The organism is Vibrio spartinae (genome assembly GCF_024347135.1).
Taxonomy (GTDB): domain Bacteria; phylum Pseudomonadota; class Gammaproteobacteria; order Enterobacterales; family Vibrionaceae; genus Vibrio; species Vibrio spartinae.
Genome location: NZ_AP024907.1, coordinates 2,188,471 through 2,649,843 on the forward strand (window position 1 = coordinate 2,188,471; position 461,373 = coordinate 2,649,843).

397 protein-coding genes, 5 tRNA genes, 3 pseudogenes, 2 riboswitches and 1 other annotated feature (1 of these 408 only partly in view) are annotated in these 461,373 nt (G+C 45.6%); of the genes and pseudogenes, 157 read left to right on the forward strand and 248 right to left on the reverse strand.

Annotated elements, in window-relative coordinates:
• Positions 1 to 462: 462 nt before the first annotated feature.
• Together OCU60_RS09660 and OCU60_RS09665 are read right to left on the reverse strand one after the other, a co-directional pair.
• Positions 463 to 753 carry a type II toxin-antitoxin system RelE/ParE family toxin gene (locus OCU60_RS09660; RefSeq protein ID WP_038179721.1) on the reverse strand — a complete coding sequence of 97 codons (291 nt, stop codon included), beginning with the start codon at positions 751 to 753 and terminating at the stop codon, positions 463 to 465.
• Complete coding sequence (locus OCU60_RS09665; RefSeq protein WP_072961590.1) at positions 750 to 1,031, reverse strand: type II toxin-antitoxin system Phd/YefM family antitoxin; 282 nt, start codon at positions 1,029 to 1,031, stop codon at positions 750 to 752. Before OCU60_RS09665 ends, OCU60_RS09660 begins: the two co-directional genes overlap by 4 nt.
• Before the next feature lie 312 nt (positions 1,032 to 1,343).
• On the opposite strand from OCU60_RS09665, the gene OCU60_RS09670 reads away from it, so the two are divergent.
• Positions 1,344 to 1,682, forward strand: coding sequence for a hypothetical protein (locus OCU60_RS09670; RefSeq protein WP_074371396.1), 339 nt, complete (start codon positions 1,344 to 1,346; stop codon positions 1,680 to 1,682).
• Between the two features lie 451 nt (positions 1,683 to 2,133).
• On the opposite strand, the gene OCU60_RS09675 is transcribed toward OCU60_RS09670, so the two are convergent.
• From OCU60_RS09675 to OCU60_RS09735, 13 genes are all read right to left on the reverse strand, one after another.
• Positions 2,134 to 3,012 (reverse strand): HEPN domain-containing protein, encoded by an 879-nt coding sequence (locus OCU60_RS09675; RefSeq protein ID WP_074371397.1) that lies wholly within the window; start codon positions 3,010 to 3,012, stop codon positions 2,134 to 2,136.
• Positions 3,013 to 3,204: 192 nt separating this feature from the next.
• Entirely contained in the window at positions 3,205 to 3,657 is a 453-nt protein-coding gene (locus OCU60_RS09680; RefSeq protein WP_083602561.1) for a hypothetical protein, read from the reverse strand.
• The gene (locus OCU60_RS22945; protein WP_083602562.1) at positions 3,650 to 5,224 is read right to left on the reverse strand and encodes an S-type pyocin domain-containing protein; all 1,575 of its coding nucleotides are present in this window, start codon (positions 5,222 to 5,224) and stop codon (positions 3,650 to 3,652) included. The genes OCU60_RS09680 and OCU60_RS22945 overlap by 8 nt, the downstream gene beginning before the upstream one ends.
• 749 nt (positions 5,225 to 5,973) lie before the next feature.
• Positions 5,974 to 6,438 carry an acyltransferase gene (locus OCU60_RS09690; protein WP_182287433.1) on the reverse strand — a complete coding sequence of 155 codons (465 nt, stop codon included), beginning with the start codon at positions 6,436 to 6,438 and terminating at the stop codon, positions 5,974 to 5,976.
• Positions 6,439 to 6,541: 103 nt separating this feature from the next.
• Positions 6,542 to 7,078, reverse strand: coding sequence for a ClbS/DfsB family four-helix bundle protein (locus OCU60_RS09695; RefSeq protein WP_074374526.1), 537 nt, complete (start codon positions 7,076 to 7,078; stop codon positions 6,542 to 6,544).
• A gap of 467 nt (positions 7,079 to 7,545) precedes the next feature.
• Positions 7,546 to 7,863 (reverse strand): hypothetical protein, encoded by a 318-nt coding sequence (locus OCU60_RS09700; RefSeq protein ID WP_074374527.1) that lies wholly within the window; start codon positions 7,861 to 7,863, stop codon positions 7,546 to 7,548.
• A 587-nt stretch (positions 7,864 to 8,450) separates the two neighbouring features.
• The gene (locus OCU60_RS09705) at positions 8,451 to 10,265 is read right to left on the reverse strand and encodes a lysophospholipid acyltransferase family protein (RefSeq protein WP_074374528.1); all 1,815 of its coding nucleotides are present in this window, start codon (positions 10,263 to 10,265) and stop codon (positions 8,451 to 8,453) included.
• Complete coding sequence (locus OCU60_RS09710; RefSeq protein ID WP_074374529.1) at positions 10,265 to 10,720, reverse strand: hypothetical protein; 456 nt, start codon at positions 10,718 to 10,720, stop codon at positions 10,265 to 10,267. Before OCU60_RS09710 ends, OCU60_RS09705 begins: the two co-directional genes overlap by 1 nt.
• An 11-nt stretch (positions 10,721 to 10,731) precedes the next feature.
• Complete coding sequence (locus tag OCU60_RS09715) at positions 10,732 to 11,175, reverse strand: YHS domain-containing (seleno)protein (protein WP_074374530.1); 444 nt, start codon at positions 11,173 to 11,175, stop codon at positions 10,732 to 10,734.
• Between the two features lie 51 nt (positions 11,176 to 11,226).
• The gene (locus OCU60_RS09720) at positions 11,227 to 11,997 is read right to left on the reverse strand and encodes an NRDE family protein (RefSeq protein ID WP_074374531.1); all 771 of its coding nucleotides are present in this window, start codon (positions 11,995 to 11,997) and stop codon (positions 11,227 to 11,229) included.
• 1 nt (position 11,998) lies between these two features.
• Entirely contained in the window at positions 11,999 to 12,550 is a 552-nt protein-coding gene (locus OCU60_RS09725) for a DinB family protein (RefSeq protein WP_074374532.1), read from the reverse strand.
• A gap of 15 nt (positions 12,551 to 12,565) precedes the next feature.
• Positions 12,566 to 13,699, reverse strand: a complete 1,134-nt coding sequence (locus OCU60_RS09730) for a D-alanine--D-alanine ligase (RefSeq protein ID WP_074374533.1) — start codon at positions 13,697 to 13,699, stop codon at positions 12,566 to 12,568.
• Positions 13,696 to 14,286, reverse strand: coding sequence for a DedA family protein (locus OCU60_RS09735; RefSeq protein ID WP_235862228.1), 591 nt, complete (start codon positions 14,284 to 14,286; stop codon positions 13,696 to 13,698). Before OCU60_RS09735 ends, OCU60_RS09730 begins: the two co-directional genes overlap by 4 nt.
• Before the next feature lie 346 nt (positions 14,287 to 14,632).
• Between OCU60_RS09735 and OCU60_RS09740 the strand changes: the two are divergent.
• A pseudogene (locus OCU60_RS09740) lies at positions 14,633 to 14,767 on the forward strand (IS3 family transposase); the annotation flags it as partial.
• A 910-nt stretch (positions 14,768 to 15,677) separates the two neighbouring features.
• Here the strand turns inward: OCU60_RS09740 and OCU60_RS09745 are convergent.
• Together OCU60_RS09745 and OCU60_RS09750 are read right to left on the reverse strand one after the other, a co-directional pair.
• Entirely contained in the window at positions 15,678 to 15,956 is a 279-nt protein-coding gene (locus tag OCU60_RS09745) for a hypothetical protein (protein ID WP_139302149.1), read from the reverse strand.
• 587 nt (positions 15,957 to 16,543) lie between these two features.
• The gene (locus tag OCU60_RS09750; RefSeq protein ID WP_074374535.1) at positions 16,544 to 27,916 is read right to left on the reverse strand and encodes a PLxRFG domain-containing protein; all 11,373 of its coding nucleotides are present in this window, start codon (positions 27,914 to 27,916) and stop codon (positions 16,544 to 16,546) included.
• Between the two features lie 426 nt (positions 27,917 to 28,342).
• Between OCU60_RS09750 and OCU60_RS09755 the strand changes: the two genes are divergently transcribed.
• Positions 28,343 to 28,495, forward strand: a complete 153-nt coding sequence (locus OCU60_RS09755) for a hypothetical protein (protein WP_162841957.1) — start codon at positions 28,343 to 28,345, stop codon at positions 28,493 to 28,495.
• Between the two features lie 33 nt (positions 28,496 to 28,528).
• On the opposite strand, the gene OCU60_RS09760 is transcribed toward OCU60_RS09755, so the two are convergent.
• The 14 genes from OCU60_RS09760 to OCU60_RS09825 form a co-directional block, all read right to left on the reverse strand.
• Complete coding sequence (locus tag OCU60_RS09760) at positions 28,529 to 30,685, reverse strand: hypothetical protein (RefSeq protein ID WP_074374536.1); 2,157 nt, start codon at positions 30,683 to 30,685, stop codon at positions 28,529 to 28,531.
• Between the two features lie 142 nt (positions 30,686 to 30,827).
• Complete coding sequence (locus OCU60_RS09765; RefSeq protein WP_074374537.1) at positions 30,828 to 31,706, reverse strand: hypothetical protein; 879 nt, start codon at positions 31,704 to 31,706, stop codon at positions 30,828 to 30,830.
• 270 nt (positions 31,707 to 31,976) lie between these two features.
• Positions 31,977 to 34,067, reverse strand: a complete 2,091-nt coding sequence (locus OCU60_RS09770; RefSeq protein ID WP_074374538.1) for a portal protein — start codon at positions 34,065 to 34,067, stop codon at positions 31,977 to 31,979.
• Entirely contained in the window at positions 34,064 to 35,647 is a 1,584-nt protein-coding gene (locus OCU60_RS09775) for a terminase (protein WP_370738699.1), read from the reverse strand. The genes OCU60_RS09770 and OCU60_RS09775 overlap by 4 nt, the downstream gene beginning before the upstream one ends.
• A 74-nt stretch (positions 35,648 to 35,721) precedes the next feature.
• Positions 35,722 to 37,566: a polysaccharide deacetylase family protein gene (locus OCU60_RS09780; RefSeq protein ID WP_074374540.1), complete on the reverse strand. Its 1,845-nt coding sequence runs from the start codon at positions 37,564 to 37,566 to the stop codon at positions 35,722 to 35,724.
• Positions 37,567 to 37,636: 70 nt separating this feature from the next.
• On the reverse strand, positions 37,637 to 38,506 hold the full coding sequence (locus OCU60_RS09785) for a hypothetical protein (RefSeq protein ID WP_074374541.1): 870 nt from the start codon (positions 38,504 to 38,506) through the stop codon (positions 37,637 to 37,639).
• A gap of 30 nt (positions 38,507 to 38,536) precedes the next feature.
• Complete coding sequence (gene lysC / locus OCU60_RS09790) at positions 38,537 to 38,725, reverse strand: Rz1-like lysis system protein LysC (protein ID WP_083602739.1); 189 nt, start codon at positions 38,723 to 38,725, stop codon at positions 38,537 to 38,539.
• Between the two features lie 10 nt (positions 38,726 to 38,735).
• Positions 38,736 to 39,077, reverse strand: a complete 342-nt coding sequence (locus OCU60_RS09795; RefSeq protein ID WP_074374543.1) for a hypothetical protein — start codon at positions 39,075 to 39,077, stop codon at positions 38,736 to 38,738.
• Complete coding sequence (locus tag OCU60_RS09800; RefSeq protein ID WP_074374544.1) at positions 39,061 to 39,603, reverse strand: lysozyme; 543 nt, start codon at positions 39,601 to 39,603, stop codon at positions 39,061 to 39,063. The genes OCU60_RS09795 and OCU60_RS09800 overlap by 17 nt, the downstream gene beginning before the upstream one ends.
• Complete coding sequence (locus tag OCU60_RS09805) at positions 39,603 to 39,884, reverse strand: hypothetical protein (RefSeq protein ID WP_074374545.1); 282 nt, start codon at positions 39,882 to 39,884, stop codon at positions 39,603 to 39,605. The genes OCU60_RS09800 and OCU60_RS09805 overlap by 1 nt, the downstream gene beginning before the upstream one ends.
• A 397-nt stretch (positions 39,885 to 40,281) precedes the next feature.
• Positions 40,282 to 43,884, reverse strand: a complete 3,603-nt coding sequence (locus tag OCU60_RS09810; RefSeq protein WP_074374599.1) for a YobI family P-loop NTPase — start codon at positions 43,882 to 43,884, stop codon at positions 40,282 to 40,284.
• Between the two features lie 781 nt (positions 43,885 to 44,665).
• Complete coding sequence (locus OCU60_RS09815) at positions 44,666 to 45,067, reverse strand: hypothetical protein (RefSeq protein WP_083602740.1); 402 nt, start codon at positions 45,065 to 45,067, stop codon at positions 44,666 to 44,668.
• Positions 45,060 to 46,448 carry a hypothetical protein gene (locus OCU60_RS09820; RefSeq protein WP_074374546.1) on the reverse strand — a complete coding sequence of 463 codons (1,389 nt, stop codon included), beginning with the start codon at positions 46,446 to 46,448 and terminating at the stop codon, positions 45,060 to 45,062. Before OCU60_RS09820 ends, OCU60_RS09815 begins: the two co-directional genes overlap by 8 nt.
• A complete protein-coding gene (locus OCU60_RS09825) occupies positions 46,438 to 48,414 on the reverse strand; it encodes a type VI secretion system Vgr family protein (RefSeq protein ID WP_083602741.1) in 1,977 nt (658 codons plus the stop codon). The genes OCU60_RS09820 and OCU60_RS09825 overlap by 11 nt, the downstream gene beginning before the upstream one ends.
• Before the next feature lie 480 nt (positions 48,415 to 48,894).
• Between OCU60_RS09825 and OCU60_RS09830 the strand changes: the two genes are divergently transcribed.
• Entirely contained in the window at positions 48,895 to 49,065 is a 171-nt protein-coding gene (locus OCU60_RS09830) for a hypothetical protein (RefSeq protein WP_159439489.1), read from the forward strand.
• A 114-nt stretch (positions 49,066 to 49,179) separates the two neighbouring features.
• On the opposite strand, the gene OCU60_RS09835 is transcribed toward OCU60_RS09830, so the two are convergent.
• The gene (locus tag OCU60_RS09835) at positions 49,180 to 49,383 is read right to left on the reverse strand and encodes a hypothetical protein (protein ID WP_074374548.1); all 204 of its coding nucleotides are present in this window, start codon (positions 49,381 to 49,383) and stop codon (positions 49,180 to 49,182) included.
• Positions 49,384 to 49,496: 113 nt separating this feature from the next.
• Between OCU60_RS09835 and OCU60_RS09840 the strand changes: the two genes are divergently transcribed.
• Complete coding sequence (locus OCU60_RS09840) at positions 49,497 to 50,330, forward strand: alpha/beta fold hydrolase (protein WP_074374549.1); 834 nt, start codon at positions 49,497 to 49,499, stop codon at positions 50,328 to 50,330.
• Positions 50,331 to 50,428: 98 nt separating this feature from the next.
• On the opposite strand, the gene OCU60_RS09845 is transcribed toward OCU60_RS09840, so the two are convergent.
• Entirely contained in the window at positions 50,429 to 51,313 is an 885-nt protein-coding gene (locus OCU60_RS09845; protein ID WP_074374550.1) for a helix-turn-helix transcriptional regulator, read from the reverse strand.
• Between the two features lie 477 nt (positions 51,314 to 51,790).
• On the opposite strand from OCU60_RS09845, the gene OCU60_RS09850 reads away from it, so the two are divergent.
• A complete protein-coding gene (locus OCU60_RS09850; RefSeq protein WP_059121073.1) occupies positions 51,791 to 51,976 on the forward strand; it encodes a hypothetical protein in 186 nt (61 codons plus the stop codon).
• A gap of 63 nt (positions 51,977 to 52,039) precedes the next feature.
• On the opposite strand, the gene OCU60_RS09855 is transcribed toward OCU60_RS09850, so the two are convergent.
• The 15 genes from OCU60_RS09855 to OCU60_RS09925 form a co-directional block, all read right to left on the reverse strand.
• A complete protein-coding gene (locus OCU60_RS09855) occupies positions 52,040 to 53,437 on the reverse strand; it encodes a hypothetical protein (RefSeq protein ID WP_074374551.1) in 1,398 nt (465 codons plus the stop codon).
• A 12-nt stretch (positions 53,438 to 53,449) separates the two neighbouring features.
• A complete protein-coding gene (locus OCU60_RS09860; RefSeq protein WP_074374552.1) occupies positions 53,450 to 53,689 on the reverse strand; it encodes a bacteriocin in 240 nt (79 codons plus the stop codon).
• Positions 53,690 to 53,699: 10 nt separating this feature from the next.
• Positions 53,700 to 54,068: a hypothetical protein gene (locus OCU60_RS09865; protein ID WP_074374553.1), complete on the reverse strand. Its 369-nt coding sequence runs from the start codon at positions 54,066 to 54,068 to the stop codon at positions 53,700 to 53,702.
• A 12-nt stretch (positions 54,069 to 54,080) separates the two neighbouring features.
• Positions 54,081 to 54,740 carry a hypothetical protein gene (locus OCU60_RS09870; protein WP_074374554.1) on the reverse strand — a complete coding sequence of 220 codons (660 nt, stop codon included), beginning with the start codon at positions 54,738 to 54,740 and terminating at the stop codon, positions 54,081 to 54,083.
• 3 nt (positions 54,741 to 54,743) lie between these two features.
• A complete protein-coding gene (locus OCU60_RS09875; RefSeq protein WP_074374555.1) occupies positions 54,744 to 55,142 on the reverse strand; it encodes a hypothetical protein in 399 nt (132 codons plus the stop codon).
• The gene (locus tag OCU60_RS09880; RefSeq protein WP_074374556.1) at positions 55,139 to 55,495 is read right to left on the reverse strand and encodes a hypothetical protein; all 357 of its coding nucleotides are present in this window, start codon (positions 55,493 to 55,495) and stop codon (positions 55,139 to 55,141) included. The genes OCU60_RS09875 and OCU60_RS09880 overlap by 4 nt, the downstream gene beginning before the upstream one ends.
• Positions 55,492 to 57,207, reverse strand: a complete 1,716-nt coding sequence (locus OCU60_RS09885) for a phage tail tip fiber protein (RefSeq protein WP_074374557.1) — start codon at positions 57,205 to 57,207, stop codon at positions 55,492 to 55,494. The genes OCU60_RS09880 and OCU60_RS09885 overlap by 4 nt, the downstream gene beginning before the upstream one ends.
• Complete coding sequence (locus OCU60_RS09890; protein ID WP_074374558.1) at positions 57,204 to 58,808, reverse strand: ferric iron reductase; 1,605 nt, start codon at positions 58,806 to 58,808, stop codon at positions 57,204 to 57,206. Before OCU60_RS09890 ends, OCU60_RS09885 begins: the two co-directional genes overlap by 4 nt.
• A 16-nt stretch (positions 58,809 to 58,824) precedes the next feature.
• Positions 58,825 to 59,412 (reverse strand): phage adaptor protein, encoded by a 588-nt coding sequence (locus tag OCU60_RS09895; RefSeq protein WP_074374559.1) that lies wholly within the window; start codon positions 59,410 to 59,412, stop codon positions 58,825 to 58,827.
• Positions 59,412 to 60,005: a hypothetical protein gene (locus OCU60_RS09900; protein ID WP_074374560.1), complete on the reverse strand. Its 594-nt coding sequence runs from the start codon at positions 60,003 to 60,005 to the stop codon at positions 59,412 to 59,414. The genes OCU60_RS09895 and OCU60_RS09900 overlap by 1 nt, the downstream gene beginning before the upstream one ends.
• Positions 60,002 to 60,457 (reverse strand): hypothetical protein, encoded by a 456-nt coding sequence (locus OCU60_RS09905; protein WP_074374561.1) that lies wholly within the window; start codon positions 60,455 to 60,457, stop codon positions 60,002 to 60,004. Before OCU60_RS09905 ends, OCU60_RS09900 begins: the two co-directional genes overlap by 4 nt.
• A gap of 61 nt (positions 60,458 to 60,518) precedes the next feature.
• A complete protein-coding gene (locus tag OCU60_RS09910; RefSeq protein WP_074374562.1) occupies positions 60,519 to 60,896 on the reverse strand; it encodes a hypothetical protein in 378 nt (125 codons plus the stop codon).
• A 21-nt stretch (positions 60,897 to 60,917) separates the two neighbouring features.
• Positions 60,918 to 62,144 (reverse strand): N4-gp56 family major capsid protein, encoded by a 1,227-nt coding sequence (locus OCU60_RS09915; protein ID WP_074374563.1) that lies wholly within the window; start codon positions 62,142 to 62,144, stop codon positions 60,918 to 60,920.
• Positions 62,145 to 62,215: 71 nt separating this feature from the next.
• Positions 62,216 to 63,154, reverse strand: coding sequence for a hypothetical protein (locus OCU60_RS09920; protein WP_083602744.1), 939 nt, complete (start codon positions 63,152 to 63,154; stop codon positions 62,216 to 62,218).
• Positions 63,155 to 63,378: 224 nt separating this feature from the next.
• Complete coding sequence (locus OCU60_RS09925) at positions 63,379 to 63,528, reverse strand: hypothetical protein (RefSeq protein WP_159439490.1); 150 nt, start codon at positions 63,526 to 63,528, stop codon at positions 63,379 to 63,381.
• A 333-nt stretch (positions 63,529 to 63,861) separates the two neighbouring features.
• Between OCU60_RS09925 and OCU60_RS09930 the strand changes: the two genes are divergently transcribed.
• Positions 63,862 to 64,182 (forward strand): hypothetical protein, encoded by a 321-nt coding sequence (locus OCU60_RS09930; RefSeq protein WP_074374564.1) that lies wholly within the window; start codon positions 63,862 to 63,864, stop codon positions 64,180 to 64,182.
• Positions 64,183 to 64,448: 266 nt separating this feature from the next.
• Here the strand turns inward: OCU60_RS09930 and OCU60_RS09935 are convergent, their stop codons facing one another.
• The 9 genes from OCU60_RS09935 to OCU60_RS09975 form a co-directional block, all read right to left on the reverse strand.
• Positions 64,449 to 64,889, reverse strand: a complete 441-nt coding sequence (locus OCU60_RS09935) for a hypothetical protein (protein WP_017047049.1) — start codon at positions 64,887 to 64,889, stop codon at positions 64,449 to 64,451.
• A 34-nt stretch (positions 64,890 to 64,923) separates the two neighbouring features.
• Entirely contained in the window at positions 64,924 to 68,184 is a 3,261-nt protein-coding gene (locus OCU60_RS09940; RefSeq protein ID WP_074374565.1) for a hypothetical protein, read from the reverse strand.
• A gap of 407 nt (positions 68,185 to 68,591) precedes the next feature.
• Entirely contained in the window at positions 68,592 to 69,332 is a 741-nt protein-coding gene (locus OCU60_RS09945) for a DNA/RNA non-specific endonuclease (protein ID WP_083602745.1), read from the reverse strand.
• A gap of 415 nt (positions 69,333 to 69,747) precedes the next feature.
• A complete protein-coding gene (locus OCU60_RS09950; RefSeq protein WP_074374567.1) occupies positions 69,748 to 70,347 on the reverse strand; it encodes a hypothetical protein in 600 nt (199 codons plus the stop codon).
• A gap of 51 nt (positions 70,348 to 70,398) precedes the next feature.
• The gene (locus OCU60_RS09955) at positions 70,399 to 71,214 is read right to left on the reverse strand and encodes a TIGR02642 family protein (RefSeq protein WP_074374568.1); all 816 of its coding nucleotides are present in this window, start codon (positions 71,212 to 71,214) and stop codon (positions 70,399 to 70,401) included.
• A gap of 62 nt (positions 71,215 to 71,276) precedes the next feature.
• A complete protein-coding gene (locus OCU60_RS09960) occupies positions 71,277 to 71,654 on the reverse strand; it encodes a hypothetical protein (RefSeq protein ID WP_074374569.1) in 378 nt (125 codons plus the stop codon).
• A gap of 12 nt (positions 71,655 to 71,666) precedes the next feature.
• Complete coding sequence (locus OCU60_RS09965; protein ID WP_083602746.1) at positions 71,667 to 72,392, reverse strand: ATP-binding protein; 726 nt, start codon at positions 72,390 to 72,392, stop codon at positions 71,667 to 71,669.
• Positions 72,389 to 73,192 (reverse strand): helix-turn-helix domain-containing protein, encoded by an 804-nt coding sequence (locus tag OCU60_RS09970; protein WP_074374570.1) that lies wholly within the window; start codon positions 73,190 to 73,192, stop codon positions 72,389 to 72,391. The genes OCU60_RS09965 and OCU60_RS09970 overlap by 4 nt, the downstream gene beginning before the upstream one ends.
• Positions 73,192 to 73,431: a hypothetical protein gene (locus OCU60_RS09975; RefSeq protein WP_074374571.1), complete on the reverse strand. Its 240-nt coding sequence runs from the start codon at positions 73,429 to 73,431 to the stop codon at positions 73,192 to 73,194. Before OCU60_RS09975 ends, OCU60_RS09970 begins: the two co-directional genes overlap by 1 nt.
• A gap of 144 nt (positions 73,432 to 73,575) precedes the next feature.
• Here OCU60_RS09975 and OCU60_RS09980 point away from each other — a divergent pair, with 144 nt between their 5' ends.
• On the forward strand, positions 73,576 to 74,259 hold the full coding sequence (locus OCU60_RS09980; RefSeq protein WP_074374572.1) for a helix-turn-helix domain-containing protein: 684 nt from the start codon (positions 73,576 to 73,578) through the stop codon (positions 74,257 to 74,259).
• Between the two features lie 242 nt (positions 74,260 to 74,501).
• Positions 74,502 to 74,726 carry a hypothetical protein gene (locus OCU60_RS09985; protein ID WP_074374573.1) on the forward strand — a complete coding sequence of 75 codons (225 nt, stop codon included), beginning with the start codon at positions 74,502 to 74,504 and terminating at the stop codon, positions 74,724 to 74,726.
• Here the strand turns inward: OCU60_RS09985 and OCU60_RS09990 are convergent.
• The 6 genes from OCU60_RS09990 to OCU60_RS10015 form a co-directional block, all read right to left on the reverse strand.
• Positions 74,704 to 75,906 (reverse strand): tyrosine-type recombinase/integrase, encoded by a 1,203-nt coding sequence (locus tag OCU60_RS09990; protein WP_074374574.1) that lies wholly within the window; start codon positions 75,904 to 75,906, stop codon positions 74,704 to 74,706. The genes OCU60_RS09985 and OCU60_RS09990 overlap by 23 nt on opposite strands.
• A 320-nt stretch (positions 75,907 to 76,226) precedes the next feature.
• Positions 76,227 to 77,108, reverse strand: coding sequence for a HEPN domain-containing protein (locus OCU60_RS09995; RefSeq protein WP_074374575.1), 882 nt, complete (start codon positions 77,106 to 77,108; stop codon positions 76,227 to 76,229).
• Between the two features lie 1,098 nt (positions 77,109 to 78,206).
• A complete protein-coding gene (locus OCU60_RS10000; RefSeq protein ID WP_074374576.1) occupies positions 78,207 to 78,449 on the reverse strand; it encodes a hypothetical protein in 243 nt (80 codons plus the stop codon).
• 766 nt (positions 78,450 to 79,215) lie between these two features.
• Positions 79,216 to 79,887 (reverse strand): hypothetical protein, encoded by a 672-nt coding sequence (locus OCU60_RS10005; RefSeq protein WP_074374577.1) that lies wholly within the window; start codon positions 79,885 to 79,887, stop codon positions 79,216 to 79,218.
• A 361-nt stretch (positions 79,888 to 80,248) separates the two neighbouring features.
• Positions 80,249 to 82,177, reverse strand: a complete 1,929-nt coding sequence (locus OCU60_RS10010) for a cellulose-binding domain-containing protein (protein WP_205410530.1) — start codon at positions 82,175 to 82,177, stop codon at positions 80,249 to 80,251.
• 335 nt (positions 82,178 to 82,512) lie between these two features.
• Positions 82,513 to 83,715 (reverse strand): AraC family transcriptional regulator, encoded by a 1,203-nt coding sequence (locus OCU60_RS10015; RefSeq protein ID WP_205410531.1) that lies wholly within the window; start codon positions 83,713 to 83,715, stop codon positions 82,513 to 82,515.
• 380 nt (positions 83,716 to 84,095) lie between these two features.
• On the opposite strand from OCU60_RS10015, the gene OCU60_RS10020 reads away from it, so the two are divergent.
• Positions 84,096 to 84,809: an aspartate/glutamate racemase family protein gene (locus OCU60_RS10020; RefSeq protein WP_074374579.1), complete on the forward strand. Its 714-nt coding sequence runs from the start codon at positions 84,096 to 84,098 to the stop codon at positions 84,807 to 84,809.
• A 6-nt stretch (positions 84,810 to 84,815) separates the two neighbouring features.
• On the opposite strand, the gene malG is transcribed toward OCU60_RS10020, so the two are convergent.
• The 3 genes from malG to malE form a co-directional block, all read right to left on the reverse strand.
• The gene (gene malG / locus OCU60_RS10025) at positions 84,816 to 85,706 is read right to left on the reverse strand and encodes a maltose ABC transporter permease MalG (protein WP_074374580.1); all 891 of its coding nucleotides are present in this window, start codon (positions 85,704 to 85,706) and stop codon (positions 84,816 to 84,818) included.
• 11 nt (positions 85,707 to 85,717) lie between these two features.
• The gene (malF, locus tag OCU60_RS10030) at positions 85,718 to 87,283 is read right to left on the reverse strand and encodes a maltose ABC transporter permease MalF (protein WP_074374581.1); all 1,566 of its coding nucleotides are present in this window, start codon (positions 87,281 to 87,283) and stop codon (positions 85,718 to 85,720) included.
• A gap of 105 nt (positions 87,284 to 87,388) precedes the next feature.
• Positions 87,389 to 88,585 carry a maltose/maltodextrin ABC transporter substrate-binding protein MalE gene (gene malE / locus OCU60_RS10035; RefSeq protein WP_074374582.1) on the reverse strand — a complete coding sequence of 399 codons (1,197 nt, stop codon included), beginning with the start codon at positions 88,583 to 88,585 and terminating at the stop codon, positions 87,389 to 87,391.
• 439 nt (positions 88,586 to 89,024) lie between these two features.
• Here malE and malK point away from each other — a divergent pair, with 439 nt between their 5' ends.
• Positions 89,025 to 90,158 (forward strand): maltose/maltodextrin ABC transporter ATP-binding protein MalK, encoded by a 1,134-nt coding sequence (malK, locus tag OCU60_RS10040; protein ID WP_074374583.1) that lies wholly within the window; start codon positions 89,025 to 89,027, stop codon positions 90,156 to 90,158.
• 119 nt (positions 90,159 to 90,277) lie between these two features.
• Here malK and malQ read toward each other — a convergent pair whose 3' ends face one another.
• Positions 90,278 to 92,488: a 4-alpha-glucanotransferase gene (gene malQ, locus OCU60_RS10045; protein WP_074374584.1), complete on the reverse strand. Its 2,211-nt coding sequence runs from the start codon at positions 92,486 to 92,488 to the stop codon at positions 90,278 to 90,280.
• Positions 92,489 to 92,587: 99 nt separating this feature from the next.
• Positions 92,588 to 95,086, reverse strand: coding sequence for a glycogen/starch/alpha-glucan phosphorylase (locus tag OCU60_RS10050; protein ID WP_074374585.1), 2,499 nt, complete (start codon positions 95,084 to 95,086; stop codon positions 92,588 to 92,590).
• 284 nt (positions 95,087 to 95,370) lie between these two features.
• On the opposite strand from OCU60_RS10050, the gene malT reads away from it, so the two are divergent.
• The 3 genes from malT (at position 95,371) to OCU60_RS10065 (ending at position 100,939) form a co-directional block, all read left to right on the forward strand.
• Positions 95,371 to 98,079: an HTH-type transcriptional regulator MalT gene (gene malT, locus OCU60_RS10055; RefSeq protein WP_074374586.1), complete on the forward strand. Its 2,709-nt coding sequence runs from the start codon at positions 95,371 to 95,373 to the stop codon at positions 98,077 to 98,079.
• Between the two features lie 517 nt (positions 98,080 to 98,596).
• Complete coding sequence (locus tag OCU60_RS10060; RefSeq protein WP_074374587.1) at positions 98,597 to 99,931, forward strand: carbohydrate porin; 1,335 nt, start codon at positions 98,597 to 98,599, stop codon at positions 99,929 to 99,931.
• Between the two features lie 96 nt (positions 99,932 to 100,027).
• Complete coding sequence (locus OCU60_RS10065) at positions 100,028 to 100,939, forward strand: MalM family protein (RefSeq protein WP_074374588.1); 912 nt, start codon at positions 100,028 to 100,030, stop codon at positions 100,937 to 100,939.
• Between the two features lie 151 nt (positions 100,940 to 101,090).
• Here the strand turns inward: OCU60_RS10065 and OCU60_RS10070 are convergent.
• Positions 101,091 to 101,167: transfer RNA gene (locus OCU60_RS10070), tRNA-Val, on the reverse strand.
• 24 nt (positions 101,168 to 101,191) lie between these two features.
• Positions 101,192 to 101,268, reverse strand: a tRNA-Val gene (locus OCU60_RS10075).
• Between the two features lie 274 nt (positions 101,269 to 101,542).
• Between OCU60_RS10075 and OCU60_RS10080 the strand changes: the two genes are divergently transcribed.
• Positions 101,543 to 102,610 (forward strand): GGDEF domain-containing protein, encoded by a 1,068-nt coding sequence (locus OCU60_RS10080; RefSeq protein ID WP_074374603.1) that lies wholly within the window; start codon positions 101,543 to 101,545, stop codon positions 102,608 to 102,610.
• Positions 102,611 to 102,625: 15 nt separating this feature from the next.
• On the opposite strand, the gene OCU60_RS10085 is transcribed toward OCU60_RS10080, so the two are convergent.
• Both OCU60_RS10085 and OCU60_RS10090 read right to left on the reverse strand, forming a co-directional pair.
• A complete protein-coding gene (locus OCU60_RS10085; RefSeq protein ID WP_074374589.1) occupies positions 102,626 to 103,294 on the reverse strand; it encodes a DUF2726 domain-containing protein in 669 nt (222 codons plus the stop codon).
• Positions 103,295 to 103,411: 117 nt separating this feature from the next.
• Positions 103,412 to 104,392 carry a chemotaxis protein gene (locus OCU60_RS10090; protein WP_074374590.1) on the reverse strand — a complete coding sequence of 327 codons (981 nt, stop codon included), beginning with the start codon at positions 104,390 to 104,392 and terminating at the stop codon, positions 103,412 to 103,414.
• A gap of 510 nt (positions 104,393 to 104,902) precedes the next feature.
• Between OCU60_RS10090 and OCU60_RS10095 the strand changes: the two genes are divergently transcribed.
• From OCU60_RS10095 to pilW, 3 genes are all read left to right on the forward strand, one after another.
• Positions 104,903 to 105,133, forward strand: a complete 231-nt coding sequence (locus OCU60_RS10095; protein WP_074374591.1) for a hypothetical protein — start codon at positions 104,903 to 104,905, stop codon at positions 105,131 to 105,133.
• 271 nt (positions 105,134 to 105,404) lie between these two features.
• Complete coding sequence (gene metA / locus OCU60_RS10100; RefSeq protein WP_074374592.1) at positions 105,405 to 106,346, forward strand: homoserine O-acetyltransferase MetA; 942 nt, start codon at positions 105,405 to 105,407, stop codon at positions 106,344 to 106,346.
• 148 nt (positions 106,347 to 106,494) lie between these two features.
• Positions 106,495 to 107,154: a type IV pilus biogenesis/stability protein PilW gene (gene pilW / locus OCU60_RS10105; RefSeq protein WP_074374593.1), complete on the forward strand. Its 660-nt coding sequence runs from the start codon at positions 106,495 to 106,497 to the stop codon at positions 107,152 to 107,154.
• Positions 107,155 to 107,809: 655 nt separating this feature from the next.
• Here the strand turns inward: pilW and OCU60_RS10110 are convergent.
• Complete coding sequence (locus OCU60_RS10110; protein ID WP_074374596.1) at positions 107,810 to 108,682, reverse strand: LysR family transcriptional regulator; 873 nt, start codon at positions 108,680 to 108,682, stop codon at positions 107,810 to 107,812.
• 96 nt (positions 108,683 to 108,778) lie between these two features.
• Here OCU60_RS10110 and OCU60_RS10115 point away from each other — a divergent pair, with 96 nt between their 5' ends.
• Both OCU60_RS10115 and OCU60_RS10120 read left to right on the forward strand, forming a co-directional pair.
• Positions 108,779 to 109,984, forward strand: coding sequence for an MFS transporter (locus OCU60_RS10115; protein ID WP_074374597.1), 1,206 nt, complete (start codon positions 108,779 to 108,781; stop codon positions 109,982 to 109,984).
• A gap of 84 nt (positions 109,985 to 110,068) precedes the next feature.
• On the forward strand, positions 110,069 to 110,605 hold the full coding sequence (locus OCU60_RS10120; protein ID WP_370738700.1) for a DUF1415 domain-containing protein: 537 nt from the start codon (positions 110,069 to 110,071) through the stop codon (positions 110,603 to 110,605).
• A gap of 70 nt (positions 110,606 to 110,675) precedes the next feature.
• Here the strand turns inward: OCU60_RS10120 and OCU60_RS10125 are convergent, their stop codons facing one another.
• On the reverse strand, positions 110,676 to 139,532 hold the full coding sequence (locus OCU60_RS10125; protein ID WP_261854721.1) for a VCBS domain-containing protein: 28,857 nt from the start codon (positions 139,530 to 139,532) through the stop codon (positions 110,676 to 110,678).
• Between the two features lie 490 nt (positions 139,533 to 140,022).
• Between OCU60_RS10125 and OCU60_RS10130 the strand changes: the two genes are divergently transcribed.
• From OCU60_RS10130 to OCU60_RS10140, 3 genes are all read left to right on the forward strand, one after another.
• Positions 140,023 to 141,294, forward strand: a complete 1,272-nt coding sequence (locus OCU60_RS10130) for a TolC family outer membrane protein (RefSeq protein WP_074373539.1) — start codon at positions 140,023 to 140,025, stop codon at positions 141,292 to 141,294.
• Position 141,295: 1 nt separating this feature from the next.
• Positions 141,296 to 141,928 (forward strand): OmpA family protein, encoded by a 633-nt coding sequence (locus tag OCU60_RS10135; RefSeq protein ID WP_074373503.1) that lies wholly within the window; start codon positions 141,296 to 141,298, stop codon positions 141,926 to 141,928.
• 185 nt (positions 141,929 to 142,113) lie between these two features.
• Positions 142,114 to 142,686 carry a nucleoside triphosphate pyrophosphohydrolase family protein gene (locus OCU60_RS10140; RefSeq protein WP_074373502.1) on the forward strand — a complete coding sequence of 191 codons (573 nt, stop codon included), beginning with the start codon at positions 142,114 to 142,116 and terminating at the stop codon, positions 142,684 to 142,686.
• A gap of 247 nt (positions 142,687 to 142,933) precedes the next feature.
• Here OCU60_RS10140 and btuD read toward each other — a convergent pair whose 3' ends face one another.
• The 29 genes from btuD to OCU60_RS10285 all read right to left on the reverse strand — a co-directional run bounded on the left by btuD (position 142,934) and on the right by OCU60_RS10285 (position 165,993).
• Positions 142,934 to 143,689 carry a vitamin B12 ABC transporter ATP-binding protein BtuD gene (gene btuD, locus OCU60_RS10145; RefSeq protein WP_074373501.1) on the reverse strand — a complete coding sequence of 252 codons (756 nt, stop codon included), beginning with the start codon at positions 143,687 to 143,689 and terminating at the stop codon, positions 142,934 to 142,936.
• On the reverse strand, positions 143,676 to 144,671 hold the full coding sequence (gene btuC, locus OCU60_RS10150; RefSeq protein ID WP_074373500.1) for a vitamin B12 ABC transporter permease BtuC: 996 nt from the start codon (positions 144,669 to 144,671) through the stop codon (positions 143,676 to 143,678). The genes btuD and btuC overlap by 14 nt, the downstream gene beginning before the upstream one ends.
• A 151-nt stretch (positions 144,672 to 144,822) precedes the next feature.
• The gene (locus tag OCU60_RS10155) at positions 144,823 to 145,851 is read right to left on the reverse strand and encodes a succinylglutamate desuccinylase (protein ID WP_074373499.1); all 1,029 of its coding nucleotides are present in this window, start codon (positions 145,849 to 145,851) and stop codon (positions 144,823 to 144,825) included.
• A 226-nt stretch (positions 145,852 to 146,077) separates the two neighbouring features.
• Positions 146,078 to 146,854: an adenosylcobinamide-GDP ribazoletransferase gene (locus OCU60_RS10160; protein ID WP_074373498.1), complete on the reverse strand. Its 777-nt coding sequence runs from the start codon at positions 146,852 to 146,854 to the stop codon at positions 146,078 to 146,080.
• The gene (gene cobT, locus OCU60_RS10165; RefSeq protein WP_074373497.1) at positions 146,848 to 147,882 is read right to left on the reverse strand and encodes a nicotinate-nucleotide--dimethylbenzimidazole phosphoribosyltransferase; all 1,035 of its coding nucleotides are present in this window, start codon (positions 147,880 to 147,882) and stop codon (positions 146,848 to 146,850) included. The genes OCU60_RS10160 and cobT overlap by 7 nt, the downstream gene beginning before the upstream one ends.
• 175 nt (positions 147,883 to 148,057) lie before the next feature.
• On the reverse strand, positions 148,058 to 149,020 hold the full coding sequence (locus OCU60_RS10170) for a phage late control D family protein (protein WP_205410501.1): 963 nt from the start codon (positions 149,018 to 149,020) through the stop codon (positions 148,058 to 148,060).
• 44 nt (positions 149,021 to 149,064) lie between these two features.
• Positions 149,065 to 149,274 carry a tail protein X gene (locus OCU60_RS10175; protein ID WP_074373495.1) on the reverse strand — a complete coding sequence of 70 codons (210 nt, stop codon included), beginning with the start codon at positions 149,272 to 149,274 and terminating at the stop codon, positions 149,065 to 149,067.
• The gene (locus tag OCU60_RS10180) at positions 149,271 to 149,651 is read right to left on the reverse strand and encodes a phage tail protein (RefSeq protein ID WP_074373494.1); all 381 of its coding nucleotides are present in this window, start codon (positions 149,649 to 149,651) and stop codon (positions 149,271 to 149,273) included. Before OCU60_RS10180 ends, OCU60_RS10175 begins: the two co-directional genes overlap by 4 nt.
• Positions 149,648 to 152,170: a phage tail tape measure protein gene (locus OCU60_RS10185; RefSeq protein ID WP_074373493.1), complete on the reverse strand. Its 2,523-nt coding sequence runs from the start codon at positions 152,168 to 152,170 to the stop codon at positions 149,648 to 149,650. The genes OCU60_RS10180 and OCU60_RS10185 overlap by 4 nt, the downstream gene beginning before the upstream one ends.
• 140 nt (positions 152,171 to 152,310) lie before the next feature.
• Positions 152,311 to 152,853: a phage tail assembly protein gene (locus tag OCU60_RS10190; protein ID WP_074373492.1), complete on the reverse strand. Its 543-nt coding sequence runs from the start codon at positions 152,851 to 152,853 to the stop codon at positions 152,311 to 152,313.
• A gap of 88 nt (positions 152,854 to 152,941) precedes the next feature.
• Positions 152,942 to 153,448 (reverse strand): phage major tail tube protein, encoded by a 507-nt coding sequence (locus OCU60_RS10195; protein ID WP_074373491.1) that lies wholly within the window; start codon positions 153,446 to 153,448, stop codon positions 152,942 to 152,944.
• The gene (locus tag OCU60_RS10200; protein WP_074373490.1) at positions 153,448 to 154,617 is read right to left on the reverse strand and encodes a phage tail sheath protein; all 1,170 of its coding nucleotides are present in this window, start codon (positions 154,615 to 154,617) and stop codon (positions 153,448 to 153,450) included. The genes OCU60_RS10195 and OCU60_RS10200 overlap by 1 nt, the downstream gene beginning before the upstream one ends.
• Complete coding sequence (locus OCU60_RS10205; RefSeq protein WP_074373489.1) at positions 154,610 to 154,807, reverse strand: hypothetical protein; 198 nt, start codon at positions 154,805 to 154,807, stop codon at positions 154,610 to 154,612. The genes OCU60_RS10200 and OCU60_RS10205 overlap by 8 nt, the downstream gene beginning before the upstream one ends.
• A 96-nt stretch (positions 154,808 to 154,903) precedes the next feature.
• The gene (locus OCU60_RS10210) at positions 154,904 to 155,080 is read right to left on the reverse strand and encodes a phage tail assembly chaperone (protein ID WP_235862186.1); all 177 of its coding nucleotides are present in this window, start codon (positions 155,078 to 155,080) and stop codon (positions 154,904 to 154,906) included.
• 250 nt (positions 155,081 to 155,330) lie between these two features.
• Positions 155,331 to 156,017 carry a hypothetical protein gene (locus OCU60_RS10215; RefSeq protein ID WP_074373488.1) on the reverse strand — a complete coding sequence of 229 codons (687 nt, stop codon included), beginning with the start codon at positions 156,015 to 156,017 and terminating at the stop codon, positions 155,331 to 155,333.
• 20 nt (positions 156,018 to 156,037) lie between these two features.
• The gene (locus tag OCU60_RS10220; RefSeq protein WP_074373487.1) at positions 156,038 to 156,577 is read right to left on the reverse strand and encodes a phage tail protein; all 540 of its coding nucleotides are present in this window, start codon (positions 156,575 to 156,577) and stop codon (positions 156,038 to 156,040) included.
• Between the two features lie 222 nt (positions 156,578 to 156,799).
• Positions 156,800 to 157,075 carry a hypothetical protein gene (locus OCU60_RS10225; RefSeq protein ID WP_074373486.1) on the reverse strand — a complete coding sequence of 92 codons (276 nt, stop codon included), beginning with the start codon at positions 157,073 to 157,075 and terminating at the stop codon, positions 156,800 to 156,802.
• A 13-nt stretch (positions 157,076 to 157,088) separates the two neighbouring features.
• Positions 157,089 to 158,018: an SUMF1/EgtB/PvdO family nonheme iron enzyme gene (locus OCU60_RS10230; protein ID WP_235862185.1), complete on the reverse strand. Its 930-nt coding sequence runs from the start codon at positions 158,016 to 158,018 to the stop codon at positions 157,089 to 157,091.
• A gap of 299 nt (positions 158,019 to 158,317) precedes the next feature.
• Positions 158,318 to 158,869, reverse strand: a complete 552-nt coding sequence (locus OCU60_RS10235) for a phage tail protein (RefSeq protein WP_074373484.1) — start codon at positions 158,867 to 158,869, stop codon at positions 158,318 to 158,320.
• 221 nt (positions 158,870 to 159,090) lie between these two features.
• Positions 159,091 to 159,366, reverse strand: coding sequence for a hypothetical protein (locus tag OCU60_RS10240; protein ID WP_074373483.1), 276 nt, complete (start codon positions 159,364 to 159,366; stop codon positions 159,091 to 159,093).
• A gap of 13 nt (positions 159,367 to 159,379) precedes the next feature.
• Positions 159,380 to 160,612: an SUMF1/EgtB/PvdO family nonheme iron enzyme gene (locus tag OCU60_RS10245; protein ID WP_074373482.1), complete on the reverse strand. Its 1,233-nt coding sequence runs from the start codon at positions 160,610 to 160,612 to the stop codon at positions 159,380 to 159,382.
• Positions 160,612 to 161,163, reverse strand: a complete 552-nt coding sequence (locus OCU60_RS10250) for a phage tail protein (RefSeq protein WP_074373481.1) — start codon at positions 161,161 to 161,163, stop codon at positions 160,612 to 160,614. Before OCU60_RS10250 ends, OCU60_RS10245 begins: the two co-directional genes overlap by 1 nt.
• Complete coding sequence (locus tag OCU60_RS10255; RefSeq protein WP_074373480.1) at positions 161,160 to 161,924, reverse strand: phage tail protein I; 765 nt, start codon at positions 161,922 to 161,924, stop codon at positions 161,160 to 161,162. The genes OCU60_RS10250 and OCU60_RS10255 overlap by 4 nt, the downstream gene beginning before the upstream one ends.
• Positions 161,884 to 162,885, reverse strand: coding sequence for a baseplate J/gp47 family protein (locus tag OCU60_RS10260; protein ID WP_074373479.1), 1,002 nt, complete (start codon positions 162,883 to 162,885; stop codon positions 161,884 to 161,886). Before OCU60_RS10260 ends, OCU60_RS10255 begins: the two co-directional genes overlap by 41 nt.
• Entirely contained in the window at positions 162,857 to 163,216 is a 360-nt protein-coding gene (locus tag OCU60_RS10265) for a phage baseplate protein (protein WP_074373478.1), read from the reverse strand. The genes OCU60_RS10260 and OCU60_RS10265 overlap by 29 nt, the downstream gene beginning before the upstream one ends.
• Entirely contained in the window at positions 163,216 to 163,413 is a 198-nt protein-coding gene (locus OCU60_RS10270; RefSeq protein WP_074373477.1) for a hypothetical protein, read from the reverse strand. Before OCU60_RS10270 ends, OCU60_RS10265 begins: the two co-directional genes overlap by 1 nt.
• Position 163,414: 1 nt before the next feature.
• Positions 163,415 to 164,032: a phage baseplate assembly protein V gene (locus OCU60_RS10275; RefSeq protein WP_074373476.1), complete on the reverse strand. Its 618-nt coding sequence runs from the start codon at positions 164,030 to 164,032 to the stop codon at positions 163,415 to 163,417.
• A complete protein-coding gene (locus tag OCU60_RS10280; protein ID WP_074373475.1) occupies positions 164,016 to 164,573 on the reverse strand; it encodes a hypothetical protein in 558 nt (185 codons plus the stop codon). Before OCU60_RS10280 ends, OCU60_RS10275 begins: the two co-directional genes overlap by 17 nt.
• Before the next feature lie 823 nt (positions 164,574 to 165,396).
• A complete protein-coding gene (locus tag OCU60_RS10285) occupies positions 165,397 to 165,993 on the reverse strand; it encodes a hypothetical protein (protein ID WP_074373473.1) in 597 nt (198 codons plus the stop codon).
• A 210-nt stretch (positions 165,994 to 166,203) separates the two neighbouring features.
• On the opposite strand from OCU60_RS10285, the gene OCU60_RS10290 reads away from it, so the two are divergent.
• From OCU60_RS10290 to purT, 6 genes are all read left to right on the forward strand, one after another.
• Positions 166,204 to 166,950 carry a S24 family peptidase gene (locus tag OCU60_RS10290; protein ID WP_074373472.1) on the forward strand — a complete coding sequence of 249 codons (747 nt, stop codon included), beginning with the start codon at positions 166,204 to 166,206 and terminating at the stop codon, positions 166,948 to 166,950.
• A 250-nt stretch (positions 166,951 to 167,200) separates the two neighbouring features.
• Complete coding sequence (sbcB, locus tag OCU60_RS10295; RefSeq protein ID WP_074373471.1) at positions 167,201 to 168,625, forward strand: exodeoxyribonuclease I; 1,425 nt, start codon at positions 167,201 to 167,203, stop codon at positions 168,623 to 168,625.
• 100 nt (positions 168,626 to 168,725) lie between these two features.
• Entirely contained in the window at positions 168,726 to 169,082 is a 357-nt protein-coding gene (locus OCU60_RS10300) for a CidA/LrgA family protein (RefSeq protein ID WP_074373470.1), read from the forward strand.
• Between the two features lie 21 nt (positions 169,083 to 169,103).
• Complete coding sequence (locus OCU60_RS10305; RefSeq protein WP_074373469.1) at positions 169,104 to 169,793, forward strand: CidB/LrgB family autolysis modulator; 690 nt, start codon at positions 169,104 to 169,106, stop codon at positions 169,791 to 169,793.
• Between the two features lie 147 nt (positions 169,794 to 169,940).
• The gene (gene cdd / locus OCU60_RS10310) at positions 169,941 to 170,828 is read left to right on the forward strand and encodes a cytidine deaminase (protein WP_074373468.1); all 888 of its coding nucleotides are present in this window, start codon (positions 169,941 to 169,943) and stop codon (positions 170,826 to 170,828) included.
• Positions 170,829 to 170,971: 143 nt separating this feature from the next.
• Complete coding sequence (purT, locus tag OCU60_RS10315) at positions 170,972 to 172,147, forward strand: formate-dependent phosphoribosylglycinamide formyltransferase (protein ID WP_074373467.1); 1,176 nt, start codon at positions 170,972 to 170,974, stop codon at positions 172,145 to 172,147.
• 145 nt (positions 172,148 to 172,292) lie between these two features.
• On the opposite strand, the gene OCU60_RS10320 is transcribed toward purT, so the two are convergent.
• From OCU60_RS10320 to OCU60_RS10345, 6 genes are all read right to left on the reverse strand, one after another.
• A complete protein-coding gene (locus OCU60_RS10320) occupies positions 172,293 to 172,937 on the reverse strand; it encodes a thiopurine S-methyltransferase (RefSeq protein WP_074373466.1) in 645 nt (214 codons plus the stop codon).
• 130 nt (positions 172,938 to 173,067) lie between these two features.
• Positions 173,068 to 173,367 (reverse strand): integration host factor subunit alpha, encoded by a 300-nt coding sequence (locus tag OCU60_RS10325; protein ID WP_074373465.1) that lies wholly within the window; start codon positions 173,365 to 173,367, stop codon positions 173,068 to 173,070.
• A 408-nt stretch (positions 173,368 to 173,775) separates the two neighbouring features.
• Positions 173,776 to 176,163: a phenylalanine--tRNA ligase subunit beta gene (gene pheT / locus OCU60_RS10330; protein WP_074373464.1), complete on the reverse strand. Its 2,388-nt coding sequence runs from the start codon at positions 176,161 to 176,163 to the stop codon at positions 173,776 to 173,778.
• 18 nt (positions 176,164 to 176,181) lie between these two features.
• Positions 176,182 to 177,165 carry a phenylalanine--tRNA ligase subunit alpha gene (gene pheS / locus OCU60_RS10335; protein WP_074373463.1) on the reverse strand — a complete coding sequence of 328 codons (984 nt, stop codon included), beginning with the start codon at positions 177,163 to 177,165 and terminating at the stop codon, positions 176,182 to 176,184.
• 274 nt (positions 177,166 to 177,439) lie between these two features.
• Positions 177,440 to 178,615 (reverse strand): FAD-dependent monooxygenase, encoded by a 1,176-nt coding sequence (locus tag OCU60_RS10340; RefSeq protein ID WP_074373462.1) that lies wholly within the window; start codon positions 178,613 to 178,615, stop codon positions 177,440 to 177,442.
• Positions 178,616 to 178,635: 20 nt separating this feature from the next.
• A complete protein-coding gene (locus OCU60_RS10345) occupies positions 178,636 to 185,820 on the reverse strand; it encodes an amino acid adenylation domain-containing protein (protein ID WP_083602671.1) in 7,185 nt (2,394 codons plus the stop codon).
• A gap of 277 nt (positions 185,821 to 186,097) precedes the next feature.
• Between OCU60_RS10345 and OCU60_RS10350 the strand changes: the two genes are divergently transcribed.
• Positions 186,098 to 186,748, forward strand: a complete 651-nt coding sequence (locus OCU60_RS10350; RefSeq protein ID WP_074373461.1) for a TetR family transcriptional regulator — start codon at positions 186,098 to 186,100, stop codon at positions 186,746 to 186,748.
• 433 nt (positions 186,749 to 187,181) lie between these two features.
• Here the strand turns inward: OCU60_RS10350 and OCU60_RS10355 are convergent.
• The 8 genes from OCU60_RS10355 to OCU60_RS10390 form a co-directional block, all read right to left on the reverse strand.
• Positions 187,182 to 187,257: transfer RNA gene (locus OCU60_RS10355), tRNA-Gly, on the reverse strand.
• Between the two features lie 11 nt (positions 187,258 to 187,268).
• A tRNA-Leu gene (locus tag OCU60_RS10360) sits at positions 187,269 to 187,355 on the reverse strand.
• A gap of 260 nt (positions 187,356 to 187,615) precedes the next feature.
• Positions 187,616 to 188,734 carry an ATP-grasp domain-containing protein gene (locus tag OCU60_RS10365; RefSeq protein WP_074373460.1) on the reverse strand — a complete coding sequence of 373 codons (1,119 nt, stop codon included), beginning with the start codon at positions 188,732 to 188,734 and terminating at the stop codon, positions 187,616 to 187,618.
• A complete protein-coding gene (locus OCU60_RS10370) occupies positions 188,722 to 189,981 on the reverse strand; it encodes a F390 synthetase-related protein (protein WP_074373459.1) in 1,260 nt (419 codons plus the stop codon). Before OCU60_RS10370 ends, OCU60_RS10365 begins: the two co-directional genes overlap by 13 nt.
• A complete protein-coding gene (locus tag OCU60_RS10375) occupies positions 189,978 to 190,841 on the reverse strand; it encodes an MBL fold metallo-hydrolase (RefSeq protein ID WP_074373458.1) in 864 nt (287 codons plus the stop codon). Before OCU60_RS10375 ends, OCU60_RS10370 begins: the two co-directional genes overlap by 4 nt.
• On the reverse strand, positions 190,810 to 191,796 hold the full coding sequence (locus tag OCU60_RS10380) for an NAD-dependent epimerase/dehydratase family protein (RefSeq protein WP_074373457.1): 987 nt from the start codon (positions 191,794 to 191,796) through the stop codon (positions 190,810 to 190,812). Before OCU60_RS10380 ends, OCU60_RS10375 begins: the two co-directional genes overlap by 32 nt.
• The gene (locus OCU60_RS10385; protein ID WP_074373456.1) at positions 191,793 to 192,788 is read right to left on the reverse strand and encodes a ketoacyl-ACP synthase III; all 996 of its coding nucleotides are present in this window, start codon (positions 192,786 to 192,788) and stop codon (positions 191,793 to 191,795) included. Before OCU60_RS10385 ends, OCU60_RS10380 begins: the two co-directional genes overlap by 4 nt.
• 328 nt (positions 192,789 to 193,116) lie before the next feature.
• Positions 193,117 to 193,190: transfer RNA gene (locus tag OCU60_RS10390), tRNA-Cys, on the reverse strand.
• 261 nt (positions 193,191 to 193,451) lie between these two features.
• Between OCU60_RS10390 and OCU60_RS10395 the strand changes: the two genes are divergently transcribed.
• Both OCU60_RS10395 and OCU60_RS10400 read left to right on the forward strand, forming a co-directional pair.
• A complete protein-coding gene (locus OCU60_RS10395) occupies positions 193,452 to 193,694 on the forward strand; it encodes a TIGR02647 family protein (protein WP_074373455.1) in 243 nt (80 codons plus the stop codon).
• A 12-nt stretch (positions 193,695 to 193,706) separates the two neighbouring features.
• Positions 193,707 to 194,534 carry an NAD(P)H-binding protein gene (locus tag OCU60_RS10400; protein WP_074373537.1) on the forward strand — a complete coding sequence of 276 codons (828 nt, stop codon included), beginning with the start codon at positions 193,707 to 193,709 and terminating at the stop codon, positions 194,532 to 194,534.
• Between the two features lie 61 nt (positions 194,535 to 194,595).
• On the opposite strand, the gene OCU60_RS10405 is transcribed toward OCU60_RS10400, so the two are convergent.
• Both OCU60_RS10405 and aspS read right to left on the reverse strand, forming a co-directional pair.
• Positions 194,596 to 195,177: a thymidine kinase gene (locus tag OCU60_RS10405; protein ID WP_074373454.1), complete on the reverse strand. Its 582-nt coding sequence runs from the start codon at positions 195,175 to 195,177 to the stop codon at positions 194,596 to 194,598.
• A gap of 130 nt (positions 195,178 to 195,307) precedes the next feature.
• Entirely contained in the window at positions 195,308 to 197,080 is a 1,773-nt protein-coding gene (aspS, locus tag OCU60_RS10410; RefSeq protein WP_074373536.1) for an aspartate--tRNA ligase, read from the reverse strand.
• Between the two features lie 335 nt (positions 197,081 to 197,415).
• Between aspS and OCU60_RS10415 the strand changes: the two genes are divergently transcribed.
• The 9 genes from OCU60_RS10415 (at position 197,416) to OCU60_RS10455 (ending at position 206,585) form a co-directional block, all read left to right on the forward strand.
• Complete coding sequence (locus tag OCU60_RS10415; protein WP_074373453.1) at positions 197,416 to 198,285, forward strand: DUF72 domain-containing protein; 870 nt, start codon at positions 197,416 to 197,418, stop codon at positions 198,283 to 198,285.
• A gap of 102 nt (positions 198,286 to 198,387) precedes the next feature.
• A complete protein-coding gene (gene cmoA / locus OCU60_RS10420) occupies positions 198,388 to 199,116 on the forward strand; it encodes a carboxy-S-adenosyl-L-methionine synthase CmoA (protein ID WP_074373452.1) in 729 nt (242 codons plus the stop codon).
• 135 nt (positions 199,117 to 199,251) lie between these two features.
• The gene (gene cmoB / locus OCU60_RS10425) at positions 199,252 to 200,223 is read left to right on the forward strand and encodes a tRNA 5-methoxyuridine(34)/uridine 5-oxyacetic acid(34) synthase CmoB (RefSeq protein ID WP_074373451.1); all 972 of its coding nucleotides are present in this window, start codon (positions 199,252 to 199,254) and stop codon (positions 200,221 to 200,223) included.
• Between the two features lie 106 nt (positions 200,224 to 200,329).
• Positions 200,330 to 201,127 (forward strand): ATP-dependent zinc protease family protein, encoded by a 798-nt coding sequence (locus OCU60_RS10430; protein ID WP_074373450.1) that lies wholly within the window; start codon positions 200,330 to 200,332, stop codon positions 201,125 to 201,127.
• A 20-nt stretch (positions 201,128 to 201,147) separates the two neighbouring features.
• The gene (locus OCU60_RS10435) at positions 201,148 to 202,659 is read left to right on the forward strand and encodes an inactive transglutaminase family protein (protein ID WP_074373449.1); all 1,512 of its coding nucleotides are present in this window, start codon (positions 201,148 to 201,150) and stop codon (positions 202,657 to 202,659) included.
• On the forward strand, positions 202,656 to 203,636 hold the full coding sequence (locus tag OCU60_RS10440) for an alpha-L-glutamate ligase-like protein (protein WP_074373448.1): 981 nt from the start codon (positions 202,656 to 202,658) through the stop codon (positions 203,634 to 203,636). The genes OCU60_RS10435 and OCU60_RS10440 overlap by 4 nt, the downstream gene beginning before the upstream one ends.
• Positions 203,637 to 203,859: 223 nt before the next feature.
• On the forward strand, positions 203,860 to 204,822 hold the full coding sequence (locus OCU60_RS10445; RefSeq protein WP_074373535.1) for a glycosyltransferase family 2 protein: 963 nt from the start codon (positions 203,860 to 203,862) through the stop codon (positions 204,820 to 204,822).
• Positions 204,788 to 205,216, forward strand: coding sequence for a GtrA family protein (locus tag OCU60_RS10450; RefSeq protein ID WP_139302125.1), 429 nt, complete (start codon positions 204,788 to 204,790; stop codon positions 205,214 to 205,216). Before OCU60_RS10445 ends, OCU60_RS10450 begins: the two co-directional genes overlap by 35 nt.
• Positions 205,206 to 206,585, forward strand: a complete 1,380-nt coding sequence (locus OCU60_RS10455; protein WP_074373446.1) for a hypothetical protein — start codon at positions 205,206 to 205,208, stop codon at positions 206,583 to 206,585. The genes OCU60_RS10450 and OCU60_RS10455 overlap by 11 nt, the downstream gene beginning before the upstream one ends.
• Before the next feature lie 84 nt (positions 206,586 to 206,669).
• On the opposite strand, the gene mukB is transcribed toward OCU60_RS10455, so the two are convergent.
• The 4 genes from mukB to cmoM are packed head-to-tail and all read right to left on the reverse strand — an operon-like array spanning position 206,670 to position 213,964.
• Complete coding sequence (mukB, locus tag OCU60_RS10460; RefSeq protein WP_074373445.1) at positions 206,670 to 211,124, reverse strand: chromosome partition protein MukB; 4,455 nt, start codon at positions 211,122 to 211,124, stop codon at positions 206,670 to 206,672.
• The gene (gene mukE, locus OCU60_RS10465) at positions 211,121 to 211,849 is read right to left on the reverse strand and encodes a chromosome partition protein MukE (protein WP_074373444.1); all 729 of its coding nucleotides are present in this window, start codon (positions 211,847 to 211,849) and stop codon (positions 211,121 to 211,123) included. The genes mukB and mukE overlap by 4 nt, the downstream gene beginning before the upstream one ends.
• Positions 211,827 to 213,170: a chromosome partition protein MukF gene (gene mukF, locus OCU60_RS10470; RefSeq protein WP_095533311.1), complete on the reverse strand. Its 1,344-nt coding sequence runs from the start codon at positions 213,168 to 213,170 to the stop codon at positions 211,827 to 211,829. Before mukF ends, mukE begins: the two co-directional genes overlap by 23 nt.
• A gap of 14 nt (positions 213,171 to 213,184) precedes the next feature.
• Positions 213,185 to 213,964, reverse strand: coding sequence for a tRNA uridine 5-oxyacetic acid(34) methyltransferase CmoM (gene cmoM, locus OCU60_RS10475; RefSeq protein WP_083602670.1), 780 nt, complete (start codon positions 213,962 to 213,964; stop codon positions 213,185 to 213,187).
• Positions 213,965 to 214,051: 87 nt separating this feature from the next.
• Between cmoM and elyC the strand changes: the two genes are divergently transcribed.
• The 3 genes from elyC to OCU60_RS10490 all read left to right on the forward strand — a co-directional run bounded on the left by elyC (position 214,052) and on the right by OCU60_RS10490 (position 217,145).
• Positions 214,052 to 214,882: an envelope biogenesis factor ElyC gene (elyC, locus tag OCU60_RS10480; protein ID WP_228448852.1), complete on the forward strand. Its 831-nt coding sequence runs from the start codon at positions 214,052 to 214,054 to the stop codon at positions 214,880 to 214,882.
• 305 nt (positions 214,883 to 215,187) lie between these two features.
• Entirely contained in the window at positions 215,188 to 216,198 is a 1,011-nt protein-coding gene (purR, locus tag OCU60_RS10485) for an HTH-type transcriptional repressor PurR (RefSeq protein WP_074373443.1), read from the forward strand.
• 142 nt (positions 216,199 to 216,340) lie between these two features.
• Positions 216,341 to 216,426, forward strand: a riboswitch (cyclic di-GMP riboswitch).
• Positions 216,427 to 216,554: 128 nt separating this feature from the next.
• Positions 216,555 to 217,145: a TfoX/Sxy family DNA transformation protein gene (locus tag OCU60_RS10490; protein ID WP_074373442.1), complete on the forward strand. Its 591-nt coding sequence runs from the start codon at positions 216,555 to 216,557 to the stop codon at positions 217,143 to 217,145.
• 135 nt (positions 217,146 to 217,280) lie between these two features.
• Here the strand turns inward: OCU60_RS10490 and glgA are convergent, their stop codons facing one another.
• The 3 genes from glgA to topA form a co-directional block, all read right to left on the reverse strand.
• Positions 217,281 to 218,750: a glycogen synthase GlgA gene (gene glgA, locus OCU60_RS10495; RefSeq protein ID WP_074373441.1), complete on the reverse strand. Its 1,470-nt coding sequence runs from the start codon at positions 218,748 to 218,750 to the stop codon at positions 217,281 to 217,283.
• Between the two features lies 1 nt (position 218,751).
• Positions 218,752 to 219,969 (reverse strand): glucose-1-phosphate adenylyltransferase, encoded by a 1,218-nt coding sequence (gene glgC / locus OCU60_RS10500; protein WP_074373440.1) that lies wholly within the window; start codon positions 219,967 to 219,969, stop codon positions 218,752 to 218,754.
• A 358-nt stretch (positions 219,970 to 220,327) separates the two neighbouring features.
• Positions 220,328 to 222,958: a type I DNA topoisomerase gene (gene topA, locus OCU60_RS10505; RefSeq protein WP_074373439.1), complete on the reverse strand. Its 2,631-nt coding sequence runs from the start codon at positions 222,956 to 222,958 to the stop codon at positions 220,328 to 220,330.
• Between the two features lie 433 nt (positions 222,959 to 223,391).
• Here topA and OCU60_RS10510 point away from each other — a divergent pair, with 433 nt between their 5' ends.
• Positions 223,392 to 223,658, forward strand: coding sequence for a YciN family protein (locus OCU60_RS10510; protein WP_074373438.1), 267 nt, complete (start codon positions 223,392 to 223,394; stop codon positions 223,656 to 223,658).
• Positions 223,659 to 223,752: 94 nt separating this feature from the next.
• Here OCU60_RS10510 and aroA read toward each other — a convergent pair whose 3' ends face one another.
• Positions 223,753 to 225,048 carry a 3-phosphoshikimate 1-carboxyvinyltransferase gene (gene aroA, locus OCU60_RS10515; protein ID WP_074373437.1) on the reverse strand — a complete coding sequence of 432 codons (1,296 nt, stop codon included), beginning with the start codon at positions 225,046 to 225,048 and terminating at the stop codon, positions 223,753 to 223,755.
• A 152-nt stretch (positions 225,049 to 225,200) separates the two neighbouring features.
• A complete protein-coding gene (locus tag OCU60_RS10520) occupies positions 225,201 to 225,656 on the reverse strand; it encodes an outer membrane lipoprotein (RefSeq protein WP_074373436.1) in 456 nt (151 codons plus the stop codon).
• Positions 225,657 to 225,684: 28 nt separating this feature from the next.
• Here OCU60_RS10520 and aat point away from each other — a divergent pair, with 28 nt between their 5' ends.
• The 3 genes from aat (at position 225,685) to infA (ending at position 227,399) form a co-directional block, all read left to right on the forward strand.
• Positions 225,685 to 226,404 (forward strand): leucyl/phenylalanyl-tRNA--protein transferase, encoded by a 720-nt coding sequence (aat, locus tag OCU60_RS10525; protein WP_074373435.1) that lies wholly within the window; start codon positions 225,685 to 225,687, stop codon positions 226,402 to 226,404.
• Between the two features lie 9 nt (positions 226,405 to 226,413).
• Complete coding sequence (locus OCU60_RS10530; RefSeq protein ID WP_074373434.1) at positions 226,414 to 227,100, forward strand: arginyltransferase; 687 nt, start codon at positions 226,414 to 226,416, stop codon at positions 227,098 to 227,100.
• Between the two features lie 80 nt (positions 227,101 to 227,180).
• On the forward strand, positions 227,181 to 227,399 hold the full coding sequence (infA, locus tag OCU60_RS10535) for a translation initiation factor IF-1 (protein ID WP_005600159.1): 219 nt from the start codon (positions 227,181 to 227,183) through the stop codon (positions 227,397 to 227,399).
• A gap of 71 nt (positions 227,400 to 227,470) precedes the next feature.
• Here infA and clpA read toward each other — a convergent pair whose 3' ends face one another.
• Both clpA and clpS read right to left on the reverse strand, forming a co-directional pair.
• On the reverse strand, positions 227,471 to 229,738 hold the full coding sequence (clpA, locus tag OCU60_RS10540) for an ATP-dependent Clp protease ATP-binding subunit ClpA (RefSeq protein ID WP_074373433.1): 2,268 nt from the start codon (positions 229,736 to 229,738) through the stop codon (positions 227,471 to 227,473).
• A 40-nt stretch (positions 229,739 to 229,778) separates the two neighbouring features.
• Positions 229,779 to 230,099, reverse strand: coding sequence for an ATP-dependent Clp protease adapter ClpS (clpS, locus tag OCU60_RS10545; protein WP_074373432.1), 321 nt, complete (start codon positions 230,097 to 230,099; stop codon positions 229,779 to 229,781).
• A 453-nt stretch (positions 230,100 to 230,552) separates the two neighbouring features.
• Here clpS and cspD point away from each other — a divergent pair, with 453 nt between their 5' ends.
• A complete protein-coding gene (gene cspD, locus OCU60_RS10550; protein ID WP_074373431.1) occupies positions 230,553 to 230,780 on the forward strand; it encodes a cold shock domain-containing protein CspD in 228 nt (75 codons plus the stop codon).
• 128 nt (positions 230,781 to 230,908) lie between these two features.
• Here cspD and OCU60_RS10555 read toward each other — a convergent pair whose 3' ends face one another.
• Positions 230,909 to 233,134 carry an NADP-dependent isocitrate dehydrogenase gene (locus tag OCU60_RS10555; protein ID WP_074373430.1) on the reverse strand — a complete coding sequence of 742 codons (2,226 nt, stop codon included), beginning with the start codon at positions 233,132 to 233,134 and terminating at the stop codon, positions 230,909 to 230,911.
• A 563-nt stretch (positions 233,135 to 233,697) separates the two neighbouring features.
• Here OCU60_RS10555 and OCU60_RS10560 point away from each other — a divergent pair.
• A pseudogene (locus OCU60_RS10560) lies at positions 233,698 to 234,246 on the forward strand (pseudouridine synthase); the annotation flags it as partial.
• A gap of 29 nt (positions 234,247 to 234,275) precedes the next feature.
• Here the strand turns inward: OCU60_RS10560 and hisIE are convergent.
• The 9 genes from hisIE to OCU60_RS10605 form a co-directional block, all read right to left on the reverse strand.
• On the reverse strand, positions 234,276 to 234,908 hold the full coding sequence (gene hisIE, locus OCU60_RS10565) for a bifunctional phosphoribosyl-AMP cyclohydrolase/phosphoribosyl-ATP diphosphatase HisIE (protein ID WP_074373428.1): 633 nt from the start codon (positions 234,906 to 234,908) through the stop codon (positions 234,276 to 234,278).
• A complete protein-coding gene (gene hisF / locus OCU60_RS10570) occupies positions 234,905 to 235,678 on the reverse strand; it encodes an imidazole glycerol phosphate synthase subunit HisF (protein WP_074373427.1) in 774 nt (257 codons plus the stop codon). The genes hisIE and hisF overlap by 4 nt, the downstream gene beginning before the upstream one ends.
• Complete coding sequence (hisA, locus tag OCU60_RS10575; protein WP_074373426.1) at positions 235,660 to 236,397, reverse strand: 1-(5-phosphoribosyl)-5-[(5-phosphoribosylamino)methylideneamino]imidazole-4-carboxamide isomerase; 738 nt, start codon at positions 236,395 to 236,397, stop codon at positions 235,660 to 235,662. The genes hisF and hisA overlap by 19 nt, the downstream gene beginning before the upstream one ends.
• 22 nt (positions 236,398 to 236,419) lie before the next feature.
• Positions 236,420 to 237,031, reverse strand: coding sequence for an imidazole glycerol phosphate synthase subunit HisH (gene hisH / locus OCU60_RS10580; RefSeq protein WP_074373425.1), 612 nt, complete (start codon positions 237,029 to 237,031; stop codon positions 236,420 to 236,422).
• Positions 237,031 to 238,104: a bifunctional histidinol-phosphatase/imidazoleglycerol-phosphate dehydratase HisB gene (gene hisB, locus OCU60_RS10585; protein WP_074373424.1), complete on the reverse strand. Its 1,074-nt coding sequence runs from the start codon at positions 238,102 to 238,104 to the stop codon at positions 237,031 to 237,033. Before hisB ends, hisH begins: the two co-directional genes overlap by 1 nt.
• Before the next feature lie 49 nt (positions 238,105 to 238,153).
• Positions 238,154 to 239,194, reverse strand: coding sequence for a histidinol-phosphate transaminase (gene hisC, locus OCU60_RS10590; RefSeq protein WP_074373423.1), 1,041 nt, complete (start codon positions 239,192 to 239,194; stop codon positions 238,154 to 238,156).
• On the reverse strand, positions 239,194 to 240,492 hold the full coding sequence (gene hisD / locus OCU60_RS10595; protein ID WP_074373422.1) for a histidinol dehydrogenase: 1,299 nt from the start codon (positions 240,490 to 240,492) through the stop codon (positions 239,194 to 239,196). The genes hisC and hisD overlap by 1 nt, the downstream gene beginning before the upstream one ends.
• A gap of 5 nt (positions 240,493 to 240,497) precedes the next feature.
• Entirely contained in the window at positions 240,498 to 241,397 is a 900-nt protein-coding gene (gene hisG / locus OCU60_RS10600) for an ATP phosphoribosyltransferase (RefSeq protein ID WP_074373421.1), read from the reverse strand.
• A gap of 79 nt (positions 241,398 to 241,476) precedes the next feature.
• Positions 241,477 to 241,602 (reverse strand) — a sequence feature (His leader region).
• A gap of 180 nt (positions 241,603 to 241,782) precedes the next feature.
• Positions 241,783 to 243,369 (reverse strand): Na+/H+ antiporter NhaC family protein, encoded by a 1,587-nt coding sequence (locus OCU60_RS10605; RefSeq protein WP_074373420.1) that lies wholly within the window; start codon positions 243,367 to 243,369, stop codon positions 241,783 to 241,785.
• A 118-nt stretch (positions 243,370 to 243,487) separates the two neighbouring features.
• Positions 243,488 to 243,672: riboswitch (Lysine riboswitch) on the reverse strand.
• A 354-nt stretch (positions 243,673 to 244,026) separates the two neighbouring features.
• On the opposite strand from OCU60_RS10605, the gene OCU60_RS10610 reads away from it, so the two are divergent.
• Positions 244,027 to 244,428 (forward strand): H-NS family histone-like protein, encoded by a 402-nt coding sequence (locus OCU60_RS10610; RefSeq protein WP_074373419.1) that lies wholly within the window; start codon positions 244,027 to 244,029, stop codon positions 244,426 to 244,428.
• A gap of 142 nt (positions 244,429 to 244,570) precedes the next feature.
• Here the strand turns inward: OCU60_RS10610 and OCU60_RS10615 are convergent, their stop codons facing one another.
• Positions 244,571 to 245,875, reverse strand: coding sequence for an inosine/guanosine kinase (locus OCU60_RS10615; RefSeq protein WP_074373418.1), 1,305 nt, complete (start codon positions 245,873 to 245,875; stop codon positions 244,571 to 244,573).
• Between the two features lie 625 nt (positions 245,876 to 246,500).
• Here OCU60_RS10615 and mnmA point away from each other — a divergent pair.
• From mnmA to purB, 3 genes are all read left to right on the forward strand, one after another.
• Positions 246,501 to 247,631 (forward strand): tRNA 2-thiouridine(34) synthase MnmA, encoded by a 1,131-nt coding sequence (mnmA, locus tag OCU60_RS10620; protein ID WP_074373417.1) that lies wholly within the window; start codon positions 246,501 to 246,503, stop codon positions 247,629 to 247,631.
• A 16-nt stretch (positions 247,632 to 247,647) separates the two neighbouring features.
• Positions 247,648 to 248,265, forward strand: a complete 618-nt coding sequence (gene hflD, locus OCU60_RS10625; RefSeq protein WP_074373416.1) for a high frequency lysogenization protein HflD — start codon at positions 247,648 to 247,650, stop codon at positions 248,263 to 248,265.
• Between the two features lie 70 nt (positions 248,266 to 248,335).
• Positions 248,336 to 249,706: an adenylosuccinate lyase gene (purB, locus tag OCU60_RS10630; protein WP_074373415.1), complete on the forward strand. Its 1,371-nt coding sequence runs from the start codon at positions 248,336 to 248,338 to the stop codon at positions 249,704 to 249,706.
• Between the two features lie 83 nt (positions 249,707 to 249,789).
• Here the strand turns inward: purB and htpX are convergent, their stop codons facing one another.
• Positions 249,790 to 250,653: a protease HtpX gene (gene htpX, locus OCU60_RS10635; RefSeq protein ID WP_074373414.1), complete on the reverse strand. Its 864-nt coding sequence runs from the start codon at positions 250,651 to 250,653 to the stop codon at positions 249,790 to 249,792.
• Between the two features lie 413 nt (positions 250,654 to 251,066).
• Here htpX and OCU60_RS10640 point away from each other — a divergent pair, with 413 nt between their 5' ends.
• The 8 genes from OCU60_RS10640 (at position 251,067) to OCU60_RS10675 (ending at position 256,887) form a co-directional block, all read left to right on the forward strand.
• On the forward strand, positions 251,067 to 251,240 hold the full coding sequence (locus tag OCU60_RS10640) for a hypothetical protein (protein WP_095533309.1): 174 nt from the start codon (positions 251,067 to 251,069) through the stop codon (positions 251,238 to 251,240).
• A gap of 286 nt (positions 251,241 to 251,526) precedes the next feature.
• A complete protein-coding gene (locus OCU60_RS10645) occupies positions 251,527 to 252,693 on the forward strand; it encodes a glutathionylspermidine synthase family protein (RefSeq protein WP_074373413.1) in 1,167 nt (388 codons plus the stop codon).
• A 203-nt stretch (positions 252,694 to 252,896) separates the two neighbouring features.
• Complete coding sequence (locus tag OCU60_RS10650; RefSeq protein WP_074373412.1) at positions 252,897 to 253,289, forward strand: DUF2170 family protein; 393 nt, start codon at positions 252,897 to 252,899, stop codon at positions 253,287 to 253,289.
• Positions 253,290 to 253,293: 4 nt separating this feature from the next.
• Positions 253,294 to 253,989 carry a PspA/IM30 family protein gene (locus tag OCU60_RS10655; protein ID WP_074373531.1) on the forward strand — a complete coding sequence of 232 codons (696 nt, stop codon included), beginning with the start codon at positions 253,294 to 253,296 and terminating at the stop codon, positions 253,987 to 253,989.
• Between the two features lie 82 nt (positions 253,990 to 254,071).
• A complete protein-coding gene (locus OCU60_RS10660; protein ID WP_074373411.1) occupies positions 254,072 to 255,100 on the forward strand; it encodes a potassium channel family protein in 1,029 nt (342 codons plus the stop codon).
• Between the two features lie 61 nt (positions 255,101 to 255,161).
• A complete protein-coding gene (locus OCU60_RS10665) occupies positions 255,162 to 255,800 on the forward strand; it encodes a YjfK family protein (RefSeq protein ID WP_074373410.1) in 639 nt (212 codons plus the stop codon).
• Between the two features lie 24 nt (positions 255,801 to 255,824).
• Positions 255,825 to 256,241 (forward strand): DUF350 domain-containing protein, encoded by a 417-nt coding sequence (locus tag OCU60_RS10670; RefSeq protein ID WP_074373409.1) that lies wholly within the window; start codon positions 255,825 to 255,827, stop codon positions 256,239 to 256,241.
• A gap of 7 nt (positions 256,242 to 256,248) precedes the next feature.
• Entirely contained in the window at positions 256,249 to 256,887 is a 639-nt protein-coding gene (locus OCU60_RS10675; RefSeq protein ID WP_228448856.1) for a DUF1190 family protein, read from the forward strand.
• 104 nt (positions 256,888 to 256,991) lie between these two features.
• Here the strand turns inward: OCU60_RS10675 and bioD are convergent, their stop codons facing one another.
• Genes bioD through bioB form a run of 4 tightly spaced genes read right to left on the reverse strand, consistent with a single transcriptional unit; the run spans position 256,992 to position 260,667 of the window.
• Positions 256,992 to 257,672: a dethiobiotin synthase gene (gene bioD, locus OCU60_RS10680; protein WP_074373407.1), complete on the reverse strand. Its 681-nt coding sequence runs from the start codon at positions 257,670 to 257,672 to the stop codon at positions 256,992 to 256,994.
• Positions 257,669 to 258,469 carry a malonyl-ACP O-methyltransferase BioC gene (gene bioC, locus OCU60_RS10685; RefSeq protein WP_074373530.1) on the reverse strand — a complete coding sequence of 267 codons (801 nt, stop codon included), beginning with the start codon at positions 258,467 to 258,469 and terminating at the stop codon, positions 257,669 to 257,671. The genes bioD and bioC overlap by 4 nt, the downstream gene beginning before the upstream one ends.
• Before the next feature lies 1 nt (position 258,470).
• Positions 258,471 to 259,631: an 8-amino-7-oxononanoate synthase gene (gene bioF, locus OCU60_RS10690; protein WP_074373406.1), complete on the reverse strand. Its 1,161-nt coding sequence runs from the start codon at positions 259,629 to 259,631 to the stop codon at positions 258,471 to 258,473.
• Complete coding sequence (gene bioB, locus OCU60_RS10695; protein ID WP_074373405.1) at positions 259,615 to 260,667, reverse strand: biotin synthase BioB; 1,053 nt, start codon at positions 260,665 to 260,667, stop codon at positions 259,615 to 259,617. Before bioB ends, bioF begins: the two co-directional genes overlap by 17 nt.
• Before the next feature lie 114 nt (positions 260,668 to 260,781).
• Here bioB and bioA point away from each other — a divergent pair, with 114 nt between their 5' ends.
• Positions 260,782 to 262,062 carry an adenosylmethionine--8-amino-7-oxononanoate transaminase gene (bioA, locus tag OCU60_RS10700; RefSeq protein ID WP_074373529.1) on the forward strand — a complete coding sequence of 427 codons (1,281 nt, stop codon included), beginning with the start codon at positions 260,782 to 260,784 and terminating at the stop codon, positions 262,060 to 262,062.
• A 107-nt stretch (positions 262,063 to 262,169) separates the two neighbouring features.
• On the opposite strand, the gene OCU60_RS10705 is transcribed toward bioA, so the two are convergent.
• Positions 262,170 to 262,547: a VanZ family protein gene (locus OCU60_RS10705; protein WP_235862183.1), complete on the reverse strand. Its 378-nt coding sequence runs from the start codon at positions 262,545 to 262,547 to the stop codon at positions 262,170 to 262,172.
• Positions 262,548 to 262,739: 192 nt separating this feature from the next.
• Between OCU60_RS10705 and OCU60_RS10710 the strand changes: the two genes are divergently transcribed.
• Entirely contained in the window at positions 262,740 to 262,985 is a 246-nt protein-coding gene (locus OCU60_RS10710; RefSeq protein ID WP_074373527.1) for a YgjV family protein, read from the forward strand.
• A 143-nt stretch (positions 262,986 to 263,128) separates the two neighbouring features.
• Positions 263,129 to 264,085: an acyltransferase family protein gene (locus tag OCU60_RS10715; RefSeq protein WP_074373404.1), complete on the forward strand. Its 957-nt coding sequence runs from the start codon at positions 263,129 to 263,131 to the stop codon at positions 264,083 to 264,085.
• Positions 264,086 to 264,146: 61 nt separating this feature from the next.
• Here the strand turns inward: OCU60_RS10715 and OCU60_RS10720 are convergent, their stop codons facing one another.
• Both OCU60_RS10720 and OCU60_RS10725 read right to left on the reverse strand, forming a co-directional pair.
• Entirely contained in the window at positions 264,147 to 264,878 is a 732-nt protein-coding gene (locus tag OCU60_RS10720) for a DUF1295 domain-containing protein (protein ID WP_074373403.1), read from the reverse strand.
• A gap of 30 nt (positions 264,879 to 264,908) precedes the next feature.
• Positions 264,909 to 266,183, reverse strand: a complete 1,275-nt coding sequence (locus tag OCU60_RS10725; protein WP_074373402.1) for a sterol desaturase family protein — start codon at positions 266,181 to 266,183, stop codon at positions 264,909 to 264,911.
• Between the two features lie 469 nt (positions 266,184 to 266,652).
• On the opposite strand from OCU60_RS10725, the gene OCU60_RS10730 reads away from it, so the two are divergent.
• Positions 266,653 to 267,066, forward strand: coding sequence for a hypothetical protein (locus OCU60_RS10730; RefSeq protein ID WP_074373401.1), 414 nt, complete (start codon positions 266,653 to 266,655; stop codon positions 267,064 to 267,066).
• 164 nt (positions 267,067 to 267,230) lie between these two features.
• Here the strand turns inward: OCU60_RS10730 and OCU60_RS10735 are convergent, their stop codons facing one another.
• Positions 267,231 to 268,451, reverse strand: a complete 1,221-nt coding sequence (locus OCU60_RS10735; protein ID WP_205410499.1) for a dienelactone hydrolase family protein — start codon at positions 268,449 to 268,451, stop codon at positions 267,231 to 267,233.
• Between the two features lie 353 nt (positions 268,452 to 268,804).
• On the opposite strand from OCU60_RS10735, the gene OCU60_RS10740 reads away from it, so the two are divergent.
• Positions 268,805 to 269,215, forward strand: a complete 411-nt coding sequence (locus tag OCU60_RS10740; RefSeq protein ID WP_074373400.1) for a DUF2061 domain-containing protein — start codon at positions 268,805 to 268,807, stop codon at positions 269,213 to 269,215.
• Between the two features lie 113 nt (positions 269,216 to 269,328).
• The gene (locus tag OCU60_RS10745; protein ID WP_074373399.1) at positions 269,329 to 270,924 is read left to right on the forward strand and encodes an ABC-F family ATPase; all 1,596 of its coding nucleotides are present in this window, start codon (positions 269,329 to 269,331) and stop codon (positions 270,922 to 270,924) included.
• Between the two features lie 73 nt (positions 270,925 to 270,997).
• Here OCU60_RS10745 and OCU60_RS10750 read toward each other — a convergent pair whose 3' ends face one another.
• The 9 genes from OCU60_RS10750 to OCU60_RS10790 all read right to left on the reverse strand — a co-directional run bounded on the left by OCU60_RS10750 (position 270,998) and on the right by OCU60_RS10790 (position 280,527).
• Entirely contained in the window at positions 270,998 to 271,267 is a 270-nt protein-coding gene (locus OCU60_RS10750) for a DUF1883 domain-containing protein (protein WP_074373398.1), read from the reverse strand.
• 334 nt (positions 271,268 to 271,601) lie between these two features.
• A complete protein-coding gene (locus OCU60_RS10755; protein ID WP_074373526.1) occupies positions 271,602 to 272,075 on the reverse strand; it encodes a DUF1203 domain-containing protein in 474 nt (157 codons plus the stop codon).
• 32 nt (positions 272,076 to 272,107) lie between these two features.
• A complete protein-coding gene (locus OCU60_RS10760; protein ID WP_074373397.1) occupies positions 272,108 to 273,544 on the reverse strand; it encodes a S41 family peptidase in 1,437 nt (478 codons plus the stop codon).
• A 225-nt stretch (positions 273,545 to 273,769) separates the two neighbouring features.
• Entirely contained in the window at positions 273,770 to 274,267 is a 498-nt protein-coding gene (locus OCU60_RS10765) for a DUF6653 family protein (protein ID WP_074373396.1), read from the reverse strand.
• A gap of 74 nt (positions 274,268 to 274,341) precedes the next feature.
• The gene (locus OCU60_RS10770) at positions 274,342 to 275,931 is read right to left on the reverse strand and encodes an ATP-binding protein (RefSeq protein WP_074373395.1); all 1,590 of its coding nucleotides are present in this window, start codon (positions 275,929 to 275,931) and stop codon (positions 274,342 to 274,344) included.
• A 272-nt stretch (positions 275,932 to 276,203) separates the two neighbouring features.
• Positions 276,204 to 277,511: a serine--tRNA ligase gene (serS, locus tag OCU60_RS10775; protein WP_074373394.1), complete on the reverse strand. Its 1,308-nt coding sequence runs from the start codon at positions 277,509 to 277,511 to the stop codon at positions 276,204 to 276,206.
• A gap of 160 nt (positions 277,512 to 277,671) precedes the next feature.
• Positions 277,672 to 279,021, reverse strand: a complete 1,350-nt coding sequence (locus tag OCU60_RS10780; RefSeq protein ID WP_074373393.1) for a replication-associated recombination protein A — start codon at positions 279,019 to 279,021, stop codon at positions 277,672 to 277,674.
• Positions 279,022 to 279,131: 110 nt separating this feature from the next.
• On the reverse strand, positions 279,132 to 279,743 hold the full coding sequence (gene lolA / locus OCU60_RS10785) for an outer membrane lipoprotein chaperone LolA (protein WP_074373392.1): 612 nt from the start codon (positions 279,741 to 279,743) through the stop codon (positions 279,132 to 279,134).
• A gap of 166 nt (positions 279,744 to 279,909) precedes the next feature.
• Positions 279,910 to 280,527: a YecA family protein gene (locus OCU60_RS10790; protein WP_074373391.1), complete on the reverse strand. Its 618-nt coding sequence runs from the start codon at positions 280,525 to 280,527 to the stop codon at positions 279,910 to 279,912.
• Positions 280,528 to 280,667: 140 nt separating this feature from the next.
• On the opposite strand from OCU60_RS10790, the gene dusC reads away from it, so the two are divergent.
• Positions 280,668 to 281,627, forward strand: a complete 960-nt coding sequence (gene dusC / locus OCU60_RS10795) for a tRNA dihydrouridine(16) synthase DusC (protein WP_074373390.1) — start codon at positions 280,668 to 280,670, stop codon at positions 281,625 to 281,627.
• A 31-nt stretch (positions 281,628 to 281,658) separates the two neighbouring features.
• Here the strand turns inward: dusC and OCU60_RS10800 are convergent, their stop codons facing one another.
• From OCU60_RS10800 to yfbV, 6 genes are all read right to left on the reverse strand, one after another.
• Positions 281,659 to 283,119 (reverse strand): sensor domain-containing diguanylate cyclase, encoded by a 1,461-nt coding sequence (locus tag OCU60_RS10800; RefSeq protein ID WP_074373389.1) that lies wholly within the window; start codon positions 283,117 to 283,119, stop codon positions 281,659 to 281,661.
• Between the two features lie 206 nt (positions 283,120 to 283,325).
• Positions 283,326 to 283,841 (reverse strand): putative periplasmic lipoprotein, encoded by a 516-nt coding sequence (locus tag OCU60_RS10805; RefSeq protein ID WP_074373388.1) that lies wholly within the window; start codon positions 283,839 to 283,841, stop codon positions 283,326 to 283,328.
• A gap of 242 nt (positions 283,842 to 284,083) precedes the next feature.
• Complete coding sequence (locus OCU60_RS10810; protein WP_074373387.1) at positions 284,084 to 284,878, reverse strand: ABC transporter ATP-binding protein; 795 nt, start codon at positions 284,876 to 284,878, stop codon at positions 284,084 to 284,086.
• Complete coding sequence (locus OCU60_RS10815) at positions 284,875 to 285,771, reverse strand: ABC transporter permease (RefSeq protein ID WP_074373386.1); 897 nt, start codon at positions 285,769 to 285,771, stop codon at positions 284,875 to 284,877. The genes OCU60_RS10810 and OCU60_RS10815 overlap by 4 nt, the downstream gene beginning before the upstream one ends.
• Positions 285,772 to 285,832: 61 nt before the next feature.
• Positions 285,833 to 286,798, reverse strand: a complete 966-nt coding sequence (locus tag OCU60_RS10820) for an ABC transporter substrate-binding protein (protein ID WP_074373385.1) — start codon at positions 286,796 to 286,798, stop codon at positions 285,833 to 285,835.
• 270 nt (positions 286,799 to 287,068) lie between these two features.
• Positions 287,069 to 287,521: a terminus macrodomain insulation protein YfbV gene (yfbV, locus tag OCU60_RS10825; RefSeq protein ID WP_074373384.1), complete on the reverse strand. Its 453-nt coding sequence runs from the start codon at positions 287,519 to 287,521 to the stop codon at positions 287,069 to 287,071.
• Positions 287,522 to 287,859: 338 nt separating this feature from the next.
• Here yfbV and OCU60_RS10830 point away from each other — a divergent pair, with 338 nt between their 5' ends.
• Positions 287,860 to 289,056, forward strand: a complete 1,197-nt coding sequence (locus OCU60_RS10830) for an acetate kinase (protein ID WP_074373383.1) — start codon at positions 287,860 to 287,862, stop codon at positions 289,054 to 289,056.
• A 137-nt stretch (positions 289,057 to 289,193) separates the two neighbouring features.
• Positions 289,194 to 291,338 carry a phosphate acetyltransferase gene (gene pta, locus OCU60_RS10835; protein WP_074373382.1) on the forward strand — a complete coding sequence of 715 codons (2,145 nt, stop codon included), beginning with the start codon at positions 289,194 to 289,196 and terminating at the stop codon, positions 291,336 to 291,338.
• A gap of 103 nt (positions 291,339 to 291,441) precedes the next feature.
• Here pta and OCU60_RS10840 read toward each other — a convergent pair whose 3' ends face one another.
• Positions 291,442 to 292,389 carry a glutathione S-transferase family protein gene (locus OCU60_RS10840; RefSeq protein WP_074373381.1) on the reverse strand — a complete coding sequence of 316 codons (948 nt, stop codon included), beginning with the start codon at positions 292,387 to 292,389 and terminating at the stop codon, positions 291,442 to 291,444.
• A 535-nt stretch (positions 292,390 to 292,924) separates the two neighbouring features.
• On the opposite strand from OCU60_RS10840, the gene OCU60_RS10845 reads away from it, so the two are divergent.
• Positions 292,925 to 293,848 carry an aminoimidazole riboside kinase gene (locus OCU60_RS10845; RefSeq protein ID WP_074373380.1) on the forward strand — a complete coding sequence of 308 codons (924 nt, stop codon included), beginning with the start codon at positions 292,925 to 292,927 and terminating at the stop codon, positions 293,846 to 293,848.
• Between the two features lie 55 nt (positions 293,849 to 293,903).
• On the opposite strand, the gene OCU60_RS10850 is transcribed toward OCU60_RS10845, so the two are convergent.
• Both OCU60_RS10850 and OCU60_RS10855 read right to left on the reverse strand, forming a co-directional pair.
• Entirely contained in the window at positions 293,904 to 295,532 is a 1,629-nt protein-coding gene (locus OCU60_RS10850) for a glycoside hydrolase family 32 protein (protein WP_074373379.1), read from the reverse strand.
• A 127-nt stretch (positions 295,533 to 295,659) separates the two neighbouring features.
• Positions 295,660 to 296,646, reverse strand: a complete 987-nt coding sequence (locus OCU60_RS10855) for a LacI family DNA-binding transcriptional regulator (RefSeq protein WP_074373378.1) — start codon at positions 296,644 to 296,646, stop codon at positions 295,660 to 295,662.
• Between the two features lie 270 nt (positions 296,647 to 296,916).
• Here OCU60_RS10855 and OCU60_RS10860 point away from each other — a divergent pair, with 270 nt between their 5' ends.
• Positions 296,917 to 298,356 carry a sucrose-specific PTS transporter subunit IIBC gene (locus tag OCU60_RS10860; RefSeq protein WP_074373377.1) on the forward strand — a complete coding sequence of 480 codons (1,440 nt, stop codon included), beginning with the start codon at positions 296,917 to 296,919 and terminating at the stop codon, positions 298,354 to 298,356.
• Positions 298,357 to 298,407: 51 nt separating this feature from the next.
• On the opposite strand, the gene OCU60_RS10865 is transcribed toward OCU60_RS10860, so the two are convergent.
• From OCU60_RS10865 to OCU60_RS10880, 4 genes are all read right to left on the reverse strand, one after another.
• A complete protein-coding gene (locus OCU60_RS10865) occupies positions 298,408 to 299,694 on the reverse strand; it encodes a sensor histidine kinase (RefSeq protein ID WP_074373376.1) in 1,287 nt (428 codons plus the stop codon).
• A 1-nt stretch (position 299,695) separates the two neighbouring features.
• Entirely contained in the window at positions 299,696 to 300,370 is a 675-nt protein-coding gene (locus OCU60_RS10870; protein WP_074373375.1) for a response regulator transcription factor, read from the reverse strand.
• A gap of 149 nt (positions 300,371 to 300,519) precedes the next feature.
• Positions 300,520 to 301,308, reverse strand: coding sequence for an ABC transporter ATP-binding protein (locus OCU60_RS10875; protein WP_074373374.1), 789 nt, complete (start codon positions 301,306 to 301,308; stop codon positions 300,520 to 300,522).
• A 2-nt stretch (positions 301,309 to 301,310) separates the two neighbouring features.
• Entirely contained in the window at positions 301,311 to 302,363 is a 1,053-nt protein-coding gene (locus OCU60_RS10880) for a FecCD family ABC transporter permease (RefSeq protein WP_074373373.1), read from the reverse strand.
• A 301-nt stretch (positions 302,364 to 302,664) separates the two neighbouring features.
• Here OCU60_RS10880 and thiD point away from each other — a divergent pair, with 301 nt between their 5' ends.
• A complete protein-coding gene (gene thiD / locus OCU60_RS10885) occupies positions 302,665 to 303,543 on the forward strand; it encodes a bifunctional hydroxymethylpyrimidine kinase/phosphomethylpyrimidine kinase (protein WP_074373372.1) in 879 nt (292 codons plus the stop codon).
• Between the two features lie 93 nt (positions 303,544 to 303,636).
• On the opposite strand, the gene OCU60_RS10890 is transcribed toward thiD, so the two are convergent.
• From OCU60_RS10890 to OCU60_RS10925, 8 genes are all read right to left on the reverse strand, one after another.
• Complete coding sequence (locus tag OCU60_RS10890; protein ID WP_074373371.1) at positions 303,637 to 304,980, reverse strand: response regulator; 1,344 nt, start codon at positions 304,978 to 304,980, stop codon at positions 303,637 to 303,639.
• Between the two features lie 271 nt (positions 304,981 to 305,251).
• On the reverse strand, positions 305,252 to 306,565 hold the full coding sequence (locus tag OCU60_RS10895; protein WP_083602669.1) for a sensor histidine kinase: 1,314 nt from the start codon (positions 306,563 to 306,565) through the stop codon (positions 305,252 to 305,254).
• Positions 306,566 to 306,609: 44 nt separating this feature from the next.
• Positions 306,610 to 307,929: a sensor histidine kinase gene (locus tag OCU60_RS10900; RefSeq protein WP_074373370.1), complete on the reverse strand. Its 1,320-nt coding sequence runs from the start codon at positions 307,927 to 307,929 to the stop codon at positions 306,610 to 306,612.
• 8 nt (positions 307,930 to 307,937) lie between these two features.
• Entirely contained in the window at positions 307,938 to 308,519 is a 582-nt protein-coding gene (locus OCU60_RS10905) for a chemotaxis protein CheC (protein ID WP_074373369.1), read from the reverse strand.
• Complete coding sequence (locus OCU60_RS10910; protein WP_074373368.1) at positions 308,516 to 308,881, reverse strand: response regulator; 366 nt, start codon at positions 308,879 to 308,881, stop codon at positions 308,516 to 308,518. The genes OCU60_RS10905 and OCU60_RS10910 overlap by 4 nt, the downstream gene beginning before the upstream one ends.
• A gap of 70 nt (positions 308,882 to 308,951) precedes the next feature.
• Positions 308,952 to 310,103 (reverse strand): HDOD domain-containing protein, encoded by a 1,152-nt coding sequence (locus OCU60_RS10915; RefSeq protein ID WP_074373367.1) that lies wholly within the window; start codon positions 310,101 to 310,103, stop codon positions 308,952 to 308,954.
• Positions 310,104 to 310,113: 10 nt separating this feature from the next.
• Positions 310,114 to 310,467: an Hpt domain-containing protein gene (locus tag OCU60_RS10920; protein ID WP_083602668.1), complete on the reverse strand. Its 354-nt coding sequence runs from the start codon at positions 310,465 to 310,467 to the stop codon at positions 310,114 to 310,116.
• Between the two features lie 230 nt (positions 310,468 to 310,697).
• On the reverse strand, positions 310,698 to 311,561 hold the full coding sequence (locus OCU60_RS10925) for an SDR family oxidoreductase (protein ID WP_074373366.1): 864 nt from the start codon (positions 311,559 to 311,561) through the stop codon (positions 310,698 to 310,700).
• A 162-nt stretch (positions 311,562 to 311,723) separates the two neighbouring features.
• Between OCU60_RS10925 and OCU60_RS10930 the strand changes: the two genes are divergently transcribed.
• Complete coding sequence (locus OCU60_RS10930) at positions 311,724 to 312,146, forward strand: winged helix-turn-helix transcriptional regulator (protein WP_139302124.1); 423 nt, start codon at positions 311,724 to 311,726, stop codon at positions 312,144 to 312,146.
• Positions 312,147 to 312,200: 54 nt separating this feature from the next.
• Here the strand turns inward: OCU60_RS10930 and OCU60_RS10935 are convergent, their stop codons facing one another.
• The 6 genes from OCU60_RS10935 to dgcN all read right to left on the reverse strand — a co-directional run bounded on the left by OCU60_RS10935 (position 312,201) and on the right by dgcN (position 321,247).
• A complete protein-coding gene (locus tag OCU60_RS10935; RefSeq protein WP_074373365.1) occupies positions 312,201 to 313,643 on the reverse strand; it encodes an efflux transporter outer membrane subunit in 1,443 nt (480 codons plus the stop codon).
• Entirely contained in the window at positions 313,633 to 316,788 is a 3,156-nt protein-coding gene (locus OCU60_RS10940) for an efflux RND transporter permease subunit (protein ID WP_074373364.1), read from the reverse strand. Before OCU60_RS10940 ends, OCU60_RS10935 begins: the two co-directional genes overlap by 11 nt.
• 3 nt (positions 316,789 to 316,791) lie before the next feature.
• Entirely contained in the window at positions 316,792 to 317,940 is a 1,149-nt protein-coding gene (locus OCU60_RS10945) for an efflux RND transporter periplasmic adaptor subunit (RefSeq protein WP_074373363.1), read from the reverse strand.
• 459 nt (positions 317,941 to 318,399) lie between these two features.
• Positions 318,400 to 319,254: a D-amino-acid transaminase gene (locus OCU60_RS10950; protein WP_074373362.1), complete on the reverse strand. Its 855-nt coding sequence runs from the start codon at positions 319,252 to 319,254 to the stop codon at positions 318,400 to 318,402.
• Positions 319,255 to 319,268: 14 nt separating this feature from the next.
• On the reverse strand, positions 319,269 to 320,243 hold the full coding sequence (dgcA, locus tag OCU60_RS10955; RefSeq protein WP_074373361.1) for an N-acetyl-D-Glu racemase DgcA: 975 nt from the start codon (positions 320,241 to 320,243) through the stop codon (positions 319,269 to 319,271).
• The gene (gene dgcN / locus OCU60_RS10960) at positions 320,240 to 321,247 is read right to left on the reverse strand and encodes an N-acetyltransferase DgcN (RefSeq protein WP_074373360.1); all 1,008 of its coding nucleotides are present in this window, start codon (positions 321,245 to 321,247) and stop codon (positions 320,240 to 320,242) included. Before dgcN ends, dgcA begins: the two co-directional genes overlap by 4 nt.
• A gap of 956 nt (positions 321,248 to 322,203) precedes the next feature.
• Here dgcN and alr point away from each other — a divergent pair.
• Positions 322,204 to 323,286, forward strand: a complete 1,083-nt coding sequence (gene alr / locus OCU60_RS10965; RefSeq protein ID WP_074373359.1) for an alanine racemase — start codon at positions 322,204 to 322,206, stop codon at positions 323,284 to 323,286.
• A gap of 18 nt (positions 323,287 to 323,304) precedes the next feature.
• On the opposite strand, the gene OCU60_RS10970 is transcribed toward alr, so the two are convergent.
• The 4 genes from OCU60_RS10970 to OCU60_RS10985 all read right to left on the reverse strand — a co-directional run bounded on the left by OCU60_RS10970 (position 323,305) and on the right by OCU60_RS10985 (position 327,404).
• Complete coding sequence (locus OCU60_RS10970; protein WP_074373358.1) at positions 323,305 to 324,057, reverse strand: LamB/YcsF family protein; 753 nt, start codon at positions 324,055 to 324,057, stop codon at positions 323,305 to 323,307.
• Between the two features lie 52 nt (positions 324,058 to 324,109).
• Positions 324,110 to 325,051, reverse strand: coding sequence for a 5-oxoprolinase subunit C family protein (locus tag OCU60_RS10975; protein ID WP_074373357.1), 942 nt, complete (start codon positions 325,049 to 325,051; stop codon positions 324,110 to 324,112).
• On the reverse strand, positions 325,044 to 325,727 hold the full coding sequence (gene pxpB, locus OCU60_RS10980) for a 5-oxoprolinase subunit PxpB (protein WP_205410498.1): 684 nt from the start codon (positions 325,725 to 325,727) through the stop codon (positions 325,044 to 325,046). Before pxpB ends, OCU60_RS10975 begins: the two co-directional genes overlap by 8 nt.
• Positions 325,728 to 325,814: 87 nt before the next feature.
• The gene (locus OCU60_RS10985) at positions 325,815 to 327,404 is read right to left on the reverse strand and encodes an EAL domain-containing protein (RefSeq protein WP_074373355.1); all 1,590 of its coding nucleotides are present in this window, start codon (positions 327,402 to 327,404) and stop codon (positions 325,815 to 325,817) included.
• Positions 327,405 to 327,921: 517 nt separating this feature from the next.
• Here OCU60_RS10985 and OCU60_RS10990 point away from each other — a divergent pair.
• From OCU60_RS10990 to OCU60_RS11025, 7 genes are all read left to right on the forward strand, one after another.
• Complete coding sequence (locus OCU60_RS10990) at positions 327,922 to 328,803, forward strand: NAD(P)-dependent oxidoreductase (RefSeq protein WP_074373354.1); 882 nt, start codon at positions 327,922 to 327,924, stop codon at positions 328,801 to 328,803.
• 1,007 nt (positions 328,804 to 329,810) lie between these two features.
• On the forward strand, positions 329,811 to 331,649 hold the full coding sequence (locus OCU60_RS10995) for a cellulase family glycosylhydrolase (protein ID WP_074373353.1): 1,839 nt from the start codon (positions 329,811 to 329,813) through the stop codon (positions 331,647 to 331,649).
• Positions 331,650 to 331,690: 41 nt separating this feature from the next.
• On the forward strand, positions 331,691 to 333,094 hold the full coding sequence (locus OCU60_RS22950; RefSeq protein ID WP_074373352.1) for an RICIN domain-containing protein: 1,404 nt from the start codon (positions 331,691 to 331,693) through the stop codon (positions 333,092 to 333,094).
• A 510-nt stretch (positions 333,095 to 333,604) separates the two neighbouring features.
• Positions 333,605 to 334,219 carry a LysE family translocator gene (locus tag OCU60_RS11010; RefSeq protein ID WP_074373351.1) on the forward strand — a complete coding sequence of 205 codons (615 nt, stop codon included), beginning with the start codon at positions 333,605 to 333,607 and terminating at the stop codon, positions 334,217 to 334,219.
• Positions 334,220 to 335,192: 973 nt separating this feature from the next.
• Positions 335,193 to 336,248: a lipase family protein gene (locus tag OCU60_RS11015; protein ID WP_074373349.1), complete on the forward strand. Its 1,056-nt coding sequence runs from the start codon at positions 335,193 to 335,195 to the stop codon at positions 336,246 to 336,248.
• A gap of 51 nt (positions 336,249 to 336,299) precedes the next feature.
• Entirely contained in the window at positions 336,300 to 336,953 is a 654-nt protein-coding gene (locus OCU60_RS11020) for a hypothetical protein (RefSeq protein WP_074373348.1), read from the forward strand.
• A 1-nt stretch (position 336,954) separates the two neighbouring features.
• Positions 336,955 to 337,230, forward strand: a complete 276-nt coding sequence (locus OCU60_RS11025) for a hypothetical protein (protein WP_074373347.1) — start codon at positions 336,955 to 336,957, stop codon at positions 337,228 to 337,230.
• A gap of 157 nt (positions 337,231 to 337,387) precedes the next feature.
• Here the strand turns inward: OCU60_RS11025 and OCU60_RS11030 are convergent, their stop codons facing one another.
• The gene (locus OCU60_RS11030; protein ID WP_074373346.1) at positions 337,388 to 338,293 is read right to left on the reverse strand and encodes a TauD/TfdA family dioxygenase; all 906 of its coding nucleotides are present in this window, start codon (positions 338,291 to 338,293) and stop codon (positions 337,388 to 337,390) included.
• A 375-nt stretch (positions 338,294 to 338,668) separates the two neighbouring features.
• On the opposite strand from OCU60_RS11030, the gene OCU60_RS23040 reads away from it, so the two are divergent.
• Entirely contained in the window at positions 338,669 to 338,998 is a 330-nt protein-coding gene (locus tag OCU60_RS23040; RefSeq protein ID WP_390903494.1) for a LysE family translocator, read from the forward strand.
• Positions 338,999 to 339,216: 218 nt separating this feature from the next.
• Here OCU60_RS23040 and OCU60_RS11035 read toward each other — a convergent pair whose 3' ends face one another.
• Both OCU60_RS11035 and OCU60_RS11040 read right to left on the reverse strand, forming a co-directional pair.
• Positions 339,217 to 339,402 (reverse strand): hypothetical protein, encoded by a 186-nt coding sequence (locus OCU60_RS11035; RefSeq protein ID WP_074373344.1) that lies wholly within the window; start codon positions 339,400 to 339,402, stop codon positions 339,217 to 339,219.
• A gap of 129 nt (positions 339,403 to 339,531) precedes the next feature.
• Entirely contained in the window at positions 339,532 to 339,951 is a 420-nt protein-coding gene (locus OCU60_RS11040; protein WP_074373343.1) for a DNA-binding protein, read from the reverse strand.
• A 222-nt stretch (positions 339,952 to 340,173) separates the two neighbouring features.
• Here OCU60_RS11040 and OCU60_RS11045 point away from each other — a divergent pair, with 222 nt between their 5' ends.
• From OCU60_RS11045 to OCU60_RS11270, 46 genes are all read left to right on the forward strand, one after another.
• Positions 340,174 to 340,398, forward strand: coding sequence for a helix-turn-helix domain-containing protein (locus tag OCU60_RS11045; protein ID WP_074373342.1), 225 nt, complete (start codon positions 340,174 to 340,176; stop codon positions 340,396 to 340,398).
• Between the two features lie 4 nt (positions 340,399 to 340,402).
• Positions 340,403 to 342,397 carry a transposase domain-containing protein gene (locus tag OCU60_RS11050; RefSeq protein ID WP_074373341.1) on the forward strand — a complete coding sequence of 665 codons (1,995 nt, stop codon included), beginning with the start codon at positions 340,403 to 340,405 and terminating at the stop codon, positions 342,395 to 342,397.
• 19 nt (positions 342,398 to 342,416) lie between these two features.
• Positions 342,417 to 343,370, forward strand: coding sequence for an AAA family ATPase (locus OCU60_RS11055; protein WP_235862181.1), 954 nt, complete (start codon positions 342,417 to 342,419; stop codon positions 343,368 to 343,370).
• Positions 343,371 to 343,378: 8 nt separating this feature from the next.
• Complete coding sequence (locus OCU60_RS11060; RefSeq protein WP_074373340.1) at positions 343,379 to 343,603, forward strand: hypothetical protein; 225 nt, start codon at positions 343,379 to 343,381, stop codon at positions 343,601 to 343,603.
• Positions 343,593 to 343,838 carry a hypothetical protein gene (locus OCU60_RS11065; RefSeq protein ID WP_074373339.1) on the forward strand — a complete coding sequence of 82 codons (246 nt, stop codon included), beginning with the start codon at positions 343,593 to 343,595 and terminating at the stop codon, positions 343,836 to 343,838. Before OCU60_RS11060 ends, OCU60_RS11065 begins: the two co-directional genes overlap by 11 nt.
• Positions 343,826 to 344,014 (forward strand): hypothetical protein, encoded by a 189-nt coding sequence (locus OCU60_RS11070; protein ID WP_074373338.1) that lies wholly within the window; start codon positions 343,826 to 343,828, stop codon positions 344,012 to 344,014. The genes OCU60_RS11065 and OCU60_RS11070 overlap by 13 nt, the downstream gene beginning before the upstream one ends.
• Positions 344,011 to 344,622 (forward strand): DUF3164 family protein, encoded by a 612-nt coding sequence (locus tag OCU60_RS11075; protein ID WP_074373337.1) that lies wholly within the window; start codon positions 344,011 to 344,013, stop codon positions 344,620 to 344,622. Before OCU60_RS11070 ends, OCU60_RS11075 begins: the two co-directional genes overlap by 4 nt.
• A gap of 15 nt (positions 344,623 to 344,637) precedes the next feature.
• The gene (locus OCU60_RS11080) at positions 344,638 to 345,075 is read left to right on the forward strand and encodes a hypothetical protein (RefSeq protein ID WP_074373336.1); all 438 of its coding nucleotides are present in this window, start codon (positions 344,638 to 344,640) and stop codon (positions 345,073 to 345,075) included.
• Positions 345,072 to 345,287 carry a hypothetical protein gene (locus tag OCU60_RS11085; RefSeq protein WP_074373335.1) on the forward strand — a complete coding sequence of 72 codons (216 nt, stop codon included), beginning with the start codon at positions 345,072 to 345,074 and terminating at the stop codon, positions 345,285 to 345,287. Before OCU60_RS11080 ends, OCU60_RS11085 begins: the two co-directional genes overlap by 4 nt.
• Before the next feature lie 2 nt (positions 345,288 to 345,289).
• Positions 345,290 to 345,493, forward strand: coding sequence for an ANR family transcriptional regulator (locus OCU60_RS11090; RefSeq protein ID WP_074373334.1), 204 nt, complete (start codon positions 345,290 to 345,292; stop codon positions 345,491 to 345,493).
• 52 nt (positions 345,494 to 345,545) lie between these two features.
• Complete coding sequence (locus OCU60_RS11095; RefSeq protein WP_159439470.1) at positions 345,546 to 345,716, forward strand: hypothetical protein; 171 nt, start codon at positions 345,546 to 345,548, stop codon at positions 345,714 to 345,716.
• A 4-nt stretch (positions 345,717 to 345,720) separates the two neighbouring features.
• Positions 345,721 to 346,293: a gp16 family protein gene (locus OCU60_RS11100; RefSeq protein ID WP_074373333.1), complete on the forward strand. Its 573-nt coding sequence runs from the start codon at positions 345,721 to 345,723 to the stop codon at positions 346,291 to 346,293.
• Positions 346,290 to 346,466: a hypothetical protein gene (locus OCU60_RS11105; protein ID WP_159439469.1), complete on the forward strand. Its 177-nt coding sequence runs from the start codon at positions 346,290 to 346,292 to the stop codon at positions 346,464 to 346,466. The genes OCU60_RS11100 and OCU60_RS11105 overlap by 4 nt, the downstream gene beginning before the upstream one ends.
• A gap of 19 nt (positions 346,467 to 346,485) precedes the next feature.
• Positions 346,486 to 346,626: a hypothetical protein gene (locus OCU60_RS11110; RefSeq protein ID WP_261854722.1), complete on the forward strand. Its 141-nt coding sequence runs from the start codon at positions 346,486 to 346,488 to the stop codon at positions 346,624 to 346,626.
• 181 nt (positions 346,627 to 346,807) lie between these two features.
• A complete protein-coding gene (locus OCU60_RS11115) occupies positions 346,808 to 347,218 on the forward strand; it encodes a Mor transcription activator family protein (protein ID WP_083602667.1) in 411 nt (136 codons plus the stop codon).
• Positions 347,219 to 347,222: 4 nt separating this feature from the next.
• Entirely contained in the window at positions 347,223 to 347,690 is a 468-nt protein-coding gene (locus tag OCU60_RS11120; protein WP_139302122.1) for a hypothetical protein, read from the forward strand.
• Positions 347,691 to 347,813: 123 nt separating this feature from the next.
• Complete coding sequence (locus OCU60_RS11125) at positions 347,814 to 348,236, forward strand: DUF5675 family protein (protein ID WP_074373331.1); 423 nt, start codon at positions 347,814 to 347,816, stop codon at positions 348,234 to 348,236.
• Entirely contained in the window at positions 348,237 to 348,515 is a 279-nt protein-coding gene (locus OCU60_RS11130) for a hypothetical protein (protein WP_074373330.1), read from the forward strand.
• Entirely contained in the window at positions 348,485 to 349,069 is a 585-nt protein-coding gene (locus tag OCU60_RS11135) for a hypothetical protein (protein ID WP_074373329.1), read from the forward strand. Before OCU60_RS11130 ends, OCU60_RS11135 begins: the two co-directional genes overlap by 31 nt.
• Before the next feature lie 133 nt (positions 349,070 to 349,202).
• Complete coding sequence (locus OCU60_RS11140) at positions 349,203 to 349,433, forward strand: TraR/DksA family transcriptional regulator (protein WP_074373328.1); 231 nt, start codon at positions 349,203 to 349,205, stop codon at positions 349,431 to 349,433.
• Positions 349,430 to 349,756, forward strand: a complete 327-nt coding sequence (locus OCU60_RS11145) for a DUF2730 family protein (protein ID WP_074373327.1) — start codon at positions 349,430 to 349,432, stop codon at positions 349,754 to 349,756. Before OCU60_RS11140 ends, OCU60_RS11145 begins: the two co-directional genes overlap by 4 nt.
• Entirely contained in the window at positions 349,757 to 350,047 is a 291-nt protein-coding gene (locus tag OCU60_RS11150) for a VpaChn25_0724 family phage protein (RefSeq protein WP_074373326.1), read from the forward strand.
• Between the two features lie 9 nt (positions 350,048 to 350,056).
• On the forward strand, positions 350,057 to 350,632 hold the full coding sequence (locus OCU60_RS11155; protein ID WP_074373325.1) for a DUF3486 family protein: 576 nt from the start codon (positions 350,057 to 350,059) through the stop codon (positions 350,630 to 350,632).
• Entirely contained in the window at positions 350,629 to 352,206 is a 1,578-nt protein-coding gene (locus OCU60_RS11160) for a terminase large subunit domain-containing protein (protein WP_074373324.1), read from the forward strand. The genes OCU60_RS11155 and OCU60_RS11160 overlap by 4 nt, the downstream gene beginning before the upstream one ends.
• Entirely contained in the window at positions 352,203 to 353,789 is a 1,587-nt protein-coding gene (locus tag OCU60_RS11165; RefSeq protein ID WP_074373323.1) for a DUF935 domain-containing protein, read from the forward strand. The genes OCU60_RS11160 and OCU60_RS11165 overlap by 4 nt, the downstream gene beginning before the upstream one ends.
• On the forward strand, positions 353,782 to 354,501 hold the full coding sequence (locus tag OCU60_RS11170) for a phage head morphogenesis protein (protein WP_074373322.1): 720 nt from the start codon (positions 353,782 to 353,784) through the stop codon (positions 354,499 to 354,501). Before OCU60_RS11165 ends, OCU60_RS11170 begins: the two co-directional genes overlap by 8 nt.
• A gap of 241 nt (positions 354,502 to 354,742) precedes the next feature.
• A complete protein-coding gene (locus OCU60_RS11175) occupies positions 354,743 to 355,681 on the forward strand; it encodes a phage protease (protein WP_074373321.1) in 939 nt (312 codons plus the stop codon).
• A gap of 26 nt (positions 355,682 to 355,707) precedes the next feature.
• Complete coding sequence (locus tag OCU60_RS11180; RefSeq protein WP_074373320.1) at positions 355,708 to 356,595, forward strand: Mu-like prophage major head subunit gpT family protein; 888 nt, start codon at positions 355,708 to 355,710, stop codon at positions 356,593 to 356,595.
• Between the two features lie 64 nt (positions 356,596 to 356,659).
• On the forward strand, positions 356,660 to 357,124 hold the full coding sequence (locus OCU60_RS11185) for a hypothetical protein (protein WP_139302121.1): 465 nt from the start codon (positions 356,660 to 356,662) through the stop codon (positions 357,122 to 357,124).
• A gap of 6 nt (positions 357,125 to 357,130) precedes the next feature.
• Complete coding sequence (locus OCU60_RS11190; RefSeq protein ID WP_074373318.1) at positions 357,131 to 357,565, forward strand: gp436 family protein; 435 nt, start codon at positions 357,131 to 357,133, stop codon at positions 357,563 to 357,565.
• Positions 357,562 to 358,107, forward strand: coding sequence for a phage virion morphogenesis protein (locus tag OCU60_RS11195; RefSeq protein WP_074373317.1), 546 nt, complete (start codon positions 357,562 to 357,564; stop codon positions 358,105 to 358,107). The genes OCU60_RS11190 and OCU60_RS11195 overlap by 4 nt, the downstream gene beginning before the upstream one ends.
• Positions 358,104 to 358,700 (forward strand): hypothetical protein, encoded by a 597-nt coding sequence (locus OCU60_RS11200; RefSeq protein WP_074373316.1) that lies wholly within the window; start codon positions 358,104 to 358,106, stop codon positions 358,698 to 358,700. Before OCU60_RS11195 ends, OCU60_RS11200 begins: the two co-directional genes overlap by 4 nt.
• Complete coding sequence (locus OCU60_RS11205; protein ID WP_074373315.1) at positions 358,701 to 358,889, forward strand: DUF2635 domain-containing protein; 189 nt, start codon at positions 358,701 to 358,703, stop codon at positions 358,887 to 358,889.
• The gene (locus tag OCU60_RS11210) at positions 358,882 to 360,363 is read left to right on the forward strand and encodes a phage tail sheath subtilisin-like domain-containing protein (RefSeq protein ID WP_074373314.1); all 1,482 of its coding nucleotides are present in this window, start codon (positions 358,882 to 358,884) and stop codon (positions 360,361 to 360,363) included. Before OCU60_RS11205 ends, OCU60_RS11210 begins: the two co-directional genes overlap by 8 nt.
• A 10-nt stretch (positions 360,364 to 360,373) precedes the next feature.
• Positions 360,374 to 360,724 (forward strand): phage tail tube protein, encoded by a 351-nt coding sequence (locus tag OCU60_RS11215; protein WP_074373313.1) that lies wholly within the window; start codon positions 360,374 to 360,376, stop codon positions 360,722 to 360,724.
• Between the two features lie 61 nt (positions 360,725 to 360,785).
• Positions 360,786 to 361,157 (forward strand): phage tail assembly protein, encoded by a 372-nt coding sequence (locus OCU60_RS11220; protein WP_074373312.1) that lies wholly within the window; start codon positions 360,786 to 360,788, stop codon positions 361,155 to 361,157.
• A 122-nt stretch (positions 361,158 to 361,279) separates the two neighbouring features.
• Positions 361,280 to 363,076 carry a phage tail tape measure protein gene (locus OCU60_RS11225; protein WP_074373311.1) on the forward strand — a complete coding sequence of 599 codons (1,797 nt, stop codon included), beginning with the start codon at positions 361,280 to 361,282 and terminating at the stop codon, positions 363,074 to 363,076.
• A 10-nt stretch (positions 363,077 to 363,086) separates the two neighbouring features.
• Positions 363,087 to 364,322 (forward strand): DNA circularization protein, encoded by a 1,236-nt coding sequence (locus OCU60_RS11230; RefSeq protein ID WP_074373310.1) that lies wholly within the window; start codon positions 363,087 to 363,089, stop codon positions 364,320 to 364,322.
• On the forward strand, positions 364,315 to 365,376 hold the full coding sequence (locus OCU60_RS11235; RefSeq protein ID WP_074373309.1) for a phage baseplate assembly protein: 1,062 nt from the start codon (positions 364,315 to 364,317) through the stop codon (positions 365,374 to 365,376). Before OCU60_RS11230 ends, OCU60_RS11235 begins: the two co-directional genes overlap by 8 nt.
• Positions 365,358 to 365,975, forward strand: coding sequence for a phage baseplate assembly protein V (locus OCU60_RS11240; protein WP_074373308.1), 618 nt, complete (start codon positions 365,358 to 365,360; stop codon positions 365,973 to 365,975). The genes OCU60_RS11235 and OCU60_RS11240 overlap by 19 nt, the downstream gene beginning before the upstream one ends.
• Positions 365,972 to 366,406 carry a phage GP46 family protein gene (locus OCU60_RS11245; protein WP_083602665.1) on the forward strand — a complete coding sequence of 145 codons (435 nt, stop codon included), beginning with the start codon at positions 365,972 to 365,974 and terminating at the stop codon, positions 366,404 to 366,406. Before OCU60_RS11240 ends, OCU60_RS11245 begins: the two co-directional genes overlap by 4 nt.
• Positions 366,399 to 367,481, forward strand: coding sequence for a baseplate J/gp47 family protein (locus tag OCU60_RS11250; protein ID WP_074373307.1), 1,083 nt, complete (start codon positions 366,399 to 366,401; stop codon positions 367,479 to 367,481). Before OCU60_RS11245 ends, OCU60_RS11250 begins: the two co-directional genes overlap by 8 nt.
• On the forward strand, positions 367,466 to 368,068 hold the full coding sequence (locus OCU60_RS11255; protein WP_074373306.1) for a YmfQ family protein: 603 nt from the start codon (positions 367,466 to 367,468) through the stop codon (positions 368,066 to 368,068). Before OCU60_RS11250 ends, OCU60_RS11255 begins: the two co-directional genes overlap by 16 nt.
• The gene (locus OCU60_RS11260) at positions 368,069 to 369,061 is read left to right on the forward strand and encodes a tail fiber protein (RefSeq protein WP_074373305.1); all 993 of its coding nucleotides are present in this window, start codon (positions 368,069 to 368,071) and stop codon (positions 369,059 to 369,061) included.
• Between the two features lie 2 nt (positions 369,062 to 369,063).
• Complete coding sequence (locus OCU60_RS11265) at positions 369,064 to 369,648, forward strand: hypothetical protein (RefSeq protein WP_074373304.1); 585 nt, start codon at positions 369,064 to 369,066, stop codon at positions 369,646 to 369,648.
• A gap of 37 nt (positions 369,649 to 369,685) precedes the next feature.
• Positions 369,686 to 369,988: a LysE family transporter gene (locus OCU60_RS11270; RefSeq protein ID WP_159439467.1), complete on the forward strand. Its 303-nt coding sequence runs from the start codon at positions 369,686 to 369,688 to the stop codon at positions 369,986 to 369,988.
• A 291-nt stretch (positions 369,989 to 370,279) separates the two neighbouring features.
• Here OCU60_RS11270 and OCU60_RS11275 read toward each other — a convergent pair whose 3' ends face one another.
• From OCU60_RS11275 to OCU60_RS11310, 8 genes are all read right to left on the reverse strand, one after another.
• Complete coding sequence (locus tag OCU60_RS11275; protein ID WP_139302120.1) at positions 370,280 to 370,603, reverse strand: hypothetical protein; 324 nt, start codon at positions 370,601 to 370,603, stop codon at positions 370,280 to 370,282.
• Between the two features lie 89 nt (positions 370,604 to 370,692).
• A complete protein-coding gene (locus tag OCU60_RS11280) occupies positions 370,693 to 371,091 on the reverse strand; it encodes a hypothetical protein (RefSeq protein ID WP_205410497.1) in 399 nt (132 codons plus the stop codon).
• Positions 371,092 to 371,471: 380 nt separating this feature from the next.
• Positions 371,472 to 372,353 carry a HEPN domain-containing protein gene (locus OCU60_RS11285; RefSeq protein WP_074373300.1) on the reverse strand — a complete coding sequence of 294 codons (882 nt, stop codon included), beginning with the start codon at positions 372,351 to 372,353 and terminating at the stop codon, positions 371,472 to 371,474.
• 179 nt (positions 372,354 to 372,532) lie between these two features.
• Positions 372,533 to 372,958 (reverse strand): N-acetyltransferase, encoded by a 426-nt coding sequence (locus OCU60_RS11290; protein ID WP_074373299.1) that lies wholly within the window; start codon positions 372,956 to 372,958, stop codon positions 372,533 to 372,535.
• 130 nt (positions 372,959 to 373,088) lie between these two features.
• Positions 373,089 to 373,484 carry a toll/interleukin-1 receptor domain-containing protein gene (locus OCU60_RS11295; protein ID WP_074373298.1) on the reverse strand — a complete coding sequence of 132 codons (396 nt, stop codon included), beginning with the start codon at positions 373,482 to 373,484 and terminating at the stop codon, positions 373,089 to 373,091.
• A 177-nt stretch (positions 373,485 to 373,661) separates the two neighbouring features.
• Positions 373,662 to 374,066 (reverse strand): TIR domain-containing protein, encoded by a 405-nt coding sequence (locus OCU60_RS11300; RefSeq protein WP_074373297.1) that lies wholly within the window; start codon positions 374,064 to 374,066, stop codon positions 373,662 to 373,664.
• A 2-nt stretch (positions 374,067 to 374,068) separates the two neighbouring features.
• The gene (locus tag OCU60_RS11305; protein ID WP_074373296.1) at positions 374,069 to 375,307 is read right to left on the reverse strand and encodes a TRAFs-binding domain-containing protein; all 1,239 of its coding nucleotides are present in this window, start codon (positions 375,305 to 375,307) and stop codon (positions 374,069 to 374,071) included.
• Positions 375,308 to 375,467: 160 nt separating this feature from the next.
• Positions 375,468 to 376,247 carry a hypothetical protein gene (locus tag OCU60_RS11310; protein ID WP_074373295.1) on the reverse strand — a complete coding sequence of 260 codons (780 nt, stop codon included), beginning with the start codon at positions 376,245 to 376,247 and terminating at the stop codon, positions 375,468 to 375,470.
• A gap of 682 nt (positions 376,248 to 376,929) precedes the next feature.
• Here OCU60_RS11310 and OCU60_RS11315 point away from each other — a divergent pair.
• Positions 376,930 to 377,130, forward strand: coding sequence for a hypothetical protein (locus OCU60_RS11315; protein WP_074373293.1), 201 nt, complete (start codon positions 376,930 to 376,932; stop codon positions 377,128 to 377,130).
• A gap of 1,047 nt (positions 377,131 to 378,177) precedes the next feature.
• On the opposite strand, the gene OCU60_RS11320 is transcribed toward OCU60_RS11315, so the two are convergent.
• The gene (locus OCU60_RS11320; RefSeq protein ID WP_074373290.1) at positions 378,178 to 379,083 is read right to left on the reverse strand and encodes a LysR family transcriptional regulator; all 906 of its coding nucleotides are present in this window, start codon (positions 379,081 to 379,083) and stop codon (positions 378,178 to 378,180) included.
• A gap of 98 nt (positions 379,084 to 379,181) precedes the next feature.
• Between OCU60_RS11320 and OCU60_RS11325 the strand changes: the two genes are divergently transcribed.
• A complete protein-coding gene (locus OCU60_RS11325) occupies positions 379,182 to 379,664 on the forward strand; it encodes a GNAT family N-acetyltransferase (RefSeq protein ID WP_074373289.1) in 483 nt (160 codons plus the stop codon).
• 33 nt (positions 379,665 to 379,697) lie between these two features.
• On the opposite strand, the gene ppsR is transcribed toward OCU60_RS11325, so the two are convergent.
• The gene (ppsR, locus tag OCU60_RS11330) at positions 379,698 to 380,531 is read right to left on the reverse strand and encodes a posphoenolpyruvate synthetase regulatory kinase/phosphorylase PpsR (RefSeq protein WP_074373288.1); all 834 of its coding nucleotides are present in this window, start codon (positions 380,529 to 380,531) and stop codon (positions 379,698 to 379,700) included.
• A 178-nt stretch (positions 380,532 to 380,709) separates the two neighbouring features.
• Between ppsR and ppsA the strand changes: the two genes are divergently transcribed.
• Positions 380,710 to 383,085, forward strand: coding sequence for a phosphoenolpyruvate synthase (ppsA, locus tag OCU60_RS11335; protein ID WP_074373287.1), 2,376 nt, complete (start codon positions 380,710 to 380,712; stop codon positions 383,083 to 383,085).
• 102 nt (positions 383,086 to 383,187) lie between these two features.
• Here ppsA and OCU60_RS11340 read toward each other — a convergent pair whose 3' ends face one another.
• The 19 genes and pseudogenes from OCU60_RS11340 to OCU60_RS11430 all read right to left on the reverse strand — a co-directional run.
• Positions 383,188 to 384,588 (reverse strand): aminotransferase-like domain-containing protein, encoded by a 1,401-nt coding sequence (locus tag OCU60_RS11340; RefSeq protein WP_205410496.1) that lies wholly within the window; start codon positions 384,586 to 384,588, stop codon positions 383,188 to 383,190.
• Positions 384,589 to 384,947: 359 nt separating this feature from the next.
• Positions 384,948 to 385,466, reverse strand: a complete 519-nt coding sequence (locus tag OCU60_RS11345; RefSeq protein ID WP_074373285.1) for a DUF6622 family protein — start codon at positions 385,464 to 385,466, stop codon at positions 384,948 to 384,950.
• Between the two features lie 577 nt (positions 385,467 to 386,043).
• On the reverse strand, positions 386,044 to 386,817 hold the full coding sequence (locus OCU60_RS11350) for a hypothetical protein (RefSeq protein WP_074373284.1): 774 nt from the start codon (positions 386,815 to 386,817) through the stop codon (positions 386,044 to 386,046).
• Positions 386,808 to 387,881 carry a citrate/2-methylcitrate synthase gene (locus tag OCU60_RS11355; protein ID WP_074373283.1) on the reverse strand — a complete coding sequence of 358 codons (1,074 nt, stop codon included), beginning with the start codon at positions 387,879 to 387,881 and terminating at the stop codon, positions 386,808 to 386,810. Before OCU60_RS11355 ends, OCU60_RS11350 begins: the two co-directional genes overlap by 10 nt.
• 1 nt (position 387,882) lies before the next feature.
• Positions 387,883 to 388,704, reverse strand: coding sequence for a hypothetical protein (locus OCU60_RS11360; protein ID WP_074373282.1), 822 nt, complete (start codon positions 388,702 to 388,704; stop codon positions 387,883 to 387,885).
• Positions 388,701 to 389,894 carry an AMP-binding protein gene (locus OCU60_RS11365; protein WP_074373281.1) on the reverse strand — a complete coding sequence of 398 codons (1,194 nt, stop codon included), beginning with the start codon at positions 389,892 to 389,894 and terminating at the stop codon, positions 388,701 to 388,703. The genes OCU60_RS11360 and OCU60_RS11365 overlap by 4 nt, the downstream gene beginning before the upstream one ends.
• Positions 389,894 to 390,559 (reverse strand): class I SAM-dependent methyltransferase, encoded by a 666-nt coding sequence (locus OCU60_RS11370; protein WP_074373280.1) that lies wholly within the window; start codon positions 390,557 to 390,559, stop codon positions 389,894 to 389,896. The genes OCU60_RS11365 and OCU60_RS11370 overlap by 1 nt, the downstream gene beginning before the upstream one ends.
• A 717-nt stretch (positions 390,560 to 391,276) precedes the next feature.
• Complete coding sequence (locus tag OCU60_RS11375; RefSeq protein ID WP_074373278.1) at positions 391,277 to 392,686, reverse strand: AMP-binding protein; 1,410 nt, start codon at positions 392,684 to 392,686, stop codon at positions 391,277 to 391,279.
• A gap of 9 nt (positions 392,687 to 392,695) precedes the next feature.
• Positions 392,696 to 393,985 (reverse strand): beta-ketoacyl-[acyl-carrier-protein] synthase family protein, encoded by a 1,290-nt coding sequence (locus OCU60_RS11380; RefSeq protein WP_074373277.1) that lies wholly within the window; start codon positions 393,983 to 393,985, stop codon positions 392,696 to 392,698.
• Between the two features lie 15 nt (positions 393,986 to 394,000).
• The gene (locus OCU60_RS11385; protein ID WP_074373276.1) at positions 394,001 to 395,059 is read right to left on the reverse strand and encodes a hypothetical protein; all 1,059 of its coding nucleotides are present in this window, start codon (positions 395,057 to 395,059) and stop codon (positions 394,001 to 394,003) included.
• Entirely contained in the window at positions 395,059 to 395,448 is a 390-nt protein-coding gene (locus tag OCU60_RS11390) for an acyl carrier protein (protein ID WP_074373275.1), read from the reverse strand. Before OCU60_RS11390 ends, OCU60_RS11385 begins: the two co-directional genes overlap by 1 nt.
• Positions 395,448 to 396,227 (reverse strand): SDR family NAD(P)-dependent oxidoreductase, encoded by a 780-nt coding sequence (locus OCU60_RS11395; protein WP_074373274.1) that lies wholly within the window; start codon positions 396,225 to 396,227, stop codon positions 395,448 to 395,450. The genes OCU60_RS11390 and OCU60_RS11395 overlap by 1 nt, the downstream gene beginning before the upstream one ends.
• A 289-nt stretch (positions 396,228 to 396,516) precedes the next feature.
• Positions 396,517 to 397,311 carry a LytR/AlgR family response regulator transcription factor gene (locus OCU60_RS11400; protein ID WP_074373273.1) on the reverse strand — a complete coding sequence of 265 codons (795 nt, stop codon included), beginning with the start codon at positions 397,309 to 397,311 and terminating at the stop codon, positions 396,517 to 396,519.
• Complete coding sequence (locus tag OCU60_RS11405) at positions 397,304 to 398,392, reverse strand: sensor histidine kinase (RefSeq protein WP_074373272.1); 1,089 nt, start codon at positions 398,390 to 398,392, stop codon at positions 397,304 to 397,306. Before OCU60_RS11405 ends, OCU60_RS11400 begins: the two co-directional genes overlap by 8 nt.
• A complete protein-coding gene (locus OCU60_RS11410; RefSeq protein WP_074373271.1) occupies positions 398,392 to 399,633 on the reverse strand; it encodes a hypothetical protein in 1,242 nt (413 codons plus the stop codon). Before OCU60_RS11410 ends, OCU60_RS11405 begins: the two co-directional genes overlap by 1 nt.
• Positions 399,630 to 400,391 carry an outer membrane lipoprotein-sorting protein gene (locus tag OCU60_RS11415; protein ID WP_074373270.1) on the reverse strand — a complete coding sequence of 254 codons (762 nt, stop codon included), beginning with the start codon at positions 400,389 to 400,391 and terminating at the stop codon, positions 399,630 to 399,632. The genes OCU60_RS11410 and OCU60_RS11415 overlap by 4 nt, the downstream gene beginning before the upstream one ends.
• A complete protein-coding gene (locus tag OCU60_RS11420; protein ID WP_074373269.1) occupies positions 400,384 to 401,643 on the reverse strand; it encodes an ABC transporter permease in 1,260 nt (419 codons plus the stop codon). Before OCU60_RS11420 ends, OCU60_RS11415 begins: the two co-directional genes overlap by 8 nt.
• Positions 401,631 to 402,314: an ABC transporter ATP-binding protein gene (locus tag OCU60_RS11425; protein WP_074373268.1), complete on the reverse strand. Its 684-nt coding sequence runs from the start codon at positions 402,312 to 402,314 to the stop codon at positions 401,631 to 401,633. Before OCU60_RS11425 ends, OCU60_RS11420 begins: the two co-directional genes overlap by 13 nt.
• A gap of 287 nt (positions 402,315 to 402,601) precedes the next feature.
• Positions 402,602 to 402,704, reverse strand: a pseudogene (locus OCU60_RS11430) (IS3 family transposase); the annotation flags it as partial.
• 135 nt (positions 402,705 to 402,839) lie between these two features.
• On the opposite strand from OCU60_RS11430, the gene OCU60_RS11435 reads away from it, so the two are divergent.
• The 11 genes from OCU60_RS11435 (at position 402,840) to OCU60_RS11485 (ending at position 416,571) form a co-directional block, all read left to right on the forward strand.
• The gene (locus OCU60_RS11435) at positions 402,840 to 403,730 is read left to right on the forward strand and encodes an EamA family transporter (protein ID WP_074373267.1); all 891 of its coding nucleotides are present in this window, start codon (positions 402,840 to 402,842) and stop codon (positions 403,728 to 403,730) included.
• Between the two features lie 157 nt (positions 403,731 to 403,887).
• Positions 403,888 to 405,513 (forward strand): methyl-accepting chemotaxis protein, encoded by a 1,626-nt coding sequence (locus tag OCU60_RS11440; RefSeq protein WP_074373266.1) that lies wholly within the window; start codon positions 403,888 to 403,890, stop codon positions 405,511 to 405,513.
• A 373-nt stretch (positions 405,514 to 405,886) separates the two neighbouring features.
• Positions 405,887 to 407,167 carry a 2-hydroxycarboxylate transporter family protein gene (locus OCU60_RS11445; protein WP_074373265.1) on the forward strand — a complete coding sequence of 427 codons (1,281 nt, stop codon included), beginning with the start codon at positions 405,887 to 405,889 and terminating at the stop codon, positions 407,165 to 407,167.
• Between the two features lie 320 nt (positions 407,168 to 407,487).
• Positions 407,488 to 409,290: a fumarate reductase (quinol) flavoprotein subunit gene (gene frdA / locus OCU60_RS11450; RefSeq protein ID WP_074373264.1), complete on the forward strand. Its 1,803-nt coding sequence runs from the start codon at positions 407,488 to 407,490 to the stop codon at positions 409,288 to 409,290.
• A gap of 2 nt (positions 409,291 to 409,292) precedes the next feature.
• The gene (locus OCU60_RS11455) at positions 409,293 to 410,033 is read left to right on the forward strand and encodes a succinate dehydrogenase/fumarate reductase iron-sulfur subunit (protein WP_074373263.1); all 741 of its coding nucleotides are present in this window, start codon (positions 409,293 to 409,295) and stop codon (positions 410,031 to 410,033) included.
• Between the two features lie 5 nt (positions 410,034 to 410,038).
• Positions 410,039 to 410,422 (forward strand): fumarate reductase subunit FrdC, encoded by a 384-nt coding sequence (frdC, locus tag OCU60_RS11460; RefSeq protein ID WP_074373262.1) that lies wholly within the window; start codon positions 410,039 to 410,041, stop codon positions 410,420 to 410,422.
• Positions 410,423 to 410,432: 10 nt separating this feature from the next.
• The gene (gene frdD, locus OCU60_RS11465) at positions 410,433 to 410,798 is read left to right on the forward strand and encodes a fumarate reductase subunit FrdD (protein ID WP_074373261.1); all 366 of its coding nucleotides are present in this window, start codon (positions 410,433 to 410,435) and stop codon (positions 410,796 to 410,798) included.
• Positions 410,799 to 410,869: 71 nt separating this feature from the next.
• Positions 410,870 to 412,189: an anaerobic C4-dicarboxylate transporter gene (locus tag OCU60_RS11470; protein ID WP_074373260.1), complete on the forward strand. Its 1,320-nt coding sequence runs from the start codon at positions 410,870 to 410,872 to the stop codon at positions 412,187 to 412,189.
• A gap of 192 nt (positions 412,190 to 412,381) precedes the next feature.
• On the forward strand, positions 412,382 to 414,010 hold the full coding sequence (locus OCU60_RS11475; RefSeq protein ID WP_074373259.1) for an ATP-binding protein: 1,629 nt from the start codon (positions 412,382 to 412,384) through the stop codon (positions 414,008 to 414,010).
• Entirely contained in the window at positions 413,985 to 414,662 is a 678-nt protein-coding gene (locus OCU60_RS11480; RefSeq protein ID WP_228448866.1) for a response regulator, read from the forward strand. The genes OCU60_RS11475 and OCU60_RS11480 overlap by 26 nt, the downstream gene beginning before the upstream one ends.
• Positions 414,663 to 414,957: 295 nt before the next feature.
• Complete coding sequence (locus OCU60_RS11485) at positions 414,958 to 416,571, forward strand: putative bifunctional diguanylate cyclase/phosphodiesterase (RefSeq protein WP_159439466.1); 1,614 nt, start codon at positions 414,958 to 414,960, stop codon at positions 416,569 to 416,571.
• Positions 416,572 to 416,587: 16 nt separating this feature from the next.
• Here the strand turns inward: OCU60_RS11485 and glpD are convergent, their stop codons facing one another.
• Both glpD and OCU60_RS11495 read right to left on the reverse strand, forming a co-directional pair.
• Positions 416,588 to 418,132: a glycerol-3-phosphate dehydrogenase gene (gene glpD / locus OCU60_RS11490; protein WP_074373257.1), complete on the reverse strand. Its 1,545-nt coding sequence runs from the start codon at positions 418,130 to 418,132 to the stop codon at positions 416,588 to 416,590.
• A 174-nt stretch (positions 418,133 to 418,306) separates the two neighbouring features.
• Positions 418,307 to 419,122: a DeoR/GlpR family transcriptional regulator gene (locus OCU60_RS11495; RefSeq protein ID WP_074373518.1), complete on the reverse strand. Its 816-nt coding sequence runs from the start codon at positions 419,120 to 419,122 to the stop codon at positions 418,307 to 418,309.
• Between the two features lie 322 nt (positions 419,123 to 419,444).
• On the opposite strand from OCU60_RS11495, the gene OCU60_RS11500 reads away from it, so the two are divergent.
• The gene (locus tag OCU60_RS11500) at positions 419,445 to 420,242 is read left to right on the forward strand and encodes an NPP1 family protein (protein ID WP_074373256.1); all 798 of its coding nucleotides are present in this window, start codon (positions 419,445 to 419,447) and stop codon (positions 420,240 to 420,242) included.
• Between the two features lie 119 nt (positions 420,243 to 420,361).
• Here the strand turns inward: OCU60_RS11500 and glpT are convergent, their stop codons facing one another.
• Positions 420,362 to 421,720: a glycerol-3-phosphate transporter gene (glpT, locus tag OCU60_RS11505; protein ID WP_074373255.1), complete on the reverse strand. Its 1,359-nt coding sequence runs from the start codon at positions 421,718 to 421,720 to the stop codon at positions 420,362 to 420,364.
• Between the two features lie 372 nt (positions 421,721 to 422,092).
• Positions 422,093 to 423,610 (reverse strand): pectate lyase family protein, encoded by a 1,518-nt coding sequence (locus OCU60_RS11510; RefSeq protein WP_083602661.1) that lies wholly within the window; start codon positions 423,608 to 423,610, stop codon positions 422,093 to 422,095.
• Positions 423,611 to 424,167: 557 nt separating this feature from the next.
• Between OCU60_RS11510 and OCU60_RS11515 the strand changes: the two genes are divergently transcribed.
• The 5 genes from OCU60_RS11515 (at position 424,168) to OCU60_RS11535 (ending at position 430,059) form a co-directional block, all read left to right on the forward strand.
• A complete protein-coding gene (locus OCU60_RS11515; protein ID WP_074373254.1) occupies positions 424,168 to 425,841 on the forward strand; it encodes a rhamnogalacturonan lyase B N-terminal domain-containing protein in 1,674 nt (557 codons plus the stop codon).
• A 640-nt stretch (positions 425,842 to 426,481) separates the two neighbouring features.
• Entirely contained in the window at positions 426,482 to 427,522 is a 1,041-nt protein-coding gene (locus OCU60_RS11520) for a porin (protein WP_074373253.1), read from the forward strand.
• A 136-nt stretch (positions 427,523 to 427,658) separates the two neighbouring features.
• Positions 427,659 to 428,360: a DUF2057 family protein gene (locus OCU60_RS11525; protein ID WP_074373252.1), complete on the forward strand. Its 702-nt coding sequence runs from the start codon at positions 427,659 to 427,661 to the stop codon at positions 428,358 to 428,360.
• Positions 428,361 to 428,498: 138 nt separating this feature from the next.
• On the forward strand, positions 428,499 to 428,954 hold the full coding sequence (gene zntR / locus OCU60_RS11530) for a Zn(2+)-responsive transcriptional regulator (protein WP_228448872.1): 456 nt from the start codon (positions 428,499 to 428,501) through the stop codon (positions 428,952 to 428,954).
• Complete coding sequence (locus OCU60_RS11535; protein WP_074373251.1) at positions 428,932 to 430,059, forward strand: SO_0444 family Cu/Zn efflux transporter; 1,128 nt, start codon at positions 428,932 to 428,934, stop codon at positions 430,057 to 430,059. The genes zntR and OCU60_RS11535 overlap by 23 nt, the downstream gene beginning before the upstream one ends.
• An 87-nt stretch (positions 430,060 to 430,146) precedes the next feature.
• Here OCU60_RS11535 and sohB read toward each other — a convergent pair whose 3' ends face one another.
• Positions 430,147 to 431,208 (reverse strand): protease SohB, encoded by a 1,062-nt coding sequence (sohB, locus tag OCU60_RS11540; protein ID WP_083602678.1) that lies wholly within the window; start codon positions 431,206 to 431,208, stop codon positions 430,147 to 430,149.
• Between the two features lie 75 nt (positions 431,209 to 431,283).
• Here sohB and OCU60_RS11545 point away from each other — a divergent pair, with 75 nt between their 5' ends.
• Positions 431,284 to 432,027: a YciK family oxidoreductase gene (locus OCU60_RS11545; protein WP_074373249.1), complete on the forward strand. Its 744-nt coding sequence runs from the start codon at positions 431,284 to 431,286 to the stop codon at positions 432,025 to 432,027.
• A 105-nt stretch (positions 432,028 to 432,132) separates the two neighbouring features.
• Here the strand turns inward: OCU60_RS11545 and OCU60_RS11550 are convergent, their stop codons facing one another.
• Positions 432,133 to 433,077, reverse strand: a complete 945-nt coding sequence (locus tag OCU60_RS11550; protein WP_074373248.1) for a chemotaxis protein CheV — start codon at positions 433,075 to 433,077, stop codon at positions 432,133 to 432,135.
• Positions 433,078 to 433,392: 315 nt separating this feature from the next.
• Complete coding sequence (gene mlc / locus OCU60_RS11555) at positions 433,393 to 434,610, reverse strand: sugar metabolism global transcriptional regulator Mlc (RefSeq protein WP_074373247.1); 1,218 nt, start codon at positions 434,608 to 434,610, stop codon at positions 433,393 to 433,395.
• Between the two features lie 261 nt (positions 434,611 to 434,871).
• On the opposite strand from mlc, the gene pyk reads away from it, so the two are divergent.
• Positions 434,872 to 436,320 (forward strand): pyruvate kinase, encoded by a 1,449-nt coding sequence (gene pyk, locus OCU60_RS11560; RefSeq protein WP_074373246.1) that lies wholly within the window; start codon positions 434,872 to 434,874, stop codon positions 436,318 to 436,320.
• A gap of 51 nt (positions 436,321 to 436,371) precedes the next feature.
• On the opposite strand, the gene OCU60_RS11565 is transcribed toward pyk, so the two are convergent.
• Both OCU60_RS11565 and cydH read right to left on the reverse strand, forming a co-directional pair.
• Positions 436,372 to 437,538, reverse strand: a complete 1,167-nt coding sequence (locus OCU60_RS11565) for a patatin-like phospholipase family protein (protein ID WP_074373245.1) — start codon at positions 437,536 to 437,538, stop codon at positions 436,372 to 436,374.
• 16 nt (positions 437,539 to 437,554) lie between these two features.
• Positions 437,555 to 437,644 (reverse strand): cytochrome bd-I oxidase subunit CydH, encoded by a 90-nt coding sequence (gene cydH / locus OCU60_RS11570; protein ID WP_095533307.1) that lies wholly within the window; start codon positions 437,642 to 437,644, stop codon positions 437,555 to 437,557.
• A gap of 712 nt (positions 437,645 to 438,356) precedes the next feature.
• On the opposite strand from cydH, the gene OCU60_RS11575 reads away from it, so the two are divergent.
• Positions 438,357 to 439,817 carry a sodium-dependent transporter gene (locus tag OCU60_RS11575; RefSeq protein ID WP_074373244.1) on the forward strand — a complete coding sequence of 487 codons (1,461 nt, stop codon included), beginning with the start codon at positions 438,357 to 438,359 and terminating at the stop codon, positions 439,815 to 439,817.
• A gap of 1 nt (position 439,818) precedes the next feature.
• Positions 439,819 to 439,917 (forward strand): MetS family NSS transporter small subunit, encoded by a 99-nt coding sequence (locus OCU60_RS11580; protein WP_095533306.1) that lies wholly within the window; start codon positions 439,819 to 439,821, stop codon positions 439,915 to 439,917.
• A gap of 130 nt (positions 439,918 to 440,047) precedes the next feature.
• On the opposite strand, the gene OCU60_RS11585 is transcribed toward OCU60_RS11580, so the two are convergent.
• The 15 genes from OCU60_RS11585 to yceD all read right to left on the reverse strand — a co-directional run bounded on the left by OCU60_RS11585 (position 440,048) and on the right by yceD (position 453,190).
• A complete protein-coding gene (locus OCU60_RS11585) occupies positions 440,048 to 440,473 on the reverse strand; it encodes a hypothetical protein (protein ID WP_074373243.1) in 426 nt (141 codons plus the stop codon).
• 292 nt (positions 440,474 to 440,765) lie between these two features.
• A complete protein-coding gene (gene ptsG, locus OCU60_RS11590) occupies positions 440,766 to 442,199 on the reverse strand; it encodes a PTS glucose transporter subunit IIBC (RefSeq protein ID WP_074373242.1) in 1,434 nt (477 codons plus the stop codon).
• 452 nt (positions 442,200 to 442,651) lie between these two features.
• Positions 442,652 to 443,419 carry a TatD family hydrolase gene (locus tag OCU60_RS11595; protein ID WP_074373241.1) on the reverse strand — a complete coding sequence of 256 codons (768 nt, stop codon included), beginning with the start codon at positions 443,417 to 443,419 and terminating at the stop codon, positions 442,652 to 442,654.
• Entirely contained in the window at positions 443,392 to 444,369 is a 978-nt protein-coding gene (gene holB, locus OCU60_RS11600; protein WP_074373240.1) for a DNA polymerase III subunit delta', read from the reverse strand. Before holB ends, OCU60_RS11595 begins: the two co-directional genes overlap by 28 nt.
• A gap of 12 nt (positions 444,370 to 444,381) precedes the next feature.
• Positions 444,382 to 445,011, reverse strand: a complete 630-nt coding sequence (tmk, locus tag OCU60_RS11605; protein WP_074373239.1) for a dTMP kinase — start codon at positions 445,009 to 445,011, stop codon at positions 444,382 to 444,384.
• Positions 445,008 to 446,030, reverse strand: coding sequence for an endolytic transglycosylase MltG (mltG, locus tag OCU60_RS11610; protein ID WP_182288652.1), 1,023 nt, complete (start codon positions 446,028 to 446,030; stop codon positions 445,008 to 445,010). Before mltG ends, tmk begins: the two co-directional genes overlap by 4 nt.
• The gene (gene pabC, locus OCU60_RS11615; RefSeq protein WP_074373237.1) at positions 446,021 to 446,827 is read right to left on the reverse strand and encodes an aminodeoxychorismate lyase; all 807 of its coding nucleotides are present in this window, start codon (positions 446,825 to 446,827) and stop codon (positions 446,021 to 446,023) included. Before pabC ends, mltG begins: the two co-directional genes overlap by 10 nt.
• Before the next feature lie 75 nt (positions 446,828 to 446,902).
• Positions 446,903 to 448,147 (reverse strand): beta-ketoacyl-ACP synthase II, encoded by a 1,245-nt coding sequence (gene fabF / locus OCU60_RS11620; RefSeq protein ID WP_074373515.1) that lies wholly within the window; start codon positions 448,145 to 448,147, stop codon positions 446,903 to 446,905.
• Positions 448,148 to 448,239: 92 nt separating this feature from the next.
• Positions 448,240 to 448,473: an acyl carrier protein gene (gene acpP / locus OCU60_RS11625; RefSeq protein ID WP_014204679.1), complete on the reverse strand. Its 234-nt coding sequence runs from the start codon at positions 448,471 to 448,473 to the stop codon at positions 448,240 to 448,242.
• A 232-nt stretch (positions 448,474 to 448,705) separates the two neighbouring features.
• Positions 448,706 to 449,440: a 3-oxoacyl-ACP reductase FabG gene (gene fabG / locus OCU60_RS11630; RefSeq protein WP_074373236.1), complete on the reverse strand. Its 735-nt coding sequence runs from the start codon at positions 449,438 to 449,440 to the stop codon at positions 448,706 to 448,708.
• A 23-nt stretch (positions 449,441 to 449,463) separates the two neighbouring features.
• On the reverse strand, positions 449,464 to 450,393 hold the full coding sequence (fabD, locus tag OCU60_RS11635; protein WP_074373235.1) for an ACP S-malonyltransferase: 930 nt from the start codon (positions 450,391 to 450,393) through the stop codon (positions 449,464 to 449,466).
• Between the two features lie 73 nt (positions 450,394 to 450,466).
• Positions 450,467 to 451,417, reverse strand: a complete 951-nt coding sequence (locus tag OCU60_RS11640; protein ID WP_074373234.1) for a beta-ketoacyl-ACP synthase III — start codon at positions 451,415 to 451,417, stop codon at positions 450,467 to 450,469.
• 5 nt (positions 451,418 to 451,422) lie between these two features.
• A complete protein-coding gene (plsX, locus tag OCU60_RS11645) occupies positions 451,423 to 452,448 on the reverse strand; it encodes a phosphate acyltransferase PlsX (protein ID WP_074373233.1) in 1,026 nt (341 codons plus the stop codon).
• 9 nt (positions 452,449 to 452,457) lie between these two features.
• Positions 452,458 to 452,628 carry a 50S ribosomal protein L32 gene (rpmF, locus tag OCU60_RS11650; RefSeq protein WP_074373232.1) on the reverse strand — a complete coding sequence of 57 codons (171 nt, stop codon included), beginning with the start codon at positions 452,626 to 452,628 and terminating at the stop codon, positions 452,458 to 452,460.
• 40 nt (positions 452,629 to 452,668) lie between these two features.
• Positions 452,669 to 453,190 (reverse strand): 23S rRNA accumulation protein YceD, encoded by a 522-nt coding sequence (yceD, locus tag OCU60_RS11655; RefSeq protein WP_074373231.1) that lies wholly within the window; start codon positions 453,188 to 453,190, stop codon positions 452,669 to 452,671.
• Positions 453,191 to 453,341: 151 nt separating this feature from the next.
• Between yceD and OCU60_RS11660 the strand changes: the two genes are divergently transcribed.
• A complete protein-coding gene (locus OCU60_RS11660; RefSeq protein WP_074373230.1) occupies positions 453,342 to 453,923 on the forward strand; it encodes a Maf family protein in 582 nt (193 codons plus the stop codon).
• An 8-nt stretch (positions 453,924 to 453,931) separates the two neighbouring features.
• On the opposite strand, the gene rluC is transcribed toward OCU60_RS11660, so the two are convergent.
• The gene (rluC, locus tag OCU60_RS11665) at positions 453,932 to 454,876 is read right to left on the reverse strand and encodes a 23S rRNA pseudouridine(955/2504/2580) synthase RluC (RefSeq protein WP_074373229.1); all 945 of its coding nucleotides are present in this window, start codon (positions 454,874 to 454,876) and stop codon (positions 453,932 to 453,934) included.
• A gap of 646 nt (positions 454,877 to 455,522) precedes the next feature.
• On the opposite strand from rluC, the gene rne reads away from it, so the two are divergent.
• Both rne and OCU60_RS11675 read left to right on the forward strand, forming a co-directional pair.
• Positions 455,523 to 458,714: a ribonuclease E gene (gene rne / locus OCU60_RS11670; RefSeq protein WP_074373228.1), complete on the forward strand. Its 3,192-nt coding sequence runs from the start codon at positions 455,523 to 455,525 to the stop codon at positions 458,712 to 458,714.
• A gap of 343 nt (positions 458,715 to 459,057) precedes the next feature.
• Complete coding sequence (locus tag OCU60_RS11675) at positions 459,058 to 460,617, forward strand: SulP family inorganic anion transporter (RefSeq protein WP_074373227.1); 1,560 nt, start codon at positions 459,058 to 459,060, stop codon at positions 460,615 to 460,617.
• A 252-nt stretch (positions 460,618 to 460,869) separates the two neighbouring features.
• Here OCU60_RS11675 and adhE read toward each other — a convergent pair whose 3' ends face one another.
• Positions 460,870 to 461,373: the end of a bifunctional acetaldehyde-CoA/alcohol dehydrogenase gene (gene adhE, locus OCU60_RS11680; RefSeq protein ID WP_074373226.1), read on the reverse strand. 2,205 nt of this gene lie beyond the right edge of the window; 504 of the gene's 2,709 nt are visible here — the last part of the coding sequence; its start codon lies off the right edge, out of view; its stop codon occupies positions 460,870 to 460,872.

Genomic DNA, 461,373 nt, shown 5'->3' on the forward strand with positions numbered 1-461,373 from the left:
AATGACCGTCTTCGATCTCATTAGCACCTCCAACTGCGCCCCAGTTACTTTTGATAGATGTCAAAAGTAACCAAAAGCATCTTTTTGGGTTCGGTGTGCGTAATCAGGGACGCTTTTATTCGCTCCTGCTCACGAAAAGCTTAAAATTCATCCTTGAATTTTCCCCTGAGCACATCAATCAAGTTGGCTTTTTTAAAAAGATTTCACCCAACTCAAATCAACCACCAATCAAAGAAAACCATTCAAGGAAGAATGGTTAAGCTTTTCCGGGCAGGACGCCCGTAAAAGCTGGTTCTGGACAACGTGCGACCAAGCCAAACAAAAACGATTTTCTGGTTACGCTTGCATCTCTGCAAGAGTAACTGGCGCACAGAACACCGATGTCTCTGAAATCACTGACGCTGATTGTGCGTCAAATTTGGGAGCCGGAGGCTGCAAATTAAAAATGCCTTAAGTTTAAGTTCAGCATACGTCATCTTTTGTTAATATCTGACGGCAATTTCTTACTGTGAGTATCCGTATCTCAATAGAACAACTATAAATAATACGGTAGTGACCAAAGATAATTTCTCGATAGTTCGTATTCGGCAGCTCGGGAACAACTCTCCCCATTTCAGGCATAGTTCCTAATAATTCCGTTTTATCAAAAACATCATTAACCCAATTTTCTGCTGCTACAGGATCGTCTAACGAAATAAATTCTGCCGCATCCCCTAATTTTTCAAGAGCGAATGGCGCCCAAACAACATTCATTTTTTAATACGTTCCAGTACATTAGCCCGAGCGTCTTCGTTGGAAACTCCCATACCTGAAGCAAGTTGTGCTTCTGCCGCTCGCATTTCTTCAAGTAATTCTATTTTTTCTTGCATTGCTTCATATTCTTCTACATCCAGAACCACAGCAACCCCCTTGCCCCTTTGAGTAATCACCAACGGACGCCGAGTCTCATTGATTTGTTTGATAAACGAAGCCACACCTGAACGAAACTCAGATAACGGTTTGATGTCTTGGTCAAAGCGAATACGTTTCATTGCAAAAGTCTCTATTTGTACATAATTACGTACAAATAATAGTTCAACTAACCGTAACAAACAAGGTAGCAGGGAAGCCAGCTTGAAATGATTAAATTGTGGTTTGGTGTGACCAATAGTAAATCTGTTAGTTTGGGACGCAATTACGTTCCTCGATTTCATTAGCATCTCCGACTGAGCCCCAGGTACTTTTTCATGGCCGAAAAAGTACCCAAAAATGCCTAGGGTTTGAGTTCAGCGCACGTAATCAGGGTCGGATTGATTCGCATCCTGCTCAAGATTTTTTGTTAGGGGATAATTGAAAAATCCTCCATGATTTTTCACCCTGAGAGCATCGATCAATTGAGCTTTGTTGATTCAATCTTTCACTTTATTCAAATCAACCACCCAAGAAAACCATTCAAGGAAGAATGGTTAAGCTTTTCCGGGCAGGACGCCCGTAAAAGCTGGTTCTGGACAACGCACGACCAAGCCAAACAAAAAAGATTTTCTGGTGACTCTTGCATCTTGGCAAGAGTAACTGGCGCACAGAACACCGATACCTCTGAAATTGAGGAACGCAATTGTGCGTCAAACTGCAACGCCGGAGGCTGGAAAAGTAAAAGGATGATGCTGAGTTTGGGACGCAATGACCGTCTTCGATCTCATTAGCATCTCCAACTGCGCCCCAGTTACTTTTGATAAATGTCAAAAGTAACCAAAAGCATCTTTTTGGGTTCAGCGCGCGTAATCAGGGGCGCTTTTATTCGCTCCTGCTCAGCTCTTTTGTTAGGGAATTGCTTAAAATTCATCCCTGAATTTTACCCTAAGAACATCGATCAAGTTGGCTTCGCCTTAAAGAGATTTCACCCAATTCAAACAAACCACCAATCAAAGAAAACCATTCAAGGAAGAATGGTTAAGCTTTTCCGGGCAGGACGCCCGTAAAAGCTGGTTCTGGAAAGCGTGCGACCAAGCCAAACAAAAAAAGATTTTCTGGTTACGCTTGCATCTCTGCAAGAGTAACTGGCGCACAGAACACCAATATCCCTGAAACCGAAAAACGCAATTGTGCGTCAAATTTGGGAGCCGGATACTGAGAGAATCAAAATACAACGATCACTTAATCCCCTATTCTCCCCCGACAAACCTGTTCGGTTAATGCCTGCAACCTCTGCACCTCTGCCACCAAATAATTCAATTCTTCTTCAGTAATTTCGTAGTGCGCAGAATAACGCGCATCAATATACGCCCGTTGCAGACGCCGGAAGCTGCGGCGGTGGAATTTATTATCCATCGGGAAAATCTCAGCAAAGGCCGAATCAATCTGTGCACACAGATTACCGAGTTTCTCGATATTGTGAGACTTCGGCAAGTAGTTGGTACAAGTGAGCAATGTACAGGCAAAGAGTTTTTCTGTGACTTGATGAAGCGTAAAAGCGGCATCGTGAATCATTGATTTTTCAAACGCGAAATGAAACATTTTTAACCCGCTACATGAACGCTTAAACCAGTGTTCATAATGCTTACGGGCTATCTCTCGCAGCTCTTCCTCACTCAAATCTCCCGGCTCCGCCAACGGTTTCGGCGTCGCGGCAAACAGTTCGATTCCCTCTTCGCGAATATCCTTAAAAAAATAGTGACCCTGTTGCAATCGTTCATTCACTTCCTGCAAATCATGAACAATCAAACCCAACGGTGCCGATTTCACTTTGCGATCAATTTGCTCTTCGGCCCGCTGCCAGACTACATAATCCTCCACCAAGGCGGCTTTATTAACGATCACCAGAATATCGTAATCGCTGATATAACCGTTAACCGGATCCTTGACCCAACTGCCTTTTGCGTGGCTGCCGAACAGAATAATTTTCAGAATGCGAAACTCACTCTTACTGCCCTGCTTGCCTTGCAGGTAATCTTCCAATGTATCACGCAGAATCGTTGAGATGTCCGCCAGCTCACGCTGTTTATATTCGGGCAGATGGTCGAGGGATGTTTTCATAATCGCAGTATTGAGGCTTGTTGTGGACGAATAGCACTAGCATAAAAGAAGCGACTGACAAAGAATACCATCACCATTCGTTTTACATTGTTCCTTGAGAGAAAATGCGATGCAATTCAAAGGAGTAGCTATTCGTATTTATCTTGAGCCATGTCTATCCAGAGGCTGGGAAGGTAAAATAGTATCAAAAATTCAATTGTTGGGAGAAGCACTGAAACGAACGTCTGCAATCTTATCTGGATCACTATTATCGATAGAGAAAGTTATTCTGTAAAATTCACGGTTGTACCTTAACCAGCCCTTTTTTATTAAACCGGGAATCTTCTTCGCTTTCCCTATCTCATCAGGCTCTCCTAATGTGTTAAGCACATCATGAATCACAGTAGATTGATTAAAAAAGATTAACTCTGTCGCAATATAGCGAACACAAACAGCGCTATCAGGCGATAATGAAAAAATCAGCGTCTTCAATCGATAATCACGATCAAAAATCATGTTCACATGACCGTCACAACAAACAATGTCATGTCTTTCATCTAACACTTCATCAAACTGAGGAACGTTTCCACCGATTACAGCCATGAACGACGAATCATGCACAAGTTCTTGATAAGTTTGATTGAGCCACTGAGTTGGTTTAGTCATATAACCCCGCTTCTTTATTTAATCTATGCAGTTTATCAAATGTATTATCAATATCGTTCTTACTGTATCCATGTTGCGCTAAGCAACCACGAATTGCCTTCATATCTTTGTTAGCCGCTGTCTCTAAATCTAAAGCATCAAGTGAACTTTGCTTATCAGTATTTCGTCCTCCATACGTACGGGAACATTTTCTATGAATCTCATTCGGTATGGTAAGCCCATTTGTAGTATTTTTTAAAGCCCGGATTTCAGCGGCTGTTAAATCCTCACCATCGCTTGAAGCCCACTTTTCAATCGCCTTAAATGAAGGAATATGATCAATGTCCATCCCATCTTTCGCACTTCTTGCCGCCAGCTCGCCATAAGTCCCAACTTCCAACGGTTTTACTTTTGGCTTATCCGTTTTCTGATACACCACATACAACGGTGGTAACCCGGTCTCAGCCGGAAAGGTCAGAATATAGTCTTGTAAATCCGCATCCGCGATTGGCGTGATGTAGGTGTTATCAAATGCTTGGCCTTGCTCCGCTTGCGGATGGATCCAGATATCGAATTTTTCCATCTCCGGGATCGGATTAACCAGAATCGGTTTGCCGCCGAAATCGCCGCTAATCGGCACCCATTCAATGGTGACATCCGGCTCTAACGCAACGACAAACTGCTCACCGACCCGTTTGACTTCACGCTTGGGAATCATCGCCCCATTGACGTGATAGCCGTAAATCCGGCCTTCCGTATTGAAACCCAAGCGGATATTGGTTTCAACCCTGTCTTTCTCGCGAATATCTTCTGCACTGTAGAGCGTGCTGTCAGCGAATTTATTGGGCACAAATGCGGCCAACACTCCGGCTCGCCCAATGATTTTCATCGCCAGTCCCGGCAGTTCTGCCAGCGCTGCACCGCCAATACGTGCTAAAAACGCGTCTTCAGAAGCAGCACTGATCCCCTGCCCGACGGCAATTGTATAAGCCGCATAATCCCCCAGCGAAGAAAGTGACTCTCGTTGTGTGCCGATGTCACATCTACCTCTCGGCACCAGAGCGGATTTGGCGAAACGGGAGGGTTTGGCTGGTGGCTGGTTAAATGCGTTTTGCCATGCGGATGAAGGCAGTGGGATTTTATCCTGCTCCCGTAACCGCTCCTGACGTTGTTTGTTCAGACGCGCTGCTAAAGTGAGTTTCACGGGTTCACGTTCGACATAAGGCTCGGTAGAAACTGAGGCATTCACACTGCCGGAATAAGTTGAACCAATGCCATGATTGACCAATTCAACTCTGGCGGTATAAGCCTTGAAGGCTAATGAATCGAGATGAGGCTCAACCGCAGGATTCACTCGCCAATATTGATTGCCCCATTCATCCCTATCCTGAATGAGTAACGGAATCGACGGCACATCCGTCAGTAATACCTGATGGGCGCTGCGAAGCTGTCCGAGAAAATCAGCAAAGCGCATTCCAGCAGGGATAACGGATTTCACATCTGACTCTCTTAGAGAAGTGAAGTCTCCTTCAACCTGAGCAAATTCATATCTCATCAGGTTGTAAATTTGAGTGGTTTGATCGTTCATTGACGTTGTTGGCTGAGCCGTAATTGTTTTATCGATGGATGCTTATTGATACTCGTTTATTGATAATTTTGTTTTCATATGAATCTATAATTATACTCGATAGAGTTTATAAGTCATATTTGAATTTGGTTTCCTGATAGGGAAAAGGTTATTTTTGGAATGGGGGTAACATGAAATAAAGGGGGATATTAGGATTGGATTGTGGTTTGGTGCGCAATTACTTTTCTCGATCTCATTAGCATCTCCGACTGCGCCCCAGTTCCTTTTGATAGATGTCAACAGGAACCAAAAGCATCTTTTTTGGGTTCAGTGCGCGTTATCAGGGTCGGATTGATTCGCATCCTGCTCAAGATTTTTTGTTAGGGGATAATTGAAAAATCCTCCATGATTTTTCACCCTGAGAGCATCGATCAATTGAGCTTTGTTGATTCAATGTTTCACTTTATTCAAATCAACCACCCAACCAAGAAAATCATTCAAGGAAGAATGATTAAGCTTTTCCGGGCAGGACGCCCGTAAAAGCTGGTTCTGGACAACGCGTAACCAAACCAAACAAAAAAGATTTTCTGGTTACGCTTGCATCTTGGCAAGAGTAACTGGCGCACAGAGCACCGATGCCTCTGAAATCACTGACGCTGATTGTGCGTCATATTTCGAGGCCGGAGGCTAAAAATGACAAGCTCAATCATCTTAATTTATTCTTCAACACGTCCATGCTGAGAATCTCGTAGCGAGGGAAATGTAGGTACTTACGGTAAGTCTCTTAACTTTCTGGCCGGATTTCCCGCGTAGATCCCTTTCTCAGTAATGTCCTTCGTCACCACACTCCCGGCACCAATCACAGCGCCATCACAGATATCAACAGGCAGCACGGTTGCATTCGAGCCGATGATAACGTTGTCTGCGATCACGGTGCGCCCCCAATTATCCGGGTTTGGGTCCGGCCGGCCGTTCTTAAAAAGGTCGTTCGCAAACATCACCCCATGCCCGACAAAACAATCATTGCCAATCGTGACATACTCACAAATGAAAGTGTGCGACTGTATTTTTGTCCGGGCACCAATGACTGAGTTCTTTTGTATTTCGACGAACGGCCCAATAAACACGTCATCCTTAAGCTCGCAGCCATAAATATTCGCAGGCTCAACAATCGTAACGTTTTCACCACAGGTTATATCTTTCATTTGAGCTTTTAAAATTCGTGGGGTTGTCATTGTATCTCCAGGAATAGAATGCCCTGCTAAAGGTATGAGCAACACAATATCGAAACCGATGAAAATAACGGAATGCATCGTAAAAAGAAAGCGATGCTCAGGTTTACGACTGCATTTTTAAGTGAGCCCGGAGCTTTTTTAACGCCCAATCATAGTGGCTTGGCATCGCAGATACACAATAACTACCTAAAGTTGTTGTGCCAGTCCAATTGAAATACTGTTTAGTAAAAAGCGCCTCATCCGTAAAGCCTTTCGCTAACTCAAGCACCGCGTCATGACTTTCCTGTACTAAATGTTTTGCTGCCAACAATTCTGTTGCTTGGTGCTTCTCCCAAAACTCAATATTCATTTGTCCGTATGTTTTCCAGTTATATGGTTCAGGAAGAAAGTTGGCTTGCTGTCCCGCTATGTTTGATTTGACCCATTTGAGTAACAACTGGTGCCATTCGTACAGATGTATCAATACATCGCGAAGATTTCGATCGCGCGCCCAATGCAATTCCGTTTTGTCCTTATCACTGGAAAAATCAAATTCAGTATTTAATACACTTTCGGGCATTGAATCAATATACCGAAATAGCTTCATGAAATTCTCATCAGCTTGGTAGATTAACGCTTCCTTTGTCTTTGGTCTCGCCATAACAAACTCCGTTCATCGTCGACAGATAAGCACTAACGCTCGCATTTGCGGCTGTTTGAAGTCCAGCGGAAAACCAGTCCGACAACATGGATAAATAGCAATTGACTGACAAAGAACACCACCAACCCTCACTTTATGCACATTACTGGGAAAAATGCGATTCAATTCAAAGCAATAGTTCTGCTTACCCACTATACGGCAGTGAACAAGATTCCTCTGTGAAAACTATTAACATTTATTTCCTAAGCTGCCTATGCGGCAGTGAACGTAATGCGCTAATACCCGTTATTACAGATAGATTTCTAAGCTGCCTATGCGGCAGTGAACAATGAACATATCACGAAAAAATAAGTGGCAGCAAGTGGTTCGCGACAAAAACCCTTTTTTACCTTGTTAAAATCGCCCTCCTGTATCTTGCTGTTTTTATTGGTTATTTTTTAAAGGCAAAAAAAGAAGGTCTAAATGATTTAAATTTCATCCTGAGTGCATCGATCAAACTGGCTTTTAAAATGTTTCACCCAATTCAAATCAACCACCCAACCAAGAAAATCATTCAAGGAAGAATGATTTTCTTGGTTGGGCAGGACGCCCGTAAAAGCTGGTTCTGGACAACATGTGACGCCGTTAAACAAAAAAAGATTTTCTGGTTCGTCTTTCATCTCTGAAAGATGAACTGGCGCACAGAGTACCAATGCTTCTGAAATTGAGTAACGCAATTGTGCGTCAAAATTTGGGGCCAATGGCTGGGGAATATAAAAATTGAGGTGCAGCGGTTTGGTGCGCAATCACTTTCCTCAATTTCATTAACTTCTTCGACAGCGCCCCAGTTCCTTTTGATGGATGCAAAAGGAACCAAAAGCATCTTTTTTGGGTTCAGTGCGCGTTATCAGGGTCGGATTGATTCGCATCCTGCTCAAGATTTTTTGTTAGGGGATAATTGAAAAATCGTCCATGATTTTTCCCCCTGAGTCTCGTGACCAATCCAGCTTTTGCTATGTTTCACCCAACGCAAATCAACCACCCAACCAAGAAAATCATTCATGGAAGAATGATTAAGCTTTTCCGGGCAGAACGCCCGTAAAAGCTGGTTCTGGACAACGCGTAACCAAGCCAAACAAAAAAAGATTTTCTGGTTCGTCTTTCATCTCTGAAAGATGAACTGGCGCACAGAGCACCAATGCCTCTGAAACCGCAAAACGTAATTGTGCGTCAAATTTCATAGCCAAAGGCTAGACCAATAAAACTTGTGATGCAGGTGTGTGGGACGCAATCTCGTTTCTCAATTCCAATCACATCCCCGACTGCGCCCCAAGTATGAACAACACAATATCGAAACCGATGAAAATAACGGGATGCACCGTAAACACGAAAGCTAAATCAAACCAAAACCGTCCGGGAAAACGGGGGGAGAATCCAAACAACCTTTTTCCCTTAGGTAGCTTTCCGCTTCTTGTTTGCCCATGTATTTACCCAAGGTATTCACTGGGACATTTTTAAGATTCACAACAATCAGTCCATCCAGTGTGTTATGAAAAGCGGGATCCACATTGAAGCAAACAAGCTTGCCATTCATTTTAAGATATTGACGTAGCAAAACGGGGACGCCTTTACCAGATTCCATTTTCGCCAATACCTTGGAAAGCAAAGAAACATTCGCTAAAGCAGACAGTAAATTAGGTTGCCAAAAGGTATTGCCACGACTTCTCAGTGGTGTGGAAGGCTGTACTAAAGCGGCTTTTTCCTGATCGTAGTAGTGGATCGACAAAGTGGCCGCAATCAGCTGCCGCGCCGTATGACTGTAGTCGTTACTGACACTTACAGGACCAAAAAAGTGGGTGTATTTAGGATTTTTGTGGACATATGTCGCAAGCCCTTTCCACAGCATTAGCAGTGAGTTAAGGCTTTTTTGATATGGCAAAGCGACCACCGAGCGCCCTACTTCTATGCTGTTTTCCAAGGTATCGATAAACGCCTGATCATATTGAAATAAGCTTCTAGAATAAAGCCCGTTCAAACCGTAGCGCTTAATCAGCTCATCGACTTTTCCCATACGATAAGCTCCCACAAGCTGCTTATCGCTTTTATGCCAGACAAATAATTGATGATAATAATCATCGTATTTATCTACGTCACAGGCCAGGCCACTGCCCTCGCCCACATCACGGAAGCTTTCTTCTCGCACACGACCAATTTCTTGCATCAAATGTGGGATAGCCGACGCCGGTGCACAATACACAGCGTAGTCACCTTGCTCCAGCAAAAAGCTCTCAGCCGGTAAAGCGCTGATTTCTTGCACTAACAGGTCTGTCTCAATGGCAGCAATCACTTCAGCTTCGTTGGCATAATCGGCCTTATCATGCGACACATCACTGACTTGGTTATCACTCATCAAGTAGGTATTCAAACGCAGATAACTGACTAAATCTTTGTCTTTTTCGAAGCCTGATACTTCAGAATAAGGGATGGGGTCACCAATCGAGATAGCAATCCGCGCGGCGCTTTTATTTAATAGCTCGCGTCCTAGTAATGCTGTTCTCAGTAGGGGGTGAATACGCCCAGCTTGATAGAACAAGGGACTATTCTTGCCATTAATATAAATCGGTACCGAGGTCGCCTGATTACGCTGAATAAACTTAGCAACGGACTGACTCCATTCGATATCCCATAACGCCTGCTCGCCTTTACCATCCCCATCTTTACGATAGGTCGAGACTTCCCCAGCAGGGAAGACAATCAACACACCACCATCTGCTAGGTGTCGATGAGCTTCCCTGATCGCTAAGCTATTGATCCTGGCCGCGTCTTTGCCAGCAAATACATCAACGCCAATAAACAAATCACTGATTTCCGGTAGACGCTTTAGCAACTGGTTTGCCAGTACTTTCACATCGCTACGCACCGAGCCAACCAGATCCGCCAAGATCACGCCTTCGATCGCGCCCAAAGGATGATTGGCTACGATAACAACAGGGCCTTGCTCAGGAATATTGCTTACCGCACCTGAACTTACCTCATAGCCAACTTTCAAGGCTGACAAGGTGTAGCTCATAAACTCAAAGCTGGATAACTGCTGAGGTCTTTGTTGATACAAATGATCCAGTTTGGCAAGCCCGGTCAACCGTTCAAACGCTGCCTCAGCTAAACCAAAAGGTGTGTATCGAGGTAATCGAAATGGACTTGCTAGCATCATGATGCTCCTTTATTCATGAGCTGACGCAGCAAACTGCGTTCCGCTTGGTAGTCTCTAATCGTTAAAAACGCCGCACATAGCCAAACAAGGCAAGCCATACCAAACAACAAGCCACCATCGTTTCCTATTACTTCACCGTTGCTATTAAACTCTGGCATCTGCACACCTAACGGCGTAAATAAATGAAAGAATATGGCACCACTTATAATACCTAGCGTCATCAGTGCGCCAAATCCATGGAAGCGACTGAACAGTAAAACCGTCGCGATCAACTCCGCAACACCTATGATGTAAGCACCATACGCACCAAAGAAATCTAGCCCAGACCATTGCCCTAACGTGCCAAAGATATACTCTGTTTCAGGAGAGCCTGTGAATTTGAAAAACAATGACTGTACAAAAACAAACGCGATAAAGGCCGATGCCAGATACTTTGTTGCTTGAAATTTCATGGCTCAAACTCCTATTTATTGATCAGCTCAGGCCAATTTTCATTCGCTTGCTTAATATGCAATGTACGATCACTGTCCCAGCGTTTTTTTACATTCTTGTTATAGTTTAAATACAATTTGCCATCGACCACTGCCCATTGCTCTGGGTCTCCGGGCGCAAAATCTTTTTGCGTAGAAACCGCCCAAGCACAGTAACCACCAAACTGCGGTGCGTACTTTTCCGGCTCAGCTTCGAACATATCTAAATGCTCTTGCGAAGCAAAATACCAATCCGCCCCTTTGTATTCCGTTTTGAAATCAGACTTACCTTTTACTGGCATATCATCCATAAAGTAAGACACTGGATCATAGCCATCTACGGCTTTATTACTAAATGTCCCCGTATAGATCTGATCCTCAGCCATAGCTGCACTACTCATTACCATAAACAATAAAAACGCGAATAACTTTTTCATTAGAAATTACCTCCTACCCTTTTTTAATCAACCTTTTTAGACTCAGCACCATCAGGACGCTAACAACTCCGCACGATGCAAGCGATAACTATGCTGTTTTAAAGATCCCGCTGATAACTGACTGCGACAGGGAGAACCCGGCACATAAGCCATTACCTGATCCCGACTGTTCTCCTCACGCAAAGCACTCACCTTCACATAAGTGAAACTCACCGTTTGAGCATCATCGCGATGCATACAGGGCGACATATGTGTGTGCTCAGGATGATGGGAAGTGTGAAACTGAAGCAACTGGGCAAAGCTTTTGTCTGCTTGAGTCAGTGCTTGGTATAAGCCATTGCGATAATTCAATACGTTTTCGAGATCAACACCGGAGGAAAACAGCGGCGAGTCCGTCGGGGCAATCGTGCAGTGACGACCATCCCATGAAAACGCCATCACCTCTGAACAACTGGCACTCAAGCTCGGATCGAATGCCAATAATGTAAAGGGCGCATAATGCTGTAAATCGAGCGCGACAAAAGTACGCTTCACCTGCTTAACACCGACCTCACAAGAGAGCGTTTTAAGCAGTTGTCCACGACTAATCAGCTTCCCCTCGGGAACTTGACCTTGATAGTTATTCAACAAACACAGGGTCATACCAAACTCATTCAAACTAATCCAACTCCCCTGACCGACCGGGTCAATGGGCATCAATACATCGGTATCATTGATGGACAGCCGAGCGGGAGGTAAAGCCAAGGCACGGCTTTTTTGTTCATCTCGATTGAAAAAAACTTGATAGCCATCGCTATCTACTAGCCATGAAACCGAGCACATACTACTGCCCCCTTATATAAGTCATGGTGGCCGGTGCGAAACCAAACGCTGCATCCGTTTCAACGCCCAATAAACTGCACACGACTTTTGCCATGGCAAAGTGATGGTTAGCGTGAAGGGAGGCAAACGTCAGCTCTCGCTCTAATGTCGAAGTCATGGTGCAAGCTTCCGTTTGCGTCACACACACTTCCGTAACAACACTGACACGACGCTTTAGCTCCAGCTCTGTTTTCGCTGAGAGCCATGTCACTAGCTCTGATATTTCCGACATGGCCATCTGACGAGAGCTTTCCACACCATGGCCTCGTCGGCGCTGGTTATAATCAATCACTTTGTTAGCGCTTTTTATGGCATGGAAGATATCCAACCAGTGACGATAATGTTGTCCAACTGAGCTAGCCACATGAGGTAAAGCAACATAGGTATATTGCTCATCACTCAAATGCTCCAAAAACTGATGGCCTTGCGCCAACGCCTCAAAGCTCCCTTTGATAACAGGTAAATTCGTACCATCCTGCTCTGTTTTATTTAGTGTATTTAACATTGCAAACATAAAGTCTCGTCTGTCTTAGTCCGTAGTAGGATAATGTTGAACCAGCGCTTTCTCTGCGCGCCACTCTTTTAGTAAAGAAATAATAGAAGGCACTTTATGGCCTTGCTTCTTTTGTCTGGCACCAATCTCAAAAAGAATGCGGTATTGGTTCAGTAAGGTTGTGAAAATATCCTTTAGTGGCGTATTACGATCCCAAATATGCGTTGCTTCACTGCTGGCACCATTGATTTCCAAAATGGTGAAATTTTCACCTGCCATAAACTGGTTCATATCTTCAAACTTGATGTCCAGACGGCCATAGTGATAGCCCTCCACATCTTTTAGAATCTCATCCAACTTACGGGTCAACGCTTCGGTAATATATGTGTTTCCGTTACGAAAGATTGACCCTCGGCTATGACTGCCAGCAAACGCTAACTGGAATTCTTGCCCTGCGTCTGGCACCCAATTCAATTTGTCCTGATGCCTTGGGAAATACAAATGGGTTAGCTGACCCGCTCTGGGGCAACGCTCAATCAACTGCTGTAAGGTATGCACACCGTCGCCGATAACAGAAGGCACATACTTCAGCGTAATAGAGATAATCTCGCCCTGCTCTTCCCCTGGATAACGCACATAAAACACCCCTGCCTCTGCTTGATAGGGCGCTTTGCGTTGCAAAAGAAAACTCGCATTACATGGAAATGAGGCAAAGTAGTCCCGTAGTTGTGCACGGCTATGCAACAGCTTCACCCCAACGCCACGGCACCCTAAGTCGGGCTTGGCTACCAACGGAAATGACAGGTTCGCCTGTACCATCTCGGCCAAGGCTCGGTTGGTCTGAAGATCAATATCTTCACCGTTTCGAATACAACTAATAAATGGTTCAATCCACTGCTTAGCGTGCGCCCCCGCAAGATTTAAAATATCCTGCTTGGACTCACCGACCATTCCGCTGAGCTTGATGGTCGGGTTAGCAATCAGTGGTAACCCGAGGCAGCGATGTTTAATGCCAAGACACAAACTTTGCGCAATGACAGGTGTATAGAAAACCCAACCGGGGACAAACTCATAAGGAGAGATACTACGCCCGTTCTTCATCTGCAGTAGAGGCATACCCGAATTAATTTTATCTGGGGCAATACATTGAATACCTATCATTGAGCTCATGATTGTCCTCTAAGCAATGATTTATTAAGAACACGATTAATCAGAAATAGCGCCAAGATCGCAAGCGGCACCACAACCCATTGATAACCACTGACCTGTAACCAAGCACTGCTGCCCAATGAATACAGGACAAAAAATACGCACAACGTCCATAACGCCGTAGCCGCCATCACCGCACTAAAAAACACAGGAAACGGAACCGAAAAGAAACCACTCAGGGTAAATCCCATGGTTCTTAAGCCCGGTATAAAGCGAATAATAAATAGATTGAAAACCGCGCCTTGGTGCAACCGACGACGTAAAAACCTAAACGACTTATTGGTCAATGCTCGATAGCGTAGCGCCCTAACCCTACGCCCATACTTACCAAGGCAATAGAGCGCAATGTCCCCGGTTACAATGCCAACAAAAATCGCCAGAAGAGCCATTTCTGGTGACATTAACTGTTGTGTGGCCAAACCAGCGGCGGTCACAATCGCCACATCTTCTAATAAATAGGACAATAAGATAATCGCCACAAACGCCACCCCAAGAGATAATTCCCCTGAGTTCAGTTGTGTTTGTAATTCTGAAAACCAATTATAAATCAATATATTACCACCCATACAAAGCGTTTATTCAATTCACTTGTTGAACAAAAAATTCATCTTTTAAACATTAGACGCCACAACCGAAAGTCTTCTTACAGTTATTTTCAAAAAATCGTCTTTTACCGGCCGTAACTGTCCACTTCTCTGTTAATTAACGAATGCCATGTACTCAGGCAGGCTGGCACGCCGTATGGGTTCTACCCCAATTTAGCGAATACATCTAAAAAGAGGCATGGTCTGTCTAAAAGGCGTGTTCATGACTAAACGAAGAAAGTATTTCCCAGAATTTAAACGTGAAGCCGTAGCACGGCTCAAGCGAGAGCTCGCTAAGGTGAAAAAGGCGCGGGATTTTACGGCTCTGGAGCCAGAAATCAAATGGGTGACTGAAATCGCCACACAAGAGGGGAAGCTTTACCTTTGTGTCGTATTGGATCTATATAACAAACTTGTGATTGGCCGATTCATGCTGAGAAGAAAATTATGGTTGGCTAAAATGTGCGAGGCACGAGCGCAGTCACATCAAGGAAAAATGTGCTGTGGCAGAACGCCCGTAAAGCCGGTTCTGGACAACAAGCGACTCAAATTTTCTGGTTACTCTTGTATCTTAGCAAGCGTTACTGGCGCACAGAGCACCGATGTTGCTGAAATCGAAAAACGTAGTTGTGCGTCAAACTGCAACGCCGATGGCTGGAAAAGTAAAAGGGGGATGCTGAGTTTGGGACGCAATGACTTTCTTCGATCTCATTGCCATCTCCGAAAGCGCCCCAGATACTTTTTCACGGCAGAAAAAGTACCCCAAAATGCCTAAGGGTTGAGTTCAGCGGCACCGAATCAGGGTCGGATTGATTCGCTCCTGCTCAAGCAATCCTGAAAAATCGTCCTGATTTTTCACCCTGAGCCCTGTGACCAAATTGGCTTTTTGCTATGTTTCATTCCACTCAAATCAACCACTCAACCAAGAAAACCATTCAAGGAAGAATGGTTAAGCTTTTCCGGGCAGGACGCCCGTAAAAGCAGGTTCTGGACAACACGTAACCAAGCCAAAACAAAAAAGATTTTCTGGTGACTCTTGCATCTTAGCAAGAGTCACTGGCGCACAGAACACCGATGCCGCTGAAACCGAAAAACGTAGTTGTGCGTCAAACTGCAACGCCGATGGCTGGAAAAGTAAAAGGGGGATGCTGAGTTTGGGACGCAATGACTTTCTTCGATCTCATTGCCATCTCCGAAAGCGCCCCAGATACTTTTTCACGGCCGAAAAAGTACCCCAAAAGGCCTAGGTTTAAGTTCAGCGCGCGTAATCAGGGGCGGATTGATTCGCATCCTGCTCAAGCAATCCTGAAAAATCGTCCATGATTTTTCCCCTGAGAGCATCGATCAATTTGGCTTTAAAAATATTTCACCCAACTCAAATCAACCACCCCACAAAGAAAACCATTCAAGGAAGAATGGTTAGGCTTTTCCGGGCAGGACGCCCGTAAAAGCGGGTTCTGGACAACGTTCTCCCAAATCAAACAAAAAAGATTTTCTGGTTCGTCTTTCATCTCTGAAAGATGAACTGGCGCACAGAACACCAATATCCCTGAAACCGCAGAACGCAATTGTGCGTCAAACTGCAACGCCGATGGCTGGAAAAGTAAAAGGGGGATGCTGAGTTTGGGACGCAATGACTTTCTTCGATCTCATTGCCATCTCCGAAAGCGCCCCAGATACTTTTTCACGGCCGAAAAAGTACCCCAAAAGGCCTAGGTTTAAGTTCAGCGCGCGTAATCAGGGGCGGATTGATTCGCATCCTGCTCAAGCAATCCTGAAAAATCGTCCATGATTTTTCCCCTGAGAGCATCGATCAATTTGGCTTTAAAAATATTTCACCCAACTCAAATCAACCACCCAACCAAGAAAACCATTCAAGGAAGAATGGTTAGGCTTTTCCGGGCTGGACGCCCGTAAAAGCTGATTCTGGACAACGTTCTCCCAAATCAAACAAAAAAGATTTTCTGGTTCGTCTTTCATCTCTGGATAACCACCTTAAATTAATAATTAGCTATAAAACAATTAGTTAAACACATAAAATAGGCAAAACCATAAAAAATAGTACAACATTTGGTACAACCACTCGTGTATGCGAAATTGAATATTTGAATCCTTGTGAAATTATATTTAAGCAGGTATTCAGGCTTTGCTTGTGTAACTTTCCTTAAAGCTGAGTGAGCACTTAATGACAGTAACTCAAGTGTATTGAGTATACCCAAACTCACCAGACAACCTCTGCTTCAACACCCCGAAGATGTTTGTTGAGGTTCACACCATTAGAGGTTTGCTGGCTGTACCGCATTCTCGTTCTGAGTGATTGCCGGATCGACTTTGATGTCAGTGCTAATTTTGGATACTTCCGATTGAACAGCGAAATAGCTTTCTGAGTGTTAATCATCAGCTGTTCGTCACTCTGCTTCCATGCCAGATAATATGACTTCATCAGATCCGAACGACGGTCGAGAACATGTTGCTCATATTGCTTACGCGCGTTGTTCATCTGGTACTGTTTTGATAATTCACTCGGAGTAAACCCTATCGACTGTTCAAATATTTCAAAAGCGTCGAAGTCATCCTTGTATGCATCACCACGGCGATTTAGAGCGCCCTCATCGGCATACCGATATGCTTTCATCGCATCTTTCACAATTTTAGGCGTCACCCCCTCAATACCACGGTAATAATCCCCGTCAAGCATTTGACCTCCGGCTTTGATAGCCTGAAGAACAATCCCCCCAAGAACCGGGCCTGCGGCTTGCTGTGCGTAGAAGCTCCATGTGTCTTCACCTTCCAAATCCCGGTTCGGATCACGGATCCACATCCCATCAAGTGAAATTCGTGGGGATATTCCTGCACCACCGGCTCCATAAACGATTTTATTCGCTACATCGGATCCAAAAACGTCAGACAGGTATGACTTGAACTCAGTTTCAGCATCCCACGGCTGATCATCATCACCAAAAGCAGCATTCAGACTATTCGCAAGGCCATAAACCAAGCTAAGAGGCAACGCTGAGAGCCCCCCAAGCAGAGCCGTCATACCCAGAGTCCCAACAAGCTGCTTTCTTGCTTCTGAGCGCTCTTGAGGAGTCATTCCCTTCATTGATAGGTATGCATTACGCATCAAATAGTAGGTCATGTTCTGTGAATACTGTTTAAACTGAGTTGCTACTTTCATCGCCGGGTTTTGCATATAACGAGCCCGGTTAATATTTGAATAATCAAAATGAGCGTCCCATGTCAGCTTCTCAGCCAATTTAGCAGCACCCTCATGACTCATCCCATTTTTACGGGCTAACCGATATGTTGCCAATGCGGTCGTTTCTCGGTTAAAGACCTCGGCTTTGTGGAACAACTTAGACATCCACTCGGAATATTTCTCGTACGCAGGGCTGTACTTCCAATTCTGCCCTTCAGCGATGCCAGCCAAATCATGCGCATTGGTAGAATCCAGCAGGCCGGAGTCGTACCACTGATTAAATGCATCGATTTCATCCGGATGGGTCAATCTGGCTTTAATATTTCCTTTCGCCGAAATGAATTCTTTCGTTGCTTTTGCCAGCTCAGACGAGGCACGTATTGCGCCAAACTTGCTGGCAATCATGGGCAACGCGACCACAAAATTCTGAGTGATGTTCACTGCCGCCGCTGCCGGAGAAAAACCCAACATATATAAAAACCCAAGGGATGTGATTTTCTGCGCGGCTTTGGAATGTTTCGGATACATGACCCATTCATGACGTTTCATGAGTTCATTGGCATACCTCGATGCCTGATTCTCGCCACTCTTCTTCGCGGTTTCTATCGTCTCAGACGCGAGTTTCGTCAGTTCATCAGCGTATTCCAGCCGGGCTAACTGATAAGACCCTTTGACCATGTTTTCAGCCAGCGCCCTTAAAGCGTCATTACTCCACCCCTTTACCTTCTGTCTGTGCATAAATTGTTTACGCATCGAGCGGTTGGGCAATGACTGAAGATACATCTGATAAATCATGTCCTGTAGATCTTCTTTCGCCAGCTTCCCCATTTTGGACTCTTCAACCTGTCCGATTAAATCAACCACAAAGCCCAGACTCGCGCCTTCAATATGCTGGTTCTTGTCCAGCTTATAGCCGGTAAAGACAGGAAAGCCCTGACGCTCAAGTTTTTGTTTGACTGCCTGCTGCTCACGCTCCGTCTCATACATCATATAGCGTTTCTCACCATTCTCATCTGTGGTGCTCAGCCAGTAATCCCCAAACCGGGCGAGAGGAAAATACGGAGCCATGACTTCCTGTAGCTCAAACTGCGCCCTTAAATCAGCCAGACGCGCCTTTTTTATCCTGCCGTCAATCGCAGCATTGACAATCTGCTGCTCAAGTAGATGTTTAAACAGGTCATGACGCTCCCGATAGGTATCGCGCATCGCCCGGTAATGCTGTTTCGCTTCCTCCGGCAACCTGTCAAATCGCCGTTTTAACTCAGCATGTTTTTTCATGCGCCGGGGCTCACCGGCCAGCAGATTCCTGAGCGCTCTGAGTTCTTTCATCTGCTCATTGGTTTTATGACTGCCGTCGTTCACATATTCCAGATGCTGTATCCGTTTCTCGACAACTTCCCGCGCCGACTGAAACACCAGTGCCGGGTCAACACCTTCAATAGTCGCCTGATGGGCAATATCAAATAGCTCATCGGCATCTTTTCTGTTCCGGGACATCCATTTGCGGATAGAATCCGCCATGTCATGGGCATCAAAGGCGAGCTGATTCCGGCGGCTTAACATCCGGTGGACGGTATCAACATACTCACTCAACTGAGGCAGTTTCCGCTGGGACAGGTCCGCAAGCTGGCGTAGTGTGAGAGCTCCGAGTCCCAGATTGCCACGAACCGCTCCCACCCCCTGAGAAACAGCATTGAGCACACCGCTGAATCTGGCTCGTGGTGTAGATTGAGCCAGCGCTTCATCCAGAGTCATGGTCTTTTCCTGAGAGAACTGAATATCAGGTGATGTTGATATCCTGCTGTCCGCAGCTTTCAGATATGGGTTATTTGCCATTCTGAACCGATCCGCCAGCCTCTGCACAATATTGTTTAGTTCAGCCTGAGTGACATCCGATGCATTCATCAGCCCAACTTTTCTCAGGGCGTGAGCAATGGCTTCCACCACCCGGTCCCACCACTGCCGGATTTTGTTTCTGTCGATTTCAGCGGCGCGTGCCAGCACCTCTTCAACCAAATCACGGTCACTCTGGCCTCGATAGTTCCGGTCAACGCTCTCCCATAACGTTTTCAGATACGGAGAGTTCCGCCCCTGCCTGACACGCAGGAGGATGCTCTGATATTCAGCAGCCCCCACCACTGTTTTCAGACTATGATGCACCAGTATTTCATGGCGCAGCTTCTGGCGAAGCTGTTTTGCACTCTCAAGGTTTTCCGCAATTACGACAACTTCACGGCTGTCCCGGCGATAAAATGAATGAATCACACGTTGGCCGAAGTTCATTCCCGCAATTTTCTCTGCTGCTGCCTGTGTCGGAACCACGGTCACTTTCACACCGGCTCCACCTTGATAGGCTTTCAGCCACTGACTGACCACCAGCTCTGCCGATTTCAGGGACATGCCTTTAGCCGGTGTCCGGGTTGCGATACTGGCCTTGCTGAAAACAATCTCTGACGAACTGGTTTTCGGCTGCGCTAGCTGATTCAGACGAATAAAATCGTCAATCTGAGCTTTGCTGATAGGCCGAAGGGGAGCAATCTTTTCAAATGCATTCACCAGCGCTGACAGGTCTGAGGGCTTAACCCCGACACTCAATATCCCACTGCCACTGACGGCCTGCTCTCCGATAATGGCTTCAATCTCTGGGTTCCCCCAAAAACGTTTCCCTTTGCTGACTGATTTTGGCATTTGCAGTACATACTTTGCTTCAGCGCCGCGAGAGTCCCGGCGCAGATGCGCATCATGCTGTTTGGTCGAAAGCCCTAATGATGCCAGTTCGTTATCTCGGGTATTCATCAGCCAGTCAAGGGACTGCTCCGCTGTAGCATCCACAGTCGCCTTCATATGCTTGTTCGGCTCAAAACTGCGAGGTAATAACATTCCCTGAATCACACGACCGTCGTGTGTTGTAAACGGAACAATCTGCCCCGCTTTGATAGTCTGATTTTTTGCCATGATTAAATTGCCCGTCATGACATAACGGTTTTCAACGGATGGCAAAGATGCCTGATGGTCAAAAATCATTTGCATCTGGCTTGCATCCATCTCATCACCGACCCGTGTCAGCGTCCCATCGTGAATATGTCGGTATGTAAAAGAAATACGCCGGGCCTGATCAGCAACCATCACTTCAATTTTGGTTTTTGACGGAGCCATAGGATCGCCGGACTGACCAACATGAGTCACGCCGACCACCACCCCCATCACAGACGGATTGACCATCTCGTCAGGACTGAATTTAACCCGAACAAATTGACCGTATGCACTTGATACCCAACGTTCATAATTCCCGATACGGAGTCTGTAGGCCGCGAGTGCAGAAGTTATCTCATTTTTTTCAGACAAGAGTGATTTCACCGATTTCCCTTTGGCGCGACGGGTTTCAATCGACTGATTCAGAGACTCAATTTTACCCAGCATCTGATCATAAAATTCATTGGCCTGCACCTTTACCTGATGAGCCAGTGATTTGAACGAGACTTCACTACTCTGACTAAGCCGATCCTGAACTTCATCCCAGTGCGGTGCTTTCCCCTGCATCTTCGCTCTTATTTGGGTGAGATAAACCGGCTCGGAGAATACGCCGCGCTTCGGATCACCTTCGACCAGTTGCGTCTGCTCGACCGGTTCGGCCTGTAAATCGATCTCAGTCATATTCAGATAGTTCTGACCGGTGGCATTGAGATAACTGATTTTTTCTGCATACAGGGTATCCAGCTCAGCCAGAACATCCCGCTGGAGCGCAACCGGCAATACGGCAAGTTTTCCCAGAAAATAGTTTGCGGGTTGGTCTGCCTCACTCACCTTGACAAAATCATCCCCATATTCACCCAGTGCTTTCAGATTTTCTTTGACATACTGAATCACAACCTCATCCCCATATGGGTTGAGTAAATCAAAGGATTTCACAGAGGTCGCAGATTCAGTTGAGCCGGAGGTGTTGGCATTCAGACTGGCCATTTTCCCGGCCAATACCGCTGCCGGGCGTTTTTCACTGGGTAAATCCAGCCACGCATTCGCATACTTTGGTACATTGACCTGCCCGGTCCGGTTGATACGCCCCAGCATCTGCATATAGGTATCAATATTGAGACTCGGCTGAGCCACAATCATAAACCGTTGACGGGTATCCCGATAATCGGCGCGACTGTGAATAGACAACCCTGTCGAACCCGCCTGATTTAAAATCAGTACATCCAGTGTTCCGGCATTAAATTTATCGACCTGCCCCCGTCGGTCATTCGCTTCTGCTGTTGCTCTCGGAATTATTTTCCTAGAATCATAATCTACCATCCGTTTGCGACCGGTGATTTCTGCAACCCTCAGCCCTGCCTGCTCAAGCCGGTGTCTGATATGATCAATTGGAGAGGCGGGAATATGATAGTGCGCAATTTTAGCAATAGCGGCTCTGGCTTGGTCATACAGGACTTTCACCAGTGGACTGTCTATCTCATCAATCGATATGGTAAATTTCTTTGAATTCTTCTCGCCCGGTGCTTTCACCCGGTACGCCAGCACATTGTCCATCGTTCTACCCAAATAATCAGCATAAGATAGTGACCCCAGCGAATCTCCATCACTCAGATTATTATCTGCCATATAGTTCTTTAATGCCGATCCCAATGTGCTTTCCAGAGCAATCACCGGCTTTTCACCACGCCCGGATGATGCAATAGCCAATTCAGCAATTGCGTCAGCTTTCAGTCCTAACGTTAACTGCGCAATATAGTTATGCACCACCGAACTGAACGAATTAACATTGATGTTCTTATCAGCTTTATTACCACTGGTCAGCGTATCCAGCCCGTGCTCCGCCGCAATACTTTCAGCAAGCTCCTCTTGCACATAATCGTCCCACGCTCGGGACAAACGCTGTAACCCCCGCAGAGCTGTCGTGGTCGTATCAAAGGCTTTTTCGATATCACCGCCTGAGTTGATGATTTCATCTTTGATTTCAATGCCATCAAAGCTGCGCTCTCGACGAATATAATGTCCGGCCTGTGCCAGTTTGGCGGCAATATAGTTCTGCATCCCGAGGCCACCGGTTTCAATCGCTCCGGTCACATCATCGCCCCCCGCCGCAACCCCTAAATCAGTCCGTCGGTACAGGGCCATATTTTCTGGTCGTTTCGCATAGGTGGCAGACAGATACGTCAGACCGGCCACTTTTTCTACATATTGATTAAAGAAAAGCCCACGATTTGACTTTGCCTTTTCTCCGGAAGCGGCTGAATGCGCTTCATCCATCACCAGAATGGCATTTTTAGCCAGCGCATTCAGGATCGACTTTTTGATACCGCGCTGGTCCGTACTGATTTGATCGTATGTGGCAAATAGCGCATCAAAACCGTCAGGTAACCGACCGGTCTCATTCATTTCAGCAAAATATTTTTTGAGGGTCTTACCGCTGTTCCGGTGCGTGAATACTGTTTTTTCCTGCGGGGTTCCGGGAGAGATTACCTGTTTAATACCGACCCCAGTGTTCATAATCAGTGGGGTGAACTGACTCACCCCAATATCGGTAAGGTCGTCAACCATATCAGTAAACAGATTATCTTTTTGTGTAATGAAGATGGGCGTCTTACCGGCATTCATCGCATAACGGAGAATACCAGCAGCCTGACGGCCTTTGCCGACACCGGTCTGGTCGCCGATAATAATTGCCTTATTATTTTCAATCGCAGAAACGGCCAGTCCGACAGCATCGGTTTGCAGTCCCATAAACGCATCGTGCAGCTCAGATATCGAGGGATATCCGAGTTTGTCCATCACATAAGTATCGATATTGCCATGACGCGCTTCTAAATCTGACAGCGCCTCTGAGGTGTAGTATTCAATATTGGCCGGGGTTAATACGCTGTCATTCAGACCGCCCGATTTAGACCGGTAAACCGACTGGAAGGCATTCGCCCGCTTGCTGTCCGGAGCTGGTTTAATCTCATTTTCGTCTAAAGGTTGAGCAGGCTGATGACTTCTATCAGATCCTGCGTCCTTTTCAGCTCGTCCGGCAGGGTCGGCACTGTTTTCTGTGGATAATTCTCTAGATCCCCGAATCTTTCCAGCAGCCCGATGGATGAGCCTTCCAGTATCCAGTCGGACATCTCGTACGGCGCGTGTGGACCGATCCCCGGCGGTGTATCCAGCAGAATGACGGCTTCCCTTTGCTCTTCTTTCGTTGCCTCCTCGATGATGAGCGGCAGCGCCTCGCTGAGTTCGCTGAGCATCAGTTCGTAAGACAGCTCCCGCTCTCCGCTTACCCGACACGTAAGCAGGCTCTGTAGTTCTTCGTCCATCTCTGGATGATTGGGTATCCAGTAACCCCTGTTTCCGGTAGTGCTCATAGAGAGAGTCCCATGTCTGATGTCTTGTTATCCGTGATTTTGTCGGCGCAAACTGTCCGGTCGGCGCTTTGGCTCTGCCATCGATGCTGATGAGCATCACTGGCCACCCGGCTCCCTGTTTCTCATAGAGCTTCCCGTCAATTTCCGTGTAGTCGCTCACATGGTAGTTCTGATGCAGCCAGTTGAGAAAAATCCGTTGATTGACGGAGAGCTTACCGACGACTTTACTGGTGCCAAGGATAAGAAACGCTTTACCGTCAGATTTCATCGCCTGTAATGCATTTCTGGCAATCACATGATCCAGCTCACCCAACTGGATTATATTGCCGAAACTATCTTCAAAAGAAAACTTTTCTGGTTCACCTTTTTCGTCTCTTATTTTCCCAAAAGGTGGATTGGTGATGACGCGATCCACTTGCTCTGTCACCATCCCATTAGTGAGCGGATCGCCGGTGGCATCGAGTGTTGTGACTTCAAAGCCGCTCCATGCGAGTGATTCAGCCCGGACCGGATCCAGTTCATTGGCAAAGGTGTTCTCCGGTGCGGAAGTCATCAGTAACAGACCATTCCCAGCCGTTGGCTCCAACACCGTGGTATCTGCATCAACCCCAGCTACGATATTCCCCAGAAACGACAGGGGAGCCGGGGTACTGTATGCCTGTAAATCTGAACTGTGAGCGGTTCTGATATTCAGTTTCGGTTGGGTCTGATAATCCTCAGACAGTTGGTTGAAAATTGTTTCGACCGACTGAGGTGAACTATCCCGCTCAAGTGCTTTATTTACCTTCAGACGCCGTTGATTAATTTGCGCAGTTTCATAAGCTTCTTGCAGTTTTTTCATCATCAGTGGCGTCACATCACTGATGCTGCCCAGCTCATAGATATCTTTGCCTGCTCGCTTCAGCGCGAGGTTATTGGACGGTTTAAACCCGGATTGAATACGGGTCTGCATGGCTTCAAGGAGCTGAATATTTTCACTGATTTCTGGCTGCGGCTCTTCCTCTGATTGTCTTTCCGGTTGCGAAGAGGCCTGTTGGGATTGAGCTTCAGGTTCAGATGGTTCCTTCCCTTCGGATGCTGCTTTTATTTTTCGCTCAAAGTCACTGATATTCTGATACCCACTCTTTTTAACCAGTTTATCCAGCTCTTTTGCGGTAAAATCTCCCTCATTTCGATAAACGGTACGGATACCTTTCAGTGATGCTTTACCCGTACTTTCTCTGTTCGATTGAAGTGTTTTTTCTATTAGTGCTTTGGCTTTTAAAATCGTGTCATGTTCGTCTTCCCGAACCTCCGTTTTTGGCTGATTTACAACAGCGGGGGAATTATCCGGGTTTGCAGTCTCCAAAGCGGTAATATCATTTTCAACCGGGTCAGATTGTGTATCAGACAACAACCGGGACTCATTTTCTGCGAATTTTGCACGTAGCTTTTCATTCAGTGCCGCCGTTTTACCGATAAACTGATTTGCCAGCGAACGAACACTATTCGTAAGCTGCTTTTTCACTTCAGGCAGTGACTTCGACCGACTGTCTATTTCAAGGATTGTTCCGGCAGTCTTATCGAGACTGGCGTTTACGCGACGAATCGCTTCTTGAATCAGGTTTTCTTTGAATTGTTTCGCCTCCGGAGAAGTAATTTTCTCTTCAAATAGTGCCTGTGCCGATTGTCTCCGCCGAATATTTTCGGGATCATTCGCTTTACGCTCTGCTTGTTGTCGAGCCTCTTCCTGATATGCTTGAAGACGCTTTTCGTGGTTGCGAAACTCATTCAAAACCGCTTCGGTATCAAATCCTTTTGAGCGTTGGATCCGGCGACGAAGGCGTTTACTCATACCGGTAATTTTGTCACCGGAGAACGACCGCTCTAACTGCCGTTCAGTGGCCTGATGTTTAACATCCTGAACTTCACTCTTTGTCGGCATATCCGACTGGATGCGCTCTGCATCATTGTTGAACTGCTGGAACCTGCCTGATGTATCACGCCCCATTCGATCCCGGATCTGGTCTTTTTTCAGATCGGCTTCATCCTGTCTGACTTGCTGCTCCCGAACGGCAGTATTCGCCTGATCTCTTTGGTAAGTACGGGTTACAGGTGACCCATCAATATCACCGGTCCAGTTGGGATTAGGCGTGAGTTGGGGTCGTTGAGACCGTTCATTTTCAGCCTGAGTCTGCAATGCCACCTCTCTGGCCTGAAGCGCCTTATCGTCAATGACAGCCTGCGATTTTTTCTTATCAAATGCAGCCCCTTTATCCTGATAGGGCTGGGGATGATACGGCTGTCCCCGCTCAACCGAGGCATCGTTGTGGATTTTGTCGTACTGAATCTGAGTCAGACGGTCAATCAATGCCTGATTACCCTGATCTTCTGAAAGCAGTTGTGAAGCAACCTGCCCGCGGATTTGGTCGTATTCAGCCTGCTGATGAGAGAGATCGGACTGTGGACTCTGAGGCTCCGGCGTTTCACCCCCCTCTTTTAGCTGCTGATTGCGAGCTTTTAAATCACGTTGATTACTGGTCTCACGCTGGTTAACGGCGGTCGCCAGCGGATCAACTTCCAGATTTTTTGCACTCTGGGCTAACTGCTGATATTCATCAGCGAGTGCAACTGAATAATCCGGATCGTTATCTACATCCGGGTCAGATAACTCTTTCTCAATCTGCGCTGCACGTTCTGGATTATATGCTCTGGCAAGATACATTATCTCACGGCGGTCAGCGGTACTTAATACGCCTTTCTCTTTTAACTGCTCCCGACTCTCCCCCATCCCCTGAACAAATGAGTCCTGCATAGTCTTTGAGTGAGATTCAGGTATATCCGGCTGTCTCTCATCCCCGGACATATCAACATCTTCGGTGCGGGGCTGTGACTCATCCTGTGCCGAAGACGGCTCTTGTGCTGTAGTATCACTGCCAGCCGGTGGGGCTTCTTTCGTACTGTTATTTTTGCCTCTGAGGCCACCAATTCCGCCCGGTACAGCGCCGATCCCCATCCCGACAGCGGCACCTTCAGCAGCACTCTGTAATGCTCCGGCCCATGGGTCACGATCCGTTCCGGTCACTGTATTGATTGCAGTATTGGTGGCATAAGTCTGTCCTGCACCTTCCATGCCTTCAGTGACGCCTTCTGTTATTGCCCCTTTGAATGCGCCTTTAAACGCACCTTTGGCTACATGGCCGGTCACTGCGCCGAATAACAGACGGTCTCCCAGTGCTCCGGCAACAGACGAGGCAATTGCAGCGGGGTCGCCTGCAATGGTCCGGCTAACGTAATTGGCCGTCTCTTCTTTAGCAAGATTGACCATATCTGTAGGATTCATACTTTCATTAGCGGGGTCATTGACAATACGGCGCAATGAATTCTGAAAATATTCAGAGTTCGATGACAGCCAGTTCGCGTCCATGTTCATCACCTGCTCACGACCATCAAGCATGGCACTACCATGGGAGCCAGCAAAACCAGCTCCGACGGCTGCACCACCAGCGATCTTTTCCACAGTCTTCTTCGCTGTTTCCAGAGCAACGGCACGGGAAGCGCCACGTTTTAACATAGAGCTGGCAACGGCCCGTCCGATAGTCATTCTGGCAGCCTGACCGGCGGCACCACCGGGGATCATCATTCCGGCCATAGAACCCACGCCCTGAGCAAATTTCATCGCCCAGACATCAATATCACCGATATTTTTTCCAAGGCCCAGAGAACCATCGTTTTCAGAAAACAGTTCGCCGCTGAGGGCCGCTTTGCCGTCGTCGGTCATGGAATCAACGAGATAATCCGAACCTGACTGGGCCAAGTCCCGAACACTTTCACCAACACCAAATACCTGCTCTGATAGCTCGCCCATTCCGGCCACCATACCAAGCGCTCCAGTCCCGACAGCCTTTGTCATATCACCGAGTGAAACATCATAGTCTTTGGCCGGTTGTCGTCTCTGACGCAACGCTGCAAAACGTTTATCAAATCCTTCCGGCAGTTGATAATCATCGGTCATATCGGTTCTGGCATTGACGGTTGCGTCAGGGTTTTCACCAAGCAATTGCTTATCCTGCATGGGCTAATCTCCGAAAAAGGGCAATAAAAAAGCCCCGTCTTTTCAGACGAGGCTTTGCACGATGGGGAGATGATGACTTGGTTTAAGTTGGGAATCAAATCTGAGTTTCTGGATTACTGATAATCATCATATCATCACAATACAGCTCAATTTTGCGATCATATAGTAGAAGTATGTAACACACTTCTGGACAAAAACAAGTTAGGATGTCGGCTGTATCAGGGGGATTTCGGATAAAAATTTCTAAGGGTAACCCCCAATCGAGGTGTGAAGCATAAGCCAATAAGAATTAGAGCAAATACCATAAAGCTAGGTTTGATGTTGATCACTTAAAATATATGTATAATGTCGTTGAAAGAATTTAGGGCAGTACGCATTGCGGAGCAGAGTCCTAGCGACACCAGCCAAACAAGCGAGGTGCCGTCTATGGAAAAACAATTGCAATCTACAAAACTTGGAATCAAATCCACCCTATTAGTCATCTTTGGATGGCTAGCTTTTTTTAGTTCCTTCATGCTGCAACCAGACTTAACCATCGCAGCTATAATACTTCAAACAGTCGCTAGGGTTCTGCCCTAAGTTCTTTTGCCAACATCCAGCTTTAGACTCCTATTACATCTCAATAACTATACTTTCCGGTCGACCTAATTGAGAGTAATACATTGTTTCGGTCAACCCTATATCCTGAATTGTCATGTCAACCGTTTCTATCGGCTTATTAGCAACTTCGCTAATTAACTTTAAAGATTCATCATACCAATTTGAATGATTCGTATTTATTAAGTAATTGCACTGAATATGCAGTTCCGTATACTCTTCAGGTGTAATCCATTTCAGCTCGTCTCTAAAAGACATTAAAAAATCGGTGCAAAAGGACATGCGTAGAAAGCCAGTAATAAATGTACGCCATGTTAATACCTCTACTCTCATTTTCTGAATAGCCTTTAGAAAAGCACTTATTCTGTATACTAATCGACCAACGAAAATGGCAGATTTTATCGCATTCACAGGTAATAATGTACCCAATACAGAGATACTACCTCTAGCAAGGAATGAATTTGCAACTGATGCATGTGATCCTGCTAATGCTGAAGTTAAGCATGCACTCAAAATAACAATTGGTGGTGATATTATCGGCAGGTGCCAAATGTCAACTTGATCACTGCCAATTTGTAGCCAACCATATGAATCAGTACCGCCATGATTTCCATGGCAATCCATTATTAAAATACTCCCTTTAATTTCGTTGAGGGCAATTACAAACTCATCTTCAGACCCCACATCTACAATCGTTATTTCGATGTCATCAACTAATTTTGAGTAATGAGTTAGTGCCTCTTCGAGTTTATATTTCAGAGGATCATTTTCTCTAAATGAACGGATTACAGTGATGTTTAGCAACTCATTTTTTTTAACTGTAACATTGGAAAAATTAGTACAACTTTGAAGAAACATGTTACCCGGTGTAGTAGGGATTTTAGATGTTTCATGTGTGAACATGAGTGGGATTCGATCAAGAGAAACCCAATCTAGATGTATGTTTGAACAAAGTGTTATTGAATTTGAATTTTGAACGATAAAGTCAATAAGTGGCTCATCAATCTCCCCTCTCATTTTTTCAACTAAATCTTTGAATTTTCGATCAAGCTTTCTTTTTGATTTATCTGTACCAGAAGAAACTAAGCTTTCAATATCTTTAAAATTACCATGGAAAAAATTTAATGAGTTAGCTAGACGAACCGCTGGCACACAATAAGAAGTACATAACATATTGATCGCTGCCGATGACAAACGTAATTCACTTTGTCTGGTTGAAAGTATCATTTGAAAAACTTTGTTTTCAAAAACTTTCGTAACATCTTCTTTGTTGAAATCTCGCATATTAAATCCGGAGTAAGATTTATTTCTAAATACTCCGTCAATTAGAAGCTCTTGGGATTTCTTATTTTTTAAATCTCTTCTAATTTTGTTCCAGAATTGATCTTTGAAGTTATACAGGTGAGTAAAAATGCTAGGACAGTATAGGACTAAGTCTGATTTTAGTGATGTGGATTTATACTCATTTGTTAAGGAAAGAACTTTTTGTGAGGTATCCAGAATAGCTTCAATGTATGGTTGACGTTCATTACTTCCTTGTAAGGCATTTGTACCTGAGAGACTGTAACCAAGTGAATATAAGACTGCTTCATTCGCATTTGAAACAGAGTGGCTATACGATTTTTGATCCAGTTCTATCTGCTGAGTAGTTCTTGCTACTCTTGATGATAAGAAGTCTTTTGACTTTTCATTTAAGTCGCCATTTTCTTTTAGTGAATTTAATCTTTCCGAAATTTTTTCATCCAAAAGAAAAGGAGTAAATTCATCCCTCAACACAATGTCGCAGATATCTGACCAGCCCACAGCTAACAGCGGATATTTTGAAGCTTTACTAATATCCTTAACATACGTAGCACTCTCTTCATCTACGCAGTAACAAAATATAAATGGATGTGCTTGAAAGACTTCAAACCATTTTTTAAAGGCGATTTTATCAAGCAAAAAGTTATTGCTTACAGATAAGTTTATGCGATGTCGTATGAGCTCTTCATGTGAAATGAAAAGTTCATTTGCTGAAGTTGGAAGTATGCTCATGTATTCAAGCAATCTAGAGTGCTGACTAGAAATCAAATCGATCAAGTAACCTTGAAAAGGCGATTGATCCTTAATGTCTTCTGATCGCGGCATTATCAGCACATGCAAAATCGAAGTTTCAACAAGGTTAGGATACATATAGCTCACTCAAACTATTAAAAAGTTCTATCTTACAGGTTACGACAACTGCTTGATTATTCAATTTGGGATTACTCTACATGTATCATAAAAAAGTACTGAATTTCATTGTATTTCAGTATTCGAATGAACTTTAGCCGAGTTAAATGCGTAGTTTATTGATACTTAAAGTTATTTCAGTAATTGCAGCCTTAAGTACTTGTAAACAAATCTTAGCTGTATGCTCTCTTGGTGTGAAGCCTGATGACATTTGTTGATAGGGGTGAATGTAATTACGAAAGTCCCTTAAAGTATGTGAAAATTTATGGGTATCAAGCTGAATTAGTTCTAAGTCTTTTGCCACATCAATAAAGGCGGCAAGAGTCCAGTCATGAAACGGTTGAACTTTACCTTCACGATTTTTGGGGGAAGACTTCACTGTGTTAAATGCTCTCGGATAACTAGAAGCTAATCCAAGAAAAACCCTTTCTAAAGTGCTACCAGCGATTAGAATCGTAGAAAGATAAGCTGCCGAACTATAAGTTTTTTCAATTTCATCTACTCGTTTGTTCAGTACGTCAGTTACGGTAGGGTCCAAGCCTAAATCAGAGATAGTGAAACCACTAAACTCACGACTTAAAAAGTCAGACTCAGACAAACTATTTGATTTCACGCTATCCTCGTTTAACTCCACTTTATGAAGTTTCTTGAAGGATATTTCAGCTTCATTTCTAACAACTTGCCATTTGTCAAAAGCTAAATACTGGTTAAGTTCGGCGATCAAGCGATCCAACTCGTCAATACGGCTAATAAAATTGACGGGATTGAATACTGCTTTAATGCATTTATCAAGTTGAGGTGTTCCATTGATTGCTTCTAAACAATCGTCTGTATACTTCCAACGGGAGGGGAAGCCTTGTCCATATGAGTGATTAAAACCTAGAGCATTAAAAAATTTAACCAAATTTGGCCCAGAACGATACTCAGTATCTTCATTTATTAAGTTTCGAAGTTTTTCACTCGTTTTGCTGCTGATGATCATTCAAATTCCTCCAGTACATAACGCGTCTTAGACAGCGAACCTGCTTCTTTTGTATCCTTATAATGCCTCCTTTATTCTGCTATATCAAAAAGTCAGTGTGTTAATGACGGCTAGAGTAAACTAGTTCGCAAGATGTTGCTTAAGTAGGATGCAGGGTGCTTTTTTACGACCTTCAGATAAATTTTAGTAGGGGAAATCTGTTGTATCGCAATATGAATAAACTTTTGCTCTAACTCGAAAAGGGGCAAAAATGAGTTTAGCAAATTAGAACTATAAGCTAATACTATCAATCTGCTCTTGTAAACTTTGCTCAAACTGCCCTTGGACCGAATAAATCTCCTGCGTTAACCGCTCCATCTCTTTCAGGATTTTCGCTGTCTCAGCCTGAGTCTTGGCATTGTCATACCGCTGGCTATCTGCCGATATTTGTTCTTTCTGGGCTCCGGCCTGAATCTTCACAGCTTCGGCTTCCAACTTCTCAACTTTGGCTTTCAGTTCCCGCATAGCCAATTCCATCTGCATCTGCTCCTGTTGCTGCTTGGCAGACTGAGCCTGCTTTTCTTCCGGGGTCATATCATCGGGGTCTTTGGGAATATTGAGCGCGCCGCGAACTCGTTCCATAAATTCCGGTTTATTCGGAATGTCGGAGAGTTCAGCCACTAGGTCAATCACCGCAACCTGTACCTGTGGTGGGAGTTGAACGGTTAACTGCATCATCCGGTCAGCTAACTGAGCCTTGTATGCAGTTGTCTGCTGGATCGGAGCCAGCGCAATATGCGCTCTCAGCCGGGTAATATCGTTCGTCAGCCCTTCTTCTGTCATCTGATTAATCATGACGGTCTTGCGTTTGTGTCTGTCGTCCCGGTGGATCACAATTGTTCTGTCTTTGTGAGATTTCATATCTTCAAGAATGTAACCCAGTAGTAACTCTCCGACGAGCTGACAACCAAACCGATAGTTATCATTAATTTCAGCCAGTGTCGTTGCCCCCTGCTCGACAAGATTAGCAATCGCCACCCCGGAATCTGCGCCACTTTCCTGCCCCAGAAACGCTGAATAAATCCCCATGGTATCTTGGATTAACTTCATCGACTCCTGCATGACATTAAACTGCTGTGCCGCGATATTGAAATCTTGCTGGACTTGGAAGGCCTCTGAAATGGTTTTCTTGTTTCGCCGGTCAGGATTCAGCTCAATATAACCATCGGCCTTTTCAACCTCTTCAAGGATTTTGGTGCGGCTCATATTGGTCGCATCTTCATCAGCAACCACCCGTTTTGCCTGAAGCAGCCATGTCAGTTTAATCCGCCTGAAATTCACTTCGTTCTGCGCCGGAATAGCCCGCGCCACCAGACCATAGGGCTCACCGTTTGAATCTTTGCGATAGCCAAAAAACGGCACAATCGGAAACATCCCATTGGGTGCCTGACACTCCCGGCTTCCCAGATGATGAGGACCGGCGAACCAGCTTTCATAAATCCGGCTCACCTGAGCGTTTTCTAGCTGCGCCTTACCCAGTGCGAGCGCAACTTGGTGCGGAATAAAATCTTTCCGGTATTCAATCACCCGCCCGTTTGAAAAACGCAGCACCGGCATCCGCTCAAATTTACGGATGTAGATGATTTGCAACTTTATCCGTTTACGGTTCTGGCTGAGATATTCTGTTTGTTCACGAGTCCAACTATTGTGCTCCTCCCATGCACTAAGCAAATCCGGGTCGTATCCGTCAACCAGAGTGGTATCTACAAACCCCTGCCAGTTGTTTGCTGCATACTCAATCACGGTGGCTTTATTCGGCACCATGGATATCAGTTCATCAACATCAATCCAGCGCTGGCGCATCACCCATCGACAATCTGACCAGTCTGATTCAACAGAAAACCAGTCCCAGTAGATTTCATCCCGTGGCACATTTTTGATTTTATAGCGTGGTCCGAATGGATTTGGATTGCGATAAACTTCCACGAACCCAATGCCACATTTAATCTGATTGGCATACGCATCCGAGCGCGCTTTATCCATTCGCCCCAGTCGGCAGGCATCAGAAAATTCAGCGTTAACAGCCTCGGCCAACAGTTCCATCTCTTCATCGGGGTCATCGGCAATCACCATCAAATCGGTTCTGGTCTTGGCTTCCATGCCGAGTACACCGTCTACAGTCGGCGCAATCAGATTGTGCATTGTCTCCGGCTGATTGCGCTCTTTGAGGACTGCGACAACGTTGGCCGGTAGCTGGTCGCCGTCGTAATATGCATGAGCAACCTTTGCTTTCGAACGCCAGTCCGGCTGTCCATCAATATCGGACATTAAATCGAGCACCTTCATGTGATCGACTGCTTTAGTTTTCAGTTGAACGGTCATTTTGTCATCCAGTGAGTGGGTTCTCTTGGGGTGTCTTTCTTCTTCGGTCTGACTGGCATCCGGACACGCATTTCCTGAGCAATTAGGTAGCTCATGAGCTGGTCATCGAAACAGCTTTCTTGGGCATTCATGCTGCCGCGCTTGTCGTAGACATACGTGTTCATTTCGCTGATGGTGCCAATCCATCGAATACCGGACTGTCGGTTCGCTAAAAGAGGTTTTATGCTTTCTGTGAGAATCGGTTTACTGTGCTTTGTTGTGAGCCAGCCAAGTTTCCGTGTTTCGTCTTCATCTTCCCGGTCAATGTACTGCTCTGCGTAGATTCGACTGGCTGGGTAAATGTCTTTGAGTTTGAGGATAAATGCATGGCCGTGGTTGTTACGCTCCGGACCGACGAATGCCATGTTGAACCATGTCGCGATGTGTTTGACCAGATATGCCAACAGTTCGACATCAACATAACCGTACCAGTGCGCGACCTGCTCGCCTGTGGATTGCCTGATAACATCAATACTGGAGCGGTCGCCATGCTCCAGACCTTCGGCAATATCGACACCAATGGCGTACTCTTCGTCTTCATCCGGCAGTTCCCAGACCAGTAACATGTTCATCAATGAAATCTGCCCCTGCTCATCAAGTCGGTTTGGTTTATCGGCTTTAGTGCGCTTGCCGGTCACGGGCTCAATGTCGTAAACAACCAGCGGCGCTTCACAATCTCCCTCAGCACTCATCACATGGGTTGCATCAAATACCCGGCGACCGGATACCAGAAACGCTTCTAATGGCGTTGACGGAAACTCCTGTTTCATTTGTGCGCCCTGCTCGGCCTCTTTGAGCACATACCATTGCCGCTGCGCATCATCGATGGTGCAGTTCATGGCTTTTTCAACAGCATCGAAATATTCCCGCTGCGCTTTGCTCATCACCACACCACTTACCGGAACCGGAGCGCGGTATTTCGGGTCTTGCCACCACGCGAAAAAATGGAATTTCCAGTCCAGCAAACTTAACTCGCTGTCGGATTGAGCCGTCTCCAGCGCCTTCATGGTCATGGTGTAGTAATCCCCGCCGACACCTTCAGCAGTAGATTCGATAAACGCGATACATTCGGAATGAATCGCATTGAGCGTTCCCGTACGAACTTCCTTTGCTTTCTCTGGATATTTCGCACAGATTTTCCCGTGCTCGGAGATATGCAGGCGCTGGACAGTCCCGGAGCGGAATGAAGTTGCAACTTGTATACTCGAATCGTGCTCAAAAAAAATCGCGCCGCCGGTGGTACCGGAGCGACGCGACTTGATTCTGAAGCGGCTTTTCAGCCACAGGGGCAAATTATCAAACGGTATTTCTATCTTGGTTCTGAATATCTCCCCGGCGGCCTGCCGGTCTTGGGCAATAATTCCGCACTTAAGGTTGTTGTTAAACAGGGCTTCATCAAGCAAGTAGATATCAATAGCAGTAGAAAATCCAAGCTGACGTGCTTTTAAAATGATGTTCAGGTACCACATCACTTGAAACAACGATTTCTGTGCTGGCCTCAAACGAAAACGAACGAGTTCACCCCGTTCGTTTTCAATCATGTAGAGATTATCCAGTCGCCACCATTTATCGGACAGTCTTGTCCTGATGTCGTGAATAGCTTGCATCATTCGGTCTAAGGCGCTGTCGCGTTGATATCCCGATGATACCACTCTGTTTTTCGCAGCACGTCCAGATTGCCCTGCTCGCTGTGGTAGGCTAACCGGTCAATGAATCCTGTGAAAAACGACTCATAGACGTTGATGCCTTCATTGGGTGTATCCGGAGTCCAGCCTTCCGGGTCAGGCATAATGTGGTGCATGTAACTTTCCATGGATGTTCCGCGTAGCACACAGGTATCAATCCACCCGATTGCCTCATTGAGCGTCGCACCAGACCAGCCCTGTCCCGGTATCGTCATTTCACGGCCACCGAAACCAAACCGGGTATACATGAAACCGCCGCCGGTAATCCGTCCTGATTTAATCCCCGCTTCGCGTAGTGCTTGTGGCAACTTATCGAAATAAAATGCATCGGTGATATCAACAGCCAGTGCCGGTAATTCGCCTTCCGGAACCGGCTGACTCAGCTCGACCGTTGTCACCCCGGCACCGTCTGTATCACCACCGGAGACAATCACTGTGTTATCCGCCACATTGCCCCCAAAGATTTGCCAGCCGTCTTTGACAACATAGGCAGAATCAAAAGTCACGGTGGTTGAACCGTCGGCAGTCATCGTTGCAATCTGGGCTCTTGCCATATCAGCGTTGTAATGATTTCCGAACGGATAACAGATGAAATTTGCCGCATCACTTAGCAATCCCCGAGCTTTCAAGTCAGCCTGTCCTTTCATGCAGTAAGCAACCGCATCCGCCACGCTTGGCTGTGCGGTCATATCGGAATCATCAGGCAGACCATCGAGCGCAATATCCCAGTCATAGCTATCTTTCAGCGCCCGAACTTGCTCCCAGTTCAGTGAGTCTGAAATACCAATGACCTCCGTCGGAATATATGCCGTCCCCTTAAAGCCATACTGAGCCATATACGGCGCGGCAATGGTGCGAATAGTATCTTCCCCGTCATCAAAGCCCATCACCACGGTGCCTTTTCCTTTTGCGGTGTGATACCAGCCATTGAGAACCACATCAGCCGCATACGGTGCGTGGGTATTGAAAATCCGCACCTGAACATTATCAATCCCTGTCAGGGCTGCCAGTTCAGCATTCTCACTGGCGTGGTAGGCTTCCCAGATGGTTTTGTTGATGACCGTATCTTTGCCATAAGACAGGTAATCCACCCCCCATGGCGCGGCCTCCGTATCGAGATAGAACCCGACATAATCATCATCAATCCCGAACTGAGCCACCAGATTGATATTCATGACCGGAATTTTCTTCTCGATACCCACGACGACAACCCCCAGTTCATCACCATCGATAACTTGAGAGAGTATTTTCTGAGTGCGGACTCCCGGATAACTGGTTCCGTCCCCTTTCAGCCGTATCCCGGCAGGCTTATCCGTGGCACTCACGCCGTCATCACCGGACTGAGCCAGTGTCAATGTGGATTTACTCGGAACAGACCAAAGCTCAAGGCTGTCGAAAGTATCAACTGCAACCGGAACGGACAGACTGTTTCCAATCAAAGCCCCGCCAAGTAGACGGACGTTCACGGCCTCAACCGTAAGTGTTTTACCCAATGCATTCTGACCAATGATATAGGTATCCTCGGTCGTGTTTTCATCCCGGATACCATCGAGATACCACCGGAACTGCTCGGCATCCATCCCATCGGGCATGACTGCCCTGACGGTCTTCCCGTATTCTGAATCCCCACGGATGGAAACAAGGGAGCGATCCTCACGACCAAAAAGCGCTGCTGTGATTTGCTCAGCACTCAAGCCACTTTCATGAACCCCTTTCAGGACATTGGCAACCTCGATTGCGGTCATATTTCCGGTCAATTTTCTGATGTTATACATAACTCTTTCTCCTTCTCACAACAAAAAACCCGCCGAAGCGGGTTCTCTCAATTCATCTGTTTTTCGGTATTTATTCATCACTCATCAATCCGCTTCGGCTCATGCTGCGAATATCACTGAGCATTTCACTCATCGGCGTCTCATCCGCCTTCCCGGCGCTCTGAATAGCGTCCGCTTCCAGAGACAGCTTCCGAGATGCATTTTCAATGCGACCGGTGTCGGCAACGATTTTCTTTCGACCAACCACATCAAGCCCTAACTTCGATATTGTATTGGTGATAGATTCAATGCGGGATGTGAGCACATCCAGATTGGTTTGCGCCTTTGCATAACTTTCATATAAAGACGCTCGCACCTCCGCTGAAGGCGCACTTTGCAAATCAGCCATAATCTGTTTCAGGTACTCCAATCCCATTTGCAGCCGGACCCGAGTCAGTGCCAGCTCATCCTCAAGCGTCGCCGTCTCAGAGACTTCAAACATTTCCAGAGCTGACGGCGGCAGATACCGGGCATACATCCCGCTCTTCCTTCTCAACTGATTGCCCGGCTCAAATGAGTATTCAGGATGAAGATTTCCGGAATTACCAACCGACTGCGAATGACCGGCTTTGAACCTGCCTTTTTCATCCCGCTCACCATCCAAGTTGTGATTCCCGATTTCAGGCGGTGAAAGTTGGGTGTTTTCATAAGTTTTTGGTAATTCGGATTTCTCTCGACGCTGATTTTGCCCTGCTTTCGGCTGAGATAGCGCACTTTGCGCATTATCGTTGTGCGCACTTTTTTTCTGCGCAGACTGCGCAGCTTTGCGCACTTTAATGTAACGGCGCGCACTTGCGTAATTCAGTCCTTTAGCTTCACACCACTCTTTTGCGCCAGTTCCATACTTTGCGTGATCATGTTCAAACTGACGCTGCAATGCGTTCCAATCGTGTTTCGCCATATCGGTTATGTCTGTCGCTTGTAAGTTAGGTCACTGCTGAGGACTTTCTGGTATCCTCCATTTCAGATACTCATCAGCCTGAGCGGCACATTCAGCCAGCGCACTTTTAAGACGGGGAATATCTTCAGTCACAACGGCTGGCCATGTGCCGTTAATAGTGGGTTTATAACAGGGAACAATCAGCCCTTCCGGCGGTAAGATCGATTGTGTCTGAATCACCGGAACCGGCTTAGTAGGACTGACGCAACCGCTTAGTGACATCAGCAGGGATGACACAAGTATTGCCGCGCATTTTCTGCTGAAGGTTTTTGATTTCATGACGTAATTTCTCTTCATTCTGGCTCATTCGGGTTTGCCGGTTGAGTAACAGCACGTTCATCTCTTCCCGCTGCTGAGATAGCTGTGCAATCACATTGGTCTGCATCGAAAGCTGAACGCCTGACAGCGTGAGCTTGGCGCGCAGGCTATCGTTCTCTGCTGCAACGGTTGTGATTTTGACGAACACACCGATGACAAGCGCTGCCACCAGCGCATAGATGCCATACTTGATGTATTTAATGACGAATAGCATGGATGATTTCTGAATCCGATTTGAGATGACCAAGTTGCACCAGTGCTGCTTTGACAGGAAGCTGGCCGGTACAAAGCTGAGTTTCTATTTCTCTGCGAGTAACAATGCCAGAGCAGTTGCTGCCGTCCTTCCGACAATCCTTTCCTGCAACATACACCCATCGGTTAAACTCTCGACAGGCACCGTCGATATTGTGAGCCTGCAACTTTTTATACAGAGTTGATCGGCGAAGTGCGTTTGTCCCCAAGTTATAGCTGAAATCAAGTGCGGCAATGTGAACGTTTGGGGGGAGTTGGTAATTCAGCGATTCTAGGGGTTCATTATGGTAACTCAGAGAGCTGGCGAGCATCATGGCACATTGTTCATCGGTATATGACTGATTTTGTGTCACTCCGGCAGTTTCTCCATGGCAGATAGTCCAGACACCACCAGCATCCTGATAGGACAGGTTTCTCACCCCTTCAAATGCCCCTGTCACCGCAATGGCACCGAACAGAACCGGCCCGAGCAGTCGGTTATATCTCATCAGCCCCCCCCAGTGCGGAAAATAATTATCCGGGCAAGGGTAACGCCAATGCCGACCACAGAGAGGATCGTTCCGACAACAAAAGCGATATCTGAGCCGTACCAGACAAAGTTCCCAGCCAGAATGTCATGCAGGCTCGAATTGAGCATCGACTGATAGTTTTCCGCACCCTTTGCAACGCTGACACCAACCCCAGTCCCACTGCCAACTGCAATCGACATCGTGGCTTTTTCTGAAATGATTGTCCCACCAGCATCGGAGCGGATTGAAAATAGATTCATTTTGATTTCTCCAATAAAAAAGCCCCGTCTTTTCAGACGAGGCTTTACACGATGGGAAAATCTTGAACTACTTTTTTGGGGGAATCAAATCTGTGTTACATCATGAGAATATTACCCATCAAATAACTATAATCATTTGGATCGAACATCTCTAAAACCACACATTTGATAGTGATTTTTTGATATCAGTAGTCCGACTATCACGATTCTGGACAAAAGCTTCTTAGCGAAAATGACGGAGTGGCTAATAAAAAGGATTGCAATCATAAGGCCACCCTACACGTAGCAGGCCAAATTTTTGTATTTATGATTAGTAATGTGTGCAATACCAAAAATACAAAGTTAAGAGTGCTAGCTAGTAAGGTGATACTCCCAAAAACAATCAAGCATTATCTTCTCAAGATCTGTAGAGGTTCACCTTTATTTCTTTAAATATATCGCTAATTTTCCAAGAGGAAATTATTTCCCTAGAATCAAGCCAGGAGACCAGTGCCTGATTCTCAGGTGTCTCTTTTAGTCTTGGTGTATGGTAACCACGGGTTATTTCGGAATATGGCTTCGGTAGACTCGCCAATACATCACGTACTTCATTGTTACTCAAATGAGAGTGATATTTATTGAAGAGTGAAATTTGCGTTGCTATCGGAGAGGAGTTCTTTATCAGAGCACTAGTTATATCTCCGTCAATGTTTGGTAGATTTGTATCTGAATTGACGATGATTGAACCAACAAGTGCAGAACGCTCTGGAAGATCAACTAACGAATGTAAATCCATCAGTTCGACGACTTTTATCTTGTTTTTCTGAGAAATATCCGACTCAAGCAGCTCTTCCAAGAAATCATCTTCTAATGAAAAGTCTTCTGGCCCAGCCAGAAATGTATCGATATTATTTGCCGCAAACAATACTTGCAACTCTCTTTCGTTGAGCGCGTTTAGAGTATCAGTACAAAATTCGATTTTCGCTTCCTGAATTAATATTATAAGCTTTGTTGGTTCAATCCCTTCTGGAAAATGTGTAAATGACTTGGGTAAAGCTCGCACATACTCTTTGTAGCTAACATCAGAAAGAGAATTCGCGTTAAGAAGAAAAGAACGTATAGACTTCGAATCACTATCACTGGGGACCGCTTGTTTCAGGATAGCCGATCTAACAACGTCTCGATCGAGATACTCAACCAAGCTTTGTGCTTCAAAACCTTCACTTGCCATAAAGAAAAGGCAATTTTCCCAGTTTGGCACAATCATAGTTAAACTGAAGAGCATAGAATGTAATCTATCGGGCACATCTTCTAACGTCGGTAATTGTTGCGTCTGTTGCTCAAGAAACTCTTGGATCGTATTGAGGTCAATCTCTTCACGGCGAACTACTTCCAAAATAGCGGATGTTTCTTCTTCAGTATTAGTTTGGATAGCCAAAAGAATATTGCGTAAGTAATCGCCAAAATTACTCTCAATTCGATCTATCAAGACAGTACTGTTCGTCGCACGTATTGCCGTGAAGTTCCTTGTATGCAATGGGGTGATATCTTCCTCTCCCAATATCGATTGATAAGCGAACTCTATGTTCGCTAACGTAAGGTCAAAAAGCCCCTCTTCAAACATTGAGTTCACAATGTCAAAGTGGCCTTTGATTGCTTCGAAGTCTTTAACGTCAAAATTGAGGCAAACGAGCCGCTCTGGATCGAGCTCAAGCGAACTAATCAGAATATCGGAGAGATTATCTGATACAAAAACGGGGAATTCTTCAAAATCTCTTGAAATAGATTTAAGCAAACGTTCAGTTAATCCCCCAACCAGCTGAACAACGTGTCCAAGGTTGTTTGGACTAGAAAGTACAGTCAGTACAAAATCACTCCAGACATTAGCCAACTGTTGGAGAAGTTTTGGGACATCACTCCCGCTGCTGTAATAAGCCATAAAGAAGTCTTCGCAGTTGGAAAACTCTTCCATAATGTACCCCCAAAGCCTCTCTAATTGACTTTGGTAACGGTGTTGAGCACTCAACAGAGTGTCAACAAGCGAGATGTTTAAAACGTAACTTTGTCCAAAGTCCTCATCTCTCATCGCCGCAATAACTTCGTTTGGATTATCAATAGGAAAATCTGGCTCTGGCGTAATAAATGCACGTATTTTAATGAGAAATTTATTGTCATTGGGAGACAATCGACCAGAATGAAAAAGTGAGGTATATTGGTAATAGGTATCGTCCAGATAACCTTCTAACAGCAGAAACCGAGCGAGCTCTCCATTCTGACCAAACTCCTCGAAAAACTCCTGTAGATGGTCGCCATTCAATCGTAATTGTTCATGAAATTTCGCAGTTCTAAGCCCTGCAACCTTTGGTCTAAGATCTCGTATTGCTCGTAGAGTTTTGGTTTTATTTTCCTCTGCCTTATGTTCTATCTCCTCTTTGCGTTGAAGATAAGTTTTGTGCTGGTCTACATTAGCTTGGAGTGCAGAAACATCCAAGCGACTATTATGACCATTAGTGTTTCGAGAATAGATGTATCGAGCCTCGATCAGCTCTTCAAACTTTCCAAAGCCTGTCAACTGGGCAGTAGCCACTTGATTATTTTGCTCAATACCCACACTAATGGTGCGTGATGGAAGCATCTCAATTAGAGCCATCGCATATATTTGACGCAACTCTTTTAAGTCAGCAGGAGTTTGACATTCAGCGATATCAAGTTGCTTTTCGAGTGAAGTAATTTCAGCTCTAAATTTTTTTTCTCCGTGACTTATTAACTCATCTTGGAAGTTCAATATTGCGGCGAGGGTCCCTTCGCCTCGGTGTAATTTTTCGAAATCCCGTGGATAAACATTTTTGTAGATCAAAACGGCAAGGAGTTTATTGGCGTCGAGCAAATATTCTCCATCTGTTTTCAAATTATCAACATAAATGCTGTATTCATTAAAGATGTTTTGAATCAACCGTAGATCGTTTAAATAACGTGATACCTCTCTAAGAAACTGACGATCAAGGCCTTCGTTAAGCGCAAGTCTCGCTCCTACCTTCAAGACCATGTCAATTGAGTTCGATGAGTTGATGATCGGAATAACTGGAATGATAAACTCGAAAAACTTGGTTCGCTCTGTGTTCGCAAATATGTCATCGCGTAGTGCATATAGGAATCGAATATGACGTTTTACGCCTGAATTTGCGTTAACAAGACCGTTAATTTCACGCAACGTAACGAAAATATCAGTATTGTCGAATCGGTCTAGATCCTCGATGATTACAAGATCGTAACTAGTTTCCTGGAAAAAGTAGATTATCTCGTCTAAATGACGATTCAGTATTGAGGATTCATCATCACATGCGGACTTAATTTCGACATTTTTTAGCGAAATACCCTTGAGTGACAAACCAAAGCTCGCGACATAGAAGTGATGTAGTATCCACCAGAGGAATGCTGTAGCAAACACAAAGAAACCTAAATTGACTGAGTTTTCGAACGCAATAGGTTTGAAATAAGTACCACTGATGACTCCTTCCCGCTGCTGAAACACATACCAAAGCGCGAACATCCCCAACAAAATGTACAGTGACTTAAAGATCGACCCAACACCAGGCGACTGAATTCTCTTAAAGCGAGATAACGGGAGTTTGTTTGCATCAGCACCGTAAAGCATCTGCTGTAAAATACTCCTCTCGATCTCCTGACGATCCACAGTTTCTGCCTTCGTTTCAGCTTCGGTAATGAAAGTCGCGAGAGAAATATGAAGAACTGGCCGTCGATACGTCTTCAAAAAGGATTGAATAATGCTGCTCTTTCCTGAGCCATAAGGGCCCGTCAGGGCTATATTTGAGATTTTAGAATTGTTCGTTGCAAATCGTAACGCTTCTGAGTAGATGCCTGCTTTATCCGCGTCATCTGTCGGAGCTAGATCTACGAACTTCGATTGCATATCGTTGGCGTTTTTTTGTTCCAACCAAGACACTGTCTTATCAAGCCCCTTGATGAGCCAACTTACAAATGAGGTAATTATTTTATTCATATATGTATAGTTATTAGATTTAAACGAGTAGGGTAACATAATGACGGTACATGTACTTAGCTCTCAATATTATGAATCGCTGCTAAATCAAAGGATTTAATCCAATCAACATCATAATACAATCAGTACCATACTGAATCATTAGGGAAATTGGGTCAAATACTGATGGTTAGAAATGGGATTATCAGAAACTCTAAATTAAAAAGGGGCAAAAATTAGCTAGGAACATATCCATCCATCTGAGTCCTATCTAAATGGTAAAGTACATAATAAAACAAAGAATCCCATTAAGGTAAAATTTGCAAGTTTTGCAGCAACAACATACACATTAGAATATTTTCCGTATATGGTTTTAATGTTAATTTTCCACTCTTTCAATTCATTCTTTGGTATTTTCCAAGCATATCTAAGCATTAAGTAAGCAAACCAAATATGAGTAAAGGAGCTAGCAAAAATCCACGATGCATTCGCCTCCATTAACAATTTAGCTCGACGTCTAAATTTTTTCGGCGCACTCTCTGATATCTTATAAATCATTGAATATTTTGATTTTTTAGTTTAATTGATAGATAAATGTTAATAATAATCCACGGAAAAAATGTTGGTAAAAACAATATCATTCCTATCTTTATCGCCATATCAATCAAAAAAATACTCCTCTACATAACTACCAGCTTGGTTAGCAATCTCAGAACCATAAAGTCCCCATAGGAATGAACCTCCAGCGACAAGTGCAATAGATATTCCCTCTGTCACCGAAGCTGTGGCATGAAATATCACATTAACGAATGTAAACAACAATAAAAATAACAGGAATCAATGTAAAGAAAACGTTTGCAACAAATGTTGATAGTAAATATATAAAGAAATATTGACCATATACTTCTTTGATATCTTTATGCCAACCATATAAATCTTGGTGAGGTATTCTCCATATATATCTAAGCATTAAATACCCAAACCACAGATATAAAATTGAACTAGCAAAAACCCAAGACATATTAGCATTCATTATAAGTAACACCCTTTTCCTAAAATTTTCAGGCGCAGAACTAGCTATCCTATTGATTAATATGTACTTATTTTTTCTTAGTTTTAAGGACAAATATGCATTTGTTACAAAAAACAACACACTCGAAATGAGAAACACAAGTGCGAATGTAAACTCAATAATTTTAATCAAAGAGAAATTCCTCAATTAGATTTCCAGCACGATTAGAAATGTCTCCTCCATACATACCCCATAACAGCGTCCCTGCTCCGATTAAGAGTATAGATACCCCTCCAGAGACTGGAGCAAGAGCAACACCAAGACCAACCCCGATACCATATCCCATACCAACATTAATAGCACCAGATGTAAAATTCTTCACAGTCGAGCGACCACAGGCTTCACTGATAATACCGCTGACATTACAAGTTTTATAAATATCGTGTACATTACCGGCAGTACCAGTTAACGCTACTGCCCAGCTTGCCCCACTGAGCATTTTGCTAAATGATATCGCTTGTTTATACAAAGCGGTCATTTCAACTCCGGCTACAGCTTTAGAAAAATCCTTGGCTCGATAAAGTTGTTTTTTACCAACATTCAGATAGCTGTTAATTCGTTTAGCTTGTACGCTTTTAATGTAACCGGGTTTTCCGATCTCAGACAGAATACCTTTCATTTCTTGTTGGAAACGACGCGTTTCCCTACGCCACTCCTTATAAGCAGGATGAGAGTATAGAGCCTGACCGGATAATCCTTTCGTTTGCTCTGAAATACTTCGTGAATATTCAGCAAATGATTTCATTGTTTTACTAATTCGATCTCCCTGAACCTGAGCTCCAGCAATAACAGAACCTGTTCCAGCAAGAATATTACTCAGGTTTAATACTGAGAGCTCATTACTTCCCTCGCTCCCTTCATATACATCTAACTGTGATGCCGCCGAGACCAACAATGCATTGGTGGCCGTTTCATGATGCTGCGCAAACCATTGTTGTTGTTCTTCAGACAATTGTAGGAATTCATTCATCAGTTCATCGGCTTGCTGAATCGCATAGGATTCATCGGGATGCGTATATGAGTAAGGAGAAACAACCATCGGCATCCCCTCAACAATCTGGCTAAAGCTACGTTTGAGGTGTGGATTAGCTGTCATGATATGGTCAATGATAACCGGGTCATGGGAAAGATAAACTTGATCGGCAAATCCTTCTATCGTCATTCTTTCATCAGCAAAGGTGATATAGGTATCATCAATGTCAGCAATTACAGGCAGAACAATTTTATTCTGAGCCTCAAATACCCGCGCATGATCCACATCATGAGTTGCTATCAATCGGGTGATCCGACTAACATCAGCGCCACTTTGCTTTGCAAGATCATCAATCTTTATAGGGAAGTCCACACTCTTATCTGATATTGTCAGTGCTTCTTTTACGATAGCAAGATCTTTTTGAGCTTCATCTTGTAGTTGAATCGTCATATCAACAACGGTCCCGTCAGGAAGGTTGATATCTTCACTCAGACGGTATTTCTGGTTAACCAGCAATTCGGAACTGTGCTTATGATTCACGGCGAACCCCCATATTCAATCGTTGTCCTTCACTTATTGGAACCTTTGGCAATTGCCCTTCAAACCCACTGCCACTTCCGGCACTACCACCAGAGTTCAGATTCACCCCGGCACCGCTGAGGGAGACACCGGATGGATCAACTTTAACGAAACTACCACCTGCTTTGAGGGTGATTTCATTCCCGGCTTCGATGATGACATGCTCACCGGCTTTGATGTGGATTTCTGTACCGGCTTCATTGACCCACACTTTACCGGCTTTCACATGTAATTCGCCTTCAATCATCAGTGTCTGGCTTTTGGCGATTTTGGTGCGCGCTTCACCGCTGACGGTGTGGTGATCATTGACCTTGATATGGCTGTAACGGTCATTGTCGATGGTGGTACTTTGGTTATGCTTGATATGCGTGGTCGCGTCATTCTCGACCAGCGTGTCGGTATCTTTCTGCGCATGGAGATAGATTTTTTCACTGCCTGACTGGTCTTCAAAACTCAGTTCGTTATAACCTTCGCCTTGGTGAGTTTCGGTGCGGATCACGGTCTTGGTTTTGTGCTCCGGTAACGGATACGGCGTCACATTATTGGCGTTGTAAGTCCGACCGGTAATGATTGGCTGATCGGGGTCGCCATTGAGGAAATGCACCACCACTTCGTGACCAATCCGCGGTACGGCCATCATGCCATATTGCGCTCCGGCCCAACCTTGTGTGACACGTAACCAGCAAGAACTTTGCTCATTTGAGCTGCCATAGCGATCCCATGGAAACTGCACTTTCACCCGGCCATGCTCATCACAATAGATTTCTTCACCATCAGGGCCGACTACTTTCCCCATGGTTGGAAATTTCAGGATCGGTTTGTTGCGTGGGGTCATCCGCCACACCTGATCACCGCTCACCGCAGCAAACTGGTTGGCGTACGTGGTGGCACCGCTGCCACCGGATTCTTCCAGCGCTTGCGGCTGACTGCCCTGATGCGTCACCTGAATCAGCAGATAATTGCGATTCATTTCACTGTCCAAGTGCTCCATCAGATCAAAACGCTGACCGGCCTGAAGTTGCGCCTCATTACTTTTACCGCTGAAGGTATGCGCATGTCGGCGCAAGGCTTCAAGGCGGATTTGCGTAAACGCCTGACCGCTGGTGTCGTCTTTAAATCGTCCCGGCTGGTCAAAGTGCTCATAGTCACCGCGCTGATAACTCATATCAGCGCCAGTGGCGGACTGGGCCAGATTGTAGGATGGCTTTTTAAAACTGTAATCGCCCAGTCGGACGTCACTGACGTCCATTTGTTTATGCTCGGTCAGGGTCGAGACATACGGGGTTTCAAACACCCCACCGGACAGCGCGTTATACGGCACCGGCATGGCAAGGCGGCCGAACCCCTCAGAATTATCGGTGATGACTAACACATGCTTGTCTTGCTGATGCTCAAAGTGATACATCAGCCCTTCTTCAGCCGCCAGACGGTGGAAAAATTCTAAATCGGTCTCGCGGTACTGGACGCAGTATTCGCGTTTGGCACACTCACGCCGCACCGAAAACGCATAATCATTGATATCCATTTCCTGAAACAGCACCGAGAGAATTTCCGGCACATCCAGTTGCTGGAAGATCCGGCTGTTATGGCGCAGCGACAGTCTTTCCAGAGAAGGCACCAACGTCAGTGAATAGAATGTATGGTGATGCCCGGTATCGCCCCGGCTGAAGTTGCGGATAATGCCGTGAACTTTTTGCACCACTTCCTGATCACGCAGCACTTCCAGTAATGCACTGCTATCGACCATCTGCTCGAAACTCAGGTCGCTGTTGCGACTGGCAATATCGATGCGATACCGATAGCCATAAACTGGTTGACCCTGATCATCCACCGAGTCTGAAATCGATTCGATGCCCTGATAGTCACGGACCACCAATGTCTCATCATTGACGCCGTCGATGGTGAGACGAAACATTAAATTTCTCATGTTGCGATAATACCTATGCCTTGATTGTTAGTGGCTGATTAATTTCAGCTTTGACTAATTATTCTTTATTATCGTTTTCGTTTGGGAGCCAGAACAGCTCTAAAGCAGAGATTATACAAAACTCATTGAATAACATCATCAATAAGAAGGAAGATTTAACATCAAATTCTAATTTAAGTTTCTATCGGTCAAACAGAAGCTTATCAGACAGATTATTGACACCACATCCAATCAGAACTAACCTACCCGCGCACTGGCAAAATCCAGTGCCGGGATTGGAACCCCGTTTGATATAGGCATAAAAACATCCTCTCATTGTTTTTGTGAGATTTTGCACACCTGAATATTATGGTGGGCTGGATGGGGCTGACTTCGGTCAGGCCGTTTCCTATGTCACGGTAGTTCCAACTCCGCCAGCTCACCACCCATCGATTGGAACCTTTGCGTGGTGATTGTAGCTTTGACATAGGAGACAATTAAATGTCTGAAAAACTCTCCCGAGAATTCGAACTCACACAGAAAGCACGCGAATACCTGATTCAGTTACAAGATATATATAAAGACACTGATAGGAAAGAGTTATGTGATGTCCTGCTGTATCTTAACAACCTCTTAACTAATGAGGTAGCAAGATTGATGCATCAAGAATGATGGTTCTGCAAATCAATCTAGAGTCGTGTCATGCATTAACGGCTCTGTTTTTTATATGAACTCTCAAAGTCATATAGTCAGCCGACTCGCCAAACGAAGACTGAATTGCAACGTTTATGATTTTCGACTTTTGTGATTGTATACACCGTCGAAAGAAAGAAGCCGGACTTCCAGCACTCCCCCGAAGAATTCTAACCGTACTGAGGGTTCATTTTCCTGTTTAATCTGAGAGCTAAATGTCTCATAAAGAGAAGCCATAAAATCTTTCACGGACTGATCTGCTTCAGCCAGAGAACTGGATAGATTGCTTTGTTTCATGTTTAACCTCGCCAACATTTGCATTAGAAATTTGTTTACAGCTATCAAGCTGTTTAACCTTTCTTTTGTAGGAATGATTTATATTGCGTTCTCTATTAACAAAGGAGAAAACAATGCAAATCAATCAAATAATCCTCAATGAAAACCTATACCGATATTCTTTATATAAAAATGACCAATCGGATCAATATGTCATTTTCTTACTTGGAGCTTTACAGGATATTGAGTCTGTCAATTCATACTCCTGTTCGTTTTCTAAGCATCTGAACTGTTTAACTATAGAGATCCCCGGAACGGGACGTACAAAACCACTTGACTCAACTGTCAGTATCCGAGAACAAACTTTGATGTTGTTAGATTTCATTCATTATCTAGATATTAAAAAAGCCCATATTATTGCGTTCTCATATGCTACTGCGATTTCTGTAGAGCTTTGTGATATATGGCCTCATGTGAGTAGTTTATCTATTTGTTGTGGTGTTCCGGGAATACCAAAATCCGGGCGTCATGCAACAAAACAAATGATCGCAGCCGCAATGCAGGGGGCTGATTCATTTGCCAAAGTTTTCACTCGTTCCCTGACTATTGAACACCCTGAAATTCCCAAAAATAAAGCAATACGAAAAGCAACCGAACGGAATATATCTAAGATGACATCAGATAGAATAGATGTATTTTTTGAAAACTCCATTAGGTTATTAGTACACAAACCATCAAATTTAAAAAATATAAACATTCCCTGTACTATATGTGTGGGAGAATATGATCCTTACGTAACTAAAGAAGTTGCACATGAATTTTCAAAACAACTTTCAAATAGTAATTTCGTTGTAATTAAAAATGCAGATCACCTGATTCATTTAGAACATCCAGAAAAAGTGGAATCAATTTTAATTATTCTTGCATCATCTTCTGTCGTAATTGAAAACAAACTAAAAACTGTTTAATCGATAGTGTTATTTTTAAATTAATATCTATTTTGGTCAACTTAAATGAATGCGTATTTTAAGTTGACCATTCCCACTCATTAGATTGAGGTCACAATTTATTTAAATAGTTTTGACAGACTAATCAAAACACTGACCATTGGCTTTCTGGTGTCTTCATCAATCCTTCTCATAGCTTCAACGATTAACAGGTCTCGGACATGCTGAACCTGTCTAAGCTTATGGAATTCAGGAAACTGCTTCATCTCACTAGTAAAATATACATGAGTATTGAGTTTAAAGCCCAGTTTAACTCTAAAACCAATCGATACTGAGAAATGGCTTATTTTATTGGGGTTTTCGAGAACACCATACTGATACCTCGTTAAGCCAAGAACTCTTGACATAGTATCAATCGAAATATTGTGTTCTTCTCTGAATCTTTTCAGTGTAATCGCAACGGATCTATAGTAATCAATCGCAAAATCATTCATATCCAAAACAGTAGGAGGAAGTAAGTCACCATGGTCTTCGAGAACACCAAACTCAGATTCTACCTGCTGCCGAAACTCTAAGAACTCCCTTGCAGATTCATCAGTTAGCTTATCACAGATTAAATTTAGGTAAATATTAATCACACTTGTAGGCAATCGGCCAGAACGGACTAAAGCTTCAACTGCATCATCATCCATTCCTCGATAAAATTCTTTAATTTTAAAGCCATAGTAGAGTGCTGTCATTGGAACCATTGTAATCCATGAGAAAGCCGCAACGGCATGGATGGGGCGCATAGAGTGATAGCTTTGTTGCATATATCTTTGTAAAGTATCACCTTTTATTCCAGTAACTTTTCTCTCTAATTCTTTAAAGCTCATTCCCAGAGTTCGTCTTACATAAGACATACCGACGGATATATCAGAGTCTATACTTTTTAGCATTTCATCTAAGTATAAAATCTCTTGATCAGATGCAACTTCAACCTTGTTATTCTTTTTTTCTATCATATAAACCTAACCTAACTTCATTACTTAACAATAAATATTTTATGTATTACGTAAACACAGAGGGTATTAAGTTTTTTAGATATGTCAATCCTTCTCGTGTATCATTTTTGCGCACAATATATATTTACACATTTTCGAATGTAAGAGTGAACTATACGAATTATTCATATATTTGTCATTTGATAATTAATAATGTACATTTTTACAAAATAATAACTAAATATATAAAATTAGTCTGTCATATGAAGATTTGATGACAGATTTATATTGCATTATTGCTTTATATATCAATAATAAAAACAACAAACATGACAGCCGTATAATCACAGCGATTTTCCTGACTATTTATCGTCATGCTGTAGGGATTTTAATGTCTGTCAAAAAGAAAGTCATCAATATAACACGCAATGCATAAAGCATTTTATGATGAAGTCATTTATTTGAAATATGTCGTAGAAAATATAATGGGGATAAGCAATGAATCGTAGAATCGAAGAAGTAGAAATGATTAGAAGTGAAGCGGATTTGGCCATTCTGGCACTGGAAGCCCAAACACTCAACGGCATTCCGGGCATCGCAACCTTACAGCAGAAAATGATGGCTATCAGAGATGCGGCCCATAATTTGAATGAGTGGCTGACCTCTGAAATTAAAAAGCATTAACACAGAGCTACTTCATGTTGTTATTGAGAGGAATGAAACCACCCGGCTTCATTCCTCTTTCTTTTAGGGTCGATAGCCCATAACAGACATTAAGTGCGATTGACCAGCGTTTTCAGCATTATCGGCATCTGCTGCTCCCCGGTTTTTATATTGCCCCACCAACTGACTGTTGTCGGCTGCAAGTCTGGACTCCCGCTCCGCTTTCCATGCATCATCCAAGTCAGCCTTTGGCATCTGGCCGACATCATAACCGTTCGCCTGAAGGGCTCTGGCAAATTTGAGTTTCACCGGGTTCCCCCCTGCCCATTGAGGCACCTGTGTTGTACCAGTTGTTGTACGGGCATTACTGCGCTGCTCTCCGAGTAAACGTTGCTGCAAATTCTGGGCAGATGCATCAAACTGCGCATTAATCGCCGCAATCTGTTTCTGGCCTGCTTCGCTTTCAGGGGAAAGAACCTGTGCAATCGCCTTCATCTTCTCTTTCTCCAACGCCACAATCGCATCGTCATATTTGGACTGGTTTTGACGACTTTTACCAAAAACTTGCTTGTATGCATCAGATGAAGCCGCCTGACGGCGCAGAGCCAGTTGAGAGGTGATATCTTTCATGGCCCGGTTAAGCGGGATGACCTTGACGGTATCATTGAGATCTGTACTTCTGTTATTCGTGACCGGCTTCGCCACCCATTTTCCATCACCATAATCAACCATCGTTGTCAGCACTATGCCGGGCTGATCTCCCAGCTGATTTGGATCGATATCATTGGCAAGGTGAACCCCGCCCAACTTTGCATCCCGAATCGTTTTGCCGGTAATGGGATCCTGTTGCCCGATAGAGGCTTTCACCTGACCTTCATACATCACCCCGAGTGCAGAAACAAAATCCGGATCATCAGATTTGACCTGTCCCTGAGCGATCTGAGGCAGTTTGCTCTCAATCACATCAAAGGCATGATTGACTTTCTTGGACAGATAACGCCGGGGATCGTAGGCACTGCCCCTGATATATTCATTGTCGAGCACCGGATCGACTTCGCCACTATCGTTGTATCGCTTCCACGCATTCTGAACCAGTGGCAGGTTATCACGGATATAGTTCGTTTTTTGCGCCTGATTCAACTGATAGTCACTGAGCTTTTGTTTCGATTGGCTGGCGGCAAGCTGAGCATCCGCGACCTTCCCCTGCTGCGCCCGTTGTTTTGCCAGCCAGCCCCCGATTCTTTCACCATCCTCACCCACTGTCCCGTATTTTGCATCAAACTCAGACCGCTCGCGGTCTGAGCGCTCCTGCGCCAGTTTCATCTGTTGGTCATGGGCCTTAAGCGATATCGCCTGATTTTCTCTCGCCATGGTCATTTGCTCATCGGCCTGTTTCAGCGAATGCTGGCGACGATAGTAATTATCCATTACCTCAAATCCGCGTAGCGCGCCATCGGCAAAACCACGGGTATCCAATGCCATCTTCATTTCTCCTTAGAATAATTCACCAATCGCGTAGCCAGCGGCAGCGCCTACCGCTGTCCCAAGGCCGGGGGCAACCATGGTTCCAATCGCTGCACCACTCCCAACAGCCGACATCGTTTTCTGTTTTGCAGCTTGCTTCAGCGCTTCATTTTTACTTTCTCTTTGGGTTTCTCGCTGAGCTGCATCTCGTAACCCTTGCATTGCAGATCGTTTAGTATCTCCAGCAAGGCTCAATAAGCTGTATGACATAATTTTTCTCCTACTGACTTTGTGATGTGGCTTGTGACTTCAGGCCATAAGCAGCGCCAGAGAGGGCATTCATTGAACGCTCTCGCTCGTAATCTCTGAGGCTGTTTTTTGCTGAAACTGATGCTAGTGCTGATTTCGTGTATTGGCTGGCATCGGGGGTTGAACTGAGTCCATATCGAGCCATTTTATTCGCCTCTCCCTGCTGTGCAGCTGCTAAAGAAGAAGCAGCATTGTCATCTACCCGCGACAATTGCTCATTAAGCAATACACCGGATTGAGTATTTCTAAGCAACTCCTTCTGTTTGGGATAAAAACGATTATACCAATCATCATATTGCTGTCGGACAATACCCGCATAAGTATCTGATGCTATTCCCATATAAAGTCCCCCTTAGCTATACATATAACCGCTTGGATTACTCTGGACATTGTATGTATTGAGTCCAGCTCTCTGAGTGGTCATGCCATCAACCCCATCCATCTTCTGCTTCTGATAGTCCTGATAACTCCGAAGACCTGCACCGGCCACTGCACCAACCGCCTGCATATTTGCTGACCGGGTATTAAATGAGCTTTGAGCATCGCTGGCCGCTTGATTTGCACTCATCGTTGCAACATCACTGAGTCCCTGAAGAGCCGTGGCCTTCTGACCAGTTCCCATCGCAACTACATCACTCAATCCAGCAACATATTTATCCTGCTCTGAGGACTGAGCCCGGTTGACCGTATTTGCCTGACTGACCGCTTGGTCGGTGGTGATATCAGCCTGAGCCTGCCTGAATTTTTCACTACTCGGGTCAACCCCGGATGCTGCCAATCTGAGTACAGTGTTATCCCGGTTTTGGCTGTATGCAGCGTTATAAGCCAAATCAGCATCAGATTTTGTATCTGACATATTTGAGTCACTGTTGTAATTTCCTACACGATCAATAAACGAGTTCTCATACTGGGATAATTCATCCTGATAAATACGCCATTGCTGATTGGCAACATCAGCTGCTGCACGCTCATATGAGGTTTCTTTGACCTCATTGTTTTTATTGCCACCCATGATTCAAAGCTCCTTTATCCAGTGTTGAACCCGGTCGTTACTGCTATCTTTTGAAAAGCCCTGACGTCGCAGAAATCCGGACAAGCGATCAACAGCGGTGAATAGCTCAATGCCTCGACCACCGACTTGTCTCGTTAGTTGGTGTATTTCAGACATGTGTGTTGATAAAACACATTTCCCCAAGGATTGGGCAAACATGATATTGACCCATACAACGCCATTTCTGATAGTCGGCTGAAGGACATAAAACCCGCCATCGCACAGAAACAAAAACGCCCTGCATTCAAGCAAGGCGCTGTCGATTTGGTTTGCGAACTGGTCATTGTTACGCTGCTGCGCTCTGAGTATGAAGGGGAGAATTCGTGAACGATGTTTTCTGTAATCGGCTTTGACTAAATTCATCCTGTATACCACTCGGGCCGAGTTGGGCGGGTTTCATCCCTGAGGTTGTATTTTCTCAGCCGATCACGGTAGTCAATCACCTCCTGTAACATGTTGGTGTCTGCGACGACGCTCCCCCCGTAGGTTGCATCAGCAATCAACATATAATCGGTCTTCTGAAGCTCCGTATTCCGCCATGTCCGTTCGTTATACTCTTCCGAATCCAACCAGCTCTGATACATTGCCATTCGGTGGTCATATTCCTCCTGAGTGATAAGACCGTCAGAGCGCATTTTTGGCAGTTCATCCAACGTCTTAATCTCATCATTGTGGTAAAAGCGGTAAACTGATTTTTCAATCTCTAAGTCATTCATCGTGGATCCACTGAGTTATCAATTGCTGCTCTATAAGTAACGGTTCCACCGCCATCATTTGTTGAATCCAGCCGGACTCTGAACCGGCCAACAGCGGCTGGGTTGTTCGTCCATCCCGGGCCGAAGTTTGTTCGTCGGTTTCTCACGCCAAAGCTTCGGACACCGTAACGGTTGCCACCACCGGCGGCATTACTGTCATAAACATAGAAAACCACCCCACCGACATTAAACTCCCGCCCGACGGGCGGCATATAGCCGGCAGAGCACATCCCGACATTAGCAATCACATTTCCGTTAATCCCAACCATCTGCATGATAAACCCAAGAAATCCGGAGCCGCCTATCCGGGGGCGGTCTACACGAATATCAATCACGTTTGCCGGAATGGTGCGAAATCGTGCGCGGTTCTGGGTCGGGAAATTCATGGAAATATCCCCGGCTGCATAAAAATCCAGACAAGTGTTTGGCGTGTTGCCGTTCCACGGAGCCGACACCCGTGTTTCAACCGTCACCTTCCTTGATGCGGCAACATAGATATTCCGGTTAAACGGGTAGGTTCGGCTGGTCGTCATATTGTCCCCAAAACACAGAAATAGCTCCGCACCGGTGTATATCTGAGAGCCGATAATTGAACTCCCGGTAATAGTTGCACCGTTGATATTCCCACCGTTCATCGTTGATGCCGAAATATCCCCGTTAAAATATCCGTCGGATGCTTCAATACGGCCTGAAAACGTCCCGCTACTGGCCGTCATCACGCCCTCATGGGTCACATTAAACAGCGAACCAATGTGTATCTCAGCACCGTTAATCACGGCGCTGTTTAATATCGGGGTATCAATTTCTATCCCGGCCTGAATCGTATCTGCAACAATATCCTGAGCCTGAAGCACTTCAATCGTCGCCTCTTCAATCAAGGTTTTCGGGATTTTTACTGTACCGTCGCTCACCGCCAGCAGCGGTGTCAAAGAGTCTTCAATATTGGGGTCAAACACAAAAAGCTGACTGGCAGAAATGGCAACCTGACTGGTTCCATCCGCCCCGGCGAGGATACCAATTCCGGCAGTAATGTTTCCGGCAGTTGCTTTCTGTGTCCACATATCCTGAAATGCAGCGCTACCGTTTGCGTTGATTGAGTCAATATTGCTCGTCAAATCCTGAATAAGCTCAGATCCTTCCATCTGCTCGCCAATCTCATCAATGACAGATGAGATGTCTTGACTGGTTTCACCGACCGTTCCAACCGTTGAATTATATGCTCCGGGCTTATTCTTTATATTGACGTGTCGGATCCAATAATAAAACGTGGAGCCTGTCGTCACGATGTCACCAAACACTGATGCCGGTGTTGTTGCAAGGAGTACAGCATCTGTAAGTACATCTGTTGTTGAGCGCCACACCTCTGTGTATGCGTGTCCTTTATATCTTGGCATATCCCAAACAAGCATGATCGAGGAAAAGCCACCGTTGACTTCAAATCCGGTAGGCACAGTCGGATATGCAGCCAAATCACCATCTGTACCTGATGCGGGGTTTTGACTTAAAACATAGCCCCCACCACTCCCCAGTCTGACGCTGGCAAGTTTTACAGAGGCAAGGTCACGCACAGTGACAGCCCGATCTAATCCGTTGCCCCGCTGGCCTGTCAGTAACTCAATATTTTCCTGAACCGATTGCTCATTACGACCGGCGCGAAATGCTCTTTTTGTCATGCTAATTCTTCCAGCGAACTTGCCACGAGTATACGTTCAATGATTGAAGTCCCTTGGACATGAACCTGCCACTTGCTGGCTCGTACAGGGGGCAGCCGGAATGCATCATCCGTGAGTTGCCCCACTGGCACAGTCAGAATAGTTTTTCCGTCCGCAATAAATGACACTTGAACCGATTCAGGAGCCGGAGACTGAATACGGGCGCACGACAGAATAGAATGCCTTGGCACCAGAAATGTTTTACTTTGCCATTCAAATTCAATGATCTCTTCTCCTTGCCGCCATTGTGAGACCGACAGGCCAGAGACAATCATTAATACATCACGCTCTAAATCGTTGTAGGCACAATCCCATCTATCGCTGATGCGAGTAAAATCCTGAGACACCGGGTCAAAGATAAATCCACCGGAATCGGTCTGAGCAACATACTTTCCTTCAACAACAACCGCCCGGATGGTTTGAGGTTTGAAGCCCTGCCACTGCTCACGGGTAATCAACTGATGGGTAATATTGGTTGCACCATCGTAGCTAACCGCAATCAGACCATCGGGTGAGGCATAAACCGCCATGCCGGACAGCACGACAAGTGAGTCCGGACTGACACATGCCTGCTCAATATCGAGTTTTGTGCCGGTGACTGCACTCGGGGTAACGCCGCTAAAAATATACGGATAGCCTTTTGTAACAACGACCAGTGAATTGCTGATTGCAGCAATCGCAACAATGCCATGCTCGGTGATATCCCGATATCCGGGCGGCCATGCGTAAGGCAAATACGCTTCAGAAAACATCACTTCGTTTCCTGCAAACCCGGCACAGATACCATTCGCCATTTGACACAATCCATGCATGTTCTCCGGGGGGAGGTCATAATCATAGGTTTCAAGCACTGCACCACTCACATCACGCACCGAGTCAATGTACTGCGCCTGCGCAATCGGCAGCTCAGCACAGAGGATATATTCACTGTCAGTTGATGAGGTGACAGAGCGGTATAATCGGGTGTGCGTAATATTGTGGGTATTAGGGACCGGCTGAACCAGTGTCACCGTCACGGTAGACCCCGGTTTTTCAATCACGACCGGTGCTGACGGCTCTCCCGGTGCGCCTTCTTCACCGAAGCGGGTCACATAGGTCTGGATGTATATCCGGTCTTCATCATCGTATGATGCCAGTTCGCCTGGTTCTGGGTTTTCTCCTGTCGCGCTATCAACATGAGTAATGGTCGGCGGATTTGCCGGAGCCGGAACGCCCAAGTCATACCATGCCACCGGACCAAAACCATCAGTTCCCAGTGCAATGTCCTGAGCTGTCACTCGCGGCTTTGCATCACCTGTCCAGTAAACCCGCTGATAGGCATCCTGAGCCATCGGATTGGCAATCGCATGGACTCGATTTTTCCAATAGAGCCAGTCGTTATCGGTGTATCTCAAAAGTGTGGCGACTTCACCCGGAAGTTGGAATGCCAACAGATGATTGAAAACCGGTGCCAACACCCCATTTTCAAACTGACAGTCCCTTGCCACCGTTGCGGCGTCATCAGGCAGCAAATGGGGCATCAGACGGGGAACTTCGCCTTTCATTATCGAAATATTAATCATAAAAACAAACCGGTTGTTATTGGTCCGATTGACCGAGGCCCAATTGAAATGCCTGAAAGTGGAAAGCCGCTTTTGCCTGCTGCGCTTCGGCCTGTCCGTCCCGTGAATAGGCACGGTACATCAGATAGTCAAACAGCAAAGGCGTATAGATGTCGTGAATATCCACCCCATCGGCGTCCCGGCTGACATGCAGGTACCGTGAGTAGGTCAACTCAATCGGCTGTACCGACTGAGTTGACGGGAAAATAAAAAACGTCAGTGGATCATCTGGGTTTCGCATCCAGTTTGTGGGGCGCGTATCCATTTGTCTGCGCCAGTCCGGATAAAGATGACTGATGCGCTCCCGCTCTGCCTGCTCTAAGCCATACCCGTTACAGTGATTCACCGACAGCAGTAGATAGGCATCATCCGGCAGCGGCACCCGCCACTGTCCGGCAGTAAGCTGAATTTCCACGGTTTTATTTGACAGCGCCGGGTAAGCCAGCGTTATGGCGGCCAATGCATCATTGAGACTGCACCGGTGAAAATCTTTTGACCAGAGCGTAAATGTGTCATCAACAAGAGCATTGCCCACACGGATAATCAGTTGATTGACATCAATCATCAGAAAAACTCCCGGTGGCGGCGGTGCTCCGGTGACGGATTCAGCTCAGGGAAAGTTTCAATCCGCCAGCGGTAAGCACGGCGAATCCCTTCCGTGAATTCGCGCTCATGATGTGGGGTCAACTGACTCTCCGGACCGGTTTTTTCTGAATCGAGTATCGCCGCCGCACCATGACAAATCACCTCACACCAGTCGGACAGCAACGTTTCAGGCACATACCGGGTATCTGGCTTTGGCTCAACAACAGAGACAAACTGAACATGACACGCATCTTTATAAAACCGGACAGCGTCAAGACCGGTCATGATGTAATCCATACCCTGTAAGAGTGGTTGCCCGTGCGATTGAATACCAAGCACTTTCGCCGCTTTGATACTGCCCGGATGATTACGATTTTCATCGGAGCCTTCCACCACGTTGACCGTCTCCCCGGCTGATATCAGGTCAATGGTCCGCTGGTGAACAATCGCCTGACTTTTTCGGCAGAACGTGATTGCCGCCCGGACGATTGCCGTTTTCATTTCCGGGACAATCCTATCGGAGACCATCGTGCGTAGTGTCGGCAGAAATTTATCAACAGCAATCATATTCATGATGACTCCCCTTCTCCAATGTCCTGCATTGCGCGGATCGTATCCCGAACCCGGAGCCGGTAGTCCTCGGCACTCTCCTGAGCCCCTTTGTCATCAATAAGCATGTCAGCCCCTTCAAGCAAAGCTGCAATCTTCGGACTGTTCATCTTCTTCAGATCATACGGTTTGTCTCCGACCATGACCGTAAAGTCCGCATCAATTATCTGTTGTCTGGCCACATATTCCTCATCAGCCAGAGCCTCGGCTTGTGCCTGCTCCTGCGCCGCTTTCTGACTGAGCACATCATCTAATTTTTCTGCTTCGATAAACACCTGCTCAAACCGCAGCAGGTTTGCAGCAACAGAGCCTTCCACTTCAATCGGGGTCATCCGGGGAAATACCTGCCGGGTGCCACTGACCGTATCCCGCTTAAATGCTTTGGGACCGATATAAACAATCGAAACTTTACTCATAAAATCACTCTCCGGAAAAAGAAAAAGGGCGCAAGCGCCCTCAATGTGGGTGGGTTATCGGTCAATAGCCCGTGGCAATGTATTCGGGTCTGATTTGAAGAGTCCCGGTGGCGGAGTCACCTTTGAGAGTAACCGTCAGTTTCTGTTTTTCCCGTGTATACGCCTCACAGTTGATGGACTGACTGTACTCTCCGGATAAGTCCACATCTTCGGCCAGCAATATCTCTCCCAGCCGGATATCGGCCATGACCCCCTCACCCAGACCGCTCGTCGCAATCCGCAGTCCGATGAATTCAATCCCAATGGGGATGTCCAACATTTCAATCACATCCCCGACAGCAGCCCCCAAAAGAGTAACTTTTGATTTTGCAACAGAAACATTGCCGTGTGTCCCGACATACAGCTGGTCATGCATCGACGGCGCGCTAATCACTGTCATGATTTGTTCTCCTGTAAAAAGTTATGCCCCGGCTGATTTGGTACTGACTGCCGTATCTAATGCCATGACGCCATGATCATTTAAGCGACCCGACTTATCTTTAAAGCGGATTTTTTTCAGACCATTCATCCATGCAATCGTGATTTCCGTGCGATTTCCGGCATCTGTTTTCTCTTCATGAATCGAAAACTGACTGCCGTTTTGCGTTTTACCCCAAGCAGAGGCAAGTGCCTGTCCCCCGAGAAGAATGGCCCGGTCAATCGTTGTCCCGGCACTTTGCTGTGTTACGGTAGCGGCATGATTATTCATAGAGATCTTCACCGTTGAGCCGGGATTGAACCGAACCGGACACCCCTTGTACTTACGCACCAGAATATTGCCCTGCATTGCACACTCACCACTAAAGACCGGGTGTTTAAAGTTCCTGCTCCGGGTAATTGCGTTAGCCACCAACTGTTGCCAGTCTTTGTGACTGGCGGTCTGTTTCCAGTCAAACCACTGACGAGGGGTTACGTTCAGTACATAAAACGGTTCATCCCCGGCCAGCTCATCATGCGTGAACCGTACTGGCTGAATGGGATGTGCCATTTCTTCTAAATAGAGGGACATGCTATCGACAACTTCAAGACTGAACACATCAGCCTGATCGATTGCCTCAAATGTTGTTGCATCGCCACCGAAAAAATGACGGTCATAAGTGGGCGGTAACACGTCATTAACCATGATTTCATCAAACTCATCATGGCTTTCCAGCGGAACAATAATGTCATCGTGCATATAATCCCCTCGGGCACCGGCCAGATGAAAAGTTGCGGTCTGGTCCTGCAATGTATTGAAATATGGCCCTAACAAAGTGCGCGCTGTTCTTCTCAAATCATGAACTGTACGTTGCTGGCTCATTTTTCCACCAGCATCAACTTGGTGGCGTCCCTGATCGATTGATAATTCAAATTCGGTGAAATCCAACGATTCACCCCGCCCGGAGATTTTTTTATCCCCCATGGTCGGACGTTTAGAGAGACCGTGAACGATATTCATATCGACGGTATCCCCTGCGGTTTTTTTTAAATCAGACACACGGATAATGGGGGCGTGAGGTGATGTCTGGCGATTGCCCTTTTTATCACCGGTCGCTGCCTTCGGCGCATCTTCGGTGAACATATTGACAAACGAACGGTTACGCTGGGATGCAGTAAACAACGCCGCTTGCTGAATTTTTCTGGCCTGCGCCTGAGTAATGGTTGTCATAAATGCTCCAAACAAAAACGCCCACCGGTGAGGGTGGACGCTTTTAAACGGTTGGCGTGGATACGCCGGGGTTATGTATCGAATTCGGACAACAGCGCTTCAATCTGTGCGTCTGTCATCCCTGAGAACATGCTCTGGATGTCGGTTTCATCTGCTGTTGCCAGCCGGTCTTTGGGGGAAAGCTGGTGTGTCGTGGTCTGCCCGACCTCCGACGGAGAGGCGGGTAAATCATCAGACAGGTCTTGAGCTTCTGCGGTTTCCTGCTGCGCTTTGACTTCGGACTGTTTCTGATCTTTTACCCGTCGAGCCACCTCGGCAAAGCGCTCATTCAACGGCCTTTGACTCCAATTCGGATCGGCTCGTAACTCGTCGTCGATGTCCAGAGCCTTGTTCCACTGCGCCCCCCCTTCCTGCTGCCATGCCCGTAAATCGCTATTCTCCGCAATTGCATCTGCAAGCGGATTTGACGGTGAGGCTGGCTCATGGGGTTGCCGGGACTCAAACTGATCGACTCTTGCATACAGGTGACGGATCATTTTGCCAATTTCCGGATAGTCTTCTGCCAGTTCATTTAACTGCTCTTCAGTGACGTTGAAGTTTTCCGGCAGATCTGCCGGGGCAACACCCAATGACTCTAACTGCTGATTCCGTAGCTCAAGCAGCCTTTGATCATCACTCCACTGGCTTTCACGCGACTTAAACTCATCAAGTTGCTGCTGAAGCTGTTTGTTCGTCTCCCGCTGCCGTTCAAGCACATCGAATGGGATAATGTGCTCACCATCTTTGGCGGCGATCCCCTGCAAAGCGGTGGTTTCAGAGGTGTCAGGCTCATCCTGCGAAGCTGCCGAACCTTCGCTGTTATCGGCGGTCGGTTTACCTGTTGCGCTCTGCCCGTTCGAAACATCGGCATCATTGTCAATTTCCAGCTCGTCAGCTTCAATTCGATCCAGTAGTGCCTCAATTTCTTCCGGGGATTCATTGCCGGTTAATTCATCCAGTTCAAAACTCATATCTCTTCTCCTGCTATAGACTTATCGCTGTCTGTGCGCTCGGTAGCTCTCGTAAAAACCATCTGACTCACAGGCATAAAAAAAAACCGACAGCCTTGCAGCTATCGGTTGATGTCGTCTGGTATTCCTGAATTGCGCGCAATAAAAAAGCCACATCTTTTTTGGACGCGGCTTTGCATGATGGGGAAATTCTGGACTAGTTTTTTGGGAGAATCAAATCTGTGTTATCTCTTCACCTGAGCCACACAATAGAACGCCGAAACGCCCGCTTCTTTGCACTGGTACGCTTTAAAGGCACTCAGAGTGATTGGTGAAATAATCATCGCAATTGCGATAATTACAGCGGCTCCAATAATAGCCTTCGGAATGTCCATTACTCACAGCTCCATAATAATAAATGTTGAACAGATTTCATCATAACGACAGCGTGATTGCAGCAGTTTACCCAATCTATATTTCCAATAGTGTCATTTAAGAGAACAACTTATCAAACCACTTTCTGAGAAATGATTTTTGAACTTTATTGAGCTTTGCTTGATAACTTTAGGTTTTGAAGGGGGACAGCCCCGTTTCCACGACCATTTGCTTAACTTTTCTAATGCATTTAATATGCACTCTATGGATTACCATTAATAACTCGTTTATAACCATTAGGTGAATCATATAGACGCCCCTAGTGAAAAAGGCTTTTAATTGCAACAAAAATTATGAATGATATACAAAAAACAAAAAAGCTAAGGTGGATGGCAAAAATATATCTTGGAGGGTTGTTGTTACCTTTCGTATTGGCAGCCTTATCGACTAAAGAGAATGGTCAAGCTGCATTATTTATTATGTGGCCGTTGCTTTCTGGTTGGTATTTCATTGTCTACAGAAATATGGCAAAGAAGTATGAGTGCAAGATAACAAAACACATGGCTTTTAGCCGAGGTGGAGGTGGGACTTTTCATGGTGTTTTGTATTATTGGTCATCCTTTGTTCTAATGATTTTATTCTTAGTCATTGTTCGGAATTTATTTAATGAATAAACAATGACACTTATAAAAAAACCGACAGCCTTGCAGCTATCGGTTGATGTCGTCTGGTATTCCTGAATTGCGCGCAATAAAAAAGCCCCGTCTTTTTTGGACGCGGCTTTAGATGATGGGGAAATTCTGGACTAGTTTTTTGGGAGAATCAAATCTGTGTCAGTACATAATTAACTAAATTGGTTTTGGACAGAAGTGAGCTAGCACTATTGCTATAACACGTTTCTGTCAGATTAGTAAAAGTATGTTGAGGCCTTTAGCTCTTGTTATAGCCCACTGCATATTCTCGCGTAGACATCGTCCAGACTACCTTTGTCCGTTAGTGATGAATGTCGCCCGTCTGGTTCAATGCTAAGTTCGAACGAATTATACCACTCAGTTCTAGGCCCAATGTAGACCTCTGCATGACAGGACCCATTATCATTAAATTGATCAGCTGTAATATCTATTACTAAATCTCCGTACTCTAGCCAAGCATGAGATCCAATTTCTCCATCGTCTCCGCCATCCCGACCATGAACATAACTGCATACAATGCCTGTTTGCTCGAAAATGTATGTTGCTAGCGTTTGTGATGTATCACCGCAGCAAGCTGTTGGAAATTGGCAAATACCCATTGATGAGTTCCACGGAAAAGCCGATTTAGGAAACGATAAAATCGCTTGTCTAAACCTTTTTGCAATTTCTTCTATCTGCTCAGTTTTCATTATTCTTCCGCGTACTTTGACTTGTTATAAGGCATCACTGACTAAACTTCCTTTTTAGAGACTCAATTATGGGAGCATCACTTACCCCTTTTGGAATTAGAGGGTCGTCATCTGAATGAATAGCCATAACTTCTATATCATTTGGCCCTATCTTCCATGCTTCTAAAACGTTAATGTCAAATTTTCGGATTGATTTTTTCTTCGCTAATGAGTTCTCTATAATCCGTTCATTCTTAACTACTGCATAGCTCAAAATATAGCTTTTTTGCTCTTTAAATGCAGATAGAAACCTATTAAGGTTTTCAGATGTCGAGGGGGTCATAGTATTTATTCTCGCAATCATTTGAAGAGTTTTGTTCGAGTCAAAAGTGGGGTTTTCACTAATACAAACTCTGTAATGTGCAGGATGTTTTCGGTCAATATTTCTAATAATTGATATTCTTAAGCGATCTTCTCTGTCTTCACTACCAATTTCATTTTCTAAATCTGAGAAAATAGCTTTTGCAGCTTGTTCATCTTCAAAAAGTAAAGTTAATTCAATGTCTCCATTGGGATAAATTGCATATCCAGTCCCACACCATACAGTTCTATCCCACAACCTTATTTTTATAAGATCCTGTACCTTCATATCTATATGAGACAAACTTTCACCATCAATCAACCCTTCGGGTGGCTTTCCCTCTCCGGTCTTCAAATCGGTCAATGATTTTGTCGCTGGTTTAGACTTTGGAAAGCTAGAATCCCATGGCGAAGAACGAAGCATGTCATATTTTTTGTATTCGGAATCACGAAGAATAGATTTAATATGATTAACAGCATCATTACCCATTATGTTTTGTAAACCAACAAAGCATGACCCAAATGATACGGAACGTTCTAGAGCCCTATCTTCGTCAAGCATAGATTCCAGAGTACTCTCTATATTTTTTGGCCTAACGATGCGCGAGAATACGTCAATTACAAAATTATGAAGCCATTTTTGGATAATTATTTGCCCAGAAACGTTCAACATATCAGGGGTGAATGATGAACACAGAACATTCATTTTCAGAGTTCCACTTGCATCATCAACTTCATGTGATATCTCAATTTCGTCATCGTCATCTGCTGTAATTTCAATTTCAAGATGAGACTCGTATATAAATACTTGATCAACCATTCCTGTTGATAAAAAACCTTCTAAGACAGAAAGTAGTGTTTCCGCTAGTTCCACCAAAGGACTTCTAAACGGAAAAGAAACCCCAATTTCACAACCCATGACGTAACTTTTCAAGTAACCATATCTTTCTTCACAATCAATTAGCTCTGGTACAGGCGCACCTAAATCTGTATCTCTAACCATTGTTAGATAATCTATATACTCGTTGTCTATATTCAATTCGTACTCTTTTTTTACAAGATCTTCATGACCTAGTGAATATAACAACATAGCTCTACTAACGAATAGTTGAGCCTTATCTAAAAGATCGGGTAAGCATTGAAGTGAGCTTAGCCCATCGATAGGGGTATTGAGTATGCATTGAGACAAATATGCATCAAAAGAAAGGTATTCAGTTTCCGATATGGTTTCTTCTTCAACCTGAGACGAGACAACAGATGCCAGTTCCCACCATGCGAGAGCGTAATTTAATCGACCTAATTGAAGTTCAATTTTAGCAAGCCGCATATATGCGTATACTTGGGCAGATAGAATGTCACCACTACGCCAAAATTCGTCTGTAACTATTGATGCAGCGAGCAATAAATTCGCGCGCGATGCCCAAAGCAAACCAACTTTCTTGTAAGCCGCTGAAAGAATATTTAATGCAGCATAAAGGTGTTTTTGGGACTCTTTTTTGTATAGTGCTGCAAGAGATTTACCAATTAACTTTATTGATTGATATGGTTCGTTAGATTCTAGGCGCCTTGCGCCCCTCTTAAGCCATAAAACAGCCCCCTTAACTTCTCCCTCACGACGTGAGGTATACTCTGTGATATAGTCAAGTAAATTTTCATAATTTTCTAACTCACTAAACAAACTATCTAATTCGGTAACCAAGTTGGATACTTCATTAAATGAGAAACCTACTAAATTCTCACCTTCTTTCATAATTTCGTGTATTGATGAAAATATGGCTGAGGCTTGGTCTATATTCATGATGGAATGCAAATTTAGTAATTCAATATAGATCCTAGACATCAAGGAATTACTGGGTCGTTCATCCTTTTCTGCAAGCTTATTTAGTTCGCCTTTTGCCTCTGAAAGAAGTGATTCGATATCGAAATCACTTTCACTACCTCGATAGTAGCTCGAATAGAGACCAAGAAGCGATACTGTATCTCCCCATTGGCGTGATTGTTCAGTTTCTTTCGCTATCTGCAAACATAACAGTAGCTGCTCGCCAAATATAGCCATGTCTTCAAACCACCAATAGGCAGCCCAAGCATACTGATAGTGAGCATTAAATCGATGGAAATTTGTGCCAAATTTTTCAGCTGCTTTAATAGCTCTTAGAAAAAGACCCTGCGTTTCAATTGTGGGTTTTTCGAGCTCCTTTGACAATACCGCGACCTCTAATAACCAATCCAATTGGTGGGGGAGTACTTTACTAGTGACTATTTCATTTTTTATTGATTCTTCAAGCTCATTGAGCCTTACATTTCTAGCGTAGTCATTAACCCCGATTTCTATTTCTCGGCGCCAATCTATATCAATCGACAAGCAATCAATCGCTAACTGTTCGTAGCCATTGGTAAATATTTGATCTAGTATCCAAGAGATATCTAGAATTCTTACATCAATTCCAGTTTCTTTCTTTAACGAGTCTTCCAACTCACTTCGCTGATTAGCTTTTGCATACATATTTGTTACACAAAATGCTTTTTTGTAATCTCTGTCAGTAGCTTTTATTTTTCGAACATCTTTCCTGCACTTAGCTTTCCAAGCTTCTTGTGTGCTTACTGCAAAAGCCCATCGTTCGTTATTTGAATTTTCATTAATTCCAATATACCAAAGAACTTTAGATTGTTCTGATACAGGAAACGTTTGTGTATCTACCTTCCCATCCCCACCGGCAACCGGACCTGTTTGCTCCAGCAGATTTGGACATATGACTTTTTCACAGAGTTTTTTAGCGAAATCTTCAAATGCCAACTCCATATTTCTTCTGTTAAGCGTAGACAGCTGAAATTCCAAAACAGAACGATCTAGTTTACCAACTTCCTTTATTATTGAGTCGGAAAAACGCTCTGGTCTTCTAGCTTTTAGAAATACCCTTGGCGAAAGACTTGAAGTACTTGCTATCTCTGCTCCCATTTTTCACCCCTTTTCATGCACATATTTAACGCTATTCTCTTAAAAGACTTAACGATTACTAGACCTGTAACTTATCGAACAGCCCTATAACAGCGTCATTTCAGCAGACATTGTCTTTATTATTTCCAGAAAATAATAAAGACACAACGCCAGCAACACACAGTTATATTAGTCTTATTCTTCTTTGCACTCTCAAATTGCAGAACATGTTTATACAGTCGTGAGTGCTCAACTAGACTCATAATCTGCCATTAAAAAAAGTAGGTCAAGGAATGAAAAGAGAAAATGGTCAAGAAGCTCGTGCCAAAATTAAAATGGGGCAGAATCAACTTAGACTGACCTATCAGACCTGATCACATTGTGGTTTGTGAACTGACAGGTCGAGTCTCAGCTATTTCAATTGAATATTACTTGTAGAGTGGGTCGAACACTACCCCAACAACTGCTTTTTCATCATCACTGACATGAAATGTCTTCATTCCTATTTCATATTCAAGGGTTGCCAGTGAACGAACACCATTGACCAGATTTTCTGTCAGCAATTCCTCATTTTTGTATATGAACCCTATCGACTGATGCAATGACGGAATATAGAGCGCTTTGTAGAATTTATCCGGGATTTCTATCGTACCACCCTCGACAAAGTCATGAGTATTGTGAGTCACGCCAGTAATAACATACACCGGGACATCCAAATTTCGAACAAGTTTATTGATCCGTCCTTCAAGAGTTCTCCATCCTACCCGATTCATTCTCTCATGTTGCGGAGCCGCATTTGTGTAATACACACTTTCAGTTTCGGCGTTGCACGATACATCAACATTTGCTCTGGGAGCCAGATGCCCCTTGTCCCAGACATTGTCATCGTAGTCATCATCATTCGCTTGCTCAGACTCCGGGATTGCCGGGTCTGGTCTAAAGTCTGGATTCGAAGAGCAGCTTTTCTCAACGCTTTCTTTAGTGAGTTGATACGCGGTCCAATCAGGCTCTCTCAGCTTCCGGTTATAGCCTACTTCAAATGACTCATGACAGAGAAGAGTATCACCTTCTGGTATTCCATAATTATCATGGGGGAAACAGTCTGCATACACTAATCCGGATACAAACATTAACCCTATACAAATAGATTGAAATTGTCCGTTTCTCATTGTTTTAATCCCGTCAGCCAATACACACAAAGTTTAGACAAAAAATAGCCCCGTCAACATAACGAGGCTGCAAAAGACACTATCGGCTAGGTTTTGATAATGCAAAAGCATCATATAAATTTTTGATCTTTAAAGCACACTTATTTATGTGAAGTCAGTCGGATAACATGGGATGGGCTCATACGAACAACCGAAAATTTTTCTTTAGTATGAACGATTAACCAACGCTTAGAACCCAATTTTAGAACGGTATCCCATTATTAAATCGTCAACAGCAACTCTTTCAGAGTGAACAACTACTGTCATAGTATCATCATCGGCTTCGTTCAAATTCTGCCATTCAATATATTCATCGTATTTCCTTAATTAATTCTATAATTCTTAGTTAAACAGGTAAATAATTATTACTTACAACCTAATCCATCAGCCCAAAAGGATTCGGATGCCCTTCTAGATCAAAACAATCTGTACGAAATAGAAAATCATGCCCAACCAAAAAAGGAATAAATTTTCCATCATCTAAAGATAATTCTTCATCTGGTTTGGTAAAAATTATACATTCATGAGTTTGATAATTTCCTCTCCCCGATTGAATGTCTTGATGAGCTTCAGACGTGAGATCTAAAATTGTACCGTCCGGTAAAGTGAGCCAGATATGCGCATCTAATGTTTTATCGGATTGTGGGGAATTTATCTCCTTTTCAATATATTCATAGGACATCTCACAATAAACATCGTTGTACCACCGTCGTTCTCCAATAGTAACAATGCTGTTCACACCAAGTATCTTCTTTAACACCATATGAATCGCTAAATGAACCGGGATACATTTTCCGGCAAGAGTTGATGAATCCTCAAAACCATGCCTTTGGGCAACACCGACTGCGAGTAAATAAATTTTATCTCTCAAAGAGTCAGAAAGAGAAGACTTGAAAGGAAGAATAGACTCCGGAACACTCAGACCCAGTTTCTGGGTTTTTATCAATGCATTTTTAAACAATTCTTTGTAAAGCATAATCAACTTATTGATGAAAGAAAAAGGCCATGGGATAAAATGGTACTAGGCTCATATTGATTTGTTAACTATATAATTAAATGATTCTTTCTTAAGCCGTTTATCCAGTAACCGAGCCGCCTCGTCATGCTCCCGGTACAGCATACTCAGAATCCCATCAAATGCGGGTTTCAGATCTGAATGCCATAACTTCTCTGAAACATGAATGCCTTTCGTACGTAAATACTTGAAAGCATTGCCAGCATTCGGCATAAAACTTCCGACTCCTGAACATGCTGAACACACGGCTTTTGCCGACCTCCCACACCCATGACACTTTGGACACTGACATGATTTTTGGGCTTGTTCACTTGCCCAGAGACATAATCGCGATTCTTCACGGTTGATCAATTGTTCATATCTGCTGATTTCATTATTTATTTCCCATACTCTGAAATCTGTCATTACTGTTAGGAGTCGGTTATTCAAGAGGGCAATATGGGTTTCATATTGTTTTACCAACCGTCTACTCCGTTTTGCCTGAGCAGAGTGTTTTTGCCACAGCGAGGCCAGTTTTCTGATTTGGTCTTCCGTAGGCCGCCCCAGAAAAATCATGAACGCTATAGATGATAATTGACGCAGAATATCGGGACGAGCTGTACTGGATTCATTCACATAGTCATCCAGATATTGCCCGACCCGCCGAACTGCATAGCTATCATTCAGCCAACGCGCCATCATTAAATCACACCCGAGCGGATGCTGATACTGTATAACACCTAGCACCGCAATAATCACATCACCAGTCAGTATTGGTCGGCCTCGCTGTAGCTCCGGGGCTCTCTCCAAATGCATTCTGATGAATAGTTCGATAGCCTTATCACTCATCGTTTTACTCTCCGGGTTAAATTCAGTTTCGGTGTCCACCAGCGCGATATCCGGTACAATGATTAAGCGGCTTCCCTGACTTTCACTTTTGTCATATCCCGCTCCCAGTGCTCAAAAATATGCTTGTGAGGCTGTCTCCCTTTATCGTTCTGATACGCATGAGCAAGCCAGCTCCGGCAGATAATATCCGTCGGAACAAATTGATAGCTGAACATCCGGATACCAAAGTACTGGGCAACTTCGTTCAACTGACAGGCATATTCTGCGGCAACCTCTTTCTGAGACATCTTGAGCACTGTACTCAGTGAAATGCCCAGATGTTTGGCAATAAAATCATGGGCATCACTGGTATTCATCGGCATATGCCGGACCAATGCTGAAAATGCATGGTTCATCAGTTCACGACGCATGGCTGCGATTTCGTTGATTGTAAATTGCATAGTTTCCTCCTGTTATTTTCTGTAACTTTTCCATTGAAACGAGATCCATTTCCCACCGTTAGCCCTCATCCGATCCATGATCCGGACTCCCAGCACACTGTTGATTGTCTGAGTGTCCGGCGCTTCAGCACCGGAGGGAAGATTGGTCAACATCCCAGTAGGTTTAAACCTGCATGTCCGCTGATCCACAATCTGATTGAGCACCAGCCGTTCCGCATCAGAATTTCTCTGTAGCCCAACCTCATCGAGAACCAGCAAGTCGAAATCAATCATGGTTCGGAGAAACTGATCTTCGGAGACTTCACTGCTTGCCTTGTAACAAGCTCGTAATTTCTGCATCAGCTCATTGACGGTGATGACCAGACATGAATATCCGACGGCCATCAGCTCATTACAGATTGCTGCTGCCAGATGATTTTTTCCGGTTCCCGGCTGTCCTCCGAAAATAAATCCTGTCCCATTGTTGAGATAAAAATTATCGATATACCACCGGGCAAAATCCGCTGCTTTGCGGTGCCCTTGGGTTAAAAGTTCGAAGTTTTCAACCCGGCAATGCTGATGGATGGGTAAAACACCACACCGGCTGAAAGTCCGTTCAGCCTTAAAATCATGAAACTGCTTCCTGAATCTTTCGTCCTGTCGGGCTTCATCTTCAGCACGTAAACGCTTCAAGTCTTCCCATGAATATTTATGGCTCCCCTGAGCAGCCCGGTGTTTAATTTCATTCAAAGTGGTCATGACTCTCGCCCCCCGTCAGGCTCCCATTCCCACCCGGCAGGCGGGGTAAAATCTGTTCCGATATAATTCACTCCCTGAGAAACAGACGGCGAGGAATGGCGATGACCGATATGATTCGCCAGCCACTCAAATTCACACCCCTGCCAGCCTCTGGAAATACAAATCCTCAGCACCGCATCGACAGATAAACCCAGTTCATTTCCGGCCCGATGCATCACCTTCCCCATATGACTCAGGACGGTCTGCGTAATGGCCGCCCGTTTACCTTTCCTGAGGGTTTTCCAGTCATTCAGCACCTGTGGATCAGGCAGAGTCGGCCAACATGAGAAATCCAGTTTCTGAGCAATTTTCTTTTTTGGTTTACTTTTTCCATCTTGTTTTTGATCCGTATTTATTACTAGATCAGTATTTATTAGTGTCTGGAAAGCCACATCTGGCTTTTCCTGATCTGGCTTTTCCGGCTCAGGGATATTCTTATCCGTATTTTCCATATCTGGATTTGCCGTATCAGGCTCATCGTAAATAACGTAGTCCAGCTCTCCGGACGCATGTTTTCTGGTTTTGATATATCCGGCATCTTTCAATTCTCTGAGGATCACATAGACCCCATCCCGTCCGGTTTTCTTCGCTGTCTCCGATGTAACCGTTGCCAGTTGAGAGGGACTAATTCGCCAGTTATCCGGCTTTGACAGGATGTAACCGAGTAGTCCCATCGCCTGAAAAGAAAGGTGCCCGCTCTGATAAACATGATTTCCAATCAGGGTGAAACTGTGTCTTCGTCTTGCCCTCTGGATAGCCATTAACCTGCCCTTTTTGTTGCTTGCTGAGGTTTCGCCAAATCCAGAGTCAGTGCAGCACTATTCCGACCAAAATCATCCGGGTTATATGTATAGGGGATCCGGGGATCGAGATGACATAACAACGCAACATGCTCAGGCACTCTGTTTTTAAAATGCTGGGCTCTGGTCACACCAAACGCCTGAGATATTTTTGCTTCGGTTCCGAAATGATTGATAAGGATCTGATACAACGTGCTCACTGAACTGCCTCATATGGAATGTTATGTTTCATTGCATTCTAAGGAATAGTTTCATTTCGACAAGTGATTTTCGTGACAAACCATAATTTTCATGACATTATGAAACAATACTTTCAATGAACTTACTCAATAGGTTTCATTTCAATGGAAACATTATCAGAAAGGTTAAAAGCGAGAAGGCTGGAAAGAGGGCTGACTCAGGATAAACTGATCGAAGAAATTAAACGTCTCTATCCACAGGTTGATTCACTGTCAAGAATGACGATTTCCAACCTGGAAACAGGGATGCAGAAATCAGTCAAGGACTTGATGTTACTGGCATTATCGAAAGTCTTGAATTGTAATGCTGAGTGGCTGGTCTGCGGGACTGGCGAGAAAGAGCCTCCCTGCCCTGCCGCAATCAGTCAGCCACTCAGTGTTGAGAACAAAGAGCACATGCAGTATTGCCCGGTGCAGTCTTGGGAACTGCTTCACTCATTCATTCAGGCACCGGATGCGACAATTTCAGAAACGACACAGTTTTTACTCTGTCCTCTGCCCACCGGTCCCCGAACCTTTGTGTTGAAAGTCCGGGGGGAAGCCATGACTCCCCGGTTTAAAGAGGGTGACTGGCTGTTTATCGATCTTGATCAGATTGAACCTACCCACAATCAATTTGTGATTTCCCGACATGATGGGGAATATACGTTCAAACAGCTTCAGGTCATTGAGGGTCGAAAATTTCTGAAGGTATCTAATCCCGACTATCCACCAGCGTTGCGTTATGTAGAAATCACCGGCAGTCATACCATCATCGGCACCGTTATCACGACGGTCAGCTCACTGTAATCACCTGCCACACCATAAAATCTCAGGCTGGAAAAGTTCAAAACAACCCGCCTGAGACGCAATGAAATAAAACCTTCAATTCATATCTATTCACAACTTTTCATCTTGGATAAAAACGCCCTTAAATAAGTGATACACATCACATAAATACTCGAATCAAATACAATTCCGCTGAATTATGTTGATTTCATTTCTATATTTTCTATGCTACTGAGCATTAGCGTGATGACAGGAAACAAGTAATGAAAACGAATGAACATGAACAGCAGAGTGAACCACTGTATATCAGCGATGAACAAATCAGAGATTTACTGGATATCAGCCAGCCAACGTTATGGCGGCTGACTAAAAATGGTGGCTTACCGGAGTCAATTTCCGGAATGAGAGGCAAGCGACCCTATGCAAAATTTAAAGCATGGGCCATTGAACGTGGGATGATGACGGCTACTCAATTTCTTCGGTTATAATCTGACACCACATTTCATACGCCTCTCGCTGCTCATCAGGATATTTGTAATCCAGATAGTGAGCATCAATGCCGGTGTGAACTTTATGCCCAAGCATCACCTCACTCACTTTGTAAGGAACCTTGCGCTCTTCCCAGATATTACGGGCGTTTCGTCTCATGTCATGGTTTGCGGTTCTTGGGTATCCCAGAGCTTGTATTGTGTCCGCCAGCTTGGTTCCGATTTTCACAACATTTGACCGATGCATCACCTGATCCCTGCCAAACCTTACGGACGGAAACATCACTTTAAAGTCAGGCCAGAGCTTCATTTGCTCGGCAATAATTTCAGTGGCTAAATCCGGTATGGCTCTCACAATGGGAGACGGATCTTTTTTTCTGTTTTTGTTATGTTCAACGGGAACGGTCCAGATTCGCTTTTCTAAGTCAAACTCAGATTTTGTCGATAGTCTGAGTTCGTTTCCCCGGCAGGCAAAAATCATCATCAGTTTTAATAAATTCCGATTACTCTGGTGCGTTGGTACGGTATCAATCGCCTTCCATAGCGCAATGACCCCCTCTTTTCCCTGCCGGGTTTTTCGTGCCTTAGTCCCTTCTCCGACGTCAGTTTTTCGTAGTTCTGCAATAGGATTAAACTTAATTAAACCATGCCTGACTGCATAGGAAAGAACACTTTTCAGTTTTGACATCAGACCCGCTGCGTGTTGAGCACTCACACGCTCCCGGGCTTTTTTGAAAACCGGCATAAAATCAATCAACTCAAGCTGTCGGACCGGATAAGCACCAATATAGGGACTAATATCCGTTTTAAACATCTTTTGATGCGCTTGCCACTGTATCACATTATCCATCGCATGATTTTCAATCCAGTAGGTAATCGCCTCATCGATTGTTATTGGCTTGGTTTTCGTTTTCAGATTCAGGCCGGAACGCGGGTCAATACCCTGAGCAACCAGATCAGCCTTATCGTCCCGAATTCGCAATGCATCCCGGATTTTCAACTCAGGATAACCACCGAGAGTCATTTTGAGTGGTTTACCGAAAAAATTAACCCGGTAAATCCATGAGATTTTCCCTTTAGGGCTAATCCGGACGCCCAGACCATCCCGATACGTTATCTCCGGTTTTCCGTTATATGGTTTACCACTGTTCGCCCGTAGCCATGCATCTGTAATTGCCATTATCCATCCTGTATGTACCAAAAATTTTGTACAAGTTTGGTACATATAAATACAGTATGCAAGGGATTTATTCAGAAAACCGTCGAATCAGAGTGAAACGTTAAGAATAAAATAATACATATTATTCAAATAGTTATATATTAATAATGCAAACTTGTGAATTATAAAGAAAGAGAGTGATAAGTATAAAAACATCAAGCCCCATTTATCTCTGAAAGATGAACTGGCGCACAGAGCACCAATGCTTCTGAAATCGAAAAACGTAATTGTGCGTCAAATAAGGGAGCCGGAGGCTAAGAGAATCCAAATACAACGATCATTCAGTCCCCGATTCTCCCCCGACAAACCTGTTCGGTTAACACCTGCAAGCGCTGTACTTCTGCCACCAGATAATTGAGTTCTTCTTCGGTGATTTCATAATGCTCTGAATAACGCGCTTCAATATAATCCCGTTGCAGGCGGCGGAAACTACGACGGTGGAATTTGTTGTCGAGTGGGAAAATCGTCTTAAACTCTGGCTCGATTTGCGCACACAGTTTATTCAGCCTTTCGATATTGTGGGATTTGGGTAAGTAGTTGGTGCATGTGAGTAATACACAGGCGAAGAATCTTTCTGTAGCTTGATGTAAATCGAAAGCCGCAAGGTTAATCATATCTTCTTCTGATTGATGGTAATGGTATGTTTTTACATAGTCACTACCAGCTTTTAACCACTGTTCATAATGCTTTCGGGCAATTTCCCGTTTTTCGGCCTCGGTTAAATCCCCCGGCTCAATCAGCGGTTTCGATGTTGCGGCAAACAGTTCGATTCCCTCTTCACGGATATCCTTAAAAAAATAGTGCCCCTGTTGTAGCCGCTCGTTTACTTCCTGCAAATCATGCACAATCAAACCCAGCGGGGCAGATTTCACTTTGCGGTCAATTTGCTCTTCAGCGCGCTGCCAGACTGCATAATCCTCCACTAAGGCAGCTTTGTTGACGATTACCAGAATATCGTAATCGCTGATATAACCATTAACCGGATCGCTGACCCAATTGCCTTTGGCATAACTACCGAACAGAATGATTTTCAGGATGCGAAACTCGCTTTTACTCCCCGTCTTACCCTCAAGATAGTCTTCCAACGTATCACGCAGAATGGTCGAGATCGTCGCAAGCTCTTGCTGTTTATATTCAGGCAGGTGATCGAGAGATGTTTTCATAATCACAATATGGGGTTAGTTATGGATGAATAGCGCTAGCATAAAAGAAGGGACTGACAAAGAACACCACCAACCCTCACTTTACGCACATTACTGGGAAAAATGCGATTCAATTCAAAGCAATAGTTCTGCTTACCCACTATACGGCAGTGAACGGCAGAAGAACACGCACATGAAATTTACACTGTTTCTAAGCTGCCTATGCGGCAGTGAACATCCGTTCTGGGAGCAGTTCATGCCGCCGAATTTTCTAAGCTGCCTATGCGGCAGTGAACGGGCAATGAAAAAAACCATTCGCTGGCTTTCGTTTCTAAGCTGCCTATGCGGCAGTGAACCAATGGTAATTCTCACTCGCTTGGACTGTATTTTTCTAAGCTGCCTATGCGGCAGTGAACAATGAACATATCACGAAAAAATAAGTGGCAGCAAGTGGTTAGCGACAAAAACCCTTTTTTACCTTGTTAAAATCACCTATTCGTAGCTTATTGTTTTTATTGGTTATTTTTTAAGGGCAAAAAAAGAAGGTCTAAACGGTTTAAATTTCATCCTGAGTGCATCGATCAAATTGGCTTTTAGAATGTTTCACCCAATTCAAATCAGCCACTGAAATAAGAAAACCATTCAAAGGCTTTTCCGGGCAGGACGCCCGTAAAAGCGGGTTCTGGACAACGTTCTCCCAAATCAAACAAAAAAGATTTTCTGGTTCGTCTTTCATCTCTGAAAGATGAACTGGCGCACAGAGCACCAATGCCTCTGAAACCGCAAAACGTAATTGTGCGTCACAATTTGGGGCCGGAGGCTGGGAAGGTTGAAAATTGAGGTGTGGTGATTTGGTGCGCGATTACTTTTGCCGATTTCATTACCATCTCCGAATGCGCCCCAGTTACTTTTGATAGATGTCAAAAGTAACCAAAAGCATCTTTTTGAGTTCAGCGCACGTAATCAGGGTCGGATTGATTCGCATCCTGCTCAGGCAATCCTGAAAAATCGTCCTGATTTTTCACCCTGAGATCATCGATCAATTGAGCTTTGTTGATTCAATGTTTCACTTTATTCAAATCAACCACCCACCAAAGAAAACCATTCACGGATGAATGGTTAGGCTTTTTCGGGCAGGACGCCCGTAAAAGCTGGTTCTGGACAACGCGTAACCAAGCCAAAACAAAAAAGATTTTCTGGTTCGTCTTTCATCTCTGAAAGATGAACTGGCGCACAGAACACCAATGCTTCTGAAATCGCAGAACGCAATTGTGCGTCACAACTTGGAGCCGGAGGCTGGGAAGGTTGAAAATTGAGGTGCAGTGATTTGGTGCGCAATGAGTTTATTGATTTCTGCGGCATCTGATGCACGCGCCCCAGATACTTTTGGCGTTCCAAAAGTACCCAAAAGAACGTTTTAGTTCGTGGACGCTGGCCGGGTCGCTTTTATTCGCTCCTGCTCAGCTCTTTTGTTAGGGAATTGCTTAAAATTCATCCATGAATTTTACCCTGAGAACATCGACCAATTTGGCTGCAAAAGATTTCACCCAACGCAAATCAACCACCCAACAAAGAAAATCATTCATGGAAGAATGATTAAGCTTTTCCGGGCAGGACGCCCGTAAAAACTGGTTCTGGACAACGCGTAACCAAGCCAAACAAAAAAAGATTTTCTGGTTCGTCTTTCATCTCTGAAAGATGAACTGGCGCACAGAGCACCAATGCCTCTGAAACCGCAAAACGTAATTGTGCGTCACAATTTGGGGCCGGAGGCTGGGAAGTTTGAAAATTGAGGTGCAGTGATTTGGTGCGCGATTACTTTTGCCGATATCAATGGCATCTCCGACTGCGCCCCAGATACTTTTTCACGGCAGAAAATGTACCCCAAAATGCCTAAGGGTTGAGTTCAGCGTACCGAATCAGGGTCGGATCGATTCACTCCTGCCCAAACAATCCTGAAAAATCCATCCTTGGATTTTTCACCCTAAGCCCATCGCTCATCTTGGCTTCAATATGCTTCACTCAAATCAAGTGGACCACCCAACCAAGAGAATCATTCAGGGAAAATAGCTCGGCTTTCAGGTAAGATTACATACCAAGTGTTTCTTGTTAAGTATGCGTATTATTCTTATTTTTTTAATACTTCACTGTTTATAATTGCCACCAATTCATTAGAACTAATCCCGACTCTAAATGGCGCTGGTATGTTCAACAATATTGCTGACGGGTCATCTCCCGTTTGCTGTCTAACAAATTCTATCTGCTCAGATATTTCATCAAATGATTCTTGACTATCTAAAAGATAAAGTACGCTGTTTAGTCCGAAATCAACACCACCCTCGTTGCCAATATTCAATGTACGTTTCAGTAGTTTTATAAAAATACGAGAAAACAAGCCGACTTCGGAAGTGTATTTGTCTATACCTTTGACAATAAAAACAGCTTCATCCGTTTTCCCACCATCATGACTAGTGGTATTGGTCCATGCAGGACCAATAGAGTGCCAAGGCAAAGTTATTCCTATTGTAGATAGCCAAAGGCCACTTTCTGAAAATTCAACAAGACCTTTATCCCGCCCTCGAAGCAATGCACTTGCAAACAGAGCAAGAGCAAAACCAAAGAAGGCTATCCCGAGAATTCCAATTAGGTTCATTTTAATATCATCAACGCGTAGTGCCAGAAAACAGCACCATATAAGAAACAATCCACCCCCCCAAACTAGAAGATGCATTTTTAAAGTCGGCTTAAGTGCTATCGGCTTAGATAAGCCATTTTTTTTATACTGTTCATATGGATTCATAACTTCTCTACCAATCAGAATTTACAGGGATTCGCCTAATACTATGTATAAATCTCAGTTTTAAAAATATATTGTATTATATTTTTGGCACCTAAATTATTACCATGAATATTATCAATTAAATTAATTATTACAAGATTATTATTTTTCCAAATCGTCACTTCGTTCTTCTGATATTAATCATAAATCATTAGTTAAAAAATAATTGATAATTTGTAAAAAACGATAGTTATAAATAACAAATTCAATCTCTTTGAAAATGTTTCACCCAATTCAAATAAGCAACAGAAAGAAGAAAACCATTCAGGGAAAATGATGAAGCTTTTCCGGGCAGAACACCCGGAAAAGCTGGTGCTGAACATCAGTCGCAATCACCAATCAACGACCAGGATGCATCACTGCCCGGCACGCTGTTGGTGTACCAATTGGCTTGATACAGCGTGTTTTGGTAAACCATCTGATCACCGGCGTTAGCGTGGTTATAGCCACTCCCGGGCCAGTCACTGGCAGTCCAGTTGGGATAAACATTCACACCGTTGCAGCGGTCTCCCGAATCACTACCTGATGAATTGATATCGATATCACCAGCAGCCGTTAATAGTGTAATGAAGTCCAGTTTGGCGCCATCTTCGCGACGTTCGATACGCAACGTATGATTGCCTGCCGCGAGGTGCTCGAAAGTCGCCAGTGTTAGTGTGTTCCAGCCGCTGGTTTGTTTGTTGTTTTGAATTGTCCAGTTACCATCATCCAATTTGAAATAAAACGAGTCGTCGTTGGCGTTTGGCAAGTTGGCACGGATCTGCAGTTGGACAGCGGTCGACTGCGATAAGCTAAAAGGAATTAAAACTTGGCCACTTGCATCATCCGATGCAGTATTCAGGAATTGATCACCGTTATTGGGCCAAACGATATACTGCGCTCCGGCATCTGATAACACGGAAAACGGCGCGAATCGTTCTTGGCTCGACAAGCTTTCCAGTTCGACTTGAGCGGAGGAACCTTCGGAGCCGAAACCCTGCCCGTTAATCGTAACTCGGTAACCATAAAAAGGATTAAAAACATCAACGGGTACAGTGAGCGAACCGTTAAACACAGTTTCTACCGATTGCATCGCGGTAACGGGCCCGGCAACAGGTGTATCTTTATTTGCCCAAGCGACATATTCCACTTTTACATCGACAGTATCGCCAAAACTGGCAGGGATATTGTTGAATACAACATTCGCAGTACCGGTGAAATTACCGCCGAGGCAGATACTGGCGGAACCGGACTGAGTGTCTAAGTTGGCGAAGCCATCCAAACCATCACCATTTTGACGGGGCGGTGTAACATTGAGCATGTTGCCTGTCATATCCCCATACCATTTATACAACCACCAACCACCACCGCGTTGATTATTGGCTGTTAGCAAACTCCCAAGCCTGCCCGGCAGGTTGGTGAACCACCAAGAGATATTCGCGGATTCTACCCGATTACGCTCGAATTTTGCGATAAACGGTACTGATACCCCGGGCGCGCCTTCATATTTATGCGTGTCATGGGAATACTCGTTGATGCTGATGGGACGAGGCGAAATGCCCAGCGCACGTTCCCGGGCACGGTAGTCAGCAATATTTGCAGTGATATTGCCTGAGCCTCCCAGTTCGTGCCAACTGATAACATCGGGAAGGCAGTTGTTTGCGACGCAATACTCAAGAAACGCCTGAATGTATGAGGCATGATACCAGGCTGCTGATGGCCCGATAATGCGTTCACCAGGATCCTGGCTGCGAATCAAGTCGTAGGTGGGTTTCCACAGGGATGATTTGAAGTTTCCGTTAACATCGTCATCCCAGGTAATATTGGGCTCATTGAAAATTTCATAACCGTAGTAGTTATTGACTCCCGAGGCACGCTTGTCTGCAATAACCGAGCGAACTCTCGCAGACCAATGTGACCAGCCCGACCACTGATAAGGCCAGCCGGGCAGTACATCCGCCAAGCGGACAGTCACTTCAGCGGTGGTGTTGGCCAATCTTTTAGCAACAGGGATGGCAGCGCCAATCGGCTGTTGGTACCCCGGCCCACTTCTGGCCGGTTGCGTATACATTCTGGGATGAAGCGGCGCGACATCACCATTGATGTCTGTAGGTAAACGCTCGGTGATACCGTAAAGTGCGCCAGATGCGGCGTGTGTGACGGGACCAATCGGATCTGACATGTCGACAGTGAGTGTTTCATTTTGTGCGTGAACATTCGTACAAAATAACAACAGTGCACCGCACAAAGCCGAAAATCGTTTTTTGATCATCGTTTTGAATCCTTGACTAACGTTGAGGTAAGTACCGACATTCTTTTGAAATGGCGTGTTTCATAAGAAAAACATGCTGGGAGAACTTTTCTCTTTATGGCTATGATCGAGCGCAGATTCGCCTATCCATGCTCACTTTTTGAGAAAGCCATTGTTTAAAACGCTGGAGAATAAGAAAATAAACAAAAAAGGTTTAAATTTTTGTAATCCGAATCGTTAAATACTTTGTTTAAATCGTTAAAGTTTATGAAGGCGATTGCACCTTGGGCGCTGAAGTCCTCGCCAGTGCAGCCCGGGGGATTGCCACACCCAAAGGGCCATATTTTGTGCATGGATCACGAACACGATTCTTCGGAGTCCTTAAAGCGGTTAAGCCTGAATGTTTTTGGTGCACAGCCGTATTCCTTTTTAAACAGCATATTGAAATAAGTCACATTGGCATAACCGACGCCAAGGGCGATTTGTTTGACGCTAAGGTGTTGCTCTTCAATCAGTAGTCGCGAGGCTTCTGCCAGACGAAGTTTATTCACGTATGCGGTAAACGTGAGATTTAACTCAGCTTTTAGGATCTTGTTAATTTTTGAGCGGGTGGTTCCCAGAGTGGCGGCAGCGCTTTCAATATTGATCTCTGGGTTAATGTACTCAACGGCAATATGGGAGAGGAGCGCTGACTTCGGATCGTCAGATTGCTGTTTGATCGATAACTGCTGATAGGCAATGAAGGGGCGATTGGTATTCACTTGCTCTTTTGCGCGGCGTATTTTTTCCTGTACATATCGTTTCATTAAAAAATATGCCAAGGCAAGCCAAGCAACGATGATGATCGCGACACTCCCCCACACATAACTCACGTTCTCCGAAACGAGTACCAAATCGGATATTTCAATTCTCGAGTGACTTCCTCTTGGACTCTGGAGCGAGTTATTGATGGAAAAACCGTGCGTTCTTCGTAAATCTGCAGTGCGATCTGTATACGCCAGACCATACCGCTCAAGCCACCAGTCAGCGGAATCCAGATCGTTTAATTCAAACGATATTTTGCTGCTTTGCTGATTGCAGGTTAGAAAATCCAGGCTAACGCGATAGGTTTCCGGTTTTTCAAGCTTTGTCACATGGTCCACATAGGTATAGAGCGCAAACACGAGAATATTTTCAGGCTCACATTTAATACGAAAACTGATTCTGGAATAAGGAGTTAGGTCGATCAGATCACGAACATCTTGTGGGTCGGCAAGATAGACAATAAAAGAGGTATAGGGATATTTCTCCTGTGTAGAAACAAAAAAATCGAAGGTGATGGGCTGCGACGTTTCTCCACGGTTTAACACAAGGACCTTGTCGTCTTGCTGCTGATCGGGCGGCTCAGTTCTGTAAAACCAGTGGATATCGCTGTGCTCCTGCGGCAAAAAAGCTGTTTCATGGGTGGAAAGGAGCAGCCCTGCATATAGCAGAATAGCGGATAGGACCAGGAGAACAGCAACACAAAGTAACGCTTTGCGATAAAATAATGTCATTCTTTTGATATTCTTTTTATCCATTGATGAATGTCTGATATATGAAAGCAAGCAAATCGAAAACAGTAGACGTCGAAACTGACTGAGGGGCTCAGCACCGGTGATGTTACATCATCCAGATGGTAATAGGCGCTACCGCCACCGTGATTTTGAGGTGTATCGCGCAGAATCGTTGAAATGGTCGCCAGCTCACGCTGTTTATATGTTCATCATTTATATGTTCATCAATAATAACTTCTGTCATCTTGATCTGTTCTTCCGTCAGATCGAAATCAACATCGAATCAAAATCAACAACCGTCAGATCAAAACCAACAATAAATTCCATTTGAAATTGTATACAATCTGTATCATGCTCTGACACACGTCATCAGCCAAACTTTTACTCATGGAGAGATTAAAACAATGCGGATTCTCATTGTTAACCCGAATACAACAGCCAGTATGACCGAAAAAGCCTGTCTTGCCGCCCGACAAGTTGCCTCTGAGGGCACGGAAATTATCGCCGTGACCTCGGCATATGGGCCGGTTTCAATTGAAGGCTATTATGATGAGGCGCTGGCTGTCCCCGGGATGCTTCAGGCCATTCAGGCCCATGAGAATTTCGATGCGGTGGTGATAGCTTGCTTTGATGATACCGGTCTGGACGCCGCTCGTTGCATCACCGATAAACCGGTGATTGGAATTGGTGAAGCGGGTTATCGGGTTGCCTCGATGCTCGCCAATAAGTTCAGTGTCGTGACAACCCTCGCCCGCTCGGTGCCGGCATTGGAACACAATTTATTGCGTTACGGGATGGAAAGACAGTGTATCCGCGTGCGTTCTTCTGAAATCCCGGTGCTTGAATTAGAACGCGACGGCTCAGATGCGGTGCAGAAAATCGGCCAGGAAATTGAGCAAGCGATTGGCGAAGATCGCGCGGAAGCGATTGTCCTCGGTTGTGCAGGGATGGTTGATCTGGCGGAAAAACTATCGACTCAGTTTTCAATCCCGGTGCTCGATGGGGTCACTTGCGCTGTGTCGCTGTGCGAAAGTCTGGTCAGACTCCAAGTCAAAACCTCGCGTCAGGGCGGCTACGCGCCGCCACCGAGCGAGAAAATGGGTAGCATTACCCCTTAAGTAGCATTACCCCTTAACGCCACCGGCCGTCAGACCACCGACTAACCAGCGTTGCGCTAACAAGAACACCAAGGTGATCGGCAGTGCCGATAATACCGCTGCCGCAGCAAAATCGCCCCACAAGTAGTTTTGCGGGTAAAGGTACTGCTGCATTCCGACCGCCAGCGTGTACTGATTAATATCAGACAAGAGCAATGATGCGACCGGCACTTCTCCGACTGCGGCAATAAACGACAGAATGAAGACCACGGCAAGGATCGGCACGGACAGCGGTAACAGTACCAAACGGAAGGCTTGCCACGGGGTCGCACCGTCCAGTGCTGCGGCCTCTTCCAATGAGCCATCAATGGTTTCAAAATAACCTTTGATGGTCCATACATGGAGCGCAATTCCCCCCAGATAAGATAAGATCAGTCCACCGTGGGTGTTCAAACCGAGGAACGGAATATACTGGCCTAACTTATCAAACAGGGAGTAAATCGCCACCAGCGCCAGCACTGCCGGAAACATCTGGAAGATCATCATGGCCTTTAAGATGAGACTTTTACCTCCGAATTTCATCCGTGCAAACGCGTATGCCGACGTGGTGGATAAGGCGACGATCAACACTGATGAGATCGTCGCAACCTTGACTGAATTCCACAGCCAGGTCAGAACCGGAAATGGCGGTGGAGTTACACTCCCGTCAGCATGGGTGACTGCAAATCCCAACGCTAATTTCCAATGCTCCCAGGACGGATGTTCCGGAATGATGCTCCCGGTGGCAAAGTTGCCTTCCCGTAATGAGATTGCCACGATCATCAGCATCGGAAAAATAATCAGTGAGAGAAAGAACCATAAGCCAATATGGGTTGCCCAGACTCGGTATTTCAAACTTTTCCCTTGAACCATTGCCATCATGCAACTCCTTAATCCTGTCCTGTCCGAGTGAAACGAAGATTGATTAATGCCAATGCACCCACCAGTAAAAAGATCAGCGTTGCGATTGCACTAGCCAGACCGAAGTCCCGACCGCCACTGCCTTCAAAGGCAATCCGATAGGTGTAGCTGACCAGCAAGTCCGTATAACCGGCCGGCTCAGTCGTCCCGATCATGTTTGGCCCGCCACCGGTCAGCAGATAAATCATCACGAAATTATTAAAATTGAACGCAAAGCTGGCAATCAACAATGGGGTCAACGGCTTAATCATCAAAGGCAGCGTGATTTTAGTAAAATTATATAACGGCCCTGCGCCATCAATGGCGGATGCTTCATAGAGATCTTCAGGAATCGCTTTCAGTAATCCCATGCATAAAATCATCATGTAGGGAAACCCAAGCCAAGTGTTGACCGTAATCACCATGACCCGTGCCATGATGGGGTCGGAAAACCACGCCGGTTTCAGACCGAACAGCGCATTCAACACCATGTTGATTTCACCGAAACTCTGATTAAACAACCCTTTGAAAATAAGAATAGAAATAAAAGCCGGTACGGCATAAGGCAAGATCAGTAACACACGATAAACCGACCTTCCGCGCAGCGCTTCCCACTGCACGACACTGGCGAGTACCAAACCGATAATCAGGGTTAGCCCGACGGTCAGCGCGGAAAAAACCACCGTCCAGATAAAGATACTGATGAACGGCTCTTTAATGCCGTCGTCTTGCCACACCCGCTGAAAGTTAGCCGTCCCGATTTTGACGATAAATCCCGGAGAAATCGGGGTTTTATCAAACTGGCCGTTCTGATCAATCGGCTGATAAAAACCGATATCCATGTTGGGCTTAAGTAATTCACCCGTTTGCTGATGACGCAGCGTCATCCCATCATCGAGCAACTGATATTTGGGGGAAATGGCTGAAAACCGACGTAATCCATTCATCCGAATGGTTTGTTTGGCAGGGGTCACTAATTCTAGCCCGGCCAGTGTATCCCGATGTTGAATCACTGTCTTGAGTGACTCTTTTGTCCACCCTTGCGGGGACTGAATTGGTGTTAAGGCCAACTGTTTAGCCGTATGGCGTCCCAATGAAAATACCGGTGTCGCCAGTAACTGTTCTTTGTCGCGGATCACCAAGCGGTAGCCGTTCTGCGTGTGATAGAGGGTAAAAGGATAGTTCTGACCGCTCTGATAAGTCTGATCGAGTAATACCGACTGTGCGCGTTCTAACGAAAGCTGGTTTTTAGCACTGTAATTGGTGAATGAGAGTCCGATGGTGTAAGCCAACGGAAACAGAATAAACAGGATCATGCCGGCAATGCCGGGATAAATATAACGATGTGCGTATGTTTTCCGGCTGCCAAAAATGTAGAGAGCCAGCGCCGTCAGTACAATGGTTAACAGCGCAAACGCAATTTCACCACGCGCATACATCATGATACTGACATAACCATTCAGGCTGCCTATCGCAAACAGTATCACCCATTTGATCCACTTGATTTTATGACCGGTACTCAAACTGCCGGGGTCTGCTTTCTGAACGAACTGCATAAAACTTCCTGAAATTTAATCAAGCTAATTCAGGTCAGGTGAGACCAAACCGACAGACCATTCCCGATGGCACATACCAGTTTCATATCACCTGACTCATTTCCATTACCGTGCAATTTGCTTTTGCGCATCAGCGAGTGCCGAGTCAACCGACTGACGCCCATCGACCACATTGATAATGGCATTTTTCATCGAACTCCAGAATGCATTCATCTGCGGGATATTCGGCATAATCTCACCATTGGTCGCATTGTACATCGTGGCGGCAATGCGCGGGTCGCTGGCAAGTTTCTTCTGATAAGATTTCAGAGCAACTGCGCCCAACGGCTTATCTGCATTCACCATCGCCAGACCGTCATCGGTCAACAGATAGTGCTCAAGAAATTCAACGGCAAGATCTTTATTGGGTGAGGCGGTACTGATCCCGGCAGATAGCACACCAACAAACGGTTTTGAGTTTTTGCCATTAAATTTAGGCAATGTCGTGACACCGTAATGGATACCGGATTTGTCAATGTTGCCCCAACTCCACGGCCCGTTAATGGTCATCGCCGTATTGCCCTTGGTGAATTCAGATTCAGACACGGAATAATCCATATCCGGTGAAATAACGTGACTGTCGATCAGCCCTTTCAAGAACGTCATCGCTTTGCGAACGCCGGGCTTATTCACCCCGATATCCTTGATGTCATAACCCTTATCACTACTGAATTTAAACGCGTACCCGCCATCAGCCGCCAGCAATGGCCAAGTGAAGTACGGTTCTTTCAAATTCCACATAATCGCGCTTTTACCCTGTTTGCTCAGCTTATCATTCAGTTTGGCGATATCTTCCCAGTTTTTGGGCGGTTCCGGTACCAGATCTTTGTTATAAATCAGCGACAGTGACTCTACCGCAACCGGGTAGCCGATGAACTTGCCGTGATACTTGACTGCATCCCATGCGAAATCGAACATATTTGCTTTCAGTTCCGGGGACGGATGAACCTCCGCCAGCAACCCGGCTTCAGCGTATCCGCCAAACCGGTCATGCGCCCAAAATACAATGTCAGGCCCGTCACCGGTTGCTGCAGTCTGAGGGAACTTATCCTGTAACCCGTCCGGGTGCAGTACCGTGACCGGAATCCCTGTGTCTTGTTCAAATTTTTTACCAACTTCCGCCAGACCGTTGTAGCCCTTATCGCCATTAATCCAGATTGTGAGCTGTCCTTCCGCAATGGCAGCACTTGCGCTCAAACTCAGACTCAACGAGCCCAGAGCTGTACAGGTGCAAATTGCGACAGCATGTAGGGTCTTTTTCATGCGCTTATCCTTATTTTTCAACTTGTCGTAGGAGGTGATGTCATATCATGAGAAATATTACGCCGTTCCTCATCCTCCTGAGCCCTACGCCCCTGAGGTATAACGGTATTTTCGTGACTCCCATCAACATCTGCATTACTGAATCACTTAAATATTGGATAAAATGTGATAGATAACACTTTTACTTCTGATTTCCGGCAAACGCAAACCTGCCTCTATCTCCTCCCTTCCCGGATGCTAATCCTTCGCCGTCCACCCTGAGGTTCCACGCAATAGGAGGATGCACCGCGTCATCCTTTCACTCATACTATTGCCAAATCACCGCGCATTCCCTAATTACTGCGCAAAGTGGAACAATACCCGATAATGAGTACAGTCACTGAGTATGGCTGCCCCCATTACATGTCACAAATCTATATTTGAGTTAAGGATGATCGAGATGGCAAGTGTCACCCTGAAAAATGTATCGAAGGCTTACAATGATGTTGTGATTTCCAAGGATGTGAATCTGGAGATCAACGATGGTGAGTTTGTCGTTTTCGTCGGCCCGTCAGGATGTGGTAAATCGACCCTGCTACGCTGTATCGCCGGCTTAGAAGATATCACCTCCGGTGATTTATATATTGGTGAACAACGTGTCAATGATATTGAGCCATCCAAAAGAGGTGTGGGGATGGTCTTTCAGTCTTATGCCCTTTATCCCCATCTGAATTTGTATGACAACATGTCGTTTGGCCTCAAACTCGCCAAAGCCGATAAAAAAGCAATCCACGCCCGCGTTGTTGAAGCGGCTGAAATCCTCCAGCTCGGCCACTTACTGGATCGTCAGCCCAAAGCATTATCCGGCGGACAACGTCAGCGGGTCGCAATTGGCCGGACCTTGGTCTCAAGACCGAATGTGTTTCTCCTTGATGAACCACTCTCGAATCTCGATGCGTCGTTACGAGTCAATATGCGGAGTGAAATTACCAAATTACAGCGACAACTCGGTTGCACCATGATTTATGTTACGCACGATCAGGTTGAGGCAATGACAATGGCAGATAAGATTGTTGTGCTTCAATCGGGGTCGGTTGCTCAGGTCGGCCAGCCGCTGGCACTCTATCATTATCCTAAAAACCGCTTTGTGGCAGGTTTTATCGGCTCACCGAAAATGAATTTTATGACGGTGAATGTCGAAGCCGCAGAATCCGAGCGAGTGATGGTGCAATTACCCAACGGTGAAACGTTCTGGATTCCGGTCAAAGGCGATCAGGTTCGTCCGGGAGAACGGATGTCTTTGGGGATTCGTCCGGAACATTTAATCAGTGCCGAATCCGCCTCATTTACGGTGTCAGGCACGGTCCAGATCGTCGAAAAACTTGGCAACGAAACACAGATCTACCTGCATTTGAAAGGTGCTGATGCCAATGTCATTTATCGGGTGATGGATACCCTTGATGCTGAGGTTGGTGATACGTATACAATTGGTATCGAACCGAACCGCTGCCATCTGTTCCACAGTGACGGCAGCGCTTGTCCGAGATGCTATCGTGAAAAAGGTGTAGATTTCGAGACTGCTTATCACGATTGATACAAATGAATTTGTCGTGTCATGAGTCAGGCATGATGACTCCCAAACCAAAAACCGGTTCTCATCTGAGAACCGGTTTTTTATGCCTGCTTCATACCTGCATCGCTTGATCAATCGCTTCAGGCGGTGCGAATCTGGGTAAGATTAACCAGCATTTTCCGAATGGCCGGCGACGAAAAAATCGTGGTTAAATCAGCCGACAATTTTCTCCGCCAGTTGGGATATTGATCAACCGTCCCCGGTACATTGACCGGTTCATCCATCGCCAGCAGATCTTCAAGCTGAATACTGACCAGTGCTGAACGCCCCGAGGCCACATGTAGCTGGATTAGCTCACCCAACAATGGCGCCATCACCCGATGTTCTTCAACAGCGGCCGTTGCCATCTGACCGGTGCTCTCTTGCTCTTGTGAGCTTAGCATTCCCAACGCTTGTAACACCCCATGACGAATCTGAGCACGATCTTGACGCAATTGTTCGAGTTGTGTCTCATCGGGATAAAGTCCCAGTTGCTGCCCCAGTGACAGGTCAGCACCATGCCAAAACCCTCTCAGAGTCGGCATATCGTGTGTACATAAAGCGGTCATCGACTGATAAGGATAGTCTGACGGTGGTGTATACACGCCTTGCTGAGATTTTTCGAAGAAAAATACTTTATATGAGTGAATACCTGCGGTTGCGAGAATCTCAGCCATCTGCGCCGGAACGGTTCCTAAATCTTCACCAATGATCGCGCACTGATGCCGGTGAGACTCCAAAGCCAGAATCGCCAGCAAATGCTCAACCGGATAATAAACATAGGCTCCCTCTTGCGCTGTTTTCCCCTCCGGGATCCACCACAGTCTTAATAATCCCAGCACATGATCAATCCGCAGTGCCCCGCAATGCTTCATATTGGCTCTGAGCAGATCAATAAAAGGACGATACCCGTGTTCCCGGAGCGTAACCGGGTGAAATGGCGGCAGTCCCCAGTCTTGCCCGAGGGGCCCTAAAATATCCGGTGGCGCACCGACACTCACCGCTTTGACCAACGTATTATGGTTGCCATCAACCCAAGTATCACAACTATTTTTACTGACACCAACAGCCAAGTCGCGATATAAGCCAATCGCCATACCCTGTTCCCGCGCCATTAATTGTGTTTCTTTCAACTGGCTTGCCGCAATCCACTGCAAGTACATATGAAACTGAATGGCATCCTGATGCGTTTCAATAAAAGCTTGTACCGCCTCCCCCTGATAGTCTTGATATTCGGGCGGAAACTGTGCCCATCCCCGAGGCTGGGTTGTATCCTGCGTCCCTTCCCCGCTCTGGCCGAATGTCTCGGACAGCACATGAAACACGGCCAGTGCAGTCAAGCTGTCGCCGCCCTGTGCCACAAACTGGATGAATGCTTGTGCCCGCTCAGAATGATGCGTCAGATGACGGTGACGAAACTCCTGATACAACAGCGGCAACACCATCATTTTGAGGGCACTCACTTCGGTGTAATCAACCCATGGTTTGGCTCTTGTCTGCGCCAGCCGGTGCTGAAAATCGGCACTGCCGACCAACGACTGCGCAGCATGACTGAGGACGAACTCAGGCACCGAACTGACATCGATATAGAGCGTATTTAACCAAAAGCGCGAAGAGGGACTATAAGGACTGGCAAACTCAGGGCTGGCAGGGAAAAGCGTATGCAATGGGTTAAGCCCGATAAACTGAGCCCCTTGATCTGCGACTTCGGTGATCAGCTGTTTCAGGTCACCGAAATCACCAATGCCCCAGTTAGCTTGACTACGGAGCGTATAAAGCTGAATACTCAGCCCCCACATTTTTTTGCCTGACAATAACGCGGGCTGTTTATAACACGCAACCGGCGCAATGATCAGCAGACTCTCCTCAAAGTGGCCATTGCGTTTGTCTCTCACCCATAATTGATGGTAGCCCAACGTTAACCCAGTGATCCGCAGGATCACGGTGCCGTCGCTGTCACGGTGATCAGTCAGGAGGTGCGTTGCCACTTCACCGGCAAGATGCTGATGGTCTTCTGTCTGGATTTGCCAGGAGAAATGCTCATATGAAATATCGCGGCCGATGCTGAGTGTGATATCGACGGGTTGTTCGTCGCCACGCACCACTATGACCGGCTCTGACAGGCGAGATTGATGTTTGTGGAGAGCCGATGCCATCAGTCGGGTATCGGCTGACGTATCATAGCCCATAATGGCAAGAATCTGACGCAACGTCTGCTCGGGAACTTCCGTTTCATTGCCCCATGCATCCGTGTAGCATTTGGCAATCCCGGCAAGATCGGCCACATGCTCCAATGTTGGTTTTGTTATCATGTTTCACTCCAATGACATTGCATTGATAAACATTCATAAGATGAAATGAGCCGAGGCGGAATGCCCGGCTCCGAGACACCATGTCATTCGATTGCTGAATTAACGTTTGACGGGTTGCAGATGCCAGATCGTCTCCACATAATCGCGAATGGACCGATCCGAACTGAATTTACCAACCAAGGCCGTATTTAAAATCGCTTTTCGGGCCCAGCCCTGCACATCACGATACTGACGATCAACCGCCTCTTGGGCATCGACATAAGCACGGAAATCCGCCAGACACAGATAAGGGTCTCCGTCACGTAACAAGGTGTCGTAAACCGCTTTTAATCCGTGTGGATTTTCAGGTGTGAAATCATCGCTGTTCAGCCAGTCAAGGCTTGCTTTCAGGAGCGGGTCAGCCTGGTAATAAGTGTGAGGGTCATAGCCTTCACGCAGGCATTGATTGACCTGATGCACGTTCAAGCCAAAGATAAAGATATTCTCATCACCGACTTCTTCCCGAATTTCCACATTCGCACCATCCATCGTCCCGATAGTCAGGGCACCGTTGAGTGCCAGTTTCATGTTGCCGGTCCCGGATGCTTCTTTCCCTGCGGTTGAAATTTGCTCAGACAGATCCGCGGCGGGAATGATTAATTCCGCAATGCTGACCCGGTAATCGGGAATGAATACGACTTTGAGTTTATCGTTGACTCTCTCATCTTGATTGATGGTCTCAGCAACCTGATTGATGGCATAGATAATCTCTTTTGCAAGGTGATAACCGGGGGCGGCTTTGGCAGCAAAAAAGACCACGCGTGGCACCATATCAAACGCCGGTTCATGCAACAGTCGGTGATACAAAGACAAAATATGCAGTAGATTCAAATGCTGACGCTTGTACTCATGCAGGCGCTTAATTTGTACATCAAACAGCGCATTGGGATTAATTTCTAACCCGAGATTCGCCTGAACCCATTGCGCCAGACGCTCTTTATTGGCCTTTTTCGTCGCCATAAATGCCGCCTGAAAATCCGATTCTTCGGCATAATCAGCCAACGCTGCCAGATGTTCGAGATTGTCTTCCCAGCGGTGTCCAATCTTATGACGGATCAGATTCGCCAGATCAGGGTTGCAATAGGTTAACCAGCGGCGCGGGGTAATCCCGTTTGTAACATTGCGGATTCGATTGGGGAATAACGTATTGAATTCAGGGAACAGCTCTTTTTGCACCAGCTCGGTGTGCATCGCAGCAACACCGTTAACTGCATAAGAGCCGACGACACACAGATTAGCCATTCTCACCATGGGCTCTTGCTTCGAGACATCTTGCTCCGTGGGTTCGTTCTTCGTAGGCTTTTGCTCCAAGGACACGATCGCAAGCTTCGCTTGCTTGTCGGTATCGCCCGGCCACTGTTGCTCGACCTGTTTCAGGAAATGCTGATCAATTTCCGTGATGAGCGCCATATGTCGGGGCAACAACTTCGTCATTAGAGATTTACGCCATGTTTCTAAGGCTTCTGGCATCAAGGTATGGTTGGTGTAAGCAAAAATCCGCGTACAAATCGACCATGCGGTTTGCCACGCCAAATCTTGCTCATCGATCAAGAGCCGCATCAGTTCGGGAATTGCGATTGCAGGATGCGTATCATTCAGTTGAATGGTTTCATAGTCGGGTAAGCTTTCCCAATCCCGTCCGGCTTGCTCGTGACGAGCCACAATGTCACCAATTGAGGCCGCACTATGAAAGTATTGCTGCATCAGTCGCAGGACTTTGCCTTGCTCATGATTATCATTCGGATACAGCACTTTGGTCAGATTGGCCGCTTCAAGCATGCTTTGCTGTGCTTCGACATAAGCACCATCATTAAACTTAGCCAGCGAGAAGCCCTGTTCTGCCCGGCATTCCCATAGCCGCAGCGGGTAAACCGTGTGACTTTTATAACCGACAATCGGAATATCCCATGCGATGGCTTTTACAATTTGGGCCGGCAGCCAGCGGTGCTTGGTTTTGCCTTGATGTTGATAGGTTTCAACATGGCCGAAAAATCCGACTCGCCGGGTCAGTTCAGGCCGCAGCCGTTCCCACGGATATCCCTCTTCTCCGCGCCACTCATCGGGTGCTTCCTGTTGTCGTCCGGCGACAAAAGACTGTCTGAACAACCCGTATTCATAATGTAACCCGTATCCGACGGTGGGGTACTCCTGAGCAGCGCAGGAATCCATAAAGCAGGCCGCTAAGCGCCCCAACCCACCGTTACCGAGCGACGGGTCTCGCTCTTGCTCCAATAAATCAGACAACGATTGTCCCAGCATTTGCATGACATGCTCGACCTGCGCATACAAATTCATGTTAATCAGTGCGTTACCCGTCAGGCGTCCCATCAGAAACTCGAGTGACAGATAATTCACATGCTTGGCGTTGCGAACCCGTGGGTCATGTGCCGTATCGACCAGATCGGCAACGGTCATTTCAGACAACGCCCTCACCATCGCCAAGTACCATGACCGAGGGCTTGCATGTTCGATCTCTTGCGAATAGGTGGTCTTCAAATGATGTAAGACACTCTGTCTGAATGCCTCCGGCTCAAAATGATTGGTTGGTTCATTGTTCATGACTATCTCACTCTCATTACAGCATCTTGCTTAATTGAAGGGCTAAAGGTATGGGGATATCCTGCATAGTCCTGCGTCATGAAACATCCTCCCGCAGAAAGGGAATTATGGTAGGAGTCAGTAGGCGTAGAGCCTGATTATTTGCCCGATGACTCAAAAAGGCATCACTCAATTCATAAAATTGTTATAAATTTGTTTATTAAGAAGTCGATCAAGTTCCAGACCGTACACGCCACGCTAAACTACCGAGCATGAATGCAACTTGAAGAAATAATGCAGAATTTATGTGGATTCCATCAAAACTGACACGTCCGAGTCGTCTACACCATGCGATCTCTCGACAACGGGTACTCGATACCCTGCGCCATGCGCATCGATGTAAAGTGGTGTTGTTTCGCTCACCAGCCGGTTATGGTAAGACCACCATGGCGGCACAGTGGCTCGCAGATAGTCCTGCTGTCGGCTGGTATAGTATCGATGATGGGGACAATGATGCGTTTCGTTTCATCAATTACTTTATTCAGGCGATTAATATTGCCACCAGCAATGGTTGTCCGAATAGCCAGACCCTCGCCGAGCGCAGCCAATACGCCTCCATCTCTTCTCTGTTCGCTGAACTCTTTCATGAAATTCAGGATGTCACGCAACCTTGCTATCTGGTGCTTGACGACTACCACCTGATTGATGATGAAAAAATCCACGAAGCCGTGCGTTTCTTTATTAAACATATGCCGGACAACATGACAGTGGTCGTGACCAGCCGTTCCAATCCACCATTGGGCATTGCCAATCTGCGTGTGCGCGATCTGCTCATCGAAATTGATCACGATATGCTGGCATTTGATGATGATGAAACAAGCCGCTTTTTTAGTCGGGTGGTTCATGATGAATTTGATTCGGAAACCGTCAGCGAACTGAGGCATTATGTCGAAGGCTGGCCTTCCGCCCTACAGTTGATCGCGTTACAGGCCAAACATCAGAACCGCTCGTTGGCTCAATCACGGCAATCGGTCGCCCGTTTCAATCATGATCATCTGTGGGAGTACTTGATTGAAGAAGTGTTTGCTTATATTGATAGCGAAACCCGGTTGTTTCTGTTGCAATGTGCGGTTCTGGAGACCTTTAACGATATATTGGTTGCTGAACTGACCCAGCGCAGCGATGCATTGAATATGATTGAGTCTCTTAACCGTTATGGTCTGTTCATCCATCGGCTGGAAAGTGAACAGAACTGGTATCGCTTTCATCACTTGTTTGCGGAGTTTCTAACCCATCAACGGCATAAAATCATTCCCGATGAAGAGCAACAGCTACATAGCCGGGCCGCTCAGGCTTGGCTGAAACTGGATATTCCTCATCAGGCGCTGAAACACGCGCAGCAAACCGACAACAGTGATTTGACCACCCAGATTCTGCTCGCCCACGGCTGGCGAATGTTCAATCATGGTGAGTTAAACATTCTGGAAACGGCCATTGATGAGCTCGATGCCGAGCATCTCTACGCGGGGGTGAAACTGCCGTTACTTCAGGCTTGGTTAGCCCAGAGCCAGCACTGCTATACCCGGGTCGAGGATATGTTAACGCAGGCCGAGCATGAGATGCGTCTGAGAAACATATCGATTTCTCAGCCGGAACAAGGGCAAATCAACACGCTCAGAGCTCAGGTTGCTATCAACAATAATGATCCGGAGCTTGCATCAGAACTGGCTGAACTCGCCCTGAGTCAATTGGCAACAACCGATTTTCGCAGCCGGATTATTGCTACCTCGATTGTCGGAGAAGTCAATCACGTACACGGGGAACTCAACCGGGCACTTTCTCTGATGCAACAAACCGAGAAATTAGCCCGTCAACATCAGGTTTATCATCAGGCATTATGGGCTTTAATCCAGCAGAGTGAAATTTTACTCGCACAAGGATATGTTCAGGCCGCCTTTGAGCTACACGAGTCAGCCTTTAAACTGATTGAAGCCCAACAGTTGCATCAGGTGCCGTTACATGAATTTCTGCTACGGCTCCATGCGCAGATTCTCTGGTGCTGGAATTCGCTGGATGAAGCGGAAGTCTTCGCTCAGAAAGGAATACGAGTGCTGGGTAACTTAGACATCAGTAAACATCTGCATAGTTACTCGATTCTTGCCCGGATTGCGATTGCCCGGGGGGAAATTGATCGGGCAGCAAAATTTGTTGCGCAGATAGAAACACTGTTAAACCAGTCCAGCTACCATATTGACTGGACTGCAAATGCATCGTTCGCTTTATTGCTCTACTGGCAGGTTCGGGATGATGCCGACGCGATCGAAACATGGCTGGCGCAGGCTTCCCGCCCTTCTGAAGCGAAAAATCATTTTTTACAACTCCAGTGGCGTAATATCGCACGGGCTCAGATCTATACCGGCCAACTCGAAAAAGCGCGGCAGAGTCTGGCGTTTTTGCAGCATGAGGCGCAACAGTCCGAACTCTTTACCGATACCAATCGTAACCTGATTGTCGAAGCGGTTCTCGCGGTGCATAACCAACAACCACAAGTTGCTGAAACGGTGTTACGGCAAGCCTTACAGATGACCAATCAAACGGGCATGGTGGCGGATTTTCTCATCGAAGGGCAACGCTTATACCCGATCTTACAGCAACTGCTACAAGATGAAACACTGGCGGATTTAGAAAAGCATCGCGCCAAATACCTGCTCCGTGAGATTGCCCAGAAACAGCGCAGTCGTTCATTGCATTTCGATGAAGAATTTATCGATAAGCTGTTGCATCATCCGAAGGTGCCTGAGCTGGTTCGCACCAGCCCATTGACGCAACGTGAATGGCAAGTGCTTGGCCTGATCTATTCAGGTTTCAGCAATGAACAAATCTCTCAGGAGCTGGAAGTTGCAGGAACCACGATCAAAACCCACATCAGAAATCTCTATCAGAAACTGAATCTGACCAACCGGAAAGAAGCGATAGAAACGGCAGAGCGATTACTGAGCTTAATGGGATACTAAATGACCGTGCCAATGGATGTGTGGTGACAATTACACGTCCATTGGCATGTCCGCTTTTGGTTGGCATGTCCGCTTTTGGTTGGCATGTCCGCTTTTGGTTGGATAGCCCGTCACCAAATCGGGTGTATTTCACATTTTTGTACATTGATGTTCGAGGTATGCCTGTATTGCTGAACGATTAAATGCGATACAGATCACCCAATTACAGGGGATTTGTCACAACAGCTTCCCCGCCTCCACCCCAGATTTGTGATTCAGCTAACACTGTATCGCGATTCCTTTTTTTCTCCGCCTTTCTCATCCCAGCGCTTCCTCCATAGATTTCACGCCTGAAGAGGAAGTCAGTCCCTGTTGCGTTGCTTATCTTGTTCTCTGGTCAGAACAAATTCGTGATGAGTCGGGATTTATTCAAACGACGTCGTCACACTTTTCCTCTCCAATGCCACCACGGTTCTGCCTCATGAATGGGAACCTGCGGAGAACATAAGAATCATCACAATAAACAGGAGCAAATCACATGAAGAAGGTAAGCTTAATTGCTTTAGCAATCTCCGGAGCAGTGCTTTCGATGCAATCCTCAGCCGAAGACAAAGTTCATGAAGGCTGGACAGTCAATGGTTATGGTCACTTACTATACAATGTCGGCGAATCACTCTCTTTAAACGACAGCTATGGTCACCGCAGAGACTATCACGCGGCTGGCGCTGCATTTTCCGGTAACCCGACACAGATCGAATTTACGGTGACCAAAGGTCAGAATTTTGATTCCGGCTCCTGGGCAAAATATGTGCTGAAAGCTGAGTACGGCAATAATGAAGGTGGTAACGGCCGCGGATTTTATACCTCATCTTCAGGCAATGAAGGACACTTGGAAAGTGGTCAGGTGGAATTCAAAGAAGCTTATATTGAGCTGGGTGACTTATCCTATTTTGCTGATGGACTTAGCCTTTGGGCTGGTCAACGTTACCTGAACCGTCAATCAGGTATCATTACGAAGGAGTTCTGGAAGCAGTCTTCCGGTGTCGGGGCCGGGGTTCAGTATCATGACGCCGGATTTGCGGTCATGTCAGCGGATCCCGGAGAAGGCAGTTGTACGCTCTCGGGGGCAAACGTCAATTCAAAACAGTGTTCTTTAGATAGTGACGGACGAAGTACCACACTCACTTCGGCTGATTTTTACTATTATGGCATTGAAGGATTGGGGGGGAAATTCGATTTTGATCTGAAGATCACCTCGCGTAAACATGTTGATGAATCGAGCACCGCCAAAGATGGCTTCGGGGCTGCGATCACCTATCATCGCGACTATTACGGCTTCGATGGTTGGTCAACCACTGCTATTACTTACGGGAAAGGCGTCTCTGCCAACCGGGGGGTCAACTTCGGTCAGTGGAGCGGAAACTGGAAAAAAGACGACCGCTCGCTGTTTTTGACTTCTTATGGGGTCGCCAATATTGCTCAGGATATTCAATTGGGTACCGAAGTCACTTATTGGCAACTGGATAATAACACGACTCATGATGTCTGGGGTTCTAAAGACGGGGTATCACGCCTGATTGTCGGGGTCACCCCCTCTTATCGAGTGAATGAAAACTTCCGCATGGAAGCGACCCTGAGCTACGCACTGGAAAGTCTCGGCGCAGCCGGAACATGGGGACGTGAAGATGCCGATACATCATTCTATACCGCAACTTTAGCACCGGTTCTGACTGTCAATGCGGATTACTGGGGACGCCCACAGATCAAACCCTATATCACTTATATGAAATCAAGCGACCATGGTTACGCTTGGACCTCCGGTGATGACAACACTGAAACACGTGTTGGTATCGAGGCTGAAATTTGGTTCTGATACCGGAGAAGCCATTGTGAAAACAGGCAACCGCATGGTTGCCTGAATCGTCCATTTGTCGAACATAACGATTGCCGAACATAACAGGAAGTCACTATGCAGAAAATGCAGCAACTGATCCATTTTACCTTGGCGCTATTTATGGTCTCTGGGTGCTCAGCGACAAAACAGGTTCAGAATATCGTTTCGCCGCCTGCTGCAGACTCAGTGTGCTGTACCCGTTATCAAGAGGTTTACTGGACGCCACTGAATGCCAGCGACAACATCAAGCTCAAAATTGATTCATCGTCTCCGGTGCGAAATTTCAGCAGCGGGCGCTCATATTTTGGCGCATTTCAATTTTCACCGCGTTCCGGTACGGTCAACCTGACGCTCAAGAGTTTGGTATTCAATGACCAGATTTTCATGCCAACGCTGGTGTTCCTTGATGCCAACTACCACCCACAAAAGACGTTTCAGATCGATCCGCATCAACTGCGGTTCAGCGATGTATTTGAACCCGACCGACTCGAACAGAGCTACCAAATCAATGCAGAGCAGACGCCTTATCTGATTATTTTTACGCAACCGAATCAGGTTGGTCAAACCATCACCATTCCCCATCCCGCGAAACGACGTGCGATTGAAGATGGTGCACCGCTGCCGATTGTCGCAGATATCCCCGTCACCACTGGCTATCAGGGCTCGCTGACGATGACCGTGGAAACGGAGTCGATTCGTCAACATGCTCTCCAACAATCGCCGCCAACATCAGGTAACCGTGCGATGGTAAATACACCGACATCTCCGAAGTCAAATATCAAGAACAATCGATGGCAACACACTGCGCCACCGCAAGCGGAATCCACTCATTACTATCGGTCAGCTATCGAACATGCGGTGAGTGAACACGACATCGCCAAAGCACTGGCGTTGTTAGATGAAGCAAAGGCACTCCGCATACCGGATATTCAGCAGACATTTATCCATGCCATCAATATGATGCAATCTGAAAAATGCAGGAAGTGATACAACCGTTTTAATCGTGTTGATCATCCTGAATCGTTCCGTGAGCAGAAGAAAGGACAGGGATAAACATGATATGCGTAGAAGCAATGATGTAGAAACAATAATGATATAGAAACAATAAAGCCCGCATATAGCGGGCTTTATCTGAATTTGGTGCGTCTGAGTGGACTCGAACCACCGACCCCCGCCATGTCAAGGCGATACTCTAACCAGCTGAGCTACAGACGCATAGGGTGTCAATATATTCTTGTATGGTGCGTCCGAGTGGACTCGAACCACCGACCCCCGCCATGTCAAGGCGATACTCTAACCAACTGAGCTACGGACGCATCAATCAAGAACGGAGAGGATATTAACGACAGTCTTAACGTTGTGCAAGAAAAATTTCCCTGAAAATGAACCGATTGCCTTTAAGTTCATCAACATGAATCTTTTTTGCTCAATTCCAAGCATTCTTCGGCGAAATGCCACCACTTTCCCCTGTGAATACAAATTGTAATACGAGTCCAATTTTGTGACATTAACCCAAAAAATTAGTTGAAGTATTACAATGATTGCGTAACATACCTCAATTGGCTAGAACATATGCAGAACGCTCTTAAAATGGATGACCGATTACCTAATAAATCATATTTGCTCAGAACTTCTGTGCTTTCCGGTATCTGTCTATTTTTAACGTTGATAGCGTTGTTCTATGCTCTCTTCCATGTCATTTATCGAAACGAGTTCTTTCTCGCCTTCGTTGAATGTGTTTTGTCCGTTTATTCTTACTTCATTTATACCCAACTCAAACAAAAACGATATCCCAAGCAGTACATTCTTTATTACGCTTATTATCTGATGTTTATGTTGCTGGTCGGGACCTACTTTCAACCGATTGCTCAGGGATTATTTGTCTGGAGCTGTCTTGCCCCGATCGTGCTGTATTTATTACTCGGCATCAAACACGGCATGTATACCAGCGGTCTGTTCTTGGTGATTCAATCCACAATCATCGTGATGAAGCTGAACCTGGATGGAAGCTACAGCATGTTAGAAAGCATGTCTAATCTGGTACTTTGCTATATCGGAATCTGGATGGTGTCGCATCTTTATGAATCCAATCGTTCCGACATTGAAAACTCACTAATGTATCTCGCGTCCAGAGACTCCTTGACCGGTGCACATAACCGATTATCTCTGTCAACATCGTTCCATCGTTTTACCAGTACAAAAAAAGAGCAACAGCATTTAAGCTTGCTGATCCTCGATATTGATTACTTTAAACAGATTAATGATCGCTTTGGTCATGATATCGGTGATAAGGTTTTGATCGAAACTAGCCTGATCATCAGCCGTATCGTCGGTGATGAAAATCTCTTTCGAATTGGCGGAGAAGAGTTTTGTGTCACCCTGCTTGATATAGACTTGGATGAGGCGAAAAAAATCGGTGAACAACTTCGCTACACCATTAGCAATCATTTGTTCAACTTCGGTGACAAACGGTTACAGCTGACGTTAAGTATCGGGATCTGTCGTTACCGTAATGGCGATAACCTCTCTGACATTTTGAAACTGGCAGACATTGAACTTTATAAAGCGAAAAAAAATGGCAAGAATCAAGTGCGGATTTGTCAGGGAGACTCACAAACGTCGCTTGACAATAATGTTGAGCGTTATAAATCGGCTTAATACCTCATTGTAAACTTAGTTCGCCTCCTCATTATCTTCATAAACGACATTATAATTCTCCGTATAGTTGCAGTGAGGTTGACGGCTACATGTAAAGAATCGTCTCCCTTTATGGTCGCCTTGCGTCGCCACCCGAATGATCATCGGGCTACCACATTTTTTACAGAATCGGACTTCTTTATCAGCTTCAATCAAATCGATATGAGCGGCTAAAAGTCGCCGCAGGCGACTCACCTGATAACTATATTTGATGGTTGTTCCAATCAGAGGGATATTGGCAGAGCGACAGACACTCAATAGTAGTTTTTCGCGCTCGATTTTAGCCTTACTCAACGATTTGCCATTGTCGAGTTCAACGACCGCACGGGCTTCAAATGTTCTGGGGTCACAGACAACAAACTGAAAGCTATATTTTGAAATCTTGTGGCTGGCAATAAAAATATCTTTTTTCTTTTTCAGACCTGTCGGGACCAATAACTGCGCCATATTCACTTTGGCAAATACAACCCCCTGCTCCCCGACCGCTTCAATTAATGCACGATAAAATATACTTTCAGCAGGGTTAAGCAGCGGTCCGAATCGTCGATAACTGAATTCTTTAGTATCATCTTTTTTAATGATGTAGCGCTGCGCAAAAAGAAAGAACAAGACTAACAATGCAACAATAATAAAAATGTTCAGCATCGTAATTCAATCCCCCCAGTGATGCACCTAAATAAGCTGTCTGATAAAACAAAATACCCCATCAACCGAAATGCAGCGTCAAAACTGGACAGCATGAATATACTGATTCAAGTCTGGCTACTCGGTCTCAAAAATATATTGATCCATCATGCTCACCAATCTACCGATTTCCGGTTTGGTAATCGTATCATTGGCTCCCAATGTCAATGCTTTATGGCGGTTATCATCGCTCATCAGCGAAGAGAACATCACAATAGGCGTATCACGATATGAGTTATTATCTCTCAGCCGTTTCACCAAATGCATCCCATCCATACGAGGCATTTCAACGTCCGTCACCACCGCATCAATCAATTCTCGAACCTGCACACCTTCTGTCGCGGCAGCTTGTTCAATATTCATGAGTTTTTCAAAAGCTTCACCGCCATCTTTGCAGGCAATGACGTTGTAACCGGCAGAACTCAGTGTGTCTTGAATCATACTACGAATAAACGCAGAATCATCAACAACCATAACGGTTTTGGCATTTCTTTTGTTTACCATTTTCTGATTCAGGTCGACGCTTTTATCCGTTTTGACGTCATATTTCTCCATACTCAGTTCAGGGTTAATATCTGCAATGATTTTTTCAAAATCCAGAATCATAATCAGATGCCCTTCTTTGCGTACGACAGCAACAACACAATCCTGTTCACCGGCTTCAAGAAACTGGCTTGGCGATTCAACATCATTCCAGGAAATACGATGAATTCGGCTGACACTGTCGATTAAGAACCCATTTGTCATCCGGTTAAAATCCGTCACGATAACAAACTTGCTCTCAACATCCGGTGACTTCGGGATACCAAGCCAGCCAGCCAGATCAACCAACGGGGTTAATATATCCCGAGAAGAAAACACCCCAACCATATGTGGCTGAGCATTCGGATAATCGGTGGTTTCCGGAACTTGAATGACCTCCCGGACTTTTGCCACGTTAATACCATAGTAACAAGTTTTAGTGCCACCATTCGGTAGACGTTTTTCTATATGAAACTCGATAATCTCAAGTTCATTGGTACCGCTTTCTGTCAAGATCGTACTCGTTGGATGACTCATACCGCTCTACTTCTATTCTGGATTGACCCGGGCTGTAAAAACAGCAATTTTAGCATTGTTATTGTAGATCTTATCTACCCGACTATCGCTATTTTATTGATGAATAAACGAAAGAATATGACCAGTATCTGATTGTTTCACCTCAAACAAAAAGTTTCTCTTCATCAGAGCAACGCCGATCACATCGATGTTCCGTCATTCATATTGTCAGGATTTTGTAAAAATAACAATAAATTCATCATCTAAGTCAGCGTTAGTATCATGAGCTAATTTGACTGAAACACACCGCGGATCTAAGAGGCTGTTATCACGAAAACAACTTTAAAAATTTCATTATAAATCTTGGCAAAGATCACAAAGAAATGAGCGCTTATGTCCTTGGTGTTGCCATATAGGTTGTATACTTTTTATACGAAGTGTTGGAGCTACTGCATATATTATAAATATCATCCAAAAAGTATGTGGTATACCGGGAAAAGACTGGAAGGACAAAAACAGAAGGAACATAGAATGAGACGTGATGAGCTAGGTATTTGTTTATCCCATGAGATGCTGGTAGACAATTTAGATTCAACTTTTACTTGTATCCGGGCTTATAAAGCCGTAGCCAATGATATCGATGATTTGCCGCCTTTGCTTGCATATCCTCAAATGAAAGGCAAAGACGTTCTATTGTCGATGAAAGGCAGACGTAAGCTCATGTGGCGAGCAGATTTCTTCTGCCCAAGTTTTCATAAATAAATCTGACGACTGTCTGTCATCTCATCTCTTGTTACCACAGATAGGCTAATCATTCAGCGTGAGCGCTTATCTGTGGTAATTTTCGTCATCTCTGTCTCTACGATTGTACTTTTTCCATCGTTCAGCATGAAATGGGCAGCCATTGTACAAACACCAATCATAATAAAATATCAGCTCACATGTGTACTTGATTTTTTCTCGACATATATGATCGATTCGGTTAAGTTTAGATGTATAGACGTCCAGATAGATTTATTGTGAGAGTGATACTGTGCCGATAAAGATTCCTGATCAACTTCCTGCAACTGATGTGCTTCTGCATGAGAAAATTTTCGTCATGCATGAATCTCGAGCTTCTACTCAAGGAATCAGACCCCTCAAAGTGCTGATACTAAACCTGATGCCTAAAAAAATTGAGACCGAAACTCAATTTTTACGCCTGCTTTCCAATAGCCCCTTGCAAGTAGATGTTGAACTTTTACGGATCGATAACCGTCCGAGCCGTAATACGCCCGAAGAACATTTAGATATGTTTTATCGGCAATTTGAGATGGTGAAAGACCGTTACTTCGACGGATTAATTGTGACGGGTGCACCGCTGGGATTGGTTGATTTCGAGGATGTTGTCTACTGGCAGCACCTCGAATCCATCATCCAATGGGCGAGAGATCATGTGACTTCAACTTTATATGTCTGTTGGGCTGTTCAGGCAGGACTCAATATTCTCTATGGATTGCCAAAACTGACGCGTAAGGAAAAGCTCTCCGGAGTCTATACGCATTCCCTACAGAAAGATTTTCATCCCCTGATTCGTGGATTTGATGACTCTTTTCTTGCCCCACATTCCAGATATGCAGATTTTCCCGTTGATTACATTCGCGAAAATACCAGTCTCGATATCCTTGCGACTTCAGAAGATGCAGGGATGTATCTGGCAACCAGCCCGGATAAACGTCATGTGTTTGTGACTGGTCATCCTGAATATGATGCCTTCACACTACACGGTGAGTACGTCCGGGATCTAGGCGAAGGCTTGGAGCCAACCATCCCAGTCAACTATTACCAGAATGATAACCCCGACAATCAGCCCATCGCCAGCTGGCGAAGTCACGGACATCTGCTGTTTTCAAACTGGCTCAACTATTGTGTTTACCAACAAACGCCCTATGATCTGGAACATTTCAGTGAAGATAAATTTACCAAAGATGATTAAAACAACATCATTTTATCCAAGCGCGGCCTGAATTCAGGTCGCTCTTTTTTATCTGCGTCGCAAGATATACGCTGCCATATTTCATCGCTGTTAAATCATTTTATCATCCATCAGATAAACGAAAGCGTGATTGAGCGGAGGGTATTATATGACACGTCGGTTAATTCTAGGATGGTGGTTGATCGTTTCAGGTTGCAGCCATACAGCACCTTCCCCTTCTGAGCATGACCGGATTGCAGACGCAAGAATTACCCTGAGTATTGCCTACCTTCACCGTCATGAACCTCAAAAAGCGCTGTTCAATCTGATACAGGCTGGCAAAATCGCCCCCCATTATATTCGATTACAACTCGCGCAAGCCTATTACTATGAAACGGTTGGGGAAACAGACAAAGCCAAACAACAATATGTTCTGGCACTGAACGAACATCCGAACCATCCGGATGTATACAACAACTATGGGACATTTCTATGTAAACAGGGGGATGTCAAACAGGCCCAAAACTATTTCGCACAAGTTTACTCAAGAGCAAACTATCCTCAGATTGCAGCCAGCTATGAGAATGCCGCGCTCTGCTCACTCAAATCCGGAAACACTTTGCAGGCAAATCAATATTTTTTACAGGCACTGAAACATGACCCAAAGCGATTCCAGTCTCAGTTTTATCTGGTTCAGATGGCAATCAAAGCTCGGCAATTCGCTGTTGCCAGAACTCGTCTTGCCACGTTTATTCAAGACTTCGGAACAACGAAACAATCACTGGCATTGCAGTATCAACTGGATCAGGAAATAACTCGCCATCGCTAATCACGAGGCGTTCTTGGCCAACGCATGGGATGATATGGTTTCAACTTATGTCGTTGTTTGTAATGGAGGCGTCTGCGTTTTAAAACATATTGTGTCCGGTGAATCCGCAAATATTCTCGGATGACAAGCCGAATGAATAAAATCAGCCCAATCACAAGCATAATACCAATCACGATCAGAGCCGGTCGGCACAACCAATCAGGCTTACATGGTGCATAATAAAAAACCTGAACATCCATCATCAGGCTCCTTTCAGGATAGCGGGCTCTACATCGTATTCAGGCATAAGCAACGAATTATCTTCGCCTTCTCGGTCGCCTTGAACGTTTGATCACGCGTTCAGATTTCAATCGATGCCTTTCTTTATAATGCAATTTGCGACGTTCTTGAACATATTTGGTACGATTCTTAATGCGAATATATTCACGAATGACAAGGATAATCATCCAAACAACCACACATGCCACCACGACGTAGAATGTCAACATCAAAGACCGACATAACCAATAAGGTTGACACGGCAAGTACATATCAGCATCCATTTCAACCTCCCTGATCGCTAGTTCAGCATGAAACGATCTGCTTTAAACCTAGCACGCTTTCAACGTATACACATTGCTCTGACTAACAATTTCAACTTTATACTGACTGTATCTTAAGACACATGGTTCTTCACAAACTGAATAAAGGCCTGATTTGCATAAGACAGATAGCCATCATTACGCCACGCTAATGCCAAATGCACAGGTACCGGGGGATCAAAAGGAATCGCACGAACACTCGGTTCCTGTTCCGTCACCAATTCAAGTAATGCACTGATGGCATACTCACGTTTCACAATCCTTAAAATCATCGGTAACAGATTGGTTTCAAATGAAATCTGAGCATGAAAATTATGAGCCAAGCAGGCTTGCTCAATAAATTCTCGATGGTAATAACCCGGTTGAAAGGTAACCAGCTCATGTTGTAAAAAAGTATCCAGACGGATATGGGCAGTATCGGCCAATTCATGGTGTTGACCGACAACTGCGACCATCTGTGATGTCAGTAACGGATCAACGCTCAGTCCCTCAGGGATATCCCGGTTTAAAATCACACCAATATCCAATTCTCCGGTCAACAACATATTCCGGATGGACTGACCACCCGCCTCAACTACCGTCATTTTCAGATTCGGATAGTGACTCTTAAAAGCCATGACAATTTCAGGGAAAAAATAAGACCCGGTCATACTCGGCGTTCCCAAACGAACCTCCCCTTTTACCAGACCTTTCAATTCATCCATTGCTAAGTGAGCATCATCGACCTGTTGTAAAATACGTTGCGCATATTCATACAGTACCAGACCTTCATCAGTCATACTCACTTTACGCTCATCTCTTTTGAGCAAACGGGTTCCCAATTGCTGCTCAAATTTCTTAATCGAAATACTCAAAGCTGACTGGGCAATATGCAGCGATCGAGCCGCTGCGGTAAAACTCCCGGATTGGACAATCGCGGTGAAATGTTTCAGTTGACGAATTTCCATGATATACAAATTATATAGCAACGATATTTTTAATATATTTTATTAATTAGGGGACTAATGTTACGTTGGTCACAGGATAAACGACAGGACAAATGAATGATCGAATGCCATACCCCCCAATATCGTCAGGTTTCTTTTGGATTAGCTTTCGGTGCTTTCATTGTCTTTTGTAATTTATATCTTTTTCAGCCCATTCTCCCCCATATGGCCGAGCTCTATCAGTTGTCTGAAACGAAAGTTAACTGGCTCTTCGCGGCGTCAACATTAGCGTTATCCGTCACTTTAGTACCTTGGGCAATCTGTTCCGAAGTGTTCGGACGCCGAAAAATCATGATGATTGGCTTACTGACACTCCCTTTGCTTGGTCTTGCCCTTTTGATTCATCCAACATGGTGGACCCTTGTCACAGCACGAGCACTGACCGGTGTCGCGATTGCTGCCTTTGCCTCTGTTGCTGTCGCTTATATGGTTGAAGAATTTTCGCCTCAGGCCTTTCAAGCTGCGATCGGGAGTTATATCGCAGCGAATTCGTTGGGTGGCATTTGTGGACGGATTGCCGGAGGAAACCTCACTGATCTGTTCAGCTGGCAAACCGCTGTCGCGGTGGTCAGTGTCTTGAGCATCGCTGGCGCATTATATGTTTACTTCAGGCTCCCGCCTCAGCAACATTTTATCCCTCGTAAAGGACAGTTTTTACAACATCAACGCTCCGTATTAATGCATCTTCGTCAACCGAAGCTATGGATGGCGATGTTGTTTGGTGGTGCAAATTTTGCTTTGTTTGTGAACTTGTACTCTGTAATGGGATTTCGTTTAGTTGCTGCGCCCTATTCGATTCCTGTCGGACTGGCATCACTGATCTTCGTCTGTTATCTGGGAGGTACACTGAGTTCACGTCTTACTGCTCGCTGGCTCAAACACCACGGTACTGTTACTGGCCTGATTGCCGGAACATGCCTGAGTCTATTCGGTATGTGGCTCGCCATGATTGAGTCGCTACCGATGCTCATTATTGCTTTAATCTGTATCAGCTCAGGAGCCTTTTTTAGTCACACATTGGCTTACACTTGGGTGAGTCAACATGCCAAACAGGCAAAGGCAACAGCAACCGCGCTTTATTTAGTGCATTATTACTTGGGAGGAAGTCTTGGCGGGTTCTTTCTGATTGCTTGTTGGCAGCATGGCGGCTGGCATATGGTCGTTGCCGGAGGGACAGTTATCTATTTATTGCTGTTTATCTTATGCTGGCGACTGAAAGCGTTTGAAACTTTCCAGATACAACAACATACGAACTCCATCTAAATTTCATGGTATTCTGCCTGCAAATTTTTCACGCAGTGACTTCATATTATGAACTCTCAATCAGAGTATACACGGATCCATCAAATGGTCGAACAATGGCTGACTCAAGTTGTCATCGGTCTGAATTTATGTCCTTTTGCAGCCAAACCGTATAAAAAGAAGCAGATCAAAATCCATATCAGCCAGGCGCGGCAAGATGACGAATTACTGGAAGATATCTATCAGCAGTTGCTCGAATTAAACACGACTCCACCTGAACAGCTGGAAACAACGCTGGTTGTTGTGCCCCATTTTCTTTCATCATTTGATGATTACAATCAGTTCATTGACTGGATTGACGCTCTGATCATACAACATCAGTGGGAAGGGATTTATCAAGTTGCTACTTTTCATCCCGATTACTGCTTTGCCGACAATCATCCTGAAGATGATGACAACCTCACCAACAAATCCCCCTATCCGATTTATCATCTCATCCGTGAAGAAAGTATCGAGAAAGCCCTTACGTACTACCCTCACCCCGAATTAATTCCTGACCATAATATTGAGCGGATAAAAAACCTTACATCTGAAGAAAAGAATAGATTATTCAGCTATTTGATAACTAATCATTACCAGTGACACAAATAAAAAAGCCAGTGCGGAACTCCCACACTGGCTTTCATGTTTCCGCGAAAATACAGCGAAGTGATTAACCGTGATACTTCACCGAGAACTCATGATCATTAATAATCACAGCAATGGTGCTACTTGCATCAAAACTGGAATCATGGCCAAAATCGGCAACATTCACATCGTTGATATTCAGGTGAGTTTGTCCATGCTCAGACGTCACTTCAACATGTTGATCCAGATATTGTTGAATTGCATCACTATTCTGGTTATCTAATACATCAGCTAACAGATTAGATAAGTCAATTGCATCCTCAGAGCTATCGAAATCCTGAATTTTATCAACAGAAGATGAGTCCAGAACAAACAGGTCTTGACCCGCACCACCAACCAGTAGATCAGAGCCATCCGCATGATTGTCACGTGACCCACCAATCAAAACATCATTACCTGCACCACCGGAGAGATAATCATCCCCCTGACCACCAATCAAGATATCATCACCGACACTACCAGAGAGATAATCATCACCCCGACCACCAATCAGAATATCATTGCCATCCCGGCCATATAGATGATCATCACCGCGTCCGCCCTCGAGCAGATCGCCCTCACCACCATAACTACTGACAATGGTATCATCACCATTTCCGCCGTTTAACCAATCGGCACCACCGAGTCCACCATCAATCCAGTCGTCACCGTCATGGCCATCAATATGATCATTGTCGGGTGAGCCGACTAAGTGATTGCTGTGATTGTCACCATCAGTTTGCCAATAATGGTCGGCTGCAAATTGGTCGATTCGCTCCTCATACCCTGCTGCCATTGCCTCATGGTCAGTGATCACATCAACAGAACCGGCTGCGGTTACATCACCATTCACTGTCGGATAAGCATCACTACCCAGTACGGAATAATCTCCAGTAGCACCATCAGTCACATCAGCCAACGACACCGTTAATTGATGGGCACCACCCTGATCCCAATAGATAATTTCAACCGTCTGATAGCCAGAGCCATCCACGGTAAAGGTAAATGTATCGGTTGTCTCAGACTGAATACCGTCATATGCAGCGACAACGACGCCATTAATCTTAACCTGATAACCGTCATCAGCGGTGACTTTGATTGAATAAGTGCCACTATCAAGTGCAACACCACCTGTTAAACGAACAACAGCATCTGATGAATTTTCCTTATCGTTGAAAACCACAGAGCTATCATCACCGGTGTCTTCCAACCACTCTTCGAGATTGGTGCGACCATTCAACCAGTAGGATGCATCATATCCCCCTAAGTCATGCGCAAATAAATCACTCTGATAATTGACTTGGGTCGAGGTAAATTCAGCATTCGGATCCTGATTCTGGATAATCCCCAATGCATCAGCAAGACTATCGACATTATTCCAGTGATTAGACCAATCTTCCTGATAATTATAAAACTCACCATGAAGACCTGAGCTCAACGGTGCGGCAGAACTCCCAGATACCTCAAAGTTCAGTGAACTGGTGGCACTATCGCCATCATGATCCGTGACCACATAGTTAAATGAGTCAGTTGCCGTTGTCCCTTCATCCAACGCCGCCTGCGCATCTTCATTGACGTCATAGGTATAATGACCATCAGCATAAACAGTGAGCGTGCCATATTCCCCATGGATCACAGTGGCACCGTTATTCTCTGTGCCCGATTCCCACACCACTGAAGCCATGCCGTCGGCACCGGCATCATAATCGACCATCCCTGTAACGATTTGGTCAGGCTGAGAATCCGGATGAGAGTTCAGGCTCGCAACGAGCGTATAAGTTTCGGTGTCACCTTCTTCTGTCACGACCGTTTTCGAAATCGTACCGTCGTCATTCTTAAAGCCTTCAATATCCAATCGATACATGACACCATCGATCTCGACATCAACGTAATCCGTCGTCACCGTAATTGAGTCACCATCCGCACCCGTATTATTTGAGGTTTCGTCATGGTCAACATTCAAATTTACTGTAACCGACTGAGTCACACCATTAATTGTCACCTGGGTAACAATTGTTAATACCGTACTATCCAGTGTCGATTCATTGCTCAATACCGAACCATTGTGATGAACTAAGGTCGCCAGTGCAAATGGCTGCCCCTCAGTATAATCATGCGAACCTTGCTGTGATGACACTTGATATGAAGAATAACTACTATCCCACGGCCCCGAGGTTCCCCAAGCAACGCTTGAATCCGTTTGTTGAGTATGCCAGTTACCATTATCGAAAACAGAGTTGCCCAATGACACGGTCGTCCCAGCAACGGAAAAATTAAAGGGGCCATCATCGGCTTCAACCACAACGTCTGTCGTATGGGAATCGGGTGAATCATCTTCAATCGAGACTTGAACGGATTGGGTTGAAACGGTTTGACCATCATCTGCAGAGATACCGAAATCAACTTGAAGTGAATCTTCACCTGCTGAGTCAGGATGATCAACCGAACCTTGCATATCAACCGTATACGAATAGTCGCCATCTCCCTGATCGGAAAGGCTAATCGTCATCACGGTTTCACCATTTGCCTGACCAATCAAAGAACCATCTTCCAGCAACGTCCAGATGATCGCGATACCATGGCTATATAATGCCGTTGTTGGCGCAACAAGTGACAATGTCACAGAAGAAGAGTCCGAATCGGAGACAGAAAAAGCTCCTGAAGCTTGTCTGGCATTTGTTGTATCACGACTACCAGTCGTATCAGGATTCCCCTGCGCTAAACCTTCTTCAGAAATCGAGACCTGTTTTGCCGAATCTTCCAAAGCAATGACAGGCTCATCATTGGTACCAGTGATATCAATCTCGATTTGCTGTGTGGTGCCGTCACTTGCGGTCAGGGTGATGGTATCGGTCACCTGCTCCCCATCCGCCAGGGACTGCGCTTTGCTTTGATCTAAGGTATAAGTCCATTGGCCATCGACCAGTGTCAGGCTACCGTAAACCCCACTAACCGTGGTATCGGCAAACACCGGATTATCGTTTGCATCCGCATCCGTAATCTCGATGGTGCCACTCACCTGCGTCACATCACCGATATCACCTTCGGTCACCGCGCCGGTGAAGGTTCCGGTCACCTCGGGTGTATCATCGGTGCCGGTCACCGTAATCGTCAGTGTGGTGGTATCCGTCGCGCCACGATCATCGGTCACGGTGATTGGCACTTCAATTACCTGTTTTTCACCCGCAGCCAACGCATCATAACCGGAGGCATCAAAGCTGTAGTCACCATCGGCATTTAAAGTCAAACCAGGGACAGATGATTCAGTGCTAAACGTTAAATTGGCGTTATCGGGCAAGTCCACATCGCTCGCCGTGAGACTGCCACTAATGGTCGCATCTTCGGCCACCGTACCCGTGGCGGCTTGTGCCTCCGGCGCATCATTGGTGCCCACTACTCTAATGGTCAATGTGGTCGTACCCGTCGCACCGAGATCATCGGTGACCGTGACCGGCACTTTGATCACCTGTATCTCACCCGCAGCCAACGCATCATAGCTGGAAGCATCAAAACTGTAAGTACCATCAGCATTGAACGTCAAGCCTGCCACATTCGACTCGATACTAAACGTCAGACTCGCGTCATCCGGTAAATCGACATCAGTGGCGATGATGCGACCAGTAATCGCGTCATCTTCCGCCACTATCCCCGCAGCTGTATTCACCACCGGTGCATCATTGGTCCCGGTCACCGTAATTGTCAGTGTGGTGCCCGTCTCCGCACCGCGATCATCGGTGACCGTGACAGGCACTTTAATTACCTGAGTCTCACCTGCCGCTAAAGCGTCATAATCGGAGGCATCAAAACTATACGTGCCATCAGCATTGAGCGTCAGGCCTAACACATTCGATTCGGTGCTATACGTCAGACTGGCGTCATCCGGTAAGTCCACATCGGTTGCCATAATACTGCCAGTAATGGTGGCATCTTCAGTCACCGCGTTCGTCGCTGCCTGTGCCATCGGCGCATCATTGGTCCCCACCACCATAATGGTCAGCGTCGTGGTATCCGTCGCACCCCGATCATCGGTCACGGTGATTGGTACTTCAATCACCTGTTTCTCACCCGCAGCCAACGCATCATAGCTAGACGCATCAAAGCTATAACTGCCATCCGCATTAAGCGTCAGGCCGGTAACATTTGATTCGGTGCTAAACACCAGATTTTGACCGTCGGGTAAATCGACATCTGTGGCAATAATGCGACCAGTAATCGTGGTATCTTCCGCCACAATTCCCACCGCTGCATGAGCTTGCGGCGCATCATTGGTGCCGGTCACCGTAATCGTCAATGTGGTAGTATCCGTCGCCCCCTGATCATCAGTGACCGTCACCGGCACTTCAATCACTTGCGTCTCGCCTGCCGACAATTGGTCATAACCGGACGCATCAAAACTATACGTGCCATCGGCATTGAAGGTCAGCCCGGGGACGGTTGAGTCCGTGCTATACGTCAGACTGGCGTTATCCGGTAAATCGACATCGCTCGCCGTGAGACTGCCGCTAATCGTGGCATCTTCAGTCACCGCGTTCGTCGCTGCCTGTGCTACCGGCGCATCGTTAGTGCCGGTGATCTCAATTTGAATTTGCTGTGTGGTGCCGTCGCTCGCAGTCAGGGTAATAGTATCGGTGGCCTGCTCCCCATCCGCCAGTGATTGGGCTTTACTTTGATCTAAGGTGTAGGTCCATTTGCCATCGGCCAGTGTCAGACTGCCGTAAGCTCCACTGACCGTGGTATCAGCAAACACTGGTGTATCACCGGCATCTGCATCGGTGATCGCGATGGTGCCATTCACCTGTGCTACATCACCGACATCCCCTTCGGTCACCTGACCAGTCAAGGTCCCGGTCACCACCGGGGCATCATCCGAACCGGTTACCGTAATGGTCAGTGTCGTCGTATCGGTCGCGCCACGATCATCGGTCACAGTGATTGGCACTTCAATCACCTGTTGTTCACCCGCAGCCAACGCATCATAGCTAGACGCATCAAAGCTATAACTGCCATCCGCATTGAGCGTCAGACCGGTAACATTCGATTCGGTGCTAAATACCAGATTTTGACCATCTGGTAAATCGACATCGGTCGCCGTGAGGCTGCCGGTAATAGAGGCATCTTCGGCCACAATTCCCACCGCGGCTTGTGCCTCCGGTGCATCATTGGTCCCGGTCACCGTAATTGTCAATGTGGTGGTACTGCTCGCATTGTGATCATCCGTCACCGTCACCGGTACTTCTATCACTTGCGTCTCACCTGCCGACAATTGGTCATAACCGGACGCATCAAAACTATACGTGCCATCGGCATTGAAGGTCAGACCGGACACCGTTGAGTCCGTGCTATACGTCAGACTGGCGTTATCCGGTAAATCGACATCGCTCGCCGTGAGGCTGCCGCTAATCGTGGCATTTTCAGTCACCGAGTTCGTCGCTGCCTGTGCCACCGGCGCATCGTTAGTGCCGGTGATCTCAATTTGAATTTGCTGTGTGGTGCCGTCGCTCGCAGTCAGGGTAATAGTATCGGTGGCCTGCTCCCCATCCGCCAGTGATTGGGTTTTACTTTGATCTAGGGTGTAGGTCCATTTGCCATCGGCCAGTGTCAGACTGCCGTAAGCTCCACTGACTGTGGTATCAGCAAACACTGGCGTATCACCGGCATCCGCATCGGTGATCGCGATGGTGCCATTCACCTGTGCCACATCACCGACATCCCCTTCGGTCACCTGACCAGTCAAGGTCCCGGTCACCACCGGGGCATCATCCGTACCGGTTACCGTAATGGTCAGTGTCGTCGTATCCGTCGCGCCACGATCATCGGTCACCGTGATCGGCACTTCAATCACTTGCGTCTCGCCTGCCGACAATTGGTCATAGCCGGAGGCATCAAAGCTATAACTACCATCCGCATTGAGCGTCAGACCGGTAACATTCGATTCGGTGCTAAACACCAGATTTTGACCATCTGGTAAATCGACATCGGTGGCGGTGAGACTGCCGGTAATAGAGGCGTCTTCGGCCACAATTCCCACCGCGGCTTGTGCCTCCGGTGCATCATTGGTACCCACGACCGTAATGGTCAGTGTCGTCGTATCCGTCGCACCCTGATCATCGGTCACAGTGATCGGCACTTCAATCACCTGTTGTTCACCCGCAGCCAACGCATCATAACCGGAGGCATCAAAGCTATAACTGCCATCCGCATTAAGCGTCAGACCGGTAACATTCGATTCGGTGCTAAACACCAAATTTTGACCATCTGGTAAATCGACATCGGTGGCGGTGAGGCTGCCGGTAATAGAGGCGTCTTCGGCCACAATTCCCACCGCGGCCTTCGCCTCCGGTGCATCGTTAGTGCCGGTGATCTCAATTTGAATTTGCTGTGTGGTGCCGTCGCTCGCAGTCAGGGTAATAGTATCGGTGGCCTGCTCCCCATCCGCCAGTGATTGGGCTTTACTTTGATCTAAGGTGTAGGTCCATTTGCCATCGGCCAGTGTCAGACTGCCGTAAGCTCCACTGACTGTGGTATCAGCAAACACTGGTGTATCACCGGCATCTGCATCGGTGATCGCGATGGTGCCATTCACCTGTGCCACATCACCGACATCCCCTTCGGTCACCTGACCAGTCAAGGTCCCGGTCACCACCGGGGCATCATCCGTACCGGTTACCGTAATGGTCAGTGTCGTCGTATCCGTCGCGCCACGATCATCGGTCACAGTGATCGGCACTTCAATCACTTGCGTCTCGCCTGCCGACAATTGGTCATAGCCGGAGGCATCAAAGCTATAACTGCCATCCGCATTGAGCGTCAGACCGGTAACATTCGATTCGGTGCTAAACACCAAATTTTGACCATCTGGTAAGTCCACATCGGTCGCGGTGAGGCTGCCAGTAATAGAGGCGTCTTCGGCCACAATTCCCACCGCGGCCTGCGCCTCCGGTGCATCATTGGTCCCGGTCACCGTAATTGTCAATGTGGTGGTACTGCTCGCATTGTGATCATCCGTCACCGTCACCGGCACTTCTATCACTTGCGTCTCACCTGCCGACAATTGGTCATAACCGGACGCATCAAAACTATACGTGCCATCGGCATTGAAGGTCAGACCGGGCACGGTTGAGTCCGTGCTATACGTCAGACTGGCGTTATCCGGTAAATCGACATCGCTCGCCGTGAGGCTGCCGCTAATCGTGGCATCTTCAGTCACCGCGTTCGTCGCTGCCTGTGCCACCGGCGCATCGTTAGTGCCGGTGATCTCAATTTGAATTTGCTGTGTGGTGCCGTCGCTCGCAGTCAGGGTAATAGTATCGGTGGCCTGCTCCCCATCCGCCAGTGATTGGGTTTTACTTTGATCTAGGGTGTAGGTCCATTTGCCATCGGCCAGTGTCAGACTGCCGTAAGCTCCACTGACCGTGGTATCAGCAAACACTGGTGTATCACCGGCATCTGCATCGGTGATCGCGATGGTGCCATTCACCTGTGCTACATCACCGACATCCCCTTCGGTCACCTGACCAGTCAAGGTCCCGGTCACCACTGGGGCATCATCCGTACCGGTTACCGTAATGGTCAGTGTCGTCGTATCGGTCGCGCCACGATCATCAGTCACCGTGATCGGCACTTCAATCACTTGCGTCTCGCCTGCCGACAATTGGTCATAGCCGGAGGCATCAAAGCTATAACTACCATCCGCATTGAGCGTCAGACCGGTAACATTCGATTCGGTGCTAAACACCAGATTTTGACCATCTGGTAAATCGACATCGGTGGCGGTGAGGCTGCCGGTAATAGAGGCGTCTTCGGCCACAATTCCCACCGCGGCTTGTGCCTCCGGTGCATCATTGGTACCCACGACCGTAATGGTCAGTGTCGTTGTATCCGTCGCACCCTGATCATCGGTCACGGTGATTGGCACTTCAATCACCTGTTGTTCACCCGCAGCCAACGCATCATAGCTAGACGCATCAAAGCTATAACTGCCATCCGCATTGAGCGTCAGACCGGTAACATTCGATTCGGTGCTAAATACCAGATTTTGACCATCTGGTAAATCGACATCGGTCGCCGTGAGGCTGCCGGTAATAGAGGCATCTTCGGCCACAATTCCCACCGCGGCCTGCGCCTCCGGTGCATCATTGGTGCCGGTCACCGTAATGGTCAGTGTCGTGGTATCCGTCGCACCCCGATCATCGGTCACGGTGATTGGTACTTCAATTACCTGTTTTTCACCCGCAGCCAACGCATCATAACCGGAGGCATCAAAGCTATAACTGCCATCCGCATTGAGCGTCAGACCGGTAACATTCGATTCGGTGCTAAACACCAAATTTTGACCATCTGGTAAATCGACATCGGTGGCGGAGAGACTGCCGGTAATAGAGGCGTCTTCGGCCACAATTCCCACCGCAGCCTGCGCCTCCGGTGCATCATTGGTGCCGGTCACCGTAATTGTCAATGTGGTGGTACTGCTCGCATTGTGATCATCCGTCACCGTCACCGGCACTTCTATCACTTGCGTCTCACCGGCCGACAGTTGGTCATAACCGGACGCATCAAAACTATACGTGCCATCGGCATTGAAGGTCAGACCAGGCACGGTTGAGTCCGTGCTATACGTCAGACTGGCGTTATCCGGTAAATCGACATCGCTCGCCGTGAGGCTGCCGCTAATCGTGGCATTTTCAGTCACCGCGTTCGTCGCTGCCTGTGCCACCGGCGCATCGTTAGTGCCGGTGATCTCAATTTGAATTTGCTGTGTGGTGCCGTCGCTCGCAGTCAGGGTAATAGTATCGGTCACCTGCTCCCCATCCGCCAGTGACTGCGCTTTACTTTGATCTAAGGTGTAGGTCCATTTACCATCGGCCAGTGTCAGACTGCCGTAAGCTCCACTGACCGTGGTATCAGCAAACACTGGTGTATCACCGACATCTGCATCGGTGATCGCGATGGTGCCACTCACCTGAGCTACATCACCGACATCCCCTTCGGTCACCTGACCAGTCAAGGTCCCGGTCACCACTGGGGCATCATCCGTACCGGTTACCGTAATGGTCAGTGTCGTCGTATCGGTCACGCCACGATCATCAGTCACCGTGATCGGCACTTCAATCACCTGTTGTTCACCCGCAGCCAACGCATCATAACCGGAGGCATCAAAGCTATAACTGCCATCCGCATTGAGCGTCAGACCGGTAACATTCGATTCGGTGCTAAACACCAGATTTTGACCATCTGGTAAGTCCACATCGGTGGCGGTGAGGCTGCCAGTAATAGAGGCATCTTCGGCCACAATTCCCACCGCGGCTTGTGCCTCCGGTGCATCATTGGTACCCACGACCGTAATGGTCAGTGTCGTCGTATCCGTCGCACCCTGATCATCGGTCACAGTGATCGGCACTTCAATCACTTGCGTCTCACCTGCCGACAATTGGTCATAACCGGACGCATCAAAACTATACGTGCCATCGGCATTGAAGGTCAGACCGGGCACGGTTGAGTCCGTGCTATACGTCAGACTGGCGTTATCCGGTAAATCGACATCGCTCGCCGTGAGACTGCCGGTAATAGAGGCATCTTCAGTCACCGAGTTCGTCGCTGCCTGTGCCACCGGCGCATCGTTAGTGCCGGTGATCTCAATTTGAATTTGCTGTGTGGTGCCGTCGCTCGCAGTCAGGGTAATAGTATCGGTGGCCTGCTCCCCATCCGCCAGTGATTGGGCTTTACTTTGATCTAAGGTGTAGGTCCATTTGCCATCGGCCAATGTCAGACTGCCGTAAGCTCCACTGACCGTGGTATCAGCAAACACTGGCGTATCACCGGCATCCGCATCGGTGATCGCGATGGTACCACTCACTTGTGCCACATCACCGATATCCCCTTCGGTCACCTGACCTGTCAAGGTCCCGGTCACCACCGGGGCATCATCCGTACCGGTTACCGTAATGGTCAGTGTCGTCGTATCGGTCGCGCCACGATCATCGGTCACGGTGATCGGCACTTCAATCACTTGCGTCTCGCCTGCCGACAATTGGTCATAGCCGGAGGCATCAAAGCTATAACTACCATCCGCATTGAGCGTCAGACCGGTAACATTCGATTCGGTGCTAAACACCAAATTTTGACCATCTGGTAAATCAACATCGGTGGCGGTGAGACTGCCGGTAATAGAGGCGTCTTCGGCCACAATTCCCACCGCGGCCTTCGCCTCCGGTGCATCGTTAGTACCGGTGATCTCAATTTGAATTTGCTGTGTGGTGCCGTCGCTCGCAGTCAGGGTAATAGTATCGGTGGCCTGCTCCCCATCCGCCAGTGATTGGGTTTTACTTTGATCTAAGGTGTAGGTCCATTTGCCATCGGCCAGTGTCAGACTGCCGTAAGCTCCACTGACCGTGGTATCAGCAAACACTGGCGTATCACCGGCATCTGCATCGGTGATCGCGATGGTGCCATTCACCTGTGCTACATCACCGACATCCCCTTCGGTCACCTGACCAGTCAAGGTCCCGGTCACCACCGGGGCATCATCCGTACCGGTTACCGTAATGGTCAGTGTCGTCGTATCGGTCGCGCCACGATCATCAGTCACCGTGATCGGCACTTCAATCACTTGCGTCTCGCCTGCCGACAATTGGTCATAGCCGGAGGCATCAAAGCTATAACTGCCATCCGCATTGAGCGTCAGACCGGTAACATTCGATTCGGTGCTAAATACCAGATTTTGACCATCAGGTAAATCCACATCGGTCGCCGTGAGACTGCCAGTAATAGAGGCGTCTTCGGCCACAATTCCCACCGCGGCTTGTGCCTCCGGTGCATCATTGGTCCCGGTCACCGTAATTGTCAATGTGGTGGTACTGCTCGCATTGTGATCATCGGTCACCGTCACCGGTACTTCTATCACTTGCGTCTCACCGGCCGACAATTGGTCATAACCGGACGCATCAAAACTATACGTGCCATCGGCATTGAAGGTCAGACCAGGCACGGTTGAGTCCGTGCTATACGTCAGACTGGCGTTATCCGGTAAATCGACATCGCTCGCCGTGAGACTGCCGCTAATCGTGGCATCTTCAGTCACCGAGTTCGTCGCTGCCTGTGCTACCGGCGCATCGTTAGTGCCGGTGATCTCAATTTGAATTTGCTGTGTGGTGCCGTCGCTCGCAGTCAGGGTAATAGTATCGGTCACCTGCTCCCCATCCGCCAGTGACTGCGCTTTACTTTGATCTAAGGTGTAGGTCCATTTACCATCGGCCAGTGTCAGACTGCCGTAAGCTCCACTGACCGTGGTATCAGCAAACACTGGTGTATCACTGGCATCTGCATCGGTGATCGCGATGGTGCCACTCACCTGAGCTACATCACCGACATCCCCTTCGGTCACCTGACCAGTCAAGGTCCCGGTCACCACTGGGGCATCATCCGTACCGGTTACCGTAATGGTCAGTGTCGTCGTATCGGTCACGCCACGATCATCAGTCACCGTGATCGGCACTTCAATCACCTGTTGTTCACCCGCAGCCAACGCATCATAACCGGAGGCATCAAAGCTATAACTGCCATCCGCATTGAGCGTCAGACCGGTAACATTCGATTCGGTGCTAAACACCAGATTTTGACCATCTGGTAAGTCCACATCGGTGGCGGTGAGGCTGCCAGTAATAGAGGCATCTTCGGCCACAATTCCCACCGCGGCTTGTGCCTCCGGTGCATCATTGGTACCCACGACCGTAATGGTCAGTGTCGTCGTATCCGTCGCACCCTGATCATCGGTCACAGTGATCGGCACTTCAATCACTTGCGTCTCACCTGCCGACAATTGGTCATAACCGGACGCATCAAAACTATACGTGCCATCGGCATTGAAGGTCAGACCGGGCACGGTTGAGTCCGTGCTATACGTCAGACTGGCGTTATCCGGTAAATCGACATCGCTCGCCGTGAGACTGCCGGTAATAGAGGCATCTTCAGTCACCGAGTTCGTCGCTGCCTGTGCCACCGGCGCATCGTTAGTGCCGGTGATCTCAATTTGAATTTGCTGTGTGGTGCCGTCGCTCGCAGTCAGGGTAATAGTATCGGTGGCCTGCTCCCCATCCGCCAGTGATTGGGTTTTACTTTGATCTAGGGTGTAGGTCCATTTGCCATCGGCCAGTGTCAGACTGCCGTAAGCTCCACTGACTGTGGTATCAGCAAACACTGGCGTATCACCGGCATCTGCATCGGTGATCGCGATGGTGCCATTCACCTGTGCCACATCACCGACATCCCCTTCGGTCACCTGACCAGTCAAGGTCCCGGTCACCACCGGGGCATCATCCGTACCGGTTACCGTAATGGTCAGTGTCGTCGTATCCGTCGCGCCACGATCATCGGTCACCGTGATCGGCACTTCAATCACTTGCGTCTCGCCTGCCGACAATTGGTCATAGCCGGAGGCATCAAAGCTATAACTACCATCCGCATTGAGCGTCAGACCGGTAACATTCGATTCGGTGCTAAACACCAAATTTTGACCATCTGGTAAATCAACATCGGTGGCGGTGAGACTGCCGGTAATAGAGGCGTCTTCGGCCACAATTCCCACCGCGGCCTTCGCCTCCGGTGCATCGTTAGTACCGGTGATCTCAATTTGAATTTGCTGTGTGGTGCCGTCGCTCGCAGTCAGGGTAATAGTATCGGTGGCCTGCTCCCCATCCGCCAGTGATTGGGTTTTACTTTGATCTAAGGTGTAGGTCCATTTGCCATCGGCCAGTGTCAGACTGCCGTAAGCTCCACTGACCGTGGTATCAGCAAACACTGGCGTATCACCGGCATCTGCATCGGTGATCGCGATGGTGCCATTCACCTGTGCTACATCACCGACATCCCCTTCGGTCACCTGACCAGTCAAGGTCCCGGTCACCACCGGGGCATCATCCGTACCGGTTACCGTAATGGTCAGTGTCGTCGTATCGGTCGCGCCACGATCATCAGTCACCGTGATCGGCACTTCAATCACTTGCGTCTCGCCTGCCGACAATTGGTCATAGCCGGAGGCATCAAAGCTATAACTGCCATCCGCATTGAGCGTCAGACCGGTAACATTCGATTCGGTGCTAAATACCAGATTTTGACCATCAGGTAAATCCACATCGGTCGCCGTGAGACTGCCAGTAATAGAGGCGTCTTCGGCCACAATTCCCACCGCGGCTTGTGCCTCCGGTGCATCATTGGTCCCGGTCACCGTAATTGTCAATGTGGTGGTACTGCTCGCATTGTGATCATCGGTCACCGTCACCGGTACTTCTATCACTTGCGTCTCACCGGCCGACAATTGGTCATAACCGGACGCATCAAAACTATACGTGCCATCGGCATTGAAGGTCAGACCAGGCACGGTTGAGTCCGTGCTATACGTCAGACTGGCGTTATCCGGTAAATCGACATCGCTCGCCGTGAGACTGCCGCTAATCGTGGCATCTTCAGTCACCGAGTTCGTCGCTGCCTGTGCTACCGGCGCATCGTTAGTGCCGGTGATCTCAATTTGAATTTGCTGTGTGGTGCCGTCGCTCGCAGTCAGGGTAATAGTATCGGTGGCCTGCTCCCCATCCGCCAGTGATTGGGCTTTACTTTGATCTAAGGTGTAGGTCCATTTGCCATCGGCCAGTGTCAGACTGCCGTAAGCTCCACTGACCGTGGTATCAGCAAACACTGGTGTATCACCGGCATCTGCATCGGTGATCGCGATGGTGCCATTCACCTGTGCTACATCACCGACATCCCCTTCGGTCACCTGACCAGTCAAGGTCCCGGTCACCACCGGGGCATCATCCGAACCGGTTACCGTAATGGTCAGTGTCGTCGTATCGGTCGCGCCACGATCATCGGTCACAGTGATCGGCACTTCAATCACTTGCGTCTCGCCTGCCGACAATTGGTCATAGCCGGAGGCATCAAAGCTATAACTGCCATCCGCATTGAAGGTCAAACCAGGGACAGATGATTCAGTGCTAAACGTTAAATTGGCGTTATCCGGTAAGTCGACATCGCTCGCCGTGAGACTGCCACTAATGATCGCATCTTCGGTCACCGCACCCGTGGCGGCTTGTGCCTCCGGTGCATCATTGGTACCCACGACCGTAATGGTCAGTGTCGTTGTATCCGTCGCACCCTGATCATCGGTCACGGTGATTGGCACTTCAATCACCTGTTGTTCACCCGCAGCCAACGCATCATAGCTAGACGCATCAAAGCTATAACTGCCATCCGCATTGAGCGTCAGACCGGTAACATTCGATTCGGTGCTAAACACCAAATTTTGACCATCTGGTAAATCAACATCGGTGGCGGTGAGACTGCCGGTAATAGAGGCGTCTTCGGCCACAATTCCCACCTCGGCCTGCGCCTCCGGTGCATCATTGGTCCCAGTTACCGTAATTGTCAGTGTCGTCGTATCGGTCGCGCCACGATCATCGGTCACGGTGATTGGCACTTCAATTACCTGTTTTTCACCCGCAGCCAACGCACCATAGCCGGACGCATCAAAACTGTAGCTACCATCGGCGTTTAAGGTTAAACCAGAGACAGATGATTCAGTGCTAAACGTTAAATTGGCGTTATCGGGCAAGTCCACATCGGTGGCGGTGAGACTGCCGGTAATAGAGGCGTCTTCGGCCACAATTCCCACCGCGGCTTGTGCCTCCGGTGCATCATTGGTCCCGGTCACCGTAATTGTCAATGTGGTGGTACTGCTCGCATTGTGATCATCCGTCACCGTCACCGGTACTTCTATCACTTGCGTCTCACCTGCCGACAATTGGTCATAACCGGACGCATCAAAACTATACGTGCCATCGGCATTGAAGGTCAGACCAGGCACGGTTGAGTCCGTGCTATACGTCAGACTGGCGTTATCCGGTAAGTCGACATCGCTCGCGGTGAGACTGCCAGTAATAGAGGCGTCTTCGGTCACCGCGTTCGTCGCGGCTTGTGCCACCGGCGCATCGTTAGTGCCAGTGATCTCAATTTGAATTTGCTGTGTGGTGCCGTCGCTCGCAGTCAGGGTGATGGTATCGGTGACCTGCTCCCCATCCGCCAGTGACTGCGCTTTACTTTGATCTAAGGTGTAGGTCCATTTGCCATCGGCCAGTGTCAGACTGCCGTAAGCTCCACTGACCGTGGTATCAGCAAACACTGGTGTATCACTGGCATCTGCATCGGTGATCGCGATGGTGCCACTCACCTGTGCTACATCACCGACATCCCCTTCGGTCACCTGACCTGTCAAGGTCCCGGTCACCACCGGGGCATCATCCGTACCGGTCACCGTAATGGTCAGTGTCGTGGTATCCGTCGCACCCTGATCATCGGTCACGGTGATTGGCACTTCAATCACCTGTTGTTCACCCGCAGCCAACGCATCATAACCGGAGGCATCAAAGCTATAACTGCCATCCGCATTGAGCGTCAGACCGGTAACATTCGACTCGGTGCTAAACACCAGATTTTGACCATCAGGTAAATCGACATCGGTGGCGGTGAGACTGCCGGTAATAGAGGCGTCTTCGGCCACAATTCCCACCGCGGCTTGTGCCTCCGGTGCATCATTGGTCCCGGTCACCGTAATGGTCAGTGTCGTCGTATCCGTCGCACCCCGATCATCGGTCACGGTGATTGGCACTTCTATCACCTGTTGTTCACCCGCAGCCAACGCATCATAACCGGAGGCATCAAAGCTGTAGCTACCATCCGCATTGAAGGTCAAACCAGGGACAGATGATTCAGTGCTAAACGTTAAATTGGCGTTATCCGGTAAGTCGACATCGCTCGCCGTGAGACTGCCACTAATGATCGCATCTTCGGTCACCGCACCCGTGGCGGCTTGTGCCTCCGGTGCATCATTGGTACCCACGACCGTAATGGTCAGTGTCGTGGTATCCGTCGCACCCTGATCATCGGTGACGGTGATTGGCACTTCAATCACCTGTTTTTCACCCGCAGCCAACGCATCATAGCTAGACGCATCAAAGCTATAACTGCCATCCGCATTGAGCGTCAGACCGGTAACATTCGATTCGGTGCTAAACACCAAATTTTGACCATCAGGTAAATCCACATCGGTCGCCGTGAGGCTGCCGGTAATAGAGGCATCTTCGGCCACAATTCCCACCGCGGCCTGCGCCTCCGGTGCATCATTGGTCCCGGTCACCGTAATCGTCAGTGTCGTGGTATCGGTCGCGCCACGATCATCTGTCACGGTGATTGGCACTTCTATCACCTGTTTTTCACCCGCAGCCAACGCATCATAACCGGAGGCATCAAAGCTGTAGCTACCATCGGCATTGAAGGTCAAACCAGGGACAGATGATTCAGTGCTAAACGTTAAATTGGCGTTATCCGGTAAGTCGACATCGCTCGCCGTGAGACTGCCACTAATGATCGCATCTTCGGTCACCGCACCCGTGGCGGCTTGTGCCTCCGGTGCATCATTGGTACCCACGACCGTAATGGTCAGTGTCGTGGTATCCGTCGCACCCTGATCATCGGTGACGATGATTGGCACTTCTATCACCTGTTTTTCACCCGCAGCCAACGCATCATAGCCGGAGGCATCAAAGCTATAACTGCCATCCGCATTGAGCGTCAGACCGGTAACATTCGACTCGGTGCTAAACACCAGATTTTGACCATCTGGTAAATCGACATCGGTGGCGGTGAGACTGCCGGTAATAGAGGCGTCTTCGGCCACAATTCCCACCGCGGCTTGTGCCTCCGGTGCATCATTGGTGCCGGTCACCGTAATGGTCAGTGTCGTCGTATCCGTCGCACCCCGATCATCGGTCACGGTGATTGGCACTTCTATCACCTGTTTTTCACCCGCAGCCAACGCATCATAGCCGGAGGCATCAAAGCTATAACTGCCATCCGCATTGAGCGTCAGACCGGTAACATTCGACTCGGTGCTAAACACCAGATTTTGACCATCTGGTAAATCGACATCGGTCGCCGTGAGGCTGCCGCTAATCGTGGCATCTTCAGTCACCGAGTTCGTCGCGGCTTGTGCCACCGGGGCATCGTTAGTACCGGTGATCTCAATTTGAATTTGCTGTGTGGTGCCGTCGCTCGCAGTCAGGGTAATAGTATCGGTGGCCTGCTCCCCATCCGCCAGTGATTGGGCTTTACTTTGATCTAAGGTGTAGGTCCATTTGCCATCGGTCAGTGTCAGACTGCCGTAAGCTCCACTGACCGTGGTATCAGCAAACACTGGCGTATCACCGGCATCTGCATCGGTGATCGCGATGGTGCCATTCACCTGTGCTACATCACCGATATCCCCTTCGGTCACCTGACCTGTCAAGGTCCCGGTCACCACCGGTGCATCATCAGTACCGGTTACCGTAATAGTCAGTGTGGTGGTACTGCTCGCATTGTGATCATCGGTCACGGTGATCGGCACTTCTATCACTTGGGTTTCACCTGCCGACAGTTGGTCATAGCCGGACGCATCAAAGCTATAAGAGCCATCCGCATTGAAAGTCAGACCGGGCACCGTTGAGTCCGTGCTATACGTCAGACTGGCGTTATCCGGTAAATCGACATCGCTCGCCGTGAGACTGCCAGTAATAGAGGCGTCTTCAGTCACCGCGTTCGTCGCGGCTTGTGCCACCGGGGCATCGTTAGTGCCGGTGATCTCAATTTGAATTTGCTGTGTGGTGCCGTCGCTCGCAGTCAGGGTGATGGTATCGGTGACCTGCTCCCCATCCGCCAGTGACTGGGCTTTACTTTGATCTAAGGTGTAGGTCCATTTGCCATCGGCCAGTGTCAGACTGCCGTAAGCTCCACTGACCGTGGTATCAGCAAACACTGGTGTATCACTGGCATCTGCATCGGTGATCGCGATGGTGCCATTCACCTGTGCTACATCACCGATATCCCCTTCGGTCACCTGACCAGTCAAGGTCCCGGTCACCACCGGGGCATCATCCGTACCGGTTACCGTAATGGTCAGTGTCGTGGTATCCGTCGCACCCTGATCATCGGTGACGATGATTGGCACTTCAATCACCTGTTGTTCACCCGCAGCCAACGCATCATAACCGGAGGCATCAAAGCTGTAGCTACCATCGGCATTGAAAGTCAGACCGGGCACCGTTGAGTCCGTGCTATATGTCAGACTGGCGTTATCCGGTAAATCGACATCGCTCGCGGTGAGACTGCCGCTAATCGTGGCATCTTCAGTCACCGCACCCGTGGCGGCTTGTGCCACCGGCGCATCGTTAGTGCCGGTGATCTCAATTTGAATTTGCTGTGTGGTGCCGTCGCTCGCAGTCAGGGTGATGGTATCGGTGACCTGCTCCCCATCCGCCAGTGACTGGGCTTTACTTTGATCTAAGGTGTAGGTCCATTTGCCATCGGCCAGTGTCAGACTGCCGTAAGCTCCACTGACCGTGGTATCAGCAAACACTGGTGTATCACTGGCATCTGCATCGGTGATCGCGATAGTGCCACTCACCTGTGCTACATCACCGATATCCCCTTCGGTCACCTGACCTGTCAAGGTCCCGGTCACCACCGGGGCATCATCCGTACCGGTTACCGTAATGGTCAGTGTCGTCGTATCGGTCGCACCCTGATCATCGGTGACGATGATTGGCACTTCAATCACCTGTTGTTCACCCGCAGCCAACGCATCATAACCGGACGCATCAAAACTGTAGCTACCGTCAGCATTGAGTGTCAGCCCGGGGACGGTTGAGTCCGTGCTATACGTCAGACTGGCGTTATCCGGTAAATCGACATCGCTCGCGGTGAGACTGCCAGTAATAGAGGCGTCTTCAGTCACCGCGTTCGTCGCGGCTTGTGCCACCGGGGCATCGTTAGTGCCGGTGATCTCAATTTGAATTTGCTGTGTGGTGCCGTCGCTCGCAGTCAGGGTGATGGTATCGGTGACCTGCTCCCCATCCGCCAGTGACTGGGCTTTGCTTTGATCTAAGGTATAGGTCCACTTCCCATCGGCCAGTGTCAGACTGCCGTAAGCTCCACTGACCGTGGTATCAGCAAACACTGGTGTATCACCGGCATCCGCATCGGTGATCGCGATGGTGCCACTCACCTGTGCTACATCACCGACATCCCCTTCGGTCACCTGACCTGTCAAGGTCCCGGTCACCACCGGGGCATCATCCGTACCGGTTACCGTAATCGTCAGTGTCGTCGTATCCGTCGCGCCACGATCATCGGTCACGGTGATTGGCACTTCTATCACCTGTTTTTCACCCGCAGCCAACGCATCATAACCGGAGGCATCAAAGCTATAACTGCCATCCGCATTGAGCGTCAGACCGGTAACATTCGATTCGGTGCTAAACACCAAATTTTGACCATCAGGTAAGTCCACATCGGTGGCGGTGAGACTGCCGGTAATAGAGGCGTCTTCGGCCACAATTCCCACCGCGGCCTGCGCCTCCGGTGCATCATTGGTCCCGGTCACCGTAATCGTCAGTGTCGTGGTATCGGTCGCGCCACGATCATCGGTCACGGTGATTGGCACTTCTATCACCTGTTGTTCACCCGCAGCCAACGCATCATAACCGGAGGCATCAAAGCTGTAGCTACCATCGGCATTGAAGGACAAACCAGGGACAGATGATTCAGTGCTAAACGTTAAATTGGCGTTATCCGGTAAGTCGACATCGCTCGCCGTGAGACTGCCACTAATGATCGCATCTTCGGTCACCGCACCCGTGGCGGCTTGTGCCTCCGGTGCATCATTGGTACCCACGACCGTAATGGTCAGTGTCGTTGTATCCGTCGCACCCTGATCATCGGTCACGGTGATTGGCACTTCAATCACCTGTTGTTCACCCGCAGCCAACGCATCATAGCTAGACGCATCAAAGCTATAACTGCCATCCGCATTGAGCGTCAGACCGGTAACATTCGACTCGGTGCTAAACACCAAATTTTGACCATCTGGTAAATCCACATCGGTCGCCGTGAGGCTGCCGGTAATAGAGGCGTCTTCGGCCACAATTCCCACTGCGGCTTGTGCCTCCGGTGCATCATTGGTCCCGGTTACCGTAATCGTCAGTGTCGTGGTATCCGTCGCACCCCGATCATCGGTGACGGTGATTGGTACTTCTATCACCTGTTGTTCACCCGCCGCCAACGCATCATAACCGGAGGCATCAAAGCTGTAGCTACCATCGGCATTGAAGGTCAAACCAGGGACAGATGATTCAGTGCTAAACGTTAAATTGACGTTATCCGGTAAGTCGACATCGCTCGCCGTGAGGCTGCCGCTAATCGTGGCATCTTCAGTCACCGTACCCGTGGCGGCTTGTGCCTCCGGTGCATCATTGGTACCCACGACCGTAATGGTCAGTGTCGTGGTATCCGTCGCACCCTGATCATCGGTCACGGTGATTGGCACTTCAATCACCTGTTTTTCACCCGCAGCCAACGCATCATAACCGGAAGCATCAAAGCTATAACTGCCATCCGCATTGAGCGTCAGACCGGTAACATTCGATTCGGTGCTAAACACCAAATTTTGACCATCAGGTAAATCCACATCGGTCGCCGTGAGGCTGCCGGTAATAGAGGCGTCTTCGGCCACAATTCCCACTGCGGCTTGTGCCTCCGGTGCATCATTGGTCCCGGTTACCGTAATGGTCAGTGTCGTCGTATCGGTCGCGCCACGATCATCGGTCACGGTGATTGGCACTTCAATTACCTGTTTTTCACCCGCAGCCAACGCACCATAGCCGGACGCATCAAAACTGTAGCTACCATCGGCGTTTAAGGTTAAACCAGAGACAGATGATTCAGTGCTAAACGTTAAATTGGCGTTATCGGGCAAGTCCACATCGCTCGCCGTGAGACTGCCACTAATGATCGCATCTTCGGTCACCGCACCCGTGGCGGCTTGTGCCTCCGGTGCATCATTGGTACCCACGACCGTAATGGTCAGTGTCGTGGTATCCGTCGCACCCTGATCATCGGTCACGGTGATGGGCACTTCAATTACCTGTTTTTCACCCGCAGCCAACGCATCATAACCGGACGCATCAAAGCTGTAGCTACCGTCCGCATTGAGTGTCAGCCCGGGGACGGTTGAGTCCGTGCTATACGTCAGACTGGCGTTATCCGGTAAATCGACATCGGTCGCGGTGAGACTGCCAGTAATAGAGGCGTCTTCGGTCACCGCGTTCGTCGCGGCTTGTGCCACCGGGGCATCGTTAGTACCGGTGATCTCAATTTGAATTTGCTGTGTGGTGCCGTCACTTGCCGTCACAGTGATGGTATCGGTGACCTGCTCCCCATCCGCCAGTGATTGGGCTTTACTTTGATCTAAGGTGTAGGTCCATTTGCCATCGGCCAGTGTCAGACTGCCGTAAGCTCCACTGACCGTGGTATCAGCAAACACTGGTGTATCACCGGCATCTGCATCGGTGATCGCGATGGTGCCACTCACCTGTGCTACATCACCGACATCCCCTTCGGTCACCTGACCAGTCAAGGTCCCGGTCACCACCGGGGCATCATCCGTACCGGTTACCGTAATGGTCAGTGTCGTCGTATCGGTCGCCCCACGATCATCGGTCACGGTGATCGGCACTTCAATCACCTGTTGTTCACCCGCAGCCAACGCATCATAACCGGAGGCATCAAAACTATACGTGCCATCGGCATTGAAAGTCAGACCGGGCACCGTTGAGTCCGTGCTATACGTCAGACTGGCGTTATCCGGTAAGTCCACATCGCTCGCGGTGAGACTGCCAGTAATAGAGGCGTCTTCAGTCACCGCGTTCGTCGCGGCTTGTGCCACTGGGGCATCGTTAGTACCGGTGATCTCAATTTGAATTTGCTGTGTGGTGCCGTCGCTCGCAGTCAGGGTGATGGTATCGGTGACCTGCTCCCCATCCGCCAGTGACTGCGCTTTACTTTGATCTAAGGTGTAGGTCCATTTGCCATCGGCCAGTGTCAGACTGCCGTAAGCTCCACTGACCGTGGTATCAGCAAACACTGGTGTATCACCGGCATCTGCATCGGTGATCGCGATAGTGCCACTCACCTGTGCTACATCACCGATATCCCCTTCGGTCACCTGACCTGTCAAGGTCCCGGTCACCACTGGGGCATCATCCGTACCGGTCACCGTAATGGTCAGTGTCGTCGTATCCGTCGCGCCACGATCATCGGTCACGGTGATCGGCACTTCAATTACCTGTTTTTCACCCGCAGCCAACGCATCATAACCGGACGCATCAAAGCTGTAGCTACCGTCAGCATTGAGTGTCAGCCCGGGGACGGTTGAGTCCGTGCTATACGTCAGACTGGCGTTATCCGGTAAATCGACATCGCTCGCTGTCAAACTGCCGCTAATCGTGGCATCTTCAGTCACCGAGTTCGTCGCTGCCTGTGCCACCGGGGCATCGTTAGTGCCGGTTACTGTAATCGTCAGCGTGGTGGTATCGGTTGCACCGCGCTCATCGAGCACCGTCACCGGGACTTCAATCACTTGCGTCTCGCCTTCCGACAATTGGTCATAGCTGGACGCATCAAAACTGTAGCTGCCGTCTGGATTTAGGGTCAGACCGGGGACGCTTGAATCGGTGATAAACACCAGATTTTGACCGTCGGGTAAATCGACATCGGTCGCTGTCAAACTGCCGCTAATCGTAGCATCTTCAGTCACCGAGTTCGTCGCTGCCTGTGCCACCGGCGCATCATTAGTACCAGTTACTGTAATCGTCAGCGTGGTGGTATCGGTCGCACCGCGCTCATCGAGCACCGTCACCGGGACTTCAATCACTTGCGTCTCGCCTGCCGACAATTGGTCATAGCTGGACGCATCAAAACTGTAGCTGCCATCTGGATTTAGGGTCAGACCGGGGACGCTTGAATCGGTGATAAACACCAGATTTTGACCGTCGGGTAAATCGACATCGGTCGCTGTCAAACTGCCGCTAATCGTGGCATCTTCAGTCACCGAGTTCGTCGCTGCCTGTGCCACCGGGGCATCGTTAGTGCCGGTGATCTCAATTTGAATTTGCTGTGTGGTGCCGTCGCTCGCAGTCAGGGTGATGGTATCGGTGACCTGCTCCCCATCCGCCAGTGACTGGGCTTTACTTTGATCTAGGGTGTAGGTCCATTTGCCATCGGCCAGTGTCAGACTGCCGTAAGCTCCACTGACCGTGGTATCAGCAAACACTAGTGTATCACTGGCATCTGCATCGGTGATCGCGATGGTGCCACTCACCTGTGCTACATCACCGACATCCCCTTCGGTCACCTGACCAGTCAAGGTCCCAGTCACCACCGGGGCATCATCCGTACCGGTTACCGTAATGGTCAGTGTCGTGGTATCCGTCGCACCCTGATCATCGGTGACGATGATTGGCACTTCAATCACCTGTTGTTCACCCGCAGCCAACGCATCATAACCGGAGGCATCAAAGCTGTAGCTACCATCGGCATTGAAGGTCAGACCGGGCACCGTTGAGTCCGTGCTATACGTCAGACTGGCGTTATCCGGTAAATCGACATCGCTCGCGGTGAGACTGCCAGTAATAGAGGCGTCTTCAGTCACCGCGTTCGTCGCGGCTTGTGCCACCGGCGCATCGTTAGTACCGGTGATCTCAATTTGAATTTGCTGTGTGGTGCCGTCGCTCGCAGTCAGGGTAATAGTATCGGTGACCTGCTCCCCATCCGCCAGTGACTGGGCTTTACTTTGATCTAAGGTATAGGTCCATTTGCCATCGGCCAGTGTCAGACTGCCGTAAGCTCCACTGACCGTGGTATCAGCAAACACTGGTGTATCACCGGCATCTGCATCGGTGATCGCGATAGTGCCACTCACCTGTGCTACATCACCGACATCCCCTTCGGTCACCTGACCTGTCAAGGTCCCGGTCACCACCGGGGCATCATCCGTACCGGTTACCGTAATGGTCAGTGTCGTGGTATCGGTCGCGCCACGATCATCGGTCACAGTGATCGGCACTTCAATCACCTGTTGTTCACCCGCAGCCAACGCATCATAACCGGACGCATCAAAACTGTAGCTACCGTCCGCATTGAGTGTCAGCCCGGGGACGGTTGAGTCCGTGCTATACGTCAGACTGGCGTTATCCGGTAAATCGACATCGCTCGCTGTCAAACTGCCGCTAATCGTGGCATCTTCAGTCACCGCGTTCGTCGCGGCTTGTGCCACCGGGGCATCGTTAGTACCGGTGATTTCAATTTGAATTTGCTGTGTGGTCCCGTCGCTCGCAGTCAGGGTGATGGTATCGGTGACCAGCTCCCCATCCGCCAGTGACTGGGCTTTACTTTGATCTAAGGTATAGGTCCACTTCCCATCGGCCAGTGTCAGACTGCCGTAAGCTCCACTGACCGTGGTATCAGCAAACACTGGTGTATCACCGGCATCTGCATCGGTGATCGCGATGGTGCCACTCACCTGTGCTACATCACCGACATCCCCTTCGGTCACCTGACCAGTCAAGGTCCCGGTCACCACCGGGGCATCATCCGTACCGGTTACCGTAATGGTCAGTGTCGTCGTATCGGTCGCCCCACGATCATCGGTCACGGTGATCGGCACTTCAATCACCTGTTGTTCACCCGCAGCCAACGCATCATAACCGGAGGCATCAAAACTATACGTGCCATCGGCATTGAAAGTCAGACCGGGCACCGTTGAGTCCGTGCTATACGTCAGACTGGCGTTATCCGGTAAGTCCACATCGCTCGCGGTGAGACTGCCAGTAATAGAGGCGTCTTCAGTCACCGCGTTCGTCGCGGCTTGTGCCACTGGGGCATCGTTAGTACCGGTGATCTCAATTTGAATTTGCTGTGTGGTGCCGTCGCTCGCAGTCAGGGTGATGGTATCGGTGACCTGCTCCCCATCCGCCAGTGACTGCGCTTTACTTTGATCTAAGGTGTAGGTCCATTTGCCATCGGCCAGTGTCAGACTGCCGTAAGCTCCACTGACCGTGGTATCAGCAAACACTGGTGTATCACCGGCATCTGCATCGGTGATCGCGATAGTGCCACTCACCTGTGCTACATCACCGATATCCCCTTCGGTCACCTGACCTGTCAAGGTCCCGGTCACCACTGGGGCATCATCCGTACCGGTCACCGTAATGGTCAGTGTCGTCGTATCCGTCGCGCCACGATCATCGGTCACAGTGATCGGCACTTCAATTACCTGTTGTTCACCCGCAGCCAACGCATCATAACCGGAGGCATCAAAACTATACGTGCCATCGGCATTGAAGGTCAGACCAGGCACCGTTGAGTCCGTGCTATACGTCAGACTGGCGTTATCCGGTAAATCGACATCGCTCGCGGTGAGGCTGCCGCTAATCGTGGCATCTTCAGTCACCGCACCCGTGGCGGCTTGTGCCACCGGCGCATCGTTAGTGCCGGTGATCTCAATTTGAATTTGCTGTGTGGTGCCGTCGCTCGCAGTCAGGGTGATGGTATCGGTGACCTGCTCCCCATCCGCCAGTGACTGCGCTTTACTTTGATCTAAGGTGTAGGTCCATTTGCCATCGGCCAGTGTCAGACTGCCGTAAGCTCCACTGACCGTGGTATCAGCAAACACTGGTGTATCACCGGCATCGGCATCGGTGATCGCGATGGTGCCACTCACCTGTGCTACATCACCGACATCCCCTTCGGTCACCTGACCAGTCAAGGTCCCGGTCACCACCGGGGCATCATCCGTACCGGTTACCGTAATAGTCAGTGTCGTCGTATCGGTCGCCCCACGATCATCGGTCACGGTGATCGGCACTTCTATCACTTGGGTTTCACCTGCCGACAATTGGTCATAACCGGACGCATCAAAACTATACGTGCCATCCGCATTGAAGGTCAGACCGGGCACCATTGAGTCCGTGCTATACGTCAGACTGGCGTTATCCGGTAAATCGACATCGCTCGCCGTGAGACTGCCGCTAATCGTGGCATCTTCAGTCACCGCGTTCGTCGCTGCTTGTGCCACCGGCGCATCGTTAGTGCCGGTGATCTCAATTTGAATTTGCTGTGTGGTGCCGTCACTTGCCGTCACAGTGATGGTATCGGTGACCTGCTCCCCATCCGCCAGTGATTGGGCTTTACTTTGATCTAAGGTGTAGGTCCATTTGCCATCGGCCAGTGTCAGACTGCCGTAAGCTCCACTGACCGTGGTATCAGCAAACACTGGTGTATCACCGGCATCTGCATCGGTGATCGCGATGGTGCCACTCACCTGTGCTACATCACCGACATCCCCTTCGGTCACCTGACCAGTCAAGGTCCCGGTCACCACCGGGGCATCATCCGTACCGGTTACCGTAATGGTCAGTGTCGTCGTATCGGTCGCGCCACGATCATCGGTCACGGTGATTGGTACTTCAATCACCTGTTGTTCACCCGCAGCCAACGCATCATAACCGGAGGCATCAAAGCTGTAGCTACCATCGGCATTGAAAGTCAGACCGGGCACCGTTGAGTCCGTGCTATATGTCAGACTGGCGTTATCCGGTAAATCGACATCGCTCGCGGTGAGACTGCCGCTAATCGTGGCATCTTCAGTCACCGCGTTCGTCGCAGCTTGTGCCACCGGGGCATCGTTAGTACCGGTGATTTCAATTTGAATTTGCTGTGTGGTCCCGTCGCTCGCAGTCAGGGTGATGGTATCGGTGGCCAGCTCCCCATCCGCCAGTGATTGGGTTTTACTTTGATCTAAGGTATAGGTCCACTTCCCATCGGCCAGTGTCAGACTGCCGTAAGCTCCACTGACCGTGGTATCAGCAAACACTGGTGTATCACCGGCATCTGCATCGGTGATCGCGATGGTGCCATTCACCTGTGCTACATCACCGATATCCCCTTCGGTCACCTGACCTGTCAAGGTCCCGGTCACCACCGGGGCATCATCCGTACCGGTTACCGTAATGGTCAGTGTTGTGGTATCGGTCGCCCCACGATCATCGGTCACGGTGATCGGCACTTCTATCACTTGGGTTTCACCTGCCGACAGTTGGTCATAGCCGGACGCATCAAAGCTATAAGAGCCATCCGCATTGAAAGTCAGACCGGGCACCGTTGAGTCCGTGCTATACGTCAGACTGGCGTTATCCGGTAAATCGACATCGGTCGCTGTCAAACTGCCGCTAATCGTGGCATCTTCAGTCACCGAGTTCGTCGCGGCTTGTGCCACCGGGGCATCGTTAGTGCCGGTTACTGTAATCGTCAGCGTGGTGGTATCGGTTGCACCGCGCTCATCGAGCACCGTCACCGGGACTTCAATCACTTGCGTCTCGCCTTCCGACAATTGGTCATAGCTGGACGCATCAAAACTGTAGCTGCCGTCTGGATTTAGGGTCAGACCGGGGACGCTTGAATCGGTGATAAACACCAGATTTTGACCGTCGGGTAAATCGACATCGGTCGCGGTGAGACTGCCGCTAATCGTGGCATCTTCGGTTACAGTCCCCGTTGCGGCTTGTGCCACGGGGGCATCGTTGGTGCCGGTGACTGTAATCGTCAGCGTGGTGGTATCGGTTGCACCGCGCTCATCGAGCACCGTCACCGGGACTTCAATCACTTGCGTCTCGCCTGCCGACAATTGGTCATAGCTGGACGCATCAAAACTGTAGCTGCCGTCTGGATTTAGGGTCAGACCGGGGACGCTTGAATCGGTGATAAACACCAGATTTTGACCGTCGGGTAAATCGACATCGGTCGCTGTCAAACTGCCGCTAATCGTAGCATCTTCAGTCACCGAGTTCGTCGCTGCCTGTGCCACCGGCGCATCATTAGTACCGGTGACTGTAATCGTCAACGTGGTGGTATCGGTTGCACCGCGCTCATCGAGCACCGTCACCGGAACTTCAATCACTTGCGTCTCGCCTTCCGACAATTGGTCATAGCTGGACGCATCAAAACTGTAGCTGCCGTCTGGATTTAGGGTCAGACCGGGGACGCTTGAATCGGTGATAAACACCAGACTTTGACCATCGGGTAAATCCACATCGCTCGCGGTGAGACTGCCGCTAATCGTGGCATCTTCGGTTACAGTCCCCGTTGCGGCTTGTGCCACGGGGGCATCGTTGGTGCCGGTGACTGTAATCGTTAGTGTGGTGGTATCGGTCGCACCGCGCTCATCGAGCACTGTCACCGGAACTTCAATCACTTGCGTCTCGCCTTCCGACAATTGGTCATAGCTGGACGCATCAAAACTGTAGCTGCCATCTGGATTTAGAGTCAGACCGGGGACGCTTGAATTGGTGATAAACACCAGATTTTGACCGTCGGGTAAATCGACATCGGTGGCCGTTACACTGCCGGTAATGGTGGTATCTTCGGTCACTGCCCCTGTTGCGGCTTGTGCTACGGGAGCGTTGTTGGTGTCAACAGTATCCCCGCCAGTGGTATCTCCTGTGGATATGCTAGATGCTGGCGCGGACGATAATGTATTGAAAACATCAAGAAGGGCTATGCCTTGCGTAGTTGATAGCGACAAGCTTGAGAAACGATAAAGGCCCTGCGTGCTAAAGTCGGTTTGTGCAATAAGTTCGTCATTAATCGCTTCAACCGTCGCACTTGTTGACAAACTTGAGCCAGAAACACTGCCGGCAGCCGGAGCAAACGTGCCACCTAATTGTGTCGGGTCATCCCCTTGCTCGATCGATGTAAGTAATTGATTAACATCATTCGTGATATCAACTTTATCACCATTCGGTGCAACAACCTTAGCATTAAGCGCCGTATATTCATCATGATTTAAAAAGTTTCCGCCTTCTAAAACAACCACGCCTGGCGGGATAATTTCTCCAGGTTTGATGGTAATGACGTTTCCATCCTGATCGATGATAATAACTTGATCTTTTGCTACATCAGGTAGAGAAATCTTTGACTCAAACCTCATAAACGGTGCCTCTAAATCATATGCATATCAATGGTGTACTAATCAACATAACGTATAACAGTCGTTTCTCAATCGATACACCTGACAGTCACTGTATTGCGTACATTTCTTGTACTATATATCATACAACAGTTCAAAACCACATTCGTGGCACGAGTCACGTTATTAGATGGGTGTTTTTACAATAATAGCTCTGCTTTCTCATAACACTACTTTTTTTGAAAACTTAAGACAATAATAGCTTTTAAATCTGATAAAAAGCTTGAAAAAGGTTATATATTTGTCTTTTCATGTATTAATGTCAGTGATATTCACGAATACAGTATGGAAAGTTAGACATTACCATAACTATATTCTCATTAATGAGATTGATTTTTGCGTAGGCTGAGTACTCTCAGACGATATCTTGTATATCTAGTGCAATTAGTCTAATAGGAGTAATTCTTTGAAAACATTCCTACTCAACGTTGTTGTGTTTTTTGCTGTAATCATGAATGGTAATGTTCTCGCGCAATCACTTGAGCAAGCGGTTTCTGTTACTCTGGCGACAAACCCAGAATTGGAAAGTTCATTCAATCAGTATCAAAGCAAGTTACAGAATTCGAAAGCATCTCAGGGAGCTTACCTACCTAAAGTAGATTTAGATGCAGGGGTCGGATATGAAGGGATCGAACCTGCAGCGGCAAATGCCAAAGAAGATACAGATTTAACAAGAAAAGAAGTCAGTATATCTTTGACTCAATTGATTTGGGATGGCTCTTCAACCCTCAATGATATGGGGAGAACCTCAGCCGAAGCAGAAGCGAGTCGGTATCAATTATTAGCTGATGCGGCAGATAAAGCGCTGGACGTGACAAAATTATATCTGGATGCAGAGAAAGCGAGTGATATATTAAAACTATCTGAAGCGAATTTACAAATACATAAGAAAATATACCGGGATATTAAGCGCAGAACAGAGTCAGGACTGGGGTCCACAGCAGATGTAACCCAAGTTGAAGCTCGTGTTGCAAAAGCTGAAGCCAATCTGTTGGCTGCGCAAAACAACCTCTTTGAAACCCATTCAAAATTCAAAGAAACAGTTGGAGAAGAACCATTTGATCTGACTTTTCCCCAAGCCAATCAAGAACAAATTCCTCATAGTATTCAGGATGCGAAAGCTCAGGCATTTAAATCGCACCCGATTTTGAAAGTGACACAACAAAATATTGCTGCGGCCCGTTACCAATATAAGCAGAATCAATCACCGTATTATCCGAGTATTTCTTTACAAGCGAATCATAGTATCAGAGATGATGCAGCGGGTTATCTCGGGAGTAGTACTGAAACAACGGCAATGATACGAATGCATTATAATCTCTATAATGGTGGAACAGACCGCGCGAATGAAATGAGTGCGGCCTATGCATTGAATAGAGCAAAAGATTTGCGGGAGAAATCATACCGAGAAGTATTAGGAGGGCTTGAATTAGCTTGGCAAGCACTTGACTTTTCAAGTCAAAGACGCACTTTCCTCGCCGATCTCGTTGATTCTGTTTCAAAAACAGTCATTGCATATGAAAAACAATATCAAATCGGTCAAAGAACATTGCTTGATTTATTGAATAGTGAAAATGAGCTCTTTGAAGCACGTAAAGACTATCTTGAGGCAAAATACACTCAAGCATACGCACAATATCGTGTCATGAATGCTGTGGGAAACTTACTCGATAGTCTGAAAGTTACTGTCCCACAAGAATGGTCTGCCCAATCAGGTGATTAAAATGAAACTCCGTTACTTGCTATTTTTAGTCTCATTACCGGTTTGGTCAAAGAATCTCGCTGACCAAAGTCAGGATGAATATAATTACATTGCTCCCCCCACCGTTGTACAAACTTTTGATCTTGCAGACTCAGATCATGACGGTGTTATTAATGCGCGGGATTTATGTCCGAAAACACCCAAAAATGCCAACATAGATAATGATGGCTGTGAAACTTATCACCGGAGTAAAACCCAACGGCAGCTCCGGATTTTATTTGAGAATGATTCCAGCAATATTAATTCAATCTTTCATGTACAGATTAAGCAGATGGCACGTTTTTTAGCGAACTACCCTGAAACGTCAATCGAGCTTAGAGGCTATGCCAGCTTTAGTGGAGAGACTCAATACAACCAAGCATTATCTAAGCAACGAGCAAACCGTGTAAAAGCTCGGTTGATAAAAGAGGGCGTCTCTGCGGACAGAATCAGAATTGTGGGATTTGGCGAGTCCAACCCTGAAGCAACGGGTGAAGATCAGGTGAGTGATGCCAAAAATCGACGTGTCTCTGCAACGGTTGTTGGCTATAAAGGTGATGTTGAGAAAAGATGGACTATTTTTTCCACACTCCCACCCAATCGGCACACCTACTAATTGACCCTGCACCGATAACCACTACTGGTCCTTGTTATGAGTCACTCACATACGATTGATAAGGATGAGGTACCACTTTTCGGTCTGGGATGATACTCTTCGCTGATTATATTTATTGGGCTGAGCCCATCGCAACAGATGGTTCAGCCTGACTTTTTTGCATCAAATAGTTTTGAGATGACCCCATGTATCTATCTAAGTTAACACCAGCCGTATTCACACATTTATATCATGATATCGTTGAATTTCGTCGTACCTTTGATCTCCCTGTCAGTCAACCAGAGAGTCTTGACGAAGATGCAGATACGCTCCATACATCACTGGCAATTGAAGAGCTCACTGAACTTGCTGAAGCTCAAGATAAAGTTGAACAGGCTGATGCAATTGTTGATACCGTTTACGTTCTGATGGGACGTCTGGTACATCTTGGACATGATACGCCAGCGCATCATCCGGGTATCAGCTATCTGATTGATCTATTGCTGAATGTCGCAACTCAACGCAACATCGATTTCATTCCTTGCTGGGATGAAGTCCACAGTTCAAATATGAGTAAGGTCTGTCGTAACCAAACGGAATATGATGAAACGGCATCATTTTATGCGAAACAAGGCATCAAATTATCTCCGGTCATAAAAGGTGATTATATTATTGCCAAATGTGCGGAAGATTTTGTCAGTGCGGAAAAAACGATTCGTCAGGGAAAAGTCCTTAAATCGGTCTATTATCGTCCGGCAGACCTGACAAAGCTGACTTAATAGCATAAAAAAAAGGCCACTTTGTGGAGCAAGGTGGCCAAGGAGACTATAAAAAGCCTAACAAGAACGAGAATGTATCAATTATATTAATGCGATTTGTATGCCAACTTTTTATTTATCAATAAACAATTGATTTATATATAAATATTTTAGACCATCCCAAAATAGCATTCATTCTCCCCACATCCCTGCTCTAGCATTGTGCTTGATGCACCAAAACTATTCATATATGACTCATACACGACGACTAATCGAAAAGTAGATATGATTTTCCTTGAATTTCTACTGACTGAACTGTTGTTTGGAAGACTGCTGCAACATGTTCAGGCGTCAGAACGGATCGTGTCTCTCCCCACTGTTGCAAGATACCTTGATTTAATAATAGGGTTTTGTCGGCATATCGAAGTGTTCGATTCAAATCATGGTTCGCCATAATAACTGTCAGTCCCATACTGTTGATGTCTTGTAATAATTCATACAGCATGTGCTCCTGCCCCACATCGAGTGCAGCGGCCGGTTCATCTAAAATCATCAGGCGGGCATCAGGATTCAGTGTCGGCCATACCTGTAAACAACTGCCAGCCAACCTGACACGTTGCCACTCTCCTCCGGAGATCTGGTGAATAGAACGGTGTAATTTATCCTGCAAATTTAATCGTCGGATCAATAACTCAATGACTTCGGATGACTGATCGATAGTGACAGATAAAAATGACGGAATGGAGAGCGCAAGATATTGGCAGACATCGATCGCAAAAGCCGGACGTTCCTGTTGCGACAAATAGGATCGGAGCCGGGCTAATTCCGGTAAGGAAAGATGCGTCAGATCAATCTCCCCAAGCTGTACACTGCCTTGATGAGAGATCATGCCAGCCAAAGCAGCCAGTAATGTGCTTTTGCCACTACCATTTGGGCCGACAATATGGATTAATTCACCTTGAGCACCATCAAACCCCAAAGGAAGCAGGCGCGTACCGACACAGAGATTTTTAACGTGAATCATGATTTTTCAATAACATCCACACAAATACGGGTGCACCGATCGTGGTCGTCACAACCCCCAAAGGCAATTCAGCGGCATCAAGTGCCGTCCGGGAAATTAAATCAGCAAAGACGAGCAACAGTGCTCCTGTAATCGCTGAAAGCGGTAAAAGATAACGATTCTCGGTCCCGAAAGCCAAACGTAACAAGTGCGGTACCACCAGTCCGACAAAGCCGATAATTCCACCTAAAGCGACAGATGCACCGACCAATACCGCCACAGCAACAACCAACTGCCAGCGAATCCGATGAACATCAATTCCCAACTGCTTGGCGTGTACCTCCCCCATCATCAATCGATCCAATACACGCCCTTGCCCTATCAGCCACATCAAGACGGGTAAGATCAACAATGACAGTAAATGGTAAGACCAATCGATACCGCCAATACTCCCCATCAACCAGTACATCAATTGTCTCAAACTCAAATCAGAGCTGAAGTAAAACGCCCAAGTGACGACCGAACGGGCCAGAATACCCATTGCCACACCGACCAGCAATAGTCGAATGGTTGTCAATTGCATACTTCGGGCTATCCCGACCAAGATCGCCGTAAAAACCATGGCACCGACAATGGCACCGAACATAAAAACCAACGGTGTGGCCGCAAACGGGAAGAAAAACAGAATGACCACCATCGCTACACTTGCACCACCGGAAACACCGATAATCCCCGGTTCAGCCAGAACATTTCCCAATAACACCTGTAAAGTTGCCCCAGATACGGCCAAGCATGCACCAATCACCATTGCAGCAAGTAATCGGGGTAAACGTAGTTCCAAAATCAATTGTTGCTCAAACCCTGTCATCTCGCGCCACGGTGCAATAAAAACCTCTCCGGCAAAAACATAAACGGCACTAGAAACCAATAGCAGCACACTCATCGCGATCATTACACGATACCAGCGCTTCCTTTTTTCAAAAAGAAGTTGCGTAAAATTCATGGAATATCAAATCAGAGAAAACAGATGGGCTCACCTTAACGTTTCACCCGAGAAATAGAAAGAGGTCATGCCCATGATTGCTCCTATCCGGCAGACCTCTGCTTTGAAATATATCGGAGGACGACAAATACTGTCATATCACAAATAACAATTAGTCATAAACCAATTGATTCTGCTCATACCTCACCGTCACCGGACAGACCATCAATAAAGCAGGTTCACCAATCTGAACATGTTTATCAGGAAAGAGAATCGCCTCTCCTTCATTTTTTGCCATCAACGGCTTTTCACCGTCATGACCGAACACTTCTCCGTGCATGAAAGCGGTAAAATTTTCGACATCATCTGAAAAAATAAAATCAAAATCTTCATTGAGCCGAACAATCGTCCGGCTGACCCGATAAAATTTTATTTTCCTTGGCAGGTGCTCGTTCACTTCTCGGCCACACAAATCCCGGAGCGTAATGTCAAATGCATTAAAGCCCTCTAATGGACTTTGCCCTAACCGAGATGATTGACCCAGTTCAATCGCCAAAGAACGAGCGGAATAACAATCTGCGGTATACCAGCTGAAAGAGCTAGAAGGTGCATTGGCTAAAACCAGTGCGTCAAGGTGGGCTAATTCAGCAAAATGGATCAGCTCTTTTGGCCGGACAGGATGTCGTACCTTGGGACTAATTGCGAATGAATGATAGAGGGAGGAATTCAATGTACTATGTAAGTCAAAATGCCAGCGTTGCTCACTGGGTGTGTTTTCCCAGAATGATTTGAGGAGAATTTTCAGATTATCAGCGATCACCAGCTCTTGTGAAGACTCTCTCGGTTTGTCATCAAATAAACGTTCCAGATTCTCCTCAAAAAACTGCGTATGATGTTTGAGGGCTTCTAAATGAGCAATGATAAACAGACAATGCTCCCGAACAGGCTGGAATCCGCTGTCAATATCAGAAACAATCCGATTAACGAGTTCAACCGGCCCGGCATCTTTACCGTGAATCGCACACGAGACGACGATATGCTGTGTCCGCTCATCCATTTGTGGTGGAATCACTTCCAGAATTCCCGGGCTATGTAGTTTTAACAACACCCCATCATCCGTTGTATATTCACTCGATAAAAGAGCACTATCACTATATAGACTATCAATCAGAAATGATTGACGAAAAAGTGAATTGCTCATGTGTTACTCCTTCAACCGATAGAACAGCAATATTAAGGCCTGACTAACCACAGTACCCAGTGATTCGACAAAGCGCAATTTTATCATTAAGTTGCAGAAAAGCATCGTGTGATTATTCACAATGTGACACCAATGCTTTTTACATCGCATCAGACGATGACTATCTATTGTTCAGGCATCGTCCTATCCACATGACACCAGTCGAGCTTGCGTATTTAAGAAACCATTAAAACGGAATCATTATCGCTGCAAATATCAGATAAATCGTCAATTCTGTGATCTGCTGAACACCGCCCAGACAATCACCAGTAAAGCCACCGATACGACGGAGTAGCCACTGTTTTAAAGCAAATCGTAATAAGCAACTGACACATCCGATGACCAACAATATAGATAAATCCAATCCAATACACGGAATTACACCGAAAAATAGTAAGATTCCTAACTCCCGGGCGGTCTGACGACTGGCCAACGGTTTACTTTTACTGGTCTGAGTATCCGATACATAAGGCATGTCATAAATAAGAGAAGCAGCAACGGCTCGGCTCAGTCCATAACCGACCAACAGAATCTGCAGCATAGAGACATGCATTGCCAGAGAAGAGAGCACGCTATATTTCACAAGTAAGGCTATGATTAACGCCGCAGCACCATAGGTACCAATTCGGCTGTCTTTCATAATGACCAGACGCCGTTCCGTGGTCATGCCACCGCCGATGCCATCAGCCATATCGGTCAAACCATCTTCATGGAACGCACCTGTCAACAGAAGGCTGCCCCCCATCATCAGTAGAATGCTCAAGTGTTCCGGCAGTACCAGTGCACAGAGACTGTAAATGCCATAGCAAATCAGTCCGAGCAGCAAGCCAACCAACGAAAAATAGCGACCGGACTGATTCATCCGTTCAGTCGAATAAGGCACGGATGCCGGCACAGGAATCCGAGAAAAAAAGCTCAATGACAACAGAAACAGTTCAACCTGATACCTGACCCGACTTAACATGTCACCTCAACACCGGCTTCTGCAAAACTAGCCATAGTATTATAAAATTCAGCTGCAGCACGAACGAGCGGCACAGCAAGAACAGCACCAGTCCCCTCACCCAAGCGCAAATCAAGATCCAACAACGGATTAGCATCTAATATTGCCAACGCGCGTTGATGCCCCGACTCTTGTGAGTGATGCGCAAAAATCATGAATTCCCGACACGTGGGTTGCAGCTGCGTGGCAACCAAAGCCGCCACCGTGACAATAAAACCATCAACCAGAACGGGGATCTGTTGCTCTGCGGCTGCTAAAAAAGCGCCGACGATCTGAACGATTTCAAAACCACCGACTTCAGCCAGGACCGCTTTTGGTGCGAGTCCTTTTGCCCGGTGGGCACCAGCGGCAACCAACGCTACTTTGTTCCGATACTGTTGCGGTGAAATGCCCGTTCCCAGACCAACACAAGATTCAACGTCACCATCAGATAATGCTGCCAAAATTGCCGCGGCACTACTGGTATTGCCGATCCCCATTTCACCGAACATAACTAAGTTAGAACCGTTCTGAATGGTGTCTAATACCACTTGTCGTCCCAGAGTGATCCCTTGCTCAACCTGTGCCATCGTCATCGCGGGTTCTTTTGCCAAGTTACCCGTCCGTTCCCCGAGACGTTGGACAATCAGTTGCTCCGATTCTGATTCAACCGGGAGCAAAATACCCGTATCAATGACCTTGAGCGCAACCTGATTGGCCCGACAAAAGCAGTTCACCCCCGCGCCTCCGGCAAGAAAATTGAGGACCATCTGCTGTGTGACGGCGCTCGGTGCAATGCTCACCCCTTCATCCGCAATACCGTGATCACCAGCAAAAACCAGAACAGTCGGTTGATTGATACAGATGTGTGCAACTGGCTGAGCCAATCCCTGGCTCTGGATCAAGGCTAATTGATGTGCCACAGCCTCTAATTTACCTAAAGCACCGAGCGGTTTGGTTTTCTGGTCAATCCGGTTTTGAATCGCATCACTCAGACTTGTATCCAACATTTCTCATCCTTTTATCGCACTCAATAGCAGCGAATTTACATCATACCTCAATGCGCCCCAGTCTAACCGGAATCAATGGTTTCGGCTATGTTACTGTTTTGATGGACAGAAGATGTGACGAAGGTAAGAAAATATGAACAATTGAACTGATGACAAGACACAAATAAACTGTCGTTCAATTCTTTCTCGCAGGTCGCGTCGCAACAACAGAGCAACGATAACCACCGGAGCTATCACCACGGGCAGTCACTTGATCAATCGACCATCGACCAACCATTTCTGGAGGAAATGATTGGTTGAGTTCGAGTATTCCCTCTGCAACTAAATAAGGATCACCGGGTAAATCGATTCTGATACAGTCTTTTTCACGCATGATTTTCTGAAGTTCCTCATCACATGTCTGTTGAGCCACGGATGAGTCTTCATAAACCTGTTGCAACATGACAAAAGGTGCTTCACCTGAAGAGACTTCATATTCAAGTCCGGTATCACTCTCAACCCATTTGGCTTTGACGCCAAAAAAATTTCTCCGGCTCGCCAATTCAAGCTGGCAATTGATAAACTTTCTGAAATCTGAAGGATCATTATTACCGGAGACATCGACAGTCACTGACGGTATATCTTGACCCGTGATAGTTTTAGTCTGTCCCTTTTCAGCCAGAACGTATAATCCATCGACCGGTTTAGCAATCGCATCATGACGCTTTGCCAAGCGAACTAAGAATGCGCTATCCGTTTCGTTCATCTGATCTATATGTTTAAACCACACCGTTTCAAATTTAGAGGCCACTCTCGGACTAAAACCATGTGATGTCACAAGTTGACGGAAGATTTCAGCCAGCGAGATGAAAGTAAACGTCCGTGTGTGGCGCTCTTTAAATCCTGTTTTATCTTGAATCTGAAAAGGAGCAGCGGTCGCCACAATTGTTACTGTCGGTGGAAATAATTTTGGAGAAATACGGGTAATCTTATATTTTCCCTTATGAACTAACTGACCTTGATATCCTTCAGAAAATATCAATTCAGCACCTTCTTTGGGAAGTCCGGTCTGCCCTGCCGTATCAACATGCAATGTAATCTGATCCGACTGGGCAGCAGAGACATCAATCCGTTCCCACGAGATCAACCGTGAATTCATAATTTGCTCCCCGGGCCCACTAATTCGGACTTGAGGTATACTGCCTAATCCCATATGTTCACCGTCATCGTTGGCACCAGCTCGGGTAGTATCGGTAACTTGATTTCGACACCTGCCGGCAGCACAGGCCCATAAAGCGCCAAACCAGGATTGATCAGATAAAGCGCTTCTTCCGCTTCATCATCATCCCGCCCCAATGATAGCCATAATAATTGCGGCACTAAGTCTCCATTACGACTAAGAATAGTTCTCATTCTGCATATTCCTCTAATTCAATAGAGAACCCCACCACAAAGGCGGTCCCATCATCAATGATCCGGTCTTGCTTTTCTTGCAACCCTTTGATGACCCATCGGCCCATACTTTGCCCGTATCCATCCGCCAAAACTAAAGGTTTTCGCTGTGCCTGTAACTGCCTCAGAGCCTTCATATTGTCCATGCCTTCCCCACGAAACCAGGTGCCATTGATGCTGATTTTATCCAAATTCTGGCCCATATTTTGACTGATCGGTTTTTGACCATAACGGGGGACAGTGACCCACCCCCCATCACTGGTTCGCTGTAACCCTTCATAAGGTGTTCGTTCACTCAATGAGAAAACAAATTCACCTAATGACATCATCTTGCTCATGTATTACTCCTGTCGAAAAGACTGGCATCCGCCCGAGTTGCTACATCATTATTCCCCATCAGGATCGGGCTCAACTCAGCTTTCATCCGCTCCAATAACTGCTGACTAAACCCTTGGTCATATGTCGGATTACCGGACGGTGTGATATGAATAACGGGGGCAAAGTTAATTTGTTGTTGAGCCGATTTACCTAACTGCTTACTCTGCTCAGAAACCGTTGCAGGCGCTGCTTTATCGGTTTTATCTTCACCCAACCAAGAGACGACCTGATCGCTTAACATTCCACCAAACATGCTGCCAAGAGATAAAAAGGCTGCCCCTTTCATCGCGAGACCACTGATAGAACTCAGCGAAATGCCACTCTGTTTTTTTGACAGATGCTGTTTCAATGGATATTGTTTCGACGGATGTTGTTTCGACGGATATTGTTTCGACGGACGTTGCTTCGACGGATGTTGTTTCGATGGATGTTGTTTCGATGGATGTTGCTTGTCGTTATTCCCATTCTCACTGTCCTCACCAAACAGCGAACCAACACTATCGCCAAGCCAATGACCAATTTCACTACCGCCAAATCCGCCCACAACAGAACCAATCAAACCACCCACAGCGGTTCCAAGAATTGGAACAACGGATCCTATCGCAGCACCAGCCATCGCACCGGAAGCCGCACCGCCCATACCGCCAAGCATGTCTCCCGCTGTCCCCACTATTTTTTTCACATTGCCCTTGGCAAGAGCAGAAACGAGTTTGACGCCCTTGAACGCAATATCTAACGGTTTAAATAACTTGCCCGCGCCTTTAAACACAGCACCGCCCACGCCTTTAAACGCCGCACCAACTTTTGACATGGCGCCCGATAGCTTGGGCTTCATTTTTGTACCGCTGAATATAGAACCAACAAAACGAGACGTCCGAGCAATCAACCGGCCGAAGCGAGAAGATTTACGAGGTAACCCGCCAGCATTGCGGATACGGGACCGAGGCCGCTTCCGAGGACGTTTCCGAGGCCGTTTTTTACGCTTGCGGCGAGAGTCATCGCCATCACTACCGCCTGAATCACGACCACCGGAATCACTCAATGATTGTGATCCAAGTTGATTCAATTCTCGATTCAAACGCGCTAATTGCAACGTCGCTCGCTTGGCTGCTCGACGCGTTTTACTCAGCTTGGTAGCAAATAAATCACGTTCAGGATGGAGACGATCTTTACCTTGATCTTTACCTGGACCATTCCCCTTCACCAAACGGGAGAATTTAACAATGGCAGAGCCAGCTTTGAGTAATGGCGTGACAGCCGCTGCCGCAACCAATAAACCGGTGGCAAGTATGGGGTTAGCTTCAGCGAATTTATTTATACCATCCACAACACTGAGCAACGGTGGCAGCATCTTATCCACAATCGGTAATAACCGCTCGCCAAGCGTGATATAGATCTGATCAAAACGCGCACTGAGTTGTGCCAGCTTATAGGCGGAGGTGTTCGACACGATCTTGTAATCCGTGTCGATACTATTCGAATACTTGCTCTTCTCATTCGTGAGCTTCAATGCGGCAATGAAGCCTTTGTTATTCTGTTCTAGGTTTTCGATAACTTTTAAAATCGCGGCGGTTGATTTCTCACCAAATAAATCAGTAACAACATCTTCGCGTTGATCAGGAGAAATATTTTTCAAGCGGTCGAAAACATCAAGCAAGGTTCCTCGGGCATCTGCTTGCATCCGGTGAGCTAAATCGGCGGGCTCGATACCAAGCGTTGTCATCGCTGCTTTCTGTTGCGTGTTTTTCGCTTTCCCTGCGGTGAGTGATCCAAGAATATTGCTGATGGCCTCACTGGCCTGTGCTTCAGTGGATCCACTGGTAAGCAAGCTGGCTGATAATGCCGCTGTTTCTTGAACATTCAAGCCAGCCTTAGTCCCGGCCTCCCCTTGCTGTGCCACAACTGCAGCTACCGATTTTGCCTTAACGCCCATGCTATGGCTCAAGGCATTCGTTGCATTCGCCAAACCAACAGCTTGCTGCTGAGAAAGCTGCATAGAAGTGCGCCAACGAGATAGTATCGCCGTTGCCTCTTTTGCAGATACATCCCAGACGACAGCCACTTTTGATACTGACTCAGCAAATGACAACAGTTGATTTTTTTCAATGCCGGATTGGGACGCATCACTCACAATCTGAGCAACAACTTGCTGTTTTAGCCCCAGATCACCGGCCAGACGCAGCATTTTCCCCTGATACTGGCTGGCTTCTTGGTCATTGGCAAAATGTACTGTTTTTTTGACATCAGCAAATGCACGTTCAGATGCAATGACACGTTTTCCCAATGCCAAAACAGGTTTCAGAGCCGAACTCATATCCGTTTTCACTTGCTTAACCAACTGTATCGTTTCACCTTTGAGGTCAGTTTCTCCTGTCGGTACAACACCATGGTTTGGCAACTGTAAATTATCAACGCGAAGCTCTATCGCGCTTTGACGGTTAGCCCCCGCCATTTGGGGCGTTATTTTCAAATCAGCCATGACTTATCTCTTCTCTATCCCCAGTTTTGCCGCAGCCAAATAGTAACGGCGCAGAGCTTCATCAATACGCCAATCCATGATCTCCCTTGGGGATACGTGGTAGACCAGCGGAATCATATCGGTCAGGACTTCTACATCTCTTAGCGAAAGTAGTCCGCCGGTTGTTGCAAAAAATCAATGAGCCTCTCCTGAAGCTGATTCCAGTCTGGCAGACTCAAGCGCATGAGTTCTTGATGCGTGAAACCACAACAACTGGCACTGATGAACAGGGTTCTTTCCCATTCATCCTGATGGGTTTCCATCAGTTCTGTGGTCGCAACCGTCGGCGGGCGTAATTTATAACCGGTTTTTTCCTGACCATCATCGCCTTGAATCGGAATCAGTAGTGTCGGTTCATCAAGGTTAAACTCATCTGCCAATAATGTTGCCGCGGTTGATTGCATCAATTCCAATACGTGTTCTCGAATTGAGTTAAAGTCAGGCGTAACCAATTTTTTCAATTCAGATGGTGTCAGTCCGGTACTCAAACAAATACATTCCCAGAGCAATTGATTATCATCTTGCTGATGGTTATGGCTTAGCTCTCGCTGTTGCCCGACGGTGATCGTGTGAATTTGTACGTGATTTAGTTGTTGACCCTTATCATCTTCAATGGGCCAAACTAGATTATGTGTGTGCAACATGGGATTGACTCCTTATCCATATTTCGCATAAAAAAGGCCCCGTAAGGGGCCCAATTTATAGAGATACCAGAAAAATAAATAACTGAACTTATGCGATACCGACATTACGTCGATGAGCTTCCATCAGATCGCCATTACCCAGATTGAGTATTTGAGCCTTACGATCAATGTTATAAATGACTTTGCCATCTTCAGTTTTCTTATACGCACTGACGGACATTTCCATATCGTGCTCCGGCAATTCCCCCATTTTGCTGGCCGACTCAGTCACTGAGATAATTTCCCCGGTTAAGCTATAAGTGATTGCAAAGCTATTACCATCTTCATCCTGATGGGATTCTTTGATATCAACTTGACACAATTCGCCGGATGCTAATCCATAAGCAGATAAAAGCGCTTGATCGGCACCTTTGACTTTCCACTTACTATTCATTTTTTCAAGCCCGACCATGATCTCACCCGGAATGAAAGAACCGCCACGGGTTTCCTGCATGACCTTTTTGATTTCAGGTGGGGTAAATTCGTCTAGCTCTTTGATTAACGGATGACTGTTAATCATTGCCTGACGAGTAATACGTGAACGTTGACCTGCCATTAAAGGACCTCCTCAAGAAATGATTCAACAATGCCGGTGTCCTCAATCAGGTGGTACACCATATGTTCATTTGGCGCATAGCCGTAGTATTTGATTGCAATATGCCATTCGCCATTGCGGTAATTTTCAACGTTATTGAGTGTCGGATGCAGGTAAACTTCAGCCCCCATGACCGTTTCATCTGCTTGCAGCGATTTCAACCATACATTGAGCTTGGTGATTTCCTGATCCATGAAAGATTTACTCAGATTTCTTGCCATCGCACTCTGAGCAGTTTTTGCCAACTTACGGACAATGGCGTATTCCAGACCGACCTGAGAGACAAAACGCCCCATCACACAGCGGTTACCAATCAGTGAGAAGCCGCCTAATGATGTCCGAGCAAAGTAGGAAACACCGTTACGATTTAACAAATCACCATTCGTGGATTTGTCCATAATGTTGTAATCAATCGTCCGGGCCGTACCGTTGATCAATGCGCCCATTCCCCCTTTCGCTGGGCTTTCCCATGCCTTGACTCGTGCGAAACAAGACAGTGCAATCGCAGCACCAGAGAAAGAAACATTGCCTTTTGCCGCCTGACTGTAAACAGAAACCTGTGGATCAACCAGATAGAAAGATTCATAACCGGTACCTTCACCACCAAGACTTTGTGAATAGGCAACTGCCTCGTTGTCATTGGTATTCGGACCATCACCGACAGGAATCGCAAATAAACGTTTCCCCATAGCAGCCAAAGCATCAGCTACCGGTTTGGTATTAAATCCCGGTGCACTGATATGTGTTGGCGTTTCCATACAATCGGCCAAGGCTTGAATCCCGGTTCGTTGACCGGTTGTTACGTCAATCTTACCAATCACATTGTTAACCGTATCCGACAGCTCTGTGCCTTCCTCCACAATCACGACATAGATCGGAACCGAAACCAAGCGGAACGTTTCATAACAAGTTCGCCATAAAGTCCCTTTTTCTTCCCCGGTCATATCAAGCTTTGCGGCATCCGCCATATTCGCGATACGAATCGGTGTATTTTTGGCAAGTGATGTATCAGCATCTGGTGCAGTCCCGGCTATGCCCAAAACAATTTTTCCCAGGGGCCCCATTGGTGGTGGTGCGGGATGATTTACTACACTGATACCATTATGCACAAATGATGCAATCTCAGGCATTCGCCTTCTCCTTCTGTTGAGTGGTCAGCACGGCTTTCACCTTGCCGCCCAGTTTTAAAAATTCCGCTTCACAAGGAAGCAAATCGACGACGTCGCCTTTTTGATACCAGCACCGCTGATTCGGGCATTGGTATGGTACAAGCACTTCATACTCCAAGTGCTCTGCCGGCTTTGACTTTTGGGTTACCATATAGGTCTCCAGAAACTAAAAACCCAGCACTTGGCTGGGATTCGGGTACAAAAAAACCGCTTTCGCGGTACTTCAGTTTTTGCTTGATGTTACCTATCAAAACTCAGGAAATGACGGCCAGACAACCGTATCAGGATCGCTGTATTGCTGTGGAATATCAGCGAGCGTCTGAACATAATCATCCAGTTTGGTTAAATTGTCTGATGACAGCGTTGTCGGGTCATCTGCATCATCAACAATTTTTCCGGTCCGTAGCTCTCGGCTATGCCGCATATAAATGTTGTCCGTTGCCGCAATTCGCGTATTACGCTCAGCACGGACTTCTGACCGTTACTGCAGCATCAATTTCAGCAATTTTATCAATGACCGTTTCAGTCAATTTACTAACGGAACTCAGCACTTCTGCTGTAGTTTTTGTACTCATATTTGTCACCTAACAGATTAGTTTTCCAATCACAGCAGTCTGAATTTCTGCTGAATGAAGGTATTCATCATTGTGAGTTGCGAAGTGGACTGAGATGAATCATTGTCCTCGGATATAATCCAACGTCGGCACATGATCCAGATTACGCGACGTCTTCACTTCAGTAACGATATGAGAGTTTCCAATATCAATATCAAATCCAGACTTGAAGATATGAATATTATGATGATCAAAAACATTCGTTGTGATTAGTTCGTTATGCGTAATCACTTGCTGAAATTCTTTTCTGGTCGATGAAATTAAATAACGGTGCCCCCCACGCAACCAAAACATCGCACCTATGACATAAGCACTACCATTGACAAAGTCAGCAATAAAGCCATCCGTTTTAACTGCATCTGGTGTCATACCATTAAATGCATGTCTAAAGATATCAACCAGTAAGATCTCAGGTAATATACCCCAACCATTGTTTTGTAATAAGTATCGAGCAGTGAGTGCACCGGCTCCTTCGCGGTCATCATGCATACTACGGCTAATTTGTAGCTCTGTAGCACCGCGTTGTGCCGCAGGAATGTAAACCGGATAGAATTTATCTTCCTCTCCAGAAACATCAACAAATATACCCTCCCGGGTGGTATAGCGTTCATCAGCATCTGTTAAAAATTGTTCGAATTCTGCTTCAGCCAGCGCCATCCGCTGGTCAATCTGCCTTATTTTTCCTGTGATGGCTTCAGTCACTATATTCACTGATGCTGTTAATTCTGCAAGTTCTTGCACAAGCATAAATTACTCCTTATACGCGGTTAATTAGATGAATGATGTTTTTCCAGATCCAATATACGGAACTCTTGAAGGATCTGCCGGTGCATCGTATCCACCTGAGCTTTAGCCATCTGAGCAAATTCCTCATCGATAAGAATATTAAAATTTTCCATACCGACAACAACTGTGACGCTGTCACTTGGAAGATTACTCAAATCCAGAGTAACTGGCTGAATACAATGGCCATTTTTAGTTTTGTAGTTCAACGTTGTATCAGGGGAGGAAATAATCCCTAACAACGTCCCGGATTCTAACCAGAACCCTAACTCTCGAATCGGGTATTCCAGTTCTCCGCTAAACTTAGCGACTGCCTGAACCTGACCGATACCAATATCTTGATATTCACCAAATTCAACCCGCTGTAATTCATTTTGCAAAGTTGCCTGGTCAGGGCTTGGAATATAGGCACGATCACCGGCTGATACCCATTTTAATGATAGTTGGATCCCCTTTGCTTTAGCACTGATACATTCATCCAGGCCTTTGCGGGTGATCACTAACTTAATGGTGTCTTCACTCATAGTGTTGCTCTCGCATTGATGGTTAAAATAGTGATGTTGTAATGCGCTGAATAGCCAGTCATATTGATTTAACCATGTCCAACAATCGCTGGAATAACAGCGCTTGCCTCAACAGCATTTACATTCAATCCGGGTGCAGTTGCACCACCGACAGAAAGATCAATTCGAGCATCAGGCATTGGCCATAATGATACAAAAAAACGCCTTGATTCAGGCGGTTAGTTACGATGCTGATGGTAGTGGATAACGGGCTTTAATCTCAGCGACTTTATCACGCCAAGATGTCTCTTTGTCTTCAGTTTGATCATACTGCCACTCCATGAAGAGGGCGTCTGACTCAAGGCGGTAAGCTTGTTGTCGTTTGACGAGATTTTGAGCTTCTTCGAATTCTTTTTGCTGCAAAACCGACTCGATCTGCTCCTGAGTCATACCCAACGAATTCATATAGCTGCGGGTCGTATCTGTTTGAGTTTGACCCTGAAAAATGTAACTAAACATAGGTTTTCTCCTGTTACACAAAAAAAGCGGGACGAAACCCGAAACCGGACATTGAATGAGACCGCGAGCTGCCAAGTGATATTGTGCCCAGCCCTGCACTAGATCCATCTCTAAAGCCGCCCCCGCGAAGCGGGAATCTATCACCATAATTGCGACACAAGATAGAACCGACAACCGTCGCTGTGGTTGCTGACTCGATGAGTAATCGACGCAACAGCTCGTTCGGCGTATACCCAGCCGACTTTGTGATCGCAGCAAAATGCGGGTTATCCATGTACGGGTAGTCGTTACTATCGTCGTCAGCAGGCCCGTTACGCTTGGTCACTGAGTCGCTGAGCACTGGTGAACCATTGTTGCCAGCTCCGCTGTGGTTGTCGGATGTCGAATCAAAATAGGCTGGGTGACGATGCCAGTTAGCTTCGGCAACTGCCGGATTGTTATCCAGCGTAGTTAGAATCTGGCCGTCATCCAGTTTCATCTGGTCAATCCACTCCCACACATTGCCGACCAGGTCGCATATGCCGAACTCGGTATGATCGTGATTCCATGTTGCGGGGCCTTTGCCTGTGTCGGTTCGTCCGGTGCCGCTTGTATCGCCCGGCAATCCGTTGTCGGCACGGCGAGCGGTCTCCCACTTCGCCTCATGGCTGCGGCCACAGTTCGTATTGCCGCGAGGGACGGTGCCGTTAGCCAGAGACCAGAGTGCAATAGCAGCCCATTCATGGATCGACATCAGGTGCCAGTTGTCACCCTTTTGTGTGCAGAGTTGCTTGGCCGTGTCGTAGTTAACCGTGTTTCGCGGCTGAGGGCCACCGATAACAGCGGAGCCGCCTGCGGGCGATGATGCCAGGTACTTACCGACGAGAATTTCGCCGCGAGGCGCTCCGTTCGTTACAAATGCCGGATGCACACCTGTACCCAGATCAAGCGCTGTTAGTCCCAAGTCTTCAATATTGAAGCGCGGAATAACGCACATAATGTTAGGGTTTCCCTGAGCGTCATAAATGACCGTGTTTCGACCGCCTGAGTTATGCTCGACCGCTTTGCGATAGCTGTCTGTGGCAATGATGGTCAAGCCGTTGGCTTTTTGGTCATATGTGCTTTCGACCTTGGCTATCGAGTCATTGGTCTTCTTGTCAATGGCAGCCATTTTGCCAGATACTTCCTGCACGACAGCTTGAGAAGCTGTCGTTTGTTCAGCAGATACTTGTTGCAGCTCTGCGATTTTTTGCTCTATAGACATTATAAAAGTCCCTCAATATGACGTAGTCGCTCTGTGATTAACATTTGATGATGTATTTCTCTTGTGCTTATGGCTTGAGACTGAATGAAAGCACAAGCCATTGTTATCATCTCTTCCGTTAAGATGATATTCAGATTCTCAGTGCCAACTTCGACTGTAATTGAGTCAGTTGGTATGGCCGATAAATCTAAAGTAAACGGCTGAATACAATGGCCATCTCTCGCTTTATAGTTCAGCATTGTATTCGGTGCAGAGATCACACCAAACAAGGTCCCATCTTCTAGCCAAAAGCCGAGCTCACGAATGGGATATTCATCAGGTCCAGAGAACTTAGCCACCGCCTGTATCTGGCTCTCGCCTATATCTTTGAATTCGCCAAACTCGACTCGCTGTAATTCATTTTGCAAAGTCATCTGCTCAGGATTCGGGGTATAGGCACGATCGCCGGCTGATACCCATTTTAATGATAGTTGGATCCCTTTTGCTTTAGCACTGATACATTCATCCAGACCTTTGCGGGTGATCACTAACTTAATGGTGTCTTCACTCATAGTGTTGCTCTCGCATTGATGGTTAAAATAGTGATGTTGTAATGCGCTGAATAGCCAGTCATATTGATTTAACCATGTCCAACAATCGCTGGAATAACAGCGCTTGCCTCAACAGCATTTACATTCAATCCGGGTGCAGTTGCACCACTGACAGAAAGATCAATTCGAGCATCAGGCATTGGCCATAATGATACAAAAAACGCCTTGATTCAGGCGGTTAGTTACGATGCTGATGGTAGTGGATAACGGGCTTTAATCTCAGCGACTTTATCACGCCAAGATGCCTCTCTGTCTTCAGTTTGATCATACTGCCACGCCATGAAAAGAGGGTCTGACTCAAGGCGGTAAGCTTGTTGTCGTTTGACGATATTTTGAGCCTCCTCAAAATTCTTTTGCTGCAAAACCGACTCGATCTGCTCCTGAGTCATACCCAACGAATTCATATAGCTGCGGGTCGTATCTGTTTGAGTTTGACCCTGAAAAATGTAACTAAACATAGGTTTTCTCCTGTTACACAAACAAAGCGGGGCGAAAACCGACGTTAAAGAACGAGTTCCACCGCGCATAGTTCAGATTGAGCGCCCCCAGCCCGGCGACCGAGCCATCTCCCCAGTAGCCCCCGTGAAGCGGAAACCGGTCACCATAGTTGCAACACCAGAGCCCACCACCAACTGTAGTCGTGGTTGCTGATTCAATGAGCAATCGACGCAACAGCTCGTTCGGCGTATACCCAGCCGACTTTGTGATCGCAGCAAAATGCGGGTTATCCATGTACGGGTAGTCGTTACTATCGTCGTCAGCAGGCCCGTTACGCTTGGTTACTGAATTGCTGAGCACGGGTGAACCGATGTAGACATTTCCGCCGCTTTGATTGTCGGATGTCGAATCAAAATAGACTGGGTGACGATGCCAGTTAGCTTCGGCAACTGCCGGATTGTTATCCAGCGTGGTCAGGATCTGGCCGTCATCCAATTTCATCTGGTCAATCCACTCCCACACATTGCCGACCAAATCACATACACCGAGTTCGGTATGATCGTGATTCCACGTTGCGGGGCCTTTGCCTGTATCAGTTCGTGCGGTGCCACTCGTGTCGCCAGGTAATCCGTTGTCGTCACGGCGAGCAGTTTCCCAACTCGCCTCATGGCTACGTCCATAGTTCGTATTGCCGCGAGACACAGTGCCGTTAGCCAGAGACCAGAGCGCAATGGCTGCCCATTCATGGATCGACATCAGGTGCCAGTTGTCGCCTTTCTGTGTGCAGAGTTGCTTGGCCGTGTCGTAATCAACCGAGGTTCGCGGCTGTGCCCCACCGATAACAGCGGAGCCACCTGCTGCCGATGATGCCAGGTACTTACCGACGAGAATTTCGCCGCGAGGCGCTCCGTTCGTTACAAATGCCGGATGGACACCTGTACCCAGATCAAGCTCTGTTAGTCCCAAGTCTTCAATGTTGAAGCTCGGAATAACGCACATAATGTTAGGGTTTCCCTGAGCGTCATAAATGACCGTGTTTCGACCGCCTGAGTTATGCTCGACCGCTTTGCGATAGCCGTCTGTGGCAATGATGGTCAAGCCGTTGGCTTTTTGGTCATATGTGCTTTCGACCTTGGCTATCGAGTCATTGGTCTTTTTGTCAATGGCAGCCATTTTGCCAGACACTTCCTGCACGACAGCTTGAGACGCTGCCGTTTGTTCAGCAGATACTTGTTGCAGCTCTGCGATTTTTTGCTCTATAGACATTATAAAAGTCCCTCAATATGACGTAGTCGCTCTGTGATTGACATTTGATGATGTATTTGTCTTGTGCTTATGGCTTGAGACTGAATGAAAGCACAAGCCATTGTTATCATCTCTTCCGTTAAGATGATATTCAGATTCTCAGTGCCAACTTCGACTGTAATTGAGTTCGTTGGTATGGCCGATAGATCTAAAGTAAACGGCTGAATACAATGGCCATTTCTCGCTTTATAGTTCAGCATTGTATTCGGCGCAGAGATCACACCAAACAAGGTCCCATCTTCTAGCCAAAAGCCGAGCTCACGAATGGGATATTCATCAGGTCCAGAGAACTTAGCCACCGCCTGTATCTGGCTCTCGCCTATATTTTTGAATTCACCAAACTCGACTCGCTGTAATTCATTTTGCAAAGTCATCTGCTCAGGATTCGGGGTATAGGCACGATCACCGGCTGATACCCATTTTAATGATAGTTGGATCCCTTTTGCTTTAGCACTGATACATTCATCCAGGCCTTTGCGGGTGATCACTAACTTAATGGTGTCTTCACTCATAGTGTTGCTCTCGCATTGATGGTTAAAACAGTGATGTTGTAATGCGCTGAATAGCCAGTCATATTGATTTGACCATGTCCAACAATCGCTGGGATAACAGCACTTGCCTCGACAGCACTTACATTCAATCCGGGAGCAGCCCCGCCATTGATAGAAAAGTCAATTGTAGCATCAGGCATTGCCCATAATTGTGCATATCCCGAGGTCTCCCGCGTATTGGTCACAGGCGCGATTGCACCGGCTATCTCTATGCTCGTTTCGACCCCAAACATCAGCGATAGCTCGATCTGATCCCGCTCTGATTTGGTGTCTTCGATATAAGCCAGCAGCTTTTTCACATTGGCCACGTCCACCGGCTTGTTGCCTTTTTCCCAGGCAACAATCTCCAGACTGTACGGTTGACCTTGTGGCTGTTGCTGATACCACGGTTTGATTTGGCTCTGAAAATCAAAGGACTCCAGAGCGAGCTTCAGTCCGGCACGGGTACCACTCATTTTTCGGACCTGCCATGCATGTCCGGCTAAGTTGCGTTTAACGGGCTCTGGATCAGATGTATCCCACACCGGCAATTGAAATTCAGATGCAATATAGGGGACGATTTCAAACGCAGTCTTTTGGGCATCCAGTAGATGCGGGTATGGATTGCCAATACCATAAATTTGCTGACTAAATGACAACTCCATTGAACGTTCGAGCGGACTTCGGTTATCAGGAAGGACACTATATGTTTTCAGTGCCAACGGTAATTTTGACTGATTCAAGATAAGGCGCCTCACTGTAAGCACAACGCAATGGCTGCTCAGGTTGAATAATTTCTCCGCGGTGTGCTCCGGTTGACTCCAATAGAACACTGTAGAGCATTGATGGCTCGATACTGCCACCGAGTCGATGCTGTTTCAGCGCATAAGCGTTGACCGCTTTCTCTGCTGCTGCCAACACAACATCAGCATCGGGGCCGGGACGAATATAAAGTTTCGCTTCACACTGCCATTGGCGAATTTCTGCTGGTCTTACGGTGATCAAATCTGTTTCCTGAGCAATATCATCCCGCTCTAGGTAAGATTGAGTGGCTTCGATTAATGACGGGCTTGGCATACCATTGCCTTCATGTGTCAGAATGAAACAATCCACAACACCGGGAGAAACTTGTCGGGCTTGTGTATCCTTGGTCAAACCAGCCATTTCATGATCTGAATATTCATAAGTCACGACCACTCGCTTTGGCTCATGACTGTCAATTTGAACTTCAGGTCTGCCCCCCAAGGTCATCGCATGAAAACGATACCCTGAACGTGTACCGGTACTCGCCAAGGCATACGCTGCTAAATAATATCGAGACAGCAGAGAGTCATTACTCTCCATGACGGGTGGAATCGGAGGGAATGCACCAGGAGCTCCGGGATCAAGAATTTGGCGGGTGACACCTAACTGACTCACAATCAAATCGATCATGTCATCATCGGTCGCATACATGCCAAACATCTGTTGTGCTTGACCATTCAATTGCCGAATATGGTTTTGTAAAATAACCGTAAATGCTTCGACAAATTTAGTCAGCAATTCAGCTTCATTGCCGAGTGTTTCATTCACCGCCGTCGCATCATCTGGAGAGTGCTTTGCAAAGTATGCCAAAATATCGCTCTTCACTTGTTGTAGCAGAACTTCAAACGGTGGGGTCTTGATGATTTCCGGTTTAGGTAATGGATTCTGATGTGGAAACATTCAGGGGTACCTCAAACTTAACTGTTCGCCCTTTCCAATTGCCTGAAAAGTAAAGGCTTAGGCCAGTAGCGTGACGTGTTGCAATACAACTGTCCGGGATAAAATCAGACAGTCCGTTTTCTGGGTTATAAAATGCCTCAATCGCAGCAGATTGGATGCGAACCAATGTACTGTCAGTCATATTAGCCGCTAAACTTTCCCGCACTCGGCTACCGAAACCCGAACGCTTGACCCGACCACCTAACGGGGTAGTCATCACTTGGGTGATCCGACTGACCAATTGTTCATAACTATCAATTTTTCTGCCGGTAATCCGATCGATACCAATCATCATTTCACCTTATAGATTCCAGCCGATGAGCCACTGGTTACGCTCACTTCAGCTTGACTCATAATATGTTCAACAACCGCCTCAGCGATTGCGTTAACCATCACTTGCGCATAGGCATGTTTTCCGCTGGTCTTAAAACCCGCATCTTCTAACTTATTGATAATTAGATCTTCTAACTTAGGTGCATCCATCGCCATATTATTTCCCCGCTGTAACTGTGCTAGATCCATCGCCATGTGGATTGCCGGTAAAATGACAAATGTGTGCTGTCGTGACACAAGGCGATCCACCGTTCAAAGCGATACTTTTGGCATCCACGGTTGCCACATCACCAGCAACGATATGAGCACTCTTGTCAACATTAATATGGACATCACCTTTGATATCGACGGTCAGCACGTGATTCTGTGCGTGATAGTTGATACGGCTGCCATCAGGATAAACCCGTAAAATTTCATTGGGATCGCCGCTCGGAGAAGGAAAGTTGTCACTAAATAATCCCGTTAAAGCCACCGTCTGACTGCCGTTATCACCGGCCCCATAGTTCAGTACCAAAGTCTGTTCACCAATCGATGGACAGCGATAGTCTCTGGTTTCACCTGCAGAAGAGGCAAACCACCGAATAAATGGTGTCGTTAAGTCACCATGCTTCACTTTGATCAAATAGCCGTTTTCATGGATTGCAGCAACCTGTCCTAATCGAATCAGACTTCGGTTCCGGCGTCGCAAATCTTCAAGTTCATGGGAAAGTGTTTCGATTCGTTCTAAATATGGGGTCAGCATTTCTCGGACAAGCCCCTCAATTGCCTGACGCATACTTCACCTCCAACGGTTGATATTCATCAGCATTGTCCAAATGTTCTGGATTCACAGCCCAGGCAATCCCGCCTCGTTCTTCGTCTGGTTGATTGAGAGATTCACCAAGATACAAGTTTTGTCGCCAACTGACTGCTCGGGCAATCACCTGATCTAACTGATACTGAAGTCCACTCGGCTCTGAGCGCAAAAATTCAGGCGCATCAATTTGACGAATATCGATGCCCCAATGATTACGATCAACAAAGCGTTCAATCGTTGCAGTGTTATCTAAAACACGTAAAAAAGAACGCTCGGCTGAGCGTGGTAACAGACAATGAACCCGAATGTGATAGCCATGACAATATTGTCCGTTGCTATTTCGGGCTCCCGCTCTGCCAAAACGAAACTCAATCAGGAGAGTCAGAGACTCAATCGTCATGGTGCGATATTCATCATAGTTTTTCACCACCACATCACTTCCCAATAATTGTCCAAGGGACTTTTCAATCTGTTCATAAAGCTGACTGGGATATTCAAGTTGTAATATTTCTGAGTTCAAAACACCTCTCCTATGTAAGGGAGAACATCACACTCTCGGTGTGTATTAATTTATCAAGCTGAAGTAAAAAATTAACATAAAAAATGAAACATTAATAAAAACACCGGTCGTTAAGCATTTCTAAAAAATATACATTACTTTAATTAATATTCTATAAATTACTTTATATTATAAAATTTTCAGATATACGACATTCAGGTAAATATTGCATTGTGAATATCATGCGCCATGCAAATCTGTATTTCAATATTTACTTGCGTATCATTGCGAACAGTAAACCGAGAATACATTCATCATAATAAAAATAAAAAAGCTCTGACCATTGAGGCAGAGCTTTGCATTGTGGATATCATGCGCCATGCAAATCTGTATTTCAATATTTACTTGCGTATCATTGCGAACAGTAAACCGAGAATACATCATCATAATAAAAATAAAAAACCTGACCATTGAGGCAGAGCTTTGCATTGTGGATATCATGCGCCATGCAAATCTGTATTTCAATATTTACTTGCGTATCATTGCGAACAGTAAACCGAGAATACATCATCATAATAAAAATAAAAAACCTGACCATTGAGGCAGAGCTTTGCATTGTGGATATCATGCGCCATGCAAATCTGTATTTCAATATTTACTTGCGTATCATTGCGAACAGTAAACCGAGAATATAGTCATCACAATAAAAATAAAAAAGCTCTGACCATTGAGGCAGAGCTTTGCATTGTGGATAGCATACGCCATTCAAATATATTTATTCGCATTATTGCGAAATAAATTATATTTGAAGGTAATAGGATGTTTTATATCATTATAAAAGACTTTAATTCATAAGAGCATAGGCTTCTTCTTCTAATTTTATTCTTTCCATCAATGTCAACATTGCAGCATTACGTTGTGCCGCAAGCCACTGACTAAGTTCTTCCAGAATGACATGGTATCGTTTAAATATTGGGTAAGAACAAATAAAACGGCTAGAGCACATTGCAACATAACGTGATTCAGGGCTCCATAATACGCGGCCATCTTTGCAATGAGTACACTTTCTCATCTGCCGGTGTGGCGTTTTATAGAGGCCTGTACCACCACAAGATGAGCAGATACACCCTTGTGGCTGAGTTGCTTCTTCGATTGCCGCGTTGATCATCGCTGCAAATCCAGATTCACTGCGCTGGCCACGCCAGTTTTTAGTCAGCGTGACAATTTCAGATTGGATCACTTTTTCCAAAGTCTGGCGAGAATGACGACATCCTTGTGTTTCGACAAATAGAATGAGAAAACCAACCGGTGAAGCTTTCCAGCTTACGCCGACCATTGAGAGTTGTTCCTCAACACTGAATTTACCTCTCCCTCCCTGATGCATCGTCTGATAATCCATACTTTTCAGATTAAACTTCGCCAGTAATGTTTCAGGTCTCATATTCTTTCCTTATAAAAAACAAATATTTGTGTGTGAAAAACAGGTCAGGTCTTATCATAATCCCGTCTCATCTAAAACAATGTTCAGGGAGTAGCAATTCTCACGTCACTTCATTACAATAAGAACCAATAGTTATAGAATTAAATACAACTATTGGTTTTCTTTCAAGCCCACAATGCGAACTATCAGTTTCATATTAGAGATTTAATCATGACCAATCATAATGTTCTCACTTTTGCACAACGGCTCAACACCATCTGCGATGAACAAGGAATTCCTGTACGGGGGAGAGCCCGCTATCTACAGGAGAACCTCCCCTATCGGCTCTCACTGACCGGAATCAGAAAATGGCTCATCGGTGAAGCCATACCAGAGACGTCAAAATTGATAAATATCGCGGAATTACTAGGGACAACAGTCGAGTGTCTACTCGGGAGCAGGCATACGCAGGAAATTAAACAACCAGAAATAAGCCATCACTCATCGAGTGTCATCACAGCGAATACAACCCCAGAAGAGAGTACTCGGAACTTTAAGCCACTGGCGAAGCATCAATCCAGAGTATTACCGCTGTTGACGCCAGACCAAGTCCTCAAACAATCCATTGCCTCTCTTCCCATCCGTTCCGTAACAAAATGGATAACTGTCAGCGATGATATTCCGGCACAAGCATTCGCCATGCAAGTGGATGGCAACTCAATGTGTAATCCGAACGGTTTTCCAAGTATACCCGAAGGTTCGACCGTGATTATCGAACCCGGTCATGAGATACAACACGGTAAAATAGTCGTCGTGACTGACTATCATTCGAATGATTATGTCTCTGTCAAAAAGCTAGAAATTGACGGACCACATCAACTACTCGTCTCACTCAATACGATCTATCCTCCCCTTGAGTTTGATACCGACCGCTTTCGCATCATCGGCTATGTCAAACAAATTATGATGACACTCTAAGACATTCTGTTTTCTCTTCACCGCCAAAATGATAGTATTCGCTCTATCGGCAATGACAATCAGCATCAGTATACATTGATGAATTGTCTTGCTTTTCGATGACTGATTACCGGATACTTATTGAAATAGAATCACTGCCAACGAGATGATCATCTCTACCAGTTGTGAAATCCATTCTGCCGTTGTTCCAATGGCCTGTCGTATTCATTCAATTGGTTGATTTATCTGATTTAATCAACACATAAAGCATATGAAAAACAACGAACAACCAACATTCTTCTTTTTCGATTATGAAACTTGGGGAGTCCATCCCGCAAAAGATCGTCCCTGTCAGTTTGCCGGGGTCAGAACGGATATGGACTTCAATATCATTGGCGAACCGCTGGTCATCTTCTGTCAACTACCGGTCGATTATCTGCCTGCACCGGAAGCTGCACTCATCACCGGTATCACCCCACAACAGGCCAATAGCAAAGGTTTATCAGAGCCAGAATTTATTCAGCGTATCCATCAGGAATTGTCCCATCCCAATACAACCTGTCTGGGTTATAACAATATCCGTTTTGACGATGAAGTGACTCGTTATACCTGTTATCGCAATTTTATTGATCCTTATGCATGGAGCTGGCAAAACGGCAATTCGCGTTGGGATCTGCTGGACGTTGCTCGCGCCTGTCATGCATTACGTCCGGAAGGCGTTGTATGGCCTCAGAATGAAGATGGCAATACCAGCTTTAAACTCGAACATCTTTCCGTTGCAAATGGTATCGAGCATACAAATGCCCATGATGCGATGGCCGACGTGTATGCAACCATCGAATTGGCAAAAGTCATCAAAAATGCGCAACCGAAATTATTCGATTATTTCTATTCCATGCGCCATAAACGCAAACTGAATGCGTTAATCGATATTGTCAGTATGACGCCATTAATGCATGTGTCCGGTATGCTCGGCAGCCACTGCCAATATACCAGTTGGGTTGTGCCACTTGCTTGGCATCCGCATAATAAAAATGCGGTCATCATGGTTGATTTGGCGAAGGATCCCCAGCCACTCTTTGATCTCAATGCTGATGAAATCAAAGAGCGTCTCTATACCAAACATGAAGACTTACAAGATGATGAGTTACCGATCCCGGTTAAGCTGGTTCATCTCAATAAATGCCCGATCCTCGCTCCTGCCAAGACGCTAACGGCAGAAAATGCACATACCATCGGGATCGATAGAGACAAATGTTTACATCATTTATCTCTTATGAAGCAAGCTCAGGATATCAGAGAGAAGCTGGTCCAAGTATTTGGTGAAGAGAAAGACTACCCAACGAATACTGACGTCGATACGATGTTATACCACAACTTTTTCAATCCCGCGGACAAGGCTGCGATGGAGATTATCCGACAGACATCGCCTGAAGCTTTACGGGATTTATCGATCTCTTTCCAGGACTCACGGATCACCCCCTTATTGTTCCGTTATCGAGCCAGAAACTATCCTGAAACACTCACCATGCATGAACAGAAACAGTGGCAATCCCACTGTCAGGATTACTTCTCCCAACATATGGATGATTATATTCTTCGTCTGGAAAATCTGGCTCATGAACATGAGCAGGATTCCCACAAGATGCAGATCCTAAAATCAATCTACCAATATGTGCTGAACCTGACATCATAATAGGCCGCTTGCTGAATCTCTCTGCTGCCATGCAAGCCCTACTGATGAATATGACTTGCATGAGCCAAAGATAAATCATCACTCAATTTCGGAAATCGACATGATCATTTCACTACTCAAATTTGTGGTTTCTTTGGGAGCAATCATGGCTTCCCTGTGGCTTGGTACACTCATTCAGGTTTGGTTACATCTTTCGATTCCCGGGAGTGTTCTGGGGATGCTGATTCTATTTATTGCGCTAGCCAGCGGCCTGTTACCCGTCTCGTGGGTAAAACCGGGGGCATCACTATTTATTCGCTATATGGTTTTTCTCTTTGTACCGATCAGTGTCGGCTTGATGACCCATTTCGATACTCTGATTGAGAATGCACTCCCCATATTTGCCAGTGCAATCGGTGGAACAATCATTGTGTTGATCTGTATGGGTTTATTACTCGATCGTATGCTGAAAAAATAACACCACTGAGGAATATCACGCATGTGGCTTTTGATTACTATTGTTATTTTCTTTGCCGTTCGCTGGCTATGTCAAAAATGTAATACCCCTTTAGCGAACCCACTACTCATTTGTGTCATCATTATTATCGGCATTCTGCTCTATTTTAACGTGCCTTATGAAACTTACGCAGCAGACAATCAATGGGTAAATTTTTTACTCCAGCCCGCAGTTGTCGCCCTTGCCTACCCCCTGTATGAGCAATTACCGCAAATTCGTGCCAAATGGCGAATTATCCTGTTTGCCTGTGTTTTTGGGAGTGTCATGTCAATGCTGACCACGGCATTGATTGCGGTTTTATTCCATGCAGACACACCGCTCATCGCAGCATTACTGTCTAAGTCGGTCACAACACCGATTGCCATGGAAATCGCCAGTAACCTTGGTGGTGAACCATCAATTGCTGCGATTCTGGTGCTGATTGTCGGATTATTCGGCGCTATTTTCGCTTACCCGATTTATCGATTACTCCATATCACCCATCCAATCGCGAAGGGGCTAACGATGGGGAGCATCTCTCATGCACTCGGCACTGCCAGCTGTGTGGAAAATGATCCCCGCGATGCGGCATTCAGCTCACTTGCGCTCGTGCTCTGTGGCATTATCACTTCTGTGCTGGCACCACTCGCTTACACATTGGTGCTGTGGTTAAGCCCATTACTGACAACTTAGCGAGTGACTGCGACCCTTAAATCCGATATTGATCACATTATTGATGAAATAGAAATAACATACATCATTATAATAGGATTATGGTCACAACAATTTCATCAAACTGCGTTAGTATGAAATGCCTGAAGTGATGAAAGAGATGAACATATGACCCAAAATCGATTCACTGTTCTCAGCCAATTGCCCGAAGCACTGGCTAAACCACTCGAAGAGATTGTCACCAATCCGAAATTTTCAGCCACCTTCACCTCGCAACAAGTTGCGCATTTAATGGACGTGACCGGTTTCGACGCCGTCACCCTTGCTCAACATTTGCTCCCACTGGCTGCGATTTATGCTGATACGCCAGTTTCCGACTTCCATGTTGGTGCCATCGTCCGCGGTGGTTCCGGTGCGCTGTACTTCGGTGCCAATATCGAGTTTTCCGGTGTCTCACTCGGACAAACGATTCATGCCGAACAAGCCGCCATTGCGCATGCATGGATGTGTGGTGAAAACGAACTCAGCGACATTATTGTTGACACACCACCATGTGGCCACTGCCGTCAGTTTATGAATGAACTTGCCAACGTTGAGGCATTACGAATTACCCTCCCCAATCAGGCAACGAAAAAACTGCACGATTACCTTCCGGAAGCTTTTGGGCCAGCAGATCTGGGAATGAAGATTCGACTCATGGATCAACAAGCGCATCAAATCCATGCTGATTATTCAGATCCACTGCTGCAAGAAGCACTGAAAGCACTCAACAACAGTTATGCGCCTTATAGTCAGGCACTGGGCGGTGTCGCCATCGAACTCAAAGATCAACATATTTATCTGGGGTCTTATGCCGAGAATGCGGCTTTTAATCCGAGTCTTCCGCCACTGCAAGTTGCAGTGATACAGCTCAGAATGAGTGGCTATTCATTTAGCGATATCAAGCGTGTCGTGCTTGCTGAAACCAAAAATGCAGCAGTCACTCATCTGGATACAACCCGTTCGGTCTTGCAAAAAATTGCACCACATATCCAGCTGGAACATATTGAGATATAACACCAAAAAACTCATAACCATCTGATTATTCAATATAAAAACATAAATTATCACCTAAGACCCCGAAAAGGCAAACGTTTGCTTTTTCGGGGTTTTTCAGTATGATTGCCGCAGTTTTCAAAATGAGAAGAGGTAATCAGAGAATGTTAGGGACAGCGACAAGAGAAAGTGCAACACGAGTTCTGTTACTTGGCTCCGGAGAGTTAGGTAAAGAAGTCGCAATCGAATGCCAACGATTAGGGCTGGAAGTTATTGCTTGTGATCGATATGCCAACGCACCGGCGATGCAAGTTGCACATCGTTGCCATGTCTTTAACATGTTGGATGGCGATGCGCTGCGTCGAGTCATCGAACTCGAAAAGCCAGATTATGTGGTCCCTGAAGTGGAAGCGATTGCCACGGCAACACTTGTCGAATTGGAAGACGAAGGTGTTCATATTGTACCAACAGCCAAAGCAACACAATTGACGATGAACCGCGAAGGTATCCGCTGTCTGGCAGCCGAAACATTATCTCTCACCACTTCTCCTTACCGTTTTGCGGATAACTATCATGACTTCCGCGATGCCATTACCGAAATCGGGCTTCCCTGTGTCGTTAAGCCCGTGATGAGTTCCTCAGGCAAAGGCCAGAGTGTCCTCAAATCAGAACAAGATATCGATAAAGCTTGGCACTACGCACAAGAAGGGGGCCGTTCCGGTGCCGGACGAGTGATTATTGAAGGTTTCATTGATTTTGACTACGAGATCACTCAGCTGACTGTGAGTGCTGTTGATGGTATCCATTTCTGTGCACCAATTGGTCATCGGCAAGAAGATGGCGATTACCGTGAATCTTGGCAACCCCAAGCGATGTCTGAGGCTGCCCAGAAAAATGCCCAGATGGTTGCGGAAAAAATTGTCACGGCGCTCGGTGGCTACGGGATCTTCGGTGTGGAACTATTCGTCAAAGGTGATCAGGTCATTTTCAACGAAGTCTCCCCTCGCCCCCATGATACGGGATTAGTCACTTTAATCTCGCAGAATTTATCTGAATTCGCCTTGCATGTCCGTGCATTTACAGGGTTACCTATCCAGCAGATTGTATCGTATCAGCCTGCCGCATCGGTGGCTTTACTTGGTCAGGGCACATCCGACAATGTCCGTTTTGATGGTGTGGCGAATGCCCTGACGGTTCCCAATACGCAAGTTCGCCTGTTCGCGAAACCAGAGATTGATGGCAGAAGAAGGCTCGGGGTGACGCTCGCCACAGGCGAAGATACACAACAGGCGAAAGACGCAGCACTGGCGTGTGCGAGTCATATCGTCCTGCATTATTAATATCATCTCACCAACCCAAATATGTTCTGAATCAATAGGGTGATACAAACCACGTAAGACTCTCCGAATAAAAGAGAACCATAGAATGACAACAGGCCGGAACGTCAATCACGTTCCGGCCTGAATCTTTTCTCTGATATAATAACTAAGCTTCAATCAACCACACTTCATCCGCAAATCGACTCAGCTTTTGTTTCGCAATTTTCGGGTGTTCTGAATCCGCTTCTTTACGGCAGAGTAATGTCGTTTTCATCCCCTGAAACAATTGCTGGATCTGGTTACGATTAACACTAAACGGTGGCCCGGCCAATTCTGTCTGCTCATAGTCAACAGTAATCAAAAGCATCCGCCCGCCCGTCTTTAACAGCGCGCGTAGTCGCTGTACATACGCATCTCTTTGGGATGGCATGATAGAAACCAATGCAGCCCGATCATAAATCAGCTCGACACAATCAAGTGGTGCTGTAAAAACATCACCTTGATAAATTTGTAGTTCATCAAACTCATAACATTGATGAAATGAATCGATCTGTGTGACTAACGGTGTATAAAAGTGTTCAGAGAAAAACGATCTCACGGCAATCTCACTGAGTTCAACACCGATGACTTTGTCATGTTTTGCTGCCAACCAAACGAGATCTTCACTTTTACCACACAAAGGAACAAAAACTTGTTCCTCTCTCTGTGGCGACAATGCAGGCCAGTACTCCAACAGCAGCGGATTCACATCTGTTATATGGAAGCCAATGCGGTTGGAAGCCCACTTATTATGCCAAAATTCTTTATCCATGAAGCGCTTCTCTAATATAAACACAACAGCCACTGACCAGCGCAACTGTTTATCAGTGGCAAAAAACTAGAGATCGAAAAATAGATTCACTCTCATGAAAGCGGCATGATCACCACACTTTCAGAGTATTCTACCTTTCATTCGGATCGATATTTTCGACACGAGCTTTCAATTTTTGTCCTGGACGGAATGTAACAACACGTCTCGCAGTAATCGGAATATCCTGTCCGGTTTTCGGATTTCGCCCCGGACGCTCGCTCTTGTCTCTCAAATCAAAATTACCAAAACCTGACAACTTGACCTGTTCGCCATTTTCCAGAGCTTTACGGATTTCCTCAAAAAATGCTTCAACCGTTTCCTTGGCATCCCGTTTACTAAACTCAAGCGTTTCAAACAGGTTTTCAGCCAAATCGGCCTTTGTGAGCGCCATAAAACTTCCCTCAAAGCTATATTGAACCTTACTGTCGATGTGACAGCACCAAAGCATTTTTACTCAGCCAATCAACAACATATCGGCTTTATTGTAAATAGTGTATGCCAACCTTCTGATTTACGCCAACTTTTTTATTAAATCGCTCGCAGAAGAGACACATTATTCGTGACTATTGTGGGAGCATGTCACATTTAAATCAGCAAAAACTGATGATTCAATCGAGAAAAAATGGCGCACTCCGTGGAAACCCTACAGCATAAATAATTGATTAATATCATAATAATGTCAAATTTACATCAAAAGTTCAAATATGTGAACTCAGTGTATCTGAATGTTTTTCTTTCCTATAAAAAAACAGGCTGGTGCTATAGATTCACCAGCCTGTTTATATAGTGATAACAAAGATTAATCGCGCAGAACTGCACCATATTGCTCAGAAGCAGCGGCAACAATTTCGCTAACCACAGCAGAAATTTCAGCTTCTTCAAGCGTTCGTTCTACAGATTGTAGCGTCAATGCAATCGCAAGACTTTTCTTGCCGTCTTCAACCCCTTTACCGACATACACATCAAAGAGTTTGGCTTCTTTCAGAAGCTGTCCGCCAGCGTTCGCACAAGCTGCAACCACTTCACCGGATGTCACTGTTTGATCAACCACTAAGGCGATATCACGACGATTTGCCGGGAATTTTGAGACCGATGCAATTTCCGGAATCAAGCGTTGATTCAACCCACACCATTCAATCTCAAACACAATGGTTCTGCCATTCAAGCCAAACTTACGTTCAACTTCAGGATGCACAGCACCAATCACACCGATTTGCTGTCCTTCATAGTAGATCGCAGCGGCCTGTCCCGGGTGCAATGCCGGATGTCGGGTTGCGGCGAATGAATAAGCGTTTGGATTTGCGGTCAGCTCCAGAATCGCTTCCATATCACCTTTTGCATCAAAGAAATCAACTGTCCTGCTCTCCACATTCCAGTGTTCTTCTGTCTGAGAACCAGCAATTACACCGGCAATCATTGCTTCTTGACGGATACCCTGCTCAGCGTGTTGATCAGGAATAAAACGTAAACCATGTTCAAACAAGCGAACACGAGATTGCTGACGCTTCTGATTATGAGCGACGGTATTCAACAGCCCTTGAATTAAGCCTAATCGCATTGCCGACATATCCACTGAAATCGGGTTTGGCAGCACCAGTGGCTCAACATCAGGGACAATCAGTTTTTGTTGTTCCGGTTCAACGAAACTATAGGTAATCGCTTCGTAATAACCACGATCAACCAACAAATCCCGAACACGCTTCAGTGGTAAATCAGCTTCTTTGTGCCGGTTCATCGTTAACCCGACCTGTGGTGCCTGAAGCGGAATATTGTCATAACCGTACAGACGGCCCACTTCTTCAATCAGATCTTGTTCGATTGCAATATCGAAACGCCATGTCGGTGCAACAACACGCCAACCGTCTTCAATTGTGGCGACATCCATCCCCAAACGAGTCAGAATTTCGACCACATCGTCATCAGAAATAATATGCCCTAATAGACGGTCAAGCTTTTCACGACGAAGTGTCACTTGATTCGGTTTTGGCAGATACGATTCAGATTCAGCGACGACAACGGGTGCGGCTTCGCCACCACAGATACTCAGTAGTAGCGCGGTTGCTCGCTCCATTGCATTAGTTTGTAAAGCATAATCAACCCCACGTTCATAACGCATTGAAGAATCCGTATGCAAGCCATAACTTCTCGCACGCCCACGAATACTATCCGGCGTGAAAAAGGCACATTCCAACAAAATATCTTGTGTCTGCTCGTTAACGCCAGACTCTTCACCACCAAATACCCCGGCAATCGCCAGCGCTTTCTGATGATCAGCAATCACTAATGTATCATTGTTCAGTGACACTTCAGCGCCATCTAACAGAGTCAGTTTTTCATCCTGCTCTGCCATCCGCACCACAATACCGCCTTCAATTTTAGCCAAATCAAAAGCGTGCATGGGTTGGCCTTGTTCTAACATGACGTAATTGGTCACATCAACAACCGGATCAATCGAACGCAATCCACTGCGACGCAGTTTTTCCTGCATCCATAATGGCGTTTTCGCATTCAGATTTACATTTTTTACAATACGGCCGAGGTAACGAGGACATCCATTGGGAGCTTTGACGTCAATCGCAATCTGCGCATCAATTGAAGGTGCGACAGCATAAAGCTCAGGAGAAGCAACATCCATTCGGTTCAAAGCACCGACTTCACGAGCCAGGCCTCTTAAACTAAAACAATCGGCACGATTGGATGTTAAATCCACATCGATAGTAACATCATCTAATTTAAGGAACGTACGAAAGTCCATGCCGATCGGTGCGTCAGCAGGCAGTTCCATAATACCGTCGGATTCAATATCGATTCCGAGTTCTGAAAATGAGCACAACATGCCATGAGAAGGTTGACCACGCAGTTTCGCTTTTTTGATTTTAAAATCGCCCGGTAAAACAGCACCGACCGTTGCGACAGCGACTTTCAAACCTTGACGACAGTTCGGCGCTCCACACACAATATCAAGCAACTCGTCTTCACCAACGTCAATTTTTGTCACCCGGAGTTTGTCGGCATCTGGGTGTTGACCACATTCGACCACATGACCAACTTTGACACCGGTGAATATACCGGCAACAGCAGTCACATCATCGACTTCAAGACCTGCCATTGTAATTTGATGCGCCAGTTCGTCTGTCGTTACAGAAGGATTCACCCACTCGCGCAGCCATGATTCGCTGAATTTCATTCTAATTTCACCCCTGAATTACTTGAACTGTTTGAGGAAACGCAGATCATTTTCGAAAAATGCCCGCAGATCATTGACCCCGTAACGAAGCATCGTCAGACGCTCGATCCCGATTCCGAAAGCAAATCCGGAGTATTTTTCAGGGTCAATACCAACACTACGCAAGACATTCGGGTGAACCATGCCACACCCTAATATTTCAAGCCATTTGCCGTTTTTCCGCTTCACATCAACTTCAGCTGACGGCTCAGTAAACGGGAAGTAAGAGGGACGAAAACGAACTTCAAGCTCTTCTTCAAAGAAGTTACACAAAAAGTCATGCAAGATGCCTTTCAAATGCGCAAAATTCACATTTTCATCAATCAACATACCTTCCACCTGATGAAACATCGGTGTATGCGTCTGATCATAATCGTTCCGATAAACACGGCCGGGCGCAATAAAGCGTAATGGGGGCTGGCTGGCTTCCATCGTTCTGATCTGAACGCCAGACGTATGGGTGCGGAGCATTAATTTAGGATTAAAGAAAAAAGTATCGTGATCGGTTCTGGCCGGGTGATCTTCTGCAATATTCAGTGCATCAAAATTGTGAAAATCATCTTCAATTTCCGGACCGGACTCAACGGTAAAGCCAAGTTCGCCAAAAAAGCTTTCAATGCGCTCGATCGTCCGAGTAATCGGATGAATGCCACCATTCTCAATCCGGTGTCCCGGCAGTGTGACATCAATGGTTTCGGCCGCCAATTTTTGTTCTAATTCTGCACGCTGTAGTGCTTCTTTTCTGGCAAAAATAGCCTGCTGAACCGTATTTTTGGCAGCATTAATTTCCTGACCGGCAGTTCGACGCTCTTCTGGGGGTAATTTACCCAGATTTTGCAACTGAGCCGTCAGCTCGCCTTTTTTCCCCAGATACTGAACACGAACTTCATCCAATGCATTCAGCGTGTCAGCAGCCTGAATTGCCGCACTTGCACTGGCAATAATCTCTTGTAGATGTTGCATCGCTTCCTCATCTGCCTTGCTTGGCAGTTCCCACAAAGGTTCTCTCGGTTTCCCGAACAATTATTAGGTCTAATAAAAATAGCTATACATAGTACCCAAAGCGGCTTGTAATGCCAAATTGTAATCGTTTTTCATGTGGTTATTGAGCAATAATTCAACAGGAAAATGAATGCCATTGGAAGAATGCCACTGACATGGCATCCTCCCTGCTACAAGTCTGTTTCTGTCGTCACAACATCACCAGAGATAAATCGGCGAAATGTACCGGGTACATTTATTGAGCATAAACAGCGCGTTCATCAAATACCAGCGACGCTTGCAGGCGCTCGCGCATTGTGCGTTTCTGCACGAATAGCATTCCGACGTCACGTTTCAGACGAGGAAGAAACTGCTCATACTGCTCAACATCGCTCAACGCCCGAGAGGCCTCAACAATAGCTTGAGCCCGGGGCTGGCGAATCGCTTCATACTGACGCAGCGCAGCGCTATAGTCTTCGGCATTCCGAAGAACATCTCCCAGTACTGCTGCATCCTCTATCGACATGCCAGCACCTTGACCAAGGCTCGTCAGCATTGGGTGGGCGGCATCTCCCAAGAGAGTCACCCTGCCCTTACTCCAAGTTTGCGGAAAGGAGCGGTCTTTAGCATCAACGCTGATTATCGATTCACTTGGTGTTGAAAGAATGATATCTGACACAATATCTGGCCAGCCGGCATATACCTTCGCAACATCTGCATTTGTGCCACGCCATTGCTGAGCCTCATGATTCGGCATATTGGCAGTGCCCCACCAATATACCCAGCCATTACCGACATCAATGATCCCGATCCGTTTCCCTTTGCCCCAATAATGGCCAACATAGCCAGGGGTTATCTGTGGATGAGAATATTGCACCAAAGCCAGCCAGCAAATATAACCAGCCTCCTGAATCACAGACGTTGTCCCGATGGCTTCGCGTACTGCCGAGTGGAATCCATCGGCACCAATCAGGATATCGCCCGAGGCTGTCGTCCCGTCGGCAAAGTCAACCTGCACAGCATTATCCGTTTCGGTATAACCATCCACCCGTTTACCACAACTCATATCGACATCCCCCAATTGCTCTAACAACGCCCTTTGCAATTGTGCTCTGGATATACACACGTTGGGCGCACCTTGCTCATCAGCGATTGCCTGAACAGGAAGCCGGTTTAGAAGTAAACCGGATTTGTGCCGAATTTCAAAATTCTGGATCACCGCGCCGTAATGCTCCAGACCGAGATCAATATCAAGCAGCTTCTTCATCGCAGCACTGGCATTCGACATAACAGACAGTCCCGAGCCGGTTGCCCGTAAACCGTCCGCTTTTTCAAACAGACGCACCGACCAGCCAATTTTTTTCAGCGCAATTGCACATGATAAGCCACCAATACCTGTACCGATAATGAGTGCTGAAGGTTTTCTATTCATTTACATTCATCCCTTTCAAGTTATTTAATTTCGCTAAGAATTGCAGATACCAATGGCCCGACAAAGGGCTCTTCCATAATCGTCAAATGATCCCCTTCCACTTCTATCAGGTTGACTTGGCCTGAAGTCTGGCTACGCCATCCGTTGAATGGGTCGTGGTATTTACTGCCTATGGAATCGTGCATATCCCGCAAAATCCGAGGAAGAGGTTGTTTGGCGCGAACAAGGGTCATATCCAACTCCGGATATCGCGCATTGTGGTTGTAGTCTGTTGCAGCCTGCCAGTTGGTGCGGTACACCTCAAACAGGCGTTGCAGTACGGCCTTTGTGCTCCCCGCAGGAACCGCTCCGATAGCAATGGCATGATTGGTTATATAATCAAATCGTTCTTGTAGAGTTTCGATATGTTCAGGCACAACCTGTACTGGCAATGCCGATCCTCGTGATGTCCACAGCAACTCCCAAAAGAACCAGCTCAGCAACGCGTCATCGCTTGTTTTGCCTCTTGCATGTGAGTTCAAAGCCATGGTGTCGAGGATCAGGACATTGGAAACGAGTTCTCCGGCCTGAATTAACTGAGCCGCCATTTCAAAGGCAATAAAGCCACCATAAGACCATCCGCCGATAATATAAGGCCCCGTGGGTTGAACTCGCTTGATAGCCTCAATATAAAAGCGGGCTTGCTCTTCAATGGTCGCTATCGGTGTTGAACCCACATCAACACCGGCTGCTTGCAGCGCATAAAATGGCTGATCTGACGGTAGATGTGGCAACATCCGCAGGTAGGAAAGAATATTTCCGCCCATCGGGTGAACCAAAAAGATCGGCCTGCGCTGACCGGATTCACGCAACGGGACCAGTGGATCAAATTGAAGGTGACCACCATCATCCTGAATCAGTCTGGCAAGTTTTGCGATCGTTGGCGCACTGACAAAAGCGGACAGCGGCACGTTGACGCCATACAGCTTTTCGACAAGAACCACGATGCGCATCGCTGTGATAGAAGTGGCACCACAGTCAAAAATACTTTGTTCAGGCGCAATCTCAGTAATCTTCAACAATTCGGCCACCAGATGACACAATCGGCTTTCGTAGTCATTCTGTGGCTCACGATAGTCCCGGGTTGAACCGATTTGTATGTCCAATTGCCGTAACTGGGCATCATCGCGCTTACCACTCGGGGTTTTAGGGATCGTATCTATCCAAGTGATATGCGTCGGCACCATATACGCTGGTAACTCAGCACTCAAAAACTGCCGGAGGTCGTCCAATGTGTTGCTGTGATGCCCCTCTTTGCCAGCCAAGTAAGCGATCAGATACGTGTCCATCTCATCTCGCGGCCGAGCAACCACAGCGACATCTACGCTCTCTCCACGTTGCTCAAAGAACTCCAGTGTCTTAAGCTCGATCTCGGAAGGTTCAATCCTGTAGCCACGAACTTTGACCTGAATATCATTGCGGCCAAGGCTCACAATTTCACCTCGGGCAGCACGGATACCAATGTCGCCCGTTCGGTAGAGCACTTTGCCAGATACGTCCGTATGCTCAATAAACGTCTTGCTGGTCTCCTCAGGCGAGCAATAGTAGCCAGATGCCAGCGCTTCCCCGAATACACAGATCTCACCGGGCACCCCGTCAGGAACCACATTGAAGCACTCATCAAGCAGCAATAGTCCCGCCCCCGAGATCGGCATCCCTATCGGAGGAAATGCCGGGAAGCACTCTGGATCACCACGCATGCTGTAACTTGTTACGACATGGGTTTCGGTCGGCCCATACTGGTTTTCCAATACCCCGGCAGGCAGATGGCTCATCAGAGTCCGTATCTCTTGGGTAACACGCAGTTGCTCTCCCGATGACACCACAACGCGTAACTGCTTCGGAAACAAGTCAAGAGTAACGGCTGTCTCAGCAAACTGCTGTAGTGCGATATACGGCATGAATACCCGCTCCACCCCTTTACGATCAAGGTGTCGAATCAAGGTAGCCGGATCTCGCCGCTCGGTTTCACCGATAAGGTGTAATGTCGCACCTGACGACAACGTGGACAAAATTTCTTGGAAAGAGACATCAAAGCTCAGCGGGGCCAATTGCAAAGTAGACGAAACCTGTGCCCCACTGCTGGTTTTATTCTGCCAGTCAACCAGATTTGCCAGCCCTCTGTGGGGCATTGTCACCCCTTTCGGCGTACCGGTTGAACCGGAGGTAAACAGAATATAAGCCGCATCATCAGGATCGATTACGGCGTCTTCGATTTGCCCGGTATCGCCTTCAAACGAACAGGGCTCCAGCACCAAACATGGGGTATTTACAGGCAACGCTGTCATATGACAGGTCGTCACGACCACCGCTGGCTCAGCGATGCTGAGGATAAGTTCAATCCGGCTGGCCGGATACGAGAGATCGACCGGAAGACAGACCGCACCGAGCCTTAAAATGGCGATGACAGTGGCGATTTGTTCAAACGATCTCGGTAGTGCCAGCCCGACAACATCCTGTTTGCCGACCCCGGACTCGGTCAGCAGGGCCGCAATTCGAGTCGCAGCATCCCATAATTGCTGATAGCACCACTCGGTATCGTCATATGTGACCGCAACAGCGCTCGGATGATGTTGTACCGCCTTTTGAATCCGCGCTGGCAGAGAAACCAATGGTTTCGTACCGACAATAAGGCATCCGACATCGGTTAGGGGACGGTTGAGGGATACCGGCATCTGTGACTGGTAAGCGATACGCGCCAACGCACTGTTAAAGAGCCTGAAGAACACTTCGCCCTGTTCCTTGGCATAGATATTCCCATCCATATCTACACGGACGATTGTCTGTCCCCCGGCAAAGTCGCGCATCACATTCGTCAGGATAGCGAAGTTTGTTTCTTCTTTCGGCTCAAACGCCAGCAGCTCAATGTCTGTCTTGGCCGTAACGTCTTGCAGAACATGGAAGTGAATGTAATTAAACGCTGTCTGGATTGAGATTGCACCATTCTCAGCCTGTATCTGGCTCAGTGGGAAACGACGGTGTTTATGGCTTCTTTTGTCGTTTTGATATAGCACTTCGAGCAATTGCAGCCAATTCAGGTCCTCAAGCCCAACGCGTAACGGGAGCGTATTCAGAAACAGCCCCAAGATATGCTCCGAGTGCTGAACCTCCGGCCGTGCATGTGTTACCACCCCGGTCACAACATCTGTGGTACCGCTCATGGCTGCCATTGCCATACAATGTGCAGCAAGGTACACGAGCTTGATAGGTACATGAACTCGCTTCGCCAAATGGCTGAGCGCAGTATCTAGCTCCGGCTCGATCAAGAAACGATACGAAAAGATACCATGATCAACCGCTCCCAGATGGCTCGCCAAGCCAATTGGCAATGCGTTATCGGCACCATCAAGATATGCCTTCCAGTAGTTGCGATGCTTATCACTCCCCAAGGCATTCAGTTCATCCTGAACAAATACCGACGGATTTGGCAACTCATGTTCAGGATAGCCAAGATCAGAAGATTCCCCCCCCTGAAAGTAGCTGACCAGCAGTTCACGGATCAGGTTTGCAACACTGCCACCATCCAAAATGGCATGGTGGAAGCTGAGCACCAGATCAATACAATCGGCCTGATGATGAACAAAGATAGCAATATGGAAAAGAGGCCCTGAGGTCAACGAGTAGTTGTGTTTAGACCACTTATCCATGTGCCCGGCAATCATTCGTTCATACTCAGCCCGGGTCGGGGTCGTGATTGAGAGTACATCATCAACCGGCACATTCTTCCTGATCATTTGCATCGGCCGTTCGAAATCACTGAGATTAAAAACCGTACGTAATGCTGGATGGCGGCGGATTAGCTGTTGTACAGCAAACTTGAACGCCCTGTCATCCCAAGCCGACTTCAGCGTATAACGAAACACATCTTTGTATGCCCTTGCCCCTTCAACTTCCCGACTATGGAACAGCAAGCCAAGTTGCAACTGAGATACCGGGTAGGCGTCGTCATACATTTCTCCCAGTCTTTTTTGCTCAACGTCACGAACCAGCTCAAAAGGATGCAAAGCTTCTTTCGGACAACTGAACATATCCGACGTATTTTCCAAAAAATACCCCAGACGACGTACCGTAGTATGCTCTCCGAGCTCAGAAAGATTGACCTCATATCCATGCATCTCCAATTCAGAACGGATCTTCAGCATCAATATGGAGTCTCCGCCCAGAGAATAGAAATCATCATCGACAGCAATATCATGCTGACCGAGGACTTTCCCCCATATTTTGACAACAATGGCTTCGGTTTCTGTCAGCTCCCCTACCGGTACAAATACCGACTGATTACTGATTCCTTCGAGGGCTCGTGCCCGGTCAAACTTCCCGTTAGGCGTTAAAGGCATCTCGTCCAGCTCGACAAAACGCGCGGGGATCATAAACACTGGCAACAACGCCCCAAGCTGCTCGCGTAGATCGCGTTCATTGAAAGCACGCCGACTGACATATAGCGCAACCAGATGTTTACCCCGGTTTTCGTCATCCTCAACGATCACCTCAGCATTTAATACGTCAGGCAAGCCGAGCAATGCGTTTTTTATTTCCCCCAGCTCAATCCGGTTTCCCCGTATTTTTACCTGACCATCCATTCGGCCCAAATACAGGAGTGCTCCATCTTCTGACCAAGCAGCAAGATCACCCGTCCGATACCAGCAGCTACCGTTGTCGTTCTGATCGATAATAAAACGCTCTGCTGTTAATTCAGGCTGGTTCAGGTAACCTTGAGCCAACTGAACCCCACTAATTTGCAGTTCCCCGGCCATACCGATAGGCTGCCTTGCTCCGTGTCGTGAAACGATTCTGACGGCCGTGTTATTGATCGGAAAACCGATTGGCACTGAATCAACGTCCGAATCCTGTTTCAAATCCAACTCGTAATAAGTAACGTCAACCGTTGCTTCCGTCGGACCATACAGATTAATCAACCGTGGCGGTGGCATCTCACGGCTGAACAACTTCTTATATCGATTGACTACAGCCGGTGTTAACGCTTCACCGCTGGTAAACAAGCACTTCAAGCTGGCGTTCGCAGCAAGAGATTGCCGCTCATCCGTCAGTGCCTGTACATATGGCTCAAGCATTGATGGCACAAAATGGGCGACCGTCACCCCATGATCCGAGATCGCTTGAATCAGCGCTCTGGGATCGCGTTGCGCCCCTTGCTTCAAAAGTGCGACCGATGCACCGGTAATCGCCCACCAGAAAAGCTCCCATACCGAGACATCAAACGATATTGGGGTTTTCTGTAGAATGACATCTTCACGGCTTAACGGATGGATCTCTTGCATCCATTCCAAACGGTTCACCACCGAATGATGCGCGACGACGACACCTTTGGGACGTCCGGTCGAGCCGGATGTGTAGATAACATATGCAGGATCGTGGGGCTGAGTTTTGATGCGATATTCGCGTGCAGAGGCCAGTTCGGTCGGTACGGCGCTTAAATCAAACCAGCGGGGATCATCTTGTTTGATGACATGAGGTAAATCAGAAATTACTAATTTGGCACCGCTGTCTTGCAGCATATACTGGATGCGATCCGCAGGATAGTCACTATCGATTGGTAAATATACCGCTCCAGCCTTGAGCACCCCAAATATCGCGGCCATCATCTGCGATGAACGAACCATCGACACGGCCACAATATCTCCCTGGCCAATTGCTCTTTCTTCCAGGGCGGCCGCAACAGCAGACGACCATTGGTCTAATTGGGCATAAGTCAGTCGGTTACCATCCGGATCTCGGATAGCGATATTTTCAGGGTGTTGCGTCGCTCTGGCAGCAAAGAGTGACATCACCGTATCATTCTCGCTGTATTGCTTTACAGGGCCATGTTCATACCGCTGTAATTGTTCGTCCTGCTCAAGCGGCAGTAGCTTGACATCCGACACGGGTTTATCAAGATACTTTCCAACATCTCTGATAAGCTGGATCAGTGAATCCAGAAAAGCCTGTGCGGCATTCTCGGAACTAAATGCTGAATTATTCAGGCATATTTGCCCCAGCACATCCGCATTATCGCCGTAGGTATACAAATGAACAACAATCGCTTCCTGAGCATGGACATGACCCACATTGCGGAATGTCTCTTCAACAACCGAGGCAACGCCCACCTGCGGATGGCGCTGGTAAGAAACGGTTGCGTCGAAAAGCTGGCGGGGAGCACCTGACCGAGCAAGTGCAGAAATAATCCGACCAAATGGGATAGATTCTTTATCTTTTAAGAACCGCGCAAATGCCTTGATACCGGCTCCGATGTCTCTTAACGTGCTGCCGTGCGCGACTTCAACCTTTACAGGCAGCGTGTTGGCTTTTTGATTGATAATGGCAAGCTCTTCTTCACTGCGATTCAGAAACGGAACACCAATAAAGAAGTTCTCACTCCCATATACATTAGACAGCAGAACCGACAGCGCAGTTGAAACCGTTAAGAAAGGTGTAAAGCCATTTTCAAGACCTGCGGCAACTTCATTTGCCGACATGCTGAACGAGCGACGATATTTGTGCGATGTTGAAAAGTCAGCACCAGATTTCGGCAACAAGGCAGGTTCAACATGACGGATCTCCTCCACCACATCACTGATAACCCGCTCAAGCTCGGTATGATTCAACACCGGATGCTTTGCAGCATAATGCCGGACCGCTTCCATTCGTTCTTGCTGTGCAACCTCGTTGCCCTCATAAACATCGAGTATTTTGTGACACAGCAGATTGACTCCCCAACTGTCGGCAACAATGTGGTGAGCTCGGACCATCAACACAGCGGCATCGTTCATCTTACCCACAGTAATATTGATTAACGGTGATTTTGAGAGATCCCAGGATTTGCGAGTCCATTCAGTGAAAAACGCAGCAGCGCCCTCTTCGTTCATCAACTCACAGGATTCAACCCACACTTCACCAAAGTCTACCCGCACTTTCGGGGGATCCTGATCGAGAAATACTTTGTGGTATGCAGGCTCAGACTTCAGCACTTGCTCAGCAGCACTTCTTAGCCTAGCAAAATCGGCGCCCTCTGATAGTTGTACGCTATAAGCTATGGTGAATTGATAGCTGTGCGGATCTCGCAAGGCCTCGAACCAAATTTCCATTTCGTACGAATTCAACGCTCTCTCATACGAAATCGGCTTATCTTCGTCCAAAAACTTTTCGGTAGTGATAGTAGCAATATTCATGAGTGAAAAACTCCACTTAAATAGATGACATGAGCTCAATGAACAGCGCAAAAGCTTCGTCCATCTGGGTAAGAACCCAAGCTCAACTGAAGCGAGCCGCCCCTTTCTGGCTTTAATTTCGAAAATAATGTCATCGAGTGACATAATATGTCAAGTGTCATATTATTATGAGTGACAGTTTTATGTTGTTGTTATTTTTCTTTATTGCGCAAATGTCATACACAAACCATAATGGTAGACAGTCAAGCCCTATACCTTGACAGGAGGAAACAGACACGTGGCAGAGAAAGAAAAAATGGGACGTCGTGAGCGCAAGAAGCTAATGCTGCGAGACGCTCTCATTACAGCGTCCTACGAGCTTTTTGCGCTGAAAGGATTTGATGAAACCCGGATTGAAGACATTACCGATAAAGTGGATGTATCTAATCGCACTTTTTTTCGATACTTCAGTTCGAAAGAAGATGTTGTGCTTGATTATCAGCAGGCAGAACACGAAAGCTTTATTGCTGCACTGAATCGTCGTCCATTTCAGGAGCCCGTTATCACTGCGCTTCGGCATGCCGCCGTAGAAGTGGTCAGGAAATATGAAAGTGGTTCTGCTGATCGCTTCATGATGCGGCAAGAACTACTAAGAAGTCACCCGCTGGTTCGGGCCAAAGCGCTGCAACAAAGTGAGGAAAGAAGCGCTTCTATCGTGTCGTTAATTGCTCAACGGATGGAGGCCAATGTTACGCTTGATCTCCGACCAAGTATTGTCGTCGGGATGATCGATTACGCACACTGTGCTGCGTATGATGCTTGGAAGAAAAAAAAATCCGCCTCCGTTCTCTATTCCGATGTCCTCAATGAAGTTTTTCTGATCATAGAGAGCGGCCTCAATTTCTCAGCAAAATATAAACCAGATGATCATTCCGACGATGTCTGCTGAACTGGGAAAATCGTAGCAACAACCCGATGACTCGTGCTAAACAACTTTGGGGACAACAACAAAGGTATGTCGGCACGCCGGATTATTCCATATTTTAACCCTAGTAATTCGACGGAAGGTACGTATGAAACGGCGACACCAACGCTGTTTCACGGCCTTCACCGAAGATGACACGTTGTCTGGTCTGCCGACAGAAACATAACATTGGACGCAATACATCATATAGTGTCGGGTTGTATACAATATAGGGTTGTATATAAAGTTGTGAGCCCTGAATCTGGGTCTTAAAAAAGGTGAGCAACGGATAGGTTTTGAATAGATGGATTTTGAGCAGATAGATATTGAATAGATAGGTTTTGCGGACACGAAAAAAGGGGCCTAAACCCCTTTTTTCAAAGATTTACAGGCTCAATGAAGCCTATAAACAACAATTTGGAGCGACATACGAGGTTCGAACTCGTGACCTCAACCTTGGCAAGGTTGCGCTCTACCAACTGAGCTAATGTCGCATTATCTTTGATGGTGCCCCGGGCCGGACTTGAACCGGCACAGCGCGAACGCCGAGGGATTTTAAATCCCTTGTGTCTACCAATTCCACCACCAGGGCGGAGCATATCAAAGCATTACCTCACTTGAATGATTCCTAAAAGGCTATCACCACTGAGGAACGAGAGGTACTTTACTGGATTCAAAATTTTCGTCAACAAGAAAATCCAACATGATGAACTGTATGGCTAAAAAACGGTCTATTGCCTCATTTTCTGTGTATTTTTCCATGTCAATTTGCATGTATCAACTAAGATATCAGGCTCTCCGAGAGCACCTGAGGGTTGCTCGGTATGACGAAGCGCACCAAGAAGACAAGTTTCAGATGGTCTGTGCCGGCCCATTCCACTCGATGTCATAAGTTGATGCCTGACTAAGCGAAATCCGGTGTTTTTTGGCTTGTCGATAGAGTTCTGAAAGACTCAATACCGGTGCTAATCTCGACAGTTCTTTGTGATGACGCTTCATGATATTTTTACCCGCAAAGTAGCCTTGCCATGTTTGATATCGGAATAAAGACGCAACACCACCCGCTAAAAACACCATCGCACCAAGGTGATAAAGAGGTGTCAGTTCTGGCTCAGAGAACACAAAATGGGGCGCAACAGACTGACAAAATGGCGCGACCAAATGTAACCCGCTGGTTGCCCGCGGATTACACTCAATCACATATAAACCGTGCTGATCACGCATAAAATCAAATGAAACCTGCCCGTGATAACCAAATCGTTGTCCAAATGCACGCATAAATTGCTCAATTGACGGATCATCAATGGGCTGAAAAGCACTGGCAGCAGACTGATTGACACACAGTTTCGGTTGATAAGCCTGATGAATCTGCATCTGCCCGTTCTCAAACACGGCATAGTTACAGATCGGCTGCCCCGCTATTTTTTGTTGCTGAACCCAAGGCACATCGGCCGTTATATTTATCTTTGCCAAGGCTTGTGGTGTAACATCACAGATCACTTGTGCGCCAAAACGAGAATAAACCGGCTTCAACACGGTATTCCGGCCACACACCACATCATGACGATCAGTGACTAAATGAGTAGATGGCAGCACCACGTTGGGTAGCCCGGATAAGGCTTCAAAGACCGTGAGTTTGTTGTGTAATACGAGTAATAATTCGCCATCCGGCATGAACCAGTCAACATGAGGTCTTTGCTTCGCAATATCAGCGAGAAAAAAGACTTCTTCACAGGTCGGTACGACCATATCAATGGCAAACCGGTCAATGATATCGAGTATCTGCGTCTGATAATCAGCAAAAGAAAACCGTGGTGAACTGGTTTGAATATAACCTTCAATCTGCTTCAGAAATGATCCCAGCGGTTGTTTTAAGGCATCGGTCATGATCACCCGATGTCCCTGACGACAGAAAATATTTGCCCACTCAAGTGCCACTGGCGCACGGGCCCCGGTAATCAAGACTTGCATTCATTCACCACTCGTCGTTGTTTATTCATCGGGTTCCAGTCGGGCGGTGGTGCATATTCACACGTCACGGACACCCGCCCCAATCGCTGTAATAACCCAAATAACGCCTCCTGAATCACGTGATGAAACTGGGGAGCAGCTTCAATTTTTAAGTGATGCGCACTGGTTTGGGTAATGCGATAATCCACTCGTTCTGCTATCGCCAGTGTGACTGCGCGATAGACCAGATCCGGCAACACGACGGTCTGTGCCCCACCCTGCTCTAACACCAGACAATCACCACAGCGTCCGGCAATCGCACCGAGCGGCTCAAATGGTGCTTCATCTTGTTTCACGGCGATCACATCATCAAGCTGATAACGAATGATTGGTTGGGTTCGGCGCCGGAAATCGGTAATAATCGGGCTGTAATGGGTTTTTTCCGGATTTAACCAATGTTTCTCAATATGAACGATATCCTGATTCCAACGCATCTGCCCTTGCGCATCCGTACAGGCAAGAAACCCTTCTGTACACTGATAAACTTCATGAAGTTCACTGGCGAATGTCTGTTCTATCAGGGCGCGATCGACAGGTGTTAATACTTCGGCCCCGGATATGATTCGAGCGGGAGACATTTTCCGTTCACCGAATGAACCACTGTACATTGCGCAGAATTGTAACGCTTGTGCACTACCAATCAGGAGGGTTGGCTGAAAACGATCCAACGCTCGAATCCAGACCTCATAAGGTTGATTTAAATCCGCGTAAAAGAACTGAATCGGCCCTTTAGCAACGGATTTATATAGCGGACTGTTTGCTCGAAGTGCCAACGCAATCCGATGTTTTTGCCATAGATGAGGCAATAGCTTGGCAAGAATGTTACCGGCCCATAGCTGTTTTTCGCGATGATCAGCCAAGAAGAGTCCTCGCTGACCAGAGGTACCCGAAGAGAGTCCGACCGTCACATCATTGACAACCGATTGTTCAAAACGTCGTGATTGCTCTGCTTTGAGCGCAACGGACATCAACTGATCAGTGTTTAATCCCCGCGTATTGATCGTCTCCAGATTCGCCATCATCAACGATTTATTCATGATAGGAAAATTTTCAAGCGGCTGATTGCGGAACGACTGATAAAAAGGTGAATGTTGACAGACCCACTGCAAGTGATGCTCTAACTGTTTGTCTTGCCAGGAAAGCACCTGAGCGCGAGAAGCAAACCGGTGATAACGTGCAAAAGCAAACTGACGTAACAAGGTGATCATTGTATCCACCCTTGCTCACAGAGCGCACGAATACTGGTCAGGCAATGGGAAGGCACAAACTGAATATCCGCTTTACCGAGGCGATAACATAACCTCAATTGCGCCAATGTCTGGCGGTATGCTTTGGTGTCTTCACAGATAATATTCGCCAGCCAGTGCTGGTTCATATTTTCACTGAGACTCTCAATCAGCCAACAGGCATCGGCTAACAAAAATACCCATTGCGCGCGCAATCGGACTAACATCCCCACCTGCCCGGCAGCATGTCCGGGTAGACTGACCAGGTAGAGTGAGCCGTCATCAAACAGGTCTTTACAATAAAGCTCAACACCGCGAAGTTGCGGTAAAATTGCATCGATGCGGCGATCAAAGTGATCATGAAAGTGCAACTGTGACTGAATATCATCCGGGATCAGTTGACGCAAATACCCTTTCCTGACACCACTGAAACGCCCTCGATGTTTGAGCGCATCAAACCCTGCTTTTGAACAATGAATCGCAGCATCTCCAAATTCACTCACCGCTGCAATATGATCGGCATGAAAATGAGACAACACCAAATGGCTCACCTGTGATGTATCAACCCCTGAACGACCTAGCTGCGCGGTAATATCTTCTCCATGCTGCAAATGACACGGGGTTGTCCATGCATAAAACCTTTCCGGAAAGGTGCGCGTCGCATCAAAGAAATGCTGATGATACCCCGTATCAAAGAGCACATAGCCCTGCTCAGGATGCTTGATCAAAGCCACTGCTGCGGGAAAAGCCCTTGGCTTGAGACCACTGCCGGGTTTGACGACAAATCCCGGATGAACACAATAACCACCTTCAAAGATTCTGAGTTGCAAACCATCTGACATATTGCTCGATTCCTTGGTTGATTGTGACATGTGGCTGATACCCTAATATTTCTCTGGCTTTCGTGATATCCAGCGTTTGATGATGATGGAGAAGTCCGGCGCTATAGCGCGTCAAACGGGGCTCAGGATGGCCGGGGAGCCGCTGACGGATCCATTCATTCATCGTCAAGAGTTGCCGCAAAACCCGATACGGGAGTCGCCGGATGGTCACCGGATGATTCAGTGAGGCCAGTAACTGTTGCAACAGCATCTCAACCGGCATCGGTTCACCGTTACTGATATTGAAAATCTCCCCGTGTGACAAATCTTCAATTTGGGTGCAGGCCAGCATCGCCGCATGGGCAACGTTATCAACACAGGTTAAATCGACCACCGGATTGCGACCCGATGGTAACAGCAGTTGCCCACGGAATACGCTACTCAGCACTCGCGGCACAATCGCTCGATCATTCGGCCCAAAAATACCACGCGGACGTAAAATAATACTTTTGATCGGACTATTCTCGACAACGCGTTCCGCGAGATATTTTGTTTTCGCATAGTCATTACACCATTGACGCGCCAGCGCATCTTTCTCGGTAATTGCCCATCGGTCAGCGTAGTCAAAATAAACACTGGTGGTTGAGATATGAACCAGACATGACACATTCTGAATCCGGGCCGCTTCAACAAGATTCTGAGTCGCAGCAACGTTCGCTTGAAAAAACTGTTCGTAAGTCCCCCAAGGACTGGATAAAGCCGCACAGTGAATGATGGCGTCAACACCCTTACAAGCCTCGATCAACGCTGCCCGGTCATTTAAATCCAGTAAATATGCAACGGCATGATAGTCACGTTCAAGCTGACGCGCGATATCCGCATTTCTGGCGATAAAACGGAGTTGGTGCTGTTGATGGAATAACCGTATCAGTGCACTCCCCAACATACCGCTGCCGCCGGTAATGAGAATATTCATAGATAAATCAACCCCATACCGAGTGATAAGCCGGCAGCAGACCCCATCAGTAAGACACTTTTACCCTTCGTATCCGGCTCATTTCTCAGCAGATGGAGATTAATCGGAATTGAAGCGGCAACCTGATTGCCCAACGTGGAAAATCGGTTGATGACTTGCGAGGCCGAAAACCCTGTCATTTTAGGCATTTTTTCTAATGCCCGGAAGCTCGCCTGATGAGGCAGCAAATAATCAATATCGTCTTGAGTCATCTGAGCCTGAGCCAGTCCATCCTGCAGAAACGCCGGTAAAACCTGAGCCACCTTGCGAAATAAATTTTTACCATCCATAAAAAAGCGACAAACATTGAGATTCTCATCGTGGGATATTCGATGAGGGTTGAGAAAGCTGCCTCCACCCGGGATCTGACAATATGGATATCCCGAATGATGGGTTTCAAAGCGGCGAGTGACTAATCCGGGACTCTGCTCATTGGCCGCAAGTAAAAATGCAGCAGCACCGTCGGCAAACAATGTCGCGGTTTCTTGCTGGGGAGGAAAAGAACGATTTAACGTGACGCCCGTTGCCACTTCACTCGTGACAATCAGAATACGTTGATGACGCTTCGCCAAAAAAAGACTGTGGGATAAATCCAATGCCGTTAAAAATGACAGACAGGTGCTATTTAAATCAAAGCTTTCGATACTGAACGGTGCATTAAGAGCAGCAAGCAATGCAGAAGCATCATAGGGTAACGATTGATGATGCGTTCCGCTGGCATAAATAACCAAGTCGATATCAGAGAGGGCCAATTCTGTCTGACTGAAACAGTCCTCGACTGCCCTGCGCGCCATTTCAATCGCGCTTTCCGTTTCTCCGGCAACATGCCGGTACTCAACGCCAAATCTTTTTTTGGTCGTCCCGGCAGGCAGTGCCAGAAAAGCGTCCATTTGCTCCGAAGACCACCGATTTTTAGGTAAATAGATACCACTAGAAACAATATCGAATGCCATAAATTCTCATTACACCAAAATAAAAAACAGTGTTCAAAATACTATGAGGCGCTGTGTAAGTCTAGTCTATTTCATCAGTTATCATGACAATATAGGCTCAAGTTCACATTCCGATTGACTGATGTAATTGAACCAAACATAGGGAAAATGAAACGTAGACAAGGGATATTCAAACAGATTGGCAATAGTACATGTTCTATCAGAAAATGAAAAATGAAGTTCAGGAAAGAAAATCTAGAGTGGTACGGCGTTCGGAGCCGTGACCTCAACCTTGGCAGGTTGCGCTCTACTAACTGAGTGAGTGTTACACCGAAATATCAGAAGGGAATGGAGGCGCGTCCCGGAGTCGAACCGAGGTCCACGGATTTGCAATCCGCTGCATAGCCACTCTGCCAACGCGCCAACTTTATATATCGAGAAGATAAAACCACCATCTCCGATACGGGTTTGCATTCTACGGATTCACCCAATGCAGTCAACAACATTTTTTGCTTTTTGAATCATTTGCCTATTTTACACTCAAATGTTGTAAGCTGCGCCGATTTGCCCGGTTCGACCGGTCAGATTCTTCTTCTGACCTAACAATTTCTACATTCAACTATTGCGATATACAGCAGTTATTTCTATGGTAGTGCCATCCTTTTGTGAATAAGTGAAAACGCCATGAAATTTACTGCACAACAGCTTAATGAGCTCAACTTACTGCTTCAATTTGATCTGAATAGTCGTGATACGGGTATAAAAGTCCACAAAACTGCCGAAAAGAAAGTCCAAGATGCTGTTGAAGCCCTTTACCGGAAAAACCTATGCACCCATCCGGATGGTGGTTATTTAACCGATGAAGGTATCGAGATTGCTCAGGATGCTGATCGTATTCTCCGAGTGCTGGCACCGGAACCAGAATAAAGACCAAACATGATGAAACATATCACTATCATTGGTGCCGGCTGGCTTGGTTTACCATTGACACATCATTTATCTGATTCTTGCCGTGTTTTCGCCAGTAAAACCACAGCGGCCGGAGCCGATGCCCTGCAACTTGAGGGCATCCGCAGTTTCTGCTTTCATTTCGAACAGTCCGCAAAGCCCTTATCCGACACACTGACCGCCCAACAGGCGGAAGTCGTGATTGGCTGCTTTCCTCCCGGATTCAGACAGAATAAGCAGGATGAATATGCGCATTATTGGCGCTATCTGGCCGAACAGTGCAAAATCGCACAGGTGAAAAAGTTAGTCATGATCAGTACGACCGGTGTTTACCCCAATCATCCCGGTATCATGACAGAACAAGATGCAAGCCTGACCCTCGCGCAGAACAATGCTGATTTCAGCACATCAGCCCGAGTCTTACTCACAGCCGAGCAGCATGTGATCGAGAGCGGGCTAGACTATACGATCCTGCGCTTTAGCGGATTAATCGGCCCCAAACGCCATCCGGCTCGATTTGTCCCTAAACTCAAACAAGTCAGCTCACGCGCCCCCGCCAATATACTGCATCTTGATGATGCGATTGGCAGTGTCCGTTATATTCTTGAACAAGAACTCTCAGGGATTTTTAATGTCACAACGCCGGAAACCGTCAGTAAAGCAGAATTTTATCAAGCAGCACTAGACACCGTATCATCGGAAGCGGCTCTGCCACCGGTTGTCGCGCAAGAAGATAAGCAAGTCAGCAGTGATAAACTTTGCCGTTGCGGCTATCCATTCCATTATCAGCACACACTGGATGCACTCCGTTACCTATAATCTTTACTTATCAAGCAGTTTATTTATATCAAGAAGTTTACTTATATCAAGAAGGGGCCAATCACAGACGCCCCAATGCCTCTTTATAGTGTTTCCGGCATACGGAGACATAACGGTCATTGCCGCCAATATCAACCTGAGCACCTTCGGCAATCGGTTGTCCTTGAGCACCGACACGCACCACCATATTGGCTTTTTTACCGCAATGGCAAATGGTTTTCAGTTCAACCAACTTATCAGCCCAAGCTAACAGATGCTGACTTCCCGGAAAGAGTTCACCTTTAAAATCAGACCGCAATCCATAACAAAGCACCGGGATACCAAGCCGATCCACGACATCCGTCAACTGATACACCTGCTCTTTCGATAAAAACTGGCATTCGTCGACTAAAATACAGTCAACTTTCATCTGCTGATGTAATTGGTCGATTTCTTCAAACAAATTGGAAGACTCGCGAAAAAGATAAGCCTCTTCTTCCAACCCGATTCGGGAGCTGACTTTACCAACGCCAAATCGATCATCAATGGCTGCGGTATAAATCACGGGATTCATGCCCCGCTCCCGATAGTTAAAAGAAGATTGAAGGAGTGTGGTCGATTTCCCTGCGTTCATTGCAGAGTAATAAAAATACATCTGGGCCAAAGTATTTTCCTGTGTTCATTACCAGACAATTTGTGTATGCATAAAATTGCCTGTACAACTTATTTCTTTTCTCAGCACCGAATACGAAAAAGGTGGCAATCAGCCACCTTTGTTACATCATGCTGCTTAATCAAACATCTTCCGCTTTGGCACGCACAGCAATCGCCAGCTCTTCAAGCGCCGCAGGGTTTGCTGCGCTGGGTGCTTCAGTCATCGGGCAAGCTGCCGCGGTAGTCTTCGGAAATGCAATCACATCACGGATATTCTCTGTGCCACAAAGCAACATGACCAGACGGTCAAAGCCAAAGGCTAAACCAGCATGCGGCGGTGTGCCGAATTTCAGTGCATCCAACAGGAAGCCGAACTTCCGGCGCTGTTCATCTGCTTCGATCCCTAAAATATCAAACACAACAGTCTGCATCGCAGAATCATGAATACGTACCGAACCACCACCGACTTCATAACCATTCAAGACCATGTCATAAGCATTTGAATTAACATTGGCCGGATTGGCTTTCAGCTCATCAGCCGTGACACCTAATGGTGAAGTGAACGGATGGTGCATCGCATGAAGTTGACCTTCATCGTCTTCTTCAAACATTGGGAAATCAACCACCCATAGCGGTGCCCAGGCGGACTCGTCGGTCAGTGATAAGTCTGTACCCAGCTTTAATCGCAATGCCCCCAACGCTTCTGATACAACATTAACTTTATCGGCACCAAAGAGAATGATATCGCCGCTTTGAGCCTGCGTGCGTTCCAGAATCGATTCAATCACAGATTCAGACAAGAATTTAGCCACCGGAGACTGAATGCCTTCCATACCGGCTGCGCGATCATTGACTTTCAGCCACGCCAATCCTTTCGCACCGTAGATCGAGACGAATTCACCGTACCCATCAATCTGTTTACGCGTCAAGCTTGCGCCACCCGGCACACGAATCACAGCAACCCGACCTTTGGCATCATTAGCAGGCCCGGAGAAGACTTTAAACTCAACTTCTTTGACTAAATCTGCGATATCAACCAATTCCAGCGGGTTACGCAGGTCAGGCTTATCGCTACCGAAACGACGCATCGCTTCACTATATTCCATCACAGGGAATGTGCCCAAATCGACATCGAGCAGTTCCTGCCACATTTCCCGGACCATTTTTTCGGTCACAGCACGGACTTCGTCAGCGGTCATAAATGATGTTTCAATATCGATCTGAGTGAACTCTGGCTGACGATCGGCCCGTAAGTCTTCATCGCGGAAACATTTCACAATCTGATAATAACGGTCAAAGCCCGACATCATCAGCAATTGTTTAAACAACTGTGGTGACTGAGGCAACGCATAGAATTTACCTTTATGTACCCGACTCGGAACAAGATAATCACGGGCCCCTTCCGGCGTGGCTTTAGTCAAGACCGGTGTTTCGATATCGAGGAATCCCTGCCCATCGAGAAAGCGACGGACAAAGCTTGAAGCACGCGCACGCAATTTGATGCGAGCACTCATTTCCGGACGGCGTAAGTCCAGATAACGATATTTCAAACGCTGCTCTTCAGAGTTCTTCTGATTAGAGTCCAATGGCAATACATCGGATCGGTTGATGATTTCCAGCTGAGTGGCAAGGATTTCAACTTCTCCGGTCGCCATATCGCGATTAACCTGAGAGTCCGGACGTGCTCGGACTTCACCGGTCAAACGAATACAAAACTCACTACGCAGTTGGTTCGCAACCTCAAAGACATCTGCCATATCAGGGTCAACAACAACCTGAACCAGTCCTTCACGATCTCGCATATCAATAAAGATCAGTCCGCCCAGATCCCGACGACGATTCACCCAACCACAAAGTTCTACATTCTGCCCGACAAGGGACTTGTTTAGGTGACCACAATAATGGCTACGCATAATGAGTTTCCCAATTTCCAATAACTGATTCAAATCTTCACTGCCCGCTTGAATTTCCAGACTAGCGGACAACAACAAAATATCCTAAATAACCGTGCGACTGTTCAACCCATGAATTCCGACATACAATGCCGATTCAATATTTGATAATAACGTTGCATTGGAGCACGCAGTATTCGATGACTTGGTAAACCTGAAAATCATCGCTGCGCCCATGACTCAGTCGCAATCGTCATCGTGCATGACGGTGTAAAGAAATAGGCGCTGATTATAGCGCTAAAAGACCGGCTTCTTCAAAACGATATCGCGCATTTGACACAATTTAAATTGAAAAAATGACAAATACACTTCCTATTCGACTCGGACTTACGCTCTGGTCACACCCACAATGGCAGCAAACCCTGTATGGGCGAGGAACGGCCGTTTCCGAGAGACTCGAAAAATACGCTCAAGTTTTTCACACTGTCGAGGGGAATACAACATTCTATGCATCTCCTTCACCGACAACGGTTGCCAATTGGAAAGCAGCAACCGGACCAGACTTCAGGTTCACTTTTAAATTACCCAAACAAATTACACATGAATTGATGTTGCATGGCTGTGAAGATTTACTGAACCATTTCATGCAGTTGATGGCCCCCCTTCACGAGCGGGTTGGTTTGTGGACGATTCAACTCCCTGCCGCTTTCAGTCCGGCACACCTCCCTGCGTTGCAACGTTTCTGTCGTTACTTTCCGGCTGATTATCCCTTGGGCGTCGAAGTCCGTCATCCGGCCTTTTTTCACAAAGGCCCCGAAGAAAAGCAATTGAATCAATGGCTGGTCGAAACTCAGACGGATCGAATCATCATGGATAGCCGTCCCGTATTTTCAGCGCAGCCGGACAACGATACGATCATCGATGCACAAAAGAAAAAACCTCGGGTTCCCGTCCATGCCATTGCAACGGGGAATCGTCCGATGGTTCGTTTTATCGGCCACCCGGAGATTGCGGAGAATGATGCCTTTTTCGCAGCTTGGCTACAGAAACTCCCAACATGGGTCGCTCAAGGTAAACAACCTTATCTGATGATTCATACACCAGACAACCAACTAGCGCCGGAGCTGGCACAGCATCTCTATCAACAACTGCAACAACATCTCGAACTGCCAAAGCTCCCCTCTTTCCCCGGCGCTGCTGCCGATAACCAGATCAACATGTTCTAACTCACTCATGATGACAATCACTCGGTTATTGCATAAAATACGCCCCTTTTCTTGGTTCCGTCCCCGATTGGCGGTTTGTCATAGAGATATCACGAGGCTTACATGAGTCATAAAGACACCATCTATTCAGCACCGATTCAACAGGTCGGAGACTTTACATTCGATGAGCGGGTTGTTGAGGTCTTTCCTGATATGATTCAGCGTTCCGTGCCCGGTTACAATAATATTATTTCTACAATTGGGATGCTGGCTGAACGCTTTGCCAAGCCAAATACCAATATTTATGACCTTGGCTGTTCTTTGGGTGCGGCAACGCTCTCGATGCGTCGCCATATTCATCACGAAGGTTGTCATATTATTGCGGTCGATAATTCATCGGCAATGGTTGAACGTTGTCGCATGCATATTGAAGCTTATCGCTCCGATACAGCGGTCCAGGTGATTGAAGCCGATATCCGGGACGTTGAGATCACCAACGCATCGATCGTCGTACTGAATTTTACCCTCCAGTTTCTATCTCCGGATGATCGCAACCAATTGTTGGAAAATATCTACCGTGGATTACGTCCGGGCGGCATTCTGATTCTGTCTGAAAAATACAGCTTTGCTGACACAACAACCAATGATCTGCTCATCGATTTACATCACGAATTTAAACGTGCCAACGGCTACAGTGAGCTGGAAATCAGTCAGAAACGCAGTGCCATTGAACACGTTCTACAACCGGATACCATTGAAACACACAAAAATCGTTTCGCCCAAATTGGTTTCAGTAGTTTTGACATTTGGTTCCAGTGTTTCAACTTCGGTTCGATGTTTGCTATCAAATGATGTTTTCTATCAAATGATATGTGCCGTTCCAATCAAGTGGATAACCATGGTTCACTCAATGTCAGGCGGAACACCTCCTTTTCTCTGCTGAGGATATTCCCAGTTTTATTTTTCGTTCGCAGGATACTCGATTCAATGTTTAACTTTGCTAATTTTTATCAGCTCATCGCGCAAGATCAACGCCTCCAGCCATGGCTGAATGTTTTACCTCAGCAACTGACGGATTGGCAAAACGATTCACACGGAGATTTTGAGCGCTGGCTCCGATCATTGAATAAGCTCCCGACGTTCACCCCTGATCAGGTTGAGCTGAAAACTGAAGTGACCATCAAGAATCAGACGCCCTTGGCAACCGGAGAACAGAAGAAGCTGGAAAACCTGCTGAAAACATTCCATCCGTGGCGAAAAGGACCTTATCACATTCACGGTATCCATATTGATACGGAGTGGCGTTCAGATTGGAAATGGGAGCGTGTTTTATCGCATATTTCTTCGCTGAAAAACCGAAATGTGCTCGATGTCGGCTGCGGTAATGGCTACCATATGTGGCGGATGTTGGGAGAAGGTGCTCGGCTGTGTATTGGTGTCGACCCATCTCACTTGTTTTTGATTCAATTTGAAGCAATACGACGATTAATGGGCAATGACCAGCGAGCCCATTTATTACCATTAGGTATCGAAGCGCTTCCCAAACTAGAAGCATTTGATACGGTATTTAGTATGGGAGTGCTGTACCACCGTCGCTCACCGCTGGACCATTTGTTGCAGTTAAAAGATCAACTGGTTGCAGGCGGAGAATTGATTCTGGAAACGCTGGTTATCGCAGGGGATGAAAGCGCGGTGTTAGTTCCGACGGAGCGCTACGCGCAAATGCGAAATGTATACTTCTTTCCTTCGGCACTGGCATTAAAAGTGTGGCTGGAGAAATGTGGATTTATTGACGTCGTCATTGCCGATGAAAACGAAACATCAACAGCAGAACAACGCACAACCACCTGGATGACACATAACTCATTACCTGACTATCTGGACCCGGCGGATCCGAAGAAAACCATTGAAGGCTATCCAGCGCCGAGAAGAGCGATTCTGATTGCCCGTAAACCATAATTGACATACATCTAACGCGCAATATAAAAATTCAGAGTACGCTAGGTCGTGGAAATCACTACTGAATGCTTTTATCAATCATAACAACTCAAGAATTAGGTTACTCATGTTTAAACGACTTGCACTTGTGGCCGCAATATCCACACTAGCGGGATGCGTCACAACAGAGGAAAGAAGCTTACATCAACAGACAATCGCAGCAATTCATGGTTCAGAGAGCAGCATTAACCAACGTCTGACCAATCTAGAATTGCAATCCAGTAATCAAGTCGATTACATCGATAGTTTGGAAAATGAAGTTTCTTCTTTAAAACAGCAAATACATAAACTCAATCAGAATCACTATCAGCATTCATCACCGCAGGAGATTAACTCAACTCAATCACTGCAACTTCTCGCTTCGTCTGATCCAGTGCCGGCAAATAAGGTCGTCCTTGGTCAGGTTGAGCGAATCAGTATCGAATCGATCAAACAAACATTCGATGCCCGGGTAGATACGGGGGCTGCAACGTCTTCTCTGGACGCAACAGATATTGAAGAGTTTGAAAGAAATGGGAAAAACTGGGTTAGATTTCATTTATCTGGCCGGGCTGAACAGGATGGGGACAAAGCAGCAGGTAAAAAAAATGCTGATGATAAAACCGCCAAGAAAAAAACCAAGGACAACTGGATCGAAGCCCCCGTACTACGTTATGTCAAAATTCGGCAAGCCTCGACATCGGAAATCGAACGGCGAGCCGTTGTTGAATTATGGATAAATGTCGGGAATATTCGTGAACGGACAGAATTTACTCTTGCCGATCGCTCCCATATGTCACACCCGATTTTATTGGGACGTGAATTCCTTCGCGATATCGCTCTGGTGGATGTGAGTAAAAAGTACATTCAATCCACGGCCAAATAATTATCTGGTGAGTATTGACCATGACCTCCCGAGTTCCATTTTATATTTCAATCATCTTGCTGATTGCGATCGGCATTTATTTAAGCATTTTTCGCCATCAGGTTTATGGTGTTCCCTGGACGCCCGGTGAAACCAGACAAGTCTGGGAAATTGAAGCACGTATTCAATTTAATGCGCTGGGTAAAGAAGCGAAAGTATCCCTTGCAGCGCCATACACACAAGATGGATTCACACTGATTAGTGAATCCGCATCTTCACCGGGGTACGGGGTTTCTTACCTTGAATCGATCCCGGGGAGTCGCCGGGCCGAATGGTCGATTCGTCGAGCCAGCGGCCCACAGACAATCTATTATAAAACACAGTTCCTGGTTGACCCAGAGGCTAAATCACGTCCGGAACCACCACATGGACCGGTCGATCCCCCAACGTTCGACAGCCCCGAAGAAGCAGCAGCGGTCTCCCTGATTACGCAGGCAAATGAACGCTCAGCGGATGACATCTCATTTACCAGAGAGCTCATCAAAGCCCTGAATGACGAAGAAAGTCAGAATGCACAACTCCTGCTGAATCAGATGTCCAAATATAAAGCAGCGCAGAAGATGCTTTCATATTCAGGGATTCCCAATAAGATTGTCGGGGTTCTGGCACTGGAAGATGGCCGACGTCGTCAGAGTATTGAGCCAATGAATGAAGTCTGGGACGGGGAACATTGGGTCGTCTTTAACCCAGATACCGGCAAACAAGCCAATCATCCCAATTTATTGGTATGGGATGAATCCAATGTCTCTTTGCTTGATGTGGTCGGTGGTAAAAACAGCCGGGTACAATTCAGTATGATTTCCCGCAAGGTGTCACCACAAGAGGCCACCAACAGTAAAGTCAATTCGGACGGATTGCTCAATCTATCGATTCATAGCCTCCCGTTAGAAGAACAAGCGATGTTTAAAACCATCATGTTGATTCCTATCGGTGCCCTGATCGTGGTGTTTCTCCGCGTCATTATCGGATTAAAAACATCCGGGACATTTATGCCCGTCTTGATCGCGGTGGCGTTTGTCCAGACACAACTGCTCACCGGTATTATCGGTTTCCTGTTGATTGTTGGTACGGGACTAATTATCCGAAGTTACCTATCTAAACTGAACCTGTTGCTGGTGGCCCGAATATCAGCGGTCATCATCGCGGTGATTCTGATTATTTCGCTCTTTACGGTGCTCTCCTTCCGGCTCGGGATTACCGAAGGTCTCACGATTACCTTCTTCCCGATGATTATTCTCTCATGGACCATTGAGCGAATGTCGATTCTCTGGGAAGAAGACGGCGCCAAAGAGGTCTTTCTGCAAGGCGGTGGGTCGCTGTTTACAGCCATTCTTGTTTACCTGGGAATGACCAATACCTATGTTCAGCATCTCACGTTTAATTTTATCGGATTACAGTTGATTGTGTTGGCGCTCATTCTATTGCTGGGAACTTATACCGGCTATCGTGTCAGCGAATTAAAGCGCTTCAAACCTCTGGTAGATGAGCTATGATTTTTGAAAAATATACCTCCCCTTTTCGCTTAAAGCATAAGGGGATTCTGGGGATGAATAAGCGTAACCATAGTTATATTGGTCGTTATAATGACCGATCTAAATATCCCTTAGTTGATGATAAGCTCCAAACCAAAATCATTGCCGAAAAAGCCGGATGTACCGTGCCCCAACTGATCGGTGTGATTCGTAACCAGTATGAGGTCAAACAAATTCATCAACTGGTTCAGCAATGGCCAAGTTTTGTGATTAAGCCTGCCCGCGGTAGTGGCGGAAAAGGGATTTTGGTCGTGACTTCCCATCAGAACGGTGTTTATGTCAAACCTTCTGGCGCAACATTAAGTGCTGAAGATGTGGAAAGACATGTCAGTAATGCACTTGCCGGGCTCTTTTCTCTGGGGGGGAAAAATGATGTGGCGATCATCGAAAACCTGATTCAGTTTGACGACTGTTTCGACGGCTTCAGCTATGAAGGTGTACCGGATGTTCGGGTCATTGTGTTCAAAGGCTACCCTGTCATGTGCATGATGCGTCTTTCCACGCGGGCATCGGACGGCAAAGCAAACTTGCATCAGGGCGCAGTTGGTGTCGGGATCGATATTGCGACCGGTCGGGCGGTACGAGCGGTGCAGTTCGGGCAGCCCGTCACACATCATCCCGATACAGGGCGAGCATTAATTGAATTGGATGTGCCTCACTGGCAACGCCTGCTTGAACTTGCCGCACGCGCATGGGAAATGACGGGGTTAGGCTATATCGGAACCGATATGGTGCTGGATAAAAATAAAGGCCCGATGGTACTGGAGCTCAATGCCCGTCCCGGTCTTGCCATTCAGATCGCGAATGGTGCTGGCTTGCTCCCCAGACTCAGGCATATCGAACATATTGGCTCACCTGAATTACCATTAACCGCTCAGGAACGTGTTGAATATGCCTGCAAGCATTTTGCGGCAACCTCACTACATTTACCTCAATAACCTCACAACATTTACCTCAATAAAGCCGGTACTCCGCCCCCTGTCCTATCTGCATCTCTCTATCGTTATAGAAAGCTCGAAGTGAGATAGCATCAGGGGGCATCCGGCGTCTATCGCCAAGATTGCAGATCTTTTCACCTCACTTTGGCATGATTTTTACATTCGATTGTTAGCCTGATTGCATGTCGTTATCCATGATGGAGCTATGTGACAGACTATGAATATGAAAAAGAAAATATCCGTGATTGTGCCCTGTTTCAATGAAAGTGAAGTGATTGATTTCACGGTCAAAGAGCTAATTTCCGTCACGAATGCAATTCCCGACTACCGTTTTGAGTTGATTTTTGTCAATGATGGCAGCTCGGATGACACTGAACAACAGTTACTGGCACATAGTCGCCGATATCACCAGGTGAGAGTGCTCTCTCTGTCTCGTAATTTCGGCCACCAGCAAGCCGTGAGCGCAGGACTGGACGCCAGTACCGGGGATGCCGTGGTGTTAATTGATGCCGATTTACAGGATCCACCGAAACTCATCGAGCAAATGATCGCTAAATGGGAAGATGGGTATGACGTCGTCTACGGAACACGTGACCATCGGGAAGGCGAGTCAGCCTTTAAACTTGCTTCAGCCAAGTTGTTCTACCGGATGCTCAACCGCTTATCAGAAGTCCCGATCCCATTAGATACCGGTGATTTTCGGCTCATGGACAGACAAGTTGTCGATCAATTGACAGCCATGCCGGAAAAAGCGCGTTTTATCCGCGGCATGGTGAGCTGGATAGGCTTCAACCAAACGTCGATTCTTTATCAACGTTCGCCCCGTTTTGCCGGAGAATCAAAATATCCGTTGAGTAAAATGCTCAAATTCGCATTGGATGGCATTCTTTCATTTTCCGTGAAACCACTGAAATTATCGATCATGATGGGATTTCTGTGCTCCGGAGTCGCCTTTGCGATGCTCATGTACTCCATTTATATCCGGCTCATGACTGATCACTGGGTTTCCGGCTGGACTTCGCTATTCGTCGCGATCTTGTTTATTGGTGGCGTACAGTTGATCTCAATTGGCATACTCGGTGAATATATCGCTCGTATCTACAATGAAGCGAAAGGTCGTCCGCTTTATGTCCTGAAAAAAGGAAGAGCTCTTGAATCTACCAAGAAACATGCCGTGGCTAAATAACCGGATTCGCCCCGAATTTCAGCAAACGCTTCGCTTCGCGTTAGTGGGCGTGTTGAATACCGGGGCGAGTTATATCCTATTCGTCATTCTATACCAGCTATTCGGTTATTATATTGTTGCATCGGTTCTGTCCTATGTCGGCGGAATGCTGATCAGTTTCATACTGAACCGGGGCTTTGTGTTCAAAAGCACCGCGAGACGCGGTCAGCTATTGCCGTTTTGTCTGGTCAACCTATCATCTCTCGCCTGTAGTACCGGCGTGTTGTATCTGTTGGTCGAACAATTCGCAATGTGGGTTTATTTTGCTCAGATGATTGCTATCGGTGTTTCGATGACTATCAACTACCTTGGTTATCGCACCGTGTTTTCTTCTCGGAGGACAAATGATCAATAATCATGTTCCATCCCCCTCAATGCCATACAATCCGTTCAATACTGTCTCACTGCTAAAATGGGGTATTATGGCATTTGGTCTGATATGGACAGTATTCAATTTACATGAATCCATGCTAGAAAATGTGGCACATGATGCGCTGCCTTATATGGACAGTTATGTCTCTAAATTTGTCTCTGAAGGCCGTTGGGTTAATTTTGCTTTATTCGACACGTTACGCCTCGTCCCTGCCGTGGTTGCCGGTACCTTATGTAATGTGTTTATTTTCATGTTTGGTTATCAGGTCGCCATGAGGGTCAGGAAAGATCGCTGGCTCGCCTGCTGCTTTGCCCTGCTGGTCGTCAATGTCCCCTATTTTACCATGTTGTTCAAATGGCCGATGACGCTGATCCCCGGTACTTTGATGCTGGCCTTGTTCAGTTGCATCAAAGACCGCTATTCACGCCCGGTTATCTTACTCACTTCAGGTATCTTGTTGTTTGCAACCTACCCTGCATTCTACTTCCTGATGCCTTTACTCTTTATCCGTCAGTTGAATGAAGAAAACTTCCGCAGTCTGTTGCAATTTCTGTGTCTCTGGATTGCCGGTTACGCCCTCGGCTACGTTGTCGCAAATTTAAGTGTGTATGGCTATACGCTGCTCCAGAACGGCACCGGTCACTTTATTGAGTTTGTGTCGTGGCGAAAATCAACCCCATCGACGGATATCAGCGGTATTATCGCCAATATCGCGAAAAGTGCGGGGAATTTTGAACGCAATGCCCGCTATCTGGCAACGTTAAGCCCTCTGTTCTATATCCCGGCCGCCCTCACCTTGGTCTGGGCACTCAAGCATCATCTGAAATACACGTTAGTGGCTCTGCTGGTGGTCTTGTCCATCTATGCCAGCGTGATCCCTCTGGGTGTGAAAGTACCGCTCCGCTCCGGGATTACTCTACCACTGGGTATGGCGATGCTGATCTTGTTGGTTCCTCATTTCTGGTGGAGAGCCCTATTGTGGGTAACCTTATTTGTCCCGTTTGCCTGGCAGATGCATCAATACAACGATGGCTATAACGAGAAAAGAATTCTTTTTGCTGAAATGGTAACTGAGCATGATACCCACGATTATCTGCAACAACCGCAGCAATTCAGAAAAATCATTGTCAGTGTGGATGAAACCAAAACCAGTGCTTACTTCTACAAACTCACCGGCTCCGATTCATTCAAGAATCTGTCCAACCTGAGACTGCACTATATCAAGCCTTATCTGTATCAATACGGCTGGCATGATAAAGACATCATCGTTAAAGATGTCCCAAGATCACAGGTTTGGGGAGAAACCAAGGTTGAAAAGCATGGCGATCGATTATTCGTCTCTATCGATTAACTCAATACATTACCAGCTCAAACGAAAAAACCACCTGTTTTAGGTGGTTTTTTATTATCTGACCAGCAATAAATCCGGCAAATCTCAGGACGCCTCTGCCGTCAGGTCATCGGATTCAGCCGCATGATTCTGGCCGAATCCACGCAAACCAACGACATGAACGTGTTCATGGTTTTTGTGAATCTTCCGCACTAATTTATAGGTGGTGCCTTTTTCCGGACTGATATTTTCCGGTGCAGCAATCAACAATTGCATGCCTAACCGATCACACAACTCAAATAGTGTTGAAATCGATTTGGCATCAAGACGGGCTGCCTCATCGAGGAACAACAAACGACACGGTACGATATCTTTACTCCGCAACCGACGGGATTCTTCCTCCCAGCTCTGCACGACCATCAACAGAATTGACTGACCGGTCCCGATGGCTTCCCCTGTCGAGAGCGCACCAGACTCGGCTTGTAACCAACCATCCGCTCCCCGGTTCACTTCAACATTCAGTTCCAGATAATTCCGGTAGTCGAGTAATTCTTCCCCTAACACCTGAGGTGAACGCTGCCCCATATCAATGTGCGGATTGACCCGTTGGAATAATTTCGCCATGGATTCAGAGAACGTATAACGCGGGCTGTTGAACAAATCTTGATGCTGCGCTTGTTGTTCCGATAGCCCTGTCAGTAACATTTCATGACTTTCGCGGACTTTGACATTCAAACGCACACCGTTGACCTGACCAAAGTGGATATTGGACAAACCTTGGTTAAGCATCCGAATTCGGTTCTGCTCACGTTGAATCGTCTTGAGAATGATATTGGCGACCGACTCAGAACTGATTGCCAAACGTGATTCTCGCTGGGTCAACTCTTCCGTCAATCGGCCAAGCTCAACTTCCATTTCTTCAATCGCTTCAACCGGATCATCGGTGCGAATAATATCCTGCCGAATCCGTTCACGTAGATGCTGATACACGTCGATATAAAAGAGTACCTTACGCTCCGGTCTGGCATTATCCTCAGACTGACGTAAAGCGTCTCGCAGCGTCTCGTTATCGGCAACCGCCAGACGCAGAGAACCTAATGCTTTATCGGACATGGAACGCAGCTCGCCTGCCGACAGATAAGCCAGCTCCCGTCGATGTAAGCGTCGCTCAACATCATGCTCTCGTGCCAGTCTCAGCACCGAGCACCATCCGGCTTTGGCATTCACAATAAACGTTCTGAGATCGCGATACTCTTTCTCAACCTTCTTCAATTGCCGGCTCAGCGAGGTCATCTCCATCTCGGTCGATGTCCGCGTTCTCTCTAGCTCACTCTGTCGTTGTCGGGAAACATGCAAACGCTCATAAAGCTCATTTTTACGACTTTCTGCCCGTTCCAGTGCGCTTGCATCGGTGTGCACACCCAGCTCTTGTAACTCTTGCTCAAATTCCTGCACGGTTTCGAGCTTTGACTGATGTGCACTTTTGAGTGAGGCCAGAACCTGATTGTACTGACTGACCTGCCCCTGCCGCTGTTTGAACGTTTCTCTTGCCGTGCCACGTTGTGACTCAGCAAGTTGTAATTTTTCTTTCAGTTGTCCACTCAGGGCATCGCCCTGATTCACCAATGCCACGGCATCGGAATACTGTAGATGATGGCGACGCTCAATCAGATCTGAGATCGCAAAAATTTGGGTTTTCACCTGCTGCAACTGTTGGTCAGCCCTGTGATACTCACTTTCCAGTGCATCAAACTGTTCCGGATCGTTTTCGAGGGCATTGATACAATGACTCAATTGCTCAATTGTCGTACCGTATCGCGTTAAAAAGTGTTTGGCCTCGTCCAGTTCTGCAAGCCTTTCTTCAATTTCATTGGCTTGATCCTGTAATGTGTCATCGGCCAACAAGTGAACAAATGGAGCCACTTTTTCAAGGCGTGATAACGCATTTTTACTCTGCTGTTGTCGCGTCTGTAATTGCTGTTCCTGATGGTCCAACTCAGTCAGAGAACGACTAAACTGATTCAACTGTTCACGGCACGTCTGAAGTGCCTGTTCCGGATCTGCTTCAAACACGGTTGTCATATGAGAAGCAACAAAGGTCTGATAGGCCTGATACAAACGTTGGAGCTTTTGAGCATCAAATGACGCTTTGGCGTGCAACTCAACGAGATCATCTCGCTGACTCCGCAGTTGTTCCAGTCGCTGCTCTCTTGCTGCCCGACCAAATAAAGGGATCTCAGGGAAACGGGAATAACGAATCTGACGGTCATTCAGACGAACACATACCGCACCTTCTAGTTCATCGGCATCAAACGAGCTGTCATCAAAAGCATCGACATCCCCTTCAATGATGTACACATCTTCAGGACAATCATCCAGCTCAGTCAAGCGCGTCTGAATTTCTGACAAATCAGAGACAACAATAGCATGTCTGGCGGGGCCGTACATCGCACTGAAATAAGGTGCGTCTTCCAGCGTAATATCATCATAAATTTCAGATAACAACATGCCGCCTAATGAGTCAGCCAGCGATTTCAACCGGGCATCATTGGCCCCTCCGGGAGAAGCCAGACGTTCAATGTCTTGCTCAAGATTGTGACGCTGTAATGCTAATTTTTCTTTCTCTGATGTCTGCTGTTTTTCTCGTTCCAGCGTATGCTGCATATGAGAAAATACCGCCTGTGAGCTTTCCAGCGCTTCACCGCTCTGTTCTCGCAAATCATCCAACGCATTACGCGCGACAATCCATTGCGGTGCAATCTTTTCCAATCGTTGAATTTGCGCCCGGACATCCTCTTGATTGCGGCGTAAATCACTGCGTGATTCACGAAGCGCGATCAGTTCTTCTTCGACAACATCCAGCACTTCTTGATGTTTCTCTCGCGCTTCATCAATCGCGGATTCATCATCAAGACTTTCCTGATATTCCTGTTGGTGAGCCTCTGCCAGTGCTGTAATATGATTCTGCCGCTCTAACTGACGGGAAACGTCATTCTGACGTGTGTACCACTGGTTTTCCTGCGCAATCAATTGCTTGCACTGTCGTGATTTTTCAATCAGCGTAACACCGTGTTCATGAGCCGTTTGGCGAGTCACATCATCGAGTACGGATTGGACGAACTGAAATGCCTGTTCAAACTGAGATGTGACAGCAGCCGACATGTCCAGACGATGTTTCAGTTGCAAGACTCGCTCGGTCATCTCGTGCTGTGATTGATTCAAGGTCTGAATTTTCTGCGACGCATTTTCAGCCGTCAGGCTTTCATCATCCAGTGCTGCCTTCGCTTTTTCGAGTGCCTGAACGGCTTGCTGATACTGGAGTGCTCTGGTTTGTTGAACATCCAGCGCCTGTTGATAATCAGCCAGTTGCGACTTCAGGCTATCGACTTCATCTTCTAGAATCGTGGCGTTGTGCTCAGCTTCATACGTCTGTTCCTGAGCCTCTTCAACCACCATCAGTTGTTCTTCTAGCCGTTCATTGAGCTCTTCCAGATCGTCTCGATAACGCTCAATTTTTTCCTTTTGACGCAAAGCGTTATGAACCAGTTGCAAATAATCAGATGCACTCTGGTGATCTTGCTCCAGTGCCGATTCCTGCTCTGTCAGTTCATCCAGTTCATCCTTCACGCGAGTCAACAACTCACTTTGCGTGACTAAGGTTTGCTGCGCACCAAACAAAGTCTGACGGAATGAAAGTGCCTGTTCAACTTTACTACGACGCTCATTCGCATGACGCATGTAATCAGACGCAACATAGTTGGTCGATTCAGTAATCAGGTGTTTGAACAAATCCCGATCTGCTTGAGTGGTTTTGATCGCTTCAAGCGTCATCCGGTTTTCCCGAAGTGCCGCTTCCATATCCTGAAACGCTTTTTTCACACCACCATTTTGCGGTAACAGATAGTCGCGCAGCGAGCGTGTTATCGCACTGGAAATACCACCATACAATGATGCTTCAATCAAACGATAGTACTTGGAGCGGTCACTGCTCGAACGCATTTTCTTCGGTACAACGCCAAATTCAAACATCTGGGTGTGATAATCCACCACTGAGCTAAATGTTTTGAACTGCGTCCCTTCCAAGCCTGCGACAGCATCTTTGACTTCACTGACGGTTCGAACCCGTGCCTGTTGATCTGAGAGTGTTTCAATCAAAATGTCAGTAGGCCGGACATGGCTGGGGATTCCCTGCACCAAAAATGGCTTAATATCGACTTTTTTGTCCCGACCGGCAACCTGTTGTAATCTGACAGCAAACAACACTCTCTGCTTACGGGAGTTGACAACGTCCAACGCTGCATAACAAGTACCGGGTTGAAGTTTGCCGTGTAACCCTTTGTCTCTCGACGACTGAGAACTACCCGCTTCAGTGGTATTACGAAAATGCAGCAGGCTTTGATCGGGGATCAACGCGGTGATAAAGGCCGCCATTGTGGTTGATTTCCCCGCACCATTCCCACCGGAAAGCGTGGTGACCAAATTATCAATATCAAACGTACGGGCAAAAAAACCGTTCCAGTTGATCATGGTCAGCGATTGATACTTACCTCTTTCAATCATGCTTCACCTTCAAATCCTGTTAATGCTTCTGATGGGGTCGCTGCTGCTGCCTCATCGGTATCTTCCACCCCTTCATGGACGTCTTGGCCAGGAACGACCGCTTCGCCGTCACGAATCAATCTCAATTGTGCTGCCTGCATGTCATCACCGACACGGACATCTGCACCAAAACGAAAGACCGCTTCGGTAATCCGAAACTTTTCACTTTCTCCCAGCACGACCAGCATGCCCATTCGGCGCAGTTTTCTTAAGGACGTCCTGACTTTTTCAAACAGCTTTTCCCGATCCAGATCCGACCCGCCGGCCCGGAACGTCACCAATCGCATCAGCTTCTTCTCATCGACCAGCGTGAGCAACTCTTCATACAATTCCTGATACGTAAAAATCCCTTCATGTGCCAGCCTTTCAGGGCTGAGATACAAAAAGCAAAGTACCTTGCCGACCAACATATCGAGTTCGGATAACACGCTCCGGTTGAACAATGATGTGGAACGCGGTCTTAAATAAAAGAAACCTTCGGGGGCACGAACCAGCTCGGTATTATAACGCTGATAGAATTGGGCCAGCTCAGGCTCAAAATCGGACAAAAATGTGTGATTATCCATATCTTCACCGGAAACATGCCTGCCGGCACGTAATAAACTATCCAGCGCCGGAAATAACGGATTGGAAAGAGCTTTAACCAGTTTCTCTGGCATGTGTTCATTCATATCTGTCGATGACATTTGCTTGTACCTTTGCACCAAATTCATTGATTGCCTGCCAATCCGGCTGAATCGCCTGATAATCAGACGCTGAATATCCTAACCGAACGGCCTGATCGACCACGATTCTGGCTAAATCAAAATGATGCGTTTTTGGATGTTCTGTGAGGTAATTCTTTAAAATGATGCCGAGATCAATCGGTGTACCTTGATCTTTATGCACGATCAGCATCTCACCGATCTGCTCTCCCAGCACATCGTTAATCTGTTGAAATTCTTCATACTCAACATCTTCGGGGACTTGCCCGGTGACTTCATCGTCGCGGAGAACCAAGGCTTCATCTCGCATGTCGATAAAGCGCTCGGCATCGGCAAAAGTAAGGAACCAAGGCGCCTCGAAGTAGTCGTTCATCGATTGACGTAAACGCTGACTAAACGCACGGTTTTGGTCCATATCAATCGCGGTCCGGATGAATTTATGGACATGTCGATCGTAACCGATCCATAAATCAATGGCCTGTTGCCCCCAACTGATGATTCGGTCAAGTTTGATCTGCAACTGAAACAATGTTTCTTCAATAAACGTCAGTCCGGATTCACCGTAAACACACTCCTGAATATCAAGGATCTGCGTCTGCATTTCATCACCAGCCGTCTGGAGCGTATCTTGTAACTCTTTCAACGTCGATGACGTTTCTGACAAGAGCGACTCACAATTCTGAATCGCATCACGCCAGTCTTTGTTCAACAACTGAGCAATCTGTTCTTTGACCTCTTGTTGCTGCTCATCCATCACCCGCTGGTTGAGATCGATCTGATCAAAAATCTCACCCACGGAATATTTTAAGATGGCATAAACATTCTTTTGCCAGTGAGATTCGGTACCGCCTTTTTCAGCAGCTTCTTTGGCTTTTGCCATTTCATCCGCCACAATCGACAGCTGAATCGACAGTTTCAGTTTGGAAAACTCACGATGGCGCAGATAATAATCAGTGATACCAATCGCCAATGGCGATAATCGATAGATACTCGCCCCATCGGTCACCTCACTGGTAAAACGGCGGATAAGCCGCTGGTGAACCAATTCATTGATCGCATTATTGGCCCGGAAAGCGGATGCTTCACCGGTTTCATCAAATAGCCGAGTCACGATTGCAAATGCATCATGTAATTCCCCTTCACCGAGTTCGTCATCAAATCGATCCCGACTCAATACGGCAATCGCAATCAAAAATGCGAGTCGCTCGGTATCTAGGTTGAGAGACAAGTCATGCTGCCTGACCCATCCAACCAATTCATCGATTGGTTGTACTTCGGCTTGTTGCGCCAATTCGTCTATCATTGTTTCCATCATTTTTACTTTTTTCTGGCCCATACATGAATATAACGGCCCAGAGATAAATAGGGCTCTTGCCGACATAATTGTCTTTCAAGCGCCAGTACATCTTCTTCAGTGTATTCCCCCATATTCTGGCGATTACCAATGTAATCACTGAACGAGCGAATACCACTTTTACCTTCAATACTGAATCCACAAGCTTCTATCCATTGATAAACCACTTCTGGATTCAGGCCTTGTTGCGGCTGCAACTTAAATCGTTTGCGATATGGCATACCATCCAACACATGGGGAATATTCCCGCATATGACATTTTTCAGCACTAATCCGTGATGATTGTAAAACATGATAGATGCAACGCCACCGCTCCGGACCTGAGTCAGTAATTTTTCCAGCGCATCCTTCGGATCAACTAACCACTCCATCACGGCATGAAACATCAAGAAGTCAACCGGATCAGTAAGATGCTGTTGCATATCCTGCACTGCCGCATGGACAAAGCGATACTGCGCAAGCAGACCATTTTTTTCAATATCGGTTTGCGCCAACTGCAACATTTCAGAAGAAAGATCACATAATGTCACCTGATGTCCCTGCTTCGCGAGTCGCTGCGATAGCTGTGCCAGCCCGCCACCGGCATCCAGCACCGAAAGTGGGAGCTGTTCCGGAGGAAATGATGTTAAAATAGTTTGAATATCTTCCCACACGATGGTCTGACGGATCATACCTTTGTCAGAGCCATATATATTTTTTGCAAATTTGTGGGCAATATCGTCGAAATTGCGATCTTCAGTCACAGTAGCTTGAGTTATGATAACGAATCGTGCTGCTATTCTGTCATAGGAATGGCAGGAATAAAGAGGATTATTCGTTTTTAATCTCAATTGCTGTTTTTTCGGACTATTTCTTATATGTTTGAGCTTAAAAAAATCATAGCTGCATTAATGATGCCCCTTCCCGCCTTGCTCATCATCGGTTTTATTGGCCTCATGATGATTATGTTTTCAACAAAAAGGAAAACCGGTTGCCTGATTGTTCTGTTCTCCTACACGTTGCTGTTTCTAGCATCATTTCAACCCGTTTCAGAACGCCTTCTCGCACCATTGGAACGCAAGTATTCAGCCTTTTTACCCGTTGAGGGTAGCATTGACTACATCATGGTTCTCGGCAGCGGTCATGTCGTTGATGACCAACTCCCACCGACATCTCAACTCAGTCGCTCAGCACTGATGCGACTTACCGAAGGGATCCGAATCATGCGGATGTATCCGGGATCTCGCCTGATTCTTTCCGGATATGCGGGTGGTACCCGATTCAGTCATGCCCGAATGCTGGCAAGAGTTGCCTTATCACTCGGTGTAGCAAAATCAGATATCGTGTTACTGGAAAGTGCCAAAGATACTTGGGAAGAAGCCCAGTTAGCCGCAAGTTTTGTCGGACCACGAAAATTAGTGCTCGTCACCTCTGCCAGTCATATGGATCGCGCGTTGCATGAATTTCAATCTGCCGGACTCAATCCGATCCCGGCACCGACCAACTACCTGTCCTATAAAAATATAGTGCAACCGTGGATAAAATATGCGCCTAAGGCGATTTATCTCGAGCAGACAGAAAAATATTGGTATGAAACATTGGGAAGGTTTTGGCACTATTTGAAAAACTGGGTCGCCAATCAGGAAGCGACCGTCGCTGAACCGTTGCAACAAGAGCCATAGCATGATGCTATCTCTTCATGTGAATCAGACTCTCAGTCTGGATTCAGCAGTCGCGTGGGATGAATGCTTCATTTTAATTGCTATTACTGAATCGGCAGTCTAAAATTCGCGATTAAAGCATATTCTATACCAGACAAAAACCGCTAAATTTAGCGGTTTTTGTCCTTATTGCAGTATAACCTCAGAATATTATTTCTGTACGGGTTATCCGATTATACAAATAGATAATATCTTCATAACTAAACATTCAATTGTAATTTGCTCCGAATTGCTGGATCTTCAGCATAAGCGACAGGACAATACCTATGGCTACGATAAAAGACGTTGCCCGCTTGGCGGGAGTTTCAACAACAACAGTTTCACATGTAATTAACAAAACTCGATTTGTGGCAGAAACGACTCAAGAGAAAGTCATGGCAGCCGTGAAGACACTGAACTATGCACCAAGTGCTGTAGCTCGGAGTCTGAAATGCAACTCAACGCGCACAATCGGCATGTTAGTGACCCAGTCTACCAACCCCTTCTTCTCTGAAGTCATTGATGGTGTTGAAAGTTATTGCTACCGACAAGGCTACACGCTCATCTTATGTAATACCGGTGGCTTATATGAAAAGCAACGCGACTACATTCGGATGCTGGCTGAAAAACGGGTCGATGGCATGTTAGTCATCTGTTCTGACCTGACTGCCGAGCTTCTAGAAATGCTAGAAGCCTATAATGATATTCCCAAAGTCATCATGGACTGGGGACCTGAAAGCTCACAAGCCGACAAAATCATCGATAATTCAGAAGAAGGTGGCTACCTTGCAACCAAGTACCTGCTTGATAAAGGTCACCGCGATATTGCTTGTCTGAGTGGACATCTATCAAAGGCAGCTTGTCAGGAACGGATTCAAGGATTCTATAGAGCCATGGCTGAAGCAGGCTTGACCCCAAATGAAAACTGGATACTGGAAGGCAACTTCGAATGTGATACGGCAGTCTTGGCTGCAGACAAAATTATTGCGATGGATGAACAGCCCACTGCCGTTTTTTGCTTCAATGACACGATGGCTTTAGGACTCATGAGTCGCTTACAACAGAGAGGCATCAAGGTTCCTGAAGATATATCGGTGATCGGTTATGACAATATTGAGATCTCTGAATATTTTTCTCCGCCATTGACAACCATCCACCAACCGAAACGTCGGGTCGGGAAAAACGCTTTTGAAATCTTATTGGAACGGATCAAAAGTAAAGAACATGAACGCCGTACGTTTGAAATGCATCCTGAAATTGTGGAACGCAATACCGTTAAAGATTTAAACAAAAAATAACACTAAATTAACACCCCATTGGAAAGTGGTCATTCCTCCAACCACTTTCTTTCTATTGATAACCTTTATTAATTGGACTAGAATCACACATTGTGGAGTGGTTATTCGTATAGTTGCTTCATAATTCCGTACTGGAAAAGTGTCACGCACAGGGCAAACCATCTGAAAAGATGGGACGCAAAGCCTCCGGCCTAAACCATGAAGATGGTAGGTAGCGGGGTTACCGATGGCAAAAATGCATCTCATGTTCGTCAATCATTTGACGTTCTGTTAACATATCTTCTGCATTCTTTTGCTACATTCTCGGACCTGACTTTGGTGGCGTATTCATTTAAAAATACACCGAGACGTAAAGCATGGATAAACCAATTCTTAGAGATTCAATGCGACTTTTTGAACAATTAGGTCGTGTCAAATCACGCTCAATGTTCGGCGGGTTTGGTATTTTCGTAAACGATATAATGTTCGCTCTTGTCGTTCAAGACAAACTACATATACGGGCAGACAGTCACTCACTGGAAACGTTTAAAGCAAAAGGTTTTGAACCTTATGTGTATACAAAACGTGGCTTTCCTGTTGTGACTAAGTATTTTGCACTTCCTGCAGACTATTGGGATGATGTGGACACGATTTTCAATATCGCGAAACAAGCCTATTTGAATGCAAAAAATGAAAAAACGACCCATGTAGAGACAAAACCGAAACGATTGAAAGATCTGCCTAATCTTCGTTTAGCAACCGAACGGATGCTACGCAAAGCAGGGATTAATTCAGTTGAAGAGCTTCATCAGAAAGGTTCTCTCAGCGCATATAAAGCGATTTTGAGCTCTCATCCTTCTACACAGCCACCATTAGAGCTCTTATGGGCATTAGAAGGTGCGATCGAAGGAAAACACTGGTCTGTAATTTCTCAGGCAAGACGCGACGAGCTAGCTCGGCAAATTTAATTTATTGAACAATATTTATACTATCGTATACATTTTTCAGAGTATACAACGCCCATTTTCTCGTCGAGCCAGAACAAAAAAGCACCGTCAACGGTGCTTTTTTTTACTCAATCGTTTTTCTCAATAGAATAAGAATCAATGCATATGTGAGTAGCCCATCAGTGCGGCTTCATACATCCGGACATACTGTTGAGCAGAATCTTCCCAACGAAAATCTTGCTGCATCGCACGCAGCTGTATATCTAACTTTTTCTCTGGTTGCTGCAAATAGAACAGTAATGCACGCTGCATACAAATGAGTAATGCTTCCGAAGTCGGTTCAGCAAAGCTGAATCCTGTCGCTTTATCAGGAAAATGGTCATAGTCAAAAACGGTGTCTTTCAGCCCACCGACCTCTCGGACAATCGGCAGCGTGCCATAAGCCATACTATAAATCTGATTTAATCCACACGCTTCAAACTCAGAGGGCATCACAAAGAAATCCGAGGCAGCTTCAACCAAATGAGCGAAACGGTTACTGTAAGCATCAACAAACGCAAATTTTTGTGATGATGTCGCAGAGATCTGGTGCAGACGATTTGCTATTTCCGGCTCCCCGGTTCCGACAATCACCAATTGCACGTCATTTCGCAGAAACTGTTCCAGAATCGGCAGCAAATAGTGAAATCCTTTTTGATAGGTCAAACGACAAACCATTCCAAACACGGGGACATCTCGGGTGGGCAATAACAATTCTTCTTGTAGCTGACGTTTACAGGTTGCTTTTCCTTCTTTTAAGGAATCGGGCTCGTTGGTGTAATTCCGTGGAATATAACTGTCAATTCGAGGATCCCACTCCGAGTAATCACAACCATTAACAATACCGAACAGATCTCTCTCACGACGGACAAAATCATCGACTAATCCGTGGGCACCAAGTGGTGTCAGTAACTCAGCAGCATAGTGACGACTGACGGCATTAATCTTATCCGCATACGCTATACCAACTCTGAGCGCACTCACATAACCGTGACCATACTGTAGCACCTCCATACCACTTAAATGCAATTCAGGGATAATTTCTAATTCATCATAAGAAAATACCCCTTTAAATAGAGCATTATGGATCGTCAATATGCTCTTCATCCGCTGAAAATAAGGATCGTCGGCATAACGTGTTTTTAATAAGAAAGGGACAAATCCGGTATGCCAATCATTGGCATGAATGATATCAGGCTGAATGCCCAATTTCGGTAGAACATCCAATGCCGCAGCAGAAAAAAATCCAAAGCGTTCCCCATTATCGGCATAGGCCCGATTATGTTCGGAATACAACTCCGGTCGATCAAAATATTTATCACAGTCAATCAAGTAAATTTCTACACCGTTCCGGTCAAACTTACGAACTTGATAAGCCGTATGAGGCCAGTGAGACAATTCAGTCTCCAGAATCACAGCGGTATCAGTTCTGTCCGGTACGAGACGATAACCCGGCAACACAATTCTTACGCAATGTCCCATGCCACTTAAAGCTGTCGGGAGCGCTTTTGCAACATCGGCCAAACCACCACTTTTTATAATCCCTTCAACTTCCGAAACGGTAAACCATACATCGATTTGTTCCATGTTAGAATCCAACTTTCGTTCCTTTTGCAATCACAACAATTCCCCCTTCAGAGACATAGAACCGTTTCCTGTCTAATTCTAAGTCTTCACCAATCACGGTGCCGGGGGCAATTTCAACATGCTTATCAATAATCGTCCGTTTGATGGTACAACCGGCACCAATCTTTCCATCTCCTAAAATAACAGATTCACTGATATGCGACCCAGCTGCAATATTACTCCGATAGCCAAGAATTGATTTAAAAATCGTCGCGCCTTGAATGTAGCTCCCCCCCGATACCAGGCTATCCGTAATCTTGACGCGGCGCTCATCGGCATCCACAAATGTTGCCGGTGGTAACGGTGGATAATAAGTATGTAGTGGCCAACTCCGATTGTACAGGGAAAACAGGGGCTCATTACTCAACAAGTCCATGTTGGCAGCCCAGTAAGAATCAATGGTTCCGACGTCTCGCCAATAGGTTGCTTGTCTTTCACCTTTGATTATATTTGTCGAGAAGTCGTAAACGTAAACATGTCCTTCAGGGAAAAGTTTCGGAATAATATCTTTCCCGAAATCATGGCTGGAATATTCATTGACTGCATCTTTTTTCAATTCATCGCAAAGAACGTCTGCATCAAAAATATAGTTACCCATTGAAATTAACGCCCACTCCGGTTCTCCGGGTATCGGCTTAGGCTTATCCGGTTTTTCTTCAAAACCAATCATTCGTCCATCACGGTCAACTTCGATCACACCAAACTGGGATGCCTCCTCGATTGGCATTCGTAACGCAGAGACGGTCAAATGAGCTTCTGTTTGCTTATGGAAATCCAGCATCTGGCGAACATCCATTTTATAGATATGATCCGAGCCGAATATACAAACATAATCAGGTGAGGCAAGTTCGATGAAACGAACATTTTGATAAATGGCATCAGCGGTCCCTTCATACCAACGTCTCCCATCTCTCATCTGAGCAGGAATAACATCAATAAATCGATCCGTAATACCAGACACATTCCAACCTTTTTTCAGGTGGACATAAAGTGATTGGGACTTAAATTGGGTTAATACGTAAATACGCATTAAATCCGCATTCACAAAGTTGTTCAGAGCAAAATCAATTAACCGATAGCTTCCTCCAAACGGAACTGCGGGTTTACTTCTGCCTTCAGTTAAAGGTCTCAGCCGAGAGCCCTCACCACCAGCTAAGATCATACTCAATACACCAGCCATGATTGAAACTCCATATTACCTTTTATAATTTGCTACAACCTAGTGCCATAGGTCGGTACTTACTCTTTCTTTAATGTCACAAAAAAATGATGCAACACGTTGTTTATAACTTATCGGGATTATCACAGAATACAAAACTGAAACATCAAACTAGTGAAGCACCTATCGGTTAGCGTTTCCAACTCCCAAGCGAGTTCACAGAAAGTAAAAAAAGTAAGAATATTATGAGCATCATGCTACGGTGCAGAACAAGGGATTCGTATGAGAACATGACTAAGCCTCCCTACCCGCTCCCGATACTTCCCAAAAATACATAAGTGATAATATAAAAAAGGCAGCGAATTGCTGCCTTAGTTCATTATGATTTTGCTTTTTTTCTCTTATCTGTGACCTGCCACTGACCATCGACATACAGAACAGTCCAGCCGGTGGGTTTGCCGTCAACCTCCGTACGCACATAATGCTCTTTCGATTTACGGCTAAACCGAATAACGGCGGGAGCCCCATCAGGGTCATGGGTTGGCGCAGAAGCCAAATACTTAAACTTATCAGGAATTCGTTCTTCAAAACGCACAAATTCTTCAACTAGCGGTGCCCGAGTTTCTCTCGATTTCGGGAAGTTACTGGCAGCCATAAACAGTCCGGATGCGCCATCACGCAAGACAAAATAAGCATCCGATTTCTCACAGGGTAACTCTGGGAAATGAACCGGTTCTTCCTTCGGTGGGGCAACCTCACCATTTTTCAGAATTTTTCGGGTATTTTTACACGACTCATTGGTACATCCCATATATTTGCCGAAACGACCATTTTTCAGCACCATATCTGCGCCACACTTGTCACACTCGACAACGGGCCCATCATATCCTTTAACCTTAAATTCACCATGTTCGACGATATAACCGTCACAATTCGGGTTGTTACCACAGACATGTAATTTTCGCTTATCATCAATCAGATAAGCATCCATGGCAGTTTCACAAATAGGACAACGTTTCTTTGCCCGCAAGGCCGCAGTTTCAACATCCTCTTCAAGGACATTAATCACCCCATCCTCATCCCCCAAATTAATCGTCGTCTTACAACGTTCTTTTGGTGGTAAAGCATATCCAGAACATCCGAGGAATACCCCAGTGGACGCGGTACGAATCCCCATCGGCCGAGAGCATGTCGGACACTCGATATCCGTCAGAACGATATGATTCGGCTTCATACCACCATCTTCTTCCTGCTTCTCTGCTAGTCCCAGAGAGACGGAAAAATCACTGAAGAAATTATCAAGAACACCTTTCCATTTCACATTCCCTTCGGCAACCTGATCCAGCTTCTCTTCCATTCGGGCAGTAAAATCATAGTTCATCAGGTCATTGAAACTATCATCTAAACGATCAGTGACAATCTCACCCATTTTTTCAGCATAGAAACGCCGTTGCTCAATTTTTGCGTAGCCGCGATCTTGGATTGTGGAGATAATCGACGCATAAGTCGATGGACGACCAATCCCGCGTTTCTCAAGCTCTTTTACAAGCGCGGCTTCGGTATATCTTGCTGGTGGTTTGGTAAAGTGTTGCTTCGGATCCAATGCGTCTAAAGATAGCGTTTCTCCAATTTGCACACCTGGCAGAATTTGATCTTCATTCTTACCCATCGGTCTCTGAACACGAGTCCAACCATCAAACTTCAGAATACGCCCTTTCGCTTTGAGGGTATATTCAGCCGCTTTCACACTAATTGTGGTTGAATCATAGCGTGCTGGCGTCATCTGACAAGCAACAAACTGATTCCAGATTAATGTGTATAGTTTATGTGCATCGGCTTCCATCCCTTCCAGCGTATCCGCTAACACATTGACATCTGAAGGACGAATCGCCTCATGGGCCTCTTGCGCCCCCGCTTTACTGCCATACACATTGGGACCATCGGGTAAATATGCTTCCCCGAAATTTGTCTGCACATAATCCCGAACCGCATCAACAGCTTCGGAACTCAGATTCGTCGAATCCGTCCGCATATAAGTGATATAACCCGCTTCGTACAAACGCTGCGCGAGCATCATGGTTTTCTTCACACCATATCCCAAACGCGTACTTGCCGCTTGTTGCAATGTCGAGGTAATAAATGGTGCAGAAGGTTTGCTCGATGTGGGGCGGTCTTCCCGCTTACACACTTCATATTGTGCCGACTCAAGCACGCGAACCGCTGTTTTTGCATCCTGCTCATTCAATGGCTTAAATGCCACACCATCTTTCTGTGCGACGAGCAAGCGCAAGTCTTTGCCATGCGGGGTTTGAGTATCAGCATGGATATCCCAAAACTCTTCCGGCACAAATGCCTTAATTTCTCGCTCTTTTTCAACCAGTAGCTTGACTGCCACGGACTGAACCCGACCCGCAGACAAGCCACGAGCAACTTTCTTCCACAACAGCGGAGAAACCATGAACCCCACAACACGATCCATAAAACGACGTGCCTGCTGAGCATTCACACCATCCATATTCAGTTCACCGGGCTCATGGAAGGCCTGCTGGATCGCATTCTTGGTGATTTCATTAAAGACAACGCGTTTGTAGCGGTCTTCTTCTCCACCGATAATTTCGCGTAGATGCCATGCTATTGCTTCCCCCTCGCGGTCCAAATCCGTTGCGAGGTAAACGCAGTCAGCATCTTTTGCTAACTTCTGAAGTTCAGAAACGACTTTTTCCTTACCCGGAAGCACCTGATAATTCGCTTCCCAATCATGATAAGGATCAACCCCCATTTTTTTAATCAGTGCATTGCGTTCTTTTTCTTTTTTTAAACGTTCTTTCTCTTCTGCACTTAAATGTTTCGTTGAAACGGGTGTTGATTTTTTGGTTGAACTTGCTTGACCAGAGGTAGGAAGATCTCGGACATGACCGACACTAGACTTCACAATATAGTCTCGGCCAAGATATTTATTAATCGTTTTAGCTTTGGCTGGAGACTCCACTATAACCAGTGATTTACCCATAATTGACTCAAATGTCCTTAATCCAAATGCGAACTTGGTCGCAATTACACTCAAAATTAGACTTCTTTTTACTATCGAGCGAGATAACAAGAAGATCAACCTGTTTTTGCAAATTGATACTTAATTGCTCGACAATTGTCCGAATCGAATTTTAGCTTAGTCTAAAACTCAGATATACACTCAGGTAATCTCACTCAGGAAACCGCCTTGCATGCTGGTGCACATTCTCAAACGGCTATCTCAAACTGCCTGCGTATACTAAATGGACTCTCGACATCTCTCGAAAAAAATCCACCGTTCTATGGGATAAGTCACAGAATAAGCCATGATAGCGACCGTAATTCTGCCTTCTGAACGAGCCCTTCCTCACAAAAACTGCATATCAGCGCCATTTCGGTATAAAATGGGCCGACTTGGATGAAAGGAGGTACGAATGAACGATAAAAAAGCCATTTCCACTTCAGATCTACTAATGATTGCCAATCAATTGATTCAGGAACATGAACATTACATTGAAGGGATGCGTGCAGAGTCCGTTGCAGAAAAAGACGGTGTACTGGTATTTAAAGGCAACTATTTTCTCGATGAACAAGGCTTACCGACGACAAAAACAACCGCAGTATTTAATATGTTCAAATATTTAGCGCATCAACTGTCTAAAGAATTTACGCTTCAGGGTGAGGCCAGCGCAACACGATAGAAGCGCATTCATATCATTGATTTATGCCACTTACGTCAGGTAAGCGGCATATTTTGATATCCTGATGCGATTGACTGCGCTCTGTCATCCGTTATTACGCATTATGCGAACAACTTAAGCCTTGCAAACGGTCAAAATAATCAGGAAAAGTCTTCGACGTACACCCCGGATCATTAATCGTCACCGGTGTCTCACTCAAAGCAACCAGTGAAAAGCACATTGCCATACGATGGTCATCATAGGTATCAATTGCCGCATGTTGCAAAACCGCTGGTGGGGTAATCATGATATAGTCTTCCCCTTCTTCAACCTGAGCACCGACTTTACGGAGTTCCGTTGCCATCGCAGTCAGACGGTCAGTTTCTTTCACTCGCCAGTTATACACATTACGAATGGCAGTCGTACCTTCAGCAAACAACGCCGTGGTGGCGATCGTCATTGCTGCATCAGGAATATGATTGAAATCCATATCGACAGCCTGTAACGTACCACGGTGAGCACAGATATAGTCATCTCCCCACTCAATTTTAGCGCCCATTTTTTCTAGTGCATCAGCAAAGTGAATATCACCCTGAATACTATTTTTACCAATCCCAGTGACTTTCACCGAGCCACCTTGAATCGCAGCAGCGGCAAGAAAATAAGAGGCCGACGAAGCATCGCCTTCAACAAGAAAATCACCGGGCGATACATAGGACTGCTCACCCTGAATGATAAACTCGCGATAATCGTTATTGGTGACGGAGACACCAAATGTAGCCATCGTGTGCAGCGTAATATCGATATAGGGTTTAGAGACTAATTCACCAACAATCTCAATACGTGTTTCACTGTCAGCCAACGGTGCAGACATAAGAAAGGCCGTCAGAAACTGGCTGGAAATAGACCCGTCAATACGAACGGTCCCACCTTTCAGCCCCGTACCACGAATCCGTAGTGGCGGAAAATTTTCATTCTCCAGATACTGAATATCCGCACCCGCCTGACGTAGTGCATCGACCAAATGGCCAATCGGCCGCTCTTTCATCCGCGGTTCACCGGTCAGCGTATAAGAGCCGGTCCCCAGACACAAAGCCGCTGCTAAAGGGCGCATCGCTGTACCGGCATTACCGAGAAACAGTTCCAGAACATCACTTTCTGATTGGAAGGCATGGCCCAGTCCATCCACTTCACAAACTGTTTTATCCTCAGAAAGACGATAGGATACCCCTAGTGATTTCAATGCATTCAACATATGGCGGATGTCATCACTATCGAGCAGATTGGTCAGACGCGTCGTCCCTTTAGCTAAAGCGGCTAAAAGTAGCGCTCGGTTGGATACACTTTTTGAACCGGGTAAATTGACTTCACCCTGAATACTTTTGATCGGTTGTAATGTAAGGCTTTCCATCTAAAGATTGTTTTCCTTGCACCACTCGTGTTTATGTTGATGAGCAGTGAAAATTTTTCGTATAGTGAGACTATCGAAATTCCTGAGTGAAAACTAGTCTCAAAAACATCAATTCATAGAAAAGACACCTTGTTAGAATCGGCCTTCTGAGCTTAATAGACTTTATCGACGCGAACGCCATCATCAAAGTAAAGAATACGAACCCGCTCATCCTGAGTAAAAATCATATTGGGATCGACCTCCTGAATCACATCGATATACCGTTTCCCTTCAACTTTGATCAATAATTCAACCGCCTTATCCTCTCTTTGATAAGAGCGATTCGCATGATGCCGGGCAATACCGCCACCAGCAATCGAGCCCACAATCGTCGCCAATGACTGACCGTGTCCATCACCAAATTGGTGGCCAATGATACCACCAGCGACGGCACCGATGAAGGTTTCCCAACCATTGGCACGAGCGTGGACCACTTCTGTCTGAGAAAAATAACGGACCGACTCAATCTGACCAAAAACGACTTGATTCACTGGACGCGCAACATTTCTTTCATAAGCAGCATTTGCAATCAGAGGAAAAACAAATAAGATCAGGATTAACAAGCGCATAAATAGATCTCCGATGAACTGAATTGATATGACAATCTATCTCCCAGAACTAGCCATGGATGAATACTCATTCCCACCGCTCAATCAAGCACTAGACGATCCAAACGGGTTGCTGGCCTTTGGTGGCGATCTCCATCCGGATCGGCTTCTTGCTGCATACCGTTCTGGCATCTTTCCCTGGTATAGCCCCGGGGAACCGATTCTGTGGTGGAGCCCTTCCCCAAGAGCTATTATCTCACCTAAGACATTTAAACCAGCCAAAAGTCTCCGTAAATTTCAGAGAAAAGCGAGCTATGCCATCAGTATGAATCAGTGTACTGATAAAATCATAGAATTATGTGCGGATACACGCGCCCCCGCAGAGACTTGGCTAACGCCTGAAATGAAAGCGGCTTACCAACGGCTGTCTCGCTTAGGCTACTGTCACTCAATTGAAGTCTGGCAGGATTCAGAAATTATTGGTGGTTTATATGGGATTCAAATCGGACAGCTCTTTTGCGGTGAGTCCATGTTCAGTTTGAAAACCAACGCCTCTAAAATCGGGTTATGGGCCTTCTGTCGGCATTTTTCCCGGCATGGCGGGCAACTTATCGATTGCCAGGTCATGAATTCCCATTTGGCATCTTTGGGTGCTGAAGAGTTTGAGCGTGACCAATTTATAAAAACATTATCCAAACTTAAATATAAAGAGATAGATCCCAGCTGTTATTCACCACAGTGGATATCATTGGGCCTATCAGCAGACTGATCGAATTTTATGCAAAATATACGAATTGGATTAAGCCATAGTCATTCATGCAGCTACTTACCGGACCGGCAAGAGCGTGTCGCGATTGCTATGGATGGAGATCTACATACACCTACCCAGTATGAAATGTTACTCGCCAACGGATTCAGAAGAAGTGGTGATACAATCTATAAACCTCATTGTGATAACTGCCAGCTGTGTCAGGCGATTCGAGTGTCGATCACCGCATTTGATCTCAGCAGAAGTCAAAAACGCCTCTTAAATAAGTCGAATCAGTTTCACTGGGAAGTCAAAGAAAGTCTGGATCCAGACTGGTACTCTCTATACAAACGCTACATCAACCAGCGTCACCATCATGGCTCCATGTATCCCCCCAACCGAGAAGATTTCGCCCAGTTTTCTTCCTGTAGTTGGCTCAAGACAGTTTACCTGCATATTTATAAGGCAGAACAACTTGTTGCGATTGCCGTCACTGATCTCTTGCCGCAAAGCGCAAGCGCTTTCTACACGTTTTATGACCCTGATGAGAAGCTTTCACTGGGGACACTGGCTGTCCTGTTGCAGGCTCAATATTGCCATCAACAGCAAAAAACTTGGCTCTATCTGGGTTATCAGATCGATGAATGTCCGGCAATGAATTATAAAACACGCTTTCAACCGCATCAAAGGCTAGTAAATCAACGTTGGCAAGGGTAGAATACGCGCAACTTTACTATTTTCAGAGATGACGGCAAAATATATGCCGGATTTTTCGCCACATTTTGAAGAGGATTTAAATGGCTAAAGAAGACGTAATTGAGCTGCAAGGAACGGTTCTTGATACATTACCTAACACAATGTTCCGGGTTGAACTGGAAAACGGCCACGTCGTTACTGCACATATTTCAGGAAAAATGCGTAAGAACTACATTCGTATTCTTACCGGAGACAAAGTCACGGTTGAAATGACACCTTACGACTTATCTAAAGGCCGTATCGTCTTCCGCGCCCGTTAATCCCTCAAGTAGTCTGCCAAAAGAAAACGGAGCAAAATGCTCCGTTTTTTATCACCTCAATCCACAAATGATTAATGAACTGCGGCTTCTTTTGCTCCGATGTACTCAAACACAGGCTCGTCATCTTTCAGAGAAACTTTCACGGTACCACCATCCACTAAAGCACCGAACAGTAATTCGTTTGCCAGTGGTTTTTTCAGTTTTTCCTGAATGACTCGTCCCATCGGACGTGCGCCCATCTCTTTATCGTAACCTTTCTGTGCCAGCCAGTGTCTCGCTTCTTCAGAAACCTCCAGCGATACACCGCGTGCATCCAGTTGAGCTTGTAATTCAACCACAAATTTATCAACAACCTGATGAATGACTCGCTCATCCAGTGCATTAAACCAGATAATATTATCTAAACGGTTTCTGAACTCTGGACTGAAGACCTTCTTAATCTCAGACATGGCATCATGGCTGTGATCCTGCTGAATCAAACCAATTGATTTCTTCACGGTTTCTGCAACACCGGCATTGGTCGTCATGACCATAATGATATTGCGGAAGTCCGCTTTGCGTCCATTGTTATCCGTCAGAGTACCATTATCCATCACTTGCAATAACAGGTTAAAGATATCTGGATGCGCTTTCTCAATCTCATCAAGCAAGACCACCGCATGAGGATGTTTGATCACAGCATCCGTCAATAATCCCCCTTGATCGTATCCGACATAACCCGGAGGAGCACCGATTAAGCGGCTGACTGAGTGACGCTCACCATATTCAGACATATCAAACCGCAGTAGTTCAATCCCCATCAACTTCGCAAGCTGGATGGTCACTTCAGTTTTACCGACACCAGTCGGGCCGGCAAACAGGAATGAACCGACGGGTTTGTTTTCGGCACCTAACCCAGCTCGCGACAATTTGATCGCTTCACTCAGTGCGTCAATCGCATTATCCTGCCCGAATACCAACATCTTCATTTTCTGATCGAGGCTTTGTAAAACATCTTTATCAGAAGAAGACAATGATTTCTCAGGAATTCGAGCCATTTTAGCAACCATTGTTTCGATGTCCGAGACACCAACAGTTTTCTTACGCCGACTTGCAGGCACCAAACGCGCTCTTGCACCCGCTTCATCAATCACATCAATCGCTTTATCAGGTAAGTGGCGTTCGTTGATATATTTCGCTGACAACTCAACCGCAGCCCGAAGTGCTTTATTGGTATAACGCACTTCATGGTGAGCTTCATATTTCGATTTCAGTCCCATCAAAATCTTCGTGGTGTCATCCAACGATGGCTCCGCAATATCAATTTTTTGGAAACGACGAGAAAGCGCACGCTCTTTTTCAAAAATATTACTATATTCCTGATAGGTGGTAGATCCGATGCAACGTAACTTACCGCTACTCAAAAGTGGCTTAATTAAATTCGCGGCATCAACCTGTCCGCCCGACGCTGCACCAGCACCAATGATGGTGTGAATCTCATCAATGAACAGAATCGCGTCTTTTTCTTTTTCCAGCTGTTTCAGGATATTTTTGAAGCGTTTTTCAAAATCACCTCGGTATTTTGTTCCGGCCAGCAAGGAACCGATATCCAGTGAATAGATCACACTGTCTTTGATAATTTCGGGAACCTGTCCTTCGACAATTCGCCAGGCAAGCCCTTCGGCAATTGCCGTTTTACCAACACCAGCTTCACCAACCAGTAGTGGGTTATTCTTACGACGACGGCATAAGACCTGTACAGTCCGTTCCAGTTCGTAGTCCCGTCCAATCAATGGATCAATTTGACCATTTTTTGCTAACTGGTTCAGGTTGTTCGCAAAGTTTTCGAGACGTTCTTCAGAAGGTGTATCTTCTGTGCTGTCTGCACCAAAAGAATCAGGTGCAGATTCATCACTGGCTCCTGATGTTTTGGTAATACCATGAGAAATGTAATTGACGATATCCAAACGGCTAATATCGTGTTTTTTCAGCAGATACGCTGCCTGAGATTCTTGTTCACTAAAAATTGCAACCAGAACATTCGCACCAGTGACTTCATTTCGTCCAGAAGACTGAACATGAAATACCGCACGTTGTAATACCCGCTGAAAACTCAGGGTTGGCTGTGTTTCCCGCGTTTCGTCATTTTCCGGAATCAGGGGTGTAGTTTTGTCGATAAACACATCCAACTCTGAACGCAAAGCATCCAGATCCGCTCGACAAGCGATGAGTGCTTCTTTCGCCGCTCCATTCTCTAACAATGCAAGCAACAAATGCTCGACAGTCATATACTCATGCCTTTTATCCCGCGCTCGGGCAAAAGCATTGTTCAAACTAGATTCTAGTTCTTTGTTAAGCATTGGGACCCCCTTAAGGAACAACCTTGTTGTTCGGCAAGTACTAAGCTCGCTCCATGATACAAAGCAATGGGTGTTCATGTTTCTTTGAATACAGTGACACTTGTGCCACTTTCATCTCAGCAACCTCAGCAGTATACGTCCCACAAATCGCCTTCCCTTCGTAATGCACCTTCAGCATAACTTGAGTCGCTTGATCAATATCCATCGCGAAAAAACGCTCCAGAATCTCAATTACGAAATCCATCGGTGTATAGTCGTCATTCATCAGAATCACGTTATACATAGACGGGGGCTTCACTGCTGTTTTTTCTTTCTCCAGTAAATCTGAGTCTGGAGCCACCCATTCAAAATTTTTACTCATAACGGTTGTGAATCAGAGAGTTTTCCATTTAGATTAATTATATTTAGGCTTCTAGCAATAGAACTATGTTTCTTAGCCAACTGATATGAAGTTCCGAGCGCCGAAGCGAAAACATCTCATACTTAGAGACTAATGCACCAATTGTATCGCTGCAAATAAAAGATTGCTAATTCGAATTACGATATCGATGCCAACTACTTTTTCACGACAGATGTCTGCTTATTGTAGTTATAGAAATGTAAACAATAACGCAATTTGTTGCAAAGATGTCGATGTTTACACACTTTTTCTATTGACTGTCACTGATGATTGTTTAAATTGGTCAATTAGTGACTGGTTAATTTGGCAGCAGCGCTGAATTAAAGATCACAGCAGTGAAAACAAAATTGTAAAAAACAGTAACGTTTTCTTGTCGACAACATCAGTAAAAAAAATGCATGAGGGATGTAAAGCATGGCTACCGGTAAAGTAAAATGGTTCAATAACGCCAAGGGATTTGGTTTTATCTGCTCTGAAGGAGGAGAAGGAGAAGGTGACATTTTTGCTCACTACTCAACGATCCAGATGGATGGCTATCGTACCTTAAAAGCAGGTCAACAAGTTTCATATGAGATTGAACAAGGACCAAAAGGCTTCCACGCTAGCTCCGTTGTACCAATCGAGGCTCAACAAGCCAAGTAAACATTGTCGCTGCCAAACATGTCTATACATGGTTGTAATAAACCCGCCAAAGGCGGGTTTCGTTATTTATGTGTGTCGGTCAATTAGGCATATTGACCGACAACACGTTTACTGACTAATCATTACGTTTACTGACTAATAATGGTGTTCAACGTTTGGCTTGGACGCATAACTTGAACAGCCTTACTAAAATCAGGCAGGTAGTATCCGCCTATATCTCCGGCAACACCCTGAACCTGATTTAACTCAGCAACAATTTTATCTTCCTCAGCCGACAACTGCTGTGCAATTGGTGCAAACTCAGCAGCAAGATCAGCATCATCAGACTGTGTAGCCAGCGCTTCAGCCCAATATTTTGCCAGATAATAGTGACTGCCCCGGTTATCCAGTTCACCAACTTTACGTGAAGGTGATCTGTTTTCATCAAGGAAAACACCGGTTGCTTTATCCAATGCATCGGCAAGAACCTGAGCTTTATTGTTGTTCATCGTCACGCTAAGGTGCTCTAACGATGCCGCCAATGCCAAAAATTCGCCCAGCGAATCCCAGCGTAGGTGGTTTTCTTTCTGTACTTGTTGAACATGTTTCGGTGCTGAACCACCCGCGCCTGTTTCAAACAAGCCGCCACCGTTCATCAGCGGAACGATAGACAGCATTTTTGCCGAAGTGCCCAACTCCAAAATCGGGAACAGATCCGTCAGATAATCACGCAGTACATTCCCTGTCACAGAAATTGTATCTTGACCGTCCTTCATCCGTGCGAGGGTGAACTCGGTCGCGTCTACTGGTGACATGATTCTAATATCCAGACCGCTGGTATCATGGTCCAGTAAGTATTGCTCAACTTTCTTAATCAACTCAGCGTCATGAGCACGCTCTGGATCCAACCAGAAAATTGCTGGTGTCTGGGATAAACTCGCACGTGTAACCGCCAGTTTGACCCAATCTTGAATCGGTGCATCTTTGACCTGACACATCCGGAAGATATCACCGGCCTCAACCGTTTGTTCCAACAGTGTGTGGCCAGCCCGATCAACCACGCGGACAACACCATCGTTATCGATGACAAATGTTTTGTCATGTGAACCGTACTCTTCCGCTTTTTGAGCCATCAGACCAACGTTTGGTACACTGCCCATGGTAGAAGGGTCAAATGCACCGTGTTCTTTACAGAAATCAATCACCGTCTGATAAACACCGGCATAACAACGATCCGGAATCACGGCTTTGGTATCTTTCTGCTGACCATCTGGTCCCCACATCTGTCCGGAAGCGCGGATCATCGCAGGCATTGATGCATCAACAATCACATCACTAGGTACATGCAAGTTGGTGATGCCCCGATCAGAATCAACCATCGCTAATTCAGGACGATTCTGGTAAACGGCCTGAATACTGGCTTCAATCTCAGCTTTCTGTTCTGCCGGCAGTGACTGAATTTTCGCGTAAACATCGCCCAGACCGTTGTTGACATCCACACCTAACTGCTCGAACAACTCACCATATTTGGCAAAAACGTCTTTATAGAAAACCTTCACCGCTTCCCCAAAAATCACTGGGTCAGAGACTTTCATCATGGTGGCTTTCATATGCAAAGAGAACAGAACATCTTGTGCTTTTGCAGCTTCGATCTCTTGCTCAAAAAATACATTCAAGGCTTTCTTACTCATGATCGAAGTATCGATGATCTCTTTATCAAGCAGCGCTAACGACTTTTTCAGGACCTTGGTCTGACCATCTTGTGCAACAAACTCAATCGTGACTTCAGTGTCACCCTGAATCGTCAGCGATGTTTCAGTACCAAAGAAATCCTGTGCTTCCATCGAGGTGACATGTGATTTTGAATCGGCTGACCATGCACCCATTGAGTGTGGGTTTTTCTTCGCATAGTTTTTCACAGACAAAGGCGCCCGACGATCAGAGTTACCTTCACGCAATACAGGGTTAACTGCACTGCCTTTGATTTTATCATATGTCGCTTTCACGGCCGCTTCTGCATCATTGCTTGGTTCAGCAGGATAATCCGGCAGGTTATACCCTTTTTCCTGTAATTCTTTGATTGCAGCTCTCAGCTGAGGAATCGACGCTGAAATGTTAGGTAACTTGATAATGTTAGCTTCTGGCATTTGAGCCAAATCACCCAGCTCACTTAAAGCATCGCCAATACGCTGTTCTTCTGTCAGGCATTCAGGGAAATTAGCGATAATACGACCAGCCAGTGAAATATCCCGTGTTTCAACCTCGATCCCTGACGATGCGGTAAAAGATTTGATAATGGGCAATAAAGAATAAGTTGCAAGAGCGGGTGCTTCGTCCGTAATAGTATAAATAATAGTAGGTTTGTCTGTAGGCATGAACTTTCCCTATCTGTTCTTAACAACCCCATGTGATTGTGGCAGTTAGTTATGTGAATATCTGAGATGACCTGAGTGATTGTTCAGGCCACTCTTCATGAATCACTCATACTGTATCAAAAGCCCTTCGCAAATATTCGATACAGATTTGTGAGTGAATGATTGCCATACCCAAACGACTTCGGAGCATCGTGTGGTGTTTTTCTGTTCACTCTGTACGACTTGCTGAGCATCATCGTACCAGAAGCAATCCGGGTATATTACGGCCTATCGAATGACAGGCTGATTGAGTATAATTAAACGAAACTGAAGAAATAGTCTATTATCCACACTTCATTATCGTATCAGAGCGCGCAAATAATAGCTTAAACTCAACATTGTGAAAACTCAGAAATACAGTTCATTTACAAATTTGCAAGGAAGTTAACATGTCTTTCCCGTCACGCAATCCCTCATCGTTGCGTCGCTCCACTCATCAGCGGTCAAAAAACGCAAAACTTTCTCAGCGTTCGTCCCATCGTGCCAAACCATCAAGCCAGAAAAAATCACGGTCCCTTTCTACGCCTGAAGAGAGAAAAGTCATTTTGTTCAATAAACCCTATGATACATTGAGCCAGTTTACCGACAGTGACGGCCGCCAAACACTGGCTGATTTTATTCCGATCAAAGATATCTATGCTGCAGGTCGTCTGGATCGAGATAGTGAAGGTTTGATGGTGTTAACCAATGATGGTCAGTTACAGGCCAAACTGACACAACCGCAGTCAAAATCGCCCAAAACTTACTGGGTTCAGGTTGAAGGGGCACCGAAAGAGTCAGATCTTGAACGACTCAGGCGTGGCGTGACGCTCAAAGATGGTCCGACACTGCCTGCCATTGTCGAAATCATCCCTGAACCTCAAATATGGCCTCGCACACCACCGGTCCGGTTCCGTGCTGCCATTCCGACGACTTGGCTATCGATTACCATTATTGAAGGGCGAAACCGTCAGGTTCGACGGATGACGGCTCATATTGGCTACCCAACCTTGCGGCTGATTCGCTATTCAATTGGCGACATGACGTTAGGTACTTTGCAACTGGGAGAATGGCAAGAAATCAGCACCTTTTAAAGTGCTGATTCCTTTGAGCCCCAATCTGGTTATCGATGGCGCTCTTTGAGTTTATCGATCACATCGTTCATCGATAACCCCTGATCTTGCAACAAGACCAATAGGTGATAGATGAGATCAGCAGATTCGCAGACTAGCTCCGCCTTATCACCCGACGTCGCTGCAAGCGCGACTTCAACGCCCTCTTCACCCACTTTTTGCGAAATACGCTTGGTGCCACGAGCGTACAAGCTGGCTGTGTAGGAAGACGCAGGATCGGCTTGTTTACGCTCACCCAAAAGCTGCTCCAGTTGGTGAAGCCACACCATTTGTGACTCTTCTTGCTGATCAGCATCCCAACAACTGGTTGCCCCGGTGTGGCAAGTCGGCCCGATCGGATCGACTTTCACCAGCAATGTGTCATTGTCACAGTCCAGCGCAATATTTTTCAACTGTAATACATTGCCGGAGGTTTCGCCTTTGGTCCACAAACGCTGTTTCGTCCGCGAAAAAAAGGTAACCTGTTCAGTCAACAAGGTTTTTTCCAGTGCTGATGCATTCATATATCCCATCATCAACACCTGAGCCGATTTAAAATCCTGTATGATCGCAGGAATCAACCCCTCAACTTTATCCCAATCAATCCGCTTTGAAAGGGATGCCAGTGTTTCGCTACAACTCATAATCTCACCTCGATCCCTTCTGACTTCAAATACTGTTTTAGTTCAGCAATATGAATTATCTGTTTGTGGAATACCGACGCTGCTAATGCACCGTCAACATTAGTCTGTAAAAATGCTTGGGCAAAATGCACCATCTCACCCGCACCACCGGAAGCAATCAAAGGAACGTCACAGACTTCACGCACCATGTTTAGTTGCTGAAGATCATATCCCTGACGAACCCCATCCTGATTCATCATATTCAAGACAATCTCACCGGCTCCGCGTTGCTGGACTTCCTGCACCCAATCTTTGGTTTCCCATTGGGTTGCTTTGGTTCGATGCTCATCTCCGGTAAACTGATAAACCTGATATTTACCGGTTTGCTGATCAAAATAGGAATCGATCCCGACCACAATACACTGGACACCAAACCGATCCGCGAGGGTTGTAATCAACTGTGGATTGGCTAATGCCGGAGAGTTGATCGATACCTTATCCGCACCAAACTCAAGAATACGGGCAGCATCTTCTGTGGATTGAATCCCCCCGGCAACACAAAACGGTATATCGATGACTTCGGAAACCCGCTGCACCCAACTTTTATCCACAACGCGGCCATCACTGGAGGCCGTAATATCATAAAAGACCAGTTCATCGGCCCCTTCTTCAGCATAACGCTGTGCCAGAGGAACAATATCACCGATAATCTCGTGATTACGGAACTGTACGCCCTTCACCACCTGACCATCTCTGACATCAAGACAAGGGATTATTCGCTTTGCCAACATGCAAATGCCTCCTCTGCGGTAAATTTCCCATCTAATAGTGCCCGACCAACAATCACACCTGCCACGCCAGAACCTTTCAACGCTTGAATATCGTCCAGAGAACCGATGCCCCCTGACGATTGAAATGCGATTTGCGGATATTGACGACAAAGGTCAACATACAAATCGACGTTCGAACCACTCAATGTGCCATCTCGTGAAATATCGGTACACAAGACGTGTTTCAAACCGACGGTCAGATAGTCTTCAATTAAGGCTTCAATCGTGACCCCGGAATCTTCCTGCCACCCCGAGATCGCCACCCGACGCTGCCCCGAGGTATCAATATTAATATCCAGTGCCAGAACAATTTTTTCCGGGCCGTACTTGTCCATCCACGTTTTGACCATTTCAGGTTGCTTCACAGCAGTAGACCCCACCACAACCCGTTGCGCGCCAGCCTGAAGCAGATCAACAACGTCTTGCTCCGTTCGCACCCCGCCACCGATCTGAATATTTGCCGGGGTTCCGGCCAGTAAACGGGCAATCAAGTCTAACTGACGAGCGGCCGTATCTTTTGCACCGGTCAGATCGACAAGATGCAACCAGTCAGCACCGGCCTGATGATAACGATTGAATTGCTCAACCGGATCAACTTTATATTCGGTCACTTGTCCATAATCTCCCTGAAACAGGCGGACAACCTGACCGTCAATCAAATCTAATGCAGGTATAATCACAACAATATCCCTTGTCTGCTTCTCAGAGTTCTAAGAAGTTCTGAATCAATTTTGCACCGGCTTTACTGGAACGTTCAGGATGGAACTGAACACCGTAATAATTGCCACTCTGAATGGCAGCACTGAATGGCTGACCATAATCACACTCGGCAATGGTATAGTCCCCTATCGGCATCGCATAGCTATGAACAAAATAGAAATGATGGCCGCTTTCAATCCCTTTAAATAGTGGATTATCCATGGCGGTCACGGTATTCCATCCCATATGTGGCAACGGCAACGAACCGCTGTCCATCCGTTTCACTATCCCGTCACAGAGACCAAGACATTCGACCGTATCACGGCTATCCATCACTTGTTCTTCAGAAAGTTTGCCTAGTAATTGCATGCCCAGACAGATACCTAATACTGGTTTATCGACCTGTTTGACTAAACCGATCAAATCTCGTTCTCTGAGATTTTTCATGGCTTCTTTCGCAGTACCAACACCGGGCAGAAATAGTTTATCCGCAGCGAACACCACTTCCGGTTGCTTGGAAATCGTAACCGAATAACCGAGTCGTTCGACAGCAAACCGGACGGACGACACATTGGCACACCCCGTATCAATAATGACAACTTTTCCCTTCGTCATTACAAGACTCCTTTACTGCTGGGTAATTCATCCCCTTCCACTTTGATCGCCTGACGAAGTGTCCGGCCGAACACTTTAAACAGGCTCTCGATAATATGATGATCATTGTCACCAACGGAAGAAAGATGCAGTGTACAAGCCAGTGTATCGGTCAGCGAGCGGAAGAAGTGGTAAGTCATTTCCGTTGAAAAGTCTCCGACTTGCTCGCGTGCGAACTGGGCGTCAAATTTAAAATAAGGGCGACCGGACAGATCCAGAGCACATTGTGCCAGACACTCATCCATTGGCAGCGTAAAGCCGAAACGACCGATACCACGCTTTTCTCCCAGCGCTTCTTTGAGCGCTTGTCCTAAAGCTAATGCGGTATCTTCCACCGTATGATGGTCGTCGATATGCAGATCACCTTGCACCTGAGCCGAGAGACTGAATCCTCCATGCGTGGCAATCTGATCGAGCATATGATCGAAGAAGCCGAGCCCGGTTGCGATTTGATTGTCACCCGATTCATCCAGATTGACGGTAATCGCAATATCTGTCTCTTTTGTTCGACGGACCACTTCTGCCGTTCTGGGCGCGGTGGTCAATTGCTTGACAATGGCTTTCCATCCCATGGTTTGTGGGTTGTACTGAATGCCGCGAATCGCCATATTCTCGGCTAATTGCAGGTCAGTGGCACGATCACCGATCACCGCGGAATGCTGAAAATCAACCCGCCCTTCTTGTAAATACTGTTTGACCAAGCCGAGTTTCGGCTTACGACAGGTACAGTTATCCGCTTCAAAATGCGGGCAGATCAGGACATCATCAAACGTCACCCCTTGTGATGTAAAAATATCCATCATCATCTGGTGTGGGGCGTCAAAATCTGCTTGAGGGTAACTCTCCGTTCCGAGACCATCTTGGTTGGTCACCATCACCAAACGATATCCGGCATTTTGGAGTGACAATAGACTGGGAATCACATCCGGTTCCAGCTTCAGTTTATCGAGGCGATCCACCTGAAAATCAATCGGTGGCTCAACGATTAACGTGCCATCCCGATCAATAAATAAAATCTTTTGTTGTTTGCTCACAGCGTCATCCTTTTGTTCGCAGTCAAACCGTGCATGATTGATACATCCATTACTGATAAAAGCGACGAATAAATGCTAAGGTTTTTTCGCACTCTTCCCGGCTGCCGGCACTTATCCGGACACAGCTTTCAATCGGTGAATTGCGTAAAATAATCCCGTTATTCCATGCCGCTTGAAATAAGGCATCGCCATCAGGAAATGCAACCAACAGATAATTTCCCCACCCATCGAAAACCGTCACCCCGGGAATGACCGAAAGCCCTGCCTGTAAGTAAGCGCGGTTGGTATTAATTTCCAAGGCCTGATATTTCATCCGGGCCAAACCACTTTCTGAAAGCGCTTGCTGAGCAATTTCAGAGACTGGATATGGCACAGGATAAGGCGCAATGACTTTCAGTAACACTTGGATTAATTCAGCATTGGCCAATGTATACCCACAACGTAAACCCGCCAACGCAAATGCCTTCGACAGTGTGCGCAAAATAGCGAGATGCTGATACTGAGCCAACAAATCGACCGTCGATGCTTGCGGACAAAAATCAATGTAAGCCTCATCCATGACCACAATGGCGCGGTCTTTGGTCAGCTCCAGCAGTGCCACTATGTCTTCCCGCTCGACTAAATTACCGGTCGGGTTGTTCGGGCTACAGACAAACACGACCTTGACGCCATCTAAGTTGGCTTCGATGGTAGGTAGATCCAGCTGCCAATCAGATGTCAGCGGCACCACTTTGCTTGCAACACCAATCGTCTCAGCACTGATGGCATACATGCCGTAAGTTGGCGGACAGTAAAGAATCGCATCTTCATTCGGCTCACAAAACGCTCGGATAATCAGCTCAATGCCTTCATCTGCGCCGCGCGTTGTCAAAACCTGATTCGACTGAACACCAGCATAAGATGCATAAGCGGTGATCATCCCTTCAGGCTGACAGGAAGGATAACGATTCAATCCGGACAAATTCAGTGGGTACGAATTATCAAAAGGGGATTCATTTGCATTGAGCCACACATCACCACTACCACCGATTCGTCGAGCGGAGAGATAAGGTGTTAATTTTTGAACCTGTTGTCTCGCCAGTTTTTCCATTACGATTCCGCCTGATTTAATTGTTCAATCCGAATAGTCACGGCACGTTTGTGTGCATCCAATCCTTCGGCTTCTGCCATTGTCACGACTGTCGGTGCCAGCTTACGCAGTCCATCGGCTGACAATTCCTGAACCGTCATGCGCTTACTAAAGTCAGCCAGTCCAAGACTGGAATAGGTTCTGGTGTAACCATAAGTCGGCAAAACGTGATTAGTTCCGGAGGCATAATCACCGGCAGACTCTGGTGACCAGCTACCTAAAAAGACTGAGCCGGCATTGTCGAATAATGGCAACAGTTCTCGTGGATTTTTCGTTTGGACAATCAAATGTTCCGGGCCATAGATATTAGAAATAGAGACCGCCTGCGTCATCGATTCGGAAATAATCACCAGACTAGATGCCAGTGCCTTTTCCGCCGTAGCCGCACGAGACAAAACACTGAGTTGGGATTTCACAGCATCGGTGACCTGATCAGCGATAATCGGTGATGGTGTCACCAGAACAACTTGAGAATCGGGGCCATGCTCGGCCTGACTGAGTAAATCAGCAGCAATAAACTCTGGGTTAGCCGTCTCATCGGCAATCACCATCACTTCAGAAGGGCCAGCAGGCATGTCAATCGCTGCCCCGCGAAAATCATTACTAACCTGACGTTTGGCTTCGGTAACATACGCATTACCCGGGCCAAAAATCTTATCGACTTTGGCGACAGACTCGGTACCGTAAGCCATCGCTGCAATCGCTTGCCCGCCCCCGACGTTATAAACTTCATCGATCTGACACAACTTAGCCACATACAGAATTTCATCAGCAATCGGCGGAGGCGAGCACAAGACAACCTTCCGACAACCGGCAATCCGAGCCGGTACGCCGAGCATTAAAACCGTTGAAGGCAGAGGCGCACTACCACCGGGAATATATAAACCGACGGTATTAATAGAGCGTGTTATCTGTTCACAGACAACCCCGGGCATCGTTTCAACTTGAATCGGTTGAGGGATTTGTGCTTTATGAAATTTCGCAATATTCGTGTAAGCCTGATCAAGCGCCTGTTTCATTTCTTCGGAAAGACGCGCTGAAGCGGCTTGAATTTCCTCTGTTGAGACTCGTATATTCTCCGGGCGCACATGATCAAACTTCTCAGTCAACGCTTGAAGTGCCTGATCACCACTCTGGCGAACTTGCTCAATCACCGCAGCAACAGCAGCCGTGACATTTGCACCTTCAATCATCGCTGGACGCTCCAAAATCGAAGCTTGCTGGTCCTTGTCTAAAGATTGCCATACAACCGTTCTCATTATGATCACTCCATCATTTTTTCAATCGGCAAAACCAGAATCGAACTGGCTCCCAAGGCTTTCAACTGCTCCATCGTTTCCCAGAACAGGTTCTCTGTACTCACCAAATGCACCGCAACTTTTGATTTATCCGCTGATAACGGTAATACTGTTGGGTCTTCCGCTCCAGGCAGTAATTGCTTAATCTCTGTCAGTTTCTCTGCGGGGGCATGGAGCATGATATATTTCGATTCTTTCGCCTGCTGAACACCATGCATTCGAGTCAGGAGTTTGTCGATCAGAGCAGCCTTATCGGCGGCAAAATCACCACGACGCTGAATCAGAGTCGCTTTAGACTGAAAAATCACTTCAACTTCTTTGAGACCATTGGCTTCCAGTGTTGCCCCTGTTGACACTAAATCAGCGATCGCGTCAGCAAGCCCCGCTCTCGGTGCAACTTCAACCGAGCCTGTCAACATGCAGGTGGTAAATGGAATATCCTGACGATCCATATAAGCTTTCAGCAGATGAGGATACGTCGTCGCAATTCTCATCCCATTCAAATCTTGCGGGCCGTTGTAACTCTTGTCTTTATCAATCGCAATCGACAGGCGACATCCACCGAACTCCAGACGTCTTAAAGAAACGAACTCATTCGGTTCATTCAACGCCAGACGATCCAAACGGACTTCTTCGAGTACGTTTTCACCCACGAATCCCAAATCGACGACCCCATCCATAATTAATCCCGGGATATCGTCATCACGAACTAACAGTAGATCAATCGGCATATTTAATGAGTGGACGACCAACTGTTCCCCCATCACATTAAACTTCACACCACACTGTTTCAGGAGTGCCATACATTCCTTACTCAGGCGACCTTTTTTTTGGACTGCAATTCTCAGGCGTTGTTGTGCTTGCATAAATAATTCCTTGTCAATCATTGTTCTTTTCAATATCCATTCCGCTTTCGGATGTCCGCTGTTTCTTGATGTAAAGCATATAAAAAAACCCTCGGAATTACTCCCGAGGGTTCATTGAATTTTTCATTTCACCTCCGGGAGAATTTTATCTCCCGGGTATGCGCTCACCTCCCGAAAGATAACTTAGGGATGATGATGGTGATGAATGTTCGTAACGAAACTGTTTTTCATAATAAAACCGCGCATACTTGGAAAAGTCTTTAACTTGCCTATCAAGTTTTCTTCACACTATACAAGCTTGAGGGGTTTTGCAACCCCTCTTTTGACTTTTTATGCAAATAATCTTCATAAGACAAATATCACACCTGATAAGACCGAATCATGATCAGGCATGCTCAGAGCGCTTCTCTTGAGATTGCTGTCGTATACGTATACGTAGACCAAAGCAGATAACAACAAACACAGCAAATGTAACCAGCAGTGATAAGCCAACAGAATCACTCAGCCCTAAAACGATATAACCAATCAACGAGATGAGCGCCACTAATAACGCATAAGGGAGCTGGGTCGAAACATGATCAATATGTTTACACCGCGCCCCGGTGGACGACAAGATCGTGGTATCAGAAATCGGAGAACAGTGATCACCAAAAACAGAACCTGCGAGCACCGCAGCTAACATTGGCATCATCAGTGCCAGTTCGGTTGCACCAGCGATATCCCCGGCAATCGGTAGCATGATGCCAAACGTTCCCCATGATGTGCCGGTCGCGAATGCCATGAGACCTGACAACACGAACAGAATGGCCGGTAACCAGTGTACCGGGATGTTGCCTTGCGTCATCGACGAAAGGTAGATCCCTGTTTGCATGTCTTTAATCACCGCCCCAATCGTCCATGCAAAAAACAGCACTAAGATTGCACCGAACATCGACTTCATACCAATCAGCAACGTTCTCAGGATAGTACCCAGCGGCATTCGTTGTCTCAATACCGAAAACAACGCCATCAATAGCCCGACCAACCCACCGTCGATCAAAGACATCCCCACATCCGTATTTTCAAACGCCCCTAAAATACTAAATGTTTCACCAGCAGCAGTCAGCGACTGCCCACCGGTAAAGATCATCGCGCCAACGGTCGCAATGACCAATGCCATAATCGGCACAATCAAGTCACGAACTCGCCCCGATTCACTTTCTTGAATATCGAGCTCATCTTTGAGTTCTGCCGCCTGATCATTACGCCCGATTCCGGATGTCACACGATGCTCATGATGCTTCATCGGGCCGATATCTAATTGAAAAACGATCATCGCGAACACCATAACTAAGGCAAAGATGGCGTAAAAATTCATCGGAATCAACTCAATATATGCATTCAACGGTGTATATTCGGTCATACCGTGGGACACTAAAATTCCACCGATAATGGTCATAATATATGCACCCCAGCTAGAAGCGGGCATGATAATACACATGGGTGCTGCGGTTGAATCAAGAATATACGCGAGTTTTGCGCGTGAAACACCGAACCGGTCAGTCACCGGACGAGAAATCGAGCCGACTGCCAGACTATTAAAATAGTCATCGACAAAAATAAAAACGCCCAAAAAAGCAGCCAGCAGTTGTGCACCTTTATTGCCCTTCACTTTCTGATCCGCCCACAATGCAAATGCACGTGTACCACCAGAAAGCGTCAACATTGCGGTCATCATCCCCAACAGGAGGAGAAAGCCGATGATACTCATGTTCCAACTGTTTATTGCACCATCTTCAATGACCAGCGTATAAACTTTGCCTTGAATATAATCCAGTGAAGAAAACAGAGAATAGCCGTTCAACAGGAAAGCACCTAACAAAATGCCAACGCCTAAAGAAAGCAGCACTCGTCTGGTTAGGATCGCCATACCCAAAGCAACAATCGGCGGAACAAGAGATATTAAGGAGGAGGAGAAATCAACTAATGTCATGATCTTCAATAACCAATGATTTAATATGGTAAGAGACCTACTGCATTGTCATAATATGAATAAGCTGTTTATGTCATTCAAAGATGAACTAAGTGAAAAGCAATCTAGTTTCACCCAGTCCTACAGTAGCGCTCCATAGTTATACAAATAAATAGACTATGGCAGTGTTGCCCCTATTCGAGAACAACCCCAGCAAACGGCCTCTGATAGACACGTTCACTTCGGCAAAAAAGCCTTTCAATCCAGATTATAGGTATCACCCTAGCTTGATTTACTGATCTTGATTGCACCTCTACACGGACTAGCACAATGTACTACCATTTTGACAAAGTAACGGCAGTATATGTTAATGACCGAATTAGAACGCGCCCATTGTACGAATACCTGAACCATTTGCAATAGGTTTGTCCTTTCTTTAAACCAAAAAAACCAAAAGACCAATCAATCGCATCGTATTAATCTCAATCACTAACTCAAGCTAACAAATCAAGCTCATATATGATATTCATCGTAATTAATGATAATTTGACACAAGCATTTACAATAATTTACGATTCTGCCAATTTTTTTATATATTATTAGTTCACTAATGTTGTCATAATAAATATCTACGTTTATTATTACATTGTGTTTAAATAAAGTTGTGGGAATAACAAAATGTCGGAACTAACTAAAACTCTACTGAATATTCGTAGTTTACGTGCCTATGCACGTAATTTAACACTCGTTCAGTTAGAAGAAGCTTTAGAAAAACTGACCTCTGTCGTTGAAGAGCGTAGAGAGTCAGAAGAAAAAGAACAAGCAGAAAGAGAAAAGCAAGAAGAAAAACTGGCTCAAATTGCTGAACAAATTGCACAAGATGGTATCGATGTAGACGCGTTAATTTCTGCACTTTCCACCGAAGGTAAGACAAAAGGTAAACGTGCACCACGCCCAGCGAAATATAAATATATCGATGAAAACGGTGCAGAAAAAACCTGGACAGGTCAAGGCCGTACACCATCTGTAATTCAAAAAGCCCTTGATGAAGGCAAATCTCTGGATGATTTTTCACTCTAATTCCAGAAACGAAAAAATAAAAGGCTCCTTATGGAGCCTTTTTAATTGTTTCACACTCAGGAGAATTATATGAACCTTTGTGCTAAGCCAATAATTTTTTTGCGAAATTATTTAACAACATTATCGCACTAAATTATTTCTGTTATCGTTCCCAATATGCTTCTTCCAGACTATCTTCTCTTTCCGGTAAACCTTTCGATAATCTCGGTGAATGTTGAGTTAAAACTTCATAGCTTGCCCGATTAGAATACTTACACACTTGGGAGAACGATGAATAAGTAATAGCATCATATTGATGTTTAATTGAATTCGGTACATTCATTTTATGATATCGGTTTGCCGCCATGTCATGTAATAAAGCAGATAATGCAGCATCCCCGGCACCATTGGTATTTTGAATCACTTCAGGTCCCCCCATATAAGGTGCAATATGTGAGTACACTTTGACCGGATGAGTACAACTCTGCTTCATCATTGGCCGACTAAATTCGTAGCGATTAAACTCAGGAATACGACCTGGTAATAAAGGCAAGCTAGTTTGACGTTTAGCGTCTTCTTCTGTGTATCCAGCCATAAATAAACCGAGCGGACCTGCGGTACACAACACCAAATCCACCCATTCAAGGGCTTTATTTGCAGCCATCAACGGATCGGTTTCTCCGGTTAAAGCGTGGCCTTCATCTTCATTCATCGCAACGACCGTGACATGCTGCTTTAAGAAGTCTTGCCAAAAGGCTGGATCCTGCTCGATGACATGTTTGGTCCCGAGCGTTAATACCACTGGAATATGATATTTCTTCGCATATTCTATTGCCTTCATCGTCGCCTGGGGCATCGGATCCCCCGGTTGACAACGGATCAAGTATGACGTTAAAACTAAAGCAGATGCCGATTGAAAAATATACTCCGGAATGCTTTCTGCCCGGAGATGATTCATCTGACCTTCGCTAATGGCAAAAGTCCGTTCACCACTTGAAGTGACCAATGTAAAGCAACGCCCAATCGCGCCATCAATCCCCTGTAAATGATTCAAGTCGACTCGACTGGACGTATTACACAAATAGCGATACCCATAACTACCGATCCCAATATTCTTGCACATCACACCTAATAAGGTAGAACGGTCATCGGCCAATACAGAATAGTTATGCAAGGTATTACCGATTGTGCCACCAGCATATTCATTCGTAATCAAATGCTTTTCAACCAACTCAGAATAAAGTAACTCAGCGGTTTCATCCTGAATAACTAAAGAATGTCCGATACTTAACCCATAGCGTTGAATTAAATCATCATCAACCGTCGCTTCAATATCAACAAGTATTTGGTCAATACCAATAACGTGGGTATGGGGGGATGTTTTTCGTTGAGAGCTTCTTAGAATGAGTAGATCTCGCTCATCGACAGGAAAATAATGTTTTGACTTGCGCTGGCCGGGAAACTTCATATTTATATTATCGTGAATTAAAAGACCGCATAAGTTTAGCCGCCAATATAGTCCTCGGCAATGGCTCGAACAACAGTAATCGATTTCACATCAAAAATTAAGATCCCTTTGATAACAACATATGAAATCTAGCGCCTGAATATAGATGCAATAAAAATTAATTTTATAAAACTATTATCTCCGTTCCAAATTTTTCAGTATTTCTCGCCAAAGATAAACTTGACAAACAAATCATCAATGCATACTAAATATCAAAGCATCATACTTGTTCTAAACAACTATTTTTATAACAATCACATATATTTCGTACGCATTCGATAACTATTTTTATCTCTCTTTTTTTGTAACTAAAAAATATCGACCCACACGAAAACGACAAGAATTCTTACAAAAAATCACATGTTATATCTCAATACGTTAGTCATCTTTATTTCTATAAAATATTGACGATTTCCCTATCACCATCTGACTTCAATTCATCCCATACAATCGATTGATTCTGAGCGGAATACACCCAGCGCAGATTGACCTCAACCCCTCAAGATAACCACGCCAGATCAAGCTGTAACCGCCACATTCTTTCTGATAGAATCAGCTGCCTCAACAGAACAAGTGGTATTGAGAGATGTTAGAAAACCGAGAAGCAAACACACAGAAAAAAGTTATCGTCGGCATGTCTGGCGGGGTTGATTCATCCGTTTCAGCTTTTCTTCTCCAGCAACAAGGCTATCAAGTTGAAGGCCTGTTCATGAAAAACTGGGAAGAAGACGATAACGAAGAATACTGTACCGCAGCCGAAGATCTGGCTGATGCTCAGGCTGTTTGCGATAAGTTAGGTATTTATCTTCATACGATCAATTTTGCTGCTGAATACTGGGATAATGTATTCGAATATTTCCTTGCCGAATATCAAGCGGGAAGAACACCAAATCCCGATATTCTGTGCAATAAAGAAATCAAGTTCAAAGCCTTTTTGGAGTTTGCTGAAGAGATTCTCGATGCCGACTACATTGCCATGGGACATTATGTCCGTCGGACATTCCCGTCTGGTCATGACAAGCCACAGATGTTAAGAGGCTTAGACAACAATAAAGATCAGAGTTATTTCCTCTATACCTTAAGCCACGAACAGATTGCTAAAAGCCTGTTCCCGGTCGGTGAGCTGGAAAAACCACAAGTCCGTCAGATCGCTGAAGAACAAGGTTTGATTACCGCGAAAAAGAAAGACTCCACAGGGATCTGCTTTATCGGGGAAAGAAAATTTACTGATTTCTTGTCACGTTATCTTCCTGCTCAGCCGGGTAAGATAGAAACGCCAGAAGGTAAAGTCATCGGTGAACATCAAGGGCTGATGTACCATACACTTGGGCAACGCAAAGGTCTCCATATCGGTGGGCTAAAAGACAGTAGTGAACAACCTTGGTATGTTGCCGAAAAAGATTTACAACGCAATGTGCTGATCGCAGTTCAGGGGACCGATCATCCGCTGTTAAAATCTGAAGGATTGATTGCTGCACAACTACACTGGGTGAATCGTCTCATACCGGAGAATCCGTTTAAATGCACCGTGAAAACGCGCTATCGTCAAACAGATATCCCATGTACTATCATCCCTGCCGATAATGGCAAACTGAAAGTCATCTTTGATGAGCCTCAAATCGCTGTGACACCAGGACAGTCTGCTGTATTCTATCTCGGTGATGTCTGTCTCGGTGGCGGGGTCATCGAGACACGAATTCCATACACCGCATTATAAGATTCAGGAGTTTTACGTGGCGAACACAAACTATGACCGCACCATCGCTTTTGCAGGAATTTGTCAGGCAGCATTTCTGGTACAACAGGTTGCGAAAAACGGTTACTGTGATTCTGACGCCTTTGAAACTTCAATCAAAGCAATTCTGAACATGAATCCAACCAGTACCATTGATGTGTTTGGAAACGAAGCGAACCTTAAAGTCGGGCTTGAATGTCTGACGAAGGGACTGGACAGCACCCCCTCCGGTAGTGAACTGACACGCTATATTATTAGCCTGATGGCCTTGGAGCGTAAACTGAATAATCGTCGGGATGCAATGTCACAACTCGGTGATCGCCTTGAAATGCTCGAACGCCAATCCGCTCACTTCGAGATTCTAGATGAACAGATGATGAGTAATATTGCCAGTGTTTATCTGGATGTTATCAGTCCAATTGGTCCACGCATTCAAGTCACTGGCACCCCATCTGTGTTACAACAAACCTCGAATCAACATAAAGTCCGTGCTTTACTCCTTGCCGGGATCAGAAGTGCAGTTTTATGGCGTCAAGTCGATGGCAAACGCCGTCATCTTATTTTTGGCCGGAAGAAAATGGTCGAACAGGCTAGAATTCTTTTAGCCCGAATTTAAAATATCTCGCGTTCAGGCGAACTAAATTCACTCTCAAATCTAACTCAATATCAATATTCAGGAGAAAAACATGGAACTGTCAGCACTGACTGCTGTTTCACCGGTAGATGGCCGTTACGGAAGTAAAACGATTGCGTTACGCAGTATCTTTAGTGAATATGGCCTCCTAAAGTATCGAACTATCGTTGAAGTCCGTTGGTTACAGAAGCTATCCAGCACCCCCGGCATCCAAGAAGTCCCTGCCTTCAGCCAAGAAGCAAATAATATTCTGAATGAGATTGCAGCCAACTTCAGTGAAGCGGATGCAGAGAGAATCAAAGAGATTGAGCGTACGACCAATCACGATGTAAAAGCGGTTGAGTATTTCCTGAAAGAGAAAGTATCGGCACATCCTGAATTGAATGCGGTGAGCGAGTTTATCCATTTCGCATGTACTTCTGAGGATATCAACAACACTTCTCATGCGCTGATGCTCAAAGAAGCCAGAGAGACCGTGATTCTCCCTGAAATTCGCAAAATTATTGATGCCATTCGGGCGCTGGCAGAAGAATACCGCGATATTCCCCTGCTTTCCCGTACGCATGGTCAACCGGCATCACCAAGTACAATGGGCAAAGAGATGGCCAACGTCGCCTATCGTATGGAGCGTCAGTACCAGCAAATTGCGAATATTGAGATTTTGGCAAAAATTAATGGTGCTGTCGGCAACTACAACGCTCATTTATCAGCTTATCCTGAATTGGACTGGCATCAATTCAGTGAGTCGTTCATCACCGAGTCTCTTGGTGTGAAATGGAACCCATACACAACTCAAATCGAGCCGCACGATTATATCGCTGAACTATTTGATGCGATTGCCCGTTTCAACACCATCTTGATTGATTTTGATCGGGATGTCTGGGGTTATATAGCACTGGGTCACTTCAAACAAAGAACCATTGCGGGTGAAATTGGTTCTTCGACCATGCCACACAAAGTTAACCCGATTGATTTTGAAAACTCAGAAGGCAACCTCGGGTTAGCCAATGCCGTGTTCTCGCATTTGGCACAAAAACTGCCGATTTCACGCTGGCAGCGTGACTTAACCGATTCAACCGTACTCCGTAATCTCGGCGTGGGTGTCGGCTATGCCGTGATTGCGTATAGTTCAACAATGAAAGGCATTAGCAAACTCGAACTCAACCGTGAAGCATTGCTGGCCGAGTTAGACCAAAACTGGGAAGTTCTTGCAGAACCTGTCCAGACCGTGATGCGTCGTTACGGTATCGAAAAACCTTATGAAAAACTGAAAGAACTCACTCGCGGCAAACGCGTTGACGGCGAAGCGATGCGTCAGTTTATTGAGGGGCTCGAGATCCCTGAAGCAGAAAAAGCACGTCTGAAGCAGATGACGCCGGCAAGTTATATCGGTCAGGCTATCGAACTCACGGACAAACTCTAAGTTCGGTGCGACTTCGGTTAAAAAAATTGTCAGAAAAAAGGCTTCCGTCTGGAAGCCTTTTTGATCTGCGAAGTCACTTCACATTACAGTTGACGTAATGCTGCAATTCTTTTTTCCAGTGGTGGATGACTCATCAATAGTTCGGTCAGAGAACGCTTCCCATTGATACCAAATGCCATCATTGAGCCTTCCAGCTGAGACTCGTGGCTCATTCTCAAGCGCTCTAAAGCTGCAATCATTTTCTGTTTACCAACCAGTTGGGCTGCACCGGCATCCGCATGGAATTCCCGATGGCGGCTATACCACATCGTAATCATGCTCGCCAAAATACCAAACACGAGCTCCAAAACGATGGAGACCGCAAAGTAAACCATTGGATTACCACTGTCCCCTTCATCGGAATCCCGAGAAGAGACAATGCCAGCGATAAAACGCGCCATAAAGATGACGAATGTATTAACTACCCCCTGAAGTAGCGTCATGGTCACCATATCGCCATTCGCGACATGACTCATTTCATGGGCCAATACGGCTTCCGCTTCATCCCGGGTCATGTTGTGCAATAGACCGGTAGAAACCGCAATCAATGAATTGTTGCGCTTTGCTCCGGTCGCAAATGCATTCATGTCGGGTGAATCATAAATTGCGACGGTCGGCATACCGACCCCCACCAGCTTTGCCTGACGCTTCACGGTCTCAAATAGCCAGTGTTCAGTCTCATTTCTTGGATTCTCAACCACCATGCCACCGACAGAACGTAATGCGATACCTTTAGACATCAGCAATGAAATCAGTGATCCGCCAAAACCAAACACCGCGGCCAGCACCAGTAAGCCGGATAAACTCCCCGGTCTGATCCCCGTCATGGCATAAACAACATTCAAGACAATACTGAGCACCAATATGACAGCAAGGTTGGTTGCCAAAAATAACAAAATGCGTTTCATGACTCACTCTCCCATGAGAAACATACACAAGTTGACCGCTCGCTGAATTCACGCCGTCACGATCTATTATTGAATTGTTATACAGAGCCGTCCGCCATTTTTATTCGTCGTAAATTTTTGTTCACCACCAAATAAAGCGTACTGACCCATATATCCATAAGTATGGTCGTCTATTTCAAAAACAAGGTGAAGCGGTAAATTGCAACATTTGATGACAACGTCACGCCAACCGGGCTCGGATTGAGCACACCAATGAGCAACACCACTGCAATGCCCGAACGCAGGAACGGTCATCACCCAGTGATAAAAACAGTCCGATAAATTAGACTTTAGTCTTATTGTCAATTTACGGAAAGCCATCTACTTTTAGCGTGTACGATGTCGTTCCATACATGATAAAAAAGGAAACCGTCATGTCAGAAGCTAACAACTATCAAATGGCTATTGATTTATTACGCTGTCATTTGGGCTTGTCCGAGGAAGAAGCGAAACAACAGCTCGGTATAGACCAACCGATATATGAGCAAAAGACACAAAATCAAGTACATACGAAGTCTGCTCAATATACTTATCCGGCAACCCACTAGCGTTTTCTCCCCTAAAGCCGTCATCTTGCAAGATGACGGCTTTGGTTTTTATGAGCCAGCTATCAACTCGTTGCTTGCATTTTCTCGGAACATTTGCCTACCAATCAAGTCTCATCTAAAACCAATAATATTGATATCTGTTGATATTTTTCATTACTATTCAATAAATCACTTGAAGCATACTCAGTAAAACTCATACAATTGATTGAATTTTAGATATTTTATCGATCCGATAGCTCATTATTCGGACAATTTGCCAACCACAACGGATCATAGCGATATAACAATGCTTCGATTAAATACCGAGGAACGGCCACACTGGCGGGATTTAGCTAAAAAATTCGGCTTTGGATTTCATACCGCTTATGGCGAACCTTACTGGGATGAAACGGCCTATTACCAGTTCACACTCAAACAAATCGAAGATGACTTAGAAAAGCCAACCGAAGACATTCATCAAATGTGTCTGGAAGTTGTTGATAGCGTAGTTGGGAATGAATACTGGCTCCGTAAATTCCAAATCCCGGAGCCCATGTGGCAAGGCTTGTATGATTCATGGCAAAAACGTGAGCCGTCCCTGTATTCTCGCGTCGATTTTGCATACAACGGTACGCAACCTGCCAAATTGTATGAAAATAATGCAGATACACCCACCAGCCTTTACGAAACCGCATTCTGGCAGTGGTTATGGCTGGAAGATATGGTCAACCACGGAAAAATCCGCCGCGATGCCGATCAATGTAATTTACTGCAAGAGCTGCTGATCAGCCGCTTTCAACAATTGGCAACCTACCAGCCCGGTCAGACACTTCATCTCTGTTGTTGTAAAGACTCCGTCGAGGATCGCGGCACCGTTCAATATTTGGAAGATTGTGCGCGAGAGGCCGGGCTCTCCACCACTTTTGTTTATGTCGAAGATATTGGGCTAAACACCCAAGGTCAATTCACTGATTTAACCGATAAACCGATCCATTGGATATTTAAACTCTATCCTTGGGAATTCATGTTCCGGGAAGAATACGCAGCCAATATTCAGACAGCTTCGGTCAACTGGTTAGAACCGATGTGGAAGTCAATTATCAGTAACAAAGCATTGCTACCTTTGCTATGGAAAATGTTTCCGAACCATCCGAATCTGTTACCGGCCTACTTTGCCGATGACAAAGATCTGGGCACGCTGAAGGACTATGTGATTAAACCTATTTTTGCCCGGGAAGGGGCAAATATTACCATCGTCCAGAATGGCCGTCAGACGCTCAGAACCGAGGGGCCGTATGGCGATGAGGGCGTGATCTATCAGGCTTATCATCCTTTACCGAAATTCGGACAACACTATACCTTAGTCGGTAGTTGGTTAGTCAATCAGGAAGCGGCAGGCATTTCTATCCGGGAAGATGTTTCGCGGGTCACACAGGATATGTCACGTTATGTGCCACATATTATTATTGACTGACAAAGATAACCACCAAGCTGCGGATATCATCAACTTTTTGACCGATAAAAAATAATGTAGGGGGTTGTTGTTTACCTTTGATAGTGACAAGGTAGCATCAACCATAAATAACAAAATGAAATGCATCAACATTCCAGTCTTTCAGGCTGTCAATCACGGCCTGATCTTTAGTTGATTGTACTTTCAAATACAAGGAGAAACCTATGTGGCAAATTCATGAAATGATGCCCATTCTTCAACACAACGACGATTGGCAAGTTCAAACTCAGGGAGATGCTCTGATTGTAACCAATGCTGACGGTATTCAAGCTTATATTGCAGTTGCTGGTGAACAGATTCTTGCTGAAGTGGTGTTATTTCCAGCCACACATGCCAAAGATCAGGCACAACTCAATGCACTGATTCTAAAAACGCACAAGATGTTCCCCCTTTCAACCATTGCGATTAACGAGATCAATCAGGCAGATTATTACGTGGCTTTCGGCGCGTTGTCATCTCAGTCCAAAGCAGAAAGCATCCTCATTGAGGTTGAAACCCTGTTTCGTAATGTTGAAGCATTTATCGAGTTGTATCAGGAAGAATTAGTCACGGAGTAATATGATGAGTGTCTGGAAAAAATTATTTACCGCGATTAAAGGCGGAGCCAACGAAACAGCAGAAGCGATTGTCGATCAACAAGCACTGCGTATTTTGGATCAAGAAATTCGAGAAGCGAAAGTAGAGTTGAAACGTTCAGATGAAGCACTGGTCGGTATTGTCGCGAAACGTAAGCTGTCCGAACAAAAAATAGCCTCGCTGGAACAAGGGATCGCAGAATACGAAACCCATGCTCGCAATGCGATGGAAAAAGGTTCGCAAGAGCTCGCACTTGAATGTGCTCAAAAAGTTGCCGAACTCAGAAATGAATCTTCCGTGGAAAATAACTATCTCGGAGAGTTTAAGAAATCTGAGCAAGTGATGCGGACCAATATCACGCAGGCGAAAAGTAAGCTCCGCCAATTGGAACAGCAAATCGATGTGGTCAAAGCCAATGAAGCGGTGCAAAAAGCACAAAGTGCTGTTTCAGCGACGAACGTCGGTGCCAACGCAAAAATGCATACTGCCGTTGAATCGCTAGAGCGGATTAAGAAACGTCAGACTGAACGGAGTGCTCAATTAGAAGCCGCCGCAGAAATGGCCGAAGAGAATAGTAACCAAAGTCTGGATCGCAAACTGGCAGAAGCCGGTATTACCGCGGGTGGAACAAGTTCAGCCAATGATGAACTTGAACGTATCCTGAAAGGCGGCCAGTCATAAGGTCACGTTTTTTCACAGAGTGGCAGTTGTGTTGAACAACTGCCACACACCGTGATCCTCACTGCAACAGAACTAAACAATTATGCCTATCTTTATTCAATTAAGACGTTGGATATATACACAAATTACCCAGATGAACGATAAGAATATTATTCTTGCATTTGGTGGTTATCTGCTGATTAGCTGGCTGGGAATGAATGCTATAGGCGAGACAGCAATTACACAATCATTTACCGATTTCGTTTACTATCTCGTCGTGACGTCTTCAACAGTCGGTTATGGTGATTTTTCACCTGTGACCGATGCCGGTAAATGGTTTGTCGCATTGTTTATTATTCCGATCGGACTGGGGATATTTGCCCTGACGGTTGGTCGCGTCGCCACGCTGTTCATTCTGTACTGGAAACGTAGTTTACTTGGCAAACGGAAAATTAAAGTGAATGACCATATTTTAGTATTGGGCTGGAACGAACAACGCACCCTTCACCTGCTCAATATGCTACAACACGAACAAGAGACACCCCATGCAATTGTGCTTTGTGTCCGCCCGGAAATCGAGAACCCTCGTCCCGGAGAAATAGAATTCGTCCGCGTGACCAGCTTCACCGATCAGGCTGGCATGAACCGGGCTGGTGTCCAAAATGCAAGCTGTATCATCATTGATAACCCAGAAGATGATATTACCCTCTCTGCCGCTTTATTCTGTTCGGGCCAAAATCCGAATGCTCATATTCTGGCTTATTTTAATGACGAAGGACTCAGCACGCTCCTGAAACACCACTGTCCGAATGTCGAATGCATTCCTTCTGTGTCGATCGAAATGCTCGCCAAAGCAGCGGTTGATCCGGGCTCAAGTACACTTCATCATGAATTGCTCAGTTCAGAAAAAGGAATGACCCAATATTCAGTTCTCTATCCGGCCGGACAGAGCCAAACATCGCTTGAAGCGTTATTTCTGCAATTCAAGCAGCAATATGAGGCCATTCTGATTGCGGTTGATCGCGGACAAGGGATTGAACTCAACCCGCCACTGAATACATCGATAACCGGTGGTGACAAACTCTTTTATATCGCTGAAAAACGCATTCATCAATTCCGATGGTCTGTTTAACTTCGCTTGAATAAGCGCTCGTTATTCAGCGCATCGTCATGACTTTAATCAAGGTGATACAATGTTTAGCTGGCTGAAGAATAAAGTAACTGATTCACAAACATCTGAGCCGACAGTACCTGAAGTGCTCGGTTTTCGTCTGGGAGGCGCATTTGAGTTTGATGCCCTTAAACTCAAGTTAGTCGAACCAGAATTAATTATCGAAGGCGTCGCACCTACACAACTGATTCAAGCGGTCGGTGAGGTTAAACTGGACGAACAAACTCGTTTACTGCGCTTTTATACCGATGACGATGGTTATGTGCAGGTCTTACAAGAAGGGACGCAAGATGCCGATGTCCGTGAAGTCAAAATGTTTTATTACTATGACACTTCACCAATCGATACCGAAAATCAATGGCAGACGCTTCTTGAAAGTGGCATCGTCAAAGCAGACTGGTCATTAGAAGGTCAGCAATTTCAAAAAGCCTGGGATAATATTGTGCCCGTCGCCATGACAGAAAAAACCTGGCACAAAGATGGCTCAGTGACTGAAACCGACCAGTTTGTCATGGTTTACGAACGTGAGACTGAATCTGGTTATTTTGAAGGCTTGATGGTGGCTGGAGAAGAAGTGATCAATCAGTACAACGCTGAACACTGTCTGGTATTAAGCACTTATTTTGAACTCACCCCGACTGATTTTAAAATCATTGGATAATCATAGCTGTATTAGGAAATATTTATGGAACTTATACGTCATTCACTCCTTGGACTAGGCAATTTTTCACTTTACTTTGTGATATCGCTGGTCTTTCTGATTCTGTTTAAGCTGATCTATGTGCGAATTACTCCTTATGATGAGTGGAAACTGGTCAAAGATGATAAAAATACCGCAGCCGGAATTGCCTTATCCGGTTCAATGATCGGTTTTTCTCTGGCGCTTGCCGGTGCTGCCAGCAACTCGGTAAACCTCGTTGACTTTTGTGTCTGGAGTGTGGTCGCGCTGATTGCCCAGATTGTCGCTTTTCTGGTGGTTCGCTTTGGTTTTATGCCAAAACTCGCTGAGCGCATTGAAGCCGGAGAAATCCCCGCAGCCATTATGATGGCCGCGATGTCTGTCTCTGTCGGTCTGTTAAATGCGGCCTGTATGACCTACTAGGAGCCGGATGATGAAAAGAAGTAAACAAGTTGTTCTGGCACACATGAAGAAAGACTGGCGTTGTGCCGCTTATGCCCCGATTACCGTTGCAATTGCCGGACTTGCGTTGTCCGGTTGTGGTGACAGCGGTAAAGATGCCGTCATTTATAAGAATGTGAATGACTGTATCAACGAAAACCCGAGCTACACCTCTGAATGTAAGGCTGCTTACCAAAATGCTGTGTCAGAATCAGCCCGGACCGCTCCCCGATACAATTCACTCAATGAGTGTATTGCCGATTTTGGTGTTGATATGTGTCGCTCGGATCCAAATCATCACAACTGGTTTATGCCAGCCATGGCTGGATTTATGTTTGCCAGAATGTTAGATGGTCCCCGGTCTTATTATTCACAACCGATGTTCTACTCCGATTACCCTAACAGCCCTTATTACCGTCAATGGCGCAGCGCGAACGGGAATAGTTATGGCAGCTCAAGTTATCGAACCAATCCGGTTAAAATTCATCGCGATCAAATGAAACCTAAGCCAACCGTGACCCGCACAATCTCCCGTGGTGGTTTTGGCTCGACCTCATCAGCCAAATCAAGCTGGGGCAGTTCTTCAAGTCGCAGCTTCGGTTCTTCCAGACGGAGCTGGGGAGGCTAACAGAGCCGCGATGCAAAGTGAGGCGCAAACACAACCCTCACACGATAAAAAATGCCGAGATTTTCTCGGCATTTTTTATCGTGACTGACTGGTGATGAGTTGGTTTAAATCAACAACGGTGCGACATCAATAAACCGTCCCAGCGCCTGACGTTTCGCACTTGGGACATAAGGGATCTCCCCCAGCTTCGGTGCGTTCATTTTCTGTTCCAGCATCTCGATAATATCGGCGTAATGCTCAGTCCCCGGATTAATCCGATTTGCCACCCATCCGATAATCTCCAAACCATCCGCCCGAATGCTTTCTGCAGTCAGCATCGCATGATTCAGACACCCCAACTGGATACCAACCACCAAAACGACAGGCACGCGTTCCTGTTTCACCCAGTCAGACAAACACACCGTATCTGACACTGGCACACGCCAGCCGCCTGCACCTTCAATCACAACAATATCGGAATTGGCTTTATGCTGCGCCAGCTTGTCACTTAAGACTGAAAAGTCGATCGCAACCCCCGCATGTTTCGCGGCAATGTGTGGCGATGTCGCTAATTCGAGTGCATAAGGATTAACATTGTCATAATCACTCTGACAAGTAGAAACCTTAATGAGATGTAACGCATCAGAATTACGAAAACCGGTTTCAGTTTTCTCACATCCTGACGCCACAGGTTTATAACCTATCGTTTTTAAATCCTTGGCAGCAAGTGCCTGTAAGATCGCTTTTGATGCGACCGTTTTACCGACATCCGTATCTGTACCTGCAATAAATAATGCGTCGATCATTGATGAATAACCCCAAAACAAACCTGATAAGTAGCAGGAAGTAGCCCTTCTCGGTTAGCAAATGTTTGATATGCCGCCTCAACCTGAGCAAGCATCCGATGACTGATTGGTCGATTCGTCCGCCCGTCAATATGTGTTGCACCAATGCCTTTTAGATCTTTCATGAGATGCATTGCTGAGTCGTACCAGAGCCTGAACGAAGATAAGTCTATCTGATACGGTGTGCACTCAGCTTGCGCTAACGCAATTTTTACCGCATTCTCAGAGATAAAGCGGTTCACATGTTGGGCGGAATCAACCTTCGCCCAAGCTTGTTCCAGTTCGACAAGAGAGCCGGCAACGAGAATCGAGAAATAGCCCTTCCCGGCCGGTTTAAGAACCCGTTTGATTTCCCGCAACGGAACCGACAACGATTCACACCATTGCAGTGCTAAACTAGAGAACACAATATCCACACTGTGATCGGCCAAAGGCAACGCTTCAGCATCACAGTGGTAGTATTCAAATCCGGACATGCCGCAGCGTTGTCTGGCTTGAGCCAACATATCCTGTGACAGATCAGCACAAATGACCTCAGCGCCTCGCTGACGCATCTGTTCCGAAAAGAACCCTGTTCCACAGCCAAGATCCAAAACAACACAGCCGCGTAAATCCGGTGGTAACTCATTGAGAAGTTGCTGCCCGACGTCACGCTGAAAAGCCGCATGGCGATCATAGCTTTGCGCTGCTTTACCAAATGCTGCGGCAATGCGCGCTTTTCTCCGGGAATCGAACGATGATAAAGAGCGTTGGACCATATCAATATTCACCGATCCGCGCCATTACTTGCTGCAATGTCACTGCCAGTTGACGAACCTGAGCCTCACTGTGCCCCGCCGTCAAGGTCACTCTTAATCTTGCGGTACCTTCCGGCACCGTTGGCGGACGGATTGCACTGACCCAAATCCCCTGTTCCCGCAGTGCGCTCGCCAACTGTAACGTCCGTGCGTTACTGCCTATAATTAGGGGCTGAATGGGGGTTTGTGACAGCGAAGCCGCCGTATGCCAAGCGAGATGGGTATGATATAGCGCCTGCAATTGCCGGAGTTTGTCACGCCGCCACTGATCTTGTTGAATCATCTCAATGGCTCGACTCAGCGCATAAGCTTGTGCCGGCGGAATGGCGGTCGAATAGACATGATGCCGTGCAAACTGAGTCAGATAATCCCCAGTGTCCCGATCACACAGCACCGCAGCGCCAGAGAGACCAAATGCTTTGCCGAATGTCACAACCAGCAGATCGGGGTGAATCCCCGCAGCAGCGCAGCTGCCCATGCCACGCTCACCCAGTACCCCGATGCCATGGGCATCATCAACCATCAAGACTGCTCGATGTTGCACGCAAGTGCTTAATTCAGCGAGCGGTGCACAATCGCCATCCATACTGAACACGCCTTCGGTGACCACGACATTGGTGTGTTCTGCGGACAACAGTGCAGACACATGGGCGACATCATTATGGCGAAAGCGCTTCATCGTGGCTGCTGAAAGTGTACCCGCTTCCATCAGAGAGGCGTGATTCAAGCGATCCTGAAGCAGTAAATCTCCGCGCTGTAGCAGACTCAATAACACCGCTTGATTGGCACTAAACCCGGAATTAAACAAAATCGCCCGCTCATATCCCAACCATTCACACAACATGGCTTCGAGCGTTTGATGCGTCTGATGGAAGCCCGTCACTAACGGTGAGGCACCGCTGCCACATCCGTAACGACTGAGTCCTTCCTGCCATGCCGCAATCAGGGTCGGGTCGGTGGCAAGTCCGAGATAATCGTTACTGGAAAAATTAAGGTATTGATTCCCTTGATGAACAAACTGCGCCCCGTTTTGGCGTGCAAGTGGTATCAGCTCCCGCGTTAATCCTCGCGCTGCGCGCTCAACTAATGCGTGCTTCAAGCGTTGTTTAAATGCCAGCTTCATAGAATAGGTCATCTTTTCCGGGACGCGATGCAACACGTTCAACCACGCGATCCAGTAACTCATTTTCCTCAATCTCGTCCGGTTTCTGTACCACTTGCTGGCGATTAATCCCCAGTTTACGAAACAGTTGCATGTCGCTGTCTTCTGCCGGATTAGGCGTCGTCAGTAATTTACAACCATAGAAAATAGAGTTCGCGCCAGCCATAAAACAGAGCGTCTGCATTTGTTCGTTCATTTGCTCCCGTCCGGCGGACAAACGCACAGCGGACTGGGGCATCATCATGCGCGCAACTGCAATCAAACGAATAAAGTCAAAGGGATCCACATCATCAACGGATTCCAGCGGGGTTCCTTTCACCTTCACCAGCATATTAATCGGCACACTTTCCGGTTGTGTCGGTAGGTTTGCCAGCTCAACCAGCAGTCCGGCGCGATCATTGGTGCTCTCCCCCATGCCGATAATGCCACCGGCGCAGATCTTCATCCCTGCATCCCGGACATGAGCCAGTGTATCAAGACGATCCTGATAAGTTCGGGTGGTGATAATGTTGCCGTAAAACTCAGGGGAGGTATCAAGGTTATGGTTGTAATAATCCAGCCCGGCATGCGCCAGTTCCTGAGCTTGCTCAGCAGTAAGCATTCCCAATGTCATACAGGTTTCCAGCCCCATCTCTTTCACACCGGAAATCATCTGTTTCAACAGTGGCATATCGCGTGCTTTCGGGTTCTTCCATGCGGCTCCCATACAAAAGCGAGTCGAACCGGACGTTTTCGCTTTTTGAGCCGCATCCAATACTCGCTCAACCGCCATCAGACGTTCTTTATCAACATCGGTGCGATAGTGAGCACTTTGCGGGCAATATTTGCAATCCTCAGGGCATGCACCGGTTTTAATCGAAAGCAGTGTACTGACCTGAACATAGTTATGCGGTTGGTAATGACGATGTACTTGCTGGGCTTCAAACAATAAATCCATGAAGGGTTTATTGAGCAAAGATTGCACTTCTGCAACCGTCCAATCATGACGAACTTCCACGGGTATTCCTTTCTTTTTATGCAGACAACTTTTCTTGGCTAGTCTAAACAGAAGCGCTACACTGTCAACAAAATAAAATAAACAAAGTTTACAATAGATTAAAATATGAACAAAATAGATTTGGATTTCGACCAAAATCACATCTGGCACCCTTATACATCGACCCTCTCGCCGCTCGATTGCTATCCGGTCAGTCATGCTGCCGGAAATCAAATTCATCTGGAAAGTGGTGAAACACTGATCGATGGAATGTCTTCTTGGTGGGCGGCGATTCATGGTTACAACCATCCCCGACTGAACGCAGCCGTCACCGAACAGTTGTCACGCATGTCTCATGTGATGTTTGGCGGTCTGACACATCAACCAGCCGTCGGTTTGTGTCAAAAGTTACTGCGATTGGTTCCCCGCTCGCTACAACATGTTTTTCTCGCTGACTCAGGCTCGGTTGCGGTTGAAGTGGCCTTGAAAATGGCGCTTCAATACTGGCATAGTCGCGGAGAATCCCGCCCCCGTTTTTTGACACTCCGTCACGGCTATCACGGGGACACCTTTGCAGCGATGTCAGTCACGGATCCGGACAATTCGATGCATCGTCTGTACCGGGGATTTCTACCGGAACATCTCTTTGCAGACTCGCCACAAACCGGCTTTGATGAACCGTGGAATCCACAGGATATCGACGATTTTCACGCCCGACTTGCACAACATCACCAGACAATCGCCGCCGTCATTCTGGAGCCGATCGTTCAAGGTGCAGGCGGTATGCGGATTTATCATCCTCGCTACTTGCAGGAAGTCAGAAAGCTGTGTGATCAGTTCAATGTATTGCTGATTGCCGATGAGATCGCAACCGGATTTGGCCGGACGGGGAAACTGTTTGCTTGTGAGCACGCAGAGATTGAACCGGATATCCTTTGTGTCGGCAAAGCCCTGACCGGTGGTTACATGACCTTGTCAGCGACTTTAACCACTCGGCACGTTGCTGAGACGGTCTGCTCCGGTGAAGCGCAATGTTTTATGCATGGTCCGACATTTATGGGAAACCCGTTAGCCTGCGCAGTTGCCGAAGCGAGCCTGAGCCTGATTGAAACCGGCGACTGGCAAACTCAAGTACGGCAAATTGAGGATTTTTTTGCAGCCCGTCTGCCGCTGCTTCAACAGTACCAAATGGTCAAGGATGTTCGTTGGCTTGGTGCAATTGGCGTTGTCGAAACCCATCAGACCGTCAGAATGGCAGAAATTCAAGCTCATTTTGTCAGTCAAGGGGTCTGGATTCGTCCTTTTGGCAAATTAATTTACCTGATGCCACCTTACCTTTCGACCCATGATGATCTGGCTCAGTTGGTACAAGCCATTGAACGGGCATTGCAACAACCGACCCTGTTTTTTCAGTGATGTATTGTTTCAAAAATCCGAGCAGATGAGTTATATGACTGGTGGGCAGTCAAGCCTCTTGCCCACCGCGACAATTGGCTACTGTTGTCGGTCCTGCGCTGACAGCCTTAGCGAATCGCAACACCTCGCGAACAACAGAAATTCAGCGCCATAGCCAACAGCCAGCCACAGAGCAGCCCACCGGCATTTGCTGCCAAATCTAACCACTCGCCATAACGATTGACGTAAGGTTGAATCAGCTCAATCCCGCCACTGTAGGCAAGTAACGCCACACCAATCCATCCCCACCTCCGGGGCTGCCGGAACGCCACCGGAAACATTAAAGCGGCATAACCGATTAAATGTTGGGCCTTATCGGTACCCGGCACGGTCGGTAAAGTGGCAAGCGGCCACAATGACAAAACCGTGATAGAAACAAGGATCGACCCCATGATGATTAACCAATATGTTTTCACCCGTTGTAATAATGTGGTGATAAGAGACATGGACTTACTCTAAACTGACCTGAATGCAACATGGAGCTTATTCTCCGCGGAAGCCCGGACCAAGGCAAATATTTATTTTGGGTGGCCAAACGATTGCGTTATCGTTCACCTTCCCAAATTTTTTGGCAAAGGATTGAACCGCCATTTTCTACTGTTATAGTGCCCGCGAATGAACCAGACAAGGATCACAAAATGAATGCAAATACAGTAGAAATCATTGGTTACGCAGCATCATTGATGGTGGCGCTGTCATTTACGATGAAAGATATCATCAAGCTACGGATCGTCAATTGTATTGGCTGTCTGCTCTTCGTTACTTACGGTCTGATTATTGATTCATGGCCCGTAACACTGGCAAACCTGTTTATTACTGGCGCAAACATTTACTATCTGCGTAAAGCCCGCTCAGAAGCCGGTCAGGATCTAAGCAAAGCTTAAGCCCCCCCAATTTGATAAAACCGGCTGCAACGGACAGTGATGGGTGATGAGTGTCTTATTTCAGAGACATGACACAATGAAAACCCTATCCATGATTCAGGATGGTACAGTAAGTCCTTATTACAATCAGTTTACCCGGACTTATGTACAACAGAAATTTAACATTAGATCTTTTCAAAATCGTCTTGGCTTTGATGGTCATCGGTATCCACAGTAATTTTCTCAGTGAACTGACCACGGAAGGATACTATCTCATCACTGCTGGTATCTTCAGAATCGCGGTCCCGATTTTCTTTATTATCAATGGTTATTACTTCGTCTCAATCGTCTCCACAGACAAGTTACTCCTGTGGAGTAAAAGAGTCGCAATCCTCTATCTGTTCTGGACCATCTTCTATGCTTATTTCTGGATGAAACCGCTCACCCTGAATTTCATTGGTATGATGACCGTCGTCGAAACACTGATCGTCGGCTATCACCATCTATGGTATTTGGTTGGCATGCTCGGTGCAGGACTGATGACCTATGTGTTCAGAGAGCGAACCCGAACGGGCGCACAACTGGCACTACTCTGTTTTGTGCTTGGGGTGATAGTGCAGTACATCGGCAATTACCATCTGATGTCTTCGACATTTGCCGATGAGCTTTTCAATATTGGTTTTACCCATCGCAATTTTTTATTGTTAGGCTTTCCATTCTTCTATATCGGTTTCTTCATCCGCAAACATCAACTATTTGCAAAAACACCGACCAGCACACTTCTCATCGCAGCACTGATCGGCATCGGGCTGTTACTGGGAGAGAGCTGGTATAATCTCAACCAACCCGCTCGTACCGGAGTATTTGACAACTATCTTTCATTGATATGGGCCTGCCCTGCATTATTCCTGCTGGCGATTCGTTCTCAGCGCACCACAACCAACAAGCATCTAGCGCATCTCTCTACGGCAATCTATTTGATTCACCCGTTCTGTTTGAGTGTGCTGATGAAAGTCCATCATTGGGAAAATACGCCCATGGCGATCGGATGTATGCTGCTATCACTAGCCTTCTCTTATGTACTGATACAGGTTTATAAACGGGTGGGTTATATTTTGTAATGACTAAATACGGCTCCCGGACCCCACATCTCTGTGGTGTCCGGTCTGTGAATCATATGTGTCAGTAAATAAACGGCACCAATTTTTTGGTTTTTGCTGCGTATTGACGGAAACCGTCACCATAACGATCAGCCAAATAACTATCGAGGGCCGGAATGTGCATCGCGACAAAAGAATAGCCCATGGCGAGCGGCAGGAATAATGTCCAGTAGTGACCAGTCAGCAAGCCCCAGCCGGAAAACAACACGACATCCCCGAAATAATTGATATGCATGGAATAACTGAATAGACCTTCCGTATAGATTTTTCCTTTGTTACTCAGATCCTTTTTCCACCATTTACGCTGAAGTTCAGAGTAAGTATTCAGGAACGATCCAAGTAGCAGCAAAAACGCGGCAAAAACATCCAGAGCGCTGAGTGGGATAATGTAGTCGCGAAATGCACCGCCCCCAACAACCAATAGCCCAATTTCAAAAAATGCCATAAAACAAATCAGCCCGAACACTTCGCTCCAATCGATCATCCGCTGCAAAATATACAAAACCGTCACCGTATGACGAATCCAATATAAAACAACACAGCCAAAAAGAATCTGAACCCTGATATCACCGGTGAGTGTCCACTTTTGTCCGATAAGCTGGCCGAGGGTCGAAAAACCATCATAAAAAGCAAGCCAGGCACACAAAGCAACTAACATAAAGTGTAAGCTAACAAAAGTAAGACGCTGGGTAACAGCACGACCATATTCCCGGTTGACGCCGCCGGATTTTGGCTTTTGTTTTACATGTTCCATTATTTTTCCTTCTGTGTCAGAACAAACATACTATAGTGTTTCACTTTGTGGTAATAAACGTTCTTTCAGCTCACGACCCTGCCGATAAACAATATAATTCAACAGCGCAATGACCATCAAACTCACCGTACTGATGATCAGTAAATTATTTTGTTCAGTACTCACCGCCCAATACAAGAATATTCCGGCGAGCCCTTGTGAAATTATCTCAGCCCCCCACCCGACATCTCTCCCATCAAGGACAATACCATTGTAATGACTTAACCAGAGAAATAATAACGACAACGCTGTAACAGGTAATACCGGGAAATCACCGAAATAACTCATCAGATAGCAAAACAAAATAAGTGTCACAAAAAACCGCACAACTGTTGTCAATTTTGTTCTTAAGGAAATATAGGGATCTCGCGGTTTAAACTGTGAACACGGAATTCTGACAACATCGCTATAAAAATTTCTTTTTTCAACACCTTTTGGTAACCATCCCGGTGATGCAAATACAGAACAGAATATTTCCCAAGGTGACCGGGAAAGCTGTATTTTTTTCCAGATAGTCTTGAGATAATAGCTATTGATCACCAACGGACTGAAACTTGGATAAGATTCCCGCACGCCATAAACGACAGGCTCCTCTTCAAGTTCACGCTGATAAGTCCCAAATAATTGATCCCAAACAACCAGAATCCCGCCGAAATTCTTATCAATATATTTCCCATTTCTTGCATGATGAACGCGATGTAATGAAGGTGTATTAAAAAATTTGTCCAACCACGGTGTTTTCTTCAATGACTCGGTATGAATACAAAATGCCCAGAACACCTGAATATAGCTAGCAACAAGGAATACCTCTAATGATATCCCCAAAAATGCCATGACAATGAAACTCATCCACATCGTCAGTTCGGTAAAATAACTGATTCGGATTGATACACCAAAGTTGAAATTCTCTGCGGTATGATGAACAAGATGATCGGTCCAGAACAATCCGATCATATGATGAATACGGTGATTCCAGTAGTAACAAAAATCATAGGCAACAAAGGCTAAAATATAAGTCAGTGGACTCGACTGATCCAACTCAAATAGTCTAAATTCCTTATAAGCATAAGAATAAGCTGTAACGACACCAAGTAATATAATAAATGAAAAACCTAAGTTACCCAATGCGATTGATGCATTGGTCAATGTATCATTAAAACGATAATTCTTATGCTTTTTCAGATAACTCAGAATTGATAAAACAAAGAGCGGCCCAAGATAAAACGGAAGTGTATACATCACTTCATCTGAAAAATTTAAATTCATACTCAATACCTTCTCGTAGCATAATCATCTTCCTGATGTGTTGAAAATGAATCAATAGCGATCATTTCTCTGCATTCCTTTCGTAACCAAAACGTTAAGGAAAGTGAACAAATGTTAACCAACTCAACTTGAATATGTAAATACACAATAATATTTTTTTTGAGCCAAACTTCACATACACACTAATAATAAAATTATCTACAAAACAAAAATGAAACAAAAATGAAGTGATTTTATAATTTGTTTGCAACATCCCCCAATTAAAATATCACAATGAAAATAATTTATTACAAAGCTATAAATTTATTTAAAGCATGCGATAAAAATAAGTATTTATTTCTGTAATCAGTGATATATTGACTTCTTTGTCACTATAACTTTCTTAATTATTCACTCAGAATACAAGTCATCATGCATTTGTACTCGATGCTTAATGACTGATGTTGAAGAGAGTACACGGAGAAAAATTATGAAATTAAAAACGCTGCTTACATTTAGTTTAGTTGGTATCGCTGCCGGCATGGTCGCTCCGGCTAAAGCCGACACCGTATGCAGAACCCCCAATATTGTCTGCTCAGGCAAAACCACTCCCGGAAATACTAACTGGCAACAATATGACTACAAAAATAATTCCGGCATCTACGTCGATATTGATACTTCTGCATGTGAAATGAATTCAATACCGACTTATATGACCTCAATGGATGGTACGGGCACACATTGGGAAACCACAGGTACGACCTCTATCTATGAGCCGACAGAAACAGGTTTTCGTGTATTTATCAGATATTCAGATTCCAGAACACTCACTCCAGCTGACGCAAATGGCTACCAGTGGTCAATCAATTGGATCGCTCTCAGCTCAGCGGATTGTCCGGAGTAATCTCCAAGTGGACATATCAATAAGTGGGAGGCCATTGATTCCCTGAATTCTGACGCTCTTGAGCCACACCCTGATTCAGGAATCGACACTCCGTCACTGACCAAAAAGCAGGCGCTTCATGAAGCGCCTGTTTCAATAATATCGACTATAGATTCTGAACGCGCTTAATTCATCTCAAACTGTTGATCCAGCCAGTTAAATGCAGCGTCCTGCATGTCTGCGGTAAATATATGCCCTTTATTCGGCCAGATTTGGGTGTGGAGCTTATCTTCTGCCCCATTGGCTCGCCAGACACGATGTAATTTGTCGAATGCGTTTTGGACTGAGTCAACGGGAAACAACGGGTCCAATCCACCGGCAAAAACCAACATCGGCTTGGGTGCCGCAATCGCTGCAACATCCGGATAATCAAGGTAACGCGCCATATACGGGTGCAACATCGTAAACGCAGACTGGCCTTTCAACTGGTTATTTCCGGGCACCATCAAGCCTTTCATTGTTCCCATCCATGAATCCACAATACTGGCGGTAATGTCTGCCGATAACGCAGCCACTTGCCAAGAACGAAATGCGCCCATGGAGAAACCGACGGATGCCACCCGCGATTGATCAACTTGGGGTTGGCTCGCCAGAAACCTCGCGGCCCGCAAATCATCCAGTGCAATGATACCCGCAAACGAACTGCCTAAATTAAATAAGTTCGATGCCAGCGCCTGTTGTGAGTTGGTTCGAAACCCCGCTACGGAGCGATCCCCCCAGCCCAGTGCGTCGATGGATAAAACCACGTAGCCACGTTTTGCCAGTTCATCACCGGGAAAACGATCGGTAAAATAACGATGCGCCCATTCGCGCGATGAAGATAAACGGGCATCATCGCCCCAAGTTTCAATAAACTTCTCTTTACCGATATCAAACCGCGCACCGTGATCATGTAAAAATAACGCGGCAGGGAAAGGCCCGTCACCTTTAGGCGTTAACATCAATGCCAGCACACGGCTCTCATAACTGATATTGAATACGATCTTCTGGGCGATATAGCTGCCGCGATCAATCTGGTCAATCACCAGCGGATTAAACGGTGTATCATCTTGATAAGGTAAAATAATTTCCTGCGCCTTTGCCTTCGCAAGGCTGTGCCACAACTCCGGGCTGTAGCCATCGTGCCACGCAAGCTTGTAGGGCATACGCGACGCTTTTAATTTTTCATAAAATAGCGGAAAACTATTATCAGGCGAATTGATCGCTTGTGTGACGTAATCCGGTCCTGCCGGAGCATCATGGCTGTAAGTGCTATGCGCAAAAACAGCAGTGCTATGAGCCAATACGGCTGAGCTGGTCAGCGTGATCATGCTCGTGATAAGTATGGTTTTCATCAACTGATTCATTTGACTATCCTTAAGCAGAAAAAGAGCGCTAAACCACATACACTCAATTTATTGTAAATTGAAACAGTGTTTCATTTTACAATAAAATAAAGCAACGAGTGAGTTAGCAGGATCACAATCAGACGAATTACCCGTCATTCATCATCTTGCGATTGAGGACAAATAGAATCAGTTCCGCCATTCAATCACGCCAACGGAAAGCGCTCAGCCTTATCTGTCCGATGTTCTACACGCTCCCCGCCGTTTATCGATATGCGGTTTTGCCTATGCCATAGATAGATAGAATCGAATTTACTGAATGATAATAATTATCAATAATAACTTCAAAGCACATCATTAAGATTGGACACCCGATGAAAAAGACCATTAGTTTTGCAGCCATTCACTTTAGTATCGCGTTTACGGTCGCCTATATCTTGACCGGCGATGTGATTTTGGGGAGTTTAATTGCGATGTTAGAACCCATGATCAACACCGTGGCATTCTACTTCCATGAAAAAGCATGGTCTCAATATGCACCGCTACAACGTTATGCTTCCGCGCCCCATATTAAAACTGCCAGTTTTGCGGTGATCCATTTCAGTGTTGCCTTCAATGTGGCTTATCTATTGACCGGAAGCTGGCTGATCGGGGGTGTCATGGCGCTGATTGAGCCGAGCATCAATACCTGCGCCTATTACTTTCACGAGAAAATGTGGCAAGGAAAAGTACAACATCAACCCTGGCAGTGTGCTCACCACGGTACGGTAACGCCATCATCGTGACGTGCCACACGAGGGGTGATGTCTATCACAGAATCTGTTAATATATCGCTTATCTATCAAGTTGGCCGCAAGGCCAGCTTTTTTCATATTCACCACTCAATCTGGAATTCCCTGTGCTATCAACTGCAAACATCACCATGCAATTTGGCGATAAGCCATTATTTGAAAATATCTCCATTAAATTTGGTCACGGTAACCGTTACGGTCTTATCGGCGCGAACGGTTGCGGCAAATCCACCTTTATGAAAATTCTGAGTGATGAACTAGAACCTTCCGTCGGAAGTGTATCAATCGATCCCAATGAACGTATGGCAAAGTTGGGACAAGACCAGTTTGCATTTGAAGCGTTCTCCGTCATTGACACTGTGATTATGGGTCACAAAGAACTGTGGGAAGTCAAAGAAGAACGCGACCGTATCTATGCACTGCCTGAAATGTCAGATGAAGACGGAATGCGAGTCGGAGATCTGGAAACAGAATTTGCCGAAATGGATGGCTATTCAGCGGAAGCTCGTGCCGGAGAACTTTTACTTGGACTAGGCATCCCTGAAGCACAACACTTCGGGCTGATGAGTGAAATCGCCCCGGGCCTGAAATTACGGGTGTTGCTGGCACAGGTATTATTCGCCGAACCGGAAATCATGCTACTCGACGAACCGACCAACAACTTGGACATGCATACCATCTCTTGGTTAGAACAGACCCTGCTGGCTCGTAACTGTACCATGATCATCATCTCGCATGACCGCCACTTTCTGAATACCGTCTGTACCCATATGGCTGATCTGGACTATGGTGAACTGCGCTTGTTCCACGGTAACTACGATGAATACATGATTGCCGCAGAACAGTCCAGAGAGCGTCTTCATGCTGACAATGCCAAGAAAAAAGCACAAATCGCGGAATTACAGACCTTTGTCAGCCGCTTCTCTGCAAACGCATCAAAAGCTAAACAAGCAACATCACGCCAGAAGCAGCTTGAAAAAATTCAGCTTGAAGAGGTCAAACCTTCCAGCCGTCAATCTCCGTTTATTCGATTCGAGCAGGAAAAACCGCTGTTCCGCAATGCGCTCGAGGTCAACGCACTCAAACAGGGTTACGGCGACAATATTCTGTTTAATGATGTCGACCTGATGGTCGAAGTCGGTGAACGGATTGCCATTATCGGGGAAAACGGGATCGGTAAATCAACCCTGTTGAATACACTGGCAGATGCCATAGCCCCCATGTCCGGTGAGATCAAATGGTCTGAAAACAATAATATTGGTTTCTACGCGCAGGATCATGCCCACGAGTTCAGTGAAAACCTCAATTTAATGGACTGGATGGGACAGTGGAAAAAAGAAGGCGATGACGAGCAAACCGTGCGTAGTATTCTGGGGCGGATGCTCTTTTCACAAAATGATATTAAGAAATCAGTGAAGGTCATCTCGGGTGGAGAGCAAGGTCGCATGTTGTTTGGCAAGCTGATCATGCAAAAACCCAATATTTTGCTGATGGATGAACCGACCAACCACATGGATATGGAATCGATCGAAGCGCTGAACCTAGCACTCGAAAACTATCCGGGAACACTATTATTTGTCTCTCATGACCGTCAGTTTGTATCCTCAATCGCAACCCGCATTATCGAAATCACCAAAGATGGTGTCAATGATTTCCACGGTACTTACGATGAATATCTAGCGAAGCAAGGTCTGATCGGCTAATTAAACCCAGATCGGCTGAATACAGGAGACAACGGTGCATGAGTATCGTCAGTCTCCTGCTCAGTCGACGATTTTACACTGGAATCACCCGCACACTCGACTGCACTGTCCCGGCATAACCGCCACGGTCAACAACCACATGCCAATGCCCTGAATAAGGAACCAGCAATACACTCACCGTATCCGTCATATGGCCGCCATTATATTTGTAATTGCGACGTTTCTTGTATTTTTTAAAATTATCATCATCGAGTAGCAATACATTGGCAGTGTTATCTTTCAACGTCACTTCTATTTGTTGCCCTCGCTCACAAATATTAAGATCGTAATGGGTAAATTTCATTATCTCTCCAAAAAATACATATCCAAATCGACCTTATTGCCCGAAGATACATTTTTAATGCCTCGATCATATTGAATTTTTTAGCATAGATCACGGCATAAATAGATTACAAAATCATACCTATCGCACAGTCTGAAGTATCAATATTGTTTAACCTCTCTCGAAAAATTACAATTGATATGCAACCTAGTGATAAAAACTGACACTTGTTATTAGATTAATTTCATATTATACCAATTGTTTGCGGTTTCAATTCCATATAGAAAATAATAAAAAGGCAGATGGTCTGAGCGGATTTATTTTCAAAGAAGGGATTATATTTAAAAATGATTGCTTAAGCCCTAAAGACACTACAATTAAAACAACCGGGATTGCCGTTATGAATTTGTAGATAGTGCACTTGATCGTTTTTAAAATTATTGCGGATAACATCTTCCAAATCGGGGCCTTGCACTGTCTCAGCATGAACCATCATACTGTTCATATCATAAGCTCTCACCGATAATAATCGCGTCTGCAATATTTCAGGAATTTCGTTAATCGCCAATTCAACCATTGTTTTATTCGCCCGAACGAAAATAGGTCCTGTTGCGCGATAAGCCGATTTAACATCATGATACGGATAGTGAATTAAAAGAATTTTCTCACCGACCTCAGCTTCTTGCAGCGTCACTCGACAAGGATAACCCGGGGTTTCATCAGCAGTGAGCCAACAGCCATTCACCTTAGCCAGTTGTTCTGCGTTCATCTGTAAATACTGAGAAAAATATTTCTCATCAAGCGCTTTAATTATAAAATCGGTATTCATATTCAACTCCATTTAGCATTCATTAACATCCGTTACATGAGTCTTATCCAGTTAAAAGCGGCTTCAAGACCTTTATCGATTCCATTAGTGCGATCATTTTTCGTAAAAAATGAAGTGGTGATCGCCGGAGGAATACCAACTTGATCATAGTCCACCCGATCGGCTGATAAGGTCTTCATGTTCGATATACCAAAGCGAAACCCGTTAGGGAGCGTTTTACCTAAGCTGCCCGATAACATCCCCTGCGTTCTTTCACCAATCAATATGACTTGATCCGAAGCGCTGAGCATGAGTGCCGATAACTCAGCAGCGGATGCTGTCGTATTACTAATCAGAACAGAGACCGGCTTTCGATAACCCGGGAATTGTGGCTCAAGATAAATGTCATGCTCGGGCTCGAATCCAGCCCCGTCACGGGCGCTCTTGATATAGCCTAAGGTTTGGTGATCAACAAAATATTCGGCTAAAGCTCTTGCAAGATAAGCATAACCGCCGCCGTTAAAGCGCAGATCAATCACCATTCCATCGGTTAATGCAAAATCATCCATAACTTGGTTCATTGTCTGTCTGAACACAGCTAAAGTTTCGGCATGGTCATTGCCCGCGACAAAATCACTCCATCCATCAATATACAGGTAACCAATATTATCACTCTTTCCTTTTCCCCAGATAATATGCTCACCTAAACCACCCGACAGATTCAGTTGATTGGCAATAATAGATCGAATAAGCGCCCCATTATCATCAATATACTGTTGAATTGCTGCATTCTCAGATGCGGAGAAAGGAGCAACCAGGCCATTATCATCAATATATTCTTGCCGTAGCCTGTCGAATAAAACCGGTCGATCCTGCTGTCTGAACCGAGCCAGTTTATCCTGATCTAATACGTAAGCATGGCCATTCTGTAATGGACCAATCATTGATGACATCATATCGAAAAGTTGCTCTCGCGTTGAATCGTCAGAAACCTCACCAAGCACATTTTGTTTCATCAGTGTCCAGTCAATACCGGGCACATCTAAATTATAATAATATTGATCAAAAGTCTGGAGAAACATATTCAAGTTTCGGAGCGGATCGTTTTCCGCTGCATTGACAACACTCAGATTGGTGAGACAACTATTCGGTAATTCAGCATGTTTCACATATTTGATCGTGTAATCGTTTGGATAAGCATTCAAACCCGGATAAATATAGCTAACGAATTGATCACCCACTTGCTGATAACGTTTTTCAAATGTTTCCTTGCTGAGTGTTTCTTGATTTGTCAGTACACAGTAATCAGAAGTAAACTCATACTCGGTCACCGAATCAGACATAATTTTCAATGCAGACCCATAATTTTCTGATACCCAAATACTTGGTTCAATCGATTTATCATCATTCCTATTTTCATTTATCTTATGATTACAGCCGCTTAAAATAACCATTGATGCAACCACACTGATTTGTATTAATTGTTTCATTTACCACTCACCATTCAGTTATTAACCATGGTGAATAAGTTAATGGGTTTCACGCTTTATTTGTGTAGCAGCTTGTTGCTCAATTAAGACAAAAACAGACAAATAAAGTCATGACAATATTGAATAAAACTAAATTATCTTACATATTATTTTATGTGATAATTATCGAATTCAGATCTAAAATCACTATTTCTCAGGCCGCTCTATAATATGAATAGATTGGGTCTACTCAGATGACTGGTGTTCACGACTGAAATCACAATATAACCAGACCATACGATCTAAAAACCAGCTTTTCGCAAGGTAAGTAATCAGCACCGATAAAATACAGAGCTGTATATCGTACTGATAAACTCCCCACCCCGCCAATATCAGTCCGAGTGTCGACGTCAAATGCAGAATCATAAATAAGGGCAATTGATGCACTTTAGGCAGTGGTTCTTTGTCCCGGTTTAAATAAATTCGCTCTCCGAGCACGGACTGCGTTGCCCAGCTTTGTAACGAGAGCGGTTTCGGAAATAAGATCGGGTTTAAAAACATCCACACCAATGCCATCACCAAAATCAGAAGACTCAACCAACCATTCCACTCCCTTAATAAACCGGCAATGATAAAAAGCGGTAAGACGCTATATCGGGTCCAGACACTCCACGGATTGGCATGTCTGCCCCATCCGTTATCATCTAAATGGAATAGTGTCGCTAATTTACGTTCAAGGGTCATTTTCCACCTTCCTGTCAATTCATCATAAAATGGGTCACACCGACAAAAGCGGTGTGTTCTCTGTTAAGCAATCCTTACGTCCGACTTGGGAAAGTGAATGTAAATCGCGCGCCCCCCAAATCAGACCGTCCAGCACATACCGTACCTTGATGCCATTGTGCAATATGTTTGACAATCGCTAACCCAAGCCCATGCCCGGAAGCCGCATGACTTCGGGCATTATCCAGTTGTTCGAATGGCAAGAAAATCCGCTCCCAATCGCTTTCATCAATTCCGATACCATCGTCACACACGTCAATCACAAACATGTCTGTCTCACTGACAAATGATAAGCGCACCACCACGGTAGTCCGGGCATACTTACACGCATTGATGAATAAGTTACTGATCGCCCGTTTCATCGCAATCTGATCAATCAGTGCCAGCTTTCCGCTCGCTTCAGGCGCAATTTGCAACTGATAATGAATGTCCGGATAGAGTTGAACAACACTCGAACACTCATCATCAAGTAATTGTGCGAGATGATATTTAGCAAAGGAGAGTAATTGGCTGTCACCGCTGTAACGTGATAAGACCATGGTCTGGTTAATTAGACTATCCAAATCTTCAAGACTTTTAGAGATAGATTGTTGGTATTTTTCCTTTTCTCTGTCCGTCTTAGCATTCGCTAACATCTCAAACGCAAACCTGAGACGGTAAAGCGGTGTTCGCAGATCATGTGCGATTGCATTGGTGAGTGTTCTTTGCCCTTTTAACAATTGCTCAATCCGATCTGCCATGTGGTTAAACGCTTTCCCTAGGGTCGCCACCGTCGAAATCTTGTATACCAATGCCCGACTGTTCAAGTCACCACTACCAAATCGCGATGTTGCCGCCAACAAGTTTTTCAAATCCCGCCACAGCGGATAAGTCCAGAAAAACATCCCCGCAGAAATTGAGAGGACAAACACCAGAACCAGCACAATGATGACCGACGGATGAATTGAGGACATCGGAATTAAATTGGCTAACAGGAAAGACGCTCCGTCGCTCAGTCGGATATAAAATGTAATCTCATCGTTGAGATTCGTTCGCCAAAAAAAAGAATCGGTCGCGAGTTGGTTCTGTTCGGTTTGACTGATATTGATCTGATTTCTTGAAGCAATTTGTAAATCAAACGGAAAATAATTTGCCATGCTACGTAACAGTGCCGGCCAATGTTCTTGTTCAGTGGCTGCAAACTGTTCCTGAAGCAAATACACTGTTCCTTCCGCACCTCGGCGTATTTTTTCTTCTTCTGAAGAATCAACAAATATTTTCAGGATGAAATGGCTATTGCCAATCTTCTTAATCAAAAACTCAGGTTCTTCATTGAAAAAAATAATCTGATGCTGCTCAATTTCATCTCGTTTTAAGGTACCTAAATTAGTCTGATTAATATCAAGCAACTGCAACGCATAACCAAAATGTTGACTCAATTGCTCTATTTCATCAGGCCAAGTGTCGATCGGGATCGTATCAAGCCGGGACTCGATCAAAGTAAATGTCCCTTGATAGATCCGTTCATAGCGCTGCCCTTCGATATAATTATTAAATGATAATATTGGGTTCAAATCACTTGGATAGAGCAGAAAAAATAAGGGACCGAAGACCAGAATCCATAACCCTAAAAATGACTTTATCATCGAAGTTCACCATTGTTGAGTTATTCATAAAAACACAATTATCTCAAATCGTTAAAATTAAAAATCCATCCCTGAATTTCGCCTGCTCCTATTGGTATATCTAAATAGTATATTCATTTTTTTTCACTGACTGTGACGATTTGTGACACCGGCCCACCGTCAGCCAAACGCCGCTATTATGATGAACAATCCAATTCCGAAAATTACCCATAAAAAAGCCGGGATTAAATTCCCGGCTTTTACTGATCATTGATGATGTTGCTGGATAATGATTATCCGATATGAGTCAGACCACCCATATACTTGTGCAACATCTCAGGAATCGCAATACGTCCATCCGCTTGTTGATTATTTTCCAGAATCGCAACCATGGTTCGGCCAACGGCAAGGCCAGAACCATTCAGAGTATGGACCAACTCTGGTTTTTTCTCACCTTTGCGGCGGAAACGTGCTTGCATGCGACGTGCCTGAAAATCCCACATGTTTGAACACGATGAAATCTCACGATAAGTTTCCTGCGCAGGTACCCAGACTTCCAGATCGTAAGTCTTACGTGCCCCAAAACCCATATCTCCGGCACACAGAATCACTTTACGGTAAGGCAACTCTAATAACTGCAACACTCTTTCAGCATGACCCGTCAGTTCTTCCAATGCATTCATCGAATCTTCAGGGCGCGTGATCTGTACCAGCTCGACTTTATCAAACTGGTGCATCCGGATCAGCCCCCGGGTATCACGACCATAAGAGCCAGCTTCAGAACGGAAACACGGTGTATGTGCCGTCATTTTCAGTGGGAGTTCAGCCTCATCCAAAATTGAACCCCGGACTAAGTTTGTCAGAGGCACTTCCGCAGTCGGAATCAGTGACAAACGACGTGGCTCTTCATCATTGACCTTTTCAGCCAACGGCTCGGTATGAAACAGGTCTTTACCGAACTTAGGCAATTGCCCGGTACCATACAAAGTATCGGCATTCACCAGATATGGCACATACATTTCGGTATATCCATGCAGATCCGAGTGCAGGTCAAGCATAAACTGAGCAATCGCCCGGTGCAGGCGAGCGAACTGGCCTTTCATCACGATAAACCGGGCACCGGTGATTTTCGTCGCGCTGGCGAAATCCAGTCCGTCACCCATTTCACCTAAATCAACATGATCTTTGACTGCAAAATCGTATTGCTTCGGCTCACCCCAACGGGAAACTTCGACATTACTCTCTTCATCCAGCCCATCAGGTGCAGCATCATCAGGGATATTAGGCACAGATAACGCGATATCTTCCAGCTGTTTCTGCACCTGCTCCAATTCTGCTTTACGGGCATCTAAATCATTGCCCAGAGAACCGATTTTCTGTTTTACTGCTTCAGCACCTTCTTTATCACCCGCCGACATCAGTTGACCGATCTGTTTCGAAATGGAGTTGCGAGTGGATTGTAAATTTTCAACTTCGACTTGAATCGATTTACGCTGCTCTTCAAGTTGACGAATGGTCTCTACGTCGAGGGTAAATCCGCGACGCGCCAGTTTTATCGCTGTTTCATCCAGCTCTGTGCGAAGTAATTTAGAATCCAGCATTGCTAATCCTATGCTTAATGGGTTGTAAAAAGCGCTCTGTTCTGTACCAATCAGAGGTAACAGTACAAAACGTCATGAAAATTGACATGCCCAGAACCCTGACAGATAGCCTGACAGATAGCCCGAAGCAATTTGGGTATAAGAGATTAACGAAAAGTGGCTATTTTTCATAGCGCTTTCGTGTGCTTTTTGCGTCTAACTCAGCCAGATACTTGAGTTTCTCGTTGATTTTCCCTTCCAAGCCTCTTTCCGAAGGACGATAATAGCGAGTGCCAACCATTTCCGGCGGGAGATATCGCTCCCCGGCAGCATACGCACCCGGCTCGTCGTGAGCGTAACGGTATTCATCACCATAGCCCATTTCTTTCATCAATTTCGTCGGTGCATTGCGTAAGTGAAACGGCACTTCATATTCAGGTTCATCGCGGGCATCCGTCAACGCCTGCTTCCATGCCGTATACACAGCGTTACTTTTCGGCGCACACGCCAGATAAACCACCGCTTGGGCAATCGCCCTCTCACCTTCGGCCGGGCCGACACGCGTAAAACAGTCCCACGCAGACAAAGCGACCTGCATTGCCCTAGGATCGGCATTCCCAATATCCTCGGAAGCAATTGCCAGCAAACGACGTGCAATATATAACGGGTCACAGCCGGCAGCGATCATCCGTGCAGCCCAGTACAATGCGCCATCAGGGTTTGAACCACGAATTGACTTATGAACTGCTGAAATCAGGTCGTACCAAATGTCTCCCTTATTATCAAAACGGGCGACTTTTTCACCGGCGACTTCTGCCAACAAGGACAGATCGATAATTTTTTTGCCCGCCTCATCTTCATTGGCCATGTCATATAACAATTCCAGGTAGTTCAGCGCCATTCGCGCATCCCCCTGAACCAATTCAGCCAGACGGTCTAGAACCTGATCCTGAAAATCAGCCGCAATCCCACCAAATCCTCTCACTTCATCCGTCACAGCCTGTTGCAAGGCGTCGGCAATATCTTGTGTATTGAGAGAGGTCAGCTTATAAACCCGCGTCCGGGAGAGCAGTGCGTTATTGAGCTCAAATGAAGGATTCTCGGTTGTCGCACCGATAAAGGTGACCGTCCCGTCTTCAATATGGGGCAAAAAAGCATCCTGTTGCGATTTATTAAACCGATGCACTTCGTCCACAAACAGAATCGTACGAAAACCTGCCAGTTGATTTTCCCGGGCCCTTTCAATCGCAGCGCGAATATCTTTCACCCCGGAGGTCACCGCAGACACACGCTCAACACGTGCATTGGCATAGTTCCCTGCCAACTCCGCCAATGTCGTTTTACCGGTTCCCGGTGGGCCCCAGAGTATCATTGAGTGAAGATGACCGCTTTCCAGCGCCCTGCGCAACGGTTTTCCCGGACCCAAGATATGTTGCTGACCGATATATTGCTCGATCCGCTGTGGTCTCATCTTTGCTGCAAGCGGACGAAAATCCTCATCCCCAGAAAAATCCAAACTATAGTTATCCACAATGATGCTTATCCGTCATTCTTGAAGCGACTGTTTTTTAAACGATTGTTCTTTAGAAACAATGATTCTTTAGAAACAATGATTCTTTTGAAACAATGGTTCTTTTGAAACTACTGCCGCTGATCATCCACTTCGACACCCGCGGGAATTTTGAACTGAAACAAATGATTATCCGGCCGCTTCAGTTTGACTTGCTGGAACGAGAATAAACTTTTCTGCCCATCCTGTTCAATCACATCAAAACCTTTCACCACCCCTTTTTTGTCAATTCGAATATGAAATTCCCCCTGCCGAGTGTCTGTTGCTGTCGGTACCAGTGTAAATTCATTCCCTTGCTGCGAAACACGATAATGTTCCCAGTCTTGTTTGCGGTTTCTCGTCAGCAACACAAAGGGGGTCTGCTCGGTTGCCTGAGATTGATTATAGATAGAGACCTGTTCCACAAAGGGATTGTAGTACCAAACGGTCGTACCATCCGATATCAATAGATTTTCGTCCGGTGACACCGTTTCCCACCGAAACAAGCTTGGGCGGGCAATGTCCACTTTCCCTTCTCCCTGAGCAACGACGTCACCATCAGGGCTGACAACCTGCTGTTGAAAATGAGCACTGAATCCATCATTTAACGCAAGCCTCGCACTTAATTCATCTTTCGGATCCGCCAGTGCTGAAAAGCTACAGGCCATTGATATCAATAGAAAGAAGGCAACCAGTTTTTTCATGTGTTCTCCGCTGCTAAACAAAAGTGAATTGTTATTGATGGATATAGACCATTCTTTTCGGCTTTTTGTCATGTGTATGTCGAAAAAAATACGTCAGTTGAAAAATACGTCAGTTGAAAAATACAGTGCGACGATCCCATCGTTCCTCAGTCACACTCAAGTGAAATTACTCTGTTTGCAAGCAACACTGTTTGAATTTTTTACCGCTGCCGCACGGACAGGGGTCATTTCTGCCGACCGTTTTATACGGGTTGACCCGATGAGCCCGGGCACCACTTTGCTGTTCATCTGCGGCACAAGCGACTTCATGAATCATCACGTCCAGATGGTCAACCATCTCTGCCAAATGAGGCGGCGCGTCAATGCCAGCATCTTTCATCTGTTGACGGGTTTCGGTTTCATCAACAGCCAGCATCAAGGTCGTGAGCAATGCTTGCAGCATCCGTTGCGTCCCATCTGACACAGCAACATGCTGCCAATGCGGTTCCAATAAAGGCCATATTGCCACAAACCCTGACGCAAATTCAGCCAGATCATCCCGATTGGTCACATCAAGAAAATCATCAACACAATACTGATGACTCAGTAATGCTGAGTACTGCTGTTGATAATGAGCGGTTAATGCTTGCTCTGCTGGATCGGTGAGTTCTGTCACCAATCGTGACATCCACAAATGTGCTTCCAGTGGCTGACAAGCCATATTGGCGGCAAGTACAGCGCCTTCAATGAATAATGGCGACTCGTCCGTCAGCAGTTCAGTTACATTCAGCAATTGATAAGTCATGGTACTTCTTTTCCTATTTTTCAGTCGCAGGACATTATACCGAGAACATCAATCAATGGCACGCAGCGGAGAGATTCTGGCGTGACATTTGCGACGGACCCAATTACAATCGCGCGCTCTGATAAGAAGAGCGGAAGCTTATGCGTATTGTTTTGGGCCCGATGGATGGTGTTCTCGATCATCTGATGCGAGAGATACTGACAGAAATGAATGATTATGACCTATGTGTGACAGAATTTGTCCGGGTTGTCCATCAGTTGCTGCCTAAACACGTCTACTATCGTCTTTGTCCTGAACTACACCACGGCTCCCGCACTCGTTCAGGCGTTCCTGTCAATATTCAATTACTTGGACAAGACCCGGACTGGATGGCGGAAAATGCTGCATTTGCTGCAGAACTCGGGGCACATGGTATCGACCTGAATTTCGGTTGCCCGGCAAAAACCGTCAACAAAAGCAAAGGTGGCGCAGCACTTCTGGAATTTCCGGAATTAATTTATCAGATCGTCAAAGCCTGCCGGGAAGCCGTCCCCGGGCAAATCCCCGTTTCAGCAAAAATCCGCTTAGGATTAGAAAATCCTCAAGACTGTTTTGAGATTGTCGATGCCATTGAGCAGGCTGGCGCAAACGAACTGACCGTTCATGCTCGAACCAAAGCTGGTGGCTATAAAGCCAGTGAAATCAAGTGGGAATATATTCAGCAGATTCGCAAAAAAACCACTCTGCCGTTAATTGCCAACGGTGAAATATGGGATGCAGCCGATGCACAGCGGTGTATTGACGTCACCGGTGTCGAGAACCTGATGGTGTGCCGCGGGGCGTTAAATCGCCCGAATCTGGGCAACATGATCAAATACAATCATGCACCGCTCTCTTGGTCTCAGATCATTGAGCTCTTGCTGATTTATTCTCGCTGTGAAGTCAATGGTGATAAGAGCAAATACTATTCAAGCCGGATCAAACAGTGGTTTGCTTATCTACGGCAAGTTTACCCTCAGGCGCACACTTTATTTCACGAGATCCGAACCCTGAAGAGCGTAGAATCGATTGTTGAACAGATTAAACATCATCAATCCGGGCAACCGCAGGAATCAGTATGAGCTCGCTTTCGCGCCACACCCATCAACAACCTTAGAAAATCAGCTGATTTTTACCACTCTTTTTGGCGATGTATAGTTTTTCATCGGCTGATTTCAAGATGGCATCAATATCGTTCAACTCTCGACAAGCCACTATTTCGACACCACCGGAGATCGTAAAGCCACCTTTCACAATTGTCCCAGACTCGCCACACAACGCATCTTTCACGCGAGTTAATGTCTTCTTGAGATAACTTTTACGTTCAGCCGTCAGATACAGAACGAACTCTTCGCCACCATAACGGGCAATCGTATCGGTAGCACGAATATGGCAGCGAACCTGATCACCGACATAACGGATAACCTCATCCCCGATATCATGACCAAAATGATCATTGATCGCCTTAAAGTTATCAATATCAATCATCGCGATCGCGACATAAGACTGATGCGGTGAATGTTCAATAAAGGCTTCAAATCCGCGCCGATTGCGCAGGCCTGTCAATGGGTCCCGAACAGCAAGTCCTTCATAATAACTTTTCGCATGACGGGTATTCATAAACAGCAAAGACATCACAGCGAGTATATACATGACGGTAATAAGTGTTAATGTCTTTCTTTTCAGACTGACAAACTGATAAAGCTCATTCCCCCAACGCATATCGTAATACATGGCATGATGAAATGAGATCCCCTCCCCCTGAAGAGAGTGAGGTTGAAAAGCATTGGTTGGTAATGACTCTCTCTGTGTATCAATAAAATGAAGCTTGCCCGCAAGACGTTGATTGGTATTCAACAGCTTATCTAGCATGATATTCAGTGAAATGACCCCTTCAAACTGATGATCCGAGTAAACCGGCAACATCAAAGAAACGAGATCTTCTGTCGATTGCAACTCCTGGAATACCATCGGTCCACGCACGTTAATCGGCTGATTTTCGCCCAGATCCTGATACACATCCCAGTTTGGAGATTGAATTTGTTCGAGCACATCGGTTGTCGCATTAACCGAAAGAGTGTCAGGAGAAGAAATGATATACCCCGACGGATCGACATAATGAACGCCGACCAGATAATCATCCAAATCATGAAGCAATGAAATCACGGGAGCCAGTGCAATTCTGAATCCCACTTCGTGATGGAGTTTGCTATTTTTGTCACACAGTGATTTATCGCCAACAATAATGTATTCAAGTGCCTGTATATGAGCATTGGAGCGCTCCTCTGCATCTGTTGCCACAAACTTCGGCCGCATCTGGCATACACCGTTCACAATCTTTGTCGTATGCGTCAGTATCAGAGACTGACGGACTTTGATGTAGTTATTCAAGCTATAATCCAAAATGGTCAACATCTTGGATGCGCGAAAGAATTCCCGTTCAATTCTTTCGTACTCTTCACCCAGTTCTCTCTCCAATTGTCTGATATGCCCTTCAAACAGCATTCCTACGAGTGCCAAAGCAAAAACAAGCGGGGTCAGTAATCGCCCTTTGATAGAAAAACGTTTCTTCATTCACAGATATACACTAAGTAAGAGGTTGTTCTTTTAAGCGTAATACAAAGAAGAACAACAGGAATTAGAAATGCATCTTTTTATATCAAAATTTGATATAAAAAGATAATAAGAATTGACTTTTGTTATATGCGATTGGTGGATATGCTCAGCAATCTGTATAAAAAGTGCGTTATCTCAACGCACTTCTCTCTAGAATTATCTCATTACATTTCGGTCAGGGTCAGGACATCATCGATGTTGACATCCATACTTTCCGGATAAACGACATATACTTTCAATTGATAACGCCCAACCGCAGTGATATAACCTTCCATGTTATAACCATTATTTTTAAACTGCTGAATATAATATTTATTCCCTGCATGATAGAAAGTTGATTTCTTATATTTGTCACCCATCAAATGGGAGCGAGGCGTCCAGTAAGAATTAACATCGACAGTCGTTTGATCAATAACACGTACTTCGATGTTATCGTTATCAAACACCATGGTTTTCGTGATGATATTTCCCTGATCAACTGTCGAATTGCTAAATTTTTTAAACTCACTATTATCTTCCTGATGAGTTAATACAAAGCCATCACTGAGTACAATGCGAGTATTGTAGGATGCGGCAGAAACGACATTATCCTGAACCGTAATATAGCGGTTTTGTGAAGACGTCGCAGCACAACCTGTCAGGACAAAAGTAACCAGTATTAGAGACAAAAAATTTTTCATATTAATCGATATTCCCCATGATAAGTCGAAGCATCATACATGAAATAAATCAATAGATTCAATAAAGTATGATAATGCTCCCATTAAAAACCAAGAATAATGTGAAAGAGATCAACATTATAAATCATGAGGATACTCATTCATTGTTGTCTCATTTGATTTCTGACAACGAAAAAAGACACGCAATATTGCGTGTCTTTCTGGTTTGGACTTTCAATTGTAAGGGAAAAGCAAAAACACACTTAACTCAAGAGTAAACTATCATCAGCCAATGTCTCACCTCTGACTTTAGAAAACATGTCCAGTAAGTCCGGCACATCCATATGTTGGCGTTGCTCTCCCGCAACATCGAGTACAATCTCACCTTGATGGAGCATGACCGTCCGGTCACCACAAGCCAGCGCATCTTTCATCGAATGTGTTACCATCATCACCGTCAGATTAAACTCTGTCACAATTTTATTCGTCAGATCGAGAATGAATGCAGCCATCCGGGGATCCAGTGCTGCTGTGTGTTCATCCAATAGTAGTAACTTACTCTCTGCAAGCGTTGCCATGACCAGACTCACGGCCTGCCGCTGTCCTCCGGATAGCAGACCGATACTGTCACCAAGCCGATCTTCCAGACCCAGCCCCAAAATACTTATACGCTCCTGAAACAACCGACGCCGTTTGGCAGAAAGTGCATATTTCCAACTACGACGGCTCCCCCGTTTGTAAGCCAGTGCCATATTCTCTTCAATGGTCAACGAGCCACAGGTTCCTGCAAGTGGATCCTGAAACACACGTGCACAAAAATTAGCACGCTGATCAACACTTCGCCGCGTCACATCGATATCATCAATTAACACCTTGCCGCCAACCATGGGCGTTTCGCCAGTCACCGCGCCCAGTAGTGTTGATTTCCCGGCACCATTTGAACCAATAACCGTCAGAAACTGATGTTCAGGCACTGTCAAAGACACCTCTTTCAAAGCGCGGTTTTCCAGAATTGTTCCCGGATTAAAAGTCACTTGTATATTTTCCAGCCGAATCATGCAGCACCTCCGGCCCGTTTCGATTTCATTTTCTTCTTCATCCGCGGCATGATCAGTGCAATCGCAACCAACACAGCCGTCACAAGGTTCAGATCGGAAGCCTGCAAACCAAACATGCCGGAACTCAGCGCAAATGCGACAGCGAGACGATAAAGCACTGAGCCAAGAATCACCGCGATCACGGCGACCCAGATGCGTCTTCCGGGAATGAGCGTTTGTCCCAGAATCACCGCAGCCAGCCCGACAACAATGGTTCCGACACCGGAGGTTACATCAGCAAAACTGTTGGTCTGCGCGAACAATGCACCGGCAAAGCCGACAAAACCATTCGACAGCGCCAAGCCAAAATAAGTATAAAACGCGGTGCTGCCCCCCTGGGCGGCAACCATACGCGCATTCACACCCGTGGCTCGCAGACCTAAACCAAAATCACTGTTCAGCAGGCGGACAATAAATAAAGCGGAGAGTAATACCAGCACACCAACGACCAATGGACGGATATACATCGGATCCCCCATCGCTTCAAATGGCGTCAAAATCGTATCTTCACCAATTAATGCCAGATTCGGACGTCCCATAATCCGAATATTGATTGAAAATGCGGCAATCATGGTGAGGATCGAGGCCAGTAAGTTTAAGATACCGAATCGAACCGTTAGAAAAGCGGTTACCCAGCCAGTCATCGCACCGGCAATCATGGCTAATCCGGTTGCCACCCATGGATTAATCCCCGCGACAATCGCTGTTGCAGCAACCGCCGCCCCCATTGGGAAACTGCCATCCACACTTAAATCAGGAAAATCAAGCACTCGAAACGTCAAATAAACGCCAAGTGCAACTAATCCATAAATCAGCCCTATCTCCAGAGCTCCAAAAAAGGCAAAAGCAGACATTCCATACTCCCTTTCTGCTTATTGAATGCGGGCTGGTGAACCAGCCCGTTTATTGTTGTGATCATTTGATACTGGTTGCACGATCCAGAACGGATTGAGGAATCTTGAAGCCCAGCTTATCCGCAACCGTTTTATTCACAACCAAGTCAGAGCCTTTTGCGACAGTGACATCAATCGAGCCCGGATCTTTGCCGTTCAGAATCTCGGCGACATAATTAGCGGTCTGCATACCAATCTGATAGTAATCAAAACCAAGACTCGCAATTGCCCCGCGAGCAACATAGGAAGTTGCCGCCCCAAAAACGGGCGTTTTCGCCTGATTGGTCGTCACGATCATCCCTTCGATGGCACTGGCAACCGTATTATCGATTAAGGCATAAATGATGTCAGACTTCTCAACTATACTTTGTGTCGCAGACTGTACATCGGCACTTTTCAAGGCGGTTGCTTCGACGAGTTTCAAGCCATTTTCTTTGACACTCTGTTTGAGCAGCGCAATCAAACTGACAGCGTTCGCTTCCCCGGGATTGTAAACAACACCGATAGTTTTTACGTTCGGCATCAATTCTTTAATCAGCGCGACATGTTGTTTGACCGGAGAGAGATCGGATAGACCGGTCACATTTTTCCCCGGATGCTGCATGGTTTTAACCAGCTTCGCACCAATAGGATCAGTCACCGCAGTAAAAACGATTGGAATAGAACGGGTTGCGGAAACTAAAGCTTGAGCGGTTGGCGTTGCGATACCGACCAGAACATCCGGACGTTCTCCGACGAACTGTCTGGCGATCTGCACGGCTATCGCTGGGTTACCTTGTGCAGTCTTATATTCAAAATCCAGATTTTTTCCTTCAATGTACCCTTTCGCTTTTAATCCATCCAGAAGCCCCTGACGGGTCGCATCCAAAGCTGGGTGTTCAACGATCTGTGACACGGCGACTTTTGCCGTTTTCGCCATAATATGGGTTGAGGAAATGAGCGCTGCTCCGGCCAGAACAGCGGTTGCTGCAAGTTTTCCTGCTTTCATCGTGACTCCTTAAATTTAAGGCATTAGTTTTAATGTTGTGTTTAATGTATTTGACTTGTTATTACTGCGTTACAAACTGCAATGAACAACATTATTACCAGTAAGTTACAGTAAAGGGAAGCGTGATTTATACCTTCGTTCACTCAGAAGAATAATCTAGTGATAGATATATACATAAATCACAATCAGGCAGGGTGCAAATATAAAATAGAATTCATAGCCTTTTATTACGAAAGACTATGAAATAGAAGAAATGTCGATGAGCAGAAATTAAAACCAGCGGTCGAGAGCTGATTTATCTAACTGGCGAAAAGCCTTATTTAATATCTGAGCCAACTCTTTGTATCTGGGTTTTGCCTTCACCGGTTCTAATGCAAAGCCAGTCTCGACAATCTTTTGATGTAGCTCGCGATACCATTCTGCCAGAGAAGGTGGCAATCGTGTGTTAGCCCGGTTGCCTAACCACCATATCCCTTGCAAGGGAAGGCTGATCGCAAACAAAGCAATGACAATCGCTTGCGGCACGGCTCCGACATTATGAAAAACCATTTGGGTCAGTACACTAATCGCTGCCACTGCTGGCATGACCTTCACCGCAAAACGAGTCGCTTTAATGATCCGTTGCTCAGGGAATATCGGGGCTAACTCTTTACGCATTGGCCAGATATCCATGTACTTTTGCCCATCTCTCAGATTATGGATCAATCCTGCATTATGGCTCATTGGCTTTTCTCACTCACTGGCAGACAAATTATAAGAATAATTGAAATCTTCAACTAATCCCGTAAAATCTTGTCCAAAATTAATATTTGTTCAATTTTTTTTGTTATAATGATCGAACATCGCTATCCTTTGCGCGCCTTACTCTCATTGTTGCCTTGATTTGTGATTTAAGCAACTTTGAAACTTATTTAGGCGATAATAAAACGTGTAACCTTTAAGTCAATCACGATAGGTAGACGTAAGTTGATGTTTGTTTGACCAAGATTAGTTTATGACCCACTTTGTCGTATTATTCTTGGAGCCGATTTTATCTAAACCGATTATACAGGTAGTTATTCATGTCAAAGCTAGTTTTAGTTTTAAACTGCGGTAGTTCTTCTCTTAAGTTCGCGATCGTTGATGCCGAAAATGGCAATGAGCATCTCACCGGTCTTGCTGAATGTCTCCACCTTCCAGAAGCTCGAATCAAATGGAAATTGGATGGCAAGCATGAAGCACAACTAGGAAATGGCGCTGCCCATGAAGAAGCTTTAGCTTTTATCGTTGAAACCATTCTCGCGTCTAAACCAGAACTGGCAGACAATCTGGCAGCCGTCGGTCACCGAATTGTCCATGGCGGAGAACATTTCACTCAATCTGTTTTGGTTGATGATTCCGTCCTGACAGGTATCGAAGAAGCCGCCGCCTTTGCACCACTGCATAACCATGCTCATGTTATCGGTATTAAAGCAGCACAGAGATCATTTCCAAGTCTGAAGAATGTTGTCGTGTTTGATACCGCGTTCCATCAGACCATGCCGGAAGAATCATTTTTATATGCATTGCCATATAAGCTCTACAAAGAACACGGTATTCGCCGCTATGGGATGCACGGTACATCTCACCTGTTTATTACGCGTGAAGTTGCGAAGCTTCTGGGTAAACCAAGCGACCAACTGAACATCATCAACTGCCACTTAGGCAATGGTGCTTCAGTGTGTGCGATCAAAAACGGTCAATCTGTCGATACATCGATGGGACTTACGCCGCTGGAAGGTCTTGTGATGGGGACTCGTTGTGGTGATATCGATCCAGCCATTGTTTTCTACTTGCATGATGCGCTCGGCTATTCCGTTCAAGAAATCAACACCATGCTGACGAGAGAATCCGGATTGCTAGGTCTGACTGAAGTCACTTCTGACTGTCGTTACGTTGAAGAAAACTACGGTACAAAAGAAGATGCAACCCGCGCAATGGATGTATTCTGTCATCGTCTGGCAAAATATGTTGCAGGTTTCACTGCAAGTATGGATGGTCGTCTGGATGCTATCGTATTTACCGGCGGTATTGGTGAAAACTCAGCACCGATTCGTGAAATGGTGTTAAATCGTTTAAGCATTTTTGGTATTCAGTTGAACCAAGAAGCGAACCTGAAAGCCCGCTTCGGTGGTGAAGGTACAATCACCACCGAAGAGAGTCGAATTCCAGCAATGGTCATCTCTACCAATGAAGAGTTGGTCATCGCTGAAGACACTGCAAAACTCGCAGGTCTGTAATGTCACACTGGCTAACTCGATGAGTTAGCCAGTTTTGTTCTGGGGCTTAACAACGTCTATACGTTAAGCTTTTTTCCTTTCTGCAATCAAGTTTTCATTTGTATTGCAATCAATCAATAGCTAAAGGTACTCTACTCATGTCTCGTACTATTATGCTGATCCCTATCAGTGCCGGTGTTGGTTTAACCAGTGTCAGTCTCGGGGTAATCCGCGCGATGGAGCGCAAAGGTGTTAAGGTCTCTTTTTTCAAGCCAATTGCCCAGCCTCGTCACGGCGGAGACCAGCCGGATCTGACTTCAGCCATTTTAAGTTCAAGCAGCGATATAAAAATTGCTGATCCCATGCAGATGTCAAAGGTTGAGACACTCATTGGTAGTGAACAGATGGATGTTCTCCTTGAGACCATCGTGGAAAGATATAATCAAGTGAACAAAGATTCCGAAGTCACGCTGATTGAAGGTCTTGTCCCAACGCGGAAACATCCGTTCGCCAATCAAGTCAACGCTGAAGTTGCCAAAACCCTCGGTGCTGAAATTGTCTTTGTCGCTACACCCGGAACAAACAATCCCACACAATTGAAAGAACGGATTGAAGTTGCTTGTTCAAACTTTGGTGGCACGAAGAATAACAATATTTCTGGTGTTATCATCAACAAACTCAATGCGCCCGTTGATGAAGACGGCCGTACCCGACCAGATTTGTCAGAAATTTTTGACGATAGTGATCAAGCCAAACAGACCAACCTTGAAGTCATGCAAATCTTCAATTCCAGTCCGATTCGAGTGCTGGGTTGTGTGCCATGGCGTATTGATCTGATTGCAACGCGTGCGATTGATATGGCGAAGCACCTGAATGCAGAAATCATCAACAAAGGTGAAATCAACACGCGCCGGATCAAAAGTATTACCTTCTGTGCCCGCTCACTACCAAACATGATTGAGCATTTCAAACCGGGTTCACTATTGGTAACTTCAGCGGATCGCCCCGACGTCATGGTTGCAGCAGCACTGGCAGCAATGAATGGGGTTGATATCGGTGCGGTTCTCCTGACCGGTGGTTATGATATGCCAGAGACGATCATGAATCTGTGTCGCCCGGCATTTGAATCGGGTCTACCGATCTTTAAAGCACAGGGTAACACCTGGCAAACATCACTGAACTTACAGAGTTTCAGCCTCGAAGTGCCGGCAGATGATAAAGAACGGATCGAATTCGTCAATGAGCATGTGGCCAGTCATATCGACGGGCCGTGGATCGACTCCCTGACTGAAGGTACACAAGGTGTTCGTCGCCTCAGTCCACCGGCTTTCCGCTACCAGCTCACTGAATTTGCACGCCGTGCGAACAAACGGATTGTTTTACCTGAAGGTGATGAACCTCGTACCGTTAAAGCGGCATCGATTTGTGCTGAGCGCGGCATTGCAGAATGTGTTCTGTTGGGTAATCCAGAAGAGATCAAACGCATCGCCATCCAACAAGGTGTTGACTTGGGTACTGGTATCACCATCATCAACCCAAGTGATGCGCGTGAAGAGTATGTCGAACGTTTGGTTGAACTGCGTAAAAACAAAGGTATGACCGAAGTTGTCGCCAGAGAACAGTTAAAAGATACGGTTGTTCTGGGAACGATGATGCTGGAAAAAGGTGAAGTTGACGGCTTGGTTTCCGGTGCTGTGCATACAACGGCAAATACAATTCGCCCACCGTTACAGCTGATTAAGACCGCACCGAATGCTTCGCTCGTGTCTTCAATCTTCTTCATGTTGCTTCCGGATCAGGTTCTGGTTTATGGAGACTGCGCCATCAACCCGGATCCAAATTCAGAACAACTGGCTGAAATAGCAATTCAATCTGCTGATTCTGCGATTGCGTTTGGTATTGAACCACGTGTTGCAATGATTTCTTACTCGACAGGAACTTCTGGTCAGGGTGCGGATGTTGATAAAGTTCGTGAAGCAACACGCATCGCACAAGAAAAACGTCCTGATTTAATCATTGATGGTCCGCTTCAATACGATGCCGCAATCATGGAAAACGTTGCCGCGTCGAAAGCACCAGACTCCCCGGTTGCAGGTAAAGCGACGGTATTTGTCTTCCCTGATCTGAATACAGGGAATACAACCTACAAAGCGGTACAGCGCTCTGCTGATTTGGTCTCTATCGGTCCAATGCTGCAAGGCATGCGTAAACCTGTTAACGATCTGTCTCGTGGTGCTTTGGTAGACGATATTGTCTATACCATCGCTCTGACAGCGATTCAGGCGAGCCAAGAACAGCAATAATGTCTGGTTCGTAAAAAAAGCCCTCACTTCAAGTTTTGAAGCGAGGGCTTTTTTATATTGTCATCCAGAATCAGCATAGGTTAGCGCTGATATCTGCTTACCATCAAGTGAGATGTGCTCTGCCATGCGGAGACAGTAAATCCAACTCAGGGCCAGCGGGAACCACCTGTGTCGGATTAATCCCTGTATGACTAAAGTAATAATGCCGCTTAATATGATAAAAATCTGTCGTATCTTGAATCCCCGGAATTTGATACAGCTCTCTCAGATACCCGGATAAATGCTGGTAATCGGCAATACGCTGTTTATTACATTTGAAATGTCCGACATAGACTGCATCGAAACGAATCAATGTCGTAAATAATCGCCAATCCGCTTCAGTCAACTGTTGACCAACCAGATAGCGGCTACCGGCAAGGTGAGCATCGATCTTATCCAGTGCCTCAAATAACGATTCATACGCTTCTTCATAAGCATCCTGAGTGGTTGCAAACCCACAGCGGTAGACACCATTATTCACATCCGGATAGATGCGGTCATTCCACTGATCAATCGCGGCTTGTAATGCTTTCGGATAAAAATCCAGCGAATTTCCGGTCAGGTGGTTAAACTCACTGTTAAACATCCGGATAATTTCAGACGACTCATTACTTACAATCGTATTAGTCTTTTTATCCCAAAGGACAGGAACGGTCACCCGACCGGTATAATCCGGTTTTGCCCGCGTATAGATCTGATGTAAGCGGGTATGACCGAAAAGCGGCTCAGGAATCCCGAATGTCCATCCTTCCGACATCATATCCGGACAAACAATCGTGACATCAATATGGTCATTCAACGCTTTAAGCTGACGGAAAATCAGGGTGCGATGCGCCCACGGACAAGCAAGAGAGACATACAGGTGGTAACGTCCGGATTCTGGCTGAAACGGTGCATCAGGATCATGCCTGACCCAATGACGAAATCCTGCATCCTCACGAACAAAACGCCCTTGCTGGCTCTTGGTGTCGTACCAAACATCATGCCATGTACCTTCAATAAGCTTTCCCATACATTCCCCCCTTATCTCTGTATAAGTCGATTATAGGAAAATACAACCCGGTTCAACACTCACCATCTCTGGCTTTCATATTCAAATAATTCGAATGAACGACCAACGACATCTAAATAAAACTATTTCAATAAAAAGCATGTCAATAAAACGTATAAAAATAAATCATCAATGGTGAATTATATTATTCACATCATTTTAAAATATCGAAAAAATAATCACCAACCCAGTCTGTGATGTATAAAAAACATCATTCAAATAAGATGAAAAATAATAAAAATCCACATAAAAAACGAATCAAATAATAATTAAACGTTTGAGAAATGAATCAGTCTTCCCATAAAATAAGACCTTATCAGTTCGCTGTCCGCGGGCTTTCAAAGCGAGCAAGCAAGGTCTTCAATCAGTACCACAAAATAAATATAAGATACTGATAAATAACGATAAAATAATGTTATTATTATCATAATAATACGTGATCGTGTTGATATATTCAGGTAAAATAATAACCGTGTAATACACAGGAGACATCACAGTGAATACAATATGGTTAACCGGAGATGCTGTCGTTGATTTAATCCCTGACGGTGAATCTCATTATTTAAGATGCCCGGGAGGTGCACCGGCAAATGTCGCTGTTGCTATCGCTCGTTTAGGTGGAAAAAGTGCTTTTTTCGGCCGCGTCGGTTTTGACCCGATGGGTAAATTTATGCAACAGGTGTTGACTGAAGAATCGGTCAATACCAATTATTTACTGCTTGATAAAGCGCAGCGAACTTCCACTGTTGTCGTCGATTTAGATGATCACGGTGAACGTAGTTTCACATTCATGGTAAAACCAAGCGCTGATCAATTTTTAACGACCAATGATATTCCGCAGTTTCAACAAAATGAATGGTTGCATGTGTGTTCCATTGCGCTGGCAAATGAACCCAGTCGAAGTTCAACACTCGCAGCCATTCAACAGATCAAACAAGCCGGTGGCTCATTCAGTTTTGATCCAAATTTGAGAGAAGAAGTCTGGTCAAATCCTGACGAAATGATTCCGACCGTTATGCAAGCCGTGCATCAAGCTGATGTGGTCAAATTTTCCGCAGAAGAACTTACTTTACTGACAGGGACTGAAACGATTGAAGCCGGCCTACAAACATTGGCTGAATTTTCTATCCCTTTGATTGTCATTACATTAGGTGCAGAAGGGACGCTGATAGTCAGTCAGGGAGAACAGCTCAAAGTAGCTAGTCGTCCAGTCAATGTCGTTGATACCACTGGTGCCGGTGATGCATTTGTTGGGGGGATGCTCTGTCGTTTATCTGAGTTCGAACAATGGAAAAACCGAGCCACGATCATTGATGCGGTTACATGGGGTAATTGCTGTGGCGGTCTGGCTACCACACACAAAGGCGCCATGACCGCTCTGCCGCATCGTCATAAACTACTCGAACTGATTATGAGTTAATGTACTTCAGATAAAAACGGGTGAAGCGATTGCTTCACCCGTGATGTGAAAGATGTTATGAACGATAAGGCATTACTGGCGCCTGAAGTTCGTAAACCTGTAAATTCACTGTGGCATCTTTTACGGACAGTCGGGTGGCAGACTCGGGTGTAAAGGCCCGAGTCGTCATCACGGCTTCTCCATGATTGATAAAGATCTCCAGTGACGAATTATCAGCCAGAATCTGTAACGCGACATTACCGGAAGATAATTCAACTTCACGGACAGTATCCCCCTCCTCAATTTGAGTATGGGTACGATCAAGCAATAAACGATGTTTAATCGGATCAAGATAAATCTCAATATAGAACTGCTCGTCTTCAAATAAACGAAGCCGGCTTCCCCATTCAAGTTCTGCAAACAGCTCAAACGTTTTGGTGTTCAGATCGACAGCATCATTTTCTAAGCGGATATGATGTAATTCGCCCCGCAGCGCTGCCAATTCCCGTAATGGGTGCTGAACAATCTTCCCACCGACGAATTCAAGCTCACGTAATGCCGTTAGCTGGTGAATCCAGCCAGAACGACAAGTCGGATGCTTCAGTTCATCCGGTAATCCCATCCATCCGCACATCACTCGTCGTCCATCTGGCGTTTCCATACTCTGCGGTGCATAAAAATCAAAGCCGTGATCCAGCACTTGCAGTTTTGAAATTGAGATTTCATCCTGTGCGTTGAATGACACCAGAGCGATACGATTCTGATGTGGGACGGTATTTAATTCACTTTCAGGTTGAATCCCTTGCGGTGCAAAAACGAAACAATCCTGACCATTCACACTGAAAATATCCGGGCATTCCCACATATAACCAAAATCACCAAGTTCATGGCCATACAGATTATCAAATTGCCAATGACGGAGATCGGTGGAATGGTAAACCGCTAAACGACCTTGCATCGCTGTGGTTTGTGTGCCGAGAAACATCATCCATTTACCATTTCGGTAAATGATCTTCGGATCTCGGGTGTGCTCAGTCACGCCCGGTGGTAATTCCCGAATCACAGGACCAATTTTATGTAGCGGTTCTCCCGCTTGTGAGATCGCGGCACACTGCATGGTCTGACGATAGCGCTCTTCACCCAGCCTGACATTCCCCGTGTAAAATACCATCAACGCCTTATCCAGACTGACGGCATGACCAGAATAAACACCATGACTATCGAACCAATCTGACGGTGTCAGCGCAACATCAACCCATCGCCAATTCAGTAAATCGTCACTCAATGTATGGACCCAATACTTATCCGTATGGGCACAGCCAACTGGAGACCACTGGTAGAATAGATGGTACTGCCCGTCATGGAAGATAAATCCATTGGGATCATTCAATAACCCGCGAGGGGGAGCGATATGCCAAGACGGACGATAATGACAAGCAACCGGTTGTGCCAAATCGATTAGTGGTGTTCTTTGATGGGCTTCAATGGCTCTTCCCAGACGGAATAAAGCATCTTCATTCACGGTCGCATCAGATAAGTCGGTGAGATGCCATTCTCCCAATACGGTTTCAAGCACAACCTCAGCAGGCAAATCCTGAATGACATCCGGATCTCGGACAGCGAGAGAAACATGATGTTCTGGCAACAGTACCCGGTAGATATTACTGACGCCGCCAGCCAACTCGATGAGATCTTCTAAGCACATGTATCGATAATCCTATATTTCTGGGAACGTTCTCAAAATATAGATCTGTTCAAAAAATGCAAGAGAACACGACGAATTGGTCATACCAAATTCGTATTATGTGAACATTGGCACAACTCTTCACGAGTCAACAGGTTTCACGATCAATATTCTCGAAGGTCAACACGACTTTGCTCATTTCTTTACCACGCCCCTCAATTCGGTCGAGCAGCATTCTCGCTGCATTTTCTCCGGCTTTGTCGAAAGCGTAATTAAACGTTGAAAGTGATGGACTACTGATATACGCCAACTCATCATTACCAACCCCCAGCACTTTGACCTGCTCTCCGGCTGGAATCCCCATCTCCCGCATCGCTTTAATCGCCCCGACAGCAATTCGGTCTGTCGCACAAAATAGTCCATCGGTTGCCGGATATGCCTGTAAAAACTCACGTGCCAGCTGATAACCGGATTCAATCGAGAAGTCACCGTGGGCATGAAAGATGACTTGTTGATGATGCATTTGCAAAGACTTTTCCAGCCCCTGGGATCGGAGCTCATCGACGGCAAGGTCATCCGTTTGTACACCAATAAACCCAATCTGTTGACATCCTTGCGCGAGTAAACGCTGCCCGGCTTCATAGCCGACGCGAAAATCATCATGGAGAATACTGGGAATGTCATATAAAGAGCCATCCTGACCGATGAGCACCACGGGGACGGATGACTGTTGGATGGCTTTAATCAATGGCATATCCAAATGTGTCGCAAAAAACACAATCCCTTCAACCCGCTTCTGGTTAAAAATCTGGATATACTCAAGCTCTTTACTATGATTCTGATGGGTATTGGCCAGCAGAACATGTTTTCCCGCAGGTTCAAAAATAGCTGTCAAGCCGTCGACACCCTGTGCAGTTGCATGTGATGAAACCCGCGGAACAATGACACCAATAAGATTCGTTTTCTGGGATTTTAAATCTTTTGCGACCTGATTGACTACATACCCACATTGAGAAACAGCTTCTAATACCTTGATCTTAGTCGCTTTTTTCACGCCATATTCATTGTTAATCACACGTGAAACTGTTGATTTTGAAACACCAGCCAACCTTGCGACATCATGTAAACTCGCCATTCCGCTTCCTTATACCTTTGGAATCTATTGCAATCACACCCAGGTGCCTACAAAAACTGGGGATAAAGTGTCACCTTCAATCGTGACAACGTGATTTTACCCTTGTTTTCATCATAATTCGTCGCTCCATTAGCGATCTGACTCACATAATAGTCCACATGGTTTTGACCATTTGTTAATTATTGACAAAAATCCAAATTGCAAACGTTCCCAAAACATAAAATTATTTGTACACAAAAATATTATCCAATAACAGAATCGGAGTAAGTTATGGACTATCCAGTTATCGCGAAACAGCTGCTAGAGCATCTGGGTGGCAAACAGAACATCCAAGCATTGGCACATTGTGCAACTCGTTTAAGACTAGCACTCAAAGACGAATCAGTGATCAATGAAGATGCAATTAGCGAAATCGAAGGCGTCAAAGGTCAATTTAAAGTCGCAGGGCAATACCAAATCATTTTTGGTTCCGGAATTGTCAATCAAGTGTATGCAGCCATGTCAGAAGCAACCGGCATGGCTGAGATGTCAACCAATGATGTGGCACAAGCTGGTGCCAAAAAACAGAATATTGTCCAGCGTGCAGTCAAAGGTCTGTCTGATATTTTCATCCCCATTATTCCTGCAATTGTTGCCGGTGGTTTATTGATGGGGATATTTAATGTCCTCACGGCCAAGGGTCTGTTCATTGATGGGCAGTCGTTGATTGACGCCAATCCGGGACTGGCTGACCTTGCCAGCATGATCAATACTTTTGCCAATGCGCCATTTGTTTATTTACCCATTTTACTGGCATTCTCCGCAACCAAAAAATTCGGAGGTAACCCTTTCCTTGGTGCCGCACTGGGGATGCTGATGGTTCACCCGGATTTACTCAATGGTTGGGGATTCGGTAGTGCGTCCGTCCACGGTACAATTCCGACATGGAATATTTTAGGCTTCGAGATTCAGAAAGTCGGCTATCAAGGCTCGGTACTCCCGGTTCTTGTTTGTGCATTTATTCTGGCGAAGATTGAAAATAGCCTGCGGAGAGTGATCCCTTCAGTTCTGGATAATCTGCTCACACCACTACTGGCACTGTTCGTGACTGGCTTCCTCACTTTCACAGTCGTCGGCCCGTTCACACGAGATTTAGGTTTCTTATTAGGTGACGGTCTGAACTGGTTATACGAATCAGCAGGTTTCATCGGCGGGGCAATTTTTGGCTTAATCTATGCGCCTTTCGTGATTACCGGTATGCATCACAGTTTCATTGCGATTGAAACGCAACTTTTGGCTGATGTCGCAGTCACGGGCGGTACATTTATCTTCCCAATCGCAGCGATGTCCAATGTTGCTCAGGGGGCGGCATCTCTCGCTGTCGGTATGATGACCCGGGATCAAAAACTAAAAGGGATTGCAATCCCATCAGGGATTACAGCACTACTCGGTATCACAGAACCAGCAATGTTCGGTGTTAACTTAAAAATGCGCTATCCTTTCATTGCAGCAATCACCGGTTCGGCAATCTCCAGTGCTTTCATTACCTTTTTCCATGTTAAAGCACATGCACTGGGAGCTGCGGGTTTACCGGGAATTATTTCCATCAATCCGGCAAAACTCAGCTATTATATAATTGGTATGGTAATTTCGTTTATTACGGCCTTCGGACTTACTTATGCTCTAGGTGTGAGAAACAAAGCAAAACAGCAGACGAAAGCTGTGGCTTAGCCAACTCCACTACTCCCCCAAGCCCATCAATGATGGGCTTTTTAAACCACTTCATGACTGAGATGTTTCCCTATCTATCTCAACAGCGGTGAAACTGATATACACATCTCTCCCGGTTGCCAGCTCTTCAACATGATAAGGCCATTGATAGTGTTCGATAATACAACTGGTCAAATGCAGTCCCAGACCAAATCCAAGACTTTCATCCGTTTCGCCAATACCACTGCAGTTTCTAATTTTGACGGTCTGCCCTAACTGAATAATTTCGACCTGACCATGATAAGTATGCTGAAAAGCATTTCTGATCAAATTCCCCAACACAATTCTGACCATCCCTAAAGGCAATTGAGAACTGGCGGGTTCCGTTTCGATGACAATATCAATTTCTTTATCACGTACCAGATAATCCAGCTCATAGCGAATCTGGTGCACTAATTTTTCCAGATCCACATGTTCCGTCGATAGATTGTCAAACTTGCCCCGATTCAGCCAAAGCAGCGTTTCACATAGTTCTGTCATGGTCATACCCGCCCGGAGAATCCGATCCAGCACTTCCTGTTGCTTTTCTTGCGTCCCCTCTTTTTGCAAGAGGCGTTTCATCAACTGACTATTACTTCGGACCACCGAGATAGGTGTTCTCAATTCATGGCTGGCATGCGACAAAAATTGTTTCTCTCGATTCAGGGCCGTTTGTACTGATTGCAAACTTGAATGAATAATTTCAGCCAGATTGTTTAACTCGTTATAGTAAAAATCAGGCGCAGCACGATTGAGGTTGCCGGAAGAGAGTTCTTTCGCCCAGTCAATGAGACGCTCAACCGGAATGGCAATCCGGTGTAATAGGACCACCATAATCAATGAAAAGAGGGTAATCGCAATAATGGCGTAAATCAGAATGCGCAAATAATAATTTATATCCGCATTATTTTTCTGGAGATGAGAGAGGATATCGGTAAACACCCAAGAGATATAGAATGTCCCTTGTGGCGCATGATCATAACGCAAAACATAAGCAGCAGCGGTCGGAATATCAAACCAGTTATCCCGTTCCACATATTTGCCAAAAGCCTGATGAGTCTGCAATTTCGGGATGTGTTCCCTCACCAGTTCAGGAGTATCTTCCCAATGTTGATAAACAGCAAACCCCTGCAGTTGATTCGGATGCACCTCTGAACCTGCAATTTCCCGTGCCATTTGGGTCATACCATAACGAATCGTCACGTCAGACCCCTGGATAAAGAAACTGGCAGCTAAGGTAGAAAAAACAAGCACCACCAACGCACCAACTGAAATCACGGCAAATAAAAAATAAATTTTCAGACTACGACGAATTCGCATATCAATCTTCCGCCGCTTTGATAGCAAAACCAAAACTGGGAATGGTATGGATCAGTGGTTTGCCCCCCTCTTTATTGACTTGTTTGCGGAGGTTGAAGATATGAACCTTCAAACTGTTGCTATCAGGTTGTTCACTCCCCCAAACCGTCTGGATAAGTCTTTCCCGGGAAACGGTCGAGGGTGACTCACGCATCAGAATTTCCAGAATTTTAGTCGCAATCGGAGAAAGCTTCAGCAACTCACCGTCCCGGCGAACTTCTTTGACAGCCAAATCTAACTCAAGATCTTCAACGACTAGTTTGGAAACCTGACCGCTCTTTCTTTTCGAGAGAACTTTCACCCGCGCGATCAACTCTTCCATTTCAAACGGCTTCACCAGATAGTCATCTGCACCCTTCGAAAATCCTCGTAGTTTATCGTCAAGCGTATCCTTGGCGGTCAACATCAGAATCGGGACTTGAATGCCTTGAGAACGCACTCGTTCACAAACAATCAACCCCTCTATTTTAGGTAGGTTTAAATCCAGCACAATCACATCATATGTATGGCTGGTGATGAGATTATAGCCAATCTGCCCATCGGCTGCATAATCCGCTTCAATGTCCTCAAGCGCCATGTAATCGATGATAGCTGTCGCCAAATCTAAATCATCTTCGACAAGTAATACTTTCAGCATCTGAAATTCTGATCACCCTCTTGCCCGCAATTTTTACCTGACTGCTACATCACATGATAAGCATCTTCAGGTTACGTGTGTCAATATCCACACGCAATGTAATAATATTTTGGTTAAGAGTCGGTTAACTTCATCAAGAAGCTGAACAATTATGCCGCTGCGCGATTGATACAACCTGAACGTAATGTGCGGACAAAAGGAATGCCCTGCTGATCATGAGTCACTTCAGCATTCACGCCATACACATCTCGAATCAACTCTGGGGTTAATACCACTTGTGGCGCGCCTTGTGCAACAACTTTGCCTTGTTTCAGAACTAATAAATGATCGGCATACTGTGCGGCAAGATTCAAATCATGCAGCACCATCAGAGTCACCCAGCGCTGGCTTTCCGTCCGTTCAGCCAGATGGTCCAGTAACACATGTTGAAAATGAAGATCCAGTGCACTTACTGGTTCATCCAGCATTAAAATTTCAGGACGGCGCATCAATGCCTGCGCAAATAAAATCATCTGACACTGTCCGCCACTCAATGTCCGGACATCCTGATTCGCCAGATGTAATAAACCAATCTGCTTTAATGCGGTCAGCGCGTCTTCCAACATTCGATCATCGACCCGCAGACTCAATGCATCCAATTGCCCCAGTAAGACGACTTCTATCACCGTCAGGCTGACATCAAGGCGGATATCCTGAGGCATATAACCAAACTGCTGACGCCAGGCTGAAATTTTCTTGTGCTGAAGTATTTGGTCGCCAAAAACGATCTCTCCGGATTGGGGACGAATATCGCCAAATAGCGTCTTCAACAATGTGCTCTTCCCTGTACCATTCGGGCCGATAATGACGCTCACTTGACCGGGCTGAAGGCTAAAACCCATCTGTTCCGCCAAGGTTAACCCATCAATATTTAAATTTAAGTCAGTCACATGAAGCATTACTAACGCCTTTTACTAATAATGAGCCAGAAGAAAAACGGAACGCCGATAATTGCGGTAACAATCCCAATCGGAAACAGCGCTCCGGGAACAATCACTTTAGAAAGAACCGATGCACTGGAGAGTAAAAAAGCACCGATCAGAAAAGATAATGGCAGGAAAAAGCGTTGATCTTCCCCAACCAACATCCGTGCAATATTCGGTGCGACAATCCCGACAAAGCCAATAATGCCGACAAAGCTGGTTGCTGTGGCAGTCATCACCGCAACAATAAACAGGGTTTTCAGGCGCAAGCGAGCCACATGAACACCGAGACTTTTAGCCCGCTCTTCTCCGAGTCGCAGCGCGGTCAGTTTCCAAGAGTCTTTCAATAACATCAATAAACAGACGATCGTCACGGCCGCTGTAATAAGCAGGTTTGTCCAAGTCGCTTTCGACAGACTGCCAAATAGCCAAAATAGGATCTGCTGGCTCAATTCAGGAGAAGAAACAAACTGAACCAGTGACAACAATGATTGAAACAGGAACAGTAAGGCAATCCCGGCCAGAATTAACTGTCCGGAGGTGATATGGCGCATGGTTGCCAACGCAAACAAAAAGCAAGCAGAGAGCATACAGCAAAAAAAAGCGCCCAGCGGTACGGCAACGTATGATTCGAGCCCCATCGAGTCCATATAAAGCATCAACGCTGCACCAAACCCGGCGGCGGCGGCCATTCCCAATGTATAAGGACTCGCCATTGAATTATTCAGCAGCGTTTGCATCTCTGCACCACCAATGCCGAGTGAGCCACCCACAACCACGGCCATCAGAGCAATGGGTAATCTGAGGTTGGTCACGATAACTTGTGTCATCGGATCCACTGAAACAGGGAAACCCAACCACTGCAACAAGGCATTACCAACCCGTGAGATGTCAAGCATCGACGGCCCGGTGGCGACATCGAAAATAAACGAAGCAACGAGTACCGCTAAAATGGTACCAATCACCGTCCAACGCCTTTTTTCGTTGGCTCTTTGCTTCGCAACAGCATCAAGCATTAAATCGACTTGCATGTTTTAACTCCGGTGACAATATGGTCCGAGCAAACCATAACTTCTATCATGAATTGGTAATACGAACAGCAAAGTCCCCGCCATACCATCGTCATACGTTTCCCATTTACCCTGATCAGAATCGCGAACCACTGATGATACTCAGCTTAATCTAAGAAATCAGAAAGAGACTGCATTATATCTAAACAAATATGAGAGTCATTCTTATTTTCAAAAAAATATTATATCAGTCTGCTGAAGTCAGTTGATATCGTATCGATTCGATGTTTAAAATCACTCACGCTCACACAGCAAAACGAACATGACCCTCACAGCACAATCTAAAGGACATACCGATATGATTCCGTCTTCTCCATCATCGATTCCGGTTGTGCTGACCATCGCAGGCAGCGATAGCAGCGGTGGCGCAGGGATTCAGGCCGATATCAAAACCATCTCTGCAACGGGCTGTTATGCCTGCTCAGTGATGACTGCCTCCACCGCTCAAAACACCCAAGGCGTATTTGATGTATTACCACTTCCCGTCAATCATGTGATTCAACAGCTTGATGCGGTGTTTTCAGACTTAAATATTGTGGCCGTCAAAATCGGGATGCTCGCCAATGCAGAGATTGTCGAAGCAGTCGCCAACAAACTTCAGACCGTTCGTCCCCGCCATTTGGTTATTGACCCGGTGCTGTTATCAACCAGTGGTCGAATGTTACTGAGTCAAGACGCCTTGCAGCCATTACAAGACATGCTGTTACCAATGGCAGATTTGGTCACACCAAATCTGCCGGAAGCGGCCGTACTACTGGGCTATCCGACCAGTGATTCAGGGGAAAGACGAATCCGGCCGCGCCCCGAGATGATCGCGGATTTACAGCGACTCGGTTTACCTGCCATTTTACTCAAAGGTGGTCATGCCGATGACCCGCATTACAGCCAAGACTGGCTGATCACTGCATCAACGGCAACGATGTTCAGTGCCGCTCGGATTAACGAATCAAATACACATGGCACAGGCTGTACACTCTCTTCAGCCATTGCCGCTTATTTGGCTCGTGGCGATTCACTCTCTTCAGCCGTCGAAGCAGCTAAAACCTACATTTCCGGAGCCATTCGTCATGCAAGTCAATTGGATGTCGGTCAGGGGAAAGGACCGTTACATCATTTCTATCAACACTCTTTCGGTCAATGAGCACTCTTTCAGCCAACGAACACTCTTTCTTTCGGCCAACGAACAATCGTTCAATCATCGATCAGCCCATCAAGCACTCAGACATATCCTGCATCACCCAATATAAACCGTAATCGGCATACTGGTCTGTTTCTCGATTGACTTCAGCCGGGATAATAATGCGGCGCTGATGGCGTTTCCGGCGGTGAGCATCAGATTGCCGTTGGGGAGATAGAGATCGCGCTTGATCACCATACCCGGTTTAATTTCACTCAACCCGATACAGAGCTCAACACCGTCTTCAACCCGACCGGGTTGTTTCAACATCTCAAGGTACACATCAACCACCTGAGGATCATACAATTCACCCGCCTGTTGCTTCAGATATCCTTGCGCACTTCGGGTGGTCATTCTCTTCGGGTTATAAGGTGAAGCGACGTAAAAATCGTAGTCTTTCACCACTTTAATGATTCTGGCACTAATAGGGATTTCCGGCCCTCGCAGATGGTCCGGCCGTCCCAAACCATTATAGAGTTCATCCTGATGACGAATAATTTCGACCAATGGCTCAAAGCGCTTAATCCGTTCGACAATCGTTGCCCCGACGACCGCATTTGCACTCGGTGAAACCGGAACCTGACTTTCCGGATCGACTTTGGCCATTTCAATTTCAGCGTCCCGGGCACCGATCAAACCAATCTGATGCATGAGGCCACATAAATAGATATGGCCAATTTCTGTCTCCGATAATTTCAGACGTTGCGCGACAGACTTCGCCTGATTGGCAATTCGCTCAGCGTGATCCGCGGGGAACCCTGTTCGATGCTGAATAATCGCTGTCACCATGCCCAAAATATCTCTGAACGTTTTGTTGCGACTCTTCAGCAACATTTCCAGCCGAGAATTCGACGAGCTTAATGCTTGAGTTCTTTCCTGAACTTGTAATTCCAGTTGATGATTAAAATCGGATAATTTTTGGTTGGATGTTTCCAGCGCCTGATTCATCGTTTCAAGCTGTTGATTGCGTTCTTCAAGTTCTTCCGATAATCGCTCTTTTTCTTTGGTTAAGCGGAAAAACTCAGCGGACTTCGCAATGATCAGTTTTAAATTTTCATTGTCCCAAGGTTTACTGATGTAGGTATGAATGCCACCAGTATTCACAGCTCTCACGGTAGACTGGATATCACTGTATCCCGTCAGGAGAATACGAATCGCATCCGGTGCAATTTCTTTCGCCTGAGATAAAAACTCCGCACCATCCATCTCAGGCATTCGCATATCGGAAATAATGATTGAGACTTCATTCTCTTTCAAATACGCCAATGCTTCCCGACCATCACTAAAACTCACGACATCATAATCAAGACGAAGCACCCGATTAAGTGCTTTGAGAATATCATTTTCATCATCTAATAAGAGCAGTGTCAGTCGATCTGACGCTGTAGCATGACTTTCCATGATGATCGCTCCTGCTTCTGTTCGTTTATCAGAACAATATTAGGCTGGTTCTGATAAGCTCGGACTATCAACCCCGAATCACCGCCAAAAGAATTTTCTCTGTAAGTAATTCAATTATATTATACTTTTCAAAGATTGGTTAAAAATGTAGCGAATGCTGCCATACCCATATGATTCGGCCCTCAGTGGGCCTTGAACTTCCTGACGTAAGATTTGATAACCGAACCCTGACCATCACAGTCCACACAAAACTCATCTCATGCATATCCGGTTAAGGCATGCTAACAATACAAGGTAACCGAATCACAGCCTGAGTCCCCTTGCCTAACTCAGATTCAATCGCAATAAGGCCGAAGTGTTCTTCAATAATTTCTTTGGCAACAGAGAGTCCTAATCCGGCACCGCTCCCCACCTTCTTGGTGGTAAAAAACGGTTCAAAAATATGTTGCAAATGTTCCTCTGAAATCCCTTGACCATTATCTTGAATCGATAAACAAAGATTACGCTTTCTCGGGATAAGCACACTGGTCTCATATGTCAACCGAATACAAATAACGCCATCCGTATGTGTAATCGATTGGAAAGCATTCATAATCAAGTGGATAAACGCCTGTTGCAGTTTGTTGGATTGCCCTTTGACATACATGGGTCGCTCTGGTGCCTGATAATCAACCCTGGCCCGCATCTTGAGTTCACCAAGGAGCAGACCCAACGATGAACTAATCACATCCCGCAAGTCAACAACCCCGATATTTGAACTGGATACATGGTTATAGACATTCAAACTCGACACAACATTCTGAATTCGGGTGAGTCCTTCGAGTGTCTCGGAGATAATAGCCGCACTATCATCCAGCATCTCTGCTACAAATGGTTTTCGTGTCTCAGACGATGTCGATACAAATTGTTTAAATTCGCACATATAGGCACTGAGCGTCCCTAAATTACTCATGATGAATCCCAAAGGATTATTAATTTCGTGCGCGACCCCCGCTGCTAATTTTCCTAAAGAGGCAAATTTCTCAGTCTGTTCGACATCCCGATTGTGATACATCATCTCGGTCGATGTAATATAAGTGAGTGCAATCTTCACCACTTCAATAATGTAGTGTAATGCCCCTAAACTGTTTTGCTGCCACAACGTTTCAGACTGGGAAGTAAGTAGCATCATATAGTAACGAGAATGAATCTGAACCGTCACAACCAGCGCTTTGCTCATCGTCGGGAAAAAAGGCGCATAGTGTTCAGCCCAGAATCTGGAGCGTTCGAGTTGCTCAATAAAACAAAACTCATCTTGAGTGAACGTCGGAAAGTATTGCTCTCGGACCGAGCCAGTCAATTGCGGGCGAGAACGTATCAAACGCAGAGAATCTGGCTCATGGATCGCAAATAGATAAATGTCCGTATCTGCAAAGGTCTCGCTCATAAAGTCCACAAACAGATCGAGACTGTCATCCTGACTTTCTGATGTCAGCATCAGCCGCAGCGTATCCAGAGCAAGTTCGGGTTCTGCACACAACAAATCCTCCTCAGAGAATATCACCGGCTTGACTTGAATGTCGTTTTCTATTGACGAATGTCCCACATTATCTATCCTTCAGTGTTCAGGCCAAAACCAGAAAACGCAACTCAGCTTGTTGCTTGTTCAACGGCTTCATCAGTTGCAGTCACTTCATCGATAGGGAGCTGAATGATAAACTCACTGCCGGCTCCGATCTTACTCTGAACGGCAATGGTTCCCTTATGTGCTTTAATAATCCCATAAGAGACCGATAATCCCAACCCAGTTCCGGATCCCACGGCTTTCGTGGTAAAGAAAGGATCAAAGATGCGATCCTGAATATCAGGAGGAATACCGGTCCCCGTATCACGAATCCGAATCTCAACATAACGTTCATTGGTTTCATGGACGGAGATATGAATCGTCCCTTCCCCTTCAATCGCCTGACTGGCATTCAATAAAATATTCAGCAATACCTGATTGATTTGCATGGGTTGACAATAAACATCTGGAATATCAGTCTGATAATCTTTTTCAATCTCAATATTGTACTTAATCTCGTTATGAATGATTTTCAGTGTCGATTCAATGCCATTCACAAGGCTGGCATACCCCCATTCCGAACCATCAACATGTGAAAAATCTTTCAGGTTCTTCACAATAGACATCACTCGGGATGAACCTTCCAGTGACTCCTGAATTAAATCTGATGTGTCTTCCAAAATAAAACTAACTTGCTGCTGCTGTAAAACCGCTTGGCAATGCTCTGCCAACGCACTATCGCCACCTTCATCAATCATCTCTTTCATCTTCTCAATGACTTGAGCCAAGCGCTGAAAGTAATCATGCAAAGTCTGAATATTTGACGTGATAAAACCAACCGGATTGTTGATTTCATGAGCTATCCCTGCTGATAACTGTCCAATCGATGCCATTTTTTCAGATTGAATCAACTGCCCTTGCGTCTCTTCCAGTTTCTTAATCAACATTTTTTGTTCTTGATGTTCGATTTCCAATTGTTGAGAAATATTCCGCAGCTGAGATTGCTGGCTGGCTTGGATGGTCACGTCATAAATACAAAGACAGACATGCTCAATCGAGCCATTTTCATTATGGATAGGAATCACTTCCAGATTTTGGAACATTTGTTCTTCTTCACCTGATACGGGTCGAGAACTTTTGAAGGGTAAGACGTGTGGTTTTTGTTCCCATGACGAAAAACTCGATGACTCAATCACTAATGCAGTATCAATTTTTCGTTTCAGATAATCAGCGGAATGAGGAAAAAGCGTCAGAATATTCTGCCCTTGGATCGCGCCACCGGCATGAATCACCCGTGACTGAAAATACTCATTAGCTTTAACAATTAAGTAATCATTGCGAATAATACACAATGCAAAATTGAGCTGGTCTAACAAATCTGACAGTAATAACCTACTTTTAGCCATACTGACTCCTATAATAATTCATCAAGGCGCTCAAGCATTCGGTCTAAGTCTCTATCCGCAAAACAAATAATTGTTCTCGCTGCAAATGAATCTTTTTCAATCAAAAACGAAATTTCCATAATCAGAGAAAGTTTCCATTCAGAGACGGGTAAAGGCTGTCTCGAAGGTTCAAATAACACTGGCGGTTGAATTTTAGTTTTGACATCGATTTGTTCACACAACCCCTTGAGACTCGCCCCAGACAAAATATTTGAGATATCCAAAATACTTTCATCGACATTAATTGAATCGGAAGCATACCCTTTGACGCGATTCAGATCCGCCACAACCTGTTGGCATCCGAGACGACTGATTAAGGTAATCAGCTCACCATCCATCCCACCAAAAAAGGATTGTCGCGTATAATAGTAATCTGACTCTGATTTTCTCAGACGAGTTAAATCTTCATCAGTAGCTAAACGAATACTCGGCACAGAGATCGTGACATGGAGATCCAATAAAGTCGCGAGTTTATTCGCTGCTCTCCCCATCGATATATTCATAAACTCTTGAAGCGCATCTTGGTGATCGGCAGATAAAACCGTATTCATAACAATCCTACCTCATGTAATACATGTTTCAATTGTGTCGGGTCTAACGGTTTCTGAATAAATGACGCGGCCCCTAATTGTTTTACTTTATCCTGGGAATACGGTTGGATGTCTGCGCTAATCACGATGACGACCGTTTTAGCATCAATTTGATGCAGGTGTTCCAAAACCTGAAAACCATCCATTTCAGGCATGGTTAAATCGAGAAACATGACATCCGCCAACCCCTGATTATAATTACTGATCGCCTCTTTCCCATTTGACGCTTCATGAATACTCACATCCCACTGCTCAGGTAACGCTCTCATGACTGACTTCCGCGACATTTTTGAATCATCTGCTATCGTTACATTGATTGCCATTGGTATCTCCCTTACATTCAAGAAATCATCTGTGATATAGTTTGTCATCATATTGTTTTTAAAGATTTTATTATGCTATTTCTAATAATGGGATTAACGCCAACACCGCGTCACTGACAGCATTCGGTAATTGCTTAGCGATTTGCCTGAATTGTTCTTCTGTCTTGAATTTCTCAATGATGTAAGCCAGACCGACAATACTGCCATACACGACTGTCTCATCCTGACTGAGAAAATCAATATGGCTCTGAGATAAGATCATATCACCGATATCAATATCATATCCCCATAAAATCAGCAGATAAGCAGCCGCAACGTGGTGGTCATGGTAACCATCCTGCAACCCCAAATAGGTCCTGATATTTTCAAACGTTGCACCTTCTTCCAGCACGAGCAACGTCCCGATAGACGTTAATAGACTGGCAACAAACACTTTATCCTGTTCACGGCGGGCAAAACTCATCTCTTTCGCGATCAATCGTGCAATCGAACCGACTCTGAGGGCGCGTTCTGCAACCTGCTTATGCTGACTCGGTGAAACCCGGTGATGAGGAATTTGCGTTAATAAAGAAACAGCAATCGTTTCAATTAATGTCGCCCCCAATCGGCTGACCGCTTCAGACAGTGAATCCGTATGTCTTCTGAATCCGAAATACGATGAATTGGCAATTTGAAATATCCGGGCAACTAAGGAGGGTTCATGACTAATCACCTCCGCCATTAAATGCATGTCACAATTCGGTGAGGCAATCACACTCTGTAATTCCTGAACGGTATGCGGCAATACGGGCAAACCAGATAAAGATCCTAACTTCTGACGACACTCCGCATTAAACGGCATTTTATGTAAGCGTTCGGCACACTGAAACAGGTGCTCAAAATCATCCTGAGTAAATGGTTTGGGTAAAACGAAATGGGCATAACCGTGTGCTTTTTGAGGCAATCCTTGGGTTGTATCACCTGTCAACAGTACCCGGATAGACTCCGGTAAATTCATTTTGACTTCATTAAGTAACACATCACCACGCTTCTTTGGCATCAACAGATCAGAAATAAATATTGCAGGATGTTCAATGTCAGAGTCAGCCATGATCTCTTCCCACCGCATCGGTTCATCGAGGAGAAGAAACCGCCATTCGGGACGCAAACGACGAACCAACCGGCCAATGGCTTTTAACATAAACTCATCATCATCAACACATATCACTTCAAGACTTGCCATACCCCAACCCTTAACCCACAGAATCTAAATAATGATGAATCTCTTGTGTCAGCTCATGACACCATTGTTCAACGACACTGAGCCGAGTCGTCTGCAAACAAATATTATCCGTTTCATTGAGCGAGTCCGTTTCAATCTGCTGAAGAAATTCAGCTAGCTCATCTGCACCGATAAAGCGTGCTGATGATTTCATCCGATGAGATGTCATTCTGACATGTTGTATATCACCTTCCTGCCAATAGGAACGTAACTGAGACAATGATTCGTCCAGTGAGGTTAGATAACCACTGAGCATCTCACTGACATTCTCTTCACCAACCATGTCCGCAACCCTTGTCGGCTGGAAATACTGTAAGTCCGCCATGATGATTCCCCAAGATGACTGAGCTAAAATCGATACGTAATATTTACGAACGCTGTTTTCTCAATGCGTTAGGTTTAGTGTAGCTGATTCTCAGCAACGCGAAGGGACAAAACAGTGCGCCTGTTAACAGAAATCCCGATGTTCAGTCAGGGAAAAATAAAAAATCCCCCGAAAGTTACCTTTGAGGGATCAATCGATACCATCAGCATCACAATCTATTGTCGATAGCGCTACTCAGCAATCCCTGACAACGCCTCTTTTATCGTCACATCAATCGGTGTGCTCGGACGTCCTAAGAGCAAACGGAGATCGTTCGACGAACTCAATAGATCGCCCGCCGCCGCCCCGGTTTCAGCGTTCCCTAATACCATTGAAAATGGTGCCGGAACCCCCGCACTTTCCAACGCTTGAATATAGTCGGATTCAGACAGATTCTGATAAGTCATTGGTTGTCCTGTCGCTTTAGACAAATAATCCGCAAATTCAGCCAGTGTGAAACTCTGATCACCCGCCAGTTCGTAGATTTTACCGGCCTGTCCCTCATGTGTCAGGACATGAGCGGCAGCTTCAGCATAATCGCGACGGGGGGCAGAGGAAATACGCCCCTCTCCGGCACATCCAATCATCACGCCCTGTTGCAGAATCGCAGGGATCCCCATGGTATAGTTTTCCGAATACCAGCCATTTCTCAAAATCACGGCGGGGAGTGCGGACTCTTGAATCAAAGCTTCTGTCGCGACATGTTCTTCAGCCAACATCAGGGAAGAACGATCTGCCTTCAAAATACTGGTATAAGCCAGTAAGGTCACGTGCGCGGCTTTCGCGGCTTCAATCACGGTGCGATGCTGGGCAACGCGCTGTCCGACTTCACTGGAAGAAATCAGCAGCACTTTGTTCACACCGGCAAACGCATCCCGCCATGACTCAGGTTGAGTGTAATCTGCATACCGCACCTGAACCCCAAGTTTCGCCAAGTCCTGTGCTTTATGAACATCGCGCACTGTCGCGACAATTTGTGATGCAGGGACTTGTTGTCGTAAAGCCTCAATCACGAGACGGCCAAGCTGGCCGGTTGCTCCGGTAATCGCTAGCATAACTTCTCCTTTTGCTTTGTTATCTCAAAATCAATCACGGCCTCATTCACCATTAAACATCACAGATTAACCGACGTATCACGGACTGATTGCTCACAAGGCCAACTGATCCTATACTAGAATCAAAACTAACTTTTAGTAAGTACATACAAAAAGGTAAGTATGAAAAAAACATCTCAGCTTGAACAATATCAGCGCGGCAATGTCTTTATCGCGCAATGTCCGTCCCGGGAGGTACTCAACCATATCACCAGCCGGTGGGGAATTTTGGTATTGGTTGCTCTGAATGACGGCGCACGACATCGCTTTAGTGGACTCAAGAAGAGAATTACGGGGATTAGTGAAAAAATGCTGTCACAAACACTGCAAACTTTAGAACGCGATGGTTTTCTGACTCGGATTGCCTATCCTGTGGTACCGCCCCATGTCGAATACCAGCTCACCCAATATGGCCACACCGTGACACAAAAAGCGGCTATCCTTGTCGAATGGCTCGAAGACAATATTATTGATATCCAGCGTATTCAGTCTCGATATGATCAAGCGCGGATGGCACACGAGTCATCACTTCAAGCAAAAAAATAAGCGTGCCAAATGCACGCTTATTCATCACAAACCAGAAATATTCAGTCTCATCATTTATTGATCGATGGTGTCCAAAACGGATGAAACCTGAGTAGACGTTTGCTGATCAGCGGCTCGCCAACCGCCACCGAGTGCTTTATATAAATTGATCCGGCTCAGCAGCAAATTCAAATGCGATGACAGTTCGCTCTCCCGGGCACTAAATAATGACCGTTGTGCGTCGAGTAGATCCATATAACTATCATTCCCTTTTTCATAGCGCATCTTCGCCAAGTCATAATAGGTTTGATTCGCAGCCATATTATTCTGTTGTGCTTGCCACTCTTCCATATAGTAGGTCTGCCCTAGCAGAGCATCAGAGACTTCTTTAAATGCAGTTTCAATCGTCTGTTGATAAGCAACCACTGACTGCTGCTTCTTAATCTTTGCCACATCCAGAGAGGCTTGATTACTGCCCCAATCAAAGATTGGTAAAGAGATAGACGGCGAAAATTGCCAATACCCAGAATCCGAGTTAAATAACCCCGACAGAGAATTACTGGCACTGCCCGCGTTTGCTGTTAAACGAATACTCGGGAAAAATGCAGCTCGGGCCGCTCCGATATTTGCGTTGTCTGCTTTAAGGGCATGTTCAGCAGCCAAAATGTCAGGCCGCTTGAGTAACAACTCTGATGAGGTACCCATTTGCAACGCTGATAGCATCTGCCCGTTTTCCTCAGGTAAACGTCCGTCAATATATTGCATAATCGGTGCACCCACTAGCTGCCGCAACACATTGTATCCTCTCGCGACCGCCAGTTTGTACTGGGCTTGTGTCGCCTGAGCACCATGCAAGGCAGTCTGACTTTGCGCGAGCGTCAAAGCATCACTGTATCCGGCATCATAGCGAGTTTGCACCAGTGACAAGGTTTCTTGATATGCGTCGACCGTCTCCGTCGTCAACTTCAACAACTCTTGATTGGTGAGGAGATTCATGTAAGCACTGGCGACTTCACTGATCAGAGCAATCACCGTACTTCGTCGAATCTCATCCTGAGACAGATAACTTTCAAGTGCCTGATCACTCAGGCTTTGAACCCGCCCAAACAGATCCAGCTCATAACTCGTCACACCGACCGTTGCCCGATACTGGGAAGTATATGACTTCCCATTCCCCGTATTCGCATCAGAAAAACGCGTTCTCGAACCACTCCCCGAGGCATCCAGCCCCGGATAGCGTTCTGCGTCCTGAATTCGGTACGTCGCTCGTAAAGAAGCAACATTCAGCAAGGTCGTTTTCAAGTTTTTATTGTTTGCCAGAGCCAGCTCAATTAGTGACTGTAACCGCTCGTCCGGCATAAATGCATGCCAGTCAGGCAGCTCTGTTTCTGCTGTCTGACTGGCTGCAACACCTTGCCATCCCTGTGTTGAAGGGACATCAGGCTGGTGATAATCCGGTGCCAGACTACAACCACTTAAAACAGCCGCAACCATCAGTGGCAGCAACTTAACTTGCATCCGTTTTATCCTCCATAGCCGACGTCGCAGAGAATTCGCTTCTAGGCTTGGTGCGGAACAATCGCATCACCAAGACAAAGAATACCGGCACAAAGAAAATCGACAGCACCGTTGCGGATAACATCCCACCAATAACGCCCCAGCCGATTGCATTTCGGCTGGCAGCACCCGCACCACTACTGAGTGCTAACGGTAAAACCCCCAGAATAAATGCAAAAGATGTCATCAGAATCGGACGTAAACGCATTCGACAAGCGTCAACGGTTGCTTTGAACAGATCCATCCCCTCATCATACTGAGCTTTGGCAAACTCAACGATCAGAATTGCGTTTTTCGCCGACAGACCAATCGTCGTCAACAGCCCAACCTGAAAATAAACATCATTCGATAACCCTTTCAAGGAGGTTGCCAACACCGCCCCAAAGATCCCCAACGGCACAATCAAAATAACCGAGAACGGGACACTCCAACTTTCATAGAGGGCGGCCAGACAGAGGAACACGATGAGCAAAGAGATCCCATACAATAACATCGCTTGAGAGCCCGACTGTCTTTCCTGATATGAAGAACCGCTCCATTCCACATCAATGCCTTTTGGCAACTGACGAACCAGTTTTTCAATCTCAAGCATCGCATCACCAGAACTCTTACCGGGCGCGGCCGACCCTTGGATATTGACCGCAGGTGAAGCATTAAAACGCTCTAACCGTGGCGAACCATAGGTCCAGTAAGTTTTCGCAAAGGTGTCAAACGGCACCATGTCTCCTTCTGCGTTACGAACATGCCATAGATTGAAGTCTTCAGGATTCATCCGAAATGGTGCATCCGCCTGAACATATACTTTCTTAATCCGTCCGTTATCGATAAAGTCGTTGACATAAGTCGATCCCCACGCTGTTGATAACGTTGAGTTAATGTCGTTAACAGCGACACCCATTGCCATCGCTTTTTCATAATCGATATCAATTCGGAACTGAGCCGTATCTTCCATCCCATTGGGTCGAACAGACATCAGATTCGGATCCTTCGCCGCCATCCCCAACAATTGGTTACGCGCCTGAATCAGAGCTTCGTGTCCGAGGTTACCGCGGTCAACCAGATACGCATCAAAGCCACTGGCTGTCCCCAACGAGATAATCGGTGGCAGGTTAAATGCAAATATTTGTGCTTCTTTAATCTGTCCCAAAGCACCCCATGCACGCCCGATAATGGCTTCGACGGACTGTGAAGGCTTGGTTCGCTGACTCCAGTCCTTCAGTTTGACGAATCCCAGCCCCATATTCTGGCCACGTCCGGCAAAACTAAACCCTGCAACCGTAAAGACCGACTCAACATCATTTTTTTCGTCTTGCAAAAAATGATTGCGGACTTTTTCCATCACATTGAGTGTCCGCTCCTGCGTTGCGCCGGCAGGTAGTTTAACCATGACCATCAAGACGCCCTGATCTTCATCAGGCAGGAAGGAGGTCGGCAATTTGTTCCACAGTAAACCTAACCCACCGACAATTAATGCATAGATCACCAGATATCTGATTTTCTGGTGAATGCCTTTTTCTACCGTGCCGGTATAGCGTACCGTTCCCTGATTAAACAGTCGGTTAAACAGGGCAATCGGGCCACGTTTCGCCTGATGACTTCCCTCCGAAAGTGGCTTCAGAATCGTCGCACACAGTGCTGGGGTGAGAATCATCGCCACTAAAACAGACAGCGCCATGGAAGAGACGATTGTCAGAGAGAACTGCCGATAAATGGCCCCGGCAGCACCACCAAAGAAAGCCATCGGGACAAATACCGCGCTCAGAACCAGAGCAATTCCGACCAGTGCACCGGTAATCTGTCCCATCGACTTACGAGTTGCTTCTAAGGGAGATGAACCGTCTTCTGCCATCACCCGTTCGACGTTTTCAACCACAACAATCGCGTCATCCACCAGCAGACCAATCGCCAGCACCAAACCAAACATTGTCAGGGTGTTAATTGAAAACCCGAAGGCCGCCATGATGCCCATCGTCCCCAATAACACGACCGGCACCGCAATGGTCGGAATCAGGGTCGCGCGGAAGTTCTGCAAGAAGAGGTACATGACCAAAAAGACCAGTACAACGGCTTCAATCAGGGTATGAACCACCTCTTCAATCGAGATTTTAACGAATGGGGTTGTATCGAATGGGTAAACAACTTTCAGCGAGCTGGGGAAGAATGGTTTCAATTCCTCCATCTTGGCACGCACAGCATCTGCGGTATCCAACGCATTGGCACCGGTGGCAAGCCGAATCGCGATCCCCGTTGCCGACGAACCATTGAACCGAGCAACTGCGGCATAACTTTCACCACCGATTTCAATGCGTGCAACATCCTGCAAACGAATTTGGGAACCATCGGTATCAACTTTAAGCAGGATATTTTTAAAATCGCTGACACTACTCAGACGTCCCTGAGCCGTGATAGTTGCAGTCAGTTGTTGCCCCTTGACTGCGGGCGTTCCACCCAATTCACCGACAGATACCTGTGTATTCTGCGCGGTAATGGCACGGAGTACATCACTGGAAGTCAGACTGAAGTTGTTCAGTTTATGTGGATCCAGCCAGATTCGCATCGCATGTTGCGCCCCAAAGACTTGGGTTTCACCCACCCCCTGAACACGGCTAATCGGATCTTTGACATTTGAGGAGATATAATCCGCGATACTGGTATTGTTCATGCTGCCATCAGATGAAATAAAACCGATCACCATCAAGAAGCTACTGGTTGATTTCGCAACCGTAATCCCTCGGGTCACAACCGACTCAGGCAGTGATGATTCAACGCCAGACAATTTATTCTGTACCTGAACCTGAGCGATATCCGGGTTCGTCCCCGTTGCAAATGTCAGATTAATAGAAAATGAACCGGACGAATCACTGTTGGAAGACATATACAACAAATTATCGATACCATTCATGTTTTGTTCGATAACCTGCGTCACACTGTTTTCCACGGTTTTGGCAGACGCACCGACATAAACACCAGAGATACTCACCGCCGGTGGTGCAATCTGTGGATACTGCTCAATCGGTAAAGTTTTGATGGACAGCACACCGGCAAGCATGATCACAATCGCAATCACCCATGCAAAAATCGGTCTGTCGATAAAAAAGCGAACCATATTTTATTGCCCCTGCTCTACCATGTTTGCCGTCACCATTGCTCCCGGACGAATTTTTTGTAATCCGCTCACGATAACTTTTTCTCCGGCTTTCAGACCAGAATCAACCAGCCACTGAGACCCGACAATCCGGTTCGTGGTGATATCACGATCTTCGACTTTGTTTTCTGCATTAATCACCATGATGTGGGCCTGACCCTTATCATCACGCGTTACCGCAGCCTGTGGGACTAAAATCGCTTTTTCACGATATTCTGTCGGTAGATCAGCTCTCACGAACAGCCCGGGCAGAAGAACTTGATCAGGGTTAGGGAGTAGCGCACGCAGGTTCACCGTACCGGTTTTCTCATTCACCGTCACATCTGCAAACTGTAAAGTCGCTTCCTGCTCAATTTTCGTCCCGTCATCCAAACTCAATTTGATACCGCTAAGCTTCTTGTCACTGCTGGCAGTTTGTTTTCTCAGTTTCAAAAGTTCATTACTGGATTGAGAAAGATCGACATACAAGGGATCAAGTTGCTGAATCGTCGCCAAATAGTTGGTCTGATTGGCGGTAACCAGCGCCCCTTCGGTGACATTTGATTTACCTATCCGTCCGGAAATCGGTGCTTTAATATGGGTATAATTTAAATTGATCTGGGCAGATTTCACAGAGGCCTCGGCAGCCATCACTGCTGCGAGTGCTTCACGGTAAGTCGCGCGTGAATCTTCATAATCTTGCTCACTGATCGCACGGCTTTTCACCAATGTCCGATAACGCTCAGCCTGCAACTTTGATTTTTCTAATGTGGCTTGGGCTGAAGCTAAACTGGCCTTGGCACTATCCAGAGTTGCATCATATGTTGCAGGGTCAATTTGGTATAACACTTCACCTTTTTTGACTATGCTGCCTTCAACAAACAAGCGTTTAACAATAATACCAGCGACCTGAGGTCTCACTTCCGCCACCCGATAGGCACTTGTCCGTCCGGGGAGACGAGCCGTCAACTCGACAGGCTGATATTGGAGCGCAACAGCATCAACTGCGACAGCTTGTGGCTTCTGTGGGCTTGTCGCTTCAGCCTTGGTGCCATCCGGTTGGCATCCGACTAGCGCAAACACCAACCCGAAGGCGACCAATGACTGGCGATAAAGAGGGAAGGTTTTCGTCATGAATTACTCTCCTAAAACTATGCTACTAGCGCTGAAGTAACATTACTTCAACGCCTCATTCCTTATTCTGTACATGATTTTGTCATCATTGTGTTCACAGTGACACCGCGAAGAATTTCTACAAACCGACCAATCAAGCAGCATCAACCGTCATTCATATGTATTTGTCATAACGCCACTTTATCAGCCGTCACAAATCATACTGTCACAAAATGACAGAGAACTAACTATATTCTAGATATTTAACGGGTTAAAGTGTGGTTAATGATGGCCGTATTTTAAGCAATTGAAGTCATTAATATAATATATTTATCAATGCAGATTCAGAACGGAAGTGACAGAATAAGAAACAGGTGGAATAAAATCATCACAAGTATTATCTGTTCTCGGATCGGTATGATGATGTAAAAACCCAATCGCCATGATTGGGTTTACAAACCGTGAACAGCTCAATTTGAATCAAGAATGTGCTTTCGCCGTTTGAATATAAATATCTCTGAGCTGCAACGCGATTGGTCCCGGCTGGCCATCGCCGACAGGCTGATCATCGATTGCAACAACCGGCCAAACAAATGTGGTTGCCGAACTGATAAATGCTTCTCTGGCTTGCATGGCTTCTTCGATGGTAAATAAGCGTTCTTCAACAGCGATTCCGGTGTCTTGAACCAGCTTCATCAAAGCTGCCCGAGTAATCCCATGCAGGATATCATGACTCAATGGTCGTGTAACCAATGTTCCTTCTTGCGTCACGATATACGCATTACTGGATCCCCCTTCAGTCACGTATCCGTCTTCAATCAGCCACACATCATCAGCGCCTGCTGCGTGTGCTGCATGTTTTGCCAAACACGCCGGCAACAGGCTGGTCGTTTTTATATCCCGGCGTTTCCAGCGGATATCTTCAAATGAAATCACTTTAATGCCGTGCTTCACTTTCGGGCAATCAACCAATGCCTTGGCTTGAGTAAATAAAACTAATGTCGGCTCAATCGCATCTTGGTAAGAAAAATCACGATCCCCTTCATTGCCCCGGGTTAATTGCAGATAGATGCCCCCTTCAACCAAATGATTTTTTTCGATCAGCGTCTGCTGAATGGACGTCAGTTGTTCCGCAGTGGCTGGCATTTTAATACCCAGCTCACGACATGAGCGTTCCAGACGAGCAATATGCCCAGCATTATCAATCAGTTTGCCATCCAATACAGATGTGACTTCATAAACCGCATCGGCAAATAGAAATCCCCGGTCAAAAATTGACACTTTCGCTTCCGATTCAGGAACATACGCCCCATCGACATAAACAATCCGTTCCATAAGTAATTTTTCCTCTATCCCCACAGTTCTGGCCCAAAGGGCAGCATTTGATTTTTTTCAAACTCAAAACCATATCTAATATCCTGACTCAGTAATAACGGCCCATCCAGATCAACGACCTCAGCGCCCTGAGCAACGACAAATGCAGGGGCCATGCTGAGTGAAGAAGACAACATACAACCCACCATAACCTGTAATCCGGCGTCCTGAGCCGCTTGTTTCAATGCCAGTGCTTCGGTCAGCCCACCGGTCTTATCAGTCTTGATATTCACCATGTCGTACCGACCAATGACACGGCTCAGGCTTTGTCGGTCATGACAAGATTCATCTGCACAAATCGGGATCGGCCGATCCAATCCGTCTAAGACCCGATCTTCATCGGCATGAAACGGCTGCTCGATCATCGCGACATTCAGCTGCTCTAATTCAGGAATCAACGCTTGATACGTTTCAACATCCCAAGCTTCATTGGCATCAAGAATAATGGTTGCCTGCGGTGAACCACGACGCACTGCACGGACGCGCTCCAAATCCTCCGGGCCACCTAGCTTCAGCTTGAGCAGCGGCCGAAAAGCATTCGCGACCGCAGCCTCTTCCATCTTATGAGGTTTATCCAGCGATAAGGTATAAGCGGTTGTCAACGCACCAGGCATCATCTGGAGCCGTGACCAAATCGTGGTTTTCCCGAGCTTACATTCCAGATCCCACATGGCGCAATCGACCGCATTCCGGGCCGCTCCCGCGGGTAATAAGGGTTGGAGTTGTTGACGGTTAATCCCACATTTAACTTCAGGAAAAACCCCTTCAATCTGTGCGATAACACTGTCAATCGACTCCCCGTAACGGTTATAGGGAACGCACTCTCCTCTCCCGGTAAACCCATTTTTTTCAATCTCAACCACAATCGTTTCAGCGGAAGTCTTACTACCGCGAGAAATCGTGAAACTGCCTCGAATCGGCCAGCTTTTCCGATAGAGACGAATATTCATGAGCACGCCACCAGCTTTTCAACAATCCGTCCAACCCCCTGCCGGAAAGGGTCAACGACGGGTAATCCAAGCTGTTCTTCAAGCGCTGCCATATACGACAGTGCCGCTTGCTCATCCAGTCCCGACGTGTTGATCGATACCCCGACAAACTGAGCATTCGGATTGGTTAAACGTGCCGTTGCCAGGTTGGCAGCCATACAGACGTCAACATCCGGTAAGGCATAATCCGGCAGTCCTCGCATATGCTGACGCGTCGGTTCATGACACAACACCAGCGCATCCGCCTGAGAGCCATGAATCAATCCAGTGGTGACACCGGCAAACGATGCATGGAACAAGGAACCTTGTCCTTCAATGACATCCCAGTGATCTGGGCTGTTGGCGGGAGATATCGTCTCAATCGCACCAGAAATAAAGTCTGACACGACACAATCAGCACTAACCCCCTCTCCCGAAATTAAAATCCCTGTCTGACCGGTTGCACGGAAATCGGTATTCATGCCTCGGTCACGCATTTCTTTTTCTATCGCAAGAGATGTATACATTTTTCCGACGGAGCAATCGGTTCCTACCGTGAGCAAACGCTTACCCGTGCGCTTTTTACCAGTCGCAACCGGATAGGCCTGAGTCGGATAGCGCACATCAAACAGAGCACACTCCTGTTTCTCCGCACACGTCACTAAGGCGGGAATATCGGTTAACTTATTATGTAATCCCGATGCAATATCCATCCCGGCTTCTAACGCTTCAACCAGCACATTGATCCATTCATCAGAAATAATGCCGCCTCGGTTTGCAACACCAATCACCAACGTTTTTGCCCCAGCGGCCACGGCATCCGAAATGCTCATATCAGGCAAATCACAATCTGCATTGCAGCTTTCTAACCGAAACTGTCCGACACAATACTCTGGACGCCATGTTTTAATGCCTTGGGCAACCTTGGCGGCTAATGCATCGGCTGCATCACCTAAAAACAATAAATACGGTTTCTTCAGTTCCATCTCGCAATCACTCCATCCAAGTCAGCATAAATATAAAATGTTCATTATGGGTCAATCATCATTTACAGAGCAAAATACATGACAACATGAAGGAAAGGAAATGAGTAACAGAATCATTTTTGAGCACCCACATTGAATAAAAACTCAAAATAAGACAAATAAAAGAATAAAAATTCACTCAGTGCAGAGAAGAGCATATTATAGAAACCGCCACAGCTGTGGATTTTTTCAGAGTCTTATTCTAAACCCACAGACTGAATCAGAAAAATGCACGGCCTACACCCCTTTTTCAAATTTATATAATTTCACAGAACCAATCATTATTTAGTGATTCAAGCTGCCCAAGCAAACCAGACAGAATCTTACAAATATGTGATTTAAATCACTAAAATAATAATAATTCATGCATATCTCTTTCGTCGCTAATGCTGGCAATGCCTAATAATGGTGCAAATTGCACACATTTGGTGCTAAATGTGGATATCTGGCTGATCAAAGCTGATCCTTAAAATAGGAACCGCATGATGTTCACTCATGTACCTAATCAGTCACCAATTACATTAATCTCTTTATAAATTGAAATTTAAAACCAGAAAAAACAATATTTACAGCATAAAATGAAAGACAGTATCATAACAAATGTCGTTAACAACATTTCCCGGGTACATTCTACACAGATTTGGTTTCCCCACCTCGGTACGCAGTCAGCAAGACTCCCGTCATCTCAGAGCACTGGCCTATATATTGCTTCTTCTGCCTTGCTGCTTGGATATGATGGAAATCAATGGAAATTGCACAAATCTCATCCGCTGATGACAGGCTCGTTGAGTGACGCAGTAGGATACGGATGATGAATATGTTAATGATTAATATATGCATTGCTCAAGCAGGCGATATACACTGTTGTAACCAAAAATTAAAGATGATCTCTATGTTTGCCCAAATCAGGAACGATTATGATTACTGCTGAAGCGGTTATTGATTTAAGCGCATTAAGGAATAACTTCACTTTATTGAAATCCCACTGTGATAATGACACCAAACTGATTGCAGTTCTAAAAGGTGATGCTTACGGGCACAACGCCATCCAAGTCGCACGCGCACTACCACATGCGGATATGTTTGCCGTCTCTCGGATTGAAGAGGCGATTGAATTACGTGCAGCTGATATTCTGCAACCCATCTTATTATTGGAAGGTTGTTTCTGCCCGGAGGATCTCCAACTGGCTGCACAGCTCAATTTTCACACCACGATCCACTGTCTTGCGCAATTACAAGATTTCGAGCAAACACCACTGATGCAACATACCTCGGTTTGGTTAAAGTTAGATACCGGGATGCACCGCCTCGGTGTTCAAGCTGATGAAATCAGCACTTACATCTCTCGCTTGGAAAAAAGTGGTAAGGTCGCAGGTACGATTGGCTTTATCAGCCACTTTAGTTGTGCTGACGATTTGAATTCACATTCAACCCGCGCTCAACTTGAACGTTTTCAGACTCAGACACAACCGTACCCAGGGATGAAAACACTGGCCAACTCGGCTGGAATCCTATGCTGGCCCGATGCTCACTTTGATGCAGTCCGTGCTGGAATTGCCTTGTATGGCATTGCTCCGAGTATTGATGAAGTCGGTCAACAACGTCATTTGGCACCGGTGATGACATTACAGTCCAAGTTAATTGCCGTTCGTCGGCATCAGGCAAACCAACCGGTCGGCTATGGTGAAAACTGGACATCGGATCGAGACACTTACATCGGTGTGGTTGCAATGGGCTATGGTGACGGCTATCCGAGATCGGCCCCGAACGGCACGCCCGTCTATATAAATGGACGGATTGTGCCAATCGCCGGCCGGATATCCATGGATATGCTCACCGTCGATTTGGGACCAAATGCAACCGATCAGGTTGGAGACTCCGTTGAACTTTGGGGGAAACATGTACCGGTCGAACAAGTTGCCAAATTAGTCGGAACAATCCCATATGAGCTGGTAATTCAGTTGACTCGACGCGTTGTCAGAACCTTTATCAATGAATAAAAATCACAATATTGCCAGTTACATCGACTGAACCACAGCGGACGACTGCAATGTCTGACGAATCTTCGCCGCAAATTCAAGTGCATGGGCACCATCGCCATGAATACAGATGGTGTCGGCTTGAATGTCGACCCACTGCCCGTCGATAGCCCGAACTTTGCCTTGGCAAACCATATCAAGCACCTGATTCAGGGCCACATCGTCATCATCAATCAGCGCATCGGTGTGGTCGCGTGGGGTTAACGTCCCGTCAGGCTGGTAAGTGCGATCCGCAAAAACTTCATGAGCCACACGTAGCCCTTCGTTTTCTCCGGCATGAATCAGTGTACTACCGGATAAGCCATACAATACCAACGTCGGGTCAACATCTTTCACAGCCCGGGCAATTGCGGCTGCCAGCAACGCATCCTGAGCGGCCATATTGTATAAAGCACCATGCGGTTTCACATGATGCAAATACCCACCGGCAGCGCGAACAAACCCGTGTAACGCGCCAATCTGGTAAACCACCATGTCATAAGCTTCCTGAGGAGAAATCGCCATGACCCGACGCCCAAATCCAGCGAGATCCGGTAATCCCGGGTGTGCGCCAATGGATACACGTTTCTCTAATGCATGTCTGACTGTCTCACGCATCACCCCCGGATCACCCGCATGAAAGCCACAAGCAATATTCACCGAACTGACGAAATCCATCAGTGCAACGTCATTACCGAGTGAATACACCCCAAAGCTTTCTCCCATATCACAATTCAAATCGATGCTGTTCATATTGCCCTCACGGCTTAACTCGGTTTGATAACTGAACCCTTGCCATTTCCGTTCAGCGAGCAGTCAGTGCCAGTGTCACGCGTTGTAAATAACGCGCCTGAACGTCGGCAGCCATCCGTGCTTCAGCCAAAGAGACCGGCTGAAAATACACCCGCTCTCCCGGGCGTAGTTGACCTAAACGCCACAAATCACTGTCAATCACAACCGCCATTCTCGGGTATCCCCCACTGGTCTGCCCTTCAGCCGCCAGAATAATCGGCTGCCCATCCGGTGGCAATTGAATCACCCCGGGGAAGACCGCATGAGACAGGAGCTTGACCTCAGACTGCGACTCAATCGGTGCCCCTTCAAGCCGAAATCCCATCCGATTACTCTGGGGGCTCACTTGCCACCCGGTGGTGAAAAACTGTTCTTGAGCATGGGGAGAATAGTGCTCAAATTCAGGGCCGGTACAGACACGCATGATGGCATCGGGTACCGGTAATAAAAGACCAACGCGCTCATCGGCCACCACATCATCAATGTCGCGCCTTTCTCCGACAGACAGCCGATCGCCTTTTCGCAACGGCCGCCCTTCAATCCCACCGAAACCAGCCTGTAAATCGGTGGCAGCCGAGCCCATCACCAGCGGCACATCAATCCCACCCTGAATCGCCAGATAAGCACACAATCCCCGCTTAGACATATGAAGTTGTAAGCGCTGTCCGGCGTGGGCGCAGTAACACCATCCCGGATAAACAGGCACATCATCTAATCGGGCAAAGCAATCCGCACCGGTCAGTGCAAAACAAATATCGCCTTGAAAGAGAAACGTGCTAGTCCCGAACATGATTTCCAACCCGGCAGTATCGTCGGGGTTACTGACTAAACGATTGGCAATCGTCAGTGCCAGACCATCGAGCGCCCCGGCGCGGGATACCCCTTGATGACGAAATCCCTCACGCCCCAAATCCTGAACACTCACCAGCGGTCCGGTCTGTAGCACTTCAATCACTATGAACCTCCGCAATCGTGAACGTGATCCGATCCCCCGGTAGCCAGAAAGAAGGTTGTGCACGTTGTGGATCAAACAAAACCACATCCGTGCGTCCAATTACTTGCCAGCCTCCGGGAGAAGCATTGGGATAAACACCGGTTTGAGCGCCGCCAATCGCGACGGAGCCTGCTGGAGTTTTTGTCCGAGGGGAAGCATGTCGGGGTGTATGCAGTGCTTCAGGTAACCCACCAAGGTAAGCAAACCCTGGCTGAAAGCCTAAAAAATAAACGCGATATTCAGCCTCAGTATAAAGACGAATCACCGCTTCAATACTCAATCCGGCATGATCCGCAACATGCGCCAAATCCGGACCGTCTTCACCACCGAATGTCACGGCAATTTCCAGTTGTCGTCCGTCGATCAATACCATGTCATCGGCCGTCCAATAATGATCGAACAACTCACAAATAGGGTCATTTTCATCTGACCCATTGTCGATCATATTTGGCTGAACACGAACCGTCAGGTTATTCATACCGGGAACAACATCGACTATTTCAGGTCGGGTTCTAAGCTGTTCTGCGATTGCCCAGATTTTCTGTTGCTGAGGTAACGTCACCGGCTCCGGTGCCTGAAGCACATAGCTGTGTTCTCCTAACCGATAAATGTCAGGCATCTGCCCGGATTCTCTCACTTGAACCTCCCTCCATGTTAGTGATGTCGAACAGGACGACAATCCAAAGCAGAGAAATGCATTGATTCTGGTTTTGGCGTGTTGGTCTTAGCTGATGATTCTGACCGAATGGCGATGGATAAAGGCTTTCACCTCTTCAATCGGCATTGGTCTGGCGTAATACCATCCCTGCCCGACCACCGAGATATCTCGTTTACGCAAATACTCAACCTGTTGGATAGTTTCAATCCCCTCCAACACAATCGTGACATCCTCAAATCCTTCCAGTAGATCTAACATCATGTTCACGGTTCGTCCAGCAATCGTGTCAGTCCCCAACGCACTGGTAAACATCCGGTCAATCTTGATCTCATCCGTATAGATATCACTCAGCCACGACAAATTCGAGTATCCCGTCCCGAAATCATCAAGCGATACCCGGAAATGATTTAGTCGGAGCGCATCACACACGGAAACAACATCCTGACAACCAAAGGATGAACGTTCGGTAATTTCAAACATAACCTGATTGACATTGACTGAATACTTTTTCACAAGTTCAGTCACGCGCTCAATGAAAGATTCAGTCAGGTACTCATCCACAGCCAAATTGATGCTCAAGGTATATTCCGGATACTTTTGTAAAACTCGCGCCATATCTTGAATTGACTGCTCGATAACAAACAGAGTCAACTGTCGAATCTGTTTCATCTGTTCCGCCAAAGGAATAAAAACCTCAGGACTGATGGTTCCCAGCAGCGGATCATGCCAGCGACATAACACTTCAAACCCTTGGATCCGTTCATCTTTCAGCACAAATTTAGGTTGATATACCAACGAGAGTTGCCGATGTGCAATCGCCTTACGCAAGCGACTTTTCAACTGTTTTCCTCGGGAGGCAGGTATTCCCCAGACTTTATAACTGAGTAAGATAAAGAGGATAACAACCACAAAAGCAATCAGGATCGGGCCATTCAAAGCATGATAAATAAAAGGATGATTATCTCTGACCAACACACAGAGCGACGGTTTATGACGGCACTGTTTTTCAATCAGCAAACGGGACCAGCGCTCGTCCGGTTTAATTTCCGGTAACGTTGTATCTCCCAACTGTTCAAAAACATGTTTCAGGTTCGTGCTGCGGATTTCAACCGTATAATTGGTCGAAATATCAAACCCTTCAAAGGCTCGGGGGGCCGTCATCGCAATCACATTATCGCGAAAAGTCAGATCAATCGGAATATGATGTGGCGATGACTCAAACTGGTAACGTTTGACAAAAGAATAGCCATTGGACGTATATTGCGTTTCAGGTAACTGCAGCGGCCTCGCTAATTTTTTGAGCGTCAGACACTGAATCATCCCCCCCTCAATCCGGCCAATATCGGCAATAAAATGGTTGATATGCAGAATGTCCTGCATCAAATGCTCGTCTTCCAGACTACATGGAACCGTATCACTGTCGACCAGCAACTGTATCGCTTGACTCAGTTGCGTGGCGATGTGGCTAGCATGACTGAGGGTGAGATAAGCAATACTTTTCATTTCTTCACGATGAAATGTCGTCATCATCATCTGCGCAAAAAGACCAAGAAAAAGGATCGTAAGAAAAACCAATTGCATCGGTTGCTTCAAAGCTAAGACATATGATCTGATTTTACTTGTCTTGTGCAGTTTGTCGGATGAATGCTCTGCCATATGAAATCCTAGTTTGCGACTTCCGTACTTAGGTAATACCAACCGAGTCCCCTCCGACTCTATACAATCATCATACTAACTATTTTCGCCCTTAATGACAGTTTAGTTCACGAAATTCAATACAACCCATATTGGATCATCATGAGATGGCTGGAAATTATTATACAATTCTATACTAAAAATGTTCATTATTTGAATCATATACACAAATTAACTGAGTAATCTCTCAGTTTCTTCTCATTTCGCGTGCTCTCTTTCATCAGGGTACATTCGCATCATGCATCATGCATGATGACATCGGGCCATCCCTATCACGGGATTGGGTGTCCATCACCGATGAAACGATCAGCACGGGTTTCAGAAACAATCATTGGCAAACATCAATTGACATATGTCAATGAGCTGATTTATAGTTGCTGTCACTTACGATAAATCACATAAATTGCCTTGTCTCTGTTGTCAGTATTAAACAGACACAATGACATATATCAATCACTTTGTAGCGCAAGGAGCACTCATGAATATTACCAATGTCGCATTTATCGGCTTAGGCGTGATGGGATACCCAATGGCTGGTTATCTTGCCAAGGCAGGCTACCAGACTCACGTCTATAACCGAACGCACGCCAAAGCAGAAGCTTGGGAGCAACACTATTCCGGTAAATCGTACCCAACCCCGAAACTTGCTGCTGATGGCTGCGAAGCCATTTTTCTCTGTGTCGGCAACGATCAAGATGTCCGCAGCGTCATGTATGGCGATGATGGGATTATTGCCGGTGCGAAACCAGGCGCGATTATCATCGATCACACCACTACCTCGGCTGAGCTTGCGCTGGAGTTGGCCCAGGCGTGCCGAGAAAAAGGTATCTCATTTATCGATGCCCCTGTATCCGGAGGACAAGCCGGAGCCGAGAATGGCACGCTCACGATCATGTGTGGTGGTGAAGCTGACATCTTCAGCCAGATTCAACCTGTCATTGCCAACTATGCCAAACAAGCTGAATTACTCGGGACGCACGGACAGGGCCAGCGCTGTAAAATGGTCAACCAAATCTGTATTGCCGGAGTGCTACAGGGGTTAAGTGAAGCATTACAGCTGGCACAAGCAGCTCATTTGGATATCGAACAAGTGGTCAATGTGATCAAACACGGTGCTGCCGGCTCTTGGCAGATGGAAAACCGGGCTGTGACAATGTCACAAAATAAGTTTGATTTCGGTTTTGCCATCGACTGGATGAGAAAGGATTTAGGTTTCTGCCTGAATGAGGCCGCTCGTCACCAGATTGAGCTCCCGATGACGCAAGAGGTGGATGCCATGTACGCTCAACTTCAGGATCAAGGTCTGGGGCGGATGGATACTTCCGTGCTAATCAAAGCCTACGATACAGCATCAATATAAATTTCAATCATCCCCATGATTGATGAATACAACGCTCAGGCCGAAGCAACATTGCTTCGGCCTGAATTGTATGATGATAAATCAACAACTGTTTCAAAGTATACGGACACAGACCTTGATTGATTCATCAATATCAACAATTTAAATTTTGCACCGATATTCAATCATAAATAATCACCTTAAACTGAATGCCAGCCTGTAAATTCAGCCATATGAAAATCAATCATATAAAAATAGATCATTCTCATTGTGTCTATTTTATTACAGATTTGAAATATTATTCCATTTTTAAAACAAAATTTATCAATACCATTACCAAATATAATAAACATTATAAAGCAGAGAACTTATGAAATATTTCAAGAATAATTTGAAATGATGACTAATTTCAAAAAAAATCAAAAACAGAACCACCACCTCCAATGAGAGCTAGTCACATGGAATTAACAAAAAATACATTATAATTAATAAAATTGTATATAAATCAATGATTAATATCAAACACTCCTCCCCCAAATAAACGCCGTTATTCAACTAACCACCCTCCCCCTTAATATAACGTATGACATCTTATTTATTACTTGATAAATATCGCCACTTATTTATTTAACGCTTAAATCAACACCTGTAATACAGCAATTTATGATGATAGGCATATAAGTTATTACCTTATTTTTTTCGATAAAAATAACAGTTCAGTAATTAACTCAACAAATAACACAATCAAATTTTGACAGATTGTCATTAAGTCACTAATGGTTAGTGTGTTTGGTGAAATAATTTAACTTTAATTTATTTCCATATTTTACTGACAAATTTCTGGTTCTACCGAGTTATCACGCGTAACAAGCAAATCAGTCATCTCAAAAATTTATCTTCATTTATGGACTCAGGGCCGAGTCAGGGGGTGGATGAGCATTCATTTATGGATAGCAACAGATCATATTCAGCAATAAAAATAAATACTTAAAAAATAAATAGTTAAAAATAATTTAAAGGAGTAACAAATGAGAAAACAGCAAGTTTTCAAGAACCGTTGTAAGAAACAAACCCTAAGTATTGGGATCAGTCTGGCTTTAGCCGCTTTATCCGGTTCTGCATATGCAGGATGTACCTATGAAGTTCAGAGTGATTGGGGCTCCGGTTTCGTGGCAAGCGTGACGGTAAAAAATGATACTTCCAGCGTTGTATCAGCGTGGAATGTCGGCTGGGAGTACGCTCAAGGTGCCAAAATAACCAATAGTTGGAATACTGTCCTGTCTGGTGACAACCCATATATGGCAAAAAATACAGCCTCAAACGGTAATTTACAACCCGGCTCTAGCACCTCATTCGGCTTTCAAGGCACAGGTACTGCTGAAGTCCCAACGCTGACCGGTTCACTATGTGGTGATGGTGGTGACCCCGGCGACCCCGGTGACCCCGGCGACCCCGGCGACCCCGGCGACGGTGGCGATGGCAACCAAGTGGTCTTCCGCGTCAATGAAAATGGCCACATCACCAAAGATGATGTCGTCAAACCAGTTCATTGCGGCTCATGGTTTGGTTTAGAAGGTCGTCATGAACAACCGAATGATTCCGTCAACCCAAGTGGCGCGCCTATGGAACTTTACATGGGTAACACATTCTGGGCAAACAACAGTCAGGGAACCGGCCGGACGATCCAACAAACTATTGATGAAATCAAAGCAAAAGGGATCAACCTGATTCGTCTGCCGATTGCCCCACAAACACTGGATCCGGACGACCCTCAAGGTCAGCCTCGTGTCTTTAAAAACCATCCATCGGTACGCGCCACCAGCGCTCGTCAGGCACTTGAAGACTTCATCAAACTTGCTGACAAAAATGATCTCGATATCCTACTTGATATTCACTCATGCTCGAATTATCTCGGCTGGCGTGCCGGACGTTTGGATGCAACCCCCCCTTACGCAGATGCCAATCGTGATAACTACATCTACAAACGTGAAGACTACTCCTGTGGTACTGATGTAGGCCCCGGTGTCACGGTTCAGGAATACAATGAACAGAAATGGCTGGAAGACCTCCGTCAACTGGCGCGTTTCGCAGACGAGCTGAAAGTAAACAACATTCTCGGTATCGATATCTTCAACGAACCATGGGATTACACTTGGACAGATTGGAAAACATTGGCTGAGCACGCATATGAGGCCATCAACGAAGAAAACAAAAATGTGTTGATCTGGGTTGAAGGGATCAGTGGTGGCACATCAGACGGCACACCAAGCCCTCATGGTGATGAAGCAACCAATCCAAACTGGGGTGAAAACTTCTTCTCGATGGCGACAAGCCCACTAGACATTCCCAAAGATCGTTTAGTGCTGTCACCACATACTTACGGACCTTCCGTATCTGTACAGAAACAGTTTATGGATCCTGCACAACCAGAATGTGCTGGTTTGTCTGAAGAAGAAGCAGCCAAAGCCAAATGTAACATTGTGATTAACCCTGAACTGCTCAGAGAAGGCTGGGAAGAACACTTCGGTTATCTCAAAGATGAAGGCTATGCAATTGTAATCGGTGAGTTCGGTGGTCACTATGACTGGCCAGAGTCTGGCGCAATTCGTATCCAAGACTTGTGGGGTTACCTCCCTCGTTCTGATTACGATAAAAAATGGCAAAATGCGTTGGTTGACTACATGTCAGACAAAAACATCGAAGGCTGTTACTGGAGTATCAACCCAGAATCAGACGACACCGGTGGTTTGTATTCACATGCCTATGATGCACGGACCAATACGTCCGGTTGGGGTGAATGGACAGGCTTTGCCACTGAGAAATGGGAAATGTTAGAACGGTTGTGGGATTCAAACACCGTCAAGTAACAGTTGAGAATTGACCTCTCATGATCGTGAAAGGAGTTTCGATGAGAACACTCTACATTATATTTCTTGCGGGCGTCACGCTCGCAGGAACTGTACAAGCAAGTGTCAAAAATGGTGTTTATACAATTCAGTCAAAGGTCAGTGGTAAGTTAGTCGAAGTCGCGAGTGCTGACAAAAGTAATGGCGCCAACATTAGTCAATGGCCGGATAACGGCCATAACACACAGCGTTGGCTCATTACACAGCGCGATGACGGTTACTACTCCATCATTAATCTTAACAGTGCTAAAGCAATGGAAGTCTATAACGCTGGTAAGACGAATGGTGACAATGTCTCGCAATGGCAGTATTGGGGTGGTGATACCCAAAAATGGGACATTCGGGATCTGAATAACAACTACCATGTGCTGGTGAATAAAAACAGCGGTAAAGCGCTGGATTTATGGGACTGGGACACATCTGACGGTGCCAATCTTGATCAGTGGGAGGTCAATAACCTTGATGTTCAGCAATTTCGTTTAAGTTTAGTGAAAGCCTCTGGAGGCAAGCCGGTAGATACCTCATCCACCAATGGCAGAACCAATCATTGGCCACTCAGCGGTAACTTAGGCACACACGATCCAACGATCGCCTATGAAAACGGAACTTGGTGGGAATTTCAAACCGGCAAAGGTATCTATGGCAAAGTCAGTTATAACGGCTTGGACTGGAACCCGCGGCCATCTGTGTTCCCCAATGGCTTACGTTGGTGGTACACCTATGTGCCCGGTTTGGAAAATGATGACGTATGGGCACCGGATGTAAAATACTATAACGGTCGGGTATGGCTTTACTATGCTGTTTCAACATTTGGTTCCCGCGTGTCGGCTATTGGCTTGGCTTCGGCCTCAAGTTTAGCCGCCGGAGACTGGCAAGATCACGGTATGGTGATTCATACCACTGCTGCCAATAACTACAATGCCATTGATCCTGACTTAGTGATTGATAAAGCCGGCGATCCGTGGCTGACGTTTGGTTCTTTTGGCTCAGGTATCAAACTGGTCCGTCTCGACCCAATCACCATGAAACCAATTGGTGATCTGTTGAGTCTCGCAAGTCGTTCCGGTGGGATTGAAGCCCCGAGTATTGTGTATCGTCGCGGTTACTATTATCTGTTTGTATCCACAGGTCTCTGTTGTCGTGGCGTCGACAGTACCTACCAGATCCGTTATGGCCGGGCGACCGATATTACCGGTCCGTATCTGGATAAAAGTGGTAAAGACATGATGAATGGTGGCGGGACTTTACTCGATAAAGGCAGCAACAGATGGATTGGCCCCGGTGGTCAGGACATTGCCAACACCGATGTCATCGTCCGTCATGGCTATGATGCGACTGATGGCGGTAATAGTAAGTTGCTGATCAGCACTCTCAACTGGGATAGCAACGGCTGGCCGAGATATTAAGTTAAGCCAGTGTTCACTCAATATGGGCCACTTTCACGAGTGGCCCATTCATTTTTAACGTTTTCACCCCTGCCTCATCCTCTCCTGTCTCGAAACGATAAACAGATGAAAACATCTTGTTTCATAAATGACGCATTATGTTTGCAAAATACAAATTGTTTTTATTTTGCAAATATAATATGAGTACAACTGTATTGAATACTGGTTGCTATTTATTCAAATGAATAAAAATCAAATAGTTAAAAATAATTTAAAGTTGGCACGCATAGTGCAGTAGTTATAGTGACCCTTATTAAGCCGAGGGTCACCTAGCCAACTGACGTTGTTAGTGAACCAAATTGTTCATATCGATAGCCGATCACACCTTTGTGATTGGCTTTTTTTATGGATGTTTGATTCATCTTTCATGGACGGTAGGTCACGATGAAAATATCATGGTCAAAACTTCACCACTCCGATATGCTTATCTCGTTCTTTTCAAATGACGCTTGCTTAGCACAAGGATTGTCTATGCCAATTGAATTTCTTCTGACGTCACTGATTGTTGTTCTGCTCCCCGGTACGGGGGTGTTGTATACCGTATCGATAGGTCTGACTCGCGGAGCCAAAGCAAGTCTCTATGCAGCGCTCGGCTGTACCGCTGGTATTATTCCGCATTTGGTAGCCAGCGTCTTCGGGCTGGCGGCCATTTTACATACCAGTGCGGTCCTTTTTCAGCTATTAAAATATGTCGGCGTGATCTATCTGGCTTATCTGGCTTGGGGCATGTGGAAAGACGCCGGCGCACTGACCCTACAAAATGAAAACACATCTCAAACGGGTTACCTTGCTATTGCGTCCAAAGCCGTATTGATTAATTTACTCAACCCGAAACTGTCGATCTTTTTTCTCGCTTTCTTACCTCAGTTTGTCCCTGCACAACAGACGGCTCCGATACTGCACATGTTGCTCTTGAGTTTGGTGTTCATGCTGATGACCTTCATCGTGTTTGTTATCTACGGCATGTTGGCCGATAAAATTCGCCATGCCATCATCCAGTCTCCCAAAATTGTCCGGCGAATCCAGAAAAGCTTTGCCGGACTGTTTGTGTTAATGGGGATAAAACTGGCAGCAATGGAACGTTAATCATTCAGCGAGGAAGGTGACCTATCATCGAACGTTACGTTTCCTCTCTTCCTGAGCCGGAAGCTAGGCAAATAAAACTTTTGTGCAGGTGTTTGGGACGCAATCACATTCATTGATTTGATTAGCATTTTCGAATGCGCCCCAGTTCCTTTTGATGGATGCAAAAGGAACCAAAAGCATCTTTTTTGGGTTCAGTACGCGTTATCAGGGTCGGATTGATTCGCATCCTGCTCAAGATTTTTTGTTAGGGGATAATTGAAAAATCGTCCATGATTTTTCACCCTGAGTTCAGTGACCAAATTGACTGTTTAAGCATGTTTCACCCAATCCAAATCAACCACTCAACCAAGAAAACCATTCATGGAAGAATGGTTAGGCTTTTCCGGGCAGGACGCCCGTAAAAGCTGGTTCTGACCGACGCGTGACCAAGCCAAACAAAAAAGATTTTCTGGTTACTCTTGCATCTCGGCAAGAGTAACTGGAGCTCAGAAGCCTCTGAAACCGAAAAACGTAATTGTGCGTCAAATTCCAGAGCCAAAGGCTGGAATAAAATAGCAATGGCTTCCCTCAGGCAGAATAAATCAATCAATCCGCATCAAACAAACCCGTTCCACCACCGTTTTAAACTCTGGCTCGATTTGCGCGCACAATTTACTCAGCTTTTCGATATTGTGGGATTTGGGTAAGTAATTCGTACAGACAAGTAGCACGCAAGCGAAAAACTTTTCTGCCGATTGATGAAGTTCAAAAGCTGCTTGCTGAATGCGCTTCACTAACTAAGCTACGAAGTTTTACTGTTTCCATAATCTGAATACTAGATTTTTTTGTCCTGAGTAAATGTACGTTTTGTCATATTGTCACCTGTTAACTTATGAGGTGATGATCACAAACTGAAAATATTGAGGATAAGTGCAAGGAAACAAACATATATATGCATTAGGGTAAATATAGAATATATCCATGGAGTGGAATAATGGTCGATATCTATCAAGAAGGAACCGAAGAGTTACTTAAACGAAAAACACCTACATATCGTCAAGCATACAGTGATCGTACTGCTTGGTTAATGTCATGCATGTCGGAACTCGCTTATAAACGTTTTAATGAGTTTATTCCTGGAGTCAACCTCCAAAAATTTGTGGAAGAGGAGCTATCAAAACTAGTTTCGGATCATTCTTCGAGCAAAACCGCTAAATTTATATCTATGGTGCAAGATTTGACGTATGACCATCAAGAGGAACTCAAAGAGCTTAATCAAGATTTAACGTACCTTAATGCAAAGCTGATCAAGACATTTGATAAGAATGGGACACAGGCAATTTTGGTTCAAACTGATCAATTTTATGTGCTGTCCTTTCGAGGAACGGAAGCGACGAGTATCCGAGATATAAAGTCAGACGCAAATGCCGTATTAACTAAATGTAATACAAAGGGTTTTGTTCACTCTGGTTTCAAGAAGGCGTATGAACAAATTGAGAGTGAAATCGTACTTGAATTGAAAAAGCTTGAAGAAGAAGGAAAACCTATATTAATCACAGGACACAGCTTAGGTGGTGCAATTGCCACAATCGCAGCTAAAAAATTGAAATTCAAAAGTGGTATTGCGGCATGCTATACATTTGGTTCTCCGCGAGTTGGCGATCATGAATGGATTTCAGAAATCAAAACGCCATTACATCGAGTGGTTAATGCTGCCGATTGTGTCACGATGCTACCGCCAAACGGTGTAGCGATTGGAGCACTTTCTATGCTTATCGCTTGGGTACCCAATATAGGCCCGAGAGTGAGTGAATGGTTGTCCTCTAAATTTGGGCGATACATACATGCAGGCAGCATGCGTTTCTTGTCAAACTGCAAGAGTGAACCATACGACGATGTACAACTACTTTATCATGTGTCACTCATTTATCGTTTGAAAGCTTTATGGTTCAAAGGCCGAGCTCCAAATTGCCTACTAAAAGACCACTCAATCAGCGTATATCGAAAAAAACTTAAGGTAGTTGCCGAGAAACGTCAGTCCATTAATTAAGAAAGCAATTTCTCACATTATCCTACGTCTTCCTATCAAAGGTTACGTATCATGAAAAAACTATTAGTCATATTGCTTGCTCTCGTGTCATTAACTGGTTGCTCGACAAAGTTACCCACAGAGATTGTGACTCTATCTAGCGGTATGGCACAGCAACTATTGAGCTCACAAAGATCGCATATCACTTTAATTCAATCATACTTCCAAGTGATTAGGCAGCAACGCGAGGATTGGATCCAAACAGTGTGGCTCCAAGCCTACCTGAAAACCTTTATCAAAACTGGAAAGCTTGAAGAAACGGTTCGAGGAGAAGTGATATGGGATCATCTCAACAAGAAATTTACTGCACCCAAAGCACCTTATCAGGATGTTCAAAAGTTTGATACTTTGATGGTTTGGACAGGGCAAGTTCAAAAGCAGCTAGCAAAAAAAAGAAGGGAATTGGTTACCCCTCTTAATAATCAAGAACAAGAGTTAATAGCGAAAGTCAATGCTACTTACGCTCAGTTGCTTGCAAATAATGCGACTATTACGGCTCACCTAGTGAGCATTAAAGATGTAGAAGATGTTCAAACACACTTATTGAACAAAGCTGGATTAGATGGATTAAACGACGATATAACTAAAACATTTAGTAAAATATCAGAAGAATCAAGTAAATTTAATCAGCAGCTGAGCGAAGCAGATAGTAAGTTAGGAGACTAATATGGATGAGTTGGGAAACCAAGCCGCAAAACAAGCAAATTTATCATTATCGAGAGAGCAAGAAGCTTTATTAGTAAAAACAAGTGTTGACCTAGATGCACTAGCTCCCTTAGTTTATGATAAAGAAGAATTGGTAGCGCTTAGAAACGCAATTAAAGAATCGACAGAGCGTAATGAGAACTGTGCGCAGTTAGTCGCGAGGCTACAGAATACAGCACAAATTAGTAACGAAATTATTGGTAAAGTCGTCAATGTAATCAAAGGAACAGTAGTGTAGTTATTTAGATTCGAGCAAGTGATATATCCACTTCCCCGAGACTGTCCTGATTTCTGTGTAATTGTCTAAACTTAAGCCTTAAAAGGCTAAGGACAGACAACATGGATAAGAAAGCACTAGACATGTTTGCTCGTAAACTTATCAGACTCTGATTTCATTAATAAGCAGTGACGTGATATGGATTATCAGAAAATAAAGAAGTCACTCGATCTAATGAATCCACGCCAAACAAGCGCAGTAAAAAGCGATCATAGCCATCATACTTGGGCGTAAATCCTGTTCTGGCATGAGCAATTTTCTGGTTACGGAATATGAGTATGTCGCCACTTTCTAGATTAATTTTCGTTTGACCTTCAATTAATTTGTTATGTAAACGTTGGAAGGCATCATTGGCTTGTTGATCTAAAGGATGAGTAAATGCAGCATCAAAACGAGAATATATGCCTTTCGGAGTAACATTTACAATGGGCACAATGACATGTCCCTTTTGAGAAAATGAATCTGGGTAGTTTATTTTGAAACGCTTCATGGTTAGCGTATGCTGATCTTGTGTGGACAATTTCGTAAAAGCACTTGGAATATCTGAAATAATCGTCGGTATTTTCTCATTATTTCTGACACAAAAAAGAGCCAGATAATCAGGCACACAACTATGGCCTTTTTTTACAGTTTCATTTTTTAGTGACATATGATTATTATCTACATGAAATCCAAGATTTTCTTTTGATCCTAGAGAACTTTTTGTATTTTCGAAACCAGGGATAGGTGTCACATGACGAAATAGTTTTCCATTGTTCTCTCCCTCATAAGTGACAGGGTGAATGTTAAGATGGTTAAACATTGAAGCCATAAAACTATATTGTAGCCCAAGATCTAATTCTCTATTTTTTGCATAAACATCAGAATCAATATTGAATCCCATATTTTTTAAAAAAAGATAATCACGTTGTCCATGGATAAACTGATTTTTCAGGACTTGAGATTCAGCAGATAGAAATGGGTTAAATATGAGATTTATATTATCTAATACATTTTCTGAACTAATATTTATTGATGTACCCATAACCTAACCTTAATGATAACTAATATAATTGTGACGCTATTTTGATTTTTATGTCCGAATCACATCTGGACATGTTTTGACAGTCCGATTTCAGAATTAAATGAATATAACGTTTCTGTATTCATTTCAACTAAACCTTTAAAGCATTAGCTGAATTAAATATATCGAAATTTTTTGAACATACTATTTGTAATCAAAGTGTATTTCAAGTGATATAAAATTGTATTTATCCCCTGTCGAAAACTTGACTCTTTAGCAAAAATACGTAAGTGTAAGTTTCCGTCATTATTTTGATTAAAGTGGCTGTCTGTTTTATAAACCTCAATCAATGGATTATTTATGGTTTCTCTCTTTTTTATTACTTTGTTGGGTGCAATGGTTCCTGGGGCAAGCTTTGTGATCACTGTAAAAAATAGCCTTTGTGGTTCACGGTATTGCGGGATCATGACGGCGGTCGGGTTATCTCTGGGTATGGCTCTCCACGCAGCTTATTTACTGCCCGGGTTGTATTGGTTTCAACATCACTCGACTCATATACTTACGCTCATCACCTGGCTTGGTGCTATTTATCTTTGTTACTTTGGATATCGGTGCCTTCAGGCTCAGCCCAGAGAAGCAAATGGCATCCATCTAAATCACCAACATATCACTCCGACGCAATCTTTTTTATCCGGGTGTATAGAGACATTTAAAATGAAAAACTAGGGATTAGGTGGGATTTCACAGGATTAAATGGGAATACTTCGGCTTAATCCTTTTGATGGCGTGGGTTTCAGAACGTTGCTCCTGATTCCTGCGCTTTATTTTTGTAGCTTTTTAAAAATGAGCACTGGCCCCCAACCAGTGCATTTTAAGCCCATAAAAACGATAATAAACACATCTCTATAATCAACGTTTAAATCGCCTTTAAATTCGATTTGTAATCAGTCCAGATTCACAGAAATAACCGCACCCCTAATAACTACTTCAGATGCTTTTAATTCAATGCTGCGAACCTTTGCTTGTTCTCCATTTGAATCTTGTACTGCTTGTACAATCTGGTCTGCGAGGGTTTTATTATTTTGAGCTCTTTCTATATTGATCGGAACAACATCGCATTCTTTTGACACGAAAAACTCCTTGTTATATTAGCCAATGACGTGACGACTTAGTTATATTTATGTCATCAAAAAGCATGATACTGATCCAAAATATCGCGTCAATACTGGTATAGATGCAGAGTTGCTTATAGAACTAGCTCATGATGCTAGTTCTAATAACGAGTAACAATATGATTCATCTAAGTTTTTATCATCAATGGATGCGAGATAAATTAGTGTAATAATTTTCGCTTTTTTAGACGCATTTACTCGCAGCCCCTTTTTGCTACACAATAACTCAACAGCTTCAATGGATTTTTCCAATATACGCTCATCAATTAGTCCCGACTTCTCCACGTTGTATGTAGGTGCTGGCTCTGAAACACCACTAGATATGTTCAGTGCTGCTTGTGTTGATTGAGGAAAACTTGATATGTGATATTCAAACGCTCTCCCTTTGATTCCCGTCGGTTTACGTTTTAACCAATTCTCATTTCTAGCCTTGTTTGTTACTCCTTGTGGAGTCTCTGGCATCCCAGGTTTACCAACTAAGTCTTTTGTTAAAAACCATTCTTTCATTTAAAGAGCCTTAAAAGAAACAATTCTTTCATTCAAAATTAATTTTATTTGATTTTAATTTTTATATATAAAACAACATCTTGAAAAATAAAACTCAAAATCATCCCAAACTCTTGAAAGAAACAAATTGCTTTTAAGTTTCTTTCAAGCTAATCTCTTTCATACACCGAGGGGTAAACCTGCGGAATTACACCAAGAGGTAACTTTTTAGGGTGGCATGAGATGGATAAAGAATCAATAAAGAAAGATTGGCATCGTGCAGACATTGTTGCTGCTTTACGTAAGAAAGGTCTTTCATTAACCAGCCTTTCTATTGATGCTGGTTTAGCACCGGGAACACTCAAGAACGTAATGAGAGTTAAGTATCCAAAAGCTGAAGAGATCGTTGCAACAGCATTAGGTGTTGAACCATCAGTTATTTGGCCAAGTAGATATCAAAAGGGATAGTAATATGTGGGTTCAAGCTAAAGAACTGATTAATCTGGCTGGATTGCCGGGGACGCCTCAAGGTATTTCATATAAAGCTAGAACTGGTGGATGGGTAAAGCGGAATGTTGAAGGTGTGAAAGGACGAGTATATGAATACTTGCTTTCAAGTCTCCCAGCATCTGTACAGTCTGCGGTGTTGAAGAAACAAAATAAGATAGTCATCGATAACCAAATATTCGATATTCCAAAGCAGCGCAATGCTCAAGAGAAATACTCTGCTGAAGCATTATGGGATCGCTACAACAAATCGAATGCAAAATCGAAAGAAAAAGCACAGAAAGCGCTGCTTTCAGTCCGTGCGGTAAAAACTCTCCTTGCCAATAAAGTTCCAGCAATGGACGCATACGACGCAATCAGTGATGAATACTCAGTTCCTACACCAACACTGCGGCGGCATGTCAAAAAAGTCGAAGGAATTGAGGAATCCGACTGGCTCCCCGCTCTGCTATCCGGTCACTGTGACGGAGCTAAAGCAAGACGCGAGAATCAGTTCGCTGAAATATCTCCCGATGCATGGGCGGCATTCAAAGCTGATTACCTTCGTCTTGAGCGTCCATCCATCGCCAAGTGCTATGAACGCCTGCTAAAAGCCGCAAAAGAGCATGACTGGATAGTACCTAGTGTTAAAAGTATCACCCGTCGGATCGAAAAAGAAATCCCGATGCAACAGCGAGTATTACTGAGAGAAGGTGAACACGCATTATTGCAGATGTACCCACCGCAAGAACGGAGCGTCGCAGATTTGCACGCGATGGAATGGATCAACGGGGACGGATATCAACACAACGTGTTTGTCAAATGGTTCAACGGTGAAGTTCTACGGCCTAAAACTTGGTTTTGGCAGGATGTTCATACTCGCAAAATCGTCGGCTGGCGCTGTGATATCAGCGAAAATACGGACAGCATACGTTTGTCACTCATGGACGTCTGTCAGCGTTACGGCATCCCCAAAGAAATCACGATCGACAATACCCGAGCCGCTGCAAATAAATGGATGACAGGCGGTGTACCAAACCGCTACCGATTCAAAGTCAAAGACGATGACCCTATGGGAATCATCCCGATGCTTGGTATCAAGCTGCACTGGTCTAGCGTCATTCTTGGTAAAGGTCATGGTCAGGCAAAACCAATTGAACGCGCATTTGGTGTCGGCGGGCTGGATGAATACATCGATAAACACCCGTCCCTTGCGGGTGCATATACTGGCCCAAATCCAATGGCTAAACCGGATAACTACGGCTCCACTGCTATTGATGCTGATGTATTCCTGCAAACTATTGCTTCTGGTGTTGAGATGTATAACGAGCGTCAAAACAGACAGACAGAAGTCTGTCGCGGGTTTATGTCATTCGATGAGGCATTCCGTATCAGTTACGAAAATGCGCCTATCCGTAAGGCAACCTCAGCACAAATTCAGCTCATGATGTTACAAGCGGAAGCTGTGCGTGTATCACGTCACGGCACCATCGTTCTTGAATCAGGCGGATCTTTAGCTGGTCGTAAGAACCGCTATTTCAATGAAAAGCTCATGGATCTGGTCGGTAAAAAAGTTGTCGCTCGATTCGACCCACAGCAACTGCATGAGTCTGTTGAGATATACACATTGAACGGGGTCCACATGTTCACTGCTGAATGTCTCGATAAAGCCGGGTTCGGCGATACGCAGGCAGCTCGTGAGCATAAACGCAAACGTACTCAATTCACCAAAGCCCATAAAGCAGCAGCTCAGGCCCAGCAAGAAATGTCTGCATTGGAAGCGGCGGCCATGCTGCCGGAACCAGAAGATGATACCCCTCCTGAGAGTCGGGTTGTCGAAGTCTACCGGCCTTCAATTTCTGTTGGAAATACCGCAATTGCAGCTTCTGTTCATCAAAATGAACCAGAGGAAGACTACGAAGAAAACTTTCAAAACGCGGTTGCATCATTGATGGAACAGCGTCGCAAAAACCGCCTTTAAACCTTAGCGAGGAATAAACATGGAAATGGAAAACGTCGTGGCTTTATCACCATCATCGTTGGCATATCAGACGGATATTCTGATGCAGGTCAACGCAGTTCTTGAGTCTAAATCACTCTCCGCCGCACAACTTGCGAAAGAGATCGGCGTATCACCGGCGACGCTGAGCCAAGTTCTTAAAAGTAAATATCCTGCCGACCCGACGGCCGTCGTAGATCGACTCGATAAATGGTTGCGTCTGCGTCAAGAGAAAACTGCAACACCTATCATCAACCCCGGATTTGTGATGACGGAGACAGCAAAACTCATCACGTCAGACCTGACCTATGCACAAGTGACAGAATCCATTGTCGTGATATTCGGCTCGTCCGGTGTCGGTAAGTCGGAGACCCTACGCGAGTACAAGCGCAACAACAATAACGTGTGGATCGTTACCGCAAGCCCGAGCCGCTCCGGTTTGACTGAGTGTCTGTATGAGTTAGCGATGGAATTAGGGCTGGATGATGCGCCCCGGCGTAAAGGCCCATTGTCCCGCGTTGTTCGCAACCGACTGCGCAATAGTGAGGGGTTAGTGATCATTGATGAAGCCGATCATCTCGACTATCCGACACTTGAGGAGCTACGCATTCTTCAGGAAGAAACAAATATCGGCATGGTGTTCACAGGGAATAACAAAGTCTACACCCAACTGACAGGGGGGCGGAGGAATGAAGACTTTGCACGGCTATTTTCTCGTATCGCTAAAAAACGCGGCTTGCACAAAGTTCGCCAGTCAGACGTTCGAGCCGTGGCAAGTGCATGGAAAATTTCAGGAACGGCAGAACTGAATTTGATGCATCAAATCAGCGAACGGCCCGGTGGCCTGAGGCTGTTAACCAAGACCCTGAAATTATCGGCAATGTACGCAACGGGCGGAACAATCACCGTAGCCGTAATGCGTCAGGCTTTCTCAGAATTGGAATCAAATGAGTGAGGTGTGTAATGGAAGAATTAAGCAATGCACAACATCTGGTTCACAACATACGAAGCTTACGCTCGATTCATAGCCGGATAAACAAAATGGCTGGTAACTGGGATGAAGTACACATGGGCTATTACATCGATCTGGGTGAATTGGCCGAAGAAGTAGAACGCCATCTTACCGAGTTTGAGCAATACCTGATTGATGAAAAGTTACACGCGAAGGAGAAGCGAAATGACAACTGAACGCGATGCATCGCATGTGATTAAAAAACTGCGGCAATACGGTTGTGATGTACTGGCAGCAATGAAAACCCCTCGTTGTCGGTTCGTTATCAGAATTGCCAAACCAACATCTGAAATGGCAGTTCGAGCGACACCGATTCATCAATGTCTGAACGGTGTCCCATCGGTGGTTTATACGATGCAACTGGATGGCTGCATCATTCAGTGGAACGGAGGTGAGCCATGCAATCATTGAGCGCCCAGATCGTGATTAACTTGTCACTGAATGTTGAACATGGCTGCGTGGATTATATCGTCACAACTCATGAGGGCGAGTGTCACGGCATTAATCAACTGGCCGAAAAACTGAGAAATTCAGTGATGAAAGAATTACCCGAACACACCCCAAACAATAAAGCGGAGGCACTATGACAGCCCAAACACCGACAGGGTTCAAAACCAATGCGCTGGGACATTTAGTCCCAGAGAGTCAAATCAAAGAGATCGACAAGCTCCGCGATGAAGTAGTACTCGATATCGTGGCGAAAGCTCAAGCCACACAACAGGCAATGGCGGCGTTTAAAAACCAAGCAATGGTGCAAGTCGCCGACTTTGTAGACCTGTCCGCTGAAGAATTCGACGTTAAGTACGGAGGAACGAAAGGAAACGTGACGCTGGTGTCATTCGACGGCAAATACAAAATCATTCGCAGTATTGGTGAACACCGTGTTTTTGACGAACGTATTCAAGCGGCAAAAGCCAAGATAGATGAGTGCATCAAACGATGGTCAGAAGGCTCAACCGACCAGATTAAGGCATTGGTCGAGTTGGCATTCAGGGTGAACAAACAAGGTCACATTGACGTGAATCAAGTGCTGTCTCTTCGCCAACTGAACATCGATGATCCCGACTGGCTGGAAGCAATGGACGCAATTGCCGACTCCATTCGTGTCATAGGGAAAACTCCTTACCTCCGCATCTATGAACGTGACAGTAGCGGTGTATACAAACAGATTGCACTCGATCTTGCCAAGCTTTAATTAAGGGGAAAAGCTATGAGTCAACCCATTACAAAAGAAATGTGGAAAGACATCGAAGCAGAAATGTCAGGCTATTTTTTTGATATTCGATTCTTGTACAAAGGGCATGAAATAGCGGTAACCCGAGTCCATGAGTCCGAGTCAAAGACCAGTCTTCAGGTTTACATAGATGGCGTTATCCAAGGAGCTTGGGCTAATAAAGATTACGCACACAGACCAGTGATTATTCCAGATGTCTGGAAGCTCGTCAGAAAAAGTGTGTATTCACCGACCCAACGAAAAAAGCTCATCAAAGATCTTGGTAAACGTAAAGCAAAAGAATGGTTCCCTAATTTAGAAAAAGTTGTGGAATTTCATGTTCCAAATTTTTCGAAAGCTTCAGTTCTATGTCGCCAATACAAAAAGCTGGAAGGTATCGAACTGAAGAAAGCTGAATGTATGGAGACGATATGAGCGATAGCTTAACTGATTACTATGAAAACCCCGATAAAGATCATGGCGACTGGGATGTCAGGCCGAGTATTCCACAGCGCAAATACTGTGTCGGACACGCAAAAGGATTAGAAACCTTGGCTCAAAAGATGTCGGATGCACTTAAAGGGAGTACGGAACATCAGGACTTAATTGATGAATTCCACAGATTTCAAATTAGATGGATCGAGTAAATATGAAACGAGAACCGAGTGAATATCTGAGTTACGCGCAACATGCTGTCAAACTCGAACAATCAGGAAATCTGACTGATGCTGCGTTTGCATGGTCGTGTGCAGCACAGCAGGCACGCCGTCATCAGAACAGACAATGGGCAGAGTGTCGCTCCGATTGGTGTTGTAAGTGGTCAGTTCGAATTGGTAAACGTGCAGTCGCATAGACAACTGTGGCCCGTTTTCGGGCCTTATTTTTATCGAATAGGAAATATAATCATGTATGCAGAAACAAATATCACACTGAATATTCAGTTCGAGTGTCCCCTATGTGGCAGTAAAAACAACACCGCTGATCATGGGCTGAATCAATCTCTGGAAACTGGTAGCCACAAACTCGAATGTCCGCATTGTCATCAGGAATTCGAGCTGGTTATCAATGAGGCATAGAGAGATGAAAAACAGAAACCAACTCATCCAACTTATTCATGTCGGTAAACGTGAGCTGGCTCTTGATGATGAAACCTATCGTATGCTGCTTGAGGCCGAAACCAATAAATCCTCTTGCGGGAAAATGGGAATCAAAGAACTTGAATCAGTACTCTCAGCGATGGAAGCAAAAGGGTTTAAACGCCGTTTAAAGAACAATAAACAGGGAATCAAAAAACGTTACAGCCCTAAATCAGGGAAAGCCCGTAATGCTGAAATTGATAAAATCCGGGCGATATGGATCACAATGGCAAAGCATGAGTTCATCAGAGATGGATCTGAAACGGCCCTTGATGCTTATGTCCGTCGGATGACTCATCGGAATGCAGGTGATGGTGTCGATCATGTGGCTTGGTGTACGGACAGGCAGGCGTACACAATATTAGAGTCATTGAAAAACTGGCATCGTCGAGTGATGGTTGATGCGATGAATGAGCATTCTTGGATTGTTCCGACTAATGATACAGGAAAACTACTTTGCTATGATGAAATTGCCAATGCTTATAACCGCTATCTGAATACTCTGGTGCAGCAATGACAGATTTCACACGGCAGGACAAACAACTGATTAAGCATGTGATGCAGTTCGGGGGAAAGAGCAAAGAGGCTGCAATCGAGTATCTGAATCACTACTGTGGAAACTGGCAGGGAACGCCGCTTCCTAAAGCAAAACGTATTCAGTCACGGGCAACGGATACGGATGATGAGTAAACTTAGGATGGAAAATATCGTGGCTCAAGGTCGAAAAGATTTTAGTGACGGCGTTCAACTGAAAGATAACCCTCACTTAGATCCAGAATCACGAGCTGCTTGGTTTGAAGGGTGGCAATGGGGTTCTCACTACTCAAAGAAAAAACAAACCGTCAATTAAGGGAAATATATATGATGACTGAAGATGGGATAACACTTCTATATGAATTCGAACATCAGATTTATAACCCCCATGCAACAATCGATGCAGAAGGATAGGATCTGTTTCAAGGAAAGTTGAGCTTGAGGATCATTTCCCTCCATATATTCTTAATTTATCCCACATCAAATAGGAATCGAGGGTGCTTGTGGAAGTACAAAGTGATTTGCTGGAACACGAGACTATCGATCCATCCATATTGGATCACCTCTCTGATTTACCTGAAGAGAAAAACGGTTGGCCTGCGCTGCTGCTGGAAATTCGGGCCGTTCTAAGTCAAGAACTATCACGGCATCATATTGAGAATGAGAAACTCCCCCTCCAGCTTTCATTAGCGATTGGTCAGTACCTGGGCGGTGCTCAGTTCTACTTACCTCGCGGTGATGCCCTGAAACGTTTTATCCGCGATATCGAGATCTGGGACGCATTCCGTGGAAATAATACCCGCCAGTTGGCACGTCAGTACCACTTAACTGAAAAAACCATCTATGAAATTGTGGCTCGTATGCGTAAGATTGAGCAACAACGACGTCAACCGGATCTATTTGGGTAATTGTATGAAAAAAACAATGCTTCTGATTACTTCACTGATAACCTCTGGAACTGTATTGGCACAGAATGGTTACTCTGTCGATGAAATGAAAGATGTACTGAAGTATTCAGGTATCAGAGATATTGACTGGTACAATAAAGGGGATACGGCTTTTGCAGACTTTAAAAACGAGAAAGAAAGTGTGAAAGCTTCATTATCTGTCGGAAGAGGAATGCTCGAAATTCAGCTCAGTTCGGATGCTCCTTTTGATATCTATGGCGCTATTTCTTGTCAGAAGTTAACTAAAATGATCCCTCATGAGGAAACTTCAGGATGGAGTTCTCCACCCACTAATGATGAGAAAAAAATCAGAGCGGTTTTCGATATGGACATGAAACAGAATAGTACCAATGAGGGTCAACTGAATGGATGGCAAATGAAAATACAGAGAAGTCAAAACACAGTTATCTGCTCTGTTATGAAAAAATCATAAAGTAACGATGGACCCTTTCTAGGGGCTTTCTTATATTATCCAATAACCCACGTTAATCTACTTACCCATTCATAAAATCAGACACTAGACCCAACCATTCAACTACTGATACTGGGTCTAGTGATGAAAACTCTCATCTTATATCGCCGCTATTTCGAGCATGGAACATACTCTGTTCTATGTGATGAATATGGCAGTGAATTAACAAAAACAATTGAACGTCCTTGGTTAAACAATCAGCAGGGGATCTCCTGTATCCCGGAAGGCATATATACAATCGAGCCAACCATTAGTCCTAAATTCGGTCATTGTTATGCACTGACTGCGCCAGAGCTTGGCGTCACGGTTAATGGTCCATCCTTACGAACTCATATTCTGTTTCATGCCGCAAACCTGCCGGAACAATTAGAAGGCTGCATAGCTCCCGGAATGCTGTTCGGGGTTCTCCGTGGTAAATGGGCGGTGTTGGAATCAAAAAACGCACTTCAGAAGCTGGAAAATTATCTGGGCGGAGAAAAAGCCCAATTAATGATTAAGGCGGCATAGATGGGCCACAACTGGGAATGGTCACAGCAGCGTGGCCGGGAGAAAAGACTGGAAGCCGAACGTCTGGCATTCACAAATGGTATTCCCACTCCTTCTACTCCACCGTTTCACAGCTACGATGCAACGATGCAGTCATATTTCAATCACGGATGGCATTCTGTTAGTCAGTGTGACATCCGTCTGCATCTGGGGATCGCCAAAACACCGGAAGGAACGGATCTCATCCAAAAAATCAGGAGACTGAAACAATGTTTGCATCACTCGCAGCACTCGCGTTAGAAGCGGGGCCTGCCGTCATTCGCGGCATTTCTTCGCTATTCGGTGGCAGTGATACTGCTGACAAAATCGCATCAGCAGTTGAGACAGTGGATAACACACTGAGCCTGAGCAAGCAGCAGAAGCAACTTGCTATCACTCGTGAACTCCAAAACCTCCCCCCTGAATCAAGAGTCGAGCTGGAACGAATTCAGCTCGAACTTGAGAAAGAAATCACCCGGCGTCAGGAACTTCAACTTCAGGATAAACAGGTGGAGCATCACGAAACACAAGAAACTATCCGGGATGGGGATAAAACAGAAGACCCGTACATCCGCAAGACTCGCCCACTCATGGCACGTCAGTCCTTGTGGGCTGTGATTTTGTATTGCTTCGTTATGGAATTTCTGAAGGCAAAAGGTATCGGAACAGGGGTTGACCCATGGGTCGCGAGTATTCTTTCTTCACCTGCTTGGGCTTATCTCGGTCTACGGACACTTGATGGCTTTGCTAAATATCCAAAAGGCAGTGGTGACAAAGTAACAACGCTGGTCGGGAACGTAATCAAGAGGAAATGAGATGGCAGATGAAAGACTAGTTGTATTAGAGGCTCTGTTCGGCTTGGTTCGTACAGAAGATGGCACTGTCATTACTGGTGTAATTGATTGTGATGATGGCATCGTTTTAGTTAAAAAATAATGCAGGAAATAAATGACAGAACAAATTGACCAGGCGCAGACACTGGAACAGCAGTTTCGGGATATGGCTCTAAATAGAGCCCGGCAGAGTCATCATAAGGAATCACCGGATATTGATGATGACGGCAATCGTTGGTGTTTAAGCTGTGGTATCAAAATTCCAGAGCAACGAATTCAGGCGATCCCACATGCTGTGCATTGTATCCGGTGCCAAACCATCAAAGAGCAGAAGGACAGTAAATGACACCAGAACTCATTCGGACATGGTGGCCGATCCTAGCAACCGCTCTGAACGTGCTGTTCTTATTAATTTGTTTCGTACTGGTAAAGACATTCGCACGGAAAGAAGACCTACAGGCTCTCAAAGAACGGCAAGACAAAATGGCTTCAGAGCATGACGCTCTGGAAAAACGAGTCTCTCAATTACCGGACCATGATGAAGTGTCTGACCTCAAGCTCAGTATAGAAAGCTTACGGGGCGATATTCGAGAAATTCGCCCCAAGCTTGATGGGTTGGATCGTATCAGCAATCTATTACTTGAAAACGAACTCAAGGACAAAGCGTAAATGTCATTAAAACAATTACTCCAAGAAGACCGACGGCTGGTAATTTTACGTGTGCTGAATGAATCCGCAGGCTACACGGCTAATGAATCTATTCTGGATTCAGCGCTGGATGCGTACGGCCATAAAGTGAGTCGTGATGTGGTGTTGGCTGAGCTTGCATGGCTGGATGAACAAGGTTTACTCACCCTTGAAGAGGTTGCCAAAACGCAAGTTGCGCGTGTGACCCAACGCGGTATTGATGTCGCTGAAGGTCAAGCACAGCACCCCGGTGTAAAACGCCCCCGCCCGTAAGGAACGGTTATGAAAGAACATACCAAAAACCGCAAGTCAAAGATTGACACCTTACCTGACGACATCAAAAGTTCATTGAACATGTTATTGCGTGAAGGCCGAATGAGTCAGCAAGACATCCGGGAGCAAATCAATCAACTGATTGTTGAGTCTGGTGTAAGTGACGATGACGAATACATCAAGCGTAACTCGATGTCTCGCTATTCACAGGGATTTGAAAAAGGCATGGAGCGGTACAGGCAAGCCCAACAGATGACTCAAAGCTGGGTTCAGCAGTTTGGTGAGATGCCCCAGACTGATATTGCACGTGCATTGATTGAGATTGGTAAGTCTCAGGTATTCGATTTTCAGATGGCGGCACTTGAGGAAGGCGAAACAATTGATCCAAAAACAATGGGTCAACTGGCATTAGCCATCAAACGCCTTCAGGAAGCTCAGACTGGCAGTGTGAAGCTTGAGAAAGAGATCCGCAAGCAAGCGATGGAAGACGCTGCTGATACAGCAGAGCTAGCAGCTAAAAGTCTGGGTCTAACCTCTGAAGGGGCGAAAGTGATCCGGAATCAGATTCTGGGGCTTTCCACATGATGCAGGAATTTCAGAGATCCCCCATTGCCTCTGCTGTTGCTCACCTTCATTACGAATACAGCCCGGATGAAGTGTTATTGCCGTATCAGAAGTATTGGATCGAGGATGACAGCCAGCTCAAAATTGGGGAAAAATCGCGTCGGACGGGGTTAACGTGGGCCGAAGCTTGTGATGCTGCACTAACGACATCCAAAAGCAAGGCTGATGGCGGTTGTCATCATTTCTATGTGGGTTCAAATAAAGAGATGGCCCGCGAATTTATCGATGCAGTCGCTATGTGGGCCAAGGCGTTTGATAAGGCCGCTGGTGAAATCTGTGAAGAAGTGCTTGAGGATGACGACAAAGATATTCTGACCTTCGTGATCTATTTCGCATCCGGTTTCAAGGTGCAAGCGCTCAGTTCAAATCCATCCAATTTGCGCGGAATGCAGGGTAACGTCACTATCGATGAAGCGGCATTCCATGACCATCTGGCCGAAGTATTGAAAGCAGCTTTGGCTCTTACTATGTGGGGTTGCAAAGTTCGTCTGATTTCCACCCACAACGGTGCGGATAATGACTTTAATGAACTGATTCAGGAGAGTCGAGCCGGAAAGAAAGATTATAGTGTCCATACGATTACCCTTGATGATGCTTGTCATGATGGTCTGTACAAACGTATCTGTCAGGTTACGGGTAAGATATGGAGCCAGCCAGCAGAAGATGCATGGAAAGCGGGTCTGCTTAAAGCCACCAAAACAGAAGATGATGCTCTGGAAGAGTATTACTGTGTGCCTAAATCTGGCAGCGGCGTCTATATCCCCCGTTCCTATCGGGAGCGTGCCGCCGTTCTGCCAAACGAGGTTGTTACGTTTATCGGCTCTGCTGAGTTTAACTGCTTGCCGGAGCGGCTACGTGAATTGGATATGCAAGAGTGGTTAGAGCAGACCGTTAAACCATTACTAGATTCGCTGCCAAAGAATCTGCGCCACACTTTGGGTGAGGACTTCGCCAGAAACGGAGACTTAACCTCATTCGCACCGTGTAGCGTGCAGACTGACACCAAACGTCAGATCCCCTTTTTAGTTGAGTTGTCCAATGTCCCATTTAAGCAGCAAGAGCAGGCTCTCTATTACCTCTGTGACCGGATGCCACGTCGTGATGGCATCAAACTCGATGCACGCGGCAACGGCCAATACTTGGCGGAACAAGCCCGTTATCGATATGGTGCGGAAGTTGAAGAGGTCATGCTATCGACTGCCTATTACCGAGAAAATATGCCTAGATTTAAAGCGGCATTTGAAGATGACGAATTGCAGATCCCAAAAAACGAAGACGTGATCAATGACTTCTCTGCTATTCAGATCATCCGGGGTGTACCGTGTATCGATGACAGCCGTACAAAATCTGTAAACGGAAGCCAGCGTCACGGCGACTCGGCGATTGCTATTTTTCTTGCGTACCTAGCATCAAAAGAAGAATGCCGACGTTATGAACTGCACCGCATCAAATCCGGTAAAGACGACCAACATACAGTGAAAAGACAAATGAAAATGACCCGTGGCCTCAGAGCCATGAAAGGTGGCCTGTTATGAATCGAATTATCAATCCTCAGACTGGAAAGCCGTTCACCACGGCTGAGCGTCAGGCGCTCAATCATCAACAGAGTAAAGCCTACACGACAGGTGTACGCACCCCCACAGCAAGTAAAAGTATTGCCACCGGACTGACTCCGGCCCGGCTTGCATCGATACTGAAGAACGCGATTCACGGTAGCCCGGAAGATTACTTTATTCTGGCTGAAGAAATGGAAGAGCGGGATTTACACTATCGAGCTGTTATTTCAACCCGTAAGTTGGCTGTGACCAGTATTGAGCCAGTCGTTGAAGCGGCCAGTGACGAGTCGAAAGATATCGAGATGGCTGATGCAGTACGTCAATTACTCAAACACCCGAATATTCCTGAATGCGCATTCGATTTGCTGGACGGCTTGGGGAAAGGAGTCGGTCTGGTTGAAATTATCTGGAATACTGAACGGGTGCCGTGGAAGCCCAAAGATTATCAATGGGTCGATCCGCGTTTTATCCGGCTCGATAGAGCAACGTACAGTGAAATCCGTCTGGCAAATGATAAGAACTGGACTGAAGGCGAGCCGCTCAAGCCGTGTGGCTATATCTGTCATCAACCACGGATGAAATCAGGTCACTGGCTACGCAATGGATTGGCACGGGTTGTCGCTGTGATGTATATGCTCAAAAGCTATACAGTGCGTGATTGGTGGGCGTTTGCCGAAATTTTCGGTATGCCGATCAGGGTCGGCAAATATCATAGCAATGCATCCGATGAAGATATCAGGACGCTAGTCAATGCTATTGCAACCATAGCTTCCGATGCCGGTGCGGCAATTCCCGAATCAATGCAGATCGACATGATTGAAACGGCTAAAGGCAATGGGGGTGAAACTCTGTTCGAGAATATGGCCGAGTGGGCTGATCGGCAGATATCCAAAGCGGTTTTGGGTCAGACGATGACCACTGATGATGGTTCCAGTCAGTCTCAGGCCACAGTGCATAACGATGTACGTAACGATATTACCCGCTGGGATGCACGACAACTTGCCAACACATTCAATGAGTTTCTTGTGAAGCCGTTTATCGATATGAATTACGGTGTGCAGGAAAACTATCCGGTTATCAAAATTGAACCTGAAGAAACAGAAGATACCAAGACTTGGGTCGAATCTCTGGTTCCGCTAATTGACCGGGGCATGAAAGTTCAGATGAGTGACGTTCGTGACCGGATGAAACTATCAGACCCTGATAAGGATGCCGAGTTACTGGTTCCAGCCGGTCAGCTTACACCGCCAAATGAATTCAGTTTAAACCATGCTTGGCCGCTGTTTAATCCGGGGTTAAATCTGGCATTAAATCGTCAGGGGCGACTTAACAGTGAAGAGGAGCTCGATGAAATGACGCGTCAGGCATTGGACGAATGGCAAGAAGTCAGCGACCCGGTATTAAGCCCGATCCTCAAACTGGCAAATGAGTCGGTCAGTTTTGATGAGTTTACGACTAGCCTGCCGAAACTTGCTGAAGAACTCGATGCACAGGCGTTTATTGAACAGATGGCAAAACTGTGCTGGCAGGCTCGTGCAATGGGAGATGTTCAAGATGACTGATGACAATATCCCACAGGAAGCACTGGACTATCTGACGAGTAAGCAGCTCAAGCCGGGGTTTGATTACCGTGATGTCTGGAAGCAAGAGCACAACAATGCATTCACTGTCGCTAAAATGATGCACGAAGATATACTGGCCGATACCCGGGCCATTGTAGAGCAGGCACTTGCCGATGGCATGACATTCAAACAGTTTCGTGATTTGCTGCAACCGATGCTGGTTAAAAAAGGATGGTGGGGAATTCAGATGATGAATGATCCACTGACTCAGGAAACCAAGCTGGTTCAGCTCGGCAGTGATGCCAGACTCAAGACAATTTATAAGACCAATATGAGAACCGCCCGCGCTGCTGGCCAGTGGCAGCGTATTGAGCGGACTCAGGAGACACACCCCTATTTGATCTATGAACTCGGCCCCAGCAGAGAGCACCGACTAGAGCATAAGAGATGGCATAACTTGATGCTGCCAGCCAGTCATGAATTCTGGAAAACTCACTTTCCGCCCAATGGGTGGGGCTGTAAGTGTCGGGTCAGACAGGCCAGTGAACGAGAAGCCAGACGCCTGACCGCAGCCGGTGCAAATACCACCGCACCAGAGGTTAAAACCCGGAAGCTGGTCAACAAGCGTACTGGTGAAGTAGAGCGTGTGCCTGAGGGGATTGATCCGGGGTGGAATTATAATGCTGGTATCGAAAAAATGCCGGAACAATAAAACGCTCTGTAAGCCTCTCTCACAACGAAGAAAAGAAAACCTGCATCGTTTATCGTTGTCATTCCGTTTAAACGCGCTCCGTCGAATTTAAACGGGGTTTAAATGAGGTTGTGATAAATCTCGACATCATAAAATGTGATGGGTGATGAAAAACACTGCCCTAAAGCAATAACCCACGTTAATCTGGTTTCAAATCTCTTTCCCGTAATCTGGCATTCGATGACTACATTGGACGCCAGAAATGAACCAACTTTATTTATCCCTTTGTTTTGAGCTGCCTCAGGATGATGTACCAGAGTGGTTGAAATTATTACCCGCCGGGCCAATGACGGGGAATGATGGCCGCAGCTTTGTCAATAGCAACCCGCAACAGGTCGTCATCTACTGGCAGAATGTCGGCAGGGATATCCCGCTAGATATCGAGCACGCAACCGAAATCAAAGCACCGAAAGGTGAACCAGCCCCTGCTCAGGGGTGGTTCGACAAGCTTGAAATCCGTGATGGTGAAATCTGGGCACACCTCACCCCGAATCCATCCGGCACGGCAACGATTACCAACCGAGAATACCGTTACATCAGTCCCGCGTTCTACCACGATTCTGAAGGCAACATTCTGGGGCTTTCCAGTGTGGGCCTGACCAACAAACCCAATCTGAAACTCCCTGCTCTCAATCATCAACAGGAGAAACAACCCATGCCAATTCCAGCGGCTATTGCTGTGGCGTTATCCCTCAATTCTGAAACCGCCACAGAACATGAAGCAGTTAATGCCATTAACAAACTCAAAGACGATACACAACTGGCACTCAACCGTGCTGAAAATCCGGATCTGGAAAAATTTATTCCCAAAGAGACCTATGAACTGGCGCTCAACCGTGCCACTGAAGCGGAGGCAAAAGTCAAAGAGCGACAGGAAGCCGATATTACAGCTCTGGTCGATACGGCGATCACTGAAGGCAAAATTGCACCGGCCAACAAAGAAATGTATCTGGCCGTCTGTCGCGCCGAAGGGGGCATTGAAAAGTTTCAGGCATTTGCCAAAAGTGCTCCGAAACTGGTCAGCGATACCCATCAGCATGACAAAGCTCCTGACAGTGACCAGACCAAGCTTACCGAAGGCGAACTGGCTATCTGCCGTCAACTCGGTTTGACCGAAGCGCAGTTTCTGGCTGCGAAGTAACTTAACCAACTATAAGGAACATTTTCATGCCAATTACTGCTGAACAGCTACGCAATATGACTACCGGCCTGTCGGCTGCCTATCAAATTGGTTTCGATGGTGCAGAATCTCAGGTAGAAAAAATTGCAACCATACTGCCATCGTCAACTAAATCGGAAGACTACGGTTTTCTGGGAAGCTGGCCGGAAATCAAAGAATGGGTCGGTGACCGTCAGCTCGCAACACTGGCGAAGCATGGTTACACCATCACCAATAAAAAATTCGAGTCCTCTATCGTCGTAGATAAAGATGATGTAGACGATGACCTGCTCGGTCAGTACGGCTTACAGGCGCAAACAATGGGGCAAGGCGTTAAGCTCTTCCCTGACAAAATTACATTTAGTCTGCTGTGCTCCGGGTTTTCGGAAACATGCTATGACGGTCAATACTTTTTTGACACCGATCATCCGATGGCGGATGGCATTGTATCCAATATCGTTGGTGATATAGCAAACGATACTGGGGAACCTTGGTTCCTACTGGACTGCTCCCGTCCGCTCAAGCCGATGGTATTTCAGGAGCGTCGTAAATTTGAATTCAAAGCTCTGGATGATATGAGCAGTGATCACGTCGTACTCAATGACGAATATATCTATGCAACCGATGGTCGTAACAATAGCGGGTTCGGTTTCTGGCAGATGGCAATCGGCTCGAAAGCTCCGCTAACTAAAGAAAACCTCAATGCAGCTCGGAAGAAGCTGCGGTCATTTACAAATGACAGCGGTGAGCCGCTGGGACTGAAAGGTACCGTTCTGGTAGTTGGCGGAGACAACGAATCAGTCGGAGAAGATCTGGTGCTCACTGAAAAAATCAACGGCACCAATAATACCCTGTTCAAAAAGTTCGATCTGGTTGTTTCCGAGTATATCAAGTAACCCCGTTTAAACATGATTGAAAACCGGTTCCGGGATGCCCCGGACCGGCACAGAGGATGAAACCGTGACCAATGCGAAAACCAAAACCACACGCCGCAGTAATGACAAATCTGGAACACCGACAAACGTTACCCAAAGCGATGCTGAAACGGTTGTTGAAACTTCCGTTGAGACACCGCAACCGAATAGTCAGTCGCCTGAAGTAACCGGGAAGGCACCGACAGATATTACTCAAACCGATACCGGAACGGATGAACAACCTCCCGTTGAGACGCAGCAGGCTGAACCCTGTCTTTTGCCTGTTGAAGTAAAAGCAACCAAGAAAACCGGGTTCTGGCGTTGTGGCCGTTTCTGGTCCTCTGAAGGCTCTCACGCATTCGTCGTGCCGGATGACGCAGATATCAGGGCTATCCGGTTAGAAAATCCGGATATTGAATCTGTCTTTCTAACCGAAGCCGAGTATCAGCGGCTGAAGAATGAACCCGCGCTGAGTGTGAAACAACTCGAAGCCGGAATCGACACGGAGTAATCAGCAATGGCACTTTCCTATGTGACTCAACAGGACTTGCTGGACCGGGATGAATCCATGTTGTGGGTACTGGCAACCTCACCGAATGACAACTCGCAGCTCAACACGGTGGCAATCGATGCTGCAATATCTGATGCCTCGATTGAGATCGATTCATTCCTGACCTGCTTTGAACTGCCGCTTCTGGAAGTGCCTGCGTTGCTGAACCGGTGCGCGATCTCGATGGCCTTTTACTGGCTGGCTGACCGGGACGGCAATATTTCAGAACTGGTGCAAAAGCGTTATGACGACGCGCTAAGAACGCTACGGGAAATCCGCGACGGCAAACGCGATTTAGGTTTACCTGCGGCAAGCAAACCCACCGAAACGGCCAAAGGGAAAGCTGAGGTGATCGATGCATCACGGCCATCAGTCCGTGACAGTCTCAGGTACATATTATGAGTATTAGTGTAACTATCTATAACGGTGATACCGAGCTTCAACAGATGCGTCAGTTTTTGGAGCGACTGAGTGACACCGGCAACCGTGACAAGCTGATGCATCTCATCGGGGCTGAAGCTGAAAGCCAGATGCACCGACGGATCAGGAATGAGAAAACCGCACCGGATGGCTCGCCATGGCCGGAATGGAGCCCGCAATACTCAGGTACGCGCCACGGTAATCAGTCATTGCTAATGGGTGATGGTGCTCTGGACGACTCGATCCAGTATTACGTCAAAGGCAATCAGGTGTCTATCGGTTCGTCGCTGGCCTATGCCGCTGTCCAGAACGACGGTTTTGACGGGATGGTCAGTGTACCGGCGCATACCCGGCTGATTCATCAGGCGTTTGGCCGGGAGCTGGCTTTCCCGGTCTATCAGAGTGTGAGCGCACACAGCCGTCATCTGGAGGTCCCACAGCGCGAATACCTCGGCCTGTCATCTGAAAACGAAACAGATTTACTGACATTAATCGGAGACTTTTACGGAGACATGCTCAAATGAAACCAGAGCTGAATACTCAGTTCGGCACGCTGGCAATTTGCCAGTCGGTTGTCGAAACCCTCAAGCCGATATTTGAAGGCACGGACAAGGAGCTGGATAAAGTCGGCAATGTCGCCCGCTACCACAAGCGGTTTAATACAACCGCAGATGTGAAACAGAACGTGACAAGACGCGGCTGTATTCAGATTGCTGGATTGAATGTTATCAATGTTCAGCGCAGCGCTGGCTACACCATTGGCACCATTCAGTTTGCTGCATTTGTCATGACTGATGACCACTATGGGAAAAACCGTGCAGAGCGGGCGGAACTGATTGCCGGAAGGCTGGGAATGACCGTAGTGTCACCTGACTTTTCCAGAAAGCTCGGAGATGTTGCCCATAGTCAGGTTGAACAAGCGAGATGGCAGAGCCTCACCAATCAGGCATTTGATGACATTGGGGTCGCAATCTGGGCGGTGGAATGGCAGCAGGAATGCCGACTTAACACACCACCTGACACTGCCAATATGGACGATTTTATTACCTGCGATATGACCATGTTGCAGTCAGACGGCGGGCCTCAACTTCAGGCAACAATTGAACTGGAGCAATGAATGATACAAATGATTTTTATTAAACCGAGAGATGGTCTGACCGTTCGCAAACCTGACGGCACCTTTTTAAATGTCGCAGGGGAAACCGTTCGACGCAATGCATACTGGGTACGGCGTCTCAATGACGGCGATGTAACCAAAAGCTCACCGGCGTCGGGCAAAACCAAGAAGGAAGTAACCAATGAGTGATATTCCAAACGATATCCGGGTGCCGCTGTTTTATATGGAGTTCGATAACTCTCTGGCAGTTTCCGGCACCCCGGCAATGGTGCATAAAATTTTGGTCGTCGGTCAGATGGGTGCAGATGCTGTTGCATCACCGCTGGTGCAACACACGATTACCAGCGACGACAGTGCGCGGCAGATGTTCGGTGATTCAATACTAACCGATATGTTGCTGCGTCTGCGCAAAGCCAACAACTATACAGAAACGGTTGCGATGGGGATTGAAGATTTAACCGATGGTGCGGCCGCAAGTGCTGACGGTTTTACTTTCAGTGGCACTGCAATGGCCTCCGGAACCTGCTATCTGATGATTGGCGGAAAATCGGTTCAGGTCGGGGTGTCTGAAGGAGACACAGCCGCTGATGTTGCGGCCAGCGTGATCGCCAAAATCACCACCCTCAATGCGACACTCGGCAGTGAGCTGCGCGTAACTGCCCAAGCCGGTGCCAGTACCAATATTGTCAAGCTGATATGCAAGCATAAAGGTATCACAGGCAACGATATCGATCTGCGTATCAACTACTATACCGGAGAGCAACTACCGAAGGGGATCATCTGTACCGTCGGTACAATGTCCGGTGGTACCGGCACCCCGGATATGACAGCAATTGTTGCAGCAATTGGCGATGAATGGTTTAACCATATCGTTATGCCATACAACGATCAGTCCAGTCTCAATACACTGCGTGATGAGCTCATTGCTCGTTGGGGACCGATGCGTATGCAGGAAGCGATTGCATATACTGCATTTCGTGGTACCCATGCAGAAACCTCGACTTGGGGCAGCACCCGAAACGATTATCTTATCACCTGTATGGGCACAAATAAGATGCCCACGCCTTCTTGGGAAGTTGCGGCCAGCTATGCGGGTACTGCCGCATATTATTTAGCGATTGACCCAGCACAGCCGCTACAAACCTTGTCTCTCAAAGGTATTTTACCACCCGCTAAGGGCGACCAATGGGATCTAACCGAACGTAATTTGCACCTCCATGACGGTGTGGCGACCTATTTTGTGGATGCTTCCAACCAAGTGTGTATTGAGCGGGAAATTTCGACCTATCAGGTCAACAAGTTTGGCAGTCCTGATCCCAGTTATTTAGATATCACTACCCCATCGACTTTGGGTTATCTGCGCTATTCGATGAAAGCACATATCACCCAGAATTACCCACGGCACAAACTCGCAGGCGATGATGTTCTGGATGAGCTGGAACCCGGTCAACCTGTAGTGACCCCTAAAACGTTGCGGGTTGACTTTCTCGATAAATTCCTCGAATGGGAAGGAAAAGGCTTGGTTGAAGATTTTGAGACATTCAAATCCACGCTGTCCGTTGTCCGTGATAACGATAATAAGAATCGAGTCAATGTGATGTGTTCTCCCAACCTTGTGAATGGCTTCCGTATTCTGGCCGTAACCACACAATTTCAGCTTTAAGGAGTAAGACATGATTTTAGGTGAAGCAACCATTCGGGCGAATGGTGAGGAGTGGAAAACTACCGGTACCGCGAAATTTCACCCCGGTGGTAAACAACGCACCGAGCATACCGGAGGTGGAAAGGTGCGCGGATTTTCAGAAAAAACCGTGGTTCCTTATATTGAGTGCCAGTTTGCTGTTGATGAAGATGTCGATGTAATTGAACTCAACGCGATCACTGATGCCACCATTACATTCGATGGCAACAATGGGCTGTCATATATGCTTACTGGTGCGACGCTGGCCGAGCCGATAGGGATTAGTGATGAAGGCACCACAGATACTGGCAAATGGGTCGGGAAAAAAGCTAAAAAAATCTGATGTGTCGGCTCCGGCCTGACTGCCGGAGTCGTTTAAATCATCTTTAAACGGGATATAAAACATGGCAAAACATGAATTTTCATTCAGGCATGGTCTGATGTTCGGCAAGGGTAAAGATGCAGAGCCACAGTATGACGTTGTTCTACGTGAGCTGACCAGTGCCGATTTGATTGATGCGGCAATGGAAGCTGAGCGGGTGGTGTTTGTTGATGAGGGGAAAAAAGCTATCGCCTATACCTCTGAAGTGCTTTATGGATTCGAGTTGTTGCGCCGTCAGATTTCATCTGTTGGTGAAATACAGGGGCCTTTGACATTCAAGCAACTACGCCAGCTCCACCCAGACGATCTCCAAACCTTGCAAGATGAAACGGAGAAGCTGGATGGCCTGATTAAAGGAGTGAGCGAGCGGGGGCGAGATGTGCCAGCTGAGTGAGCTGGCAGAGATAAGTTGTATCAGGGTCTCGCGTATCACACACCTGCCATACCCAGAGCTGACACGCTACCCCATCCCCAAACTATTGAAACTGATCCACAAAATAGAAGCGGAGTTAAAACATGCAGCAACAACTGGTCAGTGAATTCGTCATTAATATGAGCGGTAACATGGTTGCCAAGGCGAAAGCTTATGGCGGTGCTATGAACCGATTCGCCAAAAAAAATTCACGAGCGATGTCAATTGTTCGTAACTCAACTCGTGAAGCCAGTAAAGCGTTGGATAAGATCCAGAACCGTTATACCGGTGCGGCCACTGCATTTGCTACCGGAACGATGGTTAAGGGAGTAGCGGATTTTGACAAAATCATTCGACGAATGGGAACGAATGCTCAGATGAGTGACGAACAAGTTGCCAGTCTGCGTGAGAGCATCAAAGCAATCGCAGATCAGGACGATATCCGAATTGATATGTCATTGCTGGCTGAGGGTGTTGATGAATTACAAAGCCTGACCGGAGCAGCTGAATTTGTGCAGGATAATATCCGCAATCTAGGGATAGCCATGCAGGGCTTCGGGGTTGATTCAAAATATGCGGCAGGGTTACTGGCGAAATTTTATGAGAAAGGGATAACTAAACCTCAGGAAGTATTGCAAACACTGGATCAGCTTTTTGCCCAATTTGCAAAAGGGTCTTTAAGTGTTGCTGATATTGCCCGCGTCGCCCCGTCTCTGTTTTCTATTATTCAAGATAAAGGGCCGGAGGCGATTGCTCAGATGGGAGCACTTGCTCAGGTTTTTGCTAAAAATAAAAGTTCTGCTGAAGAAGTCGTCACATCCATACAGGGCGTATATTCATCTTTGACTGACAAAAAAAATATTGAATTTTTAAAAAATCAAGGTGTGAATGTATTTGTAAAGGGAACACAAAACATTAAGAAACCCATAGAGCTATTAAATGAAGTCCTCAAAGCTGCAAATTATGATCGACTAAAACTTCAAGACATATTTACCAGTACAGATATGGAAGGTTTATCCGCACTGCTAGATCCCAAAAACCGCCAGTTACTGGATGATATGGCTCATGGCACCTACGAACTCGGTTATACCCAAAAAGCAGCCGAGAAAAATGCACATGGATTTTATGGCGCAATGACTCGGATGAATAATCAATTGCTGGCATTTGCAGACGATAATCTGGCCGAGCCGCTGAATGAGTTAGCCGATGCCATCGGTTCGCTGGACAGTAAAACGGTAAAAGCCGGGCTGGAAACATTAGTCACCGGAGCGGCGCTGCTTGGTGGTGCTCTCGCGGTTCGTGGTACCTACCGGATGGGTAAAGGCGGTTATGATACCCTACAACAAATCTTCGGGACGGGTCAGAAAGGCCCCGGAAAAAACGGTGGGTTTGATCTGGGGGTACAGCGGGTCTTTGTTGTTAATATGAAGGACTGGAGCAGCAATAATTCACTAAAGCCAGATATGCCAGAAAGCAATCGTAAAGGGGGCAGCAGATTCCGTCGGTTGTTTAGTAGTGCATCACAAATAGCAAAAGCGACCACCGTCGGTTACGGCCTCACCATGACGCCTGAATTCAGCCCGCTGTCATTTACTCGTAAAGAAGAACGAATTGCAGGTCTGAACGACAACGAGAAGATGCTGGTCACGCCCGGAATACTCGATGTTTGGGATGAAGTAAAACAGCTCTTTTCATCTCTCCAGACATTACCAACTCATCCCGCGTCCCCGGAAGGTACATCGGGCTATGTCACCGGTAATTATAATTTGCCGCAACCCAGCACAGGATATCCAGCTCTGAATGGTCGTATCGATGTAAATGTCAGAACATCTCATGATGGTCGCAAACCACAGGTTAGTGTTGATGTTTCAGGTCTGCCCGGTCAGGCCATGGTCAATTGAGAGGAACGGTATGACATTTGAGTACGATTCAGCACAATGGCAGGAGCGTCAAGAAGCCTCATTTCGTGGGGTACATTTTTATGTATTATCAACCAAAGGTAAATCAGGCCGTCGGGCACTGGCCCATGAGTACCCAAAACGAGATGGTGGTTGGACTGAAGATAATGGTGGCGTACTAAATAATGAAATGATTAAAGCTGAATTGGTTGGCCCGGATGCTGAAACGGAGTTTACCCGGCTTTTGGCTGCGCTCAATATCGCCGGGCCGGGGGAACTGATTCACCCGTATTGGGGAATTCAACAGGTTCAGGTTGGTGAGGTCGATTACGATTTCGATAACAACGAGCGCCATGTTGCCCGATTATCTTTTACTGTCTACGCGGTTGGTGAAAACCTGTTTTCCAATACGCCAGACACAAAATCTATTGTCGAAGAGCAAGCCTCAAAGGCTCATGATGTCAATGTTAATGTATTTGAATCTCTTGCCACGTCTCTTGATGAAGAAACGCAGCAAACTCTACTCGATAGCATCGATATCACGTTGAGTGACCTCGATGACACAATTAATAATCTCCCCGGACTACCTGAGGAACTGGGCGATTGGTTTGACCGGCTTGAACATGTGAAGTCATCGGCTGGGCGGTTACTGGCCTACCCCGGAGAGCTTGGCCGGGACATCACAAACTTGATCGTTGATTTAAAAGATCTCGTCACCGAATTACCCCGTTCACTGAGTGTCTATGATCAGTTAGAAAACCGCTGGAAGGGTTTGAAAGCCGAGCTGACAGTAAAAGCTGATATCTACCCCAGAGCCAATGTATATACATTCACGCACACTGCGGTGGTGATAGCCAAAGTTCAGGCTGTTGCTACGGCTCCTGTAGCAGGTGAAGTCAATGGATTCACTGACAGTACCCAAGCATCTTTGACTGCGAGTTCATTGAGCACATCATTGCAAGAAATAGCTGAAGAGGCGATTGATTCAGGGAACCGTACCGGCTGGCGGCTCTATCGTAGTCTTCGTAGTGCTGTCACAAGTGATTTAGCTCAGCGGATACAACAACTGCCGAGTGTGAAAAAGGTCACTCCCAACCGAGCCATTCCAGTTGCACTACTTGCTTACCAACAGACCGGAGATACGGAAAATCGAGATGTTATTGTGACTCGAAACAGTCTTTCACGCCCGTCATTCATTACCCCACATCAAAGTATTGAAGTCGTAATTTCAGGGGGCAGCAATGGATGAAGTCACAGTAAATTCAAATGGTAAAACATGGCACGGCTGGACAGACGTTTCTATCACCCGCGCGTTAAAAGCATGTGCCGGTGAAATGCGTCTTTCAATGACTCGTCAGTGGCATGAAGTTCAACCGTTCAATATTAAAAATGGTTCGCCCGTAACAATTGAGATAGGCGGTGAAGTGGTTTCTACTGGCTATGTTTCGGAATTTATTCCCTCATACGATGCGAAGACTGTGCGCTATGAACTGATTTGTCATGACAAAACGGTCGATTTAGTTGAATGCTCAGTCGAGCATGAATCCGGTGAGTGGAACAATGTCACTCTGGATACATTAGCCCGTGAAGTCGCTGCACCATTTAGTATTAATGTTGTCGTTGATGCTGATATCGGAAATGTGTTTAAAAAAGTTAGACTTGAGCAAGGTGAAACAGTATTCGAGCTGCTTGAACGGCTAGCACGCCAACGCGGTGTCTTACTGACATCTAATGCTCAAGGTAACCTTGTTATTACGACTGCATCCACAGAACGTTTAAACGTGGTCTTAAAACTTGGGCAGAACATCCGTGCTGCTCGTGGCCGCTTTTCTTCGAGAGAGCGTTTTTCGAAAGTGGTCGTCAAAGGAGATGCAGGCAGCTGGAGTGCATCGATAGCCAGCGAAACCGGAGGCAAAGCTGTGATTGAAACAGACTCAGGTGTTGCCCGCTATCGCCCACATGTTGTGTTGATGGAAGAGGTTTTCACTGCTGAAGATGCCAGTCGCCGTGGCAAGTGGCAGATATCTAACGCACTGGCACGCTCGACAACATCAGAAATTACAGTCTCAGGCTGGCGTTGTGGCGATAATTTTACGGGTGACCTGTGGCCGCTCAACAAACTTTTAAAAGTGATTGATCCAATTCAGAGTATTGACGATGAGATGCTGATTTCGTCCCTCACGTATTCAGAAAACGACGATGGCCGTGTCACAATTCTGGGTTTGGTTCCCCCTGAAGCGATGAAAGTAGAAGCACCTAAAAAAGTGGGTAAGGTGAAAGCCTCATGGAGAAAACAATCGTGAAATTATTGAAGCGAATGATCCAAACCATGTTTACCCGAACCATTCAGAGCGCAGTAGATGATGCTCTTGCCCGTCAAACCATGCAGGTTCAAGCACTCAATGGTGAGGTGTTCTCTGATGTGGAGCGCTGGCAGCAATATGGGCATACATCAGTACCACCGACAGGCAGCGAGCAATTAGTCTTAGCACTAGGCGGTAATCGTTCGAATCTCGCGATTATTTGCGCGGAAGACAAAGCAGTACGCCTCAAGGGTCTAATTGACGGTGATTCCGCACTGTATCACCAAGAGGGGCATTATCTGAAGCTGACTAAAGGCGGTGTTTTTGAACTTGACGGTGACACACTCAATATCACAGTTAATACCATCAACATCATTGCATCGGACGGTATCAAAATAGAAGCGCCCGTAACCACAATTCAGGGGGATGTCATACTCGATGGCAACTTATCAACATCCGGTAATATCGCCGCACAAGGGGTGGTTACTGGTGAGCAAGGCGGCACATTTGCGGGGGTGAGTTCTGGTGACCACACCCATGATTATGATGACGATGGCAAGCGTAAATCGACAGAAAAACCTAACGGGAGCGCACAATGATCAATATCGTTTGGAAAGAAAACGGCTATGACTATGATGTTGTTGGAGGTGTGTTGAAGCAAGGTGACAATCTGAAAACGATGGTAATTTATTGTCTGTTTACTGATGCGAAAGCAACCGAATCGGATGAACTGCCTCAGGGAACGACAGATAAGCGAGGCTGGCCGGGAGATACATTCAGTGAATTTAATTGGGGGTCTCGGCTGTGGCTTTTGAAGCGTAAGAAACTCACAAATCAAATTGTATTGAGAGTCCAAGATTATGCAAAAGAGGCGCTCACCCCACTTATAAGCAGGTATATCAAATCAGCAAAGGTGAATGCTAGACGTTCAGGCCGTGATACTGTCGATCTTTCTATTGTCCTAATCAAACCCAATGACGATCAACTCACACTAGAAGCCCAATTAAAGTGGGAGGCCATCCGTGTATAAAAGCCAAACTTTGCGTGAAATAATCCGAACGATTGAAAATGATATTGCTCTGGAACTTAATTTACAGGCATTGCCGATTATCGGCGAAGAACGCGCTATTGCATTTGCTGTTGGAGCAGCCAAGCGGGATATACACGATCACATTACGTGGCTGGCTCAGCAGATTGTCCCTAGTGCTGAGTCTGACGAACAGACAATCATCGATGCAGCAAACTATGAAGGAGTACCACGCAAGCAGGCAACCAAAGCGACGGGGATAGCTAGAATTAATGCTCCGGCATCCGTTGCATCTCAATTTATTGATGTGACATTTCAGCATCAGAACGGCCAGCGATTTACTGTTTTAGACAGTCAAGCACTCACTGAAAATACGGTACAACTCTCTATTAAAGCTGAGAGTGCCGGTAGTGCGGGAAACTTGGCTGATGAAGCATTGGAGATTAGTCTCATCAGTCCAATCAATGGTTCAGCACCCACCGCAATAATTACAAAAATATCTGGCGGTGCTGATACTGAATCTATCAGTGAACTATTGGGCCGTTTGTATTTTAGAAAGCAGAACCCACCAATGGGAGGCGCGGAACATGACTATGTCGCATGGGCAACTGAGGTGGGTGAAGTAACAAGAGCATGGGCATATTCGGGTTATCACGGAGGGGCAACTGTTGGGCTAACATTCGTCTGTGACAATCTTTCGAATATTATTCCGACTGATACAAAGATGAATGAAGTCGATAGCTATATTTTTCAACATATCGACCCATCTACTGGTAACTTAGTCGGGCGACCCGGTGGAATTGAAGTCATTACGTTTAAACTCAGTTTAAAAGTGGTTCAACTGGAGATTAAACTCACGCCTGATACGGAAACAACACGCATAAATTGCCTGACCCAGCTTAAGGTATTAGAGCGGCTCTATTCAAAGCCGAATTCAACGATTCTACTGTCTCAGATTCGCACGGCTATCGGAAACGCATCAGGTGTTGAAGACTATATATGTTCACTTAGTGACAATATCACCAGCTCAGAAAAAGAATTGATCACGTTTGGGGAACCTGTATGGCTAACAGCATAAGCGCACAAGGTACTGAAGCATGGCTTGATGTACTTCAGCAACTAATGCCACAGGGGGTGGCGTGGAATAAGGACACTGATAGTCATCAAACAAATCTACTCAGAGCGTTAGCCAAAGCGTTCGCCAGCACAGACACACTCTGTGATTCAATCGCACTCGAAATGATACCTGCACAAGCCAATATCATGCTTGATGACTACGAAGCCTATTTAGGATTGCCGGATTGTGCCAGCCAAGGTGAAACGTTCATCGAACGCCGTAACGCTGTCACCACAAAAGACCGTATCCGGGGTGGTTTGGCAACATGGCAAATTGAAGCACTGGCAAAGGATTTAGGATTTACCATCAAGGTTGAGGAAATCTGGCCGCATCATTGCCTGCGTTCCTGTAGTTATCCTCTCTATGCACAGCGGTATCGCCATGTTCTGAAAATAACCGTCACAGAAATGCCACGCGTTCGGTTCACATGTCTCGATTACATTACCATGCCTCTAATTAGCAATGACGCACGTGTATTAGAGTGCACATTAAACAAGTACAAAATGGGAGGTAAGTATTACGACTATATCTATAAAGGAGATGCATAAATGAAACTCCAGAACGGTTCACAAGTCACAGAACGTCCGTTAAGAAAACCTACCAGTGGCTTAGCAGGCTATTTCACAGAAAGCGGTGATAATGGTGCGCCCAGCTATCCCGGCCAGGATTGGTTTAATGATGTGATTGATGAATTTCTGAATGCATTAACAGAAATGGGGATTTCGTATGATTCCGGTAGTGTAGAAAATCTGGCAGCAGTGTTTAGATCGTTAAAAACCCCGACAGATTTAGGTGCTGTAACAGTCACAGATTTAGATGCAGCCCCTTCAGGTTTGATTCATTTCGCATCGAACAAACCGACGGGGACTGAAATAGAGTTGCAAGGTGTAAAGGTTCGACACGCAACTGGATACTATACAATCATTGCAGGGTCTGATAATCAGAATGATCCCAGTGTATTTTTCTACCACTCAATATCAGGAAAATGGCGGAGACTAACGACCGACAATGATATCCAGCGCAGCTTCGTCGGTATGATCGCTGATTTTCAGATAGCAGCCCCCAGACCCGGCTGGTTAAATGCCAATGGTGGTGAAATATCCCGCACCACTGATGCAATTTTGTGGCAATACGCCCAAGATTCGGGAATGACTGTTTCACAGGCGACCAAAGATGCTGACCCAATGACCTACGCTGCTTATTTCGGTGATGGTGATGGTGCAACAACGTTTACACTGCCGAATTTCCATCTGGGACATTTCCGCCGTGGAACTCCGTCAGGCGTGACACACGGTACAACGCAAGGAGATGCGATTAGAAATATCGCCGGTTTATTTCAATCTGTCGATTTGGGTGGAGACGAAAACCCCACGGGTGTATTTAGTCAACTCGGGTCAAATTCGGGGGGATATGCTGGCGGAGCTGGGGGGATGTTCGATGAAACGATTAAGTTTGACGCATCTCGTGTTGTCCCCACTGCTGATGAAAACCGCCCGTACACGGCAAATATTTCTGTGAAAATTTTCAGAGGATGGATGTAAAAATGAACGAGCAAATGGCATATCACTATTCATTTGAATCCGGTCTATTTGTCGGGGTCAGTACTGTATTTATTGAACACGGCTATGAAAATCCTATCAAACCCCAATGCTCAACATTTACGCCGCTGCCAGAATTCAATAGTGCAACGCAACGATGCCGTTATATCAGTGACAGAGATAATTGGAACGTTGAAATTATCACTGACCCAGTGACCGCATACAATAAAAAAACGCAGCAAAAAAAACTATTTGATGATGAATCATTGATAACAGATGAGTACACATTATTGGAGCCTGACACTGAATTTGACGTGTGGGAGGATAAAACGGAATTATGGGTAACAGATACAAATGCTCAGAAACAGTTCAATGCAAATGCCGAATATCAATGGGTTGTTTCTGAATTAGACTATGTTGACGTGCAACTCAAGTATCACGCAACTGGGGACACAAAAAGACAACAACTGACAGTCGATGATTGGAATGCATACGCAATCGCGCTACGCGACTATACAACAGTAGAAAATGGGCTGGTTGTTGTTCTTGAAAGTGAGAGACCCACGCGGCCAAACAAACAGGACGCATAAAATGATAAACTATTGTTTTTTTCATTTGGCGCGGCTTGTGTTGTCATTTTGCGCGAGCGGCTACACCGGGTTTATGACCGATGCATTTAATCCCAAAATCATAATTTTTATTCTGGCTTTACTGAGTCAATATGTCGGTGATAATTTATCACCTCAAGCGCAGTTATCTTATGGACTTATGTTGGTGCTCGTACAACTTGGGTGGTTTTCAATCGTCGCTTTTCTTTTTTCTTCCGGAAAATTAAAAGCTTGGTTGTATCAATATGCTCATTGGATTGAACGAGCTTCAGGATTGTTGCTGATCATGCTGAGTGTGAAGTTAGTCGTTGAGTCAGTATAACGCTTCATAGATAAAGGACACGCACGCGGGCCAAGGCAGACACAGGTATAAACATTATTTTATCAATTGATTCAATAGAATAAGCGTCAATCTAAAGGGGAGTGTCCTCTTTAGGTTTCTCGCTTAGATAACATTTTGAACAATGAATATTTTTTGTCTGAGCTCTGCTATATCAAACAGGTGAGACATAATTTTACCTTTTTAGCTAACGCCAAGCTATGCTGAAAGCTTGTCTGGAGGCCTGTTTTTCAAGGCTATAACACAAGGTTTCAGCATGAGCGTTTGTTAGCACTAGCGTACACGCAATTGATATACATAGCAGGGTGCGGTTGAACTTTCGTAGTCGAGTTGAACTTCCTTACCAGAAAAAAAAGCAGCTAGCACGGTTGATACAGAATTCTTATAACCATCATTGGTCGCCTCCGCTTGGCCAGGGAACCAACTAAAACCAGAAGGACAATCGTTTGTGATCCCGGGTGGAGGGATTGCTACAAACGGACCATTGCTGTCCGGCCCTACTTCTTGAATTTTAAACCACGGTGTGGTTACGCGACCGGCATGGGCATAAATTGGGAGCGTGGCTATTAGAATAAAAATTATTTTCTTCTTCATCATTACCTCGGTTTTATAGTGCTAACGCCAGCCATCACAGGCGACACACTCGTAGCGCAGCGAAGAGTTTGGCGTCCTTGTGTATGGAATTGTTAGCTCTTAGGCTTTTTATTCATGAGGGTTGAAAGTACCTCTGTTAACTCGGCTTCATCCTTGAGTGCTTGGGATAACCTCTCCGACAGTTCGCCCAATACCACCCTAACGCTACCGGCCATCTCTAGGCACTTGTTCGTCTGATAAGGTATGAACCCCTCGCTTAACGCTGAATGCAGCAGCAATATTGGACTATGGCCATTTATCAGCAAGCTCTCAGGCATAGCATCCTTCGCAAGATTGAGAGCCTTGCTAAACTGCGTTTCTTCGACCGCATTTTTTATGCGTTTCAACTTTTTCTTCAGAAGCACCAATTTTTTCCGAAACCTTAATGATTTCACCGAGTATTCTATTTTTCTGATTTTCGACGACTCTGCGATAGTAAATAAAAGCACCAATACCTAATCCCTGATTTTCGCACCTTCGTCCCTTCAGGAACTCATCTCGATTTGGTCCGATCAGTTTGATCAGCTTAGGAGATACGGGAGGGCCATAAGTGGAGAGCTCGCCAAATTTGTAGCATTCTCCCTTTATTGAGCTAACAGTTTATTATACTGAACCACTCTATAGGAATACTTCTATATCACTTACTGACACTCGATGAAATTTCGGTCCTAATCGTATGAAAATACAGACAAAATGGCAGTAAAAAAATATCATCACATCAGAAATCACAGTACAACGATGTCTAATTTGCTCACAAATAAATCGACTTTCTTTAGATTTTACTCAACGCAAATCAACCACCCAACCAAGAAAACCATTCACGAATGAATGGTTAGGCAGAATCAATCCGCGCGAAACAAACCCGTTCAACGACCGCTTTTAACTGCAACACTTGCCCTTCGAGATAAGCCAGCTCTTCTTCTGTGATTTCATAATGCTCCGAATAACGAGCTTCAATATAGGCGCGTTGCAGACGACGGAAGCTGCGACGGTGGAATTTATTGTCGAGCGGGAAAATCATCTTAAACTCTGGCTCGATTTGCGCGCACAATTTACTCAGCTTTTCGATATTGTGGGATTTGGGTAAGTAATTCGTACAGACAAGTAGCGCGCAAGCGAAAAACTTTTCTGCGGATTGATGAAGTTCAAAAGCTGCTTGCTCAATACGTTTATCTTTAATGGCATAACCGAACATCGCGAAACTATCATGTGCACTTTTAACCCATCGTATAAAATACTTTTGCGCAATCTCCCGTTTCTCAGCCTCGGTTAAATCCCCCGGCTCAATCAGCGGTTTCGGCGTTGCGGCAAACAGTTCAATCCCCTCTTCACGGATATCCTTAAAGAAATAATGCCCCTGCTGCAATCGTTCATTTACTTCCTGCAAATCATGAACAATCAGACCCAACGGCGCGGATTTCACTTTGCGATCAATTTGCTCTTCCGCCCGCTGCCAGACCACATAGTCTTCCACCAAGGCGGCTTTGTTGACGATCACCAGAATATCGTAATCGCTGATGTAACCATTAACCGGATCGTTGACCCAATTGCCTTTGGCGTGGCTGCCGAACAGAATGATTTTCAGAATACGAAACTCGCTTTTACTCCCCGTTTTACCTTCGAGATAGTCGTCCAGCGTATCGCGCAGAATGGTCGAGATCATCGCAAGCTCTTGCTGTTTAAATTCAGGCAGGTGATCGAGAGATGTTTTCATAAAACGTGCTTCGCTTTGGTAGACAACATGGCTATAGCATAAAAGAAGCGTTCAGCAAAAAACACTGTTTATCATAGTATTAGCATTGTTGAAGGATAAAATGCGACGCGGTTCGTTTTTATTTCTTTCCCTGATGATTGTCTCAGGTTTCGGCTTCGAGGCATCACACACAATGATGCTTATGTGCCAGAACGCATGGTGTATTCGGAGTGTCCCGTATGTTCATCGAACTGTTCACTCACCACATGAAAGCCTTGCGATATATAGAACTGATAACTGGCCTGATTTTCTTGGTACACGGACAGACTTAATCGGGATCTCTGCGTTTTAGCATGATTTAACAGTTGCTTACCGATCCCCTTCCCCTGAAGTTCAGGCACGACAAATAGAGCAGCGAGGGTATTTTCGTACAATGCGTAAAACCCAACCACTTGAGACTCGGTTTCGAAAACGCAGACCTCTGAGGCCGGAATATAAATATTGCGCATGTTCTCGACTTGAGATTCCCAGAACTCTGCTGAAACAAAATCGTGGGCTTTCACTGATGCTTTCAGCCAGATATCCAGCACTGAATCTAAGTCTTCTTCGTGGTATTTTCTTATCATTTTTCGATTATGGGGTGTTGGGGTTACTGGGGCTATTACAGCCAATTGTATAGACCTCAGTTGCTACGGCAACTGAGGTCCCAGACCGCTTACGGACAACGACAATTTTTTGTTATGTGTATTGCCACTATTATTGACATTTGTTCAGACAATAAGCCAAATCATTGGCTTTCCACTCTGCTTCTGGGTAATAAGAATCAGTCAATCCTTTGGGAGCAGCACCACGACTATCAGGAAGTCGAGTAAGTACGATGTGTAAATTCAGTGATTTAGCTAACTGAACTTCACGATTTATCCATGGGCTATTGTGAGAGTTATCTCCGACGAGGAAAAGAGCTGCATCACAGTCAGACATCACTTTCTTTATTTCTTTATTTATAGCATCGTTCCCTTGTGCCGAAAAATCAGAAGTTACAAATGAGAACTGCCCATTAATTTTTCCTCCATTACTCTGGAGCATATTCTTGACTGAATGTACGATTTCTTTATCATTAAAGTTATAAGAAACAAAAATTTTCTTTGCCATTGAATCTTCCTTATTAAGATTAAAGTTTACTGTTTAAAAAATAGTACCGTTCCTCTATGAGGTTATTATTACATCTCAGCTTTCATCAGATGCCAATGGTGAATATCGGTGAGACGAAATCCTACAAAAGTCCTTGATAAGGACATCTTCCTCCTGATGTATAACACTGACTATAATTCATTTGGCATATGCCCTAATTGCTGACACTATACTTTCTGTATTCCATCTTATGTCTACTACTGACCGAGATGAAACAATTGTTGATATTCTATTCTGTCCTCTTGGTATGACGCCTATAATAGGAATACCTAGCTCAATGGCTTTATCTAACTCCCATTGCATCCAAGAGCTGTGACTTGCATATACACCAGCCAAAGCTAAGATAACATCTGAATTACCAATTTTTTGGGAGAGCCGCCTTTTTACATAGCTTTCATCATCGGAATTTATAGGTTTATCTCTTGTAGACTCTTCATATACTGCACTGAAATACCCTCTAGTATTTATTAAATTTCTTAAAGCTTCTAATGTATCTGTGTACTGCCAAGAGTGGCTTATAAATATTTTGTATTCCTTGGCCATAGTTATTTATCCTTTAGTAAATTTATTAACATTTTCTTACACTCAAAATAGGTTTCCTTTTCCCAGTCTACAGAAACAAGCCCTAAGAAAATTTCTTCATATTTAAGCCCATTATCATTATCGCTCAACCCAAAATAACAGTTGGCAAGTGTTGCATAAGGCCACTTATTTTCTGCTAGCGATTTTCCTCCTTCATCAGATAAATAATCCAGCAATTCTATAATTTCCTGCCTAGCCTTTTTTGCTGATATTTTATAAAACGTTTTTTCTTCTTCATCACCTTCTATGCTGGCTGCAATATTTAAGCAAAGTGCATAGTTTTCACCATTATAATAATCTCGACGGATCTTAAAGCCTTTACCATAGTAATCTATAGCCCGTTTCAAATACTCAGGATCTTCAGTTACATGCCACATCCGTTTGTAGATAGCTCCAGTAAGTCCAAGCGTTTCGGGGTCATTTGTTTCATCATCTGGATCAAGCTTTTCAATTATTTGGAGAGCATCAGTTAAAGATGATATTTCTGTCGGCTCTTTAGACTTATACTTGGCTAATGCACGTTGTTGAGTGAAATAGGTTTCATTTGGAACAATGTTCTCCGCCTTCTCCCATAACTTGCAAGCTTCAACAAAATTAGATTCTTCCATAAAATGTGTTGCGCGTTCAGATATAGCAAAAATACTTTCTTCTCTCTTGGATAAATCACCAATAATTCTTTTATATTCTTTTTGCGTTAACTTTGGTGGCTCAATGTCTTGTATATAGTCATAAAGAGGGCTATCAATTGTTTTATTTTTTAAAATTGGCTCAATCATATCAACGAGATCCGCCTTACATCGCTCAGCTTCATCAACCCCAATATCATCCCCTAAGTGAGCGTAATGGAAAATACGATTGTGACTAAGATCGAAGGGGATTACTCCGTCTTGTTCTTTTATAATAATTGTAGAGTAAGGTCTAACCGCATGACGCACCCCTAATTCATATATAGCATTTGGGTTATAAGTAGAGATGTCTGCGACAACGAGATCCGCATGCATTAGCAATGCGTACATACTTTTGTCTATGAGGCCTGAATCTTGAATTTCATCAGCCCTCACACATTGTAAACCTGCTTTTTCTGCTGCCGGTTTAATTATATTTTTATACGTTTTATCAAGATCTAGAGTTTTTCCTGTTGATAAGTCCGTTTTTTTACCAAACCCCATAATAACGAAACATAACTTTTGCTTTCTTGACATCTGTACACAATTATCCTTTATAAATTATAACGACCAAATCAGGCAACCAGACTGATGAGTGGGTTTTGGGGCTATTATTATGCCGCGAAGCGAGCGAGCAAGTACCAAAAGCCGTACAGAGGTTTGGGTCACCTGGATTTTTTGCTAGGCCATTTCCTAGTTATAGTGCTGATTCTAGCTCTAGGTTTCTAAATGTAACCAACCTATCATTGCCAAAATAGTTAAAATTAATTGCTAGCTTTTTGACCATTTTAGAGGCGGATTTTTCGGACATGTTAAAGTACATGGCTAAATCAGATGAAGACTTTTTAGTTAAATGTACTGACTCCCAACGCCCAACATTTTGATTATCAAAAATAACCTTCTCTCGCTTACCTCGGTGGTTATTTTGGTCATATAGTGAGACTCGATCAAACCTTGTAACATTCATATCATCTTCAGTTTTATTTGTAACTTTCAGCTCGCACTTAACTAGTTGACCTGATCTTGAGCAAGTTACAACTTCAAATTCTAATCCAGACTCAACTTGAACTAAGCTGTAATTGACTTTTAATTCCTTACCAACAAAATATGATGTAAATGATGATGTCGGTGCATAAAATTCTCTTAGACTAAGCGAGAAGGTAAATATCATTAAACATGTCGCGGTGTAGAAAAGGTATTTCTTAAATGTTGTACACGCTTTATCTGCCGTAGCCAAGATGCTGATCATATATAAGATCAAGAATGCAGATATTACAGCCAGTAGTGCAAAAGCTCCCTGATAAAGTAACAACCCATCAAAATCTAGAATTTTAACCTGACTCAATAAGTCAACACTTTTAAAAGTAGGAAAAAGCACAGCGATTGCAGTTAAAACTATTGACTGAATAACACTTAACTCAGTAAAGAGATGAAGAAAGCCACCGCTTTTTTGCTGCTGTTTCTCCGGATTTTCCATATTTTCCTCCACTAAAAATAAAGGGGTATTTTGCCTAACACTTGGGCTCCGTCACTAGTTTGGAGCGACAGCGAAAAGCTGGTCGGCTGGAGCCTTTGGTTATGCCTCTTCGAGTTCAGCTCTGACCCTTTCGACCAAAGCTGCATATTCTCGAGCAGTTTCCGTAGTGATTTTCGCATCACTGCTATGGACTGCCTCGTTTCGTATTCGCCTCAGCTTTTGCAGCATCAGCAATAAGCCTTGCCCCAATGTAGATTTATCCGAGTGTAGCAACTTGTATGACGTCATAGCGCTAACGCCCAAAGCAGCAGCTTTAGCTGTCCGCCTGACTTTGCTTGTTATAAGCTTTACCCAGCAATTGTATCTAGCTGCGCACAAATGATTCACCAGTGCTACCACCATTCGGAACATCTCGTATAAGCCCCATTTGTTCGCAAGTAAGCATCAAAACACCGTACATATCATTGAATATCTTATAGAAAATCGCCAGAAAAAATTGACATAAACATGACATTTTTTTGATATGGATAAGGTTTGTGCAAAATTGAAGCGTTTTAACAATCAGTGAAAATTGTGATGCGGTGGTTTAGTGCGCGATAACGTTCCAAGATTCAGTGACTCATTTAGCTTCAAAAAATGTTTCACCGTACGCAAATCAACCACCCAACCAAGAAAATCATTCATGGAAGAATGGTTAGGCTTTTCCGGACAGGACGCCCGTAAAAGCTGGTTCTGGACAACATGTGACGCCGTCAAACAAAAAAGATCTTCTGGTTACTCTTGCATCTTGGCAAGAGTAACTGGCGCACAAGACACCAATGCCGCTGAAATTGGCAAACGCAATTGTGCGTCAAAATTTGGGGCCAATGGCTGGGGAATATAAAAATTGAGGTGCAGCGGTTTGGTGCGCGATTATTTTTGCCGATTTCAATGGCATCCCCGACAGCGCCCCAGTTCCTTTTGATGATGCAAAAGGAACCAAAAGCATCTTTTTAGGTTCAGTACGCGTTATCAGGGTCGGATTGATTCGCATCCTGCTCAAGCAATCCTGAAAAATCCATCCGGGATTTTTCCCCCTGAGAGCAGCGACCAAATCGACTTTCTTTAGATTTCACTCAATTCAAATCAGCTACCAAACGAAGAAAACCATTCACGGATGAATGGTTAGGCTTTTCCGGGCAGGACGCCCGTAAAAGCCGGTTCTGGACAACGTGCGACCAAGCCAAACAAAAAAAGATTTTCTGGTTACTCTTGCATCTTGGCAAGAGTAACTGGCGCACAGAGCACAAATGCCTCTGAAATTAGAAAACCTGATTGTGCGTCAAAATTTGGAGCCAATGGCTGGGGAATATAAAAATTGAGGTGCAGCGGTTTGGTGCGCGATTATTTTTGCCGATTTCAATGGCATCCCCGACAGCGCCCCAGTTCCTTTTGATGATGCAAAAGGAACCAAAAGCATCTTTTTAGGTTCAGTACGCGTTATCAGGGTCGGATTGATTCGCATCCTGCTCAAGATTTTTTGTTAGGGGATAATTGAAAAATCCTCCATGATTTTTCACCCTGAATTCAGTGACCGAATTGACTTTTTAAGAATGTTTCACTCTATTCAAACTAACCACCCAACCAAGAAAACCATTCCGGGAGAATGGTTAGGCTTTTCCGGGCAGGACGCCCGTAAAAGACGGTTCTGGACAACGCGCACCTCAGCCAAACAAAAAAAGATTTTCTGGTTCGTCTTTCATCTCTGAAAGATGAACTGGCGCACAGAGCACCGATGTATCTGAAATCGAAAAACAAGATTGTGCGTCAAATTTGGGAACCAAAGACTATTTACATAATTTCAATGCATTGCTCGACAAACTCAGAAGAAATATTAAACGACCAAACTCACGCCCAAATTCATCATCTCATCCCGTCCAGTCACCGTCATTCATGAACATTGATGAAAATCGCTGAACAACCGGATAAACCATTCGATTTTCGGATCATTGTGGCGTGTTTTATGCCAGTAAAGCGTCAGCTGATACTCCGGCACATCTAACGGTATAGGCGATAAACGCAGTGACAAACTTTCAGCAATGGTGTGAGCATACCGGGACGGTGCTGCCAGCAAATAGGATGTCTGCTGCACAAAATAAGGCGCAGCCAGAACACTGGCAGTGCGAATCGCAATCTGGCGCCTTTTTCTTTGCCGTGACAATGTCATATCAACAATGCCTCTGGGTTCATTCCACGGCGTGACCAAAACATGCGGATACTGAAGAAACTGAGCCAGTGAAAGATGCTCAGTCACCGGATGATGCTGACACCGCACACTGACATAGTGATCGCGCAACCAGACGAGACGATTCAGACTTTCTGATTCTTCCTGCTGATGTGCAAATCCGCACGCCAGATCGATGGCTGCGGATTTCAGTGCCGACTCTGGTAATCGTTCGGCCAACTGGATAAATTCAATGTGAATATGACGAAACGCCTCACTCAGATATGTGATGAATTCTCGCATACACCATGATGTATAATCCGTCACCGCGATCCTAAATACATGCGCATCCTCCGGTGTAAAAGGATGAGATGAGGCCAGCCCCTGCCCGAGTAATGCCAACCCCGGTAAAACCTGTTCAGCCAGCCGCTCGGAATAAGCGGTCGGCAACATTCGATTATCAATCCGAATGAAAAGGTCATCACCAAGCCGGTCTCTCAGGCGCTGCAACGCATGACTACACGCCGACTGACTGATGTTCAGTTCTTCGGCACTCAGCGTCACCGAGCCCGTGTGATATAAACTGGCAAATACCTTAAGTAAATTCAAATCAATATGAGGAAATTTACGCATGAATACCATTCATATGAAGACTGAATAAAGTGCATTTTATTCATAATTAATTTGAGCATACACTGTCACTAATCTGAGTCAACCCAAGAAAGGAAATCATGACCATTCATATCAGACCTGCCACAATTTCAGACGCTGCAACCATTTTGGATTTTATCAATCAACTGGCGATTTATGAGAAAGAGCCCAATGCTGTCGCCAATACGGTTGAAGCAATTGAACGCAAATTATTCGGTGATGACGTTCACGCCCATGCACTGATTTGTGAAGCGGATAATCAGCCCATCGGCTTTGCCGTTTACTTCTTCAACTATTCGACTTGGTTGGGGCAATATGGTCTGTATCTGGAGGATTTATATGTGAGTGAAGCGCACCGCGGCCTCGGCGCAGGCAAAGCGCTGATGAAATACCTCGCGCAACTGGCCGTCAGTAAAGATTGTGGCCGCTTTGAATGGACAGTCCTCGACTGGAATCAACCATCGATCGACTTTTATCAAAGTATCGGCGCCGAGCCTCAGGATGAATGGATCATCTATCGAATGACGGGGCAAGCCCTGCTCGATTTTGCCAAACAGGCATAAAGACCCCGACCATCCTCCCGGGTAAACCGCTGGCTAACACAGGTGTCGTTTCAAGCCCGCTTTTTCAAGAATGCGGGCTGAAATTTCCTCGACCGACAGTGAGCTGGTATTAATATAGGGAATCGCCTCACGGCGAAATAACGCTTCCACATTTGCCAGCTCATGTTCACATTGATGAACGCTGGCATATTCACTCCCTGCCAGACGATTCTGACGAATGGCCGTCAGGCGCTCCGCATTGATGGTCAGACCGAACAATTTATGCCGATGAATCTCAAACGCCGGGAGTAACTTGAGCGCGCGCATATCATCATGAATAAACGGGTAGTTGACCACCCGCAAGCCGAATTGCATCGCCATATACAGACTAGTTGGTGTTTTACCACTCCGGGAAACCCCGAGCAGCACAATATCTGCCTGTTCAATATCTTTCAGCGACATTCCGTCATCATGCGCCAGCGTATATTCAATTGCGGCAATCCGATCAAAATAAGTATCGGTATTTTTACTGATACTGCGTGAGCGCTGCAATTTGGGTTGAGGTTCGGTTTCAGTATCCGCTTGGACACGTTGAACAATATTTTCCAGCACATCATAGCAATGGGCTGACACTTGCAGCAGCCTGGCACGAATTTCCGGGACCACAATCGAGAAAAAAACTAATGGCGGCACACCGTGTCGTTGATAAGAAAATTCAATCTGTTTGATCACATCTGTCAATTTTTCATCACTCTCAACAAATGGAAACGTTTTCTCATTGGCGACGAAGGGAAACTGACCTAACACAGCATGTCCCAAGGTCTCACATGTAATCGCCGTACCATCAGAAACGTAGAATACGTCACGACTTTGACTATCAATCTGCATATTTTATTTAAACTTTCAAATTATTTTGATTAGCATCATTGTCACACTATAAATAGAACGACCCTCGGTATTCAACGACATGGACCACAGCTTTGAAAAGATCTTCGGTCATTTTTTTAGCAGGTTCATGTAAACGATTACCAAATCCAATAACAAAGTCATACTTCTGGAGAAAGAAATGCGCAACAATACCCTCTGGTTCAACAACTTATCGATGAACGATGTCGATAAGGTCGGTGGTAAAAATGCTTCGCTCGGTGAAATGGTTTCTAATCTGGCCAACGCTGGGGTCTCAGTGCCGAACGGCTTTGCGACCACCTCATTCGCATTTAATCAATTCCTAGATTATGAGGGGTTAGATCATCGCATTCATCAACTGCTTGATACACTCAACGTTGACGATGTCGATGCATTACGCCAGACCGGTGCGACCATTCGTCAATGGATTTTACAAGCACCCTTTCCTGCTGATTTAGAACAGGAAATTCGTGACAACTATGCTGAATTAACCGGAAACAACGCTGAAATTTCCGTTGCAGTCCGTTCATCTGCCACCGCTGAAGATTTACCGGATGCCTCTTTTGCGGGGCAGCAAGAAACCTTCCTGAATGTCAAAGGCATCGACGCTGTCCTTGAAGCGACCAAGCATGTCTACGCATCTTTATTTAATGATCGCGCCATCTCGTACCGGGTGCATCAGGGCTTTGATCATCGCGGCATTGCGTTATCAGCCGGGATTCAACGGATGGTACGCTCAGACAAAGCCGCTTCCGGAGTGATGTTTACACTGGATACAGAATCAGGCTTTGATCAAGTGGTGTTTATCACTTCGGCTTGGGGACTGGGTGAAATGGTCGTTCAGGGAGCCGTCAACCCTGATGAGTTCTATGTCCATAAACCGTTGCTGGAAGCCGGTCAAACCGCCATTGTGAAGAAAACCTTCGGCTCTAAAATGGTGAAGATGATTTACTCTGAGCGGCAAGAAATCGGCAAGCAGGTCGAGATTATCGACACCAGCGAGCAAGAGCGTCAGCAGTTCTCTTTAAATGATGATGAAATCAGAGCACTTGCCCAACAGGCGCTGATCATTGAACAACATTATCAGCGCCCGATGGACATCGAATGGGCCAAAGATGGCATTGACGGCAAGCTTTATATTGTTCAGGCCCGGCCGGAAACGGTTTGCTCCCAGAATGAAACCAGTGTGATTGAGCGCTTCCAACTCAATGCCAAGGCAGATGTGCTGCTGGAAGGCCGGGCCATCGGTCAGCGTATCGGGTCAGGCACGGTGCGTCTGGTTGATTCTCTCGATCAAATGTCACTGGTACAGCAAGGCGATATTCTGGTTACGGATATGACCGACCCCGATTGGGAACCCGTGATGAAAAAAGCGGCCGCGATTGTGACCAACCGAGGCGGCCGAACCTGCCATGCTGCGATTATCGCCCGTGAACTGGGTATTCCGGCGATTGTCGGCTGTGGTACCGCCACCAGCGATCTACAAGACGGTGCACAGGTCACGGCGTCATGTGCCGAAGGCGAAACGGGTTATGTTTACCGGGGTGAGCTCGATTTTGAAGTGCGTCGTTCTTCGGTCGATGAGCTACCCAACTTACCGACTAAAGTCATGATGAATGTGGGTAACCCCGACCGTGCTTTCGATTTTGCTCAGATTCCCAATGAAGGGGTTGGCTTGGCACGCCTTGAATTTATCATCAACAAGATGATCGGGATTCACCCGAAAGCGTTGTTGCAGTTTGATGCGCAAGATGATGCCCTCAAAGCTGAAATTCGTCAGCGAATCAAAGGATATCAGGATCCGATCGATTTTTACGTCAGTAAACTGACGGAAGGCATTGCGACGATTGCTGCGGCCTTCTGGCCGAAACGCGTGATTGTCCGGATGTCTGACTTCAAATCAAACGAGTACAGCAATCTGGTCGGTGGTCGCAACTACGAGCCGCATGAAGAGAATCCGATGCTTGGTTTCCGTGGTGCCTCTCGCTACATTTCATCGACCTTTGAAGACTGTTTTGAGCTCGAAACCCGGGCGATCAAACGGGTTCGTCAGGAAATGGGGCTGAAAAACGTCGAGATTATGATCCCATTTGTTCGCACGCCGGATGAGGCATCGTCGGTTATTGAATTGCTGGCTAAATTTGGTCTGCAACGGGGTGAGCAAGGACTGAAAGTCATCATGATGTGTGAATTACCATCCAATGCCGTACTGGCGGATGAGTTTTTGAAGTACTTTGACGGTTTCTCGATTGGCTCGAATGATATGACTCAGCTAACACTGGGGCTGGATCGAGATTCTGGGGATGTCGCTCACCTGTTTGACGAGCGTAACCCTGCCGTGAAAGCGATGCTGAAAATGGCCATTGAAGCAGCGACCAATGCCGGCAAATATGTCGGAATCTGCGGTCAAGGCCCGTCTGATCATGACGATTTGGCGGCATGGCTGATGGAACAGGGGATTAGTTCTGTGTCACTCAACCCAGATACAGTGATTGATACTTGGCTGAAATTGGGGCAAGTCGCTCAGTCCAACTAGTTCGACAGCGTGCAGTCATTTTATGCGCGTCATCAACCGTATCGGGCACCTATCTGGGTGCCCGATATCCAGCTTCGCTCATTTTGCTATCTCAGCCACCGCTCAAACCTCATCTTCAACGCCACTCGATTGCTTGATCGCCTCGACCAAAAGATTTAACGCCTCCTCCACATCCTGAGTGAGTTCAAAACCGATATTGATTCGGAAACAATCATCGTAGAGTGACAGCGTACTGAAGAGCTCCCCCAACCGAATGTCAATCTGATAGGCTTCAATCAGCGCAGCAAACCGGGTGTGATTGAGATGAGGTACTTGTAGCCAGAGTACCATCCCCCCTTGAGGATTGCTGATCTTCACTTCGTCAGGCAAGCGCGCCGATAAAAAACTGAGATACGCTTGTTTTAAATTGAGTAACCGGTTGCGCCGGCGTTTCAATTGTTTGGCATAGTGACCAGATTCAATAAAATCAGCTACAGCAAGCTGAATCGGCAAAGAAACACCAAAGAAAGCAGCCGTATACTGCTGCACATACGCTGTGGTGAACCGACCGGGCAAACACCAGCCCAAACGATAGCTGGGCGATAAGCTTTTCGATATCGAACCACACCACAGGATGTAACCACCTTGATCATAATACTTGGCGGGTAAAGGCGTGTGTTCAGCATAAGAGAGCTCAAGATAGACATCATCTTCGATGATCGGCACTTGGTAATGGTTTGCCAGCGCCGCCAACTGCCGCTTTTGCTGAACAGACATCGTGATCCCTTGCGGGTTCATATGCGATGTGCAGAAAATACCGGCTTTCACACTGCCTTGGCGTAAATGCTGTTCAAGTTGGTCCAGATCGATCCCTTCGTCCAATGATGGGATTTCGACAATCTGACGCCCCATTTGGCCAAGCAAATCTAAAATACCGCTAAAACAGGGTGAACTGATGGCAATCGCATCCCCGACTTGCGTACAAGCTTCGACTGCCAATTTGATTGCCGGCATACACCCGGATGTGATCACCAGTTCATCTGGGGTGAGATGAAGCCCGAGCTTGGCAAAATGAGTACTGAGGGCATGACGTAGTGATGGTTCCCCCTGCGGATGAGGATATTGATTGAGTCGCTGCCCGAGTCGCTTGCTAACGCGCCGAAAACTCTGCTTAAGCGCATTCAGCGCCACATCATCCAGATAGGTCGTTGAAATCCCGAGTGGTCCGTTGTGTCCGGCAGGAGAAACGTATCTTTGCCTGACCTGAGAAACCCGACTCACAAACTGCGCCCACTGCGGTGTGTGATGTTGATGACACAAGGGCGACACATAATACCCAGCCTGAGGACGCGCATGGATCCAACCTTGAGATTCCAGTTCTTGGTAACAACTCACCGCTGTAGACATGCTGACGGCTTGTTGTTTCGCGAATTGTCGTAGTGAAGGCAGACGACTTCCCTCCGGCAACTGCCCCGCTTCAATCTCGCGTATCAATTGACTCGCCATCATCTTATACAAACTCATAGGCCACCACTGTACTGCTTTAAATCTAAAAAATTGTATCTGTCCCCTTAACTGTACCCAAGTCATACTACTTTTCAAGCAAAAAGGAGAGCAGTGATCCCCGCGATATTCTTTATCCGCAGGCCGAATGTTGCTTGGCGTTATTTATTTGCTTATGGCTTCGTGTTTAAATTCTGCGGAATATGTTCTTCGTTTAGTCGTCGATACTCCTCTTAGGCATAATATGCCTCTTTATGGGTATGTCCGTAAAATACGGGTAGAACTCCTAGAAACCTACTTGTACGGGGGTAATACCAGTCAGCTTAACTGACTGGCATTACCTCTTATCCGGGGGTTTTATTTAATTCATTTTCATAGGGTCAACTTGTAACAGTCCGTTCTATATATTCTCTGCGCGAAAAATAGAGATTTAAGGTTCCCCCCCAAAACACACCATCAATAACTCCGCATAGAAATCCATAAATTAAATTAAAGTTTAGACTGAGGCTATACTCGGGAAATATAGACAAACAAGCAGTCAATACGAATTTAGTTAAAAATGCTATAAGAATGAAAATGAGTGTTAGTGTAGTTCCAGGTCTAATTACGAGCGCTGTTCCAGTAATAAATTTCAACCGAGGGGTTCTTCGCCATAACATCCATCCTACGGCTCCACCACTCAATAATCCAATTGCAGAACAGACTAATCCAATGTTAGGAAAGTGCAACTCATTAACAACTCCGGCTCCTCCCCAGAATAAAAATACAACAGGCAGTAAAAATAGCCTTTTTATTTCCATTTCCCGGTCGTGTAATGCTATAACGCCTCTTAATAGCAAAAAGACGAAAAGAATCCATACCCACATGGGTGTACCTTCCAAAATACTGAGAACAGTCATTACTATACCCCCGCTTGCCGAACACGATAATGATTACGAACGAACTTTGGTAGATACTTTGACAAGTAAACACCAACACAGATGAGACCTATTGTTACCATCCTTAATTCTGCAGACCATTCAAACAAAAAGTTTAAAACACCATTAATAGCAAAAATAATCACCCACACAAGTGTTATATATTTATTAATCATGTAAAATAGAATGTGTTTTTGCTTTTCTTCAGAAACACCTATTTTTGCATAATGTATCGTGAATGGTTTCTTAATTACTAAGCTAACAAACGACACGAAAGCTAAGCAGATATAACAAAAGCTTGTTGGATATTCATTTAAGAGTTGCGAATACCCCCCGAAGTAATTAATAAATAAAATGAATACAGTTACCAGGTTTGTGATAACCACAGGTTCACCTTCTATTATTATCTTTCGATTTATTACTAGTATTGCTAATACAATTAAGGCTAGAATAATAAATCTTTCGGTCATACTCATTACGCTTTTGTGTACAACCCATGAGTATATGCTCCATGGAACAAATGATATGATAACATTAAACATACTAATACAGTTAACCATTATTTATTAGTGGCAAAATGACCACATGTATATCGTTTTTTACTTTCAGATTGAATGTAAAAAACTCCGGAATTACTCTTAATGCCATCGCTCTTTATTATTAGTTTATAGTTTTCATCAGGGCACACAGCATCTATAAACTTAACCTTAGACAGTTCAATCAACGTATTACTGAAATCTATCTTTAAACCCTTAAATAACAGCTCTGTGAGCAATGAGCCAGGACAGACAGCTCTACTAGGGAAATGTTCCTCAAATAGTGGGTGCTTGCGTTCAAACTTAAAACGAAAGGAGTTATCGGATACATTAGAAAAAGTCCATAATTGCTTAACTTTATAAGCAAAACCTCTCTTATTAATTTTTTGTGGCAAGTAAACTTTTGCGACAAGTATTGTAGCCAGAGCTAGTTCCTGTCTTAAATTATCGGTTTTATCCGATATCCAACAATGTATGCGGTATACATCATTTACCAACTCTATATTACCAGAGATATCCACTACCTCCGGTAATTCGAAAACTTTTGTTTCAAATTCATCAATTAGCACTGGTAGATATCGATAATCCGGGTCCTTAAGTAAAGAAGTTCTGGTCGCAAATCGAACTGCAAATTGGTTCATTCCTTCAATAAGCTGACTTATCTGGGAGTGTAATCTCGACTGATCCCAATGAGCTAAATTTAATGTACCTATTGCAAAATCGTCTTTAGTTTTGTCTATGACCGAACAAATTCCGAGGAAGTTAGGCCCGTCAATATGTTCTTCGTTTATAGCCATGACTCTGGAACCTTTTTGTATTTTGCTCTTAAGTCCTCGGATTTAAGCCCGAATGAATGATCTCTATAACGCAAACGATAATGAGCAATAAGAGTCGGAATCCTGCATGAAAAAAAACCGAGCAAACTGGCCTCTGATTCCACGTTTAATTTACTCATTACGCTGCCTATCATGAAGTCAACATTAGGCTTTAAACCTGTTTGATTTGTGATCACTTCGGATAATTCTTTGAATGGAGCCATTGAGCCAGTGCTATCATCAAAGAAGGCATCACAACGAGGATCTCTGAGCATAACTGGATGTCCAAAACCGGGCCATGGTTTATCTGTACAATACTTTTTCGCTGCTAATTCAATGTTTCCTTGCTCAAGTTCAGATTTGATGCTAACGAAACGCATAGTACTAAATTTACAGGCCCCCATATGTGATGGTCCAGTAGCACAAAAGCTTCCTACCAGAGATGCCCCAATCCGACTTTTTGTGCTTGCAATAAACCGAATTGCTGCAGTGGTTGGAGTAACGACCCCAAAGCCACCTATTAGAAGTGACATAAATTGTTCAAGCTTGAACTTACTTAATGTAATAAGATTTGCTTTAGGCTGTAGTGCATTCCAGAATTCATGTACGAATGACTGACTATCCTGAATATTATCGATTAATTTTGGTTCGGGATATCTACCTGTAGCTAAAGTAATAAAGAGAGGCATTAGCAACACTATCCCTAAAGATTTATCTTCACTCAAAAAGTCATTCAAATCTTCCGTTCCAATAAACCGCTCAATTACGCCAAGAATAAATGAGAAACGCTGAAACACACTTAAGTGTTGATCATATTGTAATAGTTGATATGTACTATCAATGATCTGGATAATATCTTTCGATTTAATCAGCGCTATTTGCTCCTCTACCAATTTACTAACCTCTGATTCTGTTATCCGATTTCCCGTCAGAATGAACCACACATTAGATAAAAAAGAATAATTTTGTGCCAACTTTATTACATTTTCTGACCTTACAAGTAACTGATTATTATCAATATCGAATTGGTCTATTTGCTCATTCATTTCACATTACCTGCATTTTATGTTGTGGACTCAAGCTATATAAACGCAAATCAACATTACCTACTGACAACATTTTTTTACAGGTAATATCAGCCATGTCTTGATTGAGGTAATTCACTTCGTAAAGAAAGTTTGGTTCTCGTTCTATAATCTGTACAGGAGAATCAATTGTGTTTGCAATCTGCTGATAGAGCTTTGATTTATTTGAAATAGATGAAGAAAGTATTATTAAATCAACACCTTTGTAATTAAAATCTTCCCCTGCTATACAAGAGAACTTAACTCTTTCTTCACTGATATCACTTTTACATCGCCAATTGTCAAATACGCATTTTGCAAGCTTTACTGCAGTAGCATCATAATCGATCGCCCTAATCTTCACGTCAGAATTTCTAATCCACATCAAAGCGCTCGAAGGCATCGGGCCGCAACCAACATGACACATGATTCTGGGCTTAGTCTCTAACAAATCATTTTCAGCATTGAATAATTGTCGATAGAATTCAATAAATTCACCTATGTTAATTCCTGAAGAGCCAGTCTTAGATTCAGTACCACGGTGGGAATTTCCCATCATTTTTGCAATTGCTAGTTCACATTTCATTTCATAGTCTAGAGACAATGAATCTAATTCACTTAACAAAGATTGATGTTCGCATATGAATTTTTCAATAACACAATAATCAGAATGCTTGATTAATCTAATCTGCTCACTAACGTCCTGCAGTTTATGATACAAGTCTAGCGACAAGATTGATTTACTATCAATTGGGTTACTAACAATATCTTTTATTTGACAAACTAAGTTCTCAATCGAAATCATTTAGTTATCCTTTTATCACAAACTAATAATAGTTTCCCCCGGGCTGAATATTCGAAATCATTTAAGCTCACCACAACAACTGATATCCTTCCTCGGTTTTTCATATAGGCTTCAAAAATCTCAGGTATCTCGCTCACGTTTCTTTCAATATTAGCAAGTACATTGTGGTCAAGTTGTTCAGCACATAACTTTATCGTCATCAACTCCTGCAATTCATCAGTAAGAGATAAAACAATCTGAATCGTAGGTATCCGAGCAATAGCATTAATTCTCGAAGCAACTAACTCATGACTGATCAGATTGCCCATAAAATTGAATTCAATTGGTTTTCTCCTAATGTTTTTGAAGTAAAGTTTACCGTTACTTAAAGTTAGATCACCAAAATCACCAATCGGATAGCGAATAAGCGTAGATGTAGATTGATCATCTAGAGAAGTAGCCAATAGACCATCATCACTTGTATATTCAAAAAAATAATCTTCATCGAAGAGCTGATAACAGTTTGGGTCGTCTTTTAATGACATACCAATAAAACCACACTCAGACAGCCCATACAATCCAAAGATCTGTAGCTCGTCTCCTAATCGTCTTCTCAGATATTTGGTATGAGCAGGCAACATCGGCTCACCAGTAAAAACCACTTTATCTATCGGTATCGAACGACCTAAACGCTCCATATGCTCAACAAACTGAATTATCGTCGTCGGTACACCAAACAATACTGTCAACCCTACATCATTTAGATAATCAAAATGTGTCTGACCCAAGAGTGAAATATCCCCGACAGGTATCACACTCGATTTACAGTTCTTAAGTATCTCGCACGCAGAATAATGTAGAGACGAGAACAAATTGATTGTAAATAAATTCCCGACAACATCTCCCGGGCAAAAAACTCCATGCGTTCGAAAGTTTACTATCAAATTATGTTCAGACGGTGAAACTGAATCGTTCCGCGATTTAAGAGCGACCTTAATACATTTAAGTTGCCCAGTTGTTCCGCTTGTCGCACCTAATAACATCGGTCCAGAATAATCGCGTTTGTTATGAGCTACCCATTCCATGGGTAGCTGAGAACCGGCAATAACCGATTTGGAAAACTCTTCATAACATGTGTAAGATATTCCTGTGGTTTGTTCCAATTCAGCCCGATGTGCCATAAAGCTAGTAGCACAGTTATAGTCAGTCATTATTTCACCCGTTTGATCAAAATTTCACATCCTAAGGCTGCGATACCTTCACCTAGAGTAGCTGTACATTTGAAGGCAGGTGATTCACAGCACTGGATTAGTTTGCCAATACCATCAAACGTATATTTTTCTTCAGTAGACATATCACATACGCCGCATTCATGACGTGACTTATTAAATAGTTCAAGAGCCTCTGCACTAGCATCCGATAATGGCTCGTGAATGAGTAGGGTTCCACCAAGATCAAGTACACGACATAGTTCTTGCATACCGAGTTCTGGTTCAGCCCAGTGATGAATTACAGAACGTGCATAAATTAAAGAGAAAGATCGGTCAGCGAAAGGTAATTTGCTCACGTTTGCTTCAACGATGTTGACCTTGTCTTCTAGGTCTAAATCTTTAACTTTTGCTAAGCAAAATCCGACCATTTCAGGGTCTAAGTCTGCACCGTTAAATTTGAATTCATTCAATTGATTCTCGCCCAGTAAATCAAAGAGCATGTGACCAGTACCCATGCCAATATCTAGCAATGATTTCTGATCTGAAGTAATGTCTTTAATTTCTTCCAAAATGCGTTGCTTAAGATAATTATTCCATGGAAGAGTTCCTTCAACTGCAAATTTTTCATAATGTTCTGGGGTTAAATCTACTAGTAAATCAGACATATAAAGCTCCATAAAGTTGTTTATTACTATCTAATATCTACATCAATTTTGTTGGAAATAATACAATTATCAATTATCGAATTAAATTCGTAGCTCAACAGTGATATAGTAATGAATACATTTTCTGCGAGAAAATAATTTACATAAAAACACTTCTCTTTAAGTGAATTTATACTCCCAATATATAAGAATTCAATTACGTTATCGCTAATACATTTCAACATATAATCATCGGGATTAAATGTCGATTTATAACGACCAGAAATTGACTTATATAAACTTTCCATTGCACTAAATATAACTATACTCAGTTTTTCTATACTAAAACCCACATAATTACTCTGCTTGTATCTTGATAAATAATCAATCATGAACGGTCTGACACGACCTTCAGTTATAATGTCCTCTACATCTACTCCAATGGAGCTTACTTTTGTATCATGTGACACTAGTGTTACACTCATATTGTTGCTATGACTTATTGAATATGGTGTAGGCCAAGGAACAGAGCTAATCACAGGCATATAGTATTCAGTAAAAATTACTTTTGTCATTTCTCTGACAAGAGAAGTTCTTGCCTTACGATTTACGGTTATTGGCAAATACTTGTGAATACTATTTTTATTCAAAAACCATTTATATAATGAGTGTTCAATAACACAAAGAAATAACGTTCTATCTTTGTTTATATATATACCATCCATTCAGAAATAAATATCAACTATGAATTTTGATTTTCCCTGTTCTTGTTCTTTGAATTTTCCTAGCAATAATTTCAATAGAATAATGATACCATTCTCCTTCAAGAATATTTTTAACTCTATTCAGCTCTGACTCGGAAATATCATTATCCATGATCAGTTTAATTTTCCCTAAGTCATCTTTTTTAAAATAATGTTTGAGATTGCCAACATAAAGTAATATATCATTCGATATAAGTTGAATAGGGACGAACTTCCCATTATATTTAAATTCATTCACTGAACGCGATATCCAGTAATAATACCCATTAGAGTCCATCTTGAATAAATCACCGGAATTGATCCATTCTGGTTTTGGACTCAATTCAAGAACAGAGTTAACATAACCATCAAAAGAAAATGGGGATTGATAAACCATATGATAACCACAATCTGAATCCAGTTCTTCGCCTTGTGATAATTGTACCTTTATTTCAGGTACCATAACTTTACCTGGAGCGACAACCCCAACATAACTAGTGTTCTCAATATCGGTAACAGAAGTCAGTTTATTACAGAATATTCTGGGTCCTGATTCAGTTTGACCAAAATTATTCCAAAGCACTTCACAATATGGAATCATACTTTTAGCCTGAACTGTAAGAAGTCGATCAGAAGCATTAAGAATATTTTTCAGCTTAATATTTCTTTTCTCAAATATCTTACTAATCGGCAACATCCAATCACCAATTAATGGAAGATTTGTGATTTTGTTTCTTTCTACCAATTCACCTATTGTACTGATGTTATACAAATCAAAAAATAAATCTCCCTCAGATATGAAGCTGCACAACATGGTGGATAACCCATACATATACTGAACCGGGAAAAAGCAAAGAGTTTTATCATTTGAATTCAGAGTTAAATACTCTGCCACATGAACAGCATTCCCGATCAGTTTATCTTCGTGATACTGAATCAATTTCGGTCTGCTCGTTGTACCTGAAGTACAGAAATAAAACCGGGCACAGGCATAATGCGATTCTGCTAACTCATATCCATTCACAGGCAGAGATATTTCACCACCGAATGACACACTTATCCGCTGATTTAGAGCAACAATTTCTCGGATATCTTTATGCATAACATACGTTGCAATAGCAGAACTATCGATCGTTTCTTGGACTATACTGAGATCATTAACATTGACTATGAATGCCCTTACCCGAAGCAAAGATGCAGTGAAATAACTCAGCATACCTTCCAAGTTATTACGAATTACAAAGACAAAAAGTTTATCAGTACCATTTACTCCCAACTTTTCGACACTTTGGCTGATTTCCCAGGCACAACTTAAGGCCATTCTTTCAACCTCAACTGAAGAATAGATATTATCGAAAAATTTAACCGACCACTTTCTATTTAAAAGGGATTTCATTGACATCATAATTTAACCTTACATATAAGCGGGATTACCAATTACTAAACTGCCAGCCCCACCCCCCATTCCAAATGAGTTTTTTAATGTAAATTTCACTGGCGCATGAATATCATTCAAAACCAGAGGAAGGTCACCGGGTAATTGAGGATCGACTTCAATACAATTTTTCACTTTTGGTAAGTAGTCTTTCTGGAACGAAACCAGAATTCCCAACATTTCCATCGCACCAGCCGCAGCAATGAGATGTCCATGAAATGACTTAGTCGCAACAATCAAAGGAAGTTTGTGACCAGAAAAAACTTTTTTTATTGCGCTAGATTCATGAATATCGTTCTGTTGCGTGGAAGTCCCATGGGTATTAATAACATCAATTAAGTCAGGGGATAATCCAGAATCAGCTAGAGCTCTTTCCATTGATAACTTCATTTCCAAATCATCAATGTGAGGCATAACAATATGTTGTGCACATAGCGAACCTCCATATCCTAGAAGAATGGCAAGCGGTTTATCACCACGTTCAAGAACTTTCGATAATTTTTCAACAGCGAACAACCCGGCCCCCTCACTCAATACAAAACCGCTTCTCCGTCTGTCAAACGGTCTTGACCTCTCAGTTCCTTTAAAATTTTGGTCTGTAGAAATCACCCCCATCCCTTCCAATCTTGCCAAATTTAATGGTGTAACTTTTGCAGAAATTCCACCACAGATTGCAGCATCAAGATCTCCACGGCTTACTGCTCGCATCGCCAACCCAATACTTTGAGTTGAGGCCGAACATAGCCCGAGATGTCCAAAACTAAGCCCTGAAAATGGGATTATTTCATTGATCACCTTCAGAACTGCAGTTGTATCAAGGTCTAAAAAGTCACTAATTTTAAAATGGTTCAACGCTGCATTAACTAAAGCCTTCCGGTCATCGCAATTATCTAGCGTTTGGCAAAAATCGATACATTGCTCTATATCTATTGCTGGCTCATCTATCCCAACAATACATCCCACTCGTTCTGAATCGTAATGATCTAGAAGTTTCAAACTACCATTTAGTCGCTTAGCCGCTTGCTTAGCGTAATACAGTTCACCATTACGAAAATTTTTATGTCGAGGCCAACAGACATTCTCATTCCCTTCTATTGGTAAACCAGCATCATGAGTCTCGAACTCGGAATGATGAAATTTATGAATTTCACGTACACCACTAGCATCATTAATGAAATTATCATAAATTTCATCGAGACTTGAACCCAGCGGGGTTATCGCACCGTAAGCACTAATACACAATGGATCTTCTGATATACAGTTTTTCATATTCTTACTTCTTAATCAGTGTTTTATCAACCAAATACAACCGTAACCATAATTAATCCCTGCACCGTTTAACATTACAGTTGTATTCTTAGGAATCGTAGGATCATTCAAGCAACATAGAATATCTAATACATTGTTTAGTTTTCCCGTATACCCGGTAATAAGCTTATAATTGATAACCTTAGTATTTGGAAATACCTTGTTGATAGCGTCAGTCTCCGCCAGATTTTGTTCTTTTATCCCATTGGCATAACTGACAATAATATCCGGTTCACCATGAGCCTCTCGCTCACGATTAAACAACTGTTCCCAATCGAGAATATCGAATTTCATTTTAGGTCTGTATTTAACAGTAACAGATAGAATCTGACCTATGGCATCTTCAGGATCACTGTCAAGAAGTAAAACTGCCGCCCCCCAACTTGGGATAATGCCAGATACTGAATCATTACGTTCTCGTATTTCATTAAATTTTTTAAAGACAGCAAGACTTTCAAATGATTTCATATTTGCTGCACTCACTACTAAAGCGACATCCCGCTCAAACTCAATGTCTGAGCAAGCCAACTTTAAAGCTGTCAAACCACTCAATGAAGCAGTTCTTAGTGGCGTACCTTCTTCGTGATCGAGCAACACCTTTGATGTGTGATATAAAACATTAGTAGGTAACAAACGAAGCATATCAAGTGGGTTGCTAGTATTTTTATATTCTTTAATACGTAAAAACAGACTTTCACTACCCGGATACCGTTTACAAACATCGTGAATATTCACGAAACTATGTTCTTCACTATCTGCTGCTGTGTATAATTTAGCTTCTGAGAGACACGTAAGGTCTACCTTACAGCTCAGGTCAGACAAAGCATTCAGTACTAGTTTTGACATACTGTTCAAAACAGATCGATCTTCACGCTGAACCAGAGATTTATCCTTTAATGCCGGATGCAAACTTTCGTAATAATCAACTGAGTCCAAGTTAATCTTAGACTCACTAAATAATAGATATTTCAATTTGTCACTATCACATGCGTATTCCTGATGTATACCGTAATTTTTTATATAAACAGGGTGCATTATTTTTCCCCGATCAACTGAGATTCAACTACTTTATTTATAAACTCAAGAGTAAAGAATGAGTATAGCTGTTTAAATTCAATATTTTTACTAATCGGAGTTTTAGCGAACTCCCCAATTAGCTCATTTATTTTAGATAAGCCAACTTCAGTCCATTCCTTTTTATCAAATGAATATAAAGTTTCCTGCGTTGACCATTGATTTATCGGCCACAAATTATCTGGTGTAATTTCAATATTGAAATGTTTTTTTAACTCGAACGCAAAATCAATGTAGTCAATCGATGTCATTCCATAATCTGAAAATAAAGATTTGTTTTTTTCTACATTTTCATCCTCATCCAGATACATTATTTCCTTAAAAATACTGTTTATTTTTTTAATATTCATTATCTTATTCCTTCACCATTACCAATTATTAAAGACGTTCCTGTTGTAGTAATAAGTCCACCTAAAAATGCCATAATACATTTGACGACATCATCCACATTAAGAATTTTTCTCATAGGGATATTTTTAATTATGCTAGATATATTTTCACCTCGACTTTGACAATATTCATCTAACATTTTTGTTTTTATATATCCTGGGCTAATACATATAGTCCGAATATTAAATCTCGCTTCCTCAAGAGCCAAGGTGGATAGATACCTTTCCATAGCTTGTTTTGTTGCGCCATAGATTGAATTGCCTACACTTGTTCGTTGTGATGCTACTGAACTTATAAACACTAATTTACTGTCTTTAAGTTTGTTCTGTTTCATCTTCATTACAACAGCATTAAAGATTGCGACGCCTGACAAAAAATTCAGTGACGTAGTATCCCTCAGCATTGAAAACTCTAGGTCGCTACATAATTTAGCGGGGTTGTACCCAGCACAATAAATTGCAACCTCAAACTCAATATCGGATACTAAACAGCAAAATTCCCGTACCGAGTTTTCCGAAGTTAAATCTAATTTTATTGCTGAAACTTTATCACCATAATTCGTCTTGATTAACTCGCAAGCAGAACGATTAGAATTCCAAGTGAACACAACAGAAAAACCATCCATGATTAACTTTTCTATTAAACCTTGACCCACTTCCGAGGTTCCTGCAATTATTAACGCTAATTTATTATTATCCAGAAAATCAAAAGATAATAAACTCCCACAACTGGAATACATAAATCACTCCGGTTAATATATAGTTAAAAACAATTTAATACATTAAATGCTTTATCGTAATTTCATATCAATTATATTCATTCAAACCTATAAATATGAGACACAAATCACATGTTGATACTTAATTTATATCTCTATTATTTTTTAGTAACTTAATAGTTGCGTTTTAAAATCAATAGTTATCCATACCTTTATATAATAAAGGTATATATTTTATCTATAATCTAAATATTTAATTTTTATAAATATTTAATCGTTATCTTTATTAAAGATTACTCTTTAATTTACGCTATTTTTTATTTTGGAGGAATTTACTTTGCATTGCTCTACTTACAGGCAATTTATTCCCAGAAATTAACACATACATTTTACCAGTAATTTCTTTTTTTACTTTTTCTATTTCACTAACTCTCACAACAATGGAACGGTGTATCTGCCAAAAATCGTCCGGGTCCAATTGTTCAATCAAATCACGTAAGCAACCCCTTATCAAATATGATTTTGTCTTTCCAACTTCTTTTTTGTATACAGTTATATATTTATCTTCAGCCTTGAAATACTGTACATCAGACATATGAATTAGTTCGATCTCATCTCTGTTTAGCACTCGCAACCACTTAAGTGGCGTCTTAGATGATTGCGTTGTGATCTGTTTAAGTTGTAAAGCTAACTCATTAAGATAATTCTGCTCGCCACCATTTCTATCACGTTTCAATCTGTCTTTGACTTTCTCTACGCATTTCGCTAGTCGCTCCAACGTAATCGGTTTAAGCAAATAATCCAGAGCATTTGCTTCAAATGCATTGACTGCATATTCATCATAAGCTGTAACAAATACAATATAAGGTGGGTGTTCTAATTGCATGAGTCTATTTGCTAGTTCTATCCCATCGAGCCGTGGCATACGAATATCTAAGAAAACAACATCAGGATTTTTTTCAATGATGGAACCTAGAGCTTCTTCGCCATCACTAACCGTATCTTTTATATCTAATTCAGGCCATACGTCTGCTAACATTCTATTAAGCTGATAACTCAGTAATGCTTCATCATCTGCTAAAATTGCTGTAAGAGATTCATTCATAAGTTATTTCCTGATTCAAAAGATATTCATCATTTCCTGGCAGTATTATTTCGGCTGTCATTCCTCTATCACGATTCTCTTTCAGACTGAATTCAGCTTTATCTTGGTAAATTGCCTGTAACCGTTTTCGAATGTTATCAAGTCCAACACCATTCCCCCCGACATTGAAGGAATCATGCATACTACCTCCATTATCGATAACCTGAATAATTATCTGATTGTTTTTTTTCAATACATAAACATTCACATTTCCATGTGAAGAGTTTGGCTCTATCCCATGTTTTATTGAATTCTCTACAAGAGGTTGAATTAGCATGGGAGGAATTAAGAAATTACTTGTACTAATTTCACTCTTCACTGTGTAACTAAGACGATCACCCAACCTTATCTTCTGAATTGCTAGATAAGAATCCACAAGCGATAATTCTTCACTTAGATAAGTAACACCTTTCCGATATTTTTTTAATCCTCCACGCAGTAAATCTGTAAAATGACCTAATAACTGTTTAGCTTTTCTAGGGTCCGTATCTATTAAAACGTCAAGATTAGCCAGCGTATTAAAGAGAAAGTGAGGTTCAATTTGGCTTTGTAACTGCTTAAGCTGACTCAAAGCAAGCGTCTTTTTTTGCTCAGATTGTTTCCGTTTAGAAACTTCTAATGCATTTTGTGCATTGAGTTTTTGTTCATGTATGTATAGAAATGAAATGCAGACCAGGGAGAAAATGAATCCCAGAGAAACCGTTACCTTCAGACTCGCTATAAACTCATTATAAGATATCGGATATGACCAGTATATTGCATTAGTACTGCCAAGGATTAAACAACAGATCAAAGCTATGGTATTTGTTTTGAATTCAGACAGATTCGGATAACGCCATTTTAATAATCGACCACTGAACAACGCGCTATATCCATATCCAAAACTAACAATTATCTTAACGTGAAACAGCAACCACCATTCTTGAGAGTTCTCTTCTAAAGGGACAAACAACATAAGCAGGCCAGACACTGCCAAACAATACAAACTTGTTTGAAGAAACTGAGATCGAAAACTTCTGTCACTCCGAGAGATAGGTCTCATCAAAAACTTCCCTTTATATTAAATATAAATCTATGACGATCCGGTATGTTGGCGTATACCGAACTATCAAGTCCAGTGCAAGAACGCGCAGCTAGTTGCATCTGTATATCAAAACTTCCCGAATCGAATATTGAGTATGATAGCCATTGAGTTACCACAAGTCCGCCATCCGATGGCGAGATCAAAAGATCTAATGTTGGTTTAACTCCCATTAGCCACTGGTTTTGATCAGCGTTTAAGCTAAGATGAAGCATTATATTATGTCTCACCATATTCGTATTTTCTAGACCATTGCTATAAGACTGAACTAGCCCAGTTTTCCCAAGTTTTTCTCGGAGAGTTTGAACTCGGTTAAAAGCCGTTGCCCATCTTTTGTGATCCCAACTTCGAGAGTCATACCAATACTCGCCTATGATATTTACCCCTTGCGTATCTGCCCAATTAAAACCAAGCAAGAATTGGTAAACATCATTACATGCACCCATACCGACCTCTTCATTAAATGACCGGAGCTGATAACTTATGTCACGTTTCGAATATACAAAGGAACTGTGCATTTCCCACGCTGGGTCTAATACTTTTACAACCGACCCTCCAACTGTATCCTGACGTATCTGATCAAAATATAAGATTCCCTGATATTCAGTCCCATTAACAAGCGTATAATGCCGTATCCCTATTCCATGCTGATTTGGGATATCATCATCATCTAAAGAATCTGTGGCCCACGATTCATCAGTTGCAACTAACGACCATTGACCATCGCCGTCGAAATAAGACAAATTCACAATACCCACACCTTCATCAACCTGAATTCCTAATGGATTACGGTGATAATTTTTGAAAATATCAAGTGGTCTATATCCATAGCCGACCCCCCAATCAAGGCGTTGTTTGCCTAACGTCAGATCATACTGTGTTTCAAGGAAATCAATCTCAGGTTGCCAATACACTTCTGGCACCAAAAGATAAGCATTAAAATCATCTGTCGAATCTGAACTTAGCAAATTTTCTCCCATTACTGTTACATTACCAAACCATTCATCATGTGTAATTTTCGCCGTTACGACTGAGTCAACTGAATAGTCTGTACCGGGAGACTCAACGGTAGATAATATAGTAGACCGAGTATCCATTGCAGAAGCACTTGTTTGCCAGCTCAAATCGACACCGCCAGCAACACAGTAACGAACTACTGTTAAACTTAACAAAGACACAAGACCCAGTATGAGCTTACTCACCCATCAACCCTTGACTGTCGAATCAAATAAGCCGGATTATAATATTTATCATCAAGGTGATAAGGCGTAACTTCTTGGTACTCAATAACTGTCTTTAGGTTTGGTCTAATTCGATCGAGTAATGTCATAGAGACAATTTTATTAGGGTGTTCTTTGTTATCTGGATAGAAGAAAGCTTGCTTAGCTAACTTTTGTGACTGTAAATATAAATCAGCTCTAATCGGGAAATCAGTTTGAGGATTAACCCAGAGGATGATTTTTTTATATGTCACAGCCTTATTTTTTGCATTCAGTACTAATTTGGCCTCAACGAAAGATTGTCCATGCATATCTATATTACTCAACCCGGTATAGTCAGCCGTGTATTGTTCACTCCAATTTAACGTCGCAATATCGCCAATAGAGGCACTACCAAGTAATTTCTGCATAGGAGTGATTCTTATAGGTCTATGGCTATTAGGCATTAGTAACCAAAAATTATCTGAAAGCATTAACAATTTCTGACCATCTTCAACATTGGATTTGAATAGAACAAGAGATTTTCGTTCTGGATGTGTATAAACCCAATAAAGTCTAGTTTTATCCAATGTATTGTCTTTATACAGTTTCACTAACGTAACGACCTTAGCCTCAGGAAGTCTTAAGCGATATTGGTCTACCCGGTTTAACATCCGAGATGCACTTTCGGCATGAACTTGTAACGGTAGTCCCATCTCCCCTGTTATAACAATCACAACAGTCAATAAATACCTAAACATGTATAAGAGCCTCAATAATTGGAGTTTTCACGCCTTTTCTTGATGAGAACCAGGCCGCAATTAAACATACGATCATCACTATACCGGCCACATAAGAAAATAGCTCAAACGAGAAAGTTAGGTGAAGTGGATAACTTTGCGTTCTACCAGGTGCTGGAGGCATATTCACAACACAAATGGTCAATAAATAAGAAACAAATGCAGCAGCAACACCACCAATTGCAGAGCCAACGAGTGCTAAAATTCCCGATTCAATCAGAAAGCCTCGAATTATTTCTCCTGGATATGCCCCTATTGCGGCAAGTGTACCTATCTCCCGAGTTCTTTCAGTTACTGATGTAATCATCGAACTGTATAGTGCAATAAATACTACTAAAGCCATTACGCCTCCCATTATCGCGAAGATCCGGTTATACAAATTCTTCACTTTGGTATAGAAGATCGCTAGATTTTGCCAAGGCGTGGTAATGACTTTGTTCACCAATTTTTTTCTTTTCAATACTTTATCTATTTCTTCTCTTATAAGTGAAGTTTGTTTAGTCCGATATAAGTAAACGGATAAAGTACTTACCTTGCTAGTTGCTATAAGTGACTTCGCGAGCTCAACAGGGATATACAACTGTCGCTTATCTAAATCTGGAATCCCCGACGAAAAAATGCCACTCACTTTAAAGTCTACAGCATTCAACACGCCATCACTGGTAGTCGTAAGTAAAGTGACCCAATCACCTACTGCTACTTTTAAGTTTTTTGCTAACCCACTACCAAGCATAACCTGTTGTTCTTCAACCTCTTTTACTGCTTTTGAAGAATCGGTTAAAGGACTTCCAGATTTAATGTTCAGGAATTCTCCTTTAATAACAAACTCTTTAGGACTTATACCAGTACCCATGTATATGGTCGATTTGTCACCATTACTAATCAGTCCATTAAACTGAATCCGAGGTAATATTGCCCTGATCCCTTTTATCGCTGCTAACTGCCTAGTTAATTTAATGGAATTACTCAGGCCATTAGTCATGGGCGTATCTTCTTCTTGTTTAAAATAAGATGGAGAACTCAGAGTTATGTGCCCAATACTCATGGCTGTTTCATTTTCCAACGCCCGGTAGGTATAAAGACCAAATCCACCGGCACAACATAGTGCAAATACAGCAACGGTAATGATTACTACCGATAGTAATGAGCGACGTTTATTGCGTAGAAGATTGAGGGCCGATAACTTGATCGACTGTAGGATTATATCTCCCATTGAGTTTTCTTCTCCGAAAGTTGACCATCAACAAGATTAATCTCCCTATCGCAACGTTGCGCCATTCGTGCATCATGAGTAGCTATTATGAAAGTTGTTCCCATCTCATGACCTAATTCTTTCATCAAATCAATCACCATCGTGGCTGATTTGCTATCAAGACTTGCTGTTGGTTCATCAGCTATGACTATTTCTGGAAGGCTAACAAGCGCTCTAGCAATCGCGACCCTCTGCTGTTGTCCCCCAGAAAGTGTTTCAGGCCTATGATGTATAAATTGCTCTAAACCAACCTTACACAACATAGTTTCAGCTTTCTCACGATGAAGTTTTCGCTCAATTTTGTTTAATAACAGGGGATACGCCACATTATCTAACGCCGACATAACAGGTATCAGATTGAATCGTTGGAATATAAATCCAAGTTTGGTGCGTCGCTGTAATGTGGCCTCTCTTATTTGTTTAGGGAGAGGTTGCCCATCTATGGACACTTGACCGGAATAGTCTAAATCCAGTATCCCCAAAATATTTAGTAAAGTACTTTTACCTGAACCAGAAGGACCGCACAGCGCCGTCATTTCACTGGTTTCAATACGCCCACTAACAGATGAAAGGGCATTCACTGATTGCTTACCTAATGAATATTTTTTAGTAATCTCCGAAAAAGATAACATCGATTTCCCTACCATATAAAACAATAAGGGCAATCTATAACTGATCTGAAAACAATACCAATCAACGCGATAAACTGTAATTATCCGACGTGAACTGCCATATATAAGAGTGAAATGCCATTCTTTTCATATAGCTTTCAGTTTTATGGAATGTACACGGGACTACAGTTATCTGTCTAAGTTGAATTGTCTAACAATAAAAGAAGTGTGCGGCATGAAGTCGTGTGAAGCACTGTTCACCTCATTAGTGATTGGACTGCCTCCAATATCCTTGACAATTTTCAACCTCATTTTGAGGCTGCTTCAAACGCCTCTGGGCTGACTCCTCCGAGGTGAGTGTCGCCTTGCTCGATTGTAGAATAATTCGATGTAATCAAACACGTCGGGGCGGATCATAAATTGACTCGCCATCGTTTTATACAAACTCATAGGCCACCACTGTACCGATTTAAATCTAAAAAATTGTATCTGTACCCTTAACTGTACCCAAGTCATACTACTTTTCAAGCAAAAAGGAGAGCAGTGATGGTAAGAAACGATTTATTGTTGGCAATTGTTGTCATGGCAATTTGGGGATTTAATTTCTCAATGATTAAATTGGGTATTACGGAAGTCAATCCATTAGTGGCGACAGCAGCCCGATTTACTTTAGCAGTGATCCCCGCGATATTCTTTATCCGCAGGCCGAATGTTGCTTGGCGTTATTTATTTGCTTATGGCTTAGTCTTTGGGGTCGGCATATGGGGAATGGCGTCTTGGTCAATCACAGCGGGACTTTCTTCAGGTATGTCTTCGGTACTACTTTCATCGAATGCGTTAATTAGTATGGCGGCTGGCGTATGGCTTCAAAAAGAGCACGTTTCAAAGCGCAAAATCATCGGTGCGGTGGCGGCACTCGTTGCACTTTTAATCTTGGTTTCAGCCACGAACGGCAACATAACGCCACAAGGTTTGATGCTGATTATGATTGCTGCAACGTCTTGGACCATAATGGGCATGATTGTCAAAGCATCGAAAACCACCCAAGCCTTTGCATTTAATGTTTGGGGAATGCTCTTTGCACCAATCCCTTTAGTGCTGTTTGCGATGAGCATTTACGGCTCGAACATCATATTCGAAGCGATTGCGGCTTGGGATATGAAAACCACTGTTGCAATTGTCTTTCAGGCCTATCCGACCACACTGTTAGGCTATTGGGTCTGGAATCGGCTACTGATCCGTTATCCACTCAGTATGACGGCTCCGCTCACTTTGCTCGTCCCTATATTTGCCTTAATTTCCGGCTATTTTATGTATGATGAAGTGCTAAGCCTTGCACAGGTTGTCGCGTGTATTATGTTTTTAGTCGGCATTGGTTTTATTGTTAAACCGGCTTCCACCCGAAAGTCACAACAAATACAATCTTCTCACAGCTAGCTCTTGAAAAAATGACCGCTCTATACTATTTGTTAGTACTGGTTTGATATGAATTTTATTAATAAAAATAATTCATCATATAAATAAGTCTGCACTGAGTAAGGCTTTAATGTTATTGCAGCTTTTACGGATGAACAGTTGGCTAAGGAGAAACAGAATGAACTTACTTAGTGTCAGAACGATAAGGGCCAGATATACATTTAATTTTTCGTTACTCAGTATTGTATTTCTCACCGTGGTGGTCGCAGCTTACCAATTGGTCAACTATATCCAGCATAATACGGGCCGCTATTCACAGGGAGCCAACTTAATTCAGAATGCTGACCGGGATCTCTATCAATCCCGGCTCGCACTCTCCACATTAATCTTTTCACCAGATAATCATGCTCAGGCGTCACTCAAAGAAGAAGTCCAGTCCAATGCAAAACAAGCATTGGAACGAATGCAAGCGTTTATGAAAATGACGAAAGATGAACCGGAAATTGTCAATTACCTCACCTCATTTCAACATTATTACCAACAATGGCACACTGGGCACACCGCGGTATTAAAAGCATTAGAGAGCCAACAGAACGACTTAGCGAAGAACCTATTTTTGACGAATAATGCTAACTCATTCAAAGCGTTGAGAAGTTTATATGACGGCTCTGAAGAATTGATTACTAAATATGCCACACAAGAAAAACAACAAATTGATCACCATGCTGAACAGTTCAAATTATTTGTCTCTATTCTTTCTGTCATTGTCTTGTTTTCAAGCCTGATGATGGCTTGGTTTGCTCCCAAAAAGATTTCCAATGCGATTAAGAAAATCACATCGGATATCCATCAAATCAGTCAGGGCGATGGTGATTTGACGCGACGGATTAATAGCCAGAAATCAGATGAAACGGGTGATCTGAGCCGTGAACTCGATGGTTTTGTTGATAAACTCGGGCATATCATCCGCCAAATCAGAACTGGGTGTGGCAGTATTCAGGACGAAATAAAAAAAATCAGCCACGCCTCAGCAGAATCATCTGCTCTTAGTGACAAAGAGGATCAATCGCTGGATATGGTCGTCACCGCAATTGAGGAGATGAGTTCAGCGACGAAAGAGGTTGCCCAAAATGCAGCAGAGACAGCCACACAAGTTGAATTACTTTCCCGGCTGGTTGATGACGGGGAAGCGTCCATTGTCAATTCAACCGAACGCTTACATAATTTAACCCAACAAATTGAACATGCCTCAATGGTCATTGAACGCTTATCTCACAGTTCTGAAAAAATTTCATCCGTTTTAGATGTCATTCTCAATATTTCCGAACAGACCAACTTATTAGCACTGAATGCAGCCATTGAAGCTGCCCGAGCCGGTGACCAAGGTCGGGGATTCGCTGTAGTCGCTGATGAAGTCAGAGATTTAGCCAGTAAAACGCAACTATCAACTGAGGATATTCGCCAGATGATCAATAGTCTGCAAAACGAAGTATCAGAAGCAGTTCAATCCATCAAAACGAGTGTCGATATTGCAAACAGTACCGAAACGCTGAATGCTCATACAAAAGATTTGCTCGATACGGTGAAATCATCTTCGGATCAGATTCAAGGGCTAACGTTGCAAACGGCCAGTGCAACGGATGAGCAGAGTCTGGTTGCCAATGAAATTAATACCAACCTAGCGAACCTCTCTGAGATGTCGAAACAGATCAGAAATATGTCAAATACGGTCAATCAGTCGGTACAAGATACGGTGACGGATCTTGAATCACTGGCAACACAAATTAAACGTTTTTCGGTGTAAGCCAGTGACCTGAAAGATGCATCAACATACTTTTCAGGGAGCAACCTCACCGATCAATTCAATCTTACCGGACAATAGCGGTCACAGCGAACAAGTGACACGCTCTCCTTGCGCTGCGAGAGAGCATGATATTGACCTCCCGCAAAGCCCCCCTCAATAGCCACCGAATGCGTTGATGATTTCATCATAATGGCTCATTTTTGGCCGCTCACTTTGTTCATTCAGCTTTACCGACTGTGAACAAAAGTTACAAAAGTACAAGATAGTTACATTAGCCACAGAATCAATCTTTCTTCGTCTCAGTGTTGATAGACTCGCCCCACAAAATCAAGAACCCACCCCCTACAGAAACAGAAAAAGGTGCAGGTAAGCTATGTTAACCAATAACTCTATCAACCCTACAGACAAGCGCATGATTCACATTATCTTTGCGCTTTCTGCGGCAGTGATTTTGCTCGCCACCATCCAAAATAAAATGCCAACGGGAATCATTGGCGCAATCGGTGTCATGGCCGTCGTCGGATATATTTTGAATGTTATCGGAGACAAAACACCCATTTTGAACCAATTCTTTGGTGGCGGTGCCATTGCCATTATTTTTGGTTCTTCTTATCTATTCCACAGTGATTTCATGCCGCAACAGATTGCCGGCTCGATTACCACATTTATGAAAAGCGGTGGCTTCCTCTCTTTCTTTATCGCCAGTCTGGTCACCGGCTCAATCTTAGGCATGGAGAGAGAAATCCTCAAAAAAGCCGCGCTCAAGTATATCCCGGTGATTTTCGGCGGGGTTATTTTTGCGTTTCTGTTTGCCGGACTCGTCGGCTTTATGGTCGGAGACGGCTTCTTCGATTCGATCATGCTGATTGCACTACCAATCATGGGTGGTGGTATGGGTGCCGGTGCAGTCCCTCTGGTTGAGATCATGTCCGGTAATACACCGATGACGGCTGCCGAACTGATGTCCAAAATGGTTCCGGCACTAGCTATCGGTAACGCAATGGCAATTGTTATTGCAGGACTGCTGAATAAATTAGGAACTATTTATCCGTCTTTGACTGGCAACGGTCAACTGATCCGGGGCTCACACCAGATATCTGTCGAAGACACCAGTGAAAAACCATCCGTGGATACATTAGGTATCGGTGCATTGCTGGCAATTACGATGTTTTTTGTCGGTACGATGCTCACCGAAGTGATCAGTATGCATACCTACGCCTTGATGATCTTGTTCGTTGCATTTGTCAAATTCACAGGAGTGATTCCCCGTGAACTCGAAAAATCAGCACACGCATGGTACAAGTTTGTGGTTGATAACCTCACACCGGCATTGTTAGTCGGTATTGGTGTCGCCTATACCGATCTCAATCAGATTGTGGCCTCATTGAGTGTTTCATACTTCCTGATGGTGTTGGCAACGGTTGTTGGCGCTGTGATTGGTGCTGCATTGGTTGGTCGACTGATGGGATTCTATGCCATTGAAGCCGCGCTGACTGCCGGTCTGTGTATGGCAAATATGGGCGGAACCGGAGACGTCGCCGTCTTGGCAGCGTCACGTCGTATGGAATTGATGCCGTTTGCACAGATTTCATCGCGAATCGGTGGCGCCTTTATGCTGATTTTAGCCACCGTAATTCTTGAATTATTGAAATAAGGGATAACGACAATCGTTCCAATAAAACATCGTTCCAATAAAACAATGACGATGCGTCACTGACGCATCCTTTGAAACAATAAACTGAGATTAAACATAATAATTGATAAGTGTCCGGAGCATGCTCAGCGCCGAGTCACGTTTAATCTTCAGACAATACTAAAAAAGCAATACTGTCAGCCCAAGGAAAATAAGCATTCACTTCAGAATAACAAGAATGCATCGGTATCCGACCCTCACGGGTCGGTATACCCACTTGTTTGATATGGAAAGTACTCCGGTACTTTTGAATTGATTATTTTTACACTTGGAGGATAGCTGTGAAAACTTTAACCACAGATATCGCAATTATTGGTGCAGGTGGTGCAGGACTGCGTTCTGCCATCGCGGCCACCGAAGCAAATCCAGAATTGGAAATCGCCCTGATTTCTAAAGTTTATCCCATGCGTTCTCACTCCGTTGCTGCCGAAGGTGGTTCCGCTGCTGTCATCAAAGAAGAAGACAGTTTGGACAACCACTTTAATGATACGGTTGGCGGTGGCGACTGGTTGTGTGAGCAAGATGTCGTTGAATACTTTGTTGCCAATTCAACCCGGGAAATGATCCAGATGGAGCAATGGGGCTGCCCCTGGAGCCGGAAAGAAAATGGTGAAGTCAACGTCCGCCGTTTCGGTGGAATGAAAGTTGAGAGAACTTGGTTTGCCGCAGATAAAACCGGTTTTCATATGCTGCATACCCTGTTCCAAACGTCGATTAAATATCCACAAATCAAACGCTTTGATGAATACTTCGTGGTTGACCTGTTGGTCGACAACGGTCAGGTGCAAGGTTTAATTGCCATTCATATGGCAGAAGGTGAGTTGGTCGCCATTAAAGCGAAATCCGTTATTTTAGCCACCGGTGGTGCCGGCCGTGTTTATCATTGTAATACCAATGGTGGCATTGTAACCGGTGATGGTATGGCCATGGCCTATCGTCACGGTGTCCCCCTTCGCGATATGGAATTTGTCCAGTACCATCCGACCGGTCTGCCCGGTACAGGGATCCTGATGACCGAAGGGTGTCGCGGTGAAGGCGGTATTATCATCAATAAAAACGGCTACCGTTATCTACAAGATTACGGCATGGGCCCGGAAACACCAGTCGGCGAACCAAAAAACAAATATATGGAACTCGGTCCGCGTGACAAAGTTTCGCAGGCTTTCTGGCACGAACAACAGAAAGGCAACACCATCGAACACCCACTCGGCGATGTCGTCCATTTGGATCTGCGTCATCTGGGTGCGGAATACCTGCATGAGCGTCTACCATTTATTTGTGAGCTGGCCAAAGCTTACGTGAATGTCGATCCGGTCAACGAGCCAATCCCAATCCGTCCGACGGTGCACTACACCATGGGTGGGATTGAAACGAACGGTCAGTGTGAAACACGGATCCAAGGCTTGTTTGCTGTCGGAGAATGCTCTTCTGTCGGTCTGCACGGGGCGAACCGTCTCGGCTCGAACTCACTGGCTGAATTCGTCGTATTTGGTCGCGTTGCCGGCGAACAAGCCGCAGAACGTACAACCACCTTTAGCGGCTGGAATGACGCTGCGATTGCCGCACAAATCAAGTCTACCGAAGACAGGATTGCTGCTCTGACGCAACAAGAAGGCGATGAAAACTGGGCCGATATCCGTACTGAAATGGGTCATGCCATGGAAGCCGGATGTGGGATCTATCGTCAGGAAGATCTGATGCAACAGACCGTTGATAAACTGGCTGAACTGAAAGCCCGTTATAAAAAAATCAGCATCAAAGACAAAGGCAAAGTCTTTAACACTGACCTCTTGTATGCCTTGGAAATCGGTTATGGTCTGGAAGTTGCCGAAGCGATGGTTCACTCAGCGATTCTCCGTAAGGAGTCCCGTGGGGCGCACCAACGTCTCGATGAAGACTGTACCGAGCGTGACGATATAAACTTCCTCAAACACTCACTGGCATTCTATCAAGAAGATGCAGCGCCTCGAATCGACTACAGTGATGTCACCATCACCAAGTCACAACCGAAAGCTCGTCTTTATGGTGAAGCAGCGGATCAAGCCGCAGCCGAAGAAGCCAAACAGAGCGCAGAGGAGAAATAATCATGGTCACCCAACGTATTCAAAAAGTGGACATTCTGCGTTATGACCCGGAAAAAGATGCGGAGCCTTACTTCCAGTCCTTTGACGTCCCTTTCAATGAAACCATGTCGATCCTCGACACGATTTCATATGTGAAAGATCATCTGGACAAGGACCTTTCCTATCGTTGGTCTTGTCGGATGGCGATTTGTGGCTCTTGCGGCATGATGGTCAACGGGGTACCGAAACTCGCCTGTAAAAGTTTTCTGCGCGACTACCCGAATGGCGTGAAAATCGAGCCACTGGCAAACTTCCCGATTGAAAAAGATCTGATTGTCGATATGACACCGTTCATCGAGCGTCTGGAAGCCATTAAACCTTATATCATCGGTAATGATCGTAAACCGGAAGACGGCACCAACCTGCAAACCCCGGAGCAAATGGCAAAATATAAACAGTTTGCCGGCTGTATCAACTGTGGTTTGTGTTATGCCGCCTGTCCGCAGTTCGGCCTGAATCCGGAATTTATCGGCCCGGCCGCCCTGACATTGGCGCATCGTTATAACCTCGACAGCCGTGACCATGGTCAGGCCGAGCGGATGAAACTGATCAATGGCGAAAACGGGGCTTGGGGTTGTACCTTTGTGGGTTACTGCTCTGAAGTGTGTCCGAAGAGTGTCGATCCGGCAGCGGCGGTCAACCAAGGTAAAGTGGCGTCGTCCATGGACTTTGTCATCGCGATGTTGAAACCTCAGGAGGCATAAAAGAGATGAGTAATCGTAAGCCCTATGTAAGAGAAGTGAAACGGACGTGGTGGAAAAGCAATCCGTTCTATCGCTTCTATATGATCCGTGAGGCAACGGTTCTGCCGTTAATCGTATTTACCCTCTTCCTCACTGTTGGTCTGGGATGTCTGGTGAAGGGGCCGGAAGCATGGCAATCATGGCTGGACTTTATGGCAAACCCGCTGGTGATTGTGATTAACATCATTGCGCTGATCGCCAGTTTGTTTCATGCCTATACGTTCTTTGGCATGATGCCGCAAGTGGTACCGATGCGACTGAAAGGCAAGTTAATCGATAAGAAAATTATCGTGCTGAGCCAATGGGTTGTCGTTGCTGTGATTTCTGCTCTTGTGCTCATCATCGTTTAAGGAGACACACATGATTAACCAAAATCCAAAACGTTCAGACGAACCCGTCTGGTGGAGCCTGTTCGGTGCCGGTGGCACATGGTTTGCCATGATTACCCCAATCACCATTTTTGTACTGGGGATCATGGCGCCGCTGGGAATACTTGATGCGGACGCCCTGAGCTATGATCGCGTTTTTAGCTTTGCGACCCATATCATTGGTGCACTCTTTGTGATTGCAACAATTGCACTCCCGATATGGCACGCAATGCACCGTGTTCATCACGGGATGCATGACCTGAAAATCCATACCGGTGTGGTCGGCAAAGTACTGTGCTATATCATCGCATTCGCGCTGTCAGCCATCGCGACTATTTTTATATTTATGCTGGGGTAATCCCCTCTTGTGACCTTGTTAACGCAGCCTGCGAGCACAAGGTCACCGACACATGCTAAAGAGATAATTACATGTTCTATATTCATATGCTGCTGCTGCTTACCATCATTTTTGTCGGTATCCGACATGGTGGTATTGCATTCGGCCTGTTGGGTGGACTCGGCGTCACCATTTTGGCCTTTGTATTCAAAGTGACACCGGGGCATCCTCCTGTCAGTGTGATGCTGATTATTCTTTCCGTGGTTGCTGCATCGGCGACACTGGAAGCAACCGGTGGTTTGAAACTACTGGTCAAATACGCTGAAAAATTAATGCGTAAACATCCCGGTCAGATCGTTTTTCTGGGTCCTCTATGTACTTATACCTTGACCGTTCTGGTCGGGACCGGCCACTCTGTTTATCCCCTTCTACCGGTCATTTACGATGTTGCCTATAAAAAAGGGATTCGTCCGGAACGCCCGATGGCAATCGCCTCTGTCGCATCACAAGTTGGTATTACGGCCAGCCCGATCGCTGCGGCTGCCGCTGTCGTCATGGCAACTGCCGTCGATAATCATTTGGACATCGGTCTGATCGATGTTCTGATTGTCACCATTCCGGCAACGCTGACCGGTTTGTTGGTTGCCTGTACTTGGAGCCTGAAGCGCGGTAAAGATTTAGATAAAGATCCTGAGTTTAAGGCGCGTTGTCAGGATCCTGAATTTGTTCAGGAACTTGCAGATAACAGTGCGCTGGAACAAGGCAACGACATTGACAAAAATGCGAAAAAAGGCCTGCTTATTTTCATGTTGGGGATTGCCACGGTCGTTTTTGTCGCCATGTTCGGCAAAAATCTCAACCTGCTTCCTCCGGGTGTGAAAATGTCCGTCGGTATTCAATTCTTGATGCTGGCTGTCGGGGCGATTATTTTGGTCAGCACCAAAGTGTCACCGAAGAAAATCGTTCACAGTAATGTTTTTATCGCCGGGATGACGGCTGTCATTATCATCTTCGGGATTGCGTGGATGAGTGACACCATTATCAGTTTTCATAAAACCTATCTGATTGATATGGTTCGCGATATTGTACACGCACATCCGTGGGCTTTTGCCATCGCGATGTTCTCGGTATCCATCTTCCTGAAGAGTCAGGCAGCCGTGTTGACCATCATGCTCCCACTCGGTTTTTCTTTAGGGATCCCACCGAAAGTGCTGATTGGTGTCTTACCCGCTTGTTACGCTTATTTCTTCTTCCCATTCTATCCAAGTGATCTCGCTGCGATTACCTTTGACCGTACCGGCACCACTCGTATTGGGAAATACGTACTCAACCATAGCTTTATCCTACCGGGATTCATCTGTGTGCTGACGTCAACCGTGGTTGGTTATTTCCTCTCAACCACCATTCACTGATTCGATTTTTCGCACTTCCCCGCTCCCGTACACCCTGTGTTGTACGGGAGCGGGCTCTCACTTCCCACCGACTTCTCTTCGCGCTTGTCTCACCGCCCTTCGCCCCATGATATAATGCCTCCGACTTGCTACCTGAGCGGCGTGAGCCGATTCACGAATCGCTTCTGACATTAAATCTATAAATATAAGCTTATGAAATTAAAGAGTTATCTGACTTTAATAACGATTGCAACCACCTCTTCGGTCGTGATCGTCATGACGATCGCGATATTGTATCTGTTACAGAATTCTTATCAGTCAGGTCTCGAAGCCCGAGGACTGGAACTCGCCCGTGTGATTGCCCATGACCCCAAAGTCATTCAGGCCCTGCGCTCGAAGGCAGCGCATCCGTCAACGGACACCATCCGCAATTATATTGAGTCGATTCGCTCTCGAACCGATGCCTCTTACATCGTGGTAGTTGATCAACAAGCCATTCGTCTCAGTCATCCGGATCAAAATCGGGTCGGCAAACATTTCATCGGTAAAGATATCAACCGGGTCTTACAAACCGGTCAATCCTACAGTACCGAAGCGAAAGGCTCTCTCGGGAAAGCGATTCGCAATTTCGTGCCCATTTATGATCACGGTAAACAAGTTGGTGCGGTGTGTATCGGTTACTTGTCTGAAAGAATTTCCGATATCATTTTCAGCCAACATGTCCATATCGGCTTATTGATCGCACTCATCTATCTGTTTGGTATGGGAACAACCGTGGCTTTTTTACTGAAGATGAAAAAGACATTTCTGGATTACGAGCCGGAATTCATCGTCAATAAATTTCGCGAACACGGCATGGTCTTTGACAGTATCCGGGATGCAATTATTGCAGTTGATCATGATATGAACATCACCATGATCAATAACAGCGCGATGAAACTCCTCTCGATGGGGGTATTAAGCCGCTATGACTACCAGCATCATCCACTTTCCCACTATTCCATCCCGCTCAGCCATTTGGTGCTGGAAAATCAGGGACGCTACCATCAGGAAGTATTCAGTATTGGAAAAATCAAATACCGGGCTAATCTTTATCCGATAAAGACCGCCAAAGGCTTGATTGGTCATGTCATTGTATTCTTCACCAACCTGACCCCCAATGAGCTGGAAAAAGAAATTACCTATCTGAAAAACTATGCTGAACTGCTCCGCAGCAAAACCCATGAATATTCGAATAAGCTCAATGTGCTGTCGGGGATGCTGCAAATTGGTAAATATGAAGAATCCATTGATTTTATTCAGCAAGAAACCGATCGCTATCAGGCGGTCATCAACCATATTGTGTTGAGTGTGTCAGACAGTGCGGTGGCTGGCCTGTTACTGGCTAAATTTAACAAAGCATCCGAAATGGGGGTTAAGTTTACCATCGACGTTGATACGACATTGGCAAGTTATGCCAAACAAACGTCTGAAAAACTAGTGACGATTATTGGTAATCTAGTAGATAATGCGCTGCTGGCCGCTTGGCAAAACCGAGGCATGGTGAAACCTGAGGTCACCGTTTACCTCAGTGATCGCGGTAGACACATCATGCTGGAAATACAGGATAATGGGACAGGCGTCCCCAATGAAATCGCAGAGCATATCCTTGAGTTTGGTGTCAGCTCAAAGCAGGAAGATGAACAAAATGGCGTTGGCCTGTACCTTGTCAAACAGTTGGTCGATTACTTTCACGGCAGCATTGACTGGGAACGCACTGAACAACATACCACTTTGTTCAGTATCTATTTAGAAAAGAAAGAAGAGGCACATGACGATGAAGACCCGAGTAATGTTGCTTGAGGACGATATTCGAGCCAGCTACACCTTGGAATCAACGATCAATCAACACCCTCATTTTCAGGTCGTTGCTGTCAGTGAAAGCTGTGCCGATGCACAAATCCAGTTTAATGCATTTCAACCACAACTCGTGTTTGTTGATATTACGCTCCCCGATGGCAACGGTCTGGCATTGATTCAGCAACTTCGTCAGCAAGCAGCCGACTGTCACTTCATCATGACGACTGCTGAGCGTGAAACCACAACCGTTGAAAAAGCTGTCCAGCTCGGGGTTATCGACTATCTGGTGAAACCGATCCGCATGTCGCGTATTAATCAGGCACTTGATGATTATATTCAATATAAACAAAAGCTTATCAGCAATTCAACCGTTGACCAGGATGACATCGATCAGTTACTTCGTAAATCCCCCATTCAGCCAGTTCGTCAGACCCCAAAGGGGATCGATGCAACGACACTGGAATCATTGAAAACGTTACTTTATCAGGAGCAGTTACACGATTTTTCCGCAGATGATATCAGCGAACGCATGAGTTTCAGTCGTATTACCGCCAGACGCTATCTGGAGTATCTTGAATCTGAAGGCGTGTTACGCCTGGTACTTAACTACAATACCGGCGGCCGGCCAAGGCGTCTGTACCAGATGGTAACATAGTGCCCTGCCTCCCCCGAACATGCAGTATTGATGCCCCGAAAAGCTCGATAATGTCTGACATTCACGCTAAAAGTGCTCTATGCTTATAATCAGGCTGTTTTTACGTTTACTCAGATAACGTCTTAAGCGGAAAAACATGCTCATACGATTGAGTATACAACATAAAATATTTACTGAACGCCCCAAGAAGTACCGCTAAGAGATTGTCATAAAAAGAAAAACTATGTAACATTTCATCAAATTACGTGGTATGCCCATCGGGGGCTGTTGGACGCTGCATCGCTGGGGTCTATGTATGGTCATGAAATATATCGCCTCCGCGAATATCGCTGTCGGCATTTTTCTACTGATTTACAGTATGAAACCCACCTACCAGATCGGTCGCACAGTACAAGCGTCCCGCTGGAAAATACTTATCACGTTGCTCTCTATCTTTGTCCTTGGTTATCTTGCCATGCTTATCACACTGGTTGATAGGCCGATGAATACATCTCTGTTGACGATTTCATTGATTCTCCTCGGTACCAGTCTTTTTATTGCATTGGTCATCTCGCAGTCCCGAAATATACTCTATCAGCTCAATCGTTCTGCTCAGGATGAACAGTACCATTCTTTACACGACAGTCTGACTTCACTGGCAAACCGTAAATATTTACTCAGTTCTCTCCAAAGCCTCGTTCAATCAAAACAGTGGTTTAGCTTGTTGCTGATTGACCTGAATAATTTCAAACAAATCAATGATGGTTTGGGGCATTACTTCGGCGATAAATTTCTGATTTCAGTTGCCAATCTGTTACAGGAAAACACCAAACAATATGGGCGGCTATACCGTATGGGCGGTGATGAGTTTGCGCTGATCTTGCTCGGTAATGACGATGACACCATTCTCAGTGTGGTGGACGCCATTCATGATGCACTTCATGCACCAGTGAAAGTGATGACTTACTCGATGAAGACATCGGCAAGTGTTGGGATCACCAAGTATCCACACAACGGGCATGAAGTTTCTAATCTGTTGAAACAGGCAGATTTAGCCATGTATGACTCGAAGAAAAAACATAAATCTTATACGTTTTATCATGACCAGCTGGGTTCCGACTCATACAAAAAGCTCAAACTTTCCATTAAATTAGCCGAAGCACTCAAAAATGACGTCTTTGAACTGCATTACCAACCGATTATTCGCAGTCAGACACAAGGTATCGCTAGTCTCGAAGCCCTGCTGCGCTGGCCTCAGGAAGATGGTAGTTTTATTGAGCCGGGGGATTTTATTCCCATTGCTGAAAAAAGTGCGCTGATTTCCGTACTCACACAATGGGTAATCCATCGCGCCGCTCAGGATTTAAATGTCTTAAGGGCGCACGGTTTCCATGGCAGTCTCCATATCAACCTTTCTGCCAAAGATTTTCAGGATGATGAGGTTGTCGAACAACTGCGTGCTCTGCTCCATGCGGGGCAAGTACAAACGGATGATTTAGTGTTTGAGATTACCGAAAGTGCGGTGTTTGAAGATATTGAAAAGGCGAAGTGTATGATTAATAAGATACATGCACTCGGTTTTCAATTCAGTATGGATGATTTCGGCATCGGTTATTCTTCTCTGGTGATTTTGCGTGAATTACCAATTTCTCAGATTAAGATTGATCGCTCATTCGTTTCCGAATACCACCAGAAAGAATCCAACCGGACCATTATTTATGCGTTGATCCGGTTAGCACAAGATTTGAATTTGAGTGTCGTTGCCGAAGGTGTGGAAGTTTGCAGTGTCGAACAGGCATTAGGGAAAATCGGATGCCACTATACGCAGGGGTTTCTTCGTTTCCCACCGGAGCCGTTACATCACTTATTATATAATGAGCAGTTCCGGAAATATCTTGAACCCATGCTTCCGGAACGACCCCAGCAATGATGCCTTTCAATGAACCTTACCCGGCTTTAAACTGGTCAGCGACTGACATGTCAGTACATTGGGCTGCGATGTACTGTGTAATGGCCTGCTGCTCTTCTTGATTAAGATATAAACCCAGTTTTGTTCTGCGCCATAAGAAGTCATCACTGGTTCTCACAAATTCACAGGCAATCATGTAGTCGATTTCCCGTTGATAGACGCCTTCGGCGAAACAACGCCCCATCTCTTCTAAACAATTGACACCAGATAACATTTTTCGAGTATCGGTCCCAAACTGAGTCGCATAGCGGAATGCCAGTTTCTGGCTCAGCCACGGATAACTGGCGCGTAGTGACTCACCCAGTTGTTCCCGGGTACAGCTAAAGTAACCGCCCGGAAGTGGCACATTGGCTGTCCACGGTTTCCCTATCTGTTCAAAGTACGGTTCGAGCTTATTCATTGCCGCTTCACCCAGTTTACGATAAGTCGTCAACTTACCGCCAAACACGGATAATAACGGTGCCTGATCGCCTGTCTGTTCCAGTTCAATCGTATAATCTCTGGTCACGGCCTGAGCTGAGCTTGACTCATCATCGCATAATGGGCGAACCCCACTGTATGACCAAATTACATCTTCATGAGACAATTGCCGCACAAAGTGCTGATTGACAATATCGATTAAGTAGTTCTGCTCTTCATCGTCGATTTCAACCTGACGGGGATCACCATGATATTCAACATCAGTGGTGCCGATAATTGAGAAATCGTCCATGTACGGAATGACAAATACAATTCGATTATCTTTGTTCTGTAAGATGTACGCCTGCTCTTCATGATGAATCCGGGGGACAACAATATGCGACCCTTTCACCAGACGAATATTGCGTGGTGATGCCGTTGATAAACCATCGTCAAAAAACTGCTTCACCCAAGGCCCTGCGGCATTAACGAGCGCTTTAGCATAACGTTCGAAGCGGGTGTCCGATTGCTGATCATAAATCGTAACACGCCAGATATCGTTCTCACGCACGGCTCGTTCAACCCGACAGTAATTACTCACTTCTGCACCATTTTCTTGTGCAGCTAAAATGTTCAGAACGACTAAACGTGCATCATCGACCCAGCAATCCGAATACTCAAATCCAGTTTTCATTTCTGGTTTTAATAACCCGCTTTCAGCCAGATTCACCTTATGGCTGGCTGGGAGTGTGGTTCGTTTGCCGAGATGATCATATAAAAATAGTCCGCAGCGAATCATCCATGCCGGCCGTAGGTAAGGACGGTGCGGTAACCGGAAACGCATCGGACGTGCCACATGAGGGGCTTTTCTGAGCAAAACCTCCCGTTCAGCAAGGGCTTCTGAGACTAAACGAAATTCATAATGTTCCAAATAGCGCAATCCTCCGTGAATCAGCTTAGAGCTGGATGAGGAGGTTGCAGAGGCAAAGTCTTGCGCTTCATAAAGGCCGACGGACAGGCCCCGTCCGGCAGCATCAGCAGCGATTCCGGCACCATTAATGCCGCCACCGACAATAATTAAGTCCAGCAGACGATTTTCTTGATTGGGTGTTATTACATCCATAAAGTAACCTCAAAATGAGCAAACGAACATTTACAAACATTATTGAGCGTAACTTAACTGCCGTTTAAATGCATCATTTATTTTCGAATATGTTCGTTTTGTTGATAGATCTAAAAAAAACCTTCTTTTAAGAAGGTTTTTTATGAGGTGACCCGTAGTAAGATGGAACCTGACTTAAGCCAGTGGGGATGAGTCTGGAATAGCTTGCTCGGTTTGTTGAGATGACGTCCCCGCGACCTCTAAAGACACTTGGTTAGATTCCAGAATCGAACGGATTTCCTGTGGGGGTTGTTTGTCGGTAAACAGCGTATTAATTTGGGAAATGTTACCGAGCTTGACCATCGCATTGCGACCAAATTTAGAGTGATCGACCGCAAGAAAAACGCTCCGGCTATTTTCAATAATCGCCTGTTTGACACGGACTTCATGGTAATCAAAATCCAGCAAAGACCCATCAAAATCGATACCACTGATCCCGAGAATACCGAAATCAAGCCGAAATTGTTGAATGAAGTCCAGCGTCGCTTCCCCGATAATCCCGCCATCGCGATTACGCACTTCACCACCAGCCAAAATGACATTAAAGTCCGGCTTTGAGAGCAGAATACTTGCCACATTGAGGTTATTCGTCACGATTCGCAACTGTTGATGGCTTCGGCTCAGGGCGCGCGCAACCGCTTCCGGGGTTGTCCCGATATCAATGAACAGTGTCGCGTGATTCGGTATGTGCTTCACCAATGCTTCGGCAATATGATCTTTTTCAGAATAGTTATGTGACTTGCGGGTCGTATAAGAATCATTCTCCGAGCTGATTGGCACCGTCGCGCCACCATGATAACGACGGATTTTATTTTCATCAGCCAACTCATTCAAATCACGACGAATCGTTTGTGGGCTAACGTGAAAGCGTGCCACCAGTTCATCGGTACTGATGTAACCATGTTTTTTGACCAGTTCTATTATTTTCTGATGTCTCGGAATTTGCTTCACATCCGGCTCCATGTCTCATTAACCCATCACTCACAGATACAGCAACGCATCGCAACACACGACAACTGTTCTTGGGGGATGGCTTCATCTGTTCGAAAAAATGCACTCAAACATTCACTTAAACTATTGTGCGGTAAATCGGGGAGAGAAAGAAGTCTCTTCTATACAAAAAGTACCGTCCCATCATCGAAAAGCATCGCCTGATTCGTTTTCTTGTCATCTATCAAGTTTAGACTTTGCCGGCTCAAGTGAAAATGACTTGACGACAATAAGCACCTAATTGAATATTTACAATCATCCCATCAATGAAAGGAAGCGCAACATGCCGAAATACAGACGTCACTATAGTTTGGCTCTCTCTCTATCACTGTTACTTTGCAGCACCGCTGCTGCCGATGACTTTTCTAAACTGGATCAAGCGTTGCCAGCATCTGTCGATGCCTATTCAATCGCCCCAGTGTTTGACTTCGATACCGATGGCTGCTTGCCAAGTGCCGGCATCAGCCGTACCGGTCAGCAAAATGGTGGATTGAAACCCTCTGGCGGCTTAACCTCTGGTTGTCGGAACAGCAGCTTTCTCAATTTATCCAATACTTATCATCGCTATGCCTGCAAAATCAATGGCTCAGATCAGTATTGTGCTCACTTCTACGCTTTATATTTCCTCAAAGACCAAATTCTCAATGGTATTCAAAGTGGTCACCGTCATGATTGGGAAAATGTGGTGATCTGGACTAAAAATGGCAGCGTGACACACGGAAGTTACAGCGCCCACGGTAACCTGACTACACGGGCGGTTTCTGAGTTAGATACCAATGGCAAACATATCAAATTCGTTTATCACAAGGATGGCCTCCTGACGCATGCATTCCGGTTCAGCAAGATCGGTGAAGTCGCTGAAAACCCATACGGCTACTTTGTCACGCCTGATATTGTCAGTTGGTATACCATGTATGGCGACCAAGTCAGTAACGACAATCTGAGAAACCGACTCAATCGTTATGACTACGGCTCAGCCAATGTGCCAGTCAGGGATGGGAGCTTCCTGAGTAACTTGAATCGTGGCAAACCCGATAGTTATCCGCAATTTTCTGCTACAGATGTGGTTCGTTCCCGTTAAATCAATTCTCGCGAATCAATTCAGATAACATCAGGCCCACTGATTTAAAAACAGATGCAACCCGGCAAATCATCCACTGGGTTGCATCCGCACTATCAAAAACTCAACCTATCGGCAGACTAGGCCAATGCCTGTTCCTGCTTGTCCCGGTGCACTTTTCTTTCACCGATCAAGGCGTAAATCAGACAGATAATCGCAGCGATACATGCGCCAACCAAAATGATGAATCCGCCATTCCAACCAAAGTGATCAACGGTATAGCCTAAAACAGCATTTGCCGCGACAGCCCCGCCCAGATAACCGAACAGACCGGTCAGTCCGGCGGCGGTTCCTGCGGCTTTCTTGGGCGCGAGTTCCAATGCATAAAGGCCAATCAACATCACGGGCCCATAAATAAGAAAGCCGATGGCAATCAGCGCCAGCATATCGATACTCGGATGACCCGCAGGATTTAACCAATATACCAGTACCGCGAACAACACCAATACCATGAACAGAATGCCGGCAGGGGCACGACGTCCATGAAAAACTTTATCGGAAATCCATCCGCACAATAAGGTACCCGGAATACCGGCCCACTCATACAGAAAATAAGCCCATGATGATTTATCAACCGTAAAATCTTTTGCCTCTTTCAGATAAACCGGGGCCCAGTCTAGTACGCCGTAACGGATCAGATAGACAAAAGCATTTGCAACTGCGATTGACCATAATAGTTTGTTGTTAAAGACATATTTGAAGAAAATATCTTTCGCACTCATTTCTTTCTCATACGATTGATCATAATCCTCGGGATAATCATCTTTATACGCTTCAATCGGGGGTAAACCACACGATTGTGGTGTGTCTCTCAGTGTCACCCAAATCAGAATCGCCACCAGTATTGCGAAAAACGCCGGGACATAAAATGCCGTACGCCAGTCGTCATGAAATAACCATAATCCCAACAGAAAGATCGGCCCAATCAGCCCCCCACCAACATTATGCGCAACATTCCATACTGAAACGAGTTCACCACGCTCTTTGCGTGACCACCAGTGCACCATCGTTCTGCCACAGGCTGGCCAGCCCATCCCCTGAAACCAACCATTCAAAAACAACAAAATAAACATGGCGGTAATACTACCGGTCGCCCACGGCATAAAACCGAAACACAACATGACGCAAGCCGAAAGCACTAAGCCAGCACTGAGGAAATAGCGCGGATTTGAGCGATCAGAAACACTCCCCATGAGAAACTTAGACAGGCCATAGGCAATAGAAACCGCAGCAAGTGCAACCCCCAAATCACCGCGGCTGAATCCTTGTTCAATCAGAAATGGCATGGCCAGACTAAAATTTTTCCGCACCAGATAATAACCCGCGTAACCCACGAAAATACCGATAAAAAGTTGCCAGCGTAATCGCGTGTAAACCCCGTCAATCTGCTCACGGGGAAGTGGCTCAATATGAGCCTGTGGTTTGAAAATTCCAAACATGATGACCTCAGCGATGGTGATAATATCAATGTCCTGATGAATCGTTTCATCACAATAGACAATAAAGCGCGAACAGAATGTTCGTTCGAGCTCATCACATTTTCATATGCGCAATATTACATTTTTGTGACAACTCCGGCACTGTCATTAATTTGCATATGAAAACAAGTCATTCATGTCGGTCACCCCACATTCTGTGATACCGACGAAAGTGCGACGTGGCACATTAGGAAGAGGTTCAGATAAGTCGGATTGATAACATGAGTTGATAACACATGCTTGATAACACAAATTCAATCACACAAATTCCATCACACAAAGGGGTAGCCGTTGACGGCCACCCCTTTGATATTGCATGTTCTGCCGGGTCAATTAATTTTTATAAACTTCAAACTCAGCAATAGCAGGCGTGCCGCTGGCTGAGTGGATCACAAAGCTGATTTTATCCAAATTCGTATTCGGAAATGAGATAACGCTGGGAATGGAACTTCCCGATGCCAGCGTGGCACCATCATCATGATTCACCAAAGACCAAGAAGTGACCGTGCCCTGAGTACCGGACAGTTCAATGATTCGAACTGCATTAATGGTTTGATTGAGACGTTTGACACTGATCGTGCCGGTTGTACCTCTTGGCGACCAGTAGGAACTGCTATCTCCGTCTGTCACATTACCATAGCTGGTTCCGTTACCTTTAGAACTACCGTCAGCACCTGCATTTAAGGCAAGGTTTGAACCTGAAGTTGAACCACCGCCGTTATCCTGATCGCCACCATTATCGTTACCATTACCAGAATGATCATCTCCCGGTGTGACATGACAACGACCATCAGAAACAGCCAGGCCTTTATCCGCACCCGCGGTTGCCATCACAATCGCTGGAACACAGCTTGCCTGATCGGGTTGATATTGATAAGGAATACCAATAGAAGTGGTCGAAACCGGATTTGGCCCTGCCGGATGAACTTTGTTGCCATCATTGGACCAACGTACGTTATTCCAAATATTGCCACTCACATCCCAAAATCCCATATCATTGGTATAGAAAGTACCGAGCGGGTCTTTAGAATCTTTAACATAGTTATTTTCTGCTTTGATCTTCCCGCCGATTCTTGGGTTCATCCCTGAAGAAATTAAGCCATCATAATAATTGTTATAAGAATGTGCTGTCGCATGGCGTAACAGGGGTGTCCGTGAATTAATGTTCTCATAGTAGTTATGGTGGAAAGTCACCGGCCCGTTGTTATCATCGCTGTCACTTGAACCAACCAGACCACCCCGGCCAGAATTTCTCAGAATACTGTAAGAGACGGTGACGTACTTGGTATCATTCTTCATATCAACCAAAGCGTCATAGCCATCACTTTCACCACCACTCGCTTCTAATGTGACATGATCAACCCAGACGTTTGAGACATCTTTCTCCATCCCGATAGCATCACCACCGTTCGACGTCGGAAAACCAGATTTCTTCACATTTCTGACATGCACATTACGGATGATGATGTTGGATGAAGAACGGATATGAATCCCAAGCTCATCAAATAGAGCGCCCTGACCGACCCCTATCAGGGTGACATTGCTGATATTTTTCAGCTCAATTTTATCCGCAGCGGTGTTACAACTCGGGCCGGAGACCTTTGAAGTATTGCCATGGTTAATGGTTCCTTCGACCTGAATAGTAATCGGAGTATCACTAGAAACACGGTTACATAACGCCGCATGAATTTGCGTACCGGTTGTTGCGCGAACGACTTGTCCCCCGTCTCCGCCTGTTGTTCCGCCATTTTCAGTATGAAAGCCATTCGCGAATGAAGGTAACGCGACCCATGCCAGCGATGATATCACTGAAGCGACTATCGTATGCTTAAATTGTTTGTCGATCATCATGCTCTTCCTTATCTATATCTATATCATTAAAATATGGGTTATTTCCCGCCGATGATTCACGGCAGCGGCAGACCTTATCGCAAATAAAGTGATTACTTTTCAATTACTTTTATGTCTGAAATTTCTTTTTGGGGTTAATATCATGCTTTATGCAAGCCGGTCTCTCTCAATATCTTATTTTTGATAAGCTTTAGCCAAATTAAAGCAACAAACATATATCAAAATACTATTCCTTTTAAAATAAAACATTGTTTCTTTTTTGATCTTGGTTAAAAAAACAAACATAATTTAGTCAGAATTATTTTTGTTGAACAAGTTCACACCGTCCTATTTTTTCTCTGTTAGACTTAGCATAATCTCTATTGTTAATTACATATTTTCTAATCACTGGCAATCACGATTTATATCAATTAATTCATTTGATATATCAATAACTTTTATAATGACCAGCGCATTACTGCATCTATATATTGACTTTAAAATAAAATCAGAATAACAACACCAAGCATAGGTTGAACCTATTTCTTGACCATTCAACAACGTCACTAGGAAATAATATGAAAAAAATCAAATATCTATATATTATCATGTGGGCATTAACCTCCTGCATTGCAAGCTTCAGTGCACAGGCAGCCTTTCGATTAATCACTTCTCAGAATTTTTATACTGTTGATACCAATGCTGGTGTGGTATTCAGCATACGTCGCATCGATCGCGGAGTCAGTACGCAGTCACCCGGAGATCTTGCTTCACTCAAAATTAACGGTGTCGAATATCAGAATCAGCGGAGAGGATCCCAAATTAATTCGGGATTTGACTGGTTATATAACAATACATCAAATGTACAGGTTTATGCTCAAAATTATCAGAACCAATATATAAAAATTACGGTTCAGGCTGGTAACCTTACCCATTATTATATGGCGAGAAATGGCTATCCATATATCTACATGGCAACGTATTTCTCATCCGAACCCAATATTCATGGCCATGTCCGATATATTTTAAGACTCCAACGCAATCGTCTCCCTTACGGACCTGAACCTTCTGATATTTCTCAAACCGTATCCACTGTTGAGTCTGGTGATATTTTCGCGCTCTCCAACGGAGAAACCCGCTCTAAACATTACTCGAATATGCGTCTGAAAGATTGGGATGCGATTGGTGCAAGAGGACCCAATGTGGGTGTCTGGATCGTCAGAGACAATCAAGAAGGCGGTTCTGGTGGCCCATTCTATCGTAGCCTCCTGAATCAGGCCACTGCCACAGATCAAGAGATTACTTATATTGTTAACTATGCTGAAGCCCAAACAGAAGCATTCCGTACCGGCGTGCTGAATCATTACACGTTGGTCGTGAATAGTGGTCAACAACCCCCCGCGGACGATGATATTAACCTCTCTTGGTTCTCACAAATGGGATTAAGAGGTTATGTCGCTGAATCAAACCGAGGTCGGGTTGCCGGCGTTGGCATTTCCGGACGAAATACCAACTATGAATACACCGTTGGTTTTGCGAACAACCGTGCACAGTATTGGACAACGGCAAATCCGGGCAGTGGTTACTTCAGCCGAGACAACATGTTACCGGGTACTTATACGATGACCACTTACAAAAATGAATTGGCCGTCAATACGCAAACCGTGACCGTTCGTGCCGGTCAGACGACCGTTCTAAATTCCTATCAAATCACCCATGATCCCAGCCATGACAGAGCAATTTGGCGCATCGGTGACTGGGATGGCAGCCCACGAGAATTTCTCAATGGTGATAAATTAACCATCATGCATCCTTCGGATGTGAGAATGGCCAATTGGAATCCATCGAACTTTATTGTCGGTAATACCCCTGCCAGTGCCTTTCCTGCTTACATGTGGAAGGATATCAACAATGACCATATCATTTATTTCCGCCTGAACGATGCACAACGTGCGAAAGCACACCGAGTCCGGATTGGAATTACGGTCGCCTACGCCGGGGGACGTCCTAAAGTTTCGGTGAATAATTGGACATCTTCTAATCCACCACCACCATCTCAACCCAAGACCCGAACGTTAACGGTCGGAACATATCGGGGCAACAATATCACCTATACATTTGATGTTCCCGCAAGTGCCTGGGCCAGCGGGAGTAACTGGAATCGTCTGACCGTGACAGCAATCAGCGGCTCAGGTCTGAGTGGTTACCTGTCTGCTGGTTATAGCATCGATAGTATTGACTTACTTGACTAATACAAATAATTGATCATATGAATATAAAATGTTCATACATTAGTCATCAATATCGGTTCCTTGCAATAAGGGGCCGGTATCCAGTTCCAATTTGTATCATGCCCATACTCAGCCAGTAACTTATATTTCCCCCTCGCTTCACCGCCAATTTATTTTATGTTGATCATATTTCAGGGTATTTATTTACATTTTGTTTAGATTTTAAACACCATTTATTTTGAACTAAATCACAAAAACAAAAATTCAACATACATTTTTGATAAGACAAAATCACATCAGTCTATAAAACTATATTAAAGGCATAAAAATAGTATAAGTAGCCACATAAACATTATATTAACAAATTTATATCAATAAATAACCTAATTACACAGCATAAAAAATTTTGTCATCATAACATCATCAATCTGTAAAAACACTGACACATCACACCTAAAAATAACTTAAATAATTGTTTTTAAATAAAAAAATACAAACAACAAACAACAAACTATCCCACTTGACACATATATTTACCTCTTGCAATCTAATTCTCGCGATTATTGACTGATATCACTGATTGTAGATACACATAATAAGCAGAAATACAGGGAGCCAGGAAAGGGCTTCTGGTTTTTAATAAAAAAGGTAATGGACTATTATGAAAAAAACGCTCATAGCGCTCGCAGTGCTTTCAGCTGCAAATGTGGTTAATGCTGCTGAAATTCTCAAAACAGACTCCGCATCGGTAGACTTTTACGGCCAACTCCGCGAAGAATTGAAACAAGTGGATTGGGGTGGGAAAAGTGATGATACACACACCACTCTCTCTTCAGGCTCATCCCGGGCCGGGGTCAATTCTATCTACACCATCAATGATGATCTTGACGTGCTGGCAACCGTTGAATTTGGCATCGGTCAAAGCAACAGTGGCGACAGCCGTAAACACTATCTCGGTTTTGCATCCAAGGAATGGGGCACAGTAACCGTTGGTAAACAGAGTATTCTGAGTGATGATGTCTGGGGGGTTGAAAACGACTGGATTGGTTTAGGTTATAGCATGCTTCCTGAAATGGATGGTTATGACATGAACTGGCTTCAGGATGCGATGATCAAGTATACGCTCGAAGGCTCAGCAGGCTGGTTTAAAGCAGCTTATTCATACAAAAACGGTAATGATGACCCGACTACAGCGGAAATCTTTGCCGGAACCACGTTCGGTAATATCGAATTGTACGGTGGCGTCGGTTATCAGGAAGATAAAACCACCTCAACAAAAACAGATGATGTCACCATCACCTCTGGTGGCGTAAGCCACACGGTTGAAGCGAAAACCATCACAGTCAAAAACAAAGAGCTGAAACATGGCATGTTGACCGTCAATTATGTCGGTGATGGCTGGAATTTGGGAACCACTTACTGGCATGCAGAAGTGGATGACAATGTGAAAAACACCAAGCTCACTTCAGATTCTGTTGCACTGGCTGGCTCTTATAGCTTCACAGAAAAGCTATCGCTGTACGGCGGTTATGAATTCATTAAAGACCTTCAGCAAGAAGGGAATGACTTTAATGGCGTGTACTCCGGTTTACTGTATAAATACGCGAGTTGGACCAAAGTCTATGCTGAAACTGGATTTAATGATTCTGATAAAATCGGCAATGACAGCTATTGGGGCGTCGGTGTCCGCATCTACTGGTAATTCATAATATGCATGGTCACAGTCGTCTGCCTTCGGCTGTGACCTGATTGATTGACATCTTCTTTTTGTATCAACCTGCCTTTATCCCTACAATCGATATCGTCCGTTCATAACCTGTTTGCCTCAAGGAATAAAAATGAAAATCGCATTGCCATTACTCTTCACGCTGTCACTGGGTATCGTTCCATGTACCGCCGCAGCTAAAACCGTTTTACAGATTCCGGATAACGTAGAGGTGTTTGCTATCAATGCGCAACCGCCCGAAAAGGCAAGCGGCTTATTTCCTTCAAATAAGGAAGAGTTAGACAATGGGATCAACCAAATCGTCTTCAAATACTCCCCTGAATTTGAAATTAGTAAAGATATTCAACATGCTTATAGTCAGGTGATTATTGCCAAATTTAAAGCGTCAGATACTCAGTTGCATTTTAAACTGCCGTCTTATCGTAGCCTGACCCAAGCCCGGCAAAAAATCGACCATATGCAATGGGCCCTCGTTGATGCACAGGGCAATAATGTGGTCATCGCAGAAGATACCTTACAGAAAAATGGCCTTCAGGTTGGCCGTGATTACGTACAAGAAGCACAACATTACAATGCGGGGTCAGGTATTGCCGCCATTCATGTCAGCGCAGTCTCTGATATTCAGGATACGGCCGCCACATCACCACAGCCTGCTCCGTCTGCCAAACACAATGCACCTGCAACTCAAATAACCCCATCAAAACAGCTAACATCTGCAAGCTCTCCCAATCTCTCTCAGCTTAAACACTGGTATCAAAAATCGACCGAACAGGAACGAAAAGCGTTCCGTAAATGGATTATCGATCAGGAATGATGCACGAAAGCCTCTTGTCATGGCATCGCGCGTCAGAGAGCATAACCAGAACCAAACAGATAAAATTTTAAAAAATACTTGACCCTGTACTTGGCTACAGGGTTTAAACTCGTTCTATGTTATCCGAATGAAGAGAGCATGGATATGAGAACACTCAAACGGGGTGAACTGGCAAAAGCGGTCGGTGTCTCTCCAGAAACCATTCGCTATTACGAACAACAAGGTCTGTTGCAGGCGAACAGAGATGACAACGGATACCGACGTTTTGATCCTATTTGTATTGACCGACTTAAATTCATTCAACGTGCCCAGCGTGTGGGTTTAAGTTTGAAAGAAATCGGGGAATTGTTGGCACTGGAGATTGCCCGGGGCGAGCACACCTGTGAAGAAGTCAAAGCGATTACTCAGGCAAAACAGCAAGAAATTCAACAAAAAATTAATGAATTACAGCATGTGTATAATGCACTGACGGTGCTCAATAATCGCTGTTGTGGCGGCTCTCATTCTGCGGAGCATTGCACCATTCTGACCGCATTAGCGGATACCGAATCATCACCAGAGGAGCGTACTCATGAACACCATAGCACGCATTAGTCAGGCCTTTGTCGATTTATGGCTGGATGCAGCATTCTGGCTCCTGCTGGGGCTGATGATCGCCGGACTCCTGCATACATTTATCAAAAGTGACAAATTGGGTCATCACTTAAAAGGGCACGGATTCTGGCCCATCATTAAAGCTGCCATTTTAGGCATTCCCCTCCCCTTATGTTCATGCGGCGTGATTCCCGCAGCAGTCGGACTGCGACGGGCCGGGGCCTCTAAAGGAGCGACAACGGCTTTTCTGATCTCAACACCGGAGACTGGTGTTGATTCAATCGCAATCTCTTACGCGTTACTTGGCCCATTTATGACCATTATCCGCCCCATTGCGGCTGTCTGTTCATCGATTGCTGCCGCAATGTTGGTTTTATCAGGTGAAAAATCAGCTTCCCAGTCGGAAACACGTCCCGAACAACAACCAACCGCCTGTAGTTCTCAAGGCACTGGTCACTGTTGCTGCCATAGCCAGCAAGAGCACGCTCCCGATTCTCAAGCACACCCGGACTCGCTCTGGCGCAGAATCTGGCAAGGTCAGGTTTATGCGTTTACTGAACTGTTAGGCGATCTCTCCCTCTGGCTGTTAGTCGGCCTCATCATTTCTGCCTGTGTTGTTGCTTTGGTCCCTTACGATGCATTGGCAGAAGTCAGCCGGGGTGGCTGGGCAATGGTGATCATGGCTTTGATTGGTGTTCCCATGTACATCTGTGCTTCCGCCTCGACCCCCTTAGCCGCTGGACTTTTAATGGCTGGGGTTTCACCCGGTGCCGTGTTGGTCTTTTTGCTGGCAGGTCCTGCAACGAACGTTGCCACATTAGGCATTGTACGTCGTGAAATGGGCTGGCACGCTCTAGGAAGTTACTTGCTTGGTGTGATTGGGGTTGCCATCGGATTTGGCTATCTGACTAATGCGTTAGTCGATCTCTGGCATATCGATATTCAAAGTGAATTAGGGAGTAGTAATAGTCTCATGCCGTTTTGGTTAGCCGGACTATCAGCACTGTTCCTGATGCTGTTGATTGGCAACGACCTCATGACGCGAATCTACCAGCGTCTGTTCAAAAAAGCGCCGGCCCATAATCACAGCCACAGTCACCATTAAAAGCGCTCATGACTCATTGATCCGACCCACATTGTGATGTTACCGGAATGAACGTACCCCATACTGACGATGGGGTACGATAGGATCTCAAACGATAGGACGTTGTCCCCGACTAATCAATTTGAGTAAAACACGGTCAGCGGCTTCGCCAGCCATTCCGGGTAGTTTTTCGGTCAATTTTTTCTTTTGCACATAATGGACAGATAGCACCTTTTTCTGCTGACAAGCTTCAGTCACCAAATCATCCGATGTACGAATATCATCAATCAACCCTAAATCTTTCGCTTGCGTACCAAACCAGTGCTCACCTGTTGACACTTTATCGACATCAAGTGATGCACGGTGCTCGCGGATAAAATGCTTAAACAGCACATGTGTTTCTTCCAGTTCCTGTTTGAATTTATCGCGTGCTTTGTCGGTATTCTCACCAAACATGGTTAAGGTGCGTTTAAATTCACCAGCGGTCAACTGCTCAAACTCAATATTATTTTTTTTCAATAGCTTATTGAAATTCGGTAACTGAGCAATAACACCAATTGACCCCACAATCGCGAAAGGCGCGGCAACCAGTTTATCCGCGATACATGCCATCATGTATCCGCCGCTCGCAGCCACTTTATCAACAGCAATGGTGAGGGGTAATCCAGCCGATTTCAGACGATCAAGCTGTGAAGCGGCCAGACCGTAACCATGAACCATACCACCACCGGATTCAAGTCGTAGCAAGACTTCATCACCGGATTGTGCAACCGCCAGAATAGCGGAGACTTCTTCACGAAGAGAGGTAACTTCTTTTGCATCGATACTACCGTGGAAATCAAGCACAAACAGATGCGATTCTCGCTGGGCTTCAAGAGCCCCTTCTTTCGCTGCTTTTTTGATCTCTTTCTCAGCAGATTTATGCTCGGCTTTCTCTTTTTTCTTCTCTGCTTTATTACGCGCTTTCAGATAAGCGTCATCATGCAGGTAAGATTCTAAATGATGTGTTGTCTGTTTATATTGTTCTGTCAGATCGATAATTTCCAACTCACCTTTGGCACCGTGGCTCTTTGCACTAACTGATTTGACAATCACAAGTATGACGACAAGCGCGACAACTAACGTCGCAATCTTGGCCAGAAACAGGCCGTAATCCAATAAAAAATCCAATGTTCTCATCCTCTCCTTTACGAATTCGTGTATTGTAACCATCTTAAACAACAAAGCATAACAAAAGGAGGCTAGATGAATTATTCTGTTTCACCAAACACACTAAAAAACCGTGTGATTTTGGTAACCGGTGCCGGTGATGGCATTGGCAAACAGGCTGCAATCAGTTTTGCTCAACATGGCGCAACGGTTGTTTTACTTGGCCGTACGGTAAAAAAACTGGAACAGACCTATGATGAAATTGTTGCACTCGAAGCACCGGAGCCGACGATCATTTCTATAGATTTACAAGAGGCAACACAACAGGATTATTGTGAATTGATGCAGACGATTGAGAACCAATTCGGTCGTCTGGACGGGGTTCTGCATAACGCTGGTTTACTGGGAACACTTTGCTTACTTGAGCAAATCGAACTCGCGACTTATGATGCGGTCATGCAAGTGAATGTCCGTGCTCAGCTCATGATGACGCAGGCACTATTACCGCTATTGCGTCAATCTGACGATGCGCGCATTGTCTTTACGAGTTCAACGGTCGGACATCAGGGGCGCGCTCATTGGGGAACCTATTCAATCTCAAAATTTGCCACGGAAGGCATGATGCAGATCCTGGCGGATGAACTTCGCGAGACCAATATTCGTGTCAATGCAATCAATCCGGGCGGTACACGCACAGGAATGCGTGCGTGCGCATTTCCATCTGAAAATCCGGATACATTGAAAACACCACAAGATATTATGCCACTATATCTTTATCTGATGGCGCCCGAAGGTCGGGCCGTTCATGGTGAATGTATCGCGGCACAGTTGAAAGACTAACGGCTCATTCAGGCCTGCCGTTCTCTTTAACATCGGCACGGATTCAATACGAAACCGGGCCATCCAATCGATGACCCGGTACTTTAAAAACGCTTAATCGACAAATCAGGATAAGATTTCACGTAATCGGTCTTGTGCGACCTGAACTAACATGTCTGGCTGAAACTTCGATATAAAGCGGTCACATCCGACTTTTTTCACCATTGCTTCATTAAAACTACCACTCAACGATGTGTTTAAGGTGATATGCAGATCTTTCATCCGCTCATCGTTACGAATTTCATAGGTGAGTTTGTAACCATCCATTTCCGGCATCTCAGCATCTGTGATCATAAACAGAATTTCTTGGCTGACATTTTTGCCTTCATCACACCATCTTCGCAGCAAGTTATATGCTTCTAACCCATCGCGACATTCGATGATCTCTAATCCCAACTGAGACAAGGTGCCTTTGATCTGATTTCTGGCTGTTGCCGAGTCATCGACAATCAACACCTTGCGTCCCACCATTTCTGGCATTAGATTCTCATCCAGAACTTCAGCAGAAATCGACACATCATAATGAATGATTTCTGCCAGCACCTTCTCGACATCGATAATTTCAACGATGTGCGCTTGGTCTTGTTCTTTCACCTGAGTGATTGCCGTCAGGTAATTTGCCCTTCCCGCAGTCCGTGGCGGAGGCTGAATCTCTGTCCAAGCGGTATTGATGATATTGCGAACTTGTCCGACTAAAAAGCCCTGAACCGACCGATTATATTCCGTAATGATCAAGTTCTGTTCTTCTGAGTCTGTTTGGGAGGCAGGAAAACCAATCGCTTTTCTCAAGTCGATGACAGGAACCGGTTCTCCGCGCAAAGAAGCAACACCAGTAATATGTGGATGTGCTCCGGGCATTTTGGTCAAAACCGGAACTTTAATCACTTCTTTGACTTTAAACACATTAATCGCAAAAATCTGTCGACTGTTCAATCTGAAAAGGAGCAGTTCAAGGCGATTCTCTCCGACGAGATTCGTGCGCTGGTCAACCGTATTTAAAACACCTGACATACGAGATTCCACCAATTAAAAACTGTTAATAGTATATACCTAAACGCTTTCGGGTGCTGTGTAACATAGTCGTTTCAGTACCCAACACTTCGTATTTATCGACACGAAACATCTGACTTTCCGTATCTGTATATATCGCTTGGACTGATGGAAACCATCGTCGAGCAACAGAAAGACCTTACTGACCAAGAAAGTCGTCAAAATGCCTGATCGTAACTGTGAAACATATTAAGCGATAAAGCTAGGAGAATACATCAGAAAATAGACAATGGTAGGGAAACGAGTCGTAATCTTACCTCTGACCTGTCACTTCGCTTAACGATCAACAATGGTCATTAATAATGAACCATCATATAACGCTTGTTTGATGAGCGCGGCACCGGGCATCGTTGACTGTTTATAAAAACGGGATTCCACTATTTTGACCTGCTTGCGGTAGGCCGGGTTACATTGACTCTCGATATACTTGAGCATCGGAGGATAAACAATCGCTTTGGCCTGATTAATGACGCCACCGATGAGCACTTTCTCCGGATTAAACATATTAATGACGATCGCAATAGCCTGACCGAGATGTCTGCCCAGCCGATCCATAATATCACACGATAATGGATCCCCTTGAGCCGCTGCGATACAAATATCCTCAATTGAAATTTCCGTCAGACGACTCAATGACGACTGTTCGCCATGAGCAATTCTTGATATCGCTTGTTCGCGCAAAGCCTTCGAACTCGTGACTGTTTCCAGACAACCACGATTCCCACAATGACAAAGTAAACCTTGCGGATCAATCTGGATATGTCCCAAATCACCGATGTTGCCATGTTTACCCTGTAATACGCGCCCATTGACAATCACACCCGCATTCAACCCATTGTGAATGGAGATTAATACCGAGTTGTCATCCCCTTGAGAGTGGCCGAACAGCTTTTCGGCCAGTGCCCATGCCCGGGTATCATTGGCAATAAAGACCGGTAATCCTGTCACCTGATAAATCTCAGCCCCCAGCGCAAGATGATTAACATGATAATGGGGCATTTGCAGAACAACCCCACTCTCTGCATCGACCAACCCCGGTAGTGTCACAGCAATCGCGGTTACTCGTTCAAGTTGCTGAGAATAGGTCAGAAAAAATTCTTCGACCTCGTGAAACAACCGGGCCAGTAAATCATCCTGATCAACTTCATGAATATCAATTTTGGTATCGATCAGCACATCACCACTTAATTCATGAAGTGCAATCGTCAAATATCCCCGCCCCAGACGAATCGAGAGAAATTGCCACCCCTCATTTCTGGTTTGCAGGCCGACAGCAGGACGCCCGCGGCTAATCGCTTCTTGAACGGTTGTTTCATGGATAAGATGAGCATCGATGAGCTCACGTGTAATCTTAGTGATACTTGCCGGAGCAAGTTCACTCTCTTTAGACAGATCAATACGTGAAATAGGACCTTTTTGATCAATCAACTTATAAACACGACCAGCATTAATTTGCTTGATGTGATCAATATGACCGGGCTGAGCCGTATACATGATGTGCTCCAGAAATCAACAACCTGCTAATTTTTTTACTTTGCAAAGTAATTGTGAAGCGATTTGGTATGTGAGCGTGACAGGCATCACGCACGATCAATCAAGTTTGTGTTGAGAGTCAAATGTTCACTCATCCGAGGCATTCTGAATTTTCGATAATTTTTTACAAAAATGTTAAATTTCATCCATTCCGCCAGCGCTTTGAGCGTTCTCAAGTATACTTACATGGCTCACTCTATGATTCTCAGTCAGGAGCAAATTATGCCTCAAAAAATACAACGAAGAACTAAAATCGTAACAACCCTTGGTCCTTCAACGGATCGGGATAATAATCTTGAAGCCCTGATCCATGCAGGCGCCAATGTTGTTCGCCTGAATTTTTCTCACGGAACCGCGGACGATCATCGCCTTCGCGCAAGAAAAGTTCGTGAAATTGCCGCCAGACTCGGGCATAACGTGGCAATACTTGGCGACCTTCAAGGGCCCAAAATTCGTGTGTCTACATTTACGCACGGAAAGATCACACTGAATGTTGGTGATCGATTTACACTGGATGCAGAGATGCCCGCCGGAGCAGGTCATCAAGAAGCGGTCGGGATTGATTACAAAAACCTCCCTAATGATGTTCAGCGCAACGATATTCTGTTACTGGATGACGGGCGGGTTCAGCTGCAAGTTGGCGCGGTTGAAGGACAAAAAATTCATACGACCGTGACAGTCGGTGGACCACTCTCCAACAATAAAGGCATTAACCGTCAGGGCGGTGGTCTTTCCGCTCAAGCTCTCACCGAAAAAGATAAGCAAGATATTCTACTGGCGGCCGAGCTCGATGTGGAGTACCTGGCCGTTTCGTTTCCCAGAAACGGTGAAGATATACAATATGCACGACGTCTGGCCCGGAATGCCGGCCTAGAAGCCAAGATCGTAGCTAAGGTCGAACGCGCAGAAACAGTCTCAAGCCAAGCCATCATTGACGACATCATCATGGCATCAGACGTGATTATGGTCGCCCGAGGGGACCTAGGCGTTGAAATCGGTGATCCGGCATTAGTCGGAGTGCAGAAGAAACTAATTTTCCGGGCAAAAGCGCTGAATCGCGTTGTGATTACTGCCACCCAAATGATGGAGTCAATGATTGAGAACCCGATGCCAACCCGGGCAGAAGTCATGGATGTTGCCAATGCCGTCATCGATGGCACCGATGCGGTGATGTTATCCGGGGAAACGGCAGCAGGGAAATACCCTGTCGAAACAGTAAAAGCGATGGCCGAAGTCTGCATTGGTGCAGAAAGTGTGATGGAAATCAAAACTCAAAGCTATCGGCTGGAGAGCACATTTGTCACAGCAGAAGAAACGGTCGCCATGTCGGCGATTTATGCTGCCAACCATATGGACGGAATTCAAGCGATTGTGACCATGACCGAATCTGGTCGAACGGCATTAATGACTTCGCGCCTGAACTCAGAGCTCCCCATCTTCGCCCTGTCGAGTAATGAAAAAGCATTAAACCGTTGTGCGCTGTATCGTGGGGTGATTCCTTGGTATTTCGATAGCCACCAAGAATCAGCCTATGAAATCGCGCTCGAAGCCCTATCGGTTCTCAAAGAGAAAAAGCAACTGGCATTTGGTGATATTGTGATTATCACTCAGGGTGATGTGATGGGCGTCGAAGGGACAACAAACTGTATGCGAGTTCTGCCGGTCTTTTAGTTTAATCTTTTCTTAAGATAATTGAGCGTAAGGAAAATCCCCACAGGGTTGCTATGACTCCAGCAGCCCTGATTTTGACGCCTTCAGCGATTGACCACTCAAGACTCGGGCACTTTCCCAACTACGAATAAAGTTATAGCCCGCTTGTAGTCCTTGCTCATAATCCCATAACAAATCGCTTTTCTTACTCAGCAACGTGTTGGAGCGAAGTGGCTGTTGTGGGGCGATCTGAATGACAAACACATCATCTGGCGGACGTTTTAAAAATTCAAGGGTTAAAGCATATGTCTGGTAATGAACCATCAACATATCGGTCAGACGGGTATCCATAGAACCACCAATTAAATGACTCATCCGATACAGTTGTTCCGAACCAAATAACCAGCGACCGCCATTCAACATCTCTTCCTGAGGAACCAGCGACATTTTCTGACGTAAGTAATTACGCCAGTCTTGACGCCATTGAGTGACTTTTTGCTGCCATTGATTTTGCAGGTAGCTAAACGACTGGCGCAACCATGCCTCACTCGGTTTCAGTGTTAAGTTAGCGGACTGTAATCCTGCTTTGTCATTGGTGACAGATTCAGTCCGAATAACAGCGATAAAACGGGCCCCCTGACGCCACGCTTCCTGGACAGGAATCGATGCTGAAATCCCACCGTCAACATAGGATTCACCATTGATATTGATTGGATGATGGCACAGCGTCGGAATGGCACATGAAGCCAACAGAACCTCTCTCCAGTTTGGCTGAACCATAGGCAAGTAATGATCGATCAAGGTTTCTGAACTCGTAACTGCCGCATATGCCTTTCTTTCCCCTAAGACCTGACGCCCCATATCCAAATCAAGCCGATACGGATACTCAACGATACGCTCAAGAGCCCACGACAAATCGACATACTGCTTTTTTCTGATATAAGCAAACAGATTAAAAAATGAAGAGTCCGTGGTTAAGTCGGTAATGAATGCTTTACCAAGACCATGCTGACGACAAAGAAATGCACAAAGGTTGAGCGCCCCCGCAGATGTGCCGTAATAGACATCAAACGGATCAAAATTAGAAAGATTAAATGCATCCAGAACACCGGCAGTAAAAATGCCCCGCTGACCGCCACCCTGAGCAACCAAAGCATTTTTCCCACCAATGAACCGAGACAAACGGTCACAATCATCAATAACCTGTTGTTCAGAAACTACACCAACGTTTTTTCCCATAGGTGGCTGTTGTAATTTAGTTAGCAATGACGATCAAACCAGAACCAATTAGTACCGCAAAAATAATACCTGTAATGACAACAGCATATTTCAGATCTACGTCCATACACACCTCCAGTGTTCCGGGTCATCAGACCCTGTTGATAAAAAGAAGAGATCTCATGCTGGTTGTAACGCCAGCATGAGATCTATCTAATAAGATGGTAATTCCTGTCAATTCTTAAATCATACTTATGAAAAGGATATCACAAATATAACTCGAATAAATGTATCCTCTTGACACCACACGGTTCTATAACCTGACTTGAATATGGTTATATGACAACCAACACAACTACGAATTTGCTTCTTCAACGAGTAATACACTAGTTCTTGAATAGAAAGCAGACAGAGCGACAACAATATCACCATAGATTAAAACACCACAAAAAACATCAAAATCAGACGTAATTAATAATTATACACAAAATTATCAACGCAATTATCTACAGATGTGGTTATTTATAATATATATAACCGTAACATAACATATCCATTGTATTTACAATCTATTGCCTTTCTATTTATAACTCTGTAATCTCGATAGCGACGCACAGGTGAACATCTCACATGTTGCACACACACATCACAACACACAGAACAATATTCTGAGATATCGCTTAGAAATAAAAATATAATTCTAAATATTAGTGATTATAAGTAACAAAAATAAGTCAAGGGGATCATTCACCCTTCCTATGTTTAAACTAACTATAATCTAACTATTAACGATAGGGTGAAAATTCATCACTCAGAAAGCATTACCAAAGGAGTATCAAATGAAGCGAGAACAATGGGGCTCTCGTGCTGGTTTTATCTTAGCTGCGGTCGGATCCGCTATCGGTTTAGGTAATATCTGGCGCTTTCCGTATATGGCCTATGAAAATGGAGGTGGCGCATTTTTTATCCCTTACCTTTTCGCCATGCTCACGGCCGGTATCCCATTCATGATTTTAGAATTCAGCATGGGGCAGAAACACCGCGGTTCCGCACCAAAGACCCTTTCCCAGATTCATTCAAAATTTGAGTGGCTTGGTTGGTTTCAGGTCGGGGTTGCTGCTGTCATCGGTGTTTATTATGTTGCTGTCATCGGCTGGGCTATTTCCTATTTTGGTCTTTCATTCACCCAAGGTTGGGGAACAGAAACCAATACATTTTTCTTCAGCAACTATCTGGGGCTTGGTGAGAATACACCGACAAACTTAGGTGGTATCCGTTGGAATATCGCATTGACCGTCGCGCTTGCTTGGGGGATTACCTACATTGCGATCATTAACGGTGTGAAGTCAGGGATTGAGCGCGCATCTAAAATTATGATGCCGATTCTATTCATTATGGTACTGGTTTTGATCGGGCGTATGTCTATGCTTCCCGGGGCATTAGATGGCATCAATTACATGTTCAAACCAGACTTCAGTAAGATATGGGATGTTAAAGTTTGGGCAGCCGCATACGGTCAAATATTCTTTACCCTGAGTATTGGCTTTGCCATTATGCTGGCTTACTCAAGTTACTTGCCGGAAAAATCAGATATCACAAACAATGCATTTATGACGGTATTGATTAACTGCGGATTTTCGATTCTCGCAGGTATCATGATTTTCTCAGTGTTAGGCTACATGGCCCAAGAGCAAGGGAAAGAACTCACTGATGTCGTTTCATCTGGAGTCGGACTTGCATTCGTTACCCTGCCAGCCGCAATTAATTTATTGCCAGCACCCTACATTTTCGGCCCATTACTATTCTTCGCACTCGTTGTTGCCGGTCTAAGCTCTCATATATCGATTATGGAAGCCGTCACGTCAGCAATCATTGATAAAACCAAATGGCGTCGGAACAAGGCCGCAAGTATTGTCATCGCGACTGGCTTTATTGTTTCAATGGCTTTCGTCACTGATGGCGGTATCTTACTGCTCGATCTGGTCGATCACTTTGCAAACAATATTGGCATCATGACCGGCTGTTTTGTCGAGATTGTCATGATGACATGGTTGTTCAAAGTGTCTGATATCCGTAAGTATGCGAATTCCAAATCAGACTTTTCCATTGGTGTCTGGTTTGATATTTGTCTGCGCTTTATCACCCCGGTCATATTGGCGACGATTCTGGCCACTAAACTTCACACATTATTGACGGAAGGTTATGGCGGCTACGACCTCACCATCGGCTGGGTTCTGATTCTTGCTCTGCTCGTTGTCGGTATTTCAATTAACCTGAAAAGTCGTTCTCAGGAGGTATAACATGGATATCAGTGCAATCATTATGATGGTTCTTGGCCTAGGCATTACATGGGGCGGTGCGTTCATCTGTATGAAGAAAGCAATGCGTCAATCTGACTAAGACTCACGACGCGCAAATGATTAAGGCCGATAGATTTCCATCTATCGGCCTTTTTTGATGATTTACGCCTAGCGCTCACCACCCAGCCCCGCAATCGCCATGTCTGACGACATTCAATTGACTCAATCTTCTAAAATTGATAGCTCACACCGGCCGCAGCACCGAGCTGAAGCTCTACATCATCATGTAAATCAAGCTCCGGATGAACCTGACCATAAACATGAATGCGATTTTTATATGTCCAGTCCACTCCGAGAGGCAGTCTGACACCAAAATCATTGTCATCATCCCCCCACTCAGTCCAACCACCGGCTCCCACATACCAATCCACAGGAATATTTGGCTGTTCAAATTTTCCTTTCTTAAACAAGTAGTCAGCACTCATACCATCATTGCCAGCGGAAATACGATATTGATCATTCAGCTCCAATATTGCACTTAACCCCTGATCGACACCAATCCCGACAGCAACCTGAGGAGATGATGTTACTGATGATGCAGCATAAGCAAATGATGACAACGTCAGGGCACCGATAGCAATAGTCATTATTCTCATCGCACGACTCTCTTATAAACATGAACAAATAAGAATTACTTTACTAACTGAAGAGTCATTAATGTCATGAATGAGTAAATGTAAAACAAAGATATTCAAAAAATTCGATTTACTGGACGTGGGAATATACCCAGTATTTGAGAAATGAATCACCGAGTATACGGGAATGTCGTAGACGACTTTTAGTCTCTGAATAGAAATCGGCTATCACTTGCTTATCGTTCAGTGATACCAACCATCAAAAAAGGGAGCCGAAGCTCCCTTTGGTAACGAAATGAAATACATCAAACCATTAGTTATGGCCGCGCATCCATTCGTCCATTTCAGTTTTCAATACATCAGAGCGAGTACCGAAGATAGCCTGAACACCACCTTTCACCACCACAACACCGGCAGCACCCAGCGATTTCAGTTTATCTTGGTCAACAGCATCAGTGTTATCAACTGAAACACGTAGACGAGTGATACATGCATCCAAGTTTGTGATATTCGCTTTACCACCAAATGCAGCAACAAGTGCAGATGCCATTTCTGAATCACTAGTAACCACATCGTCCATCAACGAGTCGTCTTCACGACCTGGCGTTTTGATATCCAGAGCACGGATAACAACAGTGAACACAACATAGTAGATCACTGCATAAACAAGACCTACGCCAACAAGCAGTAGCATTTTCTGTGCATGTGCAGATTGCACGACAAAGTCAATGAAACCATTGGAGAATGTATGACCGTGAACTATACCCAAATAGTTAGTGATGACATATGCCAGACCAGCCAGAAGCGCATGAATACCGTACAACAGTGGTGAAACGAACAAGAATGAGAACTCGATTGGTTCAGTAATACCTGTCAGGAATGAAGTCAGAGCGGCTGACGCCATGATACCCATGATTTTTGCACGGTTTTCAGGTTTAGCACAACGCGCAATTGCAAAAGCAGCAGCAGGCAGACCAAACATTTTAAACAGATAACCACCAGCAAGCTGACCAAAACCATTACCTGCAGCACGAGAGGCATCATCAGCAGTCAAGAAGCAAGTCATGATACCATGAGCTATTTGACCCGCATTGTTCGTACATGTACCTGCTTCATAGAAGAATGGTACGTTCCAAATGTGGTGCAAACCAAAAGGAATAAGAGAACGTTCAACTACGCCGTAAATACCGAATGCCAACACAGGGTTCTGTTGTGCTGCCCAGTCAGAGAATAGACCAATTGCAGAACCAATTGGTGGCCAAATAAACGATAGCACCACACCAAGGATAATCGATAAGAAACCAGTGATGATTGGCACAGCACGTTTACCAGCAAAGAAACCTAGATAATCTGGTAATTGAATCTTGAAGAAGCGGTTAAATGCCCACGCGGCAAGCCCACCCGACAGGATCCCACCGAGAACCCCTGTATTGATGGATTCAACGCCCATCACAGTTGCCATGACATTCAATGTCGCAACCATGATACCGTAACCCACGATCGCGGAAAGTCCGGAAACCCCATCATTGTTGGTAAAACCTAATGAAACACCGACAGCAAATAACAACGCCATCTGTCCGAATACCGAACCACCAGCCTGCTCCATCAGATGAGAAATGACTTCTGGTAACCAGCTAAAATTAGCGGCACCAACACCAAGTAATATACCTGCAACTGGTAACACTGATACGGGTAGCATCAATGATTTACCAACTTTTTGCAGTTCCGCAAAAAGGTTCTTAGACATATTTTATGCTCCTGAGTAAGTTATTAGAATTTAATTTAACGAGAACTTCATGGCCACCCCCGTCGCCATTCCCCAAGTTCTCGTGGAAAGTTAATCACATAGGCATTATATTTTCCGGCTCTAAATATATATTGACGTCTCTCAAACTTTCCAGAAAGTTAGCAACTTTAGTTTCAAAGTAATATATAGATCACAGTCACAGCAAACTCTATGAAATGGATTACAACACATATAACCCATTAATAAATATGAAATATTCCCCCAAACGATCTAATTTTTCATCGAAAATAAATGACACCTCTATGTTAATTGTTATTACAAATTAACTTTTCTTTGATTTATGTCGGTTAAATCAGCGAAACAACCGACTAAAAATCTATTTTTTTGAGTGCCGAATTAATTTAATGCTCTAGAACAGTGCATACTAATACTTTTAACAACAAACTTTATTTTCAAAGAAAAAAAAGATCCAGAAAATTCTTGGTTGTTTGATGCGCAACTTCACTTACAGGTATATCTTTTAACTGCGCGATACACTTCGCCACTTCAGTCACAAAAGCGGGTTGATTCTCTTGTCCTCGATGTGGGACAGGCGCCAAATAAGGAGAATCTGTTTCAATCAACAGACGATCTAAAGGAAGGTCTTTCACGACAGATTTCAATTCCATGGCCTGACGGAAGGTCACTATCCCAGAAATTGAAATATAAAAACCAAGATCCATCGCAGCCTGAGCAAATGCCATATCTTCTGTAAAACAGTGAATCACACCCCGACATTGCTCCGCTTTTCCTTGACGCAACAATGCCAGCGTATCTTCTCTTGCGTTACGGGTATGAATAATCAGAGGCTTATTCAGCGCGACAGCAACTTCGATCTGCTGCATGAACCTCAACTTCTGTAATTCAGCCGTCTCCGGACGATAATGATAATCAAGCCCTGTTTCCCCGATGGCAATGACTTTGGCATGGTTGGCATATTCATAAAAAGTATCTAGCGCAAAATTACTTTCAACATCCAGAGGATGGACACCACAGGAAGCGTGAACCCAGTCAAATGGCTCGATCATTTCTAGCATTTGGGGAAAGGATGCCAACGTCACGCCCACAGATAGGATTTGCTCAACCTGAACATTGCGCGCTTTATTTAAAACATCTTGGATATCCAGATGTAACTCATCGTAATTGAGTTTATCTAAATGGCAGTGGGAGTCGACAAACATGGGGCGCCTTTAAATTTTGATAACCAGTCAAAAACCAGTAGTTCTGAGTTTAAACCACGGTGCATTTCCAAACGATGTCGTAACGTGATCAATTCTCGGTATTGTTGATAAAGCATACTATAAGAAAGACATTGCGCAACTTCTTCACTCTTCGGCAACACAATTTTATCTTGAGTCTGAAAATGAAACTTCTGCGCATCAGTCAGTAAATACCATAACCAAGTTAAGCGTACCACCGGGGACGTCTGAATCTCATCAACCAACGCATGTATCGACTGCAAAGGTGAATCCAGAAAGCGACAGAACAACGCAACCAACTGTAAATAATTTTCGTGCTCCTGTGACTGAATAAAATGAAGCGCCCGAATCGGTGCATAATCATTCAGTTTAATCATGTACGGTGCAATATCCTGCTCTGTTTCTTGTGCGAGCCATTCTGCAACAACGGTATGCGCCGGCTCAGACACATGCAACTGACGACACCGGCTTAAAATGGTGGGTAGTACGCGATCAATACAATCCGTAACCAGCATAAAGCAACAGTGGCTTGGTGGCTCTTCCAAGGTCTTCAGTAAGGCATTTGCCGCTGACTCATTCATAAGATGAGCCGGTTGAATCACAATCACCCGATAGCCACCAAACTGAGAAGACTCCTGCGCAATCTGATTAATCTGCCGAACCAAATCAACGGTAATTGACTTCCCTTCTTGTTCCGGCTTCACCCAGTGAAAGTCAGGATGACTTTGAGAATCCATCAATTGACAGCCATGGCAATAACCACATAGTTCTGAACCATGAGCACATAAAAGTGAACGGGCAGCAGCTTCGATAAAAGTCGCCTCTCCCATCCCTGCTTTGACGACCAGTAGCGTCGCTGGCGAAACTGAGTTATGAGCAAGTGTCTGACACCATTGTTGCCAGATTTGTTGAAACCAAGGGTATAGTGACATTGGTATGCGTCCCTATTGTGCAGATAACCAATTCATTAACACATGTCGTATATCTTTCTGCACCAGCGCTAATGGTTGCTCTGCAGAAATCACCTGAATTCGTTCATCATGATTTGCTAACTGTAAATATCGAGCCCGAGTCCGCTCGAAAAAACTCAAATCCATTTTTTCAATGCGATCAAGTTCTCCGCGACCTCTAGCCCGCTCCAACCCGATTTCAGGATTGATATCAAGATAGAGCGTAAAATCTGGTTCAAACTGCGCCAGAATCGATTCTTTTAACGTTTGAATCATCACAGGGTCAATCTGCCGTCCGCCGCCCTGATAAGCCTGAGAAGACAAATCATGCCGATCACCAATCACCCATTGTCCAGCGTTGAGAGCCGGTTTGATAACGCCTTCAACGAGCTGTACTCTGGCTGCATAAATCAGTAAGAGTTCGGTCATATCATAGATGACCTCACCGTCATGTTCTTCCTTAACGAGACTACGTAATTTCTCAGCAATCGGTGTTCCTCCCGGCTCTCGTGTTTTTACGACAGAAGAGACACCGAAATCTTTCAGAGTATCAACCACAGTTTGGATCGCTGTGCTTTTCCCGGCACCTTCTAACCCTTCCACTACAATAAATTTTGCTTTCATTTCTTCGTTCTTAATTGTTTTAAATAACGTTTTACCGCAGCATTGTGTTCTGCCAATGATTTAGAAAAAACATGGCCGCCATTCCCACTTGCGACAAAATAAAGATAATCACTGACTTTAGGGTTTAGCGCAGCATGAATTGCGCCTCTCCCCACCATCGCAATCGGGGTCGGAGGCAACCCGCGAATAACATAAGTATTGTAAGGTGTGGGTGTGCGTAAATCTTTTTTCCGGATATTCCCATCGTAGCGTGAACCCATACCATAAATGACCGTCGGATCAGTCTGCAACCTCATTCTTTTATTGAGTCGGTTAATAAAGACAGAGGCAATCAGTTGTCTCTCATCTTTAATCGCTGTTTCTTTCTCAATAATAGAAGCTAATGTCAATGCTTCGTAAGGAGAACGCAAAGGTAAACCATTCTGGCGGTTTTCCCACCCATGCTGAAGAACCGAGTTCAACTTTTGATTCGCCCGTTTCAAAATGTCTATATCGCTGGTACCAGCAGTATAGTGATATGTCTCTGCAAGAAATAAACCTTCTAATTTTGGTTTATCTATCGACAATTTTTTTGCGATTTCGTCTTCTGACATCGACTGAATTTCATGTTTCAGATGAGACTCTGTTACCAGCTTCTGCAAGACATCTTGAAAACGGCTTCCTTCAATCAGAGTAATCGTGAATTGATATTCGTCTCCGGTGATAAACCGTTGCAATACATTGTGCAACGACTCCCCAGACTGTACTTGGTAAGTCCCGACTTTAATTTTAGCCAGTGCTGGATAGAATCGGTATATTAAGTGAGCAGCGATAGAAGGATGTAACCAAGATTTTTCTTCAAAATATTTCAGAACTGAGCGCAATGATTCACCCTGACGAATCGTCACAAATTGCTGTTCCGTTGGCAGTTGAAGTGACTGAGTGAGGTAAGTATCCACTTTTTGATAAAGGGCGAACACACTCCCAATCACGACCAACGCAACAAGACAGCATCCAAATAATATTTTTTTTAACACCAGTTCACTCTCTTTTGTAAATCTCGCACCCGCTCTCCCAGCACAAAGCACGCTGATTGAATCTGAACCACAGGTGCAACCCCCAGAATTGAATTCGTTATAAATATTTCATCAGCACCAAGCAGATCATCCAGAGAAAAGTGACTGATATTAAGCACAATTCCCTGCTGAGTCGCTATATCGAGCACCACTCGTCTCATCACTCCGGCAACACCCGCCAATGTTAAATCCGGTGTATGGAGCTCATTATCCCGAAACCAGAATAGATTTGCCATGGTTGTCTCAATCACCCGATCGTGCAAATCCAGCGCAACCGCATCCATATAACCGGATGTCTCAGCTTCAGCCTTGAGTAAAACCTGTTCCAAACGGTTGTTATGTTTATGCCCAGCCAACAATGGGTTATGCCCGAGACGTTGCTGGCAGACACCTAACTGAACACCATCTGAAATCAATACATTATAATGTTTCGGGTAATCAAATGACTGGACCGTGACCCTCGGTGAGGGAATTGCGTTAGGACTATATCCGCGTCCCCCACTCCCACGGCTTATATGAATTTTGATGCCAGCTTTAGGAGCCATCACAACAACCTGACGGATCCATCGCGCCACTTCACCCCAGTCCGGATATGGGATCTGTAATATATTCAGGCAATCTTCCATTCTTTGCTGATGATACAGCCAGTGCTGCACCTGACCATCGATTGTCAGAATCGTTGAAAAACAACCATCACCGTATTGAAAAGATCGGTCATCCGCAGGTATGGATGAAACTGGCATCCCGTCAATCAAAATCATATCTGCATCCTACAAAAAGAAAACGGCTTAATGCTATGCATCAAGCCGTATCAATACAAGTGGATAAATGACAACTTACACTTTTTTAAAGATTAAAGTGCCGTTGGTTCCACCAAACCCGAAAGAGTTACAAATCGCATATTCCATATTGGTGACCCGACGCGCAGTGTGCGGTACGAGGTCAATATCCAAATCATCTTCCGGATCATCTAGGTTAATGGTCGGCGGAACAATTTGCTCGACAAGCGACATGATAGTGATGATGGTTTCAACGGAGCCGGCCGCACCGAGAAGATGTCCGGTCATCGATTTTGTCGATGATACAAGTACCTGCTTAGCACCTTCTTCACCTAACGCACGTTTCACACCTTTTAATTCAGCAAGATCACCCGCTGATGTCGACGTTCCATGGGCGTTGATATAACCAACTTGAGTGCCGGTAATGCCTGCATCACGCAGTGCCGCTTCCATAGCCAGTGCACCACCAGAACCATCAGCACTTGGTGAGGTCATGTGGTAAGCATCACCAGACATGCCAAAACCAACCAGTTCTGCATAAATTTTTGCACCGCGAGCTTTCGCGTGTTCATATTCTTCAAGCACTATAACACCAGCACCATCACCAAGAACGAACCCATCGCGCCCTTTATCCCATGGACGAGAGGCTTTCTCAGGTTCATCATTGCGAGTTGATAGTGCTTTCGCTGCGCCAAACCCGGCGATACCGAGCGGTGTTGAGGCTTTTTCTGCACCGCCAGCAACCATTGCTTCAGCGTCACCATACGCGATCATACGAGCGGCATGGCCGATATTGTGCAACCCTGTTGTACAGGCGGTAGAGATAGCAATATTTGGTCCGCGTAATCCGCGCATGATTGATAAATTTCCGGCAACCATATTCACAATTGTCGAAGGCACGAAGAAAGGACTGACTCTACGTGGCCCTTTCTCAACCAGAACTTGATGACCAGCCTCAATCAGATCTAAACCACCAATACCAGAACCGATCGCAACACCAACCCGTGCTGCATTTTCTTCGTTTATCACAAGACCTGAATCGTCTAATGCTTGTATACCCGCGGCTATACCATATTGGATAAATAAATCCATTTTTCGGGCATCTTTTTTAGACATATAGTCTTCACAGTTAAAGTTCTTCACTAATCCTGCAAAACGAGTTGAAAAGCCTTCAGTATCAAAGTGCTCAATGTTAACAATGCCACTTTGTCCTGCAAGCAAAGCTTTCCAAGAAGATTCTACTGTGTTGCCTACTGGTGATAACATCCCCATACCAGTAACAACGACACGACGCTTGGACACAATCATATTCTCCGGAATTGAAAAGTTCTATAGAAGAGATGAGACGAGTTAATTAAAACTCAGGCGGCCAGATAGCCGCCTGGAGAGATAGATTACTGAGCGCTATTAACGTAATCGATCGCAGCTTGAACTGTTGTGATCTTCTCAGCTTCTTCATCAGGAATCTCAGTGTCGAATTCCTCTTCAAGAGCCATAACCAGCTCAACTGTATCCAGGGAATCAGCACCTAGATCTTCAACGAAAGAAGCTTCGTTTTTAACTTCTGCTTCGTCTACACCTAGCTGTTCAACAATGATTTTCTTTACACGTTCTTCGATGTTGCTCATTTTTTCTTTTCCTTTACAGATTTCGCTTAATGCGATGTCCCGTAGTTTATTCGAACTAGGGAAAGTTGCAAGAGGGTCATCGCTGGTCAAACCACAATTTTTACGATTTTAACCGAAGTTCAGACCATTTTTGATATAAATCATGCATAAATTCTAAACACTCATGATGATAATGCTTATAAACATCGATAATTGCATTTTATCCACTTTTACAAACACTTTCACCATCGGCTTAGATCATATACATACCACCATTGACATGTAACGTTTCTCCACTGATATACGCTGCTTCTTCAGAAGCTAAAAACGCAACAGCCGCTGCAATTTCACGAGGAGAACCTAATCTTCCTGCGGGAACTTGGGCGAGTGTAGCAGCTATTTGCTCATCATTCATAGCGTTTGTCATATCAGTTTCGATAAAACCAGGTGCAACAGTATTGACTGTAATACCACGAGAAGCAACTTCTCTAGCCATCGATTTACTAAAACCAATTACACCGGCTTTCGCAGCAGAATAGTTCGCTTGTCCCGCATTCCCCATGGTTCCCACAACAGAGCCCACATTGACAATACGACCACAACGTTTCTTCATCATGCCACGTAAAACAGCCTTTGAAAGACGATAGATAGAAGTCAGGTTGGTGTCCATAATTTCTAACCATTCTTCATCTTTCATGCGCATCAGTAAGTTATCACGAGTAATACCGGCATTGTTCACCAGGATGTCGATCACCCCGAACTCCTCACCAATCGCCTTCAGAACTGACTCGATAGAATCAGGATCTGTGACATTCAGTTTGAAGCCTTTGCCCTTTTCACCCAAATACTCACTAATCGCAGCCGCACCATTGTCACTGGTTGCAGTCCCGATAACCGTTGCACCACGTTCTACAAGCAATTCAGCAATAGAACGACCAATACCTCGGCTGGCACCTGTAACCAATGCAATTTTACCGTCTAGGCTCATGAAATTACTCATGTTTCTTTTCCCTATGATGACTGAACTGAATTCAATGAAGCAGTATTATTTACTGCCTCTGCAGTCAGTGTTTTAACAATTCGTTTTGTCAGACCCGTCAGAACTTTTCCCGGCCCCACCTCAAATAGTTTTTCGATACCCTGATCATGCATTTTTTGTACAGTTTCAGTCCACCGGACTGGATTATACAATTGACGAACAAGAGCATCTTTGATCTTTTCCGGGTCGGTTTCAGCAATCACATCAACATTATTAATCACTGGAATTGCAGGTGAATTGAACGTCATCGCTTTCAATGTTTCTGCAAGCTTGTCCGCTGCTGACTTCATCAAAGCACAGTGAGACGGCACAGAGACTGGCAATGGCAGCGCACGCTTCGCCCCCGCTTCTTTACACAGTTCACTTGCCCGTTGAACGGCATCTTTTTCACCGGCAATCACAACTTGTCCCGGAGAGTTAAAGTTTACCGGAGACACAATCTGTCCATTTGCAGCCGTGGTACATGCATTCGCAATAGCATCATCGTCGAGGCCGATGATAGCAAACATCGCACCACTGCCAGCAGGCACAGCTTCTTGCATCAGTTGGCCACGAAGTTCAACTAATTTGATCGTTTGTTTAAAATCAATCACACCAGCACAAACCAAAGCAGAATATTCACCAAGACTATGTCCAGCCAATATTGCTGGCATCTCTAATCCCAAAGATTGCCACACTCGCCAGATTGCAACCGAAGCTGCAAGCAATGCAGGTTGAGTCCGAAAAGTTTGATTCAGATCTTCGGCTGGCCCATTTTGCACCAGTGACCATAGGTCATACCCCAAGGCATCTGATGCTTCAGCAAATGTCTGTTGAACCACATCATATTGCTCACCCAGTTCGGCAAGCATCCCAACCGCTTGCGAACCTTGACCAGGAAACACGATAGCAAATTTGCTCATTTTTCATTCCTCTTGCCAAACAATCCCCACCACGGAGTATCATCACGCCATGCTATGGATTGTTTTTTCAGTATTAAAATACGACGAGTGCAGAACCCCACGTAAAGCCACCGCCAAAAGCTTCCAGCAACAGTGTCTGGCCACGTTGGATGCGACCATCCCGAACCGCTTCATCTAAAGCCGTGGGCACTGAGGCCGCTGATGTATTGCCATGTTTGTCTAAAGTCACAACAACCTGCTCCATAGACATGGAAAGCTTTCGTGCCGTTGCGGAGATAATTCTCAGATTGGCTTGATGAGGAACCAACCAATCCAGTTCCGCTCTATCCATTTGATTTGCTGCCAATGTATCTTTAACAAGCTGTGACAATTGATTCACCGCCACTTTAAAGACTTCATTCCCAGCCATATAAACCCATTTATCCGAATCACCGCCTGATTGTGGTGTTTCCAAATATAACAGCGGGCCATACTCACCATCAGAATAAATATGAGTTGATAGAATTCCGGGCATTTCACTGCGACCAAGCACAACAGCACCCGCACCGTCACCAAAAATAATAATGGTTGAGCGATCAGTCGGATCACAGGTTTTTGATAACACATCAGAACCAATGACAAGAATGTTTTTACACATACCTGATTTGATATGTTGATCGGCCACTGACAGAGCATACATGAACCCTGAACAGGCTGCCGCTATATCAAAAGCCGGGCATCCTTTGATACCAAGCTGTGCCTGAACCTGACAAGCTGATGAAGGAAATGAATGGCTACCACTGGTGGTCGCAACGATAATCATATCGATATCATCTTTAGAAACAGCTGACATCTCCAACGCCTTTACCGACGCTAAATAAGCCATATCGGCTACCGTTTCATCTTCTGCAGCGATACGCCGTTCTTTAATTCCCGTGCGTGTAACAATCCACTCATCACTCGTATCTACCATTTTCTCTAGATCTGCGTTAGTCCGCACCTGAGATGGCAGGTAGCTGCCTGTACCTAATATTTTGCTATACATGAAGACTAATAATGCCTCTCGAGTAAAACTGCTTCTAATCGTTCGCTAATACGACTGGGTACTTGCTCTTTAATTTCGTGTACCGCTTCTCCTATCGCATTGGCAACAGCGGATATATCAGCACTACCATGGCTTTTCACCACAATGCCACGCAATCCTAACAAACTTGCTCCGTTATAGTGGTCGGGGTTCAGGTTTTTTAATCCAATAAATAGATCAGAAAACAATTTTCTTGCGATCCAACCCTTTATTGATGAACCAAACATTTTACTTTTTAGCTGATCAATAAATAACTGGGCCGTCCCCTCACAGCTTTTCAAACAGACATTGCCAACAAAACCATCACAAACGACAACATCGGTCAGATCATTGAATATCTGATTGCCTTCAACATTCCCGATAAAATGAATTGACTGTGTTTGTCTTAACATATCAGCGCATCGTCTGACAAAATCATTGCCTTTAATGTCTTCTTCACCGACATTTAAAACAGCAACGCGCGCCTCATGCCCCAAATGGACTTCAGCCAAAGCACTCCCCATCACAGCAAACTGAAATAGAGAATCAGCATCACAGGAAACATTGGCTCCCAAATCCAACATCCACAAACGTTTTCCTGACACTGTCGGAAGAGCAGAGATCAACGCTGGTCGATCAATCCCGGGAAGCAACTTTAAACGAAAACGAGAAAGTGCCATCAGCGCGCCAGTGTTCCCTGCGCTGACACATGCGTCAGCAACTTGCTCTGTCACCAAGTCAATCGCCATTCCCATAGAACTATGCATAAAACGTCGCAGAGCAAGGGAAGGTTTTTCTGAATTCGAAATGACTTGATCACTATGAACAATGCTCACACGTGAGCTGTCAGAGTAACCTAACTGAGACAATTGAAAGGTGATTGCGTTCCGATCACCGACCAAAATCACTTTTAGCGCTGGGAAACGCGACAGTGCCTGCACGGCGGCAGGCACTGTTACGCGAGGTCCGAAGTCCCCGCCCATTGCATCAAGTGCAACGGTATAATATTGCAAAGGTCAACCTTACTTGTTGATTACCTTTTTGCCACGGTAGTAACCATCTGCGGTTACATTGTGACGTAGGTGAGTTTCACCTGAGGTTGCATCTACAGACAAAGCAGCTGTAGTCAACGCATCATGTGAACGACGCATACCACGCTTAGAACGTGTTTTACGGTTTTTTTGTACGGCCACGGACCCTACTCCTATGTTAATGAATGCTCAGCGATAAAAACTAGCGCTTCAAGCTCTTTAATACGTCAAATGGGTTCGGTTTATCTTCCGGAACTTCATCAGGAATATCACCAAATACCATATTGTCTGAATCAACACGACAGTCTGATTGATCATGCATCGCAACTTGGGGTAAACCAATGATGAACTCGTCTTCAACCAATTGAATCAGGTCTACTTCACCGAACTCATTCCGATCTACCAAATCGTATGATTCCGGTGCATCTTCACTTTTCTTCCCTAAGTTTGGGGTATAAGTGAAATCCACATCACAACGGTGTGGGAAAACCTCATTACAACGTTGACACTGCAAATCAACTTCGATGCTAGCTTTACCAGAGATAACAACGAGTCGCTGTTCATCAAACCCAAATGACAATGAGACATCAGCGTCACATTTTACGCCTTCGGCTGCTTCCTCTAAACGCTTAAAAAGACCGACTTGAATGATACCATCATAGTCGAGTCGTTTCTGAGCTGCTTTTATCGGGTCAACCGTTCGCGGGATTTTTACCTTTTGCATAGGGCGCGAATATTATCTTCCAAATCAAATTTAGTCAAAGAAAAAGGGGAAAAAATTAGCTTTTTTTCGCCATTCCGATCCACTTACGGTGATCTCCATAGCATTATCATATATTCTCGACACAACACCAAAGAATTCATCAAATATCTATATGAGCCATTACCAACTTGTTTTAGCTTCTACCTCAAAATATCGGCGCCAGTTGTTGGAAAAAATAACCATCCCCTTTCTATCTGTTGCCCCGAAGTGTGATGAAACACCATTAACGGATGAATCACCACAAGCACTGGTGCAACGTTTAGCGCAACAAAAAGCACAAAGCTGTCCTCAACAACAACCGAGTCTAGTCATCGGCTCAGACCAAGTCTGTGTTGTGCAGGGGCAAATCGTCGGAAAACCACACACGAAAGAACACGCCACCCAACAGCTGATGGCACAATCGGGAAACAAAATCACCTTTTATACGGGACTTGCGGTATATAACAATGTCACCGGGACAACCCAATGTATTGTTGACCAATTCCATGTCCACTTCCGGCAATTAGCGCTCCGTCAGATTGAACGTTATATTGAAATGGAACAACCATTTGACTGTGCCGGTAGTTTCAAAAGTGAAGGTTTGGGTATTGCTTTATTTAAACGCTTGGAAGGCGACGATCCCAACGCACTGGTGGGATTGCCCCTGATCAAACTCATCGACTTACTTGAAGCGGAAGGGATGACGGTATTATAAGGGATGAGTTATGAGCGCAACTGTGCCAACACTTTCTCAAGCTTCTTCTCCATCGGTGCCACAATTTCCATCTTTTCACCACTCGTTGGATGAATAAAACGTATCTGTGCTGCATGTAAAAAGAGCCGATTCAGCCCTAATTTCCCGGTATAAGCATCAAAGCGGGGATCGCCATAGCGGTCATCCCAAGCAATCGGATGACCTGCATATTGCGCATGCACTCGAATCTGGTGAGTCCGGCCAGTCACTGGACTCGCTTGAATTAATGTTGCCTGAGAAAATACTTCGATAACTTTAAAACGAGTTTCCGAAGCTTTCCCTTGCGGATTCACTCGGACAATACTATTGACTTCGTTTTTTAACAGGGGGGCATTGATTTTCCGGCACTTGACTTCCCACCTTCCCATCACAAGAGCGTTGTAGTCCTTCTGAACTGACTTATCCCGAAACTGAGCTTGTAAATGGCGAAGCGCTGAACGCTTTTTCGCCACCAACAGAATTCCAGAAGTATCTCTGTCAATTCGATGAACCAATTCCAGAAAACGGGCCTGCGGCCGAAGTGCCCGTAACGCTTCTATCACGCCAAATTTTAACCCGCTCCCACCATGAACGGCAGTCCCCGAAGGTTTATTGAGCACTAACAGCGCATCATCTTCAAATAAAATACACTGCTCTAGTTCCGATACTTTTTCCAGCTTGGTACTCAATGGCTCTTGTGTCGTGTCACTCTGCGGTAATGTCACTGGTGGGATCCGGATCACATCACCGGGTTGTAATTTATATTCAGGCTTGATCCGCTTCTTGTTCACACGCACTTCGCCCTTACGCAGAATGCGGTAAACGACACTCTTTGGAATATTTTTCAATTTATTACGCAGGAAGTTATCAATTCGCTGACCGGCTATATCTTCATCAATATTGACAAACTGGACTTGTGTTCTGATTTCGCTCATTTGCTTATTATTTATAAAAAAGTTGCTGATACAGGCGATCCTCTCAACTTAGCGCTTCATCACTGGGCATAGAAGTTTACTGGGATAGCAATATTGGCTTAAAAGCGCGCATCATACTATCTTGATGTTCGATATCATAGTGATAAATATTTTGCTATTCCTGCCTTCTCATGCCTTAATCTCGAACAAACGTATACCAAAGCAGCAATTCATCAATCATCTCAGCTTCCGGAGTCGATTTTTTTAGGTTTATTTTTTATAAAGCAGATTGCTGAAATACGTTGCCACTGCTATAGTTCATAGCTGCAATGGACAAACTGGCGACGTTTTAACTCATGGCGCCATGTTTTGAGCAGTTTTGGGTAGAAACTTACGGTTCTTTGTATGCTGCAAATGGCGTAAGACAGACATGACCGTAACTTCTTATTGTTCTACTCATCGTCATTCATGTTGAGTATCTACCGCACACTGCGGCTTATCACTGGTGAAAAACAATCAGCGGGTGAGGACTGAAGTGCCTTTTTGAGCGTCCCTTCCAGCCGAGAGGCTGCAAACAAAGCCATGGGATCAGGCACCGTGAAGACGAAATGCAAGCAATAAGTACAACAAACAATCAAAAACAAAAGAAATACAACGAGATTTTTAAATGAAAAGAATGTTAATTAACGCAACTCAAAAAGAAGAGTTGCGTGTCGCGCTGGTCGATGGTCAGCGACTTTTCGATCTGGATATAGAAAGCCCCGGACACGAATCTAAAAAAGCCAATATTTACAAAGGAAAAATCACCAGAGTTGAGCCAAGTTTGGAAGCAGCATTTGTTGATTATGGTGCTGAAAGACACGGTTTCCTTCCTCTCAAAGAAGTTGCGAAAGAATATTTCCCAGCCGGATACACTTATCAAGGACGTCCTAGTATTAAGGAAGTTCTGAAAGAGGGCCAGGAAGTTATCGTTCAGATCGAGAAGGAAGAACGCGGTAGTAAAGGTGCTGCACTGACAACATTTGTCTCTCTGGCTGGCAGTTATTTGGTTCTGATGCCGAATAATCCTCGAGCCGGTGGGATTTCCCGTCGTATCGAAGGCACAGAAAGAACTGAACTGAAAGAAGCACTCAGTACACTCGAACTTCCCCAAGGTATGGGACTGATTGTCCGTACCGCTGGTGTGGGCAAAAGTGCTGAAGAGTTAGAATGGGATTTAAATGTTCTGCTCAATCATTGGGGGGCGATTAAACAGGCCTCCGACTCTAATCCTGCACCATTTCTGATCCATCAGGAAAGTAATGTTATTGCACGTGCAATTCGCGATTATCTACGTCGTGACATTGGCGAAATCTTAATCGATAGCTCTACCATTTACGAACGTGCACTAGAGCATATTCGCCTTGTGCGTCCCGATTTTGTTAATCGGGTTAAGAAGTACGAAGGTGAAGTGCCGCTATTCAGTCATTATCAAATCGAAAGCCAAATCGAATCCGCATTCCAACGTGAAGTCCGTTTACCTTCTGGTGGCTCGATAGTGATCGATCCGACAGAAGCACTCACTTCTATCGATATCAACTCTGCTCGTGCAACTAAAGGCGGTGATATCGAAGAAACAGCGCTGAATACGAATTTGGAAGCTGCTGAAGAAATCGCTCGTCAACTCCGTTTACGAGATTTAGGTGGCCTTGTGGTCATCGACTTCATCGATATGACGCCAGTTCGCCATCAGCGTGAAGTTGAGAATAAACTCCGAGACGCTGTTCGTGTGGACCGTGCCCGAGTTCAGATTGGTCGCATCTCCAGATTCGGACTACTTGAAATGTCCAGACAACGCTTGAGTCCTTCTCTGGCAGAGGCAAGTCACCATATTTGTCCTCGCTGTTCTGGGACAGGGGTTGTTCGGGATAACGAATCTCTCGCACTCTCAGTGCTACGATTGATTGAAGAAGAAGCACTGAAAGATAATACCTCGCAGGTACTTGCTGTCGTCCCAGTGCCGATTGCATCTTATTTATTGAATGAGAAACGTCGATCAATCAACCATATTGAGCGGATTCAAGATGTCAAGATCACCATCGTGCCAAACTCTGATATGGAAACACCTCATTTTGAGGTCATCCGGGTCAGAGAGGGTGAAGAACAGGAAATGCTGTCTTACCTCGTACCTACACGTATAGACAGCATTCGTGAAACCGAAAATAAAGATATTGTCGAACCTGAAACGAAACAGCGACGTATCGAAGAGCCGGTATTAAAAGGATTTGCTGCGCCAGCAACATCAGCGCCTCAACCCAAAACGCCTCAGGCTCAAGATCAAGGCACACAGAAGCAAAGTGAACCGAAAGGGCCGGCACAACCGGGGCTGTTCAGTCGCTTTATGAAAGGCCTGACGGACCTGTTCTCTGGTTCGGAATCGGCCCAGCCAGAACAACCGAAACCGGTGACCGAAACAGAAAAACCAGAACAGGAACAACGTTCAGAGAATAGAAAACCTCGTCGTTCCCGTGAACGCAATCATGAGCAACGTAGACGTCCGCGTCAGCAAACTCAGGATAGCGACAAGCCCAAACTAGATAAAGCGGACTCAACAGAAGTAAAACAACAACCTTCTGATGAGAAGAAACCGACGAAGTCTCAGCCTCGCAAACCGAAGCAAGAAAAGCAGGATAAGCGCGGGAATGGGAATAAAGACAAAAATGCTGCTACTAAGTTAGCAGAGGAAGGACAAAAGATTGCTCAGGATGCACAATCTGAAGCGAAAAAAGATCCACAGGATACCCAAGAAAAAGCAGTGGTCGCTAAAGAGCGTCGCCAACGCCGCAAGCTAACCAAACAGATTCGTCTGCAGTCTCAATCGGCTGACGAAACATTGGCAAGTCAGGAACGTGAGTCTGAACAGGATGCGTTGAGCCAAGAAGCCGCCCCTGTAGCAGTGGTAAACGAGCCGTCATCCCCTGTGCAGTCATCATCGGAAGAGATGCAACAGAATCAAACCTCGACTAATAATGATGCGAATGAAAACGCGAATACCGAAGAGCCTAAACAGCGTCGGAGTCGCCGTTCACCTCGCCATTTACGTGCAAATGGACAACGCCGTCGTAGAGGAAGAGAGCGCAGACCAAACCCATTCCGCTTACGGAAAGGTGGTGTTGCATCTCCGGAAATGGCGATGGGCAAAGTGATGCCAAGCTACGGTTTGGTGAAAAAATCCACACCGCAGACGGTTAAACCCGAGCAATCACCAGCTCAGCCAGAAACACAGGAACAACTCAGCGGTGTTGCATTCCCTGAAATGGCAATGGGTAAAGTGATCATTCGTTCAGCGACTGAATCTACAACACCGGAAATTGCCACATCAGAGAATGCACCGAAAGCCACACCAGAGAGCATCGCTCCTGAGACGGTTACTCCTGAAACGGCGAGTGCTCCTGAAGCGGCGAGTGTGGTGACACAAGAAGCGAAACAACCTTCATCAGGTCACAATGATAAGGTGACTATGACGGTAGAAACGGCAGGTGATAAACAACCATCTCCTGCGCCAGTCGCGGCGGAAACCATTCATGAAGTTACTGCTGAACCCGCAGAACAGCAAGTGGTTCCGGACGACAGTCCTCGCGAGATGCCAGAATCAACTCAGCAAAGCGCAGAGTTGCCTGTACAGCTCGCACCAGAAAGCGTCATAGCAGTGAAAGGCCATGCATTTTCGGCAATGACAAAAGCTCCCGGAAATGGTGAACTGGTACAGGTCCTTCTGGAAGCAGCGCCTTTGCGAGAGCAACGCTATTCATTAAAAGGCGCTGGTAGTCATGCTGCAACCAATCATGCAAGTTCGGCAATGGCAAAACCACTACAGTGATCCTGAATCGCTTCTGCGTAAATAATTAGTCTTTAAAGAGCTGCTAAATGGCAGCTCTTTTTTTATGCCATAACGTGATAGCAGACTGATAAGTCTATTCAGCGATGGAACGCTGACCAATCACCAACATACCAAACAGTTGACCTCAATCACACTTTTCTGTAGCATTCGCCAACTTATGCCCAAGTAAAGCCCAGACAGAAATACCGTTTCAGTCATGAGCGCGCTTGCGGTACATGAACCCGACATACTTAGTTCATATTGCTTGATTAGAATACTTAGATCAAACCTATAAGAGCTATATCGGTTTTTGTTCAGCCACTAATAGAAAACAATCATACTCATGCTTGAATTCCCAAATCAATCAACATATTCAATTAAAAATGATGTCCTTTCCGGACTCACCGTCGCACTGGCACTGGTCCCCGAGGCCGTTGCTTTTGCATTTGTTGCAGGTGTTGACCCGATGGTCGGTCTTTATGCCGCATTCATTGTCGGTCTAATTACTGCTATTTTTGGTGGCCGTCCAGGCATGATTTCAGGTGCCACTGGTGCCATGGCTGTCGTCATGGTTAGTCTGGTCGCAGAACACGGCATCTCTTACCTGTTTGCCGCCATTCTATTGGCAGGTATTCTCCAAATCAGTGCAGGTATATTCAAACTCGGAAAATTTATTCGGATTGTGCCCCACCCTGTCATGATCGGTTTCGTCAACGGACTGGCTATCGTTATCTTCCTCGCCCAGTTAGGACAGTTCAAAGTCCCATCACTGAATGGTATGATGACTTGGCTACCCTATGATCAAATGTTACTCATGTTAGGCCTTGTCGCTTTAACCATGGCAATTATCTTTTTCCTACCGAAGATAACAACTGCGATACCCTCCTCTCTCGCGGCTATCATTGTGGTCACTTTACTGGTTCAGGGGTTAGGCTTAGAAACTCGTACCGTCGTTGATTTTCTACGCACCATGTCTGGGAATGATTCGGCAACGCTTGCAGGCACTCTCCCAGCATTTTCAGTACCGAATGTACCTTTTACATTCGAAACATTGAAAATCATTCTGCCCTATTCTGTCATCTTAGCGGCCGTCGGATTGATCGAATCTTTGCTGACACTGACCGTCCTTGATGAGATGACCAATAGCCGCGGCCAATCAAACCGTGAATGTATGGGACAAGGGCTTGCAAACATCACCTGTTCATTCTTCGGTGCAATGGGCGGCTGTGCCATGATTGGTCAATCGATGATTAACGTAAACTCCGGTGGCAGAGGACGTCTGTCCGGTGTCGTGGCTGCGGTGATGTTACTATGCTTCATTTTGTTTACGTCATCACTCATTGAGATGATTCCATTGGCAGCGCTGGTCGGTGTCATGTTTATGGTCGTGATCGGAACATTTGAATGGGCAACCTTTAAGCTTGCCAGAAGAGTACCAAAGAAAGATTTCTTTGTGATTGTACTCGTGACCATTGTTACCGTATTTACCGATTTAGCGATTGCTGTTGCAGTGGGTGTCATCACATCTGCACTGATGTTTGCATGGGATCATGCAAAACACATTTATGCAACCAGCCATGCGAATGAAGACGGTTCCAAAGAGTATAAAATCCATGGCCCGATTTTCTTTGGTTCTGTGGCGAATTTTCTAGAGCTGTTTGATACTCACCAAGATCCAGAACACGTGATCGTCGATTTCGCTCAATCACGGGTGACCGATCACTCAGCCATTGATGCGATTGAAACGCTTGCCGAGCGTTATGCAGTCGTTGGAAAAACGCTTCACTTACGTCACCTGAGTCAGGATTGTCGTAAGTTACTTCATAAAGCCAGCAGCTTGATAGAAACGAATGTGAAGGAAGATCCAACTTACAAAGTTGCAACCGACGTTCTCGCAGGATAGAGACGACAGTCTCAATACTGACAATGATTAAAAAGCCGTTGTTTCATCTCAGAAACGACGGCTTTTTCTTATCTATCATGTTCTTATTTATCATTTCATTATTTCTAAAAGTACCGGATTCATGCTCCGCATCGCATCACCGTTCAACATCATACAACCTTAGATGTCGATGACATCAGAGAATCCGCACACATAAAAAATGCCCCGACCAAAGGCCGGGGCATCTGCATACTTTATGTAGAATGAATGCAATTAAGCTTCAGACTTCTCTTTTTTCGCTGTCCGCTTTCTTGGTGTTTCGGCAGCTTCTTGATCCGCTTTCTTCTTAATAACGGTCGTCCCTTCAACAGTCTCGCCTTCAACATAAGCGTGACCGTAGTAAGAGGCCAGTAATACCTCTTTCAGCTCGCTGATTAACGGGTAACGAGGGTTTGCACCTGTACACTGGTCATCAAAAGCCTGAACGGACAGTTCATCAAGTTTAGCAAGGAAATCCGCTTCGTTAATTCCTGCAGCCTGAATAGATAGTGGGATATCAAGGTCATGTTTCAGCTCTTCTAACCAACCTAATAAACGCTCAATCTTCTGTGCGGTACGGTCACCCGGCTGAGACAGACCCAAATGGTCGGCAATCTCAGCATAACGACGACGAGCCTGAGGACGGTCATATTGAGAGAATGCTGTTTGCTTGGTTGGATTGTCATTCGCGTTATAGCGCACGACGTCCGCAATTAACAAGGCATTCGCCAAACCGTG

What these genes read in the sequence shown, in the direction of transcription:
- OCU60_RS11025 (WP_074373347.1), top strand. Translation starts at nt 336,955, where the DNA reads ATGGATGAGTTGGGAAACCAAGCCGCAAAACAAGCAAATTTATCATTA.
- OCU60_RS10945 (WP_074373363.1), bottom strand. Translation starts at nt 317,940, where the DNA reads ATGACGAAAACCTTCCCTCTTTATCGCCAGTCATTGGTCGCCTTCGGG.
- OCU60_RS11140 (WP_074373328.1), top strand. Translation starts at nt 349,203, where the DNA reads ATGACAGAACAAATTGACCAGGCGCAGACACTGGAACAGCAGTTTCGG.
- OCU60_RS09860 (WP_074374552.1), bottom strand. Translation starts at nt 53,689, where the DNA reads ATGTCATACAGCTTATTGAGCCTTGCTGGAGATACTAAACGATCTGCA.
- OCU60_RS09880 (WP_074374556.1), bottom strand. Translation starts at nt 55,495, where the DNA reads ATGAATGACTTAGAGATTGAAAAATCAGTTTACCGCTTTTACCACAAT.
- malG (WP_074374580.1), bottom strand. Translation starts at nt 85,706, where the DNA reads ATGGCAATGGTTCAAGGGAAAAGTTTGAAATACCGAGTCTGGGCAACC.
- OCU60_RS11080 (WP_074373336.1), top strand. Translation starts at nt 344,638, where the DNA reads ATGAGTCAACCCATTACAAAAGAAATGTGGAAAGACATCGAAGCAGAA.
- cmoA (WP_074373452.1), top strand. Translation starts at nt 198,388, where the DNA reads ATGAGTCATAAAGACACCATCTATTCAGCACCGATTCAACAGGTCGGA.
- OCU60_RS10265 (WP_074373478.1), bottom strand. Translation starts at nt 163,216, where the DNA reads ATGATTGGTATCGATCGGATTACCGGCAGAAAAATTGATAGTTATGAA.
- pheS (WP_074373463.1), bottom strand. Translation starts at nt 177,165, where the DNA reads ATGCAACATCTACAAGAGATTATTGCCAGTGCAAGTGCGGCAATTCAG.
- OCU60_RS11225 (WP_074373311.1), top strand. Translation starts at nt 361,280, where the DNA reads ATGCAGCAACAACTGGTCAGTGAATTCGTCATTAATATGAGCGGTAAC.
- OCU60_RS10720 (WP_074373403.1), bottom strand. Translation starts at nt 264,878, where the DNA reads ATGGAACATGTAAAACAAAAGCCAAAATCCGGCGGCGTCAACCGGGAA.
- OCU60_RS11375 (WP_074373278.1), bottom strand. Translation starts at nt 392,686, where the DNA reads ATGATGTCAATGAAATCCCTTTTAAATAGAAAGTGGTCGGTTAAATTT.
- fabG (WP_074373236.1), bottom strand. Translation starts at nt 449,440, where the DNA reads ATGAGCCTAGACGGTAAAATTGCATTGGTTACAGGTGCCAGCCGAGGT.
- OCU60_RS09935 (WP_017047049.1), bottom strand. Translation starts at nt 64,889, where the DNA reads ATGAAAACTGAGCAGATAGAAGAAATTGCAAAAAGGTTTAGACAAGCG.
- cdd (WP_074373468.1), top strand. Translation starts at nt 169,941, where the DNA reads ATGACCCAAAATCGATTCACTGTTCTCAGCCAATTGCCCGAAGCACTG.
- OCU60_RS10725 (WP_074373402.1), bottom strand. Translation starts at nt 266,183, where the DNA reads ATGAATTTAAATTTTTCAGATGAAGTGATGTATACACTTCCGTTTTAT.
- OCU60_RS09980 (WP_074374572.1), top strand. Translation starts at nt 73,576, where the DNA reads ATGGAAACATTATCAGAAAGGTTAAAAGCGAGAAGGCTGGAAAGAGGG.
- OCU60_RS11255 (WP_074373306.1), top strand. Translation starts at nt 367,466, where the DNA reads ATGGCTAACAGCATAAGCGCACAAGGTACTGAAGCATGGCTTGATGTA.
- bioD (WP_074373407.1), bottom strand. Translation starts at nt 257,672, where the DNA reads ATGATCGACGCATTATTTATTGCAGGTACAGATACGGATGTCGGTAAA.
- OCU60_RS11120 (WP_139302122.1), top strand. Translation starts at nt 347,223, where the DNA reads ATGAAAAAAACAATGCTTCTGATTACTTCACTGATAACCTCTGGAACT.
- OCU60_RS11580 (WP_095533306.1), top strand. Translation starts at nt 439,819, where the DNA reads ATGGATATCAGTGCAATCATTATGATGGTTCTTGGCCTAGGCATTACA.
- OCU60_RS11055 (WP_235862181.1), top strand. Translation starts at nt 342,417, where the DNA reads ATGGAAATGGAAAACGTCGTGGCTTTATCACCATCATCGTTGGCATAT.
- OCU60_RS11070 (WP_074373338.1), top strand. Translation starts at nt 343,826, where the DNA reads ATGCAATCATTGAGCGCCCAGATCGTGATTAACTTGTCACTGAATGTT.
- OCU60_RS10340 (WP_074373462.1), bottom strand. Translation starts at nt 178,615, where the DNA reads ATGAATAGAAAACCTTCAGCACTCATTATCGGTACAGGTATTGGTGGC.
- OCU60_RS10605 (WP_074373420.1), bottom strand. Translation starts at nt 243,369, where the DNA reads ATGACATTAGTTGATTTCTCCTCCTCCTTAATATCTCTTGTTCCGCCG.
- OCU60_RS11545 (WP_074373249.1), top strand. Translation starts at nt 431,284, where the DNA reads ATGAATTATTCTGTTTCACCAAACACACTAAAAAACCGTGTGATTTTG.
- OCU60_RS10005 (WP_074374577.1), bottom strand. Translation starts at nt 79,887, where the DNA reads ATGAATCCATATGAACAGTATAAAAAAAATGGCTTATCTAAGCCGATA.
- OCU60_RS10020 (WP_074374579.1), top strand. Translation starts at nt 84,096, where the DNA reads ATGCGGATTCTCATTGTTAACCCGAATACAACAGCCAGTATGACCGAA.
- OCU60_RS11660 (WP_074373230.1), top strand. Translation starts at nt 453,342, where the DNA reads ATGAGCCATTACCAACTTGTTTTAGCTTCTACCTCAAAATATCGGCGC.
- OCU60_RS10110 (WP_074374596.1), bottom strand. Translation starts at nt 108,682, where the DNA reads ATGGAAATTCGTCAACTGAAACATTTCACCGCGATTGTCCAATCCGGG.
- yceD (WP_074373231.1), bottom strand. Translation starts at nt 453,190, where the DNA reads ATGCAAAAGGTAAAAATCCCGCGAACGGTTGACCCGATAAAAGCAGCT.
- OCU60_RS09970 (WP_074374570.1), bottom strand. Translation starts at nt 73,192, where the DNA reads ATGGCTATCCAGAGGGCAAGACGAAGACACAGTTTCACCCTGATTGGA.
- OCU60_RS10940 (WP_074373364.1), bottom strand. Translation starts at nt 316,788, where the DNA reads ATGGTTCGCTTTTTTATCGACAGACCGATTTTTGCATGGGTGATTGCG.
- OCU60_RS10800 (WP_074373389.1), bottom strand. Translation starts at nt 283,119, where the DNA reads ATGAAGAAACGTTTTTCTATCAAAGGGCGATTACTGACCCCGCTTGTT.
- OCU60_RS09725 (WP_074374532.1), bottom strand. Translation starts at nt 12,550, where the DNA reads ATGTTTGCAATGTTAAATACACTAAATAAAACAGAGCAGGATGGTACG.
- OCU60_RS10260 (WP_074373479.1), bottom strand. Translation starts at nt 162,885, where the DNA reads ATGTTTCCACATCAGAATCCATTACCTAAACCGGAAATCATCAAGACC.
- OCU60_RS10615 (WP_074373418.1), bottom strand. Translation starts at nt 245,875, where the DNA reads ATGAAGTTTCCCGGCCAGCGCAAGTCAAAACATTATTTTCCTGTCGAT.
- pta (WP_074373382.1), top strand. Translation starts at nt 289,194, where the DNA reads ATGTCTCGTACTATTATGCTGATCCCTATCAGTGCCGGTGTTGGTTTA.
- OCU60_RS11405 (WP_074373272.1), bottom strand. Translation starts at nt 398,392, where the DNA reads ATGAGACCTATCTCTCGGAGTGACAGAAGTTTTCGATCTCAGTTTCTT.
- OCU60_RS10850 (WP_074373379.1), bottom strand. Translation starts at nt 295,532, where the DNA reads ATGTGCTTAGAAGATCTCATCGAGTTGGCTGGCGGCGTCAGTAATATC.
- rne (WP_074373228.1), top strand. Translation starts at nt 455,523, where the DNA reads ATGAAAAGAATGTTAATTAACGCAACTCAAAAAGAAGAGTTGCGTGTC.
- OCU60_RS10210 (WP_235862186.1), bottom strand. Translation starts at nt 155,080, where the DNA reads ATGCGGCATAGCCGAGAGCTACGGACCGGAAAAATTGTTGATGATGCA.
- OCU60_RS11040 (WP_074373343.1), bottom strand. Translation starts at nt 339,951, where the DNA reads ATGAAAGAATGGTTTTTAACAAAAGACTTAGTTGGTAAACCTGGGATG.
- OCU60_RS10415 (WP_074373453.1), top strand. Translation starts at nt 197,416, where the DNA reads ATGACAAATACACTTCCTATTCGACTCGGACTTACGCTCTGGTCACAC.
- cmoB (WP_074373451.1), top strand. Translation starts at nt 199,252, where the DNA reads ATGTTTAACTTTGCTAATTTTTATCAGCTCATCGCGCAAGATCAACGC.
- OCU60_RS10905 (WP_074373369.1), bottom strand. Translation starts at nt 308,519, where the DNA reads ATGAATACGGTTTTATCTGCCGATCACCAAGATGCGCTTCAAGAGTTT.
- OCU60_RS10750 (WP_074373398.1), bottom strand. Translation starts at nt 271,267, where the DNA reads ATGAAATTTACCCATTACGATCTTAATATTTGTGAGCGAGGGCAACAA.
- OCU60_RS10660 (WP_074373411.1), top strand. Translation starts at nt 254,072, where the DNA reads ATGCCTATCTTTATTCAATTAAGACGTTGGATATATACACAAATTACC.
- OCU60_RS09840 (WP_074374549.1), top strand. Translation starts at nt 49,497, where the DNA reads ATGCAAATCAATCAAATAATCCTCAATGAAAACCTATACCGATATTCT.
- OCU60_RS10970 (WP_074373358.1), bottom strand. Translation starts at nt 324,057, where the DNA reads ATGAACAGCATCGATTTGAATTGTGATATGGGAGAAAGCTTTGGGGTG.
- frdC (WP_074373262.1), top strand. Translation starts at nt 410,039, where the DNA reads ATGAGTAATCGTAAGCCCTATGTAAGAGAAGTGAAACGGACGTGGTGG.
- OCU60_RS09780 (WP_074374540.1), bottom strand. Translation starts at nt 37,566, where the DNA reads ATGTATAACATCAGAAAATTGACCGGAAATATGACCGCAATCGAGGTT.
- OCU60_RS10805 (WP_074373388.1), bottom strand. Translation starts at nt 283,841, where the DNA reads ATGAAAAATTTTTTGTCTCTAATACTGGTTACTTTTGTCCTGACAGGT.
- OCU60_RS11240 (WP_074373308.1), top strand. Translation starts at nt 365,358, where the DNA reads ATGGAGAAAACAATCGTGAAATTATTGAAGCGAATGATCCAAACCATG.
- OCU60_RS11340 (WP_205410496.1), bottom strand. Translation starts at nt 384,588, where the DNA reads ATGAGTTTGTATAAGATGATGGCGAGTCAATTGATACGCGAGATTGAA.
- malT (WP_074374586.1), top strand. Translation starts at nt 95,371, where the DNA reads ATGTGGATTCCATCAAAACTGACACGTCCGAGTCGTCTACACCATGCG.
- OCU60_RS10220 (WP_074373487.1), bottom strand. Translation starts at nt 156,577, where the DNA reads ATGAGTGAAGACACCATTAAGTTAGTGATCACCCGCAAAGGCCTGGAT.
- OCU60_RS10170 (WP_205410501.1), bottom strand. Translation starts at nt 149,020, where the DNA reads ATGAATTCACGGTTGATCTCGTGGGAACGGATTGATGTCTCTGCTGCC.
- OCU60_RS11265 (WP_074373304.1), top strand. Translation starts at nt 369,064, where the DNA reads ATGAACGAGCAAATGGCATATCACTATTCATTTGAATCCGGTCTATTT.
- OCU60_RS11285 (WP_074373300.1), bottom strand. Translation starts at nt 372,353, where the DNA reads ATGAAAACATCTCTCGATCACCTGCCTGAATTTAAACAGCAAGAGCTT.
- aat (WP_074373435.1), top strand. Translation starts at nt 225,685, where the DNA reads ATGACAATCTATCTCCCAGAACTAGCCATGGATGAATACTCATTCCCA.
- OCU60_RS10050 (WP_074374585.1), bottom strand. Translation starts at nt 95,086, where the DNA reads ATGAACAATGAACCAACCAATCATTTTGAGCCGGAGGCATTCAGACAG.
- OCU60_RS10250 (WP_074373481.1), bottom strand. Translation starts at nt 161,163, where the DNA reads ATGAGTGAAGACACCATTAAGTTAGTGATCACCCGCAAAGGCCTGGAT.
- OCU60_RS11290 (WP_074373299.1), bottom strand. Translation starts at nt 372,958, where the DNA reads ATGATAAGAAAATACCACGAAGAAGACTTAGATTCAGTGCTGGATATC.
- OCU60_RS11380 (WP_074373277.1), bottom strand. Translation starts at nt 393,985, where the DNA reads ATGAAAAACTGTATATCAGAAGATCCATTGTGTATTAGTGCTTACGGT.
- OCU60_RS11515 (WP_074373254.1), top strand. Translation starts at nt 424,168, where the DNA reads ATGAAAAAAATCAAATATCTATATATTATCATGTGGGCATTAACCTCC.
- aspS (WP_074373536.1), bottom strand. Translation starts at nt 197,080, where the DNA reads ATGCGTAGCCATTATTGTGGTCACCTAAACAAGTCCCTTGTCGGGCAG.
- OCU60_RS11475 (WP_074373259.1), top strand. Translation starts at nt 412,382, where the DNA reads ATGAAATTAAAGAGTTATCTGACTTTAATAACGATTGCAACCACCTCT.
- OCU60_RS10200 (WP_074373490.1), bottom strand. Translation starts at nt 154,617, where the DNA reads ATGCCTGAGATTGCATCATTTGTGCATAATGGTATCAGTGTAGTAAAT.
- OCU60_RS11435 (WP_074373267.1), top strand. Translation starts at nt 402,840, where the DNA reads ATGGTAAGAAACGATTTATTGTTGGCAATTGTTGTCATGGCAATTTGG.
- malF (WP_074374581.1), bottom strand. Translation starts at nt 87,283, where the DNA reads ATGCAGTTCGTTCAGAAAGCAGACCCCGGCAGTTTGAGTACCGGTCAT.
- OCU60_RS11275 (WP_139302120.1), bottom strand. Translation starts at nt 370,603, where the DNA reads ATGATGAAGAAGAAAATAATTTTTATTCTAATAGCCACGCTCCCAATT.
- OCU60_RS11100 (WP_074373333.1), top strand. Translation starts at nt 345,721, where the DNA reads ATGAAAAACAGAAACCAACTCATCCAACTTATTCATGTCGGTAAACGT.
- pyk (WP_074373246.1), top strand. Translation starts at nt 434,872, where the DNA reads ATGCCTCAAAAAATACAACGAAGAACTAAAATCGTAACAACCCTTGGT.
- OCU60_RS10860 (WP_074373377.1), top strand. Translation starts at nt 296,917, where the DNA reads ATGGACTATCCAGTTATCGCGAAACAGCTGCTAGAGCATCTGGGTGGC.
- OCU60_RS10090 (WP_074374590.1), bottom strand. Translation starts at nt 104,392, where the DNA reads ATGAGTCATCCAACGAGTACGATCTTGACAGAAAGCGGTACCAATGAA.
- OCU60_RS10735 (WP_205410499.1), bottom strand. Translation starts at nt 268,451, where the DNA reads ATGAATCAGTTGATGAAAACCATACTTATCACGAGCATGATCACGCTG.
- dgcN (WP_074373360.1), bottom strand. Translation starts at nt 321,247, where the DNA reads ATGGAACTGAAGAAACCGTATTTATTGTTTTTAGGTGATGCAGCCGAT.
- OCU60_RS10830 (WP_074373383.1), top strand. Translation starts at nt 287,860, where the DNA reads ATGTCAAAGCTAGTTTTAGTTTTAAACTGCGGTAGTTCTTCTCTTAAG.
- OCU60_RS09775 (WP_370738699.1), bottom strand. Translation starts at nt 35,647, where the DNA reads ATGATTGAAAACGAACGGGGTGAACTCGTTCGTTTTCGTTTGAGGCCA.
- OCU60_RS10320 (WP_074373466.1), bottom strand. Translation starts at nt 172,937, where the DNA reads ATGGATAAAGAATTTTGGCATAATAAGTGGGCTTCCAACCGCATTGGC.
- OCU60_RS10285 (WP_074373473.1), bottom strand. Translation starts at nt 165,993, where the DNA reads ATGAGACCTGAAACATTACTGGCGAAGTTTAATCTGAAAAGTATGGAT.
- OCU60_RS11470 (WP_074373260.1), top strand. Translation starts at nt 410,870, where the DNA reads ATGTTCTATATTCATATGCTGCTGCTGCTTACCATCATTTTTGTCGGT.
- ppsA (WP_074373287.1), top strand. Translation starts at nt 380,710, where the DNA reads ATGCGCAACAATACCCTCTGGTTCAACAACTTATCGATGAACGATGTC.
- OCU60_RS09930 (WP_074374564.1), top strand. Translation starts at nt 63,862, where the DNA reads ATGAATGATATACAAAAAACAAAAAAGCTAAGGTGGATGGCAAAAATA.
- bioF (WP_074373406.1), bottom strand. Translation starts at nt 259,631, where the DNA reads ATGAAGCTGGCATTTAAACAACGCTTGAAGCACGCATTAGTTGAGCGC.
- hisC (WP_074373423.1), bottom strand. Translation starts at nt 239,194, where the DNA reads ATGGAAAAACTGGCGAGACAACAGGTTCAAAAATTAACACCTTATCTC.
- dusC (WP_074373390.1), top strand. Translation starts at nt 280,668, where the DNA reads ATGCGTATTGTTTTGGGCCCGATGGATGGTGTTCTCGATCATCTGATG.
- pilW (WP_074374593.1), top strand. Translation starts at nt 106,495, where the DNA reads ATGACACGTCGGTTAATTCTAGGATGGTGGTTGATCGTTTCAGGTTGC.
- OCU60_RS09965 (WP_083602746.1), bottom strand. Translation starts at nt 72,392, where the DNA reads ATGACCACTTTGAATGAAATTAAACACCGGGCTGCTCAGGGGAGCCAT.
- OCU60_RS11640 (WP_074373234.1), bottom strand. Translation starts at nt 451,417, where the DNA reads ATGTATAGCAAAATATTAGGTACAGGCAGCTACCTGCCATCTCAGGTG.
- OCU60_RS09885 (WP_074374557.1), bottom strand. Translation starts at nt 57,207, where the DNA reads ATGACAAAAAGAGCATTTCGCGCCGGTCGTAATGAGCAATCGGTTCAG.
- OCU60_RS10000 (WP_074374576.1), bottom strand. Translation starts at nt 78,449, where the DNA reads ATGCCGCAGAAATCAATAAACTCATTGCGCACCAAATCACTGCACCTC.
- OCU60_RS11260 (WP_074373305.1), top strand. Translation starts at nt 368,069, where the DNA reads ATGAAACTCCAGAACGGTTCACAAGTCACAGAACGTCCGTTAAGAAAA.
- hisG (WP_074373421.1), bottom strand. Translation starts at nt 241,397, where the DNA reads ATGCAAGCACAACAACGCCTGAGAATTGCAGTCCAAAAAAAAGGTCGC.
- OCU60_RS10140 (WP_074373502.1), top strand. Translation starts at nt 142,114, where the DNA reads ATGTATCTATCTAAGTTAACACCAGCCGTATTCACACATTTATATCAT.
- OCU60_RS10125 (WP_261854721.1), bottom strand. Translation starts at nt 139,532, where the DNA reads ATGAGGTTTGAGTCAAAGATTTCTCTACCTGATGTAGCAAAAGATCAA.
- OCU60_RS09915 (WP_074374563.1), bottom strand. Translation starts at nt 62,144, where the DNA reads ATGACAACCATTACTCAGGCGCAGGCCAGAAAAATTCAGCAAGCGGCG.
- OCU60_RS10530 (WP_074373434.1), top strand. Translation starts at nt 226,414, where the DNA reads ATGCAAAATATACGAATTGGATTAAGCCATAGTCATTCATGCAGCTAC.
- OCU60_RS10235 (WP_074373484.1), bottom strand. Translation starts at nt 158,869, where the DNA reads ATGAGTGAAGACACCATTAAGTTAGTGATCACCCGCAAAGGTCTGGAT.
- OCU60_RS10375 (WP_074373458.1), bottom strand. Translation starts at nt 190,841, where the DNA reads ATGTCAGATGGTTTGCAACTCAGAATCTTTGAAGGTGGTTATTGTGTT.
- glpT (WP_074373255.1), bottom strand. Translation starts at nt 421,720, where the DNA reads ATGTTTGGAATTTTCAAACCACAGGCTCATATTGAGCCACTTCCCCGT.
- OCU60_RS10175 (WP_074373495.1), bottom strand. Translation starts at nt 149,274, where the DNA reads ATGAGAACTATTCTTAGTCGTAATGGAGACTTAGTGCCGCAATTATTA.
- OCU60_RS09690 (WP_182287433.1), bottom strand. Translation starts at nt 6,438, where the DNA reads ATGACAACCCCACGAATTTTAAAAGCTCAAATGAAAGATATAACCTGT.
- OCU60_RS10160 (WP_074373498.1), bottom strand. Translation starts at nt 146,854, where the DNA reads ATGTTAAGTCGGGTCAGGTATCAGGTTGAACTGTTTCTGTTGTCATTG.
- OCU60_RS10435 (WP_074373449.1), top strand. Translation starts at nt 201,148, where the DNA reads ATGACCTCCCGAGTTCCATTTTATATTTCAATCATCTTGCTGATTGCG.
- OCU60_RS11325 (WP_074373289.1), top strand. Translation starts at nt 379,182, where the DNA reads ATGACCATTCATATCAGACCTGCCACAATTTCAGACGCTGCAACCATT.
- hisD (WP_074373422.1), bottom strand. Translation starts at nt 240,492, where the DNA reads ATGAGAACGGTTGTATGGCAATCTTTAGACAAGGACCAGCAAGCTTCG.
- OCU60_RS11595 (WP_074373241.1), bottom strand. Translation starts at nt 443,419, where the DNA reads ATGTTTGTCGACTCCCACTGCCATTTAGATAAACTCAATTACGATGAG.
- OCU60_RS10920 (WP_083602668.1), bottom strand. Translation starts at nt 310,467, where the DNA reads ATGGCGGACTTACAGTATTTCCAGCCGACAAGGGTTGCGGACATGGTT.
- OCU60_RS11135 (WP_074373329.1), top strand. Translation starts at nt 348,485, where the DNA reads ATGTTTGCATCACTCGCAGCACTCGCGTTAGAAGCGGGGCCTGCCGTC.
- ptsG (WP_074373242.1), bottom strand. Translation starts at nt 442,199, where the DNA reads ATGTCTAAGAACCTTTTTGCGGAACTGCAAAAAGTTGGTAAATCATTG.
- OCU60_RS11045 (WP_074373342.1), top strand. Translation starts at nt 340,174, where the DNA reads ATGGATAAAGAATCAATAAAGAAAGATTGGCATCGTGCAGACATTGTT.
- OCU60_RS09910 (WP_074374562.1), bottom strand. Translation starts at nt 60,896, where the DNA reads ATGACAGTGATTAGCGCGCCGTCGATGCATGACCAGCTGTATGTCGGG.
- OCU60_RS11365 (WP_074373281.1), bottom strand. Translation starts at nt 389,894, where the DNA reads ATGACTGACTATAACTGTGCTACTAGCTTTATGGCACATCGGGCTGAA.
- OCU60_RS09800 (WP_074374544.1), bottom strand. Translation starts at nt 39,603, where the DNA reads ATGAGATATAACCGACTGCTCGGGCCGGTTCTGTTCGGTGCCATTGCG.
- OCU60_RS23040 (WP_390903494.1), top strand. Translation starts at nt 338,669, where the DNA reads ATGGTTCCTGGGGCAAGCTTTGTGATCACTGTAAAAAATAGCCTTTGT.
- rluC (WP_074373229.1), bottom strand. Translation starts at nt 454,876, where the DNA reads ATGAGCGAAATCAGAACACAAGTCCAGTTTGTCAATATTGATGAAGAT.
- zntR (WP_228448872.1), top strand. Translation starts at nt 428,499, where the DNA reads ATGGATATGAGAACACTCAAACGGGGTGAACTGGCAAAAGCGGTCGGT.
- OCU60_RS09870 (WP_074374554.1), bottom strand. Translation starts at nt 54,740, where the DNA reads ATGGGTGGCAATAAAAACAATGAGGTCAAAGAAACCTCATATGAGCGT.
- OCU60_RS11500 (WP_074373256.1), top strand. Translation starts at nt 419,445, where the DNA reads ATGCCGAAATACAGACGTCACTATAGTTTGGCTCTCTCTCTATCACTG.
- OCU60_RS10445 (WP_074373535.1), top strand. Translation starts at nt 203,860, where the DNA reads ATGAAAAAGAAAATATCCGTGATTGTGCCCTGTTTCAATGAAAGTGAA.
- OCU60_RS10765 (WP_074373396.1), bottom strand. Translation starts at nt 274,267, where the DNA reads ATGACCCTTGAACGTAAATTAGCGACACTATTCCATTTAGATGATAAC.
- OCU60_RS10430 (WP_074373450.1), top strand. Translation starts at nt 200,330, where the DNA reads ATGTTTAAACGACTTGCACTTGTGGCCGCAATATCCACACTAGCGGGA.
- OCU60_RS11455 (WP_074373263.1), top strand. Translation starts at nt 409,293, where the DNA reads ATGGTCACCCAACGTATTCAAAAAGTGGACATTCTGCGTTATGACCCG.
- OCU60_RS11130 (WP_074373330.1), top strand. Translation starts at nt 348,237, where the DNA reads ATGGGCCACAACTGGGAATGGTCACAGCAGCGTGGCCGGGAGAAAAGA.
- frdD (WP_074373261.1), top strand. Translation starts at nt 410,433, where the DNA reads ATGATTAACCAAAATCCAAAACGTTCAGACGAACCCGTCTGGTGGAGC.
- OCU60_RS11085 (WP_074373335.1), top strand. Translation starts at nt 345,072, where the DNA reads ATGAGCGATAGCTTAACTGATTACTATGAAAACCCCGATAAAGATCAT.
- OCU60_RS10440 (WP_074373448.1), top strand. Translation starts at nt 202,656, where the DNA reads ATGATTTTTGAAAAATATACCTCCCCTTTTCGCTTAAAGCATAAGGGG.
- OCU60_RS10215 (WP_074373488.1), bottom strand. Translation starts at nt 156,017, where the DNA reads ATGCTTGTGCAAGAACTTGCAGAATTAACAGCATCAGTGAATATAGTG.
- hisIE (WP_074373428.1), bottom strand. Translation starts at nt 234,908, where the DNA reads ATGAGTTGTAGCGAAACACTGGCATCCCTTTCAAAGCGGATTGATTGG.
- OCU60_RS10840 (WP_074373381.1), bottom strand. Translation starts at nt 292,389, where the DNA reads ATGGGAAAGCTTATTGAAGGTACATGGCATGATGTTTGGTACGACACC.
- OCU60_RS10730 (WP_074373401.1), top strand. Translation starts at nt 266,653, where the DNA reads ATGAAATTAAAAACGCTGCTTACATTTAGTTTAGTTGGTATCGCTGCC.
- OCU60_RS11010 (WP_074373351.1), top strand. Translation starts at nt 333,605, where the DNA reads ATGCCAATTGAATTTCTTCTGACGTCACTGATTGTTGTTCTGCTCCCC.
- ppsR (WP_074373288.1), bottom strand. Translation starts at nt 380,531, where the DNA reads ATGCAGATTGATAGTCAAAGTCGTGACGTATTCTACGTTTCTGATGGT.
- OCU60_RS09855 (WP_074374551.1), bottom strand. Translation starts at nt 53,437, where the DNA reads ATGGCATTGGATACCCGTGGTTTTGCCGATGGCGCGCTACGCGGATTT.
- malE (WP_074374582.1), bottom strand. Translation starts at nt 88,585, where the DNA reads ATGAAAAAGACCCTACATGCTGTCGCAATTTGCACCTGTACAGCTCTG.
- OCU60_RS10205 (WP_074373489.1), bottom strand. Translation starts at nt 154,807, where the DNA reads ATGGTAACCCAAAAGTCAAAGCCGGCAGAGCACTTGGAGTATGAAGTG.
- OCU60_RS10225 (WP_074373486.1), bottom strand. Translation starts at nt 157,075, where the DNA reads ATGTTTAGTTACATTTTTCAGGGTCAAACTCAAACAGATACGACCCGC.
- OCU60_RS11095 (WP_159439470.1), top strand. Translation starts at nt 345,546, where the DNA reads ATGTATGCAGAAACAAATATCACACTGAATATTCAGTTCGAGTGTCCC.
- OCU60_RS10370 (WP_074373459.1), bottom strand. Translation starts at nt 189,981, where the DNA reads ATGATCACCTTGTTACGTCAGTTTGCTTTTGCACGTTATCACCGGTTT.
- mukB (WP_074373445.1), bottom strand. Translation starts at nt 211,124, where the DNA reads ATGATTGAAAGAGGTAAGTATCAATCGCTGACCATGATCAACTGGAAC.
- OCU60_RS09845 (WP_074374550.1), bottom strand. Translation starts at nt 51,313, where the DNA reads ATGATAGAAAAAAAGAATAACAAGGTTGAAGTTGCATCTGATCAAGAG.
- OCU60_RS09925 (WP_159439490.1), bottom strand. Translation starts at nt 63,528, where the DNA reads ATGGACATTCCGAAGGCTATTATTGGAGCCGCTGTAATTATCGCAATT.
- OCU60_RS10890 (WP_074373371.1), bottom strand. Translation starts at nt 304,980, where the DNA reads ATGGAAAGTCATGCTACAGCGTCAGATCGACTGACACTGCTCTTATTA.
- clpA (WP_074373433.1), bottom strand. Translation starts at nt 229,738, where the DNA reads ATGCTTAACAAAGAACTAGAATCTAGTTTGAACAATGCTTTTGCCCGA.
- OCU60_RS09665 (WP_072961590.1), bottom strand. Translation starts at nt 1,031, where the DNA reads ATGAAACGTATTCGCTTTGACCAAGACATCAAACCGTTATCTGAGTTT.
- OCU60_RS10855 (WP_074373378.1), bottom strand. Translation starts at nt 296,646, where the DNA reads ATGGCGAGTTTACATGATGTCGCAAGGTTGGCTGGTGTTTCAAAATCA.
- OCU60_RS11020 (WP_074373348.1), top strand. Translation starts at nt 336,300, where the DNA reads ATGAAAAAACTATTAGTCATATTGCTTGCTCTCGTGTCATTAACTGGT.
- malK (WP_074374583.1), top strand. Translation starts at nt 89,025, where the DNA reads ATGGCAAGTGTCACCCTGAAAAATGTATCGAAGGCTTACAATGATGTT.
- OCU60_RS09680 (WP_083602561.1), bottom strand. Translation starts at nt 3,657, where the DNA reads ATGACTAAACCAACTCAGTGGCTCAATCAAACTTATCAAGAACTTGTG.
- OCU60_RS10010 (WP_205410530.1), bottom strand. Translation starts at nt 82,177, where the DNA reads ATGATCAAAAAACGATTTTCGGCTTTGTGCGGTGCACTGTTGTTATTT.
- OCU60_RS11125 (WP_074373331.1), top strand. Translation starts at nt 347,814, where the DNA reads ATGAAAACTCTCATCTTATATCGCCGCTATTTCGAGCATGGAACATAC.
- fabD (WP_074373235.1), bottom strand. Translation starts at nt 450,393, where the DNA reads ATGAGCAAATTTGCTATCGTGTTTCCTGGTCAAGGTTCGCAAGCGGTT.
- cydH (WP_095533307.1), bottom strand. Translation starts at nt 437,644, where the DNA reads ATGGACGTAGATCTGAAATATGCTGTTGTCATTACAGGTATTATTTTT.
- OCU60_RS10790 (WP_074373391.1), bottom strand. Translation starts at nt 280,527, where the DNA reads ATGACTTATCAATTGCTGAATGTAACTGAACTGCTGACGGACGAGTCG.
- OCU60_RS10875 (WP_074373374.1), bottom strand. Translation starts at nt 301,308, where the DNA reads ATGCTTCATGTGACTGACTTAAATTTAAATATTGATGGGTTAACCTTG.
- OCU60_RS11485 (WP_159439466.1), top strand. Translation starts at nt 414,958, where the DNA reads ATGGTCATGAAATATATCGCCTCCGCGAATATCGCTGTCGGCATTTTT.
- OCU60_RS10015 (WP_205410531.1), bottom strand. Translation starts at nt 83,715, where the DNA reads ATGGATAAAAAGAATATCAAAAGAATGACATTATTTTATCGCAAAGCG.
- OCU60_RS10930 (WP_139302124.1), top strand. Translation starts at nt 311,724, where the DNA reads ATGAAAAAAACATCTCAGCTTGAACAATATCAGCGCGGCAATGTCTTT.
- OCU60_RS10870 (WP_074373375.1), bottom strand. Translation starts at nt 300,370, where the DNA reads ATGCTGAAAGTATTACTTGTCGAAGATGATTTAGATTTGGCGACAGCT.
- OCU60_RS11575 (WP_074373244.1), top strand. Translation starts at nt 438,357, where the DNA reads ATGAAGCGAGAACAATGGGGCTCTCGTGCTGGTTTTATCTTAGCTGCG.
- OCU60_RS10270 (WP_074373477.1), bottom strand. Translation starts at nt 163,413, where the DNA reads ATGGCGATGGATGCACCTAAGTTAGAAGATCTAATTATCAATAAGTTA.
- hisF (WP_074373427.1), bottom strand. Translation starts at nt 235,678, where the DNA reads ATGTTGGCAAAGCGAATAATCCCTTGTCTTGATGTCAGAGATGGTCAG.
- OCU60_RS10510 (WP_074373438.1), top strand. Translation starts at nt 223,392, where the DNA reads ATGAACGATAAAAAAGCCATTTCCACTTCAGATCTACTAATGATTGCC.
- OCU60_RS11050 (WP_074373341.1), top strand. Translation starts at nt 340,403, where the DNA reads ATGTGGGTTCAAGCTAAAGAACTGATTAATCTGGCTGGATTGCCGGGG.
- lolA (WP_074373392.1), bottom strand. Translation starts at nt 279,743, where the DNA reads ATGAAAAAACTGGTTGCCTTCTTTCTATTGATATCAATGGCCTGTAGC.
- OCU60_RS10245 (WP_074373482.1), bottom strand. Translation starts at nt 160,612, where the DNA reads ATGTCTATAGAGCAAAAAATCGCAGAGCTGCAACAAGTATCTGCTGAA.
- OCU60_RS11535 (WP_074373251.1), top strand. Translation starts at nt 428,932, where the DNA reads ATGAACACCATAGCACGCATTAGTCAGGCCTTTGTCGATTTATGGCTG.
- cobT (WP_074373497.1), bottom strand. Translation starts at nt 147,882, where the DNA reads ATGTTGGATACAAGTCTGAGTGATGCGATTCAAAACCGGATTGACCAG.
- OCU60_RS10365 (WP_074373460.1), bottom strand. Translation starts at nt 188,734, where the DNA reads ATGCAAGTCTTGATTACCGGGGCCCGTGCGCCAGTGGCACTTGAGTGG.
- mukF (WP_095533311.1), bottom strand. Translation starts at nt 213,170, where the DNA reads ATGATAGACGAATTGGCGCAACAAGCCGAAGTACAACCAATCGATGAA.
- OCU60_RS11315 (WP_074373293.1), top strand. Translation starts at nt 376,930, where the DNA reads ATGGAAGAATGGTTAGGCTTTTCCGGACAGGACGCCCGTAAAAGCTGG.
- OCU60_RS11295 (WP_074373298.1), bottom strand. Translation starts at nt 373,484, where the DNA reads ATGGCAAAGAAAATTTTTGTTTCTTATAACTTTAATGATAAAGAAATC.
- OCU60_RS11400 (WP_074373273.1), bottom strand. Translation starts at nt 397,311, where the DNA reads ATGAATGAATCTCTTACAGCAATTTTAGCAGATGATGAAGCATTACTG.
- OCU60_RS10180 (WP_074373494.1), bottom strand. Translation starts at nt 149,651, where the DNA reads ATGAGCAAGATGATGTCATTAGGTGAATTTGTTTTCTCATTGAGTGAA.
- acpP (WP_014204679.1), bottom strand. Translation starts at nt 448,473, where the DNA reads ATGAGCAACATCGAAGAACGTGTAAAGAAAATCATTGTTGAACAGCTA.
- OCU60_RS11170 (WP_074373322.1), top strand. Translation starts at nt 353,782, where the DNA reads ATGACTGATGACAATATCCCACAGGAAGCACTGGACTATCTGACGAGT.
- OCU60_RS09805 (WP_074374545.1), bottom strand. Translation starts at nt 39,884, where the DNA reads ATGAATCTATTTTCAATCCGCTCCGATGCTGGTGGGACAATCATTTCA.
- OCU60_RS09770 (WP_074374538.1), bottom strand. Translation starts at nt 34,067, where the DNA reads ATGACCGTTCAACTGAAAACTAAAGCAGTCGATCACATGAAGGTGCTC.
- OCU60_RS10910 (WP_074373368.1), bottom strand. Translation starts at nt 308,881, where the DNA reads ATGGCAATCAATGTAACGATAGCAGATGATTCAAAAATGTCGCGGAAG.
- OCU60_RS10520 (WP_074373436.1), bottom strand. Translation starts at nt 225,656, where the DNA reads ATGCGCTTGTTAATCCTGATCTTATTTGTTTTTCCTCTGATTGCAAAT.
- OCU60_RS10770 (WP_074373395.1), bottom strand. Translation starts at nt 275,931, where the DNA reads ATGATAAAGTCATTTTTAGGGTTATGGATTCTGGTCTTCGGTCCCTTA.
- purB (WP_074373415.1), top strand. Translation starts at nt 248,336, where the DNA reads ATGGAACTGTCAGCACTGACTGCTGTTTCACCGGTAGATGGCCGTTAC.
- OCU60_RS09995 (WP_074374575.1), bottom strand. Translation starts at nt 77,108, where the DNA reads ATGAAAACATCTCTCGATCACCTGCCTGAATATAAACAGCAAGAGCTT.
- OCU60_RS22945 (WP_083602562.1), bottom strand. Translation starts at nt 5,224, where the DNA reads ATGAACGATCAAACCACTCAAATTTACAACCTGATGAGATATGAATTT.
- OCU60_RS10490 (WP_074373442.1), top strand. Translation starts at nt 216,555, where the DNA reads ATGGATAAACCAATTCTTAGAGATTCAATGCGACTTTTTGAACAATTA.
- OCU60_RS10715 (WP_074373404.1), top strand. Translation starts at nt 263,129, where the DNA reads ATGTACAACAGAAATTTAACATTAGATCTTTTCAAAATCGTCTTGGCT.
- OCU60_RS11155 (WP_074373325.1), top strand. Translation starts at nt 350,057, where the DNA reads ATGAAAGAACATACCAAAAACCGCAAGTCAAAGATTGACACCTTACCT.
- OCU60_RS11420 (WP_074373269.1), bottom strand. Translation starts at nt 401,643, where the DNA reads ATGGGAGATATAATCCTACAGTCGATCAAGTTATCGGCCCTCAATCTT.
- aroA (WP_074373437.1), bottom strand. Translation starts at nt 225,048, where the DNA reads ATGGAAAGCCTTACATTACAACCGATCAAAAGTATTCAGGGTGAAGTC.
- OCU60_RS10135 (WP_074373503.1), top strand. Translation starts at nt 141,296, where the DNA reads ATGAAACTCCGTTACTTGCTATTTTTAGTCTCATTACCGGTTTGGTCA.
- bioC (WP_074373530.1), bottom strand. Translation starts at nt 258,469, where the DNA reads ATGGTCCAACGCTCTTTATCATCGTTCGATTCCCGGAGAAAAGCGCGC.
- serS (WP_074373394.1), bottom strand. Translation starts at nt 277,511, where the DNA reads ATGCTGGATTCTAAATTACTTCGCACAGAGCTGGATGAAACAGCGATA.
- OCU60_RS11385 (WP_074373276.1), bottom strand. Translation starts at nt 395,059, where the DNA reads ATGCACCCTGTTTATATAAAAAATTACGGTATACATCAGGAATACGCA.
- OCU60_RS10670 (WP_074373409.1), top strand. Translation starts at nt 255,825, where the DNA reads ATGGAACTTATACGTCATTCACTCCTTGGACTAGGCAATTTTTCACTT.
- OCU60_RS10640 (WP_095533309.1), top strand. Translation starts at nt 251,067, where the DNA reads ATGTCAGAAGCTAACAACTATCAAATGGCTATTGATTTATTACGCTGT.
- OCU60_RS11165 (WP_074373323.1), top strand. Translation starts at nt 352,203, where the DNA reads ATGAATCGAATTATCAATCCTCAGACTGGAAAGCCGTTCACCACGGCT.
- OCU60_RS10995 (WP_074373353.1), top strand. Translation starts at nt 329,811, where the DNA reads ATGAGAAAACAGCAAGTTTTCAAGAACCGTTGTAAGAAACAAACCCTA.
- OCU60_RS10385 (WP_074373456.1), bottom strand. Translation starts at nt 192,788, where the DNA reads ATGGCATTCGATATTGTTTCTAGTGGTATCTATTTACCTAAAAATCGG.
- tmk (WP_074373239.1), bottom strand. Translation starts at nt 445,011, where the DNA reads ATGAAAGCAAAATTTATTGTAGTGGAAGGGTTAGAAGGTGCCGGGAAA.
- OCU60_RS11355 (WP_074373283.1), bottom strand. Translation starts at nt 387,881, where the DNA reads ATGAATGAGCAAATAGACCAATTCGATATTGATAATAATCAGTTACTT.
- OCU60_RS09765 (WP_074374537.1), bottom strand. Translation starts at nt 31,706, where the DNA reads ATGATCATCAGCAGCAAAACGAGTGAAAAACTTCGAAACTTAATAAAT.
- OCU60_RS10190 (WP_074373492.1), bottom strand. Translation starts at nt 152,853, where the DNA reads ATGTTGCACACACATAATCTAGTTTGGCCCATTGAAGATGATAAGGGT.
- htpX (WP_074373414.1), bottom strand. Translation starts at nt 250,653, where the DNA reads ATGAAACGCATTTTGTTATTTTTGGCAACCAACCTTGCTGTCATATTG.
- cspD (WP_074373431.1), top strand. Translation starts at nt 230,553, where the DNA reads ATGGCTACCGGTAAAGTAAAATGGTTCAATAACGCCAAGGGATTTGGT.
- OCU60_RS11195 (WP_074373317.1), top strand. Translation starts at nt 357,562, where the DNA reads ATGAGTATTAGTGTAACTATCTATAACGGTGATACCGAGCTTCAACAG.
- OCU60_RS09675 (WP_074371397.1), bottom strand. Translation starts at nt 3,012, where the DNA reads ATGAAAACATCCCTCGACCATCTGCCCGAATATAAACAGCGTGAGCTG.
- OCU60_RS22950 (WP_074373352.1), top strand. Translation starts at nt 331,691, where the DNA reads ATGAGAACACTCTACATTATATTTCTTGCGGGCGTCACGCTCGCAGGA.
- OCU60_RS11075 (WP_074373337.1), top strand. Translation starts at nt 344,011, where the DNA reads ATGACAGCCCAAACACCGACAGGGTTCAAAACCAATGCGCTGGGACAT.
- OCU60_RS10740 (WP_074373400.1), top strand. Translation starts at nt 268,805, where the DNA reads ATGAAAAAGACCATTAGTTTTGCAGCCATTCACTTTAGTATCGCGTTT.
- btuD (WP_074373501.1), bottom strand. Translation starts at nt 143,689, where the DNA reads ATGATTCACGTTAAAAATCTCTGTGTCGGTACGCGCCTGCTTCCTTTG.
- OCU60_RS11370 (WP_074373280.1), bottom strand. Translation starts at nt 390,559, where the DNA reads ATGTCTGATTTACTAGTAGATTTAACCCCAGAACATTATGAAAAATTT.
- OCU60_RS11210 (WP_074373314.1), top strand. Translation starts at nt 358,882, where the DNA reads ATGAGTGATATTCCAAACGATATCCGGGTGCCGCTGTTTTATATGGAG.
- OCU60_RS11205 (WP_074373315.1), top strand. Translation starts at nt 358,701, where the DNA reads ATGATACAAATGATTTTTATTAAACCGAGAGATGGTCTGACCGTTCGC.
- mlc (WP_074373247.1), bottom strand. Translation starts at nt 434,610, where the DNA reads ATGTATACGGCTCAGCCCGGTCATATTGATCACATCAAGCAAATTAAT.
- OCU60_RS10380 (WP_074373457.1), bottom strand. Translation starts at nt 191,796, where the DNA reads ATGAATATTCTCATTACCGGCGGCAGCGGTATGTTGGGGAGTGCACTG.
- OCU60_RS11215 (WP_074373313.1), top strand. Translation starts at nt 360,374, where the DNA reads ATGATTTTAGGTGAAGCAACCATTCGGGCGAATGGTGAGGAGTGGAAA.
- OCU60_RS10815 (WP_074373386.1), bottom strand. Translation starts at nt 285,771, where the DNA reads ATGTCTGCTTTTGCCTTTTTTGGAGCTCTGGAGATAGGGCTGATTTAT.
- OCU60_RS11360 (WP_074373282.1), bottom strand. Translation starts at nt 388,704, where the DNA reads ATGATTTCGATTGAGAACTTAGTTTGTCAAATAAAAGATATTGTTAGT.
- OCU60_RS10060 (WP_074374587.1), top strand. Translation starts at nt 98,597, where the DNA reads ATGAAGAAGGTAAGCTTAATTGCTTTAGCAATCTCCGGAGCAGTGCTT.
- OCU60_RS10950 (WP_074373362.1), bottom strand. Translation starts at nt 319,254, where the DNA reads ATGGAACGGATTGTTTATGTCGATGGGGCGTATGTTCCTGAATCGGAA.
- OCU60_RS11320 (WP_074373290.1), bottom strand. Translation starts at nt 379,083, where the DNA reads ATGCGTAAATTTCCTCATATTGATTTGAATTTACTTAAGGTATTTGCC.
- OCU60_RS09905 (WP_074374561.1), bottom strand. Translation starts at nt 60,457, where the DNA reads ATGAGTAAAGTTTCGATTGTTTATATCGGTCCCAAAGCATTTAAGCGG.
- glpD (WP_074373257.1), bottom strand. Translation starts at nt 418,132, where the DNA reads ATGGATGTAATAACACCCAATCAAGAAAATCGTCTGCTGGACTTAATT.
- OCU60_RS10120 (WP_370738700.1), top strand. Translation starts at nt 110,069, where the DNA reads ATGGTCGAACAATGGCTGACTCAAGTTGTCATCGGTCTGAATTTATGT.
- OCU60_RS09785 (WP_074374541.1), bottom strand. Translation starts at nt 38,506, where the DNA reads ATGGCGAAACACGATTGGAACGCATTGCAGCGTCAGTTTGAACATGAT.
- OCU60_RS09950 (WP_074374567.1), bottom strand. Translation starts at nt 70,347, where the DNA reads ATGCTTTACAAAGAATTGTTTAAAAATGCATTGATAAAAACCCAGAAA.
- OCU60_RS11425 (WP_074373268.1), bottom strand. Translation starts at nt 402,314, where the DNA reads ATGTTATCTTTTTCGGAGATTACTAAAAAATATTCATTAGGTAAGCAA.
- OCU60_RS10665 (WP_074373410.1), top strand. Translation starts at nt 255,162, where the DNA reads ATGTTTAGCTGGCTGAAGAATAAAGTAACTGATTCACAAACATCTGAG.
- mnmA (WP_074373417.1), top strand. Translation starts at nt 246,501, where the DNA reads ATGTTAGAAAACCGAGAAGCAAACACACAGAAAAAAGTTATCGTCGGC.
- sbcB (WP_074373471.1), top strand. Translation starts at nt 167,201, where the DNA reads ATGAAAAACAACGAACAACCAACATTCTTCTTTTTCGATTATGAAACT.
- OCU60_RS10555 (WP_074373430.1), bottom strand. Translation starts at nt 233,134, where the DNA reads ATGCCTACAGACAAACCTACTATTATTTATACTATTACGGACGAAGCA.
- OCU60_RS11300 (WP_074373297.1), bottom strand. Translation starts at nt 374,066, where the DNA reads ATGGCCAAGGAATACAAAATATTTATAAGCCACTCTTGGCAGTACACA.
- thiD (WP_074373372.1), top strand. Translation starts at nt 302,665, where the DNA reads ATGACCCTCACAGCACAATCTAAAGGACATACCGATATGATTCCGTCT.
- OCU60_RS11030 (WP_074373346.1), bottom strand. Translation starts at nt 338,293, where the DNA reads ATGGGTACATCAATAAATATTAGTTCAGAAAATGTATTAGATAATATA.
- OCU60_RS09875 (WP_074374555.1), bottom strand. Translation starts at nt 55,142, where the DNA reads ATGAATTTAGTCAAAGCCGATTACAGAAAACATCGTTCACGAATTCTC.
- OCU60_RS09730 (WP_074374533.1), bottom strand. Translation starts at nt 13,699, where the DNA reads ATGAGCTCAATGATAGGTATTCAATGTATTGCCCCAGATAAAATTAAT.
- OCU60_RS11585 (WP_074373243.1), bottom strand. Translation starts at nt 440,473, where the DNA reads ATGAGAATAATGACTATTGCTATCGGTGCCCTGACGTTGTCATCATTT.
- OCU60_RS10705 (WP_235862183.1), bottom strand. Translation starts at nt 262,547, where the DNA reads ATGTCTCTTATCACCACATTATTACAACGGGTGAAAACATATTGGTTA.
- OCU60_RS11145 (WP_074373327.1), top strand. Translation starts at nt 349,430, where the DNA reads ATGACACCAGAACTCATTCGGACATGGTGGCCGATCCTAGCAACCGCT.
- OCU60_RS09705 (WP_074374528.1), bottom strand. Translation starts at nt 10,265, where the DNA reads ATGCTAGCAAGTCCATTTCGATTACCTCGATACACACCTTTTGGTTTA.
- OCU60_RS10645 (WP_074373413.1), top strand. Translation starts at nt 251,527, where the DNA reads ATGCTTCGATTAAATACCGAGGAACGGCCACACTGGCGGGATTTAGCT.
- OCU60_RS10985 (WP_074373355.1), bottom strand. Translation starts at nt 327,404, where the DNA reads ATGGCAGAGCATTCATCCGACAAACTGCACAAGACAAGTAAAATCAGA.
- OCU60_RS09990 (WP_074374574.1), bottom strand. Translation starts at nt 75,906, where the DNA reads ATGGCAATTACAGATGCATGGCTACGGGCGAACAGTGGTAAACCATAT.
- btuC (WP_074373500.1), bottom strand. Translation starts at nt 144,671, where the DNA reads ATGAATTTTACGCAACTTCTTTTTGAAAAAAGGAAGCGCTGGTATCGT.
- OCU60_RS11200 (WP_074373316.1), top strand. Translation starts at nt 358,104, where the DNA reads ATGAAACCAGAGCTGAATACTCAGTTCGGCACGCTGGCAATTTGCCAG.
- OCU60_RS10915 (WP_074373367.1), bottom strand. Translation starts at nt 310,103, where the DNA reads ATGGCAAGTCTTGAAGTGATATGTGTTGATGATGATGAGTTTATGTTA.
- OCU60_RS09810 (WP_074374599.1), bottom strand. Translation starts at nt 43,884, where the DNA reads ATGAATAAAATAATTACCTCATTTGTAAGTTGGCTCATCAAGGGGCTT.
- OCU60_RS09715 (WP_074374530.1), bottom strand. Translation starts at nt 11,175, where the DNA reads ATGAAAAAGTTATTCGCGTTTTTATTGTTTATGGTAATGAGTAGTGCA.
- mukE (WP_074373444.1), bottom strand. Translation starts at nt 211,849, where the DNA reads ATGTCATCGACAGATATGAATGAACACATGCCAGAGAAACTGGTTAAA.
- OCU60_RS11180 (WP_074373320.1), top strand. Translation starts at nt 355,708, where the DNA reads ATGCCAATTACTGCTGAACAGCTACGCAATATGACTACCGGCCTGTCG.
- OCU60_RS10095 (WP_074374591.1), top strand. Translation starts at nt 104,903, where the DNA reads ATGAGACGTGATGAGCTAGGTATTTGTTTATCCCATGAGATGCTGGTA.
- OCU60_RS10710 (WP_074373527.1), top strand. Translation starts at nt 262,740, where the DNA reads ATGAATGCAAATACAGTAGAAATCATTGGTTACGCAGCATCATTGATG.
- OCU60_RS11510 (WP_083602661.1), bottom strand. Translation starts at nt 423,610, where the DNA reads ATGATGATCGACAAACAATTTAAGCATACGATAGTCGCTTCAGTGATA.
- OCU60_RS09945 (WP_083602745.1), bottom strand. Translation starts at nt 69,332, where the DNA reads ATGAGAAACGGACAATTTCAATCTATTTGTATAGGGTTAATGTTTGTA.
- OCU60_RS09660 (WP_038179721.1), bottom strand. Translation starts at nt 753, where the DNA reads ATGAATGTTGTTTGGGCGCCATTCGCTCTTGAAAAATTAGGGGATGCG.
- OCU60_RS10865 (WP_074373376.1), bottom strand. Translation starts at nt 299,694, where the DNA reads ATGCGAATTCGTCGTAGTCTGAAAATTTATTTTTTATTTGCCGTGATT.
- OCU60_RS09955 (WP_074374568.1), bottom strand. Translation starts at nt 71,214, where the DNA reads ATGAGTGATAAGGCTATCGAACTATTCATCAGAATGCATTTGGAGAGA.
- OCU60_RS10275 (WP_074373476.1), bottom strand. Translation starts at nt 164,032, where the DNA reads ATGCGTCAGGCAATTGAGGGGCTTGTCCGAGAAATGCTGACCCCATAT.
- OCU60_RS10650 (WP_074373412.1), top strand. Translation starts at nt 252,897, where the DNA reads ATGTGGCAAATTCATGAAATGATGCCCATTCTTCAACACAACGACGAT.
- OCU60_RS11480 (WP_228448866.1), top strand. Translation starts at nt 413,985, where the DNA reads ATGAAGACCCGAGTAATGTTGCTTGAGGACGATATTCGAGCCAGCTAC.
- glgA (WP_074373441.1), bottom strand. Translation starts at nt 218,750, where the DNA reads ATGGAACAAATCGATGTATGGTTTACCGTTTCGGAAGTTGAAGGGATT.
- OCU60_RS10900 (WP_074373370.1), bottom strand. Translation starts at nt 307,929, where the DNA reads ATGGCTAAAAGTAGGTTATTACTGTCAGATTTGTTAGACCAGCTCAAT.
- OCU60_RS11520 (WP_074373253.1), top strand. Translation starts at nt 426,482, where the DNA reads ATGAAAAAAACGCTCATAGCGCTCGCAGTGCTTTCAGCTGCAAATGTG.
- OCU60_RS11675 (WP_074373227.1), top strand. Translation starts at nt 459,058, where the DNA reads ATGCTTGAATTCCCAAATCAATCAACATATTCAATTAAAAATGATGTC.
- OCU60_RS11060 (WP_074373340.1), top strand. Translation starts at nt 343,379, where the DNA reads ATGGAAGAATTAAGCAATGCACAACATCTGGTTCACAACATACGAAGC.
- glgC (WP_074373440.1), bottom strand. Translation starts at nt 219,969, where the DNA reads ATGGCTGGTGTATTGAGTATGATCTTAGCTGGTGGTGAGGGCTCTCGG.
- OCU60_RS11230 (WP_074373310.1), top strand. Translation starts at nt 363,087, where the DNA reads ATGACATTTGAGTACGATTCAGCACAATGGCAGGAGCGTCAAGAAGCC.
- OCU60_RS10325 (WP_074373465.1), bottom strand. Translation starts at nt 173,367, where the DNA reads ATGGCGCTCACAAAGGCCGATTTGGCTGAAAACCTGTTTGAAACGCTT.
- OCU60_RS11305 (WP_074373296.1), bottom strand. Translation starts at nt 375,307, where the DNA reads ATGTCAAGAAAGCAAAAGTTATGTTTCGTTATTATGGGGTTTGGTAAA.
- OCU60_RS10655 (WP_074373531.1), top strand. Translation starts at nt 253,294, where the DNA reads ATGAGTGTCTGGAAAAAATTATTTACCGCGATTAAAGGCGGAGCCAAC.
- OCU60_RS10810 (WP_074373387.1), bottom strand. Translation starts at nt 284,878, where the DNA reads ATGATTCGGCTGGAAAATATACAAGTGACTTTTAATCCGGGAACAATT.
- clpS (WP_074373432.1), bottom strand. Translation starts at nt 230,099, where the DNA reads ATGAGTAAAAATTTTGAATGGGTGGCTCCAGACTCAGATTTACTGGAG.
- OCU60_RS09900 (WP_074374560.1), bottom strand. Translation starts at nt 60,005, where the DNA reads ATGAATATGATTGCTGTTGATAAATTTCTGCCGACACTACGCACGATG.
- OCU60_RS09960 (WP_074374569.1), bottom strand. Translation starts at nt 71,654, where the DNA reads ATGCAATTTACAATCAACGAAATCGCAGCCATGCGTCGTGAACTGATG.
- OCU60_RS11310 (WP_074373295.1), bottom strand. Translation starts at nt 376,247, where the DNA reads ATGGAAAATCCGGAGAAACAGCAGCAAAAAAGCGGTGGCTTTCTTCAT.
- OCU60_RS09895 (WP_074374559.1), bottom strand. Translation starts at nt 59,412, where the DNA reads ATGATTGATGTCAATCAACTGATTATCCGTGTGGGCAATGCTCTTGTT.
- yfbV (WP_074373384.1), bottom strand. Translation starts at nt 287,521, where the DNA reads ATGAGCCATAATGCAGGATTGATCCATAATCTGAGAGATGGGCAAAAG.
- OCU60_RS10115 (WP_074374597.1), top strand. Translation starts at nt 108,779, where the DNA reads ATGATCGAATGCCATACCCCCCAATATCGTCAGGTTTCTTTTGGATTA.
- OCU60_RS11190 (WP_074373318.1), top strand. Translation starts at nt 357,131, where the DNA reads ATGGCACTTTCCTATGTGACTCAACAGGACTTGCTGGACCGGGATGAA.
- OCU60_RS10195 (WP_074373491.1), bottom strand. Translation starts at nt 153,448, where the DNA reads ATGGCAGGTCAACGTTCACGTATTACTCGTCAGGCAATGATTAACAGT.
- OCU60_RS11565 (WP_074373245.1), bottom strand. Translation starts at nt 437,538, where the DNA reads ATGGGAAAAAACGTTGGTGTAGTTTCTGAACAACAGGTTATTGATGAT.
- OCU60_RS09710 (WP_074374529.1), bottom strand. Translation starts at nt 10,720, where the DNA reads ATGAAATTTCAAGCAACAAAGTATCTGGCATCGGCCTTTATCGCGTTT.
- OCU60_RS11415 (WP_074373270.1), bottom strand. Translation starts at nt 400,391, where the DNA reads ATGTTTAGGTATTTATTGACTGTTGTGATTGTTATAACAGGGGAGATG.
- OCU60_RS09695 (WP_074374526.1), bottom strand. Translation starts at nt 7,078, where the DNA reads ATGGCGAGACCAAAGACAAAGGAAGCGTTAATCTACCAAGCTGATGAG.
- OCU60_RS11525 (WP_074373252.1), top strand. Translation starts at nt 427,659, where the DNA reads ATGAAAATCGCATTGCCATTACTCTTCACGCTGTCACTGGGTATCGTT.
- OCU60_RS11105 (WP_159439469.1), top strand. Translation starts at nt 346,290, where the DNA reads ATGACAGATTTCACACGGCAGGACAAACAACTGATTAAGCATGTGATG.
- OCU60_RS10400 (WP_074373537.1), top strand. Translation starts at nt 193,707, where the DNA reads ATGAAACATATCACTATCATTGGTGCCGGCTGGCTTGGTTTACCATTG.
- OCU60_RS09720 (WP_074374531.1), bottom strand. Translation starts at nt 11,997, where the DNA reads ATGTGCTCGGTTTCATGGCTAGTAGATAGCGATGGCTATCAAGTTTTT.
- OCU60_RS10085 (WP_074374589.1), bottom strand. Translation starts at nt 103,294, where the DNA reads ATGCTGAACATTTTTATTATTGTTGCATTGTTAGTCTTGTTCTTTCTT.
- OCU60_RS10760 (WP_074373397.1), bottom strand. Translation starts at nt 273,544, where the DNA reads ATGAAACAATTAATACAAATCAGTGTGGTTGCATCAATGGTTATTTTA.
- OCU60_RS09940 (WP_074374565.1), bottom strand. Translation starts at nt 68,184, where the DNA reads ATGGGAGCAGAGATAGCAAGTACTTCAAGTCTTTCGCCAAGGGTATTT.
- OCU60_RS10455 (WP_074373446.1), top strand. Translation starts at nt 205,206, where the DNA reads ATGATCAATAATCATGTTCCATCCCCCTCAATGCCATACAATCCGTTC.
- OCU60_RS11445 (WP_074373265.1), top strand. Translation starts at nt 405,887, where the DNA reads ATGTTAACCAATAACTCTATCAACCCTACAGACAAGCGCATGATTCAC.
- OCU60_RS11090 (WP_074373334.1), top strand. Translation starts at nt 345,290, where the DNA reads ATGAAACGAGAACCGAGTGAATATCTGAGTTACGCGCAACATGCTGTC.
- pabC (WP_074373237.1), bottom strand. Translation starts at nt 446,827, where the DNA reads ATGATTTTGATTGACGGGATGCCAGTTTCATCCATACCTGCGGATGAC.
- OCU60_RS11175 (WP_074373321.1), top strand. Translation starts at nt 354,743, where the DNA reads ATGAACCAACTTTATTTATCCCTTTGTTTTGAGCTGCCTCAGGATGAT.
- OCU60_RS09755 (WP_162841957.1), top strand. Translation starts at nt 28,343, where the DNA reads ATGGAAAAACAATTGCAATCTACAAAACTTGGAATCAAATCCACCCTA.
- OCU60_RS09985 (WP_074374573.1), top strand. Translation starts at nt 74,502, where the DNA reads ATGAAAACGAATGAACATGAACAGCAGAGTGAACCACTGTATATCAGC.
- topA (WP_074373439.1), bottom strand. Translation starts at nt 222,958, where the DNA reads ATGGGTAAATCACTGGTTATAGTGGAGTCTCCAGCCAAAGCTAAAACG.
- OCU60_RS09865 (WP_074374553.1), bottom strand. Translation starts at nt 54,068, where the DNA reads ATGGGAATAGCATCAGATACTTATGCGGGTATTGTCCGACAGCAATAT.
- OCU60_RS09760 (WP_074374536.1), bottom strand. Translation starts at nt 30,685, where the DNA reads ATGTATCCTAACCTTGTTGAAACTTCGATTTTGCATGTGCTGATAATG.
- OCU60_RS11390 (WP_074373275.1), bottom strand. Translation starts at nt 395,448, where the DNA reads ATGAATATTAAAAAAATAAACAGTATTTTTAAGGAAATAATGTATCTG.
- OCU60_RS10880 (WP_074373373.1), bottom strand. Translation starts at nt 302,363, where the DNA reads ATGCAAGTCGATTTAATGCTTGATGCTGTTGCGAAGCAAAGAGCCAAC.
- OCU60_RS10290 (WP_074373472.1), top strand. Translation starts at nt 166,204, where the DNA reads ATGACCAATCATAATGTTCTCACTTTTGCACAACGGCTCAACACCATC.
- hisH (WP_074373425.1), bottom strand. Translation starts at nt 237,031, where the DNA reads ATGACGAAGGGAAAAGTTGTCATTATTGATACGGGGTGTGCCAATGTG.
- OCU60_RS10080 (WP_074374603.1), top strand. Translation starts at nt 101,543, where the DNA reads ATGGATGACCGATTACCTAATAAATCATATTTGCTCAGAACTTCTGTG.
- OCU60_RS11550 (WP_074373248.1), bottom strand. Translation starts at nt 433,077, where the DNA reads ATGTCAGGTGTTTTAAATACGGTTGACCAGCGCACGAATCTCGTCGGA.
- infA (WP_005600159.1), top strand. Translation starts at nt 227,181, where the DNA reads ATGGCTAAAGAAGACGTAATTGAGCTGCAAGGAACGGTTCTTGATACA.
- OCU60_RS10130 (WP_074373539.1), top strand. Translation starts at nt 140,023, where the DNA reads ATGAATGGTAATGTTCTCGCGCAATCACTTGAGCAAGCGGTTTCTGTT.
- OCU60_RS11395 (WP_074373274.1), bottom strand. Translation starts at nt 396,227, where the DNA reads ATGTATTCCAGTTGTGGGAGTTTATTATCTTTTGATTTTCTGGATAAT.
- OCU60_RS10395 (WP_074373455.1), top strand. Translation starts at nt 193,452, where the DNA reads ATGAAATTTACTGCACAACAGCTTAATGAGCTCAACTTACTGCTTCAA.
- alr (WP_074373359.1), top strand. Translation starts at nt 322,204, where the DNA reads ATGATTACTGCTGAAGCGGTTATTGATTTAAGCGCATTAAGGAATAAC.
- OCU60_RS10345 (WP_083602671.1), bottom strand. Translation starts at nt 185,820, where the DNA reads ATGAATATTGCTACTATCACTACCGAAAAGTTTTTGGACGAAGATAAG.
- OCU60_RS11015 (WP_074373349.1), top strand. Translation starts at nt 335,193, where the DNA reads ATGGTCGATATCTATCAAGAAGGAACCGAAGAGTTACTTAAACGAAAA.
- malQ (WP_074374584.1), bottom strand. Translation starts at nt 92,488, where the DNA reads ATGATAACAAAACCAACATTGGAGCATGTGGCCGATCTTGCCGGGATT.
- OCU60_RS11160 (WP_074373324.1), top strand. Translation starts at nt 350,629, where the DNA reads ATGATGCAGGAATTTCAGAGATCCCCCATTGCCTCTGCTGTTGCTCAC.
- OCU60_RS11345 (WP_074373285.1), bottom strand. Translation starts at nt 385,466, where the DNA reads ATGACTGTTCTCAGTATTTTGGAAGGTACACCCATGTGGGTATGGATT.
- OCU60_RS11350 (WP_074373284.1), bottom strand. Translation starts at nt 386,817, where the DNA reads ATGGCTATAAACGAAGAACATATTGACGGGCCTAACTTCCTCGGAATT.
- OCU60_RS11220 (WP_074373312.1), top strand. Translation starts at nt 360,786, where the DNA reads ATGGCAAAACATGAATTTTCATTCAGGCATGGTCTGATGTTCGGCAAG.
- OCU60_RS10755 (WP_074373526.1), bottom strand. Translation starts at nt 272,075, where the DNA reads ATGAATACCGATTTTATAATTAAAGCGCTTGATGAGAAATATTTTTCT.
- OCU60_RS09825 (WP_083602741.1), bottom strand. Translation starts at nt 48,414, where the DNA reads ATGAGAAATTTAATGTTTCGTCTCACCATCGACGGCGTCAATGATGAG.
- OCU60_RS09795 (WP_074374543.1), bottom strand. Translation starts at nt 39,077, where the DNA reads ATGCTATTCGTCATTAAATACATCAAGTATGGCATCTATGCGCTGGTG.
- OCU60_RS09670 (WP_074371396.1), top strand. Translation starts at nt 1,344, where the DNA reads ATGATTTTTCACCCTGAGAGCATCGATCAATTGAGCTTTGTTGATTCA.
- OCU60_RS10675 (WP_228448856.1), top strand. Translation starts at nt 256,249, where the DNA reads ATGATGAAAAGAAGTAAACAAGTTGTTCTGGCACACATGAAGAAAGAC.
- OCU60_RS10185 (WP_074373493.1), bottom strand. Translation starts at nt 152,170, where the DNA reads ATGGCTGATTTGAAAATAACGCCCCAAATGGCGGGGGCTAACCGTCAA.
- OCU60_RS11150 (WP_074373326.1), top strand. Translation starts at nt 349,757, where the DNA reads ATGTCATTAAAACAATTACTCCAAGAAGACCGACGGCTGGTAATTTTA.
- OCU60_RS11440 (WP_074373266.1), top strand. Translation starts at nt 403,888, where the DNA reads ATGAACTTACTTAGTGTCAGAACGATAAGGGCCAGATATACATTTAAT.
- OCU60_RS10610 (WP_074373419.1), top strand. Translation starts at nt 244,027, where the DNA reads ATGTCGGAACTAACTAAAACTCTACTGAATATTCGTAGTTTACGTGCC.
- OCU60_RS09750 (WP_074374535.1), bottom strand. Translation starts at nt 27,916, where the DNA reads ATGCAGGATAAGCAATTGCTTGGTGAAAACCCTGACGCAACCGTCAAT.
- holB (WP_074373240.1), bottom strand. Translation starts at nt 444,369, where the DNA reads ATGTCACTATACCCTTGGTTTCAACAAATCTGGCAACAATGGTGTCAG.
- purR (WP_074373443.1), top strand. Translation starts at nt 215,188, where the DNA reads ATGGCTACGATAAAAGACGTTGCCCGCTTGGCGGGAGTTTCAACAACA.
- OCU60_RS10065 (WP_074374588.1), top strand. Translation starts at nt 100,028, where the DNA reads ATGCAGAAAATGCAGCAACTGATCCATTTTACCTTGGCGCTATTTATG.
- OCU60_RS11065 (WP_074373339.1), top strand. Translation starts at nt 343,593, where the DNA reads ATGACAACTGAACGCGATGCATCGCATGTGATTAAAAAACTGCGGCAA.
- dgcA (WP_074373361.1), bottom strand. Translation starts at nt 320,243, where the DNA reads ATGAATATTCGTCTCTATCGGAAAAGCTGGCCGATTCGAGGCAGTTTC.
- OCU60_RS09830 (WP_159439489.1), top strand. Translation starts at nt 48,895, where the DNA reads ATGTCTGAAAAACTCTCCCGAGAATTCGAACTCACACAGAAAGCACGC.
- pheT (WP_074373464.1), bottom strand. Translation starts at nt 176,163, where the DNA reads ATGAAATTCAGCGAATCATGGCTGCGCGAGTGGGTGAATCCTTCTGTA.
- OCU60_RS10300 (WP_074373470.1), top strand. Translation starts at nt 168,726, where the DNA reads ATGATCATTTCACTACTCAAATTTGTGGTTTCTTTGGGAGCAATCATG.
- purT (WP_074373467.1), top strand. Translation starts at nt 170,972, where the DNA reads ATGTTAGGGACAGCGACAAGAGAAAGTGCAACACGAGTTCTGTTACTT.
- OCU60_RS09890 (WP_074374558.1), bottom strand. Translation starts at nt 58,808, where the DNA reads ATGATTAATATTTCGATAATGAAAGGCGAAGTTCCCCGTCTGATGCCC.
- OCU60_RS10820 (WP_074373385.1), bottom strand. Translation starts at nt 286,798, where the DNA reads ATGAAAGCAGGAAAACTTGCAGCAACCGCTGTTCTGGCCGGAGCAGCG.
- OCU60_RS11235 (WP_074373309.1), top strand. Translation starts at nt 364,315, where the DNA reads ATGGATGAAGTCACAGTAAATTCAAATGGTAAAACATGGCACGGCTGG.
- OCU60_RS10935 (WP_074373365.1), bottom strand. Translation starts at nt 313,643, where the DNA reads ATGCAAGTTAAGTTGCTGCCACTGATGGTTGCGGCTGTTTTAAGTGGT.
- OCU60_RS11245 (WP_083602665.1), top strand. Translation starts at nt 365,972, where the DNA reads ATGATCAATATCGTTTGGAAAGAAAACGGCTATGACTATGATGTTGTT.
- OCU60_RS10305 (WP_074373469.1), top strand. Translation starts at nt 169,104, where the DNA reads ATGTGGCTTTTGATTACTATTGTTATTTTCTTTGCCGTTCGCTGGCTA.
- OCU60_RS10155 (WP_074373499.1), bottom strand. Translation starts at nt 145,851, where the DNA reads ATGAGCAATTCACTTTTTCGTCAATCATTTCTGATTGATAGTCTATAT.
- OCU60_RS09835 (WP_074374548.1), bottom strand. Translation starts at nt 49,383, where the DNA reads ATGAAACAAAGCAATCTATCCAGTTCTCTGGCTGAAGCAGATCAGTCC.
- OCU60_RS09920 (WP_083602744.1), bottom strand. Translation starts at nt 63,154, where the DNA reads ATGAGTTTTGAACTGGATGAATTAACCGGCAATGAATCCCCGGAAGAA.
- OCU60_RS09850 (WP_059121073.1), top strand. Translation starts at nt 51,791, where the DNA reads ATGAATCGTAGAATCGAAGAAGTAGAAATGATTAGAAGTGAAGCGGAT.
- OCU60_RS10240 (WP_074373483.1), bottom strand. Translation starts at nt 159,366, where the DNA reads ATGTTTAGTTACATTTTTCAGGGTCAAACTCAAACAGATACGACCCGC.
- OCU60_RS10990 (WP_074373354.1), top strand. Translation starts at nt 327,922, where the DNA reads ATGAATATTACCAATGTCGCATTTATCGGCTTAGGCGTGATGGGATAC.
- OCU60_RS10925 (WP_074373366.1), bottom strand. Translation starts at nt 311,561, where the DNA reads ATGCTAGCGATTACCGGAGCAACCGGCCAGCTTGGCCGTCTCGTGATT.